The 455372-nt window shown below is 58.8% G+C and carries 446 protein-coding genes, 5 tRNA genes, 5 other RNA genes, 9 pseudogenes and 1 other annotated feature (1 of these 466 running past the window's edge); of the genes and pseudogenes, 250 read left to right on the forward strand and 215 right to left on the reverse strand.

Annotated features, from left to right (window positions below; genetic code table 11):
• The first annotated feature begins 94 nt into the window (after positions 1-94).
• The 7 genes and pseudogenes from tssF (at position 95) to SP68_RS09865 (ending at position 6748) form a co-directional block, all read left to right on the forward strand.
• Complete coding sequence (gene tssF / locus SP68_RS09835) at positions 95-1858, forward strand: type VI secretion system baseplate subunit TssF (protein WP_040968633.1); 1764 nt, start codon at positions 95-97, stop codon at positions 1856-1858.
• A gap of 29 nt (positions 1859-1887) precedes the next feature.
• Positions 1888-2904 (forward strand): type VI secretion system baseplate subunit TssG, encoded by a 1017-nt coding sequence (gene tssG, locus SP68_RS09840; protein ID WP_162499954.1) that lies wholly within the window; start codon positions 1888-1890, stop codon positions 2902-2904.
• Positions 2885-3421 (forward strand): type VI secretion system lipoprotein TssJ, encoded by a 537-nt coding sequence (tssJ, locus tag SP68_RS09845; protein ID WP_016161331.1) that lies wholly within the window; start codon positions 2885-2887, stop codon positions 3419-3421. The genes tssG and tssJ overlap by 20 nt, the downstream gene beginning before the upstream one ends.
• Before the next feature lie 2 nt (positions 3422-3423).
• The gene (gene tssE / locus SP68_RS09850; RefSeq protein WP_022066213.1) at positions 3424-3867 is read left to right on the forward strand and encodes a type VI secretion system baseplate subunit TssE; all 444 of its coding nucleotides are present in this window, start codon (positions 3424-3426) and stop codon (positions 3865-3867) included.
• Positions 3868-3886: 19 nt separating this feature from the next.
• Positions 3887-5289, forward strand: a pseudogene (locus SP68_RS09855) (VasL domain-containing protein).
• Between the two features lie 131 nt (positions 5290-5420).
• Positions 5421-6335, forward strand: a complete 915-nt coding sequence (locus SP68_RS09860; protein ID WP_012541334.1) for a sugar ABC transporter substrate-binding protein — start codon at positions 5421-5423, stop codon at positions 6333-6335.
• A gap of 83 nt (positions 6336-6418) precedes the next feature.
• Complete coding sequence (locus SP68_RS09865; protein WP_008804379.1) at positions 6419-6748, forward strand: DUF1869 domain-containing protein; 330 nt, start codon at positions 6419-6421, stop codon at positions 6746-6748.
• An 81-nt stretch (positions 6749-6829) separates the two neighbouring features.
• Here SP68_RS09865 and ychF read toward each other — a convergent pair whose 3' ends face one another.
• Together ychF and pth are read right to left on the reverse strand one after the other, a co-directional pair.
• Entirely contained in the window at positions 6830-7924 is a 1095-nt protein-coding gene (gene ychF / locus SP68_RS09870; protein ID WP_008804380.1) for a redox-regulated ATPase YchF, read from the reverse strand.
• 117 nt (positions 7925-8041) lie between these two features.
• Complete coding sequence (pth, locus tag SP68_RS09875) at positions 8042-8626, reverse strand: aminoacyl-tRNA hydrolase (protein ID WP_040968631.1); 585 nt, start codon at positions 8624-8626, stop codon at positions 8042-8044.
• A 272-nt stretch (positions 8627-8898) separates the two neighbouring features.
• Between pth and ychH the strand changes: the two genes are divergently transcribed.
• Complete coding sequence (gene ychH, locus SP68_RS09880; protein ID WP_002910437.1) at positions 8899-9174, forward strand: stress-induced protein YchH; 276 nt, start codon at positions 8899-8901, stop codon at positions 9172-9174.
• Between the two features lie 220 nt (positions 9175-9394).
• A complete protein-coding gene (locus SP68_RS09885) occupies positions 9395-10441 on the forward strand; it encodes a MerR family transcriptional regulator (RefSeq protein ID WP_016161326.1) in 1047 nt (348 codons plus the stop codon).
• On the opposite strand, the gene dauA is transcribed toward SP68_RS09885, so the two are convergent.
• The 4 genes from dauA to lolB all read right to left on the reverse strand — a co-directional run bounded on the left by dauA (position 10442) and on the right by lolB (position 14962).
• Positions 10442-12121, reverse strand: coding sequence for a C4-dicarboxylic acid transporter DauA (dauA, locus tag SP68_RS09890; protein WP_071582957.1), 1680 nt, complete (start codon positions 12119-12121; stop codon positions 10442-10444). It abuts the gene before it with no gap.
• A gap of 250 nt (positions 12122-12371) precedes the next feature.
• Positions 12372-13319: a ribose-phosphate diphosphokinase gene (prs, locus tag SP68_RS09895; protein WP_002910407.1), complete on the reverse strand. Its 948-nt coding sequence runs from the start codon at positions 13317-13319 to the stop codon at positions 12372-12374.
• 183 nt (positions 13320-13502) lie between these two features.
• Complete coding sequence (gene ispE, locus SP68_RS09900; RefSeq protein WP_012541338.1) at positions 13503-14351, reverse strand: 4-(cytidine 5'-diphospho)-2-C-methyl-D-erythritol kinase; 849 nt, start codon at positions 14349-14351, stop codon at positions 13503-13505.
• A complete protein-coding gene (lolB, locus tag SP68_RS09905; protein WP_008804385.1) occupies positions 14351-14962 on the reverse strand; it encodes a lipoprotein insertase outer membrane protein LolB in 612 nt (203 codons plus the stop codon). Before lolB ends, ispE begins: the two co-directional genes overlap by 1 nt.
• Positions 14963-15233: 271 nt before the next feature.
• On the opposite strand from lolB, the gene hemA reads away from it, so the two are divergent.
• From hemA to kdsA, 6 genes are read left to right on the forward strand one after another with little or no spacing between them, the layout of a single operon-like run.
• A complete protein-coding gene (hemA, locus tag SP68_RS09910; RefSeq protein ID WP_012541339.1) occupies positions 15234-16490 on the forward strand; it encodes a glutamyl-tRNA reductase in 1257 nt (418 codons plus the stop codon).
• A 42-nt stretch (positions 16491-16532) separates the two neighbouring features.
• The gene (gene prfA / locus SP68_RS09915) at positions 16533-17615 is read left to right on the forward strand and encodes a peptide chain release factor 1 (protein WP_008804387.1); all 1083 of its coding nucleotides are present in this window, start codon (positions 16533-16535) and stop codon (positions 17613-17615) included.
• Positions 17615-18463: a peptide chain release factor N(5)-glutamine methyltransferase gene (prmC, locus tag SP68_RS09920; RefSeq protein ID WP_012541340.1), complete on the forward strand. Its 849-nt coding sequence runs from the start codon at positions 17615-17617 to the stop codon at positions 18461-18463. The genes prfA and prmC overlap by 1 nt, the downstream gene beginning before the upstream one ends.
• Positions 18463-18855 (forward strand): invasion regulator SirB2, encoded by a 393-nt coding sequence (gene sirB2 / locus SP68_RS09925; protein WP_008804389.1) that lies wholly within the window; start codon positions 18463-18465, stop codon positions 18853-18855. The genes prmC and sirB2 overlap by 1 nt, the downstream gene beginning before the upstream one ends.
• Positions 18856-18858: 3 nt before the next feature.
• On the forward strand, positions 18859-19671 hold the full coding sequence (gene sirB1, locus SP68_RS09930; RefSeq protein ID WP_008804390.1) for an invasion regulator SirB1: 813 nt from the start codon (positions 18859-18861) through the stop codon (positions 19669-19671).
• A 39-nt stretch (positions 19672-19710) separates the two neighbouring features.
• Entirely contained in the window at positions 19711-20565 is an 855-nt protein-coding gene (kdsA, locus tag SP68_RS09935; protein WP_002910393.1) for a 3-deoxy-8-phosphooctulonate synthase, read from the forward strand.
• 87 nt (positions 20566-20652) lie between these two features.
• Here kdsA and chaA read toward each other — a convergent pair whose 3' ends face one another.
• On the reverse strand, positions 20653-21753 hold the full coding sequence (gene chaA, locus SP68_RS09940; RefSeq protein ID WP_008804391.1) for a sodium-potassium/proton antiporter ChaA: 1101 nt from the start codon (positions 21751-21753) through the stop codon (positions 20653-20655).
• A gap of 263 nt (positions 21754-22016) precedes the next feature.
• On the opposite strand from chaA, the gene chaB reads away from it, so the two are divergent.
• Complete coding sequence (chaB, locus tag SP68_RS09945; RefSeq protein WP_008804392.1) at positions 22017-22247, forward strand: putative cation transport regulator ChaB; 231 nt, start codon at positions 22017-22019, stop codon at positions 22245-22247.
• A 136-nt stretch (positions 22248-22383) separates the two neighbouring features.
• A complete protein-coding gene (locus SP68_RS09950) occupies positions 22384-23064 on the forward strand; it encodes a gamma-glutamylcyclotransferase (protein WP_004203203.1) in 681 nt (226 codons plus the stop codon).
• 217 nt (positions 23065-23281) lie between these two features.
• On the opposite strand, the gene SP68_RS09955 is transcribed toward SP68_RS09950, so the two are convergent.
• Together SP68_RS09955 and SP68_RS09960 are read right to left on the reverse strand one after the other, a co-directional pair.
• A complete protein-coding gene (locus SP68_RS09955; protein ID WP_002910387.1) occupies positions 23282-23524 on the reverse strand; it encodes a DUF1883 domain-containing protein in 243 nt (80 codons plus the stop codon).
• A gap of 238 nt (positions 23525-23762) precedes the next feature.
• The gene (locus tag SP68_RS09960; protein WP_012541343.1) at positions 23763-24116 is read right to left on the reverse strand and encodes a DsrE/DsrF/TusD sulfur relay family protein; all 354 of its coding nucleotides are present in this window, start codon (positions 24114-24116) and stop codon (positions 23763-23765) included.
• 68 nt (positions 24117-24184) lie between these two features.
• On the opposite strand from SP68_RS09960, the gene nasR reads away from it, so the two are divergent.
• The 7 genes from nasR (at position 24185) to SP68_RS09995 (ending at position 36768) form a co-directional block, all read left to right on the forward strand.
• On the forward strand, positions 24185-25366 hold the full coding sequence (gene nasR, locus SP68_RS09965; protein WP_008804394.1) for a nitrate regulatory protein NasR: 1182 nt from the start codon (positions 24185-24187) through the stop codon (positions 25364-25366).
• A gap of 243 nt (positions 25367-25609) precedes the next feature.
• Positions 25610-26866, forward strand: a complete 1257-nt coding sequence (locus SP68_RS09970; protein ID WP_023297843.1) for a CmpA/NrtA family ABC transporter substrate-binding protein — start codon at positions 25610-25612, stop codon at positions 26864-26866.
• A gap of 1 nt (position 26867) precedes the next feature.
• Positions 26868-27752 (forward strand): nitrate ABC transporter permease, encoded by an 885-nt coding sequence (gene ntrB, locus SP68_RS09975; protein ID WP_008804396.1) that lies wholly within the window; start codon positions 26868-26870, stop codon positions 27750-27752.
• A 9-nt stretch (positions 27753-27761) separates the two neighbouring features.
• Complete coding sequence (locus tag SP68_RS09980; RefSeq protein WP_004145418.1) at positions 27762-28550, forward strand: ABC transporter ATP-binding protein; 789 nt, start codon at positions 27762-27764, stop codon at positions 28548-28550.
• Between the two features lie 10 nt (positions 28551-28560).
• Entirely contained in the window at positions 28561-32628 is a 4068-nt protein-coding gene (nirB, locus tag SP68_RS09985) for a nitrite reductase large subunit NirB (protein WP_077269395.1), read from the forward strand.
• Complete coding sequence (locus SP68_RS09990; protein ID WP_040968630.1) at positions 32628-35234, forward strand: nitrate reductase; 2607 nt, start codon at positions 32628-32630, stop codon at positions 35232-35234. The genes nirB and SP68_RS09990 overlap by 1 nt, the downstream gene beginning before the upstream one ends.
• 151 nt (positions 35235-35385) lie before the next feature.
• The gene (locus SP68_RS09995; RefSeq protein WP_022064968.1) at positions 35386-36768 is read left to right on the forward strand and encodes a YchO/YchP family invasin; all 1383 of its coding nucleotides are present in this window, start codon (positions 35386-35388) and stop codon (positions 36766-36768) included.
• Here the strand turns inward: SP68_RS09995 and narL are convergent.
• Both narL and narX read right to left on the reverse strand, forming a co-directional pair.
• The gene (gene narL / locus SP68_RS10000) at positions 36765-37415 is read right to left on the reverse strand and encodes a two-component system response regulator NarL (RefSeq protein WP_002910198.1); all 651 of its coding nucleotides are present in this window, start codon (positions 37413-37415) and stop codon (positions 36765-36767) included. The two genes, SP68_RS09995 and narL, sit on opposite strands and share 4 nt — an antisense overlap.
• A 10-nt stretch (positions 37416-37425) precedes the next feature.
• The gene (gene narX, locus SP68_RS10005; RefSeq protein ID WP_008804401.1) at positions 37426-39204 is read right to left on the reverse strand and encodes a nitrate/nitrite two-component system sensor histidine kinase NarX; all 1779 of its coding nucleotides are present in this window, start codon (positions 39202-39204) and stop codon (positions 37426-37428) included.
• Positions 39205-39515: 311 nt separating this feature from the next.
• On the opposite strand from narX, the gene SP68_RS10010 reads away from it, so the two are divergent.
• The 5 genes from SP68_RS10010 to narI all read left to right on the forward strand — a co-directional run bounded on the left by SP68_RS10010 (position 39516) and on the right by narI (position 47969).
• Entirely contained in the window at positions 39516-40904 is a 1389-nt protein-coding gene (locus tag SP68_RS10010) for a NarK family nitrate/nitrite MFS transporter (protein ID WP_008804402.1), read from the forward strand.
• Between the two features lie 405 nt (positions 40905-41309).
• Positions 41310-45053: a nitrate reductase subunit alpha gene (locus SP68_RS10015; RefSeq protein ID WP_012967818.1), complete on the forward strand. Its 3744-nt coding sequence runs from the start codon at positions 41310-41312 to the stop codon at positions 45051-45053.
• A complete protein-coding gene (gene narH, locus SP68_RS10020; RefSeq protein ID WP_002910193.1) occupies positions 45050-46585 on the forward strand; it encodes a nitrate reductase subunit beta in 1536 nt (511 codons plus the stop codon). Before SP68_RS10015 ends, narH begins: the two co-directional genes overlap by 4 nt.
• The gene (gene narJ, locus SP68_RS10025; protein ID WP_012541353.1) at positions 46582-47292 is read left to right on the forward strand and encodes a nitrate reductase molybdenum cofactor assembly chaperone; all 711 of its coding nucleotides are present in this window, start codon (positions 46582-46584) and stop codon (positions 47290-47292) included. The genes narH and narJ overlap by 4 nt, the downstream gene beginning before the upstream one ends.
• On the forward strand, positions 47292-47969 hold the full coding sequence (narI, locus tag SP68_RS10030) for a respiratory nitrate reductase subunit gamma (protein ID WP_002910189.1): 678 nt from the start codon (positions 47292-47294) through the stop codon (positions 47967-47969). Before narJ ends, narI begins: the two co-directional genes overlap by 1 nt.
• Here narI and SP68_RS10035 read toward each other — a convergent pair.
• Positions 47966-48862: a DMT family transporter gene (locus SP68_RS10035; RefSeq protein ID WP_012541354.1), complete on the reverse strand. Its 897-nt coding sequence runs from the start codon at positions 48860-48862 to the stop codon at positions 47966-47968. The genes narI and SP68_RS10035 overlap by 4 nt on opposite strands.
• A gap of 107 nt (positions 48863-48969) precedes the next feature.
• Between SP68_RS10035 and SP68_RS10040 the strand changes: the two genes are divergently transcribed.
• Complete coding sequence (locus SP68_RS10040) at positions 48970-49413, forward strand: Lrp/AsnC family transcriptional regulator (protein WP_004152249.1); 444 nt, start codon at positions 48970-48972, stop codon at positions 49411-49413.
• Positions 49414-49578: 165 nt separating this feature from the next.
• Here SP68_RS10040 and SP68_RS10045 read toward each other — a convergent pair.
• The 8 genes from SP68_RS10045 to SP68_RS10080 form a co-directional block, all read right to left on the reverse strand.
• Positions 49579-49711, reverse strand: a non-coding RNA gene (locus SP68_RS10045) — RtT sRNA.
• Between the two features lie 44 nt (positions 49712-49755).
• Positions 49756-49888: non-coding RNA, RtT sRNA (locus SP68_RS10050), on the reverse strand.
• A 44-nt stretch (positions 49889-49932) separates the two neighbouring features.
• A non-coding RNA gene (locus tag SP68_RS10055) (RtT sRNA) lies at positions 49933-50065 on the reverse strand.
• A gap of 43 nt (positions 50066-50108) precedes the next feature.
• Positions 50109-50193: transfer RNA gene (locus tag SP68_RS10060), tRNA-Tyr, on the reverse strand.
• A 39-nt stretch (positions 50194-50232) separates the two neighbouring features.
• Positions 50233-50365, reverse strand: a non-coding RNA gene (locus tag SP68_RS10065) — RtT sRNA.
• Between the two features lie 43 nt (positions 50366-50408).
• Positions 50409-50493 (reverse strand) — tRNA-Tyr (locus SP68_RS10070).
• 159 nt (positions 50494-50652) lie between these two features.
• The gene (purU, locus tag SP68_RS10075) at positions 50653-51495 is read right to left on the reverse strand and encodes a formyltetrahydrofolate deformylase (RefSeq protein ID WP_004203178.1); all 843 of its coding nucleotides are present in this window, start codon (positions 51493-51495) and stop codon (positions 50653-50655) included.
• A gap of 42 nt (positions 51496-51537) precedes the next feature.
• Positions 51538-51996, reverse strand: coding sequence for a YchJ family protein (locus tag SP68_RS10080; protein ID WP_008804406.1), 459 nt, complete (start codon positions 51994-51996; stop codon positions 51538-51540).
• A gap of 112 nt (positions 51997-52108) precedes the next feature.
• Between SP68_RS10080 and rssA the strand changes: the two genes are divergently transcribed.
• The 3 genes from rssA (at position 52109) to galU (ending at position 55214) form a co-directional block, all read left to right on the forward strand.
• A complete protein-coding gene (gene rssA, locus SP68_RS10085) occupies positions 52109-53011 on the forward strand; it encodes a patatin-like phospholipase RssA (RefSeq protein WP_008804407.1) in 903 nt (300 codons plus the stop codon).
• Positions 53012-53100: 89 nt separating this feature from the next.
• Entirely contained in the window at positions 53101-54114 is a 1014-nt protein-coding gene (gene rssB, locus SP68_RS10090) for a two-component system response regulator RssB (RefSeq protein WP_008804408.1), read from the forward strand.
• Between the two features lie 197 nt (positions 54115-54311).
• Positions 54312-55214 carry a UTP--glucose-1-phosphate uridylyltransferase GalU gene (galU, locus tag SP68_RS10095; protein ID WP_008804409.1) on the forward strand — a complete coding sequence of 301 codons (903 nt, stop codon included), beginning with the start codon at positions 54312-54314 and terminating at the stop codon, positions 55212-55214.
• Positions 55215-55336: 122 nt separating this feature from the next.
• Here the strand turns inward: galU and hns are convergent, their stop codons facing one another.
• Both hns and SP68_RS28255 read right to left on the reverse strand, forming a co-directional pair.
• A complete protein-coding gene (hns, locus tag SP68_RS10100; RefSeq protein WP_002910103.1) occupies positions 55337-55744 on the reverse strand; it encodes a histone-like nucleoid-structuring protein H-NS in 408 nt (135 codons plus the stop codon).
• A 421-nt stretch (positions 55745-56165) separates the two neighbouring features.
• Entirely contained in the window at positions 56166-56297 is a 132-nt protein-coding gene (locus tag SP68_RS28255) for a hypothetical protein (RefSeq protein WP_048271801.1), read from the reverse strand.
• Positions 56298-56304: 7 nt separating this feature from the next.
• Here SP68_RS28255 and tdk point away from each other — a divergent pair, with 7 nt between their 5' ends.
• Positions 56305-56922, forward strand: a complete 618-nt coding sequence (gene tdk / locus SP68_RS10105; RefSeq protein ID WP_008804410.1) for a thymidine kinase — start codon at positions 56305-56307, stop codon at positions 56920-56922.
• A gap of 137 nt (positions 56923-57059) precedes the next feature.
• Here tdk and adhE read toward each other — a convergent pair whose 3' ends face one another.
• Entirely contained in the window at positions 57060-59735 is a 2676-nt protein-coding gene (gene adhE / locus SP68_RS10110) for a bifunctional acetaldehyde-CoA/alcohol dehydrogenase (protein WP_008804411.1), read from the reverse strand.
• A gap of 77 nt (positions 59736-59812) precedes the next feature.
• Here adhE and SP68_RS26355 point away from each other — a divergent pair, with 77 nt between their 5' ends.
• The 8 genes from SP68_RS26355 to SP68_RS10145 all read left to right on the forward strand — a co-directional run bounded on the left by SP68_RS26355 (position 59813) and on the right by SP68_RS10145 (position 68077).
• Positions 59813-60028, forward strand: a complete 216-nt coding sequence (locus SP68_RS26355) for a hypothetical protein (protein ID WP_012541357.1) — start codon at positions 59813-59815, stop codon at positions 60026-60028.
• A gap of 183 nt (positions 60029-60211) precedes the next feature.
• Positions 60212-60859, forward strand: coding sequence for a YchE family NAAT transporter (locus SP68_RS10115; protein WP_008804412.1), 648 nt, complete (start codon positions 60212-60214; stop codon positions 60857-60859).
• 746 nt (positions 60860-61605) lie between these two features.
• Positions 61606-63240, forward strand: coding sequence for an oligopeptide ABC transporter substrate-binding protein OppA (oppA, locus tag SP68_RS10120; RefSeq protein ID WP_022065327.1), 1635 nt, complete (start codon positions 61606-61608; stop codon positions 63238-63240).
• An 85-nt stretch (positions 63241-63325) separates the two neighbouring features.
• Complete coding sequence (gene oppB / locus SP68_RS10125; protein ID WP_002910089.1) at positions 63326-64246, forward strand: oligopeptide ABC transporter permease OppB; 921 nt, start codon at positions 63326-63328, stop codon at positions 64244-64246.
• A gap of 14 nt (positions 64247-64260) precedes the next feature.
• The gene (gene oppC, locus SP68_RS10130; protein ID WP_004145396.1) at positions 64261-65169 is read left to right on the forward strand and encodes an oligopeptide ABC transporter permease OppC; all 909 of its coding nucleotides are present in this window, start codon (positions 64261-64263) and stop codon (positions 65167-65169) included.
• Between the two features lie 11 nt (positions 65170-65180).
• Positions 65181-66194: an ABC transporter ATP-binding protein gene (gene oppD, locus SP68_RS10135; RefSeq protein ID WP_004151853.1), complete on the forward strand. Its 1014-nt coding sequence runs from the start codon at positions 65181-65183 to the stop codon at positions 66192-66194.
• Positions 66191-67195 (forward strand): murein tripeptide/oligopeptide ABC transporter ATP-binding protein OppF, encoded by a 1005-nt coding sequence (oppF, locus tag SP68_RS10140; protein WP_008804414.1) that lies wholly within the window; start codon positions 66191-66193, stop codon positions 67193-67195. The genes oppD and oppF overlap by 4 nt, the downstream gene beginning before the upstream one ends.
• A 54-nt stretch (positions 67196-67249) precedes the next feature.
• Positions 67250-68077, forward strand: coding sequence for an ion transporter (locus SP68_RS10145; RefSeq protein WP_032730668.1), 828 nt, complete (start codon positions 67250-67252; stop codon positions 68075-68077).
• Between the two features lie 63 nt (positions 68078-68140).
• Here the strand turns inward: SP68_RS10145 and SP68_RS10150 are convergent, their stop codons facing one another.
• Both SP68_RS10150 and cls read right to left on the reverse strand, forming a co-directional pair.
• Positions 68141-68470, reverse strand: coding sequence for an HI1450 family dsDNA-mimic protein (locus tag SP68_RS10150; protein ID WP_002910079.1), 330 nt, complete (start codon positions 68468-68470; stop codon positions 68141-68143).
• A 34-nt stretch (positions 68471-68504) separates the two neighbouring features.
• Positions 68505-69965 (reverse strand): cardiolipin synthase, encoded by a 1461-nt coding sequence (gene cls, locus SP68_RS10155; RefSeq protein ID WP_008804416.1) that lies wholly within the window; start codon positions 69963-69965, stop codon positions 68505-68507.
• Positions 69966-70108: 143 nt separating this feature from the next.
• Between cls and SP68_RS27790 the strand changes: the two genes are divergently transcribed.
• Positions 70109-70282: a YciY family protein gene (locus tag SP68_RS27790; RefSeq protein ID WP_123235798.1), complete on the forward strand. Its 174-nt coding sequence runs from the start codon at positions 70109-70111 to the stop codon at positions 70280-70282.
• Between the two features lie 468 nt (positions 70283-70750).
• Here SP68_RS27790 and SP68_RS10165 read toward each other — a convergent pair whose 3' ends face one another.
• Positions 70751-71329 carry a YceI family protein gene (locus SP68_RS10165; protein WP_016161315.1) on the reverse strand — a complete coding sequence of 193 codons (579 nt, stop codon included), beginning with the start codon at positions 71327-71329 and terminating at the stop codon, positions 70751-70753.
• Between the two features lie 781 nt (positions 71330-72110).
• Here SP68_RS10165 and SP68_RS10170 point away from each other — a divergent pair.
• A complete protein-coding gene (locus tag SP68_RS10170; protein WP_012967823.1) occupies positions 72111-74540 on the forward strand; it encodes a glucose/quinate/shikimate family membrane-bound PQQ-dependent dehydrogenase in 2430 nt (809 codons plus the stop codon).
• Between the two features lie 276 nt (positions 74541-74816).
• Here the strand turns inward: SP68_RS10170 and SP68_RS10175 are convergent, their stop codons facing one another.
• The gene (locus tag SP68_RS10175; RefSeq protein ID WP_008804420.1) at positions 74817-75113 is read right to left on the reverse strand and encodes a YciI family protein; all 297 of its coding nucleotides are present in this window, start codon (positions 75111-75113) and stop codon (positions 74817-74819) included.
• Positions 75114-75323: 210 nt separating this feature from the next.
• Between SP68_RS10175 and tonB the strand changes: the two genes are divergently transcribed.
• On the forward strand, positions 75324-76070 hold the full coding sequence (gene tonB, locus SP68_RS10180; RefSeq protein WP_022065331.1) for a TonB system transport protein TonB: 747 nt from the start codon (positions 75324-75326) through the stop codon (positions 76068-76070).
• A 41-nt stretch (positions 76071-76111) separates the two neighbouring features.
• Here the strand turns inward: tonB and SP68_RS10185 are convergent, their stop codons facing one another.
• From SP68_RS10185 to pfkB, 3 genes are all read right to left on the reverse strand, one after another.
• The gene (locus SP68_RS10185; RefSeq protein ID WP_012541366.1) at positions 76112-76984 is read right to left on the reverse strand and encodes a fructosamine kinase family protein; all 873 of its coding nucleotides are present in this window, start codon (positions 76982-76984) and stop codon (positions 76112-76114) included.
• A 105-nt stretch (positions 76985-77089) separates the two neighbouring features.
• Entirely contained in the window at positions 77090-77374 is a 285-nt protein-coding gene (gene ghoS, locus SP68_RS10190; protein ID WP_008804429.1) for a type V toxin-antitoxin system endoribonuclease antitoxin GhoS, read from the reverse strand.
• Positions 77375-77466: 92 nt separating this feature from the next.
• A complete protein-coding gene (pfkB, locus tag SP68_RS10195) occupies positions 77467-78399 on the reverse strand; it encodes a 6-phosphofructokinase II (RefSeq protein WP_008804430.1) in 933 nt (310 codons plus the stop codon).
• A gap of 354 nt (positions 78400-78753) precedes the next feature.
• Between pfkB and SP68_RS10200 the strand changes: the two genes are divergently transcribed.
• From SP68_RS10200 to ihfA, 10 genes are all read left to right on the forward strand, one after another.
• On the forward strand, positions 78754-79512 hold the full coding sequence (locus SP68_RS10200) for a DUF481 domain-containing protein (RefSeq protein WP_008804431.1): 759 nt from the start codon (positions 78754-78756) through the stop codon (positions 79510-79512).
• A gap of 270 nt (positions 79513-79782) precedes the next feature.
• Positions 79783-80016: a YdgH/BhsA/McbA family protein gene (locus SP68_RS10205; protein WP_012541368.1), complete on the forward strand. Its 234-nt coding sequence runs from the start codon at positions 79783-79785 to the stop codon at positions 80014-80016.
• A 432-nt stretch (positions 80017-80448) separates the two neighbouring features.
• The gene (gene thrS, locus SP68_RS10210) at positions 80449-82377 is read left to right on the forward strand and encodes a threonine--tRNA ligase (RefSeq protein ID WP_008804433.1); all 1929 of its coding nucleotides are present in this window, start codon (positions 80449-80451) and stop codon (positions 82375-82377) included.
• A gap of 3 nt (positions 82378-82380) precedes the next feature.
• Positions 82381-82923 (forward strand): translation initiation factor IF-3, encoded by a 543-nt coding sequence (infC, locus tag SP68_RS10215; RefSeq protein WP_012967832.1) that lies wholly within the window; start codon positions 82381-82383, stop codon positions 82921-82923.
• 96 nt (positions 82924-83019) lie between these two features.
• Complete coding sequence (gene rpmI, locus SP68_RS10220; RefSeq protein WP_001124225.1) at positions 83020-83217, forward strand: 50S ribosomal protein L35; 198 nt, start codon at positions 83020-83022, stop codon at positions 83215-83217.
• Between the two features lie 50 nt (positions 83218-83267).
• Positions 83268-83624 carry a 50S ribosomal protein L20 gene (gene rplT, locus SP68_RS10225; protein ID WP_000124850.1) on the forward strand — a complete coding sequence of 119 codons (357 nt, stop codon included), beginning with the start codon at positions 83268-83270 and terminating at the stop codon, positions 83622-83624.
• A 118-nt stretch (positions 83625-83742) separates the two neighbouring features.
• Positions 83743-83867 (forward strand) — a sequence feature (Phe leader region).
• Positions 83748-83792: a pheST operon leader peptide PheM gene (pheM, locus tag SP68_RS28260; protein WP_001386830.1), complete on the forward strand. Its 45-nt coding sequence runs from the start codon at positions 83748-83750 to the stop codon at positions 83790-83792. (Overlaps the previous feature by 45 nt.)
• A 63-nt stretch (positions 83868-83930) precedes the next feature.
• Positions 83931-84914 (forward strand): phenylalanine--tRNA ligase subunit alpha, encoded by a 984-nt coding sequence (gene pheS, locus SP68_RS10230; protein WP_008804435.1) that lies wholly within the window; start codon positions 83931-83933, stop codon positions 84912-84914.
• A gap of 15 nt (positions 84915-84929) precedes the next feature.
• Positions 84930-87317 (forward strand): phenylalanine--tRNA ligase subunit beta, encoded by a 2388-nt coding sequence (pheT, locus tag SP68_RS10235; RefSeq protein ID WP_016161312.1) that lies wholly within the window; start codon positions 84930-84932, stop codon positions 87315-87317.
• Positions 87318-87321: 4 nt separating this feature from the next.
• A complete protein-coding gene (gene ihfA / locus SP68_RS10240) occupies positions 87322-87621 on the forward strand; it encodes an integration host factor subunit alpha (RefSeq protein ID WP_002909098.1) in 300 nt (99 codons plus the stop codon).
• 52 nt (positions 87622-87673) lie between these two features.
• Here ihfA and SP68_RS10245 read toward each other — a convergent pair whose 3' ends face one another.
• Genes SP68_RS10245 through admX form a run of 3 tightly spaced genes read right to left on the reverse strand, consistent with a single transcriptional unit; the run spans position 87674 to position 90241 of the window.
• Positions 87674-88027: a RidA family protein gene (locus SP68_RS10245; protein ID WP_077269396.1), complete on the reverse strand. Its 354-nt coding sequence runs from the start codon at positions 88025-88027 to the stop codon at positions 87674-87676.
• Positions 88024-89277 (reverse strand): D-amino acid dehydrogenase, encoded by a 1254-nt coding sequence (locus SP68_RS10250; RefSeq protein WP_012541370.1) that lies wholly within the window; start codon positions 89275-89277, stop codon positions 88024-88026. Before SP68_RS10250 ends, SP68_RS10245 begins: the two co-directional genes overlap by 4 nt.
• A 49-nt stretch (positions 89278-89326) precedes the next feature.
• Entirely contained in the window at positions 89327-90241 is a 915-nt protein-coding gene (gene admX / locus SP68_RS10255; protein WP_023340350.1) for an HTH-type transcriptional regulator AdmX, read from the reverse strand.
• Between the two features lie 277 nt (positions 90242-90518).
• Between admX and SP68_RS10260 the strand changes: the two genes are divergently transcribed.
• Together SP68_RS10260 and btuC are read left to right on the forward strand one after the other, a co-directional pair.
• Complete coding sequence (locus SP68_RS10260; RefSeq protein ID WP_022065337.1) at positions 90519-91952, forward strand: citrate transporter family protein; 1434 nt, start codon at positions 90519-90521, stop codon at positions 91950-91952.
• Positions 91953-92074: 122 nt separating this feature from the next.
• Positions 92075-93061 (forward strand): vitamin B12 ABC transporter permease BtuC, encoded by a 987-nt coding sequence (gene btuC / locus SP68_RS10265; RefSeq protein WP_012541372.1) that lies wholly within the window; start codon positions 92075-92077, stop codon positions 93059-93061.
• A 36-nt stretch (positions 93062-93097) separates the two neighbouring features.
• Here the strand turns inward: btuC and SP68_RS10270 are convergent, their stop codons facing one another.
• Positions 93098-93898, reverse strand: a complete 801-nt coding sequence (locus SP68_RS10270) for a MetQ/NlpA family ABC transporter substrate-binding protein (RefSeq protein ID WP_002909085.1) — start codon at positions 93896-93898, stop codon at positions 93098-93100.
• Positions 93899-94134: 236 nt separating this feature from the next.
• Here SP68_RS10270 and SP68_RS10275 point away from each other — a divergent pair, with 236 nt between their 5' ends.
• The 4 genes from SP68_RS10275 (at position 94135) to selO (ending at position 97537) form a co-directional block, all read left to right on the forward strand.
• Positions 94135-94686 carry a glutathione peroxidase gene (locus SP68_RS10275; RefSeq protein ID WP_008804442.1) on the forward strand — a complete coding sequence of 184 codons (552 nt, stop codon included), beginning with the start codon at positions 94135-94137 and terminating at the stop codon, positions 94684-94686.
• Positions 94686-95435 (forward strand): vitamin B12 ABC transporter ATP-binding protein BtuD, encoded by a 750-nt coding sequence (gene btuD, locus SP68_RS10280; protein ID WP_040968624.1) that lies wholly within the window; start codon positions 94686-94688, stop codon positions 95433-95435. The genes SP68_RS10275 and btuD overlap by 1 nt, the downstream gene beginning before the upstream one ends.
• Positions 95436-95516: 81 nt before the next feature.
• Entirely contained in the window at positions 95517-95981 is a 465-nt protein-coding gene (locus SP68_RS10285; protein ID WP_002909082.1) for an NlpC/P60 family protein, read from the forward strand.
• 113 nt (positions 95982-96094) lie between these two features.
• Complete coding sequence (gene selO / locus SP68_RS10290) at positions 96095-97537, forward strand: protein adenylyltransferase SelO (RefSeq protein ID WP_040968623.1); 1443 nt, start codon at positions 96095-96097, stop codon at positions 97535-97537.
• A gap of 29 nt (positions 97538-97566) precedes the next feature.
• On the opposite strand, the gene hemP is transcribed toward selO, so the two are convergent.
• The 4 genes from hemP to SP68_RS28265 form a co-directional block, all read right to left on the reverse strand.
• Positions 97567-97746 (reverse strand): hemin uptake protein HemP, encoded by a 180-nt coding sequence (gene hemP, locus SP68_RS10295; protein WP_012967843.1) that lies wholly within the window; start codon positions 97744-97746, stop codon positions 97567-97569.
• 155 nt (positions 97747-97901) lie between these two features.
• Complete coding sequence (gene aroH / locus SP68_RS10300; RefSeq protein WP_008804446.1) at positions 97902-98948, reverse strand: 3-deoxy-7-phosphoheptulonate synthase AroH; 1047 nt, start codon at positions 98946-98948, stop codon at positions 97902-97904.
• Between the two features lie 154 nt (positions 98949-99102).
• Positions 99103-99936, reverse strand: a complete 834-nt coding sequence (gene ppsR, locus SP68_RS10305; protein ID WP_002909061.1) for a posphoenolpyruvate synthetase regulatory kinase/phosphorylase PpsR — start codon at positions 99934-99936, stop codon at positions 99103-99105.
• Positions 99937-100080: 144 nt separating this feature from the next.
• Positions 100081-100200, reverse strand: coding sequence for a hypothetical protein (locus tag SP68_RS28265; RefSeq protein ID WP_012541375.1), 120 nt, complete (start codon positions 100198-100200; stop codon positions 100081-100083).
• A 75-nt stretch (positions 100201-100275) separates the two neighbouring features.
• Here SP68_RS28265 and ppsA point away from each other — a divergent pair, with 75 nt between their 5' ends.
• Positions 100276-102654 carry a phosphoenolpyruvate synthase gene (gene ppsA / locus SP68_RS10310; protein WP_012541376.1) on the forward strand — a complete coding sequence of 793 codons (2379 nt, stop codon included), beginning with the start codon at positions 100276-100278 and terminating at the stop codon, positions 102652-102654.
• Positions 102655-102740: 86 nt separating this feature from the next.
• On the opposite strand, the gene rprA is transcribed toward ppsA, so the two are convergent.
• Positions 102741-102848: antisense sRNA RprA (gene rprA, locus SP68_RS10315), an RNA gene on the reverse strand.
• 189 nt (positions 102849-103037) lie between these two features.
• Positions 103038-104150 carry an AI-2E family transporter YdiK gene (ydiK, locus tag SP68_RS10320; RefSeq protein ID WP_040968622.1) on the reverse strand — a complete coding sequence of 371 codons (1113 nt, stop codon included), beginning with the start codon at positions 104148-104150 and terminating at the stop codon, positions 103038-103040.
• 218 nt (positions 104151-104368) lie between these two features.
• Between ydiK and ydiJ the strand changes: the two genes are divergently transcribed.
• The 3 genes and pseudogenes from ydiJ (at position 104369) to SP68_RS10335 (ending at position 108283) form a co-directional block, all read left to right on the forward strand.
• The gene (gene ydiJ / locus SP68_RS10325) at positions 104369-107425 is read left to right on the forward strand and encodes a D-2-hydroxyglutarate dehydrogenase YdiJ (protein WP_012541378.1); all 3057 of its coding nucleotides are present in this window, start codon (positions 104369-104371) and stop codon (positions 107423-107425) included.
• Positions 107422-107831, forward strand: a pseudogene (menI, locus tag SP68_RS10330) (1,4-dihydroxy-2-naphthoyl-CoA hydrolase). Before ydiJ ends, menI begins: the two are co-directional and overlap by 4 nt.
• Positions 107832-108034: 203 nt before the next feature.
• Positions 108035-108283: a GlsB/YeaQ/YmgE family stress response membrane protein gene (locus SP68_RS10335; RefSeq protein WP_002909014.1), complete on the forward strand. Its 249-nt coding sequence runs from the start codon at positions 108035-108037 to the stop codon at positions 108281-108283.
• Between the two features lie 97 nt (positions 108284-108380).
• Here the strand turns inward: SP68_RS10335 and SP68_RS10340 are convergent, their stop codons facing one another.
• Complete coding sequence (locus SP68_RS10340; RefSeq protein WP_008804451.1) at positions 108381-108701, reverse strand: hypothetical protein; 321 nt, start codon at positions 108699-108701, stop codon at positions 108381-108383.
• A gap of 608 nt (positions 108702-109309) precedes the next feature.
• On the opposite strand from SP68_RS10340, the gene SP68_RS10345 reads away from it, so the two are divergent.
• A complete protein-coding gene (locus SP68_RS10345; protein WP_016161304.1) occupies positions 109310-110290 on the forward strand; it encodes a DUF1852 domain-containing protein in 981 nt (326 codons plus the stop codon).
• A 23-nt stretch (positions 110291-110313) separates the two neighbouring features.
• Positions 110314-111345 (forward strand): methionine synthase, encoded by a 1032-nt coding sequence (locus tag SP68_RS10350; protein ID WP_008804453.1) that lies wholly within the window; start codon positions 110314-110316, stop codon positions 111343-111345.
• Positions 111346-111429: 84 nt separating this feature from the next.
• On the opposite strand, the gene eitD is transcribed toward SP68_RS10350, so the two are convergent.
• The 5 genes from eitD to SP68_RS10375 form a co-directional block, all read right to left on the reverse strand.
• The gene (gene eitD / locus SP68_RS10355; protein WP_040968621.1) at positions 111430-112662 is read right to left on the reverse strand and encodes an MFS transporter EitD; all 1233 of its coding nucleotides are present in this window, start codon (positions 112660-112662) and stop codon (positions 111430-111432) included.
• Positions 112663-112673: 11 nt separating this feature from the next.
• Positions 112674-113435 (reverse strand): siderophore ABC transporter ATP-binding protein EitC, encoded by a 762-nt coding sequence (gene eitC / locus SP68_RS10360; protein WP_040968620.1) that lies wholly within the window; start codon positions 113433-113435, stop codon positions 112674-112676.
• Positions 113435-114472 carry a FecCD family ABC transporter permease gene (locus SP68_RS10365; RefSeq protein ID WP_012541383.1) on the reverse strand — a complete coding sequence of 346 codons (1038 nt, stop codon included), beginning with the start codon at positions 114470-114472 and terminating at the stop codon, positions 113435-113437. The genes eitC and SP68_RS10365 overlap by 1 nt, the downstream gene beginning before the upstream one ends.
• Positions 114472-115470, reverse strand: coding sequence for a siderophore ABC transporter substrate-binding protein EitA (gene eitA, locus SP68_RS10370; protein ID WP_021468069.1), 999 nt, complete (start codon positions 115468-115470; stop codon positions 114472-114474). Before eitA ends, SP68_RS10365 begins: the two co-directional genes overlap by 1 nt.
• 157 nt (positions 115471-115627) lie before the next feature.
• Entirely contained in the window at positions 115628-116539 is a 912-nt protein-coding gene (locus tag SP68_RS10375; protein WP_016161301.1) for a LysR family transcriptional regulator, read from the reverse strand.
• Between the two features lie 96 nt (positions 116540-116635).
• Here SP68_RS10375 and SP68_RS10380 point away from each other — a divergent pair, with 96 nt between their 5' ends.
• The 4 genes from SP68_RS10380 to SP68_RS10395 all read left to right on the forward strand — a co-directional run bounded on the left by SP68_RS10380 (position 116636) and on the right by SP68_RS10395 (position 122623).
• Positions 116636-117631, forward strand: a complete 996-nt coding sequence (locus tag SP68_RS10380) for an NAD-dependent epimerase/dehydratase family protein (protein ID WP_040968619.1) — start codon at positions 116636-116638, stop codon at positions 117629-117631.
• A 95-nt stretch (positions 117632-117726) separates the two neighbouring features.
• Positions 117727-118341, forward strand: a complete 615-nt coding sequence (locus tag SP68_RS10385; RefSeq protein ID WP_040968618.1) for a TetR/AcrR family transcriptional regulator — start codon at positions 117727-117729, stop codon at positions 118339-118341.
• Between the two features lie 74 nt (positions 118342-118415).
• The gene (locus SP68_RS10390) at positions 118416-119525 is read left to right on the forward strand and encodes an efflux RND transporter periplasmic adaptor subunit (protein ID WP_008804460.1); all 1110 of its coding nucleotides are present in this window, start codon (positions 118416-118418) and stop codon (positions 119523-119525) included.
• Positions 119522-122623 (forward strand): efflux RND transporter permease subunit, encoded by a 3102-nt coding sequence (locus SP68_RS10395; protein WP_040968617.1) that lies wholly within the window; start codon positions 119522-119524, stop codon positions 122621-122623. The genes SP68_RS10390 and SP68_RS10395 overlap by 4 nt, the downstream gene beginning before the upstream one ends.
• A 55-nt stretch (positions 122624-122678) precedes the next feature.
• On the opposite strand, the gene lldD is transcribed toward SP68_RS10395, so the two are convergent.
• Positions 122679-123863, reverse strand: a complete 1185-nt coding sequence (lldD, locus tag SP68_RS10400; protein WP_040968616.1) for an FMN-dependent L-lactate dehydrogenase LldD — start codon at positions 123861-123863, stop codon at positions 122679-122681.
• A gap of 379 nt (positions 123864-124242) precedes the next feature.
• Between lldD and SP68_RS10405 the strand changes: the two genes are divergently transcribed.
• The 8 genes from SP68_RS10405 (at position 124243) to ldtE (ending at position 131525) form a co-directional block, all read left to right on the forward strand.
• Entirely contained in the window at positions 124243-124440 is a 198-nt protein-coding gene (locus SP68_RS10405) for a hypothetical protein (protein ID WP_004203090.1), read from the forward strand.
• Positions 124441-124913: 473 nt separating this feature from the next.
• Complete coding sequence (sufA, locus tag SP68_RS10410; protein WP_008804464.1) at positions 124914-125291, forward strand: Fe-S cluster assembly scaffold SufA; 378 nt, start codon at positions 124914-124916, stop codon at positions 125289-125291.
• Positions 125292-125293: 2 nt separating this feature from the next.
• Complete coding sequence (gene sufB, locus SP68_RS10415) at positions 125294-126781, forward strand: Fe-S cluster assembly protein SufB (RefSeq protein WP_008804465.1); 1488 nt, start codon at positions 125294-125296, stop codon at positions 126779-126781.
• 16 nt (positions 126782-126797) lie between these two features.
• The gene (gene sufC, locus SP68_RS10420) at positions 126798-127544 is read left to right on the forward strand and encodes a Fe-S cluster assembly ATPase SufC (RefSeq protein ID WP_004184415.1); all 747 of its coding nucleotides are present in this window, start codon (positions 126798-126800) and stop codon (positions 127542-127544) included.
• The gene (gene sufD, locus SP68_RS10425; protein ID WP_012541393.1) at positions 127519-128793 is read left to right on the forward strand and encodes a Fe-S cluster assembly protein SufD; all 1275 of its coding nucleotides are present in this window, start codon (positions 127519-127521) and stop codon (positions 128791-128793) included. The genes sufC and sufD overlap by 26 nt, the downstream gene beginning before the upstream one ends.
• Complete coding sequence (gene sufS / locus SP68_RS10430; protein ID WP_016161294.1) at positions 128790-130010, forward strand: cysteine desulfurase SufS; 1221 nt, start codon at positions 128790-128792, stop codon at positions 130008-130010. Before sufD ends, sufS begins: the two co-directional genes overlap by 4 nt.
• An 11-nt stretch (positions 130011-130021) precedes the next feature.
• Entirely contained in the window at positions 130022-130438 is a 417-nt protein-coding gene (gene sufE / locus SP68_RS10435) for a cysteine desulfuration protein SufE (protein ID WP_040968615.1), read from the forward strand.
• Positions 130439-130538: 100 nt separating this feature from the next.
• A complete protein-coding gene (gene ldtE, locus SP68_RS10440; protein ID WP_023297821.1) occupies positions 130539-131525 on the forward strand; it encodes a L,D-transpeptidase LdtE in 987 nt (328 codons plus the stop codon).
• A gap of 61 nt (positions 131526-131586) precedes the next feature.
• On the opposite strand, the gene SP68_RS10445 is transcribed toward ldtE, so the two are convergent.
• From SP68_RS10445 to ynhH, 3 genes are all read right to left on the reverse strand, one after another.
• The gene (locus SP68_RS10445; protein WP_007374746.1) at positions 131587-131823 is read right to left on the reverse strand and encodes a major outer membrane lipoprotein; all 237 of its coding nucleotides are present in this window, start codon (positions 131821-131823) and stop codon (positions 131587-131589) included.
• 312 nt (positions 131824-132135) lie between these two features.
• Positions 132136-133548, reverse strand: coding sequence for a pyruvate kinase PykF (pykF, locus tag SP68_RS10450; RefSeq protein WP_012541397.1), 1413 nt, complete (start codon positions 133546-133548; stop codon positions 132136-132138).
• Positions 133549-133555: 7 nt separating this feature from the next.
• The gene (gene ynhH / locus SP68_RS29080; protein ID WP_418268519.1) at positions 133556-133741 is read right to left on the reverse strand and encodes a protein YnhH; all 186 of its coding nucleotides are present in this window, start codon (positions 133739-133741) and stop codon (positions 133556-133558) included.
• On the opposite strand from ynhH, the gene SP68_RS28270 reads away from it, so the two are divergent.
• Together SP68_RS28270 and fumD are read left to right on the forward strand one after the other, a co-directional pair.
• Positions 133686-133817, forward strand: a complete 132-nt coding sequence (locus SP68_RS28270) for a hypothetical protein (protein ID WP_004217210.1) — start codon at positions 133686-133688, stop codon at positions 133815-133817. The genes ynhH and SP68_RS28270 overlap by 56 nt on opposite strands.
• Positions 133818-134053: 236 nt before the next feature.
• Positions 134054-134266 carry a fumarate hydratase FumD gene (gene fumD / locus SP68_RS10455; protein WP_012541399.1) on the forward strand — a complete coding sequence of 71 codons (213 nt, stop codon included), beginning with the start codon at positions 134054-134056 and terminating at the stop codon, positions 134264-134266.
• Between the two features lie 17 nt (positions 134267-134283).
• Here fumD and SP68_RS10460 read toward each other — a convergent pair whose 3' ends face one another.
• Positions 134284-134922: a TetR/AcrR family transcriptional regulator gene (locus tag SP68_RS10460; RefSeq protein ID WP_040968614.1), complete on the reverse strand. Its 639-nt coding sequence runs from the start codon at positions 134920-134922 to the stop codon at positions 134284-134286.
• A 126-nt stretch (positions 134923-135048) separates the two neighbouring features.
• Between SP68_RS10460 and SP68_RS10465 the strand changes: the two genes are divergently transcribed.
• The 4 genes from SP68_RS10465 (at position 135049) to SP68_RS10480 (ending at position 139948) form a co-directional block, all read left to right on the forward strand.
• Complete coding sequence (locus SP68_RS10465; protein ID WP_012967932.1) at positions 135049-136902, forward strand: bifunctional sugar phosphate isomerase/epimerase/4-hydroxyphenylpyruvate dioxygenase family protein; 1854 nt, start codon at positions 135049-135051, stop codon at positions 136900-136902.
• Between the two features lie 71 nt (positions 136903-136973).
• Positions 136974-138296: an MFS transporter gene (locus SP68_RS10470; RefSeq protein WP_012541401.1), complete on the forward strand. Its 1323-nt coding sequence runs from the start codon at positions 136974-136976 to the stop codon at positions 138294-138296.
• Between the two features lie 15 nt (positions 138297-138311).
• Entirely contained in the window at positions 138312-139148 is an 837-nt protein-coding gene (locus tag SP68_RS10475) for a shikimate dehydrogenase family protein (protein WP_023297820.1), read from the forward strand.
• A gap of 56 nt (positions 139149-139204) precedes the next feature.
• A complete protein-coding gene (locus SP68_RS10480) occupies positions 139205-139948 on the forward strand; it encodes a substrate-binding domain-containing protein (protein WP_023340342.1) in 744 nt (247 codons plus the stop codon).
• Here SP68_RS10480 and SP68_RS10485 read toward each other — a convergent pair.
• From SP68_RS10485 to SP68_RS10500, 4 genes are all read right to left on the reverse strand, one after another.
• The gene (locus tag SP68_RS10485) at positions 139932-140681 is read right to left on the reverse strand and encodes an ABC transporter ATP-binding protein (RefSeq protein WP_012967936.1); all 750 of its coding nucleotides are present in this window, start codon (positions 140679-140681) and stop codon (positions 139932-139934) included. The genes SP68_RS10480 and SP68_RS10485 overlap by 17 nt on opposite strands.
• Positions 140678-141685, reverse strand: a complete 1008-nt coding sequence (locus SP68_RS10490; protein ID WP_016161290.1) for a FecCD family ABC transporter permease — start codon at positions 141683-141685, stop codon at positions 140678-140680. Before SP68_RS10490 ends, SP68_RS10485 begins: the two co-directional genes overlap by 4 nt.
• Positions 141675-142733, reverse strand: a complete 1059-nt coding sequence (locus SP68_RS10495; RefSeq protein ID WP_040968613.1) for an ABC transporter substrate-binding protein — start codon at positions 142731-142733, stop codon at positions 141675-141677. Before SP68_RS10495 ends, SP68_RS10490 begins: the two co-directional genes overlap by 11 nt.
• A gap of 92 nt (positions 142734-142825) precedes the next feature.
• Positions 142826-143638 (reverse strand): DNA-binding transcriptional regulator, encoded by an 813-nt coding sequence (locus tag SP68_RS10500; RefSeq protein WP_040968612.1) that lies wholly within the window; start codon positions 143636-143638, stop codon positions 142826-142828.
• A 177-nt stretch (positions 143639-143815) separates the two neighbouring features.
• Here SP68_RS10500 and SP68_RS10505 point away from each other — a divergent pair, with 177 nt between their 5' ends.
• From SP68_RS10505 to SP68_RS10540, 8 genes are all read left to right on the forward strand, one after another.
• Entirely contained in the window at positions 143816-145480 is a 1665-nt protein-coding gene (locus tag SP68_RS10505; RefSeq protein ID WP_023297815.1) for a bifunctional 3-(3-hydroxy-phenyl)propionate/3-hydroxycinnamic acid hydroxylase, read from the forward strand.
• 1 nt (position 145481) lies between these two features.
• Positions 145482-146426 (forward strand): 2,3-dihydroxyphenylpropionate/2,3-dihydroxicinnamic acid 1,2-dioxygenase, encoded by a 945-nt coding sequence (mhpB, locus tag SP68_RS10510; RefSeq protein ID WP_023297814.1) that lies wholly within the window; start codon positions 145482-145484, stop codon positions 146424-146426.
• A 17-nt stretch (positions 146427-146443) separates the two neighbouring features.
• Complete coding sequence (mhpC, locus tag SP68_RS10515; RefSeq protein ID WP_023297813.1) at positions 146444-147310, forward strand: 2-hydroxy-6-oxonona-2,4-dienedioate hydrolase; 867 nt, start codon at positions 146444-146446, stop codon at positions 147308-147310.
• Positions 147311-147320: 10 nt separating this feature from the next.
• A complete protein-coding gene (gene mhpD, locus SP68_RS10520; RefSeq protein ID WP_012967940.1) occupies positions 147321-148127 on the forward strand; it encodes a 2-keto-4-pentenoate hydratase in 807 nt (268 codons plus the stop codon).
• Entirely contained in the window at positions 148120-149070 is a 951-nt protein-coding gene (gene mhpF / locus SP68_RS10525; RefSeq protein WP_039103795.1) for an acetaldehyde dehydrogenase, read from the forward strand. The genes mhpD and mhpF overlap by 8 nt, the downstream gene beginning before the upstream one ends.
• Positions 149067-150083 carry a 4-hydroxy-2-oxovalerate aldolase gene (gene mhpE / locus SP68_RS10530; RefSeq protein WP_032733198.1) on the forward strand — a complete coding sequence of 339 codons (1017 nt, stop codon included), beginning with the start codon at positions 149067-149069 and terminating at the stop codon, positions 150081-150083. Before mhpF ends, mhpE begins: the two co-directional genes overlap by 4 nt.
• Positions 150084-150158: 75 nt before the next feature.
• Complete coding sequence (mhpT, locus tag SP68_RS10535; protein WP_040968611.1) at positions 150159-151355, forward strand: 3-(3-hydroxy-phenyl)propionate transporter MhpT; 1197 nt, start codon at positions 150159-150161, stop codon at positions 151353-151355.
• A gap of 102 nt (positions 151356-151457) precedes the next feature.
• Positions 151458-152183: a purine nucleoside phosphorylase YfiH/LACC1 family protein gene (locus SP68_RS10540; protein WP_038422708.1), complete on the forward strand. Its 726-nt coding sequence runs from the start codon at positions 151458-151460 to the stop codon at positions 152181-152183.
• A 12-nt stretch (positions 152184-152195) separates the two neighbouring features.
• Here the strand turns inward: SP68_RS10540 and SP68_RS10545 are convergent, their stop codons facing one another.
• A complete protein-coding gene (locus tag SP68_RS10545) occupies positions 152196-153776 on the reverse strand; it encodes a rhodanese homology domain-containing protein (protein WP_040968610.1) in 1581 nt (526 codons plus the stop codon).
• Positions 153777-153781: 5 nt separating this feature from the next.
• Complete coding sequence (locus tag SP68_RS10550) at positions 153782-154384, reverse strand: cysteine dioxygenase family protein (RefSeq protein ID WP_012541416.1); 603 nt, start codon at positions 154382-154384, stop codon at positions 153782-153784.
• Between the two features lie 106 nt (positions 154385-154490).
• On the opposite strand from SP68_RS10550, the gene SP68_RS10555 reads away from it, so the two are divergent.
• From SP68_RS10555 to SP68_RS10585, 7 genes and pseudogenes are all read left to right on the forward strand, one after another.
• Complete coding sequence (locus tag SP68_RS10555; protein ID WP_012541417.1) at positions 154491-155384, forward strand: LysR family transcriptional regulator; 894 nt, start codon at positions 154491-154493, stop codon at positions 155382-155384.
• Between the two features lie 144 nt (positions 155385-155528).
• Positions 155529-156624 (forward strand): annotated as a pseudogene (locus tag SP68_RS10560) (LLM class flavin-dependent oxidoreductase).
• A complete protein-coding gene (locus SP68_RS10565; RefSeq protein WP_040968609.1) occupies positions 156611-157762 on the forward strand; it encodes an acyl-CoA dehydrogenase family protein in 1152 nt (383 codons plus the stop codon). The pseudogene SP68_RS10560 and the gene SP68_RS10565 overlap by 14 nt, the downstream one beginning before the upstream one ends.
• Positions 157763-157767: 5 nt before the next feature.
• Complete coding sequence (locus tag SP68_RS10570; RefSeq protein ID WP_008804495.1) at positions 157768-158730, forward strand: ABC transporter substrate-binding protein; 963 nt, start codon at positions 157768-157770, stop codon at positions 158728-158730.
• Positions 158727-159764, forward strand: coding sequence for an ABC transporter substrate-binding protein (locus SP68_RS10575; protein ID WP_032733194.1), 1038 nt, complete (start codon positions 158727-158729; stop codon positions 159762-159764). The genes SP68_RS10570 and SP68_RS10575 overlap by 4 nt, the downstream gene beginning before the upstream one ends.
• Positions 159745-160740, forward strand: coding sequence for an ABC transporter permease (locus SP68_RS10580; protein WP_012541421.1), 996 nt, complete (start codon positions 159745-159747; stop codon positions 160738-160740). The genes SP68_RS10575 and SP68_RS10580 overlap by 20 nt, the downstream gene beginning before the upstream one ends.
• Positions 160734-161522, forward strand: a complete 789-nt coding sequence (locus tag SP68_RS10585; RefSeq protein WP_012541422.1) for an ABC transporter ATP-binding protein — start codon at positions 160734-160736, stop codon at positions 161520-161522. The genes SP68_RS10580 and SP68_RS10585 overlap by 7 nt, the downstream gene beginning before the upstream one ends.
• A 417-nt stretch (positions 161523-161939) precedes the next feature.
• Here SP68_RS10585 and SP68_RS10590 read toward each other — a convergent pair whose 3' ends face one another.
• Complete coding sequence (locus SP68_RS10590) at positions 161940-164012, reverse strand: TonB-dependent siderophore receptor (protein WP_072122350.1); 2073 nt, start codon at positions 164010-164012, stop codon at positions 161940-161942.
• A gap of 505 nt (positions 164013-164517) precedes the next feature.
• Between SP68_RS10590 and SP68_RS10595 the strand changes: the two genes are divergently transcribed.
• The 8 genes and pseudogenes from SP68_RS10595 to SP68_RS10630 all read left to right on the forward strand — a co-directional run bounded on the left by SP68_RS10595 (position 164518) and on the right by SP68_RS10630 (position 171673).
• Positions 164518-165339, forward strand: coding sequence for an ABC transporter ATP-binding protein (locus tag SP68_RS10595; RefSeq protein ID WP_023297800.1), 822 nt, complete (start codon positions 164518-164520; stop codon positions 165337-165339).
• Positions 165336-166361 carry a FecCD family ABC transporter permease gene (locus SP68_RS10600; protein ID WP_023297799.1) on the forward strand — a complete coding sequence of 342 codons (1026 nt, stop codon included), beginning with the start codon at positions 165336-165338 and terminating at the stop codon, positions 166359-166361. Before SP68_RS10595 ends, SP68_RS10600 begins: the two co-directional genes overlap by 4 nt.
• Complete coding sequence (locus tag SP68_RS10605; RefSeq protein WP_008804502.1) at positions 166358-167410, forward strand: FecCD family ABC transporter permease; 1053 nt, start codon at positions 166358-166360, stop codon at positions 167408-167410. Before SP68_RS10600 ends, SP68_RS10605 begins: the two co-directional genes overlap by 4 nt.
• Entirely contained in the window at positions 167400-168377 is a 978-nt protein-coding gene (locus SP68_RS10610; protein ID WP_074456603.1) for an iron-siderophore ABC transporter substrate-binding protein, read from the forward strand. The genes SP68_RS10605 and SP68_RS10610 overlap by 11 nt, the downstream gene beginning before the upstream one ends.
• Positions 168343-169276: pseudogene (locus tag SP68_RS10615) on the forward strand (MurR/RpiR family transcriptional regulator). The gene SP68_RS10610 and the pseudogene SP68_RS10615 overlap by 35 nt, the downstream one beginning before the upstream one ends.
• A 92-nt stretch (positions 169277-169368) precedes the next feature.
• Positions 169369-170136, forward strand: coding sequence for a basic amino acid ABC transporter substrate-binding protein (locus SP68_RS10620; RefSeq protein WP_008804504.1), 768 nt, complete (start codon positions 169369-169371; stop codon positions 170134-170136).
• A 63-nt stretch (positions 170137-170199) separates the two neighbouring features.
• Positions 170200-170964, forward strand: a complete 765-nt coding sequence (locus tag SP68_RS10625) for an amino acid ABC transporter permease (protein ID WP_008804505.1) — start codon at positions 170200-170202, stop codon at positions 170962-170964.
• On the forward strand, positions 170951-171673 hold the full coding sequence (locus tag SP68_RS10630) for an amino acid ABC transporter ATP-binding protein (protein ID WP_012967953.1): 723 nt from the start codon (positions 170951-170953) through the stop codon (positions 171671-171673). Before SP68_RS10625 ends, SP68_RS10630 begins: the two co-directional genes overlap by 14 nt.
• A gap of 65 nt (positions 171674-171738) precedes the next feature.
• Here the strand turns inward: SP68_RS10630 and SP68_RS10635 are convergent, their stop codons facing one another.
• From SP68_RS10635 to SP68_RS10645, 3 genes are all read right to left on the reverse strand, one after another.
• Positions 171739-172131, reverse strand: a complete 393-nt coding sequence (locus tag SP68_RS10635; protein ID WP_012541429.1) for a RidA family protein — start codon at positions 172129-172131, stop codon at positions 171739-171741.
• 127 nt (positions 172132-172258) lie between these two features.
• Positions 172259-173740, reverse strand: a complete 1482-nt coding sequence (locus tag SP68_RS10640) for an MFS transporter (RefSeq protein WP_022066105.1) — start codon at positions 173738-173740, stop codon at positions 172259-172261.
• A gap of 61 nt (positions 173741-173801) precedes the next feature.
• Positions 173802-174548, reverse strand: coding sequence for a glucose 1-dehydrogenase (locus tag SP68_RS10645; protein ID WP_040968607.1), 747 nt, complete (start codon positions 174546-174548; stop codon positions 173802-173804).
• Between the two features lie 128 nt (positions 174549-174676).
• Between SP68_RS10645 and SP68_RS10650 the strand changes: the two genes are divergently transcribed.
• The gene (locus SP68_RS10650; protein ID WP_022066107.1) at positions 174677-175546 is read left to right on the forward strand and encodes a LysR family transcriptional regulator; all 870 of its coding nucleotides are present in this window, start codon (positions 174677-174679) and stop codon (positions 175544-175546) included.
• Positions 175547-175548: 2 nt separating this feature from the next.
• On the opposite strand, the gene SP68_RS10655 is transcribed toward SP68_RS10650, so the two are convergent.
• From SP68_RS10655 to SP68_RS10680, 7 genes are all read right to left on the reverse strand, one after another.
• On the reverse strand, positions 175549-176088 hold the full coding sequence (locus tag SP68_RS10655) for a cytochrome b (RefSeq protein ID WP_022066108.1): 540 nt from the start codon (positions 176086-176088) through the stop codon (positions 175549-175551).
• Entirely contained in the window at positions 176085-177140 is a 1056-nt protein-coding gene (locus SP68_RS10660) for a catalase family peroxidase (protein WP_022066109.1), read from the reverse strand. The genes SP68_RS10655 and SP68_RS10660 overlap by 4 nt, the downstream gene beginning before the upstream one ends.
• Positions 177141-177187: 47 nt before the next feature.
• Positions 177188-177544, reverse strand: coding sequence for a DUF308 domain-containing protein (locus tag SP68_RS28845; protein WP_223168407.1), 357 nt, complete (start codon positions 177542-177544; stop codon positions 177188-177190).
• Positions 177545-177568: 24 nt separating this feature from the next.
• Positions 177569-177760, reverse strand: a complete 192-nt coding sequence (locus tag SP68_RS28850; RefSeq protein WP_022066110.1) for a hypothetical protein — start codon at positions 177758-177760, stop codon at positions 177569-177571.
• Positions 177761-177959: 199 nt separating this feature from the next.
• On the reverse strand, positions 177960-178544 hold the full coding sequence (locus tag SP68_RS10670) for a TetR/AcrR family transcriptional regulator (protein WP_012541434.1): 585 nt from the start codon (positions 178542-178544) through the stop codon (positions 177960-177962).
• A 142-nt stretch (positions 178545-178686) separates the two neighbouring features.
• Entirely contained in the window at positions 178687-179079 is a 393-nt protein-coding gene (locus SP68_RS10675) for a VOC family protein (protein WP_022066111.1), read from the reverse strand.
• A gap of 85 nt (positions 179080-179164) precedes the next feature.
• Positions 179165-180364 (reverse strand): MFS transporter, encoded by a 1200-nt coding sequence (locus SP68_RS10680; RefSeq protein ID WP_012541437.1) that lies wholly within the window; start codon positions 180362-180364, stop codon positions 179165-179167.
• A gap of 296 nt (positions 180365-180660) precedes the next feature.
• Here SP68_RS10680 and SP68_RS10685 point away from each other — a divergent pair, with 296 nt between their 5' ends.
• Positions 180661-181818, forward strand: coding sequence for a M20 aminoacylase family protein (locus tag SP68_RS10685; protein WP_008804517.1), 1158 nt, complete (start codon positions 180661-180663; stop codon positions 181816-181818).
• Positions 181819-181860: 42 nt separating this feature from the next.
• On the opposite strand, the gene fdhF is transcribed toward SP68_RS10685, so the two are convergent.
• Both fdhF and SP68_RS10695 read right to left on the reverse strand, forming a co-directional pair.
• Positions 181861-184011: a formate dehydrogenase subunit alpha gene (fdhF, locus tag SP68_RS10690; protein WP_022066114.1), complete on the reverse strand. Its 2151-nt coding sequence runs from the start codon at positions 184009-184011 to the stop codon at positions 181861-181863.
• Between the two features lie 246 nt (positions 184012-184257).
• Positions 184258-185337 (reverse strand): malate/lactate/ureidoglycolate dehydrogenase, encoded by a 1080-nt coding sequence (locus SP68_RS10695; RefSeq protein WP_012967958.1) that lies wholly within the window; start codon positions 185335-185337, stop codon positions 184258-184260.
• Positions 185338-185640: 303 nt separating this feature from the next.
• Here SP68_RS10695 and SP68_RS10700 point away from each other — a divergent pair, with 303 nt between their 5' ends.
• From SP68_RS10700 to SP68_RS10710, 3 genes are all read left to right on the forward strand, one after another.
• Complete coding sequence (locus SP68_RS10700; protein ID WP_022066115.1) at positions 185641-186729, forward strand: ABC transporter substrate-binding protein; 1089 nt, start codon at positions 185641-185643, stop codon at positions 186727-186729.
• A gap of 74 nt (positions 186730-186803) precedes the next feature.
• The gene (locus tag SP68_RS10705; RefSeq protein WP_040968606.1) at positions 186804-188573 is read left to right on the forward strand and encodes an ABC transporter permease; all 1770 of its coding nucleotides are present in this window, start codon (positions 186804-186806) and stop codon (positions 188571-188573) included.
• The gene (locus tag SP68_RS10710) at positions 188566-189636 is read left to right on the forward strand and encodes an ABC transporter ATP-binding protein (protein ID WP_008804521.1); all 1071 of its coding nucleotides are present in this window, start codon (positions 188566-188568) and stop codon (positions 189634-189636) included. The genes SP68_RS10705 and SP68_RS10710 overlap by 8 nt, the downstream gene beginning before the upstream one ends.
• Before the next feature lie 7 nt (positions 189637-189643).
• Here the strand turns inward: SP68_RS10710 and SP68_RS10715 are convergent, their stop codons facing one another.
• A complete protein-coding gene (locus tag SP68_RS10715) occupies positions 189644-190015 on the reverse strand; it encodes a VOC family protein (RefSeq protein ID WP_023297790.1) in 372 nt (123 codons plus the stop codon).
• A gap of 500 nt (positions 190016-190515) precedes the next feature.
• Here SP68_RS10715 and SP68_RS10720 point away from each other — a divergent pair, with 500 nt between their 5' ends.
• The 12 genes from SP68_RS10720 (at position 190516) to ccmI (ending at position 201025) form a co-directional block, all read left to right on the forward strand.
• Positions 190516-191271, forward strand: a complete 756-nt coding sequence (locus SP68_RS10720) for a gluconate 2-dehydrogenase subunit 3 family protein (protein WP_004175724.1) — start codon at positions 190516-190518, stop codon at positions 191269-191271.
• Between the two features lie 2 nt (positions 191272-191273).
• Positions 191274-193058: a GMC family oxidoreductase gene (locus SP68_RS10725; protein ID WP_002908285.1), complete on the forward strand. Its 1785-nt coding sequence runs from the start codon at positions 191274-191276 to the stop codon at positions 193056-193058.
• A gap of 10 nt (positions 193059-193068) precedes the next feature.
• Complete coding sequence (locus tag SP68_RS10730) at positions 193069-194409, forward strand: c-type cytochrome (RefSeq protein ID WP_162499959.1); 1341 nt, start codon at positions 193069-193071, stop codon at positions 194407-194409.
• Positions 194410-194492: 83 nt separating this feature from the next.
• The gene (gene ccmA / locus SP68_RS10735) at positions 194493-195116 is read left to right on the forward strand and encodes a cytochrome c biogenesis heme-transporting ATPase CcmA (RefSeq protein ID WP_012541448.1); all 624 of its coding nucleotides are present in this window, start codon (positions 194493-194495) and stop codon (positions 195114-195116) included.
• The gene (gene ccmB, locus SP68_RS10740) at positions 195113-195772 is read left to right on the forward strand and encodes a heme exporter protein CcmB (protein WP_012967964.1); all 660 of its coding nucleotides are present in this window, start codon (positions 195113-195115) and stop codon (positions 195770-195772) included. Before ccmA ends, ccmB begins: the two co-directional genes overlap by 4 nt.
• 49 nt (positions 195773-195821) lie before the next feature.
• On the forward strand, positions 195822-196559 hold the full coding sequence (locus tag SP68_RS10745; protein ID WP_008804529.1) for a heme ABC transporter permease: 738 nt from the start codon (positions 195822-195824) through the stop codon (positions 196557-196559).
• Positions 196556-196786 (forward strand): heme exporter protein CcmD, encoded by a 231-nt coding sequence (gene ccmD / locus SP68_RS10750; RefSeq protein ID WP_002908220.1) that lies wholly within the window; start codon positions 196556-196558, stop codon positions 196784-196786. Before SP68_RS10745 ends, ccmD begins: the two co-directional genes overlap by 4 nt.
• The gene (ccmE, locus tag SP68_RS10755; protein ID WP_004143391.1) at positions 196770-197228 is read left to right on the forward strand and encodes a cytochrome c maturation protein CcmE; all 459 of its coding nucleotides are present in this window, start codon (positions 196770-196772) and stop codon (positions 197226-197228) included. Before ccmD ends, ccmE begins: the two co-directional genes overlap by 17 nt.
• Positions 197225-199177 carry a heme lyase CcmF/NrfE family subunit gene (locus tag SP68_RS10760; RefSeq protein WP_032735830.1) on the forward strand — a complete coding sequence of 651 codons (1953 nt, stop codon included), beginning with the start codon at positions 197225-197227 and terminating at the stop codon, positions 199175-199177. Before ccmE ends, SP68_RS10760 begins: the two co-directional genes overlap by 4 nt.
• Complete coding sequence (locus SP68_RS10765; protein ID WP_008804532.1) at positions 199174-199728, forward strand: DsbE family thiol:disulfide interchange protein; 555 nt, start codon at positions 199174-199176, stop codon at positions 199726-199728. Before SP68_RS10760 ends, SP68_RS10765 begins: the two co-directional genes overlap by 4 nt.
• A gap of 11 nt (positions 199729-199739) precedes the next feature.
• Positions 199740-200186 carry a cytochrome c-type biogenesis protein gene (locus tag SP68_RS10770; protein WP_162499962.1) on the forward strand — a complete coding sequence of 149 codons (447 nt, stop codon included), beginning with the start codon at positions 199740-199742 and terminating at the stop codon, positions 200184-200186.
• Positions 200183-201025 (forward strand): c-type cytochrome biogenesis protein CcmI, encoded by an 843-nt coding sequence (gene ccmI, locus SP68_RS28720; RefSeq protein ID WP_040968604.1) that lies wholly within the window; start codon positions 200183-200185, stop codon positions 201023-201025. The genes SP68_RS10770 and ccmI overlap by 4 nt, the downstream gene beginning before the upstream one ends.
• A gap of 264 nt (positions 201026-201289) precedes the next feature.
• Here the strand turns inward: ccmI and SP68_RS10780 are convergent, their stop codons facing one another.
• From SP68_RS10780 to SP68_RS10785, 3 genes are all read right to left on the reverse strand, one after another.
• Positions 201290-201808 carry a GNAT family N-acetyltransferase gene (locus tag SP68_RS10780; protein WP_040968603.1) on the reverse strand — a complete coding sequence of 173 codons (519 nt, stop codon included), beginning with the start codon at positions 201806-201808 and terminating at the stop codon, positions 201290-201292.
• A gap of 25 nt (positions 201809-201833) precedes the next feature.
• Complete coding sequence (locus SP68_RS26375) at positions 201834-202295, reverse strand: GNAT family N-acetyltransferase (RefSeq protein WP_022066436.1); 462 nt, start codon at positions 202293-202295, stop codon at positions 201834-201836.
• A gap of 62 nt (positions 202296-202357) precedes the next feature.
• Positions 202358-202960 (reverse strand): helix-turn-helix domain-containing protein, encoded by a 603-nt coding sequence (locus SP68_RS10785; RefSeq protein ID WP_022066437.1) that lies wholly within the window; start codon positions 202958-202960, stop codon positions 202358-202360.
• Between the two features lie 43 nt (positions 202961-203003).
• On the opposite strand from SP68_RS10785, the gene SP68_RS10790 reads away from it, so the two are divergent.
• The 4 genes and pseudogenes from SP68_RS10790 (at position 203004) to SP68_RS10805 (ending at position 206009) form a co-directional block, all read left to right on the forward strand.
• A complete protein-coding gene (locus SP68_RS10790; RefSeq protein WP_008804539.1) occupies positions 203004-203699 on the forward strand; it encodes a B3/B4 domain-containing protein in 696 nt (231 codons plus the stop codon).
• Between the two features lie 56 nt (positions 203700-203755).
• Positions 203756-204202: pseudogene (locus SP68_RS10795) on the forward strand (dihydrodipicolinate synthase family protein); the annotation flags it as partial.
• 228 nt (positions 204203-204430) lie between these two features.
• The gene (locus SP68_RS10800) at positions 204431-204793 is read left to right on the forward strand and encodes a TonB family protein (protein WP_022066440.1); all 363 of its coding nucleotides are present in this window, start codon (positions 204431-204433) and stop codon (positions 204791-204793) included.
• Between the two features lie 178 nt (positions 204794-204971).
• Positions 204972-206009, forward strand: a complete 1038-nt coding sequence (locus SP68_RS10805; RefSeq protein WP_022066441.1) for a S66 family peptidase — start codon at positions 204972-204974, stop codon at positions 206007-206009.
• A gap of 375 nt (positions 206010-206384) precedes the next feature.
• Here the strand turns inward: SP68_RS10805 and SP68_RS10810 are convergent, their stop codons facing one another.
• Entirely contained in the window at positions 206385-207365 is a 981-nt protein-coding gene (locus tag SP68_RS10810; protein WP_008804543.1) for a quinone oxidoreductase family protein, read from the reverse strand.
• 107 nt (positions 207366-207472) lie between these two features.
• On the opposite strand from SP68_RS10810, the gene SP68_RS10815 reads away from it, so the two are divergent.
• Both SP68_RS10815 and sfnG read left to right on the forward strand, forming a co-directional pair.
• Entirely contained in the window at positions 207473-208339 is an 867-nt protein-coding gene (locus SP68_RS10815; RefSeq protein WP_012541460.1) for a LysR family transcriptional regulator, read from the forward strand.
• A 671-nt stretch (positions 208340-209010) separates the two neighbouring features.
• Positions 209011-210138, forward strand: coding sequence for a dimethylsulfone monooxygenase SfnG (gene sfnG / locus SP68_RS10820; RefSeq protein ID WP_022066442.1), 1128 nt, complete (start codon positions 209011-209013; stop codon positions 210136-210138).
• 91 nt (positions 210139-210229) lie between these two features.
• Here sfnG and SP68_RS10825 read toward each other — a convergent pair whose 3' ends face one another.
• Genes SP68_RS10825 through budA form a run of 3 tightly spaced genes read right to left on the reverse strand, consistent with a single transcriptional unit; the run spans position 210230 to position 213492 of the window.
• Complete coding sequence (locus tag SP68_RS10825; protein WP_008804546.1) at positions 210230-211000, reverse strand: (S)-acetoin forming diacetyl reductase; 771 nt, start codon at positions 210998-211000, stop codon at positions 210230-210232.
• A gap of 23 nt (positions 211001-211023) precedes the next feature.
• Positions 211024-212703, reverse strand: a complete 1680-nt coding sequence (alsS, locus tag SP68_RS10830; RefSeq protein ID WP_023297780.1) for an acetolactate synthase AlsS — start codon at positions 212701-212703, stop codon at positions 211024-211026.
• Between the two features lie 9 nt (positions 212704-212712).
• Entirely contained in the window at positions 212713-213492 is a 780-nt protein-coding gene (gene budA / locus SP68_RS10835) for an acetolactate decarboxylase (protein WP_008804548.1), read from the reverse strand.
• Positions 213493-213598: 106 nt separating this feature from the next.
• Here budA and SP68_RS10840 point away from each other — a divergent pair, with 106 nt between their 5' ends.
• The 3 genes from SP68_RS10840 (at position 213599) to SP68_RS10850 (ending at position 215507) form a co-directional block, all read left to right on the forward strand.
• Positions 213599-214471 carry a LysR family transcriptional regulator gene (locus SP68_RS10840; RefSeq protein ID WP_008804549.1) on the forward strand — a complete coding sequence of 291 codons (873 nt, stop codon included), beginning with the start codon at positions 213599-213601 and terminating at the stop codon, positions 214469-214471.
• Between the two features lie 91 nt (positions 214472-214562).
• Complete coding sequence (locus tag SP68_RS10845; protein ID WP_023322775.1) at positions 214563-214955, forward strand: cell envelope integrity TolA C-terminal domain-containing protein; 393 nt, start codon at positions 214563-214565, stop codon at positions 214953-214955.
• Between the two features lie 210 nt (positions 214956-215165).
• Positions 215166-215507 (forward strand): hypothetical protein, encoded by a 342-nt coding sequence (locus SP68_RS10850; RefSeq protein WP_023322774.1) that lies wholly within the window; start codon positions 215166-215168, stop codon positions 215505-215507.
• A 53-nt stretch (positions 215508-215560) separates the two neighbouring features.
• Here SP68_RS10850 and SP68_RS10855 read toward each other — a convergent pair whose 3' ends face one another.
• From SP68_RS10855 to SP68_RS10880, 6 genes are read right to left on the reverse strand one after another with little or no spacing between them, the layout of a single operon-like run.
• Positions 215561-216331: a 3-hydroxybutyrate dehydrogenase gene (locus SP68_RS10855; protein WP_008804550.1), complete on the reverse strand. Its 771-nt coding sequence runs from the start codon at positions 216329-216331 to the stop codon at positions 215561-215563.
• Positions 216332-216354: 23 nt separating this feature from the next.
• On the reverse strand, positions 216355-217749 hold the full coding sequence (locus tag SP68_RS10860) for a GntP family permease (RefSeq protein ID WP_008804551.1): 1395 nt from the start codon (positions 217747-217749) through the stop codon (positions 216355-216357).
• A gap of 44 nt (positions 217750-217793) precedes the next feature.
• A complete protein-coding gene (locus tag SP68_RS10865; RefSeq protein WP_038422680.1) occupies positions 217794-218717 on the reverse strand; it encodes a 3-hydroxyacyl-CoA dehydrogenase family protein in 924 nt (307 codons plus the stop codon).
• A gap of 11 nt (positions 218718-218728) precedes the next feature.
• Positions 218729-219910 (reverse strand): acetyl-CoA C-acetyltransferase, encoded by a 1182-nt coding sequence (locus tag SP68_RS10870; protein WP_023322772.1) that lies wholly within the window; start codon positions 219908-219910, stop codon positions 218729-218731.
• Positions 219911-219919: 9 nt separating this feature from the next.
• Positions 219920-220576 (reverse strand): CoA transferase subunit B, encoded by a 657-nt coding sequence (locus tag SP68_RS10875; protein WP_008804553.1) that lies wholly within the window; start codon positions 220574-220576, stop codon positions 219920-219922.
• Between the two features lies 1 nt (position 220577).
• Positions 220578-221285 (reverse strand): CoA transferase subunit A, encoded by a 708-nt coding sequence (locus SP68_RS10880; protein WP_016161241.1) that lies wholly within the window; start codon positions 221283-221285, stop codon positions 220578-220580.
• 140 nt (positions 221286-221425) lie between these two features.
• Here SP68_RS10880 and SP68_RS10885 point away from each other — a divergent pair, with 140 nt between their 5' ends.
• Positions 221426-222316: a LysR family transcriptional regulator gene (locus tag SP68_RS10885; protein ID WP_012541468.1), complete on the forward strand. Its 891-nt coding sequence runs from the start codon at positions 221426-221428 to the stop codon at positions 222314-222316.
• A gap of 48 nt (positions 222317-222364) precedes the next feature.
• Here SP68_RS10885 and SP68_RS27360 read toward each other — a convergent pair whose 3' ends face one another.
• On the reverse strand, positions 222365-222505 hold the full coding sequence (locus SP68_RS27360; protein ID WP_002908189.1) for a hypothetical protein: 141 nt from the start codon (positions 222503-222505) through the stop codon (positions 222365-222367).
• A 290-nt stretch (positions 222506-222795) separates the two neighbouring features.
• Here SP68_RS27360 and SP68_RS10890 point away from each other — a divergent pair, with 290 nt between their 5' ends.
• Positions 222796-223704 (forward strand): DUF535 family protein, encoded by a 909-nt coding sequence (locus SP68_RS10890; protein WP_012967984.1) that lies wholly within the window; start codon positions 222796-222798, stop codon positions 223702-223704.
• An 82-nt stretch (positions 223705-223786) separates the two neighbouring features.
• Here the strand turns inward: SP68_RS10890 and SP68_RS10895 are convergent, their stop codons facing one another.
• A complete protein-coding gene (locus SP68_RS10895; protein ID WP_040968600.1) occupies positions 223787-225004 on the reverse strand; it encodes an MFS transporter in 1218 nt (405 codons plus the stop codon).
• A 188-nt stretch (positions 225005-225192) separates the two neighbouring features.
• Positions 225193-225654: a winged helix-turn-helix transcriptional regulator gene (locus SP68_RS10900; RefSeq protein WP_040968599.1), complete on the reverse strand. Its 462-nt coding sequence runs from the start codon at positions 225652-225654 to the stop codon at positions 225193-225195.
• A gap of 60 nt (positions 225655-225714) precedes the next feature.
• Between SP68_RS10900 and SP68_RS10905 the strand changes: the two genes are divergently transcribed.
• The 4 genes from SP68_RS10905 (at position 225715) to chrA (ending at position 229767) form a co-directional block, all read left to right on the forward strand.
• The gene (locus SP68_RS10905; protein ID WP_004175772.1) at positions 225715-225963 is read left to right on the forward strand and encodes a tautomerase family protein; all 249 of its coding nucleotides are present in this window, start codon (positions 225715-225717) and stop codon (positions 225961-225963) included.
• A gap of 186 nt (positions 225964-226149) precedes the next feature.
• Positions 226150-227343 carry an MFS transporter gene (locus SP68_RS10910; protein ID WP_224224391.1) on the forward strand — a complete coding sequence of 398 codons (1194 nt, stop codon included), beginning with the start codon at positions 226150-226152 and terminating at the stop codon, positions 227341-227343.
• Between the two features lie 128 nt (positions 227344-227471).
• Positions 227472-228431, forward strand: a complete 960-nt coding sequence (locus SP68_RS10915) for a chromate resistance protein ChrB domain-containing protein (protein WP_077263614.1) — start codon at positions 227472-227474, stop codon at positions 228429-228431.
• The gene (chrA, locus tag SP68_RS10920; RefSeq protein ID WP_040968596.1) at positions 228400-229767 is read left to right on the forward strand and encodes a chromate efflux transporter; all 1368 of its coding nucleotides are present in this window, start codon (positions 228400-228402) and stop codon (positions 229765-229767) included. The genes SP68_RS10915 and chrA overlap by 32 nt, the downstream gene beginning before the upstream one ends.
• 90 nt (positions 229768-229857) lie before the next feature.
• Here the strand turns inward: chrA and SP68_RS10925 are convergent, their stop codons facing one another.
• The 11 genes from SP68_RS10925 to SP68_RS10975 form a co-directional block, all read right to left on the reverse strand.
• Positions 229858-230160, reverse strand: a complete 303-nt coding sequence (locus tag SP68_RS10925; protein ID WP_051975541.1) for a hypothetical protein — start codon at positions 230158-230160, stop codon at positions 229858-229860.
• Positions 230161-230192: 32 nt separating this feature from the next.
• A complete protein-coding gene (locus SP68_RS10930; protein ID WP_040968595.1) occupies positions 230193-230621 on the reverse strand; it encodes a hypothetical protein in 429 nt (142 codons plus the stop codon).
• Position 230622: 1 nt separating this feature from the next.
• The gene (locus SP68_RS10935) at positions 230623-231099 is read right to left on the reverse strand and encodes a hypothetical protein (RefSeq protein ID WP_008804564.1); all 477 of its coding nucleotides are present in this window, start codon (positions 231097-231099) and stop codon (positions 230623-230625) included.
• A gap of 384 nt (positions 231100-231483) precedes the next feature.
• On the reverse strand, positions 231484-232905 hold the full coding sequence (locus SP68_RS10940; RefSeq protein WP_032733161.1) for an FAD-binding oxidoreductase: 1422 nt from the start codon (positions 232903-232905) through the stop codon (positions 231484-231486).
• 26 nt (positions 232906-232931) lie between these two features.
• A complete protein-coding gene (locus tag SP68_RS10945) occupies positions 232932-233747 on the reverse strand; it encodes an ABC transporter permease (protein ID WP_004175779.1) in 816 nt (271 codons plus the stop codon).
• Position 233748: 1 nt separating this feature from the next.
• A complete protein-coding gene (locus SP68_RS10950; RefSeq protein ID WP_004175785.1) occupies positions 233749-234579 on the reverse strand; it encodes an ABC transporter ATP-binding protein in 831 nt (276 codons plus the stop codon).
• Positions 234576-235559, reverse strand: coding sequence for an ABC transporter substrate-binding protein (locus SP68_RS10955; RefSeq protein WP_016161232.1), 984 nt, complete (start codon positions 235557-235559; stop codon positions 234576-234578). The genes SP68_RS10950 and SP68_RS10955 overlap by 4 nt, the downstream gene beginning before the upstream one ends.
• Entirely contained in the window at positions 235559-236440 is an 882-nt protein-coding gene (locus SP68_RS10960; protein WP_016161231.1) for a creatininase family protein, read from the reverse strand. Before SP68_RS10960 ends, SP68_RS10955 begins: the two co-directional genes overlap by 1 nt.
• Positions 236437-236916 carry a RidA family protein gene (locus SP68_RS10965; protein WP_032741072.1) on the reverse strand — a complete coding sequence of 160 codons (480 nt, stop codon included), beginning with the start codon at positions 236914-236916 and terminating at the stop codon, positions 236437-236439. The genes SP68_RS10960 and SP68_RS10965 overlap by 4 nt, the downstream gene beginning before the upstream one ends.
• Entirely contained in the window at positions 236906-238189 is a 1284-nt protein-coding gene (locus SP68_RS10970; RefSeq protein ID WP_040968594.1) for an amidohydrolase family protein, read from the reverse strand. The genes SP68_RS10965 and SP68_RS10970 overlap by 11 nt, the downstream gene beginning before the upstream one ends.
• 11 nt (positions 238190-238200) lie before the next feature.
• Entirely contained in the window at positions 238201-239169 is a 969-nt protein-coding gene (locus tag SP68_RS10975; RefSeq protein ID WP_040968593.1) for a PDR/VanB family oxidoreductase, read from the reverse strand.
• 207 nt (positions 239170-239376) lie between these two features.
• On the opposite strand from SP68_RS10975, the gene SP68_RS10985 reads away from it, so the two are divergent.
• From SP68_RS10985 to SP68_RS11000, 4 genes are all read left to right on the forward strand, one after another.
• A complete protein-coding gene (locus tag SP68_RS10985; protein ID WP_004202952.1) occupies positions 239377-240276 on the forward strand; it encodes a LysR family transcriptional regulator in 900 nt (299 codons plus the stop codon).
• Positions 240277-240571: 295 nt separating this feature from the next.
• On the forward strand, positions 240572-241561 hold the full coding sequence (locus SP68_RS10990) for an ABC transporter substrate-binding protein (protein ID WP_040968592.1): 990 nt from the start codon (positions 240572-240574) through the stop codon (positions 241559-241561).
• Between the two features lie 11 nt (positions 241562-241572).
• Positions 241573-242991, forward strand: coding sequence for an amidohydrolase family protein (locus tag SP68_RS10995; protein WP_032733157.1), 1419 nt, complete (start codon positions 241573-241575; stop codon positions 242989-242991).
• 20 nt (positions 242992-243011) lie between these two features.
• Positions 243012-244001, forward strand: a complete 990-nt coding sequence (locus tag SP68_RS11000) for an isopenicillin N synthase family dioxygenase (protein WP_023322760.1) — start codon at positions 243012-243014, stop codon at positions 243999-244001.
• Between the two features lie 15 nt (positions 244002-244016).
• Here the strand turns inward: SP68_RS11000 and SP68_RS11005 are convergent, their stop codons facing one another.
• The 3 genes from SP68_RS11005 to SP68_RS11015 all read right to left on the reverse strand — a co-directional run bounded on the left by SP68_RS11005 (position 244017) and on the right by SP68_RS11015 (position 247274).
• Complete coding sequence (locus SP68_RS11005) at positions 244017-244799, reverse strand: DeoR/GlpR family DNA-binding transcription regulator (protein WP_022064548.1); 783 nt, start codon at positions 244797-244799, stop codon at positions 244017-244019.
• 92 nt (positions 244800-244891) lie between these two features.
• Complete coding sequence (locus tag SP68_RS11010) at positions 244892-246229, reverse strand: aspartate aminotransferase family protein (RefSeq protein ID WP_008804577.1); 1338 nt, start codon at positions 246227-246229, stop codon at positions 244892-244894.
• Positions 246219-247274 carry a phosphotransferase enzyme family protein gene (locus tag SP68_RS11015; protein ID WP_223168404.1) on the reverse strand — a complete coding sequence of 352 codons (1056 nt, stop codon included), beginning with the start codon at positions 247272-247274 and terminating at the stop codon, positions 246219-246221. The genes SP68_RS11010 and SP68_RS11015 overlap by 11 nt, the downstream gene beginning before the upstream one ends.
• Before the next feature lie 428 nt (positions 247275-247702).
• Here SP68_RS11015 and SP68_RS11020 point away from each other — a divergent pair, with 428 nt between their 5' ends.
• A complete protein-coding gene (locus tag SP68_RS11020) occupies positions 247703-248473 on the forward strand; it encodes an SDR family oxidoreductase (RefSeq protein ID WP_022064546.1) in 771 nt (256 codons plus the stop codon).
• 14 nt (positions 248474-248487) lie between these two features.
• Complete coding sequence (locus SP68_RS11025; protein WP_022064545.1) at positions 248488-250014, forward strand: APC family permease; 1527 nt, start codon at positions 248488-248490, stop codon at positions 250012-250014.
• A 61-nt stretch (positions 250015-250075) separates the two neighbouring features.
• Here SP68_RS11025 and SP68_RS11030 read toward each other — a convergent pair whose 3' ends face one another.
• Positions 250076-250993 (reverse strand): LysR family transcriptional regulator, encoded by a 918-nt coding sequence (locus SP68_RS11030; RefSeq protein ID WP_040968591.1) that lies wholly within the window; start codon positions 250991-250993, stop codon positions 250076-250078.
• 116 nt (positions 250994-251109) lie between these two features.
• Here SP68_RS11030 and SP68_RS28290 point away from each other — a divergent pair.
• The 4 genes and pseudogenes from SP68_RS28290 to SP68_RS28860 all read left to right on the forward strand — a co-directional run bounded on the left by SP68_RS28290 (position 251110) and on the right by SP68_RS28860 (position 253835).
• Positions 251110-251749: pseudogene (locus tag SP68_RS28290) on the forward strand (MFS transporter).
• A gap of 91 nt (positions 251750-251840) precedes the next feature.
• On the forward strand, positions 251841-252641 hold the full coding sequence (locus tag SP68_RS28295) for an MFS transporter (RefSeq protein WP_167350467.1): 801 nt from the start codon (positions 251841-251843) through the stop codon (positions 252639-252641).
• Positions 252642-252784: 143 nt separating this feature from the next.
• Positions 252785-252898 (forward strand): annotated as a pseudogene (locus tag SP68_RS28855) (helix-turn-helix transcriptional regulator); the annotation flags it as partial.
• 681 nt (positions 252899-253579) lie between these two features.
• A pseudogene (locus SP68_RS28860) lies at positions 253580-253835 on the forward strand (transcriptional regulator).
• A gap of 36 nt (positions 253836-253871) precedes the next feature.
• On the opposite strand, the gene SP68_RS11045 reads toward SP68_RS28860, so the two are convergent.
• The 13 genes from SP68_RS11045 to SP68_RS11105 all read right to left on the reverse strand — a co-directional run bounded on the left by SP68_RS11045 (position 253872) and on the right by SP68_RS11105 (position 266298).
• Positions 253872-254360 carry a DinB family protein gene (locus SP68_RS11045; protein WP_012968019.1) on the reverse strand — a complete coding sequence of 163 codons (489 nt, stop codon included), beginning with the start codon at positions 254358-254360 and terminating at the stop codon, positions 253872-253874.
• 117 nt (positions 254361-254477) lie between these two features.
• Positions 254478-254996: an anti-virulence regulator CigR family protein gene (locus SP68_RS11050; protein ID WP_008804585.1), complete on the reverse strand. Its 519-nt coding sequence runs from the start codon at positions 254994-254996 to the stop codon at positions 254478-254480.
• A gap of 377 nt (positions 254997-255373) precedes the next feature.
• On the reverse strand, positions 255374-256345 hold the full coding sequence (locus SP68_RS11055) for an ABC transporter ATP-binding protein (protein WP_008804586.1): 972 nt from the start codon (positions 256343-256345) through the stop codon (positions 255374-255376).
• Positions 256342-257322 carry an ABC transporter ATP-binding protein gene (locus SP68_RS11060; protein ID WP_008804587.1) on the reverse strand — a complete coding sequence of 327 codons (981 nt, stop codon included), beginning with the start codon at positions 257320-257322 and terminating at the stop codon, positions 256342-256344. The genes SP68_RS11055 and SP68_RS11060 overlap by 4 nt, the downstream gene beginning before the upstream one ends.
• Positions 257319-258269, reverse strand: coding sequence for an oligopeptide ABC transporter permease (opp4C, locus tag SP68_RS11065; RefSeq protein ID WP_072274450.1), 951 nt, complete (start codon positions 258267-258269; stop codon positions 257319-257321). The genes SP68_RS11060 and opp4C overlap by 4 nt, the downstream gene beginning before the upstream one ends.
• Positions 258266-259225 (reverse strand): ABC transporter permease, encoded by a 960-nt coding sequence (locus SP68_RS11070; protein WP_012968022.1) that lies wholly within the window; start codon positions 259223-259225, stop codon positions 258266-258268. The genes opp4C and SP68_RS11070 overlap by 4 nt, the downstream gene beginning before the upstream one ends.
• Before the next feature lie 45 nt (positions 259226-259270).
• Positions 259271-260974, reverse strand: coding sequence for an ABC transporter substrate-binding protein (locus tag SP68_RS11075; protein WP_040968589.1), 1704 nt, complete (start codon positions 260972-260974; stop codon positions 259271-259273).
• 148 nt (positions 260975-261122) lie between these two features.
• Positions 261123-262166, reverse strand: a complete 1044-nt coding sequence (locus SP68_RS11080) for a methionine ABC transporter ATP-binding protein (RefSeq protein WP_040968588.1) — start codon at positions 262164-262166, stop codon at positions 261123-261125.
• A 52-nt stretch (positions 262167-262218) separates the two neighbouring features.
• Positions 262219-262995 (reverse strand): MetQ/NlpA family ABC transporter substrate-binding protein, encoded by a 777-nt coding sequence (locus tag SP68_RS11085; RefSeq protein WP_008804592.1) that lies wholly within the window; start codon positions 262993-262995, stop codon positions 262219-262221.
• A gap of 31 nt (positions 262996-263026) precedes the next feature.
• On the reverse strand, positions 263027-263701 hold the full coding sequence (locus SP68_RS11090; protein WP_008804593.1) for a methionine ABC transporter permease: 675 nt from the start codon (positions 263699-263701) through the stop codon (positions 263027-263029).
• A 1-nt stretch (position 263702) separates the two neighbouring features.
• Positions 263703-264929: an SfnB family sulfur acquisition oxidoreductase gene (locus tag SP68_RS11095; RefSeq protein ID WP_008804594.1), complete on the reverse strand. Its 1227-nt coding sequence runs from the start codon at positions 264927-264929 to the stop codon at positions 263703-263705.
• Between the two features lie 270 nt (positions 264930-265199).
• Complete coding sequence (locus SP68_RS11100) at positions 265200-265883, reverse strand: CatA-like O-acetyltransferase, family 1 (protein ID WP_023297753.1); 684 nt, start codon at positions 265881-265883, stop codon at positions 265200-265202.
• 31 nt (positions 265884-265914) lie between these two features.
• Positions 265915-266298: a VOC family protein gene (locus tag SP68_RS11105; protein WP_023322748.1), complete on the reverse strand. Its 384-nt coding sequence runs from the start codon at positions 266296-266298 to the stop codon at positions 265915-265917.
• A gap of 90 nt (positions 266299-266388) precedes the next feature.
• On the opposite strand from SP68_RS11105, the gene SP68_RS11110 reads away from it, so the two are divergent.
• Entirely contained in the window at positions 266389-267159 is a 771-nt protein-coding gene (locus SP68_RS11110; RefSeq protein ID WP_039103693.1) for a DeoR/GlpR family DNA-binding transcription regulator, read from the forward strand.
• Between the two features lie 4 nt (positions 267160-267163).
• Here the strand turns inward: SP68_RS11110 and SP68_RS11115 are convergent, their stop codons facing one another.
• Positions 267164-267793, reverse strand: coding sequence for a LysE family translocator (locus SP68_RS11115; RefSeq protein WP_008804598.1), 630 nt, complete (start codon positions 267791-267793; stop codon positions 267164-267166).
• Between the two features lie 249 nt (positions 267794-268042).
• Between SP68_RS11115 and SP68_RS11120 the strand changes: the two genes are divergently transcribed.
• On the forward strand, positions 268043-268678 hold the full coding sequence (locus SP68_RS11120; protein ID WP_008804599.1) for a carbonic anhydrase: 636 nt from the start codon (positions 268043-268045) through the stop codon (positions 268676-268678).
• Between the two features lie 36 nt (positions 268679-268714).
• Here SP68_RS11120 and SP68_RS11125 read toward each other — a convergent pair whose 3' ends face one another.
• The 4 genes from SP68_RS11125 to SP68_RS11140 form a co-directional block, all read right to left on the reverse strand.
• Positions 268715-269731 (reverse strand): zinc-dependent alcohol dehydrogenase family protein, encoded by a 1017-nt coding sequence (locus SP68_RS11125; protein ID WP_205468305.1) that lies wholly within the window; start codon positions 269729-269731, stop codon positions 268715-268717.
• 154 nt (positions 269732-269885) lie between these two features.
• Complete coding sequence (locus SP68_RS11130; protein ID WP_004202908.1) at positions 269886-270095, reverse strand: YdgH/BhsA/McbA-like domain containing protein; 210 nt, start codon at positions 270093-270095, stop codon at positions 269886-269888.
• A gap of 84 nt (positions 270096-270179) precedes the next feature.
• Positions 270180-270896, reverse strand: a complete 717-nt coding sequence (locus tag SP68_RS11135; RefSeq protein ID WP_022066444.1) for a hypothetical protein — start codon at positions 270894-270896, stop codon at positions 270180-270182.
• Between the two features lie 45 nt (positions 270897-270941).
• The gene (locus tag SP68_RS11140) at positions 270942-271376 is read right to left on the reverse strand and encodes a winged helix-turn-helix domain-containing protein (RefSeq protein WP_012968028.1); all 435 of its coding nucleotides are present in this window, start codon (positions 271374-271376) and stop codon (positions 270942-270944) included.
• A gap of 401 nt (positions 271377-271777) precedes the next feature.
• Here SP68_RS11140 and SP68_RS28300 point away from each other — a divergent pair, with 401 nt between their 5' ends.
• Positions 271778-271927 carry a hypothetical protein gene (locus SP68_RS28300; RefSeq protein ID WP_012541503.1) on the forward strand — a complete coding sequence of 50 codons (150 nt, stop codon included), beginning with the start codon at positions 271778-271780 and terminating at the stop codon, positions 271925-271927.
• Positions 271928-271998: 71 nt separating this feature from the next.
• Here SP68_RS28300 and SP68_RS11145 read toward each other — a convergent pair whose 3' ends face one another.
• Both SP68_RS11145 and SP68_RS11150 read right to left on the reverse strand, forming a co-directional pair.
• Positions 271999-272835, reverse strand: coding sequence for an MBL fold metallo-hydrolase (locus tag SP68_RS11145; RefSeq protein ID WP_023340263.1), 837 nt, complete (start codon positions 272833-272835; stop codon positions 271999-272001).
• Positions 272836-272842: 7 nt separating this feature from the next.
• A complete protein-coding gene (locus SP68_RS11150; RefSeq protein WP_023340262.1) occupies positions 272843-273358 on the reverse strand; it encodes a hypothetical protein in 516 nt (171 codons plus the stop codon).
• A 156-nt stretch (positions 273359-273514) separates the two neighbouring features.
• Between SP68_RS11150 and SP68_RS11155 the strand changes: the two genes are divergently transcribed.
• On the forward strand, positions 273515-274399 hold the full coding sequence (locus SP68_RS11155; RefSeq protein WP_040968587.1) for a LysR substrate-binding domain-containing protein: 885 nt from the start codon (positions 273515-273517) through the stop codon (positions 274397-274399).
• Here SP68_RS11155 and SP68_RS11160 read toward each other — a convergent pair.
• Entirely contained in the window at positions 274396-275322 is a 927-nt protein-coding gene (locus SP68_RS11160) for an AraC family transcriptional regulator (RefSeq protein WP_032735798.1), read from the reverse strand. The genes SP68_RS11155 and SP68_RS11160 overlap by 4 nt on opposite strands.
• A gap of 98 nt (positions 275323-275420) precedes the next feature.
• On the opposite strand from SP68_RS11160, the gene SP68_RS11165 reads away from it, so the two are divergent.
• Positions 275421-276173, forward strand: coding sequence for an SDR family oxidoreductase (locus SP68_RS11165; RefSeq protein WP_040968586.1), 753 nt, complete (start codon positions 275421-275423; stop codon positions 276171-276173).
• A 1310-nt stretch (positions 276174-277483) separates the two neighbouring features.
• Here the strand turns inward: SP68_RS11165 and SP68_RS11170 are convergent.
• From SP68_RS11170 to SP68_RS11180, 3 genes are all read right to left on the reverse strand, one after another.
• A tRNA-Val gene (locus tag SP68_RS11170) sits at positions 277484-277560 on the reverse strand.
• Between the two features lie 4 nt (positions 277561-277564).
• A tRNA-Val gene (locus SP68_RS11175) sits at positions 277565-277641 on the reverse strand.
• Positions 277642-277645: 4 nt separating this feature from the next.
• Positions 277646-277722 (reverse strand) — tRNA-Val (locus SP68_RS11180).
• A gap of 254 nt (positions 277723-277976) precedes the next feature.
• Between SP68_RS11180 and SP68_RS11185 the strand changes: the two genes are divergently transcribed.
• Positions 277977-278555: an LOG family protein gene (locus SP68_RS11185; protein ID WP_008804612.1), complete on the forward strand. Its 579-nt coding sequence runs from the start codon at positions 277977-277979 to the stop codon at positions 278553-278555.
• On the opposite strand, the gene ydgU is transcribed toward SP68_RS11185, so the two are convergent.
• From ydgU to mdtK, 3 genes are all read right to left on the reverse strand, one after another.
• Positions 278548-278631 carry a small membrane protein YdgU gene (gene ydgU / locus SP68_RS29200; RefSeq protein WP_002907795.1) on the reverse strand — a complete coding sequence of 28 codons (84 nt, stop codon included), beginning with the start codon at positions 278629-278631 and terminating at the stop codon, positions 278548-278550. The two genes, SP68_RS11185 and ydgU, sit on opposite strands and share 8 nt — an antisense overlap.
• Positions 278632-278695: 64 nt before the next feature.
• Positions 278696-279103: an acid resistance repetitive basic protein Asr gene (asr, locus tag SP68_RS11190; protein ID WP_040968584.1), complete on the reverse strand. Its 408-nt coding sequence runs from the start codon at positions 279101-279103 to the stop codon at positions 278696-278698.
• A gap of 177 nt (positions 279104-279280) precedes the next feature.
• The gene (gene mdtK / locus SP68_RS11195; protein WP_012541512.1) at positions 279281-280654 is read right to left on the reverse strand and encodes an MdtK family multidrug efflux MATE transporter; all 1374 of its coding nucleotides are present in this window, start codon (positions 280652-280654) and stop codon (positions 279281-279283) included.
• A 229-nt stretch (positions 280655-280883) separates the two neighbouring features.
• On the opposite strand from mdtK, the gene SP68_RS11200 reads away from it, so the two are divergent.
• Positions 280884-281519 (forward strand): riboflavin synthase, encoded by a 636-nt coding sequence (locus SP68_RS11200; RefSeq protein WP_012541513.1) that lies wholly within the window; start codon positions 280884-280886, stop codon positions 281517-281519.
• 35 nt (positions 281520-281554) lie between these two features.
• Here the strand turns inward: SP68_RS11200 and cfa are convergent, their stop codons facing one another.
• Together cfa and punC are read right to left on the reverse strand one after the other, a co-directional pair.
• Complete coding sequence (gene cfa, locus SP68_RS11205; RefSeq protein WP_008804616.1) at positions 281555-282703, reverse strand: cyclopropane fatty acyl phospholipid synthase; 1149 nt, start codon at positions 282701-282703, stop codon at positions 281555-281557.
• Between the two features lie 293 nt (positions 282704-282996).
• Positions 282997-284178 (reverse strand): purine nucleoside transporter PunC, encoded by a 1182-nt coding sequence (gene punC, locus SP68_RS11210; protein WP_012541514.1) that lies wholly within the window; start codon positions 284176-284178, stop codon positions 282997-282999.
• Between the two features lie 112 nt (positions 284179-284290).
• Between punC and punR the strand changes: the two genes are divergently transcribed.
• On the forward strand, positions 284291-285202 hold the full coding sequence (gene punR, locus SP68_RS11215) for a DNA-binding transcriptional activator PunR (RefSeq protein ID WP_012541515.1): 912 nt from the start codon (positions 284291-284293) through the stop codon (positions 285200-285202).
• Between the two features lie 19 nt (positions 285203-285221).
• On the opposite strand, the gene purR is transcribed toward punR, so the two are convergent.
• On the reverse strand, positions 285222-286247 hold the full coding sequence (gene purR / locus SP68_RS11220) for an HTH-type transcriptional repressor PurR (protein ID WP_004202888.1): 1026 nt from the start codon (positions 286245-286247) through the stop codon (positions 285222-285224).
• A 292-nt stretch (positions 286248-286539) separates the two neighbouring features.
• Between purR and cydH the strand changes: the two genes are divergently transcribed.
• Positions 286540-286632 carry a cytochrome bd-I oxidase subunit CydH gene (gene cydH, locus SP68_RS27820; RefSeq protein ID WP_012968036.1) on the forward strand — a complete coding sequence of 31 codons (93 nt, stop codon included), beginning with the start codon at positions 286540-286542 and terminating at the stop codon, positions 286630-286632.
• Positions 286633-286799: 167 nt separating this feature from the next.
• A complete protein-coding gene (locus SP68_RS11225) occupies positions 286800-287966 on the forward strand; it encodes an MFS transporter (RefSeq protein WP_016161205.1) in 1167 nt (388 codons plus the stop codon).
• Between the two features lie 62 nt (positions 287967-288028).
• On the opposite strand, the gene sodB is transcribed toward SP68_RS11225, so the two are convergent.
• Complete coding sequence (gene sodB, locus SP68_RS11230; protein WP_002907771.1) at positions 288029-288610, reverse strand: superoxide dismutase [Fe]; 582 nt, start codon at positions 288608-288610, stop codon at positions 288029-288031.
• A gap of 482 nt (positions 288611-289092) precedes the next feature.
• On the opposite strand from sodB, the gene SP68_RS11235 reads away from it, so the two are divergent.
• Positions 289093-289578, forward strand: a complete 486-nt coding sequence (locus SP68_RS11235) for a helix-turn-helix domain-containing protein (RefSeq protein ID WP_040968583.1) — start codon at positions 289093-289095, stop codon at positions 289576-289578.
• Here SP68_RS11235 and SP68_RS11240 read toward each other — a convergent pair.
• Entirely contained in the window at positions 289533-290405 is an 873-nt protein-coding gene (locus SP68_RS11240) for a C40 family peptidase (protein WP_012968037.1), read from the reverse strand. The two genes, SP68_RS11235 and SP68_RS11240, sit on opposite strands and share 46 nt — an antisense overlap.
• 340 nt (positions 290406-290745) lie before the next feature.
• Between SP68_RS11240 and SP68_RS11245 the strand changes: the two genes are divergently transcribed.
• Positions 290746-291093, forward strand: a complete 348-nt coding sequence (locus SP68_RS11245) for a Grx4 family monothiol glutaredoxin (protein ID WP_002907768.1) — start codon at positions 290746-290748, stop codon at positions 291091-291093.
• A 47-nt stretch (positions 291094-291140) separates the two neighbouring features.
• On the opposite strand, the gene rnt is transcribed toward SP68_RS11245, so the two are convergent.
• The 4 genes from rnt to SP68_RS11265 form a co-directional block, all read right to left on the reverse strand.
• Positions 291141-291788: a ribonuclease T gene (rnt, locus tag SP68_RS11250; RefSeq protein WP_008804623.1), complete on the reverse strand. Its 648-nt coding sequence runs from the start codon at positions 291786-291788 to the stop codon at positions 291141-291143.
• A 137-nt stretch (positions 291789-291925) separates the two neighbouring features.
• Positions 291926-292333: a lactoylglutathione lyase gene (gloA, locus tag SP68_RS11255; protein ID WP_002907764.1), complete on the reverse strand. Its 408-nt coding sequence runs from the start codon at positions 292331-292333 to the stop codon at positions 291926-291928.
• Between the two features lie 78 nt (positions 292334-292411).
• A complete protein-coding gene (gene nemA, locus SP68_RS11260; RefSeq protein ID WP_008804624.1) occupies positions 292412-293509 on the reverse strand; it encodes an alkene reductase in 1098 nt (365 codons plus the stop codon).
• A gap of 53 nt (positions 293510-293562) precedes the next feature.
• The gene (locus tag SP68_RS11265; RefSeq protein ID WP_008804625.1) at positions 293563-294162 is read right to left on the reverse strand and encodes a TetR/AcrR family transcriptional regulator; all 600 of its coding nucleotides are present in this window, start codon (positions 294160-294162) and stop codon (positions 293563-293565) included.
• Between the two features lie 138 nt (positions 294163-294300).
• On the opposite strand from SP68_RS11265, the gene SP68_RS11270 reads away from it, so the two are divergent.
• The 3 genes from SP68_RS11270 to sodC all read left to right on the forward strand — a co-directional run bounded on the left by SP68_RS11270 (position 294301) and on the right by sodC (position 296079).
• Positions 294301-294543: a DUF1289 domain-containing protein gene (locus SP68_RS11270; RefSeq protein ID WP_008804626.1), complete on the forward strand. Its 243-nt coding sequence runs from the start codon at positions 294301-294303 to the stop codon at positions 294541-294543.
• Positions 294544-294591: 48 nt separating this feature from the next.
• A complete protein-coding gene (locus SP68_RS11275) occupies positions 294592-295488 on the forward strand; it encodes an aldo/keto reductase (protein ID WP_008804627.1) in 897 nt (298 codons plus the stop codon).
• Positions 295489-295557: 69 nt separating this feature from the next.
• Entirely contained in the window at positions 295558-296079 is a 522-nt protein-coding gene (gene sodC / locus SP68_RS11280; protein ID WP_040968582.1) for a superoxide dismutase [Cu-Zn] SodC, read from the forward strand.
• Here the strand turns inward: sodC and SP68_RS11285 are convergent.
• From SP68_RS11285 to SP68_RS11295, 3 genes are read right to left on the reverse strand one after another with little or no spacing between them, the layout of a single operon-like run.
• Positions 296072-298096: an FUSC family protein gene (locus SP68_RS11285; protein WP_040968581.1), complete on the reverse strand. Its 2025-nt coding sequence runs from the start codon at positions 298094-298096 to the stop codon at positions 296072-296074. The genes sodC and SP68_RS11285 overlap by 8 nt on opposite strands.
• Entirely contained in the window at positions 298096-298992 is an 897-nt protein-coding gene (locus tag SP68_RS11290) for an efflux RND transporter periplasmic adaptor subunit (RefSeq protein WP_012968041.1), read from the reverse strand. The genes SP68_RS11285 and SP68_RS11290 overlap by 1 nt, the downstream gene beginning before the upstream one ends.
• Positions 298993-299002: 10 nt before the next feature.
• Positions 299003-299239, reverse strand: a complete 237-nt coding sequence (locus SP68_RS11295; RefSeq protein ID WP_004143834.1) for a DUF1656 domain-containing protein — start codon at positions 299237-299239, stop codon at positions 299003-299005.
• 172 nt (positions 299240-299411) lie between these two features.
• Between SP68_RS11295 and slyA the strand changes: the two genes are divergently transcribed.
• On the forward strand, positions 299412-299852 hold the full coding sequence (gene slyA, locus SP68_RS11300) for a transcriptional regulator SlyA (RefSeq protein ID WP_008804631.1): 441 nt from the start codon (positions 299412-299414) through the stop codon (positions 299850-299852).
• Positions 299853-299888: 36 nt separating this feature from the next.
• Here the strand turns inward: slyA and SP68_RS11305 are convergent, their stop codons facing one another.
• Positions 299889-301250 carry an MASE4 domain-containing protein gene (locus tag SP68_RS11305; RefSeq protein WP_022066459.1) on the reverse strand — a complete coding sequence of 454 codons (1362 nt, stop codon included), beginning with the start codon at positions 301248-301250 and terminating at the stop codon, positions 299889-299891.
• A 220-nt stretch (positions 301251-301470) separates the two neighbouring features.
• Positions 301471-301938, reverse strand: a complete 468-nt coding sequence (slyB, locus tag SP68_RS11310; RefSeq protein WP_008804633.1) for an outer membrane lipoprotein SlyB — start codon at positions 301936-301938, stop codon at positions 301471-301473.
• 268 nt (positions 301939-302206) lie between these two features.
• Between slyB and anmK the strand changes: the two genes are divergently transcribed.
• The 5 genes from anmK (at position 302207) to pdxY (ending at position 306781) form a co-directional block, all read left to right on the forward strand.
• Positions 302207-303331 (forward strand): anhydro-N-acetylmuramic acid kinase, encoded by a 1125-nt coding sequence (gene anmK / locus SP68_RS11315; RefSeq protein WP_008804634.1) that lies wholly within the window; start codon positions 302207-302209, stop codon positions 303329-303331.
• A gap of 92 nt (positions 303332-303423) precedes the next feature.
• Entirely contained in the window at positions 303424-303747 is a 324-nt protein-coding gene (gene mliC, locus SP68_RS11320; protein WP_032691200.1) for a C-type lysozyme inhibitor, read from the forward strand.
• Between the two features lie 57 nt (positions 303748-303804).
• On the forward strand, positions 303805-304461 hold the full coding sequence (gene pdxH / locus SP68_RS11325; RefSeq protein ID WP_032731006.1) for a pyridoxamine 5'-phosphate oxidase: 657 nt from the start codon (positions 303805-303807) through the stop codon (positions 304459-304461).
• Between the two features lie 124 nt (positions 304462-304585).
• Positions 304586-305860 carry a tyrosine--tRNA ligase gene (gene tyrS, locus SP68_RS11330; RefSeq protein WP_012968045.1) on the forward strand — a complete coding sequence of 425 codons (1275 nt, stop codon included), beginning with the start codon at positions 304586-304588 and terminating at the stop codon, positions 305858-305860.
• Between the two features lie 60 nt (positions 305861-305920).
• Positions 305921-306781 (forward strand): pyridoxal kinase PdxY, encoded by an 861-nt coding sequence (gene pdxY, locus SP68_RS11335; RefSeq protein WP_008804638.1) that lies wholly within the window; start codon positions 305921-305923, stop codon positions 306779-306781.
• Positions 306782-306823: 42 nt separating this feature from the next.
• Here the strand turns inward: pdxY and gstA are convergent, their stop codons facing one another.
• From gstA to blr, 13 genes are all read right to left on the reverse strand, one after another.
• A complete protein-coding gene (gene gstA / locus SP68_RS11340) occupies positions 306824-307429 on the reverse strand; it encodes a glutathione transferase GstA (RefSeq protein ID WP_008804639.1) in 606 nt (201 codons plus the stop codon).
• Positions 307430-307539: 110 nt separating this feature from the next.
• Positions 307540-309045, reverse strand: coding sequence for a dipeptide/tripeptide permease DtpA (dtpA, locus tag SP68_RS11345; RefSeq protein ID WP_008804640.1), 1506 nt, complete (start codon positions 309043-309045; stop codon positions 307540-307542).
• A 601-nt stretch (positions 309046-309646) separates the two neighbouring features.
• Complete coding sequence (nth, locus tag SP68_RS11350; RefSeq protein WP_008804641.1) at positions 309647-310282, reverse strand: endonuclease III; 636 nt, start codon at positions 310280-310282, stop codon at positions 309647-309649.
• A gap of 1 nt (position 310283) precedes the next feature.
• Entirely contained in the window at positions 310284-310982 is a 699-nt protein-coding gene (locus SP68_RS11355; RefSeq protein ID WP_008804642.1) for an electron transport complex subunit E, read from the reverse strand.
• A gap of 2 nt (positions 310983-310984) precedes the next feature.
• Complete coding sequence (rsxG, locus tag SP68_RS11360) at positions 310985-311605, reverse strand: electron transport complex subunit RsxG (protein ID WP_032691405.1); 621 nt, start codon at positions 311603-311605, stop codon at positions 310985-310987.
• 10 nt (positions 311606-311615) lie between these two features.
• The gene (gene rsxD, locus SP68_RS11365; protein ID WP_040968580.1) at positions 311616-312668 is read right to left on the reverse strand and encodes an electron transport complex subunit RsxD; all 1053 of its coding nucleotides are present in this window, start codon (positions 312666-312668) and stop codon (positions 311616-311618) included.
• The gene (gene rsxC, locus SP68_RS11370) at positions 312669-315032 is read right to left on the reverse strand and encodes an electron transport complex subunit RsxC (protein WP_040968579.1); all 2364 of its coding nucleotides are present in this window, start codon (positions 315030-315032) and stop codon (positions 312669-312671) included.
• Complete coding sequence (gene rsxB, locus SP68_RS11375; RefSeq protein WP_008804646.1) at positions 315025-315603, reverse strand: electron transport complex subunit RsxB; 579 nt, start codon at positions 315601-315603, stop codon at positions 315025-315027. Before rsxB ends, rsxC begins: the two co-directional genes overlap by 8 nt.
• The gene (gene rsxA / locus SP68_RS11380; RefSeq protein WP_002907658.1) at positions 315603-316184 is read right to left on the reverse strand and encodes an electron transport complex subunit RsxA; all 582 of its coding nucleotides are present in this window, start codon (positions 316182-316184) and stop codon (positions 315603-315605) included. The genes rsxB and rsxA overlap by 1 nt, the downstream gene beginning before the upstream one ends.
• A gap of 78 nt (positions 316185-316262) precedes the next feature.
• On the reverse strand, positions 316263-316703 hold the full coding sequence (locus tag SP68_RS11385) for a DUF2569 domain-containing protein (protein ID WP_008804647.1): 441 nt from the start codon (positions 316701-316703) through the stop codon (positions 316263-316265).
• Positions 316704-316778: 75 nt separating this feature from the next.
• Positions 316779-316994 carry a transcription modulator YdgT gene (gene ydgT, locus SP68_RS11390; RefSeq protein WP_004202843.1) on the reverse strand — a complete coding sequence of 72 codons (216 nt, stop codon included), beginning with the start codon at positions 316992-316994 and terminating at the stop codon, positions 316779-316781.
• Between the two features lie 218 nt (positions 316995-317212).
• Positions 317213-318583, reverse strand: coding sequence for a GH1 family beta-glucosidase (locus tag SP68_RS11395; protein WP_008804648.1), 1371 nt, complete (start codon positions 318581-318583; stop codon positions 317213-317215).
• A gap of 115 nt (positions 318584-318698) precedes the next feature.
• Positions 318699-318836, reverse strand: a complete 138-nt coding sequence (gene blr / locus SP68_RS11400) for a division septum protein Blr (protein ID WP_012541534.1) — start codon at positions 318834-318836, stop codon at positions 318699-318701.
• A 190-nt stretch (positions 318837-319026) separates the two neighbouring features.
• Here blr and SP68_RS11405 point away from each other — a divergent pair, with 190 nt between their 5' ends.
• The gene (locus tag SP68_RS11405) at positions 319027-320067 is read left to right on the forward strand and encodes an oxidoreductase (protein WP_008804649.1); all 1041 of its coding nucleotides are present in this window, start codon (positions 319027-319029) and stop codon (positions 320065-320067) included.
• A gap of 35 nt (positions 320068-320102) precedes the next feature.
• Here SP68_RS11405 and add read toward each other — a convergent pair whose 3' ends face one another.
• Complete coding sequence (gene add / locus SP68_RS11410; protein WP_012541536.1) at positions 320103-321104, reverse strand: adenosine deaminase; 1002 nt, start codon at positions 321102-321104, stop codon at positions 320103-320105.
• A gap of 157 nt (positions 321105-321261) precedes the next feature.
• On the reverse strand, positions 321262-322410 hold the full coding sequence (locus tag SP68_RS11415) for an MFS transporter (protein WP_032746760.1): 1149 nt from the start codon (positions 322408-322410) through the stop codon (positions 321262-321264).
• Between the two features lie 275 nt (positions 322411-322685).
• On the opposite strand from SP68_RS11415, the gene SP68_RS11420 reads away from it, so the two are divergent.
• Complete coding sequence (locus SP68_RS11420; RefSeq protein ID WP_229531811.1) at positions 322686-323069, forward strand: winged helix-turn-helix transcriptional regulator; 384 nt, start codon at positions 322686-322688, stop codon at positions 323067-323069.
• Between the two features lie 242 nt (positions 323070-323311).
• Positions 323312-323497: a hypothetical protein gene (locus tag SP68_RS11425; RefSeq protein ID WP_008804653.1), complete on the forward strand. Its 186-nt coding sequence runs from the start codon at positions 323312-323314 to the stop codon at positions 323495-323497.
• Positions 323498-323506: 9 nt separating this feature from the next.
• Here the strand turns inward: SP68_RS11425 and SP68_RS11430 are convergent, their stop codons facing one another.
• On the reverse strand, positions 323507-323875 hold the full coding sequence (locus SP68_RS11430) for a hypothetical protein (RefSeq protein ID WP_012968055.1): 369 nt from the start codon (positions 323873-323875) through the stop codon (positions 323507-323509).
• Positions 323876-324137: 262 nt separating this feature from the next.
• Between SP68_RS11430 and cybB the strand changes: the two genes are divergently transcribed.
• From cybB to SP68_RS11445, 3 genes are all read left to right on the forward strand, one after another.
• On the forward strand, positions 324138-324665 hold the full coding sequence (gene cybB, locus SP68_RS11435; protein ID WP_008804655.1) for a cytochrome b561: 528 nt from the start codon (positions 324138-324140) through the stop codon (positions 324663-324665).
• 106 nt (positions 324666-324771) lie between these two features.
• The gene (locus SP68_RS11440; protein WP_004101746.1) at positions 324772-325047 is read left to right on the forward strand and encodes a metal/formaldehyde-sensitive transcriptional repressor; all 276 of its coding nucleotides are present in this window, start codon (positions 324772-324774) and stop codon (positions 325045-325047) included.
• A gap of 24 nt (positions 325048-325071) precedes the next feature.
• Positions 325072-326190 (forward strand): S-(hydroxymethyl)glutathione dehydrogenase/class III alcohol dehydrogenase, encoded by a 1119-nt coding sequence (locus SP68_RS11445; protein ID WP_012968056.1) that lies wholly within the window; start codon positions 325072-325074, stop codon positions 326188-326190.
• A 69-nt stretch (positions 326191-326259) separates the two neighbouring features.
• Here SP68_RS11445 and SP68_RS11450 read toward each other — a convergent pair whose 3' ends face one another.
• The 4 genes from SP68_RS11450 to pcaH form a co-directional block, all read right to left on the reverse strand.
• A complete protein-coding gene (locus tag SP68_RS11450; RefSeq protein ID WP_040968578.1) occupies positions 326260-328632 on the reverse strand; it encodes a glucose/quinate/shikimate family membrane-bound PQQ-dependent dehydrogenase in 2373 nt (790 codons plus the stop codon).
• 296 nt (positions 328633-328928) lie between these two features.
• Positions 328929-329852, reverse strand: a complete 924-nt coding sequence (locus tag SP68_RS11455; RefSeq protein ID WP_012541541.1) for a LysR substrate-binding domain-containing protein — start codon at positions 329850-329852, stop codon at positions 328929-328931.
• A 175-nt stretch (positions 329853-330027) separates the two neighbouring features.
• On the reverse strand, positions 330028-330648 hold the full coding sequence (gene pcaG, locus SP68_RS11460; RefSeq protein ID WP_008804659.1) for a protocatechuate 3,4-dioxygenase subunit alpha: 621 nt from the start codon (positions 330646-330648) through the stop codon (positions 330028-330030).
• Complete coding sequence (gene pcaH, locus SP68_RS11465; RefSeq protein WP_008804660.1) at positions 330645-331385, reverse strand: protocatechuate 3,4-dioxygenase subunit beta; 741 nt, start codon at positions 331383-331385, stop codon at positions 330645-330647. The genes pcaG and pcaH overlap by 4 nt, the downstream gene beginning before the upstream one ends.
• A 239-nt stretch (positions 331386-331624) precedes the next feature.
• On the opposite strand from pcaH, the gene hglS reads away from it, so the two are divergent.
• Entirely contained in the window at positions 331625-332968 is a 1344-nt protein-coding gene (hglS, locus tag SP68_RS11470) for a 2-oxoadipate dioxygenase/decarboxylase HglS (RefSeq protein ID WP_008804661.1), read from the forward strand.
• Between the two features lie 41 nt (positions 332969-333009).
• Positions 333010-334515, forward strand: a complete 1506-nt coding sequence (locus tag SP68_RS11475) for a carboxylesterase/lipase family protein (protein WP_032730519.1) — start codon at positions 333010-333012, stop codon at positions 334513-334515.
• Positions 334516-334569: 54 nt separating this feature from the next.
• On the opposite strand, the gene SP68_RS11480 is transcribed toward SP68_RS11475, so the two are convergent.
• Positions 334570-335658, reverse strand: a complete 1089-nt coding sequence (locus SP68_RS11480) for an NAD(P)-dependent alcohol dehydrogenase (RefSeq protein ID WP_023340246.1) — start codon at positions 335656-335658, stop codon at positions 334570-334572.
• 439 nt (positions 335659-336097) lie between these two features.
• On the opposite strand from SP68_RS11480, the gene SP68_RS11485 reads away from it, so the two are divergent.
• Positions 336098-337753 (forward strand): glucan biosynthesis protein D, encoded by a 1656-nt coding sequence (locus SP68_RS11485; protein ID WP_012541545.1) that lies wholly within the window; start codon positions 336098-336100, stop codon positions 337751-337753.
• 53 nt (positions 337754-337806) lie between these two features.
• Positions 337807-338385, forward strand: coding sequence for a 50S ribosomal protein L7/L12-serine acetyltransferase (rimL, locus tag SP68_RS11490; RefSeq protein ID WP_008804665.1), 579 nt, complete (start codon positions 337807-337809; stop codon positions 338383-338385).
• Here the strand turns inward: rimL and ydcK are convergent.
• On the reverse strand, positions 338371-339351 hold the full coding sequence (gene ydcK / locus SP68_RS11495; RefSeq protein ID WP_008804666.1) for a YdcK family protein: 981 nt from the start codon (positions 339349-339351) through the stop codon (positions 338371-338373). The two genes, rimL and ydcK, sit on opposite strands and share 15 nt — an antisense overlap.
• 111 nt (positions 339352-339462) lie before the next feature.
• On the opposite strand from ydcK, the gene tehA reads away from it, so the two are divergent.
• The 3 genes from tehA to SP68_RS11510 all read left to right on the forward strand — a co-directional run bounded on the left by tehA (position 339463) and on the right by SP68_RS11510 (position 341993).
• Positions 339463-340467, forward strand: coding sequence for a dicarboxylate transporter/tellurite-resistance protein TehA (gene tehA, locus SP68_RS11500; RefSeq protein ID WP_008804667.1), 1005 nt, complete (start codon positions 339463-339465; stop codon positions 340465-340467).
• Positions 340464-341060 carry a tellurite resistance methyltransferase TehB gene (gene tehB / locus SP68_RS11505; RefSeq protein WP_040968577.1) on the forward strand — a complete coding sequence of 199 codons (597 nt, stop codon included), beginning with the start codon at positions 340464-340466 and terminating at the stop codon, positions 341058-341060. Before tehA ends, tehB begins: the two co-directional genes overlap by 4 nt.
• Positions 341061-341324: 264 nt before the next feature.
• Entirely contained in the window at positions 341325-341993 is a 669-nt protein-coding gene (locus tag SP68_RS11510) for a DUF3313 domain-containing protein (RefSeq protein WP_004143788.1), read from the forward strand.
• Positions 341994-342039: 46 nt separating this feature from the next.
• Here the strand turns inward: SP68_RS11510 and SP68_RS11515 are convergent, their stop codons facing one another.
• Positions 342040-342936 carry a DMT family transporter gene (locus SP68_RS11515; protein WP_012968061.1) on the reverse strand — a complete coding sequence of 299 codons (897 nt, stop codon included), beginning with the start codon at positions 342934-342936 and terminating at the stop codon, positions 342040-342042.
• A gap of 181 nt (positions 342937-343117) precedes the next feature.
• Between SP68_RS11515 and SP68_RS11520 the strand changes: the two genes are divergently transcribed.
• Positions 343118-343987: a helix-turn-helix domain-containing protein gene (locus SP68_RS11520; protein WP_008804671.1), complete on the forward strand. Its 870-nt coding sequence runs from the start codon at positions 343118-343120 to the stop codon at positions 343985-343987.
• Here the strand turns inward: SP68_RS11520 and SP68_RS11525 are convergent.
• A complete protein-coding gene (locus tag SP68_RS11525) occupies positions 343964-345130 on the reverse strand; it encodes a benzoate/H(+) symporter BenE family transporter (RefSeq protein WP_016161181.1) in 1167 nt (388 codons plus the stop codon). The genes SP68_RS11520 and SP68_RS11525 overlap by 24 nt on opposite strands.
• Before the next feature lie 173 nt (positions 345131-345303).
• On the opposite strand from SP68_RS11525, the gene SP68_RS11530 reads away from it, so the two are divergent.
• Positions 345304-345873, forward strand: a complete 570-nt coding sequence (locus tag SP68_RS11530) for a helix-turn-helix domain-containing protein (protein WP_008804673.1) — start codon at positions 345304-345306, stop codon at positions 345871-345873.
• A 10-nt stretch (positions 345874-345883) separates the two neighbouring features.
• Here SP68_RS11530 and SP68_RS26390 read toward each other — a convergent pair whose 3' ends face one another.
• Complete coding sequence (locus SP68_RS26390; protein WP_012541552.1) at positions 345884-346051, reverse strand: hypothetical protein; 168 nt, start codon at positions 346049-346051, stop codon at positions 345884-345886.
• Positions 346052-346084: 33 nt separating this feature from the next.
• Between SP68_RS26390 and SP68_RS11535 the strand changes: the two genes are divergently transcribed.
• Positions 346085-348046, forward strand: coding sequence for a peptidase U32 family protein (locus SP68_RS11535; protein ID WP_012541553.1), 1962 nt, complete (start codon positions 346085-346087; stop codon positions 348044-348046).
• 12 nt (positions 348047-348058) lie between these two features.
• Here the strand turns inward: SP68_RS11535 and SP68_RS11540 are convergent, their stop codons facing one another.
• From SP68_RS11540 to SP68_RS11560, 5 genes are all read right to left on the reverse strand, one after another.
• Positions 348059-348292, reverse strand: a complete 234-nt coding sequence (locus SP68_RS11540) for a DUF2554 family protein (protein ID WP_012541554.1) — start codon at positions 348290-348292, stop codon at positions 348059-348061.
• A gap of 150 nt (positions 348293-348442) precedes the next feature.
• Complete coding sequence (locus tag SP68_RS11545) at positions 348443-348748, reverse strand: hypothetical protein (RefSeq protein WP_023322727.1); 306 nt, start codon at positions 348746-348748, stop codon at positions 348443-348445.
• Positions 348749-348844: 96 nt separating this feature from the next.
• Positions 348845-348970: a DUF2474 domain-containing protein gene (locus SP68_RS11550; RefSeq protein ID WP_002907461.1), complete on the reverse strand. Its 126-nt coding sequence runs from the start codon at positions 348968-348970 to the stop codon at positions 348845-348847.
• Entirely contained in the window at positions 348970-349980 is a 1011-nt protein-coding gene (gene cydB, locus SP68_RS11555; protein WP_012968067.1) for a cytochrome d ubiquinol oxidase subunit II, read from the reverse strand. Before cydB ends, SP68_RS11550 begins: the two co-directional genes overlap by 1 nt.
• Positions 349980-351377: a cytochrome ubiquinol oxidase subunit I gene (locus tag SP68_RS11560; protein ID WP_008804678.1), complete on the reverse strand. Its 1398-nt coding sequence runs from the start codon at positions 351375-351377 to the stop codon at positions 349980-349982. The genes cydB and SP68_RS11560 overlap by 1 nt, the downstream gene beginning before the upstream one ends.
• Positions 351378-352058: 681 nt before the next feature.
• On the opposite strand from SP68_RS11560, the gene SP68_RS11565 reads away from it, so the two are divergent.
• From SP68_RS11565 to patD, 6 genes are all read left to right on the forward strand, one after another.
• Entirely contained in the window at positions 352059-353471 is a 1413-nt protein-coding gene (locus SP68_RS11565) for an aminotransferase-like domain-containing protein (RefSeq protein WP_040968576.1), read from the forward strand.
• A gap of 305 nt (positions 353472-353776) precedes the next feature.
• Positions 353777-354922: a putative ABC transporter substrate-binding protein YdcS gene (gene ydcS, locus SP68_RS11570; protein ID WP_008804680.1), complete on the forward strand. Its 1146-nt coding sequence runs from the start codon at positions 353777-353779 to the stop codon at positions 354920-354922.
• Between the two features lie 16 nt (positions 354923-354938).
• Positions 354939-355952 carry an ABC transporter ATP-binding protein gene (locus tag SP68_RS11575; RefSeq protein WP_008804681.1) on the forward strand — a complete coding sequence of 338 codons (1014 nt, stop codon included), beginning with the start codon at positions 354939-354941 and terminating at the stop codon, positions 355950-355952.
• A 1-nt stretch (position 355953) separates the two neighbouring features.
• Positions 355954-356883, forward strand: a complete 930-nt coding sequence (locus SP68_RS11580; protein ID WP_012541559.1) for an ABC transporter permease — start codon at positions 355954-355956, stop codon at positions 356881-356883.
• Complete coding sequence (locus SP68_RS11585) at positions 356873-357679, forward strand: ABC transporter permease (protein ID WP_008804683.1); 807 nt, start codon at positions 356873-356875, stop codon at positions 357677-357679. The genes SP68_RS11580 and SP68_RS11585 overlap by 11 nt, the downstream gene beginning before the upstream one ends.
• 22 nt (positions 357680-357701) lie before the next feature.
• Entirely contained in the window at positions 357702-359129 is a 1428-nt protein-coding gene (gene patD / locus SP68_RS11590; RefSeq protein ID WP_040968575.1) for an aminobutyraldehyde dehydrogenase, read from the forward strand.
• 331 nt (positions 359130-359460) lie between these two features.
• On the opposite strand, the gene SP68_RS27380 is transcribed toward patD, so the two are convergent.
• Positions 359461-359583, reverse strand: coding sequence for a small membrane protein (locus tag SP68_RS27380; protein ID WP_004175940.1), 123 nt, complete (start codon positions 359581-359583; stop codon positions 359461-359463).
• Positions 359584-360075: 492 nt separating this feature from the next.
• On the opposite strand from SP68_RS27380, the gene SP68_RS11595 reads away from it, so the two are divergent.
• A complete protein-coding gene (locus tag SP68_RS11595; protein ID WP_016161176.1) occupies positions 360076-360327 on the forward strand; it encodes a hypothetical protein in 252 nt (83 codons plus the stop codon).
• A 52-nt stretch (positions 360328-360379) separates the two neighbouring features.
• Here SP68_RS11595 and yncL read toward each other — a convergent pair whose 3' ends face one another.
• Positions 360380-360472, reverse strand: a complete 93-nt coding sequence (gene yncL, locus SP68_RS11600; protein WP_012968073.1) for a stress response membrane protein YncL — start codon at positions 360470-360472, stop codon at positions 360380-360382.
• 195 nt (positions 360473-360667) lie between these two features.
• On the opposite strand from yncL, the gene SP68_RS11605 reads away from it, so the two are divergent.
• Together SP68_RS11605 and SP68_RS11610 are read left to right on the forward strand one after the other, a co-directional pair.
• Complete coding sequence (locus SP68_RS11605; protein WP_008804686.1) at positions 360668-360841, forward strand: GhoT/OrtT family toxin; 174 nt, start codon at positions 360668-360670, stop codon at positions 360839-360841.
• 88 nt (positions 360842-360929) lie between these two features.
• Complete coding sequence (locus tag SP68_RS11610; RefSeq protein ID WP_008804687.1) at positions 360930-361679, forward strand: alpha/beta fold hydrolase; 750 nt, start codon at positions 360930-360932, stop codon at positions 361677-361679.
• 12 nt (positions 361680-361691) lie between these two features.
• Here the strand turns inward: SP68_RS11610 and SP68_RS11615 are convergent, their stop codons facing one another.
• Positions 361692-363125 carry an aldehyde dehydrogenase gene (locus SP68_RS11615; protein ID WP_039103649.1) on the reverse strand — a complete coding sequence of 478 codons (1434 nt, stop codon included), beginning with the start codon at positions 363123-363125 and terminating at the stop codon, positions 361692-361694.
• A 269-nt stretch (positions 363126-363394) separates the two neighbouring features.
• Here SP68_RS11615 and SP68_RS11620 point away from each other — a divergent pair, with 269 nt between their 5' ends.
• Positions 363395-364996: an ABC transporter substrate-binding protein gene (locus SP68_RS11620; protein ID WP_040968574.1), complete on the forward strand. Its 1602-nt coding sequence runs from the start codon at positions 363395-363397 to the stop codon at positions 364994-364996.
• Positions 364997-365012: 16 nt separating this feature from the next.
• Complete coding sequence (locus SP68_RS11625) at positions 365013-365246, forward strand: YdcY family protein (protein WP_008804690.1); 234 nt, start codon at positions 365013-365015, stop codon at positions 365244-365246.
• 8 nt (positions 365247-365254) lie between these two features.
• Here SP68_RS11625 and SP68_RS11630 read toward each other — a convergent pair whose 3' ends face one another.
• Positions 365255-365704, reverse strand: a complete 450-nt coding sequence (locus SP68_RS11630) for a DMT family transporter (protein WP_032730509.1) — start codon at positions 365702-365704, stop codon at positions 365255-365257.
• Entirely contained in the window at positions 365701-366219 is a 519-nt protein-coding gene (locus SP68_RS11635) for a GNAT family N-acetyltransferase (protein ID WP_012541564.1), read from the reverse strand. Before SP68_RS11635 ends, SP68_RS11630 begins: the two co-directional genes overlap by 4 nt.
• A gap of 162 nt (positions 366220-366381) precedes the next feature.
• On the opposite strand from SP68_RS11635, the gene SP68_RS11640 reads away from it, so the two are divergent.
• Both SP68_RS11640 and SP68_RS11645 read left to right on the forward strand, forming a co-directional pair.
• On the forward strand, positions 366382-366963 hold the full coding sequence (locus SP68_RS11640) for a helix-turn-helix domain-containing protein (RefSeq protein ID WP_008804693.1): 582 nt from the start codon (positions 366382-366384) through the stop codon (positions 366961-366963).
• Positions 366964-367028: 65 nt separating this feature from the next.
• A complete protein-coding gene (locus SP68_RS11645) occupies positions 367029-368066 on the forward strand; it encodes an NADP-dependent oxidoreductase (protein WP_023340241.1) in 1038 nt (345 codons plus the stop codon).
• A 62-nt stretch (positions 368067-368128) separates the two neighbouring features.
• Here SP68_RS11645 and rihA read toward each other — a convergent pair whose 3' ends face one another.
• On the reverse strand, positions 368129-369064 hold the full coding sequence (gene rihA, locus SP68_RS11650; protein ID WP_016161173.1) for a pyrimidine-specific ribonucleoside hydrolase RihA: 936 nt from the start codon (positions 369062-369064) through the stop codon (positions 368129-368131).
• Here rihA and SP68_RS26395 point away from each other — a divergent pair.
• Both SP68_RS26395 and SP68_RS11655 read left to right on the forward strand, forming a co-directional pair.
• On the forward strand, positions 369026-369256 hold the full coding sequence (locus tag SP68_RS26395; RefSeq protein WP_046620343.1) for a hypothetical protein: 231 nt from the start codon (positions 369026-369028) through the stop codon (positions 369254-369256). The genes rihA and SP68_RS26395 overlap by 39 nt on opposite strands.
• Positions 369257-369345: 89 nt before the next feature.
• Positions 369346-369645 (forward strand): DUF406 domain-containing protein, encoded by a 300-nt coding sequence (locus SP68_RS11655; RefSeq protein WP_008804696.1) that lies wholly within the window; start codon positions 369346-369348, stop codon positions 369643-369645.
• A 72-nt stretch (positions 369646-369717) separates the two neighbouring features.
• On the opposite strand, the gene pqqU is transcribed toward SP68_RS11655, so the two are convergent.
• Complete coding sequence (gene pqqU / locus SP68_RS11660) at positions 369718-371823, reverse strand: TonB-dependent receptor PqqU (protein ID WP_022065416.1); 2106 nt, start codon at positions 371821-371823, stop codon at positions 369718-369720.
• A 259-nt stretch (positions 371824-372082) separates the two neighbouring features.
• Here pqqU and yncE point away from each other — a divergent pair, with 259 nt between their 5' ends.
• Entirely contained in the window at positions 372083-373144 is a 1062-nt protein-coding gene (gene yncE / locus SP68_RS11665) for a 7-bladed beta-propeller protein YncE (RefSeq protein ID WP_008804698.1), read from the forward strand.
• 156 nt (positions 373145-373300) lie between these two features.
• Entirely contained in the window at positions 373301-373522 is a 222-nt protein-coding gene (locus SP68_RS11670) for a YgdI/YgdR family lipoprotein (protein WP_002906779.1), read from the forward strand.
• Positions 373523-373572: 50 nt separating this feature from the next.
• Here the strand turns inward: SP68_RS11670 and ansP are convergent, their stop codons facing one another.
• Together ansP and SP68_RS11680 are read right to left on the reverse strand one after the other, a co-directional pair.
• Positions 373573-375027 (reverse strand): L-asparagine permease, encoded by a 1455-nt coding sequence (gene ansP / locus SP68_RS11675; RefSeq protein ID WP_008804699.1) that lies wholly within the window; start codon positions 375025-375027, stop codon positions 373573-373575.
• A gap of 189 nt (positions 375028-375216) precedes the next feature.
• On the reverse strand, positions 375217-376104 hold the full coding sequence (locus SP68_RS11680; RefSeq protein WP_008804700.1) for a LysR family transcriptional regulator: 888 nt from the start codon (positions 376102-376104) through the stop codon (positions 375217-375219).
• A 194-nt stretch (positions 376105-376298) separates the two neighbouring features.
• Here SP68_RS11680 and dapF point away from each other — a divergent pair, with 194 nt between their 5' ends.
• Entirely contained in the window at positions 376299-377165 is an 867-nt protein-coding gene (gene dapF, locus SP68_RS11685; protein ID WP_008804701.1) for a diaminopimelate epimerase, read from the forward strand.
• 23 nt (positions 377166-377188) lie between these two features.
• Here the strand turns inward: dapF and SP68_RS11690 are convergent, their stop codons facing one another.
• Positions 377189-377884 (reverse strand): class I SAM-dependent methyltransferase, encoded by a 696-nt coding sequence (locus SP68_RS11690; RefSeq protein WP_012541569.1) that lies wholly within the window; start codon positions 377882-377884, stop codon positions 377189-377191.
• 95 nt (positions 377885-377979) lie between these two features.
• Here SP68_RS11690 and SP68_RS11695 point away from each other — a divergent pair, with 95 nt between their 5' ends.
• The 8 genes and pseudogenes from SP68_RS11695 (at position 377980) to SP68_RS11735 (ending at position 386139) form a co-directional block, all read left to right on the forward strand.
• Positions 377980-378531: a P-loop NTPase family protein gene (locus SP68_RS11695; RefSeq protein ID WP_022065415.1), complete on the forward strand. Its 552-nt coding sequence runs from the start codon at positions 377980-377982 to the stop codon at positions 378529-378531.
• A gap of 91 nt (positions 378532-378622) precedes the next feature.
• Positions 378623-379630, forward strand: coding sequence for an MsnO8 family LLM class oxidoreductase (locus SP68_RS11700; protein WP_012541571.1), 1008 nt, complete (start codon positions 378623-378625; stop codon positions 379628-379630).
• The gene (locus SP68_RS11705; protein WP_022065414.1) at positions 379620-380741 is read left to right on the forward strand and encodes a M20 peptidase aminoacylase family protein; all 1122 of its coding nucleotides are present in this window, start codon (positions 379620-379622) and stop codon (positions 380739-380741) included. The genes SP68_RS11700 and SP68_RS11705 overlap by 11 nt, the downstream gene beginning before the upstream one ends.
• A gap of 24 nt (positions 380742-380765) precedes the next feature.
• Positions 380766-383029: pseudogene (locus tag SP68_RS28870) on the forward strand (NtaA/DmoA family FMN-dependent monooxygenase).
• 11 nt (positions 383030-383040) lie between these two features.
• Positions 383041-383550, forward strand: a complete 510-nt coding sequence (locus SP68_RS11720) for a GNAT family N-acetyltransferase (protein ID WP_008804708.1) — start codon at positions 383041-383043, stop codon at positions 383548-383550.
• Between the two features lie 9 nt (positions 383551-383559).
• Positions 383560-384486 carry an amino acid ABC transporter permease gene (locus tag SP68_RS11725; RefSeq protein ID WP_008804709.1) on the forward strand — a complete coding sequence of 309 codons (927 nt, stop codon included), beginning with the start codon at positions 383560-383562 and terminating at the stop codon, positions 384484-384486.
• A complete protein-coding gene (locus SP68_RS11730; protein ID WP_008804710.1) occupies positions 384470-385249 on the forward strand; it encodes an amino acid ABC transporter ATP-binding protein in 780 nt (259 codons plus the stop codon). The genes SP68_RS11725 and SP68_RS11730 overlap by 17 nt, the downstream gene beginning before the upstream one ends.
• A gap of 38 nt (positions 385250-385287) precedes the next feature.
• On the forward strand, positions 385288-386139 hold the full coding sequence (locus SP68_RS11735; protein ID WP_162499970.1) for a transporter substrate-binding domain-containing protein: 852 nt from the start codon (positions 385288-385290) through the stop codon (positions 386137-386139).
• A gap of 65 nt (positions 386140-386204) precedes the next feature.
• On the opposite strand, the gene SP68_RS11740 is transcribed toward SP68_RS11735, so the two are convergent.
• Together SP68_RS11740 and SP68_RS11745 are read right to left on the reverse strand one after the other, a co-directional pair.
• Entirely contained in the window at positions 386205-387515 is a 1311-nt protein-coding gene (locus SP68_RS11740) for an MFS transporter (RefSeq protein ID WP_040968573.1), read from the reverse strand.
• 204 nt (positions 387516-387719) lie between these two features.
• On the reverse strand, positions 387720-388916 hold the full coding sequence (locus SP68_RS11745; protein WP_012541576.1) for an L-talarate/galactarate dehydratase: 1197 nt from the start codon (positions 388914-388916) through the stop codon (positions 387720-387722).
• A gap of 304 nt (positions 388917-389220) precedes the next feature.
• On the opposite strand from SP68_RS11745, the gene SP68_RS11750 reads away from it, so the two are divergent.
• From SP68_RS11750 to pptA, 3 genes are all read left to right on the forward strand, one after another.
• Complete coding sequence (locus SP68_RS11750; RefSeq protein WP_016161162.1) at positions 389221-390225, forward strand: LacI family DNA-binding transcriptional regulator; 1005 nt, start codon at positions 389221-389223, stop codon at positions 390223-390225.
• Positions 390226-390308: 83 nt separating this feature from the next.
• Complete coding sequence (locus SP68_RS11755; protein WP_002906692.1) at positions 390309-390926, forward strand: glutathione S-transferase family protein; 618 nt, start codon at positions 390309-390311, stop codon at positions 390924-390926.
• 70 nt (positions 390927-390996) lie between these two features.
• Positions 390997-391224 (forward strand): tautomerase PptA, encoded by a 228-nt coding sequence (pptA, locus tag SP68_RS11760; RefSeq protein ID WP_002906690.1) that lies wholly within the window; start codon positions 390997-390999, stop codon positions 391222-391224.
• A gap of 39 nt (positions 391225-391263) precedes the next feature.
• Here pptA and SP68_RS11765 read toward each other — a convergent pair whose 3' ends face one another.
• Genes SP68_RS11765 through SP68_RS11775 form a run of 3 tightly spaced genes read right to left on the reverse strand, consistent with a single transcriptional unit; the run spans position 391264 to position 395891 of the window.
• Positions 391264-392874 carry a carbohydrate porin gene (locus SP68_RS11765; RefSeq protein ID WP_012968090.1) on the reverse strand — a complete coding sequence of 537 codons (1611 nt, stop codon included), beginning with the start codon at positions 392872-392874 and terminating at the stop codon, positions 391264-391266.
• A gap of 42 nt (positions 392875-392916) precedes the next feature.
• Positions 392917-394299, reverse strand: coding sequence for an MFS transporter (locus SP68_RS11770; protein ID WP_023322709.1), 1383 nt, complete (start codon positions 394297-394299; stop codon positions 392917-392919).
• A gap of 23 nt (positions 394300-394322) precedes the next feature.
• Positions 394323-395891, reverse strand: a complete 1569-nt coding sequence (locus tag SP68_RS11775) for an alpha-L-rhamnosidase-related protein (protein ID WP_040968572.1) — start codon at positions 395889-395891, stop codon at positions 394323-394325.
• Between the two features lie 204 nt (positions 395892-396095).
• On the opposite strand from SP68_RS11775, the gene SP68_RS11780 reads away from it, so the two are divergent.
• Positions 396096-396920 carry a helix-turn-helix domain-containing protein gene (locus SP68_RS11780; RefSeq protein WP_008804719.1) on the forward strand — a complete coding sequence of 275 codons (825 nt, stop codon included), beginning with the start codon at positions 396096-396098 and terminating at the stop codon, positions 396918-396920.
• 57 nt (positions 396921-396977) lie between these two features.
• Here SP68_RS11780 and SP68_RS11785 read toward each other — a convergent pair whose 3' ends face one another.
• Positions 396978-397559 carry a flavin reductase family protein gene (locus tag SP68_RS11785; protein WP_004151228.1) on the reverse strand — a complete coding sequence of 194 codons (582 nt, stop codon included), beginning with the start codon at positions 397557-397559 and terminating at the stop codon, positions 396978-396980.
• A gap of 211 nt (positions 397560-397770) precedes the next feature.
• On the opposite strand from SP68_RS11785, the gene SP68_RS11790 reads away from it, so the two are divergent.
• The 4 genes from SP68_RS11790 (at position 397771) to nhoA (ending at position 402076) form a co-directional block, all read left to right on the forward strand.
• Positions 397771-398475 carry an ABC transporter ATP-binding protein gene (locus SP68_RS11790; protein WP_162499963.1) on the forward strand — a complete coding sequence of 235 codons (705 nt, stop codon included), beginning with the start codon at positions 397771-397773 and terminating at the stop codon, positions 398473-398475.
• The gene (locus SP68_RS11795) at positions 398472-399440 is read left to right on the forward strand and encodes an ABC transporter substrate-binding protein (RefSeq protein WP_008804721.1); all 969 of its coding nucleotides are present in this window, start codon (positions 398472-398474) and stop codon (positions 399438-399440) included. The genes SP68_RS11790 and SP68_RS11795 overlap by 4 nt, the downstream gene beginning before the upstream one ends.
• A gap of 58 nt (positions 399441-399498) precedes the next feature.
• Positions 399499-401154 (forward strand): ABC transporter permease, encoded by a 1656-nt coding sequence (locus tag SP68_RS11800; protein WP_040968571.1) that lies wholly within the window; start codon positions 399499-399501, stop codon positions 401152-401154.
• Positions 401155-401230: 76 nt separating this feature from the next.
• Positions 401231-402076 carry an N-hydroxyarylamine O-acetyltransferase gene (gene nhoA / locus SP68_RS11805; RefSeq protein ID WP_008804723.1) on the forward strand — a complete coding sequence of 282 codons (846 nt, stop codon included), beginning with the start codon at positions 401231-401233 and terminating at the stop codon, positions 402074-402076.
• Between the two features lie 188 nt (positions 402077-402264).
• On the opposite strand, the gene SP68_RS11810 is transcribed toward nhoA, so the two are convergent.
• Positions 402265-402840, reverse strand: a complete 576-nt coding sequence (locus SP68_RS11810; RefSeq protein WP_040968570.1) for a TetR family transcriptional regulator — start codon at positions 402838-402840, stop codon at positions 402265-402267.
• A 119-nt stretch (positions 402841-402959) separates the two neighbouring features.
• On the opposite strand from SP68_RS11810, the gene kmrA reads away from it, so the two are divergent.
• On the forward strand, positions 402960-404459 hold the full coding sequence (kmrA, locus tag SP68_RS11815) for an efflux MFS transporter KmrA (protein ID WP_040968569.1): 1500 nt from the start codon (positions 402960-402962) through the stop codon (positions 404457-404459).
• Here kmrA and SP68_RS11820 read toward each other — a convergent pair.
• Positions 404454-405290 (reverse strand): IclR family transcriptional regulator domain-containing protein, encoded by an 837-nt coding sequence (locus SP68_RS11820; protein WP_162499964.1) that lies wholly within the window; start codon positions 405288-405290, stop codon positions 404454-404456. The genes kmrA and SP68_RS11820 overlap by 6 nt on opposite strands.
• 171 nt (positions 405291-405461) lie before the next feature.
• On the opposite strand from SP68_RS11820, the gene SP68_RS11825 reads away from it, so the two are divergent.
• From SP68_RS11825 to SP68_RS11855, 7 genes are all read left to right on the forward strand, one after another.
• The gene (locus SP68_RS11825; protein WP_162499965.1) at positions 405462-406625 is read left to right on the forward strand and encodes a muconate cycloisomerase family protein; all 1164 of its coding nucleotides are present in this window, start codon (positions 405462-405464) and stop codon (positions 406623-406625) included.
• Positions 406626-406637: 12 nt separating this feature from the next.
• Complete coding sequence (gene catC, locus SP68_RS11830) at positions 406638-406928, forward strand: muconolactone Delta-isomerase (protein ID WP_022065934.1); 291 nt, start codon at positions 406638-406640, stop codon at positions 406926-406928.
• Between the two features lie 69 nt (positions 406929-406997).
• A complete protein-coding gene (gene catA / locus SP68_RS11835) occupies positions 406998-407924 on the forward strand; it encodes a catechol 1,2-dioxygenase (protein ID WP_012541594.1) in 927 nt (308 codons plus the stop codon).
• A gap of 109 nt (positions 407925-408033) precedes the next feature.
• Complete coding sequence (locus SP68_RS11840; RefSeq protein WP_012968102.1) at positions 408034-409416, forward strand: Rieske 2Fe-2S domain-containing protein; 1383 nt, start codon at positions 408034-408036, stop codon at positions 409414-409416.
• The gene (benB, locus tag SP68_RS11845; RefSeq protein WP_012968103.1) at positions 409416-409901 is read left to right on the forward strand and encodes a benzoate 1,2-dioxygenase small subunit; all 486 of its coding nucleotides are present in this window, start codon (positions 409416-409418) and stop codon (positions 409899-409901) included. The genes SP68_RS11840 and benB overlap by 1 nt, the downstream gene beginning before the upstream one ends.
• 9 nt (positions 409902-409910) lie before the next feature.
• A complete protein-coding gene (gene benC / locus SP68_RS11850) occupies positions 409911-410927 on the forward strand; it encodes a benzoate 1,2-dioxygenase electron transfer component BenC (RefSeq protein WP_040968566.1) in 1017 nt (338 codons plus the stop codon).
• A 9-nt stretch (positions 410928-410936) separates the two neighbouring features.
• The gene (locus SP68_RS11855) at positions 410937-411710 is read left to right on the forward strand and encodes a 1,6-dihydroxycyclohexa-2,4-diene-1-carboxylate dehydrogenase (protein ID WP_022065939.1); all 774 of its coding nucleotides are present in this window, start codon (positions 410937-410939) and stop codon (positions 411708-411710) included.
• On the opposite strand, the gene yddG is transcribed toward SP68_RS11855, so the two are convergent.
• Entirely contained in the window at positions 411707-412585 is an 879-nt protein-coding gene (gene yddG, locus SP68_RS11860) for an aromatic amino acid DMT transporter YddG (protein ID WP_012541598.1), read from the reverse strand. The two genes, SP68_RS11855 and yddG, sit on opposite strands and share 4 nt — an antisense overlap.
• A 225-nt stretch (positions 412586-412810) precedes the next feature.
• On the opposite strand from yddG, the gene fdnG reads away from it, so the two are divergent.
• Genes fdnG through fdnI form a run of 3 tightly spaced genes read left to right on the forward strand, consistent with a single transcriptional unit; the run spans position 412811 to position 417403 of the window.
• On the forward strand, positions 412811-415858 hold the full coding sequence (gene fdnG / locus SP68_RS11870; RefSeq protein ID WP_136071156.1) for a formate dehydrogenase-N subunit alpha: 3048 nt from the start codon (positions 412811-412813) through the stop codon (positions 415856-415858).
• 11 nt (positions 415859-415869) lie between these two features.
• A complete protein-coding gene (fdxH, locus tag SP68_RS11875) occupies positions 415870-416754 on the forward strand; it encodes a formate dehydrogenase subunit beta (RefSeq protein ID WP_040968564.1) in 885 nt (294 codons plus the stop codon).
• Positions 416747-417403 carry a formate dehydrogenase-N subunit gamma gene (gene fdnI / locus SP68_RS11880; protein ID WP_016161135.1) on the forward strand — a complete coding sequence of 219 codons (657 nt, stop codon included), beginning with the start codon at positions 416747-416749 and terminating at the stop codon, positions 417401-417403. Before fdxH ends, fdnI begins: the two co-directional genes overlap by 8 nt.
• 52 nt (positions 417404-417455) lie before the next feature.
• On the opposite strand, the gene SP68_RS26405 is transcribed toward fdnI, so the two are convergent.
• The 4 genes from SP68_RS26405 to SP68_RS11895 all read right to left on the reverse strand — a co-directional run bounded on the left by SP68_RS26405 (position 417456) and on the right by SP68_RS11895 (position 419485).
• The gene (locus SP68_RS26405) at positions 417456-417782 is read right to left on the reverse strand and encodes a CcdB family protein (protein WP_022065943.1); all 327 of its coding nucleotides are present in this window, start codon (positions 417780-417782) and stop codon (positions 417456-417458) included.
• Positions 417779-417964: a hypothetical protein gene (locus tag SP68_RS11885; protein WP_025711567.1), complete on the reverse strand. Its 186-nt coding sequence runs from the start codon at positions 417962-417964 to the stop codon at positions 417779-417781. Before SP68_RS11885 ends, SP68_RS26405 begins: the two co-directional genes overlap by 4 nt.
• 178 nt (positions 417965-418142) lie before the next feature.
• On the reverse strand, positions 418143-418961 hold the full coding sequence (gene ppk2 / locus SP68_RS11890) for a polyphosphate kinase 2 (RefSeq protein ID WP_012541603.1): 819 nt from the start codon (positions 418959-418961) through the stop codon (positions 418143-418145).
• 86 nt (positions 418962-419047) lie between these two features.
• Positions 419048-419485: a VOC family protein gene (locus SP68_RS11895; protein ID WP_012968112.1), complete on the reverse strand. Its 438-nt coding sequence runs from the start codon at positions 419483-419485 to the stop codon at positions 419048-419050.
• A 277-nt stretch (positions 419486-419762) separates the two neighbouring features.
• On the opposite strand from SP68_RS11895, the gene araJ reads away from it, so the two are divergent.
• Complete coding sequence (gene araJ / locus SP68_RS11900) at positions 419763-420917, forward strand: MFS transporter AraJ (RefSeq protein WP_032730466.1); 1155 nt, start codon at positions 419763-419765, stop codon at positions 420915-420917.
• 6 nt (positions 420918-420923) lie between these two features.
• On the opposite strand, the gene SP68_RS11905 is transcribed toward araJ, so the two are convergent.
• The 7 genes from SP68_RS11905 to adhP form a co-directional block, all read right to left on the reverse strand.
• Positions 420924-422015 carry an alkylhydroperoxidase domain protein gene (locus SP68_RS11905; protein WP_040968563.1) on the reverse strand — a complete coding sequence of 364 codons (1092 nt, stop codon included), beginning with the start codon at positions 422013-422015 and terminating at the stop codon, positions 420924-420926.
• Positions 422016-422024: 9 nt separating this feature from the next.
• Positions 422025-423011, reverse strand: coding sequence for a putative FMN-dependent luciferase-like monooxygenase (locus SP68_RS11910; protein ID WP_032730464.1), 987 nt, complete (start codon positions 423009-423011; stop codon positions 422025-422027).
• Positions 423011-424627, reverse strand: coding sequence for a dipeptide ABC transporter ATP-binding protein (locus tag SP68_RS11915; protein ID WP_040968562.1), 1617 nt, complete (start codon positions 424625-424627; stop codon positions 423011-423013). The genes SP68_RS11910 and SP68_RS11915 overlap by 1 nt, the downstream gene beginning before the upstream one ends.
• A complete protein-coding gene (locus tag SP68_RS11920; protein WP_023297686.1) occupies positions 424624-425472 on the reverse strand; it encodes an ABC transporter permease in 849 nt (282 codons plus the stop codon). Before SP68_RS11920 ends, SP68_RS11915 begins: the two co-directional genes overlap by 4 nt.
• The gene (locus SP68_RS11925) at positions 425469-426413 is read right to left on the reverse strand and encodes an ABC transporter permease (RefSeq protein WP_040968561.1); all 945 of its coding nucleotides are present in this window, start codon (positions 426411-426413) and stop codon (positions 425469-425471) included. The genes SP68_RS11920 and SP68_RS11925 overlap by 4 nt, the downstream gene beginning before the upstream one ends.
• 10 nt (positions 426414-426423) lie before the next feature.
• On the reverse strand, positions 426424-428046 hold the full coding sequence (locus tag SP68_RS11930) for a TIGR04028 family ABC transporter substrate-binding protein (RefSeq protein ID WP_016161128.1): 1623 nt from the start codon (positions 428044-428046) through the stop codon (positions 426424-426426).
• A 157-nt stretch (positions 428047-428203) separates the two neighbouring features.
• Positions 428204-429214 carry an alcohol dehydrogenase AdhP gene (adhP, locus tag SP68_RS11935; RefSeq protein ID WP_002906221.1) on the reverse strand — a complete coding sequence of 337 codons (1011 nt, stop codon included), beginning with the start codon at positions 429212-429214 and terminating at the stop codon, positions 428204-428206.
• Positions 429215-429467: 253 nt separating this feature from the next.
• Here adhP and SP68_RS11940 point away from each other — a divergent pair, with 253 nt between their 5' ends.
• Positions 429468-430067, forward strand: a complete 600-nt coding sequence (locus tag SP68_RS11940) for an inorganic diphosphatase (RefSeq protein WP_012968118.1) — start codon at positions 429468-429470, stop codon at positions 430065-430067.
• 167 nt (positions 430068-430234) lie between these two features.
• Positions 430235-431188: a helix-turn-helix domain-containing GNAT family N-acetyltransferase gene (locus SP68_RS29085; RefSeq protein ID WP_040968560.1), complete on the forward strand. Its 954-nt coding sequence runs from the start codon at positions 430235-430237 to the stop codon at positions 431186-431188.
• A gap of 36 nt (positions 431189-431224) precedes the next feature.
• On the opposite strand, the gene SP68_RS11950 is transcribed toward SP68_RS29085, so the two are convergent.
• The 3 genes from SP68_RS11950 to SP68_RS11960 all read right to left on the reverse strand — a co-directional run bounded on the left by SP68_RS11950 (position 431225) and on the right by SP68_RS11960 (position 435925).
• Positions 431225-432940, reverse strand: a complete 1716-nt coding sequence (locus tag SP68_RS11950) for an ABC-F family ATP-binding cassette domain-containing protein (RefSeq protein ID WP_040968559.1) — start codon at positions 432938-432940, stop codon at positions 431225-431227.
• Positions 432941-433336: 396 nt separating this feature from the next.
• Positions 433337-434044, reverse strand: a complete 708-nt coding sequence (locus tag SP68_RS11955) for a hypothetical protein (RefSeq protein ID WP_040968558.1) — start codon at positions 434042-434044, stop codon at positions 433337-433339.
• 183 nt (positions 434045-434227) lie between these two features.
• Positions 434228-435925: an NAD-dependent malic enzyme gene (locus tag SP68_RS11960; protein WP_008804752.1), complete on the reverse strand. Its 1698-nt coding sequence runs from the start codon at positions 435923-435925 to the stop codon at positions 434228-434230.
• Positions 435926-435980: 55 nt separating this feature from the next.
• Between SP68_RS11960 and SP68_RS28315 the strand changes: the two genes are divergently transcribed.
• Positions 435981-436109 (forward strand): hypothetical protein, encoded by a 129-nt coding sequence (locus tag SP68_RS28315; protein ID WP_046619973.1) that lies wholly within the window; start codon positions 435981-435983, stop codon positions 436107-436109.
• Here the strand turns inward: SP68_RS28315 and sra are convergent.
• Together sra and SP68_RS11970 are read right to left on the reverse strand one after the other, a co-directional pair.
• A complete protein-coding gene (gene sra / locus SP68_RS11965; RefSeq protein WP_012541615.1) occupies positions 436106-436246 on the reverse strand; it encodes a stationary-phase-induced ribosome-associated protein in 141 nt (46 codons plus the stop codon). The genes SP68_RS28315 and sra overlap by 4 nt on opposite strands.
• Before the next feature lie 177 nt (positions 436247-436423).
• Positions 436424-437275, reverse strand: coding sequence for a Vmh family MBL fold metallo-hydrolase (locus SP68_RS11970; RefSeq protein WP_040968557.1), 852 nt, complete (start codon positions 437273-437275; stop codon positions 436424-436426).
• Between the two features lie 114 nt (positions 437276-437389).
• Here SP68_RS11970 and SP68_RS11975 point away from each other — a divergent pair, with 114 nt between their 5' ends.
• A complete protein-coding gene (locus tag SP68_RS11975) occupies positions 437390-438283 on the forward strand; it encodes a LysR family transcriptional regulator (RefSeq protein WP_008804754.1) in 894 nt (297 codons plus the stop codon).
• A 67-nt stretch (positions 438284-438350) separates the two neighbouring features.
• Here SP68_RS11975 and SP68_RS11980 read toward each other — a convergent pair whose 3' ends face one another.
• Both SP68_RS11980 and SP68_RS11985 read right to left on the reverse strand, forming a co-directional pair.
• Positions 438351-438596 (reverse strand): DUF2543 family protein, encoded by a 246-nt coding sequence (locus SP68_RS11980; RefSeq protein ID WP_008804755.1) that lies wholly within the window; start codon positions 438594-438596, stop codon positions 438351-438353.
• A 166-nt stretch (positions 438597-438762) separates the two neighbouring features.
• Positions 438763-439677 carry an SDR family oxidoreductase gene (locus SP68_RS11985; protein ID WP_040968556.1) on the reverse strand — a complete coding sequence of 305 codons (915 nt, stop codon included), beginning with the start codon at positions 439675-439677 and terminating at the stop codon, positions 438763-438765.
• A 654-nt stretch (positions 439678-440331) separates the two neighbouring features.
• Between SP68_RS11985 and SP68_RS11990 the strand changes: the two genes are divergently transcribed.
• From SP68_RS11990 to SP68_RS12005, 5 genes are all read left to right on the forward strand, one after another.
• The gene (locus SP68_RS11990) at positions 440332-440517 is read left to right on the forward strand and encodes a con-10 family general stress protein (protein WP_008804757.1); all 186 of its coding nucleotides are present in this window, start codon (positions 440332-440334) and stop codon (positions 440515-440517) included.
• 203 nt (positions 440518-440720) lie between these two features.
• On the forward strand, positions 440721-440936 hold the full coding sequence (locus tag SP68_RS11995; RefSeq protein ID WP_040968555.1) for a hypothetical protein: 216 nt from the start codon (positions 440721-440723) through the stop codon (positions 440934-440936).
• A 23-nt stretch (positions 440937-440959) separates the two neighbouring features.
• Positions 440960-441466: a ferritin-like domain-containing protein gene (locus tag SP68_RS12000; RefSeq protein ID WP_008804759.1), complete on the forward strand. Its 507-nt coding sequence runs from the start codon at positions 440960-440962 to the stop codon at positions 441464-441466.
• A 17-nt stretch (positions 441467-441483) separates the two neighbouring features.
• Positions 441484-441666 carry a hypothetical protein gene (locus SP68_RS28890; protein ID WP_012968126.1) on the forward strand — a complete coding sequence of 61 codons (183 nt, stop codon included), beginning with the start codon at positions 441484-441486 and terminating at the stop codon, positions 441664-441666.
• Between the two features lie 54 nt (positions 441667-441720).
• The gene (locus SP68_RS12005; protein ID WP_040968554.1) at positions 441721-443346 is read left to right on the forward strand and encodes an alpha-amylase family protein; all 1626 of its coding nucleotides are present in this window, start codon (positions 441721-441723) and stop codon (positions 443344-443346) included.
• Here the strand turns inward: SP68_RS12005 and SP68_RS12010 are convergent.
• The 3 genes from SP68_RS12010 to SP68_RS12020 form a co-directional block, all read right to left on the reverse strand.
• Complete coding sequence (locus SP68_RS12010) at positions 443343-444338, reverse strand: SDR family oxidoreductase (RefSeq protein WP_012968128.1); 996 nt, start codon at positions 444336-444338, stop codon at positions 443343-443345. The two genes, SP68_RS12005 and SP68_RS12010, sit on opposite strands and share 4 nt — an antisense overlap.
• 314 nt (positions 444339-444652) lie before the next feature.
• Positions 444653-445099: a DUF421 domain-containing protein gene (locus tag SP68_RS12015; RefSeq protein ID WP_040968553.1), complete on the reverse strand. Its 447-nt coding sequence runs from the start codon at positions 445097-445099 to the stop codon at positions 444653-444655.
• Positions 445100-445107: 8 nt separating this feature from the next.
• Positions 445108-445611, reverse strand: a complete 504-nt coding sequence (locus SP68_RS12020; RefSeq protein WP_040968552.1) for a hypothetical protein — start codon at positions 445609-445611, stop codon at positions 445108-445110.
• Between the two features lie 145 nt (positions 445612-445756).
• On the opposite strand from SP68_RS12020, the gene SP68_RS12025 reads away from it, so the two are divergent.
• The 4 genes from SP68_RS12025 (at position 445757) to SP68_RS12035 (ending at position 447841) form a co-directional block, all read left to right on the forward strand.
• A complete protein-coding gene (locus SP68_RS12025) occupies positions 445757-446161 on the forward strand; it encodes a YdeI family stress tolerance OB fold protein (RefSeq protein ID WP_008804764.1) in 405 nt (134 codons plus the stop codon).
• A gap of 15 nt (positions 446162-446176) precedes the next feature.
• Complete coding sequence (locus tag SP68_RS28320; protein WP_049139807.1) at positions 446177-446323, forward strand: hypothetical protein; 147 nt, start codon at positions 446177-446179, stop codon at positions 446321-446323.
• Between the two features lie 113 nt (positions 446324-446436).
• Positions 446437-446868, forward strand: coding sequence for an OsmC family protein (locus SP68_RS12030; protein ID WP_008804765.1), 432 nt, complete (start codon positions 446437-446439; stop codon positions 446866-446868).
• A gap of 103 nt (positions 446869-446971) precedes the next feature.
• Positions 446972-447841 carry an oxygenase MpaB family protein gene (locus SP68_RS12035; protein ID WP_012541625.1) on the forward strand — a complete coding sequence of 290 codons (870 nt, stop codon included), beginning with the start codon at positions 446972-446974 and terminating at the stop codon, positions 447839-447841.
• Between the two features lie 3 nt (positions 447842-447844).
• On the opposite strand, the gene SP68_RS12040 is transcribed toward SP68_RS12035, so the two are convergent.
• Positions 447845-448531, reverse strand: coding sequence for an ABC transporter substrate-binding protein (locus SP68_RS12040; protein WP_040968551.1), 687 nt, complete (start codon positions 448529-448531; stop codon positions 447845-447847).
• Positions 448532-448751: 220 nt separating this feature from the next.
• Here SP68_RS12040 and SP68_RS12045 point away from each other — a divergent pair, with 220 nt between their 5' ends.
• The 4 genes from SP68_RS12045 to SP68_RS12060 all read left to right on the forward strand — a co-directional run bounded on the left by SP68_RS12045 (position 448752) and on the right by SP68_RS12060 (position 454506).
• Positions 448752-449705 (forward strand): cation diffusion facilitator family transporter, encoded by a 954-nt coding sequence (locus SP68_RS12045; protein WP_012968131.1) that lies wholly within the window; start codon positions 448752-448754, stop codon positions 449703-449705.
• A gap of 231 nt (positions 449706-449936) precedes the next feature.
• The gene (locus SP68_RS12050) at positions 449937-450854 is read left to right on the forward strand and encodes a bestrophin family protein (RefSeq protein WP_012968132.1); all 918 of its coding nucleotides are present in this window, start codon (positions 449937-449939) and stop codon (positions 450852-450854) included.
• A gap of 321 nt (positions 450855-451175) precedes the next feature.
• Entirely contained in the window at positions 451176-453476 is a 2301-nt protein-coding gene (locus SP68_RS12055; protein ID WP_040968550.1) for an FdhF/YdeP family oxidoreductase, read from the forward strand.
• 148 nt (positions 453477-453624) lie between these two features.
• Entirely contained in the window at positions 453625-454506 is an 882-nt protein-coding gene (locus SP68_RS12060) for a LysR family transcriptional regulator (protein WP_032733087.1), read from the forward strand.
• Between the two features lie 20 nt (positions 454507-454526).
• Here the strand turns inward: SP68_RS12060 and SP68_RS12065 are convergent, their stop codons facing one another.
• Positions 454527-455372, reverse strand: the 3' portion of a protein-coding gene (locus tag SP68_RS12065) for an MFS transporter (protein ID WP_008804772.1). It continues 561 nt past the right edge of the window; only the last 846 of its 1407 coding nucleotides appear in the window; its start codon lies off the right edge, out of view; it ends in the stop codon at positions 454527-454529.

Here is a 455372-nt window from a genome sequence, read left to right on the forward strand (position 1 = left end):
GGCCTCCTCTGCTCATGGCCGCCCGGCGGCCAACTAATCTGACCGCGCAGCCATGCTGCGTGTCTCCCTGTAGACGAATAATGGAATATTCATAATGGACGATTTAACCCTGCGATATTTTGACGCTGAAATGCGCTACCTGCGCGAGGCGGCAAAAGCGTTCGCGCAGGCTCACCCCGATCGGGCGGCGATGCTGGATCTCGATAAAGCCGGTACGCCGGACCCTTACGTTGAGCGCCTGTTTGAAGGCTTTGCCTTTTCCGTAGGTCGCTTGCGCGAAAAAATTGATGATGATCTGCCGGAGCTGACCGAGGGGCTGGTCAGCATGCTGTGGCCGCACTATTTGCGCACCATTCCGTCGTTATCGATCGTGGCGCTGACCCCAACGCTGCCGGCGATGAAGATGGCGGAAACGGTGCCCGCCGGGTTTGAGATTAGCTCCCGCCCACTGGGGCCGAAAAATACCGTGTGCCGGTACCGAACCACCCGCGATCTGACGCTTAACCCGCTGGCGATAGAGGAGGCGGTGATGACGGCGGAGCCGGACGGGCGTTCGGCCCTGCGACTACGATTCGCCTGTAGCGAGCTGGCTGACTGGTCGCAGACCGATCTCCGCCGCATGGCGCTGTACCTGGGGGAAGACGCCGTTACCGGCAGCGCCCTCCATCTGTGGCTGACCCGACGCCAGGTCGCGCTGTACCTGCGCCTGCCGGGTCAGACAGAGCGGGTAAGCCTCGACGGCTATTTTTCCCCGGGGGGATTCAGCGAGGAGGATCGTTTATGGCCGAAGGGGGAGAGCGCTTTCAGCGGCTATCAGTTGCTGCTCGAGTATTTCACCTTTCGCGAAAAATTTATGTTCGTGCAGCTAAATGGCCTGGAAAACATCACCCTGCCGGCGGGGATATCGCATTTCACGCTTGAGGTGGTGTTCAGCGAGGTCTGGCAAAGCGATTTACCCGTCAGCGCAAGCAGCCTGCGCCTGCACTGTGTGCCGGTGATTAACCTGTTTACCCTCGAGGCCGATCCGTTGACCATCAGCGGGCTGGAGAGCGAATACCTCCTGCGTCCGAAGCGCCTGCAGGACGGGCATACCGAAATCTATTCTGTCGACAGCGTGACCGGCTCCGGGCGCACCGGGGAGGCGCGCTATGTGCCTTTCACCCGCTTTCGTCACCAGGGGGGAATGATGCGTCGCCATGCGCCGGAGCGCTACTACCACACCCGCGTCAAACGGGGCGTCACCGGCATGCACGATACCTGGCTTATCCTCGGCGGACAGCAATGGGAGGCTGACCGGGCGCTGGCACGGGAAACGGTCTCCTTGCGCATCACCGGCACTAACGGCCAGCTGCCGCGCCGGGCGCTACAGAGCACGCTGCTGGATCGCTGTGAGTCGATATCAGCCACGCCGCTTACCGTCCGCAATCTCTGTAAGCCCACATTGCCGGTATATCCCCCGGCGGAAGACCGCTACCACTGGCGGGTCATGAGCCATCTGGGCACCCGTTTTCTCAATATGATGAGCAGCGCCGAGGTACTGCGCGGTACGCTGTCGCTCTACAACTGGCGGGAGGATGAGCTCAATAACCGTCGTCTGGACGCTATTCTGGCGGTCAGCCATCACCGAATTCAGCGTTTCGAACAGGGATTCCTGCTGCGCGGGCTGGATATCGAAGTGACGCTCGACGGTAGCGGATTTACCGGCGCGGGCGATGTCCACCTGTTTGGCGACATGCTCAACCGCTTTTTCGCGCTGTATGCCGATATGAATCAGTTCAACCAGCTAACGCTCATTGTTCAACCTGAAGGAAAATGTATCCGGTGGAAAGAGAATCACAGTCTGCGGCTGCCCGGCTGATGGATCAGCTCCGGCCTCAGTTGCCATACATGAATTTTTACCGCTTCTGCCAGTTGCTGGAGAAGATCCAGCCGAAGGCGCCGGTCATCGGCAGCGACTGGCAGTTGGGTGATGAGCCCATACGCTTTCGCCCGCATCCGGGGATGGGTTTCCCGGCCGGCGAAATCCGTGGAATGGACGATCCTGAACCGCCCCGACCGCCGGCGGTGCGCGTTGCTTTTATGGGGCTCTACGGCGTGGAATCCCCGCTGCCGACCCACTATAGCGATGACATTGCGCAACGGCGGGAAGGCGTCGAGGCGACCGAGGATTTTCTCGATATCTTTAACCATCGGCTGATCGCCCAGTATTACCGTATCTGGCGCAAATATTCCTACCCGGCAACCTTTCGGGCGGGTGGCACGGACAACACCTCGCAGTATCTGCTGGGCCTGGCGGGGCTGGGCATACCGGGATGTGCCGCCGTTGCCGCAGCGCCGCTGTCGCGATTTCTGGCGCTGCTGCCGGTGATGATGCTGCCGGGGAGATCCGGGGAAGGCATGGAGGCGCTGGTGGCGCTCCTGGCCCCGGGGACCCGGGCGACGGTGTACCACCACGATCCCTGCCGGATCCCCTTGTCGCAGCCGTTAACGATGAGCGTCCGCCAGCCGGTTAGCCTGCAACATAGGCCAGTGATGGGAACTCACGCCACGGATGTGAACGGTCAGGTGTTGCTGCAGCTGGCGACGGAAAAGCCTGATGAGGTCCGCGGCTGGCTGCCCGGCGGCGAACTGTTCAGCGACCTGATGGCGCTCCTGCACGTCTGGCTCGGATCTCATCTCGACGTGCGGCTGCAGCTTTGCGTCGCCCGCCATTTACTGCCGGATGCGCAACTTTGCTGCCAGCAGGCGCATGCCGTCCAGCTTGGCCGTACCGCTGTGCTGCGTCCGCTGGATGCGCAAAAACAGGCTGACGACAGGATCACGATTTATCTGGGGCGCTATCAGCGCGTCCGGGAAAATATCCACCGCAGGGAGAGCGATGAAGATGGCGATTACCGCAGTTAAACCCTCCGCCAGGTTGCTGGCATTCCTTATGGTTACCGTCTTAACCGGCTGCGGCCTGACGCAGACCGTGAAAGACGGCGCCGTTTCCGTGACCCAGTCCATTTTTTACCCCCAGGTGAAAACGCTTCATCTGGATCTTCGCGCCCGGGAAGGGGTGAATAACAACGCCAAAGGCGCCTCCCTGGCGACGGTAGTGCGTATTTACCAGCTTAAGGACCGGCAGGCGTTCGACAATACTGACTACCCGTCGCTGTTTGCTGGCGATGGCCAGGCGCTGCAGGCGGACCGGGTGGCGGAAAAAGATGTTCGCCTGCGTCCGGGCGAATCGGTGACCGTCGATATGCCTATGGAAACCAGCGCGCAGTTTGTGGCGGTGGCGGCCATGTTTATCGATCCAGACCTGACGCAAAACAGCTGGCGGCTGGTACTCACCCGGGACGATCTTGACCCGGCGAGGCCGCGCATTATCGAAGCCAGCCAAAATCAACTGACGCTGCACCCGCTTAAGGAGAAGTGAAAATGCCTCGTCCCTCCCTGTATGACATCCTGTACGGCAATTTCGCCGGCGGGCTTGACCTGAATACTGTCAGCGAAACGGATCAGGTCATCCTGTCGGTGCTCGATAACATGCAGCGCATCCTTAACTGTCGGGCCGGAACGCTGGCGCATCTGCCGGATTATGGCCTGCCGGATATGACCGCTATCCTCCAGGGGATGCCGGCGTCGGCGCATCAGCTGATGAGCACGTTGTCGGCGGTATTGCTGAAGTACGAACCGCGCCTGCAGCGGATCGCGGTGGTGATGCTCGATCAGCATGCGCCCGGCGAACTGCGCTATGCCATTGATGCGGAGCTGAAAAATATTGGCCTGGTGCGTTACGGCACAGAGTTTATGCCCGAGGGCAGGGTGTTGATCCGCCACCTCAAACGCCAGCAGTATCTTGACGCCCGCTCCGCCCTCTAATCTCTCGCTGAAAGACATCATGATGACAACACACGACGAACGCCACTATAAAACCGGTGGCGACCCGCGCACGCTGGCTGATTTTATTGCCCTGCGTGCGGAAATGAACAAGCTCAGCCACCCGGCGCGGCCGGATATTAACTGGCCGTATGCCGAGCAGCTTGCCCGCTCGCTGCTGGAGCATCACGGCGCGGATCTGCAGACTGTCGCCTGGTATACGCTGGCCCGCGCCAGGCTGGGCGGGCTGGCAGGGATCCACGAGGGGCTGTCGCTAATGGAGTCGCTGCTGGCCCACCAGGGGAAAAACCTGTGGCCGCAGGCGCTCCCGGCCCGGACAGAGATCTTCCGCACCCTGAGCAAGCGGCTGCGGCAGGTGCTCCGCACTCTCAGTCTCGCCCCGGCGGATCTCGAGTCGCTTGGTCAGGCTGAACGTTCGCTGCAAAGCTTCGACGCAGTGCTCCAGCGCCTTGAGATCGCGCCTGAAAACTCGCTGAGCGACCTGCGGGCGCTGTTGCACAGCACGGTAAGCCGCTTCGAGAATCTCGACCCTGCGCCAGCACTCCCCACCGCGCCGCCGGTGGCGGTGTCTGACGCGGAACTTCCCGGCGCTCTGGTCAGCGAAGAGGATGCGGCGAAGGTTGAACCAGTGCCAGAACTAAAACGTAGACCAAAGGCTGAGCCGCTTGCGCCGCCTTTACCTGCAAAGCGGCCCGCGCCAGTGGTGGCGTCTTCTCCGGCACCCGCGCCGCGCTGGAAGCCGTTTGTCGCCGGGATGGTCACCATGCTGGCGGTGACGGGCATCGCCGTCGGTGGATGGCTGGCGTTGCGTCAGTTCGATTTACCGCCCATTTCGGTGACCCAAAATGTGATACCGGGCCTGCCGGGGGCATCTCCCCTGATGCCGGTGGATCTGCCTCAGACGCAGCGCCAGCTTGGCGAGCTCGCCCGCCTGGCGCCGGACTGGGCGGTAAGCTACGGCGACCAGCTGGTCCGGCAGGCCCTGAGTCGCTGGCCGGATCAAGCACAACCGCTGGCGCAGCAGTGGCGGCAGCAGTTGAGCGCTGCCGCACTGCCCGCGGAAAACCTCACCGGCTGGTCCGAGGGAATGCAGCAGCTGCAGCGGCTCGCCGGCCAGCTCAATGCCCTCGACGAGCAGAAGGGGAGATACATCACGGTGAGCGAACTGAAAACCGCAGTGTTTGCCATCATGCAGTCGTTTAACCGCGCCGTTCCGCTGGAGGAGGAGCTACGCCAGCTGGCCGTGCTTCCCGTTGAGCAACCCTGGCCTGCCGCCCGGGGAAGCCTCGCGGAGCTGCATCTGCAACAACTGATCGTGGAGTATGCCCTGCTGAAGCGAAAGCAGTCGCCGCCCGCTGAGATCCCCCTACCGGTAAGCCCTCGGTGAGTGAGGCGGTGAAATAAAGTGTGCGCATGGCAACATTTTCTTTACATCCTTATTGCAAGAACCGAACGCCCTTCGTAGTCTGAAAATGATTTAAATATACCATTTGTGTTTATATTGAAAATTTCATTTCGACCTCTGAGGGCATGCTATGAAGCACTGTAAAATCATCCTGTTAGTGGGGTTACTGGCCTGTTCCGCCTCGGCTTTGGCGGAGAAGATCGGCGTCTCAATGGCCTACTTCGATCAAAACTTTCTCACCATTATCCGCCAGTCCATTGAGAAAGAAGCTCAAGCCCGCCACGTCGACGTGCAGTTTGAAGACGCCCGCGGCGACACCGGACGTCAGGCCGATCAGGTGCAGAGCTTTATCGCCTCCGGCGTGGACGCGATCATCGTCGACCCGGTGGACTCCGCCAGCACCCCGCAGCTGACGAAGATGGCACAGCAGGCCAAAATGCCGCTGGTGTATGTGAACCGGACGCCGGGGGATAAAACGTTACCGCCTGGCGTGGTGTTTGTCGGTTCGGACGAGCGGGAGTCCGGCACATTGCAGATGGAGGCGCTGGCGAAGCTGGCGAACTACAAAGGCAATGTCGCCATCATGATCGGCAATCTCACTGACGCCGGCGCGCTGCAGCGCACCAAAGACGTCGAGCAGGTGGTGGCCAAATATCCGGCAATGAAAGTGGTGCAGAAACAGCCGGCCAACTATTCCCGCAGCGAGGGAATGGATCTGATGCAGAACTGGACAGGCAACGGGGAAGCGATTGATATTGTGGCGGCGAACAACGACGAGATGGCGATTGGCGCGGCGATGGCGCTGGAGAAGAGCCAGAAGAAGCTGTTGATCGGTGGGATCGACGCCACGCCGGACGGGCTGAAAGCCCTGGCCAGCGATAAGATCCAGGTGACGGTCTTCCAGGACGCCGTCGGTCAGGGCAAAACGGCCTTAGCGGTAGCGCTGAAGCTGATTAAAGGAGAAAAGGTCGAGTCTCATGTCTGGATCCCGTTTGAGTTAGTGACCAAAGAAAACATGCAGACCTATGTGGAAAAGAGTCATTAACGGCAAGGCGCAAGTGAACGAACTTTGCTGATAGAACCGGGCTGATAATGTGACGCCCGGGCAACGAAACCGGAGGAAAAGACATGGCAACGGCAAGAAGCGGCTATACGCTGCAGGTGATAAAGGCAGGGCAGCAGGGACATGTTGAAATGAGGTGGGGGCATCTCGCAGACGTTGATACGCGCGCGGCGGCGGCGGCCATCGTGCAGCAAATCGGGCGACCATCGTCCGCAGCGAGCCAGCAGGAGATCAGCCTGTCACTGACCAATGCCGCCAGCGGCATCTCGGTGGAGCTTCATCACCCGGCCTCAGGGGAAAGCGCCACCCCGGCTTTCATCGAGGGCGAATTAAAGAAAATTGTGCAGATCGTTGATGGCTATGAGGCGGCTGAAGAGACCCATATTGTGGAGTAGCGTGTCGTCCGGGTAAAAAAAATCCACGCCGCTGCGTGGATTTTTATGACGCGGTGGTGGCGAAAACGCCAGCCAGCGGGATCAGACGTTGAACAGGAAGTTCATCACATCGCCATCTTTCACGATGTAGTCTTTACCTTCAGCACGCATTTTACCGGCTTCTTTTGCACCCTGTTCGCCTTTGTAGGTAATAAAGTCTTCATAGGCGATGGTCTGCGCGCGGATAAAACCTTTTTCGAAGTCAGTGTGGATCTTACCGGCTGCCTGCGGCGCGGTTGCCCCGACCGGGATGGTCCATGCGCGAACTTCCTTCACCCCAGCGGTGAAGTAGGTCTGCAGATTCAGCAGCTCGTAACCGGCGCGGATCACGCGGTTGAGGCCTGGCTCTTCGAGACCCAGCTCGGCCATAAACTCGTCGCGGTCAGCGTCGTCCAGCTCGGCAATATCGGACTCAACGGCGGCGCAAACGGCGACGACCACAGAACCTTCGGCGGCGGCAATTTCACGGACTTTATCGAGATAAGGGTTATTCTCAAAACCGTCTTCATTGACGTTGGCGATATACATGGTCGGCTTCAGCGTCAGGAAACTGAGGTATTTAATCGCTGCTTTGTCTTCGTCGGTCAGGTTTTTCAGTGAACGCAGCATGCCGGCATTTTCCAGCTGCGGCAGGCATTTTTCCAGCGCCGCCAGCTCAGCTTTAGCGTCTTTATCGCCGCCTTTAGCTTTCTTCTGCACACGGTGGATAGCGCGCTCGCAGGTGTCCAGATCGGAGAGTGCCAGCTCGGTGTTGATAACGTCGATGTCGTCAGCCGGATCCACTTTGTTGTTAACGTGGATAATGTTGTCATTTTCAAAGCAGCGAACTACGTGGCCGATGGCTTCGGTTTCACGGATGTTGGTCAGAAACTGGTTGCCGAGACCTTCACCTTTGGACGCGCCTTTCACCAGGCCCGCGATATCAACGAATTCCATCGTCGTCGGCAGGATGCGCTGCGGTTTGACGATTTCAGCCAGCTTGTCCAGACGCGGATCGGGCATCGGTACGACACCGGTGTTCGGCTCAATGGTACAGAAGGGGAAGTTGGCCGCTTCAATACCCGCTTTGGTGAGCGCATTGAACAGGGTGGATTTGCCGACGTTGGGCAAACCGACGATACCGCATTTGAATCCCATGATTTAAATCACCTTAATCTTTGGATAATCAATCTGTTATAAGCAACAGATTGCAGAAAATTGAATAGCTTTGCCTATTATACACGGTGCGCGGCAAAAATGCCGCACGACAACGGCTTATTGCGCCTTAAAGGCATGTAAGCGGTTGGTGGCTTTGGTCAGCCCGTCCTTTAACCAGATTTCGGTGCAGCGCGCCGCTTCGTCGACAGCATCATCAATCAGTTTCTGCTCGCTGACCGGCGGTTTGCCGAGTACAAAGCCGACAACCTTGTTTTTGTCACCCGGATGGCCGATCCCGACGCGTAAGCGGTGAAAGTTCGGGTTATTGCCGAGCTTACTGATGATGTCCTTTAGGCCGTTGTGGCCGCCATGGCCACCGCCAAGCTTGAATTTCGCCACCCCGGGCGGCAAATCCAGCTCATCATGGGCGACCAGAATTTCATCCGGGTTAATGCGATAAAAGGTCGCCATTGCAGCCACTGCTTTACCGCTGAGGTTCATAAACGTCGTAGGAACCAGCAGGCGAACGTCTTCGCCCGCCAGATTGATGCGCGAGGTGTAGCCGAAGAACTTGCTCTCTTCGCGCAGCGGCGCACGATGGCGATCCGCCAGTAAATCGACATACCAGGCGCCAGCGTTGTGCCGGGTGGCGGCATATTCCGCACCGGGGTTGGCCAGGCCGACAATCAGTTTAATGGTCACGTTTTCTTTCCTGCATGGGGCATTCTCTGCCGCGTAGTGTACTGTCTGCGGGCGCGCTTGACAAAGTTCTGCCCACGAGACAATACCAGCATTGATGATTACCCACCTGAATCATTAGAATTTGATATTGTTCAGAGGCTTATTTGTAAATATTTGTCTAATCGGTGTTCACTAATGTGATCGTGGGCGCACTCCAGGGCAGGGACCCTGTCTATACTACACCTATAAGATTTGGGGATATTCCCTGGCAACCCAAAGTCCGGAGGTGACACATGAAACGCAAAAACGCTTCGTTACTCGGTAACGTACTCATGGGGTTAGGGTTGGTGGTGATGGTTGTGGGGGTAGGCTACTCCATTCTGAACCAGCTTCCGCAGCTTAACCTGCCGCAATTCTTTGCACATGGCGCAATCTTAAGCATCTTCGTTGGCGCCGTGCTCTGGCTGGCCGGTGCCCGTATTGGCGGCCACGAGCAGGTCAGCGACCGCTACTGGTGGGTGCGCCACTATGATAAACGCTGCCGTCGTAATCAGCATCGCCACAGCTAACCGTAGCATGATTTCCCGCATCGGCCCCTGAAGGCCGATGCGTTTTCCTGTGACTCTCGTTATTTCCTCCTCTTTTCTCCATCACCATACGACCCCATTCCGTCCTGACCTCCGTGCTGCTAAGGTTGCTGCCAAAATGAATAGCTAATGAGGTTTTCGCTTGACCCTGACGTTACGTCAGGCAGCAGAGTAGCGGACCTGGCCACAGAGAGGAGCAGTCATGTTAATTCAGGTGGGAGAGCTGGCGAAGCGCGCCGGAATGACGGTGCGTACGCTGCATCATTATGAACAGACGGGGCTGTTAACGCCTTCGGCCAGAAGCGAGGCGGGCTATCGGCTCTATAACCTGTCCGCGGTTCAGCGCCTGCATATGATAAAGGCGCTGGCGCAGGCCGGGCTGACGCTCGCCACCATCAAGGACTATCTCGATCGGCAAACGCTGTCGCTACCCGAGCTGCTGACGCAGCAGATAGAGACGCTCAACGCCCAATTGCGCGATGTCGGCAGGCTGCGCGACCGGCTGTTGGTGCTGCGCGAGGCGCTGGCGGGCGGCAATGAACCCGATCTGGAGTCCTGGCTACAGACGTTGGAGTTAATGAAAATGTACGATCGTTGGTTTAGTCAACAGGAGTTAGCCGCGCTGCCGTTTGCGGCACAGGATGAACAGCGCGCGCAGGCGTGGCGCGAGCTAACAGAGGAGGTGCAGACGCTGATGGCGAGCGGCTGCCCGACGGACAGTCCGCAGGCGATGAGTCTGGCGACGCGCTGGATGGAGCGCCTGGAGCAGGATACGGCAGGGCGCCCGGAGTTTCTGACCCGCCTGAACGAGATGCATGCCGCCGAGCCGCAAATGGTTGAACAGACCGGCGTCACCCCGGCCATCATCGCCTTTGTCACCGAGGCCTTTGCCGAAAGCAAACTGGCCATCTGGGCGCGTTACCTCGACGACGAGGAGATGGCGTTCACCCGCCGGCACTATTTCGACCGGCTACAGGAGTGGCCTGCGCTGGTGGCGAAGCTGCATCAGGCGTGCCGGGAGGGCGTAGCGCCGGACTCGGCGTCGGGTCAGGCGCTGGCCCGGGCGTGGCTTGAACTGTTTCAGTCCTACGCCGGTACCCGGCCGCAGACGTTGCAGAAGTTTCGTCGGGCAATGGAGCAGGAGCCGCATTTGATGAAGGGCACCTGGATGACGCCGGCGGTGCTGAGCTGGCTGCAGCAGGCGACCGGAGCCTTGATGCGGCAGGCGCAGGGGCCTGCCGCCGGGTGATCACAGGTCAGCCAGCGCGGCCTGACGATCGGGGTAGAAGCTCAGGCGTCCGGGCAGCGGCTTGACGCCGGCGCGCGCTAACGTGCGCAGCGGCTGAAACTCGAGGTTAGATACGCGCAATTCACAGCCTTCCGGCAGCTTGTTCACAAAGCGCTGGAAGGCATCCAGACCACCGGCGTCGAGAACCGGCACCGCGTCCCATTTCAGCACCACGATGCGCTTGCCGGCGATCCGGGTCTCCAGGTCGTTGAACAAGCCTTCGGCGGCGGCAAAGAACAGCGGCCCAATCACCCGCAGCACCAGCACATCGTCTGGCACCTCGACGTTGACCGGCGCCAGATGGGTCATGCGCGCGATACGGCGCATAAACAACAGCGAGGCCAGCACGATCCCGACGCTGATGGCAATCACCATATCAAACAGCACCGTCAGCGACATGCACATCAGCATCACCACGATGTCGTCTTTCGGTGCGTGGCGCAGCAGGTTGATCACTTTATGCGCCTCGCTCATGTTCCATGCCACCATCAGCAGCAGGGCGGCCATCGCCGACAGCGGCAGCCAGGAGAGCAGCGGGGCGAGGATCAGCAGCGCCAGGATCACCAGCAGGGCGTGGATCACGGCGGCAACCGGCGATGTGGCGCCGGCGCGGACGTTCGCCGCCGAGCGGGCAATCGCCGCGGTGGCAGTGATCCCGCCGAAGAACGGCGCAACGATGTTGCCCAGCCCCTGGCCAATCAGCTCGCTATTGGCTTTATGCTTGGTACCGGTCATGCCATCAAGCACCACCGCGCACAGCAGAGACTCAATGGCGCCGAGCATCGCCATGGAGAAGGCGGCAGGCAGCAGAGCCTGCAGCGAGGCCCAGCTCAGGGTAAAGTTTGAACCCGGCATATCCCAGGGGAGTACCAGCTGCGGCAGCAGCTGTGGAATGCCGTTGCCCTGAGTGCCGTCTGCCAGCTGATAGTGGAACTGCGAGCCAATTGTGGCGACATCGCCGCCGAGCAAATTAACCACCAGCATCACCGCGCAGCCGGCCAGCAGCGCCGGAAGGTGGCCCGGCAGACGGATACCCAGCCGCGGCCAGAGGATCAGAGTGCCGAGAGTGACGACGCCGATGGCGGCATCGCCGGGGTTAATCGTTGGCAGGGCCATCGCCAGCGCTGCCACTTTCTGCAGGTAATGCTCCGGCACATGGGGCATCTGCAGGCCGAGGAAGTCTTTAATCTGCATGGTACCGATGGTGATACCGATCCCGGAGGTGAAACCGAGAGTCACCGACAGCGGGATATATTCGATCAGACGGCCAAAGCGCGCCAGACCAAAGAGAATTAAAAAGATCCCCGACATCAGCGTCGCCACCAGTAGCCCCGCCAGACCAAACTGCTGGGAAACCGGATAGAGGATCACCACAAAGGCGGCGGTCGGGCCGGAAACGCTAAAGCGCGACCCGCCGGTTATGGCGATCACAATCCCTGCCACCGCTGAGGTATAGAGGCCGTACTGCGGCGGCACACCGCTGCCAATCGCCAGCGCCATCGCCAGCGGAATCGCAATGATCCCGACGGTGATCCCGGCGATCAGATCGCGGGTAAAGCGGGCGGTGGTGTACTTTTCTTTCCAACAAGCGTCGATGAGGGCGCGGAAAGGCATCACATGTGAGGAAAATAATCTGTTCACAATAATGTTTCATCCATGAGCGCATCATCTGTCAACTAAATGGCAGGTGAAGGAGGCATTGGTCATTTCCACGTCATCCTTCGGGATGCCTCTGTGTTGGCTGCGTTCATTTACCCCGGTCACGTACTGCCTGTACGCTCCCGGGGATTCATTCACTTGCCGCCTTGACGCATGCCGAATGATTTTGTGGAAGAATTAAAAATTCAGAGACAAAAAAACCCGCCGCAGCGGGTTTTTATGCTCGGCTCGATTAATGTTCGAACATAGCAGAGATAGATTCTTCATTGCTGATACGGCGAATAGCTTCAGCCAGCATACCGGAGAGCGTCAGAGTACGCACTTTATCCAGCGCTTTAATTTCGGGTGCCAGCGGAATGGTATCGCAAACGACAAATTCATCAATCACAGAGTTTTTGATGTTCTGGATAGCGTTACCGGAGAAGATCGGGTGCGTTGCATAAGCGAATACGCGTTTCGCGCCACGCTCTTTCAGCGCTTCTGCCGCTTTACACAGGGTGCCGCCGGTGTCGATCATATCGTCGACCATCACGCAGTCACGACCAGCCACGTCGCCGATGATATGCATCACCTGGGAGACGTTGGCGCGCGGACGGCGCTTGTCGATGATAGCCATATCGGTATCATTCAGCAGTTTAGCGATAGCGCGGGCACGCACGACGCCGCCGATGTCCGGAGAAACCACAATCGGGTTGTCCAGGTTCAGCTGCAGCATATCTTCCAGCAGGATTGGGCTGCCGAACACGTTATCAACTGGCACATCGAAGAAGCCCTGGATCTGTTCTGCGTGCAGGTCAACGGTCAGCACGCGGTCAACGCCGACGCTGGACAGGAAATCTGCCACCACTTTCGCGGTGATTGGCACACGAGCAGAACGAACACGACGGTCCTGGCGAGCATAACCGAAGTAAGGGATAACGGCGGTGATACGACCTGCCGAAGCACGACGCAGAGCATCAACCATAACAACCAGTTCCATCAGGTTGTCATTGGTGGGAGCACAAGTGGACTGGATGATGAAAATATCACCACCGCGTACGTTTTCATTGATTTGTACGCTGACTTCGCCGTCGCTAAAACGACCTACAGCGGCGTCGCCAAGAGAAGTGTACAGGCGGTTGGCAATACGTTGTGCTAGTTCCGGGGTGGCGTTACCAGCAAAAAGCTTCATATCAGGCACGAGAAGAACCTCAGGCATGCGTCCAGTGGTGGATGAGTGGGCCAATAATGTGCGGGCTGGCGCCATTCGATCCAGTCGGTGTATTTAAAGAGCACGATGCAACGTCTGGAACAGGGTGACGTTGTCACCGTAACTCAATTTCCCCGGTTGACTCGTTATCGTTGCGCCATCACGGCGCAGGATTCAGAGCAGGGCCTGCTTGAGCGGCGAAAGGTTAACTCCGCGCGCCACAAAGCCGTTTAGCCATGCCGGGGCAGTGTCCAGCACCTGACGGGCAGCGGATTCGGTGTTAAATTCAGCAAACACACAGGCCCCTGTGCCGGTCAGGCGTGACGGCGCATATTCTAACAGCCAGGAAAGCGCTGCATCAACCTCGCGAAAACGTTTTCTTGCGATAAGCTCGCAATCGTTGCTGAATTCACAATTTAATAACGTATTAATTGACCGGCGCGGGGTATTTCGTGGTAGCTCCGGATCGCGAAAAATGACTGGCGTCGGAATACTGACCCCCGGGTGCGCCACCAGGTACCATTTTTCCTCGGGCTCCACCGGTGTCAGAATTTCGCCGACTCCCTCGGCAAAGGCGGCATGGCCGCGCACGAAGACCGGCACATCGGCCCCCAGCTGAAGGCCCAGGGTCGCCAGCTCCTCTTCCGAGAGACCGCAGCCCCAGAGATGGTTGAGCGCCACCAGCACGGTGGCGGCATTGGATGAGCCGCCGCCCAGGCCGCCGCCCATCGGCAGGCGCTTGTCGACACTGATATCGGCGCCGCTACCCGCCGGCAGGCGGTCGCTTTCGCTGGCGGCACGCATCAGCAGACGCGCAGCGCGAACGATCAGGTTCTCCTCGTCCGGCACGCCGGCCACCGGCGTCAGCAGGCGCAGTTGACCGTCAGTTCGCGGTTCGATGGTCAAGGTGTCGCCATAGTCGAGAAACTGAAACAGCGTCTGCAGGGTATGGTAACCATCGGCCCGCTGGCCGGTGATATATAAAAACAGATTCAGTTTTGCAGGAGAGGGCCAGCGGCTCATCATTTCACGATCCAGTTATCCATCTTCAGCTTGATGCGCTGAGCGCCATTGTTCAGCTCGACATTAGACGGCAGGGCTGGCTGGGTATCGCTGGTGTAGCCGCCGTAGGTGACGTGCCAGGTTTTGCCATTTTGCGTGTAGTTAAGTTCACGCAGACGGTACTGATCGTCCAGCGAATAGTCGGTGGCGTCGCCCGGCAGGCCGATGATCCACTGGCGCAGGCTGTTCAGCGGGATCGGCATCCCGGTCAGGCGGCCGATCATCTCTTCGGCATCGGTGGCGGTGTAGGTCTGGCCTTTGTTATCGATCAGCTGCACGCTGCCTGGCTGCGCGGTCAGCGACAGCTCGGTGCTGCCCAGCGGGTTGGTCAGCAGCAGGCGATAGCGGTCCTGGCCGGTCTGTTGCCAGAAGAAGCGAGCATAGACTTTTTGCTCATCGGAAAGATAGGCAAACGCCCCGCGAGTCTGGAACTGGTTGAGGCTGCGAACAGCCTGTTGGTGCTGACGCCACTGCGGCGAATCCGGGCTTTTGCCAGGCCCTTGCGGCGTATGAAGAGAACAGGCGGTGAGGACGAGGCTGGCCAGCGGCAGCAAGCGGAACAGTCGATTCATAATGATGACAAATCCTTGATGTCTACAGGGAAAAACGGCGGCAGGGGAACAGCGGGCCGATTTGTGTAGCAGGTTACATTTATAACCCTTAATGCTAGCGTCGCCGGGCGATAGCGTCTACGTTCAAGTTGTCTGAAATCAAAAAATTAACGTTAATGGCGGTCTTGCTTTGGCTATTACTCCAAAAGGGGAGCCTCTCTTTTATTGATTACGCGCATCCTGTATGATGCACTCAGACTAACCTTAGCAACGCTGGTACTACTCCCTCACAATGACCCTTTTAGCTCTTGGCATCAATCACAAAACAGCGCCGGTCGACCTGCGAGAACGTGTGACGTTTTCGCCGGAAACGCTCGATCAGGCGCTGGAGAGCTTGCTGGCTCAGCCGATGGTGCAGGGGGGGGTAGTGCTGTCGACCTGCAACCGCACGGAACTCTATCTCAGCGTCGAAGAGCAGGACAATCTGCAGGAAGCGCTGATCCGCTGGCTGTGCAACTATCACGGCCTCAACGAAGAAGACCTGCGTAAGAGCCTCTACTGGCACCAGGATAATGACGCCGTCAGCCATCTGATGCGCGTCGCCAGCGGCCTCGATTCGCTGGTGCTGGGCGAGCCGCAGATCCTCGGCCAGGTGAAAAAAGCGTTTGCTGATTCCAGCCGCGGTCATCTGAACGTCAGCGAACTGGAGCGGATGTTCCAGAAGTCGTTCTCGGTGGCAAAGCGTGTGCGTACCGAAACCGATATCGGCGCCAGCGCCGTTTCCGTCGCGTTCGCCGCCTGTACCCTGGCGCGGCAAATCTTTGAATCGCTCTCCAGCGTCACCGTGTTACTGGTCGGCGCCGGTGAAACCATCGAACTGGTGGCGCGCCATCTTCGCGAACATCACGTGCGCAAAATGGTGATTGCCAACCGCACCCGCGAACGCGCCCAGGCGCTGGCGGACGAAGTGGGCGCCGAGGTGATTGCCCTCAGCGATATCGACGAACGGCTGAAAGAGGCCGACATTATTATCAGCTCCACCGCCAGCCCGCTGCCGATCATCGGCAAAGGCATGGTGGAGCGCGCGCTTAAGGCGCGGCGTAACCAGCCGATGCTGCTGGTGGATATCGCCGTTCCGCGCGATGTCGAACCGGAGGTCGGCAAACTGGCCAACGCCTACCTGTACAGCGTCGACGATCTGCAAAACATCATTCAGCACAACCTGGCGCAGCGTAAGGCCGCGGCGGTGCAGGCGGAATCGATCGTCGAGCAGGAGACCAGCGAATTTATGGCCTGGCTGCGCGCGCAGAGCGCCAGCGAGACGATTCGCGAATACCGTTCTCAGTCTGAGCAGGTCCGTGAGGAGCTGACCGCGAAGGCGCTGGCCGCGCTGGAGCAGGGCGGTGATGCCCAGGAAATTATGCAGGATCTGGCCCGCAAGCTGACCAACCGCCTGATCCACGCGCCAACCAAATCTCTTCAGCAGGCCGCCCGTGACGGGGACGACGAACGCCTGCATATTCTGCGCAACAGCCTCGGGCTGGAATAGCGCACCTTTCTCTTATTTTCAGGACAGGGTGAATTCACGCCTATGAAGTCTTCTATTGTTGCCAAACTGGAAGCGTTGTACGAGCGCCATGAAGAAGTGCAGGCGCTGCTCGGCGATGCCGCGACGATTGCCGATCAGGATAAATTCCGCGCGCTGTCGCGGGAATATGCTCAACTGAGCGATGTGGCGCGCTGCTATACCGACTGGCGTCAGGTGCAGGAGGATATCGAAACTGCGCAGATGATGCTCGACGATCCGGAGATGCGCGAAATGGCGCAGGAAGAGCTGCGTGACGCCAAAGAAAAAGGCGACCAGCTGGAGCAACAGCTGCAGGTGCTGCTGTTGCCGAAAGATCCCGATGACGAGCGTAACGCTTTCGTGGAAGTGCGCGCCGGAACCGGCGGTGACGAAGCGGCGCTGTTTGCCGGCGATCTGTTCCGCATGTACAGCCGCTATGCGGAATCGCGTCGCTGGCAGGTGGAGATCCTCAGCGCCAACGAAGGTGAACACGGCGGTTTCAAAGAGGTGATCGCCAAATTCAGCGGCGACGGCGTTTACGGTCGGCTGAAATTTGAATCCGGCGGCCATCGCGTGCAGCGTGTGCCGGCCACCGAATCGCAGGGGCGTATTCATACCTCCGCCTGCACCGTGGCGGTGATGCCGGAGCTGCCGGAAGCCGAAATGCCGGACATTAACCCGGCGGATCTGCGCATCGATACTTTCCGCTCCTCCGGCGCGGGCGGTCAGCACGTCAACACCACCGACTCAGCTATCCGTATTACTCACCTGCCGACCGGCATCGTGGTGGAGTGTCAGGACGAACGTTCCCAGCATAAAAACAAAGCCAAGGCGTTGTCAGTGCTGGGGGCGCGTATCCGCGCCGCCGAAGTGGCCAAGCGTCAGCAGGCGGAAGCCTCCACGCGCCGTAACCTGCTGGGCAGCGGCGATCGTAGCGACCGTAACCGCACTTACAATTTCCCACAGGGGCGCGTGACCGACCACCGCATCAACCTGACGCTTTATCGTCTGGATGAAACCATGGAAGGCAAACTCGATATGCTGATTGAGCCAATTGTTCAGGAATATCAGGCCGATCAGCTGGCGGCGCTGTCCGAGCAGGAATGATGACCTTTCAGGCCTGGCTGCAGCAGGCGATCGCCCGGCTGCGTGAAAGCGACAGCCCGCGACGCGATGCCGAGATCCTGCTGGGACATGTTACCGGCCGGGCGCGCACCTGGATTTTGGCCTTCGGCGAAACGACGCTGTCCGCTGACGAGGCGACGACGCTGGAGGCGCTCCTGCAGCGACGTCAGCGCGGAGAACCTATTGCCCACCTGATTGGGCAGCGTGAGTTCTGGTCGCTGCCGCTGTTCGTCTCCCCGGCGACGCTGATCCCCCGACCGGATACCGAGTGTCTGGTGGAGCAGGCGCTGGCGCGACTGCCTGCCGTGCCGTGCCGTATTCTCGACCTCGGCACCGGGACCGGCGCCATTGCTCTGGCGCTGGCCAGCGAGCGTCCGGATTGCGAGGTCACCGCGGTGGATGTGATGCCGGACGCCGTGGCGCTGGCACTGCGCAATGCCGCTCATCTGGACATCGCTAACGTGACGATACGGCAAAGCGACTGGTTTAGCGCGCTGGCCGGGCAGCGTTTTGCCATGATCGTCAGTAATCCACCCTATATCGACGCCGCCGACCCGCATCTCGCCGAGGGCGATGTGCGCTTTGAGCCGTTGACGGCGCTGGTTGCTGCCGATCAGGGGCTGGCGGATCTGGCGCAGATTATCCGCGAGGGACGGCAGTATCTGCTGCCCGGCGGCTGGATGCTGCTGGAGCATGGCTGGACCCAGGGCGAGGCGGTTCGCGCCCTGTTCCGCGAAGCGGGCTATCTCGACGTCGCGACCTGTCGCGACTATGGCGACAATGAACGTCTGACTCTCGGACGTTTACCCGACATGGAGAACGTTGGCTGATGAACTTATTCACGGCTGTCCTCTACCTGCACATCGCCAGCGTGGTGGTGTCGGTAGGATTGTTCGTTTTACGTTACTGGTGGATGTATCATCAGAGCCCGCTGCTGAACCAGCGGTGGGTGCGAATTGCGCCGCACTGCAGCGATACGCTGCTGTTTCTCAGCGGTGCGGGTTTAATGGCGATAACGCACTACCTGCCGTTCACCGAAGACGGCGCATGGCTGACTGAAAAGCTGTTTGGCGTTATCATTTACATCGCATTAGGTTTTATCGCGCTGGGCCGCCGTCGTCCGCGCAGCCAGCAGAGCCGTTTTATCGCGTTCCTGCTGGCGCTGGTGGTGTTGTTTATTATCATTCAACTCGCCATCACAAGAATACCGATACTGGGGTAGGGCATGGGGTCATTAGCGGATTTCGAATTTAACAAAGCGCCATTGTGTGATGGCATGGTCCTCATTTCTGAACAGGTCCGCGACGATTTTCCGTCGCGTTTTGTCGAGGAAGAGCTGCAGCGGCTGCTGCGCCTCGCGCAGGAGGAGATTGCGCCGTCGTGGGACCAGGAGCGCCAGATAGAACGCCTGCTGGCGCTGTTTTACGACGAGTGGGGCTTTGGCGCTTCGCAGGGCATTTATCGTCTTTCCGACGCGTTATGGCTGGATAAAGTGCTGGTCAACCGTCAGGGGAGCGCGGTGTCGTTAGGCGCGATCCTGCTGTGGATCGCCCAGCGCCTGGCGCTGCCGGTGGTGCCGGTGATCTTCCCGACCCAAATGCTGTTGCGTGCGGATCCGGAAACCAGCGAAGAGATGTGGCTGATTAATCCGTTTAACGGCGAGACCCTCGACGAACATACCCTGGAGGTATGGCTGAAGGGCAACATCGGGCCGGTGGCGGAACTGTTTAATGAAGATCTCGACGAAGCGGATAACGCCGAGGTGATCCGCAAGCTGCTGGACACCCTGAAGTCGGCGCTGATGGAAGAGCGGCAGATGGAGCTGGCTCTGCGCGCCAGCGAAGCGCTGCTGCAGTTTAACCCGGAAGATCCGTATGAGATCCGCGACCGCGGGCTGATATACGCCCAGCTGGACTGCGATCACGTGGCGCTGTTGGATCTGAGCTATTTCGTTGAGCAGTGCCCGGAGGATCCGATCAGTGAGATGATCCGCGCGCAGATCAACACGATTTCGCACAAACAAATTACATTGCATTAGTCTGGAACCATTCCGGTTACACCCTGATAAGGCGAACTTATGAAACAAAAAGTGGTTAGCATTGGTGATATCAACGTAGCAAACGACCTGCCGTTCGTGCTGTTCGGCGGGATGAACGTGCTGGAGTCGCGCGACCTGGCGATGCGCATCTGCGAACATTACGTCACCGTTACGCAGAAGCTTGGCATCCCCTACGTCTTCAAAGCCTCCTTTGATAAAGCCAACCGTTCCTCCATCCACTCCTATCGTGGTCCGGGTCTGGAAGAAGGGATGAAGATTTTCCAGGAGCTGAAGCAGACCTTTGGCGTGAAAATCATCACCGACGTTCATGAAGCCAGCCAGGCGCAGCCGGTGGCTGACGTGGTGGACGTGATCCAGCTTCCGGCCTTCCTCGCGCGCCAGACTGACCTGGTGGAAGCGATGGCCAAAACCGGGGCGGTGATCAACGTCAAGAAGCCGCAGTTCGTCAGCCCGGGTCAGATGGGCAATATCGTCGATAAGTTTATCGAAGGCGGTAACGACAAAGTGATCCTCTGCGACCGCGGCGCTAACTTCGGTTACGACAACCTGGTCGTGGATATGCTCGGCTTCGGCGTGATGAAGAAAGCCTCCAACAACTCGCCGGTTATCTTCGACGTCACCCACGCGCTGCAGTGCCGCGACCCGTTTGGCGCCGCTTCCGGCGGTCGTCGTGCGCAGGTGAGCGAGCTGGCCCGCGCCGGTATGGCGGTGGGTATCGCCGGTCTGTTTATCGAAGCGCATCCGGATCCGGACCACGCGAAATGCGACGGCCCGTCCGCGCTGCCGCTGGATAAACTGGAGCCGTTCCTCAAGCAGATGAAAGCGATTGACGATCTGGTGAAAAGCTTCGACGAGCTGGATACCAGCAAGTAAGCCTGACCGCATCACTGAAAAAGCCTGCCGGTGTTAACACCGGCAGGCTTTTTTTTCGCCCGGACTCCGCCGGGCGGGTAAGCGGGGTCAGGCGAAAATGGTCATCAGATAGGCGGCGAACAGCGCCAGGTGGGCCGCGCCGTTCAGCACATTGGTGCGCCCGGTGGAGAAGGAGATATGGCACAGCACCAGCGAGGCGACCATCACCACCATCTCCGGGGCGCCAAGGCCAAAGCGCAGCTCATTGCCGGTCAGGAAGGCGATGAGGGTGACCACCGGGACCGTCAGCGAGATGGTGGCCAGTACGGAGCCGAAAAACAGGTTCATCGCCCGCTGTACCTGATTGTTGAGCACCGCTTTGAGGGCGCCAAGGCCTTCCGGCGACAGGATCAGCAGGGCCACCAGGAAGCCGGTAAAGGCCACCGGGGCGTTCATGCTGGTCAACAGCGTTTCCAGCGGATTGGCGTTCATTTTGGTGACCGCGATCACTGCCACCAGGTGCACCAGCAGCCAGGCGGTATGCCACCCGCTGCTGTGGGCAGACGGTTTACCGTGGTGCGGGTCGTCATCGTCGCTGTCGTCTTCATGCTCATAAACAAACAGACTCTGATGGGTTTTGGTTTGAATCAGCAGGAAAACGCCGTACATGGCCGCCGAGATCACCGCCACCAGCAGCGATTGCCCGGTGCTGAAGTTTGCGCCCGGCAGCGCCATCGGAAACACCAGCACGATAATCGCCAGCGGAAACAGGGCGATAAGATACTGCTTAATGCCGAACAGATTCATATATTGGGTGGCAAATTTACGCCCGCCCAGCAGCAGAGAGAAACCGACCAGACCGCCGGTGACGATCATAATAATGGAGTAGAGCGTATCACGCATCAGGGTCGGCGCGGCGTCACCGGTGGCCATTAACGCCGAGATCAGACTGACCTCAAGGATAACCACCGACAGGCTGAGGATCAGGGAGCCATAGGGCTCGCCCAGGCGGTGGGCGAGGACGTCGGCGTGGCGGACCACGCTGAAGGCGCTGCTTAAAATACCGACCAGCGCGAGGATATTAATTGCGATAACCACTGGCAGTGACTGGCTGCTGCCCCAGAAAAACAGCACCGCCAGCGCCAGCACCGGAAAGACGAGGGAAGACTCCTTATGGCGGGTTTTTACCGCCTCATGTGCATGGGTCATGAACCATCTCCATTTATGCAGGTGTTATAATTATAAAAACGTAGGGCGGTAAAGTAACAGATTTTGATAAATTACCGCTGGTTTTTTACTTAAATTTACGGGTATCGAGTGATATCTTGATTAGTTTATTATAATTTATGTTTACCACTATTTAGTTCTTACTATTCAGATAATTACTAAAATAATTTTTCTACTCATTTTGACCTTGATAGCCAGCCGCTTGCGTACCAGACTTAAATTTAATGCTCAAACAGGAGGTCAGTATGCCCTATCGCAATAAACAAGAACTCCCCGACAGCGTTCAGCATGTTCTGCCTGCTCATGCGCAGGAAATTTATAAAGAAGCGTTTAACAGCGCCTGGGATCAATATAAAGATAAAGATGAGCGGCGCGATGACGCCAGCCGCGAAGAGACGGCGCACAAAGTCGCCTGGGCGGCGGTGAAGAACAGTTACGAGAAAGGCGATGATGATAAGTGGCATAAGAAAAAATAATTGCTGACGCCGCTTTTATGCTTGCCAGCGCCCCGCTGATTGCTTATTGAAGGATAAAGCTGGATAATATTTCAGCAATATTGACGGATGCATGAGACGAACGCCGGGAAGCGGGCAGTGGCGGAGGTAGTAAACAGTGTTAACTCGTGATTTCTTAATGAATGCGGATTGTAAGACAGCGTTTGGCGCTATTGAGGAATCGCTACTCTGGTCGGCAGAACAACGTGCAGCCTCGCTGGCGGCGACGCTGGCCTGCCGCCCGGATGATGGCTCAGTATGGATCTTTGGCTACGGTTCGCTTATCTGGAACCCGGCGCTCAATTATCGCGAGTCCTGCACCGGTACGCTGCCGGGCTGGCACCGTGCGTTTTGCCTGCGGTTGACCGCCGGGCGCGGTAGCGCCTGCCAGCCGGGACGTATGCTCGCTCTCAAAGAGGGCGGCCGAACCACCGGCGTCGCCTATCGTTTGCCTGACGACACGCTGGAAGAAGAGCTGACCCTGCTGTGGAAGCGGGAGATGATCACCGGCTGCTATCTGCCCACCTGGTGCAAGCTGGAGCTGGACGACGGACGGACGGTGAATGCCCTGGTGTTTATTATGGATCCGCGCCATCCACTGTTTGAACCGGATACCAGCGCCCAGGTTATCGCCCCGCTGATCGCCCGGGCCAGCGGGCCGCTCGGCACCAACGCCCAGTATCTGTTTTCGCTCGAGCAGGCGCTAAGCAAGCTGGGGATGCACGACGCCAGTCTCGATGACCTGGTGGCCAGCGTACGCGCGCTGTTGGGCGAGAGTCCGACGCCGGGCCTGGCCTGAGCGCGCGCAAAAGAAAACGCCCGGCATGGCCGGGCGTCCGATTGCTGACCAGTAAGGAAAAAGCGTGGTTTTTCCTTACTGGTGGTTATCAGCCGAAAATCAATAAATTGATTTTCCCTGTTATTTTTCTGGTGCAATCTGCAAGCACAATGATTGCATGAGGTTTGTCATGAATCTCACGCCCGGCACGGCCGGGCGTATGTTCTGATAGTAACTGTCAGGCTGGCACGTAGCTGATGGAGTGCTCCAGTGACTGGCTGTGACTGTCGATAAGCACGTTCCAGGTGCCGCTGTAGGGCACCGTCAGATAGGCGCTATCCCGATCCTGCACGCTCAGAATATCCGCATGGCTATCGCCCGGGACCTTCGCGCTCATTAGATGAATATGGCAGCGCTCTGAACACCGCACCACCAGTGTGTCACCACCAAATAACGTCAAACTTGCTTTAACCATCGCCATTTTTGTACCCCGTTTCTGTCCCGCTACAGCATCCTGCCCACCCAGTCCTCGCGTGATATTGTTCACACTTTGCTCTGTGCATCACACCAAACGGCGCGGGCCGGGATGCTGATTTTGATCAAAAAAAGGGATAAAGATTAAACAAAAATGACGTTGTTCCTGAAAGCATTCAGCTAACGTTTTTTTTGTCTCTTCAAGCGCCAATACGTGACATTTCATCCCGTTCGACGGCCTACATTCAGAAGGTCAGCACTTTATCTGCCGCCAGCGTCCACTGGGCCAGCTCAACCAGAGTACCGACCTCCACGCCGTCAATCAGCGGTAGCGCGCTGACGCCGCGGCCGTCCGCGCAGGTTTTGCACAACTTCACCGGCACCTGCTGGGCGGTGAGGATCTCCAGCATCTGTTGCACATTGTATCCTTCCGCCGGCTTCTGCCCGCGCAGCCCGGCGGTGACGGCGTCGGACATCAGAAACAGCTTGAGATCGAGGTCGGACTGTTGCTCGCGCAGGGCAATGGCCAGGCGCAGGCTGTTGAACAGGGATTCGCTGCCATAGGCGGCGCCGTTGGCGATAATCACAATACGTTGCATACAAACTCCTTCTTAAAGGCACGGTTATTGCTTTACCGCAGTATAAAGCGTTAACCCGGAGGAGGGGTATGAATAATACGACTGGTCACGCGCACGATGAGACGGCCTGGCTGCAGCTGGCGCGTCGCCTGCAAAAACAACAACTTCAGCAGCTTAGCCAACTGGGGGAACTGGCCAGCCAGCTCAGCGCGCTGGTGCATATGCTGCAGTGCGAGCGCGGGGCGTCGAATATTTTTCTTTGCTCGGGCGGCCAACTGTATGCGGCGGAGTGTCGGGCGGGCGGGGCGCTGGTTGATGAGCGGTTAGCGCTGTTCTATGCCAGTCTCGAACGGGCACGTACGGTCGCCGGCAGCGCGCTGTGCTGGCGCATTGCCAGGGCGGTTGGCGATCTGCTGCAGCTTCCGGCGCTGCGCGAGCAGATCGCCCGCCGGCAGATTGCCGCGGAAGCCGCGACGGAGCAGTTCAGCCGTGTCATCCGCCATCTGCTGAACATCGTCCCGCAGCTCAATGACAGCATTGACGATCCGCCTGTGGCCGGCCGCATGGTCGCCCTGTACAGCTTTATGCAGGGTAAAGAGCTGGTGGGTCAGGAGCGCGCGCTGGGCGCTCTGGGCTTTACCCGCGGCGAGTTCAGCGACAGCCTGCGCCAGCAGCTGGTGGACCGTATTGACGGTCAGCAGCCCTGCTTCGATAGCTTTCAGGCGCTGGGCAGCCCGGCGACCGTCCAGCTGTTTATCACCCAATGCCAGGCCGGCCTGGACATTGAGCAACTGCGGCGGATCGCCTGTACCCGCCAGCCGGCCGCCGACGGCGGGGAAACGGCGCTGCGCTGGTTTGGCCTGCAAACCCAGCGGCTTGAACACCTGCGCGAAGTGGAAGAGCAATTGATCGACGATCTGCTGAACGCCACCGACGCGCTGTTAGTGGACGACGCGCCTGGCTGGCTGGCCGGCGAGGAAGTCGATACCCTGACTCCGCATCTGGATAAACAGCTGCTGCCGCTGGTGCGCCAGCAGGCCTATGAGCTGCAGCAGCTCTCCAGCCAGCTGGCCTCGCTGAAAGACGCGCTCGAAGAACGCAAGCTGATCGAAAAAGCGAAAAGCCTGCTGATGACGCACCAGGGAATGCAGGAGGAGCAGGCCTGGCAGACGCTGCGCAAGATGGCCATGGACAAAAATCAGCGCATGGTTGAGATAGCCCGCGCGCTGCTGATGGTGAAGGCGATTTGGCCGCTAACACCAAAGGAGTAGATGCACAATCGATGGGCATTCTCTGCCTGTCGGCGGTGCACTTTTACGTGAAAAACCGGCCAATGTTGGGAAAAAGCCTGCCAGCGCGCGATTGCCAAAGCTGGCATCCCGTTTGCATTACTTATTGAGTGAATAAAAGTCCGGACAACGAACCAATGGCGGTTCGGGTGTCCGTGGATAAAGGCGTCCTGCAGTGCGTATGCACTGTCGGACGCTTTTTTTTTTGCGCGTGGTGGAGCGGATATGAGCGACAAGTTTTCAATTTCCCGGCGGCGCTTGCTGCAGGCAGGGGCCGCGCTGGGCGGCGCGATGCTGCTGCCGGGGGTGATGCAGGCCGCATGGGCCGGCGGATCGGACAAACCGGAGCAAACCCGCGTGCGGGTCGGATTTATTCCGCTGACCGATTGCGCGCCGCTGGCTATCGCCGCGGCGAAGGGGTTTGACAAAAAGTATGGCATCACCCTGGTGGCGAGTAAGGAAGCCAGCTGGGCGGCGGTGCGCGACAAGCTGGTGGCCGGTGAGCTGGACGCGGCGCATATTCTCTACGGCCTGCTGTACGGTCTTGAACTGGGGATCGCCAGCAAGCCGCAGGCGATGGCTAATCTGATGACCCTCAACCGCAATGGTCAGGCCATCACCCTCTCCAGCGAACTGCAGGAGAAAGGGGTAACCGACCTCAGCGGGCTGAAACGGCTGATCGACCGCAGCGCACCGGGCAGCTACACCTTCGCCCATACCTTTCCCACCGGCACCCATGCCATGTGGCTCTACTACTGGCTGGCGAGCGCCGGTATCGATCCCTTTAACGATGTGCGCACCGTCGTGGTGCCGCCGCCGCAGATGGTGATGAACATGCGCATCGGCAATATGAGCGGCTTTTGCGTCGGCGAGCCGTGGAACGCGCGCGCCATTAACGACCGCATTGGCTTCACCGCGGCCACTTCCCAGGATATCTGGCCCGAGCATCCGGAAAAGGTGCTGGGCACCCGTCGCGACTGGGTGGAACGTAACCCGAACACCGCCCGCGCGCTGGTGGCGGCCCTGATGGAGGCGCAGCGCTGGATCGCCGCCTCGCCGGAGAACACTCAGGAGACGGCCCGCCTGCTCGCCAGACGCGGCTGGCTCAATACCAAGGAACAGTACCTCACCGGCCGGATGCTGGGGGAGTATGACAACGGTCTCGGCCGCCGCTGGCAGGATGCCCATCCGATGCGCTTCTGGGCCGGGGGCGAGGTGAGTTTCCCCTGGCTGTCGGACGGAATGTGGTTCCTCACCCAGTTCCGCCGCTGGGGGTTGCTGAAGCAGGCTCCGGATTACCTCGCGGTGGCGTCGCGCATTAACCGCATCGACGTCTGGCAGGCTGCCGCCCAGGCGGTCGGCGGGATCAGCACCCCGGCAGCCACGATGCGTAACAGCACACTGATGGACGGTACGGTCTGGAACGGGTCTGACCCGGAAGGCTACGCCCGCCATTTTGCCATTCAACGTAAGGGGGCATGAGATGAAGCAGGCACAACGTAAGCAACCGGTCGTCAGCGTGGAGAACGCGCCTGGCGAAGTGATTATCCTGCCGCCGGTGCAGGTCCGGCGCACCACGCCAACCGTCACGCGCTGGCTGCGTGAGCTCATTCAGCGCCTGCTGCCCCCGCTGTTGGGGTTGGGGGTGCTGCTGCTGGCCTGGCAGCTGGCGGCGATGCACAGCAAAGGTTTTCCCACGCCGCTGAGCACGCTGGACTCGGCGCTGACGCTGTTTGCCGATCCGTTCTATCAGGACGGGCCCAATGACATGGGCATCGGCTGGAACGTGCTGGCCTCCCTGCAGCGCGTGGCGGTGGGCTTCGGCCTGGCGGCGCTGGCGGGCATTCCGCTGGGGTTTTTGATCGGCCGTTCGCTGTTCTTCGCCCGCATGTTTAATCCGCTGATTGCCCTGCTGCGCCCGGTCAGCCCGCTGGCCTGGCTGCCGATTGGCCTGCTGCTGTTCCAGAAGGCGGAGCCGGCCTCCAGCTGGACCATTTTTATCTGCTCCATCTGGCCGATGGTGATCAACACCGCGGAAGGCGTGCGGCGGATCCCGCAGGACTATCTCAATGTCGCCCGCGTCCTCCAGCTCTCGGAGTGGACGGTGATGCGCAAAATTCTCTTTCCGGCAGTGCTGCCGGCGGTGCTCACCGGCGTGCGTCTCTCCATCGGCATCGCCTGGCTGGTGATCGTGGCGGCGGAAATGCTCACCGGCGGGCTGGGGATCGGCTTCTGGATCTGGAACGAGTGGAACAACCTCAATGTGGAAAACATCATCATCGCCATCGTCATTATCGGCGTCGTCGGCCTGCTGCTGGAGCAGGGTCTGATGCTGCTCGCCCGCCGCTTTAGCTGGCAGGACAAATAAGGAGCCAACATGAAACCATTAATTCAGGTGCAGGCCGTCAGCCAGCGCTTTAACACCGCCAGCGGCGAGTTCCTGGCGCTGCAGAATGTTTCCTTCGATATCGTCGAAGGGGAGACCATCAGTCTGATCGGCCACTCGGGCTGCGGAAAATCGACCCTGCTGAATCTGATCGCCGGGATCACGACGCCCACCGAGGGCGGACTGCTGTGCGATAACCGGGAAATCGCCGGGCCCGGGCCGGAGCGGGCGGTGGTTTTCCAGAACCACTCGCTGCTGCCGTGGCTGAGCTGTTTCGATAATGTGGCGCTGGCGGTGGATCAGGTGTTCCGTCGCACCATGAGCAAGAGTGAGCGCCGGGAGTGGATCGAACACAACCTGGCGCGCGTGCAGATGGGGCATGCGCTGCACAAACGTCCCGGGGAGATCTCCGGCGGTATGAAGCAGCGGGTAGGTATCGCCCGGGCGCTGGCGATGAAGCCGAAGGTGCTGTTGCTTGATGAGCCCTTCGGTGCCCTGGACGCGCTGACCCGCGCCCACCTCCAGGACACGGTGATGCATATTCAGCAGGAGCTTAATACTACCATCGTCATGATCACCCACGACGTTGATGAAGCGGTGCTGCTCTCGGATCGGGTGCTGATGATGACCAACGGTCCGGCGGCGACGGTCGGTGAGATCCTCGCGGTCGATCTGCCGCGTCCGCGTCACCGCGTTCAGCTGGCGGACGACAGCCGGTATCACCATCTGCGCCAGCAGATCCTGCATTTTTTGTATGAAAAACAGCCGAAAGCGGCGTGAGGAGGCGGTCATGACGCGGCGACTGGTGGTGATCGGTAACGGCATGGCAGCCACCCGACTGGTGCAGCGACTGGTTGAGCGCGACCCCGCGCAGTTTGCCATTACTGTCGTCGGCGACGAGCCGCATCCGGCCTATAACCGCATTCAGCTCTCGCCGCTGCTGGCTGGCGAAAAAACGGCGGCGCAGCTCCCGTTGCTGCCGGCGGAGTGGTACACCCGGCACGGGGTGTGCCTGCGGTCCGGCGAGGCGGTCGATGAAGTCGATGTTGAGCAACGGCGGCTGCGCATCGCGGAAACCTGGCTACCGTGGGACGAGCTGGTGTTCGCCACCGGTTCGCGGCCCTTTATCCCGCCGCTGCCGGGCAGTGATCGTCCGCAGGTTATCCCCTTCCGCACCCTGGCGGACGTGGAACGTATTCTGGCGATACCCGGGCCGGCGGTGGTGATTGGCGGTGGGGTTCTGGGTGTGGAAGCGGCGGCGGCGCTGCGTCGCCACGGCGGGGAGGTCACTCTTCTGCATCGTGGCAGCGGATTAATGGCGCCGCTGACCGACGCTTTTGCCGCCGATGAGCTCAGGCAGCAGCTTGAAGCGCGCGGCATCCGCTGTGTGCTGGAATGCCGGATCGCCGCCATCGAAGAGGATGGCGTGCGGCTGGCGGACGGGCGCGCTTTCCGTGCCGCCAGAGTGGTGCTGGCCGCCGGCGTGCAGCCTAACAGCCGTCTGGCGGCGCAGAGCGGCGTGCTGTGTCAGCGGGGGATCGTGGTTGACCGCCAGATGGCCGCCTCGCTGCCGGGGATCAGCGCCGTCGGGGAATGTTGCGAAATTGACGGCCAGACCTGGGGGCTGGTGGCTCCCTGCCTGCGCCAGGCCGAGGTACTGGCGGATCGCCTGTGCGGCGCCCCCGGTGAGGGCTTTGTCTGGCAGGACGCCGGGACCCGCCTGAAGGTTACCGGCATTGAACTCTTTAGCGTCGGGGAGCAGCAGGCCGGCGAACAGGATGACATCTATACCAGCTGGGACCCCATCGATCGCCACTACCGTCGCCTGCTGCTGCGCGACGGCCGCCTGCGCGGCGTGCTGCTGATGGGCGACTGCACCGCCGCCGCCGCGCTCACCGCGCGCCTGGAAAGCGACGAGCCCGCCACCGCGGACTGGCTTTTTGACCCCTCTTCAACGCAGCCGCAGGCTGCAGGAATAATGACGATGACGAAACCTGTATTAGTGCTGGTGGGACATGGCATGGTCGGCCACCATTTTCTCGAACAATGCGTGAGCCGCAACCTGCATCAGCAATATCGAATCGTGGTGTTTGGCGAAGAGCGTTACGCCGCCTACGACCGGGTCCATCTCTCCGAATATTTCGCCGGGCGCAGCGCTCAATCGCTGTCGCTGGTGGCCGATGATTTCTTTCACCAGCACGGCATCGAACTCCGCCTCGGCGAGGCGGTGGCGACGATCGACCGCGACGCGCGGCTGGTGCGAGACGCCGAGGGACATGAAACCCACTGGGATAAACTGGTGCTGGCGACCGGCTCCTATCCCTTTGTTCCGCCGATCCCTGGCAACGATCTCGACGGGTGCTTTGTCTACCGCACTCTTGACGATCTCGACCGTATCGCCGCCCATGCCGCCGCGGCGAAGACCGGAGTGGTTATCGGCGGCGGCCTGCTCGGGCTGGAGGCGGCTAACGCCCTGAAACAGCTGGGGCTGGACACGCACGTAGTGGAGTTTGCCCCGAACCTGATGGCCGTCCAGCTGGATAACGGCGGGGCGGCGATGCTGCGGGAGAAGATCGTCGCCCTCGGCGTGGGGGTGCATACCAGCAAAGCGACCACCGCCATCGTGTGCGAGGCCGACGGCCTGCGGCTGAACTTTGCCGACGGCGGCGCGCTGCGGACCGACATGGTGGTCTTCTCGGCGGGGATCCGTCCGCAGGACGCGCTGGCCCGCGGTTGCATGCTGCAGGTGGGCGAACGCGGGGGCATTCACATCGACGGCCAGTGCCGCACCTCTGACCCGGACGTGCTGGCGATAGGCGAATGCGCCCTGTGGGACAATAAAATTTACGGTCTGGTGGCGCCGGGCTATCAGATGGCGCGTATCGCCGCGGCCACCCTCGCGGGAGAAGACGCCTGCTTTAGCGGCGCCGACATGAGTACCAAACTGAAGCTGCTGGGGGTGGACGTCGCCTCATTTGGCGATGCGCAGGGGCGCACGCCGGGCTGCCAGAGCTATCAATGGACCGACGGTCCGCAGCAGGTGTACAAAAAAATCGTCGTCAGTCAGGACGGCAAAACCCTGCTTGGCGGCGTGCTGGTGGGGGAGGCCAGCGACTATGCCACGCTGCTGCAGATGATGCTGAACGGCATGGCGCTGCCGCCGCGTCCGGAGAGCCTGATCCTGCCCGCGCTGGAGGGCGCCGCGCCGAAGGCGCTCGGCGTCGCGGCGCTGCCCGACAGCGCGCCGATCTGCTCCTGCCATAATGTCAGCAAAGGCGATATCTGCCAGGCGGTGAACAATGGGGCGGGGGATATGGCGGCGATAAAAAGCTGCACCAGAGCGGCCACCGGCTGCGGCGGCTGCAGCGCGCTGGTGAAACAGGTGATGGAGTACCAGCTGGCGGAGCAGGGCGTCGAAGTGAAAAAAGACGTCTGCGAGCATTTCCCGTGGTCGCGCCAGGAGATTTACCACCTGGTACGGGTCAATCATATCCATACCTTCGAGCAGCTCATTAGCCGCTACGGCCAGGGACACGGCTGTGATGTCTGCAAACCGCTGGTGGCCTCGGTGCTGGCTTCCTGCTGGAACGAGTACCTGCTGAAGCCGGCGCACCTGCCGCTGCAGGATACCAACGACCGCTATTTCGCCAATATTCAGAAGGACGGGAGCTATTCGGTGGTGCCGCGGATGGCGGCGGGGGAAGTGACGCCGGACGGGCTGATCGCTATCGGGCAGATCGCCAAACGTTACCAGCTTTACAGCAAAGTGACCGGCGGCCAGCGTATCGATCTGTTTGGCGCGCGGCTGGAACAGCTGCCGGCTATCTGGCGCGAGCTGGCCGACGCCGGGTTTGAAACCGGCCACGCCTACGGCAAGTCGCTGCGCACGGTGAAATCCTGCGTCGGCTCAACCTGGTGTCGCTACGGCGTGCAGGACTCCACCGGGCTCGCCGTGCGGCTCGAGCATCGCTATAAAGGGCTGCGCGCCCCGCACAAAATCAAGATGGCGGTCTCCGGCTGCACCCGCGAATGTGCCGAAGCCCAGGGGAAAGATATCGGGGTGATTGCCACCGATAAAGGCTGGAATCTGTACGTCTGCGGCAACGGCGGGATGAAACCGCGTCACGCCGACCTGTTTGCCAGCGATCTCGACGAAGCGACGCTGATCCGCAGCATCGATCGTCTGCTGATGTTCTATATCCGTACCGCCGATCGCCTGCAGCGGACCAGCACCTGGATGGATAACCTGGAGGGCGGCGTCGCCTATCTGCGGCAGGTGGTGCTGGAGGATAGTCTCGGCATTGGCGAGGAGCTGGAGCAGGAGATGGCCCGGATCGTCGACAGCTACCAGTGCGAGTGGCAGACCACCCTCAACGATCCGCAGCGTCTGGCGCTGTTCCGCTCCTTCGTGAACAGCGACCAGCCGGACGAGGCGGTGCAGCGTCACGAGCTGCGTGGTCAGCCGCAGCTGTTGCTGACTGAGACGTTGCCCGAGGGCGAACTCCCATCCCGGCCGTGGCAGGCGGTATGCGACCTTGACGCCATCCCGGCGCAGGCGGGGATCGGCGCCCGCTTAGGGGAGCGGCAGATTGCCCTGTTCCGCTTTGGCGATCGGGTCTACGCCCTGGACAACCGCGAGCCGGGCAGCGCGGCCAACGTGCTGTCACGCGGGCTGTTAGGGGACGTCGGCGGCGAGCCGGTGGTGATCTCCCCGCTGTACAAACAGCGGATCCGCCTGCGTGACGGCTGGCCGTGCGACGGCAGTGAACAGGCGGTACGCGCCTGGCCGGTGAAAGTGGAAAACGGCAAAGTGTGGGTGGGCAGCCAGCAGCTGCTGGCCCGAGCGGAGGCCTCCTGATGCAGACCATCCGAACGACCTGCCCCTACTGCGGCGTAGGCTGCGGGGTGCTGGCGAGCGTGGACGACGCGGGGCAGGTGAGCGTGCGCGGCGACGATCAGCACCCGGCCAACCTCGGCCGCCTGTGCGTCAAAGGGGCGGCCCTCGGGGAGACCACGGGCCTGGCGGGGCGGCTGCTGGCGCCGGAGGTCGACGGCCAGCAGGTAGCCTGGCCGCAGGCGCTGGCGGAGACCGCTGCGCGTCTGCAACAGGTTATCGACCAGCACGGCCCGCAGGCGGTGGCCTTCTACGCCTCTGGCCAGCTGTTAACCGAGGATTACTATGCCGCCAACAAGCTGATGAAGGGATTTATCGGCGCGGCGAACATCGACACCAATTCGCGGCTGTGCATGTCGTCGGCGGTGACCGGCTACAAACGGGCCTTTGGCGCCGATGTGGTGCCCTGTAGCTATGAGGATGTGGAAAACAGCGATCTGGTGGTGCTGGTCGGCTCGAACGCCGCCTGGGCGCACCCGGTGCTGTTCCAGCGGCTGGCGCAGGCGAAGCGGGATAATCCCCGACTGCGGATCGTGGTGATCGACCCCCGGCGCACCGCCACCTGCGAGATCGCCGACCGCCATCTGGCGCTGGCCCCGGGGAGCGACGGTGGGCTGTTCGTGGGGCTGCTTAACGCCGTGGCGCAGGCCGGAGCCTGCATCGACGGCTTTCGCGATGGCTCACAGGCGCTGGCCGAGGCGAGAGGCTGGGACGTGGCGAAGGTAGCGGATTTTTGCGGCCTGACTGTCGATGAGGTGGCGGCCTTCTATCGCGAGTTTATCGCCGCCCCGCGGGCGATCACCCTCTACACCATGGGAATCAATCAATCCGCCAGCGGCAGCGACAAATGTAACGCCATCATCAACGTCCATCTGGCCAGCGGGAAGTATGGCCGCCCCGGCTGCGGCCCCTTTTCGCTGACCGGTCAACCCAACGCCATGGGCGGCCGCGAAGTCGGCGGGCTGGCGACGATGCTGGCCGCGCACATGGATTTTGTGCCAGACGATCTGCAGCGGCTGGCCCGCTTCTGGGGGACGGAACGGCTGGCGCAGACCCCAGGGCTGACCGCCGTGGAGCTGTTTGCCGCCATTGGCCGCGGCGAGGTCAAAGCGGTGTGGATCATGGGCACCAACCCGGTGGTGTCGCTCCCTGACAGCCACGCGGTGAGCCAGGCGCTGGCCGCCTGTCCGCTGGTGATCGTCTCGGATGTCGCCGCCCAGACCGATACCGGACATTTCGCCCACATCCGCTTTCCGGCGCTGGCCTGGGGCGAGAAGAATGGCACGGTCACCAACTCGGAGCGGCGGATCTCCCGTCAGCGCAGCTTTCTGCCGCCGCCGGGGGAGGCGAAAGCGGACTGGTGGATCATCGCCAGAGTGGGGCAGGCGCTGGGGTATCGCGAGGCGTTTGCCTGGCAGCATCCGCATGACGTCTTCCGCGAGCATGCGGCGCTGTCCGGTTTCGAAAACGACGGTCAGCGGGCGTTTGATATCGGCGCGCTGGCGGATCTCAGCCGTGAGGCGTGGGAGGCTATGGCGCCGGTGCGCTGGCCGGTCAGTCGCAGCGAGGCCGCCTGGGATATCGCGCGCGGCTGGCATGGCGATGGCAGGCTGCGGATGGTGCCGGTGACGCCTCAACCGACCCGGGCGACCACCGATGTCTTTTATCCGCTGATCCTCAACAGCGGGCGGATCCGCGATCAGTGGCACACCATGACCCGTACCGGCGCGGTGCCGCGGCTGATGCAGCATATTGCGGAGCCGGTGGTGGAGGTGACGCCGCAGGATGCCGTTCGCTACCAGCTTCCCGCCGACGGGCTGGCGCGGATCTGGTCGCGGCATGGGGTGATGGTGGCGAAAGTGACGATCAGTGAAGGGCAGCGCCCCGGCTCGCTGTTTGTTCCGATGCACTGGAACAATCAGTTTGCCCGTCAGGGGCGGGTGAATAACCTGCTGGCCGCCGTCACCGACCCGTATTCCGGCCAGCCGGAAAGTAAACAGGCGGCGGTGGCCATCGCCGCCTGGCAACCGGCCTGGCACAGCGAGCTGCTTTGTCGCGAACCGCTGCCGTTTCCAGCGGCCTGGCACTGGCGGCGGCGGGCAGCGCCTGGCGTGCTGCACTATTCGCTGGCCGGGGAGGCGTCTGCCCGACAGTGGATCAGCGCGTGGTGCGCCCGGCGCGGCTGGCAGCTACAGGTGGCTGACGGCGGCGCGGTATGGAACCTGCTGGCCTGGCATCAGGGGAGTCTGATGCTCGGCTGGTGGAGCGATGCGCGCGAGCCGGCGGTGGATAGCGTATGGATAAGCGCCGCCTTTGCCGCGCCGCCGTCCGATGCCGTCCAGCGACATGCGTTGCTTAGCGGCCGACCGGGCGCCGCCGTCGCCCCGCGGGGGCGGATCGTCTGTAGCTGCTTTGGCGTGGGGGAACGGTCAATTAACGAGGCTATCGCCAGCGGCTGCGCCAGCGTCGGGGCGCTGGGTGGAAAGCTGAAATGCGGGACCAACTGCGGCTCCTGCGTGCCGGAACTCAACGCGCTGCTGGCGGCGCAACGAACCCGAACCCAGGCGTAACGGTGGCGCGCAGCGACGGCTCCGGTTGGGCGACACCTTGCCCAACCGGTTTCAGTATATTCCTGGAATTGCCCACAGGGCTGCGGGAGCAGGGAAAAAACGATAAACTAACATTTCTTCCCATTTTTGTGAGCCTGCTCAAAATCTGTTGATGCCTGTGTCCTTCCGTTTGTTGCCAACGTTCACCTGTCTCCTGCTGCTGCCGGGCGTTCCCGTCTGGGCGCTGACCGCCAGCGAGACGACCCGCCCCACGCCAGCGCAAGATCCGCTGCCCGATATGGGGATTGCTCCCCAGGTCGATGACGACGCCCGGCACTTTGCTGAGGTGGCGAAGAAGTTTGGCGAGGCCAGCATGAGCGATAACGGCCTGACGGCGGGCGAGCAGGCGCAGCTGTTCGCCATCAGTAAAATCGGCAATGAAGTGAGCCATCAGCTGGAGAGCTGGCTCTCGCCGTGGGGCAACGCCAATGTCGACCTGCTGGTCGATAAAGAGGGCAAATTCACCGGCAGTAAAGGGAGCTGGTTCGTGCCGTTGCAGGATAACGACCGTTACCTGACGTGGAACCAGTATTCGGTGACCCGGCGCGAGAACGATCTGGTGGGCAACATCGGGCTTGGTCAGCGCTGGCGGGTCGGCGGCTGGCTGCTGGGCTATAACTCGTTTTACGACAAAGTGTTGAGCGAAAGCCTGGCGCGCGGCAGCGTCGGCGCGGAGGCGTGGGGAGAATATCTTCGCCTGTCGGCAAACTATTACCATCCGCTGGGCGACTGGCAACTGCGCGATAATCAGACTCAGGAGCAGCGGATGGCCGCAGGGTATGACGTCACCGCCCAGGCGCGGCTACCGTTCTACCAGCACATTAATACCAGCGTCAGCGTCGAACAGTACTTCGGCGATAGCGTCGATCTTTTTCACACCGGTACCGGCTACCATAACCCGGTAGCCGTCTCCGTTGGGCTCAATTACACCCCGGTCCCGCTGGTCACCGTTACCGCTAAGCATAAGCAGGGGGAAAATGGCGTCAGCCAGAACAATGTGGGCCTGAAGCTAAACTATCGCTTTGGCGTCCCCCTTAAGCAGCAGCTGGCCGCAGACGAGGTAGCGATCAGCAATTCGCTGCGCGGGAGCCGCTTCGATAGTCCGGAGCGGGATAATCTGCCGGTGGTGGAGTATCGTCAGCGCAAAAATCTGACGGTCTATCTGGCCACGCCGCCCTGGGATCTGCAGTCCGGGGAGACGGTGCAGTTGAAGCTGCAGATCCATAGTCTGCATGGCATCAAGGCGCTGCACTGGCAGGGTGACACCCAGGCCCTCAGCCTGACGCCGCCGGTGGATGCCAGCAGCGCGGATGGCTGGAGCGTCATTATGCCGGTGTGGAACAGTGAACCGGGCGCCGCGAACCGCTGGCGCCTGTCGGTGGTGGTGGAGGATAAACAGGGGCAGCGCGTCTCCTCCAATGAGATCGCTCTGGCGCTGACCGAGCCGCTGGTCAAGTTCACCACGCCAGGCGTCTCCTGGACGGACTCGCCTTAGAAAATTCTCTCCTGGTGGACCCATACCGCGGCTTCCACCCGGGATTTGAGCTTCATTTTCTTCAGCATGTGCTTCACGTGTACTTTGACGGTGCTTTCGGTGATATCCAGGCGACGGGCGATCATTTTGTTCGGTAGTCCCTGGGCGATCAGCTTGAGGATGTCGCGCTCGCGCGGGGTCAACTGGCTGATGTCGCGATCGGAGGTGGCGCGGTTGGCGCGCAGGCTGGCGGCCAGCACCGGGGTTAACGCCTCGCTTAACACCATCTCTCCGGCGGCGGCCTGCTGCAGGGCTTTCAGCAGATCTTCCGGCTCCATATCTTTCAGCAGATAGCCATCGGCGCCGCGCTTCAGGGCGGTGACAACGTCCTCTTCATGGTTGGAGACGCTAAAGACCACCACCCGGCCAGAAAGGGATTTCTCACGCAGTTTGTCCAGCGTTTCCAGGCCATTCATGCCCGGCATATTGAGGTCGAGCAGGATCAGGTCCGGATCCAGCGATTCCGCCAGCTCGATACCTTGCGCGCCATTGCTGGCCTCGCCAATCACCTGGATGTCCGGCGCCATGCTGATCAACTGTTTCACGCCGGTGCGCAGCATCGGATGGTCGTCAATGAGAAGGATGGTTGCCCGTTCCTGTTGACTCATGGGGGTCTCCTTATTGGATGGAAAACGTTTTTTCCGGGATAAACGTGACGATCACTTCGGTTCCGCCGGTTTCCCGGCGTCGTACCTGACAGTCACCGCGCAAGCTCTGGGCGCGATCCCGCATAATAATTAAACCGTAATGGTTACTCCGCTCGGCGTGATCGGGCACGCCGCGGCCGTTATCCGCCACCACCAGACGGACCTGATTATCGCGTTGTGACACCGTCACGGTCACTTCCGTCGCGCTGGCATGCTTCAGGGCGTTGCTTAACGCTTCGCGGGCGATCTGCAGCAGGTGAATGGCCTGATGTGACGGTACAAAGCGCGGCGGAAGCTGATAATCAAGCTGTACCGTAAAGCCGAAGTGGGCGCTGTACTCCTGACAGCTGGCCTCCAGCGCCGGGCGCAGTCCCGGCTCGGTCAGCTGCAGGCGGAAGGTGGTTAACAGCTCCCGCAGCTGGGCCCAGGAGGTATTCAGCTCGTTGCGTATCTGCCCCAGCAGCTGGCGGCTCTCCGCCGGTAAGGCGTCGCCCTGCATCTGCAGACAGCTGACCTGCATCTTCATACAGGACAGCGACTGGGCGATGGAGTCGTGCAGCTCGCGGGCGATAGTGGCCCGCTCTTCCATGACGATCAGCTGCTGCTGTTTCTCCTGATGGCGGTCCAGCGCCAGGGTACTGGTCAGTTGTTCCACCAGGGTATCCACCAGTTGCTGCTGATCGTGGCTGAGATGGCGGCCAACCGGCAGCGTCGCCAGCAGAATGCCGTACTGATTATGCGCATCCGACAGCCGCCACTTCAGCGTTGTTCCGCCATCCGGCAGCGGCGGCAGATTGCGTGGGCAGAGGTAGCAGCCTTTATCATCACACTCATCATCCGAGTGGCAGGTAAACTCCTGGTGATTATCTTCGTCTTCCAGGTCGTAAACCCGTACCTCGATATCGCGCAGCAGCGTCAGCCCCTGCAGGCCATTCAGTACCGGTGAAATCCGCTCGCAGAGCGGGGCGCTGGCATGCAGCCGGCGATTGGCCTGCCATAAGAAAGCAAGGATCTCGTTCTTCTGTTCCAGCCCGGCGGTCTTCTCCTGCACCCGCCGCTCGAGCACCGCGTAGCTTTCCGCCAGCTCTTCCGACATGTTATTCAGCGCCATGCCGAGGGTCGCCATTTCGTTACGCCCGCTGATGTGCGCGCGCTGGGTGAAATCGCGCTGGCTGACCGCCCGCGCCATGCCCAGCAGCTGTTTCCACGGCCGCAGCAGGCGGGCGCGTAACCAGATGATGGTAAAAATCAGCAGCAGCGCCATACCAATGGCGAGAATGCGATGGATCCAGACTACCCGCTCGATACGCTGCTCGGTGGTGTGGTCGAATGCGGTGACCAGCTGGTCGATACGATCGACAAAGTCGGCGACATCCTGGGCCACTTCCGCCTGGTTAACCGCACGCTGCATGCCGGGGGCCAGCGCCTGCTGCCAGTATTGCTGCAGCGCTTTTAACTGTTGTTCCTGGCCGTCGCGGCGGGCGGAATTCTGCAGCTCGGGGCTGAAGACGGTGGCGGTCATGTCCGCCACCAGCTTTTGATCGTTTTCATTCAGCGGGATCGCCGCCAGCAGCCGGTAGCTTTGCATACGCAATGAACCGGCCTTGTTAATCGCGTGGGCGCTGCCCTGGACGCCGTTCACCAGACGCGCGGAGATCGCCATGCCGGCGACGCCAATAATGGTGGCGAGCAGCACGATTAACGCCAGTTGATTGACCAGCGTCAGCGGAGTAAAAAGACGTTTTAACATGGAATGCGTGGCTCCTGACCGGTGATCTCTCCGGGAGTGGCGCTTATTCTCGGCTATCCCCTGGAGTATACCCATACCCCTAAAGAGTTACTCCTTAATTGTCGGTGGTAGGCGCTATTGGGGGTGGGGTTATACGCAACCCGGCAGCCGCGTGAAAAACCACACTTTTTTCCTCACCTTTCTCTACTCACTTCGGAGCATGGTTTATTTTTGCACAAATTAGTGCGCGCTTTTCCTTTGATTTATATCAACTTACCGCCCCGGGCAACCCCTAAGGTAGCGGCAGGAAATATGAATAATCAGAGGTATCTATGAGTCAATCTTCCCTCCCGGAGAAGGCTAACCGCTCGGTCATTACCGACTGGCGCCCTGAAGATCCTGAATTCTGGCAACAGCGCGGTCACCGTGTGGCGAGCCGTAATCTATGGATCTCCGTTCCCTGTCTGTTACTGGCGTTCTGCGTATGGATGTTGTTCAGCGCCGTCGCCGTTAATCTCAACAAAGTGGGCTTTCAGTTTACGACCGATCAGCTGTTTATGCTGACCGCACTGCCGGCGCTGTCTGGCGCCTTATTGCGCGTGCCTTACGCTTTCATGGTGCCGCTGTTCGGCGGCCGTCGCTGGACGGCGTTCAGCACCGGGATCATGATTATTCCGTGCGTCTGGCTGGGCTTTGCGGTCCAGGATACTTCCACGCCGTTTAGCGTCTTCGTGATTATCTCGCTGCTGTGCGGCTTCGCCGGGGCCAACTTTGCCTCCAGTATGGCTAACATCAGCTTCTTCTTCCCGAAAGCGAAGCAGGGCGGGGCGCTCGGCGTCAATGGCGGCCTTGGTAATATGGGCGTCAGCGTGATGCAGCTGGTCGCGCCGCTGGTGGTGTCGGTCTCAGTGTTTGCCATTTTTGGCGGGACCGGCAGCGAGCAGCCGGACGGCTCAATGTTGTATCTGGAAAACGCCGCGTGGATCTGGGTACCTTTCCTGATTATTTTCACTCTGGCGGCGTGGTTCTTTATGAACGACCTGTCGGCTTCTAAAGCCTCGCTGAGCGAACAGCTGCCGGTGCTCAAACGCCTGCACCTGTGGATCATGGCGCTGCTCTATCTGGCCACCTTCGGCTCCTTCATCGGATTCTCCGCCGGCTTCGCCATGCTGTCGAAAACCCAGTTCCCGGACGTGCAGATCCTGCACTACGCCTTCTTCGGCCCCTTTATTGGCGCGCTGGCGCGTTCGATGGGCGGGGCGATTTCCGACCGCCTCGGCGGGACCCGTGTGACGCTGGTTAACTTTGTGGTGATGGCTGTCTTCTGCGCGCTGCTGTTCCTGACCCTGCCGACCAACGGCCAGGGCGGCAACTTCATCGCCTTCTTCGCGGTGTTCATGGTGCTGTTCCTGACCGCCGGGCTGGGGAGCGCCTCCACCTTCCAGATGATCTCCGTGATTTTCCGTAAGCTGACCATGGACCGCGTGAAGGCCCAGGGCGGCAGCGAAGCGCAGGCGATGCGCGAGGCGGCGACCGATACTGCGGCGGCGCTGGGCTTTATCTCCGCTATTGGCGCCATCGGCGGCTTCTTTATTCCAAAAGCATTCGGTATCTCGCTGGATCTGACCGGTTCGCCGGCCGGCGCGATGAAAATCTTCCTGATCTTCTATATCGCCTGCGTGATCATCACCTGGGCGGTATACGGCCGTAAGCGTCAGTAATCCGCCGCGTTCATCATGACGTTTGAAAAGGCGCGCTCCCAGGGCGGCGCCTTTTTTTACGTCACTCGTTAGTTACAACATACTAATGGATGATTTGATTCATATTGGCCACAGAGCCGGGAAGGGACGGCTTGCCAGCGAAACGGCTCTACCCCTTAATACCTCCTTTGTTAACAAATCCTTCCATGATGACGGCTTTTTAGGAAAAAGAGCTTATAAAACATAAAATTAAAAAATAGTATCTCATACCACCTTGGTGGTAATCGCGGTTTCCCTCCGCTTTGACAAGCCAGTCCGGATTGATCGCCATCAATTCTCGCCCTCTTTCATAGCGTTACCTTCGCTGCAAATCCAGCAATGTCGATTTATCAGAGAGCCGTCAGGCTCCATATCAGGAGAAACCCGATGAGTAAATTCCTGGACCGGTTTCGCTACTTCAAACAGAAGGGTGAAACCTTTGCCGATGGGCACGGCCAGCTTCTAAACACCAACCGGGACTGGGAGGATGGATACCGTCAACGTTGGCAGCATGACAAAATTGTGCGTTCCACTCACGGTGTCAACTGCACCGGCTCATGCAGCTGGAAGATTTATGTGAAAAACGGTCTGGTGACCTGGGAAACGCAGCAGACTGACTACCCGCGCACCCGTCCGGACCTGCCGAACCACGAACCACGCGGTTGCCCACGCGGCGCCAGCTACTCCTGGTATTTGTACAGCGCGAACCGCCTGAAATACCCGCTGATGCGTAAACGTCTGATGAAGATGTGGCGGGAAGCGAAAGTTCAGCATAGCGATCCGGTTGAGGCATGGGCCTCGATTATTGAAGACGCCGACAAAGCCAAAAGCTTTAAACAGGCTCGCGGTCGCGGCGGGTTTGTCCGCTCCTCCTGGCAGGAAGTGAATGAGCTGATTGCCGCCTCCAACGTCTATACCGTCAAAACTTACGGTCCGGACCGCGTGGCCGGTTTCTCGCCGATCCCGGCGATGTCGATGGTTTCCTACGCCTCCGGCGCCCGTTATCTGTCGCTGATCGGCGGCACCTGCCTGAGTTTCTACGACTGGTACTGCGACCTGCCGCCAGCTTCGCCGATGACCTGGGGCGAACAGACCGACGTCCCCGAATCGGCGGACTGGTATAACTCCAGCTACATTATCGCCTGGGGCTCCAACGTGCCGCAGACCCGTACCCCGGATGCCCACTTCTTTACCGAAGTCCGCTACAAAGGCACCAAAACCGTGGCGATCACCCCAGACTACGCCGAAATCGCCAAACTCTGCGATCTGTGGCTGGCGCCGAAGCAGGGTACCGATGCCGCGATGGCGCTGGCGATGGGCCATGTGATGCTGCGCGAGTTCCATCTCGATAAACCGAGCCAGTACTTCACCGATTATGTGCGCCGCTATACCGATATGCCGATGCTGGTGATGCTCGAGGAGCGCGACGGTTATTATGCCGCTGGCCGTACGCTGCGCGCCTCCGACCTCGTGGATTCCCTTGGTCAGGAGAACAATCCGGAATGGAAAACCGTCGCCTTTGACGAGAAGGGCGACATGACCGTACCGAACGGTTCCCTCGGATTCCGCTGGGGCGACAAAGGCAAATGGAACCTCGAACAGCGCGACGGTAAAACTGGCGAAGAGATTGAGCTGCGTCTGAGCCTGCTGGGCAGCCATGATGAAGTGGCGAACGTCGGCTTCCCGTACTTCGGCGGCGAAGGTTCTGAGCACTTCAACAAAGTCGACCTCGAAAATATTCTGCTGCACAAACTGCCGGCCAAACGCCTGCAGTTGGCCGACGGCTCCACCGCTCTGGTGACCACCGTTTACGATCTGACCATGGCCAACTATGGCCTGGAACGCGGTCTGAACGATGAAAACTGCGCCACCGGCTACGATGACATGAAAGCCTACACCCCGGCCTGGGCGGAGAAGATCACCGGCGTCTCCCGCGCGCATATCATCCGCACTGCACGTGAATTTGCCGATAACGCCGATAAGACCCATGGTCGCTCGATGATTATCGTCGGGGCGGGCCTCAACCACTGGTTCCACCTCGACATGAACTACCGCGGCCTGATCAATATGCTGGTCTTCTGCGGCTGCGTCGGTCAGAGCGGCGGCGGTTGGGCGCACTATGTGGGCCAGGAAAAACTGCGTCCGCAGACCGGCTGGCAGCCGCTGGCGTTCGCCCTTGACTGGCAGCGTCCGGCACGTCACATGAACAGTACCTCGTACTTCTATAACCACTCCAGTCAGTGGCGCTATGAAACCGTGACTGCGCAGGAACTGCTGTCGCCGATGGCGGATAAATCCCGTTACAGCGGCCACCTGATCGACTTTAATGTGCGCGCAGAGCGCATGGGCTGGCTGCCGTCTGCGCCGCAGTTAGGGGTGAACCCGCTGCGTATCGCTGATGAAGCGAAAAAAGCCGGCATGACCCCGGTGGATTACACCGTGAAGTCGTTGAAAGAGGGCTCGATTCGCTTTGCGGCCGAGCAGCCGGAAAACGGCAAAAACCACCCGCGTAACCTGTTTATCTGGCGCTCCAACCTGCTGGGCTCCTCCGGTAAAGGCCATGAGTATATGCTCAAGTACCTGCTGGGTACCGAGAACGGCATTCAGGGCAAAGACCTCGGCAAGCAGGGCGGCGTGAAGCCGGAAGAAGTCGAATGGCGGGATAACGGCCTCGACGGCAAACTGGATCTGGTGGTGACCCTCGATTTCCGTCTGTCGAGCACCTGTCTCTACTCCGACATCGTGCTGCCGACCGCCACCTGGTACGAAAAAGACGACATGAATACCTCGGATATGCATCCGTTTATTCACCCGCTGTCGGCCGCCGTTGACCCGGCCTGGGAATCGAAGAGCGACTGGGATATCTATAAAGGTATCGCGAAGAAATTCTCTGAAGTCTGCGTGGGCCACCTCGGCAAAGAAACCGACGTCGTCACGCTGCCGATCCAGCACGACTCCGCCGCGGAAATGGCGCAGCCGCTGGATGTCAAAGACTGGAAAAAAGGCGAATGCGATCTCATTCCGGGGAAAACCGCGCCGCATATTATTCCGGTTGAGCGTGATTACCCGGCGACTTACGAACGTTTCACCTCGATCGGTCCGCTGCTGGAAACCATCGGCAACGGCGGGAAAGGCATCGCCTGGAACACCCAGAGCGAGATGGACCTGCTGCGTAAGCTCAACTACACCAAGGCGGAAGGCCCGGCGAAAGGCCAGCCGAAGCTGGAAACGGCCATCGACGCCGCGGAAATGATCCTCACCCTGGCGCCGGAAACCAACGGTCAGGTGGCGGTGAAGGCGTGGAAAGCGCTGAGCGAGATCACCGGTCGCGAGCACGCGCACCTGGCGCTGAACAAAGAAGACGAGAAGATCCGCTTCCGCGATATTCAGGCGCAGCCGCGGAAGATTATCTCCAGCCCGACCTGGTCTGGCCTGGAAGATGAACATGTCTCCTATAACGCTGGGTATACCAACGTTCACGAGCTGATCCCGTGGCGGACGCTGTCCGGCCGTCAATCGCTGTATCAGGATCATCAGTGGATGCGCGACTTTGGCGAAAGCCTGCTGGTCTATCGTCCGCCGATCGACACCCGTTCGGTGAAAGCGGTGATGGGCGAGAAGTCCAACGGCAACCCGGAGAAGGCGCTGAACTTCCTGACCCCGCACCAGAAATGGGGTATCCACTCGACCTACAGCGATAACCTGCTGATGCTGACCCTGTCGCGCGGCGGGCCGATCGTCTGGATGAGCGAAGCGGATGCGAAAGATCTGGGTATCGAAGATAACGACTGGATCGAAGTGTTTAACGCCAACGGCGCCCTGACGGCGCGTGCGGTGGTGAGCCAGCGTGTACCGGCCGGGATGACCATGATGTATCACGCGCAGGAACGCATCGTGAACCTGCCGGGATCTGAAATCACCGGTCAGCGCGGGGGGATCCACAACTCCGTCACCCGTATTACGCCAAAACCGACCCACATGATCGGCGGCTACGGCCACCTGGCCTATGGCTTTAACTACTACGGTACCGTCGGCTCCAACCGCGATGAGTTTGTAGTGGTACGTAAGATGAAGAACATTAACTGGTTAGACGGCGAAGGCAACGACCAGGTACAGGAGAGCGTAAAATGAAAATTCGTTCACAAGTCGGCATGGTGCTGAATCTCGATAAGTGCATCGGCTGCCATACCTGTTCGGTGACCTGTAAAAACGTCTGGACCAGCCGGGAAGGGATGGAATACGCCTGGTTCAACAACGTGGAGAGCAAACCTGGCGTTGGCTTCCCGAACGACTGGGAAAACCAGGAAAAATGGAAGGGCGGCTGGATCCGCAAAATCAACGGTAAACTGCAGCCGCGCATGGGCAACCGCGCGATGCTGCTGGGTAAAATCTTCGCCAACCCGCATCTGCCGGGGATCGATGATTACTACGAGCCGTTTGATTATGACTACCAGAATCTGCATAACGCGCCGGAAAGCAAACATCAGCCGATCGCCCGCCCGCGCTCGCTGATCACCGGCCAGCGGATGGACAAGATCACCAGCGGTCCGAACTGGGAAGAGATCCTCGGCGGCGAGTTCGAAAAACGCGCCAAAGATCAGAACTTCGACAACATGCAGAAGGCGATGTACGGTCAGTTCGAAAACACCTTCATGATGTATCTGCCGCGCTTGTGCGAGCACTGCCTGAACCCGGCCTGCGTCGCGACCTGCCCGAGCGGCGCTATCTATAAGCGTGAAGAAGACGGCATCGTACTGATCGACCAGGACAAGTGCCGCGGCTGGCGGATGTGTATCACCGGCTGTCCGTACAAGAAGATCTATTTCAACTGGAAGAGCGGGAAATCCGAGAAATGCATCTTCTGCTACCCGCGTATTGAATCCGGAATGCCGACGGTGTGCTCCGAAACCTGCGTGGGCCGTATCCGCTACCTTGGCGTACTGCTGTATGACGCAGATGCGATTGAAAACGCCGCCAGCACCGAGAACGAGAAAGATCTGTATCAGCGCCAGCTGGATGTGTTCCTCGATCCAAACGATCCAAAAGTGATTGAACAGGCGTTAAAAGATGGCGTACCGCAGGGGGTCATTGAGGCTGCGCAGCAGTCGCCGGTCTACAAAATGGCGATGGACTGGAAGCTGGCCCTGCCGCTGCACCCGGAATATCGCACCCTGCCAATGGTCTGGTACGTGCCGCCTCTGTCGCCAATTCAGTCGGCTGCGGACGCTGGCGAATTGGGTAGCAACGGTATTCTGCCGGACGTGGAAAGCCTGCGTATTCCGGTGCAATACCTGGCGAACCTGCTGACCGCGGGCGATACCCAGCCGGTCCTGCTGGCCCTGAAACGCATGCTGGCGATGCGCCACTATAAACGTGCGGAAACCGTTGACGGCGTCGTCGATACCCGCGCGCTGGAAGAGGTGGGGCTGAGCGAAGCGCAGGCCCAGGAGATGTACCGCTATCTGGCGATCGCTAACTACGAAGATCGTTTCGTGGTGCCGAGCAGCCACCGTGAACAGGCGCGAGAAGCGTTTCCGGAGAAAAACGGCTGCGGCTTCAGCTTTGGCGATGGCTGCCACGGCTCGGACAGCCAGTTCAACCTGTTCAACAGCCGTCGCATCGACGCTATCGACGTGACCAGCAAAACGGAGCCGCACGCATGATTGAACTCGTGATTATGTCGCGTCTGCTCGAATACCCTGACGCTGCCTTATGGCAGCATCAGCAGGAGATGTTCGAGGCGCTCGCGTCATCAGAGAAACTCAGCAAAGAGGATGCCCACGCGCTGGGCGTTTTCCTGCGCGATTTAGTGGCTCAGGATCCGCTGGACGCCCAGGCGGCCTATAGCGAACTGTTTGACCGCGGCCGTGCCACCTCGCTGCTGCTGTTTGAACATGTCCACGGCGAATCCCGCGATCGCGGGCAGGCGATGGTGGATCTGATGGCGCAGTATGAGCGCCACGGTCTGCTGCTTGATAGCCATGAGCTGCCGGATCACCTGCCGCTGTACCTTGAGTATCTGGCGCAACTGCCGGAAGAGGAAGCGCTCGGCGGCCTGCGGGACGTCGCGCCGATCCTCGGCCTGCTCAGCGCGCGCCTGCAGCAGCGCGAAAGTCGCTATGCGGTGCTGTTCGAGCTGTTGCTGAAGCTGGCCAATACCCAGGTCGACAGTCAGAAGGTGGCGGAGAAGATTGCCGACGAGGCGCGCGACGATACGCCGCAGGCGCTGGACGCGGTCTGGGAAGAAGAACAGGTCAAATTCTTTGCCGACCAGGGCTGCGGCGAGTCGGAAATTTCCGCTCACCAGCGTCGTTTTGCCGGAGCCGTAGCCCCGCAATATCTGAATATCTCTAACGGAGGACAGCAATAATGCACTTCCTGAATATGTTCTTCTTTGACATTTATCCGTACATTGCGGGCTCGGTGTTTCTGATCGGCAGCTGGCTGCGCTATGACTATGGCCAGTACACCTGGCGCGCCGCCTCCAGCCAGATGCTGGATCGTAAGGGGATGAACCTGGCGTCGAACCTGTTCCATATCGGCATCCTGGGTATTTTCGCCGGCCACTTCCTCGGCATGCTGACCCCGCACTGGATGTATGAGTCCTTTCTGCCGATCGACGTCAAGCAGAAGATGGCGATGATCGCCGGCGGCGCCTGCGGCGTGATGACCCTGGTGGGCGGGTTACTGCTGCTCAAGCGTCGTCTGCTCAGCCCGCGCGTTCGCGCCACCACCACCGGAGCGGATATTCTGATCCTCTCCTTGCTGATGGTGCAGTGTGCGCTCGGCCTGCTGACGATCCCATTCTCAGCCCAGCATATGGACGGCAGTGAAATGATGAAGCTGGTTGGCTGGGCGCAGTCGGTGGTGACGTTCCACGGCGGCGCGTCACAGCATCTGGATGGCGTGGCATTTATTTTCCGCGTTCATCTGGTGCTGGGCATGACCCTGTTCCTGCTGTTCCCGTTCTCCCGTCTGGTTCATATCTGGAGCGCGCCGGTCGAATACCTGACGCGCAAATACCAGATTGTCCGCGCCCGTCGCTAACTGGCCCGCGATTGCTCACTGACCCCGCCGCGGCGGGGTTTTTTTTCGCCCCAGCCGAGGTTATTCCCTGCGGCGGCAAACAGAATAAGCATCCCGCCAATCAACTGCACAGGGGTCAACGCATGGTGGAAGACCAGATAGTCGACCACCATTGCCACCAGCGGATAAATAAAGGAGAGCGAACCGGTAATGGGCGTCGGCAGTTTCTGTATCGCGCTATATAAAAGCTGATACATGATCCCGGTATGGACGATGCCGAGGATCAGCAGATAGCGCCAGGGGAAGCTGGCCGTCCATTCGGGGGCATGCACCAGCGGCAGCAGCATCACGACGCCAACGAGCACCTGAATAAAGGCGATATGCTGCGCGGGGAGCGGATGCAATTTGCGCGCGATAATGGCGGTCAGGGCATAGAAGAATGCCGCGCCCAGCGCCAGCAAAACGCCGGTGGTAAGCCCCTCTCCATGCGCAGACGTCAGCTCGCTTGACAACAGGATCACTACGCCGCCAAAGGCCAGCAGTAGCCATCCCCATTTCACGGCGCTGACCCGTTCCCCCAGCACCATCCCCATCAGTACCAGCATAAACGGCTGGGTGTTATAGACCACGGTGGCCATACCGATTGAGATCCGCGAATAGGCGGCAAACAGCAGCAGCCAGTTGACGACCAGCGCCGCGCCGCCAATTACTGCCAGAGCGAGAGTGAAACGCGTTAGCCGGCTGAAGGGCTGGCCGCTTAACACGATAAACACCAGTAAGGTTAGCGCGCCAATCAGGCAGCGCCAGAACACCACATCCATCACCGGCAAACCAGAGAGCAGCACGAACGCGCCGATCGAGCCGGAGATTATCATTGCCAGGCTCATTTGCCAGACGCCGCGGGTAAGTTGCATTTTTCACCTCCATCATTTTTCAGTTATTGTGCGAAAAACCCTGACAGGGTGATATGGCTGAATTAAGGTAGAAAGACGCGAATGCCTTTTATAATTAGGTGAAAAACATGAATGACGTACTTGATGAAATTGACCGGGCCATCCTCACTTGCCTGACTCAGGATGCCAGAGTCTCGCTAAAGGTATTGAGCGCGCGAGTAGGGCTGACCTCGCCGAGCACGGCCGAGCGGGTGAAGCGCCTGGAGGAGCGGGGCGTCATTCAGGGCTATGGTGCGCGGGTGAATCTCGCCGCGCTGGGCTACAGCCTCCAGGCGCTGGTGCGGGTCCGGCCGCTGCCTGGGCTGCTGCAGAAAGTGGATAAATATATCCAGGCGATGCCGGAATGCATTGAAAGTGACAAAGTGACCGGGGAAGATTGTTTCGTGATGCGCCTCGTGGTGCGCGATATTGCCCAGCTGGATACCCTGCTGGACGGTCTGGCCGAGTATGCGCAGTGTAACACCTCGGTGGTGAAAAGCTCGCCGGTAAAAAGGCGTTTGCCACCGCTGTGAGTTTCCCGGAGGCGGTGCTGCGCACCTTTCCGGGCTACCAGACGGCGCCACCTGTAGCCTCGCTAAGCGAAGCGCGAGCGAGGGGGTAGCAAAACAGTGCTTGTAGCCTCGCTAAGCGAAGCGCGAGCGAGGAGGTAGCAGTACAGGTGGTTGCAGAGAGCGCGAGAATAGAGGGGGAAGGATAACTCGTCGCTATCGCTCCTCGCCCTTCGGGCCATTGCCTGCGGCAACGTTCTCTCGCTGGCGCTCGAGTCGAACCTTAGTCGAAGCTTCTCATCCTTCCCCGTAGGGTAGAATATAGAATATCGTAGAGTAATTGGATTGCGGTGTTTTTTAAGAGGATGGTGGTGGGGGAAGGATAACTCGTCGCTATCGCTCCTCGCCCTTCGGGCCGTTGCCTGCGGCAACGTTCTCTCGCTGGCGCTCGAGTCGAACCTTAGTCGAAGCTTCTCATCCTTCCCCGTAGGGTAGAATATAGAATATCGTAGAGTAATTGGATTGCGGTGTTTTTTAAGAGGATGGTGGTGGGGGAAGGATAACTCGTCGCTATCGCTCCTCGCCCTTCTGGCCGTTGCCTGCGGCAACGTTCTCTCGCTGGCGCTCGAGTCGAACCTTAGTCGAAGCTTCTCATCCTTCCCCGTAGGGTAGAATATAAAATATCGTAGGTTGATTAAGCTGGGCATGACATGGGGAGATGGTGGTGGGGGAAGGATTCGAACCTTCGAAGTCGATGACGGCAGATTTACAGTCTGCTCCCTTTGGCCGCTCGGGAACCCCACCAGGGGTAAAATCACATTGTAGGCTATTCAGCAAAATGAATGGTGGTGGGGGAAGGATAACTCGTCGCTATCGCTCTTCGCACTTCGGGCCGTTGCCTGTGGCAACGTTCTCTCGCTGGCGCTCGAGTCGAACCTTAGTCGAAGGTTCTTACCCTTCCCGCAAAGTGCAAACATCGTTTACGCTTGTCGGGGAAACCATATCACTGTAGTGAATAATGGTGGTGGGGGAAGGATTCGAACCTTCGAAGTCGATGACGGCAGATTTACAGTCTGCTCCCTTTGGCCGCTCGGGAACCCCACCACGGGGTAATGCTTGGTACTGGCCTGCTTCCTTCTCGGGAAGCGGGGCGCATCATACCAAATGATGCGCCCCTGTAAAGCATTCGTTTGACAAAAATAAACTGGTTGCCTGATTTTTACGCGTAACGCCGTAAAGCTAACCAATTCATTTCTCAGTCGATTAAAGAATAATCGTCCGGTTACCGTAAACGAAGACGCGCTGCGCCAGTACCTGATACAGCGCCCGGCTCAAGACGTTTTTTTCGACATCGCGGCCAGCGCGCATCATATCTTCTGCAGTATAGGTATGATCGACATGAATCACGTCCTGCATGATGATTGGGCCTTCATCCAGATTGTCATTCACATAGTGGGCGGTGGCGCCAATGATCTTCACGCCGCGCTCATAGGCCTGATGATAAGGACGGGCGCCGATAAACGCCGGCAAAAATGAATGGTGAATATTGATGATTTTGTTCGGGAAGCGGGCGACAAACTCCGGGGTGAGGACGCGCATATACTTGGCCAGTACCACGTAATCCGGCTCATGTGCCGCAATGGCATCCCCCATCTGCTTGTCGTGTTCTTCGCGGCTTAACCCTTCGTGACTGACCAGCTCAAACGGAATACCAAAACGCTCCACCAGCGGGCGCAGCGTGTCATGGTTGCCGATAACCGCGGCGATATCGACATCCAGTCCGCCGTAGTTGGCTTTCATCAGCAGATCGCCGAGGCAGTGCGCCTCTTTGGTCACCAGAATGACCACCCGGCGACGGCCTGCCGGATTCAGTTCGCGGATGGAACCTTCCGGTAGGGCGCTATCCAGATCGGCCAGCAGAATAGCGTCGTTAAAAATGCCCTCCAGTTCGGTGCGCATAAAGAAACGACCGGTACGGTGGTCAACAAATTCATTGTTCTGCACAATGTTAAGTTCGTGTTTGTAGCAGATATTGGTGATACGCGCGATGAGGCCTTTCTGATCAGGGCAAATAGTGCGTAGTACTTTACGTTGTAATGAATGCATCGCGAGGAAAATCCTGTAGTGTTTGCAAGCGCTACGGCAGCGTTACTGGCCGCAGCATTTTTTAAATTTTTTACCTGAGCCGCAAGGGCAGGGGTCATTACGACCAATCAGCGGTCGTGTCCCGTCGATATAGTACCACTGTCCATTTTCTTTTAAGAATCTGGAACGTTCAATAATGGCGCCCGGACGGTTATTGTCATTAAAGCGGGCGACAAAGCTGACAAAGCCTTCATTGGGGACTCGCCCTTCATCACTGGCGAACAGGGTTAAACCCAGCCACTCGGTCTGGCTGAACCCCTTCTCCAGCTCGGCGCGAAACGTCTGCGCCTGACAGGACGGATGCCAGGTTTTGATCAGATAGTCGGCATCTTTCATGACGAACGCGCTATAGCGGGAGCGCATAAGCTGTGACGGGCCTGGCGCAAGCTCTGCGCCGGACAGATATCGCTGGCAACATGAGCTATACTCCAGTGCGCTGCCACAGGGGCATAATTGCGACAAAACTGCCTCCATGGAAGAAAGAATTACGGCGCTTCAACGCCAAAGGTGTTTATGTTAACTGAGCCGTGACAATGTTGCCACGCTCAGAGTGGAAGGATAGTTATCAGTAATAATGAGAAAGCTTAAAATTGGTCTGGCGTTAGGGGCGGGAGCTGCCCGAGGATGGTCGCACATTGGCGTCATCAACGCCCTCCGTCGGGCTGGTATCGAGATTGATATCGTCGCGGGGTGTTCTATCGGTTCGCTGGTAGGGGCGGCGTATGCCTGCAACCGGCTCCCGGCGCTCGAGTCATGGATCTGCTCATTCAGCAACTGGGATGTCCTGAAGCTGATGGACCTCTCCTGGCGACGTGGGGGCCTGCTGCGCGGTGAAAAGGTATTCAATCATTACCGTCGTATTATGCCGGTGACCGATATCGAACGCTGCGAGCGTCGGTTTGCTGCCGTCGCGACCAATTTAAGTACCGGCCGGGAACTGTGGTTTACTGAGGGCGATCTGCATTTAGCCGTTCGAGCCTCCTGCAGCATGCCTGGACTGATGGCGCCGGTGAGGCATAATGGTTACTGGCTGGTCGATGGCGCAGTGGTCAACCCGGTTCCCGTGTCGCTGACGCGGGCAATGGGGGCCGATATCGTGATTGCCGTTGACCTGCAACATGATGCCCATCTCATGCAGCAAGATTTATTTTCCCTCGAAACGCCGCGGCCGGAAGCTGAAGAGAAGGAGGGCCCATGGCATACTCGTCTGCGCGCGCGATTGACGCAAATGAGCTCCCGTCGTACGGCCGTGACGCCGACGGCGATGGAGATCATGACCACGTCTATCCAGGTTCTGGAGAACCGTCTTAAACGCAACCGCATGGCGGGTGACCCGCCGGATATCCTGCTGCAGCCATACTGTCCGCAAGTGTCGACGCTCGACTTCCATCGCGCAGGAGAGGCGATTGCCGCGGGCCAATTGGCCGTGGAAAAGAAAATGGATGAACTATTACCCTTAGTGCGTACAGCGGTTTGACGTACAAGTACCTGACTTAAGTAAAATCTGACAGGCGATAGTGAGAATAGCGTGCCACTATTGAATTATCGTCAGCCAGGGGAGATATCATGACGCAGCCATTGGCGGGAAAACAGATTCTGATAGTTGAAGACGAACCCGTTTTCCGCTCACTCTTGCATGGATGGCTGGCCTCGCTGGGAGCAACGACCTGGCTGGCGGAAGATGGCATGGATGCCCTGCATAAAATGACTGAGGTGCGTCCGGACCTGATGATTTGCGACATTTCAATGCCGAGAATGAACGGTCTGGAACTGGTCGAGACGCTGCGTAACCGCGGCGAGCAGCTACCGATACTGATGATTTCCGCCACCGAAAACATGGCGGATATTGCCAAAGCGTTACGGCTGGGCGTCCAGGATGTGCTGTTAAAACCGGTGAAAGATTTCGATCGCCTGCGTGAGACCGTTTATGCCTGCCTGTATCCCGCGATGTTTAGTTCACGTGTGGAAGAGGAAGAGCGTCTGTTTGAGGACTGGGACGCGCTGGTCAGTAATCCGACCGCCGCATCGAGACTGCTGCAGGAGTTACAGCCTCCGGTGCAACAGGAAATGTCACATTGCCGCATTCATTATCGACAGCTGGTATCGGCGGATAAGCCGGGGCTGGTGCTCGATATTGCGCCGCTCTCGGAAAATGATTTGGCTTTCTATTGTCTGGATGTCACACGAGCAGGGGATAATGGCGTGCTGGCGGCTTTATTACTGCGCGCGCTATTCAATAGCCTGCTGCAAGAGCAACTGGCGCATCAGGGGCAACGGCTACCTGAAATGGGGAGTCTGTTAAAACAGGTCAATCAGTTACTCCGCCAGGCGAATCTTCCCGGTCAGTTCCCTTTGCTGGTGGGTTATTACCACAGTGGACTGAAAAATTTAATTCTGGTGTCCGCAGGGCTCAATGGCACGTTGAATACCGGTGAGCATCAAATTCAGATAAGTAATGGCGTTCCTTTAGGGACGCTGGGCGATGCCTATCTTAACCAAATTAGCCAGCGCTGCGCCTCATGGCAGTGCCAAATTTGGGGGGCCGGGGGGCGTTTACGCTTAATGTTGTCTGCGGAATGAGCAATTGCGTTTATATCTAAGCAGACGGCATTACCTGCAGCCCTATACTGGTGGTACCATCGAGCAGTTTTATGCGTAAAAGTCCTAATTCGAGGCTATCGGAACCTTTTCAGACCAGTGAATACGCGGTTGACTGATATACTCGACACGTTATTTGTAACGAGAAGTTTAAAAAACAAACAGTCCAGGAGATTTCAATGGCTGCCCTTAATTCTAAAGTCAGAAAAGCGGTTATCCCGGTAGCGGGATTAGGCACCAGGATGCTGCCTGCCACCAAAGCAATTCCAAAAGAAATGCTGCCGCTGGTAGATAAGCCGTTAATTCAGTACGTTGTTAATGAATGTATCGCTGCAGGAATTACTGAAATTGTTCTGGTAACGCACTCATCGAAAAACTCTATCGAAAACCATTTCGATACCAGTTTTGAGCTGGAAGCGATGCTGGAAAAACGTGTAAAACGCCAGCTTCTGGAAGAAGTGCAGTCTATTTGCCCGCCGCACGTGACCATTATGCAAGTTCGTCAGGGCCTGGCGAAAGGCCTTGGTCACGCCGTGCTGTGCGCCCATCCGGTAGTGGGTGATGAGCCGGTAGCGGTTATTCTGCCAGACGTTATTCTGGATGAATTTGAGTCCGATCTGAGCCGTGATAACCTTGCGGAGATGATCTCTCGTTTTGATGAGACTGGCGCCAGCCAGATTATGGTTGAGCCTGTCGAGGATGTGACCGCGTATGGCGTGGTCGATTGCAAAGGCGAATCCCTGAAGCCGGGCGAAAGCGTGCCGATGGTGGGCGTGGTCGAGAAGCCAAAAGCTGACGTTGCGCCGTCCAACCTGGCGGTAGTGGGGCGCTATGTCCTCAGCGCAGATATTTGGCCACTGCTGGCGAAGACCCCTCCGGGCGCCGGTGATGAAATTCAGCTGACTGACGCGATTGATATGCTGATCGAGAAAGAAACGGTTGAAGCTTATCATATGAAAGGCAAGAGCCATGACTGCGGCAATAAGCTTGGCTACATGCAGGCGTTTGTCGAATATGGTATTCGTCACAAGACGCTTGGTGACGATTTTAAAGCCTGGCTGGAAACCGCGGTGACGAAGTAATCCGCAGCGCGATTAAAAGCCAGAAACCGGGAGCGCGTCAGCGACTCCCGGTTTTGTTTATCGAGCCTGAGGGCAAAAAAAATCCCGCCGGAGCGGGATTTTTAATATTGCGACAACGGAGATTAGATCAGGAAATCGTCCAGTGATTTACCTTGTTCGTCCATTGCTTTTTTGATCACCGCAGGAGTACGGCCCTGGCCAGTCCAGGTTTTGGTTTCGCCGTTTTCGTCTACATAGCTATATTTAGCCGGACGTGCAGCACGCTTAGTTTTGGTACCGGCTTTAACGGCAGCCATAGTGCTCAGCAGTTCATTCGGGTCAATACCGTCAGCAATCAGCATTTCACGGTATTGCTGCAGCTTACGCGTACGCTCTTCAATTTCTGCTGCGGCGGCATTTTCTTCTTCACGGCGCTCGTTAACAACGACTTCTAATTTTTCCAGCATTTCTTCGAGCGTTTCAAGGGTGCATTCTCTTGCCTGCGCACGAAGAGTACGGATGTTGTTCAAAATTTTAAGTGCTTCGCTCATTGTAGTAATCTCAAACTTATATTGTGGGGTGGTTTGTTGAACTAATAATAGAGCGATAAAATGCGTTGTGCAATAGGGGAGAATGTAAGGAATTCAAAATTACTGGTTATTTGTCGCGGGAATTAATTAATTTAAGTTAAAATTCTCGTGCCGCTTCACATCTTTGCTCCTTATAGCCATGAGTAGGGGGCCAGCTAAAACACTGAGACCATATGCTTTTTCTGAGGTTCAGTGAGAAAAATTATCCTTTGCATGGGTAAATAACCCTCGTCAGTATTAGCGCATTTTTGGTTACGCGCCTTAATATAAAACAACCCGCAAGCCCGCTTATAGTGCATGGATACTGGTCCTATAAGCACGAAAAGACAATGGTTACCTCACCGATAGCGTAACGGGGCGTACAAATAATGGCCCTGTAAATTCAATTCATCCACGTCACCCTTTCCGTTTCCATGCCCTTCAGCGCTGCGACAATACCCCTGCGGAAAGGGCGGCTGTACGCATAAAATATGGTACAATCGCCGCCGCGATAAAACACTTTGATTGGGGTCACGCAGCCGATGGCACAACTTTATTTCTACTACTCTGCAATGAATGCAGGTAAGTCGACCGCTCTGTTGCAATCTTCGTACAATTACCAGGAGCGGGGGATGCGTACCATCGTTTATACCGCTGAGATAGATGACCGCTTCGGTGCTGGAAAAGTCAGCTCGCGTATCGGCCTCTCCTCGCCGGCCCGGTTGTATAATCCGCAGACGTCGCTATTTAACGATATTGCGGCAGAGCACAAGCTTAAGCCGATTCACTGCGTGCTGGTGGATGAAAGCCAGTTTCTGACGCGCGAACAGGTTCATGAGCTGTCCGAAGTTGTCGATACACTGGATATTCCGGTGCTGTGCTATGGACTGCGGACGGATTTTCGCGGCGAGCTCTTTACCGGTAGCCAGTATTTGCTGGCATGGTCCGATAAACTGGTGGAGCTGAAAACCATTTGCTTCTGCGGCCGTAAGGCGAGCATGGTGCTACGTCTCGATCAAGAGGGGCGACCTTATAATGAAGGCGAGCAGGTTGTCATCGGCGGCAATGAGCGGTATGTGTCCGTCTGTCGTAAGCATTATAAAGAGGCGCTGAGCGTGGGTTCTTTAACCCAGGTACAAAACCAGCGTTATTCCTGCTGAGTTGCTCAGAAGCTCATACAGGCGCCTGTGGGCGCCTTTTTTATACTCTGGAAGGCTGGAGCTCGGGATTGGCTGACAAGCAGGCATAAAAAAGCCCCGTCATCTGACGGGGCTTGCAGTATGTTTACCGTTGTTGATTAAGCGGATTTCTTCGCTTTTTTCTCAGCTTTCACCGGAGCAGCGTCGGTTTTCGCAGCAGTTTCGCCTTCGACGAACTCGCGGCCGTAGTAGGTATCCAGCAGAATCTGTTTCAGTTCGGAGATCAGCGGGTAGCGCGGGTTAGCGCCGGTGCACTGGTCATCGAATGCATCTTCAGACAGCTTATCAACGTTAGCCAGGAAGTCAGCTTCCTGAACGCCAGCTTCGCGGATAGATTTCGGAATTCCCAGCTCAGCTTTGATGCTTTCCAGCCATGCCAGCAGTTTCTCGATCTTCGCTGCGGTGCGGTCGCCCGGTGCAGAGAGACCCAGGTGATCGGCGATTTCAGCGTAGCGACGACGAGCCTGCGGACGGTCGTACTGGCTGAACGCAGTCTGCTTGGTCGGGTTGTCATTCGCGTTGTAGCGAATAACGTTGCAGATCAGCAGGGCGTTGGCCAGACCGTGCGGAATATGGAACTGAGAGCCCAGTTTGTGCGCCATGGAGTGACACACGCCGAGGAAGGCGTTCGCAAACGCGATACCGGCGATAGTCGCAGCACTGTGTACGCGCTCACGGGCAACCGGGTTCTTGGAACCTTCGTGGTAGGAAGCCGGCAGGTACTCTTTCAGCAGTTTCAACGCCTGCAGAGCCTGGCCGTCAGAGAACTCAGAAGCCAGCACGGAAACGTAAGCTTCCAGGGCGTGAGTCACCGCATCCAGACCACCGAACGCACACAGCGATTTCGGCATATCCATCACCAGGTTGGCATCGACGATGGCCATATCTGGGGTCAGCGCGTAGTCTGCCAGCGGATATTTCTGACCAGTTGCGTCATCGGTCACTACGGCGAACGGCGTCACTTCAGAACCGGTACCGGAGGTGGTGGTGATGGCGACCATCTTGGCTTTGACGCCCATTTTCGGGAACTTGTAGATACGTTTACGGATATCCATAAAGCGCAGCGCCAGTTCTTCGAAGTGGGTTTCCGGATGTTCGTACATGACCCACATGATTTTCGCCGCATCCATCGGGGAACCGCCGCCCAGCGCGATGATGACGTCTGGTTTGAAGGAGTTCGCCAGATCGGCACCTTTACGTACGATGGTCAGGGTCGGGTCAGCTTCAACTTCGAAGAAGACTTCGGTTTCAACGCCCGCTGCTTTCAGTACGGAAGTGATCTGATCGGCATAGCCGTTGTTGAACAGGAAGCGGTCAGTCACGATCAGCGCGCGTTTGTGACCATCAGTAATCACTTCATCCAGTGCGATTGGCAGGGAGCCACGACGGAAGTAGATAGATTTCGGAAGTTTGTGCCACAACATGTTTTCAGCTCGCTTAGCAACGGTTTTCTTGTTGATCAGGTGTTTCGGACCAACGTTTTCAGAGATGGAGTTACCACCCCAGGAACCACAACCCAGAGTCAGGGAAGGCGCGAGTTTGAAGTTGTACAGGTCACCGATACCACCCTGAGAAGCCGGGGTGTTGATCAGGATACGTGCGGTTTTCATCATCTGGCCGAAGTAAGCCACGCGAGCCGGCTGGTTGTCCTGGTCGGTGTACAGGCAAGAGGTGTGACCGATACCGCCCATGGCAACCAGTTTTTCTGCTTTGGTGACCGCGTCTTCGAAATCTTTCGCACGATACATCGCCAGCGTCGGAGACAGTTTTTCGTGAGCAAACGGTTCACTTTCGTCAACGTTGGTCACTTCGCCAATCAGGATCTTAGTCGTAGCCGGAACGGTGAAGCCTGCGAGTTCCGCGATTTTTGCCGCTGGCTGACCAACGATAGCAGCGTTCAGCGCGCCATTTTTCAGGATGATGTCCTGAACCGCTTTCAGCTCTTTACCCTGCAGCAGATAGCCGCCGTGGCTGGCGAAACGTTCGCGAACCGCGTCATACACTGAATCAACGACGACAACAGACTGCTCAGAAGCACAGATAACGCCGTTATCGAAGGTTTTAGACATCAGAACGGAAGCAACAGCACGTTTGATATCAGCCGTTTCATCAATGACCACCGGGGTGTTACCGGCACCAACGCCGATAGCTGGTTTACCGGAGCTGTATGCCGCTTTCACCATACCTGGACCACCGGTCGCAAGGATCAGGTTGATGTCCGGGTGATGCATCAGCGCGTTAGACAGTTCTACGGACGGCTGATCGATCCAGCCGATCAGGTCTTTCGGCGCGCCAGCCGCGATGGCAGCCTGCAGTACGATATCAGCCGCTTTGTTGGTGGCTTCTTTTGCACGCGGGTGCGGAGAGAAAATGATGGCGTTACGTGTCTTCAGGCTGATGAGCGATTTGAAGATGGCTGTTGAAGTCGGGTTAGTTGTCGGTACGATACCGCAGATGATGCCGATCGGTTCAGCGATAGTGATGGTACCAAAGGTGTCGTCTTCTGACAGGACGCCACAGGTTTTTTCATCTTTATATGCGTTGTAAATGTATTCGGAAGCGAAGTGGTTTTTGATCACTTTGTCTTCAACGATGCCCATGCCGGATTCGGCAACGGCCATTTTAGCGAGAGGGATTCGAGCATCTGCAGCGGCCAGAGCGGCAGCGCGGAAGATTTTATCGACTTGTTCTTGAGTGAAACTGGCATATTCACGCTGGGCTTTCTTGACACGCTCAACAAGCGCGTTCAGTTCAGCGATATTAGTAACAGCCATAATGCTCTCCTGATAATGTTAAACTTTTTTAGTAAATCAGTCGCTCGATTCGACATTATAGACAGGCTGTTAACAGCTTGCATGTAAATGTTTATGTAGAAAAATCAGGACACTGTTTTACCGATTTACTAAAAAAGCTCTATTACTTTAACTTTCAGGTCATGCTGCCTTCCACTCTGTTGGTGTCATCAAGATTACTCACTTCTGAGTACAAAATACGTGATTTAGATCAAGTATTGGCGTGGCTGATACCTTTCAGCTGGCTGCTTTTTAACCGATTCGATCAAGTGTAATGGAAGGGTTTTGAAATTAAAAAAACGATTAGCATTAAAGCTACAAATAACTAACATTCGATACATATCACCGGGTTATGCATATTTATAATGAATATTGCATGCAAAAAGCGTATGTTTCGCGCAGTTATTTTATGCTGTTAATAGTCAACCGCCAATTTTGATGATGCTGCGGAGCCCATTGTGACTCAACCACTGTTCGATTTTGCTACCTATTTCAAGTTCTTCATTGGCTTATTTGCCCTGGTCAACCCGGTCGGCATCATTCCGGTGTTTATCAGTATGACCAGCTACCAACCGGCAGCGGTGCGCAACAAGACCAACCTGACCGCAAACCTGTCGGTGGCGATCATCCTCCTGACGTCGTTGTTTCTCGGCGATGGCATTCTGCAGATTTTTGGCATCTCGATTGATTCCTTCCGCATTGCCGGCGGCATCCTGGTGGTGACCATTGCGATGTCGATGATCAGCGGCAAGCTCGGCGAAGATAAGCAGAACAAGCAGGAGAAGTCGGAGACGGCGGTCCGGGAGAGCATCGGCGTCGTGCCTCTCGCGCTCCCCTTAATGGCCGGACCGGGGGCAATCAGTTCAACTATTGTCTGGGGCACCCGATATCATTCCTGGGTGCACCTGGTCGGGTTCTCACTGGCGATAGCGGTATTCGCTCTTTGCTGCTGGGGCATTTTCCGAATGGCGCCGTGGCTGGTTCGTCTGCTGGGACAGACGGGAATCAACGTCATCACCCGTATCATGGGGTTGCTGCTGATGGCCCTGGGGATCGAGTTTATCGTAACCGGTATTAAAGCGCTGTTCCCCGGACTGCTTAATTAGTGGAACACCATGCAAGCGTGGAGGCTTCACTTCGCGCTTGCGCGATTATTAGCAAAACCTATTAACCAGCGCGAGATCGGCTGTTGAGATAACGTTTTGCGATAATATCTTTAAATCCATATTTTTCATTAAGATATCTGTTTTTGTTCATTGTTTTCCCCTCACGCTCTTCCTGCCTGCGATGTTATTTTCTTCACATCATTCTCTGGCACTTGCTGTCGGATCATCGAAATGATATTAGTAATTTTAACAAGGCAGTAGATGAATGTGCTAAAAAGTAACCTGTTGTTAAATTTTTGTACAAAAAAGCATCTTTTAGCCGATACTCGATTCTCAACGCGATTAAAAAATCATATCACTATGATTAACAATGATATTTTTTTGTCGGTAGTCCGCGAAGATCTTGAGCATCGCGGGCAATATCGGCGATAAAAGAGAATCCGGTAACATATTTGCAAATTGCATTGGCGGAGGTGTTTACCTTTTGGTAATTTCCGCCGTTATCGTCTGCTGAATTATATGCGTAAATGAGAATTATTATTAATAATCTCACTGCGCCGGAACTGCCCTCCAGCGAGGGGGCAAAGAATCGACGTTAAGGCTGCCGTTCGAGCGGTCGTAATAAATAAGTCGGTGATAGCAATCTGCCAATCGCAAACGCTCCTGCGTTGGACAGATCCCCGCAAACGGGAAAAAAACAGGCTGGTTAAAAAACCAGTAATTATAATGACTGGAGTTACAACACAATGACCATCATCACTAAAAAACGTTTTATCGCCGCGGGAGTGCTATCCGCACTGCTTGCCGGCAATATGGCTATGGCAGCGGATGTCCCGGCCGGTGTGCAGTTGTCGGATAAGCAAACGCTGGTGCGAAATAGCGGCGCTGAGCCGCAATCGCTGGACCCGAATAAAATTGAAGGGGTACCCGAGGCCAATATTAGCCGCGACCTCTTCGAAGGCTTGCTGAATACTTCGCCGAAAGATGGCCACCCGATCCCTGGCGTAGCAGAGAGCTGGGATAATAAAGATTTTAAAGTCTGGACCTTCCATCTGCGTAAAGATGCGAAATGGTCTAACGGCGAGCCGGTTACTGCTCAGGACTTCGTCTACAGCTGGCAGCGTCTGGTGGATCCGAAAACCGCTTCTCCTTATGCCAGCTATCCGCAATATGGTCATATCGTTAACGTCGACGACATCATTGATGGCAAGAAAGCGCCGAGCGAACTGGGCGTAAAAGCCATTGACGACCACACGCTGGAAGTTACCCTCAGCGAGCCAGTCCCTTATTTTTATAAGCTGCTGGTTAACCCGGCGATGTCTCCTGTCTACAAACCGGCTATTGAAAAATTTGGCGAGAAATGGACACAGCCTGGCAACATCGTCACCAACGGGGCGTATACTCTGAAAGACTGGGTGGTCAACGAACGTATCGTGATGGAGCGCAACCCGCACTACTGGGATAATGCTAAAACCGTCATTAACACCGTTACCTGGCTGCCGACCTCTTCCGAAGTGACCTATGTTAACCGCTATCGCAGCGGTGAACTGGACATGACCTATAACCAGCTGCCGATCGAACTCTTCCAGAAGCTGAAAAAAGAGATCCCCAACGAGCTGCACGTCGACCCGTATCTGTGTACCTATTATTACGAAATCAACAACCAGAAAGCGCCGTTTACCGACGTACGCGTCCGTACCGCGCTGAAGCTGGGTCTGGATCGCGACATTATTGCTAATAAAGTGAAAGGACAGGGCGATCTGCCGGCCTACGGCTACACGCCGCCGTACACCGATGGCGCGAAGCTGAGCGAGCCGGAATGGTTTACGTGGTCGCAGGAAAAACGCAACGAAGAAGCGAAAAAACTGCTGGCCGAAGCCGGCTATACCGCGGATAAACCGTTGACCTTTAACCTGCTGTATAACACCTCCGATTTGCACAAGAAGCTGGCGATTGCCGCCGCCTCGCTGTGGCGTAAAAACCTGGGCATTGACGTGAAGCTGGTTAACCAGGAGTGGAAAACGTTCCTCGATACCCGTCACCAGGGCACCTATGACGTGGCACGCGCAGGCTGGTGCGCCGACTATAACGAGCCAACTTCCTTCCTGAATACCATGCTCTCTGACAGCTCAATGAACACTGCGCACTATAAGAGCCCGGCGTTCGACAAGATTATGGCTGAATCCGTAAAAGCGTCTGATGAAGCGCAGCGTACGGCAGCCTATGCGAAAGCGGAACAGCAGCTGGACAAAGACAGCGCGATCGTACCGGTCTATTACTACGTCAACGCCCGCCTGGTGAAACCGTGGGTTGGGGGCTATACCGGTAAAGACCCGATGGATAACGTCTATACCAAAGATCTCTACGTTATCAAACATTAATGGCAATACGTGGGGCGGGCCTGTGCTCGCTCCATCGTGTCTTATTTGAGAGCAGTGCAAAGGCACACGCCAGAAGGTACGGGCAATGTTAAAATTTATCTTACGTCGCTGTCTGGAAGCGATTCCGACGCTATTTATTCTTATTACCATCTCATTCTTCATGATGCGTCTGGCACCGGGAAGTCCTTTTACCGGGGAGCGCACCCTGCCGCCGGAAGTCATGGCGAATATTGAAGCAAAATACCATTTAAACGACCCTATCATGACGCAGTACTTCAATTATCTGAAGCAACTGGCGCATGGCGATTTTGGTCCCTCCTTTAAATACAAAGATTATTCGGTCAACGATCTGGTGGCCGCCAGCTTCCCGGTTTCAGCGAAACTGGGCTTCGCCGCCTTTTTACTCGCGGTGGTGATCGGCGTAGCCGCCGGGGTGATAGCCGCTCTGAAGCAAAACACCCGATGGGACTACGCGGTGATGGGGGTAGCCATGACCGGCGTGGTTATTCCGAGCTTTGTAGTGGCGCCGCTGCTGGTGATGATTTTTGCCATTACCCTGCACTGGCTGCCGGGCGGCGGCTGGAACGGCGGAGCGCTGAAATTTATGATCCTGCCGATGGTGGCGCTTTCCCTGGCCTATATCGCCAGTATCGCCCGTATCACCCGCGGCTCGATGATAGAAGTGTTGCACTCTAACTTTATCCGCACCGCGCGGGCAAAAGGGCTGCCGATGCGCCGCATTATTTTGCGCCATGCGCTGAAGCCGGCGCTGCTGCCGGTGCTCTCCTATATGGGGCCAGCTTTCGTGGGCATCATCACCGGCTCAATGGTCATTGAAACCATTTACGGCCTGCCGGGGATCGGCCAGCTGTTCGTTAACGGGGCGCTTAACCGCGACTACTCGCTGGTGCTGAGCCTGACGATCCTCGTTGGCGCCCTGACTATCCTGTTCAACGCCATCGTTGACGTGCTGTACGCCGTTATCGATCCGAAGATTCGCTACTGAAGCCGGAGTTCGCCATGATGTTAAGTAAGAAAAATAGCGAGGCGCTGGAAAACTTCAGTGAGAAGCTGGAAGTGGAGGGGCGTAGCCTCTGGCAGGATGCGCGTCGCCGCTTTATGCACAACCGCGCCGCGGTGACCAGCCTGATCATGCTGGTGCTTATTGCGCTGTTTGTCACCTTTGCGCCGATGGTGTCGTCGTTCTCCTACTTCGATACCGACTGGGGCATGATGTCCAATGCCCCGGATATGGCTTCAGGCCACTACTTCGGAACCGACTCCTCCGGGCGCGACCTGCTGGTGCGCGTGGCGATCGGCGGGCGTATTTCGCTAATGGTCGGGGTGGCAGCGGCGCTGGTGGCGGTGATCCTCGGCACGCTGTACGGTTCGCTTTCCGGTTATCTCGGCGGCAAAGTGGACTCGGTGATGATGCGTCTGCTGGAGATCCTCAACTCCTTCCCGTTTATGTTCTTCGTCATCCTGCTGGTGACCTTTTTTGGTCAGAATATCCTGCTGATCTTTGTTGCCATCGGCATGGTTTCCTGGCTGGATATGGCGCGTATCGTGCGCGGACAGACCTTGAGCCTGAAGCGTAAAGAGTTTATCGAAGCCGCGCAGGTCGGTGGGGTCTCCACGGCCAGCATCGTGCTGCGCCATATCGTCCCCAACGTACTGGGGGTGGTGGTAGTGTACGCCTCGCTGCTGGTCCCCAGCATGATCCTCTTCGAATCCTTCCTCAGCTTCCTCGGGCTGGGAACCCAGGAGCCGCTCAGCAGTTGGGGAGCATTGCTCAGCGATGGCGCCAACTCAATGGAAGTCTCGCCCTGGCTGCTGCTGTTCCCGGCGGGTTTCCTGGTGGTGACCCTGTTCTGTTTCAACTTTATCGGCGATGGTCTGCGTGATGCCCTCGACCCGAAAGACCGCTAAGGAGCGCTGCCATGACCATGATTGAAACGGCAAAGGCGCCGCAAGCGCAGAGTCACAGCGGCCTGCTGCTGGACGTGAAAGATCTCCGCGTCACCTTTAAAACGCCGGATGGCGATGTCACTGCCGTCAATGACCTGAACTTCACCCTGCAGGCGGGCGAGACGCTCGGCATTGTGGGCGAATCTGGCTCCGGTAAATCGCAAACCGCCTTCGCTCTGATGGGGCTGCTGGCGGCCAACGGCCGCATCGGAGGATCCGCCACCTTTAACGGTCGGCAGATCCTCAATTTGCCCGAGCGTGAACTGAACAAACTGCGCGCCGAGCAAATCTCGATGATTTTCCAGGATCCGATGACCTCTCTTAACCCGTATATGCGGGTGGGCGAGCAGTTAATGGAAGTCCTGATGTTGCATAAAGGACTGAGCAAAGCCGAAGCGTTTGAAGAGTCGGTGAAGATGCTCGATGCGGTAAAAATGCCGGAAGCGCGCAAGCGCATGAAGATGTTTCCGCACGAGTTTTCCGGCGGGATGCGCCAGCGCGTGATGATTGCCATGGCGCTGCTGTGTCGGCCGCGGCTGCTGATTGCGGATGAACCCACCACCGCGCTGGACGTCACCGTGCAGGCGCAGATCATGACGCTGTTGAATGAGCTTAAACGCGAATTCAATACGGCAATCATCATGATCACCCACGACCTCGGGGTGGTGGCCGGGATCTGCGATAAAGTGCTGGTGATGTACGCCGGGCGCACCATGGAGTACGGTCAGGCGCGCGATGTCTTCTATCAACCGTCACATCCATACTCTATTGGCCTGTTGAATGCAGTTCCTCGTCTGGATGCCGAGGGCGATGCGTTGTTAACCATCCCTGGCAACCCGCCAAACCTGCTGCGATTGCCGAAAGGCTGTCCATTCCAGCCGCGCTGCCCGCACGCCATGGAGCAGTGTAGCAGCGCACCGCCGCTGGAGTCGTTCGCGCCAGGCCGCCTGCGCGCCTGCTTTAAACCGGTGGGGGATCTGCTATGAACGCCGTAACTGAACAACGAAAAGTCCTGCTTGAAATTGCCGACCTGAAGGTGCACTTCGATATCAAAGATGGCAAGCAGTGGTTCTGGCAGCCGTCGAAAACGCTGAAAGCAGTGGATGGCGTGACGTTGCGCCTCTATGAGGGGGAAACCCTCGGTGTGGTAGGGGAGTCAGGCTGCGGCAAATCGACCTTCGCCCGCGCCATTATTGGCTTGGTGAAAGCGACCGATGGCAAAGTGGCCTGGCTTGGGAAAGATCTGCTGGGTATGAAGCAGGAAGAGTGGCGCGATGTGCGCAGCGATATCCAGATGATCTTCCAGGATCCGCTGGCCTCGCTGAATCCGCGCATGACCATCGGGGAGATTATCGCTGAACCGCTGCGCACCTATCATCCGAAGATGTCGCGTCAGGAAGTTCGTGATCGCGTCAAAGCGATGATGATGAAGGTCGGGTTGCTGCCTAATCTGATTAACCGCTATCCGCATGAGTTCTCCGGCGGTCAGTGCCAGCGTATCGGCATCGCGCGGGCGTTGATCCTTGAGCCGAAGCTGATTATCTGCGATGAGCCAGTATCTGCGCTTGACGTGTCGATTCAGGCTCAGGTGGTCAATCTGCTGCAGCAGCTGCAGCGTGAGATGGGGCTGTCGCTGATATTTATCGCCCACGATCTGGCGGTGGTTAAACATATCTCCGACCGCGTCCTGGTGATGTATCTGGGCCATGCGGTGGAGCTGGGCACCTACGACGAGGTGTATCATAATCCGCTGCATCCCTATACCAAAGCGCTGATGTCGGCGGTACCGATCCCCGATCCTGATCTCGAGAAAGCGAAAACTATTCAGTTGCTGGAGGGCGAATTACCCTCGCCAATTAACCCTCCGTCGGGCTGCGTGTTCCGCACCCGCTGCCCGCTCGCCGGGCCAGAGTGTGCGAAAACCCGCCCCGTACTGGAGGGCAGTTTCCGCCATGCGGTTTCCTGCCTTAAGGTAGACCCGTTATAATCTCAGGGGCTGACGCAGGTCAGCCCTTTTTTTTGCGAGGTTAACGAAGTGGGTATGCTTTCTGCCGCTCGTCTGCGGCTTTATCATTTACTTTTCGATCAGAACCGACGTTCCGGCCGCCGCTTCGAAGGGCTGTGCGGACTTTTCGCCTTGCTCAGCGTGCTGGTGATTTTTATCGAGTCGGGGCTGGGCACGCAATATCATCTGACATTAGATGAATGGCATGTTTTCGTCTGGCTGGAGCTGCTGGTGACCGCGGTTTTTACCGTGGAGTACCTGCTGCGTATCGCCACCTGGCCCAATCCGCTCCACTATATTTTTAGCTTTTGGGGACTGATTGACCTGGCGACGATTTTGCCTCTCTATGTGATGTGGCTGTGGCCGGAGATTAGTCTGAATTATGTCTTTGCCTGGCGAGCAATGCGAGCGATCCGCGCGCTGCGTATTCTCAAACTGTTGCGCTTTATGCCTTCGCTCAACGTGTTCTGGCGAGCAATCGTCAGTGCGCGTCACCAGCTGATTCTGTTCTATTCGTTTATCGCCATTGTGATGGTAATTTTCGGTTCGCTAATGTATTTGATCGAGGGGCCGGAGTACGGCTTTACAACGCTCAACGCCTCGGTCTATTGGGCCATCGTGACCATCACCACCGTTGGCTATGGCGATATCACCCCGCATACCCCACTGGGCCGCATTCTGGCGTCGATCCTCATCCTGATCGGCTACTCCATTATTGCGATACCGACCGGGCTTATCACTACCCATATGACCAGCGCCCTGAACCGTCGGCGTCAGCGTCGCCTGTGTCCGCAGTGCCAGCAGGGCGACCATGACGATAACGCCCGTTTTTGTCACGCCTGCGGCCATGCGTTGCCGAAATAAGCTGCCAGCATAAAAAAAGCCTGCCGGGTGAACCGCGGCAGGCTTTTCACTGAATAGTGAGCGTTATTCACGCCACAAAATATGACACAGCTTATGATCTTTTTCACGGCACAGCAGAACACGGGCGAAAATGTCATTAATTTCCCCGCCATCGGTATCCGCCAGGCCAATCACCACTTCGGCGAAGAAATCCGGATTCAGATCGTAATCCACATGCTCTTCCCAGTCTGCGGACGGGTCGAACAGTTCGGCGCCCCCGCGCTCTTCAAACTGCAGGTTAAACAGAATGATGTCCGCCGGGTCGAGGTTGTCGGCCGCCAGCTCGAGGAAGATATCGTAAGCCTGCTCAAGCGTTTCGTCTTCGGTCAGGCGGTTGTTTAAATCCATATCCATGATTGCTACTCATTCGGTATCTGATGGGCACGTTTTACAGCAACGGGCTGAAGAAGTAAAACAGTCGCTCGACGATCCGCTGCCAGAGCGGTCGTTTTAGCCAACGACGGGCGTCAAGCAGGCGCGAACGCGAGATATAGTCATCCTGGACCGCCGCCAGATCGCTGCCAAAACCGGCGTCATCAATGACCAGCGTAATCTCAAAATTGAGCCACAGGCTGCGCATATCCAGATTCACCGTCCCCACCAGGCTCAGTTCGCCATCCACCAGCACGCTCTTGGTATGCAACAATCCGCCTTCAAACTGATAAATTTTGACCCCGGCCGCCAGCAGCTCGGTGAAAAAGGCCCGGCTGGCCCAGCCCACCAGCAGTGAATCGTTCTTGCGCGGTAAAATAATACTCACGTCGACACCGCGCTGGGCGGCGGTACAGATTGCGTGCAGCAGGTCGTCGCTGGGCACGAAGTAAGGTGTCGTCATGATCAGATGCTCTTTCGCCGCGTAGGCGGCGGTGAGGAGCGCCTGATGGATCAGATCTTCCGGAAAGCCCGGGCCGGAGGCGATCGTGTGGATGGTATGCCCGCTGGCCTCTTCGAACGGCATGATATTGACGTCCGGTGGTGGCGGCAGAATGCGCTTTCCGGTTTCGATTTCCCAGTCGCAGGAGTAGACGATGCCCATCGAGGTCGCCACCGGGCCTTCCATCCGCGCCATCAGGTCAATCCACTGGCCGACACCCGAGTCCTGCTTAAAGTAGCGCGGATCGACCATATTCATGCTGCCGGTATAGGCAATATAGTTATCGATCATCACCATCTTGCGATGTTGACGCAAATCCATCCGGCGCAGGAACACACGCATCAGGTTAACTTTGAGGGCCTCGACGACTTCAATACCGGCGTTACGCATCATCGCCGCCCATGGGCTGCGGAAAAAGGCCACGCTGCCCGCAGAATCGAGCATTAGCCGACAGTGAACCCCACGACGCGCTGCGGCCATCAGCGATTCGGCGACGCTGTCGGCCATACCGCCTGGCTGCCAGATATAAAAGACCATCTCGATATTATGGCGGGCCAGTTGAATATCGCGGATCAGAGCCTGCATCACGTCGTCAGATTCCGTCAGCAGCTGCAGCTGGTTGCCTTTTACGCCACCAATGCCCTGACGCCGTTCACACAGCTTGAACAGGGATTCTGCCACCGGGCTGTTATCTTCCGCGAAGATATGTTTGCAGGCTTTGAGGTCGTTTAACCACTTGGCCGTCGAGGGCCACATCGCCCTGGCGCGTTCCGCCCGGCGTTTGCCGAGATGCAGTTCGCCAAAGGAGAGATAGGCGATAATCCCCACCAGCGGCAGGATATAAATGATCAGCAACCATGCCATGGCGGACGGGACAGCGCGGCGTTTCATTAGAATTCGTAATGTTACACCGGCGATCAACAGCCAGTACCCCAGAATGACCAGCCAGTTCACCACCGTGTAAAAGGTTGTCATAGATGTAAAATCCTTTTGAATGACGTTATGTGATGAGTTTACGCATCAGTATTTTTCTGGCAAATAAAAACGCAGCGAAAGCGGTAGTCAGTTGCTGGCAGAGGTTTATAATGGAGGCTGTTTTCACTCGTAGAGTCGTTGCAATGAAGCGTAGTAGAACGGAAGTAGGGCGCTGGCGCATGCTGAGACAGGTGAATCGCCGTAAAGCGCGCTGGCTGGAAGCCCAATCGCGCCGCAATATGCGGATCCTTGCTATCAGGAAGGGACTGGTGAAACGGCAGCGTCATGCTCTGCTGTTTGTCTTCCCCGACTGTTAAGTGAGCAGATTAACGGCACCGTGAGCGGTGCCGTTGTCGTTTTATTAGCCCTGCGCTGAATTATCGTTATCATTGCCATCTTGACATCATTATTTTGCTCGACTGCGGTGCAACGACAGTTTGCGCCTGGCTTGCTTTCACGTCTCATTAAAATAGGTATGTCACGTTATTCCGGGCGGTTTGTTTCAGGCAGAACCTATTCCTGCCGCCACAGCAATTAATTGCCATGCAGTATTTATTGTTACCCAGACAGGAGCGGCGCTGTCGAATGCATGCCCACACTGGCCAGCAGATGCAGCCTGAAGTAAGTTGAGAAGAATGATGAAACAGGCGCAGTCAGATCATGGCGCATGAGGCTAAGCGTGCCGCTCCTGGTCTTAAATAATCTGCGCCTGTTTGTTTGCCTTTCAGAACGGTTGTCTGGATAACGCGCCTGAATAAAATGCACGCTATTACGCGTGCATTACTTTATTTTGCATAGGCTTCAGTGGATAAAGTGATGGTCACGTTATCACTTACCGCGGGCACATACTTATCAAGCTTGAAGTCTGAACGTTTGATTACCCCTGTTGCATCAAATCCAATCGCCTCTTTTTTCACCATTGGATGCATGTCCTGCTTATTGAGGGTTGCATGCAGAACTACCGGTTTGGTGATGCCTTTAATGGTCAGGTTACCTTCGACATCATATTTATTGTCGCCCTTGCTTTCCACTTTGGTACTCCGGAAAGTGGCCTCGGGAAACGTTTTGACATCAAAGTATTCTTTGCCTAAAAATTCATCGGTTAACGCTTTGACATGCGTGTCAATGGTTTTTACCGGCAGAGTAACGCTAACAGAAGATTTTTCAGGGTTCTCTTTGTCAAAAGATAATTTCCCTGAAACATCAGAGATATAGGCGGTAGGGTTAGAGAAACCGAAATGATTCCAGGCAATCACCACCGACGTGTGCTGCGGATCCAGGTTATATTCCGTCGCCGCAGCTTGTGATACAGGGATATATAAGGCAAGCAGAGAAAGAAATACTGTTTTTTTCAGAACGTTCACAAAAAAGTCCTCAAAATGAGCAAGTACACAAAGGGTAGCTTAAAAAGAGGGAAGTCTTATTGAAAACATTTGTTATTCCCTTTCAAAATTTTTAATCAAGCACGAATAACCCTACAGTAACGCAGCGTGAACTTTACGCAAGGCAATTAATAGAAGTTAAAAAATGATCATCGGCAATTTTAACCTGACGGTGAGATTTTTATTGGGCCATGTCAGGATATTGTGTGTGGTTATATCATTGCGGGGCTATTTTCCCTGGGGAGAGAAATCACCGCGAGCCTGAATGCAGGAAGGTTGTTTAAGACCGGTTCAGTACCTTGCGAAAACCGGACATTAATCCCCGTTTATTCCATGGCTTAATATCGGCAGGGAGAAATTATCCGCATCAAATGCTTATCCAGTCAATGTAAAAAAAGAGCAATAACCATAAATTAGGCATTTATCCAATCTAATGTCGATGTGAAATGAATAAATGTCGATATATTATTCTGTGTTATTTATTTGTTGTAGTCATTTCTTTTTAATCCTTCCTGGCGTTTTTTTAGCTTTATCACAATAGTGTCGCGCAAAAAACAATCAATAAATAAATAAAATACAAGATCTTACATAACGGACTTACACAATTTATTAACAATTAAATATAATTCCCGACATCGATGTTTTATCGCCATTTTCTATCCCGGCATTATGCTTCATTTATGCCGTTTGGCTTACTGCGGGGAAAACATCGATAGTTAAATAAGAAATAGTTTTATTTCATGGTGTTATCAGGAGAGTTATTATGTCAAATACGAATCCCCGCTCATCCGGCTGGTTAGGCCTGTGGTGCCTGCTGGTCGGTGTGATACTGCTTGCGACAGGCCTGTTCTTTGTCATCGGCGGTTATAAACTGGTTTCCCTGGGGGGAAGCTGGTATTTCCTTATTGCCGGGGTTATTACCCTGCTCGCCGCGATTCAGTTTTTCCGCCGCAGGTCGTCCGCGGTGTGGCTGTTTGCTCTGGTATTCGTGGGTACCCTGATTTGGGCACTGTTTGATGCCGGCTTCGACTTCTGGCCGCTCGTTTCCCGTTTGATGGTACCCGCCGGGTTGATGCTGCTGGCGGCGGCCACCTGGCCTGCGCTACGTAAGCATGAAGGAAAGCCTTACAGCACCAAAGGGGCATGGGGGGTCTGCGTTGTTCTGGTTATCGCCATGGGCGTCACCTTTGTTCAGATGTTTCAGCCCCATCCCACAGTGGCGTTCAGCGGCGAGAAATTACCGCTGGTGCCGGTAAAAGAAGACGCTAAACAGCAAAACTGGGACCACTACGGCAATACTGCCGGCGGTAGCCGCTTTGTGGCGTTGGACCAGATCACGCGTGACAATGTAAAAAACCTGAAACCCGTCTGGACCTTCCATACTGGCGACACCCCGTTAAGCCCGGATGGCAATGGCGCAGAAGATCAGCAAACACCGCTGCAGGTAGGCGATCGTGTTTTCCTCTGTACCCCGCATAACAATGTGATCGCCGTCGATGCCGATAGTGGAAAAGAGATCTGGAGAGCGGAAATTAATGCGAAATCCGCCATCTGGATGCGCTGCCGAGGCCTGGCGTATTTTGATGCGACGAAGCCACTGACGCAGCCCACTGTGGCAGGCTCCACACCGATTCTGCCGGCACAGGTCGCGCCAGGTGCAGCATGCCAGCGTCGCATCCTGATGAATACGATTGATGACAGATTGATCGCCTTAGACGCAGATAACGGCCAATTCTGCCCGGACTTCGGGACGAACGGCAGCGTGAATCTGCGAGAAGGGATGGGCGCAGCGGCAGATCCAAGCTATGTGTTGACTTCAGCCCCGACGCTGGCTGGCACCACGGTGGTGGTTGGAGGCCGCGTGGCGGATAACGTCAGTACTGACATGCCTGGCGGCGTGGTGCGCGGTTATGACGTGATTACCGGCCAGCAGCGCTGGGCATTTGATCCGCGTAATCCGGATCCCAATCATGTTCTGCAACCGGGGGAACATTACAAACGCAGTTCCGCTAACTCCTGGGCGCCCATGTCATGGGATGCGTCGATGAATACCCTCTTTATTCCGATGGGGAGCTCCTCTGTTGACCTGTGGGGCGCGGACCGTATTCAGGGCGATCACAAATACGCCACTTCAATCCTGGCGCTGGATGCGACCACCGGGAAAGAGAAGTGGGTATACAAGACCGTGCGTAACGATCTGTGGGACTTCGATGTCCCGATGCAGCCAAGCCTGGTCGATTTCCCGACCAAAGAGGGCAACAAACCCGCCGTGGTGGTGGGGACCAAAGCGGGTCAAATCTATGTACTTGATCGCCTGACGGGTCAACCGCTTACCGAAGTGAAAGAGGTCCCGGTGAAACCGGCTGATATCCCAAATGAACAATATCCGGCGACGCAGCCGCGCTCTGTTGGGATGCCGCAGATTGGGGCGGAAACCCTGAAAGAATCTGATATGTGGGGGGCAACGCCGTTTGATCAGCTGGTCTGTCGTATCAGCTTCAAATCGATGCGTTATGACGGGCTGTACACCATGCCGGGGACCGATGTTTCCCTCAGCTTCCCGGGCTCTTTGGGAGGAATGAACTGGGGCAGCCTGTCTACCGATCCGAACAACCACTATATCTTCGTCAATGATATGCGTCTGGGTCTGTGGGTGCAGCTGATTAAGCAGGACCCACAAAGCGCGGTGGCCAACACCGGTGGTGAAGCGGTGAACGCCGGGATGGGGGCGGTCCCGATGAAAGGAACACCGTACTCGGTCAACAAAAACCGTTTCATGTCGCCGCTGGGGATCCCATGTCAGAAACCGCCGTTTGGTACGCTGTCCGCGATTGACCTGAAAACACAGAAAATCGTCTGGCAGGTGCCGGTCGGTACCGTCCAGGATACCGGTCCGTTTGGCATAAAAATGCGTGCTCAGATGCCGATCGGTATGCCGACGCTGGGTGGAACCCTGGCAACTCAGGGCGGCCTGGTGTTCATTGCCGGAACCCAGGACTACTACCTGCGCGCCTTCGATTCATCTACGGGTGAAGAAGTCTGGAAAGCCCGTCTTCCGGTAGGAAGCCAGGGGGGACCCATCAGCTATGTTTCGCCGAAGACCGGCAAACAATACATCCTGATTTCCGCCGGTGGAGCCCGCCAGTCGCCGGATCGCGGTGACTACGTGATTGCCTATGCGCTCGATAAGTAACAGATAATTGGATCAGCGATAACGATCAGAGGCCCCCGCCGGACAGCGGGGGCTTTTCATATTAATGCATGGATGGTGAGGCGTTGCGTTAGGCGACGATGTTGAGGCAGGAGAGGGGATCTGACCCTGTACAGGACATGTCAGTGAGAGAACAGCCAAACTTTTCGCGTGATGGAAAAGGGCGGCATTTTAATGTTGTGTACCAAAATGCGCCCTTTAATCTGATGGCCTGGTGTCTTTTTTATGGCTAACCAGAAAAATAGCAGGGAATATTTATCAAAACACTTTCTTATAAGGCTTAACAGAGACCTGGCGGTAGACGCCAGCCGCAATATACGGATCATCATTGGCCCAGGACTGCGCCGCTTCCAGCGACTCAAACTCGGCAATCACCGTTGAGCCGCTGAACCCTGCTGCGCCCGGTTCGTTGCTGTCAACGGCCGGCATTGGCCCGGCGGTAAGCAGCCGGCCTTCATCGTGTAAGAGTTGCAGACGCGCGAGATGCGCAGGGCGAACCGAGAGCCGCTTTTCCAGAGAATCGGCGATATCTTCAGCGTAGATAACGTAAAGCACGGCAAAGCTCCTTATCAATAATCAGGCGAATTACGTTAAGTTAAACCGCCCTGGACTGCAATGCAAAGATGCATACCGGTGTCGAATGCGCTGCCGACGCGGCTTTTTTCTGCAAATGGTGGCAAAAATTGACTCAGGTTAAGACGCCTTATTGAATATGATTGCTATTTGCATTTAAAATCGGAGCATCATTTTTCAACAGAAACGACTATGAGCGCAATGACCCTTGATTTACCTCGCCGCTTCCCGTGGCCAACGCTGCTGTCCGTGGCTATCCACGGTGCCGTTGTGGCGGGGCTGCTTTATACCTCGGTACATCAGGTTATTGAACAGCCTTCTCCGACGCAGCCGATTGAGATTACGATGGTCGCGCCGGCCGATCTTGAACCGCCCCCGGCGGCACAGCCAGTCGTGGAGCCCGTTGTCGAACCTGATCCTGAGCCGGAACCCGAGGTGGTGCCTGAACCGCCGAAAGAGGCGCCGGTGGTGATCCATAAACCGGAACCGAAGCCGAAGCCTAAACCCAAACCGAAACCCAAGCCGGAGAAAAAGGTTGAGCAGCCGAAGCGGGACGTGAAGCCGGCAGCAGAGCCGCGTCCGGCCTCGCCGTTTGAAAACAACAACACGACGCCAGCGCGCACCGCGCCAAGCACCTCGACCGCGGCCGCCAAACCCACCGTTACTGCCCCGAGCGGCCCGCGGGCGATCAGCCGTGTCCAGCCGACCTATCCGGCCCGCGCCCAGGCGCTGCGCATCGAAGGGACGGTACGGGTGAAGTTTGACGTGACGCCAGATGGCCGAATCGACAACCTACAGATCCTCTCTGCCCAGCCTGCCAATATGTTTGAGCGCGAAGTGAAAAGCGCGATGCGCAGATGGCGTTACGAGCAGGCAAGACCGGGAACCGGCGTGACGATGACTATCAAATTCCGTCTGAGTGGGGTCGAGATCAACTGATAATGCGTTGCGGCGGACCAGGGGTCCGCCGTGAGTCTTGTCTAACGCGTTTTTTCCGTCAATACATCGTCCAGCGCCTGCTGGACCGTCACCAGGTGCTGGCCACCAAACAAAATCGCCCGGTTCAGTAGGGTGTAAAGCTGATAGATGGGCTGGCGATCGAGAAAACCTGCTGGCAGCGGTGAAACGGACTGGTAGCCGTCATAGATCTGCGGCGGTTGTTCCGGGTGCATCGGCAGCATGGCTAAATCGCACTCGCGATCGCCCCAGTAGCAGGCCGGATCGAAGATATAGGGGCCATCTGGTCCTAAGGCGCAGTTACCGGACCACAGGTCACCATGGAGCAGTGAAGGTTGCGGCTGATGGTTGGCCAGCCGCTGCTGAACCACATCGACTAAGGTATCGATATCGCCAAAGTGCAGCCCCTTCTCCGCCGCCAGCTCCAGTTGCCAGCCGATACGCTGCTCGGCAAAGAACACCGACCAGCGACGCTGCCAGGCGTTGGGCTGCGGCGTGGTGGAAAGATCGTTGTCGAAATCCAGACCAAACTGCGGCTGATCGCTCCACTGATGCAGATGCGCTAACTGCTGGCCGAGCAGGAAGGCATTATGCGCATCCAGCGGACGGGGAGGGAGGTATTCCATGACCACAAAACTGTAGTCACGGTCGCTGCCGACCGCATAGACCTGCGGCACGCGAACGGTTTTGCTTCGCGACAGCAGTTCCAGCTGATCGGCCTCGGCGGTGAAGATGGGCAGAAGCTCACGTTCGTCGCATTTCACGAAGTAATCTTTCCCGCCGAAGCGTAAATGCCAGGCCGAATGGATTTCCCCACCGGGCAGCTCGGTTTTCAGTTCGATTTCAGCGTTTTCGGAATGCCAATCGCGTAAAAGTGTACTGATTGCTTGCCACATGCTGTCTCTCCCCATGTTTTCCACCATATCATAAGGTTAGCGCACTGCTACCGGGTAAACCTGGAACTGACGCACAACTGACGCTTTCCGTTGCGTTAAACGCACTTATTGAGCTTTTAACCACTCGGCGAATGTGCTGACCGTAATCTCTGCCGGGCGGCCCAGAGCCGATTCCGCCAGCCCTGCGCTGAGGGCCTTAACTTCATCAGCATCCTGGGCGCTGAGCAGGCCAAAGGTGTTGGTCCCCAGCTCATGGGGATTGCCGTCTTCATCATTGAGCGTCAGTACGAACCCGGCGCGGGTAAAGTGGTTGCTGACCTCGTTGATCTCCGTCAGCGCCTGTTCGTGAAAGGTGACGCTGACGACCCAGGCGGTTATCTCATTGCTCATCTCTACACCCCATTGTTATCCATAGCCTTTCCAGCATAGACCATCCAGCCAATATCGTGGCTCCCTCCGCCAGCGCGGAGGGGCAGGGAAGATCAGCGACCGCAGAGATAATCGTAGATTTTTTGCGTATTGGCCTGCGAGCAGAGACGGGTGCCCTGATTGATTGTCGCGGCGCTACCGGCAGCGACGCCAAAGCGAACCATATCTTCCAGCCCGGCGTTTTCCGCCAGACGCAGGGTCATGGCGCCCACCATGCTGTCGCCGGCGCCGACGGTGCTCTGGCTTTTCATCGGAGGCGGCACCACCTGAACGCTGCCGCTGGCGTCAACGCCTAACGCCCCCTGCGGCCCGAGCGAAACCACCACCCGGCGTACTTTACCGGACTGGATCAACGACTGGGCGGCAAGGCGTACGTCATCGGGTTGGCTCAGATCGCGCTGTACGAGGGCGCTGAGCTCTTTCTGGTTCGGCTTCACCAGCTCAATATTGCCGACGTCCAACGCCGCAGCCAGCGCGTCGCCGGAACTGTCGATAATGCAGCGCAGTCCCTGCTGTTGCGCATTTTTCACCAGTTGCATCAGGTTTTCGACGCTGATACCTGGCGGCAGGCTGCCGCTTACCACCAGCAGTGAGCCGGGTTCGATAGTCAGGACTTTCTCTTCCAGCCGACGGAACTCATCATCCGTCAACGCTGCGCCGGGCATGACAAAACGATATTGTTCGCCGCTGGCGGCCACGTGAACGTGCAGGTTTTGCCGCGTCCAGTCGCGGGTTTCGACGGTCTCGACCGGCACCTGCTCATCGGCCAGCAGGGCTGCTAAGTGCTCGCCGGTGGCGCCGCCAACCGGGAAAATGGCGGTGGCTTTGCCGCCAAGAAAGGTCACGGCACGGGCAACGTTGATCCCGCCGCCGCCGGGCTCAAATACTGGCGCGCTGCAGCGGAGTTTACCTTCGGGATAAATCTGTGGGGTCTGCGTGGCGCTATCCAGCGAGGGGGCCAGCGTTAACGTATAAATTTTGGTCATTCCTTCTCCTCCTTAATACGGCGACTGTGCTTTATTTAAGCATGGCACGATGGCTCCGGGAGGGAAAGTGATGTTCCTGAGAGATTTGCAAAGAAGCCTGTATTTTCATTATGAAATAAAGATTGTTTCCGGAGCTGTCTTATTCAAAAAACGAAAGAGTAAGTGATTGCTATGTTATTCGTGCTTTTTTATAATTTGCTACCTTTCTTAGGACCTGCACACCGCGATCCTCGCGAAAGTTTCCGGGACCCTCAGGTCTCTTTTATGTTGTACGGACGCTAAATTCAATGAGCGGGCAGGTTGTGTCTGTTCATCATTTGTACTGTCCTAAAAAATGTATTTTAGAGAGTTATAATGAAGCTTTTAAAGACAGTACCCGCAGCGGTTATGCTGGCGGGGGGGCTTTTTGCGTCTGTTGGCGCAATGGCCGATGATTCTGTATTTACCGTCATGGATGACCCTTCCGCTGCTAAAAAACCTTTCGAAGGTGTGGTTAACGCAGGCTACCTGGCGCAGTCCGGCAACACCAAAAACTCCTCGATGACGGCAGATTCCACCTTGACCTGGTATGGTAATACCACCGCCTGGTCGCTGTGGGGGAATGCCAGCAACACCTCTTCCAACGATGAGCGATCCTCAGAAAAATATGCAGTCGGTGGGCGTAGCCGCTACAACCTGACCGATATGAACTATATCTTTGGTCAGGGCAGCTGGCTGACCGACCGCTATAATGGCTATCAGCAGCGTGATGTCCTGACGGCGGGTTATGGTCGTCAGATCCTCAACGGTCCGGTGCACAGCCTGCGGTTTGAATTCGGTCCTGGCGTTCGCTATGACGAGTTTACCGATGGAGAAACCGATACTCAGCCGCTGGGTTACGCCTCCGGCACCTGGGCCTGGCAGATGACCGATAACGCCAAATTTACGCAAGGGGTCTCGGTGTTTGGCGCTGAGGACACCACCGTCAACTCTGAGAGCGCGTTAAACGTGGCGATTAACGCCCATTTCGCGCTGAAGGTCGCCTACAACGTGACCTGGAACTCGGCACCGCCTTCCTCTGCGCCGGAGCATACCGATCGCCGGACATCGCTGTCCCTTGGGTATAAAATGTAATATTTTCAGGCCGGGTTTCCCCGGCCTGTTCGTTTTAAATTTAGCAATGAGTGCCATTATTTTTTCTGGCCTTTCGTTTTAGTTTTTATAAAAAGAAATAGCCCTCCATCTTTTCTCCATTATTCCCGGTTTGTTGACAAATATTCATTCTATTTGACACGAAAAGCTAAATATTCGACGGACAAATATGTGATCTGGATCTATAATGATATGCACTGTCCGGGCGGAGAAATCGCGCGGTCTGTCTTCCGTAATAAGAGAATGAATATCATGAAAAACACTTCATTTACCATCGCAGCCCTGGCGCTGTGCGTGCTTTCTTTTGGCGCATCCGCTGCCACGCCCGTTCCGCCATCAGGCAACCAGGACCATACTCAGGTTGGCATCGCCAAAGCGACTGACGTTGAGGCTGGCTCGAATATCGCCCCCGGTTCCCGAACTACCGGACAATCCATGAGCGATGCCTTTAATGTGCATACGCTGGTGGCCGGCGAGTGGTCATAATATACCAGACCTTTATTTCGTCATACGTCAATTAAGCCGGGTGGAGCGGTACCGGTTTAACGCGCTGTGTTAAAGATTAAGTATGCAATATCATTGCGTCTCTACTATCACGTCCGAATAATATTATCCGGCTTTGCCGGGGATTATTCTCGCCTGCAGTAGCAGGATATTCGTCTTTTTATCTCAATCTCTCTTGTTTTCTCCACATTCCGCCATCATTTATACGCTTGCGGCTTTAATCACGTACCAATGATGTGTAAACTACTCCCCGGTGTTATCAGCAGGCGGTGGCAGGCGGGAACGGTCTATCCGGTCGTCCTCCTATTTTCGCAGAGTGAAGCGGGAACTGCGCCTTAACCTGATGATAATTATGATTATATAGTTTTGTATGTGCTCTTTCGTGTGGGGCACCACTGCAAATAAGGACATAAAATGCCTGTAATTACGCTTCCTGATGGCAGTCAACGCCATTTTGACCACGCTGTTAGCCCCATGGATGTTGCGCTGGATATCGGTCCAGGCCTGGCGAAAGCCACCATTGCCGGGCGGGTAAACGGTGAACTGGTAGACGCCTGCGACCCGATCGAAACCGATTCCACTCTCTCTATTATCACTGCGAAAGATGAAGAAGGGCTGGAGATCATTCGTCACTCCTGTGCGCACCTGTTAGGCCATGCCATTAAACAGCTGTGGCCCAACACCAAAATGGCTATCGGTCCGGTTGTTGATAATGGCTTCTACTATGACGTAGACCTCGACCACACCCTGACTCAGGAAGATATCGACGCGCTCGAAAAACGTATGCATGAGCTCGCCGAGAAAAACTACGATGTCATCAAGAAGAAAGTCAGCTGGCACGAAGCGCGTGAAACCTTCGTGAAGCGCGGCGAAACCTATAAAGTTTCTATTCTTGACGAAAACATTGCTCATGATGATAAGCCGGGTCTGTATCATCATGAAGAATATATCGATATGTGCCGCGGCCCGCACGTACCGAATATGCGCTTCTGTCATCACTTCAAGCTGATGAAAACCGCCGGTGCCTACTGGCGCGGCGACAGCAACAATAAAATGTTGCAGCGTATCTACGGTACCGCGTGGGCAGATAAAAAAGCGCTGAATGCCTATCTGCAGCGTCTTGAAGAAGCCGCCAAGCGTGACCACCGTAAAATTGGCAAGCAGCTTGACCTGTATCATATGCAGGAAGAGGCGCCGGGGATGGTGTTCTGGCACAACGACGGCTGGACTATCTTCCGTGAACTGGAAACCTTTGTTCGTTCTAAACTGAAAGAGTACCAGTATCAGGAAGTCAAAGGTCCGTTCATGATGGACCGTGTGCTGTGGGAAAAAACCGGCCACTGGGACAACTACAAAGATGCGATGTTCACCACCTCTTCTGAGAACCGTGAATACTGCATCAAGCCGATGAACTGCCCGGGCCACGTGCAGATCTTCAACCAGGGATTGAAATCCTACCGCGATCTGCCGCTGCGTATGGCGGAATTCGGTAGCTGCCACCGTAACGAACCGTCTGGCGCGCTGCACGGTCTGATGCGCGTTCGCGGCTTTACCCAGGATGATGCGCATATCTTCTGTACTGAAGATCAGGTTCGCGATGAAGTGAACGCCTGTATTCGTATGGTCTACGATATGTACAGCACCTTTGGCTTCGAGAAGATCGTCGTCAAACTGTCAACTCGCCCGGAAAAACGTATCGGTAGCGATGAGACCTGGGATCGCGCGGAAGCGGATCTGGCGGTGGCGCTGGAAGAAAATAACATCCCATTTGAGTATCAACTGGGCGAAGGGGCGTTCTACGGCCCGAAAATTGAATTTACCCTGTATGACTGCCTCGATCGCGCATGGCAGTGCGGAACGGTACAGCTGGACTTCTCTCTGCCGCAGCGTTTAAGCGCTTCTTATGTGGGCGAAAATAACGAGCGTCAGGTACCGGTCATGATTCACCGTGCGATTCTCGGTTCCCTGGAGCGCTTCATTGGCATCCTGACCGAAGAGTTCGCTGGCTTCTTCCCAACCTGGATTGCACCAGTGCAGGTAGTGGTCATGAATATTACCGATTCTCAGGCTGAATACGTTAACGAATTGACGCGTAAACTACAAAATGCGGGCATTCGTGTAAAAGCAGACTTGAGAAATGAGAAGATTGGCTTTAAAATCCGCGAGCACACTTTACGTCGTGTCCCGTATATGTTGGTCTGTGGCGACAAAGAAGTCGAAGCCGGCAAAGTGGCCGTGCGCACCCGTCGCGGGAAAGACCTCGGCAGCATGGACGTAAGTGAAGTGATTGAGAAGCTGCAACAAGAGATTCGCAGCCGCAGTCTTCAACAACTGGAGGAATAAGGTATTAAAGGCGGAAAACGAGTTCAAACGGCACGTCCGAATCGTATCAATGGCGAGATTCGCGCCCTGGAAGTTCGCTTGACAGGTCTGGAAGGCGAAGCTTTGGGTATTGTGAGTCTGAGAGAAGCTCTCGAAAAGGCTGAAGAGGCCGGAGTAGATTTAGTTGAAATCAGCCCTAACGCCGAACCGCCAGTTTGTCGTATCATGGACTACGGCAAGTTCCTTTATGAAAAGAGTAAGTCTTCTAAGGAACAGAAGAAAAAGCAAAAAGTTATCCAGGTTAAGGAAATTAAATTCCGTCCTGGGACCGATGATGGTGATTACCAGGTAAAACTCCGCAGCCTGGTTCGCTTTCTCGAAGATGGCGATAAGGCTAAGATCACACTGCGTTTCCGCGGTCGTGAGATGGCCCACCAGCAGATCGGTATGGAAGTGCTTACGCGCGTCCGTGACGATCTGAGTGAACTGGCAGTAGTCGAATCCTTCCCTACGAAGATCGAAGGCCGCCAGATGATCATGGTGCTCGCTCCTAAGAAGAAACAGTAAGGCCTTCAAGTAGCGATGTCAGTGGAGCCTTAGGGCTTCACTGATGTTGTTCGCCTATGTTTCGTTTATTAACAATGCGAAGTGGAAGTTATTAAGATGCCAAAAATTAAGACCGTACGCGGTGCTGCTAAGCGCTTCAAAAAAACCGGTAAAGGTGGTTTTAAGCACAAGCACGCTAACCTGCGTCACATTCTGACTAAAAAAGCTACCAAGCGTAAACGTCACCTGCGTCCGAAAGCCATGGTTTCCAAAGGCGATCTGGGCCTGGTTATCGCGTGCCTGCCGTACGCATAAGTCGTTAACGTTTAACTTTTTTAACTTAGAATAGATACAGGAGAGCACACATGGCTCGCGTAAAACGTGGTGTAATTGCACGTGCACGTCACAAGAAAATTTTGAAACAAGCTAAAGGCTACTACGGTGCGCGTTCTCGCGTATACCGCGTTGCCTTCCAGGCTGTTATCAAAGCTGGTCAGTACGCTTACCGTGACCGTCGTCAACGTAAACGTCAGTTCCGTCAACTGTGGATTGCACGTATCAACGCAGCAGCACGTCAGAACGGTATTTCTTACAGCAAATTCATCAATGGCCTGAAAAAAGCCTCTGTTGAAATCGACCGTAAGATCCTGGCTGACATCGCCGTATTCGACAAAGTAGCGTTCACCGCTCTGGTCGAAAAAGCGAAAGCAGCTCTGGCATAAGCCAGTTGAAAGAGGGAGCTTGTCTCCCTCTTTTCGTTTCAACACCATCAATACATTGACTTTTATCGGCGCAGGCTTTTCAATACAGGTCTGACGTTTCTTACCAGACAAGGTAATGCAAGCATGAATGCTGCTATTTTCCGCTTCTTTTTTTACTTTAGCACCTGAACTCAGGAGGCTAGCGCGTGAAAGAAGAAACGGAAAACAGCGCCAGAAAGCCTCCCCTGTGGAGGCTTTTTTCGTATATGGATTCGGGATATTAATTTCACTATAACCGGTGTCTGCACCGACATAATGAGGAAAACCATGTCACATCTCGCAGAGCTGGTTGCCAGTGCCAAGGCAGCCATTAACGAGGCATCAGATGTTGCTGCGCTGGACAACGTCCGCGTGGAATACCTGGGTAAAAAAGGGCATCTGACCCTGCAAATGACCACCCTGCGTGAGTTACCGCCGGAAGAGCGTCCGGCAGCCGGCGCGGTCATCAACGAAGCGAAAGAGCAGGTGCAGCAGGCGCTGAACGCGCGCAAAGCTGATCTGGAAGGCGCAGCGCTGAATGCGCGTCTGGCCGCAGAGACCATTGACGTCTCGCTGCCGGGACGCCGCATTGAAAATGGCGGCCTGCATCCGGTCACTCGCACCATCGACCGTATTGAAAGTTTCTTCGGTGAGCTCGGCTTTACCGTGGCGACTGGCCCGGAAATCGAAGATGATTACCACAACTTCGATGCGCTGAATATTCCGGGTCATCATCCGGCGCGCGCTGACCACGACACTTTCTGGTTCGATGCCACTCGCCTGCTGCGTACTCAGACCTCCGGCGTGCAGATCCGCACCATGGAAAACCAGCAGCCGCCCATCCGCATTATCGCGCCGGGCCGCGTCTATCGTAACGACTACGACCAGACCCATACCCCGATGTTCCACCAGATGGAAGGTCTGATTGTTGATAAAAACATCAGCTTCACCAACCTGAAAGGGACGCTGCACGACTTCCTGAACAACTTCTTTGAAGAAGACCTGCAGGTGCGCTTCCGTCCGTCCTACTTCCCGTTCACCGAGCCGTCCGCAGAAGTTGATGTGATGGGTAAAAACGGCAAATGGCTGGAAGTGCTGGGCTGCGGGATGGTACACCCGAACGTGCTGCGTAACGTCGGTATCGATCCGGAAGTTTACTCCGGCTTCGCCTTCGGTATGGGGATGGAGCGTCTGACCATGCTGCGTTATGGCGTGACCGATCTGCGCGCGTTCTTCGAAAACGATCTGCGTTTCCTCAAACAGTTTAAATAAGGGCAGGACAGAACAATGAAATTCAGTGAACTGTGGTTACGCGAGTGGGTTAACCCGGCGATCGACAGCGAAGCGCTTTCCGATCAGATCACCATGGCGGGCCTCGAGGTCGACGGCGTTGAGCCGGTTGCCGGCAGCTTCAACGGCGTAGTGGTCGGTGAAGTGGTGGAGTGCGGCCAGCATCCAAATGCTGACAAACTGCGCGTCACCAAAGTCAACGTGGGCGGTGAACGCCTGCTGGACATCGTCTGCGGCGCGCCAAACTGCCGTCAGGGGCTGAAAGTCGCCGTGGCGACCATCGGCGCCGTGCTGCCGGGCGATTTTAAAATTAAAGCGGCGAAGCTGCGCGGCGAACCGTCAGAAGGGATGCTGTGCTCTTTCTCCGAGCTGGGTATTTCCGACGACCATAGCGGTATCATCGAACTGCCGGCGGATGCGCCGATCGGCACTGATATTCGTGAATACCTCAAGCTTGACGATAACACTATCGAAATCAGCGTCACGCCAAACCGTGCCGACTGCCTGGGTATCATCGGTGTGGCGCGCGATGTCGCTGTGCTGAACAAAGCGCCGCTGAACGCGCCGGAAATTACGCCGGTTGCCGCGACCATTGACGACGTGCTGCCGATTCAGGTTGACGCGCCGCAGGCGTGCCCGCGCTATCTGGGCCGCGTGGTGAAAGGCATCAACGTCAAAGCGCCGACCCCGCTGTGGATGAAAGAGAAGCTGCGCCGCTGCGGGATCCGCTCCATCGACGCGGTGGTTGACGTGACTAACTATGTCCTGCTTGAGCTGGGCCAGCCGATGCACGCCTTTGACCGCGACCGTATCGAAGGCGGGATCGTGGTGCGCATGGCGAAAGAGGGTGAAACCCTGGTGCTGCTCGATGGCTCTGAAGCGAAGCTCGACAGTGACACCCTGGTTATTGCTGACCATAACAAAGCGCTGGCGATGGGCGGGATCTTCGGCGGGGAACACTCCGGCGTTAACGACGAAACCCAGAACGTGCTGCTGGAATGCGCGTTCTTCAGCCCGCTGTCCATTACCGGCCGCGCGCGCCGTCATGGCCTGCACACCGATGCCTCTCATCGCTATGAGCGCGGCGTCGATCCGGCGCTGCAGTATAAAGCGCTGGAGCGTGCCACGCGTCTGCTGATCGACCTCTGCGGCGGTGAAGCTGGCCCGGTGATCGACGTGACAAACGAAGAGACCTTGCCAAAACGCGCCACCATTACCCTGCGTCGTAGCAAACTGGATCGCCTGATTGGCCACCATATCGATGACGCGCAGGTCACCGACATTCTGCAGCGCCTCGGCTGCGAAGTGACGGTGGGTCAGGACGAATGGCAGGCAGTCGCCCCGAGCTGGCGTTTCGACATGGAGATCGAAGAAGATCTGGTCGAAGAAGTGGCTCGCGTTTATGGCTACAACAACATTCCTGATGCGCCAGTACAGGCGGGTCTGATCATGGGTACCCATCGTGAAGCCGACCTGTCGCTGAAGCGCGTAAAAACGCTGCTGAACGACAAAGGCTATCAGGAAGTGATCACCTACAGCTTTGTTGACCCGAAAATCCAGCAGCTGATCCACGCCGGGGAAGAGGCGCTGATCCTGCCAAGCCCGATCTCCAGCGAAATGTCGGCGATGCGTCTGTCGCTGTGGACCGGCCTGCTGGGTACCGTGGTCTACAACCAGAACCGTCAGCAGAGCCGCGTGCGCATCTTTGAGAGTGGCCTGCGCTTCGTGCCGGATACTCAGGCGCCGCTGGGCATTCGTCAGGATGTGATGCTGGCCGGGGCGATCTGCGGTAACCGCTACGAAGAGCACTGGACGCTGGCGAAAGAGACGGTCGATTTCTATGATCTGAAGGGCGATCTGGAATCCGTACTGGATTTAACCGGTAAATTGGCCGACATCGAGTTCCGTGGCGAAGCGATCGCCGCGCTGCATCCAGGCCAATCCGCAGCGATTTATCTTAAAGGTGAACGCATTGGTTTCATTGGGGTTGTTCATCCGGAACTGGAACGTAAACTGGATCTGAACGGTCGCACTCTGGTGTTCGAACTGGAGTGGGACAAGCTCGCAGACCGCGTGGTGCCTCAGGCGCGCGATATTTCCCGCTTCCCGGCGAACCGTCGCGACATCGCGGTACTGGTCGCGGAAAACGTGGCTGCTGCCGATGTTTTAGCCGAATGTAAGAAAGTTGGCGTAAATCAGGTAGTTGGCGTAAACTTATTTGACGTGTACCGTGGTAAAGGTGTGGCGGAAGGGTATAAGAGCCTTGCGATTAGCCTGATCCTGCAGGATACCAGCCGTACACTCGAAGAAGAGGAGATTGCCGCTACCGTTGCCAGATGTGTAGAGGCATTAAAAGAGCGATTCCAGGCATCATTGAGGGATTGAACCTATGGCGCTTACAAAAGCTGAAATGTCAGAATATCTGTTTGATAAGCTTGGGCTTAGCAAGCGGGATGCCAAAGAACTGGTCGAGTTGTTTTTCGAAGAGATCCGTCGTGCTCTGGAAAACGGAGAACAGGTCAAACTCTCCGGGTTCGGCAACTTCGATTTGCGGGATAAAAACCAACGCCCGGGACGTAACCCGAAGACGGGGGAGGATATTCCCATTACAGCCCGGCGCGTGGTGACCTTCAGACCCGGTCAGAAACTGAAAAGCCGTGTCGAAAACGCGTCGCCGAAAGACAAATAATCTGAACTAATTAAAAAGGCCGCATTGCGGCCTTTTTCTTTTCTATACGTCCTTACGCTTTGACGGCGGTGAGCATGATCTCCACCAGGATATCCGGTCGCGCCATCTCCGCCTGTACTGCTGCTCGCGCCGGGCTCTGGCCTTCCGGCATCCACTGTACCCACACGTCATTGAATGCGACAAAATCACGTTCGATATCTTTCAGCCAGATCTGCGCGGAGAGAATTTGGCGCTTATCGCTCCCGGCAGCCACCAACAGGGCATCGATCTTCTCCAGCACTTCACGGGTTTGTAAAACGATATCGTCTTCGCTGCTTTTTGGCGTCTGCCCGGAGAGGAACAACAGATTGCCATACGCAACGCTGGCGGAAAGGCGAGGTTGTGGATTATTGCGAATAATGGTCATGCGGTTTGTTTCCATGTGAGACCTTCTAAAGAAATAGTGGGTGCCTGATTGTCGATTAACGCGCCCAGCACCACCGCGCTGCCGGCGGCGAGGGTAAAGCCGAGACTACCCTGGCCGAGGTTCATCCACAGATTGGGGTATCCGGCGCGACCCAGCATCGGCGGGCCTGCTGGTGTTGACGGGCGCATGCCGGTCCAGGCTTCGGCCTTGTCTAGCCCTTCGAGTTCGGGAAAGCTGCGGGCGACGATGTTTTTCAGCGCCTGAATGCGGCTCTCGCGCAGTTGGTCGCCGTCGTAGCCGATGTCCACCATCGCCGCGATGCGCAGTTGTTGGCCAAGGCGGGCATAAACGATTTTGTGCCCGTAGTCGGTGACGCTGATGTCAGGGGCAATACCTGCTTTTTCAGGATAGGGCAGGGTCAGGCTGTACCCCTTCAGGGCGCACAGCGGCACGCGAACTCCCAGATGCCCAAGCAGAGGACCACTGCCGTTACCGGCGGCAACGACATAATCATCGCCGGTGATGGTTCCCCGGTTGGTCTCCAGGGCGATGATGCGTCCGCCGCGCTTATTGAGCCGCTGCACCTCACAGTGCGTCAGCAGGCTAAAGTCGTTGCTGGCATTGAGCTTGTCGAGCAGGGCAAGGCAGAACTGATGGCAATCTGCCGTTTCATCGCCCGGCGAATAAATCCCGCCCTGCAGCGAAGGGCTGATATGTCTGAGTGCCGGCTCCAGTTGCAGACAGGCGTCAGCATTCAGCGCTTGTTGATACTGAGGATCTATCCCTTTTGCCGCTTTATTAAAATCATATTCGCGGCGATGGATAATTAATTTACCGCTGCGCCGCCAGTGAAAATCGGCAAGATTATCCTCATCCAGCCACGACTGCATGACCTGACGGCTGAGCAACGACAGGCGCAAAATATGATCGCCGTTCATTTTATTGGTCTGGCTATTACAGGCACGCAGGAACTGCAGCAGCCAGCGCCACTGCTGGAAAGACATCTTAAGACGCATATTCAGCGGCGAATCGGCTTTGCCCATCCATTTAATCCCTTGCAGGGGAACGCCGCTATCGGCAAGGGGGGCAACGTAGCGATAACTTAATTGTCCGCCGTTAGCAAAACTGGTGGCACTGCCCGGTTCAGCATTGCGCTCCAGTAATTGCACCTGATGGCCGCGCTTAATCAGTTCCCAGGCCGTGGCCAGACCGACCACGCCGCCGCCGATAATGACAATGCGTTTGTTCATAACCCGATATATCCACCGCTAATCAATTTATCGGGTTATGTCAAAGCATTTACCCCAGCGGCGCAATTGACTTTTTATGGTCAGGGTATAACCGCAGGTTAATCTCCTTGAGTTGCTGGCGCAGACGCTGGCAGAGAAAATCGACGAACTTTTGCGCCATTGGACTCAGCGAAACATCGGCCCGGCGCAGCAGGCAGAGGTTGATGGCAATCGGCGGCGTAATGGGGTGGATCATCTCTGGAGCCAGGTTGTGCTGGGCGGAAAAGATATCTGTGATGCTGCAGCCCATGCCGCGCTTCACGAACTCGGTAGCCATATAGTAGGTCTGAACGTTAAGCCGGGTGGTGGAAAAGTCGCGACGGGTGGCGATGGCGGCAGAGAGCGAGTGCGGCCCTGGCGAGATCCAGCGCTGCTGGTCGATCTGGCCGATGTCCACCGCCCCCTGACGATAATGACGGTCGATGTACACCAGCGGTACTTCGGCAATCAGGGTGGTCAGGATCTCTCCCTGCTGCACCGGCTGTAGCGTCAGCGCCAAATCTATCTCGCGCAAATCCAGTTTTCTGACCAGCGTCTCGGTGTGCTCGGTGGTGAGCGTCATCACCAGGTTGCTGTTTTGCTGATAAAAGTCGGTCACCAGCTCTGGCACCAGGCTTAATCCCAGACTCGGCAGGCAGCCTAAGGTGATTTTGGCGCGCGGATCGCGGGCCAGATTGTCGGCCAACAGGCGCAGGTTATCGAGGTCCTGATAAATGCTCTGCGCTTTTTCGAAAAGTGTGATCGCCTCGCTGGTCGGCAGCAGCTTGCCGCGCACCCGCTGAAAGAGGGTAAAACCCAGTTTCATCTCGGCGCTTTTTAGCGCTTTGCTGGCCGCTGGCTGAGAGATATTCAGCGCTTCCGCCGCCCGTGACAGCGAGCCGCAGGTCATTACGGCGTGAAAGATTTCCAGATGACGCAGTTTCATGAACAGTTAACTCAGGGTTATAGCCTACCGATAAAAAGTCATTATCCACTAACACAAAGTTAACATAAATTTAATCTCCAATCAGCGCTCCGGTTACATATTGTGCTGTAGACCCCGCCTGATGGCGGAATATTACGCTCTCAGAATCTATTCCTTTGTACCCAAACGCACCCTCAGGCTCGCGGCCAATAATGAAAAAGAGGGGGGATGTTTTCTGAGCAGGTCCCAATACACCTCCTGACCCTTACGGTCGGATTGATTGGCATTAAGGAGTGTTATGAGTGACTCAACGCTCACAGGCAATGCGCCTGTCAGACGAAATATCACGCGGAAAAACGTTATTACTGGTCTGTTATTGCTGCTGTTCGTGTTGATCGCGCTGTGGTGCCACGGTCGACCGGGCAGTGAGCTTGGCCTGCTGGGATTTACGCCGCTGGTGGCACTAGCGATATTATCGCTGATCGGCGTTGATATTGTGCTGGCGGTGATCTCCTCGATTATTATCGCCATGATAATGACCTCGACCGGCCTGCCGGAAATGGGCACGATGCTGGCGAAATCCACCGGGTCATTTATCGCCACGGTAGGGCTTATCATTATGCTCGGCGCCGGCGTGGGGGAAGTGGCCACCCGCACCGGCGCAGCGGTTGAGCTGGTGAAATTCGTGGTTCATCGTATTGGGCTGTCGAGCCAGACGCGGGTTAAGTTCGGCATTGTGGTGTCATCGATTTTAATTTGTGGTTCGCTGGGCACCATGGCCGGTGGTAACGCCATTATCGTGGCCGTGATCATTCCGGTGGCGGCAGCGGTACGCTTAACGCCGCCGACGGTCGCCGCGCTGATGATGACCGCCGGCTCCGTTGGGCTCTTTACCGGGCCCTTCACCCCCAGCACCGTGACAATCCTCAGCCTCGGCGGGTTGAGCTATCCGGATTATCTGCTGTACGTCGGTCTGCCGATGAGTGCGGTGACGCTGCTGGCCGGCTGGATAATGGCGGGGCGGATCCAGAAGATGACTGAAGGCAAACTGCGCTATGACGTCGATCTTTCGGAGAAGCCAAAAGAGGATCTCAGCGCCGCGCAGCAGCGTCGGCGTAAATTAAGCGCGCTGGCCTTCGCCGCGACGATCATTGTGATGGCGGTGGTTGGCGTGGTGATCAAAGCTGGCTTCAGCTTTGCGATTATCGTGATGCTGCTGGTGGCGCTGATGACCGGGCTGGTAGGCGGCCTGCGACCGACGCAGATCCTGCAGGCGCTGTATCACGGCTGCGGCCGTCTGGTGTGGATGTTTATCCTCTACTGGCTGTATAACCCAATCCTTGAACTGATGGATGGTCTGCATGCCTATCAGGGGCTGCTGGAGTATACCCAACCGCTGCTCGAGGGGATCTCCCCGGCCTGGCTGTGCTTTAGCATCTTTGCGTTCAATATTATCGGCCATGTGCCCGGTGCGGCGGTGGCGCAAATGACGTTTACCCATAAAATCTTTGGCCCGATGCTGATGGCCGCCGGCGTGCCGCCGCAGGGGACCACCGCGGTGCTGCTCGCCTCGTCTCAGGTGGACTGGTTCGGTCCGTTTCCCTCATCGGACATGTTCGGCCAGATGGGGCTGGCGCAGTCCACGCATCTGAAATATATGCTCTATAACGGCTGGGCAATCGTGGTGGCGAATATCATTCTCTTTGCGCTGCTGTTTCAGATCCTGGTGTAACGAATGACCGCAGACGCGGGGGAGGCCTCCTCCGCGTCGACATTCGGGCGCGAGGTTTTCCTTTTCTCACCGCGACACCCACCGTAAAATCAGCCTCTTGTTCCCACTGCGTAATGGAATCTATGCTGACTCTCGCCCATCTTCAACAGCGCCGCAGCCGGCGTTGGCTCTTTGGATTAACGCTGTTGCTCCTGGTTACGCTACTGATCAGCCTGTGCGCGGGCGATCAATGGATCCCGCCTGGGGAATGGCTGAGCGCGAAAGGCCAGTTGTTCATCTGGCAGATCCGCCTGCCGCGAACCCTGGCGGTGGTGCTGGTGGGGGCGGCGCTGGCGCTCTCCGGGGCGATTATGCAGGCGCTGTTTGAAAATCCGCTGGCGGAGCCGGGTCTGCTGGGCGTCTCCAACGGGGCGGGCGTCGGGCTGATTGCCGCCGTCCTGCTGGGCAAAGGAGTCTTGCCCGGCTGGGCGCTCGGGCTGTGCGCGATCCTCGGCGCGCTGCTGATCACCTTTATTTTGCTGCGTTTTGCCCGCCGCCATCTCTCTACCAGCCGTCTGCTGCTGGCGGGGGTGGCGCTGGGGATCATCTGCAGCGCCCTGATGACCTGGGCGGTCTACTTCTCCACCTCTTTTGACCTGCGTCAGCTGATGTACTGGATGATGGGCGGGTTTGGCGGCGTCGACTGGCAGCAGCTGTGGCTGATGATAGCCCTCCTGCCGGTGCTTTGCTGGGTTTGTCTGCAGTCGCAACCCCTGAATTTACTGGCGCTGGGTGAGATCTCCGCTCGTCAGCTTGGGCTGCCGCTGTGGCTATGGCGCAAGCTGCTGGTGGTGGCGACCGGCTGGTTGGTCGGCGTTAGCGTCGCGCTGGCGGGGGCAATTGGCTTTATCGGCCTGGTGATCCCGCACATTCTGCGGCTATGCGGTTTAAGCGATCACCGGGTGTTGCTCCCGGCCTGCATGCTGGCCGGGGCGAGCGCCTTGCTGGGGGCGGATATCATTGCCCGACTGGCGCTTTCCGCCGCAGAGCTGCCGATTGGCGTGGTGACGGCGACGCTGGGCGCGCCGGTCTTTATCTGGTTGCTGCTGCGTTCGCGGGGGCGGGGATAGCGCGGCGCCGTCGGCAGGGACGGCGCCGGTTCAGGCTTACCAGCCTTTGATCGCGTCGCCTTTGTAGACTTCCTTCGCTTTTTCCGCGACTTCGCTGGTCTGGAAGGCGGCTTTCAGCTCCTGAATTTTCTTGCTGTCCTTATTATCCTCGCGGGCGACAATCGCATTCACGTAAGGAGAATCCGGCCCCTCCATAAACAGACCGTCGCGGGCGGCCGACAGGCCCGCCTGGGCGGAGAAGTTGGTGTTAATGATTGACAAGCTAACGTTCGGATCATCAAGGGTACGGGTCAGCTGTGGGGTATCCACTTCAACAATTTTCAGCTGTTTCGGGTTGTCGATGATATCCAGCGTGGTCGGTAAATAGCCGACGCCCGGCTTCAGCTTGAGTAACCCCTGCGCCTGGAGCAGCAGCAGGCTGCGGCCCAGGGTGGTGGTTTCATTAGAAATGGTCACCGTCGCCCCTTCGGGCAGTTCGCTGATGTTTTTGATCCGGTGAGAATAGGCGGCGATAGGGAAGACAAAGGTTTTACCGACCACCGCAAATTTATAGCCGCGCTCTTTCGACTGCGCCTCAAGGTACGGCAGGGTCTGGAAGGCGTTGGCATCCACATCTTTGTTGTTCAGTGCTTCGTTGGGCAGCACATAATCATTGAAGGAGACCACTTCGACGTCGAGATGATATTTATCCTTCGCCACCTGCTCCACCACTTTCCAGATGGCTTCGTCCGGCCCGGTATTGATAGCGACTTTCACTTTATTATCTTCATCCGGAGAGCAGGCGCTCAGCAGGGCGACAGAGGTGGCGATTAACGCCAGGCTAAACAACTTCTTCATCAATAAAACTCTCTTAAATTAACAAGTAACGAAACCATATTACATTACCGGGACACTGTACACGGAAATGGTCGACTGCCCAATTGAGAGGATTTCATGTTGCTGGCGGCCAGCGAAGCGCTGTTACATCATGCGACAACTCGGGGGGATTGGCAGTAGAATGGCGGCCGCTGAATCCGCTACAGTAGATAGGGATCACCTTCACCGGAAACCGGTTTATCCATTGAGGACAGGCTATGCAACATGACATTCTGAATACCGAAGTGACGACCATTGATGGCGAGAAAACCACCCTGGCATCCTTTGCCGGCAAGGTGCTGTTGATCGTCAATGTGGCCTCGAAATGCGGCCTGACGCCGCAGTATGAGCAACTTGAGGATCTGCAAAAGCAGTTTGCCGGGGAGGGCTTTAGCGTGCTGGGGTTCCCCTGCAACCAGTTCCTCGGCCAGGAGCCGGGCAGTGAAGAAGAGATTAAGACCTTCTGCAGCACCACCTACGGCGTCACCTTCCCGCTGTTCAGCAAAATTGACGTCAACGGTGAACATCGCGCGCCGCTGTATCAAAAACTGATTGCCGCCGCGCCGAAAGCGGTGGCCCCGGAAGGCAGCGGTTTTTATGAGCGGATGGCCAGCAAAGGCCGGGCGCCGCTGTATGTGGACGACATTCTGTGGAATTTCGAAAAATTCCTCGTCGATCGCCAGGGCAACGTCATTGAGCGCTTCTCTCCGGATATGACGCCGGACGATCCGCAGCTGGTGGCGGCGATTAAAGGAGCGCTGGCGAAATAATGGCGTTTCTGATGCAGCTACAGGATGTAGAAGCGGCGGGGCGTCTGGCCCCGTTTTCTGCGGCCTTTCGCGCCGGGGAGATCGTCCACCTGGTGGGGCCGAACGGCGCAGGGAAGAGCACGCTGCTGGCCCGCATGGCGGGGCTGTCCGAGGGCCCCGGCACGATTCATTTTAACGAACGGCGGCTTGACGAGTGGCCGGCGGCGGAGCTGGCGCGCCGTCGCGGATATCTATGTCAACACCAGACCCCGCCGTTCGCCATGCCGGTGTGGCACTACCTGACGCTGCATATGCAGCAGCAGGGCGATAGCGGCCGTCTGAGCAATATCGCGGCCAGGCTTGGTCTTGACAATAAGCTGGACCGTCAGGTTAATCAGCTTTCGGGCGGTGAGTGGCAGCGCGTGCGGCTGGCGGCAGTGATCCTGCAGATCGATCCCTTGAGTCATCCCGCGGGTCAACTGCTGCTGCTGGATGAGCCGATGAACAGTCTGGATGTGGCCCAGCAGGCGGCGCTGGATCGGCTGTTACGTGAGCTGAGCGCGGCGGGGATTGCGGTGGTGATGAGCAGCCACGATCTCAACCATACCCTGCGCCATGCCGGACAAAGCTGGCTGCTCTGCCAGGGGGAAGCCATCGCCTGCGGAGAGACCGCCGAGGTGCTGAATGAGGAAAATTTAACCGCTGCCTATGCGATCCCGTTCCAGCGCGTGGAGGTGGCCGGTCATATTATGCTCATCGCGTCACAGTAGCACGCAGTTATCTTGTCACTGTATTGATAAACAAGCTAAATTATTGCGATAAAGAGACTAGGGACAGAGGGATCATCTGAAATGCGCTTCTGGTTCATGTTGGCGGCGGCGTTAATTTTAGCCGGCTGCAGCAGCCATCGGGCACCGCCGCCGAATCCACGGCTGGCTGACTCCATCACGGTGGTGGCGAATCTGAACGAGCAGTTGCGTAGCTGGCGTGGCGCACCGTATCGCTACGGCGGCATGACGCCGCGCGGCGTCGACTGCTCCGGCTTCGTGGTGCGCACGTTTCGCGATAAATTTGCCCTCCAGCTGCCGCGTGAAACCCGCGAGCAGGCGGAAATCGGCACCCGCATCGATAAGCGCGATCTGCTGCCCGGCGATCTGGTGTTCTTCAAAACCGGCTCAGGGGAGAGCGGTTTGCACGTCGGCATCTACGATACCGATAACCAGTTTATCCATGCCTCCACCAGCCAGGGCGTCACCCGTTCCTCGCTGGATAACGTCTACTGGAACAAAAAGTTCTGGCAGGCGCGGCGTATCTGACGTCATTCAGAAGCAAGAGGGAAGCGAGCGCTTCCCTTTTTTATGCCGATAACCCTGCACTCCGCCCGTGTTAATCCGCTGTTTGAGGCACTACACTGAAGGAAGGAGGAACCATGACCCTTTCTTTTACCACCCACTGGCGGGATGAACTGCCGGATTTTTACACTTCCCTGTCACCGACGCCGCTGGATAACGCCCGACTCATCTGGCGTAACGCCCCGCTGGCGCAACAGCTGGGGGTGCCCGACGCCCTGTTCGCGCCTGAAAATGGGGCCGGTGTCTGGGGCGGCGAAGCGCTGCTTCCGGGCATGTCGCCGCTGGCGCAGGTATACAGCGGCCATCAGTTTGGCGCCTGGGCCGGCCAGCTGGGCGACGGACGCGGGATCCTGCTCGGTGAGCAGCAGCTTGCGGATGGTCGCCGTTACGACTGGCATCTGAAAGGCGCCGGCCTGACCCCCTATTCGCGGATGGGGGACGGGCGCGCTGTACTGCGCTCGACGATCCGGGAAAGTCTGGCGTCGGAGGCGATGCACGCCCTGGGGATCCCGACGACGCGCGCCCTGGCGATGGTGACCAGCGATACCCCGATCTACCGCGAGCGCGTGGAGCCTGGCGCGATGCTGATGCGGGTGGCCGAGAGTCATGTCCGCTTCGGCCATTTCGAACATTTTTACTATCGCCGTGAGCCGCAGAAGGTCCAGCAATTGGCCGACTATGTTATTCGCCACCACTGGCCGCAGCTGCAGGATGAGGCAGACAAGTATCTGTTATGGTTCCGTGACGTTGTCACGCGCACCGCGCAGACCATCGCCAGCTGGCAAACCGTGGGCTTTGCCCATGGGGTGATGAATACCGACAACATGTCGATTCTCGGTCTGACCATCGACTACGGCCCGTATGGCTTCCTTGACGATTTTCAACCGGACTTCATCTGCAACCACTCCGATTATCAGGGGCGCTACAGTTTTGAAAACCAGCCGGCGGTGGGGCTGTGGAATCTGCAGCGTCTCGCCCAATCGCTGTCGCCGTTTATCAGCGCTGAAGCGTTAAACGCGGCGCTGGATGAGTATCAGCACGCCTTGCTGACCGCTTATGGCCAGCGGATGCGCGATAAACTCGGCCTGTTCAGCCAGCAGAAAGGGGATAACGACCTGCTGGACGGGCTGTTTGCCCTGATGATCCGTGAGAAGAGCGACTATACCCGAACGTTCCGCCTGCTGAGCCACAGCGAACAGCTCAGCGCCGCCTCGCCGCTGCGCGACGAGTTTATCGATCGGGCGGCTTTCGACATCTGGTTTGCCGGGTATCGTGCGCGCCTGCGTGATGAACAGGTGGATGACGCGCAGCGCCAGCAGCGGATGCAGGGCGTAAATCCGGCGCTGGTGTTACGCAACTGGCTGGCGCAGCGGGCGATAGAGCAGGCCGAGGCGGGCGATATGGGCGAGCTGGAGCGCCTGCATGCCGCGCTGGCAGACCCCTTTACCGATCGCGAGGACGACTACGTCCGCCGCCCACCGGACTGGGGGAAACGTCTGGAAGTCAGCTGCTCGAGCTAACTCGCCTCGCCCCGCGCTCAGCGGGGCGCTTACTTGGTCAGAATTAACTTCCCGGCGTTGGTCTGGCGCAGCAGATAGCGCTGGCCGCCATGTTCGATGACTACCCGTCCTTCGCTACCTAACAGCACCCGACTGCTAATCTGCCTGTCCGTCGCCACGGGATAGGGGGCATTGTCTTTTGGTTTTTCAGCTGTGGCAGTGTTATCCATACGCGTCATAGCTCTCAAAATAAAAATCAAAGCAACAATGATAATCATTATCAATAATGTTGTTTTTGACGGCAAGCGTTATTTATCGTGTTACCGGATTTGGTAGGGGAGTCACCGAAGGAAATTGCCCGCCGCAGGCGCGACGGGCGGAGCGGTTACAGACGGGTAGCGGTGGCGGCGGCCAGCTCGCTCAATAACCTTTCGCTGTCATCCCAGCTCAGGCAGGGGTCGGTGATCGACTGGCCCCAGGTCAGCGGCTGGCCGGGGACCACTTTCTGGGTGCCTTCCTGCAGGAAGCTCTCTGCCATAATCCCGGCGATGGCGGTGGAGCCCGCGCGAATTTGCTGACAGATATCGGCGCACACCTCCAGCTGACGGCGGTGCTGCTTCTGGCAGTTGCCATGGCTGAAATCAACGACCAGCTGTTCCGGCAGATCGAATTCACGCAGCGCCTCGCCGGCGGCAGCGATATCCTCGGCATGATAGTTTGGCTGTTTGCCGCCGCGCATAATGATATGCCCGTACGGGTTGCCGCTGGTCTGGTAAATCGTCATCTGCCCCTGCTTGTCCGGAGAGAGGAACATATGGCTGGCGCGGGAGGCGCGGATGGCGTCCACCGCAATGCGCGTATTGCCATCGGTGCCGTTTTTAAACCCGACCGGGCAGGAGAGCGCTGAGGCCATCTCACGGTGGATCTGGCTTTCTGTGGTGCGCGCCCCGATGGCACCCCAGCTGATGAGATCGGCGATAAACTGACCGGTCACCATATCGAGAAACTCGGTGGCCGTCGGTACCCCCAGCTCATTTACCTGCAGCAGCAGGCGCCGCGCCAGCTCGATTCCGTGGTTGACCCGGTAGCTGCCGTTGAGGTCCGGATCGGAGATTAAGCCTTTCCAGCCCACCACGGTACGCGGTTTTTCAAAGTAGGTGCGCATCACGATCTCCAGCTGCGGCTGGTAGCGCTCGCGCATGCCCTGCAGGCGGCGGGCATACTCCAGCGCCGCGTCGGTATCGTGAATGGAGCAGGGGCCGATAATCACCAGCAGGCGGCGGTCTTCCCCGTTGAGGATTTTTTCAATTCGGCGGCGGGAGGCCGAAACGTGGGCGGCCACGTCGGCCGTGACGGGATGGCGCTGGGCCAGTTCCGCGGGCGTTACCAGGCTTTCAATGCGCGCGGTACGCAATTCGTCTGTTTTATTCATTGGGGTCTCAAAAATCTGTTTCTTCCGCGGCGAAAATGCCGGGAAGTGATGCGCATCACGATAAACCAATCCCTGCTTATTGCAAGAGCAGGGCATGATCCTGTATAGGCCACGGGTGATAGCATAAACAAATTTTTAATAATGTACTAGTGTGTTAGTACATTCTGCGATTCAGCCCCATGATGTCCATGATTTTTGTCGCAATTTCCTCAACAGAATAATTGGTACTGTTCAGGCACGGGATTTTATTTTTGCGATACAGGGCCTCCACTTCGGTCACCTCCATCCGACACTGACGCAGAGAGGCGTAGCGGCTGTTTTCCCGACGCTCTTCGCGGATGGCCGCCAGCCGTTCGGGGTTGATGGTCAGGCCGAACATCTTATGTTGCAGGGGCTTCAGCGACGCCGGCAGCACCAGATTGTCCATATCGTCGGCGATAAACGGATAGTTGGCGGCGCGAATGCCGTACTGCATGGCGAGGTACAGACTGGTGGGCGTCTTGCCGCAGCGCGACACACCGAGGAGGATCACCTGGGCCTGATCGAGGTTACGCAGGGAGATGCCATCGTCGTGGGCGAGGGTGTAATCGATGGCGGCGATACGCGCATCGTATTTGATCAGGTTCCCGGGGTTCAGGCCGTGAGTACGGTGGGCCACTGGCGTCGGGTCGAGGTTGAGCTCCTGCTGCAGCGGGGCCACCAGCGCCTGCACGATGTCCTGACAAAAACCTTCACTTTGCAGAATAATGTCGCGGATTTCCGGGATGACGATGGAATAGAACACCAGCGGGCGAATACCCGTTTGCTGGTAGATGGCGTCGATCTGCTCCTTTACCGCCCGCGCGCGGCTGATGTTTTCGACAAACGGCAGAGTCACGCTGCTGATGGCAACCGGGAATTGCGACATCACGGCATGCCCCAGCACTTCTGCCGTAATGGCGGTACCGTCAGAAATATAAAATACGTGGCGATCTACAGCACTTTCCATTTTGACCATCCGGTATAATGAGTTTAATTGCCTGAATACGGATATTAAATTTAAGCATATCCCTGTTTGATTTGTCTCTTGTTAAAATTGAAACGCTATTTTTGTTTTTTATGAAAAGGGTGGTTCATTTTCTTCTTTTTGCCGTTATTTCCAGCGTTTTTCGTCATAATTCCTAAAAATCATCAAGTTAGCTATATCGCGGGAACAGTCCGAAAAATGAAAAAATAATTTGCTTGAACGATTCACCGTTTTTTTCAGCCCCATAAATATGTCAGGATAATCCTGCAGTCGATCGTGAATTTTTTTTCACTGGTATTAAATCACAAAAGGATTGTCTCGATGTCCAACAATGGCTCGTCACCGCTGGTGCTTTGGTATAACCAACTCGGCATGAATGATGTAGACAGAGTTGGGGGCAAAAATGCCTCCCTTGGTGAAATGATTACAAACCTGTCCGGTATGGGTGTTTCCGTGCCTAACGGGTTTGCCACCACCGCTGATGCTTTTGATCAGTTCCTGGACCAAAGCGGTGTTAACCAGCGCATTTATGCACTGCTGGATGAAACCGACATTGACGACGTTTCCGCATTAGCGAAAGCGGGCGCGCAGATCCGTCAGTGGATCATCGACACCCCTTTCCAGAGCGAACTGGAAAACGCGATTCGCGATGCTTATGACCTGCTGTCCGCCGATGACGCCGAGGCCTCATTTGCCGTGCGCTCTTCCGCTACTGCGGAAGATATGCCGGACGCCTCCTTCGCCGGGCAGCAAGAGACATTCCTCAACGTGCAGGGCTTTGACGCCGTGCTCGTTGCCGTGAAGCACGTGTTTGCCTCACTGTTTAACGATCGCGCGATCTCCTATCGCGTGCATCAGGGTTACGATCACCGCGGCGTGGCGCTTTCCGCCGGGGTGCAGAGGATGGTCCGCTCCGATCTGGCCTCCTCCGGCGTCATGTTCTCTATCGATACCGAGTCCGGTTTTGACCAGGTGGTGTTTATCACCTCGGCGTGGGGCCTCGGCGAGATGGTGGTGCAGGGCGCGGTGAACCCGGATGAATTCTACGTCCACAAGCCGACGCTGGCCGCTGGCCGCCCGGCCATCGTGCGCCGCACCATGGGGTCGAAAAAGATCCGCATGGTATATGCGCCGACTCAGGAGCACGGCAAGCAGGTGCGTATCGAAGATGTGCCGCAGGCGCAGCGCGATGTTTTCTCGTTAACCAACGAGGAGGTGCAGGAGCTGGCGAAGCAGGCGGTGCAGATCGAGAAGCACTACGGCCGTCCGATGGATATCGAGTGGGCGAAAGATGGCCACACCGGTAAGCTGTTTATCGTTCAGGCGCGTCCGGAAACCGTGCGTTCCCGCGGCCAGGTGATGGAGCGTTATACCCTCCACGCTCAGGGGCAGATCATCGCCGAAGGGCGCGCCATCGGCCACCGCATTGGCGCCGGCCCGGTGAAGGTGATCCACGATATCAGCGAGATGAACCGCATCGAACCTGGCGACGTGCTGGTCACCGACATGACCGACCCGGACTGGGAACCGATCATGAAGAAAGCCTCGGCGATCGTCACCAACCGCGGCGGACGTACCTGCCACGCGGCGATTATCGCCCGTGAGCTGGGGATCCCGGCGGTGGTCGGTTGCGGCGATGCCACCGATCGCATTCAGGAAAACCAGAACGTGACCGTCTCCTGCGCCGAAGGCGACACCGGCTACGTTTACGCCGAGCTGCTGGACTTCAGCGTCAAGAGCTCCAGCGTTGGCGAGATGCCGGATCTGCCGCTGAAGGTGATGATGAACGTCGGCAACCCGGATCGTGCGTTTGACTTTGCCTGCCTGCCGAACGAAGGCGTGGGTCTGGCGCGGCTGGAATTTATCATCAACCGCATGATTGGCGTTCACCCGCGCGCGCTGCTGGAGTTTGACGACCAGGAGCCGGGCCTGCAGAACGAAATCCGCGAGCTGATGAAAGGCTACGATTCGCCGAGAGAGTTCTACGTCGGCCGTCTGACCGAAGGGATCGCTACCCTTGGCGCCGCCTTCTACCCGAAACGTGTCATCGTGCGTTTGTCGGACTTCAAATCGAATGAGTACGCCAACCTGGTGGGCGGCGAGCGCTATGAGCCGGAAGAAGAGAACCCGATGCTCGGCTTCCGCGGCGCCGGACGCTACGTTTCCGAAAGCTTCCGCGACTGCTTCGCGCTGGAGTGTGAAGCGATGAAGCGCGTGCGTAACGACATGGGGCTGACCAACGTTGAAGTGATGGTGCCGTTTGTGCGTACCGTCGCCCAGGCGAAAGCGGTGGTCGAAGAGCTGGAGCGTCAGGGGCTGAAGCGCGGCGAGAACGGGCTGAAGATCATTATGATGTGTGAGATCCCATCGAACGCCTTGCTGGCCGAGCAGTTCCTCGAGTACTTCGACGGCTTCTCCATCGGTTCGAACGACATGACCCAGCTGGCGCTCGGTCTGGATCGCGACTCCGGCGTGGTCTCTGAGCTGTTTGATGAGCGCAACGACGCGGTGAAAGCCCTGCTGTCGATGGCGATCCGCGCAGCGAAAAAACAGGGCAAATACGTCGGCATCTGCGGCCAGGGGCCGTCTGACCATGAAGATTTTGCCGCCTGGCTGATGGAAGAAGGGATCGACAGTCTGTCCCTCAACCCGGATACCGTGGTGCAAACCTGGTTAGGTCTGGCGGAACTGAAAAAATAAGTTCGCCCTGACAGCACCGATCCCCGGCAGCGATGCCGGGGATTTTTTTTGCCTGTTGCAGGCTGTCCGCTGTGGCGTTGCGCAGGACAAAAAAAAGCCCATCGTGGGAGATGGGCAAAGACTACACACAGCAATTCGTTGTTTCACTCAGGGGATTTCCATGCTTATAAATCAAGGTGTTGATTTATAACCGTGAGCTAATAGTAGGCAGCGGGGCCTTTGCCGTCGATCAGATTCCTCTCAATAGTTAAATTGTTGTGAAGGACCGGGGGAGGAAAGCGAGGGGAATGGCGCTCAGGGCCAGCGCGTTGCCGGCGATCAATAAATTTTGCTTAACAATAGGCGGGCAAGGAAACAGGCGGGTCTCCCCGCCTGCCAGGGCATTACTTGCGCCCAGCCTCCAGCTCGCTAAGCTCTTCGAGGACGACATCGGGGTCTTTCGGCGGCGGCGGCACTTCGTGTACCCAGGCGTCATACAGACGCCAGGAGACGGCCAGCAGCACTGGACCGATAAACAGACCGATCATGCCGAAGGCGATCAGTCCGCCAATGACGCCGGTAAGGATGAGGATCATCGGCAGGTCGGCGCCCATACGGATAAGCACCGGACGAATGACGTTGTCCATGGTGCCAACCACGCAGCTCCACACCAGCAGCACGGTGCCCCAGGTGGTGTCCCCGCTCCAGTAAAGCCAGATAATCGACGGCACCAGAACCAGCAAAGGGCCGAGCTGGACCAGACAGGTAAAGATCATCACCACGGTCAGCAGAGCGGCGTAGGGCACGCCAGAGATGGCAAGGCCGATCCCGCCCAGCACCGCCTGAGTAAGGGCCGTCACCACCACGCCCAGCGCCACGGCGCGCACGGCCTGGCCGGCCAGCAGCACCGCGGCATCGCCGCGTTTGGCTGCGAGGCGTGTAGCGAAGTAGCGGAAACCGTAGGCCACCTGCTCGCCGCGCCAGTAGAGCAGCGTGCTGAACAACAGCATCAGACCGCAGTAGACCAGCAGCTTGCCGATGTGCGCCGCTTGCCCGACAAACCAGCTGGTGGTAGTGCCAATATAGGGGCGAACCTTGGCCATAATCGCCGAGCCGCCCATATCCAGCAGACCATGCCAGGCGGAGTACAGCTTATCGCCGACCAGCGGCACGCTGTTCAGCCAGGCGAAATCCGGCAGCGTCACATTTCCACTGCTGATAAGTTTGATCAGCGGGACGCTGTTATCCACCAGGCTGTTGACCAGCAGAGCGATAGGAATAACGAATAGCAAAAACAGCAGCAGGGTCATCGCCAGCACCGCCAGCATCCGTTTGCCAAACAGCACGCGCTGCAGACGCAGTAGCACCGGCCAGGTGGCGATCACCACCGTACCGGCCCAGGCGAAGGACAGAATAAACGGCTGCACAACCCACAGGCAGGATATGATAATCAGGGCCAGGAACAGCACCGACAGCAGTATTTGCGGAATGTCCCGAGGCTGATGGGGGTTTATCATAGAGAAATTTTACCTTTCCAGTCGCGCCAAAAAGCTGGCGCCGCGTAAATCCATGTACTGATAATAATATCAATAATATTGCCGGGCTGATTTTGCACAGAAAACACGTGGGCGCATATGAAAAAAATGTGATAAAAAGTTGAATGCGCTACGCAAACGTTTAGTTAGCACCAACACAATATTTTCAAACACAACATAGTCAGGCAGGGTCAAGTGTGATGATCCCACAAATTTCTCAGGCACCAGGGGTAGTTCAGCTGGTGCTGAATTTTTTGCAGGTACTGGAGCAACAGGGTTTTACCGGCGATACCGCTACCAGCTATGCCGACAGGCTGACGATGGCCACCGACAACAGCGTCTATCAGCTGCTGCCGGATGCGGTCCTTTTCCCGCGTTCTACGGCGGACGTGGCCTTGCTGGCGCGCGTCGCCGCCGAACCGCGCTTTACATCGCTGGTCTTCACGCCGCGCGGCGGCGGCACCGGCACCAACGGCCAGGCGCTGAACGGCGGGATTATTGTCGATATGTCCCGCTATATGAATCGCATCATTGAGATTAACCCCGAAGAGGGCTGGGTGCGCGTTGAAGCCGGGGTCATCAAAGATCAGCTGAACCAGTTTCTTAAACCCTATGGTTACTTCTTTGCACCTGAGCTTTCCACCAGCAACCGCGCCACGCTGGGCGGGATGATAAACACCGACGCGTCCGGACAGGGATCGCTGGTGTACGGTAAAACGTCGGATCACGTGCTCGGTCTGCGAGCGGTGCTGATGGGCGGCGATATCCTCGACACCCAGGCGGTGCCGGTAGCGCTGGCGGAGACGCTGGGCAACACCCCATCGACGATTGGCCGGATCTATAACACGGTCTACCAGCGCTGCAAGACGCAGCGTGAACTGATCATTGATAAGTTTCCTAAACTTAACCGCTTCCTCACCGGGTACGATCTGCGCCATGTCTTTAACGATGAGATGAGCGAGTTCGATCTGACCCGTATTTTAACCGGTTCGGAAGGCACGCTGGCGTTTATTACCGAAGCGCGGCTGGATATCACCCGCCTGCCGAAGGTGCGCCGTCTGGTCAACGTTAAATATGACTCCTTTGACTCCGCGTTGCGTAATGCGCCCTTTATGGTGCAGGCGAAAGCGCTGTCGGTGGAGACTGTCGACTCCAAGGTACTGAATCTGGCGCGCGAGGATATCGTCTGGCACTCGGTAAGCGAACTGATCACCGACGTGCCGGATAAAGAGATGCTCGGGCTCAATATCGTCGAATTCGCCGGGGATGACGCTACGCTGATTGACCAGCAGGTCACTACCCTGTGCCAGCGGCTGGATGAGCTGATGGCCGGCAGCGAGGCGGGCGTCATCGGCTGGCAGGTCTGTCACGATCTCGATGGCGTAGAGCGGATCTACGCCATGCGCAAGAAGGCCGTCGGCCTGTTGGGCAATGCCAAAGGCGCCGCCAAGCCTATTCCTTTCGCTGAAGACACTTGCGTACCGCCTGAGCATCTGGCGGATTACATCGTCGAGTTCCGCGCGCTGCTCGACAGCCACGGCCTGAGCTACGGCATGTTTGGCCACGTTGATGCCGGGGTGCTGCACGTGCGCCCGGCGCTGGATATGTGCGATCCGCAGCAGGAGGTGCTGATGAAGCAGATCTCCGATGACGTGGTGGCGCTGACGGCGAAGTATGGCGGCCTGCTGTGGGGCGAACACGGCAAAGGCTTCCGCGCGGAGTACAGCCCGGCCTTCTTTGGCGAGGCGCTGTACGGCGAACTCAGGAAGATCAAAGCGGTCTTCGATCCCGATAACCGCCTGAACCCAGGGAAAATCTGTCCTCCGGAAGGGGTCGACGCGCCGATGATGAAAGTCGATGCGGTGAAGCGCGGCACCTGGGATCGGCAGATCCCCATCGCGGTGCGCAGCAGCTGGCGCGGGGCGATGGAGTGTAATGGCAACGGGTTGTGCTTCAACTTTGACGTCAAGAGTCCGATGTGTCCGTCGATGAAAGTCAGCAACCAGCGCATCCACTCGCCGAAAGGGCGCGCGACGCTGGTGCGTGAATGGCTGCGCCTGCTGGCCGACCGCGGCGTCGATCCCAACCAGCTGGAGAAGGCGCTGCCGGAGCAGGGCGTCAGCCTGCGTTCGCTGGTGGCGCGCACGCGGAACAGCTGGCATGCGCGTAAAGGGGAATATGACTTCTCGCACGAGGTCAAAGAGGCGATGTCCGGCTGTCTGGCCTGCAAAGCCTGTTCGACCCAGTGCCCGATCAAAATCGATGTGCCCGAGTTCCGTTCGCGCTTCCTGCAGCTGTATCACAGCCGCTACCTGCGCCCGGTACGCGACCATCTGGTGGCCTCGGTCGAATCCTATGCGCCGCTGATGGCGCAGGCGCCGAAGACCTTTAACTTTTTTATTAACCAGCCGTGGCTGAAAAAGCTGTCGGAGAAGCACATCGGGATGGTTGATCTGCCGCTGCTTTCGGCGCCGTCGCTGAAGCAGCAGATGGCCGGCCACCGCTCTGCCAACATGACGCTGGAGCAGCTCGAAGCGCTGAGCGCTGAGCAGAAAGCGAAGATGGTGCTGGTGGTACAGGATCCCTTCACCAGCTATTACGACGCCCAGGTGGTGGCCGACTTTATTCGCCTCGTCGAAGCGCTAGGCTATCAGCCGGTGCTGCTGCCATTCTCGCCGAACGGTAAGGCGCAGCATATTAAAGGATTCCTCACCCGCTTTGCGCGCACCGCGCAGAAGACGGCTGACTTCCTCAATCGCGTGGCGCAGCTTGGCATGCCGCTGGTCGGCGTCGATCCGGCGCTGGTGCTCTGCTACCGCGATGAGTATAAGCAAACCCTTGGCGATAAGCGCGGCGATTTCCAGGTGCTGTTAGTCCATGAGTGGTTGCCGAAGGCGTTGACGACCGCCGCCCGTCCCGAACAGGGAGGCGAGCCCTGGTACCTGTTCGGTCACTGTACGGAAGTGACTGCGCTACCGGCGGCGACAAAACAGTGGGCAGAGATTTTTGCCCACTTTGGCGCGAAACTGGAAAACGTCAGCGTTGGGTGTTGCGGGATGGCAGGGACCTATGGCCATGAAGTGAAAAACCATGCCAACTCGCTGGCCATTTACGCGCTCTCCTGGCAGCAGGCGATGCAGCGGCTGCCGCGTAACCGCTGTCTGGTGACGGGCTACTCCTGCCGCAGTCAGGTGAAGCGCATTGAAGGCAGCGGCGTTCGCCATCCGCTGCAGGCGTTACTGGAGATAATAGGATGATTTGGAAACGTCAGGCCACGCTGGAGCAGCTCAACCGGCTCGGTGAGGGAAACATGGTAGGGCTGCTCGATATTCGCTTTGAGACCTTTACCGACGATACGCTGGAGGCCACGATGCCGGTGGATAGCCGTACGCAGCAGCCGTTTGGCCTGCTGCACGGCGGGGCCTCGGTGGTGCTGGCGGAGACCCTGGGGTCGGTAGCGGGTTATCTGTGCAGCGAAGGCGAACAGAAGGTGGTGGGGCTGGAGGTTAACGCCAACCACATTCGTTCGGCGCGCGGGGCCGGGTGCGGGGGGTCTGTAAAGCGCTGCATGTCGGCACTCGTCATCAGGTCTGGCAAATCGAAATCTTCGACGAACAGTCGCGATTATGCTGTTCATCGCGGCTAACCACCGCAGTAATATAAGCCGTGACCGGGAGGCGAATAGCCTCCCTTTTTTCAGGGTAATAAACGGTAACGGGTTTGTCAGGACCAGAGATTTTGTCGCACGGACCACCCTGCAGCGGCAAGGAATTATCTAATAAATATATTATTGCCGATCCACTCGCGTTATATATGCTACTCTTTTCAATACTAAATGCTTAAAGGTAACAAGAGGACGGTTAACCATGGGTATTCTTTCCTGGATCATTTTTGGACTTATTGCCGGTATTTTAGCCAAGTGGATTATGCCGGGGAAAGACGGCGGCGGGTTTATTGTCACCGTTATTCTGGGGATCATCGGCGCCGTGGTCGGCGGCTGGATCAGTACCCTGTTTGGTTTTGGCAAGGTCGACGGGTTTAATTTCGGCAGCTTTGTGGTTGCGGTAATCGGCGCGCTGGTCGTGCTGTTTATCTACCGGAAAGTGCGCAGTTAATTCTCTGCCATTCTGTTTCATTCTCGTTAACAAAGCTGCCGCGATAAGCGGCAGCTTTTTTTATTGCAGTGCCCAGGTCAGGCGACCCGCGCAAGGGCTATTGCCCGTCGGCATCCCCGGTAACGGGCACCACCTCAACGTGAACTTCGTAGTGCTTCGCCGGGCTGGCCGGGATCAGCGCGGTCAGTTTGTTAATGGTTTCTGCCGGCGTATCGGTCGCTACCGTGGCCGAAAACAGCACCGGTCTGTGCGGCGGAAGCTGCGGCGGGAACGGCGGCAGGGGGCCACGGCCCATCTCCAGCGGGGGGCGGGCCCCGTTATCAACGGCGGGCGCCGGGACGTCGGTTTTATCGGCCGCAAAGGCGCTGGCGGCGGCAACCGCGGCGATGGCGAACAGGGCAGTCATAGCTTTTTTCATCTGGTATTCCTCGATTAGCAAGTACCAAAAGAGTAGAGGGCGGCGGCAGGCGGGACAATCCCATGCGACGCGAATCCTCTGAATCTCCTTTTTTCTTCGCGAATGTGAAGGTCAGATGAGAGCTTGTGTCATTGGGGAAGCATTTTAGTTCAGCAGTACGCTCATAATCAGCAGCACGGCCATGCACATCGACATAATACTGATATCAACAATCATTCTTTACGACAAAAGCTCCAGCAAACGGGTACGGCACGGCGGCGACGTCAAAGCACGTATTATAGTGGTTAAAGATTGTACCCTGGCATATATTCACTGGACAAATGATTATTCGCCAGACGTTGCCTGAGTTGCCCGCGCCTGACCATAGCGCCATGACCACGACCGGTTCCACACCTTGCAACCAGCGCTCAGCGGAGCAACATGAGGATGGCTCATGTTGCAATGAATTTAAGTCGCTTTCCCTCCACCGCCGACTCTGGCAAAAATAGACTCATTAACGAATCAACAACATTTATCGGTTGAAGCGCGCCAGGCCTGACCCCGCGTTGCTTGTGGAATGGCAATCTGCTCATTCAGCTTCATACCCAACACCAGAATGGACAATCGCCATGACTAACGAATTTACCTATACGATTAAGCGCAGTCGTTTTGATGAAAACTATAACCCCGCGGAAAATACGCGTATTACCACCAACTTTGCCAATTTAGCCAGAGGGGAGAACCGTCAGGAAAATCTGCGCAATACGTTAATCATGATGAATAACCGGTTTAATACCCTGGCGCACTGGGATAATCCTCATAACGATCGCTATGCGGTGGAACTGGATATTATTTCTGTCGAGATGAATATTGCTCAGAATGGCGCCAGCTTCCCGGTGATAGAGATCCTGCAAACGCATATTGTCGATAAAAAGAGCGGAGAGCGCCATGCCGGTATCGCCGGTAATAACTTCTCCTCCTATGTGCGGGATTATGATTTTAGCGTGCTGCTGCTGGAACATAATAAAAACCGGGGTAGCTTTAGCGTGCCCGATAACTTTGGCGAGCTGCATGGCAATATCTTTAAGGATTTCGTGCAATCCAGCGCCTATAAGGCCAGCTTCAGCAAGGCGCCGGTGATTTGCCTGAGCGTCTCCAGCAAAGATGTTTACCGGCGTACCGGTAATGAACATCCGGTCCTCGGCATTGAATATGCTCAGGATGGCGTGTCGCTGACGGAGCGCTATTTCAGCAAAATGGGCCTGCAGGTGCGCTATTTTATGCCGAAGCACAGTGTCGCGCCGTTAGCCTTTTATTTTACCGGCGATCTGCTCAGCGATTACACCAGCCTGGAGCTGATCGCGACCATCAGCACGATGGAGACGTTCCAGAAAATATACCGCCCGGAGATCTACAATGCCAATTCCGCGGCGGGGCAATACTATCAACCCAATCTCAACCACCTGGATCATTCATTAACAAAAATTGTTTATGACCGGGAAGAGCGCAGCCTGTTGGCGATAGAGCAGGGTAAATTTACACAACAACATTTTATCAACCCGCACAAGACGTTGCTTGAGCAATGGTCTGCTAACTTCGCGCTTTGCTAAACCAAAATAAAAGGCTACTTATTATGAAAACATGGCTTCCGACATCGACCGCTGGCAGTTTACCGAAACCGTCCTGGCTGGCGCAGCCAGAGACCCTGTGGTCGCCCTGGAAACTGTCCAGCGAGGAATTACTGGCCGGCAAGCGCGATGCCCTGCGTTTGTCTCTCGACGACCAGCTGCGTGCCGGGATCGATATTGTCAGCGACGGCGAGCAAACGCGGCAGCACTTTGTCACCACCTTTATTGAGCACCTCAGCGGCGTTGATTTTGCCAAACGCGAGATCGTGAAAATTCGTAACCGCTATGAGGCCAGTGTTCCAACCGTGGTGGGCGCCGTGGAGCGCCAGAAACCGGTCTTCGTGGAGGACGCGCGTTATCTGCGTCAGCTCACCAGTCAGCCGATCAAATGGGCGCTGCCAGGCCCAATGACCATGATCGACACGCTGTATGACAACCACTATAAAAGCCGGGAAAAGCTGGCCTGGGAGTTCGCCAAAATCCTTAATCAGGAAGCGAAAGAGTTAGAGGCCGCCGGGGTCGATATTATTCAGTTCGATGAGCCGGCCTTCAACGTCTTCTTTGATGAAGTCAACGACTGGGGGATCGCCGCCTTAGAAAGAGCGACCGAAGGGCTGAAGTGCGAGACGGCGGTGCATATCTGCTACGGCTACGGCATCAAGGCGAATACCGACTGGAAAAAAACGCTGGGTTCTGAGTGGCGACAGTATGAGGAGGCCTTCCCGCAGCTGCAGAAATCCTCCCTCGATATTATCTCTCTCGAGTGCCACAACTCGCGGGTGCCGATGGATCTGCTGGAACTGATCCGCGGTAAAAAGGTGATGGTCGGGGCGATCGATGTCGCCAGTCATGCTATCGAAACCCCGGAAGAGGTGGCTGAAACCCTGCGCAAGGCGCTGGCGTTCGTCGATGCCGACAAACTCTACCCGTCCACCAACTGCGGTATGGCGCCGCTGCCGCGCCATGTCGCGACCGGCAAACTGCATGCCCTGAGCGCCGGCGCCGAGATCGTTCGCCGCGAGCTGGCGGCAAAGTAAGGCGGGGCGCATTCCCGTTATCTTCCTCTGGCGGTGTCACTCATCGCCGGTTCACCTCCTGAGCGGGCTGTTGCCCGCTCAGCGTCATGTTGCCGCCAGCGGGCGGCAGATCGCCCGCAGGGCGACGGCACTGCACAGCGGAAACAGCGCCAGCAGGAGCCAGGGATAAACCGCCTGCGGCGAGGGGGTGAGCGCCTGGTCAAGCAAATGACCGAGCAGTAAATTTCCGGCTAACACCGCGCACCCCCCCGCGGTGGCGAGCGCCCCGTAGTGGGCGCCCAGCGTCGACTCCTCAGCGAACAGGGGGATCAGATCCTTGGCTGAGGGCACCAGCAACATCTGGCCGAGGGTGAGCAGCGTGACAAAGCAGGCCGACGGCACTAATCGCAGCCAGCCTTCGGCGGGCGGGGTGGCGGCAAATAACGCCACGCTGACAAAAGAAGCCGACAGCAGCAGAAAGCCCACCGGCAGGATGCGCACGGCGCCAATTCGTCGGGCGAAGCGGGCGAGAGGGAGCTGCAGGGTGATAATCAACAGCGAGGCCAGCATAAAGAGCGGCGCCAGATCCTGCTCACGACCGCCGGAACGTTGGATCTCCACCGGCAGGGCGAGGTACAGCTGGTTGTAGCTCAACAGCCAGGAGCTGTAGGCGAGAATAAACGCGACAAAGCGCGGCTGGCGCAAAGGCATCCACCATGGGACTCGTCTGCGCGTTGTTGTCGTGTGCCCGTCGGCGGGCAGACAGAAAAAGAGCACCAGCAGCGCCAGGAGAAAGATTCCCGCGCCGGCGAGGGCGATATGCCGAAAGCCGATCCCGCTCAGCAGGCCTCCGGCCACCGGGCCGATAACCGCCCCCAGCTCACCGCACACCGCAAACAGCGCAAACCACTCGGCGCGGCTGCGTTTCCCGTTGGCCTGGCTGTGGGTACCGGTCCGCGCCAGCAGGGCCTCGATCGACGGGGAAAACAGAGCGCCGCCGACGCCGGTCAGGCAGGCGCCGAGGATAATGGGCCACAGCGACGTAGCGCACGCCAGCAGCAGATAACCGGCGACGCGAACGACGCAGCCGGCGAGGATGATGGCCTTAGCGCCATAGCGGTCGGCCAGCGTCCCGCCGATGATAAACATGCCCTGCTGAGAGAAGGTGCGCAGCCCGAGGATCAGGCCGATAAGTCCCCCCGAGAGCAGCATGTCGTCGCGCAGGAAGAGGGCGAGGAAAGGAACGACCGCGTAAAAGCCAATATTAAAAACGAACTGACTTCCCAGTAACACGGGAGGCCAGAGGGTTGCCGCAGGGCGCAGGGAGAAGAGAGGCATATCCGCCCAACCTAAACGACGAAATGAATGTGTTTTTTACCGTGGTAAGGGGAGATCTCGATTTTGGTTTTCACCCGGAAAACGTCCCACAGCAGCGCTTCGGACAAAATCTCCTCCGGCGTCCCGCTGGCGAGGATCTGCCCCTGCTGCATCACGATCAGCGAATCGCAGAACATCGCGGCATGGTTAAGATCGTGAATGGCCACAATGCTGGTCACCGGCAGCTCGCTGATCAACTGCATTAACTGCATCTGATGGTGTATATCCAGATGGTTGGTAGGCTCATCCAGCAGGATTTCGCTCGGGCTCTGCGCCAGCGCGCGGGCGATATGCACCCGCTGCCGCTCGCCGCCGGAGAGGCTTAACCATCCCTGCTCGCTTTTTTCCAGCATCGCCACCCGCTGCAGCGCGGCGGTGATCGCCTCATCATCCTGAGCGCTCCAGTTTGAAAACGGGGAGTGGTGGGGAATGCGCCCCAGGCGCACGACGTCGCGCACCCGCATATTGGCCTCGGTCATGCCGTGTTGCTCGACGAAAGCCACGCGGCGGGCGAGCTGCTTTTTCGCCATCCGGGTGATGTCCTGGCCGTCGAGGGTGACGCGACCCGCATCCGGGCGGCGCAGGCCCGCCAGAACGCGCAGCAGCGAGGATTTGCCGCAGCCGTTGGGCCCCAGCAGTCCGACCGTTTCGCCGCGCGACACCCGCAGCGAGACATTATTGACGATGACCTTTTTGCCTGCCTTCCAGGTAATATTTTCAGCGCAAATACTCATCACTTATTCCTTGAGCGGTAGATAATCACGGCAAAGAAAGGCACCCCAACCAGGGCGGTTACCACCCCAACGGGCAGACTCTGCGGGGCAATCAGCAGGCGCGACGCAATGTCCGCCAGTACCATCAATATCGCCCCTGCCAGCGCGCTGGCGATCAGCAACGTCCGGTGTAGCGGGCCAAAGAAGAAGCGCATCACGTGCGGCACCACCAGGCCGACAAAGCCGATCGAGCCGGCCATACTGACGATGGTGGCTGTGATCAGCGCCGCGGTGGTGAAGAGGATCAGGCGTACCTGTGGCACGGCAATCCCCAGCGAGGCGGCGGCATCATCGCCGAAGGTGAACGCATCCAGCGCCCGGGCATACCACAGACAGACCGCCAGGCCCGCGAGCACCACCACGATGACCAGCTGGAATTCGGGCCAGCGGACGCCGCTGAAGCTGCCCAGCAGCCAGAACATCACATCGCGCGCCTGCTGCGCGCTGGCGGAGGTGCTGATGGTGTAAGCCGTGATGGCGTTAAATAACTGCGATGCGGCAACGCCCGCCAGAATCGTACGCTCATTGCCGCCGCGCGCGCCGTTAGTCAGCAAGGCGACAAAGGCGAAGGCGGCGAAGGCCCCGGCAAAGGCGCCTGCCGAGAGGGAAATCGCGCCAGCGCCAAGGCCCAGCACCACGATCGACACCGCGCCGGTGGAGGCCCCGGCGGAGACGCCGAGGACGTAGGGTTCCGCGAGGGCATTTTTCAGCAGGCTTTGCAGCACGACGCCGCAGATAGCGAGGCCTGCGCCGCAGCAGGCGGCGACCAGCGCGCGGCTGAGGCGGAAATCCCAGATCACGCTCTCATAGATACGGTTGAGAGGCTCAGCGGTTAAGCCGGTTCTGTTGCTGATAGCGTAAAAGACATTCTGCAGCGGGATGGCCAGCTCGCCGACGCTGACGCCCACCGCTATCACCAGCGCCAGCACGATCACGGCCAGTAAACACCAGCCGGTGAGCAGCATGCTGCGGCGCGTCTGAAGCACGGCGACGCTCATCAGTTCAGCCCCATTTTTCTCAGCTGCTCGCCCACCTGTTCCGCGCCATAAAGCGTGCGGATGGTCGGGTTCATCGCCTGACCGTCCATGACCACGATATGGCCTTTTTTCACGGCCTCCAGCTGGCTGACGGCGGGATCGCTTTTGAGGAATTTGATCTTCTCCTCGGCCTTATCCAGCGCCCAGCGGTTACGATCCAGGCTGGAGACCACGATCACATCCGGGTTGGCGGCAATAATGCTCTCCCAGCTCACCGTGGGCCACTCGGTTTCCGAGGTAATCGCATTATGTCCGCCCAGCACACTGGCGATAAATCCGGAGGCGCTGTTTTTGCCGCCAACATAGGCATCGGCCGAAGGTGAGGCGCTGGAGAACCAGAAGACGAAGGAGAGATCCTTTTTGCTTTTACCAAACTCCTGGCGCAGGTCGGCTTCACGTTTTTTGAAATCGGCTATCAGCGCCTGACCACGATCTTCGACGTTGAAAATGCGGGAAAAATCGCTAATTTCCTGATACAGCCAGGTCATATCCCACAGCTTTTGCCGGCTGCCGTACATATCGCCGGTGGCCTTTTTGGTGGCGCACATCCCCGGTGAGACGTAGCTGTTTACGCCGACGGTAGCGAGATCTTCACGCTTAGCGACTTTGCTTTCCGGCCCCAGCAGCAGCGGCAACTGGGCGGGAACGAAATCGGGATTTTGCGCCAGCACGGATTCCAGGCTCGGAATTTCCACCGTCAGGGTTTTAATCTTCGCGTTTTGCTCAGCCAGCTGCGGTAAAACGCTGGTCGGCCAAAAGGCGCTGGCGACCACCTGCTTTTGCAGCCCGAGCAGCAGCAGAATTTCGACCGTATTTTGCCCCAGCGCGACCACGCGCTCCGGCGGCCGGGTGAAGGTCTCCTGATAGCCACAGTTTTCAATCGTCAGGGGGTAGGTTGTTGCCAGCGCGGAACTGACGGCGGTGAACATCAAGCCTAACGCGCAGAGGACCTTCTTCATTAAACGCTATCCTTGTAAACAGGCGAGTGGATGACCAGCAATGGGAGTAATGCAAATGAAACTCATTATTGGGGCGGGGTTTTATACAATGCCATATTTACAGTGTCAATGAGTGACTATTTCGGCAGGCAATGAAATGCCCGCGCGATGGGGCGGGTCAGCTCGCCAGTGGGCCACGAATATACGCCTGCAACCCCTGGGCGAGAAAATCAAATACCCGCTTACAGGCAGGGCTGTGGCGCAGATCCTCATGCATTACCAGCCAGGTATCGAGATTCAGGGAAAAGTCGGCCGCCAGTACTCGCTGCAGGGGAATAATGCCATCCGCAAGGGGCACCTGGCAGATGCCGATCCCCGCCCCGGCGCGGATCAGGCTCAACTGGGCGAGGTCGCTATCGGTCCGCATCGCGAACGCTTCGCGCTGAAATCGGGGGTAAGCCTGCAGGGCCCGGCGAACAAGTGGGGTGGCGCTATCGAAACCAATTAGCGCGTGGCTGGCCAGATCGTCGAGGGTAGCGGGCAGGCCCTGGCGCGTCAGGTAGGCGGCGGTGGCATGTAACCCAAGCTCGATCCTGCCGAGACGGCGGGCGATAAGCTGCTCCTGCTGCGGGGCGACCATCCGCACCGCAATATCCGCCTCCCGGTGAAGTAGATCCTGAAACCGATTGGAGAGCATCAGTTCGATGACGATATTCGGGCACGCCTGCCTGAGCCGGGCAACCAGCGGCGGCAGCACCTCGGCGCCGACCACCTCGCTGGCGGCCACCCGCACCACGCCACGCAGATCGGTTTTGTCGCGACTGAAGTTGGCCGCCGTGCGTTCCAGCGCCCGGGCGGTATTGTCCATCGCCTCGGCGTGCACCCGCAGCGCCAGCGCCGCGTCGGTCGCCAGCAGGCCGGTCTGCGAGCGGGTAAATAAGGCCTGGCCGAGCGCGGCCTCCAGCCCGGCAATATGGCGCCCCGCCGTCGGCTGGGTGATGTTCAGGGTGCGCGATGCGCCCGATAAGGAACCTTCCTGCAGGACGGCGAGAAAGGTTCGGTACCACTCCCAGGGAATAGAGGTATTCATACAAAAATGTATAGCTGCTCGATGATGGTATGCAATTTCATTTGATATGAGCGGCAGGTAGGCTGTCAAGCATCCATTAGCGAACGGGGAAAGAGGATGAACAGCAGCGGCAAGGTACTTATTCTGGGAGCAAGCGGGGGCATTGGCGGGGAAGTGGCGCGCCGGCTGGTGGCGGACAACTGGCAGGTTCGGGCGCTGAAGCGCGGCGCTCAGATTCGCGGTCCCGCAGATGGCATGCAGTGGATAGCCGGCGACGCGCTGAATGCCGGGCAGGTTGCGGCGGCGGCTGCCGGTTGCGACGTTATCGTCCATGCGGTCAATCCGCCGGGCTACCGGCACTGGCGGCAACAGGTACTGCCCATGCTGCACAACACCCTGCAGGCCGCCGAACAACAGCGGGCGTTAGTTGTTCTGCCCGGCACGGTCTACAACTATGGACCGGATGCCTTTCCGCTGATTGCTGAAGCGGCCCCTCAGCAACCGGTGACCCGTAAAGGCGCTATTCGGGTGGAGATGGAGCTGGCGCTGGAGGATTACGTGCAGCGCGGCGGCCGGGCGTTGATTGTTCGGGCGGGCGATTTTTTTGGTCCACGCGCCGGAAATAACTGGTTTTCTCAGGGGCTGGTCAAGCCTGGTCAGCTTCCCCGCGTCATTAGCCGCCCCGGGGCGATCGGCGTCGGGCATCAGTGGGCTTATCTGCCCGACGTCGCCGACACCATCGCCGCGCTGCTGGCCCGCAGGCATGAGCTTGAGCCGTTTGCTCGCTTTCATATGCAGGGCCACTGGGACCCGGACGGCAGCGAAATGAGTCAGGCGATCCAGCGGGTGGTCGTCCGCTATGGCGGCCGAGCGGCAGTGAAGTCTTTTCCCTGGTGGCTGGTAAAGCTGGCGGCGCCCTTTAACGCCACCCTGCGGGAAATGGTCGAGATGCACTATCTCTGGCGTCTGCCGGTACGCCTGCGCAACGATAAACTGGTTGATTTTTTAGGCGCGGAGCAGCATACCCCACTCGACAGCGCGGTGCTTCAGACGCTGCAAGGCCTGGGTTGTCTGCCCGCCGGCGCGATAAACCAAGAGGAGGGTGAGGCGTAACGCGGCAAGAGGATCACAGAGCGGGGTGTTATTGTGACCAAATCATAATAACGTCACTCGTTGTCAAACGATAGCGATCGCATTAAGCTAAACGGATGACGAAAAATACCCCCCCCCCTGCAAGCCGTGGTCCCCATGACCACAGCGTTCGGGACCAGATTCTTGACGCGGCCATGGCGCACTTTAGTCGCTATGGCTATGAGAAAACGACGGTCACCGATCTCGCCAAAGCGATAGGCTTTTCCAAAGCCTATATCTATAAATTCTTTGACTCCAAGCAGGCGATTGGCGAGGCGATTTGCGCCAGCCGGCTGGAGAAGATCATGGTGGCCGTCAGCGCGGCTATCGCCGATGCGCCGTCCGCCAGCGAGAAACTGCGCCGCCTGTTCCGGGCGCTGACCGAGGCCGGCAGTGAATTGTTTTTTGAGGATCGCAAACTGTACGACATCGCCGCCGTCGCAGCGCGCGATAAATGGCCTTCAACGGAACAGTATGCCGGTCATCTGCAGCAGTTGATTGGTCAAATCCTTGTCGAAGGCCGCCAGGCGGGTGAGTTCGAGCGCAAAACCCCGCTGGATGAGGCAACCCTGGCGGTCTATATGGTGATGTGTCCTTTCATCAACCCGGTGCAGTTGCAATACAATCTCGACACCGCGCCCACCGCGGCGGTGCTGCTTGCCTCCCTGATCCTGAGAAGTCTCTCCCCCTGATTGGTGACTATTGACTTTATTGGTCACTAGTCTGAGAATGCGGTCACTGTCCGGTCTTTTCATTAAGGTGACCCATGCTCAGGCTCAATGCCGTCCATCTTGCCGTCTGCCTCCTGCCGCTGGCCCTCGCGGGCTGCGGCGAACCTGCCGATCATGACGATCCCCGCACCCGGCCGCCGCTGGTCCGGGTGGCGACCGTCGAGCGCGCGGAGGCCAGCTCGCGGGCCTTTACCGGCGTGGTGGTCGCTCGTACCCAAAGCGATCTCGGCTTCCGGGTATCGGGAAAAATCCTTGCCCGGCTGGTGGAGACCGGGCAGAGCGTCAAGCGCGGTCAACTGCTGCTGCGTCTGGATCCGGCTGATTTAACCTTGCAGGCGCAGTCTCAACAGCGGGCCGTGGATGCCGCGCGGGCGCGAGCCAAAAAGGCGACCAACGATCTGGCCCGCTATCGCGGCCTGGTGGCGAGCGGCGCCGTCTCGGCCGCGGAATTCGACCAGGTTAACGCAGCGGCAGAGGCGGCGAGAGCCGACCTGAGCGCGGCCCAGGCGCAGGCCAATGTGGCGCAAAACGCCACCGGCTATGCCGGACTGCTGGCGGACGCTGACGGCGTGGTGGTGGAAACGCTTGCCGAACCGGGGCAGGTGGTCAGCGCCGGGCAGGTGGTGATCCGCCTGGCGCGGGCGGGGCAGCGCGAAGCGCGGGTGCAGCTTCCGGAGACGCTGCGCCCGGCGGTCGGCAGCGAGGCGCTGGCGACACGCTATGGCAGCAAATCTCAGCCGGTCACGGCGACCCTGCGACTGCTTTCGGACGCGGCTGACGCCACCACCCGCACCTTTGAAGCGCGCTATGTGCTGAACGGGGCGCTGGCGAATGCGCCGCTGGGGTCTACCGTGACCCTGCGTATCGGCAGCGACCAGGCGCCAGGCCAGGTGCTGGAGGTGCCCCTGGCGTCGCTCTACGATCCGGGCAACGGCCCTGGCGTCTGGCGCATTGCCTCGCGTCCGGCCACCGTCTCCTGGCAACCGGTGACCGTGCTCGGCCTGAATGATGAAACGGCGCGGGTGACCGGCCCGCTGAAGCCCGGCGAGCCCATCGTCGCCCTGGGCGCCCATCTTCTGCACCAGGGCGAGGCGGTGCGTCTGGCGGAACGACGCGAGCATAATGCCGCCGGGAGCCAGCCATGAGCGCCGGGCGTTTTAATCTCTCCGCGCTGGCCGTCCGCGAGCGGTCGGTGACCCTGTTTTTGATTATCCTCATCTCCGTCGCCGGGCTGGTGGCGTTCTTCGGACTCGGGCGGGCGGAAGATCCGCCCTTCACGGTCAAGCAAATGACGGTCATTACCGTCTGGCCCGGCGCCACCGCGCAGGAGATGCAGGATCAGGTCGCCGAGCCGCTGGAAAAACGGCTCCAGGAGCTGAAGTGGTACGATCGCACGGAGACCTATACCCGCCCTGGTATGGCGTTGATCACCTTGTCGCTGCAGGATCAGACCCCGCCGTCCGAGGTGCCGGAGCAGTTTTATCAGGCGCGCAAAAAGCTCGGGGATGAGGCGAAAAACCTGCCTGCCGGCGTCTCCGGCCCGATGATGAATGACGAATTCGCCGATGTCACCTTTGCCCTCTTTGCTCTGAAAGCGCGGGGAGAGCCGCCGCGGCAGCTGGTGCGTGACGCTGAAGCCCTGCGCCAGCAGCTGCTGCATGTACCCGGGGTGAAAAAAGTGAATATCCTCGGCGAACAGGCGGAGCGCATTTATCTCTCCTTTTCTCATGATCGTCTCGCCACCCTGGGCCTTTCGCCAGAGGCGATTTTTGCCGCGCTGAACAGCCAGAATGTGCTGACCGCCGCCGGGGCCATTGAGACCCGGGGCGGGCAGATCTTTATCCGCCTCGACGGGGCGTTCGACCGCCTGCAGCAGATCCGCGACACGCCGATTATTGCCGGGGGCAGAACGCTGAAACTGGCCGATGTCGCCACGGTTGAGCGAGGGTATGAAGATCCCGCGACCTTCCTGATCCGCAATCAGGGCGAACCGGCGCTGCTGCTGGGGGTGGTGATGCGCGAGGGCTGGAATGGTCTGGCGCTGGGGAAAGCGCTGGACGCCGAAACGGCCAGCATCAATCAGAGCCTGCCGCTCGGCATGTCGTTGACCAAAGTGACCGATCAGTCGGTGAATATCAGCGCCGCGGTCGATGAGTTCATGATCAAATTCTTTGTCGCCCTGCTGGTGGTGATGGCGGTGTGCTTTGTCAGCATGGGGTGGCGCGTGGGGGTGGTGGTCGCGGCGGCGGTGCCTTTAACCCTGGCCGTGGTGTTTGTGGTAATGGAGGCGACCGGCAAAAACTTCGACCGCATCACTCTCGGCTCGCTGATCCTCGCCCTGGGCCTGCTGGTGGATGATGCCATCATTGCCATCGAAATGATGGTGGTCAAAATGGAGGAGGGGTATGACCGCCTCAAAGCCTCCGCCTATGCCTGGAGCCATACCGCGGCGCCCATGCTGGCCGGTACCCTGGTGACGGCCGTTGGCTTTATGCCCAATGGATTTGCGCAGTCCACCGCCGGGGAGTACGCCAGCAACGTGTTCTGGATCGTCGGTATCGCGCTGATTGCCTCCTGGATTGTGGCGGTGATTTTTACCCCCTGGCTGGGGGTGCACCTGTTGCCGGACAGAAAGCCCGCGGCGGCAGGCCACGCCGCGCTGTATGACACCCCGCGCTATCAGCGCTTCCGTCGGCTGCTGACCCGGGTTATCGCCCGCAAATGGCGCGTGGCCGCCAGCGTGGTGGTGCTGTTTATGGTGGCGATACTGGGAATGAGCGTGGTGAAAAAGCAGTTTTTCCCCACCTCCGATCGTCCGGAAGTACTGGTTGAAGTACAGATGCCTTACGGGTCGTCGATTATCCAGACCAGCGCCGCGACGGCGAAAATTGAGCACTGGCTGCAGCAGCAGCCGGAGGCGAAGATTGTCACCAGCTATATCGGCCAGGGCGCGCCGCGCTTTTACCTGGCGATGGCCCCGGAGTTGCCCGATCCCTCCTTTGCCAAACTGGTGGTGTTGACCGACGGTCAGGACGCCCGCGAGGCGCTCAAGCGGCGGCTGCGGGAGGCGGTGGCCAATGGCCTGGCGCCGGAAGCGCGGGTGCGCGTCACTCAGCTGGTCTTTGGCCCTTATTCGCCCTATCCGGTTGCCTGGCGGGTGATGGGGCCCGATCCGCACACCTTGCTCGACATCGCCGAACGGGTTAAATCGGTACTGCAGGCCAGTCCGCTGATGCGCACCGTCAATAGCGACTGGGGTTCGCGGGTGCCGGTGATGCATTTCAGCCTCAATCAGGACCGGCTGCAGGCGAGCGGACTCAGCTCCCAGTCCGTCGCCCAGCAGCTGCAGTTCCTGCTGTCAGGGATCCCCATCACCACTGTTCGGGAAGATATTCGCGCCGTGCAGGTCATCGGCCGCGCGGCGGGCGATATCCGTCTGGATCCGGCGAAAATCGCCGACTTCACCCTGGTGGGCAGCGGCGGGCAGCGGGTTCCCTTGTCACAGATTGGCGACGTGTCGATCAGAATGGAGGACCCGCTGCTTCGCCGTCGCGATCGCACGCCGACCATCACCGTCCGCGGAGATGTCGCGGATAACCTGCAGCCGCCGGATGTCTCCACCGCGCTGATGAAATCGCTGCAGCCCATTATCGACTCGCTGCCGCCGGGGTATCGCATCGAGACGGCGGGGTCGATCGAGGAGTCAGGCAAAGCCACGCGGGCGATGGTGCCGTTATTTCCCATCATGATCGCCCTCACGCTGCTGATCATTATCCTGCAGGTGCGTTCGCTGTCGGCGATGGTCATGGTTTTCCTGACCGCGCCGCTGGGGCTGATTGGCGTGGTGCCGACACTGCTGCTGTTCAATCAGCCGTTTGGCATCAATGCTCTTGTGGGCCTGATCGCCCTGTCGGGGATCCTGATGCGCAATACGCTGATCCTGATTGGCCAAATCCACCACAACGAACAGGCAGGGCTCGATCCGTTCCACGCGGTGGTGGAGGCGACGGTGCAGCGCGCCCGCCCGGTTCTGCTGACCGCGCTGGCGGCGATCCTGGCGTTCATTCCGCTCACCCATTCGGTCTTCTGGGGAACGCTCGCCTATACGCTGATTGGCGGGACGCTGGGGGGAACCATCATGACCCTTATTTTCCTGCCGGCCATGTACGCGATCTGGTTCCGCATCCGACCTCAGCCCCCGGCTGACGTAGTGCAACACCCGGCGCTGCACCCGCAGGGGTAATTCCCTCTTGCCGGACCTGGCCGATAAACGCGGTCAGGCCCGGCCCCGGGCAGCGTCAGGCGGGTAAGGATACCGGCACCGCATGAGTGCGATGTTGATCCTGTTCGAGACGGTCAAGGCAATCGAGGCTGATGGCCGATGGCGAGGTCGCGCCGGTGAGGGTCATGGTGACCTTCATATCCTCGGCAAATAAGCGCAGCAGATGCGCCACGCCCGCTTCGCCCGCCGCGGCCAGGGCATAAATATAGGCCCGCCCGAGCAGCACGCCCTTCGCGCCGAGGGCCAGCAGGCGAATGACGTCCACGCCGGAGCGCACTCCGGAATCAGCAAGCACCGTCAGATCGTCGCCGACCGCATCCACCACCCTTGGTAGCGCCCGGGCAGTGGGGATGGCGCCATCGAGCTGTCTGCCGCCATGATTCGACACCACAATGCCATCGGCGCCGAGGCGCACGGCATTGCGCGCATCGTCGGCATCGAGGATCCCTTTGATGATTAATTTCCCTTGCCAGCTGTCGCGGATCCACTCCAGATCGTGCCAGGCGATGGACGGGTCGAAGTTGTTGCTGATGAACCCCATGTAGTCGTCCATGGTCATTTTGTGGCCGGTGTAGGCTTCGATATTACCGAACGACAGGGGCCTGCCCGCCAGCCCGACGCTCATTGCCCAGCGTGGATGAGTACAGGCCTGGAGATACTGTCGCAGGGTGGCGTGCGGCCCGGACATGCTTGATCGATTATCCCGATACCGCGAGCCGGGGATCGGCATATCGACGGTGAATACCAGGGTTTTCATGCCGGCGGCCCACGCGCGCTCCAGCGCATTACGCATGTAGCCGCGATCTTTCAGCACGTACAGCTGGGACCAGAGTGCGCCGCTGGCCTGGCTCGCCACCTCTTCAATCGAGCAGACCGACACCGTGGACAGGGTGTACGGGATCCCGGCGCGGGAGGCGGCGCGGGCCGCCTGAACTTCGCCGCGGCGGGCGTACATCCCGGTGGCGCCGACGGGCCCCAGCGCCACGGGCATCGCCCATGAAGCATCAAGGATCGTGGTGGCCAGCGTCGGTTCGCCCGCCCCGCACAGCACGCGCTGGCGAAGGGCTACCGAGGCAAGCTCGGTGGCGTTGGCGTTCATGGTATTTTCCGCCACCGCGCCACCGTCAATATAATCAAAAAGGAAGCGGGGCAGACGGCGACGAGCGGCTTCGCGATAATCGCTGGGGGCTGAAACAATCATTATTATGTCCTTATGTCTTTTAACCTAAGTGGATGTTCTGCAGGCAAAAAAACTATAGGCTTCTAAAAACCGGTGGGGAAATGAAATATTAGCATCCCAGCTATTCCCTGCTGGAATAATCTGGTTTTATCGCTGAGGCTGTTATTTCCTTTTTTTACTCTTCGGCGCGCGCGTTATTTTTATTTATTTCCGCGCAACGTGAAGCTGGCAAAATAAAGACCCGGTATGAGGCGGCAGCGCTTTGCGCCATCGCCACCAGGGGGAAGGAGAGGTCAGCGCGGCGCCTGCGTTTTCCGGGAGGTGTAAAGAAGATGAATTTGAAATTGAGCTGGTGGTATCTTTTGCTAGCCTTTCTCTGGAGGACAGACGGAGCGACACCATGAAAGATAAAGATGAACAAACGGCATTGATTGGCATGGCCATCGGCGCGGCGGTCATTAGCTTAGTGGCTACACAGAAGCAGATTAATCAGGGGAGTATCGTGGATGAACTGGTGAGACTGGGCAGACAGAAGGGGGACGGGGTGGAAGATGAGGTTTTTGTTCAGGCCGCCCGCCTGGTCAGAAAAGGCACCTAGCCAACCGCGACCCTGCCTGGCAATCCATTTACCCGTTTCATCACAGTTTTCATTCCCTGGATCGCGGCCTGGCGAGCGGCGATTGTTGCTTTCCGAAAGCGTCACGGACTGGCGCTTTCTTATCCTGACCACCGGACCTGCGCCTTCTCGGCCTTGTTGGCCTTTAGGTGACACTGTCACTTTTCCTTCTCCAGGCTGTGCGATAAACAGGAACCGGGTCATCTGCTATTGCATAAATCGGTATTTTCGATACATCTTTACCATTGCGTGCGAATATAGAATGATTTCAGAATAACATATTATAAATCAAAAGATTAAGTTCACCCTGCACACCCTGATAATCCCCGGGCGAGGGTCTATGCTTATAAAAAGCGCTAAATGGGGCAATACCCCTGCTGCAGATGGGTTGAAGTGATAATCATTATCACTAACATGGCGGTATGCCTTGATGGCGCCAACCTGGAGGTCTATCGATGGAAGTACAAGCAGGAACCTTTAATCCCGCCGATTTTAGCTGGCAGGGACTGACCATGACGCCGGCCGCTGCCGCGCATATTCGCGATCTGATGCGCAAGCAACCGGACAAAAAAGGGCTGCGGCTGGGGATAAAAACCAGCGGCTGCGCCGGTTTTGGCTATGTGCTCGAAATGATTGCCGAGCCGGCAGCCGACGATCTGCTCTTTGAACATGACGGGGCGAAACTGTGGGCGCCGCTGCAGGCGATGCCGTTCATTGACGGTACGGAGCTCGATTACGTCCGGGAAGGTTTAAATGAAATCTTTAAATTTCATAACCCGAAAGCGCAGCACGAGTGCGGTTGTGGCGAAAGTTTTGGGGTGCAGGCGGAGTAACTATGTCGCGTAATACTGAAGCAACTGACGATGTCAAAACCTGGACCGGCGGCCCGCTCAATTATAAAGAGGGCTTTTTCACCCGGCTGCAGACCGATGAGCTTGCCAAAGGGATTAATGAAGAGGTGGTCCGGGCCATTTCCGCCCGTCGCAATGAGCCGCAGTGGATGCTGGAGTTTCGGCTCAATGCTTTCCGGGCATGGCTGGAGATGGAGGAGCCGCACTGGCTGAAGGCGCATTACGATAAGCTGAATTATCAGGACTACAGCTACTATTCCGCCCCCTCCTGCGGCAACTGCGATGAGACCTGCGCTTCAGAGCCGGGCGCGGTGCAGCAGACCGGGGCCAACACCTTCCTGACCAGCGAGGTGGAAGAAGCCTTTAACCAGCTGGGCGTGCCGGTACGTGAAGGGCGCGAGGTGGCGGTGGACGCCATATTCGACTCGGTGTCGGTGGCGACCACCTACCGCGAAAAGCTGGCGGAGCAGGGGATCATCTTCTGTTCTTTCGGCGAGGCGATCCACGACCATCCGGAACTGGTGAAAAAGTATCTGGGTACCGTGGTGCCAGGCAATGACAACTTCTTCGCCGCGCTGAACGCCGCAGTGGCTTCGGATGGCACCTTTATCTATGTGCCGAAGGGCGTCCGCTGCCCGATGGAGCTGTCGACCTATTTCCGCATCAACGCCGAAAAGACCGGGCAGTTTGAACGCACCATTCTGGTGGCCGATGAAGGCAGCTACGTCAGCTATATTGAGGGCTGCTCGGCGCCCGTGCGCGACAGCTATCAGCTGCATGCGGCGGTCGTTGAAGTCATCATCCATAAAGATGCGGAAGTGAAATACTCCACGGTGCAGAACTGGTTCCCCGGCGACAACAACACCGGCGGCATTCTCAACTTCGTCACCAAGCGTGCGCTGTGCGAAGGGGAGAACAGCAAGATGTCATGGACCCAGTCGGAAACCGGCTCGGCCATCACCTGGAAATACCCTAGCTGCATTCTGCGCGGCGATAACTCGATCGGCGAATTCTTCTCGGTAGCGCTGACCAGTGGTCACCAGCAGGCGGACACCGGCACCAAAATGATCCATATCGGCAAGAACACCCGCTCGACCATCATCTCGAAAGGGATCTCCGCCGGACACAGCCAGAACAGCTATCGCGGGCTGGTCAAAATCATGCCGACCGCGACTAACGCCCGCAACTTCACCCAGTGCGATTCGATGCTGATCGGCCCGGACTGCGGGGCGCATACCTTCCCGTATGTGGAATGCCGCAACAACAGCGCCCAGCTGGAACATGAAGCGACCACTTCGCGGATTGGCGAAGATCAGCTGTTCTACTGCCTGCAGCGCGGGATCAGCGAAGACGATGCCATCTCGATGATCGTCAACGGTTTCTGTAAAGACGTCTTCTCCGAACTGCCGCTGGAGTTCGCCGTCGAAGCGCAAAAATTGCTGGCCATTAGCCTTGAACATAGCGTCGGCTGATAATTAAGGAAAAAAGATGTTAAGTATTCAAGATTTACACGTCGCCGTCGAAGATAAAGCGATCCTGCGCGGGCTGAACCTTGAGGTGCGCCCGGGGGAGGTCCACGCCATTATGGGGCCAAACGGCTCGGGGAAAAGTACGCTTTCGGCCACCCTGGCCGGGCGTGAGGATTACGAGGTGACCGGCGGCCGCGTCGAATTTAAGGGTAAAGACCTGCTGGAACTTGCCCCGGAAGATCGCGCCGGAGAAGGTATCTTTATGGCCTTCCAGTATCCGGTGGAAATTCCCGGCGTCAGCAACCAGTTCTTCCTGCAGACCGCGCTGAATGCCGTGCGCAACTATCGAGGCCAGGAGCCGCTGGATCGCTTCGACTTCCAGGACCTGATGGAAGAGAAAATCAGGCTGCTACAGATGCCGGCAGATCTGCTGACCCGCTCGGTGAACGTTGGCTTCTCCGGCGGTGAGAAAAAGCGTAACGATATTCTGCAAATGGCGGTGCTGGAGCCGGAGCTGTGCATTCTTGATGAGTCAGATTCCGGGCTGGATATTGATGCACTGAAGATTGTCTCGGAAGGTGTCAACTCGCTACGCGACGGCAAACGCGCCTTCATCATTGTCACCCACTATCAGCGCATTCTTGACTATATCAAGCCGGACTACGTCCATGTTCTGTATCAGGGGCGGATTGTGAAGTCGGGGGATTTCACCCTCGTCAAACAGCTGGAGGAGCAGGGCTATGGCTGGCTTACCGAACAGCAGTAACGCGCTGCAGCAGTGGCACCACCTGTTTGAAGCGCAGGGCGGCCAGCGTACGGCGGAGGCCACCCAGCATCTGCAGCAGCTGCTGCGCCTGGGGCTGCCGACACGTAAGCACGAGGACTGGAAATACACCCCGCTGGATGCGCTACTGAACGGTCACTTTGTCGCCGACGAGGGGGCATCGCTCAGCGCTGAACAGCGTGATGCGCTGGCGCTGCCGCTGGACGCCTGGCGGCTGGTGTTTATCGATGGCCGCTATCATCCTGAGCTGAGCGACGATCTCGCCGCCAGCGGCGTGGAGGTCAGCGTCGATAACCAACGCCAGCATCTGCCGGATGCTTTGCATCCGGAGGTGTTTCTCCATCTGACCGAAAGCCTGGCGCAGACGGTGACCCGCCTTCGCGTACCGCGCAACCGCCGCCTGGATAAGCCGCTGCTGCTGATGCATATCACCCGCGGTCTGGCCGGCGATGCGCTGAATACCGCCCATTATCGCCATCACCTGGCGCTGGAAAGCGGGGCGGAGGCGACTGTGGTCGAACATTACCTGAGCCTCAATGAGCAGCCGCACTTCACCGGCGGGCGACTGACCATGACGGTGGCCGATAACGCGCACCTCCAGCATATCAAGCTGGCGTTTGAGAACGCGCTCAGCTACCACTTCGCCCATAACGACCTGCTGCTGGGCCGCGACGCCTCGGCCTTCAGCAGCAGTTTCCTGCTCGGCGGCCAGGTGCTGCGTCATCACACCAGCACCCGCCTGGGCGGTGAAAACAGCAACCTGCGCCTCAATTCGCTGGCGATGCCGGTGAAAAATGAGGTCTGCGACAGCCGCACCTGGCTCGACCATCAGGTCGGCTACTGCAACAGCCGCCAGCTGCACAAAACCATCGTCAGCGATAAGGGTCGGGCGGTGTTTAACGGGCTGATCAACGTCGCGCCGCACGCGCTGAAAACCGACGGCCAGATGACCAATAACAATCTGCTGCTTGGGCGGCTGGCGGAGGTCGACACTAAACCGCAGCTGGAGATTTACGCCGATGACGTGAAATGCAGCCACGGGGCGACCGTCGGGCGCATTGATGAAGAACAGCTGTTCTATCTGCGCTCGCGCGGTATCGAACAGCAGGCGGCGCAGCAGATGATCCTCTACGCCTTCGCCGCCGAGCTCACCGAGGCTATCCGCAGCGATGCGCTCAGAGAGCAGGTGCTGGCGCGGATTGGACAGCGTTTGCCGGGAGGCACTGTATGACATTTTCAGTAGAACGGGTTCGCGCCGATTTTCCGGTACTGAACCGGGAGGTCAATGGTCAGCCACTGGCCTATCTCGACAGCGCCGCCAGTGCCCAGAAGCCGGAGGCGGTGATCGGCGCCGAAGCGGAATTCTATCGCCACGGCTACGCGGCGGTGCACCGCGGCATCCATACCCTCAGCGCGGAAGCCACCGCGCGGATGGAAGCCGTGCGTCAGCAGGCGGCCACTTTCCTTAACGCCGGGTCGGCGGAGGAAGTGGTGTTCGTCCGCGGCACCACCGAGGGTATCAACCTGGTGGCCAACAGCTGGGGAAACGCCAACGTCGGCGCCGGGGATAACATCATCATCAGCGAAATGGAGCACCACGCCAACATTGTGCCGTGGCAGATGCTGTGCGCCCGCGTCGGGGCTGAGCTGCGGGTGATCCCCCTGAACCCGGACGGCACCCTGCAACTGGATGTTGTCCCGGGACTGTTTGACACGCGCACCCGCCTGCTGGCGATAACCGAGGTCTCCAACGTGCTGGGGACGGAAAACCCGCTGGCGGCGCTGATTGCCCTTGCGCATCAGCATGGCGCGAAAGTGCTGGTGGATGGCGCTCAGGCGGTGATGCACCACCCGGTAGATGTGCAGGCGCTGGGGTGCGATTTCTACGTCTTCTCCGGACACAAGCTGTATGGCCCGACCGGGATCGGCGTGCTCTATGGCCGTTCCGAGCTACTGCAGGCGATGGCGCCATGGGAAGGCGGCGGGTCGATGATCGCCACCGTCAGCCTGACGGAAGGCACCACCTGGAACCGGGCGCCGTGGCGCTTTGAGGCCGGTACGCCGAATACCGGGGGGATCATTGGCCTCGGCGCGGCGCTGACCTACGTCAGCCAACTGGGGCTGACGCAGATCGCGGAGTACGAGCAGACCCTGATGCGCTATGCGCTGGAGGCTCTGCGCGCCGTGCCGGATCTGATCCTCTACGGGCCGGCGCAGCGCAAGGGGGTGATCGCCTTTAACCTCGGCCAGCATCACGCCTATGACGTCGGCAGCTTCCTCGACAACTACGGTATCGCGGTGCGAACCGGGCACCACTGCGCCATGCCGCTGATGGCCCGGTATCAGGTACCGGCTATGTGTCGGGCCTCGCTGGCGATGTACAATACCACGGAAGAGGTGGACCGCCTGGTGGCCGGCCTGCAGCGGATCCACAAATTATTAGGGTAAAGGACGTGACGATGGCGGCACTACCAGACAAAGACAAACTGTTGCGCAATTTTAGCCGTTGCGCCAACTGGGAAGAGAAGTATCTCTATATCATTGAGCTGGGCCAGCGGGTGGCGCCGCTAAGCCCGGAAGAACATAGCGTGCAGAACATTATTCAGGGCTGCCAAAGCCAGGTGTGGATTGTGATGGCGCAGGACCCCTCCGGCGTTATCACCCTGCGCGGTGACAGCGATGCGGCGATCGTCAAAGGGCTGATTGCGGTGGTGTTTATCCTTTATGATCGGATGACCGCCCAGGATATCATCGAGTTCGATGTGCGCCCGTGGTTTGAAAAAATGGCGCTCACCCAACACCTGACGCCTTCCCGCTCGCAAGGGCTTGAAGCCATGATCCGTGCGATCCGCGCGAAAGCCGCAAATATTAGCTAGAATAAACAGGTAGATTTCATTCTGTTACGTCCGGTAGGGGTTCTGCTCCTGCCGCCGTTCAGTCTCCTGGCGTTTTATCAGCGAAAGAAGGAATCTCAGTATGAAACGCAAAACGATGATCACCTTAGCCCTTCTCAGCGCGCTTGGCGCCTCCTCGGCCGCCTGGGCCGTCGACTACCCGCTTCCTCCCGCCAACAGCCGGCTGATTGGCCAGAACCAGTACTGGACCGTACAGGAGGGAGACCGCAACCTGCAGGCGATCGCCCGCCATTTCGATACCGCGGCGATGCTGATCCTCGAAGCCAACGATACCATCGCGCCAGTGCAGCCGAAGCCTGGTACTCAGGTCCTGATCCCCTCCCAGATGCTGCTCCCCGACGTACCGCGAGAGGGGATTGTCGTCAACCTTGCGGAACTGCGGCTGTATTACTTCCCGCCGGGAGAGAATCAGGTGCAGGTCTATCCGCTGGGTATCGGCCAGTTAGGGCTGGAAACGCCTGAGATGACCACCCGCATCGGGCAGAAGATCCCCAACCCGACCTGGACGCCCACCGCGGGCATTCGCGCGCGTTCGCTGGAGAAAGGGGTGACGTTACCGGCGGTGGTCCCGGCCGGGCCGTACAACCCGCTGGGGCGCTACGCGCTGCGTCTGGCCTATGGCAACGGCGAATATCTGATTCATGGCACCAACGCGCCGGACAGCGTCGGTTTACGCGTCAGCTCAGGCTGTATGCGAATGAACGCCGATGACATCAAAGCGCTGTTCAACCAGGTGAAAACCGGGACGCCGGTACGGATTATCAATCAGCCGGTGAAGTTTGCCGTCGAACCGGATGGTAAACGCTATGTCGAGGTCCACAGGCCGCTTTCGCAGACGGAAGGGGAAAACACCCGGACCATCGCCTACACGCTGCCTGCGGCGTTTCACGACTTCGCAGAGGATAAAGCGGTCGATGATGCACAGCTGAAAAAAGCGATGTCGAGAAGGGCGGGATATCCGGTGGTGGTGTCCACGGGGACGGGGAGTGCGCCAGCTACGCTGTCGGCGCAGAACACGCCGTCAGACAACAGCCTGCTTACCCAGTAGCCCTCATGCTGAGGGCAAAAAAAATGGCGCACAGAGTGCGCCATTTTTATTACCAGAACTCTTACTTACGGTAAGAGTGAGCCTGGTTGTCCAGACGCTGGTTAGCGCGAGCTGCGTCGTCTTTAGCAGCCTGAACGTCGGAACGGATTGCGTTCACGTCGTTGCTCAGCTGGTCAACTTTAGCGTTCAGAGTCTGAACGTCAGAAGACAGCTGATCGATTTTAGCATTGCTGGAGCAACCAGCCAGCAGAGTAGAACCCAGGATTACCGCGCCCAGTACCAGTTTAGTACGATTCATTATTAATACCCTCTAGATTGAGTTAATCTCCATGTAGCGTTACAAGTATTACACAAAGTTTTTTGGGATGAGAATATTTTTTTTACCTGAACGCACTTATTTTTGATCGTTCGCTCAAAGAAGCATCGAATTGGACAAAATCGCTGAAAAAGGCGAGTGAAAACAGCGCGCTTCCATCGGATTCATCTTAGATAATCTCTTATTAAATAGTAAATTCCGATTTGCATTTTTAATAGGAAGAGCTAATCAATGAATAAAAAAAAGCGCCCCGAGAGGCGCTTTATTAAAAAAAACCAATTAACCTGTAAATTATTACAGCACGTGTACGGAAGCCGTATTAGTGGTACCGCTCGGCACTAATGCGCCGGAAACCATCACCACCACGTCGCCTTTACGCGCGAGGCCGCTTTTCAGCGCCAGATCTTTGCCCAGATGATAGAAGTCATCGGTAGAGGCGATCTCTTCCACCAACTGCGGCACAACGCCTTTGCTCAGCACCAGCTGGCGAGCGGTGGTTTCGTTGGTGGTCAGGGCCAGGATGGTGGCGTCCGGGAAGTATTTACGCACAGCGCGTGCGGATTTACCGCCCTGGGTGGCGACAACGATCAGCGGCGCTTCCAGTTTCTCAGCGGTTTCTACCGCGCCGCGGCACACCGCTTCGGTGATGCGCAGTTTACGATTGTCGTTATTGAAGTCCAGACGGCTGGTCATCACGCGGTCAGTACGTTCGCAGATGGTGGCCATGATGGTGACGGCTTCCAGCGGGTATTTACCTTTCGCGGATTCGCCGGACAGCATCACTGCATCGGTACCGTCGAGGATGGCGTTGGCCACGTCGCCGGCTTCAGCGCGGGTCGGACGCGGGTTCTTGATCATGGAGTCCAGCATCTGAGTCGCGGTGATAACCACTTTGCGCGCGCGGATACATTTTTCGATGATCATTTTCTGGGCGAAGATAACTTCTTCAACCGGGATCTCAACGCCCATGTCGCCACGAGCAACCATGATGCCGTCAGAAGCTTCGAGGATTTCGTCGAAGTTGTTCAGGCCTTCCTGGTTTTCGATTTTGGAGATGATCTGGATGTTTTCGCCGCCGTGGGCTTTCAGGTGCTCACGGATCTCGACGACGTCGGAACGTTTACGGATGAAGGAGGCCGCGACAAAGTCCACGCCCTGTTCGCAACCGAAGATCAGATCCTGTTTGTCTTTCTCAGCCAGCGCCGGCAGGGCGATGGAGACGCCCGGCAGGTTTACGCCTTTGTTCTCGCCAAGGTCGCCGTTGTTCAGCACTTTACAGATAACTTTGTTACCTTCGATAGCCGTCACTTCCATGCCGATCAGGCCATCGTCCACCAGAACGGTGTTGCCGACGGTGAGGTCAGACGTGAAGCCTTCGTAGGTCACTGCAACGATTTCGTTGTTGCCGACGACGGATTTATCGGTGGTGAAGGTGAAGGTCTGGCCTGCTTTCAATGAGACGTCGTTGCCGCCTTCCAGCTTGATGGTACGAATTTCCGGGCCTTTGGTGTCCAGCAGAATAGCGGCTTTCTTACCGGTTTTGCTCATCACATTGCGCAGGTTCTGGATGCGCTGACCGTGTTCCGCATAGTCACCGTGGGAGAAGTTCAGACGCATCACGTTCATGCCGGCTTCCAGCATTTTGGTCAGCATCTCTTCAGATTCGGTTTTCGGACCGATGGTGCAAACAATTTTGGTCTTTTTCATGACAGTTTTAGTCTTTAAGTTGTGAAGGATATGGAATTCTCGCTCCGCGGGCGCACTGCCGGGGAGCCAAACCTGTATTACGAAAGTTGCTAAGCCACGCCCTAAGGATAGGTGACAACCCCGGAGCGTGCAGAAGAATGTGTGCTGGCGGTTCAGCCCATGAAATGTGGCAAGGTGTTATGCGTTTTATCATGCAGTCCAATGCGCTGAAACCATTCAAGAAAGAATCGAAGCGCATTATACGCTGCCGAAATCAAAAAGGAAAATAAAAACCTCGTTTCAAATTATGGACAAAACGCGTAACAAAACCGGCACGTTATGCATAAAAGTACGCAACACATTTTTTCATCACCGGGCAGGCAAAGGGGCAGCGGAAGGCGCTTTTTCTCGCGTGATGAACCAGTAAAACGCGCCATTGGCCTATTCCGCCGGGGATAATTTGCGTTGCGGAAAAAATCTATCAATAATGAATTGATTGATAATAATAAAGTGCGAGCAAAACCAGATGGGAAATAAAGCCAAAGACGACGAGCTGTACCAGGAAATGTGCCGCGTGGTGGGTAAAGTGGTGCTGGAAATGCGAGACCTGGGCCAGGAGCCGAAACACATTGTCATTGCCGGCGTACTGCGCACCTCGCTGGCGAACGCCAAAATTCAGCGTTCGGCGCTCACCGTGGAGGCCATGGAGAAAGTCATTCACGCCCTTTCCGGGCATTAACGTCTTTCGCCGGCGGGTCAGGAAATCACGAAGCGGATCACCGCCCGGACGGCAATGTCACAGTGGTGGGCCACCATCGCTTCGTCGTCGATGGCGGGCAACGGATCGTCAAGGTACAGGCTGCTGAAGGTGTAGAAGTTCGACACCTGATAAAAGCTGAAGCTGCTGATTAACCGGTGCACATCGCGTGCTTCGAGCCCCGCCTGAAAGACACTTTGCTGCTGGCCGCGCTGTAAAATGTCTTCCAGAATCGACAGGGCGGTACGATTCAGCGGTTTCAGTTCACCCGAGGTTTGTAACCACTTGCCGCGCTGCATATTCTCCATGCAAATCACCCGCATATAGTCCGCGTGGGTGGCGTGATAACGCACGCTCCAGCGCACCAGCCGCACCAGCGCCTCCACCGGTGGCACATTCTCCAGCCCCAGCTGCTGCTCGGTTTCGCGGATCCGCGCATACACATACTGCAGCACCTCCTGATAGAGCTGCTCTTTGCTTTTGAAGTAGTAAACCACCATGCGCTTGGTGGTCTGCGCCTCGGTGGCGATCTGCTCCATGCGGGCGCCTGACAGCCCGTGTTCAGCAAAAACAGCGATAGCGGCGCTGAAAATCCGCGCCTTCAGGGATTGTGCTTCATCATGAGCAACGACGGTCATGGCAACTCCTTTTTCTTGGGTGACAAAAAATACACATAATGATCACAATTTAGCAACCTAGTATGGCGCAAATGAACCAAATGATACATATTCAAGGCTCACGTCAGTTGTTGACCCGAGGACCTTATGCTGCGCTCTATCGCCACCGTTTCGATTTCCGGCACCCTGCCTGAGAAGCTGCACGCTATTGCGGCGGCGGGCTATCAGGGTGTGGAAATTTTCGAGAACGATCTGCTCTATTATACGGGGACGCCGGCGGAAATCCGCCAGCTTGCCGCCGATTTAGGGTTAAAAATCACGCTTTTTCAACCCTTTCGCGATTTTGAAGGCGCCAGCCGGGCGCAGTTTGCGGCGAATATAGCCCGCGCTCGGCGCAAGTTTGCCCTGATGCACGAGCTGGGCTGCGACACGCTGCTGCTGTGCAGCAATGTGCAGCCGGACTGCTCGGCGGATAGCGAATTGCAGGTCGCGGATCTGCGGGCGCTGGCCACGCTGGCGGAAGAAGAGGGGATCACCATCGGCTATGAGGCGCTGGCCTGGGGAACCCATGTGAACCGCTGGCAGCAGGCCTGGGAGCGGGTACGGCGGGTGGACAGCCCGGCGCTGGGCCTGGTGCTCGACAGCTTCCATATTCTGGCTCGCGGCGACACGCTGGACGCGCTACCGTCGGTGCCGGTGGAGAAAATCACCTTTGTTCAGCTCGCCGATGCGCCGTACATGAAAATGGATCTCCTGGAATGGAGTCGCCATTTCCGCTGCTTCCCCGGGCAGGGCGAGCTGCCGCTGGAGCCGTTTGCCGAGCAGGTCACCCGCTGCGGCTATCGCGGCCCCTGGTCGCTGGAGATCTTTAATGACGGTTTTCGCGCCTCGCCGAACGGCGCGACGGCCAAAGATGGTTATCGTTCGCTGCTGTGGCTGGAGGAGCAAACCCGCCGTCGGCTCCCGACGTGCGATGCCGATCTGTTTTCACCGCCGCCGCTGCCGGTCTATCACGGGCTGGAGTTTATCGAGTTTGCCGCCAGCGCCGCCGAGGCGCAGCGCCTGGGGCAGCATCTGCAGGCGCTGGGTTTTCAGCACGAGGGAAGCCACCGCTCCAAACAGGTGACGCTGTGGCGCAACGGCGGGGCGCGGATCGTCATCAACCATCAGCCCCACAGCTGGGCCGATCATTTCTATCAACGCCACGGCGTATCGCTGTGCGCCATGGCGCTGCGGGTCGATCGCAGTGCGCCGATTGTGGCCCGCGCCCGGGCGCTGGGGTATGCCACCTGGCAGGGCGATGCCGGGCCGAACGAAACGCCGATCCCGGCGATCTGCGCCCCGGACGGTAGCCTTATCTATCTCATCGAGGCCGGGGAAGGGATCTATGAGCGCGATTTTCATCTGCGCGACGGACTGACGGTGCGCGAGGATTATCTCGGTATCGACCATCTGGCGCTGGGGATGGAGGCCGACAGCCGCGACAACTGGGTGATGTTCTTCCGCACGGTGTTTGGTTTTACCCTTGAGCATGAGCAGACGCTGCCGGACCCGTATGGACTGGTGCGCAGTCTGGCGGTGCGCAGCCCGCAGGGCGATATCCGTCTGGCGCTGAATATTTCGCAGAGCCGGGCGACGCAGATTGCCCGCTCGGTCGCCTGCTACCAGGGGGCAGGGCTGCAGCATGCGGCCTTTGCCTGCCGCGATCTGCCGGCCACCTGCGACCAGCTTGCCGACGTTGCCCGCCATGCGCTGCCGATCCCGGCCAATTATTATGACGATCTGCTGGCGCGCTTCGGCGGCGAGCTGGACGTTGGGCAACTGCAGCGGCGGCAGCTCCTCTACGACCGCGATCCGCAGGGCGGGGCCTTCCTGCATCTTTATACCCGCCCCTTTACCGCCGGGCGCTTTTTCTTTGAGTTAACCGAACGACGGGCCGGTTACGCGCTCTATGGCGCGGCGAATGCCGCCGTCCGTCTGGCGGCGATGCAGTATTGTTAGCCCGAATCAAATGGTTCATTATGCTTTAAACACAATAACAACATCCTCTGTACCCGAGACAGGAACTGACTATGAGCTCATATAGCCCTAACCCGACGGCTGCCGCCCAGCCTGCCGTCACCGTGCGCCGCTCCCGGCGGCGCATCGGCATCCTTGCGCTGTTGGCCATTGGTACCATGATCAACTACCTCGATCGCACCGTGCTGGGGATCGCCGCCCCAAAGCTCACCGGTGAGCTGGGGATCGACCCGGCGATCATGGGTATCCTTTTTTCCGCCTTCGCCTGGACCTATGCCCTGGCGCAGATCCCCGGCGGGCTGTTCCTTGACCGCTTTGGCAACAAAGTGACCTATTTTCTGTCGCTGACCCTATGGTCGCTGTTTACCCTGTTCCACGGCATGGCGGTGGGGCTGAAAACACTGTTGCTGTGCCGCTTCGGACTCGGCATTAGCGAAGCGCCGTGCTTTCCGGTCAACAGCCGGGTGGTCAGCGCCTGGTTCCCGCAGCATGAGCGGGCGAAAGCCACAGCGGTGTACACGGTAGGGGAATACCTCGGGCTGGCCTGCTTTGCGCCGCTGCTGTTCTGGATCATGGACGGCTTTGGCTGGCGGGTGCTGTTCGTTAGCGTCGGCGCGGTCGGTATTCTGTTTGCCCTGGTGTGGTGGCGCTGCTACCGCGAACCGCATGAAGATCCGCGCCTCAGCCAGCAGGAGCGCGAGCATATCGAAAACGGCGGCGGCCTGAGCGCCCCGACGGACCAGCAGGTGGCATTCAGCTGGCCGCTGGTCCGCCAACTGCTGAGCAAACGGCAGATCATCGGCGCCAGCATCGGCCAGTTTGCCGGCAATACCGTGCTGGTGTTCTTTCTCACCTGGTTCCCGACCTGGCTGGCCACCGAGCGGCATATGCCCTGGCTGAAGGTGGGCTTCTTCTCCATCCTGCCGTTTGTCGCCGCCGCGGGCGGGGTGATGTTTGGCGGCTGGATCTCCGACAAACTGCTCAAGGCCACCGGGTCGGCCAACCTTGGCCGTAAGCTGCCGATCGTCGCCGGTCTGCTGATGGCCAGCTGCATTATCACCGCCAACTGGCTGCAGAGCGACCTGGCGGTGATCCTGGTGATGTCGTTTGCCTTTTTTGGTCAGGGAATGGTGGGGCTTGGCTGGACGCTGATCTCCGATATTGCCCCGAAGGGGCTAGGCGGCCTGACCGGCGGCCTGTTTAACTTCTGCGCCAACCTCGCGGGGATCCTCACCCCGCTGGTGATCGGCTTTATCGTTGCCGGGTTCGGCAATTTCTTCTACGCGTTGATCTACATCGGCGGCGCCGCGCTGCTGGGCGTGGTGGCCTATCTGTTTATCCTCGGCGACGTCAAACGTATCGAGTTATCGCAGTAAGCAAAGGAGCAAGGCATGGTGATTAGTGGAAATACGCGGCTGATAGCGCACCTTGGCTATCCGACCGCCAGTTTTAAGGCGCCGATGATCTATAACCCGTGGTTCGTCGACCAGCAGGTGGACGTGAAGGTGGTGCCGATGGGGGTCAGGCCGGAGGACTACGCCGCGTTTATTCCGCCGCTGTTTACGATGACCAACATCATCGGCGCGCTGGTGACGATGCCGCATAAAATCGCCACCTGCGATCTGGTCCAGCGCCTGAGCCCGACGGCGGCCATCGCCGGCGCCTGCAACGCCATCCGTCGCGAGGCCGACGGTAACCTGAGCGGGGATATGTTCGATGGCGACGGCTTTGTGCTGGGCCTGCGTCGTAAAGGGTTTAATCCGCAGGGGACGCGGGCGCTGGTGGTCGGCAGCGGCGGGGTGGGGTCGGCTATCGCCGCCTCCCTCGCCGCGGCGGGAGTCAGCGCCCTGACCCTGTACGATACCCGGCCCGAGGTGGCGCACGCCCTCGCCGGACGGCTGCATCAGCACTATCCGCTGCTCGATATCACCCTGATGCAGCACGATCCTGTCGGACACGAGCTGGTGGTCAATGCCACCCCGCTGGGGATGAAGGCCAGCGATCCGCTGCCGCTGGACGTTGACCGTCTGGCGCCAGGCACCTGGGTGGGGGAGGTGGTGATGACCCAGGAGTACACCCCGCTGCTGAGGGCCGCTCAGGCGCGACAGTGCCATATCCAGCGCGGGACCGACATGTTGTTTGAAATGATCCCCGCTTATCTGCGCTTTTTCGACCTGCCGGTAGCCACCCCCGAGCAGCTGCGCGCGCTGGCGGAAATTCGCTACTGACGCGACGGCAAACCGGGTAATATAGCGTTATATTATCCGGTTTATAGCGACTATCTATGATGTCCACTCCTCTCACGCTGCTGGCGGCGGGAAGCCTGAGAAGCGCTTTCCTGCCGCTGGTGGCGCACTTTCAGCAGCACACTGGCCTGGCGGTCGATGCGCAGTTTGGCCCTGCCGGCCTGCTGCGCGAGCGGATCGAGGCCGGGGCGCCGTGCGCGGTTTTTGCGTCCGCCAACGCGGCGCACCCGCAGGCGCTGCTGCAGGCCGGTCTGGCGCAGGAATGCCAGGGATTTGCCGGCAACCAGCTGATGCTGACCGCCCGGCGGTCGCCGGACAACGATGGCCTGGACTGGCTGGCGCTGCTCAGCACGCCCCGCCTGCGGCTGGCGACCTCCACGCCGGGATGCGATCCGTCGGGAGATTATACCTGGCAACTGTTTGCCCGAATTGAGGCGCACTATCCTGGGTTGGGCAACGCGATAGCCGGGCGGGCGCAGCCGCGGGTCGGCGGCAGAGACTCACTGAGCGTGCCGCCGGGCGAGATAGCCGGCGCGTGGCTTATTCGCCAGAATCTGGCGGATCTGTTTATCGGCTACGCGCACTATGGCCCCGCGCTGGCCGCCTGCGACGATCTGCGTACCCTGACCATCCCGGCGCCGTGGAATATTCGCTGCGATTACCAGCTGGCGCGTCTCAGGGCGGATCCCGCCGCGCTGGCCCTGTATCGCTTTATCCTCGGCGACGTTGGCCAGAGGTATCTCCGGCAGGCGGGTTTTATGCCGTTCAGCGACGCAGAGTAAACCCCGGCGCCAGCAGAGGGGACGCGGACGCTGGATGGTAGATCAGACGTACCGGCAGGCCGTACGCTTGCCGGAGGTGCGTTTCGCTCAGCACGTCGGCGGTCTCGCCTGCCAGCCACTGGCCCTCCGGCAGAAGCAGCAGCGTATGGCTGGCCACCTGCAGCGCATGGTTTGGATCATGGGTGGTGAACAGGACGGTGCGTGCCTGGCGGTGAGCGAGGTCGCCGATCAGCTGCAATACCACCTGCTGGTTACCGAGGTCCAGCGCCGAGCAGGGCTCATCCAGCAGGATATTCTGGCTGGCGCTGACCAGCGCGCGGGCAATCAGCACCAGCTGCTGCTGGCCGCCGGAGAGGGCGCCGAAGTCATCCCCGGCCAGGGCGGCAATCCCCAGCTGCGCCAGCGCGTTCTCAACCCGCCGGGCATCCTCCTCGCCAGGCTGGGCAAAGAGATCCACATGACGGGCGCGGCCCATCAGCACCACATCGCTCACGCGCCAGCGAAAAGCGGGACGAAACGACTGCGGGACCAGGGCGATGCCCCCCTCGCACTGCACCTGGCCGCCCAGCGGCGGCAACACGCCGGTCAGGGTGTCCAGCAGGGTACTTTTTCCCCGGCCATTGGCGCCCAGCACCGCCCAGATCTCACCGGGCCGGCAGGTCAGCGTGAGCGGGGCGAAGAGCGGCTGACGGTGGCCGTAGCGTAGCGCTTCCAGCGATAATGAGCTGTTCATCGGGCGGTACTCCGGCGCCGGGATTGCACCAGTAAAAAGGTAAACAGCGGCGCCCCGAGCAGGGCAGTGATGATCCCGATCGGGATTTCCGCCTGGGTCAGCGTGCGCGCCAGATCGTCCACCACCAGCATCAGCGCGGCGCCAAGCCAGAAGGCGGTGGGCAGCAGGCGACGATGGTCAGCGCCCACCAGCAGACGGGCGAGGTGCGGGACCACCAGCCCCATCCAGGCGATGCTGCCGCTGACCGCCACCTGGGCTGCCACCAGCACTGCACAGCACACCAGCACGCCGCGACGCAGCGCGGCCACCGGAACGCCAAGACTGCGGGCATCGCGTTCCTCCAGCGCCAGCAGGTTGATACGCCAGCGCAGCTTCCACAGCACCCCGGCGGCTAGCGCCATGGGCAGGGACATAAGCAGAACCTTATGCCAGCTGGCGGTCGCGAAGCTGCCGAGCAGCCAGAAAACAATGTTCGGTAACGTCTCTTCGCTATCGGCGAGGTACTGCATCAGGCTGACCAGCGCGGCGAAGAAGCCGCTGAGAATGATCCCGGACAGAATCAGCCCCAGCGTGCTGTCCCGCCCCTGCAGGGCGGCGAGGGCGTAAATCAGCCCCAGCGCGATGAGGCCGAAGAAAAAGGTCGAGGCCATCATCAGCAGACCGCCGACGCCCAACAGGATCGCCAGCGTGCCGCCGAAGGCGGAGCCGGCGGTCACCCCGATGATGTGCGGGTCCACCAGCGGGTTCTGGAACACGCCCTGCAAGGTGGCGCCGCACAGCCCCAGCGCGCCCCCGGCCAGCAGAGCCATGACCACGCGCGGCAGGCGAACCGACCAGACGATCTGCCCGATCACCCCTTCACCTGGCGGCAAATGGACCAGGGTGTGGCCAACGGCGCGCAGGCTTAACGGGTACTGGCCGAAACAGAGCGAGGCGACCGCGATCGCCAGCGTCGCCAGCGCCAGGCTACCCTGCAACCGCCAGGGATGGTGGTTAGCGCGCATCTGACGTCCACGCCACGCGGTAAAAACGCTGATAGTAATCCCTGGCTTTACTGTCCACATCGATGCTCTGGTAGCGCGAAGGATAGAGTTTTTTCGCCATCCACAGCTCGCCCAGCGCCAGGGCCTCCGGCATCGGGTAACCCCAGGCTTTGGCGTACTCCGGCATCAGCCACACGCGGTGGTGTTTCACCGCATCGATCGCCTGCCACTGCGGGTCGTTCTCTATCTGTTTGACCACCTGCGGATAACGGTCCTGGACGAAGATCACCTGCGGGTTCCACTCCAGCACCTGCTCCAGCGACACCTGACGGGCGCCTTTTACGCTGGCGGCCGCCACGTTCAGCGCCCCGGCGTGCGCCATCATCAGCCCGGTGTATTTACCGGCGCCGTAGGTATTCAGATCGGGGTTGGCCATATACACCCGCACCCGCTGGTTCGGTGGAATATCGGCCACCGGCGCATTGGCTTTTTTGCGCGCCGCAAAGGTGTAGTGAATCAGCGCCTCGGCCTCGGGCTGGCGCTCGACGACCTCGCCGATAAGGCGGATCCCCTCCACCAGCCCGGCGTTATAGGCCTGCTCTTCGTCAGCCATGGTGGGGTTCATTTTATTTTTTTCCCCGGCGGCGTCCTGGCGCAGCGAGATGGCCACCACCGGGATCCCGGCCTGTTGGATCTGCGCGATCATCGCCGGCGGCGCATAGTTGGCGACAAAAACCACCTGCGGACGCAGCGCCAGCAGGCTTTCAATATTGACCTGGGTGAGATCGCCCGGGGTCGCCAGCTGCCCGATCTCAGGCATAAAGCGGGCGAACTGCGGCCCGAGCTGTTTCTGCCAGCTGCTTAAGACGCCGACGATATCCTCGGCGGCATGCAGTTGCACCAGCAGGTTGAGCGTCTGATGTTGCAGAACCACGACGCGGGTGATGTGGTCGGGGAGCGTGACCTGGCGACCCAGCTGGTCGGTGACGGTGCGGTCGGCGAAGGCCTGGCCGGTGAACAGGCTGGCGCTGAGCAGCGTCAGGCCCAGCAGTAAGGGGTGTTTTGACATGGTGTGGCCCGAATGGCGTGAAAAATTCGTTATGTATTAAATTATATAACGAAGCCGGGCGCAATGGGTGATCGCATTTACCCTCATCACGATCAAGGCATTTCGTACCACACTTCTTCCTCTTCCATGCGGGCCTCTATCTGACTCGCCACCCTCTGCAGGGCGGAAAGATGCTTCTGCGCCGCCTGCTCAATGGTCATCGCGCTGGCGATATAGACCAGATTCAGGCAGCCGATAACCCGCTGCTGGCTGCTGACCGGCACGGCGATGGAGGCGATTTTCTCCTCCTGCTGCCAGCCGCGGAAGTTTTCGCCATAGCCGTTCTGGCGGGTGCGGGCGAGGATCGCCGCCAGCCGTTCCGGTTCGCGGGCCAGCTGATACTCAGCTTCCGGACGGGCGGCCAGCATGCTGACGATGGCGTCGCGCTCCGCGTCGGGGGCAAAGGCCAGCCACGTCAGCCCGGAGGCGGTGAGCAACAGCGGCAGCCGCCGTCCGACCATCGCGCGGTGAAACGACAGTCGGCTGAAGCGGTGGGTAGTCTCGCGCACCACCATGGCGTCGACGTCGAGGGTGGTGATGTCTGTCGGCCATTGCACCTCGCGCAGCAGCTCGCCGAGCAGCGGCGTGGCGAGGGCAGAAATCCAATGTTCGTCACGAAATCCATCGCTCAGCTGGCGGACGTTAATGGTCAACCGGAAGCTGTCATCGGAGCGGCTGCGGCGGACAAAACCCTCCTCCTGCAGCGTCTCCAGCAGCCGGCGCACGGTGGTGCGATGCAGGCCGCTAAACTCCGCCAGCAGGCCCGGCGTCGCGCCGCCGTCGAATTTATTTAACAATTTTAATAACAATAAACCCCGGCTTAACCCACGCACCGTTTTGTACTCAGTGGACCCATCGTCACGCATAAATCCTTCCTTAAAATGCTTTATAAACAGCGTTGTGCACCTGGTGCACATTCGGCGATGTTTTGATTGTAGCCGAAAACCTCCGCCCTATACTCAGCCCATTATAAAAATACGTTTACACATGATTAACAAATTGCCTGTCAGCCGGGCAGTTTCCGAGTCGTGAGGTCGCTGAAAATGACAACATCTACACCCGATATTCAACCCGCCGTGCAGCATACCGCTCAGGTCGCCATCGCCGGCGCCGGTCCGGTTGGCCTGATGATGGCCAACTACCTTGGCCAGATGGGCATCAGCGTGCTGCTGGTGGAAAAGCTCGACACACTGATCGATTACCCGCGGGCCATCGGCATTGACGATGAATCCCTGCGGGCGATGCAGGCGGTAGGGCTGGTGAACGACGTGCTGCCGCACACCACGCCATGGCACGCCATGCGCTTTCTGACCCCGAAGGGGCGCTGCTTTGCTGATATCCAGCCGATGACCGATGAGTTTGGCTGGTCGCGGCGCAACGCCTTCATTCAGCCGCAGGTCGATGCGGTGATGTATCACGGCCTGCAGCGTTTCCCGCAGGTCCGCTGCCTCTTCTCCCGCGAAGTAGAAGCCTTTAGCCAGAACGGTGACGGTGTCACGTTAAATCTTAAAGGACCGGACGGCGAGCGGGAGACGGTGCGCGCGGACTGGCTGGTGGCCTGCGACGGCGGCGCCAGCTTTATTCGTCGTACGCTGAACGTCCCCTTCGAAGGCAAGACCGCGCCGAATCAGTGGATCGTCATCGATATCGCTAACGACCCGCTGGCCACCCCGCACGTTTACCTGTGCTGCGACCCGGTGCGACCCTACGTTTCCGCCGCGCTGCCCCATGGCGTGCGCCGCTTTGAATTTATGGTGATGCCCGGAGAAACCGAAGCCCAGCTCAGCGAGCCGCACAATATGCGTCGTCTGCTGAGCAAAGTGCTGCCGGACCCGGACCGCGTCGAGCTGATCCGCCAGCGGGTCTACACCCATAATGCCCGCCTTGCCGAGCGCTTTCGCATTGACCGGGTGCTGCTGGCCGGCGACGCGGCGCACATCATGCCGGTCTGGCAGGGGCAGGGATACAACAGCGGCATGCGCGACGCCTTCAACCTGGCGTGGAAGCTGGCGCTGGTGGTCAACGGTAAAGCGGGAGAGGCGCTGCTCGACAGCTATCAGCAGGAGCGCCGCGACCACGCGAAAGCGATGATTGATCTGTCGGTCACCGCCGGCCACGTGCTGGCGCCGCCGAAGCGTTGGCAGGGGGCCGTGCGCGACGGTCTCTCCTGGCTGCTGAACTACCTGCCGCCGGTGAAGCGCTACTTCCTCGAAATGCGCTTTAAGCCGATGCCGCAGTACCGCGAGGGGGCGCTGCTGATCGACGCCGCCGGCAAGACCTCGCCGGTGGGCAAAATGTTTATTCAACCGCAGGTGACGCTGGAGAGCGGCGAGAGCGTGCTGCTCGACGACGTCATCGGCGCGAATTTCGCCATTATCGGCTGGGGCTGCAACCCGCAGTGGGGGCTCGAAGCCGGGCAGATCGCCCGCTGGCGCGCGATTGGCGTGCGCTTTATCCAGGTGGTGCCGGAGGTGCAGATCCATCGCGAGCAGGATAACGCCCCCGGCACGCTGCGGGTAGGCGATACGCAAAATCGCCTGAAGAGCTGGTTTGCTCAGCATAACACCGCCATTGCCGTGGTCAGACCGGACCGCTTTGTCGCCGCTCTCGCCATCCCGCAGACCCTCGGCGCACAGCTGACCGCCCTGGCGGAAAAAATGACCCTCGCAACCGGGGATACCGCCCGCACTGAAGAGAAGGTGGCCTGATATGGATGCCTATTTGCACTGTCTCTCCCACACTCCGTTGGTGGGATTCGTGGACCCGGAGCAGGCGGTCCTTGATGAAGTGAACGGGGTGATTGCTGACGCCCGGCGGCGGATCGCCGCTTTCGAGCCCGAGCTGGTGGTGCTCTTCGCTCCCGATCACTACAACGGTTTTTTCTATGACGTGATGCCGCCGTTCTGCCTCGGCGTCGGCGCCACCGCCATTGGCGACTTCGCCAGCGCCGCCGGCGACCTGCCGGTGCCGACCGAGCTGGCGGAAGCCTGCGCCCACGCGGTCATCAACAGCGGTATCGACCTGGCGGTGTCGTACAACATGCAGGTGGACCATGGCTTCGCCCAGCCGCTGGAGTTTCTGCTGGGTGGCCTGGACCGCCTGCCGGTGCTGCCGGTGTTTATTAACGGCGTCGCCGCGCCGCTGCCGGGTTTTCAACGTACCCGGCTGCTGGGCGAGGCGATGGGCCGCTTTCTCAATACCCTCAATAAGCGGGTGCTGATCCTCGGCTCGGGCGGACTCTCGCACCAGCCGCCGGTGCCGGAGCTGGCGAAAGCCGACGCCCATCTCCGCGATCGCCTGCTCGGCGGCGGAAAACAGCTGCCGCCGGACGAACGCGAACGGCGCCAGCAGCGGGTGATCAACGCCGCCAGACGGTTTACCGAAGATCCGCATTCGCTCCATCCCCTCAACCCGGTCTGGGACAACCGCTTTATGAGCCTGCTGGAGCAGGGGCGGCTGGCGGAGCTGGATGCGATCGGCAACGACGAGCTGTCGGCGATGGCCGGGAAATCGACGCACGAAATTAAGACCTGGGTGGCCGCTTTTGCCGCGCTATCCGCTTTTGGCCGCTGGCGCAGTGAGGGCCGCTATTACCGGCCGATCCCCGAGTGGATCGCCGGGTTCGGCTCGCTGAGCGCCACCACCGAGATTTGATTAACCGGGAGACTAACATGAGCTATCAACCGCAAACCGAAGCCGCCACCAGCCGATTCCTCAATGTCGACGAGGAGGGCCGCACGCTGCGCATCCATATCAATGACTGCGGCGACGGGAAAGAGACCGTGGTCATGCTGCACGGCTCCGGGCCGGGGGCCACCGGCTGGGCCAACTTCAGCCGTAACATTGACCCGCTGGTCGAGGCGGGCTATCGCGTGCTGCTCCTCGACTGTCCGGGGTGGGGCAAAAGCGATGCTATCGTCAACAGCGGCTCGCGTTCGGACCTCAACGCCCGGATTCTGAAAAGCGTGGTCGATCAGCTGGGGATCGATAAAGTCCATCTGCTGGGCAACTCGATGGGCGGCCATAGCGCGGTGGCCTTCACTCTGAGCTGGCCGGAGCGGGTGGCGAAGCTGGTGCTGATGGGCGGGGGGACCGGCGGCATGAGCCTGTTTACGCCGATGCCGACGGAGGGCATCAAGCTGCTGAACGCCCTGTACCGCGAGCCGACCATAGAAAACCTGAAGAAGATGATGAGCATCTTCGTCTTCGACACCCGCGACCTCACCGAGGCGCTGTTCGAGGCGCGTCTCAACAATATGCTGTCGCGCCGCGACCATCTGGACAACTTCGTCAAGAGCCTCGAAGCCAACCCGAAGCAGTTTCCTGACTTTGGCCCGCGGCTGGGCGAAATCACCGCGCCAACCCTGATCGTCTGGGGACGCAACGACCGCTTCGTGCCGATGGACGCCGGGCTGCGCCTGCTCGCTGGGATCGCCGGTTCGGAACTGCATATTTACCGCGACTGCGGCCACTGGGCGCAGTGGGAACATGCCGACAGTTTTAATCAGCTGGTGCTCAATTTCCTCGCACGGGCTTAAGGAGTAAATGATGACTTTTTCTCTTGACGCGCTGGCCCGGCAGCTGCGCGACGCGGAACAGACCGGCCAGGCGATCGCCCCGCTGCGCGATATCCTCGGCGTCGACAATGCCGACGCCGCCTATGCCATCCAGCGTCTGAACGTCCAGCACCACGTGGCCCATGGCCGGCGGGTAGTGGGCCGCAAGGTGGGCCTGACCCATCCCAAAGTGCAGCAGCAGCTGGGGGTCAACCAGCCGGATTTCGGCACCCTGTTTGCCGACATGTGCTACGGCGACAACGCCGAGGTGCCGTTTGGCCGCGTGCTGCAGCCCAAAGTGGAAGCCGAGATCGCCCTGGTGTTGAAGCAGGATCTGCCGCATGCCGATACCACCTTTGATGAGCTGTATAACGCCATCGAATGGGTGCTGCCGGCGCTGGAGGTGGTGGGCAGCCGCATTCGCGACTGGTCAATCGGCTTTGTCGACACCGTCGCCGATAACGCCTCCTGCGGCCTGTACGTCATTGGCGGCCCAGCGCAGCGCCCGGCAGGACTGGATCTGAAGCAGTGCGCCATGCACATGACCCGCAACCAGGAGCTGGTCTCCAGCGGTCGCGGCAGCGAGTGCCTGGGGCATCCGCTGAACGCCGCAGTCTGGCTGGCGCGCAAGCTGGCGAGTCTCGGCGAACCGCTGCGGGCGGGGGATATCGTGCTGACCGGGGCGTTAGGCCCGATGGTGGCGATTAACGAGGGGGACAGCTTTGTCGCCCATATCGAAGGTATTGGCTCAGTTGCGGCACGCTTCGTCGCCGCCGGAGAAGGACATCGTGATGCGTAAACGTAAAGTCGCCATTATCGGCTCCGGGAATATCGGCACCGATTTAATGATTAAAATCCTGCGCCACGGCCAGCATCTGGAGATGACGGTGATGGTCGGCATCGACCCGCAGTCGGATGGCCTGGCCCGCGCCCGGCGCATGGGCGTCGCGACCACCCACGAAGGGGTGGGCGGCCTGATGCAGATGGCGGAATTTGCCGACATCGATTTTGTTTTTGACGCCACCAGCGCCGGGGCGCACATCAAAAACGATGCCGCGCTGCGCGAAGCGAAGCCGGGGATCCGCGTCATCGACCTGACGCCGGCGGCGATTGGCCCGTACTGCGTACCGGTGGTCAACCTCGCGGCCAATCTCCATCAGGGCAACGTCAATATGGTGACCTGCGGCGGGCAGGCGACCATCCCAATGGTCGCCGCGGTCTCGCGAGTGGCGAAGGTGCATTACGCGGAGATCGTGGCCTCGATCGCCAGCCAATCCGCCGGACCGGGCACTCGGGCCAATATTGACGAATTTACCGAAACCACCTCGCAGGCGATTGAAAAAGTCGGCGGCGCGGGCAAGGGCAAAGCGATTATTGTACTGAACCCGGCGGAGCCGCCGCTGATGATGCGCGATACCGTCTACGTACTGAGCGAGCTGGCGTCGCAGGAGGCGATTGCCGCCTCGATCGCCGAAATGGCGGCGGCAGTGCAGGCTTACGTCCCAGGCTACCGGCTGAAGCAGCAGGTGCAGTTTGAGGTTATCCCCGAGGATAAGCCGGTCAACCTGCCCGGCGTCGGCTGTTTTTCCGGCCTGAAAACCGCGGTTTACCTCGAAGTGGAAGGAGCGGCGCACTATCTGCCAGCGTACGCGGGCAACCTCGATATTATGACCTCGGCGGCGCTGGCGACGGCGGAGCAAATGGCCGGGGCAATGCACAGCGCGGCGGGAGCGACAGCATGAACGGTAAAAAACTTTATATCTCGGACGTGACGCTGCGCGATGGCATGCACGCCATTCGTCACCAGTATTCCCTGGCGCAGGTGCAGCAGATCGCCGGCGCGCTGGATAAGGCTGGGGTCGACTCCATCGAAGTGGCCCATGGCGATGGCCTGCAGGGATCCAGCTTCAACTACGGCTTTGGCGCTCACAGCGACATCGCGTGGATTGAAGCGGCGGCGGAGGCGGTCAGCCAGGCGAAAATCGCCACCTTGCTGCTGCCGGGCATCGGCACGCTGCACGATCTGAAAGCGGCGTATCAGGCCGGAGCGCGGGTGGTGCGGGTCGCCACCCACTGCAGCGAAGCAGACGTCGCGGCGCAACATATTGCCTTTGCCCGCGAGCTGGGAATGGACACCGTCGGTTTTCTGATGATGAGCCATATGATCTCCCCGCAGGCACTGGCGCAGCAGGCGCTGAAGATGGAATCTTATGGCGCGACCTGTATCTATGTGGTGGATTCCGGCGGGGCGATGAACATGAACGACATTCGCGACCGTTTCCGTGCCCTGAAGGCGGTGCTGAAGCCGGAGACCGCCACCGGGATGCATGCCCACCATAACCTGAGCCTCGGGGTGGCGAACTCGATCGTCGCGGTGGAAGAGGGGTGCGATCGCATTGACGCCAGCCTGGCCGGGATGGGGGCGGGGGCGGGCAATGCGCCGCTGGAGGTATTTATTGCCGCCGCCGACAAGCTCGGCTGGCAGCATGGCACCGATCTCTACGACCTGATGAACGCGGCCGATGAGCTGGTGCGGCCGTTGCAGGACCGCCCGGTGCGTGTCGACCGCGAAACGCTGGCGCTGGGCTACGCCGGGGTCTACTCCAGCTTCCTGCGCCACAGCGAAGCGGCGGCCGAGCGCTATGGCCTCAGCGCGGTGGATATTCTCGTCGAGCTGGGCAAGCGGCGGATGGTCGGCGGTCAGGAGGATATGATCGTCGACGTCGCGCTGGATCTGCTGAACCGCAATAAATAACGAAAAACGTGCGGCTGACAAAGCATCAGCCGCCAGTCACCTGCTCCGTTTGTTCGGCTATCGCCAAGGTACCCTATGACCAAGATAACGACTGCAAACCCCTCGCGCCTGGTGGTTACCATCGGGCTCTGTTTTATGGTGGCCCTGATGGAAGGGCTGGATCTGCAGGCGGCGGGGATCGCCGCCGTCGGCATGGCGCAGGCCTTTGCGCTGGATAAAATGCAGATGGGCTGGATCTTCAGCGCCGGGATCCTCGGCCTGCTGCCTGGCGCGCTGGTGGGCGGCATGCTGGCGGACCGCCACGGGCGCAAGCGCATTCTGCTGGGGTCGGTGCTGCTGTTTGGCCTGTTCTCGCTGGCCACCGCGGTGGCATGGAGCTTCCCGACGCTGCTGCTGGCGCGCCTGCTCACCGGCGTCGGGCTCGGGGCGGCATTGCCTAACCTGATTGCCTTAACCTCGGAAGCCGCTGGCTCACGCTTCCGCGGCCGGGCGGTAAGCCTGATGTACTGCGGCGTACCCATTGGCGCCGCGCTGGCGGCAGCGCTGGGCTTTTCCGGTCTCGCCGCGGCCTGGCAGACTATTTTCTGGATTGGCGGCGTGGTCCCGTTACTGCTGATCCCGCTGCTGATGCGCTGGCTACCGGAGTCGCAGGCGTTTCAGCGCGCGGAGGCCAGCGTGCCGCTGCGCACCCTGTTTGCCCCAGGGCATGCCGCCGCCACCCTGCTGTTGTGGCTGGGTTATTTTTTCACCCTGCTGGTGGTCTATATGCTGATCAACTGGCTGCCGATGCTGCTGGTGGGCCAGGGATTCCGCGCCAGCCAGGCGGCGGGGGTGATGTTCTCTCTGCAGATCGGCGCCGCCTGCGGCACGCTGCTGCTGGGAGCGCTAATGGATAAGCTCACCCCGCTGCGGATGTCGCTCCTGATCTACAGCGGGATTCTGGCTTCCCTGCTGGCGCTGGGCAGCGCGTCGTCGCTAAACGGAATGCTGCTGGCGGGGTTTGTCGCCGGGCTGTTCGCCACCGGCGGCCAGAGCGTACTCTATGCCCTGGCGCCGCTTTTTTACCCCGCAGCGATCCGCGCCACCGGGGTCGGCACCGCCGTGGCGGTGGGCCGTCTTGGCGCAATGAGCGGCCCGCTGCTGGCCGGCAAGATGCTGGCCCTCGGCACCGGCACCATCGGGGTGATGGCGGCCTCGGCGCCCGGCATTGTGCTGGCCGGCGTGGCGGTGTTCTGGCTGATGCATCGTCAGCAGCGCGCCGCGATTGTCTGAGACGCATCCGGCGGTCTGGCAAAAAAATGCCGGGCCGCCGCCTTGCCTGTCCGCGTCACCTGGCCTATGGTAAGACATCATTCCCTGACGCTTATCGTCCCTATGGCTTACACCTCCCGTTTGCTCAATGCTATCCCTGGCATCCGCCACGCTTTTCTCGATGTCCACGAAACCGCCGCCTTTCCCTATGCCGAGCTGGCTCCGGTGAAGCTGGTGCATGGTAATGAGGTTCATCATTATCAGCAGCCGCTGCCGACGCGCCCGCACGCCGACGCGGTGTTTACCGCGGTAGCCGGGCAAAAGGTGGGGGTGGTGACCGCCGACTGTCTGCCGATGCTGATCGCCTCGCGCGACGGTCGCTCCGTCTGCAGCGTGCATGCCGGCTGGCAGGGGCTGGTCAGCGGCATTGTCGATAATAGTCTGGCCTGTTTTCGCCAGCAGGGGGTGGCATTGGCCGATCTGGTCATCGCCGTGGGGCCGCATATTCACCCTTGCTGTTACGAAGTCTCCGCCGGATTTTATCAGCAACTGCTGGACCAGCCCGGCGGTGATCGGGTGGCCCGCCATCGCCAGCGGCTGTTTCATTCCCGTTCGGGCCCGGTCAGCGATCCGCTCAAAGCCGCCGCACGCGGCAGCGATAATCTGTGGTTTGATCTGCGCGCCTTTGCCGAAGCGATCTTCGCAGAGGCGGGAGTGTCGCCGGCGAGCGTTGAATGGCTGGGGAGTTGCACCTACTGCACCCCGCAGTCGCTGGGCTCCTACCGACGCCGGACCCATTTTCCGGCGCCGAAGAGCTTTCAGTATTCGTGGATCCTGCGCGAGGCCTGAGGCGCGCTCGCGCTAGAGCACCCGAAAACCGTGGGTGCCGTCGCGGGCCAGCTGATCCACCAGGCCATACTCCCACTCCAGATAAGCCTGCATGGCCTCGGCGGAATTATCGGTTCCTTCGTACGGACGACGATAGCGGTCACGGCGCTCGACGGCGAGGCCGCTATCGCCATGCGCCAGCGGCAGACCGGCGGCGATCCACGCCAGCGTCCCGCCGGTAAGCAACTGCACCGGTTTACCGGTCAAGGCCGCCACCTCCGGCACCGCGTAGCGGGCCAGCAGACTGCTGCCGCAGGTCACCACGTATCGCTGTGCGGGAGGGATCACATCCAGGGCCTGGCGCAGCTGCGAGCGCGTCAGCCACCACGCGCCGGGGATATGGCGAGCGACAAAGTTGGCGCTGGTGGTAAAATCGAGCACCACCGTACCGGGTTCGTCCAGTTGTTGCGCCAGCTGCGCCGGGCTTATCTCCTCCGCCTGCGGGCCGGGCGGCACCTCGGCGGCCGGCACCCCGCGTTCGCTCAACTGGCTGGCCGACAGCGCGCTCAGCCGCGCCGTCTCCCAGCCCATCTGCGCCAGCCACGAGCCGGTTATCGCCGCCCGGATGCCATCGTCATCCAGCAGCACAATTCGCGCCCCTCGTACGCTGGCGAAGTGATCGGTCTCCTGCAGCAGCTGGCCGCCTGGCGCGCTCAGGCTGCCGGGATAGTGACCCGCCGCGTACTCCTCGGGGCTGCGGACATCAAACAGGAAGGTAGTGCGGTCGCTCTGCTGCAGCCAGCGTTGCAGCGTGGCCTCATCGATGACCGCCACCCCGGCCCGTTCGGCAAGATGCGCCACCTCAGCGGCCCGGACGCCGGAGGCGCGGGCGGAGGGATCGTATTGCCGCTGCTGCTGGTGCGCCAGTGTCTGGCCGGCCAGCGTCCAGCCGATAGTGCCATTGCGCAGGGCATGGACCGGGTTTGGCACGCCGGCGTTGATCAGCGACTGGGTGCCGATGATGCTGCGGGTGCGTCCGGCGCAGTTGACGATAACCGGCGTCTGCGGGGAGGGCGTCAGGCTCTCCACCCGCAGGGCCAGCTCGCCGCCGGGCACGCTGATGCTGCCGGGGATGCTCATGGTCTGGTACTCATCGAAGCGCCGGGCGTCGACGATCACCACCTCCTGCCGGCTGTCGATGAGCGCCTGAACCTCCTGGGCGCTGAGCGACGGCGTGTGACGCACGCTTTCCACCAGTTCACCAAAGGCTTTGCTGGCGGAGTTGACGTCCTGAAACAGCTCGCCGCCGCTGCGGCGCCAGCCGGCGAGCCCCTCTGTCAGCAGGGCCACATCCTGATAGCCCCAGGCCCGTAGCCGTTCGACGGCGATCTCCGCCAGACCTTCGCCGTTGTCGTAGACGGTGAGCGGGGTGGTGAAGCGCGGTATCCGCCGGCGGACCTCCAGCTCCAGTTTGCTGAGCGGCAGATTGACGGCAAACAGCGGATGAGCGGTGGCGAAATCGGCCTCTTCACGGACGTCGATCAGCGCCAGTTCACGACGGTCGAGCAGCGCCTGGCGTATCCCGGCGGCCTGGCGATAAGCGTAGGTGGACATAGTGGTTATCCTTGATGTTCGCGGGAGGAATCCCAGATATTGGGTAAATGGCGGTTAGAGTAGCCGGAGATAAACGGTTTCTGCTGCCCTTCCGGGGTGTACACGGCGCGCTTCACCGCGCCGATATTGCCGCCGTAGATGTGAATGCTGATGGAGACGCGATCGGCCAGCGCATTGCTGACGCGATGAATATCGCCATCGTCAGCGGAGACTTTCTCCACCTGGCCTGCTTCCAGAAGCGTGGCGGCGCCCAGCGCGCGCGGTATACCATCGGCATCCAGCTGGTAGCGCTGGTTTTCCTCCGCGCCGCGCAGCATACCAATGGCCCCCCACACCCGGTGGTCATGGATCGGCGTCGCTTGCCCCGGTCCCCAGACGAAGCTGACAATCGAGAAGCGCTCCCCGGAGTCGGCATGCAGCAGATACTGCTGGTAATGGTGCGGATGCGGCAGGGTGTACTCTTCCGGCAGCCAGTCGTCGTAACGCACCAGCGCCGCCAGTCGCTGCGCCACGGCGTCAAGCAGCGGGGCGGTCTGGTGGTGCTCACGGTGCAGGCGGTCTACCTCATGAATGAAATGGCGTAATTTTTCCAGTCGTGGTGCAGTCATGTGCGGTTCCTGTGAGAGGGACTGGTCAAAACGCTAACAGAGGCGTTAATATTATTTAAATGCAATTTACGCATATATTAATATGCAAATTTCACATAAGGATCCTATGCGCATTGACGATATTGACGCTTTGCTGGCCACGGTGCAGTTTTCCTCCCTCAATCAGGCCGCGGAATATCTGGGGATCACCCAGTCGGCCATCACCCGGCGTCTTCAGCGTCTGGAACAGGAGCTGAACGTGACGCTGTTGGAGCGCCAGACCCGCCCGCTGACCCTGACCGCCGCCGGACACCGGGTGTACGAGCAGTGTCTGAGCATTAAGCGTGAGACGAAAAAACTCTACAGCCTGTTGGATCCGCAAGGCGAGCCGCGCGGCGCGCTGCGTCTCGGCGTGCCGCAGAGTCTCAGCGAGATTGCCCTGCCGGCGGCGCTGTCGGCGCTGAGCCAGCAGTTTCCCGGACTGTCGCCGCAGATCACCTGCGGCTGGAGCGGACAGCTGCAGCGCCGGCTGGAAAACGGCGAGCTGGACGGCATGCTGGCGATGGGGCCCGCCCAGCAAAGCTTCGCCGAGGGCTACAGCGGACGGCTGCTGTGTCCCCTGGAGGTGGTGCCGATCGTCGGCCGGCGTTTGAATTTGCGCGCGTCATCCCTGCGGGAGTGCGCCGAACAGGGCTGGATCCTTAACCCCGACGGCTGTGGCCTGCGCGCCGGGCTCATTCGCGAGCTGCAGAGTCAGGGATTGCGGTTGAAGCTTAATGTCGAAAGCGCGGGCGCGCAGCTGCAGATAGCGCTGGTGGCGCAGGGACAGGGGCTGGGTCTGGTGCCGCGGGCGGCGCTGGCCAGCAGCCCGTGGCGGGACGAGATCGCGGTCCTCAATCTCAGCGATTTTCAGCCTGCGGTCTCACTGTGGCTGATCCACGCCCAGTATCTGGCAAACCTGCAGCCGCCGCTGACCTTTTTCGCCAGCAAAGTGGTGCAGCAGCTGACAGTATCCGACTGAAAGCACTATGCATTTTTGTTTAATGCTAATTCAGCATATTAAGATATGATAAAAATGCATTTTGCTCATTAACACACTCTGTATAGGGTAATGACCAGCGCCGCTGTCGCGGCCACTCCATTACCCTGACGCAAGGAGTTGTTCATGAGCATTCAGTTTCTCGGCATGATTGGCCACCGCCTCTCTTCCGAAACGATTGCCCCGGTGGGGCCGATCTTTGACCGCGACTATATCGTTCGCTTTGCGCAAACCCATGAAGCCGCTGGGTTTGATCGTCTGCTGGTCGGCCACTGGTCCGATCAACCTGACGGCTTTCTGGTGACGGCCCTGGCCGGGCTGTCGACGCAGAAAATCCATTACCTGCTGGCCCATCGCCCCGGTTTTGTTTCCCCAACCCTCGCCGCGCGCAAATTCGCCACCCTTGAGCACCTGTTGGGGGGCCGGCTGGCGGTGCATATCATCAGCGGCGGCAACGATGCCGAGCAGCGCCGGGATGGCGATTATCTCGACCACGACCAGCGCTACGCCCGCACCGACGCCTTCCTCGACACCGTGCGCCAGGTGTGGACCAGCGAGCAGCCGGTGGATATTCACAACGATTTCTATCAGGCCGAGCAGGCCTGGTCCGCCATTCGCCCGCTGCAAAAACCGCATCTTCCCATCTACTTCGGCGGCTCGTCGGAAGCGGCCATCGCCGTCGCCGGCAAACATGCCGACGTCTTCGCCCTGTGGGGCGAGTCGCTGGCGCAAACCGGAGAGACCATCCAGCGCGTACGCGCCGAAGCGGCGAAACACCAGCGTGATATCGGCTTCAGCGTCTCGTTCCGGCCGATTATCGCCGACAGCGAAGCCGAAGCCTGGGAGAAAGCCGAGCATATCCTTCACGTCGCCACCGAGCAGGCGGCACAGCGCGGAGGGGGTTTCAAAGCCAAACCGGACAGCATCGGCGCCCAGCGGCTGCGGGCTACTGCGGCGCAGGGCAGGGTGGTGGACAAACGTCTGTGGACCGGCATCGCCCAGCTGGTGGGCGGCGGACATAACTCCACCGCCCTGGTGGGCACCCCGGAGCAGGTGGCGGATGCGCTGCTCGATTACTACGACCTCGGCGTGCGTAACTTCCTGATCCGCGGATTCGATCCGCTGAACGACGCGGCCGACTATGGCCGGGCCCTGCTGCCGATCGCCCGCGAAAAAGCTGCCCGGCGTGCGGTGGCGGAGCGCGCATCGTGATCCATCCTGAGCGCGACGACTGGGCCCGGCAGCTGACGGCGCTCCGCCAGCAGATGGCGGAGCAGGCGGCCAGCCTTGATGCCAGCGGCGAGTTTCCACGGCGTAATATCGACCTTCTGCGCGCGGGAGGCTGGTTAAGTCTCGCCGTGCCGTCATCCTGCGGCGGCGCGGGCGCCACTCTGGCCCAGCTTCAGCAGGCCATCGCCGCCATCGCCTGGGGAGAGCCGGCGACAGCGCTGATCGTCTGCATGCAGTATCTGCACCATTTGCGGCTGGCGGAAAACGACGCCTGGCACGCGCCGCTGCGCCAGCAGGTTTTTCACGATGCAGTCGAACACGGTGGCCTGATCAACAGCCTGCGCGTCGAGCCGGAGCTGGGCTCCCCGGCGCGGGGCGGCCTGCCGGACACCGTGGCGACCCGTCGCGCGGAGGGCTGGGACATCAGCGGCCATAAAATTTATACCACCGGCATTGAAGGGCTGCGCTGGCTGGCGGTGTGGGCCAGAAGCGATGATAACCCGCCGCTGGTGGGCACCTGGCTGGTGCCTGGCGACAGCCCGGGTATCAGCGTGGTGAAAAGCTGGGATCACGCCGGGATGCGGGCCACCGGCAGCCATGAAGTTATTTTTAACCACGTGCGGGTGGCGGCAGAGCACGCGGTGGATGTCTGGCCGGCCGATGCGCCACCCGCCGCCCAGGCCGAACCGTTTCGCCTGTTCGCCAACCGGCAGACGGCGCTGCTGGCGGCGATCTATGACAGCATTGCCCACGCCGCTCACGACTGGCTGGTGAGGTGGCTGGCGGGACGGGTACCCGCCGGTCTCGGTCATCCGCTCTCTCGTCTGCCACGGGTGCAGGAGAAAGTCGGGCAGATCGCCGGGCTGCTGCTGGTCAACCGCAGCCTGCTGGAGCAGGCCGCCGCGCTGCGCTTTTCCGCTATCGAGGCCAATCTGGCGAAAGTCACCATCACCGACAACGCCATTCAGGCGGTGAATATTGCGCTCGAGCTGACCGGAAATCATGGCCTGAGCCGACAGAACCCGCTGGAACGCCACTACCGCAACGTGCTCTGCGGACGGGTACATACCCCACAGAGCGACAGCGCCTGGCTGGCAGCCGGCAACTTCGTCTTTCAATCACAAGGATAATCACGATGCGTCTATCATTTTCAGGCCGGGTGGCGGCAGCGCTGATGCTGCTGGCGCTGGGCGGCTACGCGACAGCGCAGGAGCGGATCACCCTGCGTATCGCCGATCAAAAAGGCGGCATGCGTTCGCAGCTGGAGGCGGCCAACGCCCTGCAAAATCTCCCTTACGACATTAAGTGGGCCGAGTTCCCGGCCGCCGCGCCGCTGGCGGAAGCCCTCAACGCGGGCGCCGTGGACGCGGGGATCATCGGCGATGCGCCGTTGCTCTTTGCCCTGGCCAACGGTGCGCCGGTCAAGGCCATTGCCGTGGATAAAAGCAACCCGGCGGGGACCGCGGTGCTGGTTTCCCCCGGCAGCACGTTAAAAAGCGGCGCCGATTTAAAAGGCAAACGCATCGCCACCGGTAAAGGGTCGATTGGTCATTTCGTGGCGCTGAAAGCGCTGGAGCAGGCGGGGATTTCACCGAAGGAGGTGCAGTGGGTGTTCCTCGGCCCGGTGGACGCCAAAGTGGCGCTGCTTAACGGTTCGGTGGACGCCTGGGCGACCTGGGAGCCCTACACCACCCAAATGGTGAAGACCAACGAGGGGCAGATTCTGGTGAGCGGCAAAGGGCTGCTGCCGGGGAATACCTTCCTCGCGGCAACGGATTCCGCGCTTAACGATCCGCAAAAACGCGCCGCGCTGCAGGATTATCTCCAGCGCCTGGCCGGCGCTGAGCGCTGGGCCTACGCCAATCTCGACAGCTACGGCAAAACGCTGGGGGAGATCATCCGCTTCCCGGCGGAGATCGCCCGCGCGCAATTTGCCAACCGCCAGTCGCAGTGGCAGCCGCTGGCAGAGGAAACGGTGACCCAGCAGCAGGCAACGGCGGACTTTTATCTCGCCAACGGCCTGATCCGCACCCGGCTGGACGTGAAGCCGACCTTTGACCCCAGCTTTAGCGTGCCCGCCGCCGAGGTGACACCATGACCAGAAACACTTTTTCCCGCCGCCGTTTTTTACAGCTCAGCGGCGGCCTGGCGCTGGCCGGGGTCTCTCTGCCGCTGTGGGCTCACGATATGGCGGACATGGCCAGCGGCGATGCCCATCCGGCGCTGCGCCTGCCAGAGCCCTACAAGATCAAGCTGGCGATCAATAAAAGCGCGGTATGCCTTGCGCCGGTCGCCGTCGCCGAGCAGCAGAAGATTTTCAGTAAATATAACCTCGACGTTGAGTTTGTTAACTTCGGCAACTCCACCGATGTACTGCTGGAGGCGATCGCCACCGGTAAGGCCGACGCCGGGGTGGGGATGGCGCTGCGCTGGCTGAAGGCGCTGGAGCAGGGCTTTGACGTCAAGCTCACCGCCGGAACCCACGGCGGCTGTCTGAACCTGCTGACGGCCAAAGACTCGCCGTTCGGCGGCCTCGAGAGCCTGAAGGGACAAACCATCGGCGTCACTGATATGGCCGGGCCGGATAAAAACTTCTTCGCCATTCTGCTTAAGCGCCACGGTATCGACCCGATCAGCGACGTGCAGTGGAAAGTCTACCCGGCGGATCTGCTCAGCGTGGCGCTGGACAAGCGCGAAATCGCCGCCATCAGCGGCAGCGAGCCATTCAGCTATCGTCTGCTGGAGACCGGCAAGTATCAGCTGATCGCCAGCAATATGACCGGGGATTATGCCAACCTCAGCTGCTGCGTGCTGGGGGTGAGCGGGAGCCTGGCGCGGGACCATAAACCGGCCGCCGCCGCGCTCACCCAGGCGATCCTTGAGGCGCACAGCTATGCCGCTGCGCATCCGGAAAGCGTGGCGCAATCCTTCCTCGCCCATGCCCTGAACACCAGTGAAGCGGAGGTGAGCGGCATCCTGCACGGGCAGGGCCACGGCCATCATGCGGTGGGCGAAGCATTCGTGAAAGAGCTGACGCAGTACGCGGTCGACCTGCAGCGGGTGCAGGTGATCAAGCCGGGTACCGATCCCCATCAGTTCGCGGAGAGTATCTATGCCAACGTATTCGCCTGAGCAGGCTCTGGCGCGCCCCACCGGCCGCGCGCCGCTATGGGGAGAAGGGCTGCTGGCCGCCGCGCTGTGGCTGCTGGGCGGTCTGTTTACTCTGACCTGGCCCGATGCCGGGCGGCGCTGGCCGTTTAGCGAAGGGTGGGCGCTGGCGCAATTCACCCTCGGCAGTGGATTACTGCTGCTGGCGCTGAGCTATCGCTACTGGCGAGCGCGCGGCGCGCGTGTGCGGCATGCCGGCAAGTGGCTGGCGCTGTTGCCGGTGCTGTTTGCTGTCTGGGAAGGGCTGACCGCCAAGAGCGCCGTGCTGCCGGTGCCGTTTTTCGCGCCGCCGCAGGCGCTGATCGAAGTACTGCACGACGACTGGCCGCGCCTGCTCGACAGCCTGCTGCACTCGCTGGGGCTGCTGGGGCTCGGCGTGCTGCTGGGCACCAGCAGCGGGTTCATCACCGGTCTGGCCATCGGCTGGTCGCAACGGATTGGCTACTGGGTGCATCCGGTGTTACGTCTGCTGGGCCCGGTGCCGTCCACCGCGCTGCTGCCGCTGTGCCTGTTTATTTTTCCCTCGAGCTTCGGCGCCAGCGTGTTTTTGATCGCGCTGAGCACCTGGTTCCCGGTCACGGTGCTGACCTGGTCCGGAGTGATGGGCATTGATAAGGCGTGGTACGACGTGGCGCGGACCCTCGGCGCCAGCCAGCGTTTCCTGATCCTGCGGGTGGCGATCCCCGCCGCGCTGCCGAACGTCTTTGTCGGCCTGTTTATGGGGCTCGGCGCGTCGTTTTCGGTGCTGATTGTCGCCGAAATGGTCGGGGTGAAGTCGGGGATCGGCTTTTACCTCCAGTGGGCCCAGGGCTGGGCGGCCTATCCGAATATGTACGCCGCGCTGCTGGTAATGGCGTTGTTATGCTCCGGCCTGATAAGCGGATTATTTATGCTGCGTGACCGGCTGCTGAGCTGGCAGCGAGGAGGAATGCAATGGTAACAGCGACGCCAGATTCGCCGGCGATAGCGCGCGGCGCGGCGGTATCCATCAGCCATCTTCATCATGCGTTTACGCTTGGCAAACAGACGGTACCGGTGCTGGAGAATATCAGTCTGCAGCTGCGCCCAGGGGAAAGCGTGGCGCTGCTGGGCCCTTCCGGCTGCGGCAAATCAACCCTGCTGCGGCTGCTGGCGGGGCTGGAAGCGCCGCAGAGCGGACAGATGCAGATCGACGGTGCGGCGCCCGGCGCCCCGGGGCCGGAGCGGATCCTTGTGTTTCAGGATCCGACGCTCTACCCATGGCTGACGGTACGGCAGAACGTGCTGCTGGGCCCGCAGGCACAGGGCAAAAAGGGGCTGGAGGCGAAGGCCGACGCGCTGATTGACCGCATCGGGCTGCAGGCCTTCAGCGAGGCGTGGCCGCGGCAGCTGTCCGGGGGGATGGCGCAGCGTGCGGCGCTGGCGCGCGCCTTATTGAACGAACCGCGCCTGCTGCTGCTCGACGAGCCGTTGGGTAAGCTGGATTCCCTGACTCGCATCAGCATGCAGCGGGAGCTGATCGCCCTCTGGCAGCAGCAGGGGTATACCAGCCTGCTGGTGACCCACGATATCGAAGAGGCGCTGCTGCTGTGCGAGCGGGTGCTGGTGATGTCGCCGCGTCCAGGGCGGATTATCGCCGAGTTCGCGCTGCCGCTGGATTTTCCCCGTCATCGCGATAACCCGCAACTGCTGCAGCATCGTCAGGATATATTGCGCATCCTCGGCCAGGAGGAGGACTGGTAAGCTGAACGCATTGCCCGGTGGCGGCTGCGCCTTACCGGGCCTACGAACTCGACAGGAAGGGGAAGGACTGCAGGTCATGCAGTTGCAGGCCGGTGCATGCGCAGCGCTGCCCGGTTATGGGCATCCGGCGCCAGGCGCCACATTTTTGCCCGGTGGCGGCTGCGCCTTACCGGGCCTGCGAACTCGACAGGAAGGGGAAGGACCCCAGGCTATGCAGTTGTAGGCCGGCGCAAGCGCAGCGCCGCCCGGCAATGAACATCCGGCGCCAGGCGCCACATTTTTGCCCGGTGGCGGCTGCGCCTTACCGGGCCTACGAACTCGACAGGAAGGGGAAGGACTGCAGGCCATGCAGTTGCAGGCCGGCGCAAGCGCAGCGCCGCCCGGCAATGAACATCCGGCGCGACGCCATGGTCCGGCTTAAAAATCCATCTTCACCGTGAACTGCACTTCGCGCGGGTCGCCAATCTGGTTGCCGAGGTTATTGGTGCCGATCGAGGAAGTGTAATAGGTCTTATCAAACAGGTTCTTCACATTCACCTGCAGCGTCACCGGATACTGCAGCTTCATCTTATAGGCGGCGAACACATCCGCCACCGCATAGCCCTGCAGATAATAATCCGCGCCGTTGGTGCCGGAGCGCTTGCTGACCGCATGGCCGCCGCCGCCGACGGTCAGGGTGTTGCTGTTATAGACGTTATGAATGTCATAGGTCAGGAACAGCGAACCGGTATGTTTTGGTACGTTTGGCAGCGGTTTCCCGGCGTAATCCGGATCTTCCAGCACTTTGGCGTCGGTGTAGCCGTAGCTGGCGATCACGCTGAGGTTATCGGTGATGGACCCGGCCAGGTCCACTTCCACGCCCTGGGAACGCACCTTGCCCGCCGTTTTGGCCACTGTCTCATCGCCAATGCTCTCGGTGTACAGCACGTTACGCTTATGAATATCAAACAGCGCGATATTGGCGGTAATGCCGTTTAACAGGTCGAATTTGGCGCCCACTTCGTAAGAGGTGGACTCTTCCGGCGGCAGCTCGCCGATATAGCTGGCGATCGACGACTGCGGCATAAACGACTGGGCGACGTTGGCGAACAGGGAGACGTTCGGCGTCACCTTGTAGACCAGGCCGGCTTTCGGCGTCCATTTCTCATCGCGGCTATCGGTATTGACGTTAAATGGTCGGCCTTTACCGGCGTACTGGGTGTAGTACTGGTAGCGCACGCCAGCGACCGCGATCCAGTTGTCAGTCAGGTACAGCGCGTCCTGCACGTATGCGGCATAGCTCTCCTGCTGGATACGCTGATCGCTGTCGGAGGCGGAGACGGTATTACAGGTGTCGAGAGTGCCGTAGACCGGATGATAGATGTTAAAGCCTTTCACGTTCTTGCAGCGCAGCATATCGGTGCGCAGCAGATCGTAATTCTCATAGGCGACGCCGGTCAGCAGTTCGTTATAAAAGCCGCCCACCACCACGTTGCCCTGCAGGTCGGCGCGGGTGGAATGCATCTTCTGCGTTGAACCGTGGGTACCGTCGACCCGGCGGGTGAGGTTGCCGGTCGCCGAATCATAGGCCATCACCCGCGCCTGGTTATCGTTGTAATTATCCTGGCTGTAGCTGTAGTCGAAGCGCGCGGTCCAGGCGTCGTTAAGGCGATACTCGGCGTTGAGCTGAGCGAGATCGGAATAACCATCGGTAATATTAAACGCTTCATCGAAGCGGGTTTTGCGATCGACGTTCACCGCATGGCCGGTGTTCAGATCGAAAATAGTGCCGCGGTCAAAAGGCGCGCTGTAGTCGCGGTGCGAATAGGACGCGGTCACCGTCGCCCGCTCGCCAAACCAGGTCAGGGAAGGGGCGATAAAGCTGCTTTTGTTTTTACCAAAATTGCGCCAGTAATCCTCATTCTGGTATTCCCCAATCAGCCGGTACGCCAGATTCGTGCCTTCGATGGGGCCGGTGACGTCGAAGCTGCCGGTACCGCCGCCAAAGCTGGTGGACGTCGCGGAAACCGAACCAGAGAACTGCCGCTCCGGCCGTTTGGTGATGACGTTGATCAGCCCGCCGGGGTCGAGGATACCGTACAGCGTCGAAGCTGGCCCCTTCAGGACTTCCACCCGTTCGGTGGCGGCGTTAAAACTGCGTGGCAGCACGGTGCGCAGACCGTTGGTCATGATCGAGCCGTCGCGGTTGGCGCCGAAGCCGCGGCGGGTAAAGGCGTCCTGGGTACCGCCGAGGGTGTTGGTCTGCACCACGTTAGCGACGTTATACAGCGCCTCATCGAGTGAGGTGGCGTGCTGATCTTCGAGAACCCGATCGCTGACGGTATTAACCACCTGCGGAATATCCAGCAGCGGCATCGAGGTCAGCGTCGCGGTGGCGGAGCTGAGTGGCTGATAGCCGCTGGTGGCGCTCTGCTGCGCGCCGTCGGCCACCACGGTGATGGTCTCTTCCGCGTCGTTATTACTTTTCGCCGCGCTATTGTCGGCGGCCATTACTCCCGGTGAGGCTAAAAAAAGAAGCGAAAAAAGCGCGCGCCCTTGCAACGCTCTGCAGGCGACATGGGGTTGAGTCATTATCTGTTTCTCGTGAACGAATCTGCCTTTGCGGTCAGATTAAGCCAATAAAATCATTGCCCTGAATAATAAAAGCACTCTGTTTAGCGTCTGAACGCGCCTTCAGATGTGTAATTGAGAATCATTCAATCATGAAGGGATGTAGTAGTAAATGTTATGTAAGATAAAAAATTGGCGGTGGGAAATGGCGGGGTTATCACGTCTTTTCAATGAGGTGGTGTGTTGTTATTTTATTGATATTAAATGATTTTATTGGTTTTACTGTTGCGCAGCCTCGCTGTAGTGCTCGCGACGGATGGATGACAATGGCGAGTATTGACTACTACATCTATCCCCGTCATGATCAAAAGAGAATGAGATTTATTTTTGTTTGACTGCAGACTGTTCAGCGATGGCCTGGAACGCTGCGGCGCAGGAGCGAGTTATGCCACAGCGGGTGAAACCTGCAGAGCAGGGGATCGTACTGGATGCCCTGTCGGCCGGATACGGCCAGACCCTGATCGTTGACGATATCAACCTGACCATTCCCACCGGCAAAATGACGGTGCTGGCCGGGGCGAACGGCTCCGGTAAATCCACGCTGCTCTCGACCATCGCCAGAATGCTGAAACCGCTCGGCGGCTGCGTGCGTCTGGACGGGCAAGCCATTCACCAGATGCCGACGAAAGCCGTCTCGCGCCAGCTGGGCATCCTCCCGCAATCGCCGGTGACCCCGGAAGGGTTAACGGTTTTCGAGCTGGTCTCGCGCGGGCGCTACCCATGGCAAGGGCTGATGCGCCAGTGGTCCGAGGCCGATGAGCTGGCGGTGGAGGAGGCGCTGCGCTTAACCGGTACCGCCGAATTCGCCCATCTGCCGGTGGACAGCCTCTCCGGCGGCCAGCGTCAGCGCTGCTGGATCGCCATGGCGCTGGCCCAGCAAACGGCCACCATTCTGCTCGATGAGCCGACCACCTGGCTCGATCTGCGCTATCAGGTCGATATCCTCGAGCTGCTCCAGACTCTCACCCGCGAACATGGCCGCACGGTGGTGACGGTGCTCCATGACCTCAACTTTGCCGTGAACTATGCCGATCTGCTGGTATTCCTCAAACAGGGGCGCATCGCCGGCACGATTAGCGACAACGACGTCTGTAGCCCTGAGCTGATTAAACGCGTGTTTGACGTTGACGTGCAGATGTCGATTAACCCGCAAACCGGCAAACCGTTCTTTATGCCGTTTCGCGCCCGCCAGGCCGTTGACGCATGAGCGCCGCCGTTCTGTACGCCGCGCGGCGTCATGCCCGCCCCCGACTGGCGCTCTTGCTGCTAACGCTACTGCTTATCGCCGCCTCGCTGGTGCATCTTGGCTTAGGCGCCCGCTGGATCGCCCCACAGACGGTGCTGCAGGCGCTGCTGGAGTACAATCCGCGCAACTTCGACCAGCGAATCATCGTCGATCTGCGCCTGGTGCGGCTGGCGGCAGCGCTGCTGACCGGCGCGGCGCTCGGCGTCGCCGGGCTGCTGCTGCAGACGGTGATCCGTAACCCACTTGGCGAGCCGCATATTCTCGGCCTTAACGCCGGCGCCTCGCTGGCGGTGGTGGCGACCTCGGCGCTGGGCCTGTCTCTCGGCGCTTTCCCCGCCGGGCGCCCGCTGACCGCCGCCTGCGGCGCAGCGCTGTTGTTCGGCGGCGTGATGGCGCTGGCCTCTGCCGGGCGTGGCGGGGCGACGCCGCTGCGCATCACGTTGTGCGGAGTGGCGCTGTCAGCGTTTGCGTCGGCGGTGACGGCGGCGATATTGATCCTCGATGAACAGACGCTGCTGGCGATGCGTACCTGGCTGGCCGGCGACCTGGCCGGACTGAACTGGAGCACGCTGCAGACGGCGCTGGTTCCGGCGCTGATCGGCCTTGGCGTCGCGCTGCTCATTGCCCCACGGCTTAATGTGCTGGCGCTGGGGGATAAGGTGGCGCTGGGCCTTGGCGTTAATCTCGTCCAGACGAGGCTGCTGGGTCTGCTGGCGATTGCGCTGCTGTGCGGTGCGGCGGTGGCGGTGGCCGGGCCGATCGGTTTTGTCGGGCTGGTGGTGCCGCATGTGGTGCGCCGTCTGGTGACGGAAGATATCCGTCTGGCGCTGCCCCTGGCGGCGCCGGTGGGGGCGCTGGTGCTGGTGCTGGCGGACATCGCCGCCCGGACGCTGGTCGCGCCGCAGGAGCTGGCGACCGGGGCGATGACCGCCCTGGTGGGCGCGCCGCTGTTTATCTTTATCGCCGCGAGGTTTTTTAAATGACGCGCGCCGTTCACCGGGCCGGTTTTCGGCCGCTGGTTATCGCCTCCCGCCAGCTGCTGCTGCGCCCGGCGGCGCTCAACATTGCCGCCATCATGATGCTGATGCTGCTGGCGCTCGGGCTGTACAGCCTCAGCCGCGGCAGCTTTCCGTTGCCCGCGTCGACGCTGGCGCGGGCCCTGCTGGCGCCGCAGGATATGGGCGAGCAGCCGCGCTTTATTCTGTTTGATATCCGCCTGCCGCGGATCCTGATGGCGCTGCTGTGCGGGGCCATGCTGGGGCTGGCCGGCGCGGCGATGCAGAGCATCACCCGTAACGGGCTGGCCGACCCGGGGCTGATTGGCGTCAAAGAGGGGGCCAGCATCGTGGTGCTGGCGCTGGTGCTGTTTTTCCCGGCGGTAGGCCTGGTCTGGCGGCCGCTGGCGGGAATGGTCGGCGGCGTGGCGGTGGCCTTGCTGGTCCTGACGCTGGCGCGCGACTGTTCGCGGCCGCGCTTTATTTTAATTGGCATCGGCGTCTCCTGGACTCTGGCGGCAGCGGTCGGCATCTTTATGACCACCGCCGACGTTCGCGACGTGCAGACGGCGATGATCTGGCTGGCGGGCAGCCTGCAGGCCGCGACCTGGCCGCTGCTGGCGGTGGCCTTTTGCTGGGCGCTGCCCGGGGCCATCATCCTGTTCTGTACCGCCCGGGCGGCGGACGTGGCGCTGCTGGGCGACCGGACCGCCATCGGCCTCGGCGTACGTCTGCAGCAGCTGACGATGCTGCGCTTTTTCGCGCCGGTGCTGCTGACCTCGGCCAGCGTCTCCTGCGTCGGCAGCCTGGGCTTTGTGGGCCTGATGGCGCCGCATATGGCGCGTTTTGTGCTGCGCGGCGGCCAGGTATCGCTGCTGTGCGGCAGCGCGCTGATTGGCGCCTTGCTGGTGCTGGTAACCGATACCCTTGGCCGGCTGGCGTTTGCCCCGCTGCAGATCCCGGCGGGGATTGTCATTGCCCTGGTGGGCTGCCCATTCTTTGTTGTCTTGCTCTGGCGTCGCCGTGATGCCCTTTAACCAGGAAGGTAGTATGCGTTGGTTCGTCTCATTGCTGCTGTTGCTGACGGGGGCCGTCAGCGCCGCCGCCCCACAAACTCAAACTTTCACCGATGATTTAGGCCGCACGGTCACCGTCCCGCTGCATCCGCAGCGCATTGTTTCGATGCACGATCTCGATATTACCATTCCGTTGATTGAGCTCGGGGTGCCGCCGATCGCCAGCCACGGCCGGACGCGCCCGGACGGCAGCCACTATCTGCGCGCCAGCGCCCAGCTCACCGGTGTCGATTTCGACAACAGCGATATCCGCTTTATTGGTACCGCCGATATCGATCTGGAAGCGGTAGCCGCCGCAAAGCCGGATCTGATTATCACCGAGCCCAGCCGCCATGTGTCAGTGGAGCAACTGGAGAAGATTGCCCCGACGGTGAGCATCGACCATCTGCAGGGTAGCGCCCCGGAGATTTACCGCAAGCTGGCGCAGCTGACCGGCACCCAGCCGCGGCTGGCGATCCTTGAGCGCCGCTATCAGGAACAAATCAAACAGCTTAAAGCGATGGTCAACCCACCGCAGTACAGCGTCTCCGTGATCCAGGCGAACAACGGCAAGGTCACGGTGCACCATTCGTATCATGCGCTGGGCCGGGTGCTGCGCGACGCCGGGTTCCGCTTTCCGCCGCTGATTGAGCGGATCCCCGACGGTCAGCGCATTGACGTCAGCGCTGAACAGTTGCCGGAGCTGGATGCCGATTTTGTCTTCGCCACCTGGCGGTCGGATACCGGCGGTAAGCCGCAGGATGAGCTGCAGGCGATGGAAGGTGTGATGCCCGGCTGGTGTGACTTTTTGCGTGCCTGCCGCACCGGGCACTATATTTTGCTGCCGCGGGAAGAGGTGATCTCTAACTCCTACGCCGCGCTGTCTCTGATGGTGGCCCAGGTGCAGTCGCATATTGCCGGCAGGCCCATCCCGGCGGAGGCCAAATGAAAAGCGCGGTAAAAAAAGAGAAGGGCAAAGTCGATCTGTTCGGCGAACGCTATCGCGCCCGGGCGCACCAGCTTTCCCCCCGGCTGCGGGCCGTGGTCAGCTATATCAACGACAACCGCGAGGTGGTGCTGGAGCATACGGCGATGGAGATCGCCACGGCGACCCAGACCTCCGACGCCACGGTGGTGCGCGCCATCCAGGCGCTGGGCTTCGCCGGGCTGCGCGAGCTTAAGCAGACCATGGAGCGCTGGTTCGGCACCTCGGTTACCTCGGCGGAAAAAATGCGCTCGACGGTCACGGCGCTCTCCAGCGACGTCAACTCCAGTATTGATTTTGTGCTTGAAGGCCATCAGCGGGTCTGCGAGGTCCTGTCGCGCGCCGACAACCGCGCGGCGGTGGCCCAGGCGGTGGCATTGCTCAGCGACGCGCGCCAGGTAGGGATCTTCGGCATCGGCGCCTCGGGGATCCTCGCCGAGTACACCGCCCGGCTGTTCAGCCGCATTGGCTTGCCGGCGTATGTGATGAACCGCACGGGCTTTAGCCTCGCCGAGCAGCTTATCGGCCTGCAGCGCGGCGATGTGCTGATCATGATGGGGCAAAAATCCCCCCATCGCGAAGGGATGACCACCCTGCGCGAGGCGAAGCGGCTGGGTATTCCGACCATCCTGCTGACCCAGGCGGTGGACTCGCGCTTCAGCCAGGAGGCGCAGGTGGTGATCGACGTCCCGCGCGGCGGGGACAGCAGCCGGATGCCGCTGCACGGCACGGTGCTGGTCTGCCTGGAGATGATTGTCCTGTCGGTGGCCTCCACCACGCCACAAAAAACGGTGAAATCCCTGAAACGAATCAACGACCTGCACCGGGCCATCGGTAAATCCGGCGGTAAACGGGGCAGTTGAAGAGATAATTCACCAGCGGGAAGGTTTCCGGTTGCATATAAAAGTCAGTGTGTGTATTTTTATGCAAAATAAATGCATAAAAAGGAAATCTCATGGTCAAGAATTTGCTCAAGGCGTGTTTCATGATGGCCGCGCTGACGGCAGCCGGACAGGCGGCTGCGGAAACCTATACCGTCGGTTCCGGCGGCACCTACCGGCCGTTTGAATTTGAAAACAGCCAGAAACAGCTGGAAGGTTTCGACATCGACATCATCAAAGCCATCGCTAAAGCCGAAGGCTTTGACGTCAAGCTGGTCAATACCCCATGGGAAGGCATCTTCGCCACGCTGAACACCGGCGACCGCGACATCATCATCTCCGGGATCACCATCACCGATAAACGCAAACAGATGGTCGATTTCTCCGCGCCGTACTTCCCGGCCGAGCAGTCTATCGTCGTCGCCCAGGACTCGCAGGTGGATTCGCTGGCGGCCCTGAAAAACGAGAAGGTCGGGGTGGTGAACTCCAGCACCGGCGATATCGTGGTTTCTGAGGTGCTGGGCAAAAACAGCACCGCGATCAAGCGTTTCGACAATACCCCGCTGATGCTTCAGGAGCTGTTTGAGGACGGCGTCAGCGCCGCGGTTGGCGACGTCGGGGTGGTGAAGTACTACATCAAACAGCACCCGGAGAAGCAGTTCAAGCTGGTGCCGGATGCCAAATTTGAGCGTCAGTATTTCGGTATTGCGGTGGCGAAAGGCAACAGCGAACTGCTGGGCAAGATCAACGCCGGGCTGCAAAAGATTGTTGCTGACGGGACTTACGCCAAAATCTATAAAACCTGGTTCGACGACAACGTGCCGACGCTGCCAGCGCAATAATCCACCATTTTCAGTGACCACGGCTATCGCCCAGGCGATAGCCGTATTTTTTAGGGAAGGACTATGACGGGATTCCGTTGGGAGATCATCGAGGAGTACGGCCCGCTGTTTGTGGACGGCGCCCTGATGACGATTAAATGTACCATTATCTGCGTGATCCTCGGGACGCTGTGGGGGTTAACTCTCGGTCTCGGGCGGATGGCGAAGGCCGAGCACGGGCCATGGAAATATATTCTCCGCTACCTGGTGCAGTTTCCGGTGCGTTTTTACGTTAGCGCCTTCCGCGGTACGCCGCTGTTTGTGCAGATTATGGTGGTGCACTTTGCGCTGGTGCCGCTGTTTATCAACCCGCGCGACGGCCTGCTGGTAACCGGCGGCCTGATGAGCGCTGACTTTGCCCGCGAGCTGCGCGCCAGCTACGGGGCGTTCCTCTCCTGCATCGTGGCGATCACCCTTAACGCCGGAGCCTATGTGTCTGAGATTTTCCGCGCCGGCATCCAGTCGATCGACAAAGGGCAGATGGAGGCCTCCCGCGCGCTGGGCATGCCGTGGTGGAAAACCATGCGCAAGGTGATCCTGCCGCAGGCGTTTCGCCGCATTCTGCCGCCGCTGGGCAACAACGCCATCGCCATTGTCAAAGACTCGTCGCTGGCTTCGGCGATTGGCCTGGCCGATCTGGCCTACGCCGCGCGCACCGTCTCCGGCGCCTACGCCACCTACTGGGAACCCTACCTGACCATCTCCCTGGTCTACTGGGTGATCACCTTCCTGCTGGCGCAGCTGGTTAACCGTCTGGAAAAGAGGTTTGGCAAAAGTGATTCACATTAATAACTTACATAAGCGCTTCGGCGACAGCCACGTGCTGCGCGGCATTAGCTGCGATATTAAACCGCAGGAAGTGGTGTGCATCATCGGCCCGTCCGGCTCGGGAAAAAGTACCTTCCTGCGCTGCATGAACGCCCTGGAAACGGTCAGCGAAGGCGAGGTGGTGGTTAACGGCTTTGCCGCCCACGACCGGACCACCGACCTCAACAAGATGCGCGAAAGCGTCGGCATGGTGTTCCAGCGCTTTAACCTGTTCCCGCATATGACGGTGCTGGAAAACCTGATTATGGCGCCGATGAATCTGCGCAATATGCCGCGCCAGCAGGCGGTCGACCTGGCGGACGCCTTGCTGGCGAAGGTGGGCTTAAGCGATAAGCGCGACGCCTGGCCCTCGAGCCTGTCCGGCGGCCAGCAGCAGCGGGTAGCCATCGCCCGTGCGCTGGCGATGAAGCCGTCGATTATGCTGTTCGATGAGCCCACTTCGGCGCTGGATCCGGAGCTGGTGGGCGACGTGCTGGAGGTGATGAAAAACCTCGCCAGCGAGGGGATGACCATGGTGATCGTGACTCACGAAATGGGCTTTGCCCGCGAAGTAGCCGACAGGGTGATCTTCATCGACCAGGGCGTGATTCAGGAAGAGGGCAAGCCGGGGCAGATCTTTAGCGCGCCGAGCAACCCACGCACCGCCGCGTTCCTCAGCAAGGTGCTGTAAACCGAGCGGGCTGGCGCCAGGCCAGCCCGCTGAGCTCTGATCAGAAATGCATCACCATTATCGGATTACACAACCTCCATTTTTGCCACAATCCGCATTTCCACAAGGGCATTTTCTGGAATGAACTCTGATACACCGATGGCGGTCCATGCCGGGTATGGAGCTTTTATATACCTATCTTTTACCTTAGAAAAAAGGTCTATATGTTTTTTTAGGTCAATATGAAAAGTCGTCATTTCAAGTATGTTTTCATAAGTTAATCCGGCTGCTTCTAAATAAACCCCCAGCTTATAAAAAGCATCATGAAATTGTTCTTCAGGATGCTGACTAATCGGTTTGTCTTTACGCGCGGCGGTAACACCTGATAGGTACACTGTGCCATCTGACTCGATGATGGGGGAGAAGTGCCAGTCATTAAAATAATGTTGAAACTCTTCAGGAACTATCGACTTTTTCATGATTTTTCTCAAATGGATGATTTAAAAATGACAGCGTGCTCGAAGCAGCGGTGATGTCCAAAAATACTGTTACACAAGCTTAAACTATCTCTGCGTCAGGGGGCTTTACTGTTTGAGCATCGCGTATTCAATCAGCCACATGCCTGTTGCTTTTGCTGCCAGGAAGACGGGCCGCAGTTGAAAATAAACCAGTGGAGCGTCTGATAAGCCGGATACTTAGCCCGGCGCCCGTGGCGAGACATACCGCCATCGTTAGCAGGGCGACGATAAAGGCATGCGTGATATTTGCGCCACTTCTCCCGTTTTCCAACATGCTGTAAAAAATGCCGCCGATGATGGCGACGCTTAGCGCCGTGCTGATCTGGAGCGTCGAGCTGGTCACGCCGGCAATCATCCCTGAAAACTCTGGCGCAACGCGACCTGTCACCATCCGCACCAGCGTAGGCATCGCCAGTCCCTGGCCAAGTCCGGTGACAAAGAGCAGTAGTGCGAGAGGCAGCATGGGCGGAGGCGTGCCCGTCATCGTGTTGGCAATCAACCCTGCAAGGCCTGCTAGCCCGGAAGTCTCGCATCCCATCCCTATTGCACTCAGATAATTTCCGGCAAAACGTCTCAGGAAAGGGGTCAGCAACGGACCGATAAGAAAGCCGACGCCAAAAGGCAGAAAAATCAGGCCCGCGTTCAGGGCGTTTATATGTAGCGCGTCCTGGAGATAGACAGAAAACAACAGAAAAAAGGCGCCGATGGAATAAAACAGCAAAACGATCGCCAGTCCCTGGCCCAGGCCTGGGGCACGTAACACCGTCGGATCAAGCAGCGGAGAACCGCCATGCTGGCTAAGGCGACGTTCATAACGCCATAACAATGAGACCAGTAACGGGAAGGCCAAAAATGACAGCCATGTCCACCAGGGCCATCCCGCCTCACGGCCTTCAATCAGTGGCACAATCAGCGTGCTCAGCATGACGGTTGCCAGCAGCATACCGACCGGGTCGAGTTTCTGAGCAGATTGCGCCCGTGTCTCTTTTACCAGCGGCAGGCCGCAGAGAATGACCAGCAGCGCCACCGGCAGGTTAACGAGAAAAATAGCTCGCCATCCCAGGTGAAACAGGTTCACTGAAATGAGAATGCCGCCCAACACCTGCCCGATAACCGACGCCAGACCAAATACTGCGCCATAGATGCTCAGTGCTAGCGGTTTTTCCGCCTCCGGGAAAATAGCCTGTACGGAAGCCAGCGCCTGGGGTGCCATAATCGCGGCCGTGGCTCCCTGTAACACCCGTCCGGTAATCAGTACCCATGGTGACCAGGCTAAACCGCACAGCAGCGATGCGGCAGCAAAACCGACCAGCCCAAGAAAAAACATCTTTCCACGACCATATATATCACCCAGGCGGCCGCCGGTAATTAATGTGACCGCGTACACGGCAGCATAGGATGAAATGACCAGTTGTTCCGCGGAGGATGAGGCACCCAGCTCACCCTGAATGGCAGGCAGCGCAACATTGACTATAAAAAAATCGAGCGGCGGCAAAAACGCGCCGACCAGCAGGATAACAAACATTGCCCAGCGACGCGGCTCGGCTTGCATGATGGTAGGTGTCGACATTGTACACTCCATAGTGAATGGCCGCCGTCCTCGGTAAGAAACGGCTGTCGTGAGGGTGGGGTCAGCGCATGCCGCCAGAGGCCAGAATCACCTCGCCGGTGACCCACCCCGCGTCGTCTGATGCAAGAAATGAGACAATTGGAGCAACATCCTGCACCTGGCCGATGCGTCCAAGCGGCGTCTGCTTTTCATTCCATATCTGAAAATCCGAGTTCATCGCGCCCGAAATATGGCTACCTTCCGTTTCGATAAGTCCTGGGTTGACCGCGTTGACGCGGATTCCTCGTGGGCTGAGTTCTCGTGAGAGTACGCTGGTGATGGCGTCAATTGCGCCTTTGGTGCCGCTGTAGATGGCGCTCTCGGGGATAGCGACGCGAGTGACGAACGAACTGATGTTGATTATGCTGCTGCCCTTACCCAGATGCGGGGTGGCGGCGCCAACCAATAGCAGCGGGCCGAGAACATTGATGTCAAACTGCCTGCGATAGAGTACTTCCGTACTATCTTCAATCCTGGCGAACTGATAGATACCAGCGTTGTTCACTACAATGTCGAGGCGCCCGAAGTTGCCAATGGCTGAGTTAACCAGCGCCTCGACCTCGGATGGATTGGTGACATCTGCCGCTACCGCCACGGCCCGTCCACCGGCAGCTTCAATATCTGCAACAACCTTATCTGCACTGCTTCTGTTTGACGCGTAGTTGACGATGACCCTCGCGCCGTCAGCCGCCAGCTGACGGGCAATACCTGCTCCGATCCCACTGGATCCACCGGTCACAATGGCCACTTTGTCTTTTAATTTGTTCATATCTAAGCCTCCTGGAATTGTCGCCCTGAGCGGTATGGTTGAGGAGGCTATAGTGATATCGACAAAGTTGTTTTAGAACTGACGATTTTGTATATTCGATGTTCATTTTTGAACGGCGAGGCAATAGCATGGAATGGGGCGACGTCCGGGTGTTTCTTGCTGTCATGCGTAAGGGGTCTTTCGGGGAGGCGGCCCGTAGCCTTGGCGTAAGCCATCCGACGGTGGGTCGGCGGATAAAGGCGCTTGAGGCTGAGGCGCAGCAGGCACTGTTTCGCCGGACAAAGGAAGGGCTGGTGCTGACGGATGCTGGTGACAGAGTGTTGAAGCTGGCAGAGGCGGTCGAAAACTCCGCACTGGCGATGGAGCGACGCCTGGCAGGGAATCACGAACGTCTCGAAGGGGTACTGCGGATATCTTGCGCTGAGTGGTTTGCTAACTATGTTCTGGCGCCGGTTCTGAGCGAGTTGACGCACCGCCATCCAGCGATTGTACCGGAGATAATCGCGAGTTACCGCTTGCTTAATCTGTCGCGCCGTGATGCCGACATCGCGTTTCGCATCGTGCCCTTTACCGAACCGGATATTGTCCAGCGCCGCCTGATGACCATTCCCTATGCGCTGTATGGAACGCCGGATATGGCCGGGATCGCGCAACACGACCCGGCTGCAGTGGGGCTTATTCTGATGAATACGGCGCAATCCCATTTCTCTGACGTCGCCTGGCTGCTCGACAGGTTCCCTCAGTCACGACGTGTGTTTACCAGTACCAGCCGGGCCGTACAGGCGCAGATGTGCCAGCGGGGGATGGGGATTGCCGTGCTGCCGCGGCCGCTTGGCGATGCTATCACCGGTTTGCAACCCATCAGCATGCCGGAGCCACCGCCATCCAAAAATATATGGGTGGGTTATCACTCTGACCTCCGGCATATGGACCGCCTGCGTGTCATGCTGGATATTGCCGATGTGTTGCTTGCGGATCCCGGGACGGCCGCAACGTGAGCTTACGGTTTACGGATGCCAGTCATGCTGTTGAACACGCCGTCACGTAGCACGAAAGCATGTAGTAACGCAGCCGCCAGGTGAAGCATCACTGTCGCGAATAATGCCAGAGCCACCCAGGTGTGAAGAGGCCGTAGTTCCGCATACCAGTCATTATTGACTCCCAGGATGGGGGGCAGGACGATCCCGTAGCCAAGGGTGACGGGATATCCTGCAGCTGAAAGCATGGCCCAACCTATTAGCGGTTGGGCCAACATCATCAGATAGAGTACCCAGTGCGAAAGGTGGGCAATGCCACGCTGCCAGGTAGGGATGGTGGCAGGCAAAGAGGGAGTAGGCGTGGTGAATCGCACCCACAAGCGAACGATAACCAGAAGCAATATCATCACCCCCAGAGGCTTGTGGATCGACACCAACAGGCTGTGCAAGGAGGATACGGTCGAGACCATCGCCACGCCGATAAATAACATACTGAGGATCGCAGCGGCCATCAGCCAGTGAAGGACGCGCAGAGCCGGATGAAAGTATGCAACCTGTTTCATAAATGCTCTCCTGCTTGTTGTGCCTGTTCATGCGTACGCAGATTGTAGGATTTGGTATAAGCCGATGAGCGTGCGTTAAGTATCGGGTCATCAGACGCGGCAATGCCATCAGGCAAGATCAAGGGATCGTAGTTAATGTCATTACAGGGTCCTTGCTGTTGAGGGATGGCCTTGTTTAAGACTAACGTTCCGGCATTAATCGTTTTCCGGTTTGCGGGCCAGGCTTTGGTGGAATCGTTACCTTTGTCATCCGCCTGAGCCAGCGTGAAAACTAAATCCCACTCCAGCGTGCCCTGTTCCAGACGTTGCCGAAGATCCTGTTGCAGAAAATCTTTGTTCTGTTTATCGATATCGCTTATGGGGACAAACCTGGTGTGCGGCACCATACTCCAGCGTACCAGATGTTCATTGCCAGTCTGATCGATCAGGCGAAAAGCATTCAGGCTGTTAAAGCGATCGCTGGCCCAGCTTGAAGAGGGGATGTATTGCTTTGCCCAGGCAAAAAAAGGCTTGATTTCCGGATGGCTCATGACAAAAGCATTTACTTTTTCCGGATTCGGCTTGCCGGTTTTGGCGTCTGGCAGCGTCGCGGTTTGAAGCTCATAGAAACTTTCGACGGAACTGACGGGGAAAAATGGCATGGCGTTCATCCCGGTTCGCCACTGTTCACCATTGGCCTGAGTAAAGGACAGCGCCATACTCCTGACAGGCACGGTATAATCCGGAGCTGCCGGATTACCTCCTGCAATAGCCAAGCGTCCTGTTACCGCGGTTTCGCCTTTGCTGAATAGTAAGGCGCGCGATAGCGTGCTGGCATTCCCGTTTGAGATAAAACTCCCCAGCACGCACATGCCTTTAGCATGATTCCGCCGATAGCCTTGATGAACGCCACCCGACTGTTGTAATACCGTGACAAGCTTATCCGATGTCAGCCTTTCAGGCGTAAGCCATCCACCAGCCCACAGGAATAATAAAATAAGGAACAGTGGAATAATGCCGACCAGCGCCAGACGCACTACCGTCTGTTTGTTTACCTGTACTTTGATATTCATAGTGTTAACTCATTCTGTCCACGATTTTTGCTAAACGAGAAGTGCATTCAGCCTGGTTGTTGTGCTTCTCTTTTTTGTCGAACGGTTAGCGACACGGTTGAAATACAAAAATAGAAAGCCCCAAAGGCCGCATAACCAACAATGTTGTCTACAGACGGTGGTTCTATTGTTCGGGACTGAAAAAGAAAAAAAGCACCTGCTAACGTAGACTGGGCGCCACTTAATATCATGCTCCATTGCGCACGATAGTTTTTCCAGCGCTGAACCGCTGCGCCCAACTGTAGTAGCCCTGATAATATTGCCCAGCAACCGAATATCCGAATCACATCATTTATGCTGCTATTGATAGCCAATATCACCGCCAGCGTTGTGACGGCGCTTACGATAATATTGACCGTCTGCATCCGGTTACGGCCGAATCCGCCGTTTCAAATCGCATCAATGTAATTCGCTATCGCATCCCAGGCGGGATAAAGAATTAACAAAAATGAGGCCCAAAAATAAGAATGCCGGGCAGCGATAAATGTGGAAACAGCCCATAAAATCGAGAAGATGGTGCGGGAAAAATAATACTGTCTGAGCCAGTTCTGCTGATTCCCCTGATGAATACTGTCGGTCATTTTAACCCTCTCAAGCTGGCATGTTGGACAAGCGAAGCATCGGCGTGAGCTTCTTTCTGTTAGTAAACCTACTAGTAGGTAGGTAAAAGATCAACATGTTTTGATGCAATCCAGGTGAGGTCATCAAAGCGGTATCGAGGTGTGAGAGGTAAGGGGCCGTTTTGCAACAAGTATTGCCCGGTAAGTCACCGGGCAATCGTCAGGCGACTTTTATGATTTTGTTTATCAGAGGCCAGGCAATCTGATCAAACACCAGCGGATTATTGAATGCCCGCGCTGCCAGCATGGCACCATGTATACCAGCCATCAGGGCGCTGGCTTCTACTTCCGCCGTTTCATTAAGTTTGAAAACGCCCTGGGTTTCACCCGCCCTAAGTAACGATGCCAGCCAGTCAGAGAGATCGCTGAAATGACCAGTGACCTCAGCGGCAATATCGGCAGGTAATGTCGGAAGCTCAACGGCAAGCATGACACAGATGCAAAATGACGAAGTACCATCCTTGATACAGGCTGACCAGAAATCGGCGTACCCTTTCACTTTGATCAGTGGATCGTGTATTTGCTGATCCATGGCCTCCATGCCCGCCCGGGCTTCTGCACGGTACTCCTGTACAACAGCATGAACTAAATCTTCTTTGCTGGGAAAATGATGATGGATACTGGCTTTACGAATTCCCACGCGCTCAGCAAGATCGGCATAGCTAAAACTTTTATACCCTCCGACGGTGAGCAGCTGTCTCGTATTTGCCATAATTTCTCGCGCTTTCGGCGAACGTTCGATCATTTCACGCTCCAGCAATCATTGCGGTGAAAAAGTGCGCTATCTACAGCGGGTTCTATTCAGCCGGGACAACCTACTGGTAGGAAGTGAGATTGTCAAATTTCCTCTCCTGCCAGCAGCCCGCAAGCTCCTCAGATCTCAACGTTCAAACTGCAGACGCATAATAAACAAACGCCAGCTTATTGCCGTCGGGATCGCGGACGTAGGCGCTGTGAAAACCGTCGCCATACTGCGGCCGGTGACCGGGACCGCCTTCGTCACGTCCGCCGAGTTGCAGGGCGAGGGCATGCAGTTCCGCAATATGTTCGATGGAGCGGGCATTGAGCGCCACCATCGTTCCATTGCCCACCCCGGCAGGCTGCTGGTCAAAGGGAGTGCCCACGCACAGGCCGCAGGTGTGGTTGCCATTGAAGGTGCCCCAGGACGCTCCCTGTTCGTTACGGCCGGCTTTGACGTGCCCCAGCAATGCCATTAACGGGTCATAGAACTTGATGGCGCGTGGCAGGTCATTGGTTCCAAGCATGATGTATGAAAACATGATGTCCTCCTGGAGCAGGTTTGATGGCGTAAAACCTCAGCCTGGTTGCTGGCGAGCGGGCTGGCGCCAGGCCAGCCCGTCAGGACTACCGTGCGGACTCCGTCGCCTCGTCCATCTCCTCTTCCTGCTCACTGGCAAGCAGGGTTTTCTCGTTTTTGCATAGACATTGAATCAACAGGAACAGCACGCCGCTGGCCACCAGGGTGACGATCAGGCCATCGTAGCCGGTGATGCCGATCAGCATGCCGCTGACTACCGGTCCGGCGACGCTGCCGGCGGACCAGAAAAAGCCGAACAGGGCGTTAATCATAATCAGCTTCTGCCCATTGAAGGTTTTCCCCGCCCGCACCAGCGACAGGGTATAAAGCGCGCCCGCGGCGGCGCCCAGCAGCAGGCAAATGGCCATCAGCTGAATGCGCGAGCCGAGCATCAGCGGCAGGGCCAGCAGCGACAGGCTGAAGACTACCGCGCAGGACAGATGCACGCGGCGAATGCCGACCCGGTCAGCCAGCCAGCCGAGCGGGGTCTGGAACATCGCATCCCCGGTGAGCACCACGGTGACCAGCAGCACCGCCATCCCTTCATTCAGCCCTTTGTCCATGCCGTACAGCGGCAGCAGGGCGAGGATGCTGGCGTCAAAGAAGGCGAAGCAGAAGACCCCGGAGGCCAGTACCGGCAGGAAAGCGCCGAGGCTGCGCCAGCTGGCGCGCTCCCCAAGGCTTTCGCGGGTGCCAGTGGGCAGATGGCGCAGCATCAGCAGGCAGACGGCGGTGACCGCGACGATCGCCATCAGCGCCGAGGCCTGCCAGGCGGGGCCGACGGAGATCAGTAACGGCCCGGCCAGCTGGCAGCCGGTAAAGGCCGAGGCGTAGATGCCGGTGAGGGTGGCGCGCTGGCTGCCCGCCGCGCCGCCGGTGATCCAGCTTTCGCCCAGCACGATAATGACCCCGGAGGCCAGGCCGGTCAGCAGGCGCGGCAGCAAAAGCAGCGTCATATCGGTGGTCATGCATGAGGCGATGGTCGCCAGCGCCAGCAGGATCAGACTGCCGCTCAGCAGCACGCCCATTTCAACGCGCCGGCACAGCGCAGGAGAGAGGAAGGAGGAGATCATCATGCCGGCGGGCGGCAGGGCGGCCAGCAGGCCGACGTACAGCGGCGCGATCTGCTGCTGCGCCAGCTCAAGACTGATTAACGGCACCGTATAGCCGGTGATAAATCCCACGAGCGACGCGGCCATGATCATCGCCAGCGTGGGGGCAAGACGATTCTGGTCTGGGTTAAACATTTTATTTCCGATGACGGAGAGGTCAGTAGTGGATCCTTCGGCAAATTGCCGTCCTGAGTTGCATAATAATTAATCGCCTGGCCGTTGTCACCGTTGAAATCACTACCAAAAAAGGACCGCAGGGCGGCGACAGGGCTGTACGCCGCGCCGCCGCCGCATTTCGTGACGTTGTCAGCGTGTTAACGACAGGATATAACGGAGGGAGCGGCAGCGACCCGACGTCGGTGAGCGACGGGGAAAAAACGCGACGCATGACCGATTATTCAGCATTACGCTATGCAGGAAAGGAGTAATACATGGCCGTATCGCCGTCACTGATCGCCGAAGCCGTTGGCTGGCGACGTGAATTTCACGCCGCGCCTGAGCTCGGATATCAGGAGCAGGAGACCTCGCGCCGCGTTGCGGAGCTGCTGGCCTCGTTTGGGCTGCAGGTACACCGCGGGCTGGCCGGCACCGGCGTCGTGGCGACGCTGGAAAACGGTCCCGGGCCGGTCATCGGCCTGCGCGCCGATATGGACGCCCTGCCGATCACCGAGCTGGGGAGCGTCAGCTATCGCTCGCGCCGTCCCGGGGTGATGCACGCCTGCGGCCACGATGGTCACACCGCGATGCTGCTGGCGGCGGCCGCCCATCTGGCGCAGACCCGCCAGTTCAGCGGCACCGTCCACTTTGTCTTCCAGCCGGCGGAAGAGAACCTCGGCGGCGCGCGCAAAATGGTGGAAGAGGGGTTGTTCGAGCGCTTCCCGATGGACGCCATCTACGCGCTGCATAACTGGCCGGGGATCCCCCTTGGCGAAGTGGCGCTCAGCGATGGCGCGATGATGGCCTCGCTGGACGCCTTCGAGATCACCCTGCGCGGAAAGAGCTGCCATGCGGCGATGCCGGAGAGCGGGGCCGATCCGATCGTCGCGGCGGCGCAGCTGATTATGGCGCTGCAGACCATTCCTTCCCGCCGCCTGTCGCCGCAGGATTCCGCGGTGGTCAGTATCACCCAGATAAACGGCGGCGAGGCGATCAACGTCTTGCCGGACACCGTGGTGCTGCGCGGTACCTTCCGCTGTCTGAGCAATCGCGTTCGCGCCCGCGTGCGCGAGCTAATCGAAAGCTATGTGGCGACCCAGCCGCAGGTGTCCGATGTGCAGGGTGAGATTAGCTGGTTCCCGGGCTATCCGGTGACCAAAAACCATGCGCTGCAGGCGCAGCAGGTGCGCGAGGTGGCCGTCGCCACCCTCGGCGCGGAAGCGGTGCGCTGGAACCAGGCGCCGTCGATGGCCTCCGAAGATTTTGCCTGCATGCTGGAGGCCTGTCCGGGAGCCTATTTCTGGATAGGCACCGACGGCGAAACCCCGTCGAAGCCGCTACATAACGCCAGCTATGACTTTAACGATGCGCTGATTAGTCCCGGGGTGGCCATGTGGGTGGCGCTGGTGGAGAAACAGCTGCCGGCGGCGTAACCCACCGGCAGCGGCAGAGGGAGCGCGGCGCGCTCCCTGAGGTCAGACGTCGGCGGCGGCTTTCAGTCGCGCCTTCATATCGCTGTAGGCCGTCCAGGCGTAGCGCTCCGCCCATTGCTGGTCGGCTATCGCTTCCACTTTCACCGCACAGTATTTGGTTTCCGGTGTTTTGGAGATCGGATCGAGGTTATCCTGGGTCAGCTCATTGCAGGCGCCCACCCACCACTGATAGGTCATATAGACCGCCCCCGGATTGATGCGATCGCTGAGGTCGGCGCGGGTGATCACCTTCCCGCGTCGGGAGCTGACCCACACCAGCTGTTTGTCAGCGATCCCCAGTCGTTGCGCATCCAACGGATTCATCTGCACCCGTCCCGGCTCGTCGGCCAGCGACTGCAGCGCGGCACAGTTGCCGGTCATTGAGCGGCAGGAGTAATGCCCGACTTCCCGCACGGTGCAGAGCACCAGCGGCCACTCGTCATCCGGGCGCTCCGCCGGCGCGCGCCAGGCGGTGGCGAACAACTGTCCTTTGCCCGATGGGGTATCGAAGCGGTTGTCTTTATACAGCCACGGCGTGCCGGGGTGGTCGAGGGTCGGGCATGGCCATTGGACATGGCCCATATCGCCCATTTTCTCCCAGGTCACGCCGTAGAACAGCGGGCAGAGTTCGCGCATCTCGTCCCAGATCTGCTGGTTGTTCTCATAGTGCATCGGATAACCCATTTCGCTGGCCAGCAGGCTAATGATCTCCCAGTCGCGCTTCACATTCCCCGCCGGAGGGATCGCCTGTTCAAACCGCTGGAACCCACGGTCGGCGCAGGTGAATACGCCGCCGTGCTCGCCCCAGGAGGTGGCCGGCAGCAGGACATCGGCAATTTCCGCCGTTTTGGTCATGAAGATGTCCTGCACCACCACAAAGTCCAGCGCCTCGATGCCTTTGCGCACCAGGCCGAGGTCGGCTTCGGTCTGCAGCGGATCTTCACCCATGATGTAGTAGGCTTTGATCTCGCCGGTCAGCGCTTTATGCGGCACCTCGGTGATGCGGGTGCCGACCTGGTCATCCATCAGCGCCGGGTCGACACCCCAGGCGGCGGCGAATTTGGCCCGCACGGCGGGGTCGGTGACCTCCTGATAACCCGGGAACAGATTCGGCAGCACGCCCATATCGCAGGCGCCCTGCACGTTGTTTTGCCCGCGGACCGGCCCCACGCCGACGTTCGCCCGCCCCAGGTTGCCGGTGAGCAGCGCCAGGCTTGCCAGACCGCGCACCACGTCCACCGCCTGGCCAAACTGGGTGACGCCCATGCCCCACATAATGGTGGCGGAAGGGGCGGCGGCGAAGATGCGCATCGCCTCACGGATCGCCTGCGCGCTGACCCCGACAATCGCTTCCACCGCTTCCGGGGCATAATCCTTCACCGCTTCGCGGTAAGCATCCAGCCCTTCGGTATAGCGTTCGACATAGGCTTTGTTGTACAGCTCCTCCTCCAGCAGTACATAGCCGAAGGCATTCACCAGCGCCATGTTGCTGCCGTTGTTGAGCTGCAGATGACGGTCGGCAATGCGCGCGGTTTCAATGCGCCGCGGATCGCAGACGATGATTTTGGCGCCGTTTTCCCGGGCTTTGATCACCCGGCGGGCGACGATTGGATGGGAGTCGGCGCAGTTGTAGCCAAAGACCAGCAGGCATTTCGAGTTTTCGATGTCGCTGATCGAGTTGCTCATCGCCCCGTTGCCCAGCGCCTGCTGCAGCCCGGCGACAGAGGGGCCGTGGCAGACGCGGGCGCAGCAGTCGACGTTATTGGTGTTGAGCACCGCGCGGGCGAACTTTTGCATCACATAGTTGGTTTCGTTGCCGGTGCCGCGCGAGGAGCCGGTGGTCATGATGGCGCGCGGGCCATGCTTCTCTTTGATCTCCCTGAGCTTGCTGGCGGTATAGCGAATCGCCTCCTGCCAGCTGACCGGCGTGAAGGCGCCGCCTTTCTGGTAGCGGATCATCGGTTGTTTGAGACGGGGCGTCAGGAGCTGCGTGTCGTTAAGAAAATCCCAGCCGTAGTAGCCTTTCAGGCACAGCTGGTTCTGGTTGGTGACGCCGTCGGCGGCTTCCGCGCGAATGATTTTATTGTTGTCGACAACCAGTTTAAGTTTGCAACCCGCCCCGCAGTAGGGGCACACGCTCGTGATTTTTTTCATCAGTAACAGACCTGTTAACAGTGAACAGAGGATCGCTGTCGCGCCGGGCCCGACGGGCAACGATCGCGGTAACGCCTGGTCGTGATGCAGACGCAGGCCTGCTGCGCTATGCAGGTCTTGTGCCAGAATTTAATTTGTTGATTTACATGTGAAAATTAAAATGGTGCGATGACGGGAACGTGACCTCGTCACTAATGACGATGACGCAGAGCGCCGACGTCAGACGCTCTGCGGGGGTAAACGTGGCTAGGCGAGAGGGCGGCAGCGGTCGAAGTGCGATTCGCTCAGGCCGACGTCGCGCGCGGCGGCGCAGATAGCCTGCCAGCTGCCGGCATCCAGCGGGATCCCCTGCGCCAGCCGCGCTTCGCGGTTGGCGGCCTCCCATTCGCCGGGCGCCAGCACCGGGGCATCGGCATCGTGCGGCGACTGCTTGCACCATGCGATAAAGGCCTCCGTCTGCGCCTGGCTGTCCGGGGCATCGAACGCGTCCGGGCGCAGGATCACCGTGGTCATGCAGTTAAAGATGGCGTCGACGCTGGTCTGCAGGCTCTCCTGATGGGTGGTTTGCCCCCCGGAGAGCGCGCCGCCGAGCACTTCGCACAGCGTCGCCAGGGCATAGCCTTTGTGCTGGGCGAAGGTGAGCAGGGCGCCCAGCGGCGAGGTCTGCATCACCGCCGGGTCGGTGGTGGGTCGGCCCGCGGCGTCGATCAGGCAGCCGGGGGCCACGGCTTCGCCTTTATGCCAGGCGACGCGGGTTTTACCAAAGGCGATGGCGCTGGTGGCGTAGTCCAGCAGCAGCGGCGGATGGCCCGCGCGGGGAAACACCACGCACAGCGGGTTAGTGCCGAAGCGGCTGTCCTTCCCGCGGAACGGGGCGACCATCGGGTCGCCAATCACGCTGACGAAGTGGATGGAGATCAGCCCGGCGGCGGCGCACTGCTCGGCCCAGTAGCCGATGCGCCCGACGTGATGCGCATTGCGCAGGGCGATTGCCGCCATACCATGCTGCTTCGCCTTTTCAATGCCTAACTGCATCGCTTCGTGGGCGACCACCTGGCCGAAGCCGGCGTTGCCGTCGAGGGTGACCACGGCGCCGGCGTCTTTGGTCACCGTGGCGTGGCGGTTGAGCTGCAGAAAACCACCGGCGTGGGATTTCACGTAGCTTGGGATCATCCCGACGCCGTGGGAGTCATGCCCGGCAAGATTGGCGGCGATCAGATGGTCTGCGACGAGGGTGGCTTCCCCTGAGGTACTGCCGAGATGGGTAAACAGTGAGACGACAAACTGATGCAGATCCGTCGCCAGAAAGCGGTGTCCTGTAGGCACTGATTCTCTCCTGTAGTCTGTTGTTATTTTGTTATGTTTGCCGTTTTATGCTGCGCCGCCAGGCGCAGAAGGTCAAGGGCGGCATCTCCCGGCGGAATGTCACTGCGTCTGTGTCTGCGTCAGGCGACAGGCGATAAAAAACGGGGCCGGGATCGCGTTTTAATTAACGCCATAAACACCACATTTTTAAATTCTGCCAGTGTCACAAAAGCCAGAAAAAAGCCATCCCCGGCGTTGCAAGGGGAGCTGATACCACTATATGTTAAATTTGTGTTTATTAATTGATGATTAAAGGTTGGTATCATGTATAGGAAAATAAGTGGTTTAGTGGTTTCACTGACGGCCGTTTTCGCCTGTGCCGCTTGGGCGGAGGTGCCTGCGGGCTATCCCGCGGATTATCAAAAAACGGTGGATGCCGCCGTAAAAGAGGGCAAGGTGGTTATTTATTCCACCACCGATACCAAAGCGGCCGGGCCGTTAATTAAAGGATTTGAAGCGCAATATCCGGGCGTTAAAGTCGAATATAACGACATGAACAGCACCGAGCTGTATAACCGCTATATCAGCGAGCAGGCCGCCGGGGGCGGCAGCGGGGACGTGGTGTGGAGCTCGTCGATGGATACCGCGCTGAAATTAGCTACCGAATACGCGGAACAATATGCCTCGCCGGAGGTGAAGCAATTACCCGACTGGGCGGTGTGGCAGCAGAAAGCCTATGGCACCACCTACGAGCCGGTGGTGTTTATCTATAACAAACGGCTGATCCCGCAGAATGAGGTTCCGGATTCGCATACCGCGCTGGCAAAACTGATCGCCAGCCAGGCCGATAAATTTAAAGGCAAAGTCACCACCTACGATATCGAAAAATCGGGCCTCGGCTTTATGCTGGCGGTGCAGGACAGCCAGGCCGACGCGAACTATTTTGCCGACCTGGCGAATATCGCTAAAGGCGGTCTGACAGTGCAGTCTTCCACCGGCACGATGATGGAGCGCGTCTCCTCTGGCGAAAACCTGATCGGCTATAACATCCTTGGCTCCTATGCCGAAGCACGGGCGAAAAACGATCCCTCTTTAGGCATCGCCTATCCGAAAGATTACGTGCTGGTGCTCTCCCGCGTTTCGTTTATTAGCCAGGAGAGCGAACATCCCAATGCGGCGAAATTGTGGCTCGACTATGTCTTGTCGGAAAAAGGCCAGCAGATCCTCGCCAGCCAGGCGGATATTCCCTCTATTCGTCGCGATATTGAAGGTAAAAATGATATCGATGGTATGACCGCGCTGTTGGGCAAAGCGTTAAAACCGATCCCGGTCAACGAAACGCTGCTCGATTATTTACAGCCGCAAAAACGTCTGCAGTTTATTAAACAATGGCGCAGCGCCGCCGCGAAATAATCCTCCTTCGGGGCATCGCCGATGCCCCTTATTCACACCCGGCGGGTTTTTTCTCCTGACCAAAGGGATGAACCATGAATGTATTACGCAGAAAGTGGCAGGGGCTGCCGCGCGGCGTGGTGGTGTGCATCACGGCGCTGGTGATTTACGTCCCGCTGTTATTTATTGTGGTGCAGAGTTTTCTCTCCGCGCCGTTCTTTTCCCGCTCCAAATCCTGGAGCCTGGAAGCCTTCGCCTTTATTTTTACCGACCCGGATTTTTATCTGGCATTAAGGTCAGGTTTTATTCTGGCCTTTGGCCTGGTGATTATTGCCATTCCGCTGGGCGGTATTTTGGCGTTTCTGATGGTGCGCACCGATTTACCCGGCCGGCGGATCATTGAGCCGCTGATCCTGGTGCCGATCTTCGTCTCGCCGATGGTGCTGGGCTTTGGCTACGTGGTGGCCGCCGGGCCGGTAGGCTTCTTTTCCCAGTGGGCGCAGCAGCTGATCGGCTTTGTGCCGTGGAATATCTACTCGATGTTCAGCATTGTGGTCATCGCCGGCTTAACCCACGTGCCGCACGCCTATCTCTATATCTCTTCGGCGCTGCGCAGCGTCGGTTCCGACGTGGAAGAGGCGGCGCGCACCGTCGGCGCTACCCCGCTGCAGGTGATGACCTCGGTGAGTCTGCCGATGGTGCGGCCATCCATTCTTTACGCCTGCGTGCTGCTCTTTTTCCTCGGTCTGGAAGTCTTCGGTCTGATGCTGGTGCTGGGCGACCCCGAGGGCAACATGGTGCTGGCGACCTATCTCTACAAGCTGACCAATAAGCTCGGCACCCCCTCCTACCATCTGATGGCGGCGGTGGCGGTGGTGCTGATCTGCATCACCATCCCGCTGGTGATGCTCCAGCGGCGGCTGATGCGCACCGCCAACCGCTTTGTCACCATGAAGGGCAAGGCGTCGCAGGCGCGGGCGCTGCCGCTGGGCAAATGGCGCTGGGTGGCCGGGGCGGTGGTGGTGGCCTGGCTGACGGTGACCATCGGCGTGCCGCTGCTCGGCGTGGCGCTGCGCGCCTTTATCTCCAACTGGGGCGTCGGCGTGTCGCTGTGGGATGAGCTGTCGCTGACGACGTTCCACAATATCTGGCAGCAGCCCAACCTGCTGCGGGCGATCGTCAACTCGATGGCTATCGGCATCGTCGGCGGCGCGCTGGCGGTGATCTGCTATCTGTTTGTCGGTATCGCCATGCACCGCAAAGCGGACAACGTCACCCGCTTTCTCGACTACAGCGTGCTGGTCCCGCGCGCGGTCCCGGGGCTGCTGGCCGGTCTGGCCTTTCTGTGGGTGTTCCTGTTTGTGCCGATGTGGCTCGATCAGTCGCTGAAGCACGGCTGGCTCTCGGCGCTGCCGGTGGCCGACTGGCTGCGGGAGCACCTTATCGTACATTTGCGCGCGCTGCGCAACACCATCTTCAGCGTCTGGCTGGCCTACACCGTGGTATGGATGGCTTACGGCCTGCGGCTCATCTCTTCGACGCTGCTGCAGGTGGGCCCGGAGCTGGAGGAGGCGGCGCGCAGCACCGGCGCTTCCCGGGGGCAGATCACCCGCCACGTGACCGTCCCGCTGTCGCGCTATGGGCTGATTGGCTCCTGGCTGCTGATGTTCCTTATCTTTGAGCGTGAGTATTCCACCGGCGTCTATCTGCTGTCGCCGGGTACCGAAACCATCGGCTCGATGCTGGTGTCGCTGTGGGCGGCGGGGGCCATCGATATCGTCGCGGCGCTCTCCTTTATCAATATTCTGCTGGTGGTGATTGGCCTTGGTATCGCCCTGCGCTTTGGAGTGAAATTACATGATTGAGTTATCGGTAGAAAATCTGCATCTCACCTATGGCGACAACCCGGTGCTGAAGGGGGTTTCCATGACGCTTGGCCGGGGAGAGGTGGTGTCGCTGCTGGGGCCTTCGGGAAGCGGCAAAACCACGCTACTGCGGGCGGTGGCCGGGCTGGAAAAACCGACGAGCGGACGGATCGCCATCGGCAACCGCACGGTGTACGACGGCACGCCGCGCAGCGAGATCCCGGCCGAAGAGCGTAACCTGGGCCTGGTCTTTCAGTCCTATGCCCTGTGGCCGCACAAAACGGTGTTCGACAACGTGGCCTATCCGCTGAAGCTGCGTAAAGTGGCTGCGGGGGAGATAAAAGAGCGGGTGCAGCGCGTACTGGATCAGCTGGGGCTGGGGCACCTCGGCAACCGCCATCCGCACCAGCTCTCCGGTGGCCAGCAGCAGCGGGTGGCCATCGGCCGGGCGCTGGTCTACAACCCGCCGGTGATCCTGCTGGATGAACCGCTCTCCAACCTTGACGCCAAACTGCGCGAAGAGGCGCGGGTGTTTCTGCGCGAGCTGATCATCAAGCTGGGCCTGTCGGCGCTGATGGTCACCCACGATCAGAATGAAGCAATGGCCATCTCCGATCGTATTCTGCTGCTGAACAATGGCGTCATTGAGCAGCAGGGGACGCCGCAGGAGATGTACGGCAGCCCGGCGACGCTGTTCGCCGCCGAGTTTATGGGCAGCAATAACCGTCTGCACGGTAAGGTGACGGCGCTGGAAAACGGTCGTGCGAGGGTTGAAGGCGCCAGCTGGACGCTGTGGGGTCGAGCGGGCGAGGGGGTCAGCGTTGGCCAGCCGGCGACGGCGGTGATCCGCGTCGAGCGCCTGCGTCTCGACGGCGCGGCGCAGGATAATAGCCTCCAGCTCCCGCTGCTGACCAGCATGTACCTCGGCGACCGCTGGGAGTACCTGTTCCGTACCGAAGGCGACGACTTTCCGCTGCGCGCCTACGGAACGGCGCTGCGCGATGCCGAACACTGCCATCTGACGCTCCCGGCGGAGGATGTGTGGATTTTTCCGCAGCGGTAACCGCCCGTTAAGACGCCAGATGGCACACGGCTTCAATATTGTGTCCGTCTGGCGCAATCACAAAGGCGGCGTAGTAACTGGCGTGGTAGTTTGGCCGTAACCCCGGCGCGCCGTTGTCCTTTCCTCCGGCGGCCAGCGCCGCCTGCCAGAAGGCATCGACCTGCTCGCGGCTGTCGGCGCGAAAGGCAATGTGCAGCGGCGCCGGTTTTTCCGCACTTTGATAGAGGCATAGAGAGACATCGCCGCTGCCGGCCAGCTCTGCGCCGTAGGTCGGCTCGCCTTCGCCAACCAGCGTTACGCCAAGCGGGGCCAGGGCCTGTAAAAAGAACGCTTTGCTGGCGGCATAGTCGCTAGCGCCGAACTTCACATGATCGAACATATCTACTCTTCTCCTGTGGATGGGGATCGCCAGCTGAACGCGTTAGCCGGGAAATAGATGCAAAATAGTTAACAACGGTTATTAACTTTTTTAACAGCTCAAAATGTTTAATTATTCCTAATACGAGTATTTACAGACGTTTAATCTGCCATGTACCATAAACAAAAAATAACATTTGTGATACAAGTCACTCTTTTATGGCGCATGGGTAAGCTCAGCGCGGTGTGAACACCGTCGGTTTACCGCCTCAAGGTTATGGCAGCACCCTTCTCACGATGACATTCCGGTGAATTTCTCTCCGATTTCCCGCGTTTCGTTGAGAATCGTCTACTATCCAAACGATAACCCTATAAATGATATCGCCTCTGGCGATGTTTTATCCGACTTGCCGGGCCGGGCCAGACGCTAAGCGGTTTGAAAGCGCAATGGTATCGGTTCCAGCACGACATTCACTGGGTTTGTCTGCGACAAAAACAGTAATTTTCAATGACAGGAATGTGATGATGTCGAGCGAGAAAACCAACAATTCCAGGCGTGATTTCCTGGTGAAATCGATGGCGCTGATCCCGACGGTGGTGATCGGCGGCGCGGGAGCAGGGGCCATTGGCGTGGCCACCAGCGCGACCGCGCAGGCGGCCCCCGCGTCTGAGCCTGCTTCCGGGAACACGGCGGCGGCCAGCGACTGGAAGCCGCAGTTCTTCAACGATCGTGAGTGGGCGTTTATCAACGCCGCCGTCGCTCGCTTAATCCCGGCGGATGAACTCGGTCCCGGCGCCAAAGAGGCCGGCGTCCCGGAGTTTATCGACCGCCAGCTCAATACCCCCTACGCCACCGGCTCCATCTGGTATATGCAGGGGCCCTTCAACCCCGACGTGCCGAAAGAGATGGGTTATCAGCTGCCGCTGGTGCCTAAACAGATCTATAACCTCGGGATCGCTGATGCCGAGGCGTGGTGCCAGGACAAATATCATAAAACCTTCGCTGAACTGAGCAGCGAGCAGCAGGACGAGGCGCTCGGCCTGTGGGAATCCGGCAAAGCCGAGTTCAAACAGCTGCCGGCCTCGCTGTTCTTCACCTATCTGCTACAGAACACCCGCGAAGGGTTCTTCAGCGACCCGATCCATGGCGGCAATAAAGGCATGGTCGGCTGGACGCTGATTAATTTTCCCGGCGCGCGCGCCGACTTTATGGACTGGGTTGAACGGGGCGAACGCTACCCCTTCCCGCCGGTATCAATTAATGGGGAGAGGGCGTAATTATGGCCACCGTATTGAAAAAAACCGATGTCGCGATCGTCGGCTTCGGCTGGGTTGGGGCAATCATGGCCAAAGAGCTGACCGAAGCCGGGCTCAACGTCGTCGCGCTGGAGCGCGGCCCGATGCGCGACACCTGGCCGGATGGCGCCTATCCGCAGGTGATTGATGAGCTGACCTACAACATCCGCCGCAAGCTGTTCCAGGATCTGTCGAAAAGCACTGTCACCATCCGGCATAACACCAGCCAGCAGGCGGTGCCGTATCGCCAGCTGGCGGCCTTCCTGCCGGGTACCGGCGTGGGCGGTGCCGGGCTGCACTGGTCCGGCGTCCATTTCCGCGTCGATCCCATCGAACTGCGGATGCGCAGCCACTATGAAGAACGCTACGGCAAAAACTTCATTCCCCAGGATATGATCATCCAGGATTTTGGCGTCACCTACGACGAGCTGGAACCCTTCTTCGATAAAGCGGAAAAAGTGTTCGGCACCTCCGGGACCGCCTGGTCGATCAAAGGCAAGGTCGTCGGCAAAGGCCGCGGCGGCAACGCCTTCGCCCCGGACCGCTCAGACGACTTCCCGCTGCCGGCGCAGAAAAACACCTGGTCGGCGCAGCTGTTTGAAAAAGCGGCGCTGGAAGTGGGGTATCACCCCTATAACCTGCCGTCGGCCAACACTTCCGACTCCTATACCAACCCCTACGGCGCGCAGATGGGCCCGTGCAACTTCTGCGGTTTCTGCAGCGGCTACGCCTGCTACATGTACTCCAAAGCCTCGCCGAACGTGAACATCCTGCCGGCGCTGCGCCAGGAAAAACGCTTTGAGCTGCGGACCAACGCCAACGTGCTGAAGGTCAACCTGACCGACGACAAATCCCGCGCCACCGGCGTGACCTACGTCGACGGCCAGGGGCGCGAAATGGAACAGCCGGCGGACCTGGTGATTATCGGCGCCTTCCAGTTCCACAACGTGCACCTGATGCTGCTCTCCGGGATCGGCAAACCGTACAATCCGGAGACCGGCGAAGGGGTGGTGGGGCGTAACTTCGCCTACCAGAACATGACCACCATCAAGGCCATTTTCGACAAAGACACCTATACCAACCCGTTTATCGGCGCGGGCGGCAACGGCGTCGGGGTCGACGACTTCAACGCCGACAACTTCGACCACGGCGCGGCGGGCTTTGTGGGCGGTTCACCATTCTGGGTCAACCAGGCCGGGACCAAGCCCATCTCCGGTTTCCCGGTACCGCCGGGCACCCCGGCGTGGGGCAGCAAGTGGAAAGCGGCGGTTGCCGATACCTACACCCATCACCTGTCGATGGATGCCCACGGCGCGCACCAGTCCTATCGGCAGAACTACCTCGATCTTGATCCGAACTACAAAAACGTCTTCGGCCAGCCGCTGCTGCGCATGACCTTCGACTGGCAGGAAAACGACATCAAGATGGCGCAGTTTATGTTCGATAAGATGGCGCCGATCGCCAAAGCGATGAAGCCGAAATATATCCTCGGCAGCCCGAAAAACGCCAACAGCCACTTTGATACCACCACCTACCAGACCACCCATATGAATGGCGGGGCGGTAATGGGGGAAGATCCGAAAACCAGCGCCGTGAACCGTTATCTGCAAAGCTGGGACGTGCATAACGTCTTCGTCATCGGCGCCTCCGCGTTCCCGCAGGGGCTGGGCTACAACCCAACCGGCACGGTGGCCGCGCTGGCCTACTGGTCAGCGAAGGCGATCCGCGAGCAGTATCTGAAAAATCCGGGACCCCTGGTGCAGGCATAAAGGAAGGCAGATGATGAAAATGCAATGGTTATCGGCCCTGGTGCTTGGGGCATTGAGCTGCGCGGCTTTTGCCGAAGAGGCGCCTGCGGACAGCAATCTGATTAAGCAGGGGGAGTATCTGGCGCGGGCGGGGGACTGTGTCGCCTGCCACACCAACGGCAAAGCGGGGAAACCTTTCGCCGGCGGTTTGCCGATGGAGACGCCGATCGGCACCATCTACTCCACCAATATCACGCCGGATAAAGAACACGGCATCGGCGGGTACACCTTCGAAGAGTTCGACGACGCGGTGCGCAAGGGCGTGCGGAAAGACGGTTCCACGCTCTATCCGGCGATGCCGTATCCCTCGTTCGCGCGGATCAGTGAAGCGGACATGCGCGCCATGTACGCCTACTTTATGCATGGCGTGGAACCGGTGAATGCCGCCAAAAAGGACACCGACATCCCGTGGCCGCTGTCGATGCGCTGGCCGCTGGCGTTCTGGCGCGGCATCTTCGCCCCGACGCCGAGCGACTTTGTCGCCAACCCGCAGGTTGACCCGGTGCTGGAGCGCGGCCGCTATCTGGTGGAAGGCCTGGGCCACTGCGGTGCCTGCCATACCCCGCGCAGTCTGACGATGCAGGAAAAAGCGCTCAGCGAAAGCGAAGGCGATGATTACCTGGCGGGCAGCAATGCGCCGATTGACGGCTGGGTCGCCTCCAGCCTGCGCGGCGAAAACCGCGACGGTCTGGGGACCTGGAGCGAGGCTGAGCTGGCCGAGTTCCTGAAAACCGGACGCAACGATAAATCGGTGGTCTTCGGCGGCATGAGCGATGTGGTGGAGCACAGTCTGCAGTATCTTTCTGATGACGACATCACCGCCATCGCCCGCTATCTGAAGTCGCTCCCGCCGCGCGGCGGCAAACAGACCCCAGCCCCGGTGGAAGACAGCGTGGCGAAAGATCTGTGGAAGGGTAACGACAGCAAAACCGGCGCCGCGCTGTACGTTGATAACTGCGCCGCCTGCCACCGCACCGACGGCGCGGGCTATAAACGCGCCTTCCCGTCGCTGAAGGGCAACCCGGTGGTACAGACCGAAGATGCCACTTCGCTTATCCATATCGTTCTGACCGGGAGCACCACGCCGGCGGTGAAAGATGCGGTCTCCAACCTGACCATGCCGTCGTTCGGCTGGCGTCTGGACGACCAGCAGGTGGCGGATGTGGTCAACTTCATCCGCACCAGTTGGGGCAACAATGCGCCGGCGGTCAGCGCCAGCGATGTGGCGAAGGTGCGTAAGGAGACCGCAGCGCACGATGAGAAGGCGTTAGGCAACGCCGATATCTCGAAGCTGCCGGGGGCCGGACAGTAATCGTCAGGGTTGCGTCGCCCGCGCGGCGCAACCCATACTTAGCCACGACGTAAAATACTGTCTGAATCAAGGAGTTTGCCTTCATGCTGCATGCAGAGCGACTGACCTGCATCGTTGACGATCGACCGCTATTTGCGGCGCTGACGCTGTCCCTCGCTGCCGGCGAGCTGCTGCAGGTCGCCGGTGATAACGGCGCGGGGAAAACCTCGCTGCTGCGGATCCTTTGCGGCCTGGCGCGCCCGGAAAGCGGGGTGGTGAGCTGGCAGGGGCAGCCGCTGGCGAAGGTCCGGGAGTCATTTCATCGTCAGTTGCTGTGGCTGGGCCATAAACCCGGCGTCAACGCGGCGCTGACCGCCGATGAAAACCTGCGTTTCTTCTTTCCATCCAGCCGCCTTCAGCAGCGGGAAAGCGCCCTCGCCGCCGTCGGCCTGGCGGGCTATGAAGACCTCCCCTTGAGCCAGCTCTCCGCCGGGCAGCAGCGGCGGGTGGCGCTGACCCGCCTGTGGTTAACCGACGCGCCGCTGTGGATCCTCGATGAGCCGTTCACAGCGCTCGACGCCACGGCGATGGAAACCCTGACCCGCCGCCTGGAGCAGCACGCCCGGCAGGGGGGAAGCGCGATCCTCACCACTCATCAGCCGCTGCGGCCGCTGCGCTGTCCGTTGCGCACCCTGCGCCTCGGCGGCGACGCGGGAGGCGGGCAATGATGCGAGCGCTGTTGGCCCGGGAACTGCGCCTGGCGTGGCGCAGCGGGGCGGAGATCCTCAATCCGCTCTGGTTCTTTCTGATCGTCATCACCCTGTTTCCGTTCGGCGTCGGCGCCGCGCCACAGCTGCTGGCGCAGATTGCGCCGGGCGTGGTGTGGGTCGCCGCGCTGCTGGCGGCGCTGCTGGTGATGGATCGGTTGTTTCGCGACGACTGGCAGGACGGTTCCCTGGAGCAACTGATGCTCCTGCCGACGCCGCTGGTGGCGGTTGTGCTGGTGAAGGTGGTTGCCCACTGGATGATGAGCGGCCTGCCGCTGCTGATCGTCTCGCCGCTGGCGGCGCTGCTGCTGGGGATGAGTCTGCACGATGCCGGCGTGCTGGCGCTGACCTTGCTGCTCGGCACCCCGACGCTCAGTTTTCTCGGCGCGGTGGGGGTTGGCCTGACGGTCGGTCTGAAGCGCGGCGGCGTCCTGCTGAGCCTGCTGGTGCTGCCGCTGGCGGTGCCGCTGCTGATTTTCGCCACCGCGGCCTGTCAGGCGGCGGCCGCTGGGCTCCCGGTTAGCGGCTATCTGGCGATGCTGGCGGCGTTCTTAACCGCCAGCGCCACCCTGTGCCCGTTCGCCACCGCCGCCGCGCTGCGGCTGACCGTGCAATAATTCGCTGCGCCTGCGGGCGCGGCTATCATAACCGTGTGAGTAAGCGTCTATGTGGAAAGCGTTACATCAACTGGCGATCCCCGAGCGGCTGTACCGTCTGTGCGGATGCTGGATCCCCTGGCTGGCGGCGTTGAGCGCGCTGTTGCTGGTCATCGGCCTGGGGTGGGGCTTTGGCTTCGCCCCCGCGGACTATCAGCAGGGGGAAAGCTATCGGATCATGTACCTTCACGTCCCGGCGGCGATGTGGTCGATGGGGCTGTACCTGGCGATGGCCGTCGCGGCCTTCGTCGGGGTGGTCTGGCAGATCAAAATGGCCGACCTGGCGATCGCCGCCCTGGCGCCGGTGGGGGCGGTCTGCACCCTGGTGGCACTGGTCAGCGGCGCGGCATGGGGTAAGCCGATGTGGGGAACCTGGTGGATCTGGGACGCCCGCCTGACCTCAGAGCTGGTGCTGCTGTTTCTTTACGCCGGAGTCATCGCCCTGTGGCACGCCTTTGACGACCGGCGGCTGGCCGGGCGCGCGGCCGGGATCCTCGTCCTGGTCGGGGTGGTCAATCTGCCCATCATTCATTACTCGGTCTACTGGTGGAACACCCTGCACCAGGGCTCGACCAACCTGCAGCAAACCATCGACCCAAGCATGCGTCTGCCGCTGCGGATCTGCATCTTTGCCTTCCTCATGCTGTCGGTCACGCTGACCCTGATGCGCCTGCGTAACCTGATCCTGCAGCTGGAGCGTCGTCGACCGTGGGTGGTGGCGCTGGTGAATAAAGGAGCTGCCCGATGAGCCCCGCTTTTTCGTCTTTCGCCGCCTTCCTGAATATGGGCGGCTATGCCGTGTACGTCTGGCTGGCGGTGGCCGTGGCGGTCGCCGCCTTTGGCTTGCTGACGGTGCACACTCTGTGGGCGCGGCGGGCGCTGTTCCATGAGGTACGACGCCAGCAGGCGCGCGAGCGGCGGATCGCTGCCGCCCGCGAACACGACAAGGAGGCCGCGGATGCAAGCGCGTCGTAAAACCCGGCTGTATATCGTGCTGGCGGTGCTCGCCGGCCTCGGGCTGACCGTCAGCCTGACGCTGTACGCCCTGAGCAGCAATATCGATCTGTTCTACACCCCGGGGGAAATTATCTACGGCAAAACGGAAACCCGGGCGCTGCCCCATACCGGGCAGCGGCTGCGGGTGGGGGGCTACGTTCAGCCGGGCTCCCTGCAGCGCGACCCGCAAACCCTCGACGTGCGCTTTAAGCTGTATGACGCCCGCGGGGTGGTGGACGTCAGCTATAAGGGCATTCTGCCGGACCTGTTTCGTGAAGGGCAGGGTGTGGTGGCCCAGGGCGTGCTGGACGGCGAGCGGCATATCACCGCCCAGCAGGTACTGGCCAAGCATGATGAAAATTACACGCCGCCGGAGGTGAAAAACGCCATGACGCCGGAGAAAACGGGGGCGCAGCCATGATGCCGGAGCTGGGCAACTTTTTATTGTGTCTGGCGGCGGGGCTGGCGCTGCTCCTGAGCGTCTATCCCCTGTGGGGCGCGGCGCGGCAGGACCGGCGGCTGATGGCCCTGGCCCGGCCGCTGGCCTGTGGGCTGTTCGCCTGTATCGGCGGCGCCTTCCTGCTGCTGGTGCACGCCTTCGTGGTCAATGACTTTACCGTCCGCTACGTGGCGGAAAACTCTAACAGCGCGCTGCCGGTGTGGTATCGGGTGGCGGCGACCTGGGGGGCGCACGAGGGCTCGCTGCTGCTGTGGGTCCTGCTGCTCAGCGTCTGGACCTTCGCCGTCGCCCTCTTCAGCCGCCGGATGCCGCTCGACGCCGTCGCCCGGGTGCTGGCGGTGATGGGGATGATCGCCTTTGGGTTCCTGCTGTTTATCCTCTTTACCTCCAACCCGTTCAGCCGCGGCCTGCCGCAGTACCCCATTGATGGCCGCGACCTCAATCCCCTGTTGCAGGATATCGGCATGATTTTCCATCCGCCGATCCTCTATATGGGTTACGTCGGCTTCTCGGTGGCTTTCGCCTTTGCCATCGCCTCGCTGTTGGCGGGGCGGCTGGATACTGCCTGGGCGCGCTGGTCGCGTCCCTGGACCCAGGCGGCATGGATGTTCCTCACCCTCGGCATCGTGCTGGGCTCGGCGTGGGCCTATTACGAACTGGGCTGGGGCGGCTGGTGGTTCTGGGACCCGGTGGAAAACGCCTCGTTTATGCCGTGGCTGGTGGGGACCGCGCTGTTACACTCCCTGGCGGTGACCGAGAAGCGCGGCAGTTTCCGCGCCTGGACGGTGCTGCTGGCCATCGCCGCCTTCTCTCTGTGTCTGCTGGGCACCTTCCTGGTGCGCTCCGGGGTGCTGGTCTCAGTGCATGCCTTCGCCTCGGATCCGTCGCGCGGGCTGTTTATTCTGGTACTGCTGATTGTCGCCATCGGCGGATCGCTGCTGCTGTACGCCCTGAAGGGCGGCCGGGTGCGGGCGCGGGTGGAACATACGCTGTGGTCGCGCGAGTCGTTCCTGCTTGGCAACAATATCTTGCTGATGGCCGCGATGCTGGTGGTGCTCCTCGGAACGCTGCTGCCGCTGGTGCATAAAGAGCTGGGCCTCGGCAGCATCTCCATTGGCGAGCCGTTCTTCAATACCATGTTCACCGCCCTGATGGCGCCTTTTGCGCTGCTGCTGGGGCTGGGACCGCTGATCCGCTGGCGGCGCGATGACGTCGCCAGGCAGATTAAACGCCTGATTATTGCCCTGGTGGTGACGTTGTCACTTTCTCTGGCGCTGCCGTGGCTGCTGCAGGACCGTATCACCGCCATGGCGATCATCGGCCTGATGATGGCCCTGTGGGTGCTGATCTTCGCCCTGATGGAGGTTCACGAACGGGCCACCCATCGCCACGGCTTCTGGCGCGGCCTGCGCACTCTGACCCGCAGCCAGTGGGGGATGGTGCTCGGCCACGTCGGCGTGGCGGTGACCGTTATCGGCATCACCTTCAGCCAGAACTACAGCGTGGAACGCGATGTACGGATGCGCCCCGGCGACAGTATCGATATCCATCACTATCACTTTGTGTTTAACGGCGTGCGCAATATCGTCGGCCCCAACTGGACCGGCGGCGAAGGCATTATTGCCGTGACCCGCAACGGCCGCCCGGAAGCGACGCTGTATGCCGAGAAGCGCTTTTACACCGCCAGCCGGATGATGATGACCGAGGCGGCGATCAGCGGCGGGCTGACCCGCGATCTGTACGCCGCGCTGGGGGAAGAGCTGAGCGACGGCAGCTGGGCGGTGCGTCTGTACTATAAACCGTTCGTTCGCTGGATCTGGTACGGCGGGGTACTGATGGCCCTCGGCGGTCTGTGCTGCATGCTCGACCCGCGCTACCGGATGCGTAAGAAGCTGCAGGAGGCCTCATGAACCGGAAGCTACTGTTTATCCCGCTGGTGCTGTTTCTGGCACTGGCCGCTGCGCTGTTCTGGCAACTGATGCGCAACGCCGATGGCGATGACCCGACGACCCTCGAGTCGGCGCTGATTGGCAAACCGCTGCCGGAATTTCGCCTTGAAGCGCTGAATACCCCCGGCCAGACGCTGGACCGGCGCACGCTGATTGACGGCAAGCCGCTGCTGCTTAACGTCTGGGCCACCTGGTGTCCAACCTGTCGCGCCGAGCATCAGTTTCTCAACGGCCTGGCGCAGCAGGGCGTGCGGGTGGTGGGGATGAACTACAAAGACGATCGGCAGAAGGCGATGAGCTGGCTGCAGCGCCTGGGGAACCCGTACATGCTGAGCCTCTACGATGGCAACGGCATGCTTGGCCTGGATCTCGGGGTCTATGGCGCGCCGGAGACGTTTCTCATCGACGGTCAGGGCATCATCCGCTGGCGGCACGCCGGCGACCTGAACGAACGGGTGTGGCGCGAGGAGCTCCAGCCGCTGTGGGATCAATACAACCGGAGGGCGGGCTGATGAGATGTGCAATGGTCATCCTGCTGGCGCTGATGCTGACCGGCCAGGCGTGGGCCGCCATCGACACCTGGCAGTTTAAGGATGAGGCCCAGGAGCAGGCCTTCCGCGAGATCACCTCCCAGCTGCGCTGCCCGAAATGCCAGAACAACAGCATCGCCGACTCAAACGCGATGATTGCCGCTGATATGCGGCAGAAGGTGTACGAGCTGATGCAGCAGGGGAAAACGAAAGGGCAGATCGTTGACTATATGGTGGCCCGCTACGGTCATTTTGTCAGCTACGAGCCGCCGCTGACCGCGGGCACGGTGCTGCTGTGGCTGGGGCCGGGGCTGTTCGTGCTGGCGGGCGCGGGGGTGATTATCGCCCGCGCGCGTCGTCGCGACATTCCTGACGCGGCGCTCAGCGCTGAAGAGCGCCAGCGTCTGGAGGCATTATTGAAAGAAGGAAAAGAACGATGAGCCTGTTGGTGGTTATCGTCGCGCTGCTGCTGGCTGGCGCGCTGGGGCTGCTTTATTACCCGTGGCCGGGCAAAGGGGCGGTGGACCGCGATGCCCTCAACCGCGTCCTGTACCAGTCGCGCCTGCAGGAGCTGGCGCAGGAGCGCGGCGAGGACAACCCGGCGCTGGTCGTCGAGCTGCAGCGCACGCTGCTGACGGATATTCCGCCCCAGGCACAGCCTGGCGAACGGCCGCTAAGCCGCTGGGCGCTGCTTCCGGGCGCGCTGCTGCTGGTGGTTCTGAGTCTGGGCCTGTATCTGAAAACCAGCGATATTGGCCAGGTGCTGCTCTGGCAGCAGGCTGAACGGCATTATCCTGCGCTATTGCAGCAGGTTAAGGACCCGACGGCGCCGCCGCTGCGTATGGATGAGCTGGCGGAGCTGCGGCTTGGCCTGCGCAGCCATCTGCAGACTACGCCGAACGACCTCGCCGGCTGGCAGCTGCTTGGGCGTCTTGGCCTGTTGTTGAACGATGGCGAGACAGCGATCGGCGCCTTTGGCCGGGCGCATGATCTGGCGGCGGATGACCCGGCGGCGGCTTTCGATTACGCCAGCGCGCTGGTGCGGGCGGGGGATAGCGGTCAGGTTCGGATGGGCGAGTTGCTGCTGCGTGACCTGCATCAGCGGCAGCCGAACAGCCTGCCGGTGCTGGAGATGCTGGCCCTGAGCGCGGTGCGTAATGAAGATTACCCCGAAGCCGTGGCAGCCTTGCAGGCGTTACTGGCCCGGCTGCCGGAAGGGGATGCGCGGCGCGAGGCGATCGTCCGCCAGCTGGCGCAAGCGCAGCAGCAGGCGCAGTAACAGCCCGGCGGCGCTGCGCAGGCGCGGGCCAGGGGCATGCCACCAGAAGAGTACGGGCGGCCCTGTTTTTGTAGGCCGGGTCAGGCGCAGCCGCCACCCGGCAAAATAACGGCACAAGAGTGGCACAACCGCGTAGCCGGATAAGGCGCCACGCGCCGCCATCCGGGATTTTCCGAGCCGGCGCTACGCTTAGCCGCTAGCGCGTGACGTCTCCTGGTGTCGATCACGCCTGCTGTGTGCCAGAGCGGACGTCGTAATGTTTGTTCAGCTAACACCCGTTGAGCGTTTCATAATGATATCTCTCTGGGGATCTGTCCCAACCTGGAAGATATGTTCACCCACCTCGGTAAACCCAAGCTTACGGTAAAAAGAGATTGCCCTTGGGTTATGTTCCCAGACACCTAACCAGACAATATCCGATCCCTGTGCCGCAAATTCAGCAAAGCACTTGTGTATCAGCGCTTGTGCAAAACCTTTGCCATGATAAGGTTCATCGATATACAGACTCAGGATTTCCCCGGCGTGAATGCTATTTACACAGGGAGGAAATGCTTCCCACCTCAGTTGGGCATACCCTATCAGTTTGCTTTCGTATTCGCAGACTAATGTAATCCAGTCTTCTCTGAGGATTTCTTGCAACTGAGTATCTGTTGAATAACTTGCCTGGCAGTGAAGCTCCATATCCTTCTGAGTATTACCCGCTTCAAACGTTTTTCTAAAGGTGCGTTCGGCTAAAATGGCAAGCTCTTCTGCATCAGAGGGACGGGCCCTACGGATTAACATTTATCATTACTCTCAAAAAATAGTCTTACTTTTGCCCGGGTTGACGATAAATATCGGGTCGATTGATTTGCCAGACAAAATCTGGTTGGTTCAATGGGTTATACCCCAGCTTCTGGTATAGCCAGGGCGCGCTAGAGGTTACCAGCATTATCCGTCGCAGGCGTGACATCACGGGATGGGCGTGACAGCATTCAATCAGCCAACGACCAAGACCACTTTTCTGATACTCGTTCAGCACGTAGACGTCGCACAAATAACCAAAAGTGGCATAGTCGGTGACCAGACGGGCGAAGCCGATTTGTCTTGTTCCATCCAGAAGCGCAAAACAAAGGCTGTTCTGGATTGATATTCTGACCGTTTCAGCATCAATGCCAGGCGCCCAGGACGATTGCGAGAGGTAATCGTGAATGGCTTCCTGCTGAAAAAAGGCGGGATCGGTTGTGACAGTAAACTGGCCTTGGGTAAAACGCAGATGCTGATTATCCACTAAACGACTCCTTGCAAACTTGCTTTGATGAGACAAGCCCTACAGGCATACCGGGCAACCACTCAGGATGTTTTCTCATGTACTGTCATGATAAATACCAGCGGGCTCTCCCCCTGGTTTTCGTAGAAATGAGGAACGTCCGTTCTGGCCGTTGCCGAACAGCCGGTTTTTACCCGATACAAATGGTCCTTTACCCCCAATGTGAGCATGCCCGACTGAACATAAAACAGTTCAAGCGTTCCTTCCGTGTGGCCCGGTGAAGCAAACTTTTCCCCCGGCTGCATTTCCCACATCCAGAGCTCGGTCATATCAGGCCCACCCGACCCTGCGAGCAGTCTTGCTCTCCCGCCTTTTTCACCTTCCCACAATTCTGGGATCTCATCTTCAGCAATGAGATGCACAGTCGGTTTGGAACTGACATCCACAAAATCAGCCACCGAAACCCCCATCGCGGTAGCCAGGCGGCATAACAGAGCAATGCTGGGATTGGCCCGGCATCCTTCTATCTCAACCAGCGCTCCCTTGCTGACGCCGGCTCGACGGGAGAGTTCATCGAGGGAGATTTTCTTTTGCTTACGATACTGTTTAATTCGCTGAGATACGGCTTCATTCACCGTGTTGACGATAGCATTTGCATCGGTCATTAAATTGACTTTTTTGGTCATCGGTCATTATCATAGAATAAATTAGTCATTAAAGGATTATCACGTGTTAACCGTCTCTCCGTCAATTGCCCCTGAAATTTATCGTATTGCCCCAGGTTTTCGGGCACTCAGTATCTGCGTAAAAGCTGCGCCAGTGCTTCATCCCGACGCTGGAGAAATCGCGCTGCGGGAAGCCTGTGAAGCCGTTGTGGCCGGCGAACCGGAATGGGCGGGATCTCATCTGGCAGCCTGGGCCGACGTTTTTCAAAAGTTTGGTGCTAAACCTAAACGCACCCCTTGCTCAGCTGATGCGTTACGTAAGCGCGTATTACGTGACGGAACGATGCCCGCGCTCGATCCCATCGTTGATCTTTATAACGCCGTGAGTCTCCGCTACGCCGTACCGGTTGGTGGGGAGAATATCTCTGCCTATCAGGGGTCACCACGTCTGGCTGTGGCAAACGGAACAGAGCCTTTTGATACCGTCAAAGAGGGTGAAACGGCCGTTGAATATCCTTCACAAGGAGAGGTTATCTGGTGTGATGATACCGGCGCGACCTGCCGCCGCTGGAACTGGCGACAGGGGATCAGAACCCGTCTGGGCGTGGACGCTCAGCAAATGTGGTTCATTCTGGAAAGCCTGCCGCAGATGCCGCTGGAGAAACTGCACGAAGCCGGGAAGATGCTGACCGACGGCCTGGAAAAAATGATGCCCGGCCTGTGGTTTGACGTTGCTCTCATCGAAGAACAACAGCAGTAATATCCTTCAGGAGAAACAGGTATGTTTAGCGGTTATCGGCGTTTCCATTAACCCCAATAGCCGCCAGCGGCGTGGATGAAAAGGGGTTCAGCCATATGCTTTCCCGCCGTACAGATGCTCGGGTTGATTCTATGGGCATCCTGGGGTCAACCGCACGCTACGCCTATCTGACCCGGGAGCAGCGCAAGCGCGTAGCCACTCTGGCAAAACAGCATGCCGGGGACATCCCGGTTATGGTCTGTGTGGGATCGGTCCGTATCGACGCCATTCTACATCTGGCTGATGATGCCCAGGCAGCTGGCGCGAATGTCCTGTTACTCCCGGCGGTCAGCTACCAGTCACTCCGTGACGACGAAGTCTTCTCACGCTTCGAGGCCGTTACCCGGCACCTGTCTGTACCAGTGTGTATCTCTGAAAATCCGGGCACGACGCATTTTACCTTTACGGACGAACTCCATGGTCGTCTCTCATCACTTAAGGGTGTTAGCTCGGTCATGTTCCCTGACGAGCTGACAGCTGGCAAAAGGAATCATTGATACACTCGCTCAGCTCCCACTAGTCCTGATAGCGAAACGACCCCGGGAATGGATGTGGTACGAAGCGCCTGGTAAGAAGGTCAAAGGGATTGCCGCTGAAGACGCGGTATTCACTGATCATTTCATCTGGTAGCCTGTCACTCGCGCCGTTGGTAACGTGAAGATTCATGGTTAATTTTGGAATTCGGACGATTTATGCAAGCTATCAGACTATTCACCCTGATTCTGCCATTGTTCCTGGCACTCTGCGCCGGTATACCGGCCAGCGCCAGCACACCTTCAGGCAGCATTTCCTCTGCAAACACAGCAATTACCACTCATGATAAGAACGGAAATCTCCTGCCGAATGCTCTGCGGATTCAGTATGATGTTGATTCAGATGGCAGAGTTCAGAATGTTAAGATACTGGAATCGACAACGACTCCGGAGTTTGAACATAAAATCATCGAGAAAATGATGAGTAAATGGCGCTTTGAAAAGGGGAAACCGGGAATAGCTAAAAGAGTAGTCGTCATGATCCAACCCAAATCAGCCGACGGTCCCGCGAATAAGCAGTAAGCACTTTTGAGGATTAGTCGCCTGACGCATCATCTACGCCGGTAAAGTCCCTTGGGTGCCATGAGCAGACCTTTTAAAGGCTCATAGAAAAAACAAGCGGAGTGTTCGCCTGTTAATTTTACATCCTGGCTTTAATTATGGATTATGGAATTCTATATGTTCTGAAAAGGATTTATCCATGAGTGTCCTCTTTCCACCCAGGCTGGCTCCAGGAGATGTTATTGGTGTAACCGCTCCCTCTTCTGGCGTACCTGAACATCTGCATCCCAGACTGGAACTCGCCATAAAAAATCTAAAGAAAAGAGGTTACCAGGTCCGCCAAGGACACTGCTTACGCTCGCAGCACAAAAATAAAAGCGCCACTAAATTTTCTCGCGTTGAAGAATTAATGTCTTATCTTACTGACCCAGATATAAAAGCTGTTATGCCACCTTGGGGCGGTGATCTGGCGATGGAATTACTTGATTTGATTGATTTTGATCTGTTGTCCCGGTCTAAACCAAAATGGTTTGTGGGCTTTTCAGATCTTAGTACACTTCATTTCCCACTGACGACGATATCGGGCTGGGCTACTTTGCATGGGCCGAACCTCATGGATCTTGGCGCTCAAAAGTTAGATGCCACCACTCAGGCCGTATGGGAAATTCTGGAATCGAATCGGGGAACTGTAATCAAACAGTACTCTTCAACAGCATTTCAAGCGGATGAAAATCAATGGGGAACAGCGTCAGACGGAGGTTTCAATCTGACCCAAAAAACACAGTGGAAACGCCTTGATGGTGTTACATCTTCTCTGACATTTAGCGGGAAACTGATCGGCGGCTGCCTCGAAATAATATCCAGGTTAGCAGGTACACCATTCGGGAATGTGCCCTTGTTCAAGGCGAGCAATAGCCCTCAAGGAATAATCCTCTATTTTGAAAATGTGGAAATGGCTCCCTGTGAATTAACACGCGCATTATTTAGCTTACGATTACAGGGTTGGTTTGATAACTTAAATGGTGTTCTTATCGGCAGAAGTGCTGCACCCGACGTAAGCGACCCGACTAAACATAATTATCTGGATGCCCTTAAAGCCGCTTTTGAGAATATTGCCGTGCCCGTACTCTATGATGTTGATATTGGTCACATGCCTCCTCAAATATCCCTGGTAAATGGAGCCGATGCGACGGTATTTTTCGCTGAAAATGGTAGCTGGGTAACTCAGCAGTTGTAGATAAGGCAGTATTAATCACAAAGGCGGGCCTTGCTGTTCTTTTGCACTGAAGATCCGCTCTTCGTTCAGAGCGGACCTCACGGCGCTTCAGAGGGGCCGCGCTTTGTCAGAAATAGCCGTTTAACATGGCGATCGTTTACGTCGTGCATTAAGCAATGCCTGAGTGCCGGGAGCGGACATTGTATGAACGTTAGTAATTTAGCAGACTCATCCCCTTTATCTAATTTCTTGCATATCTCCCTGGCAGTACCTGAACGAGACGATAAGGGATGAACGATTGTCCTTAAGGGATATAAATCCAGCCTGGTCGTCACGTCACTGATACGGCATTTCTTTAAAGATGCCTGCGTCTCTTGTTTCATTCACGTCCGAGTCTTAAGCCTGAACCGTGAGAATGACGCTTCCTGTTGTATGACCCGCCTCCAGAACCCGGTGTGCTTCTGCTGCGTCGGTAAGGATAAATTCAGCGCCAATGTGATTTTCAAGTCCTGCCGACAGCGCTGACATAAGGTCAGAAGCCCCTTTCCTGTATAGCGCAGCATCATCTGAATAGGCGAGTGAACTTGGTCGCATTAGTGCTATAGATCGGGCAAATCCCAGTTCTTCCACCCGCACGGGAGGTATGGGGCCGGCAGGCTGTCCAAGACTGGCGACAGTGCCAAAAGGGCGGACCACGCCGAGCGTTCTGGAGAGCATTGTTCCTCCTATACCGTCGATGGCCAGATGTACGCCATACCCTTCCGTGATCTCGCGGACTTTGTCCGGCCATGCAGCGTCGGTATGGAGCAAAACTTCACTCGCACCAGCAAGGCGGGCCGTTGCTACTTTTTCCGGTGAACCCGTTGTACCGATAACCCTGGCACCTTTCATCGTTGCCCAGCGGGTCACTATCTGCCCCAGCCCTCCGGCAGCAGAATGAACCAGTATCCAGTCGCCAGCCCTGACTTCCCTTACTTTGTTGAGTAACATATGCGCGGTAAGGCCCCGAAGCATCGTACTACCGGCTGTACGAGTGTCCACACCATCCGGGATCCTGATAAGGCGGCTGGCAGGTATATTGCGACATTCAGCATAAGCGCCCATCGGATTTCCCGTATAGGCAACGCGGTCTCCTGCTGCAAAGGACCTGACGTTACTGCCCGTTGCTGTGACGACTCCGGCCCCTTCAAAACCAGGCACCGCCTGGGGATAGGGCTGAGGGTAGAGCCCTGAGCGAAAATAGATGTCAACAAAATTCACGCCGATTATTTCGTGTCTGATACTGACTTCATCGGGACCGGGACTGACTAGCTCTCTTTCCACCGCTTTAAGAACCTCAGGTCCACCCGGCTGGCTAATAATCATTGCTAACGACATTATTTTTTCCTCACTTATAAAGTGAGAAAACTATAAATGAGTTTATTACAGGAAGAATACAGGTATAAAAGCACCATACATGTGTAAAAATGCACAAGAGGTGAGATATGGACTGGCAGGATTTACATTTTTTTTTCGCCCTTGCCCGGTGTGGTTCCCTGTCGGCCGCAGCCAGGGAACTTGGCGTAGACCATGCCACTGTGGGCCGCCGGATTGCGGCCCTTGAAAGTTCTCTGGGCCTGAGGCTCACAGAGCGTTTGCCACGCCGTACCACGCTTACCGGGCATGGGCGGATTATCGCCTCCGGCGCTGACGAAATGTACCGTATTGCAGACCGTATTCGAATCCAGGCGAGGTCATTGTGTGCCGAACCGGCCGTGCCTATAAATATCAGCGCGTCACCTGCCGTTGCAGCACACCTCATTGCGCCTGCTATAGCAGGATTCACCCGGAAACATCCGGGTATCACGTTGTCATTATCCGGCGTTTCGCACCATGTTCTTCTGAATAAAAGTGAGGCTGACATTGCGGTTCGCCTGGAAAGGCCTGACGATCCAGACCTGATGACAAGGCGTATAGGTACCATGCGCTTTGGTCTTTATGCTTCTCAGTTCTGGCAAGAAATTCCGCAAGAAGATTGGGTATTTATTGCTTATGACAGCACGCTTGCACATGTCACGCAGCAGCAATGGCTGGAATCACTGCTGAACGGGCGACGAGTTATCTTTCGGGCAAGCGATCTGATGGCGCAGCAACAGGCAGCCCGGAAAGGATTGGGCATCGTTACTTTACCCTGCTTTATGGGTGATAATGACAGCGAACTGGTAAGGCTGCCGGAAAATCTGCCTTCGCCCGTGAGGAACATTTGGCTGGTTGCCTACCCTGAAATTAAGCGCGATCGCTCTGCTGTCGTGGTGATGGATTTCCTGGCTGAAATCATTGGCCGGTCCTGCCCACCTGGCAAGGATATCTGATTTTTTTCTTGTTAATTACTTATGTTATATGACTGGCAGGGTTTCCCGGTAAAACGAACCATTCACGTTTAGAGATCTTCCGACATACTGATTATGTCCTCTGAGGAGATCACCATGCGTAAAGCCCGATTCATCGAACACCAGATCATTGCCGTTCTGAAGTCCGTCGAAGACAGACGTACCGTTAAGGGGGCAGTTTGGATATCAAAAAATATTGTACGTTAAGGCTGTATTTTTGACCTTTCGACTTTAGCTGGTCTCAGCCGACGAAACCACTGCGGGGTTAATGAAACTGCCGTCGTAGTTGCTTATTTCATGCTTGTCAGAAACGACAGCATCCGTAATCAGACCTGTTATCCAAATTAATGTCAGGATAAATTTATCTTCCGGCAAGTTGTATAAGTTGCATTTGCAACATATGCGTAACCAGGCATGTTGCAAATGCAGCAGATAAGTTCCTTTCTTTTTTTATAATTAGCTGTTTTTAAAAAAATTATTTCGCCTCCTGTTTTGGCATGCATTCTGCAAACACCTTTATAACCAAATGCTGTCTTTTTATTTTTTAAAATCAAAAAACGTTATATAGAAAGATGGTAATTCGCGGCTACAGCAACTCGCCTGCAACGTGTTGTAAGGCGGACAGATAAATTCATCAATGACGGGAGTGCCCTATGTCCATTTCAGAGCCAGGTAATCATCCGCTGCAGTTCGCCTATTGGGTGCCGAACGTGTCGGGCGGGTTAGTGATCAGTAATATCCCGCAGCGTACCAGTTGGGATATCGACTACAACCGTAAGCTGGCGCAAATTGCTGAACGTGCCGGTTTTGACTATGCGCTTACGCAGATCCGTTTTACGGCCGGCTATGGTGCTGACAACCAACATGAGTCGGTCTCTTTTTCGCAGGCGCTACTCGCATCAACTGAAAATCTGAAAGTGATCGCCGCCTTGCTTCCCGGCCCCTGGAACCCCACTCTGGCAGCAAAACAAATCGCCACTATCAGTCATCTGTACGGCCCGCGCATCGCGGTCAATATCGTCAGCGGCTGGTTCCGTGGTGAGTTTAAAGCTATCGGCGAACCCTGGCTGGACCATGAAGAGCGTTACCTGCGTTCAGAAGAGTTTATCCGTTGCCTGCAGGGCATCTGGCGCGAAGACAGCTTTACCTTTGCCGGCGATTTCTATCGCTTTCGTGATTATTCCCTCAAGCCCAAGCCGCTGGCGCCGCTGCCGGAAATTTTCCAGGGTGGTAGTTCGCGTGCCGCGCGGGACATGGCCGCGCGCGTTTCCGACTGGTATTTCACCAACGGCAACACGCCTGAAGGCATCAAAGCACAGGTGGATGACATCCAGCGTAAGGCGGCACAAAACCAGCATCAGGTGAAGATCGGGGTTAACGGCTTCGTTATTGCGCGTGAAAGCGAAAAAGAGGCGCAGGCGGTGCTGCGGGAAATTATTGATAACGCCAATCCGGACGCGGTGAAAGGGTTCCAGCACGAAGTGAAAAACGCCGGCAGCGCATCGCCGGAGGGCGAGGGCAACTGGGCCAAATCCAGCTTTGAAGATTTGGTGCAATACAACGACGGCTTTAAAACCAACCTGATTGGCACGCCGCAGCAGATTGCAGAGCGCATCATTGCGCTCAAACAGTCAGGTGTCAATCTGCTGCTGCTGGCATTCCTGCATTTCCAGGAGGAAGTCGAGTTCTTCGGAAGGGAAGTGATCCCTCGGGTGCGTGAGCTGGAAAAGCAATCTCAGCCTGCTATAGCCCACGTCGTGCCAGAAGCCCTCAAGTATTGATGCTTCGTTTCCCCGGGATGCTTACACTTACAAACCAAAAAAAAGCCCCTGCGCGAAAGCAGGGGCAAGCCATGTCAGAGCTTATTTTTTATTAGTTAAATACCATCCCGCCGTCGATCAGCAACGACTGACCGGTCATGTAATCAGAATCCGGGCTGGCAAGATAGGAGACGCAGGCGGCGACATCTTCCGGCTCGGACAGACGACCGAGAGTGATGCGTTTGGCGAACTCGGCGGTACCGTAGCCCAGCGGTTTACCGGCGGCTTCGGACACCTGGCGGTCAATTTCGGCCCACATTGGCGTTTTGACAATCCCCGGGCAGTAGCCGTTGACCGTGATGCCCAGCGGCGCGAGGTCGCGAGCGGCGGTCTGGGTTAAGCCGCGTACCGCGAATTTACTGGAGCTATACACCGCCAGCTCCGGGTTGCCGACGTGGCCGGCCTGGGAACAGGCGTTGATGATTTTCCCGCCGTGCCCCTCTTTCTTAAAGGCCTCGACCGCCGCCTGAATACCCCAGATCACCCCTTTGACGTTGATGTTGTAGACTTTGTCGACAATCTCCGGGGTAATGGACTCGATCGGCGTAGACGGTGCCACACCGGCGTTATTGACGATGACGTCGAAGCCGCCCAGCGTTTTGCGCGCCTGTTCAACGGCGGCAAATACCTGATCGCGGTCGGAGACATCCACTTTCACCGCCACGGCGTGTCCGCCGGCCTGGTTGATTTCCGAGGCGACCGCTTTGGCGGTGGCGTCGTTATAATCGGCAATGGCCACGGCAAATCCATCCTTCACCAGACGAAGGGCGATAGCTTTACCAATCCCCTGGCCGGCGCCGGTAACAAGTGCGACTTTTTTCATTTTCCTTTCCTTATTGTGATGACTTACAGAATCTGACTCAGATGCAGCTGACCCATCAGCAGCGGGTTATCGCGATAATCCACCGGGATGGCCACCACCGCCGGGCCGTCGACGTCCATCGCCGCGCGCAGCGTCGGTTCCAGCGCCTCGGCGCTTTCCACGGCGAACCCTTTGGCGCCGAAGGATTCGGCATAGGCTTTAAAATCCATCGGCCCGAACTCGACGCCGGACAGGCGCTGATATTTTTTCTCTTCCTGAATAGCCACCATGTTGTAGCCGTTATCGACCCAGATGAGATGCAGCACGTTGGCTTTCAGGCGGACGGCGGTCTCCAGCTCCATGCTCGACTGCAGGAAGCCGCCGTCGCCGGAGACGGAGACCACTTTGCGCTCAGGATTGACCAGCCAGGCGCCGATGGCCCAGGGCAGGGCGACGCCCATGGTCTGCTGGCCGTTGGAGATCATCACCTGGCGGGCGCGGAAGCTGTACAGGTAGCGGGCGATCCAGATATGGAAGCTGCCCATGTCCACGGTCAGCGTGACGTCGCTGTTGACGATATCCTGCATGGCGCGAACGATGCGCAGCGGATGCAGGGCAAACTGATTCAGCTGCGCGCCGCGGCGGTCCAGCAGCTCGCGCTGGTGCTGGCGGTCGCGGAGGATCTCCGCCGCCTGCGGGGAGAGCACCAGCCGGTGATCGATATTTTGCGCCAGCTTGTTGAGGGTGCCGGCGATATCGCCCACCAGCTCGACATCCGGGGTGTAGTTGCGCTCTTCATAAGCGGGCAGCACGTCGATATGCACCAGCGTCGCGTTGCCGCTGTTCCACATCGCCGGTTCATATTCCACCGGGCTGTAGCCGATGCAGATCACCAGGTCGGCGAGCTGCAGCAGACGGTCCCCGGCCTGGTTGTTAAACAGCCCGACCCGACCGGCGAAGCGAGAGAAGTTATCCTGATTCACCGCCCCGGCGGCCTGATAGGTGCTGGTGACCGGAATATGGCTGGCCTCCAGCAAACGGCGCAGCGCCGCGCTGTTTTCCGGCTGGCTGGCCATCAGGCCGAGCAGGAAGATCGGGTTCTTCGCCTGAGCGATAAGCTTCGCCACCTGGTCGATGGCGTCATCCGGCGCGGCGCCCATCTGCGGTGCCCGGCTGGCCGGCAGTACTTTACCGCTGACCGGGCCATCGACCACATCCTGCGGCAGGCTGACGAACGCGCTGCCCGGGCGTCCCTGCTCGGCGGCGCGGAAGGCGTTGGAGACCACTTCCGCCAGCGCATCCGGCGCCGTCACCTCGACGGCGTATTTGGTGACCGGGCTGAACATCGCCACCGTATCCATACTCTGATGGACCTGCTTCGCCTTATCGGCACGTTTCACCGCCCCGCCCAGGGCGACCACCGGGTCGCCTTCGCTGTTGGCGGTGGCCATGCCGGTGATCAGATTGGAACAGCCCGGACCGGAGGTGACCAGCGCCACGCCCGCTTTGCCGGTAATGCGTCCGACCGCGGCGGCCATAAACGCGGCGTTGGCTTCGTGGCGTACCGGAATAATGCGAATCGAGGAATCCAGCAGTGAGTCGAACACCTTGTCGATTTTGGCGCCGGGGATACCGAAGATCTGACGTACGCCTTGCGCTTCCAACTGGCTGACGACGAGATCGGCGCCGTGCGCCCACTGGCGTACCGGATACTGTTTGTCCATGTGAACCCCTTAACTTTCTACGGAACGGATGGCGGCATCGAGATTATCGGGATGCAGATTGGCCTGCAGGAACGCGCTGTCGGCGGGCAGGTCGATCATCAGCTTGTGAATTTCGCCGAAGGTCAGCACCCCGTGATCGAGCTGGTAATCCAGCAGGTGACCGCCGCCTTTGCGGTCATCGGTAATAAAGTGCTCGTGATACCCGGCGACATTGATCCCCTGCATATGCTGCGGGGTACGGAAGCCGACCAGCACCCCTTCGCGCTGGTTAAAGCGGAACACCGGCTGATCGTCGAGGACGTCGGTCATCGCCCGGTACGGCGGCGTCTGGCGCGGCACGGTGCGGGTATGGGCATGGCGGAAATGGCCGTCGATGCGCAGGGCGCAGAACAGGTTGTCAGAGGGAATTTGCTGGTCAATAACGTCGTGCAGTTGCTGGCGGCTCACCGGATGGTCAAAGGTTTTCCGGTACTGCGGCTGGAACCAGGTCATCACCGCGAACGGCGTTTTTTGCTCCGGCTGGGCTTTGCGCGCGCTGCCGTCGGCGCGCAGCTGATAGACCTGACTGCTGAAGGCGATCAGCTCCCCGTCCAGCTCATTAAAGGTGCCGAGGCCGAAATCGCCGTGTTTCAGCAGGTCCGCGATGGTGGTGCTGCCTTCGTAAACCCCGCTCAGCAGGGCGCTCATTAGCGATGTCTGATAGAGCACGCTTTCGGGATGCTGCGCGGAAAACGCCCGTAGGGTTTCGCACAGACTCTCTTCGCAGGTGCATTCAGCAGAGTGATTCATATACCACTTCCTCGTTCAACAAATATAAGAAAGGTTAAATAAATGTTGACCCGATTCAGCTCACAGTTCCAATATAGAAACCATGCTGGTTTGAGACGTTTTCGATATGGAACTTCGTTATCTTCGTTATTTTGTCGCCGTCGCCAGGACGCGGCACTTCACCCAGGCCGCCAAGGAGCTGGGTATTTCACAACCTCCGTTAAGTCAGCAAATTCAGCGACTTGAACGAGAGGTGGGGACCCCGCTGTTTCGGCGTTTAACCCGCGGGGTGGAGCTGACGGAAGCGGGAGAGTCGTTCTATGAGGATGCCCGCCAGATCCTCGCCATGAGCGATGCGGCGCTGGAGAAGGCCAAGGGCATTGCGCGCGGGATGAACGGCAGCCTGTCGCTAGGCATTACCAGTTCTGATGCTTTCCATCCGCAAATCTTCACGTTGCTGCACCGTTTTCAGCTCGACCACCCCGGGGTGACCCTGCACCAGATGGAAGACAATATGGCCAATCTGATGACCGCCCTGAGCGAGGCCGAGCTGGATATCGCCTTCGTCCGTCTGCCGTGTGAGAGCAGTAAAGCCTTTAATCTGCGGATTATTGATGAGGAGCCGATGGTCATCGCGCTGCCGCGCGATAACCCGCTGGCGACGCAGCCGACCCTGGCCCTGGAACAGCTGTGCGACGTGGCGCCGATCCTCTTCCCGCGGGAGGTGGCCCCCGGGCTGTATGAGCTGGTGTACAACAGCTGCCTGCGCGCCGGGATCGACATGGAGCGTGCCTGGCAGTCGTCCCAGATTTCGTCGTCGCTGAGCATGGTCAATGCCGGGTTCGGCTTCGCGCTGGTCCCGCAGTCGATGACCTGCATTCAACAGCCGAACGTCAGCTATCACCCGCTCAGTGGGGCGCCGCTGAAGACCGATATCGCCATCGCCTGGCGGCGCTTCGAGCGCTCACGCACGGTGAAACGCTTTCTGGCGATGTTTTAATTGTCACCCCTGATAATTGGCAGGCCGCATGCTTTCGCTTTCACGTTACAGTTAGGCGGTCTTTCAGTGCTTGTACAAACAGGGAAGAGTTATGAAAAAAAGAGTGATGCCGGTGATGTTGCTTGCGGTGCTTAGCGGCTGCGCACCGCTGCACCCGTCCGATTGCCATAAAACCTCGGCCCTCGGCAGCTGTAGCTCCGGACGTTTTAGCGACGAGGATGAATATGGGCAGCAGGCAAGGGCGATTAAAAACGCGCTGGAGGCCCAGCTTGCCGATCGATATGCGTGGCACGGGAAAAAGTGCCGTCTGCATCTTGAGTTTGCCCGCGATGGTAAACTGAAAAAAATCGACGCCGTCGAGGGAAATAAAGCATACTGCGCCGCGCTACGCGAAGCGGCAGCGCGGGCGACCTTCCCGGCATTTACCAGTCAGCAAGTCTATGATGCTTTTGCCCGGTCACGTTTTAATATGCAGGGAGACTAGATTGAGAAAAGTCTTTTTTGGTTAACTAACTCATAATTTTCCGAGAGAAAGGAGGGATAATATTAATATATAACTGTATTGTGCTTTTTATTGTTTTCAATAGTAGGTTATTGTATTCGTTGATTAAATTAATGCTTTTAAGCATTTCAGGAAATAGAAATTGAATTTCACAGGGTTAAATCATTTGCTGCCTTAAACAAGGAGTGGTCAGTGAATAAAATTAATTTACAGGTGTGGTCAACATTCAGACTTTACGGCAAAATTTGCGAAAATTGCTCCGGCGCAATGGCACTGTGTTTGTTGCAAGCGCTGGCAATGTTGGGTTGTCTCAGCAACCGTGGTGTGGGTGGGGCATATTACTGGCTATTAACGTTTATAGCTGTTTTAGCCACCGTTGGTTTCCTGGGGTCTCTCATTAGTATTGGTAACACCATCTATTTCTATACCAGAGACCGGAAAATTGAGTGTTATATCATTTATGCTGTTTTTTATCCTGTGGTGATTGGCGTGTTGATCACTGCAGCTGCCACCTTGAAGTCAATTAGCGGTTAGTCAGCCTGGCGCTGCAGTAACAGGGGAGCCATTACCTGACTCCCCGAGTTCGTCTACTGCGCCACCCAGCCGCCATCCATATTCCATGCGGCGCCGCGCACCTGGGCAGCGGCATCGCTGCACAGAAACAGCGCCATTTCGCCCAGTTGCTGCGGGGTGACAAACTCCCCGGAGGGCTGTTTTTCCGCCAGAAGCTGGGCGCTGGCCTGCTCCGGGTCGACCCCCTCGGCGATGCGCTTATCGATCTGCTGCTGCACCAGCGGGGTCAGCACCCAGCCCGGGCAGATGGCATTGCAGGTGATGCCGCTGCGCGCGGTTTCCAGGGCCACGGTTTTGGTCAGCCCGACCACCGCGTGCTTGGCGGCGACGTAGGCCGATTTCTCTTTCGACGCCACCAGGCCATGCACTGAGGCTATGTTGATAATGCGCCCCCAGTTGCGCTGGCGCATGCCCGGCAGCGCCAGGCGGGTGGTGTGGAAGACGCTGGAGAGATTGATCGCGATGATGTCGTTCCATTTGTCCACCGGGAACTGCTCCACCGGGGCGACGTGCTGGATGCCGGCGTTATTGATCACGATATCGACGCCGCCGAAGGTGCTTTCGGCATAGTGCATCATCGCCTCGATCTGCCCGACGTCGCGCAGGTCGGCGTCGTGATAGCCGGGGATCTTACCCAGCGCGGCGACTTCAGCCCGGGCGTGGCTGCTGTCGCCGAAGCCATTGAGGATCACCTGCGCGCCCGCCTGAGCCAGCACTTTGGCGATCCCTAAACCGATGCCGCTGGTGGAGCCGGTGACCAGCGCTGTTTTACCGTGCAAATTCATTTTATTACTCCTTCAATCGGGTATCAGACAATGCCGGTCACATAGAACGTGGCAATGACAAACAGTACCGCGAGGCTTTTGATCACCGTGATGGCGAAAATACCGCCGTAGGCCTGGCGATGGCTCAGGCCGGTGATCGCCAGCAGAGTGATCACCGCCCCGTTATGCGGCAGGGTGTCCATGCCGCCGCTGGCCATGGCGGCGACGCGGTGCAGGACCTCGAGCGGAATATTGGCGGCGTGGGCGGCGGCGACAAAGGTCTCGGACATCGCCGCCAGCGCGATGCTCATCCCCCCGGAGGCCGAGCCGGTGATCCCGGCCAGCACCGTGACGCTGATCGCCTCGTTTAACAGCGGATTGGGAATGGCCGCGAGGGCTTTCGACAGCACCAGGAAACCCGGCAGGGCGGCGATAACCGCGCCGAATCCGTACTCAGAGGCGGTGTTCATCGCCGCGAGAATAGCCCCACCCACCGCCGTTCGGCTCCCCTCCGCCAGCCGGCCGCGGATATTGCGATAGCCGCAGACCAGCACCAGCACAATGCCGGAGAGCAGCGCCGCCTGCACCGCCCAGATAGCGGTGATTTTCCCTACTTCGGTGACGACAGGCTTCGCCAGACCCGGCAGGGTGAGCTCATGGCTGGCGCCGTACCACTGCGGGATCCAGTGGGTAAACAGCAGATTCAGCACCCCCACTAACAGCAACGGGGCGATAGCGATCAGCGGATGCGGCAGATCGATGTCATCCGGGGTCTCCGGCTCATTTTGCAGGTCGGTCCCATAGCCTTCGCCGCGGGCCTGTGCTTTGCGGCGCTGACGCTCCAGCCACAGCAAGCCAAAAATGATAATGAACAGCGAGCCGATAAGCCCCAGCCAGGGGGCCGCCCAGGCGTTGGTGCCGAAGAAACTGGTGGGGATAATATTCTGGATCTGCGGCGTGCCGGGCAGGGCGTCCATGGTAAACGAGAATGCCCCGAGGGCGACGGTGGCCGGGATCAGCCGTTTGGGGATCCCGCTCTGGCGAAACAGTTCGGCGGCGAAGGGGTAGACGGCAAAAGCCACCACAAACAGCGACACCCCGCCGTAGGTTAGCAGGGCGCACACCAGCACGATCACCGGGATCGCGTGGCGGCGTCCGAGGATGCGGATGGCGGCGGCGACAATCGACCGCGAGAATCCCGACAGCTCAATCAGCTTGCCGAACACGGCGCCCAGCAGAAACACCGGGAAATAGAGCTTCACAAAGCCGACCATTTTTTCCATAAACAGGCCGGTAAAGGCCGGGCCGACCGCGCCCGGGTCGGTGACCAGCACCGCGCCGAGGGCGGCGATCGGCGCAAAGAGGATCACGCTGTATCCACGGTAGGCCGCCAGCATCAGTAACGCCAGTGCGGCCAGGGCAATTATCACACTCATCACGACGTCTCACTCTCATTGTTATTGTAGGGGTACAGAACGCGATACTAGGGCTTCAGAGCGTAGCGAAGCTGATGTTCCCGGCGCGACTGGATGCGCTGTTGCCGCGCCTCATCCCAGCGGTAAAAGCCTTGTCCACTGCGGGCGCCGGTGTCGCCTCGCGCCACCTTTTCCGCCACCAGCGACATCATCTCGCTCCCGCTGGCCAGCTCCGGCAGCAGGTGCTGGCAGATATCCTGGACCGTCGCCAGCCCGGTCATGTCCGCTGCCTCCAGCGGGCCGACCATCGCATAGCGGCGGCCCAGCGAGGCGCGCATCACCTGGTCCACTACCTCGGCAGAGGCAATGCCGCTGTGGACGATATGCAGCGCTTCGCGCAGCAGGGCGAACTGCAGCCGGTTGCCGACAAAGCCCGGCGCGGCGCGATTGAGCACCACCGCTTCCAGCGCGCAGGCGGCGCAAAAGTCGCTCACCTGGCGCGCCAGATGGGGCAGTGTGGCGCTCCCGGGCACCACTTCCACCAGCGGGATCAGGTGCGGCGGATGCCAGAAATGGGCGATCAGCAGCCGTTCAGGGTGGCGCATGCCCTGCGCCAGCGAGTCCGGCGGCAGGCCGCTGGTGTTGCTGGCGATAATCGCCTCGTCGGCGATCAGCGTTTCCAGTTCGGCATACAGGGCGTGCTTCAGTGCCAGCCGCTCGGGGATCGCTTCTATCAGCAGCGTGGTGTCGGCCAGGGTATTCAGCGCCGGGGTGGGGGTCAGACGGGCCAGCACAGCGTCGCGGTCGGCGGGATCCTGCTGGCCGCTCGCCTCCAGCTCGCGCAGGATGGCGCTGGCCACCGCCGGAACCTCGGCGAGACGCTGCGGATCGGTGTCATACAGGCGGACGGCGTGACCGTGACGGGCGAAATGGCAGGCGATACCTACGCCCATCAGTCCCGCGCCGAGTACCGCCAGGCGTGGTGTAAACATAGTGGCTCCTGTTAACGTTGTAGAGTCATGGCGATGCCCTGGCCGCCGCCGACGCACAGGGTTGCCAGCCCTTTGCTGGCGCCCCGGCGCTGCATCTCATGCACCAGGCTGACGAGGATCCGGCAGCCGGAGGCGCCGATGGGATGGCCAAGGGCGATGGCGCCGCCGTTGACGTTGACCTTCTCGCTATCCCACTCAAGCAGCTGACCGACGGCCAGCGCCTGGACGGCAAAAGCCTCGTTAGCTTCGATAAGATCCACCTCGTCCAGCGTCCAGCCGGCGCGCTGCAGCGCTTTACGGCAGGCGCTCACCGGGCCGATGCCCATCACCGATGGGTCGACCCCGGCGACCGCTGAGCTGACAATGCGCGCCAGCACCGGTAGCCCGAGCTCGTGCGCTTTATCGACGCGCATCAGCAGGACCGCCGCGGCGCCGTCGTTCAGCGACGAGGCGTTTCCGGCAGTGACGCTGCCGTCAGCGGGACGAAACGCCGGGCGCAGCTGGGCCAGCTGCTGCTCGCTGGTCTCCGGGCGCGGTTGCTCGTCGTCAGTCACGACACGCGGCGGCTTTTTGCCCTGCGGGACGCTGACCGGGACGATCTCCTCGCGAAAGCGTCCGGCGGCGATGGCGGCCGCCGCTTTGCGCTGGGACCCGGCGGCAAAGGCATCCTGGCGCTCACGGCTGATGTCGAAGGCATCAGCCAGATTCTCGGCGGTAATGCCCATGTGGTAGTCGTTAAAGGCGTCCCACAGGCCGTCCAGAATCATGCTGTCCTGCAGGCTGGCGTGGCCGAAACGCAGGCCGTCGCGGGCGCCGTGCATCAGATAGGGGGCATTGCTCATGCTCTCCTGGCCGCCGGCGATGACGATCTCGGCGTCGCCGCAGCGGATCGCCTGCACCGCCTGCTGAACCGCTTTCAGCCCGGAGCCGCACACCAGATTGACGGTGACCGCCGGGGTGTCGATCGGCAAGCCAGCCCGCAGCGCGGTCTGGCGCGCCGGGTTCTGCCCGCAGCCGGCGGTGAGCACCTGGCCGAAAATCAGTTCGTCGACCGCCGCGGCGGGCAGCTGGCCGCGTTCAAGCAGGCTGCGCACCACCGCCGCGCCGAGGTCGACGGCGGAAAGAGGGGCGAAGGCGCCGCGAAAGCTGCCGACCGGAGTGCGTACTGCAGCAACAATGGCAATATCGGTCATGGTCTCTCCTTAGCTGAAGCGCATTTCGCGCACATCGTCGGCCACGATCAGTCGTCCCGCCGTTTTACGCATCACCTCGTCGGGGCTCACTCCCGGGGCCACTTCGCGCAGGACAAACGTGCCGTCGACAATGTCCAGCAGGGCCAGATCGGTGAGCACCCGGCGAATACAGCCCACGCCGGTGAGCGGCAGGGTGCACTGCGGCAGCAGTTTGGATTCGCCGTTTTTTGAGGCGTGGGTCATCACCACGATGATGTTCTGCGCGCCGGCTACCAGGTCCATGGCGCCGCCCATCCCCTTGACCATTTTTCCAGGGATCATCCATGAGGCGATGTTGCCCGCGACGTCGACCTCAAAGGCGCCAAGAACGGTCAGGTCAACGTGGCCGCCGCGGATCATGGCGAACGACTGAGCGGAGTCGAAGATGGCCGCCCCGGTTTGCGCGGTGACGGTCTGCTTGCCGGCGTTAATCATGTCGGCGTCGATCGTGGCTTCGTCTGGAAATTCGCCCATCCCCAGCAGGCCGTTCTCCGACTGGAGCATCACCTCAATACCGGCGGGAATGTAATTGGCCACCAGCGTCGGGATACCGATCCCTAGGTTGACGTAGTCGCCGTCGCGTAGCTCCTGGGCGACGCGCATCGCCATTTGTTCACGGGTCAGCATCTCACTTCCCTCCGGCGCGCAGGGTGCGCTGTTCAATACGTTTTTCGAATTGCCCGACGATCAGCCGGTCGACATAGATCCCCGGGGTGTGGATGGCGGAGGGCGGCAGTTCGCCCGGCGGTACAATCTCTTCCACCTCCACCACCGTAATACGCCCGGCGGTGGCCATCAGCGGGTTGAAATTCTGCGCGGTATGGCGATATACCACATTGCCGTACCAGTCGGCTTTCCAGCCTTTGACCAGCGCGAAATCGCCGCGGATCGCCTCTTCAAGGATGTAGTGCCTGCCGTCGAACTGGCGCACCTCTTTGCCTTCGGCGACCGGGGTGCCATACCCGGTGGCGGTGTAAAAACCGGGGATCCCGGCGCCGCCGGCGCGAATTTTTTCGGCCAGCGTTCCCTGAGGAGTGAGCTCAACCGCCAGCTCGCCGCTCAGCACCAGCTGTTCAAACAGCGCGTTCTCCCCGACGTAAGAGGCCACCACCTTGCTGATCTGGCGTGACTCCAGCAGCATACCGAGACCGAAGCCGTCGACGCCGCAGTTATTGGAGACCACCGTCAGCCCCTGCACCTGGCGACGCTGCACCTCGGCGATCAAGTTCTCGGGAATGCCGCACAGGCCGAAACCGCCGGCGAGCAGCGTCATGCCGTCCGTTAACCCTTCCAGCGCCGCTTCATAGCTGGCGACGCGTTTATCCAGTCCTGCCATCTTGTCTCTCCTGCCTTGCGATAGCCTTATCATTGGCGCTGGAGACTGATTTGATAATTTTGAATTTGTGACCCACTCATTTGGAATTTTAATTAATTTCCTGTTAACTAATTTTTTTCAATTAGTTAACAGGAAGAAAAATGAGAATGAGTGTCAAACAGTTACGCGCGTTTTTAGCGGTAGCTCACACTCTGAATTTCGCCCACGCCAGCGAAAGGCTCAATTTGTCGCAGCCAGCCCTCAGTTTGACCATCAAAGGGTTAGAGGAGGCGCTGGGCGGCGCGCTGCTGCAGCGCAGCACCCGCAAAGTGACCCTTACCCAGGAGGGGGAACTCTTTCTGCCGATGGCCCGTCAGCTGCTGGCCGACTGGGATAACGTCGAGGAGGCCATGCGTCAGAGCTTTACCCTGCAACGGGGTAAAATTTCGGTGGCCGCGATGCCGTCGTTTGCCGCCAACGTCCTGCCGGAGGCGCTGAAGGCCTTTCGCGACCGCTATGCCGGCGTGAACGTCACGGTGCATGACGTGATTAATGAGCAGGTGATCGAGATGGTGCGCGAGGGGCGAGTGGAGATGGGTATTGCCTTCGAGCCATCGCCCACCCACAACCTGCTGTTTACCCCGCTGGCGGTGGACCGCTTCGTGGCGATCGTTCCCCGGCAATCCCCGCTGGCGAAGAAAAAGCAGCTCACCTGGCAGGAGCTGTTGACCCTCGATTTTATTACCCTGCAGCGTCCCTCGGCGGTACGCCTGATGCTGGAGGAGGCGCTGGCGCGCAGCGGTCGCCAGCTGGACGTAGCGCTGGAGAGTCACCAACTGGTGACGGTGGGGAGAATGGTGGCCAGCGGCCTGGGGGGCAGCGCGGTACCGGCGCTGTGTAAAACGCAGATGACCTCCCTGGGGGCCGTCTGCATCCCGCTCAGCGATCCGCCGATTGAGAAGTGCGTCGGTGCGATCCATGCCGGGCATATGCCGCTGTCGAAGGCGGCGCAGGCGCTGCTGGATACGCTGAAAGGGTTCTTGCCGACCTGAGCAGGCGGGAGGGGCAAAAAAAAACCGGCCTGCTGGCCGGTTTGACAATCAGATTTTGCAGGCGTCGCCGCAATCGTCATCGGCAACGATCGCCTGCGCTTTTTTGTCCGCTTCTTCCAGACGCTCCGCGTTGCGTTCTTCTGCTTCATCCAGGCCGCTGAAGACCAGGTTGTCGAGATCAATTTCCATAAGTTACCTATCGTTGCTGGTTTTTAATCAGCGTCAAGTATAGGGCAAAACCGCCAGCGGATGTAGCCGCTCTCCGCGCCGAACGCACAGAGCGTTAAGTCGCGGGGCGGCAGGCTTTCCCTACTATAAATAACCGTTGACAGGCGGGAGTTGGCTTTATTAATCACCATACAGAATGATTTCCTGTGTATATATTAAATGAAAGGACAACGAAGGAGTAATTAAGCATTGACGAAAAGCTTTTATGTTAATATGGCCGCGATTATGGATGAATCTATGGATCTTAATCAATGGAACATACTGTTGCAGGCGCCATCAAAGAATGGCGTAAACATAATAAAGTGATCGGTCAGGTCAAAATAAACTATAAAAAAGTTTTACGAAAATGCAGAGAGCTCTCGCTCGCAGGAGGTAAATACAGAGAATATCAAGAACTTTGTGCAAAATATCAGTGTGCGCGGTTGACCGCCGTGACCAAAGGGCTGGTGCCTTTTGAGGATAAACCGTTTAAAGCGTATCTCAATAAACGGCTGTCAAAACGACGCAAGCTGGATATTGCCCACGGTTCACTGAATTTTATTGAGAAAACGTTTCACCCTGATGTCCTGCCGCAGCTGTACAATGTGGCAGATTTTGGTCGCGCGATGTTCTCTATTCCTTTGAAAAATGGCGATAATCTTGACGTTAAACTGTTGGCGTCGCCGTTTCAGGAGGAGGGCGAGCTGATGCTGCAGCTGTTTCTCGGTGACCGGCGCGTCTATAGCGTCTGTTTTTCCTGTACCGACGATGGCCGCGCCTATATTGGCGGCATCCAGGGCGGAAAAGATATCACCAATGACGAAGTGAAGGTGCTGACTAAAGAGCTGCATGGCGCGCGGCCGAAAAATATCATCATGAGCGTGCTGTATGGTTTCCTGCGTTATTTCAGCATCACCACGGTCTACGCGATCGATTCCGATTTCCACGTGAAAAGCGATCTGGTGAAAGCCAGTTATTCATCGCTGTGGCTGGAAATGGGCGGTGAGAAACAGGCTCGCGGCTGGTATAAATTGCCGGCGCAAGAGATCAAAAAAAGTATTGAAGAGGTGAAAAGTAAGCACCGGAGCCAGTTTATTAAGCGCGAAGGTGTCAAGGAGTTGATTCAGATAGATATGGCGAACGCCCTGCAGCACATTACGTTGCAAGCACGGGTGAATTAACGCCTCTCATACGCCAGCCGGGCTGCAGGGGGCTGCTACCCGGCTGGCGATTTCCTCTCTCCCCAGGTCGCTGTGCCGTAGGTTACTGCCCGCTCTCGCCGATTGGCGGTGACGCGGAGACGGTGAGCAGCGGAGCGCTGCGCCACCATACCATCAGGGCGACAATCGCGATAACGCTCAGCACGCCGAAGGCGGTGGCATAGGAGTAGTGCCCGGCGATAGACCCGGTTAACGCCGGACTCATTGCCGCCCCGGCGCCCTGCATCAGCATCACCACGCTCTGTCCAGCGTTAACGTGCCCGCTGCCGCGCAGCAGCGAGACGATAAAGCTGGGCACCGCCACCCCCAAAATCCCTGCCGCCAGGCCATCAAGAATTTGCACCGGGACCATCATCGCCGGGGCGTCGCTGGACGCCGCCAGCGCCGCCCGGATGGGCATGATCAGCAGCGCCAGCAGGATGCATCGCCAGTAACCGTATTTGTCGATGCTGCCGGCGACCCGGATGGCCACCGGGATCATCACCACCTGCGAAATAATCACCGTGGCGGCGGCAAACAGTCCGGGATTGAGGTGTCCCGGCGCGGCGGCGATCCGCATGCTCAGCATCGGCAACAGTGCGGCATTGGCGAGATGGAACAGCATCAGGGTTACGCCGGCGATCAGCAGCGGCGTATGGCGGAACAGGATGGCAAACCCCGGCAGGGAGGGCGTGGATGCCGCTTCGATGCCGCGGGCGGCGTCATCGTCGATATCGCAGCCGCGGATCGCCAGCAGGGCGACCAGGGTAAGCAGCGTGGTACAGGCCATCAGAATGAAAATGCCGCCGATGCCCCAGTACCAGGCGATAGCCCCGGCCATTAGCGCGGTGAAGAAATTCCCCGCGTGGTTGAAGGCTTCGTTTTTCCCCATCTGGGCGCTAAAGCCGCGCTGTCTGGCAAGACCGAGGGTAATCCCGGCGATCAGCGGTCCGACAAAGGCCGCGCAGATGCCGCTGGCGACTTGCGAGAGGGCGACCACGCTGGTCTTCTGACTAAACCAGAGCAGCAGGGTGGTGAGGGTGATCGCCAGGCAGACCCCGGCCAGCAGCAAGCGCTTATGCCGCGAGCTGTCGGTGATGAAGCCGGCGGGCAGGGTCGCCAGCAGGCCGGCGATACCGCCGACGGACATCAGCAGGCCAATGTCCTCCGCCTGCCAGTGACGCTGGGTGAGAAAGATCCCCAGAAACGGGCCGAGGCCGTCGCGCACATCGGCAATAAAAAAGCTGGTCAGACATAAAGCCCGCAGAGAACGAAGCGACATTTTCTACCTTTAGCATGCGCGATCTGCGCGTCGGAATGGTCGGGTCGGGGTTACCGGATACCTTCATCCTTTATCGCACCGTTCGATGAAACAAAAATGTCCCGCGCTCGTCGGGTACCGTGGCTATGCAACATACCCGCTTGCGGCGGCTTTCGCCAGAGGCGTACGAAAGTTCTGTAGCGGCGCTATTAGCGTTCGTCTGCCTTGACGATCTGCAGGGTGGCGGGGCTCGCCACGGTGCCGCTGGCAGTAATAAACCCCGGATGGACAGCCTCGCCGCTGGCGCTGTCCACCAATGCTATATGCGGCGCACTGTGCAGCACGTGCTGATGGCCCCATTCCATCAGGGCGAACAGCACCAGCGCCAGGCTACGGCTTTTATCAGTCAGAACATATTCATACCGTTCGCGGGAGCCGGCTTCCCGGTAGGGCACTTTGCTGAGCAATCCCGTTTCGGTCATGGTTTTTAACCGGATGGTGAGCGTCTGGCGGGTAATATGGGTGTGCGACAGCATCGTTTCAAAGCGCGTCACGCCGTAAAACGCCTCGCGGAGGATCAACAGCACCCAGCGGTCGCCGAGGATTTTCGCCCCTTCCGCCAGGCCGCACAGCGCCGGGTCGAGGTAGGGCAGTGATTTATTTTTTGACATCGCGAGATTGACCTTCTACTCTGAGTTTGAATTTTAGACTTAGATGCTAAGGAGAATAGCGTGCCATTTGTTAACGTGCAAACCATTAAAGGGATCATGACCGCGGAACAGAAAAGTGAGCTGCTGCGACGGATGACCGATCTGCTGGTGGAGATTGAGGGGCAGGGCGATCCGCAGTTCCGTCAGTCCGTCTGGATCCGCATTGACGAACATGACCCGGAGCAGTGGAGTCTGGGCGGCGTCCAGCCGACGGCCGCAATGATCGCGGCGAAATTTGCCGCCGCGCGGCGCGACGGATCCCCGGAATAAAACGGGCGGCGAAGCCCGGCCCGGCGATCTGACGCAGAAGAGGGGCCAGATCGCCGGGTAATATTGCGATTCGCTATGGTGCAAAAGCGTATTTTGCGGCTAAGGTAACGGTCAGGGAACCCAACAAACAGGGCGCGATGCCAGACGGCCAGCCTGGCGCCACTCTCAAACCGGTGAAAACAACGGATGTCTACAGAACACATGCTGCCGCTGGCGGTGCAGAACAAAAACATCTTTCGCCTGGCTGCCGCTCAGGCGCTGGCCGGCGCCAACTCGGTGGTCTTCTACGCTACCGGCGCGATAGTGGGTAACGCGATTGCCCCCAGCCCGTCGCTGGCCACGCTGCCGATCACCCTGTTTGTGCTGGGGATGGCGGCCTCCATTCTGCCTTTCGGCGCGCTGGCGCGAAAGCGGGGCCGCAAAGCGGCGTTCAGGCTCGGCACCGGCGCCGGGATGGTGACCGGACTGGCGGCCGCCCTGGCGGTAGTGCTGAATTCTTTTCTGCTGTTTTGTCTCGCCGCGATGCTTGGCGGCGCCTATGCCGCCGTGGCGCTCAGTTTTCGTTTTGCCGCCACCGACGGCGTCGCCCCGGCGCGTCGCGCCCGTGCGCTGTCGCTGGTGATGGGCGGCGGTGTGGCCGCCGGGATCATTGGCCCGATGCTGGTCACCGGCACCATGCACCTCTGGCCGGCACATACCTTCGCCGTCACCTTCCTCGCTCAGGCGCTGGTTGCAGTGCTGGCCGCCTTTTTGTTGAGAGGGGTGACGCCGGCGGAGCCCACCGCGGCCAGCGTGCGCGGAGGGCGGCCGCTGCGCGAGATTGTCCGCCAGCCGGGTTTTGCCACCACGGTATTCAGCGGCGCGGTGGCCTATATGGTGATGAATTTTCTGATGACCGCCGCGCCGCTCTCCATGCATATGCACGGTCTTTCCCAGCAGGCCGCCAACCTTGGGATCCAGTGGCATGTGATGGCGATGTACGGCCCGGGATTTTTCACCGGCCGGCTGATCCAGCGCTTCGGCGCAGTGCGAATGGCGGCGGCGGGATTGCTGATCACCGCCGCGTCGGTGGCGGTCGGCCTGAGCGGTCTCGGCGTGTATCATTACTGGCTGTCGCTGATTTTGCTCGGCATCGGCTGGAACTTTGGCTTCACCGGCGCCTCGGCGAAAATCATCGATTTCCACCGCCCGGAAGAGAAGACCCAGGTTCAGTCGCTCAACGATTTTCTGGTCTTCGGCGTGATGATCTTGGGGTCGTTTTCGTCCGGGGTTCTGCTCAACGCCTTCGGCTGGAACGCCGTGCTGTGGGGCTCCCTGGTCCCGGTTGCGGTGGCGTTGTTGACCCTGCTGCTGCGCCCCTTATCCCCACCCCGCGCTTAGCGCCTGGCCTGCCGCTGCGCAGGCCGTCTTTTGCTTTTTTCAGCTATGCATTGCTGAAATTCATCTGACTCCTTGCGCGTAAAAACGTCACAGACGCTACATGCTGTAGTAATCTCTACAACATGACAATGCATCTCTTGATCCTTAACCTGACAACGTCTCAAGCCACGCTGCGCATGCGTGTCTGGCGAACCCTGAAGCAGAGCGGGGCAGCGGTCCTGCGCGATGGGGTCTATCTGCTGCCCGACGTGCGCCAGGGCTATGACACTTTCCTCAGCACCTGCCAGGCGATCCGCGCGGAAGGGGGGACCGGGTATGTTTTCACGATTGAGGCGGCGGAAGAAGAGGCGCTCAGGCCGCTATTCGATCGTCGTGAACAGTACGACGCGCTGTTGCAGGATCTGCAGGCGCTGCAGGGGACGTTATCCAACGACGAACTGGCGGCTCAGCTCAAACAACTGCGTAAAATTCAGCGTGACTACCGGCGGATCGAGGCCATTGATTTCTTTCCGGGGGCCGCCCGGGAGCAAGCCGCTGAGCGACTGGCCACTATCGAGCAGGTCATTAATCAGCGGCTATCGCCGAACGAGCCGCAGTCGGTGGCGGGCGAACTGAGCCTGCTGGACAGAGGCGCCTTTCGCGGCCGGCTGTGGGCCACCCGCCGACGCCCGTGGGTCGATCGTCTGGCCAGCGCCTGGCTTATCCGGCGCTTTATTGACGACGAGGCGCTATTCCTGTGGCTGGCCGCGCCTGAGGACTGTCCGGCGACAGCGGTCGGTTTTGATTTTGACGGCGCGCCATTCAGCCACGTCGGCACGCAGGTGACCTTCGAAGTACTGGTCCGGCGCTTTGCGCTGGACGCGGTGATCCCCGACAGTCTGGGGCGGTTGATCCACTTCCTGGACGTCGGTGGGGTACCGACCCCGGAGGCGGCGGGGGTAGAAAGCATTCTTGCAGGGCTGCGGGAAACCATTACGGACGATGACCAACTGCTGGCGACAGCTTGCTCGCTGTTCGACGGCTTACTGAGGTCCTGTGAAATGAGGTCTGGCAATCATGAGCAAAACGGTCGTTCTTCCGCAGAGTGACAGTCCTTCCGTCGTCGCTTCCGTCTCCTTCTGGCAGGCATTTCGCTTTTGGCTCAAGCTTGGCTTCATCAGCTTCGGCGGGCCTGCCGGACAGATCGCCATGATGCACCAGGAGCTGGTGGATAACCGACGCTGGATCTCGGAAGGGCGATTCCTGCATGCGCTCAATTTTTGTATGGTCCTGCCCGGCCCGGAGGCCCAGCAGCTGGCGACTTACATCGGCTGGCTGATGCATAAAACCTGGGGAGGCGTCATCGCCGGGGTGCTGTTTATTTTGCCCTCGCTGGTGTTACTCATCGCCCTGGCGTGGATCTACCTCGTCTGGGGGGATGTCGCCGTGGTGGCGGGGATCTTTTATGGCATCAAACCCGCCGTAGCGGCGATAGTATTGCAGGCGACGTACCGCATCGGCTCGCGGGCGCTGAAAAATGGCGCCTACTGGGCCATCGCCGCCGCTGCCTTTGTCGCTATTTTTGCGCTGAACGTTCCTTTTCCGCTGATCGTCCTCGCCGCGGCACTGGTGGGTTTTATCGGCGGACGGCTGGCGCCGGCGATATTCGGCAAAGCGGACGCCCACCGTGCGCAGAGTCACCCTGGCGGAGCCGCCATCATTGATGACACGACGCCGATCCCGGCCCATGCCATTTTCAGCTGGCGGCGTACCTCTCAGGTGCTGATCGCCGGGATGCTGCTGTGGCTGGTGCCGATGGCCGCTCTGACGCTAATGCTGGGCTGGGCGCATCCGCTGACCCAGATGAGCTGGTTCTTTACCAAAGCCGCGCTGATGACCTTTGGCGGGGCATATGCCGTCTTACCTTATGTTTACCAGGGGGCGGTGACCCACTATGGCTGGCTGACGGCAGGGCAGATGATGGATGGCCTCGCCCTTGGGGAGTCGACCCCCGGACCGTTGATCATGGTGGTGACCTTTGTCGGGTTTGTCGGCGGCTACACCAAAGCGGTGTTGGGCGTCGATGATGTGCTGCTGGGGGGCATCGCGGCGGCGTGCCTGGTGACATGGTTTACCTTTTTGCCCTCGTTCATCTTTATTCTCACCGGCGGGCCGTTTATTGAAACGACCCATAATAAGGTGGGATTTACCGCGCCGTTGACCGCCATCACTGCCGCGGTGGTGGGCGTTATCCTGAATCTGGCGCTGTTTTTTATCTGGCATAGCGTCTGGGGGCCATCCGGTTTCGACCCATGGTCCGCAGCCATAGCCCTGGGCGCCGCTGGGCTGCTGTTTCGTTATAAGTGGAAGCTGACCTGGGTACTGGCCGCCGCCGCCGCGGTGGGGCTTATCGTCCATATGGCGGGACTGTCCGGCGCAGGATAAGGTCGGCGTTGGGCTGAGAGAAACGTGGACAGATGGGGGATTGGGGAGGGAGGCCAGTGCCTGAGCAGGCCCTGGCCGGATGGGTGGCAATTATTTATCTACGGGAGGCTCCTCCGCGAGATGCAGTTGACAATATTGCTCAACGCCCGCCTTTAGCATGTTAATAATCACCAGCAGTGTGGGTAAGTAAGGCACCAGTTTAACTAACAGCGAACTGATGGGTTCATCAATAATCAGTGCCAGCAGGGTATCCACTTTCTTTTTCCATGTTTTGTTATATTCCACACAAAAATTTTTAATATCGGCCGGCTGCGTTGAACGGGCAATCTGTTCGAGTTCTTCAATGGCGTTGAGTGCCGCTTTTATTTTCTCAATGTCGATTTGTTGAGTCATATTCGCCTCACGGTAATCGGAAAAAAACTGGATCATTCTTTATGTGGATTAAATAACAGCCACGGTAAGGTGTAATCGTACAGCGCTTTCACCGGCACCACGGATAAGTGGAAATGTTTATCGTGCGGGCTGACGCCATGGTAATCCCGCCATACCCAAGGCTGGACAGAAGCGCTAATGATCCGTTTGTTCCAGATAATATATTTAATTCGTTTGTCTTTGCTGGCGACCAGCGCATCGACAATCGCCTGAGCATCACATTTATGTAGAGGATCGTGGGTAATATCGATAGCCGTTACCACACCAATATTTCCATCTATCACCTGCGGATTATGATCCGAGTTGGTGTGGGCATGATGTTCATCACCAATGGTGCCATCGCTGTCCTTGTTGCGATGCGGAGCATATTGATTAATCTGATCTCTGAGTATCAGCAGACTCTTTGCGACACGCCATACCATGTTATTTACCCTCCGGATTGAAACAGGGGTTTGAGCTGACCGGCTCTGCGCCAGGAACCACGTCATGATAAACCGGAGAAGGGGGGGCAGGATCGGCTACTGGATCCGCTTTCACGCTGCTGACTTGTTGCTTTTTCAGGTTTTTCACTTGCAACAGATAATTAAGAATGACGTTCCAGAACGCCGATCCGCCGCTTGCCATCAGGCCAATACATAATGTCATCAGGTCCGGATGTTTAATGGCCGAGAAACTGCCGGCGACGAAAGGTTGGGTCAAAAACGCCGTCAGAATACCGGCAACCACCGCTAATATCTGTAGGGCTGATTTGCGTCGTCCTTCGATGACCGGATCCTGATTTTCCAGATTAAGCCAGGGAAAATACCCTTTGATTATCTCTACCAGTCTTTCCGAGGCGATACTGATGGCGATCAGCATCGTAATGATGTTTTCAAGTTGCGAAGAAATGGCATCGCTCATATTATCCTCACTATTGCTGTGTTGAATAAAAATAATTTACGACGTTTTTATCATGTGCTTAATTCATAGGGGCAAATTTATGTCGACTCATTTTACGGTCATTTTTGTCGTTCAGGCCGGTAATCGGCAAGTTGTAATAAAATGACAGCGCGTAATAAATAATCCGCCAGAGCGTGTTCGGAATAACTATTTAATTCGACACGAAAACTGAACCGCGGAATTAACCCGTGATAATAAATTTATCGTCGCTTTTTTGATGAGTATAACGGAGGAAACAGAGACGCCACTCATTCATATGAATGAGTGGCGTAAAAAAACTCGCCGCGCGGGCAGGAGGAAGAGAAGCGGGCCAGCGACCGGTTAGCGCGCCCCGGAATGGGGCGATCAGGTCGTGGGGGTTTCGCGGGTGGCCAGTGCCAGCGGGTTGCTGTCCAGCTCCAGCTGGTCGCGCAGCGCCCAGCCGCGCAGCTTGCCGGGGTTAAGCAATCCCGCCGGGTCGAGAGACTGTTTCACCGCCACGACGTCGGGGCGAATCACGCCCTGTTTGCCGTCCTCAACCTGCAGCACGTGGGGGTTGTTAATTTTGACGTCGTTGTCGCGAAATATCTGCATGATGGCGTTGAGCCGCGCGGGCGTGGTATAGCGCACCAGCTGCAGACCGCTGGCGGTGAGATTGCCCTCGATATCGCGCAGGAATTCAATATGGGAAATCACCTCTCCGGCGAAGTGCTGCTCCATCTGTAAAATTTGCTGCGGATAGCGCAGCGGATCAAACGCCGTCTGGAGATAAGTCAGCGTATTGTCCACCTTGAGCGCATGCAGGGTGGTATGGTTCCAGCAGTATTCCATTAACGAGGCGTTTTGCGTCCGGGCCTCGTCGCTGGCCTGACGGATGGCGTTGCTCCCGCGATGGCGCTGTAACAGGCTGGCGCAGAGTCCTTCGCTCTCCTCGGCGATCAGGCTGATAACCGCATGCTGCCCGGTGCGGTAACGATCGTTGAGGTGGCTAAAATAATCGGCAATCGGCGTGGCCAGCAGCGCGACCTGACGTTTTACCAGCCCCGGCGAGCGGACGCAGGCGTTGGCATAGTTCAGCGCATCAGCGAAATCGTCAAACACGTCCAGGCGCTCTATCCACTGGTGCACGGGCGCCAGCGCCAGCTCAACCTCCAGAATGATGCCGTTGGTGCCGTAGGCGTGATGCAGCAGCAGCGCTTCGGGAGCCGGGACGGTCAGCACGCGGGGGACCGGCTCGACGGTCATCACTTTGACGCTGAGCACATTGCCGGGCGCCGCCAGCGGCCCATAGTTGATGGAGCCGATGCCGCCGAACCCGCCGCCGTAGAGGCCGCCCAGGCTCGCCAGTCGGTAGGTCGACGGCATGCAGCGCAGCTCCCATCCCGTTGGGCGGGCGGCGGTTTCGATGTCTGCCAGACGAATGCCGGCCTGGGCGCGCACCGTGCCGTTGCCGAGGGCGACGATCTGGTTGAGTCCGGTCATATCGACCAGCAGCCCGCCTTCGAGGGGGACCAGTTGGCCATAGTTGCCGGTGGCGCTGCCGCGCAGCGTCAGCGGCAGCTGGTGCTGCGCGCAGGCGGCGACCAGCTGGCGCAGCTCCTCTTCGTCGCGTGGGCGAACCACCGCGTCCGCCTGTTTCCCCGCCAGTTGCTCAGTGAGTACCGGACTGAACCAGTGAAAATCGCGGGAAAGCCGTTTGATCTTCGCCGGCTGTAAGGTCCACTCCAGCGTTGGGAGTGCCTGCTGGATCGCCGCGACCGCGTGTTGACGCTGCTCATCAGTCATCATTTTTCTTCCTGTTCGTCAGCAAAATATTAATGAGATTGCACGGCTTCGCTTTCATGCCAGGCGCTGAGCGCCCGGCGCGAAACCCAGGACATCACGCCAAACAGCGCGATCCCGGCGAGAGAGATCAGCAGCAGCGCGGCAAACATCAGCGGGATATCCAGCTGGTAGCCAGCCTGCAGGATCTGATAGGCCAGACCGGTATTGGTCCCGCCGGTCCCGGCGACAAACTCCGCCACCACCGCGCCAATCAGCGACAGCCCACTGGAAATACGCAGCGCGCCGAAGAAATAGGGCAGCGCCGAGGGGATACGCAGCCGCACCAGCGTTTGCCAGCGGCTGGCGTGATTGAGGCGAAAATAGCTCAGCAGGCCGGGGGAGACGCTGCGCAGTCCCTGAGTGGTATTGGAGATGATGGGAAACACCGCCATCAGGGTGGCGCACACCACCAGCGAGAGCGTGGCATCCTTCACCCAGATGATGATCAGCGGAGCGATGGCGACAATCGGCGTCACCTGCAAAAACACGATATACGGAAACAGGGCGGTTTCCACAAAGCGGTTCTGCACCAGGATAAACGCCACCGCGGCGCCAATGACAATCGACAGCAGAAACGAGATCAGGGTGATCTTGAGGGTGAACAGCAGCGCCAGCAGCAGCGGCGTGAGATGCGTCCACAGGCTTTCCAGCATCACCAGCGGCGACGGCACCAGAAAGGCCGGGATGCGGAAATAGCTCACCGCGCCCTGCCACAGGAGCACCACCGCCACCGCGACGAGGGTCGGATAGAGAATTTTGAGAAAACGCGGATGCTGGACCCACGGCGTTGAGGTTGTGTTTTTCATATTATGACTCCATACCGGACTGGCTGGCCTGCAACAGACTGTCCTGCAGCTGACGGGCATACAGGGAAAAGGCCGGACTGACGCGGAACGCCTCGCTGCGCGGGAACGGCTCCCGGATGGCGATATCTTCGACCACCCGTCCGGGACGGGCCGCCATCATGATCACCCGCTGTGAGAGAAACACCGCTTCGTGGATCGAGTGGGTGACAAACACCACCGTCAGGTTCTGCTCCTGCCAGAGACGCAGCAGGTCGCTGTCGAGTTTATTACGCGTGATTTCATCGAGCGCGCCGAAGGGCTCATCCATCAGCAGCAGCTTTGGCCGGGTGACCAGGCCGCGGGCGATGGAGACGCGCATTTGCATGCCGCCGGAGAGTTCGCGCGGCAGGACGTCGGCGAATTTGCCCAGCCCCACCAGCTCAAGGACTTCACTCACCCGGGTATTACCTTCCGCCCGCGGCACGCCGGCCAGATCCAGCGGCAGCCTGACGTTATTGCGCACGCTGCTCCACGGCATCAGGGTGGCTTCCTGGAAGACGAACGACAGCGGATGCTGGGCTTTCTCCCGGCTATCGCGCCGCCACAGCATCAGCTTGCCGTCGCTGGGCTCCACCAGGCCGGCGACCATCTTCAGCAGCGTACTCTTCCCGCAGCCGGACGGGCCGAGCAGGGTAATAAACTCCCCCTGATTGATGGTCAGGTTAACGGGCAGCAGCGCCCGGGTACCGTTGCTGTAGATCTTCTCCGCCGACAGCACCTCGATGGCCGGGGTGGCAGAGGCGGGCGTAAAGCGGGTGTCGCTCATCACGGTCAGTTTCGGGGCGGTATTCATGGCATCACTCCGGCGTCTTTGACCATCTCCAGGGTGTAAGTCTGCTCAAACGGCACCTTGCTGGCGTCGATCAGTTTGTTTTTCACCAGCATGTCCCAGGTTTTCTTCAGCCGCGGCTCGGTGATGATGCCGATGCCGCCGGTCTTGGCATCGCCGCCGGTCACCAGCTGGTACTGCTTCATCTGGGCAATACCAAAGGCGATCTGCTCGGCGCTCATTTGCGGATTTGCTTTAGCGATCAGACTGTTGCCGGGGGTGGGATCCTGCAGGTAGCTTTTCCAGCCCTCCATGGAGGCTTTGACGAAGGCCGCCACCGCCGCCGGACGTTTGCGGATGGTGTCGGCCATACAGATAATCGAGTTGCCGTAGGGCGGATATCCCCAGTCGCTGAGCGGATAGACATAGAACGGCTGCCCGCCTTTGGCGACGGAGAACGGCTCGGAGGTCACGTAGCCCTGCTGCACCAGGTTTTTATCGGCGAGGAACGGCTGAACGTTAAAGGTATAGGGGCGCACTTTGCTGCCAGCCAGACCCAGCTCGCTCTTCGCCCACGGCCAGAAAGAGGTATAGGCCTCGGTAGCGAGCAGGAAGGTTTTGTCTTTAAGCTCCGCCGGGTTCTCCACTTTGTTATGAGTGATAAACACCGTCGGCGAGTGCTGGAACACGGTAGCGACGGTCACCGCATGCACCCCGGCCTGCCAGGTCTCCAGCGCCTGACCGTTGTCGCCAAGGGTACAATCGGCCTGACCGGCAGCCATCAACTGCATGACGTTGATCTGCGGGCCGCCCATTTTAATCTCGACATCGAGACCGGCGTGCTGATACAGCCCGGTGGCCTGGGCCTGGTAAAACCCGCCGTGCTCGGCCTGGGCATACCAGTTGGTGAGAAACGTAAACTTCTCCGCCGCGAAGCAGGAGGCTGAGGTCGCGAGGGCGGCCACGGTCAGCAGGGTAAAAACGAGCGTCGGTCTGGTATTCATCATGGCTCCTTGGATTCAGCAGCGAAAGAGGGGGGTAGGGACTGCACAAAGCCGTGCCAGTGCTGTTTGCCCCAGGTCGGTTCGTGACGTTCGACCCAGGCCATGCGGTGGATCTCGATGATCGCTTGCGCCCAGCTGGCGGCGAGGGAGTCGAGAAGCCCTTCGCCTTGCTCCCGCGTCGCCGGGGTCGGGTCGCCAATCACCCCGCTGGGGCCAAAGTCATAGGACGCCCACGCCGCCGCCGGGCGGCCTTTCGACAGGGTCGGGCAGGGGAATTCCGGCGGGAAGTTGGCGACCGCCCGCTCCATATGAACGCACTCCGGGGCCAGCGCCAGCATCAGCGCCGTTTCGCTATGTCCGGCGTGCATCGCCATCCGCTGTTCATGCGGGCTGAGAAACTGTTTTTCGCAGTTGGGTACGTTGAACACATCGTGCGGGATGGCGATGAAATCCCCGTGGCGCAGGCGCATTTCCCGGCAGGCGATTTGCAGGATCTGCGGCTGGCCGCCGTGGCCGTTGATCATCAGCAGCTTGCGAAAACCGGCCCGATAGAGGGATTCGGCGATCTCCAGCAGGGTATGCAGCAGCGTATCGCCGCTGAGGGTCAGGGTGCCGGGAAAATGCAGATGCTCCTCGGACTTACCGTAGACGATCGGCGGGATGGCGTAGGCCGGGATCGCCGCCGGCAGCCGGGCGAGGGCATGGCCCGCCACGCCGGAAGATATCACGCTGTCCACCGAGCAGGGCAGATGCGGGCCGTGCTGTTCGATCGCCCCGGTGGGGAGGACGATAACCGTATTGCTTTTATCCGGCAGGGCGGCCACGTCCGTCCAGCTCAGGAAAGGGAGAAAGCGCGCTGCAGGAATGTAACCGTTAATCATCGCGGTGCCTCGGAGTGAATTGGCTGGGGTAACCAGACGGTCGCTTCAACTTCAATCAATACCGTGGCGTCGGGCAGCATTTCGCTGACCTGGACCACGGTGGAAACGGGCGGCTGGTCGGGATAAAACAGCTTTCTGACCCGGCTGTAATAGGGAAAATGGTCAAGGTTGCGAAAGTACTGCACCAGCTTGATAACGTCGCTCATCTGCCCTCCCGCGGACGCCACGGTGCGGCGGATGCTTTCCAGTACGTACCAGCTCTGGGCGAGGATCGGGCCCTGTTTCGCATCGGTCGAAAATTCACCGGTCGCCCCCAGCAGCTCTCGCACCGACTCAGGCACATCCTGAAAGCCGTTGACGATGGTGCCGGTCAGGGGATTGACCGGAATAATGCCGGAGAGAAAGATAAAATCGCCGGCTCTGCGCCAGGCGGCATACCGCGCCAGCGGCGCCCCCGCGCCTGCTTCAAGACTCATGTGCCATCTCCTCTTGCCACACGCGCCGGTGGGTTAACCTGCCGTGGTTAACCACCAGACGGGCGGCGCTGTTTAAAGGCCAGGTAAAACGGTCGCTACCCGGGAAAATCACTACGCTGGCCGCCGCGCCGATGGCAAAGGGCGCCGCGTCTGCCGGCGAACCGGTTAGCGCCGCGCGATCGCAGATCAGCCGCGACTGCCGGTCGAACAGGTCGCTGAGCTGAGCGCTGAACAGGCCGCAGGCCAGGGTGTCCAGCGGGTCATAGCTCCCCGCCGGGCAGAAGGCATCCTGTACGTTGTCGCAGCCGAGCAGGGTGGCCACGCCGGCGGCCTGCGCCTCGTGCAGCAGCGTGATCCCCCGCTGGCGCGGCGTGCGACCGAACGTCGCATCCTGCAGCAGCAGGTTGGTCATCGGCAGAGCGATAAGGGTGACGCCGTGCGCCGCCAGCTGGCGCAGGATCGGCGCCGCCTGTTCGTCGCTGCCGGCGGCCAGCGCGCAGCCGTGGCTGCAGCAGATATGCCCGGGAAAAGGGTGGCGGGAGAGATGGTCCGCCAGCCAGGTCAGCCCCTGAGACACCTCGCTGAGCTCCTCATCAATATGCAAATCCAGATCCAGCTCCCAGCGGGCCGCGCTACGCAGCAGGTTTGCCATGGCGGCAGCGTCCCAGTTGGAGGAGTGGATGAAGCCGCCCAGCAGGCAGCCCTCCCCGCTGGTGGCGACCGTTCGGGCAATGGCCCCGGCGTCCGCCGGATCGCGAAACAGGGTCAGCGGGACCAGCGCCACCCGCTCCAGGGTGATGCCGACGGTATCGAGGCGGGCGATCTCCTGCCAGGCGTCCGGTGCGTCGGCGGTAAACCAGTCGATATGGCTACGCAAATGGGTCACACCATTTGCTGCCGCCCGGGCCAGCGCGGCGGACGCCCGACGTTGAATATCCGCCCTGGTCCAGTGCTGGCGATCCTCGTGCATGGCGTGGATCGCCGCCAGCAGCCCGGCCTGCGCCGGACGGCAGCGTTCAATGGTAAAGGTCTTGTCCAGATGGGCATGAGGTTCCACCAGGCCGGGGAGCGTCAGGGCCCCCGCCAGGTCCCACAGGCCGGGAGTCGGCTGGTCGGTCGGGGTCAATGCGGCAATCCGTCCATCGCGAAAGGCCAGGTCCGCCAGCACCGGTTCACCGTTGGCCCGCGTCGGCCAGCCGTCGGGCAGCGCCCAGGCCGGGAGTCGGGCGCGGCTGATACCGGCGAGCGGCGCGGAAGAGGAGGGGAACGTCATCGTCAGTCTCCTCACAGATCCAAAACCAGAACCGGCGATTTCGCCCGCGAACAGCAGAGCGTGATCTGGTCGTTGCCCGCTTTCTCTTCCGCCGTCAGCACGCTGTCCCGGTGTTCGGGGATCCCGTCGAGGACCCCGGTAATACAGGAGCCGCACATTCCCTGTTCGCAGGAGAGCATCACTTCCACGCCGGCGTGCTGTAATACCTGAGCAATGGTTTGATCCGCGGCGACCTGCAGGCGCTGCCCGCTGGAGGCCAGTTCAATATAAAACGCATTTTTCGCCGCAGTATTATTTTCCGCCGCGGGAGTAAAACGCTCGAAGACGAATTGCGACGGCGACCAGCGATATTCCTCCATGACCGACTGCAGTCGCTGAATAAAACCCTCCGGGCCGCAGGCGACCACTGCGGTATCAGGATCGGGTGTGGTTAAGCAGGCGGGGATCCGCTGGCGAAACGACGCGCCTTCCTCGCTACAGTGGATCGCCACCGTGCCGCCCGCAGCCAGCTGGGTCAGGCGCGGGGAGAAGGCCGTCTGGCGCGAGCTGGCGACATAATAATGCAGCTCCAGCGCCCCCTTTCTGGCGGCAATTGCTTCAGCCATCGCCAGCAACGGCGTGATGCCGATACCGCCGGCAAACAGCAGGTAGCGCCCGGCCTCCGGCAGGGGAAAATGGTTGCGCGGAGGCGAAATGGCGAGCCGATCGCCGGATTTCACCTGCTGGTGCAAATAGCGTGAGCCGCCGGTGGAGGTGTCAGTCAGCCTGACGCAAATTTCATAAGTATTACTGCGGTCAGGCGTGCCGCACAGGGAATACTGCCGGGGGCCAACGCCGGGAATAATAATATCGATATGCGCCCCGGCAGAGTAGGCCGGTAATATTTCCCCGGCCGCCGCCTGCAATATTACGGATAGATTTCCCTGTCCGTTGGGGCGTATTTCCCCAACCGAGACCGAAATAAGATCGTGGCTGTGCATTACCGTTTACTCTCCCTCATTCCGCTGTCTGCAGGGCGGCCAGGGTCGGCGAAGAGATAACTCCTCTTCGCGGTAAACTGTCCGGCGTGCAAGAAAATGGGTGAAACGATCGTTTCTCCGCTATGAATGCTACGGTATTGTGATAAAACTGTTGCGTCCAGAGCTTTGATTCGCACAACCCGTTGCAAAAAAGAGAGCACCCAAACCATGTTTGCCTTCTCCCGATTTCTGCTCTATTTCACCGAAGTGGCCCGTCAGGGATCGTTTCGTAAAGCGTCAGAGGCGTTGCATGTGTCGGCGTCTTCCATCGACCGTCAGATTTTGCGCGTGGAACAGGAGCTGGCGATGCCGCTCTTCGAGCGCCATCCCACCGGGCTGCGGCTGACCGCCGCCGGGGAGCTGCTCCTGCACGCGGCCAATAACTGGAAAAAGGACTTTACCCGGGTCTGCGAACAGCTGGATGACCTGCGCGGGTTGCGGCGGGGGCATGTGCGTATCGCTACCATCGATGCCATTAACCGGCATTTTTTTTCGACGATGCTCAAAGAGGTGCATAAACATTATCCCAACATCTCTTTTACATTGACCACCATCAACAATATCCACATTCAGCAGGCGCTGATCTCTGGCGAGGCGGATTTCGGCATCATGCTCAATCCCCAGACCTCCCGCGAACTGCAGGTGCGGGCGTTTGCCGAGATGAATATGGGTATCGTGGTGCCGACCGGCCATCCGCTGGCCAGCCGCAGCGCGGTGCGCTTTAGTCAGTGCATCGACTACCCGTTTATCCTGCCGTCCGCCCCGTTGATGATCAGCGAGCCGGTGGAGGCGCTGGTGAATATCAGCGGCAACGAGGTGAAGGAGGTGGCGGTGTCGAATAACATTCACATGATCCGCACCCTGATCAAAGAGCAGATGGGCATCGGCATCCTGTGCCGGCTGGATATTCTCGATGAGATCGAGTCAGGCCAGCTGGCGTTTGTACCGCTAACCGATCCGCAGCTTAAGCCTTTCACGCTGGCGCTGTGCGTCTCGCCCGCCCGCCAGCTTTCCCTCGCCGCCTCGATGATGTTGAACCAGCTGGAGATGCTCTTCAGTCAGCTGTGAGCGACCGGGCAGGCACTAAAATCATTCATTAGTGCACCATAATGGTGCGTTTTTTGTGTGCATGAATCAAAGGTTGCATGCCCGTGGGCGGCGGCGCAGGCGATTTCTCGCGGCCGCTCGTGGGCGATCAAATCTGGCATTGTTTTTGTATAGCTGAGTGTGAGTAGAAGCGGTCAGTACGGGTTATCCATACGGGACATTGCTCAGTCACCATGTCGCGGTTCAATGTTGACCGGGATGGGAGGCTGAGCCGTGGTTTGCTCGCCCCTCTCCCGGCATGAAGAGGAGAGGGATAATGAAAAGTCGTGCACGCCTTCCCCGGGGCTTTCGCTGGCTGGGCCTGATGGCTCTCGGCGGTGTCTCGCTGGCCGTTCAGGCCGAGGAGAAAATCGTTCTGCTGACCTCCTGGTACGCTCAGGCTGAGCAGGGGGGTTATTATCAGGCCCAGGCCACTGGGCTGTACAAAAAATATGGTCTCGACGTCGAGATCCGCTCCGGCGGACCCCAGGTCAACGGCATGCAGTTGCTGTTGTCGAAGCGGGCCGATGTGATCATCGGCTACGATCTGCAACTGCTGGAAGGCATTCAGCGCGGCTTCCAGGCGAAAGCCATTGCCGCGCCCTTTCAGTACGATCCCCAGGGGCTGCTGACCCATGCCGATGTCACCTCCCTGCAGGGGCTGAAAGACAAAACGCTTCTGGTCTCCAGCTCCGGTCAGGCGACGTGGTGGCCGTGGCTGAAGGCGCAATATCAGCTGAGAGACGCTCAGGTTCGCCCCTATACCTTCAATATTCAACCCTTTGTCGTCGATGACGCCGTCGCCCAGCAGGCCTATGTCAGCTCCGAGGTGTTCCAGGTGCAGAAGGCCGGGGTGAAGGCGAACTTCTTCCTCTTTTCTGAGCATGGTTATCCCCCCTACGGCGGCATCCTTATCGCCCGCCCGGATACCATCGCCGAGCGTAAAGCGGCGATGGCGAAATTTGTGCGCGCCTCAATGGAGGGTTGGGTGAGTTACCTCAACAATCCGGCGCCGGGAAATGCGTTGATTAAGCAGGACAACCCGAAAATGACCGACGACCTGCTCGCCTGGGGCGTGACCCAGATCCGTGAGCATCATCTGATCGACGGCGGGGATGCCGCCAGCCAGGGCTGGGGGACGATGACCGACGCGCGCTGGCAGAAGACCCGCGACTTTATGGTCAGCGCCGGTCTGCTGGCGGCGGCCACCGACTGGAAACAGGCCTACACCACCGAATTTGTTCAGGCCATGCAGGTTAAACCCTGAGGAGCGACGCCATGTCATTAATGATTAAAAATGCCCATGCCATCCTCAGCGGTCTGCCCGGAGAGGCGGCGCGGCTGGCCGGGCCGGATATTCGCATCCGCGACGGCAAGATTGCCGCCATCGGCAGCCTGACGCCGCTGCCGGAAGAGCGACAGATCGATGCCCGCGACTGTGTGATCTATCCGGCATGGGTGAACACGCACCACCATCTTTTTCAGTCGCTGCTGAAGGGCGAGCCGCAGGGGCTGAACCAGAGCCTGACGGCCTGGCTGAGCGCCACGCCGTACCGCTTTCGCGCGGCTTTCGATGAACATACCTTTCGTCTGGCGGTGCGCATTGGCCTGGTGGAGCTTCTGCGCTCGGGCTGCGCCAGCGTGGCGGATCACAACTACCTGTACTGGCCGGATATGCCTTTCGATACCTCGGAGATTGTCTTCAGCGAAGGGGAAGCGCTGGGGATGCGTATCGTCCTGTGCCGGGGTGGGGCGACCCAGGGCCGGGCGGTGGAGCAGGATCTGCCGGTGGCGCTGCGTCCGGAAACCTTCGACGGCTATATGGCGGATATCGAACGGCTGGTCAGCCGCTATCACGACCCCCGGCCCGATTCTCTGCGCCGGGTGGTGATGGCGCCCACTACCGTCCTGCACTCCGCGCCGGGCGCCCAGCTGCGGGAGATGGCGAAGCTGGCCCGCCAGCTGGGGATCCGGTTGCACAGCCATTTATCGGAAACCGTCGATTATCTCGACGCCGCGCGGCAGAAATTCGCCATGACGCCGGTTCAGTTCTGCGCGGAACACGACTGGCTGGGAAATGACGTGTGGTTTGCCCATCTGGTGAAGCTGCTGCCGGAGGAGATTGCCCTGCTGGGCCGCACCGGAACCGGCATCGCCCACTGCCCGCAAAGCAACGGCCGGCTGGGCAGCGGCATCGCCGATCTGCTGGCGCTGGAGCAGGCCGGGGTCCCGGTCTCGCTGGGGGTGGACGGCGCTGCCTCGAATGAAGCGGCGGATATGCAAAGCGAAGCCCATGCCGCATGGCTGCTGCAACGCGCGCGCAAGGGGATGCTGGCGCAGCCGCGCTACGCCGGGGGCACCTTCGAGGGGGGAGCCGATGCGGCCACGGTGGAGGATGTGGTGCGCTGGGGCAGCGCCGGCGGCGCGCAGATCCTTGGCTTAGCGCAGACCGGCACCCTGCAGATCGGCATGCAGGCGGACCTCGCCATTTACCGGCTGGACGATCCGCGCTACTTCGGCCTGCATGATATGGCCATTGGGCCGGTGGCCTGCGGTGGGCGCGCCGCGCTGAAGGCGCTGCTGCTCAATGGCCGCCCCATCGTGGAAGACGACGCCATTCCCGGTCTCGACCTTGACGCGATGCGCCACGACGCGCTGGCGGCCGTCCGTACCCTCCAGCAGCGCGCCGCTGTTTAACTGATAACAGGATAATGACGATGAACGCAACCACTCAGAATCAACGCTACGCCTTACAGGAACTGGAAAAAGAGGCGCTGATGGGCGCCCAGGGCGAAGAGACCTTCGCCCGCGAAGTGCGCTGTATCGACCTGTCGAACTTTGCCGAAAGAAAAAATGACATTGCCGAACAACTGTGGGAGGCGGCGGTGGAGATCGGCTTCTTCCAGGTCAGCCACCACGGTATTCCGCTGGCGGATATCCGCCAGGCGTTCAGCATGACCGAGGCGTTTTTCGACCTGCCCGACGAGGTGAAGCGCCAGTATCCGCTGGCCGGCAACGCCGGCTGGGAAAGCAAAGCGCAGGTTCGGCCATCGACCCGCACGCCGGATCAAAAAGAGTCGTATCAGATCACCCGGCCGCTGATGGCCGGGCGCTGGCCCAGCGATCGGGAGTTGCCAGCATTCAAGCAGACGATGCTCGGGTTTGAATCGCAGTGCTGGCAGCTGGGGATGAAGATCCTCTCCTGCTTTGCTTTGAAGCTCGGTTTTCCGGAATCGTTTTTCACCACCGCGCACGATCCGCAGCGAGACACCTACCAGAGCACCTTGCGCATGCTGCATTACTATGCGACCGAGCAGTCGCAGCAGGGGATGTGGCGGGCCGGCGCGCACACCGATTTTGACTGTCTGACGCTGCTGTTCCAGCGCCCCGGCCAGGGTGGCCTGCAGGTTTGTCCCGGTAAAGACCGCGAAAGCCAGCAGTGGACCAGCATTGAACCGCGGGAGGAGGTGATCACCTGCAATATCGGCGATATGCTGATGCGCTGGAGCGACGACCAGCTGCCGTCTAACTTCCACCGGGTGAGAAACCCGCTGCCCCACGAATATCAGGGGCCGCGCTACAGCCTGGCGTTTTTCTGCCAGGCCAATAAAGATGTCGAGATCCTCGGGCCGCAGAGAAAGTACCCGCCCATCAGCGCCGAGGATTATCTGCAGCAGCGGATCCAGGCCAATTTTGCCAAAGGGTAAACGTACCGGCGCGGGTCACTGCTGTTCAGGAGCGGCATGACCACGCGCCACGACCACCTTTTCCCGGCCGAGTACAGTAGCGAGATGGTCGGGCAGGGGCTGGTCAGTAATTAAACGGCTGATGCCCGACCAGCCCGCGTAGTGGTAGGGGTAGGTGAGGTCGAACTTCGAGTGGTCGGCGACGACAATGCTCTTCGCGGCGCGCTGGATCATCGCCCGGTAAACCGTTCCACTGTCGATTAACGCCTCGCTTGGCCCATCGGCGGCGATACCGCTGGCCCCCAGTAACGTATAGTCCGCCGTGAACTGGCTGAGGAACAGAAGCGTCTGCGCACCGGTCATTGCCCCTTCGGTAGCGCAGTACTCCCCGGGAGCAACGATCACCCGGATGGTTGGATTCATCGACAGCACCGTTGCGACGCCGAAGGCGTGGGTGATGACCGTAATATCCCGCAGCTCGCTGGCCATCCGGCGGGCAACATGTACCGTGGTAGCGCCGGAGCCGATCATAAATATTTTGCCCTCGCGCATACAATGGACGGCGTCCCGGGCGATGCGCTCGCGCTCTTCGGTAAACAGCTGGTGGCGCTCCGTGACCGTCGGTTCACTGTTCATGGCCCGCACCGCACCGCCGTAAGTTCGGTTCAGTACGCCCCGGCGGGTCAGTTCGTCGAGATCGCGACGGATGGTTTCGGTAGAGACACCGTGGGTGCGCGCCATATCCCCAATCCGCAGGGTCGGGGTCTCAGCCAGTTCGCGCAGGATCTGTTGCTGACGGTCTTCTTTTCTCTTCGACATGAACGCTGGTTACTCTCCCTGAAGTCGCTGATGCCGTTAATATACCTGCACGCCGAGGGCAAACAAACTGGATGTTTGCCCTGTCGGTTAGACTATCCGTTCAGGCGGCCCATGACTTTCGCCAGCCGTTCGAGGAAGAAATCTGCATCATCGCGACTGAAGCACAGCGGCGGACGGATCTTCAGGCTGTTGCCAAAGCGACCGGCCGCGCCAATCAGCACGCCCTCAAGCTTCAGGTGATAGATAACGCGACTCGTCAGCTGCGGATCCGGCTCTCCGCTGTCTGGCCGGGCAAACTCGATGGCGTTGAACAGTCCGGCGCCGCGAATGTCGGCGATGGCCGGGAAATCCTGGGCCAGCTGGCGCAGTCCGGCACGCAGATAGTCCCCGTTGCGCTGGGCGTTGTTCATCAGGGCCTCCTGTTCAATCACCTCCAGTACCGCGAGGCCCACGGCGGCAGCCACCGGGTTACCGCCAAAGGTGTTGAAGTACTCGGTCTTTTCGCTGAACGCCTGCAGAATAGCCGGACGCGTGATCACCGCGGCCATGGGAAAACCGTTCCCCATTGGCTTGCCGAGCGTGACGATATCCGGTTGCACACTGTGACGCTGGAAGCCCCAGAAATGAGAGCCTGTCCGACCAAAGCCCGGCTGGACTTCATCGGCGATAAACAGTCCGCCCCGGGCCTGTACGCGGGCTACCGCCTGGGCCAGAAATCCCGGCGGATCGGCGAAAACGCCGTCGCTGGAAAAAATGGTATCCACCAGTAGCGCCGCGCAGCCGTAGCCCCGCTCATCCAGCTCGTCCATGGCGCGCTCAACGTCGGCGGCGAAGAGGTCAGACAGCGTCTGGCCCGCTGACAGCCTGCGCAGGTCAGGGGCGGGAATGGTATGCACCCACGGGGGCAGGAGGGCCTCTTTGTGCCCGGAGGGAGAGACCTCCATCACCGCCGTTGTATTGCCGTGATAGGCACTCTCGGTGACGATGATCCCCTGCCGACCACTGATAAAGCGGGCCATCCGCAGGGCGATGTCGTTGCTCTCGCTGCCGGTGCAGGTAAATATCACATTCGACAGCCCGGCGGGGAACGTCGCCAGCAGGCTGTCCGCGTACTGCTCCAGTACCGGGAATAGATAGCGGGTGTTGGTGTTCAGTAACCCGGCCTGGCGCACCATCGCCTGGGTGATATGCGGATGACAATGCCCCACGCCCGGCACGTTGTTATACATATCCAGATAACGGTTGCCGGCGGAGTCCTCCATCCAGGCTCCGGAGGCCGACGCCATGACGATCGGTTGTGGATAAAACAGCACCGAACCGGTCCCCTGGGTGGCGTGGCGACGGGCAATTTGTCGGCTCAGGTTTTCGTCGGCCACGCCGGTCAACGCGTCAAAACGGTTCAGTTGAAGAATGGGGGTTTTATTGTTCATCAGCAGGTTCCTTGCAGTTAACGGTAGCGCTAAGCGGTGACGCCTGGAGGAGAAACGCCTGGGCCAGGCGTACGGTGATGGCGCCCCATTGCGGGCTGTAGCGACGGGCGGTGGCTGTCTCACTATGGCTGGCCAGCCAGGCCGTCAGCTGTAAGCGGCGCAGCATCACCAGCACCGGAAGCATCACTTCGTCCTGCTGACTGAAGGGACGGACGCTACGGTAGCCCGCAAGCCACGCAGCGCGGTAGTCCGCAAGGGCCGGGTCGTCTTCAATAAAACTGACGGCGGTGGCAAAATCCCAGCCAAACCAGCAGATGCCGCAGTCGTCAAAATCAATCACCGTCAGCGAATTATCATTCACCAGCAGGTTGGCCAGCCGCATGTCGCAGTGCACCAGCCCATAGCGGTCGGCGCCCTGTCCGTACGCTTCCAGTCTGGCGACCACTGTGGCCTCCACCGCCTCCAGCAGCGTAATATCGTCGGCGCTCAGTTGCGTCATCTTCCGCCAGTCGCCCCACCAGGCATGACGTCCGATAATCGTCTCGGTGTTCCACACCTTGCGATGAAAACCCTCGGGTTTTACCCAGCCTTCGCTGTGCCTGTGCAGTTCTCCCGCAACCCGTCCCAGGGCATGGTACCAGCCGGTGAGATGGCTACCAGTATCAGGTTCGCTGCCCGCAACAAAGGTGAATCCCACGACGTGGGTGACCGTTTCGCCGTCGATGAGGCTGGCGATACAGGTCCCATCATCCAGTACAAGCGGTACGGTGATGTTGATATCTCCCCGGGCATGCAGGGCGTTTAGCCACATCAGCTCAGAATGGATCTCCACCGCTGAGCTGTAGTTTGGGCGATGCACTCGCAACACGATCTTTCTCTGCGTCATCTTATCGCTGACCAGAAACGTGGCATTTTCTGAAACCGTCAGCAGGCCAATCTCTGCGCCTTCGCTGAGGCCCCAGCGGGGCAGGAGCGGCCGCAGCTTCAGGGTAAGTGTTGTTAAATACTCGTCGTTAAACATGCTGTCCTCAATTTGAAATGACACGCTTAACACATTTTTATGTTGTGGTTGCGGGATTTGCAAGATGTGTGAGGTTTTTTTTGTTTCCTGTTGCGCTTCAATTATGCTTTTTGTTTATTAATTATTTTAATAACAGTAAGTTAGTATGATTTAGTTGGCTGGATTCAGCCGATTGCACCATAACGGAACGTATAATGTGTGTTTTTCTCATTCAGGCGTAATCAAAGCGTGAAGTTTATTATTAATTCCTTGATATATATAGATAAATTAATCTGTCTATTGCACCAGTCTTGTGCCCAATCATAGCGCATTATTTTTATGCTGAAATCTCACATTAAAATGTTGAACATTCAACATTTACGTGATTATTCTTTTCCTGCCAGCGACGGAGATCGCTGCACGGCCAGGCCAAACGGATGGGATCGCAGAACTTTCACAGACGGGGAAAATTGATGTCAGATTTTATGAACAAACATGTGCTGGTGACCGGCGGGAGTAGTGGGATCGGTCTTGGCATTGCACTCGGCTTTGCCCGCGCCGGGGCGAAGGTGACCATTACCGCCCGCACACCATCGCGTATCGATAGCGCGATCGGCCAGGCGGCGGAGCAGGGATTAACGCTACGCGGTCTGACCTGCAACGTCAGTCATGCCGAAGAGGTAAAAGCCTGTGTGGCAGAAGCCGCACAGCAGTGGGGTGGTCTGGATATTGTCTGCTGCAACGCGGGGATTTTTCCTTCGGCGCCGCTGGCAGACATGAGCGAACAGCAGTGGGATGAGGTGCAGGCGATCAACAGTAAAGGGACTTTTTTAACTGTTCAGGCGGCGCTGCCATGGCTGAAACGGGCAGAGTATGGTCGCATCATCCTCACCTCTTCGATTACCGGGCCGGTAACGGGCTATCCGGGCTGGGCTCACTATGCCGCCAGCAAAGCGGCCCAGCTGGGTTTTATGCGTAGCGCGGCGTTGGAACTGGCCGGCGACAACATTACCGTCAATGCCGTCCTGCCGGGGAATATCGTCACGGAAGGGCTGATGGATATGGGCGAGGACTATATCGCCGGGATGGCCAGCGCCGTGCCGCTCAAACGCCTCGGAACGGTGGAAGATATTGCTGCGGCAGCGCTGTTCTTCGCCTCCCGTCAGGCTGGCTACATCACCGGCCAGTCGCTAATTGTTGACGGTGGGCAGATCCTGCCTGAATCCGCCGCGTGCCTGAACTGAACGGAGCGTTCATCATGAGCAATGAAATTCTTGCCAATCCCGCGCCAGCGGCGGAAAAACATGTTGTGCAGCGGCTGCGGCCAAATGCGGTAGGCCTTGGCGGGGTGCTGTTTATGACTATCGCCACGGCAGCGCCGATCACTGCGATGCTGGGCAATGTGCCGATCGCGGTGGGTAGTGGTAATGGTCAGTTTGCGCCCGCGGGGTTTATGGTCGCCACCCTTATCCTTGCCCTGTTTGCCATCGGCTATGCGCAGATGGCCAGGTTTATTACCGCTACCGGCGCATTTTATGGCTTTATTTCACACGGCCTTGGGCGGATCGTTGGCATGGCGTCAGGAGTGACGGTGACCATGACCTACATTGTCTTTGAGGCTGCGCTGGTCGGGATCTTCGCCTTTTTCTGTGAGGATTTAATCAATACGGTCTTCAGCGTACATATCCCCTGGCTCATCTTCGCCTTCGTCATGCTAATGACCACCGGAGTGCTGAGCTATTTCGATATTTCGCTCACTTCCCGGGTGCTCGGCCTGTGCCTGGTACTGGAAATATTGATCCTCACCGCCGTCGCGGTGGCGGTGCTGATCCATGGCGGAGGGCCACAGGGTTTTGTCCCCGAGTCGATCAACCCGCTGAACGCCTTTACCCCGGCGAAAGGGGTGGTCGGCGCCAGTGCCGGAATTGGATTATTCTTCGCCTTCTGGTCATGGGTGGGCTTTGAGTCATCGGCAATGTACGGTGAAGAGTCGAAGAACCCGAAAAAGATCATTCCCCTGGCTACCCTGCTGGGCGTGATTGGTATCGGCGTGTTCTACGTGTTCATTTCGTGGATGGCGATTGCCGGAACGGGACCGGAGCAGGCTATTGCCCTTGCGCAGGATCCTAACCGCGCAGGAGAGATTTTCTACGGTCCGGCTCGCCAGTATCTGGGGGAGTGGGCGGTCGGGGTGTTTAAGCTGCTGGTGATCACTGGCTCTTTTGCCTGCGGGATGGCGTTTCATAACTGCGCGGCGCGCTATCTCTACGCGCTCGGGCGGGAAAATCTGTTTCCGTTTGCCGGGCGCACGTTGGGTCGTTCACACTCGCGCCACGGCTCCCCCCATGTTGCCTCTACGGTGCAGACCGTTATCGCCACGCTGATTGTGTTGCTATTCTTTATCACCGGTAAAGATCCTTACGCGGATATTTACACCCTGCTGGCGCTGTTGGGTACGATGGGCATTATGATTGTCCAGGCGCTTTGCGCCTTTGCGGTGATCGTTTACTTCCACGGTAATAAAGAAAATATTGGCAAAGGACACTGGTTTAAAACAGGCGTTGCGCCGTTGCTTGGGGGGATGGGGATGATCTATATCGTCTACCTGTTATTCAAAAATATGGCGTTTGCCGCGGGCGCTGCCGCCAGCTCCTCCTTTTATCATGCCATTCCGTGGATCGTGTTGGCCTGCTTCTGCTTTGGCGCCGCCATCGCGGTCTGGTTTTACCTCTTTGATGCGCAAAAGTACCGGGTTATAGGACGCATTGTACTGACGGATGATTGATGATGCGCACCTGCCGCCGGCTTTCGCTGGCCGGGCGGCAGGATATCCGGCGCAGGGCTTTTCAGAGGTAAGGGGGCGCCGATGCTGGTGACAAAGGTACCTCTGCCGCAGCCATAAAATCGATAAAACAGCGTATTCTTGGTGACAGGTAGCGGCTGGCGGGCCACAGGACCGAGAAATGCCCATCCTTGACGCAACAGCCGGGCAACACCTCCTGCAGTTGTCCCTCATCCATGGCCTCGCGCACGACAAAATCAGGCACATAAGCGATGCCCATCCCCGCCGCGCTTAAGCGAATGGCGGCCTCAATGTTATTGACCGTTACAACGGCAGCGGCCCTGAAATCTCCCGTCAGCCGCATATCGCGCAGTTCCCAGGGCTGGATCAGCCCCGTCGCGGGGAAGCGGAAAAAAATGCACTTGTGCGCCGCCAATTCCTTTGGCGAGTCGGGGGGCCCGTATTCCGCCAGATAGGCCGGGCTGGCGCAGAGCACAAAACGAAAGCCCCCCAGCTTTCTGGCGATCAAGCGGGAGTCCGCTAATTCACCGCTACGGATAGCAACATCAAATCCTTCATCGATCAGATTGACCAGCCGGTCACTAAAGTCGAGATCCAGTTCAACCTGCGGATAAAGACGGGTAAAGGCGGTGAGGGCGGGGAGCAACAGGCGGTAGCCAATGACGGGCAGTGAAATCCTCAGTTTGCCGGTGGGCTGTGAGAGACTGCTGGTCAGCTCTGACTCGGCCTCCTGGATCTGCTCCAGGATACTCTGGCAGCGCGTCAGAAATGCGGCCCCCTCCGCCGTCAGGCTGACGTTTCTGGTGCTGCGGTTGAACAGCCGGACTCCCAGTTTATGCTCAAGCCGGGCGACATTCTTACCCACCGCCGAGGCAGATATGCCCAGCAGCCTGGCGGCCTGAACAAAGCTTAACGTTTCGGCGGTGCGGACAAAGGACGTCAGCGAGGTGAGGCTGTCCATCGATTATAAACCTTATGTCTCTTAAGAAGATATTTTCAGTCTATTTATCGGCAATAACATCCGCAATAGGATGGCGACAGTTTATTCATTCCTTGCCGACTGATGAGGGCCGCCCGATGTTACTCACCGCCAGAACACCTTCCCGATACGCCAGCGCCCTGGCCGCGCTTTCTGTCTTTATGGCGGCCTTGCTGCTGCCGTTAAGTTTTACCGGCGGCGTCATGACCACCCCCGCGATACAGCAGTCGCTGGGCGGCTCTCCCGCTGCGCTGTCGTGGCTGACCAATGGCTTTATGCTGACTTTCGGCAGCTTTTTGCTGGCCGCAGGGGTGACGGCGGATGCCATCGACAGAAAACGTATTTTTATCGCCGGCGCCGCGCTGTTTTGCCTGAGCAGCCTGCTGTTTTGCCTGACGCACAATCTCTTCCTGTCAGGCGTGTTGAGGGCTCTGCAGGGCCTGGCCGCGGCGATGATTTTAGCCAGCGGCAGTGCGGCGCTGGCCCAGCTGTATGATGGCGCTGAGCGGACCCGGGCATTCAGCATCCTGGGCACGGTGTTCGGCGTTGGCCTGGCGTTTGGCCCGCTGCTGATCGGCTTCATGACCGACGCGGTGGGTTGGCGCGGCGTATACGCCCTGTTTGCGCTGCTCTCGGCGATAGTTCTGCTTATCGGTCTGGCGTATCTGCCTGCGGCAGAAAAAAGCGAGCCGCGGACACCCGACAACCTCGGCTTACTCCTGTTTACGCTGGCCCTGATGCTGTTTACTGCATCGCTCATGGTCATTCCGGCCCGCGGTTTTTTATCCCTGACCACGCTGGCCTTGCTCATCGCGTCGGGGGGCTGTTCGTGGCGTTTGTCGTGCGCTGCCGGAGGGTGAACAACCCGGTGCTGGACATCTCCCTGCTGCGTCATCCGCGTTTTGTTGGCGTACTGTTGCTGCCTGTCGCCACCTGCTGTTGCTACGTTGTCCTGCTGATTATTGTTCCCCTGCATTTTATGGGCGGAGAGGGGATGAGTGAGCCGCAGAGCGCACTGTATCTGATGGCGCTGACCACGCCGATGCTGGTTTTCCCATCCGTTGCGGCCCTGCTCACCCGCTGGTTTTCACCGGGGCACGTGTCCACGGCGGGACTGATGATGGCCTCCGTCGGGTTGCTGTTGCTGGGGAACGCTTTTCACAGCCACCATCTCCCGCAGCTGGTGCTGGCGCTGATCCTCTGTGGAGCTGGGGCGGCGTTTCCCTGGGGGCTGATGGACGGCCTGGCGATTTCCGCTGTGCCGATGGCGAAAGCCGGTATGGCGGCAGGCCTGTTCAATACCGTTCGCGTTGCCGGCGAGGGGATCGCCCTGGCGGTCGTTTCGGCGGTATTAACGGCAAGCAATAACCTGACCCTGCAAAGTCGCGTTCACGTGTATGCGCCTGAGGTGATTGACCGCGCCGCAGGCTGGCTGGGGGCTGGCAATATGCCGCAGGCGGCTGCGCTTTTGCCTGACTTTTCCCTCCGGGCGCTGCGCGAGAGCTATGACTCTGCTTATACGCTACTGTTTAGCGGGCTGGCGGTCGTCACCCTGGTGTGCGCCCTGATGGTCTGGCGGACGCTATGCCGGAAGGCGGGCGCTATCCAAACCCGCGACAGTGGATCCTGAACCCCTTGATAGCGCGGTGGCGTCACGCTTCCCGGGCTGCTCAGCGAACCTGAACTGTCATTGTTTCACTGGCGGAACTATGCTGATTAGAGCGGCCACATGCGCCGCCCCGGCCGCGGAAACAGTGACTCACAGGTGGCGGTATGGCGATTGATCCGGAACTGATTTACATCGAGATCCTGGAAACGGTGCTGACGGCCACCCTGGATCCCGATTTGTGGAAATCGGCATTGCAGAAACTGGCGTTCCTGACCGGCCATCAGTACGCGGCATTTCTGTTTTACGACAAAGGCAATGCCCATCTGTTGACTGATTCACTCCTGCTCGAGGAGAAGGTCTTTACCGCCTATCGCGATGTATTTCTGGCTATCGATCCCGCCGAAAAAATATTGACCGCGTTACCGGTCGGGCAAATATATCGGGACCGGGAATATTTAGGCGATAAGTTTATTGCCGGCAGCGTCTATTACAATGAATTTCATCACCCCAACGACCTGAATCATCTCACCAGCGTCAAGCTGTGCACCATCAATGGCTATGCCACCTATCTGTCACTGATGACGGCCAATACGGCGGCTTATCCGCAGCCGGGGCAGTTTGAACTGTTCAGGCGCCTGATCCCGGCGTTAAAAACCGCCTGCCAGCTTCACGCCCGCTTTGAACAGCTGCGGGACACCATAAAATACCAGAGCGCGGTGATGGACAACGGGATCTACCCGGTATGGCTGGTGGATCATGGCGGTAAAATTCTCTACGCCAGCGCGCATGCCGAACGCTACCTGCGCGCCAACGCCCGCCTCTCCTGGTATAGCGGGGGCGATACGCTGTGCCTCGATACCGACAGTAAAAAGCTGAAACGCGCCATCGAGCAGGCCACCCGGACGGCAGAGCCGCCGAAGGCAGGGCTGTGCTATACCGCCGGGCGTCAGCCGAAACCGATCCTCGTGATCCCGGCAGCCCGTCTTGCCGGGGTCGCCTGCGTGATTATTCCCGAGCCGTTTCTCACCGGCAGCGCCTTGATGGAGCTGTTTAACGTCAAGCCCGCCGAGAATGCGGTGGCGGAGCTGCTGGTGCGGGGCATGACCCCGGATGAATGCGCCTTACATCTGGGCGTATCCATCGCCACCATCAGAACCCACCTCAGCGCCCTGTACCGGAAAACCCATACTCGTCATCAGGCAGAACTTCTGCTGATCCTCCGCGCGATTCACGGCTGATGGTTTCGCATCCTCAGGAATGATGGTCGCGCAGGAAAACCGTCAGCACCTCTTTCGGCGGCACACCGCCGCATTCGCCAATCATCCAGCCCACCGCCCCACGGTGATAGGCGCCGTGAAAGAGCATGTGGTTCAGCATCTCCATCGCGGTCATATTGCCGTCACCGCCGTCGACAAATTTGAAGGCGATACGTTCGTGGAAATCGGCGGGGGTCATGGCGCTGACGTACTGAATGTATTCGTCCGTACAAGCGGTCATGGCCGTTTCCAGCGCATCAACGGTTGGCGTCTCGGGGGTATTCAGCGCGGTGTAACCGTGCGGCCTGCCGCGCAGGTTCGCCCGGAAAATCATGTCAACGACATGGATATGGTTCATCAGCCTGATGGTCAGGTGACGTTTTTCGCCATATACCGTACCGTCAATTGCGCGGATCGCCTGTAAGGTGGCAAGGTCAATCCAGCGCTTGTATTTCAACAGCGTCACTACTGTGTCTTTGTCCATAGTCTGTCCCGGGTTGGTTGAGCCATTATCTTAGCGATTATGCCAGTGAGTTGTCATTCTCCAGCGCCAGGCACAAAAAAGCCTCGCCGGGGCGAGGCTTTTCAATAAGCTGGTGATTTAGTCAAACACACCGTTAATCACGGCGGTCACGATGGCAGTGCTCAGGGCGACCAGCACCAGGTCATCGCCGACCGCGCGCCATTCATAGCCTGGATAATAGGGCAGGTCGTTAATCATGGAAGCCGGCAGGGTCTTTTTCGCGATACCCGGAGGGAGCGGTTTGCCGCGGGCAACATTTTTGGCGATACCCGGAGGCAGCGCCTGATAGCCGACCAGACCGTAGTTCACGGCAAGGGAGCGCGCCCGTGAGAAGCTAATATCGCTGTCGACGTGGTCGGGTTTACCATAGTTTTTGCGGTTGCCATGCTCGTCAGCAGACTGACCTTTATTCTGGCCTTTATTACCATGGTCGCCATTATTGCCATGATTGCCGCTATTGCCATGGTTACCACTGTTCCCGTGATTACCACCGCCATTACCGTTGCCATTACCCGGGTTGGCATACGCCGGCGCGGCCATGACGGCAAGAGAAATAACCGCCGCCAGTGCTGTTTTAAGAGTGCGACGCTTAAGCATGATGTTGTTTCCTTAATGGGGAGTACACGCTTAAAACATAAGAGAAAGCTATACCCCTGGCAATCTCATCATTTCTTATTTTTTGCCGGTTTTTAATCACCGGCGGGAAAGATAAAGGGAAAGGGATAGCGGGGCGCGGACAGGCAATTCCATTGCTGCGTTTTGACAGACGGGCGACCGCGCCCCGCTAAATGTGTTGCCGACAGGATCGCTCCCGGGCGTAGAGAAAAAAATGCCCGAAGCCATCGGGCAAAAATGAACAAAAATATTACGCTTCATTCATAACGCGTCTCACAAGACGGGGCGGATAGTAAATCCTGGCGCTGCCGTGCACAATCGGACGGTTGTTTAGAAATAAATAACCCCATCGACTGTGCTCAGGACGCGACCCCATGGCAGGCGACCCGATGGCCCGGGGCCACCTCGCGCAGCGCCGGAGCTTCTCTCCTGCACCGCTCGCTGACCTGCGGGCAGCGGGATGAAAAGCGGCAGCCGGGGGGCGGATTGGCCGGATCCGGGATCTCACCTTGCATCAGCGCCTGCGGTTCACTGTGCGGATCGAGGGTTGGCACCGCGGCCAGCAGGGCGCGGGTATAGGGATGGAGGGGGCGGCTGAACAGCGCATCGCGGCTGGCGCTTTCCACCAGCTGTCCCAGATACATCACCGCCACATCATCACATAAATGTTCCACCACCCCGAGGTCATGGGAGATAAACAGGAACGTGACGCCGCGCTCGTCGCGCAGGTCGGAAAACAAATTGATGATCTGCGCCTGAATCGACACATCAAGGGCCGAGATGGGCTCATCGGCGACGATAAAATCCGGATTGAGGATCAGCGCCCGGGCAATACCGATCCGCTGGCGCTGGCCGCCGGAGAACTGATGCGGGAAGCGGGCATAGTGCTCCGGCGCCAGGCCACAGATCTTCATCACGGCGATCACCCGGTCATACAGCTCATCGCGGGTGCACAGCTTGTGCTGCAGCATGGCTTCGCCAATCGCGTCGCCAATACGCAGCCGCGGGTTCAGCGAGCTATAGGGGTCCTGAAACACCAGCTGCATTCTGGGCCGGATGGCGCGCAGGGCAGGCGCGGTCAGGTCGGCCAGCTCCTGACCGTGAAATTTCACGCTGCCAGCACTCTTCTCATACAGGCCAAGCAGAGTCCGGCCGACGGTGGTTTTACCACTGCCGGACTCGCCCACCAGGCCAAAAATGGTGCCCGGACGGATGTTAAAGCTGACGCCGTCCACCGCGCGAAGCTCGCCAGTCTGCTGGCCAAACAGGCCGTCGCGCAGCGGAAAATATTTTTTCAATCCATCCACTTCAATAACATAGCGTTCGCTCATGCTGTCGCCTCCGCAAATTCGCTGTAAAAGCAGGCGGCCCGCTGGCGCTCACCGAGCAGCGGCGGAATCGCCTCCCGACAGCGCGCCGTCGCCCGCTCGCAGCGCCCGGCAAAGGCGCAGCCCGCCGGCAGAGCGGCCAGATCCGGCACCTGGCCGGGAATAGAGTACAGCCGCCGACGCCGCTCACCCGGCACCGGGCGGGAGGCGATCAGCCCACGCGTGTAAGGATGTTGCGGATGCCGTAGCACCTCTGCGGTGGCGCCCTGTTCCACGATCCGTCCGGCATACATCACCACTACCTGCTCGGCCATCTGCGCGATCACTCCAAGATCGTGGGTAATCAGCATCATCGCCATCTGGCTGGCCCGCGCCCGGTCGCGCAGCAGGCGCAGGATTTGCGCCTGCACGGTGACGTCCAGCGCGGTGGTCGGTTCGTCGGCAATCAGCAGTTTGGGCTGACAGCTTAGCGCCATGGCGATCATTACCCGCTGCAGCATGCCGCCGGAAAGCTGGTGAGGATAGCGGGTCATCAGGCTGTCGCCGCGCGCCAGGCCGACCTCGCTTAACAGCTGGATGGCCTGCTGCCAGGCGGCTTTCGGCGTGGCGCCGAGGTGGCGGATCAGCGGTTCGCACAGCTGCTCCCCGATGGTCAACACCGGGTTCAGGGCCGACATCGGTTCCTGAAAGATCATGGCCAGTTGGTGGCCGCGCAGGTCGGCCATCTGTCTGGCTTTCAGCCGCAGCAGATCGCGGTCCGCGAAGCGGATCTCGCCGCCGTCGATGCGCGCCGCCTGCGGTGGCAGGAGACCCATCAGCGCCATGGCGGTGACGCTTTTGCCGCAGCCGGATTCGCCCACCACGCCAACGGTTTGTCCGGCCTGAATGGTGAAAGAGACCTCCTGCACCGCGCGCACGCGGGTGCGTTCGCCGGCGAAAGAGACGGAGAGATGATTAAAGGAGACTAACGGCGTGGTCATTTCAGCCTCGGTTTCATATTGGGATCCATGGCGTCGCGCAGGCCGTCGCCCAGCACGTTGATGGCGATCACGGTGATAAAGATGGCGATGCCCGGCGGCATCCACAGCCAGGGGCGGCGCTGGAAATCGATCAGGCTATTGGCAGCATCCATCATATTGCCCCATGACGGCGTCGGCGGTACCACGCCGAGGCCGAGATAGCTCAGCGCGGATTCACTGAGAATGGCGTTGGCGACGGCCATGGTCGCCATCACCACCAGAATCGGAATGGTATTCGGCAGCAGGTGGCCAAACAGCTGGCGACGCGCCGACAGGCCCAGCACCTGGGTGGCCAGCATAAAATCGCGTTCGCGCAGGGAGAGACATTGTCCGCGCACCAGCCGCGCCAGTCGGGGCCACTCCAGCAGGCTGAGCATCACCACCACCATATAAATGCGCGAGTCCGGGGAAAAATCGAGCTCAGAAAGCATCGCCCCGGCGACGATCAACAGCGGTAACCCGGGGATAGTCATCACCAGGTCGGCCACCCGCATGATCAGTTTGTCGGTTAACCCGCCGACATAACCCGAGAGGGCGCCGAGCAGGTAGCCGAGGCACACCGACATCACCATGGTCAGCAGGCCGATAATCAGCGAGATGCGCCCGGCCAGCAGCAGGCGGGTGTAGACATCGCGACCAAGAAAATCGGTCCCGAGCCAGTGTTCCGCCCCGGGCGGCTGGTTGATGCTCAGGGCATCGGTGGCATCATCTCTCCATGGCGACCAGACGGGCCCCAGCACGCACCATACCGCCATCACCGCCAGCAGGATCAGGCAGAACATGGCCAGCCGGTTACGGCGCAGCTGTCGCCACCCCTGGCGCCAGGGAGAGGGGGGAATATGCGCCAGCGCCGGGATAGCCGCCTGCCGCTGGCGGCGACGGGAAGCAAAGTAAGACAGGATCATCATGACCTCACCCGAATACGCGGATCGGCCCAGGCGTACAGCACGTCGGCGAGCAAATTCCCGACGATCGTCAGCACCGCCAGAAACAGGGTAAACCCCATCAGCACCGGATAGTCGCGGGCGGCCAGCGAGTCGATATGGATGTGGCCTGCCCCTGGCCAGTTGAACACCTTTTCGGTAATGATCGCCCCGGAGAACAGCCCCGGCAGCTCGAAGCCCAGCAGGGTGATAATCGGCAGCAGGGCGTTGCGCAGGGCATGCTTGAGGATCACCGTGCGCTCCTGCAATCCCTTGGCGCGGGCGGTACGGATAAAATCCATTTTCACCACGTCGAGCATACTGGCGCGCACATAGCGCGTCAGGCTGCCCGCCTGCAGCATCACCAGCGCCAGCACCGGCAGCGCCAGGTGGGCGGCCACTTGCAGCACATACTGCCAGCCGCTCTCGTCGCTGCCGGTATTGGTCATCCCGCCTACCGGTAACCAGTGGAGATCGACGGCGAACCATTTAATCAGCAGCAGGCAGAGGAAAAAGGTGGGGAACGACATGGCGGCAAACACCGCGACGCTCACCAGATGATCAAACCAGGAGCCGGGTCGCAGGGCAGAAACCACGCCGACCGCCAGGCCAATGCCCCAGTAAAAGACCAGCGCGACGCTGGCCAGCAGAAAAGAGTTCCAGATGTACTGGTTGAGCAACTGGCTGACCGGGATCTGATACTGCAGTGAAAAGCCTAAATCACCGCGCAGCAGCTGTCCCAGCCAGTGGAGGTAGCGGGTGAACAGCGGCTGGTCGAGGCCGTAAATCGCCTTCAGCTCTGCGGCGCGGGCGGCGGTCAGGGTGACATTGCCATCGATAAAGTCGCCGGGGGTTTTGGCAAACAGCATAAAAATAATGAAGGAGGCCAGCAGCAGCATCGGCAGCGTTTGCAGCAAGCGCCTCAGGATGAAATTTTTCATGATGGTCTCACATCAGCCGCCGGTTAACCCGGCGGCCAGGGGGATTTACTTGACGATTTTTACATCCGGCAGGCTGCCGGTCAGGCCGTTGTAGATATCCGGCTTAAAGCCGCTGACGCGGGCGCTGCTGGCGGAAAGAATGTTGCGATAGCCAAGCAGGATCACCGGCGGATCGTCGGCCAGCACTTTATACAGCTGGTGGTAGATCGGCTTGCGCTGTTCAATTTCGAGCACCGCGTTGCCGGCGTTAATCAGCTTATCGACTTCCGCGTTATGGTAGCCGGACTCTTTAGCTTCGCTGCTGTAAAAATCCCATACCCCATCGTGCGGGTCGTTGAGGGTGCTGGTGCTAAAGGAGGCCAGATCGTAATTTCCGGCTTTACGCTGCGCCATCAGGGCATTGAAATCCACCACCTGCGGCTTCAGCAGTACGCCAATCTGCCGCCAGTTCTCCTTGGCGATGGGGATCAGAGCGTCGTTGAGCACCTTCTTGCTCACCAGCAGGGTCAGCTCCAGGCGCTGGCCGTCTTTGGCGCGGATACCGTCGGCGCCAGGTTTCCAGCCGGCCTCATCCAGCAGCTTTTTGGCCTGTGCCGGATCGTAAGGGTAAGGGTTGACGCCTTCAGCGTTAAAGGCCCAGGAGATCGGGGCGATCGGCTCGATGGCGACTTTGCCGTACCCCTGATAGACCACGTCGATCAGCTTCTGCCGATCCAGACCGTAAATCAGCGCCTGGCGCACGCGCTTATCCTGCAGCGCCGGGCGATGCACGTTGAACTCCACCTGGCTGTAGTCGCTGGAGCCGTAAAGATTAATGTTGGCGAAGCCGAGCATTTTCAGCTGCTCAATATCGTCGGGGCGTGAGGTAAAGGCGTCATAGTCGGTCTCCCCGGTCTGGAACAGCTGGAAGTTGGTCGACGGATTGGTCACGCGGTAGATAAAGCGCGGTGTTGGCGGCGTTCCGCGGTAAAAATGGCTATTGGCATGGAAGCGTATTTCCTGACCGGGAATGTATTTGTCGTACACGTAAGGGCCGTTGCCCAGCGGCTTGCCGTGCAGTGAACGCAGATAGTCGAGATTTCCCCGCTGATATCCTTTGCCGTACCAGGCTTTCGACAGCACCGGCCCGCCAATTTTGGCCAGCGTGGTGGCGCCTGGCTGCGTGGTGGTCACCTGCAGGGTGAGCGGGTCGATGACCTTCAGGCCGCTGACGCTGTCAGCTTTGCCGGCTTTGTAGTCCGCGCCGCCGGCGATATTGGCCAGGGTGATGTCGGTATCGCCATCATATTTGGGGTCGAGCAGGACCGTCAGGGTAAAGGCGACATCTTCCGCCGTCAGCGGTGAACCGTCGCTGAAGGTCAGGCCAGGGCGCAATTTGATGGTATAGACTTTACTGTCCGGGCTGACCGTCCAGCTCTCCGCCAGTCCCGGGACCAGCTTACCCTGACTGTCCCAGTCAATCAGGCGTGAAAAAATGACGTTAGTCACGTTCTCATCCCAGCCGTTGACGAAAAAGTAGGGGTTAAAGATCCCCTGCGGCTCGGAGATCCCGGCCACCACCGTGTCTTTCCGCAGTTTGGCGCTGGCCGGGATCTGGCTGGCGTCGGTGGCCGGGGTGATGCCTTCTTTCAGGATCCCTTCCGCATGGGCAACAGAAGAAAATGCTACCACGCCGCCGAGCAGGGCCACTTTTAGCGCCAGGGCGAAGCGGGTTTTTCGGGTTTTTAATCCTTGTTGTAATCTGGACAAAAGTGCTACCTCATCAAATAATTGCGTGGTTATTTACAATTCATGACGAAAGATAAGAGGCGCACTTCGCCCTGTCTAACACTGAAATGCTATGATTTATAACTAATTATCCTTAGCAAAGGATCGGGAATATAATCCCATTCGATGGCTAAGAAGCAGTGATTTCCGCTGTCTGATGATGGTGGGTCAGAATGCTGTCTGCGACCCAGCCATCCTGCGCCAGCGCGCTGGCGGCCAGCGGCCCGCTCAGCCGGACCTGCAGCTGGCCGATCACCCGGCCCTGAATGCGCTCGCAGTTGCTGTACAGCAGTCGGGCGTCGCCTCCCAGCAGGCTGGCGATATGCTGCAGATTGGGTTCGCGACCGCTGCTGCCGTCAAAACGTAAGGTCACGATCTGCTCGCCGTCGCGCAGCGGTGGCCCGGCCTCCGGGCGATCGGGGTGCTGCAGGCCGAGCATGGCGCGCGTCACCGGGTGCTGCGGGTTGCCAAACACGCGCCAGACATCGCCCTGTTCGACAATGCGCCCGCCCTCAAGCACGCTGACCCGATCGCAGAGGGTGCGAATGACCTCCATTTCGTGGGTGATCAGCACGATTGTCAGGCCCAGGCGCTGGTTAATCTCCTTGAGCAGGGTTAGCACCGACAGGGTGTTTTCCGGATCCAGCGCCGAGGTTGCCTCATCGCACAGCAGAATTTCCGGCTGAGTGACCAGCGCCCGGGCGATGCCGGTCCGCTGTTTCTGGCCACCGGAGAGGCGGGCCGGGTAGCTGTCGCGCAGCGCGCTGAGGCCCACCAGCTCAAGCATCTCGCTGACCCGACGCTGGCGTTCGCCGGCCGGGACGCCAGCCATCTTCAGCGGCAAGGCGATGTTCTGCGCCACGGTTTTGGTGGCCATCAGGTTAAAGTGCTGAAAAATCATCGCCACCCGCCGACGCAGATCGCGCAGCTGGCGCGTGGAGTAGCGCACGGTTGACTCGCCGTGGATGAACATCTCGCCGCTGTCGGCATTTTCCAGACGATTAAACAGGCGCAGCAGGGTGGATTTTCCGGCGCCGCTGCGGCCGATGATGCCGAAAATTTCGCCCTGACGGATGGTCAGGTCAATGTCCTGTAGCGCCTGCACGCCGTTAGGATAGGCTTTGCTGATACCAGCAAACTCAATGTGGGTCGGTGGGGCGGGGATATGCGTCACGATGATGCGCTCCGTTAGCCCGGGCAGCGGCTGACGCCGCTGCCCGCGGTGATTAGAATCCAGGTAAAATTTTGCCCTGATAACGCGTCAGAATGAACTGACGAACTGCGTCCGAATGCAGCGCTTGCGCCAGCTTCTGAATGCCCGGGTCCTGAATATTGTCCGGGCGCGCCACCAGATATTCGACGTACAGATCGCTGCCTTTTTCCACCAGCAACGCTTTATCGGTGTCGATACCGGCCTCCAGCGCATAGTTGGCAAAGATAAAGGCCAGGTCGACCTGCTTCACCGCGCGCGCCAGCATGGCGCCCTCCAGTTCGCGGATCTTAAAGTGATGCGGGTTGCTGGTAATGTCCTTGGTTGCCGATTGCGGGTTGTGCGGATCCTTGAGGGTAATCAGCCCGGCGTTGCTTAACATCACCAGCGCGCGGCCGGTGTTCACCGGATCGTTAGGGATGGCGATCGTGGCGCCGTCAGGCACCGCGGCGAGGGTCGTGTATTTGCTGGAGTAGGCGCCGAAGGGCTCGATATGCACTCCCACCACCGGTACAAGGTTGGTGTGGCGGGTCTGGTTGTAGTTATCGAGGAATGGCCGGTACTGGTAGTAGTTGGCGTCGAGGTGTTTCTCCGCCAGCTGCTGGTTAGGCTGAATAAAATCGTTAAACACCTTGACCTGTAAATCGACGCCTTCCTTTGCCAGCACCGGCTTCACAAATTCAAGGATTTCCGCATGCGGCACCGGCGTGGCGCCGACGATCAGCGTCTCGTTAGCCAGCGCTGCGGTGGAGAAGAGGGCCAGCAGTCCGGCGGCAATAATGGATTTTTTCATGATAAGGGTTTCCTGAGCAGAGAAGGGTAAGTTATTTGCGGCTGACGTAGCGCACCAGGCGGTCGCCGCTCATTTGCAGAAGCTGTACCAGCGCAATCAGCATCAGGACGGTGACCACCATCACGTCAGTCTGAAAGCGCTGATAACCAAAACGAATGGCCAGATCGCCCAGCCCGCCGCCGCCGATCACCCCCGCCATCGAGGTGTAGTCGACCAGCAAAATGGCCGTCACGGTCACGGCGGCGATCAGCCCGGCCCGCGACTCCGGCAGCAGCGTGTGCCAGATAAGCTGCCAGGTGCTGCCGCCCATCGACCAGCTGGCCTCCACCAGGCCGTGCTCCACTTCGCGCAGGGCGGTTTCCACCAGCCGGGCGAAGAACGGGGCGCAGCCGGCGACCAGCGGCGGAATGGTTCCTTCCACCCCCAGCGAGGTGCCGGTCAGCAACGTGGTCACCGGGATCATCACGATGAGCAAAATGATGAACGGCAGGGATCGCAGTACGTTGACGCACAATGACAGCAGGCGGTAAAGGCGCGGGGCGTACAGCAAACGCGGCTCACCGGTGAGATAGAGCACAATCCCCAGCGGAAGCCCCAGCAGTACGGTCCATCCCAGCGACCAGGCCAGCATGGTAAGGGTATCGAGGGCGGCCTGGGCCACATCGTTCCAGTCGATTTCCGCGAAAAACGCCAGCAGACTCGTCATATCAGTTCCAGTCATGTCGTTGCGGGCGAATGCCGTTCAGCACCCAGTTGCCAAGCAGCTGATACTTCCAGCGAACCGGGTCGTGCAGGGTGTGCACCCGGGCATTGCGCCAGTGGCGGTCGAGGTTGAGCGACTCACCGGTGGCGCGAGTACCCCCCAGCTCGAACAGGCGGCTGGCGGCCTCCAGCGCCACTTCGGTGGTCCAGATTTTGGCGCGGGCGACGGCCAGCGACGCCTCGGCGACATGCTCCTCGCTGAGGTCATTTTTATAGCGGTCGAGCACCCGTCCCGCCCGCTCCAGCAGCGCGTCGGCTGCGGCAAGGCGGCTGTCCAGTTGACCGATATGGTAGATAGTCAGCGGATCGTCGCTCGCCTGCGCCACACCGGCGTCGATCCACGGCCGGGCGCTGTGGCGTACGAACGCCACGGTATCGTCCAGCGCCGCGCGGGCGATCCCGGCGTCTATCGCCGCGGTGGTCAGCTGGGCGAACGGGCCGGCAAGGGTCGGGCTGGCGTAGGACTTCCAGGTTGGGAAAAGGTGGAAAGGATTAACCGGAAGATTATCGGCCAGCACGGTGCCGCTGGCGGTGGTGCGCTGACCGAGGCACGCCCAGTCGTTGACCACCGTCAGCCCCGGGCTGTTCTGGGGGACGAAAGCGAGCTGGGCGCGGTCGTCGGCGTCCAGCGCCAGAATGCCAATCCAGTGGGCGTACAGCGAGCCGGTGCAGTAGCCTTTACGGCCATTGATCCGCAGACCGTCTGCGCCTTCCTCGATACGGGTACGAATATCAAGGACCGTTTTCCCCCCGGTTTCCGACAGGGCATTGGCGAAGCGATAGCCCTGTAATACCTGGGCGAAAAAGAACGCCTGCTGGTCGTCGCTACCCTGCAGACGAATATCCTCCAGCAGGCAGTAGTGGTTCTGGGGTATCTGGCCTAACGACGGATCCGCTGCAGAGAGAATGGCGATAACCTGCGCGAGGGTCGCGGCCGAGACCTCGGCGCCGCCAAAGCGGCGCGGCACCGTGATGCCCCACAGTCCGCTGTTGGAATAGGTGTTGACGATCTCCGCCGGGACAATGCCCGTCCGGTCGCGCTCGGCGGCGCCGGGTTTGAGCACGGCGGCGATCTCATGGGCGATGGCGAGGGCTTCCGCATCGCTGGCAATAATATGCGCCTGCGGCGTGGACTGGGTGTAAGGCTGTGCGGGTGAACTGGCTGACATCATCTTCTCTCTTATTCAGTGAATAGCTTATGCAAAAATTAGATAAATAAATAATTCATAATGCCTGTGGGTTATATGTGTGGGTAAGCAAAACACGTGCCAGCGAGAGAGGAAGGCGCAGTCGTGATAGGAAGCGGGTTGGCTATGTCAGCTGATGGAGCGGACTGCTGCAAATGCAGCGCCGTTTTGCGCCGGCTGTTGCAAAGGCAACAGGAGAGGAAAGCGACCGCCGGACCGAAGGAAGGCTGTCAGGCGGTGAGCGTGGCGAGGACCTCAGCGTTTCTTTGCCGCAGGGGCGAGCAGTGAGGGTGCGGTCTCGGTTAACGGTTGCCAGAGCCGCTCGGGGTCGCTAAATCCCTCTTCCACGAGAGCAAAAAAGCGGCTGGCGTGGAGACCGTCGACGAAGGCATGGTTAAACCGCCCGGCCACCGGGATCACGCCGTTCTGTAGTTTCCCCCAGGTAAGCGCGGGCACCGCCGCGCCTACGGCATATTCCGCATGGGTCATCGAGGTGAAGTGGAGCCACGGCAGACAACTGGCGCAGATAAAATGCTCGCCATCGACGATGAGCGGCGCCGGCGTTGTCTCTCTTGCCGCGACGATCTTCGGCGTTGCCGCATCGCTGAAGGCGGTGAACTCGGGGGCGTTGTCGCACCATACCTGGCGGAATCCTTCCTCGACGGTCATCACCGGCGTCATTACCGCCAGGCTGTCATATTCAATCACCTCATCATTGCGCACGCGTTGCCGTAGCTGCGGTACTCCGTTGGCCGCGCGCAGCAGCGCATAGAGCGCAAGCTGAAAAAACGAGACCCGACGGTCCTTCGCACATTCGTACAGGCGCTGCGCCGCTATCGGGACACAGAGGTTAAAGCTGGGGTTGGCAAATTGTCGGTAAAAGGTGAAATGGTCCCGGCGGGGCCAGGTCGCGGTGTCGATAATTCGGTAACGTGCCATGAATGCCTCCTGAATACTGGCGGTCTGCTGACTATGCGACGATTTCAATCAGGTTGCCATCGGGATCGGCGATCACCGCCTCATAATAGCCGTCGCCGGTGGTACGCGGCGGCGAAACCAGTATCCCCGCATCCTCGGCGCGTTGGGCGAGGGCATCGACCTGTTCCGCCCCGCCTACCGAGAGGGCCAGATGCGCCCAGCCGGTATGGTTATTATCCGCGCTGGCCGGCTGCAGGCCAGGCCTGGTCATCAGCTCGATCACCACCTCGTCGTCGATGGTGACAAAATAGGAGGCAAAGCCGGGGTTGGTCTGGCTGAGGTATTTTTCATTGATGCTGGCGGCAAAGAACTCCACCCAGAAGCGGGCCTGGACGTCGAGCTGTTGGGTCCACAGGGCGAAATGGGCAATTTTCATGGTAAACCTCCGGGCAGGAACATTGACAATCAAAGCAGCGCAGACGATCATGCTTGCTGTTGCTCGTTTTTGATAATTTAAGGAGTTTTCGTGCTCGATTATGCTGCTTTTCCCCAACAGCGACAAGCGTTGATTTGCCAGATCCTGCAGGAAAATGGCAGAGTGGTGTGCGCGGAGCTGGCGGCGCGGCTTCAGGTGTCGGAGCACACCATCCGCCGCGATCTGCATGAACTCAGTCGTGAAGGGTTCTGTAAAAAGGTGTATGGCGGGGCGGTGCTGAGCCTGCCGGAAGCCGGGGACTACAGTGAACGGAAAGATAAAAATCGAGCAACAAAACTCAGGATCGCGCAACAGTGTGCCAGGCTGGTGAAGCCCGGCGGCACGATTTTCGTCGATACCGGGACCACCAATCTGGCGATGGCCGAGGCGCTACCCGCTGAGCTGGCGCTGACGGTGGTAACGAACTCCCCGGAGATCGCCGCGGTACTGGTGAAAAAACCGTTGTATGACGTGGTGATCCTCGGCGGCCAGGTGCAGCGGGCGAGCGGCGGCTGCGTCGGCGCCGCGGCGGTGGCTCAGGTGCAGGGCATGTTATTCGACCAGGGTTTTATCGGCGGCTGCGCCATGGCGCCAGAGTCGGGCCTGACCGGTTTTGACTACGCCGACTGCGAGTTCAAGAAAGCGGTGATTAAGCAGTGCAGCGAAATTATCGTCGGCCTGACCTCGGATAAAATTCCGGCAGTGGCACGGTTTGTGGTGGCCGCGAGCAGCGATATCGATGTGCTGGTGGTGGAAGAGAACATCAGTCGCGAATATCGCGTTGCCTTTCAGCAGCACGATATTCGCATCCATACCGTGTAACCCGTTAGCGGGTGAGGGAGGTGGCGATAAGCCGCAGGCCCAGCGCCCCTAGCACCGTCGCGGTGGCGATGTCGATCCGCCGCTTCAGCCGCAGGTAGACGCGCCGCGGGCGATCGGCAGACAGCACCAGCGCCACCAGCGAATACCAGCTGACGTCAATCAGAAAGCTCATCAGCGGCACGATGTAGTAAAACGCGGTGGGGATCTGCGCTGGCAGCAGAGCGGTAAAAATTGAGGCGAACACCAGCGCGGTTTTGGGATTGCTCAGCTGGGTATACAGCCCATCGCGGAAGGTCTTCAGCAGCGAATGGTTGCCAGCCATGCCGCTGGCGGAAAAGTCCATCGGCTGCGCCGACCCGCGGAAAATCTTATAGCCCAGCCATAACAGGTAGAGCCCGCCCGCTACTTTCAGGCCAATAAACAGCTCCGGCACCGCGGTGAGCACCTTCTGCAGGCCCAGCATCGCCATAATGGAAAAAATGGCGGCGCCGGCGCCAGTACCGAGGGCGGTCACCAGACCGTGCACGCGCGAGCGAGCGACGGCATTGCGCGCGACAAAGATAAAGCTTGGGCCGGGACTGATCACGCCCATGATCAGCACCGCGGCAATGGCCATCAGGCTGGATAAGAACATAGCGACTCCTGTGATGTCCGCCGCCGGCAGGCGGTCGGTAACCTGTGAACGGTTGGGGTAGACAGAGTAGCAAACTGGTTCAGGAAATCACGTCAAAAAGGTGTGGATAAGGCAGGGCGGCGCGGGCGGTGGCGGCGCGCGTTTTCTGCGCAACTGTTTGAATAACGATTCCCATTCTTGTCATCAATGGTAAACTGAATAACTGTGATCTTTGTCATACCGTAATAACTACAGAGAAGAGACACTGCTATGCAACATATCATTGAGGGCTTCCTCAACTTCCAGAAAGAGATCTTCCCCCAGCGTAAAGAGCTCTTCCGTAGCCTGGCCTCCAGCCAGAATCCCAAAGCGCTTTTCATCTCCTGTTCAGACAGCCGTCTGGTGCCTGAACTGGTAACCCAGCAGGAGCCGGGACAGCTCTTTGTCATTCGTAACGCCGGGAATATCGTGCCGTCTTTCGGGCCGGAGCCAGGTGGCGTTTCTGCTACCATCGAATATGCCGTCGTTGCGCTGGGCGTGACGGATATCGTGATCTGCGGCCACTCCAACTGCGGCGCGATGAAAGCGATCGCCACCTGCCAGTGCCTTGAGCCGATGCCGGCGGTGTCCCACTGGCTGCGCTATGCTGATGCCGCGAAAGCAGTGGTGGAAAAGAAAACCTGGGCCAGCGAAACCGATAAGGTCAACGGCATGGTGCAGGAAAACGTCATCGCTCAGTTGAACAACATCAAAACCCATCCGTCGGTGGCGGTCGGTCTGCGCGACCATACCCTGCGCCTGCACGGCTGGTTCTACGACATTGAAAGCGGCGACATTCAGGCGCTGGATAAAAACACGAAATCCTTTGTTTCGCTGTCGGAAAATCCGGACGTCTTCTTCGAATAAAGCCGTTCTCAGGGCACGGAGGCCCTGTTCATCCCCTCACCACTCCACGCAAATTTTGCCAAAATGGGCGCCGCTTTGCAGATAGCGAAAGGCATCCGGTAAGGCTGTAAAATCAAACACTTTATCGATAACCGGCCGCGACGCCTGCAGGTTCAGGGCGTTGACGTAGTCCTGTTGTTGCCGTCTATTACCTACCACCAGCCCCTGCAGTCGGGCCTGTTTACTCATCAGCAGATGGGTGGGGACATGGCCCTCGAAGCCGGTCAGGACGCCGATCAGGGCGATGTGTCCGCCAACACTGACCGCCTCGAACGACTGCCCCAGGGTGCCCGGACCGCCCAGCTCCAGAATGAGATCGGCCCCGCGATGGCCGGTGATATCCTGCACCGCGGCGCCCCATGCCGGGGTGGTGCGGTAATTGATGAGATGATCGGCCCCCAGGGCGCGAGCGCGGGCGAGTTTTTCATCTGACGACGAGGTGACGATCACCTGCGCGCCCATACTTTTCGCCAGCTGCAGGGCGGTTATCGACACGCCGCCGGTACCAAGCGTCAGCACCGTATCGCCTGCTTTTAACCGTCCTTCGACGACCAGCGCGCGCCAGGCGGTAAGACCGGAGGTGGTGATGGTTGCCGCCTCCCTGAAACTCCACCCCTCAGGCGCATGGGTAAAATGGCTGGCCGGCCTGACGACATACTGGCAGGCGAACCCCTCCGCGCCATCGCCCGGGGTCTGACTGAAGTCGCTCACCAGCGGACCGGGGTGGCCATCCAGCCACTGCGGGAAAAAGCCAGCGACCACCCGGTCACCCGGCTGAAATTCGTTCACTCCGGCGCCAACCGCTTCCACCACGCCGGCGCCATCCGCCATCAGGATCCGCCGATCGGCGGTGGGAATTACCCCCGTTGCGACCAGCAAATCATGGTAGTTCAGCGAGGTGGCGTGCAGCTCCACCCGGATCTCTCCTGCAGCGGGCGCCCCGGGGTCAGCAAGATCGACAAGCTGCAGGTTCTCAAGCGAACCGGGTTTTTTGACTGTCCAGGCTTTCATCATCAGGCTCTCTTTTCTGGAGGATACAGTCAGTATTGGTCGGGAATGGAGCGAGCGCCACAGCATGCCTGTCGGCAAAACGCTGAAAAGGGAAAGGCGGAAAAAAATACAGCGCCGTTAAAAACGGCGCTGTATTTATCGCTAACGGCTAAAAGGCTTATTTGCTCAGTTCAGCCGTCATGTGGACGCGATTATTAAACTGGGCGCTGGTGATTTTATAGGATGCACCCTGTTCCGCGGCCTGGGCGGCGATTTTTGCTTCAGCCCGGTCCAGGGTCGAGGCGGTAGCGCTGACGCTCTGGGCGAAGCTGACAGAAGAGAACAGAGACAGTGCCGCAACTGCAACGAAAGTTTTGATGGATTTCATGGTCGTATTCCTTAATCTGGTGTCTGATAAAGGGCTTTTCGCCCTGATGTGGTAAAGAATACGCTTGAATGTTGCAGGCTAAAATCAAAACAATTTGCGAATCTTGTTCAAATAATATGAATGTTTTTCCGCCGTGTGCAACGCGGCCTGCCGCTGTCGGGCAGGCTTTGCCCATGGCGTATAACTGGCAAGGTCGGGTGAGAGCGGGTTAAACGTTGGCCCGGAGATCATAAAATGATGAAAATGAGCATGGCTGACCAGGTGAAAATTAACCTTAATCCGTTCCAGTCCGTTATAGACTCGCTTGCGATTGATCCCCAACGTGGCCGCCAGTTGATTCACCGACTGTCCCTTCATGGTGGCGGCGATTATCCGCCTTTCCAGAAGGTTGAGGGGCGCTCGTTGACGGGAAGAGGTACTCTGACGCTGATGACGCGGCACCAGAGGCCAGCGACGATCGGCCAGCCTGCGCAAAAGGCGGCCAACCTCCGGAACGCTTTCCCGCTGGCTAACCCACAGGAGGGTATCCGCGAAAAAGGCGCGTCCGCGCCTCACGTTGCCGGCCGAGGTAAAGCCGACCACCAGACTCTGATAACGCAGGGCTAATTCAGCGGCGGCCTGATAATCGTGAAAGTTTTCCAGCGATAAAATAATCACATCCAGCCCAGCCGGATCGGGAAAATGGCTGAGTGGCAGCGAATGAATAATGTTCAGCCCGGGCAGGGTCTCCTGAATATCTCTGAAACATTGGGCGAGGCCGATATTAAAAAAAAGATTATTGCTGTGAATTAAAATATTCAACGGATAAACCCTGTTACAAGCGATGTAAACGGCGCGGAGAGGGGATTAGCTGCGTACCAGAAGTTTATTCATATCAGCAGGCGAGGCATTAATATAATTCATCATGCCCGGTGGTTTGAATGAGTAAATTTCGGCTACGACAGCATTGTTAATATAATACCCGGCGCACTTGACCCGAATAATTAATGCGCTTTCAACGCCTGCCTGGCTAAGACGGGATTTTAACGTCTGAATAACCTGCCATAATCGCTGCGCAGACGGGCGAAGGTTATTTTTTTCCCAGACGTTAATCATCAACTCTTCATCGCTGACCACCCGTTCTCTGCCATGCGCCAACAGATATTCCAGTAAACAGGCCATGGTACTGCGTAGCTGAACTTGCGTTCGCGTCCCTCGCAGCGCGATAATTTCCCGATGATGCAGGCAGTAGAAAATATTATCTGCTAACTTATAGCCAAGCAGTTTATAGCCCTTAGTCATCCACCACTCCCTGACAAATCCAGTTATTGCCGGTGCAGAGTACCTGCCTGCTGCTGACTGACCAAGTGAATTTTATTTGTTAGAATAATCAAAACAAATAACCATGTTTGTATACATAAGTAGAATAAAAATCTGATAAATGATTATTGCTCTGCAGGATTGTATGGTATAGGAAAAGTCTTAAACAAACGTCAGCCGCTGGTAAGCGGTTGAATATATAGGTGTCAGGAAAAACTAAATGCACTTATATTGATCTAGATCAATTTTGGTCATTTCAGGAGGCTTTCACCATTTACATAGTAAAACAAAGATTGAAATAACTTCCGTTACGCGATGATAAGCTGATTCTGAACTTATGGAACTACCCAGGGAATTGTTCATTACTTTTCAGGAGCGTTTTTATGGTCATTGCAACTCGTAAGCCTCTGTGTAACAAACGCTGGTCGGCCAGCCCGGCCTCCCAGGATCTTCAGTTGACTCAGCTACGCCACCCGTGGGTCGCCACCAAAGCCAGCTGCAAAAGCAAAAAAGCCTGGAAAAGCCGCAGTTAGCGGCCTGCCCAACCCCCTGACATAAAGCCCTGCTTGTCCCTGCGGACAAGCAGGGCTTACCTCTGCGACCTTTACACCGACTGCAACAGATAACCATAAGGCGTCTCCACCACCCTGGCAAAGCCGGGCAAACCAAGATGCATGCCGGCGATCAGCCATTGTTCGCTGGCGGCCTGGCGCAGCAGACATTCCCGGGTTTGTCGGGCCTGTTCAGGATCGACGTCGAAGGCGACCGACACCGACGTCCGGGTGGTCTGAATGGTCGGGAAATGGACAATATCCCCCCAGATGAGCAGCGAGGTATCGCCCGTCTCGAGACGATACCCGGTATGGCCGGGCGTATGGCCGGGCAGAGGGCACGGGTGGATCCCGGCGACCGTCTCCTCACCATCAACTTCGCGAATTTGCGCCGCGCAGATTGCCAGTACGCGGTGGACGAGCAGCACGTTGCGCCGGCCGCGATCGCTGGCGTTGTCCAGTGTGGATTCCGCCAGCCAGTAAGCGCGTTCCCGCGAAGGCAGGAACACCGTGGCGTTGGGATACGCCGGGGCGCCGGTTGCCGTCAGCAACCCGCCGATGTGATCCGGGTGCGCGTGGGTGAGGAGGATGGTGTCAATCTCCTCAGGGCGTACGCCGAGCAGCGCCAGAGTGGCGATAAGCGCACCGCCGACGCCATTGACTCCCCCGGTGCCGGTATCCACCAGTACGGTGTGCCCGCGTCCGCGGATAAGGTAGGCGCCGATCGCAATGGCCTCCGGTGAGGCTAACCCGGCGTTCCGCTGCAGGCGCTCCGCCTCCTCAGGCGTGATACCCGAGAGTAAGGACAGTGGCGCCGACATCTGACCATCACTGACGGCGGTCACCGTCAGATCGCCTGCGGTCAACGTATAAAAGGGAGCTGGTGTCATGGCGACCTCACGCGCGTTGCGCCGGGTTACGTAACCGGGCGGTGATGGGTTGATAGATAAAGACGGCGGCAGCCGTGGCCAGGTGATGCAGGTCGTCACGCGGGACGATGGCGGCATACCGGGTTTGTTGCGTCGCCAGGCCGCCAGGCAGCAGGACGATTGCCGGGGAGATGGGTAGCGTCTGAGGCGTATCGCTCAGCAGGAGCACCTCATCAGACCGGACCTCCCGCACGCCGCTATCTGCAACATAGAGGTGGCGGTGCCAGTCGGTGATCGCCGATTGCCAGCGGGCAAAATGGCCGCCACCGTTGCGGCGGTAGGCGTCGCTGTCGATGACGGTAGCATCGTGGATATCGTGCAGCGCCAGGTAGCGGGGGCACTCCTCGTTGAGGGCGCGGAAGCGCTGAGAGGCGTAAAAACCGGGCACAGAGACCAGCGCCGGCAGTTTTTCCTGATTGTAAAAGGTATTCCACGCTGTTTCGCTTTGGGGATCGGTGTAGGCGCATTCGACGACATAGAGCATAGTGACCTCGATGGACAGATGATTGAGCGCGCAAAGCGCTTTAGTGACTTTTCATCATCCTATCGGCTAAAAATGGCGCTGAAAAACGATGTTAATTCAATGGTCAGTGATATTCTGTCACTGACTTTCGGTGAGACTGCACAAGGAGCATTGGCTATGCGTCGTAAAATCCCCAGCAGCGCTGCGCTACTGGCTTTTGAGGCCGCTGCCCGTCACGGCAACTTTGCCCGCGCGGCGGCGGAACTCGCGTTAACGGAAGGGGCCATCAGCCGGCAGATTGCCCGTCTGGAAGCGCTCCTCGACAGTAAACTCTTCGACAGGACGGGGAGCCGGGTGCGGCTCAATCCGGCTGGCGCCCGCTATGCCCGCCAGGTACGCGAGATCCTCGCCCGTCTGGAGCGGGATACCCACGATGTCAGCGGGATGCCCTCCGATGGACATAGCCTGGAGATCGCCGTGCTCCCCACCTTTGCCAGCCGCTGGTTAATCCCCCGGCTTGGACGCTTTGCAGCGCAGCATCCGCATATCGTGGTCAATATTGCCGCCCGCAGCGATCCCTTCATCCTCCCGGGCAGCGGTTTTGATGCCGCCATCCATTTTGATCACCCGGCGTGGACTGGCATGGATGTGATGTTTTTGTTCGAGGAGTATCTGCTGCCGGTCTGTCATGCGGCGTTGCTGACGAATGACGATCTCCCCGGGCAACTGAACCGATTGCCGCGCATTCACCGGCGGCAGAACCCTGACGCCTGGCTGCTCTATGCCCGGGAATGCGGGTTGGCGCTGGATAATCCGGCGCAGGGGCCGCGCTACGATCTGCATGAGATGGCCATCGCCGCGGTACTGAGCCAGCAGGGGGTGGCGCTGGTGCCGAAGATGTATGTGGAAAGCGAGCTGCGCGCCGGGACGCTGGTCGCTCCGTGGCCGGGCTCCCCGACGCTGGCCAAGCGCTTTTGTCTGATCAAACCCGGTGGCGGGGAGGGAGAGCTGGCGCTGCAGGTGTTTGAGCGCTGGCTGCAGACGGAGATTGCAGCCGGTTAAGTCAGGGCTGGCCCGGGGGGAGGCTGCGTCGCCCGCTGGCGGGCATATTTCCCCGGCGATATCCCGGTATAGCGGGTAAAAGCTACGCTGAACGCGCTGGCCGAGCCATAGCCGATGCGCTCGGCGATATCCGCAATGCTGATGCCCGTCTCGCTCAGCCACTGCATGGCCAGGGTCATTCGCCAGCCTAACAGATAGCCCATCGGGGTCATCCCGGTCAGGTCGGTAAAGCGTTCAAATAACGTCGAGCGAGACAGCGCGCAGTCGGCGGCCAGGGCGTTGACCGTCCAGCGTCTGGCGGGGGCCTGATGCAGCAGGCGGATTGCCTGAGCGACCCGCGGGTCGCTCAGCCCGCGCATCAGACCGGGGGTCGCGAGCGTTCCGCAGGAACGGATGGCCTCGATAAAAAGTAGCTCAACCATCCGCGCCAGAACGAAAGATTTGCCCGCGCGATCCGCCTGCGCTTCCTCTTTCAGCAGCCCGACAAAGGTGGCCAGCCGCGGTTGATTGCGGACCACCACAAAGGCTGGCAACAGCGAGGCCAGCAGGCTGGCGTTCGTTGAACCGGAAGCGCAGTGGCCAATCAGCGCCTGCATCTGCGCAGGCTTGTCGAGGGCTCCCAGCCGAAAGTGTCCCTCCGCCAGTTGCACCGGGATGGTCTCCAGCGCCGGTGAAGGGGGCGGGGTCAGGCTGGTTAGCGCGAAGCGGTACGCCGCCGGGATCAGAATAAAATCCCCGGCGCGCAGGATCTGCGGCTCATGCTGGTCTATTTCCAGCCGACAGCCGCCTTCCAGCACGACGCCATAAAATGACAACCCCTGGTCCGAGCGTATCACTCGCCAGTCTCCCGCCCCCTCAACGGTTTTGGTCAGCACCGCTCTGAGATTTAGCATGGCAATAACCTCCGCCAACGGATCGCTCATTTCCGGACTCCTGCTAAAGAATGATGGATTATTGACCCTATATCGTCCGACACGGCCTGTCTATGATCAAAAGGAAGAAGCCATTCGGAGACAGAGATATGCAAACGATAATGATCACCGGCTGTTCATCGGGTTTTGGCCTGGAGACGGCGCGTTATTTTCTCGAGCAAGGCTGGAAGGTTATTGCCACAATGCGGGTTCTACGCGAGGATCTGCTGCCGGCCAGCGACCGTCTGCGGCTGGTGCGTCTTGACGTCACTTCGGCGCAGAGTATCGCAGAGGCCATTGCCGAAGCCGGAGAGATTGATGTGCTGGTTAACAACGCCGGGGTGGGGATGCTTAATGCCCTGGAGGGCGCGTCGCGCGAGGCGATAGCAGACCTGTTTGCCACCAATACCCTGGGAACGATTGCCATGACCCAGGCGGTGATCCCCCGGTTCAGAGCGCGCCGAAGCGGGACGATCGTTAATATTACCTCGGCGGTCACCCTGCAACCGATGCCCCTGCTGGCGGTATACACCGCGAGTAAGGCGGCGGTGAATGCCTTCACGGAGTCGCTGGCGCTGGAGCTCCGTGCTTTTAATATTCGCGTCGGGTTGATCCTCCCGGGACGCGCCCCGCAGACCCGCTTCGGGGAAAACGCTCGTCGAACGATGGGCCAGCTCCCGGAGAGCTATGCGGCGCTCGGGCAGCAGATCCTCGACAGCATCCAGGATAACGCCAGCGTGACGCAGGCTGTCGATGTGGCTCAGGCCGTCTGGCGGATGGTGAACGATCCTCAGCCCCCTTCGCGGCTGCCGGCAGGGGAAGATGCCCTGGCGATGGCGCAGGCCAGTCTTCGCCGTGTCTGAAGACAATATGCGGGTCTTGTCTGTCAGACGGTAGGTGCGCAAGCTGCCGCTGCGCTTTATGGCCAGGGGAATATTATCCCTGTCAGTATCGACTGGATAATATTAGCGGGTTATACGACATAACGGTCAGGCGGCGCTTACTGATGTAAATCAGGATACCAATGTCTTTCATGGTGCGTTTTCGCCGCTTATTCTGGATATGTGCGAACCGCCCGCCATATTATGACATCATCAATGGCTCAGGTCTTTTATATGTAATTTCTCAATGTAATTCGGGCGTTAATCTTAAAAAGTTAGTCTGGCCCGGTCGGGGCTGGACTTTCTTTATTCTACTGTGGCATGGTTTCATCCCTGCTGTACCGCGCTCGCTTTTTTACGCCAGGGAATAGTTTCCATTATGGAATATTTCTTTGGTGGATTATGAATATAAAACGAACATTACTCATCATACTTTTCCGTGTTATCAGGGGAGCAGGTATGGGATTAGGTACTTTAGGTATCGCGCTGGCTGGCTGGTTCTTTTTTTTCTCAGTAAATGAATATAAATTTCTCTGGGGTTTACTTTCAGTTGTGGAATTCCTGGTGGGGTATCTGATATATCGATTTTCATATGCATATATTTATGATGAATGGAATGATTATCATTAAAAATTAAACGGCGTGGTCTGTTGATCGATTTTTGATGCTCATGACTGTGGAGTAAAAATATGAGTGTGATGGGTGCCCTTTCAAATACTTGAAGTGTCGTTTTGCCAGCGTTAATTTTGTCTGAATCTGAGGGACGAGACCCAGTGCAATTTGTGAACGGGCTTCATGACGTAAAATTCGGGCCACACTGAGTGAAATTTCAGGTTAGAGGCCGAAACTCATGCGGCATTGTTTTCCGTTATGATAGTAGTGAAAGTGCCATTTTTGCTTCCTGATTTGCTGACAAACAGGGAGAGGCCTTCCATGTCGGTCAGAGAGTAGTTTTGAGGATGAATCGCAGCGTTACGAATGGCCGTGTCGGTAATGGCATAGTCGTCACCTTAGTTTTGTCTGCAGTATTCTGTAACGTCAACGCCTGAATTTTTGAAGCCTGAAATGTTTTCCGCCGGGAAAAAATGCCTTGCTGCAATGATACTTTTCCCGTCGTTCGTGGACTAAAGCGCCATTTCGATGTGCTCAAAAATGTACTTAAAAGGGTTGGCTTCCCCTGCACGAGTGTGGAATATGCAAGGAAAAATCTTTGCCAATACACAACATTTTAAGTCAGCAATACCATCGGGGGGCAGGTGATAAAACACAGAAATTACAGAAGGATAACTGATTGGTGCGTCTGAATGGACTCGAACCATCGACCCCCACCATGTCAAGGTGGTGCTCTAACCAACTGAGCTACAGACGCATTATGGTGCGTTTAATTGGACTCGAACCAACGACCCCCACCATGTCAAGGTGGTGCTCTAACCAACTGAGCTATAAACGCATTATGGTGCGTTCGATTGGACTCGAACCAACGACCCCCACCATGTCAAGGTGGTGCTCTAACCAACTGAGCTACGAACGCAATGTTGTGGTGACAACGGGGACGCATATTAGCGGCAGGGAGAGGATGTGGCAAGAGGTAAACGTCACTTTTCTTGCACATTGCATGCGATTGCGGAACTTTTACCCATTCCGGATATATTTTACTGAACCACAAGGATATTTCTTCGCCAGCGAGCGTCATGACTCGCTTTTTTCTGCCCGTCTAACTCTGCGCGGTAGGGTTGCCGTTGTGTTAAATTATCGGCCACCAGAAGAGAAGGAGTCATAACGAAGATGAAATCGATTGGTATTTTTTGCGGTTCTTCAGCTGGCGAACATCCGCTGTATCTCGACACCGCCCGTCTGGTCGGACGTACGCTGGCGCAGCAGGGGCTGGCGCTTGTCTATGGCGGCGGCAAAGTCGGTCTGATGGGGGCGGTCGCCGATGCGGCGCTGGAGGCCGGTGGCGTGGTGATCGGCGTGATGCCGCGCGGCCTGGTGGAGCGGGAAATTGCCCACCGCGGCTTGACGGAGCTGCATGTGGTCGAGGATATGCACGAGCGGAAAACCAAAATGGCGGCGCTGGCGGATGGCTTTATTGCCCTGCCGGGCGGGGCGGGGACGCTCGAAGAGATTTTCGAACAATGGACCTGGGCGCAACTGGGGATCCATGAGAAACCGTGCGCGTTCCTGAATATCAAGGGTTATTACGATCCGCTTCAGGCGATGGTCGACAACATGGTACGGGAAGGATTTATGCACCCGCGCTACGCGGAGATGCTGCCGTTTGCTACCTCGGCAGACGAGATTATCGCCGGTTTTCGCGACTATACGCCGCCGGCCCGTAAATGGGTTCAGCAGCCCGCTATTTAAACATCAAGCGCAGGGTAAACAGCGCGCAGACGATGAGCAGTAACAGCAGCAATTCGAAGCGATAGCGTTGCAGCATGATGTCCTCCTGAAAAAAAACCGGCGCTGTTCAGCGCCGGTTTATCACCTTAACGCCCTGACCATTATGCCGCCGGTTTAACCGCCGGTTTAGCTGCGTGGTGTGCCGCTTTATGATGTTTCTTTGCAGCCTGCGCTTTCTGCGCGACTGCCGGTTTCGCAGCGGCTTTATGGTGTTTCTTCGCCGCCTGGGCTTTCTGCGCGACTGCCGGTTTCGCAGCGGCTTTATGGTGTTTCTTCGCCGCCTGGGCTTTTTGCTCAGCAGCCGGTTTTGCAGCGGCTTTGTGGTGTTTCTTCGCCGCCTGGGCTTTCTGCTCGGCTGCCGGTTTCGCGGCCGCTTTGTGATGTTTCTTATGGTGAACGGTGGTATGGCTGGCAGCTGCGGCCGGGGTGGCGCTTGCGGCATCGGCAGCGAAAGCAACTGATGACAGACCCATAGCAGCGGCAACAACCAGAGCTAATACTTTTTTCATTCTGAAATCCTCGAATTGGTTTCTTGAGTAACCCCACTGCGGGGCTGTTGACCACACTATATGCGTCTCGGGGAGTGCCATCAGTGAGTCTTTGGTGTCGGGGAGTAACGGAATGTACAACGTGGTCGCAATGCCGGAGAACGAAAAAGCCCGCCGGAGGGGCGGGCTTTGCAGGGACTAGCGCGCGGCGCGCTGTAAGATGATGCTGGAGGGCTGGCGCTGTAGAAAACGCATCCGCAGCATCATCATGATGGCGGCGGAGGTCAGGCCGATGATAAATCCACACCAGAAACCGGCGGGCCCCATGCGTGGCACAACCATATCGGTCAACGCCAGCAGATAGCCGCTCGGCAAACCCAGCACCCAGTACGCGGTAAAGGTAATAAAAAAGATAGACCGGGTATCTTTATAGCCGCGCAGAATGCCGCTGCCGATCACCTGGATGGAGTCGGAGATCTGATAGATAGCCGCCAGCAGCATCAGGTGTGAGGCCAGCAGCACCACCTCGGGATTATCGTTATACAGCAGGGCAATCTGTTCACGCATCAGCACGGTAAAGATAGCGGTAAATACCGCCAGACAGACGCCCACGCCCACGCCGGTGCGGGCCGAAACCTGGGCATCGATCGTTGAACCTTGTCCGAGACGGAAGCCGACGCGAATGGTGACCGCCGCCGCCAGCGATAGCGGCAGAACGAACATCAATGAGCTGAAGTTAAGCGCGATCTGGTGACCGGCGACGTCAATGATCCCCAGCGGGGAGACCAGCAGCGCGACGACGGCAAACAGCGTGACTTCAAAGAACAGCGCCAGAGCAATGGGCAGCCCCAGCTGCACCAGCCGTAACAGGACGGCGACATCGGGGCGGCTGAAGCGCTCGGCGCAGCGGATATCCCGCATCGAACGCGCCCGACGCACCCACCACAGCATGCTGGCGAACATCACCCAGTAAACCGAAGCAGTCGCTACGCCACAGCCGACACCGCCCAGCTCGGGCATGCCGAAATGACCATAGATAAAGATATAGTTCACCGGAATGTTGACCAGTAAGCCGATAAAGCCCATGACCATCCCGGGTTTGGTTTTCGCCAGCCCTTCACACTGATTACGGGCAACCTGGAAGAACAGATAGCCCGGCGCGCCCCACAGCAGCGCGCGCAGATAGCCAACCGCCTTCTCAGCCAACAGCGGGTCGATATTATGCATGGAGCTGATGATATAGCCGGCGTTCCACAGCACGACCATAATCAGCACCGAGACAAAGCCGGCCAGCCAGAAGCCCTGACGCACCTGCTGTGCGATGCGATCCCGCCGTCCGGAGCCGTTAAGCTGCGCCACCACCGGGGTCAGCGCCAGCAGCAGCCCGTGGCCAAAGAGGATCGCCGGCAGCCAGATGGAGGTCCCGATGGCCACGGCGGCCATATCCGTGGCGCTGTAGCCACCCGCCATCACGGTATCGACAAAACCCATCGCTGTCTGCGCCACCTGCGCAAGGATGACGGGTATAGCCAGAGCTAATAACTGACGCGCTTCAACGAAATACTTCTGCACGTGAACACCTTTATTTTGTTGTTATTTTGAGACTAAAAAAGCCGCCGTAACTGGCAGCAAGGGGATAAAAATGAGGAATTTCCAGTCTATTGTAGCGAGGATTAGCCATTAAGCCAGTGAAAAAAGAGTCGAGGCACGAAGCGCGCTGGCAACCGCTTTGCCCTCCTGTTATTGTTCCCGATAGCGAAAACGGTAATGATACCGTCATGATTTTCAACAGGAGCCTAACATGTTTACTGGTATTGTTCAGGGAACCGCGAAAGTGGTCTCCATTGATGATAAACCCAATTTTCGCACCCATGTGGTGGAGCTACCGGCGCATATGCTGGAGGGGCTGGAAACCGGCGCCTCGGTAGCCAATAACGGCTGTTGCCTGACGGTGACCGAAATAAACGGCGCGCACATCAGCTTCGATCTGATGAAAGAGACGCTGCGGATTACCAACCTCGGCGATATTCAGATCGGGGATGAAGTGAACGTCGAGCGGGCGGCGAAATTCAGTGATGAAATCGGCGGGCATCTGATGTCCGGCCATATTATGACCACCGCGGAAATCGTGAAGATCCTCACTTCCGAAAATAACCGTCAGATCTGGTTTAAAGTGCAGGATCCGACGCTGATGAAATATATCCTTTATAAAGGATTCATCGGTATTGATGGCATTAGCCTGACGGTGGGCGAGGTGACGGCAACCCGCTTCTGCGTGCATCTTATCCCGGAAACGCTGCAGCGGACCACGCTGGGCGCGAAAAAGCTGGGTGACCGCGTCAATATTGAGATTGACCCGCAAACTCAGGCGGTTGTCGATACGGTTGAACGCGTGCTGGCCGCGAAAGACGTTGCGTCTAAGGTGAATGAAGCCTGAAAAAAATCCCCCGCCGGTGAGCGGGGGAGATTTTGTTAGCGGGCGATGCGTAGCCCATGTTCAATGCCGCGCGAGAACACTACCTGCCAGAGCTGAATGTCACGGGCGCGGAAGGCGCCGGCGCAGGCGTTCAGATAATAGCTGAACATCCGTTTGAAACGTTCAGAATAGTTATCGGCAATTTCCGGCCAGCTGGCGAGAAAACGCTCATACCAGGCCATCAGGGTGGTGTCATAATCGGCGCCGAAGTTATGCCAGTCTTCCATCACAAAGTGCTTCTCGCTGGCATCGGCGATCTGCCGAACCGACGGCAGACAGCCGTTGGGGAAGATATATTTATCGATCCACGGGTCGACGTTATGGTCGGTGACTTTGGAACCGATGGTGTGCAGTAAGAAACGGCCGTTGGGTTTCAAATTACGATCCGCGACCTCAAAGTAGGTGGCGTAATTTTTCGGTCCCACGTGCTCGAACATACCGACGGAGACGATACGGTCAAAGCTGTCGTGCAGATCGCGATAGTCCTGGAGCCGAATCTCCACGTCAAGATCAGCGCAGCGTGCCTGGGCCATCTTTTGCTGCTCGGCGGAGATGGTCACGCCGACAACGCTGACCTGGTAATTTCGCGCCATATACTCGGCGAGCCCGCCCCATCCACAGCCGATGTCCAGTACCCGCATCCCCGGCTCAAGCTCCAGCTTACGACAGATGAGGTCCAGTTTAGCCTGCTGCGCCGCTTCGAGGGTTTGCGCCTCTTTCCAGTATCCGCAGGAATACTGCATGTAGGGGTCAAGCATTCGGCTGAAGAGATCGTTGCCGAGATCGTAATGCTCTTTGCCAACAATCCAGGCGCGTTTTTTACTTTGCAGATTGAACAGGCGAGCGCCTGCGATGCGGAGTGTATCTTTGAAATGGTGAGGGAGCTGTTTTTCCAGTCCGGCGCGAAGCACTTTGTGGAAGAATATATCCAGACGCTCGCAGTCCCACCAGCCGTCCATATAGCTTTCGCCTAACCCCAGCGACCCCTCCTGCAGGACACGTTTAAAGAAAAGAGGGTTTTTAATTCGCAGGTCTGACGGCGCGGAGCCATTGATTTCTATTCCCGCACGGCCCAATAATTCAGCTGCAATCCGGTACCAGTCATCATTTGGTACACTTACTTCTTCTATACACGATGAACTCATAGCTTCTCCATCACGCCCAAGTGATCAGAACCTTAAAACAGCGTAGACGCTTTTTTGGCTTTGTGAGAAATCTCACGGATAATCCGTGAAGTCGCTATCCGACGTAGAACAGAGGAAGGGAGATAACCCTTGCCGAAAGGCCTTCCATGGTGAAACGGAGGCATCCTGCATCCGTTAATATTTAACTATTTTCTATTTATGTGAACCCGGATCCAGTATAGGACGCTAAGTACTGGCTTTCAATAAAATTTTCTTAGCATGCTAACGACTGGTCCGGGCAACGGCGATGGGCGTTACGCGTGGGAAGAGTGGGGGGTCAGCTCCGGCGTTTGCTGCAGGCGATAGCCGATTCCGGCTAAGCCAATCGAGACCAGCATCACACTGGTGGTGGTCAGCAGCGGCGTGGCGATCAGCGCCGATACCAGCAAACTGGTCAGGAAGCACAATCCCAGCTGCAGCGTATTCTGCAGCGCCGCCGCGCGGCCCGTTGCCTGAGGGAAGGGCTTCAGCGCCTGGGCGACCACAATGGGATAGATCCCGCCGTTGACCACCGCCATCATGCAGAACGGGATCATTAACGCCACCAGCGAGGCATGCGTTTGCAGGCCGACCAGCCAGGTGGCGGCAACGCTGACGGCGAAGACCACCAGCAGCCACGGCAGCATCTGTTGTCCTGACCATTTTTGTAGCAGTGCGCGACAACCATAGCCGCCCACCAGAAAGGCGATGGTCTGTGGGATATAGCTCAGGCCGATAGCGGTTGGGCCATAGCCCATTTCGTGCAGGATAAAAGGTGAACCGGTAAGCCAGGCGAAGAAGCTGGCGGAGCAGGCGGCGTAGATCAGGACGTTGCCGCTGTATTCCCGGGAGCGCAGCAGCGCGAGAAAGGTGATCTTCTGCTGTGTCACTGCTACCGACTTTGCGGCTGCCTTCAGGCGCAGGGCAGGCAGCATCAGCAGCAGAGTAATGGCAAACAGGGTGGCGAAGATGGCTTGCCACTCGAAGTGCACCAGTAGCCAGCTACCCAGCAGCGGGGCCAGCGCTGGCGACAGTCCTACCAGCGGCATAATGGTGGCGAAGATGCGGTTCGTGCGCTGGGCAGGATAGTAATCGGTGACCATCGCCTGCCAGGTAACGGCCGCGGCACAGACGCCAATCGCCTGCAAAAAGCGCAGCGCCAGCATCAGGGTAGCGTTGTGCACCCACAGCATCCCCAGACAGCCGGCCGCGAAAATTGCCAGGCCGCTCAACAGCACCGGTTTGCGCCCATAGCGGTCCGACAGCGGCCCCCAGAACAGCTGCCCCAGCGCGAAGCCGGCGAGGAACAGGCTCAGGCTGGCGCTGATGGAGGCAGCGGAGGTATTGAGATCCTGCTGCATGGCGGCAAACGCCGGCAGGTACATATCGGTGGCCAGAAAGCCCAGCACGCTCAGGCCGGCCAGCCAGACTAAAAATCCTTTCCCAGGTTGTGACATAACGTTCTCATTTTTGGAGTACAGGTACGATGCCGCAGAGTGTAGGGAGTGCATTGTGGCTTGTGAAACGCTAATATTTGTCACATGCATTCAAAAATTTTGCAGGCAGAAAATGTGGTCTGAATACTCTCTGGAAGTGGTTGATGCCGTGGCCCGCAACGGCAGCTTCAGCGCGGCCGCGCAGGAGCTGCACCGGGTGCCCTCCGCCATCAGCTATACCGTGCGTCAGCTTGAAGAGTGGCTGGCCGTTCCCTTGTTTGAGCGCCGCCATCGTGATGTGGAGCTGACGCCCGCAGGGGTCTGGTTCTTACAGGAAGGGCGCTCTGTTATCAAAAAAATGCAGATCACCCGCCAGCAGTGCCAGCAAATCGCCAACGGCTGGCGCGGGCAGCTGTCGATCGCGGTGGATGATATTGTGAAACCGGCGCGGATGCGCCAGATGATCGTCGATTTCTATCGCCATTTTCCCGACGTCGAGCTCATCGTTTTCCAGGAAGTGTTCAACGGCGTATGGGATGCGCTGGCCGACGGCCGTGTAGAACTGGCGATTGGCGCAACGCGATCTATTCCGGTCGGGGGCCGCTATGCGTTTCGCGATATGGGGATGCTGAGCTGGGACTGCGTGGTGGCGAGCGATCACCCGCTGGCGAAGATGGAGGGACCCCTGAGCGATGATGTCCTGCGTAACTGGCCGTCGCTGGTGCGGGAGGATACGTCACGTTCACTGCCCAAACGAACAACCTGGCTGCTGGATAACCAGAAGAGGGTGGTGGTCCCCGACTGGGAATCGTCGGCCACCTGTCTGTCGGCGGGCCTCTGCGTCGGCATGGTGCCGAGCCATTTCGCCCGACCATGGGTAGATCGCGGCGTGTGGACCGCGCTGGCGCTGGAGAATCCGTTCCCGGATGCCGCCTGCTGTCTGACCTGGCAGCAGAGTGATGCCTCACCGGCGCTGAACTGGATGCTCGACTATCTGGGGGACAGCGACACGCTGAATCGGGAATGGCTGCGGGCGCCGGAGTGATCCGCGCCCGCCAGATGCCTTACCGACGATAATCGACAAACGGGCCATCCGCCACGGAGCGGCGTTCGACCAGACGAGGATGAACTTCGATAGACTGCGACTCTTCACGCTTATTAACGATACGATCCAACAGCATGTTAAATGCGGCTTCGCCCAGGGAATCTTTCGGCTGATGAATAGTGGTTAACGCCGGGCTGAAATAGCGGGCGTTACGCACATTATCATAACCGATCAGCGAAATGTCCTGCGGCACCCGCAGCCCCATTTCATCCGCCGCGCAGATAGCGCCCATCGCCATGATATCGCCGCCGCAGAACACCGCCGTCGGACGGTGCTGCTGGCTTAAGATCTGCTGCATAGCGCGGTAGCCGGACTCCGGCTCGAAGTCGCCCTGCACAATCCAGTTTTCCGGCACGCTGATATGCGCCTCTTTCATTGCCTGCATAAAGCCGGCCAGGCGGCCTGCGCCGGTGTTGCGCTCCAGCGGACCCGGGATCACGCCGATTTCACGATGGCCACGTTCAATCAGGTAGCGTCCGGCGATATAGCCGCCCTGGAAGGCGTTATCGATCACCGCATCGGTGAAGTCGGCTTTTGCTTCGCCCCAGTCCATCACCACCATCGGGATATGGCGATACTCTTCCAGCATGCTCAATACCGAATCCGGATATTCGGAACACATCACCAGCAGACCGTCGACACGCTTCTGCGCCATCATCGACAAATAGGCGCGCTGTTTTTCCGGATCGTTCCATGCGTTGCCGAGGATCAGGGTGTAGCCCTTCTGGAAGCAGCTCTTTTCAACAGACTCAATAATTTCAGCAAAATAGGCGGCTTCGCTACTGGTCGCCAGCAGACCAATCGATTTTGTATGATTGACTTTCAGGCTGCGGGCCACGGCGCTCGGCGAGTAGTGCAGCTCTTTGATCGCCGCCCACACCGCATTGCGCGTCTCTTCGGCAACGAAACGGGTTTTGTTAATTACATGTGATACAGTTGTAGTGGAAACGTTTGCGCGCTTCGCTACATCTTTAATAGTTGCCATTACATCTCACTCCATGCCTTGACCTGATCGCCTGATCATCGATACGTAAACGTTTGCCTACACACACCCTGAATACAATTTTCAACATTGCATCACGTCGGGAAAACGACACAGAACGACAGGAAGGGGTCAATGGCCGATACGCTTTTAAATTAGCGTGGGATTTTGTCCGATCTTGGGGCAAAGTGGAAGAGCAAAAATGTGCATCGCCCTAAATCCCGGAAGATTTTTGCGATTTTTTGTGCAAAAATGAGCAAGCTCACTTTTGGTGTGGGGATAACAAGAGGGAAAAATGATGGATACCAATTTAAAGTTTTCGCTGATCACCACGGTTATTGCCCTCGGCGTGATCGTTGCTTTCAGCCTGACCGCCATACTGCACTAATGTTCCAGTGAGGGAGGAGCGCGGCCTCCTCCCCGTATCCCGCCATTATTATCAATTCTGCAAAAATCTTTTGTCATTTCGTTCACTTTTGTTTTTTTGTGATTGATGTCATGCTTTTGACTTCTGATGTTACGCCGTCCTCTCTGACGGTCTGATGGAGTCATTGAATGAAAATCAACTTTCCTTTACTTGCGCTGGCGATCGGCGCCTTTGGCATCGGTACCACCGAGTTCTCCCCAATGGGATTGCTGCCGGTGATTGCGAAAGGTGTGGACGTCTCAATCCCAGTGGCGGGAATGCTGATCAGTGCGTATGCCATCGGCGTCATGGTCGGCGCGCCGTTGATGACCCTGCTGTTGTCACATCGCGCGCGGCGCAATGCGCTGATTTTTCTGATGGGGATCTTCACCGTCGGCAACCTGTTGTCATCCATTGCGCCGGATTACACCACCTTGCTGCTGTCGCGCATTATTACCAGCCTCAACCACGGTGCTTTCTTTGGCCTGGGGTCAGTGGTCGCAGCCAGCGTCGTGCCAAAGCATAAGCAGGCCAGCGCGGTAGCCACGATGTTTATGGGGCTCACCATCGCCAACATCGGCGGTGTACCGGCGGCCACCTGGCTTGGCGAAACCATCGGCTGGCGGATGTCCTTCCTGGCCACCGCGGGGTTAGGCCTGCTGGCGATGGTCAGTCTGTGGTTCTCTCTGCCGAAGGGCAGCGCCGGTGAGCGCCCGGATGTCAAAAAAGAGCTTTCAGTCCTGCTACGCCCGCAGGTACTCTCCGCCTTGCTGACTACCGTGCTCGGTGCCGGGGCAATGTTTACGCTGTATACCTATATCTCGCCAGTGCTCAATACGCTGACCCACGCTTCATCGCTGTTTATTACCGCGATGCTGGTGCTGATTGGCGTTGGTTTTTCGCTGGGCAACTATCTGGGCGGCAAATTCGCCGACCGGTCGGTCTCTGGCACGCTGAAAGGCTTTCTGCTGCTGCTGATGGCGATCATGCTGGCGATCCCGCTGCTGGCGCAATCCCAGGCCGGAGCGGCCATCAGCATGATTGTCTGGGGCGCAGCCACCTTTGCGGTGGTTCCGCCGCTGCAGATGCGGGTCATGCGCGTGGCGCATGAAGCGCCGGGGCTCTCTTCTTCGGTGAATATCGGCGCGTTCAACCTCGGCAACGCGCTGGGCGCCGCCGCCGGTGGGGCGGTGATCTCTGGCGGACTGGGCTATGCGTTTGTGCCGGTGATGGGGGCGATTATCGCCGGTCTGGCGCTGCTGCTGGTCTGGTTCAGCGGACGAGCGCAGCCGGAAGAGGCCTTTGCCCGCCAGTAACGCGAGTGTAGGGAAGGGCTAAAAAAAACCGCAGCCGGGGAGACCCTGCTGCGGTTTGTCGTTTATGCCGCCAGGTTGGCCGCAACAAACTTCCAGTTAACCAGCGCCCAGAAATGGTCCAGGTAGCTTGGACGGGCATTGCGGTAGTCGATGTAGTAGGCGTGTTCCCAGACGTCAACGGTCAGCAGCGGCTTCGCGTCGGTGGTCAGCGGGGTACCGGCGTTGCTGGTGGAGACGATAGCCAGGCTGCCGTCGGCATTTTTGACCAGCCAGGTCCAGCCCGCGCCGAAGTTTTTCGCTGCGGCATCGGTAAATTTGGCTTTAAAATCCGCAAAGCTGCCGAAGGATTTGGCAATCGCGGCCGCTAACTCGCCTTCCGGTTCGCCGCCGGCGTTCGGCGCCAGGCAGTTCCAGTAGAAGGTGTGGTTCCAGACCTGGGCTGCGTTGTTGAATACGCCGCCTTCAGAAGTGCGGACGATCTCTTCGAGAGATTTGCCTTCGAACGCAGTGCCTTTGATCAGGTTGTTGAGGTTAGTGACATACGCCTGGTGGTGTTTACCGTAGTGATATTCCAGGGTTTCTGCGGAAATGTGCGGCGCCAGGGCGTCTTTTGCATATGGTAATGCAGGTAATTCAAACGACATTGCTACTCTCCTTATAACTTTTTGTTTTAGCTCACATTGACAAGATGAGGCTTTCGCCTGAATCGTGTTCTGGCCACCCGACGCTGTCGCGTCACGGGCTGTTATTGTATTGAGAATGTTAACATTTGCCGCAAGCAGTGAAAAGCCTTACAACGATAAAGGCTATTGCCGCAGGCGCAACTGATGAAGGCTTAACCGTTTTCTACGGGGCGAGGCGTCAAACCGCTCGCAGATGTTGCAAAAATGTATAAGGAGACGCCGTCTGCGCTTTTCCGACTCTCGCAGGGAAGGTTTAACGTCTTCTGTTTTTCTCTGACGATCGCAGCCGCGCATCATGGTTGAGGGTGATATGTCTTTAAAATTAATGGTTTAATTAAAATATGCGCCCAGGCAATCGCCGCTATGCCAATAATTCATTGTCTATTTTGCTATTTGTATGACAAATATGACCGCCGACATGAATTTCCCACAGGATGGCTACGATGGCAAAAACAGGTGAGGCGGTGAGCCCGAAGATGATCCCGGTTGTGCGGGGGATCGTTGACTGGATCGAAGCCCATATTTTAGACACCCTGCCGGTCAGCACGATTGCGAAAAAGTCCGGTTATTCGCACTGGTATTTCCAGCGGCAGTTCGCCATGGTGACCGGCTGCACGCTGGCGAACTACGTCAGTCGGCGAAAAATGACCATTGCGACAATCTATTTAACGCAGACGCAAGCGTCGATACAGAGTATTTCTCAGTGCCTGGAATACGACGGACAGGCCGCTTTCTGCCGGACCTTTCACCGTCACTTTGGTATGTCGCCCACCCGCTATCGTCGGGAAGCGCCGGGCAAGGAGATGAATATGCAGTATCCTTTGACGGTAGAAGGGAAAGACGCGCAGGTGAGGCGGTCTGCCGCCGTAGCGGCAGACCAGGATCAGCGAATGGTTTTCGGCGTCATGACGCGACGAGCGCCAACATAATGGCGAACCCAGTAATCCTCGCTCAGGGAGGTGATTTGTATATCACGACCTGTGCGTGGTGATTGAATAAATTTCCCGTTGCCGACGTAGACGCCAACGTGGTCGGCAGTACCGCGTCCGCGGGTGCGGAAGAAGACCAAATCGCCGCTCTGCAGTTCATCACGATCCACCGGACGCGCATCGCGCAGGTGGTACATTTCATTAGCCGTACGCGGGATGTGAATTTTGACCAGGTCCTTATAGGCGTAATAAACCAGTCCGCTGCAGTCAAAGCCGGTACGTGGCGAGGTGCCGCCCCAGCGATAGGGTTTACCCAACTGGCCCATCAATTTGTTCATGGCGGTACTTTGCGCTTTCTGCACCCGGACTTTATGGGCGTCGGCGATCGTTAAATTCGCATCGCTGGCCTCAGGTTTACAGCGTTTTTTATAGCCCTTACGCACCACGCATTTACTTTTGACGCTGTTCAGCGCCAGGGTCGGCTCGGCGCTGGCGGCGACCGTTTTCGCGCACTGCTTTTTATAACCTTTACGCAGCACGCATTTTTTCGTCGCGCCGGCGGCCTGACGATGAAGTGCGGTTTGGCTTGCTGCGGTAGTGCGGGAAGGGAGCCGGGTGCTCGAGGACTTTTTACTGGTGGTTTTAGCGGTGGTTTTACTTTTTTGACTGGTAGCTTTTTTCTTGCGCTCTGAGCCACTTTTCGCGGGCAACGCTTTTGGCGAAGCGGAGGCGTGCGTATGCCCTGACGCCTGAGCCAGTGGCGTGAATGAGATAGATGTGAACAGTAATGCACAGAGCGATATCGCGATTTTGTTTAGCCGCGCCACTGAGCAATCCCCTGATTAATTACAGACATGTACAAATGCCTGACGATGAATGACAAACCGGAATGATTCTAAAGCATAAAAACCCGGAAAGTTAATATTCTTTTGTATCAAAAATGTCGATTGGTTAACGATTGCAAGAAAACGCGTCAGACATTGACCGTCTCGCACAGAAAATGCGCAATGAGCGCCCGCCTGCGACGGCAAAATGATATTTTTAAGGCAACTTCGCGCAACAGAAGATAAAATATGAATAGTGAAAAAAATGTTATTATCCGTCCTGCCTACAGGACGCTACAATGACAAGTTACTGCCGTAGAAAGAAGTTTAAGGAAGCACGACAATGAGCTCGACTTTAGAAAAGATCCAACGCCAAATCGCTGAAAACCCGATCCTGTTGTACATGAAAGGGTCGCCGAAGCTGCCAAGCTGCGGTTTCTCTGCCCAGGCCGTTCAGGCGCTGTCCGCCTGTGGCGAACGTTTTGCTTACGTTGATATTCTGCAGAACCCGGATATCCGCGCCGAGCTGCCTAAATACGCCAACTGGCCGACTTTCCCGCAGCTGTGGGTAGACGGTGAACTGGTGGGCGGCTGCGATATCGTCATCGAAATGTACCAGCGCGGTGAACTGCAGCAGCTGATCAAAGAGACGGCGGCGAAGTACCACACCGACGAGCCGAAAGCGGAGTAATTCCCGCCATCAGTAAAAAAGCGACTTCCTGGAAGTCGCTTTTTTTATCACTCCGGGGTGGCCACGGGCAGCGGCCAGCCACCCAGACGCTTCCAGCGGTTCACAATCTCACAAAACAGCTGCGCCGTCTGCTCGGTATCGTACAGGGCGGAGTGGGCCTGCGCGCCATCGAACGCCATACCCGCGGCGATACAGGCTTTCGACAGCACCGTCTGGCCCAGCGCCAGCCCGCTCAGCGCGGCGGTGTCGAAGGTAACAAACGGATGGAACGGGTTGCGTTTTAGCCCCGCGCGTTCGGCGGCGGTCATGGTGAAGCTGTGGTCAAAGGTGGCATTGTGCGCCACCATGATGGCCCGGCTGCAGTCGCTCTCTTTCATCCCTTTGCGTACCATTTTGAAGATGGCATGCAGGGCATCGTATTCGCTGACGGCGCCGCGCTCCGGGTCGTGCGGGTTAATTCCGTTAAAGGCCAGCGCTTCGGGCTGCAGATTGGCGCCCTCGAAAGGTTCAACATGGAAATGCAGCGTTTCATCGGGCATCAGCCAGCCTTGCTCATCCATCTTCAACGTAATGGCGGCGATCTCCAGCAGGGCGTCGGTTTTGGCATTAAATCCTGCGGTTTCAACATCAATCACCACCGGATAAAAACCGCGGAAACGGTCGCACAGACCATTCAGTTGAGCATTCTCGGACATCAGATTCTCTTAGCTGGAAAAAAGTAGCGCGCATTATGGCAAATTTTGCCGCGGCTTGCAGCAGGCAGGGGTGAAAACAACGGGCGCCGCAGCGCCCGGGCGAGCCATGGCATTAAAGAGGCCTGGCTCGGGAAGCGTTAGTTGCCCAGACCTTTGCCGGCATCTTTCTCTTCAATGAGCTCGATTTTGTAACCGTCCGGATCTTCCACGAAGGCGATGACGGTGGTGCCGCCTTTTACCGGGCCGGCTTCACGGGTGACGTTGCCCCCGTTCTGGCGGATCCGTTCGCAGGCTTCGGCGGCGTTGTCGACGCTCAGCGCGATATGGCCGTAGGCGGTGCCCAGCTCATAGCTGTCCACGCCCCAGTTGTAGGTCAGTTCAATCACCGCGGTTTCGCTCTCTTCGCCGTAGCCGACAAAGGCGAGGGAGTACTTGTACTCCGGGTTTTCGCTGGTGCGCAGCAGCTTCATGCCCAACACGTTGGTATAGAAGTCGATAGAACGTTGCAGGTCGCCAACGCGCAGCATGGTGTGGAGTAAGCGCATAATGTCCCCTATGCAGTTTATTTGATAGATCAGAACCTTGAGTATAGCGGCGATACGTCGCCGCTATCAATGGAGGGATTACAGCGTAGGGTAGTCGGTGTAGCCTTCCGCGCCGCCGCCATAGAAAGTTTCCGGGCGCTGGGGGTTGAGCGCCGCTTTTTTCTGCAGACGGGCCACCAGATCCGGGTTGGCGATGTAATCGCGGCCAAAGGCCACAGCATCAATGAGCCCTTTATTGATAAGATCGTTGGCTTTTTCTACCGTGTAGGCGCCAGCGCCAATGATCACGCCCGGGAAGCGGTCGCGAACTTTCTGACGGAAGGCTTCGCTGTACGGCTTGCCGCCCGCCCAGTCCGGCTCGGACATGTGCAGATAGGCGATACCGCGTTTTGCCAGTTCGCTAATCAGATACAGCGCGTCTTCTTCTTCGTTCGGGCCATTATCCACATTCTGGAAGCTGCCAATCGGCGACACGCGGATGCCGATCCGGTCAGCGCTCCACTCTTTGCTCACGGCGTCGACCACTTCCAGTACCAGACGGGCACGGTTCTCAACGCTGCCGCCGTACTGATCGGTACGCTGGTTCGCCGACGGCGAGAGGAACTGGTGCAGCAGATAGCCGTGGGCCGAGTGCAGCTCGACCAGATCGAAGCCAGCGTCACGGGCATTGCCGACCGCCTGACGGAAATCGTCGACGATCCCCGGGATCTCTTCGGTTTCCAGGGCACGCGGCATCGAGGTGTCGGCGCGAATAGCATGGCCGTTTTCATCGCGCAGGGAGGTGCGAGTACCGGCGCTCAGCGCAGACGGTGCTACCGGCGCGGCGCCGCCAGGTTGCAGGCTGCTATGGGAAATACGCCCGGTGTGCCACAGCTGGACGGCGATACGGCCATTTTCCGCATGAACACCGGCGGTGATTTTCTGCCAGGCGGCAATCTGCTCCGGGCTGTGCAGGCCTGGCGCGCCGGCATAGCCTTTGGCCTGGGCAGAAATCTGCGTCGCTTCGGTGATGATCAGGCCGGAGCTGGCGCGCTGGCGGTAGTATTCGCCCATCAGCGGGGTAGGGATATCGCCCGGCTCGATGCTGCGCAGACGCGTCAACGGCGCCATAAATACGCGATTAGGGACGGTGACCGCACCGACTTTCAGCGGGCTGAATAATTTTGCTTCCGACATAGTGACTCCTGAGTAGACCGGTCGTCTAGTAACTGATGAAATAAAAACGCCTGTTATACCGCAGGCGCCGCAATAATCTGTTTGGCGTGGGCAAGGGCGCTTTCCAGCGGCCTTGCGCTACGCGTAATTTTGGCCTGCAGGTTGGCCCCGAGCCACAGGGAATACAGCACCTGCGACAGGGTCATGGCCTCGCCGTCAAACGCCAGACTGCCTTCCTGACGTCCTTTCTCCAGCGCGTCGCCCAGCAGGGCGATAATCTGACTGGCACCATGGTCCATGGCGGTACGCATATCTTCCGACAGGTCGCAAACCTCTGCCGACAACTTGACGGTAAGACAGCCGCTAATAATCCCCTGCTGGCAGAACTGATTCAGCGTGTGCTGATAATAAGCCAGCAGGCGGTCACGATAGTTGCCGTCGCCATGATCGAAGTGGTCGACCAGGCGCTGCAGATATCCGGTGTAGTGATGTTCGAGCAGCGCGACGCCGAAGGCTTCTTTAGAGCGGAAGTAATGGTAGAAAGAGCCCTTGGGCACTTCCGCCGTCTTCAGAAGTTCGCTCAAGCCCATTCCGGTAAAACCGCGATGCATGCAGAGCTGCTCGCCGGTGACCAGGATATGTTCTCGGGTATCGCATTCGCTGTGTCTGTTCATGGAGCACACTGTAGTAGACCGATTGGTCTAATGCAAGCGTCGGCGGAAAAATGTTAGCTGGCGCAGCACGTAGTGAACAAAATTTGCGTCGGCGCGGGGAAACGTCTTCAATGAAAGGAGACGAGGGACAGGAGACGTGTGGTGGCAGAGCAGTTAGAGTTTTTCCCGGTGCAGAGCCCGTGCCGGGGAATATGTCAGACCGACGAGCGCGGCTACTGTCGCGGCTGTTTCCGCAGCCGTGAGGAACGTTTTAACTGGCAAACGATGAGCGATGCGCAGAAACAGGAGGTGTTGCGTCTCTGCCGCCAACGGCTGCTGCGCAAAATACGCGCGAACAAGCCGGAACCGGCGGAAGAACCGCAGCAACCCTCACTGTTTTAAACCAAAAAGTACGTATACTCAGTACACTTTTTTATTGAGGAAGCGGTTATGGTTCAGCGTATTGCTATGGCTCCCCAGGGGCCGGAATTTTCGCGTTTTGTGATGGGCTACTGGCGTCTGATGGACTGGAAAATGTCGCCAGGCGAGCTGGTCAGCTTTATTGAACAGCATCTCGATTTAGGCGTAACCACTGTCGATCACGCCGATATCTATGGCGATTATCAGTGTGAGGCTGCCTTTGGCGAAGCGCTGAAGCTGGCGCCGCATCTGCGTAATCGCATGGAAATTGTCAGCAAATGCGGCATCGCCACCCGGGCGCGGGCTGAAAACACCATCGGCCACTATATCACCGACCGCGACCACATCGTGCTGAGCGCTGAGCAATCGCTGCGTAATCTGGCGACGGACCATCTCGATCTGCTGCTGATCCATCGGCCGGATCCGCTAATGAATGCCGATGAAGTGGCTGAGGCGTTCCTCGCGCTGCATCACAGCGGAAAAGTGCGCCACTTTGGCGTATCTAACTTTACCCCAGCCCAGTTCACTCTTCTGCAGTCGCGCCTGCCGTTTACCCTGGCCACCAATCAGGTCGAAATCTCGCCGGTGCATCAGCCGCTGTTGCTCGACGGCACGCTCGATCAGCTGCAGCAGCTGCGTATTCGTCCGATGGCGTGGTCCTGCCTTGGCGGCGGACGCCTGTTCAATGAAGAGGGCTTCCAGCCGCTGCGCGATGAGCTGGCGCAGGTAGCGCATGAGCTCAATGCCGACAGCATCGAGCAGGTGGTCTACGCCTGGATATTGCGTCTGCCCTCGCAGCCGCTGCCGATTATCGGCTCGGGCAAAATCGAACGCGTGCGTTCCGCGATCGTGGCCGAAAAACTTAGCATGACCCGTCAGCAGTGGTTCCGTATCCGCAAAGCCGCGCTCGGTTACGACGTACCGTAACGGGCATTTCGCCTCCGGAAAGGCGTTCCTGGTTTACACTTAACAGGGAGACAGCCATCCGGAGGTGTTATGCAACGATGTATTCTCGCGATCTTATCCCTCGCATTTTGCGCTGGCGTACAGGCCGTCAGTGAAGATGTTCAACTTAATCTCGTGACCCCCCAGGGCGTCGGGCAGTCCATCGGCAGTGTAAAAATCACCGAAACCGACCGCGGCCTCGAGTTCGCCCCCGAACTGCGGGCATTGCCGCCGGGCAAGCACGGCTTTCATATTCATGCCGAAGGCAGCTGCCAGCCGGCGATGAAAGAGGGCAAAGCGGTGGCCGCCGGGGCGGCGGGCGGACATTATGACCCGCAACATACCGGGAAACACGAAGGGCCGCTGGGCACCGGGCATCTTGGCGATCTGCCTCTGCTGGTGGTCAACGACGCGGGCGTGGCCGACCAGCCAATTATTGCCCCACGTCTGAAAACGCTGAATGAGGTGAAGGGGAAAGCGCTGATGGTCCACGTGGGCGGCGATAATATGGCCGACAACCCGCAGCCGCTGGGCGGCGGCGGCGAGCGGTTTGCCTGCGGGGTGATTAAGTAGTCTTTTCGCCAATCGTGCCGGCGATCGGGGCCTGTTCGAGCTGTGACAGGGCGCAATACAGTCGCCAGATTGCGGCGGCCAGCTCCCGGGCCGCTGGCTGATGATGGTGGTTCAGGACGTCGCAGATCCGCAGCAGCTCCTGCAGGGTGGAGGCCAGCGGGCGCTGCTGCACGCCGCGCTCGCTCATCACATCGCGCAGCAAATTGATGCACAGGTCGCGCACCTGGGCGAGGGGATCGGAGCGGGTTTCCCATTCCCGAAGCTGCCAGACGACGTGCGAGCAGTTGAGCAGCACCACCCCCCAACGTAGTAACCAGCGCCGTGCCAGGGCATCTTTACTCTGACTGAGCTGGCTGACATGGTGGTACACCAGCGATTCAAATTCATGTTCGCTATGCTGGGGATGACGGCTGAGCTGATCGACAAAGTGACGCCGTAACGCTCTGATATGGCGTCGCCCTTTGCGGGCGTCTGAGCCCGGACTGAGCACCGCAAAAGCCAGCCAGGCAAAGCCCACGCCGACAATCTTGCTTAAGTTATCATTGAAAAAAGCCGCATAGTCGTACACCGGCGGATTGGTGACGGAGATAAACGAGCCCATAAACACGATAAGCTGTCCCCACAGGCCGGCATATTTGGGCCACTGTAGCTTGAGCAACTGCATGGTGGTCAGCAGCGGGAACAGAAATAGCAGAAACTGCCACAGGTCGGTTATCTGCACCATCAGGCCGAACTTCACCACAAAACTGAACAGCGACAGCAGCACCAGGGTCTGCATCAGCAGCGTCAGCGATCGAAACGGCGAAGCCGAGACCGAATAGAGCACGCAGCAGATGGAGGCCAGGGTCAGGGCAGCCGCGCAGCTGGTCCACTGGGTGCTGATCCCCCATGCGCCAATCGTCACCAGCGCGCAAAAAGTACGGATGCCATTGAGCAAGGCCTCTGCCTGGTCGGTGTGGCGGGCCAGGGCTGGCGCCGAAGGTACGTTGAACTCGGCGATCGCCGACGCATTCTCTACCCGGCGGATCCAGCGACTGCTTTCCAGATAAATACGACAGAAATAGCGCAGTCGCGCCCAAAAGGCGATATGACGGTAATCGGCCTCCGGCGGCGGCGCCAGAGGCGCCAGAATGCGGGCGACATGATAGCTGTCAGCATGGGGAGCAGCGAGTTCAGCAAGCAGCGACTCCAGCACCTGACGAGTGTTCGCCGGCGCGTCCGGCCAGTTCAGCAACATACGTCGCAGACTGGAAATGACGCTGGTCATTCGGAGCTGCTGATGCAGCAGGTAGTTCAGCAGGGGATTCTGCCGACGGAAGCGGTAGTGACTCCAGAAGGCCTGGATGCGCAGCAGGTTCATGGTGAGGATCTGGCCAATCACGCTTTCGTGAGCGGTGCGGATGGCATCCGTCGTCTCCGGCACCCACAGCAGGCTGGCGTGCTCCAGCAGCCGGGCGTGCATGGTTTTCAGGGCCGTCAGCAGGTTGCTGCCGTCGGAGGTGCTGGGCAGGATCATCATCATGAGTCCGCCGCAGAGGATCCCAACGATGACTTCGCAGACGCGCGACTGGGCGATCACCCAAAGTTCGTAGCTGTCGCTGATGTTAATCACCGGAAACGCGATGATGGCGCAGGTATAGCCGGCAAGCTGAAAGGCGTAGGCCACGTTGTTGGTGAACAGCGCGCAGGCCCAGGTGCACAGCGCCAGCCAGCCGGAAATACTGAACAGAAACAGCCAGGGATCGTTCAGCGTATGGCCCGCCAGCAGCAGGGCGGCGCAGGCGCCGAGCAGGCTGCCGGCGATGCGGCCAAAGCTTTTACTGATCACGCCGCCGACGGTGGGAAAGCTGACCACTGCCGCGGAGGTCATCGCCCAGTACGGCTCATCGAGATCCAGCGCGTAGGCGATGCTTAACGCGAGACACATAGCGATGCCATTACGCAACGCGTATCGCCACTGTGGACGGGTGGCTTTAACCCAGGGCAGTGTGCGCCACGACAGGGCCTGCAGATTCATTACTGCCCGCCGATCGAGACAGTGCAGGTGGTGCCGGAGACCAGAGTGACGTCCGCCGGTAGCTCATTAAAGGCAATCCGCACCGGAACGCGCTGCGCGAGGCGTACCCAGGGGATATTCGGTTTGATGTTGGCCACCAGCCCGGTTCCCTGTTCCACGCTTTGATCGACAATCGCCCGGCCGATGCTGGCGACATGCCCGTGCAGCGTCTGCTGATTACTGTAGAGAATAATCTGCGCCGGATCGCCGATGCGGATATGACGCAGTTTGGTCTCTTCAAAGTAGCCCAGCACGTAAAACGAGTGGCTGTCTACCAGAGCAAAGACCGGGTGGCCGGTAGTGGCGTAATCGCCGACGCGGGTGGAGAGGTTGGTCACCCAGCCGTCCACTGGCGCTTTGACCGTTGTTTGGCTTAGCTGCCATTGCGCATGTTTCAGCATCGCTTCGCTGACGCCCAGTCCCGCTCTGGCGGCCGCCAGGTTGGTGGTGGCCGTATTCAGCGCGGTGTTGACGTTCTCAAGATCTTCAGCCGAGATCGCATTCTGCGACAGGTTGCGACGACGACGTGCCTCGCTGGCGGCCTTCGTTTGCTCAGCCTGCGCTTTCGCCACCTCGGCTTGCGCTTTCGCCTGCTGCGCCTGGGCGTTCAGCACGGCGATACGGTAGGGGGTGTCGTCGATAGTGAACAGAACATCCCCGGCGTTGACCCGTTGGTTGTCAGTCACGTTCAACTGCAGAATGCTACCGGAGACCTGAGGGGTGATCCCGACCTGCTCTGCACGCACTTTGCCGTCGCGGGTCCAGGGGGACTGGGTGTAGAAATTCCATAACAACCATGCGGCGATCAGGGCGATGGCCGCAACCAACAGCGTTGACAGATATTTTAGTTTTTTCATAGCAAGGAGATCACCAGGCAATCAGTAACACCAGGGCCAGACAGACCGAGAGCGCGAACAGGGAGAGGTCCATCAGCAGGGGATGCCAGATGTCGCCGGCATACATCCAGTCACGCAGCTGACGATGTAAAAACAACCAGATAAAAAAACCTAATAAGACGGCTTTGAACAGCGGAGGGAAATAGACGGACGCGCCGAACACCAGGTCCTGCAGCGGCAATCCGGATGTGTTAAGACTCAGTTTCACAAGCAAAAATCCTTTGCCATTACAGGGGTAACCTCAGAGCGTGCTACGCTATAACAGTGTAAATCATTGTTTTGGTTTTTGTTGAATCAAGTAATTCATTTGTTTTGATAATTCAAATGCTGCACACTATTCTAAAATCAGTATAATAACTTAGCAAGCTAATTATAAGGAGATGAAATTGGAATCGCCACTTGGTTCTGATCTGGCACGTTTAGTCCGCGTTTGGCGCGCGCTAATCGACCATCGCCTGAAACCTCTGGAGTTAACGCAGACTCACTGGGTCACGCTGCATAACATCCACCAGCTGCCGCCTGAGCAGTCGCAGATCCAGCTGGCGAAAGCCATCGGCATTGAACAGCCGTCGCTGGTGCGCACGCTCGATCAGCTGGAGGAGAAAGGGCTTATTTCTCGCCAGACCTGTTCAAGCGACCGGCGGGCCAAACGCATCAAGCTCACTGAAAAAGCTGAACCGTTGATCAATGAGATGGAAGAGGTGATAGGCAAGACCCGCGATGAAATCCTGTCGGGGGTCTCAAAGCAGGAAGTGGAAACGTTGCTCCACTTAATTCGTAAACTTGAACAAAATATCCTCGATCTCCAGGCAAAAGATTAATTTTTTAGCGGCCCGGGTTGCCCCGGGCCGTTTTTTTTAGTCGCCAGGGTGACGCCAGACCACCACCCGATTACGCCCGCTGTTTTTCGCTTCATACATGGCCGCATCTGCGCGCTCGACGCACGTTTCTGCGCTCACGCTTCTATCGCGCGTCGTATACAACCCCATACTGATGGTCATTCGCTCCGGCAGAGGGTGTTGCTCAGCGTTGACGGCCAGGCGGATACGCTCGGCGATCGCCAGGGCGTCTTTCTCGGCGGTGTTGACCAGCAGCAGGGCAAACTCCTCACCGCCAATGCGGGCAGCAGCGTCATCCGCGCGCGAATGGTTCTCCAGTACCGAGGCGGCAAACTGGATCACCTTGTCGCCGGCGACGTGGCCATAGTTATCATTGATGCGTTTGAAATGATCGAGGTCACTGATAATCACTGACAGCGGATGCTGGGGGTTTACCTTCGCCAGCTGCTGGTTCAGGGTGTCGTAGAAGAAGCTGCGGTTATAAAGCCGGGTCAACGGGTCGCGAATCGAGTTCTGGTACGAGTTGACATACTTATGGTTAGACTCACGGTAGAGCATAAAGACGTCGACCAGCAGCACCAGAATCAGGAACAGGGTACAAAGCGTTTCGAAAAAACGCGCCTGGTACCAGGTCTGATCGAGGTCCCCGGCGGTGGAGACTAGCTGGAAGAGGGTGTAAAGATAAGCGCTGCAAAAAAAAGCGCCGCTAAACCAGAAAATATTGCGTAATTTACTCAGGCTAATTAATAAAATAAGCGTGATAAACCAGATAGCCATCAGCAGCCAGCCGATAATACTTTGCCACAGTGGCGTGAAGGTATGGCTAAGATCGTCGATAAAATTGATGCTCAGCCACGGCGAGTGGCTGGAGTACACCCACGATAAAAAAATAATTGTTAATGTAAAAACGATACATGCCGCGAATGTAATTATGTGTGCTTTCAGCGAGTGCATGATGCGCTGGCGGAAGTAATACAAAACAATAGATGACATGAATAATACAGCCATCATTATATTGCGAAAGAAATAATAGATAACGGCGTCATTTTGATTAATGACCGGGGTCGTGCTGCAGGTAAGCCAGTCCGGATAGCTGCTGAGGGTGCCCAGCATCAGCAGCGCTGAACAGGCAAAGCCGAAAGCAACAGGTGTAAGGTACAGGCGGCGCTTGCTGCTCCAGTATTTCATGCCCATAAAACAGGCAATAGTAATATGAAAGACCATCAGAAAGCTGGTCAGTAGAGGAAATAATATTGATGAGGTAGTGCTGAAACTGGTATGAAAAAAAGCGGTCACTCCGGCAATGCCGAACCCGGCCAGTAAGCAAATAAAAACATATATAATAAAACGTTTAGCAACATGATTGACATGTTTGAGCATAGGCAAGATCCCAGAGAGAAAAGCAACAGCGACGTTCAGTCGACAAAGTATTATGACAATCTGAGAGTAGTGGGGGCGGTGAGATAAGATATTGCGCAGGCGCAATGATTGATGAACTACTTGAATATAATATATCTGATTGCTAATACGAATCTATTACGGTGGAATAACCGCGGCTGAAAAATACGATGCGGCGCAACGGGCCGCATCGCAAGGGGTGTTATCGAGGAGAAACGGTGACCTGGCTGCCGCTGCCGGCAATGGCGACGCGCTGACCCACAGAGAACGGCGTGCTGCCCTGTTTCTGCACCACCAGAATGGTGTTGCCATCATCCTTACGGATTTCCAGTTCTACGCCCTGGGTTTTGTTCATTGCACCCTGAACGCCCTGGCCTGCGACGCCGCCCGCGACAGCGCCAGCCGCGGTGGCAAGAGAGCGTCCGGTACCGCCGCCGATGGTGTTGCCGAGGAACCCGCCGAGCACTGCACCGCCAATGGCGCCGATGGCATTGCTGTCGTCGCCGCTCTGGATCTGCACGGCGCGCGTATGCACAATCGTACCGTAAGTTACGCTCTGCACCTGTTTGGCTTCAGATGCGGAATAAACGTCGCCGGACAGGCCGCTGCTGCTCACGCAGCCTGCGAGCGTAAAACCAATCATCGATACAGCCAAAACACGTAAAATCATTTATGAATCTCCTGTTCACCGAAGGTGTTCAATTGAACGTCCATACGGTTAATTATATGGCATTTAGTCGCCGGCGGGCATAGCTTCCGCCCTGACTATACAAAAAATAATAATTAATGATGCTTCAACCTAAACTAAACGCCGGTTCTTTACGGTGTTCTCTGAAATGTCGCTCTATTGTTAAAAAGTATTATAACAACATAGCATTAGCGGGCGCTTTATGGTGGAGTGAGGCGTATACGAGGGTCATGGAATGAAGGAAAAACGTATGAGATCGGGTCGCTTTATTGGCGTTATGTCCGGTACCAGCCTTGATGGTATCGATGTCGTATTGGCCGCCATCAACGAAAACATCGTGGCGCAGCAGGCCAGTCTCACCTGGCCCATACCACACCCAATAAAAGAAGAGATCCTCGCGATTTGCCAGGGCCAGTCGTTGACCCTCTCACAACTGGGGCGTCTGGACACTCGTCTGGGGCGGCTGTTTGCCGATGCCGTACTGGCGCTGATGCGCCAGGAAAATCTCAAGCCCACCGACGTTATCGCTATCGGCTGCCATGGACAGACCGTATGGCATGAACCGCAAGGCGACGCGCCGCACACGCTGCAAATCGGCGACAACAACCAGATCGCCGCGCATACCGGAGTCACGGTGGTGGGGGATTTTCGCCGGCGTGATATGGCGCTTGGCGGGCAGGGGGCGCCGTTGGTCCCGGCATTTCATCATGCGCTGCTGGCGCATCCCATTGAACGGCGGATGGTGCTGAATATCGGTGGCATCGCCAACGTGTCGCTGCTGGTGCCGGGGCAGCCGGTGCGCGGCTATGATACCGGGCCGGGAAATATGTTGCTGGACGCCTGGATCTGGCGTCAGCAGGGTAAACCGTATGATAAGGATGCCCAGTGGGCCAGCGAAGGTAAAGTGCTGCTGCCGCTGCTGCAGGACATGCTGAGCGATCCGTGGTTTGCTTTACCGGCGCCGAAAAGCACCGGTCGTGAATATTTCAATTACGGTTGGCTGGAAAAACATCTGGCCCGTTATTCGGGACTGCGTGGGCAGGATGTGCAGGCCACGCTGGCGGAATTAACCGCTGTGACCATCAGTGAGCAGGTATTGTTAAGCGGCGGCTGCGAGCGTTTGTTAGTGTGCGGCGGCGGCGCGCGTAACCCCTTGTTAATGGCGCGCCTGGCGGCACTGCTGCCGGGAACCGAAGTCTCCACCACCGATGAGGCGGGGATCAGCGGCGATGATATGGAGGCGCTGGCCTTTGCCTGGCTGGCCTGGCGCACGCTGGCGGGGCTGCCGGGTAATCTTCCCTCAGTGACCGGCGCCAGCGAAGCCACGGTGCTGGGCGCCATTTTCCCGGCTAACCCGCCGCAGAATCGGAGTTAACTGAAATCTTAAACACGGCGCGACCGGTAAACTGGACAAGTTAAGCGGTGGGCGGAGTGCCCTCCGTGACCGGGAAAGTCGAAGGCAAACGAATGAAAAAAATTCTTATCGCAGTTGTACCTTTTATGCTGGCGGGCTGTAGCTACTACAACCAGTTTGTCGAGCGGATGCAGACGGACACGCTGGAGTATCAATGCGACCAGAAACCGTTAACGGTCCATCGCAATAACACCCGCCAACAGGTGAGTTTTATCTATGATAATCAGCAACTGAACCTGGCTGAGGGGCTGTCGGCTTCGGGGGCGCGCTACACCGACGGCGTCTACGTCTTCTGGTCGAAGGGCGATACCGCTACCGTCTATAAACGCGATCGCATCATCCTCGATAACTGTCAGCTGCAGACGGCCAAACGTTGAGATTTCTGTCGGGGGGGCGCACAATAACGCCACCTTATGACTACATCCTCAATGGCCATGTCTGATAACGACGAACTCCAGCAAATCGCGCACTTGCGCCGTGAATATACCCGTGGCGGTTTGCGTCGCCACGATCTTCCTGCTGAACCCCTGCCGCTGTTTGAACGCTGGCTGCGTCAGGCCTGTGACGCGAAACTCGCAGACCCGACCGCGATGGTGGTTGCTACCGTTGATGAGCGCGGCCAACCTTACCAGCGTATTGTGCTGCTGAAGCATTACGATGAAAAAGGGCTGGTGTTTTATACCAACCTTGGCAGCCGCAAAGCCCATCAGATTGAAAAAAATCCCCAGGTGAGCCTGCTGTTTCCGTGGCATATGCTGGAGCGCCAGGTGATGGTGATCGGCAAAGCGGAGCGCTTGTCGACGCTGGAGGTGGTCAAATATTTCCACAGCCGTCCGCGCGATAGCCAAATCGGCGCCTGGGTCTCCCAGCAGTCCAGTCGCATTTCCGCCCGCGGGATCCTGGAGAGCAAATTCCTCGAGCTGAAGCAGAAATTCCAGCAGGGGGAAGTGCCGCTGCCGAGTTTCTGGGGCGGATTCCGCGTCAGCGTCGAGCAGATGGAGTTCTGGCAGGGGGGCGAACATCGGCTGCATGACCGCTTTTTATACCAGCGTGATAATGGCGCCTGGAAAATAGACCGCCTGGCACCGTAAACGCCGAAATTAGTTATCGAAGCGCTGGCGCTGAAAGGGCCGGCGCTTTATTCTATGTACTTTTCGCATCTGGCGAAAAGTCGTGTACCGGCAGAGGTGCAGTCGTTTATACATGGAGAATTTGATGGCAAGCAGTAACTTGATTAAACAATTGCAAGAGCGGGGGCTGGTAGCCCAGGTGACGGACGAGGAAGCGTTAGCAGAGCGACTGGCGCAAGGCCCGATCGCGCTCTATTGCGGCTTCGATCCTACCGCTGACAGCTTGCATTTGGGGCATCTTGTTCCATTGTTATGCCTGAAACGCTTCCAGCAGGCAGGTCATAAACCTGTAGCGCTGGTGGGCGGCGCAACCGGTCTGATTGGCGACCCAAGCTTTAAAGCCGCTGAGCGTAAGCTAAATACCGAGGATACCGTGCAGGAGTGGGTGGATAAAATCCGCAAACAGGTGGCCCCGTTCCTTGATTTTGACTGTGGCGACAACTCGGCGATCGCGGCGAACAACTATGACTGGTTTGGCAGCATGAACGTGCTGACCTTCCTGCGCGATATCGGCAAACACTTCTCTGTTAACCAGATGATCAACAAAGAAGCGGTGAAGCAGCGTCTGAATCGTGACGATCAGGGTATCTCCTTTACCGAGTTCTCCTACAACCTGCTGCAAGGGTACGACTTTGCCTGCCTGAACAAGCTGCACGGCGTAGCGCTGCAGATCGGCGGCTCCGACCAGTGGGGCAACATCACCTCCGGTATCGATCTGACCCGTCGCCTGCACCAGAACCAGGTGTTTGGCCTGACGGTTCCGCTGATCACCAAAGCAGACGGCACCAAATTCGGTAAAACCGAAGGCGGCGCCGTGTGGCTGGATCCGAAGAAAACCAGTCCGTACAAATTCTACCAGTTCTGGATCAACACCGCGGATGCTGATGTCTATCGCTTCCTCAAGTTCTTCACCTTTATGGACATGGCGGAGATCAATGCTCTGGAAGAAGAAGACAAAAACAGCGGTAAAGCGCCGCGCGCCCAGTACGTGCTGGCAGAGCAGGTGACGCGCCTGGTCCACGGCGAAGAAGGCCTGGAAGCGGCGAAGCGCATTACCGAAAGCCTGTTCAACGGTAACCTGAGCGACCTGAGCGAAGCAGATTTCGAACAGCTGGCGCAGGATGGCGTGCCGATGATCGAAATGGAAAAAGGCGCCGATCTCCTGCAGGCGTTGGTGGATTCCGAGCTGCAGCCGTCCCGCGGTCAGGCGCGTAAAACCGTTGCCTCGAACGCGGTGACCATCAACGGAGAAAAACAGGCCGACCCGGAATATGTATTCAGCGACAGCGACCGTCTGTTCGGCCGCTACACCTTACTGCGTCGCGGTAAAAAGAATTACTGCCTGGTCTGCTGGAAATAAAAAATAAAACCAGGGCGTGGGAAACCACGCCCTTTTTCTTTTTAGGGTTGTGGTAAGAAAATGAAGAACATCCTCGCCATTCAGTCTCACGTTGTGTTTGGCCACGCCGGCAACAGTGCCGCCGAGTTTCCGATGCGCCGTCTGGGCGCCAATGTCTGGCCCCTGAATACCGTTCAGTTCTCCAACCATACGCAATACGGTAAATGGACCGGTTGCGTGATGCCGCCTTCACACCTGACGGAGATCGTCCAGGGCATTGCCGACATCGACAAGCTGCAGACCTGCGATGCGGTTCTGAGCGGCTACCTCGGTTCCGCTGAACAGGGCGAGCATATCCTCGGTATCGTGCGTCAGGTGAAAGCGGCCAATCCGGCGGCGAAGTACTTTTGTGACCCGGTGATGGGCCATCCGGAGAAAGGGTGCATCGTCGCGCCCGGCGTGGCGGAATTCCACGTGCGTTATGCGCTGCCGGCCAGCGATATTATTGCGCCGAATCTGGTTGAGCTGGAGATCCTGTGCGGTCATCCGGTCGCCAGCGTCAGCGAAGCGGTAGCTGCTGCGCGGGAGCTGATTGCCCAGGGGCCGGAGGTGGTGTTGGTTAAACATCTTTCCCGCGCCGGTCTGAGCATGGATCGTTTTGAGATGCTGCTGGTGACGGCCGAAGAAGCCTGGCATATCAGTCGGCCGCTGGTGGATTTTGGCCTGCGTCAGCCGGTTGGCGTCGGCGATGTGACCAGTGGACTGCTGCTGGTGAAACTGCTGCAGGGTGCCAGCCTGCGCGATGCGCTTGAGCACGTTACCGCCGCGGTGTACGAGATCATGCTCACCACCAAAAACATGCAAGAGTATGAACTGCAGGTGGTGGCGGCGCAGGATCGCATTGCCGTACCGGAGCACTGCTTCAGCGCCACCCGGCTGTAACTCCCCGGGCCTGCCCGACGGTCCGCCGGGCAGGTTCAGGCCTTATTTTAAGCCTTCAGCCGCCAGTGCGGCCGCCACCGCCGGACGCGCTGCCACCTGCGCCATCCAGCTGTCGATATGACCATAGGCAGCCATATCCAGTTTTATGCCATAGCCCCAGCGCAGCACGGTGAACAGATAGCCATCGGCGATAGTAAAGCGATGGCCGGTCAGCCACTGTTTATCTTCCAGCGACGTATCAACATACTGCAGTTTCTTCTCGAGCAACGCCCGCGCGACAGGCTTATAGTCTTCCGGGGTATCCGGGCGGAACAGCGGGGTAAAGCCTTTATGCAGCTCGGTGGCCACGTAATTCAGCCACTCCAGGGTCTGGTAGCGGGCAATGGAGCCCACTGGCGCCAGCAGATGGCGGTCCGGCACCTGATCGGCGATGTACTGCATAATAGCCACGCCCTCAGTGAGCAGGATGTCATCATCCAGCAGCAACGCCGGCACCTGACCTTTCGGGTTGATCAGCAGATAATCATCCCCGTTTTCCAGCCGTTTTTTGGCCAGGTCCACGCTCTGCAACGTGAAATCCAGGCCGCTTTCGCGCAGGGCGATATGCGAGGCCAGGGAACAGGCGCCGGGTTTGTAGAACAGTTTCATGCGTAACTCCTCGTGGCTGCAGTTTTCTGTATGTTAGTCCCGCCAGGGGTAAAAAAAAAGCCGCTAACCTAACGTTAGCGGCTTAAAAATAATTGGTTTTCCCTGCGGCGTCAGGCTGCCGCGGTTTCGCGTGCTTTCAGGTCCGCGCTGTCGTCCTGAGTCATACGGTTCAGCTTCGGCGCCGTGAGCAGCATCAGGGCGGCGATAACCGCGGTGACGATACCAATCTGCAGGAACACGTGGCCGTACACTTCCAGCGACACCAGCGGATCGGTGACGTTTTCCGGCACCGCCATCAGGTTGGCGATTTTCCCGGCGATGATCGCCGCGCCGGCGGTAGTGAGGAACCAGCTGCCCATAATGAAGCCCATCAGACGCTGCGGAACCAGCTGAGCGACCATCGCCAGGCCGAGGCCGGAAATCATCAGCTCACCAATAGACTGCAGCGCGTAGCTCAGAATGAGCCAGTTAACCGAGACGATGCCGGCGTCGCTGGCGAACTTCGCGCCTAAAGGCAGGACGAGGAACGCGCCGGAGCACAGTACCATGCCGATAGCGAACTTGTGCGGCATCGGCAGGCGGTCGCCCATCTTGTTATAAATGGCTGCCAGAATAGGGCTACCAATCATGATCCAGAACGGGTTCAGCGCCTGATACTGTTCCGGTTCGAAGGCGATACCGAGGATCGAGTGCTCAACGTTACGAATCGCGAAGAAGTTCAGAGAGGTCGGCATCTGGCTGTACAGTACGAAGAAGACAATCGCTTCTACCATCAGCAGGAAGGCGACGATCATTTTACGACGCGCGGCACCTTTCAGACCGATGGTTTCTTTGGCGAAAATCACAACGATACCCAGTGCGACGACGCCCAGCACCATACGTGCGATGCCCTGGTTGTGCAGCAGCCAGGTGGCGATGGCGACCAGCACCACCACGCCAGCGATGGTCGCCAGCAGTTTGCCCATGTGCACTGGGGCAAAGTCCGGTTTCGAACCGTACTGTTTTACCCATTTCTGGCAGAAAGCAAAGTTAATAATCGTGATCACCATCCCCACCACGCTGAGGGCAAACGCCACGCTCCAGCCGAAGCGAGCGGCCAGCCACGGGGTTGCCAGCATCGAGAAGAACGAACCGATGTTGATGGACATGTAGTACATGGTGAATGCACCGTCCAGACGGGGATCGTTTTTGTCATAGCAGGTAGAAAGCAGGGAGGACGGGTTGGCTTTGAACAGGCCGTTACCGACGGCGATGGTCGCCATACCCATATAGACGATGGCAGCATCATGGCCGGACCAGGCCACCAGCGCATAGCCGATGGCCAGCACGATAGCGCCCAGCATGATGACACGTTTGGTGCCCAGCACTTTATCGCCCAGCCAGCCGCCAATAGCAACCAGACCATAGACCAGCGCGCTAAAGGAGGAGAACAGAGTAATGGAATCCGCTTCCGACATACCCAGCTGTTTTACCAGGTAAACGGCCATGATCCCTTGCAGGCCGTAATAACCAAAACGCTCCCATAACTCGATCGAGAAAATGAGATAGAACGCGCGTGGTTGTTTGAAAGCGTTCAGACTCACGCTTTCTGCTGGTTTATTGTTTGCAGTAGACACATATACCTCTTTTTTTACATCCCATATTTACTGGGGGGTGTTCGGGGCGCAATCTCGTTGGACCGCCGCCTTTATAGTTATTTTGGGAGGGAAAACGGCAGGTAATGTTCACTATCCTGGCGCATCAGGCAAGGCCTTTGTAATAAACTGTTACACATAATGTGGGTGGCATAATGCTCCGGACATCTGAATGTTATCCAGAGTTAAATTTCACCGTTTCGTTATGATTGCTATTTTTATCTTTTTCATCAGTCTGATTTCGTTAAAAAGGCGATATATTCTACTGATTGACCTCATGGGTAGTGATATGGTCCATTATCCTAAAAATTAATGGTCTATTATCCTGGTAATCTTTGCTCAATCGTTGTATTGCCTGACATTTGTTTTCATTTTCACAACATGTAATCAACATAAAGTTGCGAGCATGATCTCGATCACAAATGTATAGAAATTTTGCATCGAGAAAAAATGAAAGCACTGATTGTTCGTTATATAGCCGGATTATTACCCATCATAAGAGACATTTTCTGGTGGTAACGGCGGGTTAAATACACAAATTCGAGCCATAACTCAGGGTTAAGTTATGGCTCAGAAGAAGGGATCAGGCGTAGACTTTCTCTTTAAATTCGCAGAGGTCTTCAATCAGGCAGGAGCCGCAGCGCGGCTTGCGGGCAATGCAGGTATAACGTCCATGCAGGATCAACCAGTGATGACAGTCGACCTTAAACTCGGCGGGGACCACCTTCAGAAGCTTCTCTTCCACTTGCTCAACATTCTTGCCAGGGGCGAATTGCGTCCGATTGCAGACGCGGAAGATGTGCGTGTCCACGGCGATGGTCGGCCAGCCAAAGGCGGTGTTTAGTACCACGTTGGCGGTTTTACGGCCCACGCCGGGCAGCGCCTCCAGCGCCGCTCTGTCTTCCGGCACCTCGCCGTTGTGCTGCTCCAGCAGGATGCGGCAGGTTTTGATGACGTTTTCCGCTTTGCTGTTAAACAGGCCGATAGTCTTGATATACGATTTCACCCCATCCACCCCCAGCGCCAGCATCGCTGCGGGCGTATTGGCCACCGGATAGAGTTTGGCTGTCGCTTTGTTGACGCTGACATCGGTGGCCTGCGCAGAAAGCAGAACGGCAATCAGCAACTCGAACGGCGAACTGAAATGCAGTTCGGTAGTGGGGTGGGGATCGTTTTCCCGCAGCCTGGTGAGGATCGCCAGGCGTTTGGCTTTGTTCATGTTACGCTTTCCCTGTCACGTCAGACGGGGCGACAGAAACGGCCCGGGCCGCTTGCGCCTTCCGCTGCTTGCTACGTTCATCGATGAGGTATTTTACCGCCAGCATCATGCCGAGGCCAATAAAGGCGCCTGGCGGCAGCATAGCCAGCAGGAAGGGGGTATCCGTATGGAAAACCTCGATGCGCAGCACCTTTGCCCAACTACCAAGCAGGCTGTCGGCGCCGTCAAACAGGGTGCCATTGCCAAGGATCTCGCGCAGGGAGCCCAGCACAAACATCGCGCAGGTGGCGCCCATGCCGATAGAAAAGCCATCCAGTGCCGACAGCGCCGGCCCTTTTTTGGCGGCAAAGGCTTCGGCGCGGCCGACCACGATGCAGTTGGTCACAATAAGCGGGATGAAAATCCCCAGCGACTGATAGAGGCCGAAGGCATAGGCGTTGATCAGCATCTGCACGACGCTCACCACCGAGGCGATGATCATCACGTAGATGGGGATCCGGATCTCCGCCGGCGTCCAGCGGCGCAGGCTGGAGATGGTCAGGTTGGTTAAGGTTAGCACCAGGGTGGTCGCCAGACCCAGCCCGAGGGCGTTGGTGGCGGTCGAGGTGACCGCCAGCAGAGGGCACATCCCTAACAGCTGAACCAGGGCGGAGTTATTTTTCCACAGGCCCTGGACGATGACGTCTTTAACTTCGCTCATGGTCATTCTCCACAGGCGGTGAATTCAGGAAGTTGCGCAGGCAGCGTTTGTGCATACAGGCCTGCGCGCTTAACGGCATTGACCACCGCCCGGGGGGTGATGGTGGCGCCGGTGAACTGGTCAAAATCGCCGCCATCTTTTTTGACCGCCCAATGGCTGTCGCCCTGACCGTGGATGACTTTCCCGGCAAAATGGGTGATCCAGTCCGACAGGCGAAGCTCGATTTTATCGCCCAGGCCCGGCGTTTCATGATGCTCGGTCACGCGGGTGCCGAGGACCGTGCCGCTAAAATCGGCAGCAACCAGCAGCTGGATCGCTCCGGAATAGCCGTCCGGCGCGGTGGCTTCCATGACCGCGCCAATCGGCTGATCGTTATTTTTGGCAATCCACACTTTATGCTGGCCTTTGCCCAGCGCCGGGGCGCTGACCAGATAGCAGCTCTTGAGCAGATCGTTATTATAGCGGTCGGCAGGTAAAACCTGGTCGAATAACGCTTTCTGCTGCAGGGCCGCCTGCTGGTCGATGGTGCTTTTGGTCAGCTCATTGATCGCCGCCGTTAGCCCGGTGGAGCCGGCGGCAAAAAGCGCCAGCGTGACGCCGTGTTTTCGCATCGTTTTTAACATCATCGCTCTCTCAACGGTGGCCATACACGCGCGGGCGCGTGTAGTAATCGATCAGCGGCACGGTAATATTCGCCAGCAGAACGGCAAACGCCACGCCGTCCGGGTAACCGCCGAAGCTGCGAATAAGCCACACCAGCAGGCCGGCGAGGGCGCCGAAGATCAGACGTCCGCGGTTGGTTGTCGAGGCCGTCACCGGGTCGGTCAGAATAAAGAAGGCGCCAAGCATGGTGGCCCCGGAGAATAAATGCATCTGCGGCGAGGCCAGACTCTGCGGCGAGAAGATCCAGCCGAGGGTTGCGCACAGGCCAAGGCTGACGAGGAAGCTGACCGGGATATGCCAGCGGATCGCCTTCTGCCACAGCAGAAACAGACCGCCCGCCAGCCAGGCGATATTCACCCACTGCCAGCCGAGGCCCGCCAGTACGCCACCGTAAACCGGCAATTGCAGCACCTGCTGGACGCTATGCCCGGCATGCAGAGAGGTTTTAAAGGTATCCAGCGGGGTGGCCTGGCTGATGCCGTCGATACCCAGTCGCAGGCTGGCCATGTCGCCCCCGGCGGCGGTATGCCCGGTGAAGATCATCTGCAGCACATCGCTGAACGCCGGAACCTGGGCGGCAATTTCATATGAAGGCAGCCAGGAGGTCATCTGTACCGGGAATGAAATCAACAGCACGACGTAGCCGATCATCGCCGGGTTGAAGGGGTTATGGCCTAATCCACCGTACAGCTGCTTGGCGATTACCACGGCAAAGGCAGTGCCGAGCACCACCATCCACCAGGGGGCCAGCGGTGGAATACTCACCGCCAGCAACAGGCCAGTGAGCAGGGCGGAGTTGTCCTTCAGGGTCGCCACAATATGCTGTTTGCGCAGTTTGAGAATAGCGGCTTCCGTTGCCCAGGCCGTCAATGCGGCGAGGACAATCTGCAGTACGGTACCCCAGCCGAAAAACCAGGTCTGGACCACAATGCCAGGCACGGCGGCGAGCAGCACCAGCAGCATAATACGCGAGGTCTGCCGCTGGTTATGGGTATAGGGGGAGCTTGCGATTCTGAAAACCATTTATTCCTCGTTAACTGCCTGCTGTGTTGCTTTACGCGCCTGAACGCGGGCGATAGCCGCGGCGACGGCCGCTTTGCGTGGGTCGTCATTGGCTGCGGCTGACGCGAGATCCGGTTGTGCGGCCTGTTGTTCGGCTTTGCGCGCTTTGGCGCGGGCGATGGCGGCTTCCACCGCGGCTTTACGCGGGTCGACCGGCTCGGCTACCGGGGCTTCCACCGGCGCAGCCTGCTGTTCGGCTTTACGCGCTTTGGCACGGGCGATGGCGGCTTCCACCGCGGCTTTACGCGGGTCGACCGGCTCGGCGACCGGGGCTTCCACCGGCGCGACCTGCTGTTCGGCTTTACGCGCTTTGGCGCGGGCGATGGCGGCTTCCACCGCGGCTTTACGCGGGTCGACCGGCTCGGCTACCGGGGCTTCCACCGGCGCAGCCTGCTGTTCGGCTTTACGCGCTTTGGCACGGGCGATGGCGGCTTCCACCGCGGCTTTACGCGGGTCGACCGGCTCGGCTACCGGGGCTTCCACCGGCGCGACCTGCTGTTCGGCTTTACGCGCTTTGGCGCGGGCGATGGCGGCTTCCACCGCGGCTTTACGCGGGTCGACCGGCTCGGCTACCGGGGCTTCCACCGGCGCGGCCTGCTGTTCGGCTTTACGCGCTTTGGCGCGGGCGATAGCGGCTTCCACCGCCGCCTTGCGTGGATCTGCTGCGTCGGTCGACAGGGTTTCCACCGACACGGCCTGCTGCTGTGCCTTGCGTGCCCGGGCTTCGGCCTTCCGCGCTTCGCGTGCAGCGATCGCCTCGCTGTTATCCGGTTTGGCGCCAGACTGAATCACGATCGGTTGCGCGGCATCACGCTGTTTGTCGCGTACCCGGGCGAGGGCGGCGTTAATCGCATCCTGATCTTTGGCAGCAGGCTGAACGGCGGCTTTTTTATGCCGTTCGGCGCGGGCGGCTTTTTCACGCTCCAGGCGCGCCTGTCGGGCTTCGAATCGCGCTTTAGCTTCTGCGGCGCGCTGCTCTTCCTGGCGAATCGCGCTGATCTCCGCTTTCTCCTGACGGAAGTACTGCACCAGCGGAATATTGCTTGGGCAAACCCACGCGCAGGCGCCGCATTCTATGCAGTCCGCCAGATTGTGCGCGGTGGCTTTATCGTGCTGCTGGCCTTTGCTGAACCAGTACAGCTGCTGCGGCAGCAGATCGGCCGGACAGGCGTCGGCGCAGGCGCTGCAGCGAATGCAGCCTTTCTCTTCCTGCGGCTCGCCCATCTCGCTGGCGGAAGGCGCCAGCAGACAGTTGGTGATCTTCACCACCGGGACATCCAGCCCCGGCAGGGTAAAGCCCATCAGCGGGCCGCCCATGATCACCATTGGCTCGGCGCTGGCGCAGAAGCCGGCGTCGTTAAGCAGATGGCGAACCGGTGTACCAAGGCGCGCCCAGACGTTGCCCGGCCGCGAGACCGCCTCGCCGGTCAGGGTGACCACGCGCTCCGTTAACGGCTCGCCGTCAATCACCGCGCGTTTTATCGCATAGGCCGTCCCCACGTTCTGCATCAGCACGCCAATATCCGACGAACGACCGCCGTGCGGTACCTGCTTGCCGGTGAGAATTTGGGTAAGCTGCTTGGCCCCACCGGAGGGGTATTTAGTGGGGATCACGCGCAGCGAGATGCCATGGGCGTCGCAGAGCACCGCCCGCAGCATCGAAATGGCCTGCGGTTTATTGTCTTCAATGCCGATCAGCACTTCGTCAGGCTGCAGAATATGCGCGAGGATGCGGATCCCGTCGACAATCTGCGCGGCGCAGTCCTGCATCAGGCGGTCGTCCGCCGTGATATAGGGTTCGCATTCGGCGGCGTTAATAATCAGCGTCTTAATTTTATCGCCGCCGCCGCGCAGTTTGCTGCCGGTGGGGAAACCGGCGCCGCCGAGGCCTGCGACGCCAAACTGATGAATGCGTTCGATAAGCGCTTCGCGCGTGCGGACCTGATAATCACTCCAGCCATCGCGCTCAATCCAGCGGTCTTCGCCGTCGGCGTCAATGATCACGCTCATCTCCGCCAGCCCCGAAGGATGAGCGGTGGTGTGCGGGGCGATGGCGGTAACGGTACCGGAGGTCGGGGCGTGTACGGGCAGCATTCTTCCCCATCCGCGGGTCAACGGCTGGCCGCGCAGCACCCGATCGCCCACCTTGACGCACAGTTCGCCTTCGGCGCCAATATGCTGCTTGAGCGGAATGATAAGGCGCTGCGGCAGGGACACCTGGCGCAGTGGGGTACCGTTAGACTGGGTTTTCATTTCGGGCGGATGAATACCGCCGTTAAAATCCCAGACTTTATCTTTTCGGAAAGCGGAAAATAACTTAAACATGTTGTTCCACAGGAATATTGCGCACCGGGATCGCATGGAGATCCCATTTCCAGGTTTCCGGGGTGGTCGCCACCGGAACGAGCGAAATGCACTGGGTCGGGCAGGGGGCTACGCACAGATTACAACCGGTGCACAGGTCGTTCATCACGGTATGCATGGCGCGGGTTGCCCCGACAATCGCATCCACCGGACACGCCTGGATGCATTTGGTGCAGCCAATGCAGTTCGGCTCGTCGATTACCGCGAGCATACGAACTGGCTCCGCCTCCTGTTCATCGCCATCGACCGGCTGCGGGTCGACGTTCAGTAAGGCGGCGATTTTTAACATTACGGCTTCGCCACCCGGCGCACAGCGGTTAATTTTTTCACCCTGGGCACCAACAGCTTCCGCATAGGGACGACAGCCGGGGTAGCCGCACTGCCCGCACTGGCTCTGCGGCAACAGTTCATCAATTTTTTCCACCACCGGGTCGTCCTGCACCGCGAAACGGCGGGAGGCATACCCCAGTATTAAGCCGAAAATCAGCCCTAACAGGCTGATGGCGATCACGGCTATCCAGACTGCGCTCATTACAACTTCACCAAACCACTAAAGCCCATAAAGGCCAGAGACATTAAACCGGCGGTAATCAATGCGATGGCATTACCGCGAAACGGCGCGGGCACATCGGCCACCACCAGGCGTTCGCGGATCGCCGCGAACAGCACCATCACCAGCGAGAAACCGACGGCGGCGGCAAAGCCGTACAGCGCGGACTGCAGGAAATTGTGCCCCAGATTAATATTCAGCAGCGCCACCCCGAGTACGGCACAGTTGGTGGTGATCAGCGGCAGAAAAATACCCAGCAGGCGATAGAGCGCCGGGCTGGTTTTACGCACGACCATTTCAGTGAACTGAACCACCACGGCGATGACCAGAATAAAGGCCAGCGTGCGTAAATAGACCAGATTTAAGGGGATAAGGATCCAGGTATCAATCAGCCAGGCGCAAATAGAGGCCAGCGTCATCACGAAGGTGGTGGCAAGCCCCATCCCCATTGCGGTTTCCAGCTTTTTGGAAACCCCCATAAACGGGCACAGACCAAGAAACTTCACCAGAACGAAGTTATTGACCAGGACTGTACCAATAAAGAGCAGTAAATAATCAGCCATCATGCGACCTGAAACGAAAAAAAGCCGCTTATTATCGAATAAAACGATACCGGCGACAACAGGTTAAGTGTGGGGTTATTACGGATGAACAAAGGTCCGTTTTACCCGCTGGGAACGGCGAAAATAGGGCGCCAGGAGCGCGGCAGCCAAGAGTGGAAACAGCAGCTGGCGCAAAGCAAGGACATCCGAGACGGGAGAGAAGGCAAATGCCTTTATCGCCAGCAGCAGGGTGATGAGCAGCCAGATAATATAGTGCTTAGGGACCAGCGAGCGCCGCTTAAAGAACGCGATGGTCAGCCAGAGCGTGTAATACCACATGGCGACGGCAAACAGCAGCGAAGCGAGCCACAGCGCCAGATGTCCGGTGCTCATGGCGCGGAGCAGGGCATACGTCTGCGTCGACATGAGAGCATTAGCAAAAAACAGCAGCGATAAGGAGGCGCTCAGCAGCGCCACCAGCAACCAGGCCAGCGGTGCCAGCAGCCATCCGCCAATGCGTTCTGCAGATTGAGACGTCATGTTACTCCCCTATTCAACGCCAGTAATGAAAATCAGGCCGGGAAGTATAAGCAACTGGCGTGAAGGATGACAGCCTTACTGCACGAATCGCCAAACGGATTTAGGCACCTGGCCCACATCGAACAATTTACCACCGGAGACCAGCTCTGCCCGGCGGTGGTCGGCCGCACGATACATATTCACGATCTCTTCGGTGTCGGTCAGGGAGTAGTTAAGGTGATCAAATAGTTTTTCAAGACTTTCGAGCGAACTGATTTTGCGGAATTTTAATAAATAGTCCAGAACGGTCATTTTCGTATCCATTTTATAATCGGAATAATTATGTTGAATATTATCAGCATTCACTAAACCTACTCTCAACCAACGGCGCCTTCTGAATGGGGCCGGGTGGAATGATTCAGGTTATATAAACCCATGACAAGGGGCGAGAGCCGACCTTGAAGAGCAGGGAGAAGTTTAAGAATATTCTAAAACCAGACCGGGCGCCGAATGGCGCCCGCAAGAGAAGATTAACGCTGTTCGCCGTGACTGGCAATAACAGATTTGTACCAATAAAAACTCTTCTTTCGTTTGCGTGCCAGATTTTGCTGGTGATCGACATAGACAAAGCCGTACTGCTTTTGATATCCGTTGAGCCAGCTCAGCAGATCGATAAACGACCAGGGATAATAGCCGCGCACATCCGCCCCCAGCGCCAGCGCCTTTTCCAGGGCGCCAATATGGCTGCTCAGGTAGTCGATTCGCGGATCGTCGACCACTTCTCCGGCAATTATCGGGTCTTTCGCTCCCAGGCCATTTTCGGTGATATAGATCGGGATATCGCCATAGCGTTCCTTGATCATCATAATGCCGTCCGTCAGCCCCTGCGGCCAGATTTCCCATCCCCATTCGGTATAGGTGCTCTGCGGATTACGCACGAAATAGAACAACCCCTCCACGCCAGGTTCGCCACCGGTGGGGATGTTGGGCGGCTGGGCGGACACCGTTTCCCGGCGATAGTAATTCAGCCCGATAAAGTCACAGCGATTCTCGCGCAGTAGTGTGTCATCGTCCGGGGCAAAGCGCGGTACCCCCCACAGCGCCTGGGTCTGCGCCAGCAGGGCGGCAGGATAGGTGCCTTTCAGTACCGGGTCGTAAAGCCAGTGGGTGTGGATGGCGTCAGCCAGTTCGGTGGCTTTTTTGTCCGCCTCACTGTCGGTGAGCGGAGTATGCGGCTGTAGCACATTGACGAAGCCAATCTCGCCCGCCACGTTCATCTCGCGGAATGCCTTGACCGCCAGCGCATGGGCGATAAACACGTGATGACACGCCTGAATGGCACGCGCCGGATCGCGCACCGCCGGGGGATGCAGACCATTAATGTAGCCGTGGCCAATGAACACGATGGTTTCGTTAAAGGTCGCCCACAGCTTCACCCGTGAACCAAAGCGCGCATAGCACAGGCGGGCGTACTCGGCGAAGGCCTCGGCGGTAGTGCGTGCTTCCCAGCCACCCTCATCCTGCAGGGCCTGCGGCAGGTCCCAGTGATAGAGGGTGATCATCGGCTCAATATTGTGCGCCAGCAGTTCGTCGATCAGATCGCTGTAAAACTGTACGCCGGCTTCATTCACTTCGCCGCGCCCGGCGGGCAGCAGCCGGGGCCAGGAGATGGAGAATCGATAACTTTGCAGGCCCATTTCGGCCATTAACGCAACGTCTTCGCGAAAACGGTGATAGTGGTCGACTGCGACATCGCCGGTGGTGCCTTCAAAGGTGGTACCCGGCAGGTGAGAGTAGATGTCCCAGATTGACGGTCCTTTACCGTCTGCGTCGTGCCCACCTTCAACCTGATACGCTGCGGTAGCGGCACCCCATAAAAAATTGTGCGGAAAAGCGGCCATGAAAAAGCTCCCAGTCTGATGATAGAGGGAGTGTAATCAAAGCAAGGATAGCTGTGCAACCGGTTTCTGAAACCGGTTGCACAGTTGCGAGGCGGGTCACTGTTTCACGGCGGCGCTACTTTGTCTGCACCACATCCGCTGGCGGTGGCGACTGGTAGTTATCAATATGGTGGGCGATAACCAAAAGCAGTGCGGAAATCCCAAAAACAATCCAGCCAATAAGTTCTACAATACGGGTAAAAACAGTCGTCATAACACTTCAGTATCCTTTGAACACAGTGGGAAATGTTACTCCAAGGTCAGCAGATCACAAGGGGTATCTGTCTGATTTTGCACGCATGCGGGAAAACAGCTGTGAATCAAATGATAAATTTTGCTCATTGTTTGTAAGATTATTCTCATCTACGCGATATTGACATTAGCTGAATAAGTGAGGCGGTAACATGAGTGACGCGATCCGGGTAGGGCTGATAGGCTACGGTTACGCCAGCAAAACGTTTCACGCGCCGCTGATCGGCGGCACGCCGGGCATGGCGCTGACGAGGGTCTCCAGCAGCGAGGCCGGCAAAGTCCATGCCGACTGGCCGGGGGTCAGGGTGGTGAGTGCGGCAAAGGACTTGCTCAACGATCCTGATATTGATCTGGTGGTCATCGCCACCCCGAACGATACCCACTTTCCGCTGGCGAAAGCGGCGCTGGAAGCGGGCAAACATGTGGTGGTGGATAAACCCTTTACCGTGACACTGTCACAAGCACGCGAGCTGGAGAGTCTGGCGAAGCATTGCGGCCGGGTGCTGTCGGTGTTTCATAACCGCCGCTGGGACAGTGACTTCTTAACCGTCAGGGCGTTAATTAACGAAGGTCAGCTGGGGGAAGTGTGTTACTTTGAGTCGCATTTCGATCGCTTCCGCCCCCAGGTGCGTCAGCGCTGGCGTGAGCAGGGTGGTCCCGGAAGTGGCATTTGGTACGATCTGGGGCCACATCTGCTCGATCAAGCGGTGGTGCTCTTTGGCCTGCCGGTGAGTATCACAGTCGATCTCGCTCAACTTCGCCCCGGCGCGCAATCCACCGACTATTTTCATGCCGTGCTGGCCTATCCCCAGCGGCGGGTGGTGCTGCATGGCACATTGCTCGCTGCGGCGGAGAGCGCGCGCTTTATCGTCCACGGCTCGCGGGCCAGCTATATTAAGTTCGGCCTTGATCCTCAGGAGGAACGGCTAAAAAACGGTGAACGACTGCCGCAGGAGGACTGGGGGTATGATATGCGCGACGGTACTCTGACCCGCGCCGAAGGCGACGAACGAAGCGAGGAGACATGGCTGACGCTGCCGGGCAACTATCCCGCCTACTATGCCGCCATTCGCGATGCGCTTAACGGGGAGGGAGAAAACCCGGTCCCGGCCAGCGAGGCGATTCAGATCATGACGTTGATTGAGCTGGGTATCGAGTCGGCCAGACATCGCGCCACGCTCAGCCTGGTGTGAGGGGGAGCCCGGCAGCGCTGCCGCCGGGCCGGTGATCAACCTTTCGCCACCCGCTGAATGAGAGCGGCTTTTTCCTGTTCGCTCAGAAACGCCTGGGTCAGACCGTTGATCTGTGCCTGACGGATCTGCTCCCGGCTCAGGCCCGCCGCCGGCGCCGCCACGGTGTACTCGTGAATGATATCGACGCCCTGCACCGCCGGATCGTCAGTGTTGAGGCTCGCCAGCACGCCGTGCTCAAGGAACTGCTTCAGTGGATGCTGGGCCAGCGAAGCCACGGTGCTGGTTTGCACATTCGAGGTCAGGCACGATTCAATGCCGATCTGATGTTCGGCCAGGTAGTCCATCAGGGCCGGATCCTCTACCGCTTTGACCCCATGACCGATGCGCTCCGCGCCCAGCTCGCGGATGGCCTGCCAGATACTTTCCGGTCCGGCCGCTTCGCCAGCGTGGACGGTAATATGCCAGCCAGCGTCGCGGGCCTGATTAAAATGGTTGAGGAACAGCGCGCCCGGGAAGCCCAGCTCATCACCGGCCAGATCCAGCGCGGTGATGCCCTCGCGGTGGGCGAGCAGCGCCGCCAGCTCTTCCTGACAGGCCGCTTCACCGAAGGTGCGGCTCAGAATGCCGATCAGGCGGGCGTCGACCTGAAAATCGCGGCTGCCTTCACGTACGCCCGCGATCACTGCCTCTACTACGCCGTCGACAGGAAGCTGGTGGGTCATCGCCATATAGCGGGGAGAGAAGCGCAGCTCAACGTAGTGCAGGCCATTGCGCGCGGCGTCTTCGACGTTCTCGTATGCCACGCGACGGCAGGCTTCCAGTGAGGCAAGGACTTTTACCCCCCAGTCGAGCTTGGCAAGAAAACTGACCAGATCGGGCTCAAGGCTGGTGACCTGGACGTGGGGACGCAGCGTGTCGAGGGTGGAAGCGGGAAGGGCGATATTAAACTCGCGGCCAAGATCGAGGATGGTTTGGGCCCGGATGTTACCGTCAAGGTGGCGGTGAATGTCGGTTAATGGCAATGAAGAATCAATCATGGTCGCACTCTTTTTTTAGTTAAAGTGCACGTCATTATACAACATGTACATAACTGTTTAAAAGCATTGAAAAAATCCATTCGATACAAACAGCTGGGGCTTCTCTGGTCACTTTTCCGCTCTTTTTCGCTGCGCCATTTTACAGCGAGCACGACGTTCATGATTGACGCGATCCTGACCAGACCAGAAAAGCACAGGCGCTGACCGCGGCGCCGGCAAGGCAAACCGCCTGCCATCCCCAGTGAGAATAGAGCTGGGTGGCGACGATAGCGCCTGCCGCGCTGCCCAGCGAATAAAAACACATGTAAGCCCCAACCAGGCGGCTTGCCGCTGCAGGCCTGGCGGCAATAATCAGACTCTGGTTGGTGACATGAACGGCCTGCACCGCAAAGTCCAGTGCGATAACGCCCGCTATCAGCCAGAGCAGAGAGGTTTCGGCACAGGCGATAGGCAGCCAGGAGAGCGCCAGCAGCGCCAGCGCCAGGCCGGTCGTGCGCTGCGCCCATCCCTGGTCAGCCCATCTGCCCGCCCTTGAGGCGGCCAGCACGCCAGCGATGCCGGCTAAGCCAAACATCCCTGTCTGGGTGTGCGACAGGGAAAGAGCGGTGAGCGGCATGACCATGGTCGTCCACAGCATGCTGAAAGCGGCGAAGATCAGCAGCGCCAGGATCCCGCGCTTTCTCAGTTGCGGTTCAGTGAGATACAGCTGAAAAACTGACTTCAGTAAGGATAGATAAGTGGGCTTTTGCGGCTGCGGCGGGGGCGAAGGCATGACTTTCCAGACGACGCCGGCAATCAACAACATCAGACAGGCAGCCGTGAGATAAACGGCTCGCCAGCCGGCGATATCAGCGATCGCCCCTGATATAAAACGAGATAACAGAATGCCTGAAACAATGCCGCTGGTCAGGGTACCTACCGCCTGGCCTCGTTTCTGCGGCGTCGCCAGTATCGCCACCCACGCCACCATCAACTGCACCACCACGGCCATCAGCCCGACGATCAGCATGGCACCCAGCAGGATCGCGATATTAGGGGATAACCCTGCCACGACTAACGCCGCCACTGACAGCAACAGCTGAGTCAACACCACGTATTTACGGTTCAACCAGTCCCCGAGCGGAACCAGGAACAGCAAACCAATGGCATAGCCCGCCTGCGTTGCCGTGACGACGCTGCCAATCATACCGGGCGACACCTTCAGGCTGACCGCCATCGAGTCGAGTAAAGGCTGAGCTGAATAAACGTTGGCTACCGCCAGCGCGCAGGTCAATGAAAACAGCGCCGTTATCCCCGCGGTCAGCATCGTGACAGGGGCGGACGCGGTCGGGATCTTGTGCTCGGTACACAAACTTGCCTTGCATTTCATAAGAGGCCTGCACTCTGGTTGCTTTTTAAAACTAGTATGCTTATAAAACTAGCCATAGTGGTTTTCTTTTGCAACTGCTACGAGGGGAGATTAAGCTGGCAACAGCAGACTGATAGACGGAGAGCACGCAGATGGCGAAACAGGAATCACTCAGAACCAGTGAATGTCCGGTGGCAAGAACGCTGGAATCAATTGGAGAACGCTGGTGCCTGATGATTATTCGCGAGGCATTTGACGATGTGCGGCGATTCAGCGAGTTTCAAAAGAATCTAGGGCTGGCCAAAAATATCCTTGCCTCGCGGCTGAAGCACCTGGTCGATATCGGTATTTTCGCGATTTTACCGGCATCGGATGGCAGCGCCTACAAGGAATACGTCCTGACTGAAAAGGGGAGATCTGTGTTTCCCATTGTTGTGGCGATGCGGCAATGGGGAGAGCGTTATATGTTTGATCAGGGGGAAACCTATTCTGTCCTGCTGGATAACGAACACGGTCAGCCGCTTCAGTATCTGGATGTGCGTTCCGCTCAGGGGGATAAACTGCAACCAGGCGACTGCCATCGCCGGCGCGTAGTGTCGGATATCAGCGGCGAATGAAGGTCTGAAGGGGAGCGCGATCCCTGCAAGAGTACGAGCGTACCACTAAGTGGTCCTGGAACCATCCTGACGTCTCTTTTCGTGGCGGCTCCTGATGGCACCCCCAGGACGCCGCGACAGGCGAGCCTCCGTCCGCCGCAGAATGCTGTGCATAATCATTTGCATTTATATTTTATTTGAATGTATTCATGTTACATATTAAATTCTGCTTACTTTATCGACGATGAGGCAAGGATGCGGATGTGGAGAGCGTAATCCATAACAATATTGAGGGTTTTCTGCTGCTGCTATTAAGCATGTGGCCGATTCTGATTGTGGTCTTTATTGGCGTTGCGATTTCATTCTATACCATGCTGTTACGCAAAACGGCGCTGGCCTGCCTGCTGTTCGCCGTCGCTATCGGCGCCGCAGGCTGGAGTCTCGCTTAGCATCCGATCTCAGGGTTTATCCAGCAGACTCATGCTGGAGGTGGCGGCGCCATCATTGAGATTGGACGGTGCATGCCAGTCGCGGCCAGCCAGCGCGCTATCACCCTGGCCGCTGCTGGCGACCGTATCCTGTTGCGTCGACATCGTCGAGCCTTCCAGCGCTTCATCGGCCCCCGACTGATCGGGCAGGGAGCTGGTATACCCGCCATTGTTTGAGTAAGTATCCATACCATTCACTTCATTCGGTACCGTGTCGGTGGTGGTGCCATCATCGTTTATGCAAAATGATCCGCCAATGCCGTTAGGCTGGCAGTCCGCAGCGAAAGCCGGGACAGCCAGCGACGCCAGCAACAATAGCGGTAAGCCGATTTTCTTCATTCTCATCTCCATGCGCAACGTGGCTCGACAGATGCTCTCTACTATAGAGAAGGACAGGGCGGTGGAAGGTGACAAAACTGTTTAATTTTGTAATAGCGTACCGACTGCCGGTTGCCTGTTCGCTTCAGCACGTCGGGGCATGCTGCGCCTTCCCGGGTCGGCGCAATGCGGTAATCAATTGTTAATTCAACGTAAAGGTTAATGAAAATTTAAGAGAAGGCCGCTATGTTGGCGATATCACTCTTTCCATTAAGGAAATTCCATGCGCGATAAATATTCGGGGCTGCAGATCGGTATTCACTGGTTGGTCTTTTTGCTGGTGGTGGTGGCTTATGCGGCAATGGAGCTACGTGGATTTTTTCCCCGTAGTGACCGGCCGCTGATTAATATGATTCATGTCTCCTGCGGGATCACCATCTGCGCGCTGATGGTGGCGCGTTTGCTGGTGCGGCTGAAGTCGCCAGCGCCGCCGATCGTGCCGAAACCGTCGCCGATGATGACCGGTTTTGCTCATCTCGGCCATCTGGTTATCTATCTGCTATTTATTGCCTTGCCGCTGATCGGGATGGTGATGATGTACTGGCGCGGAAATCCCTGGTACGCCTTTGGCCTGACCATGCCGTATGCCCCACAGAGCGATTTTGAGCGGGTGGATACCCTGAAGGCGATCCATGAATGGTTAGCCAACGCCGGGTACTTCGTCATTGGCCTGCATGCCCTTGCCGCGCTGGTCCATCATTACTGGTGGAAAGATAATACCCTGCTGCGGATGATGCCTCGTAAGCGCTAAATGATCGTTACCCTTTTTGCCTGACCCCGTCCCGCGACGGGGTTTTTTTTGCCTTTATGGGTAATAAAATATAGTATACCCCCCTATATGATACGGAGGCGTAATCGTGCCACATTCACCTGAAGATAAAAAACGGGCGCTCAGTCGCGTACGCCGCATCCGCGGCCAGGTCGAGGCCCTCGAGCGCGCGCTGGAGTCCGGCGAACCCTGCATGACAATCCTGCAGCAGATTGCCTCGATTCGCGGTGCGGCAAATGGCCTGATGGGCGAAATGGTGGAGATCCACCTGCAGGACGAGCTGGTTAGCGGCGAGACCACCCCGGACCAGCGGGCCGCGAGAATGGCAGAGGTCGGTCATCTGCTACGATCCTATTTAAAATAACATCACGACGAGGAAGAGACAGTTATGAAATCACGCGCAGCAGTTGCCTTTGGTCCTGGCCAGCCGTTAAAAATCGTTGAGATTGACGTCGCGCCGCCGAAGAAAGGCGAAGTTCTGGTGAAAATCACCCACACCGGCGTGTGTCACACCGATGCCTTTACCCTCTCCGGCGACGATCCAGAGGGTGTTTTCCCGGCGGTACTGGGCCATGAAGGCGGCGGGGTTGTCGTGGAAGTGGGCGAGGGCGTTACCAGCCTTAAGCCGGGCGACCACGTGATCCCGCTGTATACCGCCGAATGCGGCGAGTGCAAGTTCTGTAAGTCGGGTAAAACCAATCTCTGTCAGGCGGTGCGCGCCACCCAGGGCAAAGGGTTGATGCCGGACGGCACCACCCGTTTCTCCTATAACGGCGAACCGATTTATCACTATATGGGCACCAGCACCTTCAGCGAATATACGGTTTGCGCCGAGATCTCGCTGGCGAAAGTCAATCCGCAGGCGCCGCTGGATAAAGTGTGCCTGCTGGGCTGCGGTGTCACCACCGGTATCGGCGCGGTGCACAACACGGCGAAGGTCAAGCCCGGGGATAGCGTCGCGGTCTTTGGTTTAGGCGGCATTGGTCTCGCGGTGATCCAGGGCGCGGTGCAGGCGCAGGCCGGACGCATTCTGGCGGTCGATACCAATCCGGATAAGTTCACCCTGGCAAAAGAGATGGGCGCAACCGACTTTATCAACCCGAACGACTACGATAAGCCGATTCAGGATGTGATTGTCGAGTTGACCGACGGCGGGGTGGATTTCAGCTTCGAGTGCATCGGCAATGTCAACGTGATGCGCGCCGCGCTGGAGTGCTGCCATAAAGGCTGGGGTGAGAGCGTGATCATCGGTGTAGCCGGTGCGGGCCAGGAGATCAAGACCCGTCCGTTCCAGCTGGTGACCGGCCGCGTGTGGCGCGGTTCCGCCTTCGGCGGCGTGAAAGGGCGCAGTCAGCTGCCGGGAATGGTGGAGGACGCCATGGCTGGTAAAATTCGCCTCGACCCGTTTATTACCCATCGCCTGCCGCTGGAGCAGATTAACGAGGCCTTTGATCTGATGCATGAAGGCAAATCGATTCGCACCGTGATCCACTTTGGCGACCAGTAATCGCTAACGCTGATGGCGTATCGTCACCGATAAAAAAAGGGCCCGGATGGGCCCTTTTGCTTAGGTCGATCAGTGATGATCCGGGAGCGCGTAGGCGATGATGTAATCGCCGCGATCCGGTGACTGACGGGCGCCGCCAGCATTGATAATAATGTACTGCTTACCGGTTTTCGGTGAGACGTAGGTCATCGGGCCGGACTGGCTACCGACCGGCAGACGCGATTTCCAGATCTCTTTCCCGTTCGCGGTATCAAAGGCGCGCAGGTAGAAATCCTGGGTACCGGCGAAGAACAGCAGTCCGGACTGCGTCGACAGCGACGCGCCAAGGGTCGGCATGCCGATCGGAATGGGCATGTGCATCCGGATCCCCAGCGGCCCGGTATCTTCTACGGTGCCAACCGGTACCTGCCACACCAGTTTCCCGGTTTTCAGATCCACCGCGGACATGGTGCCGAACGGCGGTTTCTGGCACGGAATGCCCAGCGGCGACAGGAAACGTTCGCGCATGGCGCCAAACGGCGTACCTTCCATCGGCACGATGCCCATCTCGATCCCGCTGGCGTCTTTCGCCACCTTCGCGCGCGGCACCATATAGTTGGCGAGACCCAGACGCATATCGTTGACGAACATCAGGCTGTTGTTCGGATCCACCGAAACGCTGCCCCAGTTCATGCCGCCGAGCGAGCCCGGGAACTGCAGGGAACGGTCTTCTCCTGGCGGGGTAAAGACGCCCTGATGGCGCATCTCTTTGAACTGAATACGGCACAGCAGCAGGTCGATCGGTGTCGCCCCCCACATATCGGATTCGGTCAACGTCTGGTTGCCGATCATCGGCATCCCTACCGAGTAAGGTTGCGTCGGAGAGTAGCGTTCACCTTTGACGTTGCCCGCCGGTACCGGACGCTCTTCCACTTTGGCCACTGGCTCGCCGGTCTCGCGGTTGAGCATAAAGATCATGCCCTGCTTGCTGGTCTGCACCAGCACCGGGGTGGTACCACCCTTGCCGTCAGGCAGATCGTACAGCAGCGGCTGAGACGGCAGGTCAAAGTCCCACAGATCGTGGTGCGTGGTCTGGAAGTGCCAGCGCACCTGGCCGGTGGTGGCATCCACAGCCACGATAGAGGAGCTGTATTTATCGTCCAGCGCGGTACGTTCGCCGCCAAAGAAATCTGGCGTGGCGTTGCCGGTTGGCAGATAGATCAGATTCAGCTTCGCGTCGTAGGACATCGCCGACCAGACGTTTGGCGTACCGCGCGTATAGGTCTGGCCTTCCGGCGGAACACCGGTCAGCGCTGGATTGCCGGGATCCCACGCCCACGCCAGTTTGCCGGTGTGGACGTCAAACGCGCGGACCACGCCCGGCGGTTCGCCGGTGGAGTAGTTATCCGCGACGCGACCGCCCACCACTACCACATTGCCCGCTACCAGCGGGGTGGAGGTCTGCTGATAGTAGCCCGCTTTCACTTCACCCATGCCGACGCTGAGGTCGACAATACCGCCATCGCCGAAGCTTTCGCACAGTTTGCCGGTATCGGCATCAATGGCGATCAGGCGGGCGTCGATCGTCGGCAGGAACAGACGACGGGAACAGGCGGCAGGCTGCGTGCCTGACGCTGGCGCGGTTTGCGCCTGGCTCTCTTCGTAATAGCCTAAGCCGCGGCAGCGCTGCCAGTTGGGCGAAGAGGATTTGGAGTCATAACGCCATTTCTCTTTTCCGCTGTCCACATCCAGCGCCAGCACTTTGCTGTAAGGGGTGCAGACGTACAGAGTATCGCCAATCTGCAGCGGGGTGTTTTGATCTTCCGCCCCGGAGCCATTGCTCTGCGGGATATCGCCAGTATGCGCCACCCAGGCCACCTGCAACTGGTTGACGTTCTGTTTGTTGATTTGGTCCAGCGCGGCGAAACGGTCGCCGTGGGTGGTGTTACCCCAGTGCGCCCAGTTTTTCTGCTGTTCGCCCGGCGCGACGGGCTTCACTGGCACCGCTTCAGTGGCGCTAACCAGTGGTTCGGATTTGAACATCCAGCCAAAGCTCACCGCCAGCGCCACGGCGAGAACGGCGGCGACGCCATATGCCGGGCCTTTTTTCGCCGGTGGGGTGGCGAAGAAAGGCCAGACCAGGGCGGCAAGGAAGGCCAGGACGCCGAGCGCAAACAGGCGCGAGAAGAGCGGCCAGTAGCTCCAGCCAGCGTCACTAATCGCCCAGATCACCGAGGCGATAAACGCCACGGCGTATAACAGAATACCGCCGCGGCGGTTGCGGAAAATCAACACCGCCGCGATGACCATGACCACGCCCATCAGCGCGAAGTACAGTGTACCGCCGACGAGGGCCAGTTTTGCCCCAAGAATACCCACAGCCAGACCGATGATGAGCATCAGTCCGGCGAGAAGCCACTGCAGGATCCGGGGGAATCCGCGCGGCGCGTTGCCAGTTGCCATGTAATCTCCTTAACCACTCCCGCCACTTCATCATGAACCAAATGAAACAGGTGTTTTCTGTTTTATTTTTGAATGAAGAGGTTTGTACCTTCATAAACGCAGGTTTATTGCTTGATGTGATTTCAAATGAACCATTTGGTGAAATCGCGATATGATAGATCTGTTAAAGAAATTTACGCAATTGTTAATGAATGATTTCGCACTAAATGATTATTTTGCTAAATGTGTTGCGCCGTCCGTCGCACCACATCGACGTACGTAGGCTCCCCGGCAGGGCTACCGGGGAGAAAGCGGGGTCAGGCAGGCATTGACTTGCGGATGGCGCTGAGCAAGGTTTGCGTACCTGGCGTGAGCGTCGCATCGACGCGGGTCAGAATGCCGATGGGCTCTCCGGCGCCCTGGGTGGCAATCGGCAGGGCGCTCAGCACACCCCGGCGAAGATCGTCTTTCACCGCCCCGGAAGGTACGAACCACACATAGTCAAAATCGACCGTCAGCTGGCGTGACAGCGAAGCCGAGAGGGTCTCGATACAGCCCGCGGGCATTTTACAGCCCTGGCTCTGGAGCAGCGTTTCGGCGTTTTGCCGCGGTACGGTGCCCTTCGGCGAAACGACGACGGGCCACTCCATTACCCGGCTCAGGGTCACGGTCTCCTGAAGCAGGGGGTGTCCCGGGCGAACCACCAGTTTCAGGGATTCGAGGAACAGCAGTTCATAGTTGAGTCCACTCATCAGATCCGGGTCGGACATGCGTCCGATACCGATATCGATCTCCCCGGATTTTAACCCCGCCAGCAGCATGGTGTTGTTCATGGTGGCGACCTGCAGCGTGATGTCTTTTTGCTGCTTATGGAACTGGCCGATCACCGTTGGCAGGATCCCCAGCGCGGCGGTAGGCAGCGCGCCGATACGCACAATGTCGTTATTCAGCCCCTCTTTACGGTTCAGCGCCTGACCCGCTGAGTTAAGGGCATCAAGTACCTTAACGGCATGAGTCAGAAACTGTTCGCCGACCAGGGTGAGTTGCGCCCCCAGGCGGCCCCGCTCGAACAGCCGGGTACCGGTTAGCTGTTCAAGCTCGTTAAGCGTTTTCGAGAGTGCAGGCTGGCTCAGATTTAAAGTTTCAGCCGCGCGCCCCAGCGTTCCCTGTTGAGCGACGGCCACGAAGGTGTGTAGATGGCGCAAGCGAATGCGCTGACTGAAGAGACCATTTTTTTCCATAGTAGATGATGTTAAAAACACAGCGGTGAAAGAGACAAGCGGCCTTGTTTAAATTTGATAACCAGATAGCAAAATATTATTAACATTTGACCTGATTACATTACAAGATCTTTCCCCACGGTTTAAAACGCCTTCCCCCCGCAGGACGAGGGGAAGGCGTTTATCGGCGTGGCCGCTAGATATCGAAAAAGACGGTTTCGTTTTCGCCCTGCAGATAAATATCGAAGCGATAGACCACTTCCGAACCACGAACCTCGCGTTCGGCGATTAAGGTTTTGCGTCTCACTTCCCACTCGATCAGATTCAGCACCGGGTCGCTGGCGTTGGCCTCATGTTCATCGGCGAAATACATCCGTGTGTTCAGGCCGATGTTGATCCCCCGGGCGACCACCCACAGGTTGACGTGCGGCGCCATCAGGCGGCCATCGCGGCCGACAACCGGGCCCGGCTTAATGGTGTCAAAGCGCCAGACGCCGGAGGTGAAATCAGAGCAGGTACGCCCCCAGCCGCGGAAGCCCGGGTCGACAGCTTTCTGCTGCTGACGGTCGTCAGGATGGTTATAGCGTCCTGCGGCGTTGGCCTGCCAGATCTCCAGCAGCACATCACGGACCGGTGTTCCGGAGCCGTCGATAACCCGGCCTTCAATGGTGATCCGCTCCCCGGTGGTATCCGCGGTGGTGAGGACCGGGCCAAAGTTTTTCTCAAAAATATGAAAGCCCGCGGCGTCAGGCGCCAGACCGATATGAACATAGGGTCCCGCCGTCTGCGAGGCGGTTTCAGGCAGATACTCTTTCATCGGGCGGCCCCCTGAGTGCGATTTTCAAACAGCGTGGCGCGATGGCCGCGCAGAACAAGGTCAAAGCGGTAGGCCAGACAATCCAGCGGTACGGCGGCGTGCATGTCCAGCTCGGCGATCAGCGTGCGCACGGCGTCGTCATTATTAATGGTTCGGACGATCGGACACTGTTTGATCAGCGGATCGCCTTCGAAATACATCTGAGTGATCAGGCGCTGCGCCCAGGCTTCACCCGAGAGCGAGAAATGAATATGCGCCGGACGCCAGTCGCTGGCCTGGTTACGCCACGGGTAGGGGCCGGGCTTGATAGTGCGAAAACAGTAATAGCCGTTTTCATCGGTCAGCACCCGGCCGCAGCCGCCGAAGTTCGGGTCAATCGGGGCCAGATACTGATCTTTTTTATGTCGGTAGCGGCCGCCGGCATTGGCCTGCCAGACTTCCACCAGGGTGTTTTTCATCGGTCGGCCAAAACCATCGCGCACGTAACCGTGCACAATGATCCGCTCGCCAATCGGCAGGCCTTCTTTGGCGTAATTAAGGATAAGATCGTTATCCAGAGGGCCCAGATCGTCACGGCTAAAGACCGGCCCGGTGATCTCTGACAATGAGTTCTGCAGGGAGATCAGGGCATTCTTCGGTGAGCGCAGGACGCTGGTTTTATAGCCCGGCGCGTAAGCGGGCGGGTGGCTACTGTAATCGCGATGGATAACCTCGCGCGGGGACCATTTGTCGTTCATCGGGTACTCCGTGTAGACGGTAGAGGGGCATGTTGTTGTAATGTCGCCAGAAACAGTGTGTGTAAATGTATTGTTAATTTAAAGTGAAATTACCGGGTGTTTTTCATAACCGTGGGTTATGTTTTGTGCAATGACTGCTAGCGGAAGCAGGTTATCGCCATCACAGTTTGTAAATTCTTCCCCCCGCCAGGAGGCAGCTTTCCTACACTCCAGGAAGTATTCACTGGAGGTAACACATCATGGCGAACACCATCACGGCTGATGAGATTCGGGAGCAGTTTTCGCAGGCCATGTCGGCTATGTACCAGCAGGAAGTTCCGCAATACGGGACGCTGCTGGAGCTGGTGGCTGACGTCAATCTCGCGGTACTGGAAAATAATCCGCAGCTGCATGAACAACTGGCCAATGCCGACGAGCTGGCGCGCTTAAACGTGGAGCGCCACGGCGCAATCCGCGTGGGCACAGCGGAGGAACTGGCGACGCTGCGTCGCATGTTTGCCATCATGGGGATGTATCCCGTCAGCTATTACGATCTCTCACAGGCCGGCGTGCCGGTCCATTCCACGGCCTTTCGTCCCATCGACGATGCCGCGCTGGCGCGCAATCCGTTTCGGGTTTTCACCTCGCTGCTGCGCCTGGAGCTGATTGAAAATCGCGCCCTGCGCGAGCGGGCCGAGGCCATCCTTGCCCGGCGCAAAATCTTTACCCCCCGCTGTCTGGCGCTGATTGCGCAGTATGAAGCTGAGGGCGAATTCACCTCTGCCGACGCGCGCGAGTTTGTGCAGGAGGCGCTGGAGACCTTCCGCTGGCACCGGCATGCCACCGTCGATGAGGAGACCTACCATGCTCTGCATCGCGAGCACCGCCTGATTGCCGATGTGGTCTGCTTTCCGGGATGCCATATCAATCACCTCACGCCGCGGACGCTGGATATTGACCGCGCCCAGGCCCTGATGCCCGAGTGTGGTATTGAACCCAAAGCGCTGATTGAAGGGCCACCGCGCCGGGAGGTCCCGATCCTCCTGCGGCAGACCAGCTTTAAGGCGCTTGAGGAGCCGGTGATGTTCGCCGGTGAGCATAAAGGCACCCACAGCGCCCGCTTTGGCGAAATTGAGCAACGCGGCATTGCGCTAACGCCAAAAGGACGCGCACTGTACGACCGACTGCTGCAGGCGGCAGGGACAGGAAAGGACAATCTCAGCCATCAGCTGCATCTGCAGGAGGTATTCCGCGAATTCCCCGACAGCGAATTTCTGCTCCGTCAGCAGGGGTTGGCCTGGTTTCGCTACCGCCTGACGCCCGCCGGCGAGGCGCATCGCCAGGCGTTTCGCCCGGGGGACGATCCGCAGCCGCTGATTGAGCGCGGGTGGGTGGTCGCCCAGCCGATTATTTATGAAGATTTTTTACCGGTCAGCGCGGCGGGCATTTTTCAGTCTAATCTGGGCAACGAAACGCAGGCGCGCAGCCACGGGAATGCCAGCCGCGAAGCCTTTGAGACGGCGCTGGGCTGCCCGGTGGAGGATGAGTTTGCCCTGTACCGACAGGCGGAGGAGCGCAGCAAACGACGTTGCGGTCTGCTGTAAAATCAGTACCCTGCTGGCATCAGCCTTACAGGGAGCAGGTTATGCAACATCCGTCGAAACCGTTGGCGAAAACCCGCCAGGGAACCGTATCCGGGAGCGCAGAGCAGGGGATCCATATCTGGCGCGGCATTCCGTATGCCGCGCCGCCTGTGGGCCCGCTGCGCTGGCGCGCGCCGCAGCCTCCTGCCCGCTGGCAGGGCGTCCGCCAGGCCGACGCCTTTTCCGCCGCCAGCTGGCAGGACATTGACTACTGCCGTGAGCTCGGCGGCGGCGATCCCGGCGCTTTCAGCGAAGACTGCTTATATCTCAATATCTGGGCACCTGCTGCTGCGGCGCAGCCGCTGCCGGTGATGGTCTGGCTGCACGGCGGCGGGTTTACCATCGGCGCCGGCAGCCTGCCGCCTTACGATGGCAAAGCGTTAGCCAGCCGCGATGTGGTGGTGGTGACGGTCAACTACCGGCTGGGCCATCTCGGCTTTTTCGCCCATCCGGCGCTGGAAGAAGAGGCGGGCGAACGTCTCTATAATTTCGCGCTGCTCGATCAGATTGCCGCCCTGCAGTGGGTTCAGGAGAATATCCACGCCTTCGGCGGGGATGCCGCCAACGTCACGCTGTTTGGCGAATCCGCTGGGGCGCGCAGCGTGCTGTCGCTGATGGCCTCGCCGAAAGCGAAAGGGTTGTTCCATAAAGCGATTATTCAGAGCGGGTATACGTTACCCGACCTGCCGCGAGAGAAGGCGCTGGAGAAAGGCCGCCTGCTGGCGGAACACTTTGCCTTACCGCAAGCCAGCGCTGAGGAATTGCGGGCGATCCCGGCGGAGGCCTTCTGGTCGCTCACCGCGCCGCTGAACACAGGGCCGGCCCCCATCGTCGGCGACGCGGTGCTGCCGCAGCCGATGCTGGAGACCTTTTTTGCCGGGCGCCAGCATCCAATGCCGGTGATGATCGGCTCCAACAGCGATGAAGCCAGCGTGATGGCCGTGTTTGGCGTCGATATCGCCGGGCAGATCCAGAAGCTGCGCCGTGAGCGCCGCCTGGGACTGGGGCTGATCAAACTCCTTTATCCCGGCGTGAAGGGCGATGAGGCGCTGGGGCGGGAAGTGTGCCGCGACATGGCCTTCACCACCCTCGGCTATGTGGTGATGCAGGCGCAGCAGCGCGTGGGGCAGCCGTGCTGGCGCTACTGGTTTGATTATGTTGCGGAGGCGGAGCATGACACCTATCCGCACGGCGCCTGGCATGGCAACGAGGTGCCCTACGTGTTTGATAACCTGCGGTTGACCGACCCGGTGTGTCAGTATGCCAGCGAAGCGGATCTGGCCTTCGCCGCTCAGGTGGCTGACTATTGGGCCCAGTTTGCCCGCGTCGCCAGCGGCGACCAGGCGCTTGCCGGCGCGGTACGCTGGCCAGCGTGCCTGCGCGGACGGGATCGTCTGTTGCGCATTGGCCTGCATAAGCGTGCCGGCTTTAAAGTGGAAAATCGCTTTATGCGCGCCCGGCTGGCGCTGTTTCGCCGGGTGATGAAGCATCACGTGACGCTGGAGTAAATGCGCTGAGGTGCGGCTGAGCAACTGCCGCCACCGGTTGGTGGCGGCATTCACTCACATCACAACCACGGGCTTTATCACCTTGCCAGACGCCGAATCGGCGAAAGCCTGGTTGATATCGGCCAGCGGGTAGCGAACGATAAGCTTATCGATAGGGAATTTCCCCTGCTTATACTGCTGCACCAGCAGTGGAATAAACAGCGCCGGGACGGCATCACCCTCAATCACCCCGACCAGCGACTTGCCCTCCGCCATCAGATCGTTCTGCACGTTAAAGGTGATATCCCCGGTAAAGCCGACGATGGCCACCGTACCTAATGGTTTCACCGCGTGTACGGCCTGCAGCACGATGGCCGATACGCCGGTGGTTTCCACCGCGTAGTGAGCGCCTTTGCCGGTGATCTGTTTGATCAGGGCCACGGCATCCTGTTCCTTGCCATTGATCTGATGGGTGGCGCCCAGTTCGCCCGCCAGGGCGAGGCGACTGGCATGAATATCGACAGCGATGATCTGAGAGCAGCCGGTTAATTTCGCCGCCATGATGGCGCTGAGCCCCACGGCGCCGCAGCCAAACACCACAATCGATTCCCCAATCACCGGTTTCAGGCGGTTGAGCACCGTCCCGCTGCCGGTCTGGATGCCGCAGCCCAGCGGGCCGAGCAGGGTGAGATCGACCTCCGGGTCGACCACCACGGCGTTGCTGGCGCGGGTGACCACATACTGGCTGAAGGACGACTGGCCAAAGAACAGGGACAGATCCTGATCGCCCAGCCGATAGGGGGTGGTGCCATCCTCGCGTCGGCCGCCAAAATTAAGCGTATTAAAATTTTCGCAAGCTGAAGGGTGGTTGCTTAAACAATTTTCGCAATGGTGGCAGGCGGCATAGCTGAGCACCACGTGGTCTCCGACTCTGATACCGCTGACCGCCTCCCCGACGCTGGCGACGATCCCGGCGCCTTCATGGCCGAGGATGGCAGGCATAGGCACCACTCCCGGGTTATCGCGCATCACCGCGTCGGTATGACAGACCCCGGTGGCGACAATTTTCACTAATATCTCATCCTTCCCCGGAAGGGAGACGTCGACATCCTTGATGACGAAAGGTTGCTGGTAGCCCAGCGTGACGGCTGCTTTCACTTGCATGGCATGACTCCTGAATGAATTCCCTGGAGAGCGTGGCGGGACAGCCCGAACGGCTCTCCCGTGTTGGCCGCTAACATGAAGAAATATAGCGGTTACCGGTGAAAAGTTAGCACCGGATGTGGCGGAAATTTGCGCCAATCGTGCCTAAAAAAAACGCAGGGCGGCGGGGCATAGGTGTGATGAATATACCGAAGCGAGGAAGAGCTATCCGCTCAATGGTCAGGCGAAAAAGCGGCCGGCAGTCTGTTCTTTCCCCGGCCGCACGTCGAAGGAAAAGTAAAAAAACGGGTTGTTCCGGTAGACAGGGCTTTTTTACCTTTTTTCTGCGGGCAACAATTGGATTATTAATCGTTTTTGTCTAGAGTGGGCGGAATTTATCACGCAGCGTGATGACGCGTTGCGAATCAATTCACCCGTGCAGAAGGACGCTTTCTCAGGCATGAACCGCAGACGTTTTCTTAAATCTTCCATGGCTGTTGCCGCCGTATGCGGGACGTCAGGAGTCGCTTCCTTATTCAGTCAGGCCGCTTTTGCCGAAGACGCGGGTATTGCCGACGGGCAAACGCGTCGTTTCGATTACACCGTGCTGCAGGCGATGGCCCACGATCTGGCGCGCCAGCCATGGGGCGGCGCCCCGCGCGATCTGCCGCCGACGCTGGCCAATCTGACTCCGCAGGCTTATAACAGCATCCAGTATGACGCCAACCACTCGCTATGGAACAACATCGAAGAACGCAAACTGGACATCCAGTTTTTCCACGTCGGGATGGGGTTCCGTCGCCGCGTGCGGATGTTCTCTCTTGACGCCGCCACTCAGCAGGCGCGCGAGATCCATTTCCGCCCTGAGCTGTTTAAGTACAATGACGCCGGGGTCGACACCCGCCAGCTGGAAGGGCAGTCCGACCTCGGCTTCGCCGGATTCCGGGTGTTTAAAGCGCCGGAGCTGGCGCGCCGCGATATCGTGGCGTTCCTTGGCGCCAGTTATTTCCGCGCGGTAGACAGCACCTACCAGTACGGCTTGTCGGCTCGTGGGCTGGCGGTAGACACCTTTACCGATACCCCGGAAGAGTTCCCTGATTTCACCTCCTTCTGGTTCGAAACGGTTAAAGGGGACGCCACGGTCTTTACCGTTTATGCGCTGCTGGATAGCCCGAGCATCACCGGGGCCTACAAGTTCACCATCCATTGCCAGGATACCCAGGTCATCATGGACGTGGAAAATCACCTTTATGCCCGCAAGGACATCAAACAGCTGGGTATCGCGCCGATGACCAGTATGTTCAGCTGCGGCAACAACGAGCGCCGGATGTGCGATACCATCCACCCGCAGATCCACGACTCCGATCGGCTGTCGATGTGGCTGGGGAACGGCGAATGGGTCTGCCGGCCGCTGAATAACCCGCAGAAGCTGCAGTTCAACGCCTTCCAGGACAAGAACCCGCGCGGCTTCGGTCTGCTGCAGCTGGACCGCGATTTCTCCCATTACCAGGACGTGATGGGCTGGTATAACAAGCGCCCCAGCCTGTGGGTTGAGCCGCGTAACCAGTGGGGGAAAGGGGCGGTCAGCCTGATGGAGATCCCCACTACCGGCGAAACGCTGGATAATATCGTCTGCTTCTGGCAGCCGGAAAAAGCGGTGAAGGCGGGCGACGAACTGGACTTCCGCTACCGTCTCTACTGGAGCGCGCAGCCGCCGGTGAGCACCCCGCTGGCGCGTGTGCTCGCCACCCGCACCGGGATGGGGGGCTTCCCGGAAGGCTGGGCGCCGGGCGAGCACTATCCGGATAAGTGGGCGCGTCGTTTTGCCATCGACTTTGTCGGCGGCGATCTGAAGGCCGCCGCGCCGCGCGGTATTGAACCGGTGATCACCCTCTCCAGCGGGGAAGCGAAGCAGATTGAGATCCTCTACGTCGAGCCGTTCGATGGCTACCGGATCCTCTTCGACTGGTATCCGACCTCCGACTCGACCGACCCGGTGGAGATGCGCCTGTTCCTGCGCTGTCAGGGCGAAGCCATCAGCGAAACCTGGCTCTATCAGTACTTCCCGCCGGCGCCGGATAAACGTAACTACGTTGACGACCGGATCATGAAATAATCCCGTGACAGCCGCGGCCCGCAGGCAACCCCTGCGGGCCAGTAGAGAGCCCCATGACTACAGACATTCCCGCAGTACCTGAGACGATCCCGGTGACCGACGCACTGACGCTTATCGCGATTGATGAGCGCTACGTCAGCGATCTGCACCAGCTGGTGGTGAAAAACCGCCACTGGCTGCAGCAATCGCTCAACTGGCCCGCCGAAGTGAACAGCGAAGAGGAGACCCGCCGCCATGTGCAGGGTAACGTGATTCTGCATCAGCGGGATTACGCCAAAATGTTTTTGCTGTTTCTCGACCATCGACTCGTGGGCGTCCTGTCGTTCAACCAGATCGAGCCGCAGAACAAAACGGCCTATATCGGCTACTGGATCGATGAAGATCACCAGGGGCAGGGGCTGCTTTCCCGCTCCCTGCAGGCCTTTATCCACCATTATGCCCGCAGCGGGCTGGTGCGCCGGTTTGTGATCAAATGCCGGGTGGCCAATACCCGCAGTAACCAGGTGGCGTTGCGCAATGGGTTCGTTCTTGAAGGTTGCCTCAGGCAGGCCGAGTATCTGAACGGCAGCTATGACGATCAGAATATTTACGCGCGCATTATTGACCGCGACGAGGCGCTAGAGGGCGCCTAACAGCGGCGTGCGGGTGATGTGCTGCTGGCCGTCAAGCGTTTTCGGGCCGCGCAGATGAATGGCCTCTCCCTCCTGTGCGGCAATCTGCACCTCGTCATTGATGGAGACCTGGTGCTCAACGATCACATCGCCGATGATGACGGTCCGCCCCTGGATCAGCACATCGTCGTCGAGCAGAATCGGACCACCGCGCAGCTGCGCCTCGCCACCGACCATCGCCCGGTGCTTTAACAGGCAGTTGCCTTCAATCACCGCATTCTCCGCCACCTGCGAACTGTAGCGCACGGTGGGAATGGCATCCTCTCCGCGACCGGCGATCAGTCGCGCGTGACCATAAACCCGGGCGTTATCGCACACCCAGACGTCGTTTTCTTCGTTCCCCTCCAGTCTTGCCTGGTCGAACACTTCTGCGCGATGTTCGACAAAAGCGTGCTCGACAAAGGCATCGCCGTAGATTTGCGCCTGATGAAGAATACGCGAGGCGCTAACGGTGGCTCGCTGATAAATCTGCAGGACTTTGTCGCGATCGGCGGTCAGACCGCGGGCGGCAATCACCTGGCAGTGCGGCAGGAGACGCGCCTCGTCGGCGAGGCGACAGTAACCGCGCACCAGACTATGATTAATCGTGACGTTGTCACTTATCTGCGCGTGATGGCTAATGTGCGAGGCATGAATGCATGCCCGTCCGCCGATGGCGGCCTCGTGGCTGACCACGCAGGGCCCGGTTAAGCGAGCGTCGTCGCGGATACTTGCCCCGGCGAAAACCACGCTGTTGGCATCGTAGATCCAGCACTCTCCCTGTTGGCTGAGAGCGCTTTCCGCGTCCACCCAACCGCCTTCGCTGCCTGCTTTGACGTCAGCGAAATCGATAAGCGCCACTATCTGGCGCAGGGTGACGCTCTGTTTGCCAGCCTCCTCTTGGTAACAATACTGCCGGGTCTGTTCGCTGAGACGGTATTTACGCATTCCCGATCCTCATTACTTATGGTTAACATAAACATAGCAAAGATCGCCGTAGCGCGCGGGATAAGGTTCCTTTAAAATGCAACTTCAAATTAAATTGATATCATCAACAAAATGAAGAGCAAGCAAACGCCGCGGCAGGCGCTGAACCTGCCGGCAGGCTATTTTGGTATGGTGCTCGGCACCATCGGAATGGGCTTCGCCTGGCGCTACGCCAGCACGCTCTGGCCGGTTAGCCGCAGCATCGGCGATGGTCTGGTGATGCTGGCGATCGCGATGTGGGCTCTGCTCAGCATGGCGTTTATCAGCCGGGCAATTCGCTTTCCGGCGAGCGTGCTACGGGAGATGCGTCATCCGGTCAGCAGCAGCTTTGTCAGCCTGTTTCCGGCCACCACGCTGCTGGTGGCGATCGGGCTGGTGCCCTGGTGGCGACCGCTGGCGCTGGGATTGTTTGTGCCGGGGGTGGCGCTGCAGCTTGCCTATGCCGCCTGGCAAAGTGGCGGCTTGTGGCGGGGGACGCATCCTCACGAGGCCACCACGCCGGGGCTCTATCTGCCCACGGTGGCCAATAATTTCATTAGCGCGATGGCCTGCGGCGCGCTGGGATTTACCGACGCCGGGCTGGTGTTCCTCGGCGCCGGGGTCTTCTCCTGGTTGAGCCTCGAGCCGGCGATCCTCCAGCGTCTGCGCAGCGCGGGCGAGCTGCCGACGCCGCTGCGCACCTCGCTGGGGATCCAACTGGCGCCTGCGCTGGTGGCCTGCAGCGCCTGGCTCAGCGTCAACGGTGGGGAAGCGGATACCTTCGCGAAGCTGCTGTTTGGTTACGGCCTGCTGCAGCTACTGTTCATGCTGCGCCTGATGCCCTGGTATCTTCGCCAGCCGTTCAATGCTTCCTTCTGGAGCTTCTCGTTCGGTATTTCCGCGCTGGCCACTACCGGCCTGCATCTCGGCCAGGCCAGGGCGGACGGCTTTTTTCACCATCTGGCAATGCCGCTGTTTATTTTTAGCAATCTGGTTGTCGGCCTGCTGTTACTGCGCACAATTTTGCTGTTGGTGAGCGGGAAACTGCTGGTACAGGTCGACCGGGAAACACTCCTGAATAAGAAGGAAGGATCATGACAACGCGTGACGCGGATTATTTTAGTGAAAAATATGGCCTGACACGCACCCATTCCGAGGTGCTGCATGCTGCGACAGTGGTGCCGCCGGGGCGGGCGCTGGATCTGGGCTGTGGCAACGGGCGTAACAGCCTTTATCTGGCGGCGAACGGCTTCACGGTGACGGCGTGGGATAAAAATCCGGTGAGCATCAATAATCTGGAAAGTATTCGCGCTGCCGAGGCGCTGGAAAATCTCCGAACCGCGGTAACAGACCTCAATAGCCTGACCTTTGACGGGGAGTATGACCTGATCCTCTCCACCGTGGTGATGATGTTCCTGGAGCCTGACACCATCCCGGGCCTGATCGCCAATATGCAGCACTGCACCGCCGCCGGCGGCTATAACCTGATTGTGGCGGCAATGGATACCGAAGATTATCCCTGCACCGTCGGCTTCCCGTTTGCCTTTAAACCCGATGAGCTTCGTGATTATTACCAGGGCTGGGAGCTGCTGAAATACAATGAGGACGTCGGCGAGCTGCATCGCACCGACGCCAACGGCAATCGCGTCAAACTGCGCTTCGCCACCCTGTTGGCGCGCAAGCCTGCCTGATACGCGGCGGCGTGGGGAATCAGGACGTTGCCCGCGCCGCGTAGTAAGGTGAAGAGCAGGGAAAATAAGTGAGGAAGTCACCGTATAAAAGAGGGATAAAAAGCAGCCTTCTGCCTGTTTTAAGTGATTATTTAATAACGTAATGTTCATCCTATCAATATTTATAAATCTTCCTTGACGAAGCCCTTTTTTTGTCACAAAACTAGTGGGTCCTATTTGCTATAACGTCTGCCGAAAAAAAACTGCATTTACAGGGATCTCTCTATGCGTACTCGCGTTTTACTGAAAGTCGCCGCTCTGGCGGGAATATTGGCGTTGACCGGCTGTGCGGCGAAAGTGGCGCAACCGAATCAGTATTCGGGCTTCTTAAAAGATTATTCCAGTTTGAAAGAAACGACCTCTGCCTCCGGCAAGCCGGAGCTGCGCTGGATCGATCCGAACTTCAATCCAGCCAACTATGACAATATCGTTTATCACCCGGTGACCTACTATCCGGTACCGAAGCCGACCACCCAGGTAGGGGAAAAGGCGCTGCAGGATATTCTTAACTACACCAACAAAGAGCTGAAACAGGCTATTTCCGAGCGTAAACCGCTGGCCACTACCGCCGGCAAGCGCAGCCTCATCTTCCGCGGGGCGATCACCGGGGTGGATTCCAGCAAAGAGGGGCTGCAGTTCTATGAAGTGATCCCGGTCGCTATGATTGTCGCCGGCACCCAGGCCGCCACCGGCCATCGTACCATGGACACCGATCTGTACTTTGAGGCGGAGGTCATTGACGCCAGCACCAATAAGCCGGTCATCAAGGTCGTTCGTAAAGGGGAAGGCAAAACCCTGGCGAATGAGAATACGCCACTGACCGTCGATACTCTGAAGCAGGTGATCGATGATATGGCGGTCGACGCCGTCAAATTCGATCCCTCTCAGCGTTAATCGTGCCAGCGCCGTCTGACGACGGCGCTGTTTCTCTTCTGTCTCCTCAGGCCAGCCTTCGGCGCAGCAGCAGCTGTTCCGGTTTGGCAAACATTACCAGGTTACCCAACAGGATCAGCGCCAGCCCGATCACGGCGTTGCTGTGCCAGATATACCCTTCATAGACGGTGGAAATGGATAATGCGACCAGCGGAAACAGCAGCGTACTGTAGGCGGCTTTGCTGGCGCCAATGCGCCCCACCAGAGTGAAATAGGCCCCAAAGGCAATGACCGAACCGAACAGCGCCAGGTAAAGCAGGGCGCCGAGGTAGCTGACGGTCCACTCCGGCATAAAATTATCGCCACGTAGCAGGGCGATCGCGCCCATCACCAGCGTCCCGTAGAGCATCGCCCAACTGTTGGTGGTGAGGGTTTCCAGCCCTCGCCGCTGGTGGCGAATGCTGAACATATTGCCCAGTGAAAAGCCGTAGGTGCCCAGGGCGCTCAGACCGATCCCCCACAGCAGCGAGGCGTTTAGCCCATTGGCCAGCAGGTCATCCCAGAACAGGGTGACGATACCGGCGAGGCCCAGTGCGGCGGCGGCCCAGAAGCGGCCCGGCGGCTGCTGGCGAAAAAAAAGAAAGCTGTTAATGGCGTTAAACAGTACGGCCATGGAAAAGATCACCGATTCCAGACCGGTGTTGATCCAGGCCGCGGCGGTATAAAAACACCAGAAATTAAAGCAGAAGACGCAGCAGCCCTGCAGCAGGCAGCAAAAGTGATCTTTCGCGCCCAGCGGCCGTAGCCGTCGCGTGACAAGCAGAATCGTCAGCATCGTGATGCTGGCCACGGCAAAGCGCCAAAAAATGGATACCGGCGCCGCCACCGGCCCTTGTTGTAAAAAAATCGCAATCCACGTTGTCCCCCAGATCACGACAACGAGTGCATAAAGTAATGCGTTCACCCTGACTCTCCTCTGCTTGTTGAAGGGAGGAGTATGCCGCCTGTCGCAACCGGCAGCTTTCACCCGCTTGTTGTCGGCTTGCAAATTCTTGCGCTTATTTGTCATTCGCCTGCGGTGAGGACTGGAAACCGCGCCGGAGTCTCCCTAGACTAGAGCTTTTACGGGCAGATGCGTGAAGGCAATGGGTTACGGGACGTTTGAAACATTACGGCGACAGAACGCGGTGCTGCGGGGCACGGTGGAGCTGAATTCCGGAATTCAACTGGCCGCCTGGTACAACAATTGCGACACCGTGACGGTGCGCAGCGATCACCATACGTTGAGCCTGTACGTCGCCGATGGCTATGAAAGCTATCAAAAGACGCCGCACGGCTGGAAAAATGGCGGCGGCCCGGATCGCTTTTGTCTGATGCCGAAAGGCGATGAGAGCGTCTGGGATATCCGCGGCGATCTGTCTTTTGTGCATCTCTACTGTACCGATGAGCACCTGCGCCGCGTCGGCGAAGAGGTGTGGGATCGTAGCCCGGCAAACTTCACCCTGCAGGAAAAAACCTTCGCCAGCGATGACAAAATTACCGCGGTGTACCGCCAGTTTTTACTGGCCAATGACTGGCGACAGCCGGCGAACCAGTTGACCCTCAGCGCCGCCAGCAGCTTACTGCTCACCCATCTGATCCAGCACTACTCCACCGTGCAGTGGCGTTTGCCGACGGTCACCGGAGGGCTGGCGCCGGGCGTGAAGCGTCACGTGCTGGCCTGGATCGATGCCCACCTCGATCAGCCGCTGACCCTGGCCGACCTGGCGCAGCAGGCGGGACTCAGTGAGTTCCATTTTGCCCGCATGTTCCGCCAGTCGTTGAATATGGCCCCGCATCAATATGTGATGCAGCAGCGAATGGCCAGGGCGCAAAATCTGCTCTGCCACAGCGCGCTGCCGTTAACGGAGATTGCGCTGGCCTGCGGCTTCAGCTCCGCCAGCCATTTCAGCCATCGGGTGAAAGCGGCCACCGGCCTGACGCCGTCCCAGCTAAGGGCGGCGCAGCGCGGATAACACGCCATAGCTTACCCCACCAAGCACCACGCCCCAGAAGGCCGAACCAATTCCCGCCAGCGTCACGCCGCTGGCGGTGACCAGAAAGGTCAGTACTGCCGCATCGCGTTCACTGGCCTGATGTACCGCCTGAAACAGGCTGCCGCCGATGGTGCCGAGCAGCGCCAGGCCGGCCAGCATCTGGATCCACGCCGCGGGTAAAGCCGACATCAGAGCGGTGATCGACCCGCCGAACAGACCCGCCAGCAGATAAAAACCGCCTGCGGCCATGGCCGCCAGCCAGCGCTGTTGCGGATCCGGGTGCGCCTCCGGACTCTGGCAAATCGCAGCGGTGATCGCCGCGATGCAGATGGAGTAGACCCCAAACGGCGCCAGCAACAACGCCAGACCTCCACAGGCGACGAGCAGTGCCGATACCGGTACAGTGTAGCCGGATGCCTGCAGCGTGGCGAACCCGGGGGCGTTCTGCGAGGCCATGGTGACGAGGAAAAACGGCAGGCCGACACTGAGCAGCAGCGCCGGGGTAAACTGCGGCGCGATCCACTCCGGTGCCGCGAAGGCCAGCGGTACGGCCGTCCTGGCGACGTCCCCGGAGGCCGCCGCGATCAGCGCCCCCACCACCAGCGCGGCGACTACCGCGAAGCGGGGCCACAGCGCTTTACAGAGAAGCCAGGCGGCGAGCATGCCGCCGCACAGCAGCAGATGGTCCTGTAAGCCGGCGAAGGCCTGCAAACCGAAACGCAGCAGGATCCCGGCCAGCATCGCGGCGGCCAGTGAATGGGGAATGATCTTCATCAGCCGGGCAAACAGGCCCGTCACGCCGCAAAGGACGATCAGCGCGTTGGCGAAGATAAACACCCCCACGGCCTCGGCGAGGGTGACTCCCTGTAGACCGCTGACCAGCAGCGCGGCGCCCGGCGTTGACCAGGCGGTGAGCACAGGAACTTTACGCCAGCCGCTCAGCGCAAGGGTGCTGATACCCATGGCGAGGCCAAGGGCCGTCATCCAGCCGGCGATCTGCCCGGGGGTAGCGCCAGCAGACGCAGCAGCCTGCCAGATAATGGCGGCTGAACTGGCGTAGCCCACCAGTACAGCGACGAAACCCGCCAACAGAGTGGGAAGAGGAAGGGTAAACGAGCGCATAGGATTCTCTTGTGCGTTATAACATACAAATACTCTATCACTGTGCGTTATAACGCACAAGGTGCGGATGTGGAGAGCGTAAGACACCTGTTCTCACGGTGATATGCCGAGAAACGCCCTGTAGAATCAGGCAAATGGGGATATACTCTTGCCTGTACAAGTCAGGAGGTAGGATGAATATTGCGCAACATCTGGCGGCAACGCTCAAAACCCTGCGCCAGCAGCGTGGCTGGAGTCTCTCGCGTCTGGCAGAAGAGACGGGGGTGTCGAAAGCCATGCTGGGGCAGATTGAGCGTAATGAATCGAGCCCGACGGTGGCGACGCTGTGGAAGATTGCCACCGGGCTGAACGTGCCGTTTTCGGCGTTTATCGTTCCGGACGCCAGCGCAGCGCCTTCCGCTTTTGATCCGCAGCAGCAGGCGATGGTGGTGACCCCGGTCTTCCCGTGGGACCCGGAGCTGCGCTTTGACCATTTTTCGATAACCCTTGCCCCCGGCGCGTTGAGCGAATCGACGCCGCATGAGAAAGGGGTGATTGAACATGTGGTGGTGATTAGCGGCGCCCTGGATCTCTGTTTACAGGGGGAGTGGCATTTACTGCAGCCAGGGGAGGGACGGCGCTTCGCCGGCGATGAGGCGCATGCGTATCGTAACCGCGGCGTTCAGGCGGCCCATTTCCATTCTCTTATCCATTATCCAAAAGAAAAAACCGCGGGCGAACCCGCGGCCAGACAAGATGACTGATGATAACCACTCACAACGTGACGAGGAAAATCCGGAATACGAGATGACAGTACGCTGCGCGAGGATGTGAAGGAACTATCTTTTCCGTCAATACTTTGCTGAAAAATGAAAATTCGTCGTCGCGCGACGGTGGAAAAGGTTTTCGTCTGTGCCCGGTTCTGACTACAATAGCCGCCATTTCGACCCCCTTATACTGGATAACAACACGCGTATGCGCCTGCACAATCATCGTCTTGAACTTCTTAGTCCTGCCCGCGACGCCGGTATCGCTCGCGAAGCGATCCTCCACGGCGCCGACGCCGTTTATATCGGTGGGCCTGACTTTGGCGCTCGTCACAATGCCAGCAACAGCCTGAGCGACATCGCCGGTCTGGTGCCTTTTGCCCATCGCTATGGCGCCAAAATCTTTGTCACGCTGAACACCATTCTGCATGATGATGAGCTGGAGCCGGCGCAGCGGCTGATTACCGATCTTTATGAGGCGGGCGTTGACGCGCTGATTGTGCAGGATATGGGGATCATGGAGCTGGATCTGCCGCCGATTGAGCTGCACGCCAGCACCCAGTGTGATATCCGCAGCGTGGAAAAAGCGAAATTTCTCTCCGACGCCGGCTTCAGCCAGATCGTGCTGGCGCGTGAACTGAATCTCAGTCAGATCAAAGCTATTTATGACCATACCGACGCCACCATTGAATTCTTTATTCATGGCGCGCTGTGCGTGGCCTATTCCGGGCAGTGCAACATTTCGCACGCCCAGACCGGACGAAGCGCCAACCGGGGCGACTGCTCGCAGGCTTGCCGCCTGCCGTATACCCTGAAAGACGATCAGGGACGGGTGGTGGCCTATGAAAAACATCTCCTGTCGATGAAGGACAACGATCAGACCGCCAACCTGGCGGCGCTGATCGACGCCGGGGTACGTTCCTTCAAAATTGAAGGCCGTTACAAAGACATGAGTTATGTGAAAAATATCACTGCGCACTACCGTCAAATGCTGGATGCCATTATCGAAGACCGCGGCGATCTGGCGCGCGCCTCGGCAGGGCGCACCGAGCACTTCTTCATTCCCTCTACCGATAAAACCTTCCATCGCGGCAGTACCGACTACTTCGTCAATGCCCGCAAAGGCGATATCGGCGCGTTTGATTCGCCGAAATTTATCGGGCTGCCGGTGGGCGAAGTCTTGAAGGTGGGGAAAGACCATCTTGATGTCGAAGTGAGCGAACCGTTAACCAACGGCGATGGCCTTAACGTGATGATCAAGCGTGAAGTGGTGGGCTTCCGTGCCAATACGGTGGAGAAAACCGGCGAAAATCGCTATCGGGTGTGGCCGAACGAGATGCCGGCGGATCTGCACAAAGCGCGTCCGCACCAGGCGCTCAACCGTAACCTCGATCACAACTGGCAGCAGGCGCTTCTGAAGACTTCCAGCGAACGCCGCATCGCCGTGGACGTTACGCTGAGCGGCTGGCAGGAACAGCTGGTTCTGACCATGACCTGTGAAGATGGCGTCAGCGTGACCCATACTCTCGACGGAGCGTTCGCCGAAGCCAATCAGGCAGAAAAAGCGCTGGCCAATTTGCGTGACGGCGTCACAAAACTGGGGCAGACCATTTACTACCCACGCGACGTGCAGGTCAACCTGCCGCCACTGTTTGTCCCCAACAGTCTGCTCAACCAGCTGCGTCGTGAAACGGCTGAAATGCTGGACGAAGCGCGCCTCAACGCCTGGCAACGCGGCACCCGCAAGCCGGTCTCCGTACCGCCGCCGGTCTATCCGGAGACCCATCTCTCCTTCCTCGCCAACGTCTATAACCATAAGGCGCGGGCCTTTTACCAGCGCTATGGCGTGCAGCTGATTGACGCCGCCTATGAAGCGCACGAAGAGAAGGGCGATGTGCCGGTGATGATCACCAAACACTGCCTGCGGTTTGCGTTTAATCTTTGTCCGAAACAGGCGAAAGGCTCCATCAAGAGCTGGAAAGCCACGCCGATGCAGCTGATCCACGGCGATGAAGTGCTGACCCTGAAGTTTGACTGTCGCCCGTGCGAAATGCATGTCGTCGGGAAGATTAAAAACCACATCCTCAAAATGCCGCTTCCCGGGAGCATCGTCGCCTCCGTCAGCCCGGATGAGCTGATGAAGACCCTGCCGAAGCGCAAAGGAGCCTGATCCAGCGCGACGCTACGGGCAATGCGGCGCCCGCGGTTTGCGGGCATCCTGCCAGCGGTGATGCTCGTTCAGATCGGCGGCGGCCTCCTCGCACTGGCTGCGAAGCTCGTCGCTGTCCGCCTCGTGCAGCAGCTGCTGTTCGAGGCTCTGCACCGGAAAGTAATCGTGCCCCTGGCGGTGGGCCAGCAGATGTCCTGAAAACAGCGCGCACAGCAACAGCAGCGCGCTCATGCTTCTCCTCAACATACCTTTACTCTGCGAATCAATGGGGTGGGCTTACTATGCCAGGCGTTGTGCAGGTTTTTTTCTCGGCTTCTCAAAGAAGGGCAAGAGTTTGTCAATGTCAGCTGAAAGAAGGTGAAAAAAAGCCTGGCGCAGAAGGCCAGGCCTGAGGGGTTATGCTTTTGGCGGCAGCGGTTTCCCGCTGTGCTCGCCGCCTTTTGGCGGCTGCTTGCCGTCACGCTGCGGCTGCTTGCCACCATGCTGCGGCTGTTTGCCATCATGCTGCGGCTGTTTGCCATCTCGTTGTGGCTGCTTGCCGTTGTGTTGCGCTTGCTTACCATCGTGTTGGCCGTTTTTCGCCAGCGGTTTACCCTGATGCTGCGCGCCTTTTTCTGCCGGCGGTGGCGGGTTGTCGGCAGCGAACGCCCATGACGATATTCCCAGCGTCATCACGGCGGACAGTAAAGCTAACTTCTTCATAGCAATATCCTTTCTTCTGATGTGTCCGCGTATTTCAGCAGGCAAAAGTGAAGACAAGATGGAGAAGTCCAGATTCGGATTGCTCTGCATCCTGGTTCAAACTTTAAGGCCTGCTGCCGTCATCAGCAGGCGAAACAGCAGGCTGATGGCGGCCAGCGTCAGTACGCTGCCTCCCCAGAGCGCGATCAGCCACAGCAGACGTTTAGGCCAGGCAGTATGCATCAGTGATATCCCTCCCCGGGCTGAACTTTGCCGCGGAACACGTAATAGCTCCAGCAGGTGTAGCCAAGAATGACCGGAATAATCAGCAGTGCGCCCACCAGCATAAAGCCCTGGCTTTGCGGGGGAGCGGCAGCCTGCCACAGCGTGATGGCCGGCGGGATAATATGCGGCCAGATGCTGATCCCCAGTCCGCTAAAGCCGAGAAAGACCAGGCCCAGCGTCAGCGTGAAGGGCGAAACATGGCGGTCGCGCTGATGCAGCGTACGCCACAGCCAGCCGCTGATGAGGATCACCAGCAGCGGCACCGGCAGCAGGAAATAGAGATTCGGCAGGCTGAACCAGCGGGCGGCAATTGCCGGGTGCGCCAGCGGAGTCCACAGGCTGATGACGGCAAACACCGCCAGCAGGGCAACCAGCAGCTGCCGCGATGCGCTTCGCATGCGCTGCTGCAGCGCGCCTTCGCTTTTCATCACCAGCCAGGTGGCGCCGAGCAGCGCATAGGCCACGCACAGCCCGAGTCCGCAAAACAGGCTGAACGGGGTCAGCCAGTCAAACATGCCGCCGCTGAAGCTTCGGCCGCTGACCGGGAAACCGTTGATCACCGCCCCGACCACCACGCCCTGGCTGAAGGTCGCCAGCAGGGAACCGCCAAAAAAGGCACGGTCCCAGAAGGGGCGGTGCGACGGCGTGGCCTGGAAGCGAAACTCAAAGGCGACGCCGCGAAAAATCAGGCCGATCAGCATCAGGGTCAGGGGGATCGACAGGGCGTCGATTATCACCGCGTAGGCGAGGGGAAAAGCGCCAAACAGACCAGCGCCGCCCAGTACCAGCCAGGTCTCATTGCCATCCCACACCGGGGCGACGCTGTTGACCATTACGTCGCGCTCGGTGCTGCCCCGTACTGTGCCGAACAGCATCCCGATGCCCAGATCAAAGCCATCCATGACAATGTACATCAGCGTGGCAAAGACGATAATCACGAACCAAATCACCGATAATTCGATACCCATTAGCGGGACTCCTTCTGCAGATAACCTTCAGTGGCGGCGGACAGCGGGCGGGCTGGCGTACCGGTTGTCGCGGGCTGCACCTCCTGCGGCCCCTTGCGGATCAGGCGCAGCATATAGCTGTAGCCGACGCCGAAGACGGCGCTGTAGACCACGATAAAGGTCAATAAACTGACCGACATATGCAGATCGCCGTGGGCGGAAACGGCGTCTGCAGTGCGCTGAACGCCATACACCACCCATGGCTGACGGCCCACTTCGGTGGTTACCCAGCCGGCGAGAATAGCAATCAGTCCTGAAGGGCCCATCCATAGCGCAAAGCGCAGAAATGGCCGGGAATGGTACAGTCGGCCGCCGCGACGCAGCCACAGGGCCAGTACGCCGAGCAGGAGCATTAGCATGCCAAGACCGGCCATCAGGCGAAACGACCAGAACACCACGGTTGCGTTCGGGCGATCCTCAGGAGCGAACTCCTTCAAGGCCGGCACCTGTTTATCAAGGCTGTGGGTGAGGATCAGGCTGCCCAGGGCCGGGATCTCAAGCCCGTAGCGGGTGCGCTCCTGCGCCATATCAGGCCAGCCAAACAGCAGCAACGGCGTTGCCTCGCCCGGCGGGTTTTCCCAGTGGCCCTCAATGGCGGCTATTTTCGCCGGCTGGTGTTTCAGGGTATTCAGACCATGCATATCGCCGATCAGCGCCTGGACGGGGGCGACCAGCAGCGTCATCCACAGCGCCATCGAGAACATCTTACGGATCGCCGGCGACTGATTGCCGCGCAGCAGATGCCAGGCCGCCGAGGCGCCGACAAACAGCGCGCTACTGAGAAACGCCGCCACTGTCATATGCAATAAGCGGTAGGGGAACGACGGGTTAAAGATCACTGCCAGCCAGTCGACGGGCACCACCTGGCCGTCAACGATCTCAAACCCCTGCGGGGTCTGCATCCAGCTGTTGGAGGCGAGGATCCAGAAGGTCGAGATGATGGTGCCCAGCGCCACCATGCAGGTGGCGAAAAAATGCAGCCCCGGCCCTACGCGGTTCCAGCCGAAGAGCATCACCCCGAGAAAGCCCGCTTCCAGAAAGAACGCTGTCAGGACTTCATAGGTCAGCAGGGGGCCGGTAATGCTCCCCGCGAACTGAGAGAAACCGCTCCAGTTGGTGCCGAACTGATAGGCCATCACCAGCCCGGAAACCACCCCCATGCCGAAGTTGACGGCGAAGATTTTCGACCAGAAGTGGTACAGCGAGCGCCAGGTGGGATTTTTGCTTTTTAGCCACAGACCTTCGAGTACCGCCAGGTAGCTGGCCAGCCCAATAGTAATGGCGGGAAAGATAATATGAAATGAGACCGTAAAGGCGAATTGAATTCGCGCAAGATGGAATGCATCAAGACCGAACATGCAGGACTCCACTACAAAATTGATTCAGCGCAATTTTAGGCAGGGTGGTGGCTGGGGGGCAGAGGCAGTCGCGCCATTTTTTATCATAACAGTTGGCCTCTGTTATGATTTTTCACCTCGCGTCCCAATCATCGGCCGGTACGAATAAATACCGATGGGGTGGGTCGCTTAACCAACAGACCAGCGGAGATTTGGCCGTTATCCCGGGAGCGGTTGATCGGCGGACTCGGCCGCCGGCACGGCACTGTTTCTGGCCGGAATAATATATCCCGAATATCACACGGTGCTGTATTAATTCTTGCGATAATGCACAACGAGTTTTAGCGTCATTTATTCTCACGCATTAGTATGAGAATAAGTAAAAACGCTGAGCGGGTTAATCGTAAATTAAATAATAATAAATTGTCGACTCCGTGGGTAATTTGTACTGTATGCGCTCGGGAATAAATAAAAAGGAATGCCCATGTCTGAAAAAGGATTACAGAGTTTGTGCATTACGCTCGGCGTGATGATTATCTTCTGGTTTGCGTTAATCTCACTATTCTGGGTGGTGATATTTTAAACCTATCCCGTGCTATGACGGGACGCGACTGCCGCTGCAGATATAACAGTTACAGCAAACTATGATTTTTTTATAACTGATATATGATAATGGGAGGTTATCGTACGGGGACGGCCGCAATGAAAAAGTATCAACAGCTGGCGCAACAGCTGACCGAACAGATCGCGCTTGGCGTCTGGTTGCCTGGCGATCGGCTGCCGTCGCTGCGCGAGCAGGTGATCAGCAGCGGCATGAGCTTTATGACCGTCAGCCATGCCTATCAGCTGCTGGAAAGCCAGGGGCGCATCGTCGCCCGTCCGCAGTCGGGTTATTATGTCGCCCCTCAGCCGGTGAAGCTTAGACAGCCGGCGCCGCCTGCCCAGGTGACCCGCGATGAAGCTGTCGATATCAATACCTATATCTTTGAGGTGCTACAGGCCAGCCGCCAGGCGTCGATGCTGCCCTTTGCCTCGGCCTTTCCGGACCCGCGTCTCTTCCCGCTGCAGCAGCTTAACCGCTCGCTGGCGCAGGTGAGCAAAACCGCCACCGCCATGAGCGTCATTGAGAACCTGCCGCCGGGCAATGCGGAGTTGCGGCACGCCATTGCCCGACGCTATGCCCTGCAGGGGATGAACATCTCGCCGGACGAGATCGTGATTACCGCCGGGGCGCTGGAGGCGCTTAACCTCAGTCTGCAGGCAGTGACCGAGCCGGGCGACTGGGTGGTGGTGGAAAACCCCTGTTTCTACGGCGCCCTGCAGGCGCTGGAGAGGCTGCGCCTGAAGGCGCTGTCGGTGGCGACCGACGTCAAAGAGGGCATTGACCTGACGGCGCTGGAAGCGGCCCTGCAAAATTACCCGGTCAAGGCCTGCTGGTTAATGACCAACGGGCAGAACCCGCTCGGCTTTACGCTTAGTGCCGAAAAAAAAGCGGCGCTGGTGGCGCTGCTGGCGCGCTATAACGTGATGCTGATAGAAGATGATGTCTACAGCGAGCTTTACTTTGGTCGCGAGAAACCGCTCCCGGCGAAATACTGGGACCATCAGGATATGACGCTGCACTGCAGCTCGTTTTCAAAATGTCTGGTGCCCGGGTTTCGTATCGGCTGGGTGGCGGCCGGCAAACAGGCGCGGCGGATCCAGCAACTGCAGCTGATGAGTACGCTCTCCACCAGCTCGCCGATGCAGCTAGCCCTGGTGGATTATCTGTCCACCAAGCGCTATGACGCCCACCTGCGCCGTTTGCGCCGCCAGCTGGCGGAGCGTAAACAGCTGGCCTGGCAGGCGCTGCTGCGCCATCTGCCGCCGGAGGTTATCGTCCACCACAGCGACAGCGGCTACTTTCTGTGGATTGAACTGCCGGAAGGGGCCGACGCCAGTGAGCTAAGCGCCCGGGCGCTGGCCTCGCACATCAGCATTGCCCCAGGAAAAATGTTCTCCACCTCCGCCAGCTGGACCTCGTTTTTCCGTTTTAATACCGCCTGGGGCTGGGGGGAACGCGAAGAGCAGGGGGTGAGGCGGTTGGGTGAACTTATTAGTGAGCAGCTTACCTGACGACTCAGGCTATTTTCCGTCGCCATCAACTCTCGGGAAAAATAAACGAGGGTGAGTTTTTATTGAGGCCGGTCATTATTTTACCGGCGCTCATCATAGGAAATACGCATACCCCTCCTTTTTCTCTAACTCGTTGTCTATAATCCATAAAGTCCTGCTTGTGTTGGCGATTTTTGCGTAATGCGTCCCGGGTCACAACCTGAATAAATTCCCCAGGGGGCGTTAATCCGCTGACTACCCTTATTTCAGGAGATATTTTTACGGCACGGCTGCCGCTAATTACCTTGTGACAGGAGTAACACCTGATGAGCAAAAAATTTGCCCGTTGCAGCCTTTATGTGCTGAGCATGGCCTGTTTGACCGTGCAGGCGGCAGAGCCACTCACCTCGCTGGATAAACCGGAAGGGCGGCTCGATATTATTGCCTGGCCGGGGTATATCGAACGCGGCCAGACAGACAAGCAGTACGACTGGGTCACCCAGTTTGAAAAAGAGACCGGGTGTCAGGTTAATGTCAAAACCGCCGCTACCTCTGACGAGATGGTCAGCCTGATGGCCAAGGGGGGCTACGATCTGGTGACCGCGTCGGGCGATGCCTCGCTGCGTCTGATCATGGGCAAACGCGTTCAGCCGATTAATACCGCGCTGATTGCCGGCTGGCGCACCCTCGATCCACGCATTGCGCAAGGGGCATGGTTTAACGTCGGCGGTAAAGCCTACGGCACGCCGTATCAGTGGGGGCCGAACCTGCTGATGTACAACACCCGTGTATTCCCGACGCCGCCGGACAGCTGGAGCGTGGTCTTCGTTAAACAGAACCTGCCGGACGGCAAAACCAATCAGGGACGCGTGCAGGCCTATGATGGCCCGATCTATATCGCTGACGCCGCGCTGTTTGTCAAAGCCACCCAGCCGCAGCTGGGGATCGAAGATCCCTATCAACTGACCGAAACCCAGTATAACGCGGTGCTGAAAGTACTGCGCGACCAGCAGCCGCTGATCCATCGCTACTGGCATGACGCCACCGTACAGATGAACGACTTCAAAAACGAAGGGGTGGCCGCCTCCAGCTCGTGGCCCTATCAGGCCAACGGCCTGAAGGCTGAAGGCCAGCCCATCGCCACCGTGTTTCCGAAGGAGGGGGTGACCGGCTGGGCGGATACCACCATGTTGCACAGCGAAGCGAAGCATCCGGTCTGCGCCTACAAATGGATGAACTGGTCGCTCACGCCGAAGGTGCAGGGCGATGTGGCGGCGTGGTTCGGCTCGCTCCCGGTGGTGCCAGAGGGGTGTAAAGCCAGCGCGCTGCTCGGTGACAAAGGCTGTGAAACCAACGGCTATGACCAGTTTACCCGGATCCATTTCTGGAAAACGCCGGTTGCCGAAGGCGGGAAATACGTACCCTACAGCAGATGGACTCAGGACTATATTGCGATAATGGGCGGCCGCTAAGGACGGGAGGCAGACAATGACGTACGCGGTCGAGTTTCAGAATGTATCGCGCCTGTACGGCGATGTGCGGGCCGTAGATGGGGTTAGCATAGGCATTCGCGATGGGGAATTTTTCTCGATGCTGGGGCCCTCCGGTTCGGGTAAAACCACCTGCCTGCGGCTGATTGCCGGTTTCGAGCAGCTCTCCGGCGGCACCATCCGTATTTTCGGTCAGCCGGCCAGCGAACTGCCGCCCTGGCAGCGGGATGTGAATACGGTGTTCCAGGACTATGCGCTGTTTCCCCATATGTCGATCCTCGACAACGTCGCCTACGGCCTGATGGTCAAAGGCATGGCGAAGAAAGCGCGCCATGCCCGCGCCCAGGAAGCGCTGGAAAAGGTGGCCCTTGGCTTTGCTCATCATCGTAAGCCTTCTCAGCTCTCCGGCGGCCAGCGGCAGCGGGTCGCTATTGCCCGGGCGCTGGTGAACCAGCCGCGGGTGCTGCTGCTCGATGAGCCGCTGGGTGCGCTGGATTTGAAGCTGCGCGAGCAGATGCAGGTGGAGCTGAAAAAGCTGCAGCAGTCGCTGGGGATAACTTTTATCTTCGTGACCCACGACCAGAGCGAAGCGTTGTCGATGTCAGACCGCGTGGCGGTGTTTAACAATGGGCGCATCGAACAGGTGGATGCGCCGCAGGATCTCTATCTGCATCCGAAGACCGCGTTTGTCGCTGGCTTTGTCGGCACCGCCAACGTTTTTGAAGCCGAGGCGGCCCGGCGATTGTGCGGCATGCCGGGTAGCTGGTCGCTGCGTCCGGAGCATGTTCGCCTGCAGGGCGGCGGCGAGGTTCAGGTTCAGGGCGTAGTGCAGGCGGTACAGTATCAGGGGGCGGCGACGCGGATTGAGCTCAGGCTGGCGGAGGGGGACAAGCTGCTGGTCAGCCAGGCGAATATCGATGGCGCGGCGGCAGCCAGCGCCCCGCGAATGGGGCAAACGGTGCTGGCGTCATGGTCGCGGTCGGCGATGACCCCGCTGGAAAGCGGAGGCTGAGATGACCATGGCGATGATTCCTGCGCAGGCCGGGCGCGTATCCGGGATCTTCTGGCGTCGGCCAGCATTGGGCCTGTTTTTACTGCTGCTCGGGCCGCTGATGTGGTTTGGTATCGTCTATCTGGGATCGCTCCTGACCCTGCTGTGGCAGAGTATTTATACCTTTGACGACTTCACCATGTCGGTGACCAGCGACTTTACGCTGGCCAACCTGCGGGCGCTGTTCAATCCCGCCAATTACGACATTATTGTCCGTACCCTGGTAATGGCGCTGAGTGTGACGCTCGCCAGCGCCATGCTGGCGCTGCCGATGGCCTGGTACATGGCTCGCTATACCAGCGGCAAAATGAAGGCTTTCTTTTATATTGCGGTGATGCTGCCGATGTGGGCCAGCTATATCGTCAAAGCCTACGCGTGGGTACTGCTGCTGGCCAAAGATGGTGTGGCGCAGTGGTTTCTGGGCCATCTTGGACTGGAAGGGGCGCTGAATGCGCTTCTGACCGTCCCGGCGATCGGCGGCAACACCTTGTCCACCTCCGGGCTGGGACGCTTTCTGGTGTTCGTCTACATCTGGCTGCCGTTTATGATCCTGCCGGTGCAGGCGGCGCTGGAGCGCATTCCGGGCTCCTTGCTGCAGGCGTCGGCCGATCTTGGCGCCGGGCCACGACAGACCTTCCGCTATGTGGTTCTGCCGCTGGCTATCCCTGGTATTGCCGCCGGATCGATTTTCACCTTCTCGCTGACGCTGGGCGACTTTATCGTGCCGCAGCTGGTCGGGCCGCCGGGGTACTTTATCGGCAACATGGTCTACTCGCAGCAGGGGGCGATAGGCAATATGCCGATGGCGGCGGCGTTCACCCTCGTGCCGATCGTGCTGATTGCCCTTTATCTGGCGTTCGTGAAACGTCTGGGAGCCTTCGATGCACTCTGAACGCGCACCCTGGTATCTGCAACTGGCGACCTGGGGCGGCGTGGTGTTCCTCCACTTCCCGCTGCTGATCATTGCCATCTATGCTTTTAATACGGAGGATGCGGCCTTCAGCTTTCCGCCGCAGGGGCTGACGCTACGCTGGTTTAGCGAGGCAGCAGGGCGTAGCGATATTCTCGAATCTGTGACGTTGTCACTTAAAATTGCCGCCCTGTCGACGGCCATTGCCTTAGTACTTGGCACGCTGGCTGCAGGTGCCCTGTGGCGCAGCACTTTTTTTGGTAAGAATGCGGTATCGCTACTGCTGCTGTTACCGATCGCCCTGCCGGGGATCATTACCGGCCTGGCGCTGCTGACGGCGTTTAAAGCCGTCGGTCTCGAGCCGGGGCTACTGACCATTGTGGTGGGGCACGCGACCTTTTGTGTGGTGGTGGTCTTTAACAACGTCATTGCCCGCTTTCGTCGGACCTCGTGGAGCCTGGTGGAAGCCTCGATGGACCTGGGCGCGACCGGCTGGCAGACCTTTCGCTACGTGGTGTTGCCCAATCTGGGATCGGCGCTGCTGGCGGGGGGAATGCTGGCCTTCGCCCTGTCGTTTGATGAAATTATCGTCACCACTTTTACCGCGGGGCATGAGCGAACATTGCCGCTGTGGTTACTGAATCAGCTGGGGCGGCCGCGCGATGTGCCCGTCACCAACGTTGTCGCGCTGTTGGTGATGCTGGTAACGACGATACCAATCTTAGGGGCCTGGTGGCTCACCCGCGACGGCGATAACGACGCCGGAAACGGGAAATAAAACCATGAAACAGGATAATGCTATGCAACACAACCTTTTGATAAACGGTAAGTTAGTGGCAGGTGAAGGCGAAAAGGTGCCGGTATACAACCCTGCGACCGGCGATGTGATCCTGGAGATTGCCGAAGCGACAGCGGCCCAGGTCGATGCCGCCGTTGAGGCGGCGGATCGGGCGTTCGATGCCTGGAGCCAGACAACGCCGAAAACGCGCTCGGAATGCTTGCTGAAGCTGGCGGACGCTATCGCGGCGCAGGCGGAGACCCTGGCGCAGCTGGAGTCGCTGAACTGTGGCAAGCCGTTGCACTGCGTGATTAACGATGAGATGCCGGCCATTGCGGACGTCTTCCGCTTCTTCGCCGGCGCCGCCCGCTGCCTGCCGGGAATGGCCGCCGGAGAGTATCTCGAAGGGCATACCTCAATGATCCGCCGTGACCCGGTGGGCGTGGTGGCTTCCATTGCTCCGTGGAACTATCCCCTGATGATGGCGGCCTGGAAGCTGGCCCCGGCGCTGGCGGCAGGCAACTGCGTGGTGATAAAACCCTCGGAGATCACCCCCCTGACGGCGCTAAAGCTGGCGGAGCTGGCAAAAGATATCTTCCCCGAAGGGGTGATCAACGTGCTGTTTGGCCGCGGCAAAACGGTAGGCGACCCGCTGACCTCGCATGCCAAAGTGCGAATGGTGTCGCTGACCGGGTCGATTGCCACCGGGGCCCATATCATCAGCCATACCGCCTCGTCGATCAAACGCACCCACATGGAGCTGGGCGGCAAGGCGCCGGTCATTGTTTTTGACGACGCGGATATCGATGCGGTAGTCGACGGGGTACGAACCTTCGGCTTTTATAACGCCGGCCAGGACTGCACGGCTGCCTGCCGGATCTACGCTCAGCAGGGTATTTACGACCAACTGGTGGAGAAACTTGGGGCGGCGGTGGCCAGCCTGAAAATGGGCGCGCCAGAGGATGCCTCTACCGAGCTGGGACCGCTGAGCTCGCTGGTGCATCTTGAAAGGGTTAGTGCCGCAGTGGAAGCCGCAAAGGCACTGCCGCATATTAAAGTGGTCACCGGCGGTCGCCGGGCTGACGGCGCGGGCTATTACTTCCAGCCGACGCTGCTTGCCGGCGCCCGGCAGGAAGACGCCATTGTGCAGCGCGAAGTGTTTGGCCCGGTGGTCAGCGTGACGCCTTTCAGCGATGAAGCACAGGCCCTGAGCTGGGCGAATGATTCCCAGTATGGTCTGGCGTCCTCAGTATGGACGAAAGATGTAGGCCGTGCCCACCGGCTTAGTGCCAGGCTGCAGTATGGCTGCACCTGGGTCAACACCCACTTTATGCTGGTGAGTGAAATGCCGCACGGCGGCCAGAAACTGTCGGGCTACGGAAAGGACATGTCGATGTATGGCCTTGAGGATTACACGGTGGTCCGCCATGTCATGGTTAAGCATGGCTAAAGCATTGACCCTTTAGTGGCTGGCGATGATTGCGCGACGGTTGTGTTAGTTCGCTAATAGTCACAATGGCAAAAATTGTCAAAACTCTGCGAGGGGGATATGAGATTATTCTGATGCCCCTTCAAGAGCTAAGCCAATGTGAGTGCCGGAGATAAGCGCCGGATGGGGTCCGCCAGTCACCCTGGGCGCGTCGCGCCCGGCGGGTGAGGCGACAGCGTCGCGGTTCGCGACCGTATACTGGCCTCTGCCTGTTGGCAGGGGCTTTTTTATACCCGCCGCATCGCGGGATGAAGACCGAATGACCATCAGGAAACGCATCGCTGGCCGCCATTCAGCGCTTGGTTTTTTTGCTCGGTAAACTGGCGCTACGACGGTCACGAATATAGGAAATAAGATTATACACCGCCGCGACCAGCAGGATCAGCGCGATGACCAGCGTGATGATTCCGGACATATCCACCTCGAAATATAAAAAGCGCCCTGGCGCCAAAACATTACTAATAGTTATGAATGTAAGTATTATCTGAATGGAAGGCAAATGATATTTGTTGTCATTTAGCGCTATTTTTGGCGATTAACCGCGAGATCCACAATGAAGGGGTTATGTAACAACGGCTTGTAGCGGCCTTTTATCGTATTAAGATGGAGGCCCTGCGCGGAATATCGCATTTTTGGTGAATGCGGCGACAATCTTTTCCCCCTGAGAACGGAGACATATTATCTTTATCAGACCGATGGAATTGCCCTGAACCGAAATTATTTCACGACTATAAATAAGGATTTAATATTTGCTGTTATTGCATGATATTTGTTCTGAATATTAAATATTCCGTGAGTCCGGCCAAAATGCGGGCTGCAGGCGGGTTGCGGGTGCTCCCGGGTTTGACTTTCCGTCGCTGCTCATGCGATCATTTAGCGCATATTAGGTTTTAACGTTGATGTCGTTGTGAAAATTTTGGCTTTTATTCTGCTGGCTATCGGCGCTGTGACGCTGAGCTATGGTAACGCCCCGGCAAAACGCATTCAGGGCTGTGAGAGCGCGGGAGTGGGGCAGGCCGTCTGCGCTGCCGCCGAATGGGATAGCGAACAGATGAATTTTCTGCCGCACTATAACCCGGAGCTTAATAAGGTTATTGCGGCAGGCCAGGCAGCACCTGTCGCTTATAACCTTTATAATATTGCCCGTGTTCGCGCGTAAAAAAGCAGCCCCTGGGGGCTGCTTTTTTAGGTTTCGTTGCTGAGTAAAATCATTAAAACCAGCCAAATCTCACGGACAGCAGGCTGATAAGTACGCACGCGGCGCAGACATTAATCAGAATGACGGTTTTGCTGGAGACATCCATAACGCCACCTTAATGAGTAAGTCCATAAAGGTATAGTACGGCACCTGCGGTTGCGCTATCGGATTAAGACGAATCAGGCTTTATTCTCAATATTCAGCCCGTTTCAGAATTTGTTATACAGGTATCTCTGAATCACGACGTCATGGCAGATAATCATCCCACCATGGAACGCCCCTCAGGGAAGGAAGAGTAAGAATGACGTTATATCAAAAAATGCTGGTGTTTTACGCCATTATGGGCGTGATATGCGCCGTGATTAGCTGGTTTTTGACCAAAGAGAGCCGGGTGATCCGCCTGCTGGCGGCCCTGTTGATCGGCGCCACCTGGCCGTTCAGCTTTCCGATGGCGCTGCTCGTCTCGCTGTTTTAACCCTCAGATGCCGGACGGCAGAAAAGGGTGGCGGAAAGGGTAAGGTTACTGTATAAAAAACCAGTAACCTTATCATGGAGGCATACAGGTGAACGGTTTCTTTTCTTCCGTCGCAGGCGCCACGCTGCGTTGGCTCGATCTTCCGGGAGATGGCCTCCCGGTGGTGTTTATCCACGGTCTCGGCTGTGCGTCATCCTACGATTATCCCCGCGTCGCCAGCGATCCTGCGCTGAACGGACGGCGTAAAATACTCATCGATCTGCCAGGCTTCGGCTACAGCGATAAACCGCACGACTTTAGTTACAACATACATATTCAGGCGCGGGTCGTGGAGCAGCTACTTAACCACCTGCGTCTGCAGCGCTTCGCGCTGTTCGGTCATAGCATGGGAGGAAGCATCGCCATCGAAGCGGCGGGGCTGTTGGGCGAGCGCGTGACCACGCTGCTGGTCTCTGAACCCAATCTGTTTGCCGGCGGCGGTGAGTACAGCAGGCGCATTGCGGCGCAGACAGAGGCGGCCTTTATTGCCGAAGGCTATGCCAGAATGCTGGCTGAGGAGCGCTCGCCATGGGCTGGCTGTTTGCAAAACAGCGCGCCCTGGGCCGTCTGGCGGGCCGCCAGCAGCCTGATGCGTGGCAGCGATACCCCCTGGTTTACTCAGCTCTGCCAGCTGCACTGTCAAAAAAGGCTCATCGTCGGTGAGCTCTCCCTGCCTTATGCCGATATTGACCTGGCTGAGGCGCAAGGGATCCCGGTCGGGATTGTGCCCCGCGGGGGGCACTCGATGGCGTGGGAGAATCCGCAAGGGCTGGCGCAGATCATTGCCAGCCAGGGTTAAAAGAATACCGGCTCAGAAAGGGAGTTCGCGGGGCTGGGTCTGGAGTGTTATCCAGCGCAGCTCGGTGAATTCCGCGATGCCGGCCCGACCCCCAAAGCGGCCATAGCCCGAGGCTTTGCAGCCGCCAAACGGCATTTGCGCTTCATCATGCACCGTTGGGCCATTGATATGGCAAATGCCCGTTTGCAGACGTTGCGCCACGTTCCACGCTCTGGCGCTGTCGCGGCTGTAGACCGCAGCGGAAAGACCGTATTCACTGTCGTTGGCTACCGTCAGCGCCTCTTCTTCATTCTTAACCCGAATAATCGCTTTTACCGGGCCGAAGGACTCTTCGTTCCACAGCCGCATCTCGCGGGTCACGCCGTCCAGCAAGGTCGGCGCCATGTGGGTATCGCTGGCTTTACCACCGGTTAGCAGGCGAGCGCCTTTGGCTAACGCATCGTCGATTAAGGCGTTGCAGCGGATGATGGTGTTCATATCAACCACCGGCCCCGTCAGGCTGGCGGGCAGGGCGGCGGCGCGCCTGGCCAGCAGCGGGATAAACACCTCTGCTACGGCGTTGTCGACAATAATGCGCTCGGTGGACATGCAGATCTGGCCGGCGTTGGCGAAGGCGCCAAAAACCGCGCCCGCCGCCGCTTGCTCGATATCAGCATCGTCCAGCACCAGCAGCGGCGCTTTACCGCCGAGCTCCAGCACCGCTGGTTTAAGATATTGCCCGCAGGTGCGGGCGATAATCCGCCCCACCGGCGTGGATCCGGTAAAGTTAACGCGCCGCACCGCCGGGTGGGCGATCAGCGATTCCACCAGCGCCGGCGCATCTTCAGGCGCACAGGTAAGATAGTTCACCACCCCCGGTGGGAAGCCCGCCGCGTCAAGGGCGTCGATAATCAGTCCCTGAGTGGCCGGCGACAGCTCCGCGCCCTTGAGGATCACTGCGTTGCCGCAGGCCAGCGGCGTTGCCAGCGCCCGGGTAGCCAGAATCAGCGGTGCGTTCCACGGCGCCATGCCCAGTACCACCCCCGCCCCCTGGCGGACGCCCATCGCCAGGTTGCCCGGCACGTTGGAAGGAATAATTTGCCCTTCAATTTGGGTGGTCAGCGCCGCCGCTTCGCGCAGGATATCGGCCGCCAGATGAACGTTAAAGCCGGCCCAGTGCGCGGTCGCGCCGGTCTCCGCCGCCATGGCGGCGATAAATTTAGCCTCCCGCAACAGCATATGTTCCGCCGCGTCGAGCAGTAAACGGCGTCGTTCCGCCGGAGAGGTATCACGCCACAGCGGGAAGGCTTTGGCCGCGGCTTCGACGCAGCGTTTGCCGTCGGCGAGACTGGCGGCCGCAGCCACCGAGGCGACGTCGTCGTGGGCCGGGTGGCGTCGGGTAAAGGTGCGGCGGCCTTCGGCATCGTGCCACTGGCCGTCAATGTACAGATTGCAGGTGATTGTCATGGTGGAAACCTCTTGTTCTGCGGTTCCCCCAGTGTACCGGGCACTACTGACAGTGAGCGTGAGCAGGGCGGTTATCGCACATTTTTTTGCAGGAATTATGTGTGGCTCACAACATCCCGACACTTGCTGGCGTAAAAAACAGCGCTACGCCGATTAAACCAGCGATTTCAGCGTGATTTGCATAAGGTGATAGCCATTGATTATTTGCCGGGGGCGGGCGCCTGTGCTGATATTACGGTTCTTATAATCAATAATCAGGACTTATAACCATGTCTACAGGGAAAACCACGCTGGCGCTGCTGCTGCTGAGCGCACTGCTGCCGGCCGGCGCCGCCTGGGCCGCAGGCAATGACACACTGGTCTACTGCTCAGAAGCCTCTCCGGAGTCCTTTAATCCGCAAATCGCCAGCTCCGGCCCGTCGTTCGTCGCCAGCTCGCAGGTGCTGTATAACCGCCTGGTCACCTTTGACCCGGTGAAGAACACGCCGATCCCGTCGCTGGCCACCGAGTGGCACGTCTCTGAGGATGGCAAAACCTGGACCTTTACTCTGCGTCAGGGGGTGAAGTTCAACAGCAACAAATTCTTCAAACCAACCCGCGATTTTAACGCCGACGACGTCCTGTTTTCCGTGCTGCGCCAGATGGACCCTCAGCATCCCTATCACAAAGTGTCGCAGGGGAACTATGAGTACTTCCACGACGTGGGCCTCGATAAGTTGATTAAGTCGGTGAAAAAGGTCGATGACTATCACGTCCAGTTCGTGCTTAACGAGCCGAACGCGGCGTTTCTTGCCGACTGGGGCATGGACTTCGCCTCTATTCTGTCGGCGGAGTATGGCGAGGCGATGCTGAAGAAAGGGACGCCGGAGAATGTTGATAACTGGCCTGTCGGTACCGGGCCGTATGCCCTGCAGCAGTATAAAGTGGATTCCCAAATCCGCTATATCGCCAACCCCCACTACTGGGAAGGCGAGGTGCCGACTAAGCACCTGATCTTCTCCATTACGCCGAACGTCGAGACCCGTCTGGCGAAACTGCAGACCAACGAGTGCCAGATTATTCCTGCGCCTTCGCCGGTTCAGTTCCCGGTGATTAAGGGCAATAAAGATCTGGCGCTGCATGCGGTTGAGGCGCTGAACGTCGGCTATCTGGCGTTCAACACGGAGAAAAAACCGTTTGATAATGTGCTGGTGCGCCAGGCATTAAACTATGCCACCGACAAGCAGGCGATCGTCAAGGCGGTATTCCTCGATTCCGGCAGCGTGGCGAAATCACCGATCCCGTCGACGATGCTCGGGTATAAGAAAGATCTCCCGGACTATGATTACGATCCGCAGAAAGCCAAAGCGCTGCTCAAGCAGGCGGGTCTGGAGCAAGGAGCGGAAGTAACCCTGTGGTCGATGCCGGTCCAGCGTCCGTACAACCCGAACTCGAAGCGGATCGCCGAAATGATCCAAAACGACTGGGCTAAAGTGGGCGTCAAAGCGAAGATTGTCAGCTATGAATGGGGCGAATACCTTGCCGGTATGCGCAAAGGGGAGCACGACAGCGCCCTGTATGGCTGGATGTCGGACAACGGCGACCCGGACAACTTTGCCGGCACGCTGCTCAGCTGTGATAATATCCAGACCGGCTCCAACGCCGCTCGCTGGTGCGATAAGTCCTATGACGCGCTGGTGAAGAAAGCGCTGCTGGTGAGCGATCCGCAGGCACGTGCCAAACTCTATGAACAGGCGCAAGAGATCTTCTACCAGCAGGCGCCGTGGATCACCCTGGCGACCGGCAAGACCTTCTATGCCACCCGTAGCAACGTCAGCGGCTACCGCGTGAGCATGATGGGGAGCGATTTTTCCAAAGCGAAGCTGAATTAAGCGAAAGGAGAACCGGATGGCACATCTGGATGAGGTTATCGTCAAAGTCGATGACACCCTTGCCGAGGGCGTTATCACTCATATGAATGAGCTGCTGATCGCCCTGAGCGATGATCCACAACTCAGCCGTGAGGAACGCTATACCCAGCAGCAGCGCCTGCGCACTGCCATCGCCCACCATGGGCGACAGCATCAGGAAGAGCAGGACGCGCGCCGCGAGCAGTTGACGAAAGGCGGCGCGATCCTCTGAAGATGCGCTCAGAACTGGCGCCTGGCCACCAGCCAGGCGCCCACCACCAGCATCACCGCGCCGCATACCGGCCCGATCAGCGCCCGTACCGGCACGCCGTGGGCGCGAACTAAATCCATGATCAACCCGCCAACCAGCTGGCTGGCGACCAGTACCGCAATGGTGGTGGCCGCGCCCACGCTCTGATAGCCGCTGATGCTGGCGAAGACGAAAAAGGACCCCAGCAGGCCGGGGATCAGCGTCCACCACTTCACGCTCAGGGCCAGCTCCTGAAAGCCGGCGACGCCCTGGCGCAGCAGTAACATCGTCACGAAAATAACGATCCCCACCAGCGAATTGAGCAGCATGGCGATAAGGATCGTCGACGCCGACTGGGTGATGCGCACCATCAGGGTATTCTGCACCACGAGACCAACGCCTGCGGCAACCAGACAGGCGAGGGTGAGCGACGCATTCATGCCTTGCCGTCCGGGTCCTGACGCTCATCCAGCTGCAGCTGCATAAAGGTGAGATCCAGCCAGCGACCAAATTTGGTTCCTACCTGCGGCATCTGCCCGGTGGTGATAAAGCCCAGCGTTTCATGCAGATGCAGCGAAGCGTGGTTCTGCGATTCAATACCGGCGACCATCACATGTTTATTCAGCCGACGCGCTTCGGCGATCAGCGCAACCAGCAGTTTGCGACCCAGCCCTTTCCCCTGATGATCGGGGTGAACGTACACCGAATGCTCCACGGTGTGGCGGAAACCGTCAAACGCGCGCCAGTCGCCAAACGAGGAATAGCCGGTGATGACGCCGTTTTCCTCGTTCACCAGCACCGGAAAGCCGGCCAGCTGGCGGGCTTCAAACCACGCGATACGGTTGTCGGTATCCACGGTTTTATCATTCCAGATGGCGGCGGTATGCACGACGGCGTGGTTATAGATTTCGGCGATCGCTGCACAGTCGTCTTTAATGGCAGGGCGGATGGACATAGCAAACCTCAGTTTTTTGTACACTATAGTAGTACGATATTATTACAATAATGAACATCGCGCTGTCATCCGTTTTCCGCATAATTTTTACGGATGACCCGGTAAGCACGCGGCCCGACGAGCAGTTGTGTAATGGGTGGGTGCACACTATAGTATTACGTTATGAATACTATAGAAGACAACCTCAATCAGCGCATCAGTGCGCGCATCCGCATCGAGCGTGAGTCCCGCGGTTGGTCGCTGAACGACCTCGCCGAACGGGCTGGCGCCTCGCGGGCGATGATCCATAAAATCGAGCGCGGCGAAAGCAGCCCGACGGCCTCGATGCTGGGGCGTCTTTCCGGCGCCTTCGGCATCAGTATGTCGACGCTGATCGCCCGGGCGGAAATGCAGGAGGGTAAGCTGCTGCGCTTTGCCAGCCAGCCGGTGTGGCACGACCCGCAAAGCCACTATCTCCGCCGCCACGTCTCGCCGCGCAGCGATCTGCCGATCGATCTGGTGCAGATTGAGCTGCCGCCCGGCAGCGATGTGCCCATGCCGGCCTCTTCCTATGCGCTCGCCCGCCAGCTGATCTGGCTGCAGCAGGGCGAGCTGGTGTTTGTCGAAGGGACTACCCGTCATGAGATGCAGAAGGGGGATTGTCTGGAGCTTGGCCCGCCCAACGATTGTCGCTTTATCAATGAATCCGCGGAGACCTGCGTCTATCTGGTGGTTCGCCTTAATCAATCGCCATCCGGCTCTTAATGGTAAAGCACGTTGCGCATAAAGCAGCTAGCCTCAGTACTGTCTGCTAACAAGAGGAGTTTGCTATGACAGATCAACCGCAACGCCATCGCCGCTGGGTACTGGCTTCCCGCCCCCATGGTGAACCGACGGCAGAGAATTTCCGCCTGGAAGAGAGCGAGGTGCCGACGCCGGGGCCGGGGCAGGTTCTGCTGCGTACCGTTTTTTTATCGCTCGATCCCTATATGCGCGGGCGCATGAGCGACGCGCCTTCTTATTCGCCACCGGTGGCCATTGGCGCGGTGATGGTGGGAGGGACCGTGAGTCGCGTGGTCAGCTCAAATCATGCCGATTATCAACCCGGCGACTGGGTGCTGGGCTACAGCGGCTGGCAGGATTATGAACTCTCCGACGGCAACGGACTGGTGAAGCTGGGTGACGACCCGCAACACCCGTCATGGTCGCTGGGAGTTCTGGGGATGCCGGGCTTCACCGCCTACATGGGATTGCTGGACATCGGCCAGCCGAAGGCGGGCGAAACGCTGGTGGTCGCTGCGGCGACCGGGCCGGTTGGCGCCACGGTCGGACAGATCGGCAAAATTAAGGGCTGCCGCACCGTCGGCATCGCTGGAGGCGCGGAGAAGTGTCGGTATGCGGTTGAGACGTTAGGCTTTGATGTCTGCCTTGACCATCGTGCGGATGATTTTGCCGAACAGCTGGCCCAGGCCTGCCCGCAGGGCATTGACGTTTACTACGAAAACGTCGGCGGCAAGGTTTTTGACGCGGTGCTGCCGCTGCTGAATACCGCAGCGCGGGTACCGGTCTGCGGGCTGGTAAGCGGCTATAACGCCACCGGTTTGCCAGACGGACCGGATCGTCTGCCGCTGCTGATGGCGACCATCCTCAAGAAGCGCATCCGGATGCAGGGCTTTATTATCGGCCAGGATTACGGGCATCGGATCGCGGAATTCCAGCAGCAGATGGGGCGCTGGGTGCAAGAGGGGAAAATTAAATATCGCGAACAGCTGATCGACGGTCTGGATCAGGCGCCGCAGGCGCTGATCGGCCTGTTGAAAGGTGAGAACTTCGGTAAAGTGGTGATCCGCGTCGCGGCCGACGACTAGTCCGGCGGATCCAACTTACTCTGCCCCTTTTCCCGTGAGGGAAAAGGGGCATGGGAGGCGTGTCAGGCGTAAAAGGTTAACCGCTGGGCGAGCAGATCGACAAAGGCTTCACGGTCGACATCCAGCATCAGGGTAGTATTGGGCCGATTGCCGGTCAGATGGTAGTAATCGACCACCGTCATCCCCTGGGTATATTTTCCTTCCGTTTCCACGCCGACCCAGCGTTCGATAGTGGTGAAGATCTCCGGCTTGAGGAGCCAGGCGATGGTGCAGGGATCGTGCAGCGGCGCGCCGTCGAAGCCCCACTTTTCATCCTTGTGGTAGGCCATAAAGAAGTCGAGCAGCTCGGCGACAATGGTCGACACCGGATTGCCAATCTGGCGGAATCGCTCGATATCGGCGGGAAGGATTTGCGCCCGATGCGTAACATCCAGCCCCGCCATCACCACCGGGATCCCGGACTGAAAGACCATTTCCGCCGCCTGCGGATCGACGAAAATATTAAACTCCGCCGCCGGCTGCCAGTTGCCCAGCCCCATTGCGCCCCCCATGATCACGATGCGGGCGATTTTCGCGTGCAGCTCCGGGTGGCTGGCGAGCAGCAACGCCACGTTAGTCTGCGGCCCGGTGGCCACCAGAGTCACCGGCTCCTGGCTTTCCCGCAGCACCCTGGCCATCAGCTCGACGGCGGTGCAGTTCTGCGGGGCAAAGGTTGGTTCCGGCAGGCTCGGGCCATCCAGTCCGCTCTCGCCGTGCACGTTATCGGCGATGATCAGATCGCGCATCAACGGCTTCCACGCGCCGCCGGCCACCGGGATATCCGGCCGGTTCAGCAGCGTCAGCATACGCAGCACGTTGCGCAGGGTCTTCTCCGGGGTCTGGTTGCCCGCGGAAGCGGTGACGGCTTTCACCTCCAGCTCCGGCGAGGCGAGGGCGAGGACCAGGGCGATCGCGTCATCATGTCCCGGATCGCAATCAATCATCATCGGCAGTGCCATAGCAGCTCCTTGTTGGCGTTGTTCTGTGACCAGACTAACGCTGTGAGGCGAGGCAGACGAGATGGTGTGCAGAATAGTGTGATGGAGGCCACGATTGCTGCGATGGCATCGCGTATCGTCAGGCGATCGTCGGCAGTCATATTGCCTCACCTTGCGATGGCGCAAGCTGGCGCCCGCCGCGGCGCGATATAATAGAAAAATTGCTAATCCTTACGGATATTAATGGTTTGCTTTTCGGTGAGCGGATTCTTATCCTTAAGAAAACTCGAGAGGTTATTACGATGAAAGATGTAGTAGATAAATGCAGCACCAAAGGCTGCGCCATTGATGTCGGTACCATCATTGATAACGAGGACTGCGTCTACCGGGCTGAGAAAATGTTCCCGAGCCGCGAAGAAGCGGAATCCACCGTAGCCGCTGTGCGCGAACGTGCTGCCGCCGCGGCGCCGGCCAGTGAACCGCCGCAGGTCGATTACACCATCGCCGCCGCTGGCGACGAGGTTAAACTCGATCTCGCCATCGCTTTCTCCTGCCAGGCGGAAAAGATCATTTTCGAGTTATCCCTGCGAAATCTGCTTTAACCCGCATCCGTGAGGAAAACGCCACATCGTTAAGCCTTCCCCGCCAATCACCGCCGGCGGGGAAGGGGCGTGTTATTCGAAGCGCCAGGCGAGGTTCAGGCCGATGCCGTAGTTGCGTCCGGGAGCAGGCTCGTAGTAGCGCCCGTTGGACTCATTAACGATAACGGACCCGACGTACTCCCGGTCGAACAGGTTGTCGACGCGGCCGAACAGATCCATGTCCATCCTGCCGTAGCTCCATTTATAGCCGGTCGTCAGGCCAACCACCGTCCAGGAAGGCGCTTTAGCCGTGTTTTCGTCATTGGCCATGATGTCGCTCATGTAGCGAATATCGCTGCCGGCGTACCAGCCCTGCTCCGGCTGATAGCCAAAGGAGGCGTAGCCCATATTGCGCGCGATCCCCGGAATGCGGTTGCCGTTGCAGCTGGCGTCGTCGCAGACGTTGGTGCGATAGGTCGCGTCCAGCCAGGTCCATGCCGCCTTCAGACGCCAGCTCTCGCCAAACTGCTGATCCAGTCCCAGCTCCATCCCCTGACGACGGGTTTTGCCGGCGTTTTTATAGCTGGTGCGCCCGCCGCTGCTGCTGTTGACCACGATCTCATTATCGGTATTGGTCTGGAACAGAGCGGCGGTGAGCAGCCCATTGCCGAGCCGCGTCTTACTGCCGATCTCCACTGTGTCGTTGGTGGAGGGCTTCAGGCCGAAATTAAGGCCGCTCTGGTTATCGGAGCGGTATGACAGTTCGTTAATGGTCGGCGTCTCGAAGCCGCGGCCAGCGGAGAGGTAGACGTTCCACGCGTCGGTCAGAGCATACTTCAGCGAGCCTGCGGGCAGCCACTTGTGATAGCTGGCATCACCGCTGTCATCGCCATTGCCTGGGGTGATGTAGTAGTCATTCGAGTCGAACCATACTGAGCTGTAGCGAACCCCGGCATCGAGCGAGAGTTTGTCCGTTAACTGCCACTGGGTCTGCAGGTAGGGGTCGACGTTCCACATCAGGTTGCGTTCGTTACGGCGCAGCGCACCCTGTTCGCCATACTGCGGCGCGCCGTTGACCATCACAAAGTTTTCATACCCTTTACGGCGCTCGCTCATGTTCTCGTAATCGAGACCGGCGGTCAGGGTGACGGGCACCAGCAGCTCTCCGCGATGGGTCAGGCGGGTATCGATTCCCTGGTAGTGACGGGTGAGATCGATCACCCCGCCGGCATGGCTCGGTTTCAGCTGCGGCGCGCGCGGGATCGACTGGAACTGCGTGGTTTCACGTTCACCGGCGTACATCATGACGCTGAGATCGTCCTGGGCGCTCAGCTGGCGCTCGTAGCGCAGGCCGGCCTGGGTCTGCCGGGTATTCTTGCGGGTATTATACTGGTCGCCGCGCGGCGACTGGCGCGGGTTATCGCGCCATTCGTCGGCGGTTAAGCCGCCGGCGTCATTGGCTTTGATATCCACGCTGTTCAGCAGCAGCGTCAGCTTACTGACATCGTTGATGCGCACCCCCAGTCGGGCGTTCGCCAGATTTTTGCGTGCGCCGCTGTGATCGCGATAGCCATGAGTGGTGAAGCGGTTGGTCGAGACCGTGTAATCCACATCGCCTGCATGGCTGCCGTCGCCAACGGCGCCAGTGGCCTTCATCCCGTAGTGCCAGGTACCGAAGCTGCCATAGTAGCTGCTGGCTTCCACGGTGGGCGGCTGGGTGCCGGTCTGGCTGGTGACGTTGATCACCCCGCCGGACGAGTTACCGTACAGGGCAGAGAAGGGGCCGCGCAGCACCTCAATGGTGTCGACGCTGCCAATATCGATATTCGAGGTCTGCCCCTGGCCGTCTGGCATGGTCGCCGGAATACCATCGACATAGATGCGTAGCCCGCGCACGCCATAGGTGGAGCGAGAGCCAAAGCCACGAATCGACAGTTGCAGATCCTGGGCATAGTTTTGCCGGTTCTGCACCTGCAGGCCCGGTACGGCGCCCAGTGATTCAGAGAGATTGACGCGCGGGGCGGCCTGGCGCATTTCATCCCCATTGACCACGCTGACGGCGGCGGGGGTATCCAGTTCAGAAACAGTGGTTGGCGCGGCGGTCACCACCATGGTTTGTTCATCAGCGGTCTGGGCCGCGGCAATCAGCGGTAGCAGCAGCGCCGGCAGGGCGGCGTGACGCACGGACAGGATTTTCATCGATAGTACTCGGGAGACGAACCAAATGGAACATATGTAGATATGTTACCCCGTTTGTAAAACATTTGAAAATTATTAACCGCCGTTGGTTAACGGATAGTGCTTCTTGCTGATGAATTTACCGAACAACAACAATTAGCGCTCCACTTTGAGATAAATAATGATTACTATTCGCATTCAAAAATAAGGGTAAAGCCAGGACTTTACCGCCGGAAGCGATGTCGGGTCAGCACATACTGGTTTATCAAAGGGAGTCGTCATGTCACTACGTCATTTTGCCGCGCCGCGTCTGCGCCATTCACTGTTATTCACCTCTCTGCTGCTGGCAGGTAGCTTTAGCGCCCACGCTGCGGATGAGATGCTGCGTAAGGCCGTCGGGAAAGGGGCCTACGAAATGGCCTACAGCCAGCAGGAGAACGCGTTATGGGTCGCCACGTCGCAGAGTCGCTCACTGGACAAGGGCGGTATTGTTTATCGTCTTGACCCCACCACCCTGGACGTGACGCAGATTATTCACAACGATCTGAAGCCGTTCGGCGCTGCTATCAACCATGCCACCGGCACGCTGTGGTTTGGCAATACCGTCGACAGCACCGTCACCGCCATTGACGCCAAAACCGGCGCCGTGAAAGGGCGTCTGGTGCTGGACGAGCGTCAGCGCAGTGAAACCGTACGCCCACTGCAACCGCGCGAGCTGGCGGTCAATGAGCAGACCAACACGGTCTACATTACCGGTCTGGGCAAAGAGAGCGTGATTTGGGTGGTAGATGGCGCGACCCTGAAGCTGAAAACCACTATTACCGGCACCGGGGCAATGGCGACGGGTCTGGCGATCGATCCGCAGGCGAAACGCCTCTATACCACCAATGCCGACGGCGAACTGCTGACCATCGACAGCGAGAGCAATACCATTGTGTCGCGCAAGAAATTGCAGGACGATGGCAAAGCGCACTTCTACTTAAACCTGAGCCTTGATACCGCCGGTCACCGCGCCTTTATTACCGACAGCAAGCAGCCGGAAGTGCTGGTGGTCGATACCCGCGATGGTAAGGTGCTGGAGAAAATCGCCGCGCCGGAATCGCTGGCGGTGCTGTTTAACCCGACGCGTAATGAAGCCTATGTGACGCACCGTAAGGCCGGGGAAGTCAGCGTTATCGATGGCAAGCGCTACAAGATCGTGAAGACCTTTAAAACGCCGACTCACCCCAACAGCCTGGCGCTTTCTGATGACGGCAAAACGCTGTATGTCAGCGTGAAACAGGCTTCCAGCCGTGAGAAAGAGGCCACCGCGCCGGACGACGTGATCCGCATCGCGCTGTAAGATGCCCGGGGCGACGACGATCGGTCAAGGTCGCGCCCCGCATGCCGCCCGGCACCTCACCCTCTGTTACAAACGCGTATTGGCCTGATAAACCAGATGATTATACACTTAACGCTTTCCCGCCTTGCGCGGGCAGTGGTAATCAGTGGAGATAAAATGAAAAAGCCATTTATGGTGATTTGCGCCGGTGCGATGCTGGCGCTGCTGGCAGGCTGTTCGTCCAACTACGTTATGACCACCAAAAGCGGTCAGACGATCGTCACCCACGGCAAGCCGCAGCTGGATAAAGAAACGGGGATGACCAGCTATATCGATGAGTCTGGTAATAAGCGGGAAATTAACAGTAGCGACGTGTCGCAGCTGGTTGAGGATAACTAAATCCTGACCTCCCGGTTTGTCCGTCGCGGGCAAACCGGGAGTCCTGCCAGTTACTTCCTGAGCGTCGGCGCCGTACTGTGGATCGCATGCACGCGTTTACGCACGCCAAACCAGCCAGCTACCAGCAGCACCGCCAGCAGTGGAATTGAGCCAATGGTGTAAGTGCCGTTCGGATAATCGAAGGCCATCAGCACCAGCACGCTGAACAGGAACAGCAGCGTCAGCCAGGAGGTGAATGGCGCCCCCGGCATTCTGAAGCTCACCTTCGCCGCTTTTCCTTCCTTGATCGCTTTGCGCAGACGCATCTGACACACCACGATAAAGCCCCAGGAAGCAATGATCCCCAGCGACGCGACGTTAAGCACGATCTCAAACACCTGCGACGGCACCAGATAGTTGAGGAACACCCCCACCACATACACCGCCAGCGTCGCCAGGATCCCGGCGTAAGGGACGTGGTGACGGCTCATTTTCGACATAAACTTCGGCGCGGAGCCCCCCATCGACATGGAGCGCAGGATACGTCCGGTGCTGTAGAGGCCGGAGTTGAGGCTGGAGAGGGCGGCGGTTAACACCACGATGTTCATTACGCTGCCGATATACGGTACGCCCAGTTTGGAGAAGAAGGTGACGAACGGGCTCTGTCCTGCCTGGTAGGCGGTCCACGGCAGGAGCAGCACCAGCAGCACCACCGAACCGACGTAGAACAGGCCGATACGCCAGATCACGCTGTTGATGGCCTTCGGTACCATCGACTCCGGATCTTTACACTCACCGGCCGCGGTGCCCACCAGTTCAATGGAGGCGAAGGCAAAGACCACGCCCTGCACCAGCACCAGCGCCGGCAGAAGGCCGTGAGGGAAGAAGCCGCCGTTATCGGTGATCAGATGGAAGCCGGTGGCATTGCCGTCCAGCGGCTTACCGGAGCCGAGGAAAATGGTGCCGACCACGAGGAACGCAACGATCGCCAGCACTTTGACCAGCGCGAACCAGAACTCCATCTCGGCGAACCATTTTACGCCGATCATGTTCATGGTACCGACGATCGCCAGCGCGCCGAGGGCGAAGACCCACTGTGGCACATCGCCAAACGCGCCCCAGTAGTGCATATACAGCGCCACGGCGGTGATATCGACGATCCCGGTCATGGCCCAGTTAACGAAGTACATCCAGCCGGCCACGTAAGCGGCCTTTTCACCGAGGAATTCCCTGGCATAGGAGACGAAGCTGCCGCTCGAGGGGCGGTGGAGAACCAGTTCGCCGAGGGCGCGAAGAATAAAGAAGGAGAAGATGCCGCAGACCAGATAGACCAGGGCGAGCGCTGGCCCTGCCATTTGTAAACGTGCCCCGGCGCCGAGGAACAAACCGGTACCGATAGCGCCGCCGATGGCGATCATCTGTACCTGACGGTTGCCCATCGCTTTGTGATAACCCGCTTCATGTGAGTTGAGCCAGTGGCGTTTCGCAGCATGGTGCTCCGCTGCAGTGTCGTGTTTCGTATTCATTGATGTATCAGTTTCCTGTCAATGCCCATGTTTGCAGCCGGAGTGGATGACGGCTGGCACATTATGCTGGCTTTCTCATCATTCTGACGTAGGAGATAAGCTCAGACATGGCGCTGAATCCTACACGTAACGTAATAGTTACGCACCTAAAACATTTACCGATAGCATTTGACAGATTTATCAATGAGATCAGCGTCGCAGAGTTTCCAGCAACAGAGTGAAAGCGCTGGTATGCTGGCGTCGACTGGGGTAGTAGAGATGGTAGCCGGGGAAGGTAGGGGTCCAGTCCGCCAGCACTTGCACCAGCCGGCCACTGGCTAAGGCCTCCGCCACGCAGTCATCCGGAACGTAGGCCAGACCGAGGCCCGCCTCCGCCGCATCGATGCGCTGCGGCAGGCTGTTGAGGATCACTTGCCCCTCCACCCGGACCTGGATATCCCGGCCGTCGCGGGCAAACTCCCAGGCGTAAAGTCCACCTCGTGTCGGCAGGCGCAGATTGATGCAGCGATGCTGCGCAAGATCCCAGGGCGTCTGCGGCGTACCGGCCTGCTGCAGATAGGCTGGCGAACCCACTACCGCCATCCGCATATCCGGGGCAATGCGCACGGCAATCATCTCTTTCGCCACCTGTTCGCCGAGTCGCACCCCGGCGTCAAACCGGCCATCCACGATATCCGTGAGGCCATTATCAACAGTGATTTCGATGTTAATATCCGGATATTGCAGCATAAATGGCTTTAGCGCCGGCCAGAGTACAGTACTGGTGGCATGCTCCCCGGCGGTGATGCGCAGGTTGCCCGCCGGGCGTTCGCGCGTATCGCGCAGCGCGGTCAGCGCCCGCTCCATCTCCTCCAGATGCGGACCGAGGCGCTGTATCAGTCGCTCACCCGCCTCGGTCGGTACCACGCTGCGGGTGGTGCGGGTCAGCAGCCGCACATCGAGACGCGCTTCGAGATGGCGCATGGCATGGCTGAGCGCCGACTGTGACACGCCGAGCTGGGCCGCTGCGCGGGTAAAGCTGCGCTCACGCGCCACCACCATAAAGGAGAGCAGATCGTTTACGTTCTCTTTTAGCATAATCTTTCCGGATTGATGAATACCGCTCACAGGTACGCAGAGTGTAAGCCCGACGGAGGGGAGGCGCCAGTCTGATAGCCGGACGCAGTGGAGCAGAATGACCACCACGGTTAACAACGCAGGGTTTAATTCATCAAGACGGTGAATGTAATGTAAGATGTCCAAAAAACTGCAGCGCCAGGCGAACCCACACAATGACACCCTTACACTTTCATAAATATCACGGGCTGGGTAATGATTACCTGGTATGCCATCGCGACGTTGCCGAACAGTTGAGCAACGAGCATATTCAAATGCTGTGCCATCGCCACTATGGCGTGGGATCGGATGGTCTGCTGATCGACAGCGGCGATCAGATCAATCCCACACTGCGTATTATCAATCCGGACGGCTCCGAAGCGGAGAAAAGCGGTAACGGGCTACGGATCTATGCGCGTTATCTTTTTGATATCGGTCGTGTTGGCCATGAGCCCTTTCTGGTACATACGGCGGGCGGTGACGTCTATTGCACTGTGCATGGCGATGTTCATCAGATTAGCGTTGACATGGGGCGGGCGAATTTCAATCCGGCGGCGCTGCCCGCCTTAGTGAATTTGCCTGAGGCGGTGAATTATCCTTTGCCGCTGGCGGATGAAACCCTGTCCGTCGTGCTGGTCTCCATGGGCAATCCCCACTGCGTTGTCCTCGTCGATAAGCTCGACCTGGCGCAGGTTCATCGTTTAGGGCCGCAAATCGAAAACCATTCCTTGTTCCCCAAACGCACCAATGTCCAGTTCGTGGAAGTTATCGATCGCCATACGCTAAAGATTGGTATCTGGGAGCGGGGCGCGGGGTTCACGATGGCCTCCGGGAGCAGCAGTTGCGCGGCTGCCAGCGCGATGCGCCGGTTAGGGAAGGTGGACGATCGGGTGGATGTCAACATGCCTGGTGGTCAGCTGCACATCACCTTCGACGCGGATTTTCAGGTCCGTATGCGTGGCCCGGTGCATAAAATCGCCAGCCTGACGCTGGATAAAGACTGCTTTGTTGGCGGCAGCGCCATCTTCACTGGCGCTGCATAACAGATGGCGCGGTCAGCCTGAAATTAACTCTCCTGAGGATCAGCCGACGGCCCGTTTGCCGAACAAACGATGGTGGCATGATCCCACCAGGCATTGTGCTTAACATCGGTGGCAAGGACGCTAAACTGCGCCTGCTGTATCTCATTCAGTAAAGCCGGGAGGGGTTTAAGCGTACGCCAGGGCTGCCCCTCTTTCAGGAGATGATGCTTGACAGGATCGTAAGTGGCGAGGTCTTCAGCATAACGAGGAAGCCCGCACATCGAGCCGATCACCAGCCGGCCTGCGGGTTTCAGCAATCTTCTCGCCTCGGCGAAAAAACGGCGACGCTCATCTTCCAGCAGACAATGTAAACAGCTGCCATCAATGATTAAGGCAAACTGGGCATCCTCACATTGAGAAAGATGACAGACGTTGCCGACGAAAAATGTGGCGTCCAGACCCGCTTGCTGAAAACGGTCTTCTGCCCAGCGGATCGCCGTTTCGGACACATCAACACCCGATACGGCATAGCCTCTTTCCGCCAGATACTGGGCTGCCATGGCACCATTGCCACATCCCAGTTCAAGTACCGGCGCGCCGGGAGCGGGTAAATAGCCATGGGCATCCAGCCAATGAAATGTTTTTTCCTGTTGTATCTTTGCCCTGGCAAAACCATCACCCGCCCAGGCGCTGGCTCCGTTGGCTAACAGTTGTCTGTAGCGGGCTTCATAGGGGTTCATCCTGAAAACACCTTTTATCATTGATAAACATCACTACTATATACGCCATTTAACATTGAAATAAGTATTCGTTTGGCTACCAGGGAGAAACAGAGATGAACATCAACGTGGTCGGCACCAGCGGCTCAGGCAAATCCACTCTGGCCCGGCGCCTGGCGCACAGGCTGGGACTACCCTGGATCGAGCTCGATCGCCTGTACTGGCGGCCGAACTGGCAGGGCACGCCGGATGAGGCGTTTTTCGCCGCTATTGCCGCCGCTACGGCCTCGCCGGGCTGGGTGCTGGATGGCAATTACAATCGCAGCCGCAGCGTCAAATGGCGCGAGGTGGATCTGGTGATCTGGGTCGACTATAGCCTCTGGCGCACGCTGCGCCAGGCGGTGTGGCGGGCGACGAGCCGGGCGTGGCGGCATCAGGAGCTGTGGCCGGGCACGGGCAACCGCGAGAGCTTTCGCCGTTCGTTCTGCAGCCGGGAATCCATTATCCTCTGGACGCTGAAAACCTGGCGGCAGAATCGCCGACGCTATCTGGCCGATATGCAGGATCCGCAATATCGTCATATTCGCTTCGTCCGGGTGCGCAGTCCGCGGCAGGCTGAGGCGCTGCTCCGCGAGCTGGAAGCGCAGCGGCCAGGCGGGCATATCTAATTTTCAGCAGTACACATGTGAATTAATTGTTTCTCAATAGTTAGCTGAGATTTTAATAATGCAGGCACGTACTTTCATATGAGCCTGCGAAATGTCTTATCGAATCAGTATCCTGGATAAAAGTCCGCTTGCCGCCGGGGAAACCGCCGCGCAGGCGCTGGCGCGTACATTAACGCTGGCGCAACACGCCGAAGCCTGGGGCTATCACCGCTTCTGGGTCGCCGAACACCACAATACCGATCAGCTGGCGAGCCCCTCGCCGGAGCTGGTTATCGCCTGGCTGCTGGGCCACACCCGGCGCATTCGTCTTGGGTCCGGCGGCGTCATGCTCCAGCACTACAGCCCCTATAAAGTCGCGGAAAACTTTAACCTGCTGGCTGCCCTCGCGCCGGGTCGCATCGATCTCGGGGTGGGCAAGGCGCCTGGCGGCCTGCCGCTCTCCACCCGCGCCCTGCAGCAGGGCCTGCATCAGGAGGAGAAAGGGACCTTTGCCGATCAGCTGGCGCAGCTGGATAACTGGCTGTCACTGACTGAGCCAGGGGGAGAGGAGAGCCTGCGCGCCACGCCGATCCCGCCGCGCCGGGCCGACGGATTTCTGCTCGGCGCCAGCCTGGAGAGTGCGGAACTGGCCGCCCGTCTTGACTGGAACTTCGTGTTTGCGGCCCATCTCAATGGCGACAGCGCGCTGCGCCGCACGGTGATCAACCGCTGGCGCGAGCTCAGCCCGCGTGAGGCGATCGTCGCCGTGCAGGTGGTGGTGGCTGACGATCCGGCCACCGCCGCTGCGCTGGCGCAGCAGGTCGAGGTGTGGGGCGTGGAGCTGGAGAACGGCCAGCGGGTGACCGTCGGCAGTGAGGCTCAGGCCGTCGCCTTTGCCCGCCAGGCTGGCAGCCGGCCGACACGCATCCACCGCCGCGAATCTTCACTGATCTCCGGTACTCCCGAACAGGTTAAAGCCCGGCTTGACGCGCTGCAGGCGGAAGATCAGCTGGATGAATTAATCATTGATACCCCTATTAGCGACGGGCCAGCGCGCCTGCACTCCCTGCGCCTGCTGGCGCAGGCTCACTACGGCAAGGAGGTGCTGAATGTCCTTTGAACAACAACTGATTAGCTGGCGGCGCGAGCTGCACCAGAACCCGGAGCTCTCCCTGCAGGAGGTAGCCACCACCGCGCGGATCCGCGACTGGCTGCAGAGCGGCGGGCTGACTCTGCTGCCCTTCGATCTGAAAACCGGGCTGGTCGCCGAAGTCGGCAGCGGCGACAAGGTGATTGCCCTGCGGGCGGACATCGACGCGTTGCCCATCGAGGAGGCGACCGGTCTGCCTTACCGCTCGCAAAATGAAGGGGTGATGCATGCCTGCGGCCATGATATTCACACCAGCGTAATGCTGGGGGCGGCGCTGCTGCTGAAGGAGCGGGAAGCGGAACTCCCGGGGCGGGTGCGGATCCTGTTTCAGCCGGCGGAGGAAAATTTTGGCGGCGCGAAAACCCTGATCCGCGCCGGGGCGCTGGAGGACGTGTCGGCGATCTTTGGCATGCACAATGAGCCCGGCCTGCCGGTGGGCGAATTTGCCACCCGCGGCGGCGCGTTCTACGCCAACGTCGACCGCTTCGTCTTCAAAGTGACCGGGAAGGGGGCGCATGCCGCCCGTCCACATGAAGGAAAGGATGCGATCCTGCTGGCCAGCCAGCTGGTGACGGTGCTGCAGAGCGTGGCCAGTCGGGAAGTGAACACCCTCGACTCGGTGGTGCTCAGCGTGACGCGGATCCAGGGAGGCAATACCTGGAACGTGCTGCCGGAGAGCGTCGAGCTGGAAGGGACGCTGCGCACTCACAGCAGTGAAGTGCAGCAGCGGGTCAAGGCCCGGGTCAGCGAGATCGCGGCCGGTTTCGCCAGCGCCTTTGGCGCACAGATTGACGTCTTCTGGTATGCCGGCCCGACGGCGCTGGTCAATGACGCCCGCTGGGCCGACTTCGCCAGCGACGTGGCGGCCCAGGCCGGGTACCGCACCCATCACGCCGATCTGCATCTCGGTGGCGAAGATTTTGCGGTCTATCTTCAGCATATTCCCGGGGCGTTCGTCAGCATCGGCAGCGCCAGCGAATATGGTCTGCACCATCCGGCATTTAATCCGGACGAACGGCTTATTACGCCCGCAGCGCACTATTTCGCCCAGCTGGCGGAACAGGCATTACAACATATTTAATGGATGACAGGGGAAGGGGGAACTATGTCTGAAAATCGACAATTGCGTCTGGGAACGATATTACATGGCGCATCGGGAAATATGTCCGCCTGGCGTCATCCGGCGGCGCAGGCGGACGCCAGTATTAATTTTAACTTTGTCACGCAGACGGCGTTAAAAGCGGAAGAGGGGAAGCTGGATTTTATTTTTGTCGCCGACGGGTTATATATCAATGAAAAATCGATTCCCCATTTTTTAAATCGCTTCGAACCTTTAACGGTACTTTCCGCGCTGGCCGCGGTCACCCGGCGTCTGGGACTGGTGGGGACCTTATCCACTTCGTACAGCGAGCCGTTTACTACCGCCCGCCAGTTCGCCAGCCTCGACCATTTAAGCCAGGGACGGGCGGGGTGGAATGTCGTCACTTCGCCGCTGGAAGGGTCGGCGAAAAACTTCTCCCGGGCCCAGCATCCGGATCATGCGCTGCGCTATCGCATTGCCGATGAATATCTGCAGGTGGTGAAAGGCTTATGGGATTCATGGGAAGAAGACGCCTTTGTGCGCAATAAGGAGACTGGCCAGTTCTTTGATAAAAATAAACTGCATACGCTCGATCACCATGGCGATTTCTTTAAAGTGGCCGGGCCGCTAAATATTGCCCGCACGCCACAGGGACGACCGATTATTTTCCAGGCCGGCGCGTCGGACGACGGCAAGAAATTAGCCGCACGCCACGCCGATGCCATTTTTACCCATCAGGAATCGCTGGCCGAGGCGCAGGCATTTTATCAGGATGTCAAAAGCCAACTCAGCGCATATCAGCGCACCCCGGACCAACTGCATATCTTCCAGGGCGTCAGCGTCATCGTCGGGGATGACGCCGAGGATGCGGAACGTCAGTACCAGACTACCGCGGCGCTGGTTTCCATCGAGGATGCGCTGAATTATCTGGGGCGGTATTTCGAACATCATGATTTTTCGCAGTATCCGCTTGATGAACCGTTCCCGGATATTGGCGACCTCGGACAAAACAGCTTCCGCAGCACCACCGACGAGATTAAACGTCACGCCCGCGAGCGGGGATTAACCCTGCGCCAGGTGGCCCTGGAGGCAGCGAGTCCGCGTCCGCGCTTTACCGGCACCGCCAGCGATGTCGCCGATGGCCTGCAATTGTGGTTCGAACAGCACGCGGCGGACGGTTTCATTATTCAGGGCGGCACGCCGGAAACCTTCCCGCGCTTTGTGGATGAGGTGGTTCCGCTGTTACAGGCGCGCGGCCTGTTCCGTCGCGACTATCCGGGCACCACCCTGCGGGAAAGTCTGGGTCTGGCGCTACCTGCTAATCAATTCCAAAAATAATAAAAGAGAATCACGCTATGCAGAAAACAACACTCTTGCTGGCCGTCGCGTTGGCATTTAGCGCCTCGTCGTGGGCCCAGGACGTCAAGATCAATGGCACCGGGGTGAGCCTGGAGGCCAACAAAACGCCGATTCACACAGCGAAAAATCCACAGGCCATTGCGCTGTTGCCGAAAGATCTGCATCTGGCGGTGCCGGGGAAATTCACCGTCGCGGTGGCAGCCCTGAACTCACCGCCGCTGACGGTCTTCGCCGATGACAACAAAACCCTGCTCGGCAGCGAGACGGATATCGCCCGGCTGGTGGCGGAGAGCCTTGGACTGGAAGTGAACGTGGTTCCTACTTCATGGGAAGACTGGCCGCTGGGGGTTACCTCCGGCAAATATGATGCCGCGATCAGCAATATTACCGTCACCAAAGAGCGCAAAGAGAAGTTCGATTTCGCCACCTACCGTAAAGACTCGCTGGGCTTCTACGTCAAAAGCACCAGTCCGCTGAACAAAATTGACAAGGCGGAGGACATCGCCGGGCTGAAGATTATCGTCGGCTCCGGTACTAACCAGGAGGCGATCCTGCTGGCGTGGAACGCGGAGAACGTCAAGAAGGGGCTGAAGCCGTTTACCCCGGTCTACACCAAGGATGACGCCGCCCAGACGCTGGCCCTGCAGACCGGGCGCGCCGACGCCTTTTTCGGCCCCAACGTGATTGGCGCATGGAAGGCGGCGCTGACCGGCAAAACCAAACTGGTGGGCAGCGTCGATGGTGGCTGGCCGAAAGCGGCGCATATCGCGGTGACGCTGAAAAAAGACAGCGGGCTGGTGAATGCCGTCCAGGCGGCGCTGAACGGCGCTATCGCCAGCGGCGATTACGCCAAAGTGCTTAACCGCTGGGGCGAAGGGGTGGAGAGTATTCCGCAATCAGAAATCAACCCACCCGGACTGGGCGACTGACAGGAGGCGCGATGAGCGAAGCATTCCGCGATATTTCTCCGGACGCACCGGAGCTGCAGCCGATTATTAGCGGGCTGTTTGCCGAATATGCCGCCCGCTACGGCGACTATTTTTCCCGCGATGCGGAAGTGGAGTTGACTGAGTGGTATTTGCCGCCGCAGGGGCTGTTTATCGTCCTTGAGCGTGAGGGAGAAATTATCGCCACCGGCGCTTATAAACCGAAAGATCGCCACACCGCGGAGATCAAACGTATCTGGACGCACCGCCGTCTGCGCCAGCAGGGGCTGGCGGCGAAGGTGGTCCAGGAGCTGGAACGGCGGGCGGTGCTGGCCGGGTACAGCCATATCTACCTGACCACCGGCTTCCGTCAGCCGGAGGCGGTAAAGCTCTATCTCAGCCAGGGGTATGAGGCGCAGTTTGACCTCACGCGAGACCCGGAAGAGTACAGTCAGCCGCCCTATGACGGCCGGCTGCGGTTCACTAAAGCGCTGGCGGTGAGCGCCTTCAGTCACAGCGCTTGAGGAGGCATGATGCATTCATCTGAAACAATAAAAGTGGTGCCGGCGCGCTATCCGCTGCGGGTGGTCGGGGCCCTGGTCGCCCTGCTGGTGCTGGCGGTGGTGATCCAGTCGGTGGCCTTTAACCCGCGCTGGGAGTGGGGCGTCTTCGCCCGCTGGTTCTTCGACCCGGTGATCCTCGAGGGGCTGGGACAAACCCTGCTCCTGACCCTGCTCGGCACGGTGCTGAGCGTGATCTTCGGCGGCCTGCTGGCGCTGGCCCGCTTATCCTCATCGTGGCTGCTCAGCAGCCTCGCCTGGGGTTATATCTGGCTGTTTCGCTCGCTGCCGCTGATTGTGGTGCTGATTATTCTGTACAACTTTTCCTATCTCTACGACACCCTGTCGCTGGGGATCCCGTTTACCGGCGTCACCTGGGCCAGCTATCAGACCATTAACGTGCTGGGGCAATTCTCCACGGCGGTGGTGGGCCTGACGCTGGTGCAGAGCGCCTATACCGCGGAGATCATTCGCGGTGGCTTTTTGGGGGTCGACCATGGGCAGTATGAAGCCGCCGCTGCACTGGGGCTTCCCGCCTGGCGACGTACGCTGCGCATTATTCTGCCGCAGGCGCTGCGCACCATCCTGCCCTCCGGCTTCAATGAGATCATCAGTCTGGCCAAGGGAACGGCGATGGTGTACGTCCTGGCGATGCCGGAACTGTTCTACACCATCCAGATGATCTACAACCGTACCCAGGAGGTGATCCCGCTGTTGATGGTTGGCGCCGCCTGGTATCTGGCGATCACCAGCGTCCTCTCCGCCATTCAGTATCTGGTGGAACGCGCCCTGGCGCGCAGCGAGCGCCGCTCGGCGGTAAACAGCGCCCGCAGCAGTCGTCTGAATCAACCCGCACGTCAACCACAGCCGCAGGAGGCCGTTCATGCCCAGCTCTCATAATGGCCATATCTCTATCACCGGGGTCAGCAAATACTATGGCCGCCACAAGGCGCTGGACGATGTGTCGCTGGAGATCCCCCCGGGCACGGTAACGGTGATCCTCGGCCCTTCCGGCTCGGGCAAGTCGACGCTGCTGCGCACCATCAATCACCTCGAACGTGTCGATGAGGGATTTATTCAGATTGACGGCGACTATATTGGTTATCGCCGCAAAGGCGACAAGCTGTATGAGATGAAAGAAAAGGAAATTCTTCGCCAGCGGATCAACGTCGGCTACGTGTTCCAGAACTTTAACCTGTTTCCGCACCTGACGGTGCTGGAGAACCTGATTGAGGCGCCGATCGCCCACAAGCAGGTCACGCGCAAAGAGGCCATTGCCCGCGCCTATGAGCTGCTGGACGTCGTAGGACTGCGCAATAAAGCCGACGCCTGGTCGCGGCATCTCTCAGGCGGGCAGCAGCAGCGTATCGCGATTGCCCGGGCGCTGGCACTGGACCCGCGGGTGATCCTGTTTGATGAGCCCACCTCGGCGCTGGATCCCGAGCTGGTGGGCGAGGTACTGGATGTCATCAAGAAGCTGGCGCGCTCCGGTACCACCCTGGTGGTGGTGACCCACGAGGTAGGCTTTGCCCGCGAGGTGGCCGACCAGGTGGTGTTTATGGTCGACGGCAGGATCGTCGAGCAGGGCAGCAGCGACGAGGTGCTCAACCATCCGCAGCATCCGCGTACCCGACAGTTTTTATCCAGGGTGCTGCCGTCATGAACAGAGCGCTAATGACCCTTGTTCTCAGCGCTTTTGCCATGAGCGCTCAGGCGGCGCTGGATCTGCGCGCCAATGAGCAGCCATTGCCGGTCACCCGCGACCCGCAGGCGATAGCGAAAATTCCGCCGGGCTATCGCTTCGTCGAGCCGGGGACGCTGACGGTGGCGATCTCGGCGCTCAATTCGCCGCCGCTGGCGCTGCTGGCCAGCGACAACCGCACGCGGATCGGCAGCGACCCGGATATGGCCCGCCTGCTGGCCGGAAGCCTTGGCCTGAAGCTCAGGTTGGTGCCCACCGCGTGGGAGGACTGGCCGCTGGGCATCGCCTCCGGCCGCTATGACGTGGCGCTGATCAATATCGCGGTGACCGAGAAGCGCAAAGAGAAGTTCGATTTTGCGACTTACCGGGTGGATTCCCTGGCCTTCTCGGTGAAATCCACCAGCGACATCGCCGCGGTAAACGGACCCGCTGACCTCGCCGGGCGCAAAGTGATCGTCGGTTCCGGCACCAACCAGGAGCGGATCCTGCTGGGCTGGAACGACGACAACCGTGCCGCCGGGCGGCCGCTGGCCCAGCCGGTCTACCTGACCGATGATGCCTCCGGCAACCTCTATATCCAGTCCGGGCGAGCGGATATCTTTTTCGGCCCGCAGTCGGTGGCAGCCTATAAGGCCGCCCTTAACGGCCAGACCCGGGTGGTGGGCCTGGGGCCGAAAAAAGCGTGGGTGGCGACAACCACCAAAAAAGGCAACGGCCTGGTCTTTGCCCTGCAGGCAGCCCTCGACGGGGCGATTGCCCGCGGTGAATATCAGCAGGTGCTGGCGCGCTGGGGAGAGCAGGGCGAGGCGGTGGCGCAGTCGGTGGTCAACCCGCCGGGGATAACCTACTAAAAAACCGCTGTTTCGCCGGAGTACGACGCGAAACAGCGGAGGCGAATGCTCGCCAGGGTCTTCAATCAAACGGTGCGCGGAGTGAGCGTCAAGCGATCCAGCGGCCCAACGATAAACAGATAGGAGAACAGGCCCAGCACGCCCATGGAACCGACGTAGAGGATGGCGTAATCAAACGAGTGGGTGTTGGCGAGGATCACCCCGATGACCAGCGGGGTAATGATGCTCGCCAGGTTGCCGCACATATTGAACACGCCACCGGCAATACCGAGCATCTCTTTCGGCGAGGTGTCGCTCAGCACGCACCAGCCGAGGTTCCCGAAACCTTTGGCAAAGAACGCCAGACTCATGGCGGCGATCACCACCACTTCCGAGGAGGTGTAGTTGGCGACGACAATGACGCAGGAGAGCAGCATGCCGCAGATCACCGGGAGCTTACGAGCGGTGGTCAGACTGTAACCGCGTTTCAGCAGCCAGTCCGAAAACACGCCGCCCAGCAGGCCACCGATAAATCCAGCTATGGCCGGGATACTGGCGACAAACCCGACCTTGAGGATTGACATGCCTTTGGCCTGGTAGAGGTAAGTCGGAAACCAGGTGAGGAAGAACCAGGTAATCGATGTGACGCAGAACTGGCCGATATAAACCCCGATCATCATGCGATTGACGCAGATGCTTTTAATCTGCGCGAGAGTTAATTTTTGCGGCGTTTTTTGGCTACCTAATTCCGGTACGCCGCCGCCTTCACGAATATAATCGAGCTCCTGCGGGTTAATTTTAGGATGATGTGAAGGATCCTTCACTTTTACCAGCCAGAATATTCCCAGCACCACCCCGATAGCGCCAATATAATAAAAAACATAGTGCCAGCTTAAATTATGCAGAATGATGGTCATCAGCGGCGTAATAATGCCCAGCGAAATATACTGCGCGGCCTGATAGACCGAGGTGACAAATCCACGCTCTTTATTGGGGAACCACTGGACGCTCAGGCGACTGTTGGCCGGAAAAGCGGGCGCTTCAATGGCCCCCATCATCAGACGCAGGATCACCAGCACCACCAGCGGACTGGCAAACAGATAAATAGTGCCCTGAAACATAGTGACGACCGACCAGCCAATCAGCGCGCAGCCGTAGACCAACCGCGAACCATATTTATCCAGCAGCCAGCCGCCGGGGATTTGCATAATGACGTAGGAAATACCAAACACCGAAAAGGCCAGGCCCATTGCTTCAGGGTCAAAACCTAACTCTTTACTCATCATCGGCGCGACAACGGACAGGGTGGCCCGGTCAGCATAATTAAATACGGTCGCGAGAAATAAAAAAACCAATATACCGTAACGCACGTTGCTGCGTTTTATTTGCTGTTGCATGTTATTCAACTCCTTTGCAGGGTTGTGAAGACACGTCATCTTTCAGGCCGCTTTGATGCTTGCTGACGGATTTCGTGTATTGCGAGTACAGCGGGTCAGAGGTTTATTCCCGGTGACGCTGCGCTTACCGGGGCTACGGGTTCTCAGTGGTTTGCGGGCCGGTAGCCCGGATAAGGCGTGGACGCCGTCATCCGGGAAAAGTCATTACGGGCGAGTTCCAAACTCGCAGCTTTGCTGGGTCCAGCGGCGGGCCTGCTCGCTGAGGGTGAAGCCCAGACCATGGCGTTCGGAAACCCACATCCGCCCATCGCGCAGTTCTAGCTGCTCGTTAAACAGCGGGTTCAGCCACTCGAAGTGCTCCAGCCATGGCTCCAGCGGGTAGGCGGCGGCGAGATGCAGGTGCACCTCCATGGCAAAGTGCGGAGCCAGCTTGCGACCGTGCTTCGCGGCCAGATCCATTATTTTCAGGAACGGGGAGATCCCACCGACGCGCGGGGCGTCCGGTTGCACGAAGTCGCTGGCGTTGCCGAGGATCAACTGCTCATGTTCGCGGAAGCTGGTCAGCATCTCGCCGGTGGCAATCGGCGTATCCAGCGCGGCAGCCAGCTGCGCGTGGCCTTCGACGTCATAGGCATCCAGCGGCTCCTCAATCCAGATCAGATTGAACGGCTCCATTTTGCGCCCCATGCGGATGGCGGTTTCGCGATCCCACTGCTGGTTGGCATCGACCATCAGCGGGAAGTCATCACCCAGCACTTCGCGCACCGCCGTCAGACGACGGATATCCTCGGCAGTATTAGGCTGACCGACTTTCAGTTTAATCCCGCCGATGCCGTTTTCACGGGAGATAGCCACGTTTTTCAACACCTGATCCAGGGGGGTATGCAGGAAGCCGCCGGAAGTGTTGTAGCACTGCACGGAATCACGATGTGAACCCAGCAGTTTGGCCAGCGGTAGACCGGCGCGTTTGGCTTTCATATCCCACAGGGCAATATCGATAGGGGAGATAGCTTGTACCGCCATGCCGCTACGGCCGACGGAAGCCCCGGCCCACAGCAGTTTGGTGTAGATTTTGTCGATGTCGTTCGGATCTTCGCCAAGCAGATTATCGGCTATCTCTTTGGCGTGAGCGTAAATACCCTGGCCGCCCGCACGTTTCGAGTAGCTAAAGCCGACGCCGGTGAATCCATCCCGGGAGTGAATTTCCGCGATGATAATCGCCACTTCGGTCAGCGGTTTTTGGCGACCGGTCAGCACTTTGGCATCGCTGACGGGGGTGGCCAGCGGCAGAAAAGCCAGCGACAGTTTAACGTGGTCAATGCGGTCACCGGTTTCAGCGGCGGTTTTGACGCCGAAAGCTTTGGCGTAGGTTACGGACTCGGAATTGGCGCTTGAGGTCATAGTAGTGTCCTTTTTGATAATAAAATGATTGCGCTATCATTTGTAATGGTGAAATGCTTTTGACGCTACGCTAGTGGTTTTAATTTGTACAAACGATCACAATTGGCCGTTATAAAGGCGAAAACTTTGCTGTGCAGGTCACAATCCAAAACAGTTTGTGAAAAGTGACAAGTCATAATGATAGCGATAACATTTTCTATTGCAGGTCGTTGATTCTGTTAGGGGAGACGCGGCGGGCGCTGGCAATTGCGTGGGGCATCATCAATAATGCCCACAGGAAACGACTTAACACAGGGGCTTAGCCGTGAAAAGCAAAAAACCGACGCGGGCGCCGACGCTGGAGGATGTGGCTCGCAGCGCCGGGTTGTCGCCGATGACGGTCAGTCGGGCGCTGAATACGCCCCAGCTGGTCAGGCCAAAAACGGTAGAGAAAGTGATGCAGGCTGTGCAGGCGACGGGCTATATCCCCAATGCGCTGGCCGGCGGCCTCGCCTCCAGGCGCAGCAAGCTGGTGGCGGTCGTGGTACCGCAAATCAATAACAATATGTTTGTCGATACCATCCAGGCGCTGAGCGATACCCTGGCGGCGCGCGGCTACCATATGCTGCTGTGCGTGGCGGGCTATGACCGGCAGACCGAGGCCGAGCTGGTCTCTACCTTGCTTTCGCGGCGCCCTGATGGCGTGGTGTTAACCGGCATCCAGCATGCGCCGCTGTTAAAGAAAACGATTCTTAACGCCGCCACGCCGGTGGTGGAAATCTGGGATCTCACCCCGACGCCGCTGGATATGCTGGTCGGTTTTTCCCATGAAAAAGTTGGCGAAACCATTGGCGAGTATGTACTGGAGAAAGGCTACCAGCGACCAGGCCTGCTGTGGGCGGGCGATGCGCGCGCGATGTTGCGTAAGCAGGGGCTCTGTGCCCGACTGGCTAAAAAAGGGCTGGACGATGCGCCTCAGGTTGAAGTGCCGCTCCCGGCGTCGCTGGCGCTGGGGCGGCGCGGTCTGGCGGAGCTGCTCGCCGCCAGCGAGTTTGATGTGATCATCTGCAGCTCAGACACCCTCGCCCAGGGGGCGATTATGGAAGCCGAAAGCCGGGGGCTACGCGTACCGCAGGATCTGGCGGTGATCGGTTTTGGCGATCTGGATTTCGCCGCCAGCAATCGTCCGGCTATCACTACCGTCAGCGTCGACCGTCATGCCATCGGTGAACGGGCCGCTACGCTGCTGGCTGACCGCATCGAAGGGGGAGAAGACAGCGGGGTGATTATAGATATCGGCTTTCAGCTGGTGGCACGAGAATCGGCGTAGGCCTGCCTTTTCAGGGCATGGTGTGCCGGGTGGGTGAGCGGCGAATTTCTGCCTACACTTAGGCTTTACCCTGGAGGCAGACCATGATTACCGTTTATGGCGTGCCGGGATGGGGCTCGACGATTAGCGAGCTGATGCTCTCCCTGGCCGATATTCCCTACGAGGTGGTTGACGTGGAGGGCTTTGACCAGCCCGGTCCGGCGCGCGAGCGTCTGCGGCAGATTAATCCGCTGTGCCAGGTGCCCACCCTGAGGCTGGCCGATGGGAGCATCATGACCGAAACCGCCGCCATCGCGCTGATGATCCTCGATCAGCGTCCCGATTTGGCCCCCGCGCCGGGGACGCCGCAGCGTCAACAGTTCCAGCGTTTGCTGGTCTGGCTGGTGGCCAACGTCTATCCTACCTTTACCTATGCCGATTATCCGGAACGCTGGGCGCCCGCCGCCGCGGAGCAGCTGGTGGAGAATTGTCGCCAGTACCGGAAAAATCTCTATCTCTGGTTCGAACAGCAGCTGGCTGCCGGGCCGTGGGCGCTGGGCGCGTCGGTAACGTTGCTGGATTGCTATATCGCGGCGATGTACAGCTGGGGGCCGCGACAGGCGTGGTTTGACGACCACGCGCCAAAATTCGCCGCCATCGCCCGGGCGGTCTGTCAGCGACCGGAGCTGGCCGTGGCGCTACGCCGTAACAAGCTGATTTAACGCACGCGATGGCAACCAGAACGGCCATTCTGTGGTAGCGTTATGGCTCTGACCACAAGGAGTCTTTGCTATGCCGCATGTAGATATTAAATGTTTTCCCCGTGAACTGACTGACGAACAAAAAACCGCGCTGGCCGCTGACATCACAGAGGTGCTGATCCGCCATCTGAACAGCAAAGAGAGCGCCGTCAGCGTCGCGCTGACTCAGGTTGAGCCGGACGCGTGGCAGGCGGTGTGGGACAGTGAGATCGCCCCGCAGATGGCGCAGCTGATAAAGAAGCCGGGTTATAGCATGTAATTGCCACTGGCGGGCATGATGCCCGCCAGTGACGCTCGGTCAGAACCAAATCTCCGTCTGCACGCCGAAGTTCCATGTCCCGCCAGCGGTAAAGCCTTTGCTGCCGAAATCATCGTTGATCGCATAACGATCCAGGTCTTTATCCCAGTTCATCCACGTGACAAAGAAACGTATCTCCGGCCGCGCTTTGATATCAAACACATCGCCCACTTTAAAGGTGGGTGCGAAGGTCAGCTTGTAGAAATCACCGCGGACCGCCTGATACTGATAAACGTTGTCATTATAGCGATAGCTGCGCCCGTTCGGATTGAGATCCATATACTGCCACGAGGCCTCATACAGCAGGGCGAAGTGAGCGGAGATCCCTTGCGATACCCGCAGGTTAAACGTCGCCCAGTCGTAGCGGTCGCCGTCGCGATAGCGGTCTTCGCTGTGCTGGGCTATCACCGACGGCGCCAGCTGCCAGTTTTTCCCCAGCGGCAGGATCCCGTACGACGCAAAGCGCAGGGAGGCCGCGTTCTCGGTCAGGTCGCCATCGCTCCCCGGCTGACGCGCTTCGGCGCCCAGCCCGACGCCGTACTGCAGGGCGCTTTCCGACACCCCTGGCGCCAGGCCGTAGAACTGCTGTTTGTCGTGCAGGGCCAGCATCGCGTAGTAGCCGTTTTTGGCGGTGTTATCGCTGCGCAGGGCATAGCTCCCGGTGGTCGAGGTATTATCTTTCAGGTCATCGTTACCCTGGGCGGTCATCACCGTGGTCATCAGCTGCCAGTTGCCGTAAAAATGGTTGGCGGTGAACAGCAGATTCTGGATGTCATTATCCGCGTAATTATCGCTGCCAAGGTCGCCGAAGTTACGCGCATACACCGAATAATCGCCGCGCAGGCCGCTTCCCCAGTCGACATCATTGATCCCGCCGCCGGTGCCACCGAGGAACATGATGTCGCTATCGGTAAAGTGGATATCGAAGTTATCCCGATCAAAGCGTTTGCCGGCCCAGATCGAGGCGCGTTTTAACGGTCCGGTGAACTCGGCGAAGTCGCCCATCTCGACGTACAGCTGACGAATGTTCAGATGGTGGCTGTCGTTGTCCTGAACCCACGGATCCGGGTTGGTGGCCCCGTCGGCGAGCATGGTCTTAAAGCGCGCCCATGAGCCATCGTTGAAGGTGAGCTTTTTGCCAAAGCTCAGCTCAGCGTAATTATCTTTTTCGTTGCCGAGACGACCGACGTGGGCATCGCCGTTGAGCGAACTGGCCGGGGAGATGCCTGGCCCGCCGCGGGCGCCTTTGCCGTGGCTGTTGACTAACATTCCGGAACGGGCGTAGGCGTTAAAGGTAAAGCCATCGTCCGGGGCGCGCTTCGCCAGCTGTTCGCTCAGTTGCTGATTGGTAGCCTGCTGTTTTTGTTCGCGAGCCGTGGTCTGTTGGCTGAGCGCCTGCACCTGCTGCTCCGCCGCCGCCGCGCGCTGTTCGGCGGCGGCGGTTTGCTGTTCTGCCCGCTGCGCGCGGCGGCTGGCTTCGCTGGCCTGCTGTTCGGCGAGATTGAGGCGCGCTTCAAGTTGCGCCAGCCGTTGTTCGACGCTCAACCCGGCGGCGCTGGTGAGTGGAAAAAGGGCGCAGCAAACCGCTGCGCTAATCACAGAGATACGCATAAAAGTCCTTAATTTATCCAGAGGTTAAATCAGCGGGGCGCCTTACATGGCGGGGGATTCTCCGGTGGTCGGGGCCGGGGCTGGCGAGGCGCCGCGTCCGGCATCGAGGTCGGCACGGATCTGCTCATAGTGATCGTCGAGGCGGTAGAAGCGGCCCATCCACAGCATCGAGGCGAGGATCAACAGCGCCGGAATATACAGATAGCAGGCCTTGATGGCCAACAGGGCGCTGTCGCTTTGCGCCTGGTTGGCGATATAGCCGCCGGAGGAGAGCAGTGCCCCGGTGATAGCCCCGGCGCCGGCCATCGCCACCTTGCCGAGAAAGCCGTTTATCGAGGTCAGGATCCCAGCGGTATTAATGCCGGTTTTCCACACGCCGTAATCCACCGGGTCGGCCTGCATCGAGAAATAGATAGCCGTGCGCTGACCGGCACCAAGGGAGAGGATCACCGCCCCGACGATCAGCCCCAGCGCGTAGGTGCCAGACAGCATCATCATCCCCATCCCGAGCAGATTGACCGCGCTGGCCACCAGATAGACATGACGTTTTTTCATGCGTCGGGCCAGCAGCGGGACGGTGAGGGTGCCGAGCAGGGGAACGAAGGTGGAGATCCCGGCGATAACCGCCGTCAGCTCGGTATTCCCGACGTAATAGTGGAAGAAGTACACCAGCGCTCCGGTCTGAAAGAAGAATGCCCCCCACATCAGAAAGATATTGCTGGCGAAGATCCACCACGGACGATTGGCGCGCAGGCTAATCCAGGCGCGTTTCAGGGTCATGCGCTCCCCGCTGAGGATGATCTTTTCTTCGACGTTGCGAAAGCTCACCAGCAGGAAAAAGGCCGCCAGTACGCCAAAAATCACCGCGGTATAGAGGAACCCCTGCTGCTGGTCGCCTTTGCCCAGCATGCCGACCAGCGGCAGGGTGGCCACGGCGACGATGGTGGCCCCGAGGGATCCCAGCAGAATACGTACCGCCGACAGCGTGGTGCGCTCTGCGGAATCACTGGTTAAAAACGGCAGCATGGCGCAGAACGGAATGTTCACCAGGGTGTAGAGGAACGACAGACACAGATAGGTGATAAAGGCGTACAGCAGTTTGCCGGTGGTGCCGAAATCCGGCACATAGAAGGCCAGAATACACAGCAGACCAAAAGGCAGGGCACCAATCAGCAGCCAGGGACGGCAGCGCCCCCAGCGGGTGGCGGTATTGTCGATCACCAGCCCCATCAACACGTCGGCCACGCCGTCCACCAGCCGGGTAACCAGGAACATCAGCCCAACGTAATAGGCCGGGAGGCCCATCACGTCGGTGTAAAAGAACATCAGATACAGAGAGATCATCTGCCACACAAGGTTGCAGGAGAGATCGGCAATGCCATAGCCAAGGCGCTGCCGCCACAGGGTAAACGTTGTTTCTGCCATAAATCACTCGCTTATCGTTGTTGTTAAAGTCCGTACTGGCGAATAAACCAGGCCGGGGTACAGCTCCACGCATGGCAGTAACTGTTAATGAGCTTACTGCCATACGGGGAAAAGTCAGGATGCTGTGGGTCGAAAATTTCCCAGAAGGTATCGGCGCCGGAGTCAACCATCGCCCCCCAGTAGGCTTTGATCTCCGCCACCGCCTCCTCGCGCAGGCCGCACTGCAGCAGGGCGACAATGTGATGATGGCGCAAGTACGGGGTATTCATGGCAATGGCGGGCGGCTGTTGCTGCAGGCGGCGCATCAGCGCTTGCCGCTGCCCGGCGGTGCCAACCTCCGCCAGTACCAGCCAGATCTGCGACGCCCATGAGACCTGGCGCGCGGCGCCGCTGATAAACACCTGCCGCTCGCTGTCCCACAGGTGGCGGAGGGCGGCCTCTTTCAGCTGCGCGAGCGTAGCGGTGTAGTCGGCTACCCGCTGCGGTTCAAAACGCTGCGCCAGCCAGAGGGCGCGCTGCAGGCAGTGGATGAGCACCCCCTGCGCCGCCGCCTGTTTATTCAGATCCGCCTGCCAGTCGATAAATACCCACCAGTCATCGCTGTCGCGCACCAGGCCGTGGGGATCGCAGCGGGTCAGCGCCAGCTCGATTTGCCGCCGCGCCGTGGGCCACAGCTCACCGACGGTTTCCGTGTCGCCGGTGCTTTGCAGGTAGTTATAAAGTACGTCGATAAAAAATAATGAATAATCAAAGAGAAAGGTGTCATCGGCGCGCACATCAGGCTGGACAAAGACATTGGCGGAGACCATGCCGTCTTCCCGGGTATGGCCGGCAAACAAGTACAGGCAGCGGCGGACCAGATCGTGGTGGCCGAAGGTCACGTCATTGACCAACGCCTGCAGGCGCAGGTCGCCGAGCCACAGCCGACGGTCGCGTTTCGGCCCATCCTCAAATACCTCCTGCATGCAGTTTTGCAGGGTGCGAACCGCGACGCTATCAATGGCTTTCAACTGCGGATCGGCGATGACCGCCGGCTGCGGGCTGCCGGCTGAGGTAACGGTTTCCAGGGCTATCTCATCGAACTGCAGACGAAATTTGCGCGACAGCGCTTTGACCTCCACCTTCAGGTAGCGCAGGCAGTAGCGACGCGGCAGGTCAACCCGGGCGGGCAGGACGTCGAGCCACAGATCCTGTTGCTGCAACCAGCTACTGCTCAGCCACCCCTGGTACTCGCTGAACGGCTCGCAGACTTCGCTCAGCGTTTCGCCGAAGGTGAAGTGCAGATGGGCCGGGGCATCCGGCGGGCTGCCGACGCTGCGGCAGCTGAACTGCAGGTAGCCAACAAAATGGCTGCCAAAATCAATGATGATGCTGTCGCCGACGCGAAGCGGCTGCTGATAAAACTGCTCAGGCGTGCAGACGGTGTGTCCCCGCCAGCCGTTCAGCGCCGCCGGATCGGCGACGGCTTCGACGATGGCCTGCGGCGCCTGGCGCTGACGATGTAGCGCGGGCGTCAGGGCGGCCGCACGCTGTAATAAATGCGGATGGCGGGTCATCGCCACACTGGAATTGTATTGAATTGCCTGTGACATACTGCGTCCTCTCCATTAGGTTAGGCGCAGCATAGGCCGTCGTCTGGCGGCGCCACCACTCTGGCAATGCCAAACCGTCAGTGAAAATGGCAGGAATAATGAGGTGGGGGCGCTGGCGATCACAAATCCGCACATCGGGCGCGTGGCGAAGGCCGGAATAGATTATCGTGCCCCTGCGCACCAGGCTGTTCAGGATTTGCTGTAATGATGACACTGACCGTTGAGTATTATTTCACCCATCCCCAGGATAAGCTCGGCATGTACGCCAGCGACCCGGAAGATAATAGCCAGGAGCATGGCCACGAGTTTGCCGAGCTGGTGATCGTCGAGGAGGGGCATGGATTACACGTTATTAATGGCCGCCCGCTGTATATCCAGCAGGGCGATGTATTTTACGTCCAGCCTGGCGATGTCCACTATTATGATGAACTGGGGACGCTGAAGCTGATTAATGTCTTAATTAATCCGGCGGTGGCCTTTCGCTATTTACAGCAGATGGAGGGATTGCTGCAGCAATTATCGGCGCAGCGCGCCGCCTGCTATGGCTGGCTGGCGCCGGAGACCCGCAGCTATTGTCGGGAACTGGTGGAAAAGATATTTTCCCCGGCGCTGAGGGCGGCGGATAATACCCCGCAACGGGAGTCTCTCTTTTTCCAGCTGGTGACCACCATTCTTACAGCCGAGTCGGAAGCCGAATATAGCAGCACCCGCTATAAACTGCATAAATTACTCACCTGGCTGCAGGAGCACTGTTTCGAAGAACATAACTGGCAGCAGCTGGCGGAGCAATTTCATCTCACCACCCGCACGGCGTTTCGCCATATTAAAGAGGCCACGGGCTTAACGCCGGATAATTATCTGAAACGTCTGCGACTGGTCTCCGCGCGGGTCAAATTACGTGAAACGGAGATGTCCATTACCGAAGTGGCTTATCTGTGCGGCTTCGCCAACAGCAACCACTTTACCACTCTGTATAAAAAAGTGTTTGGCCTGACCCCCAGCGCCGATCGCCGCCGCCCTCCGGGTTGAAAAGGGGGGGCCGCAGGCTGGGCAGGGGAAAAATCTGCCGCCTGCGGCAGGTCACGCTTACTCGTCGAGGGAGTTTGCCCGCACATGACGACCGCTGGCGACAAAATTGCCGGTGCCAAGATGATGCAGGGTATTGAGCTTATCATCGTCGAACTGCCAGCGTCCGGTGACGAACGCGCGTTCATCGGCGGCGGCAGACACCACCTCCCCGAACAGGGTGTCGTACTGGGTCTGGGCCGCCGTCGCCGGCAGCAGTCGGCACTCCATCCATGCCAGACACTTCTCCTCGATCAGCGGCAACCCCAGCTCCGGACCGGTCACTACCGGGATCCCCCAGGCATTGAATTTGTCCTCATCGCGGCCGCTGACGCTGCCGACGGCGTAGGTCCAGCTGGCGGCGGCGACGCCGGGGACCACAATGCCGAAGGTGCCGTTGCGCTCGATGATCTCCCGCGTCCAGGTACTTTTATCCACCACGATAGCCACCCGCGGCGGGGCGAATTCCACCGGCATTGACCAGGCGGCGGCCATGACGTTGCGCCGGTCAGACGGGGCATCGTAGCTGGTGATCAAAATGGTCGGGCCGTGGTTGAGCAGGCGGCTGGCGTACTGCAGTTCAACGTGGCGAAAGCGGCTCATAGGCGTTCCTTGAATAATGGGTCGGTTGGCAGGTAACACGTTAAGCCGCAATGAAAATGTAATCAATACGTCATCTCGTCTGACTATAGTCGCCAGCACTAAGTCCCAAAGAGGATCACAATATGTTGGCTCCCCTGATGTTATCCCAGGTGAGCGTGCCCCGTCGGATGTCGGCCGCCGGGCAGGTCTCGCTGTCCCGAAAGGGAGGGCGATGATGCGCACGCTGACCCCTATCACCCTGCAGGAGGTCTCTTTTGCCTTCGCAGAGACTCCCGTTCTTGACCGTTTCTCGTTGCATATCGACCCCGGCCGCATCGTGGCGCTACTGGGGCCGTCCGGCTGCGGCAAAAGCACTTTGCTGCGTCTGCTGGCCGGGCTGAGCGTGCCGGCCAGCGGCGAAATCCGCTTTGGCGACAGGCTGGTCGCCCGCGCAGGATGGGGATTGCCCCCGGAGCAGCGCGATATCGGCATGGTTTTTCAGGATTACGCCCTCTGGCCGCATATGAGCGTGGCGCAGAACGTCGCCTTTCCGCTGCGCATGCGCGGCGTCTCCCGTAGCGAACGCGAGCGCCGGGTCAGCGAGGCGCTGGCGCGGGTAGGCCTCAACGGTTTCGCCGAACGTAAACCCTCTGGTCTTTCTGGCGGTCAGCAGCAGCGGGTGGCGCTGGCGCGGGCGATCGTCGCCGCACCGCGGGTGCTGCTGTTTGATGAACCGCTCTCCAACCTGGATAGCGAACTGCGCGAATCGCTGTGCGGCGAAATGAGCCGCCTGTTGCGACAGCTCGGCATCACCGCCGTGTATGTCACCCATGACCGACGTGAAGCCGAGCTGTTAGCTGACCAGATTGTCTATTTATCCGCGGGCCGCGTGGCCGCTGTCCGCGCCGTTACGCCAACCTCAGGGGAAGTTGCATGAACACCGTTATGACCGTTAAGAAAGGAGTGGTACTCGCGATGGCTCTTTCCGCCATGATGCTCTCCAGCGCCCATGCGCTGACCGTTTACACCGCCGGACCCGGCTCGCTGGCGAAAAGCCTGGCCAGCGGTTTTGAACAACAGACCGGGGTGAAGGTGACGGTTTTCCAGGCCACCACCGGCAAAGTAATGGCCCGACTGGAGGCCGAGCAGGCCAACCCGCAGGCGGATGTGCTGATCTCCGCCTCGTGGGATACCGCCGAAGATCTGCACCAGCGGGGCTGGTTGCTGCCTTTTGCGAGCGCCAATGCCGACCAGGTACCGGCGAACCTGAAATCGGCGGACTATATCGCCCAGGGCGTCTCCGCCCTGGGCATTGTCTGGAACAGTAAAAGCGGTACCCCGGAACCGAAAGAGTGGCGGGATCTCACCCAGCCGGCGTTTAAAGACAAGGTGACAACCCCCGACCCGGCGCTCTCCGGTGCGTCGCTGGATTTGCTGATCGGGCTGCAAAACAGCATGGGCGACCAGGCCTGGCAACTGTTTGACGATCTGAAAAAGAACGGCATGGTGGTCAGCGGACCCAACGCCCAGGCGGTGACGCCGGTGATGCAGGGGGCGAAAGCGGCGGTGTTTGGCGCGGTGGATTATGTCTCCTACGGCAATATTCAGCAGGGCGAGTCGCTGAAGGTGATCTTCCCGGCCAGCGGAACAGTGATTGCCCCGCGCCCGATGATGATCCTCAAAACCAGCCAGCATGCCGACGATGCCAAAGCCTTTATCGATTACGTGCTGTCGCCGGAGGGGCAGGCGAGGGTTGCCGATGCCTGGCTGATGCCCGCCCGCCGCGACGTGGCGGCCAAACGTCCGCTACTGGACGCGCTGAAGGTGCTGCCCACCACCAGCGAAGGCAGCAGCGAGCGGGGCGCCGTGCTCGCCCGCTTCAGTCAGCTGTACGCGCAGTAATTGACTCGGTTCCTCCGGCGCTGGCCGCCGGGGGACCCCTCAGCTTCAGGAACCGGTTGTGAAACAAACATTCCTTTCCGGCGCGACCCTCGCCGCCCTGGTGATGCTGGTCGCGTTGCCGTTAGTGTTTATTCTGCTGCAGGCGATTTTTCCCCATTTTAGCGCCGGTTCGCTCGGGGACGCCTTTGGCGGCGTCTCGGCGCTGCTGGCCGATCCCCAGTTACCGGCGATGCTCGGCGGTACGCTGTGGATCGCCGCCGGCGTGGCGCTGGTCAGCGTAATGATTGGCCTGCCGCTCGGCATCCTGCGCGGTATGTTTTCGCTGCCGCTGCCCCGACTGTGGGATCTCCTGTTTTTGATCCCCTTTCTGACGCCACCCTATATCTCGGCGCTCTCCTGGATGCTGGCCCTGCAAAGCCAGGGCTATCTGCAGCAGCTGACCGGCTGGCAACTGAACGATCTGCTGTTCAGCCGCAGCGGTATCGTGCTGGTGATGACCTTTAATATTTTCCCGGTGGTGTACTTTGCCGTCTCCCGCAGCCTGCTGGCGAGCGGGACCCGGCTGGCGGTGGTCGCCCGCGTCCATGGCGCCAGCGCCTGGCGCGCCTTCTGGCACGTGACACTGCCGATGCTCTCCCCGGCGCTGGCGGCGGGCACGCTGCTGGCGTTTACCCTCGCTATCGAGGAGTTTGGCGTACCGGCGGCGCTGGGCAGCCGGGCGGGAGTGGTGATGCTGACGGTCGGTATTGAGAAAAAGCTGGCCGACTGGCCGGTGGACCTTACCGGCGCCGCGCTGCTGTCGCTGCTGTTGATGGCGGTGGCGTTGTTCGCCTGGTGGCTGCAAAAGCGGCTGGTGGGGGAGAAAGAGGTCACCAGCGTCACCGGCAAGCCGGGAGAAAACCGCGGGGCATCGCTGGGCTGGATGACGCTGCCCGCCGTGCTGGTGATGGCGGCCGTCGGCGGCCTGGCGGTCGGCGTCCCTGCCGCCTCGATGATGCTCACCAGCGTGATGGGCACGCTCTCAGGGGGCGTGAGTGTTGAGAATGTCACGCTACGTCACTTCGCGGCGCTGTTTGACCAGCAGGGGGATGCCCTGTCGGCCCTCGGCACCAGCCTGTCGCTGGCCCTGGGCTCGGCGCTGATCGTCGGCGTGCTGGGCCTGCTGGCCGCCTGGCTGGTGATGGTGCAGAAGATTAAAGGGCGCGGGATGGTGGACGCGCTGTCGCTGATGCCGGCGGCGCTGCCGGGCGTGGTGGTGGGAGTCGGTTTGATCCTGCTGTGGAATCAGCCTTTCTGGCCGCGCTCGCCTTATAACACGCTGTGGATGTTGCTGCTCTCCTATTGCTGCCTGCTGTTGCCCTGGCCGGTGCGCTATGTCGGCAGCGCGCTGCGCCAGCTGGGCCCCAATCTTGAGTCCGCCGCCCGGGTGCACGGGGCGTCGCCACTGCAGGCGCTGCGGTTGATTGTCCTGCCGCTGGTCTTTCCGGCGCTGCTGGCGGCGATGCTGATGGTGTTCGCGGTGGCCTCCCGGGAGCTGGTGACCTCGCTGCTGCTCTCTCCGGCCGGTACGCAAACCGTGGCGGTGTTTATCTGGCGCCAGTTCGAACAGGGTTCCGTCGGTCAGGGCATGGCGATGGCCAGCCTGACGTTGTTGACCGGTCTGGTCCTGATGCTGACGGCGCTGGCGCTGATGCAGCGCAGCACGCGCGGTTAACGACAAGCGCACAAAAAAGACGGTCGGCGCGGAAAAATAGGCTATAAATGTCGGACACCTACAGCTGGAGGCCTTGATGAGTCCCTTTTTACGCGCCTATTTTTCCCGTCTGGGCTGGACGGGTGAGCCTGATGTATCCATTGATACCCTACGGGAACTGCATCTGCAGCATAACAGCGCCATCCCCTTTGAAAACCTCGACGTCCTGCTGCCGCGTGAGATCCACCTTGACGATCGGGCTCTGGAAGAGAAGCTGATCGCCGCCCGCCGCGGGGGGTATTGTTTTGAACAGAATGGTCTGCTGGAGCGCGCGCTGCGCGAGATAGGCTTTAACGTCCGCAGCCTGCTGGGCCGCGTGGTGCTGGCCAATCCGCCGCAGATGCCGCCGCGTACTCACCGTTTATTGCTGGTGGAAGTGGCCGGCGAGCGCTGGATCGCCGACGTCGGCTTCGGCGGCCAGACGCTGACCGCGCCGATCAAACTGCTGGCCGATATCCCCCAGCAAACGCCGCATGGCAGCTATCGTCTGGTGCATGAAGGGGATGAATGGACGCTGCAGTTCAACCACCACGAGCACTGGCAGTCGATGTACCATTTCGATTTAGGTCGCCAGTATGCGTCTGATTATGTGATGGGCAACTTCTGGTCGGCGCACTGGCCACAGTCTCACTTCCGTCACCATCTGCTGATGTGCCGTCATCTGCCGGACGGCGGCAAAATGACCCTCACCAATTTCCACTTTACCCACTGGGAGAATAACCACGTGGTGGAGAAGATCGATTTTGCCGATGTCTCCGCGCTGTATGAAGCGCTGCAGACCCGCTTCGGGCTGGGCGTGGACGATCCTAAACATGGCTTTAGTGAAGCGGCGCTGGCGGCGGTAATGGCGGCGTTCGATACCCATCCGGAAGCCGGGAAGTAAATTTCCTGATACCCGGTGGCGCTGCGCTGACCGGGCCTGAGGGAAAGCTATCGAATGAAGATAGAAGCGTTTTGTAGGCCGGATAAGGCGTAGCCGCTATCCGGCAAACTAACGGCGCAACGGGGTCAATGGCCTCCGCCAGCAGTCAGTGCCCGCGATGGATCCCTGCCACGCTCTGGCAGCGTCCGCTAAAACAATTCCATGGTAATCATCTTATTCAAATAACGGCTAAACGCCGCATCATCCAGGGCCTGGGTGCCAAGGGCGTAAATCCCGTCGAGGCCGCACACCAGGGCGATAAAACGCCAGGCGATATCCGCCGCAGGCTCAGCCGATCGAAATTCACCGCAGGCGAGGCCCTGCTCGATGATGGCGACGGTCTCTTCATGCCACATGGTCATCGTCAGCAGGTAGGCCGCTTTGATATCCGGATCGCTGTCGGCCAGCACCTGGCCTTCGCGCCACAGGCGGATATAGGGCTCCAGCCGGCCATCTTCGCTGCCGATCATCGAGAATAACCGCTCGCGCCAGCTGGCGTCTTCGGCCACCAGCGGCATATCGAGCATCTCGCGGATCAGACGGATGAAAACCTGTGATTTCAGCTCGCCGATGGAGGAGAAGTGGTGGTGCAACTGCCCGGCGGCCACCTCGGCTTCGCGGGCGATCTGCCGCACGGTCATGGCGGCAAAGCCGCCGCGCAGCGCCAGCCGCATGGCGGCCTGCATAATCCCTTCCCGTCGTGCATCCCGCTGTAAATAGTGCATAGAACCCCGCTGTCATCTGGCTTTGGCCGAGTGTAACAAAAAGTTGGACATGCGTTCAACAATCCGGCAGGATCGCCATCCTGGACGTGTGTCCAATTTCCAACATTGAGGTACAAGCTATGTCACGGCAATGGATGACGCTGATGGCGATTTTGCTGGTTTATATTCCGGTGGCGATTGACGCCACGGTATTGCATGTGGCCGCGCCGACGCTCAGCGTCGCGCTGGGTAGCAGCGGCAATGAGCTGCTGTGGATCATTGATATCTACTCATTAGTGATGGCCGGGATGGTACTGCCGATGGGCGCCCTCGGCGATAAAATCGGCTTCAAGCGCCTGCTGTTGCTCGGCAGCGCCATTTTTGGCGTCGCCTCGCTGTGCGCCGCGCTGTCGCCGACGGCCCTGACGCTGATTGCCTCACGCGCTTTGCTGGCGGTGGGGGCGGCGATGATCGTCCCGGCGACGCTGGCCGGGATCCGCAGCACCTTTGCCGAGGCCAGCCAGCGAAATATGGCGCTGGGTCTGTGGGCGGCGGTGGGCTCCGGCGGCAAGGCTTTTGGCCCGCTGGTGGGCGGCATGCTGCTGGAGCATTTCTACTGGGGGTCGGTATTCCTGATCAACGTACCGATCGTGCTGGTGGTTATCGCCGTTAATGCGAAGGTGGTGCCGCGCCAGCCTGCACGCCGCGAACAACCGCTCAATCTGCTGCAGGCGCTTATTTTGATTGCGTCGATCCTGATGCTGGTGTTTAGCGCGAAATCGGCGCTGAAGGGCCAGCTGGCGCTGTGGCTCACCGCACTGGTGGCGATCGGCGGGGCGGCGATGCTCACCTGGTTTATCCGCAAGCAGCTGTCGGCGGCCCGCCCGATGGTGGATATGCGGCTCTTCACCCATCGTATTATTTTAAGCGGGGTGATGATGGCGATGACGGCCCTGATTACGCTGGTCGGTTTTGAATTGCTGATGGCGCAGGAGCTGCAGTTTGTGCATCAGAAAACGCCGTTCGAGGCGGGGATGTTTATGCTGCCGGTGATGGTTGCCAGCGGCTTCAGCGGCCCGATTGCCGGAATGCTGGTGTCGAAACTGGGGCTGCGGCAGGTGGCGACGGGCGGAATGTTGCTCAGCGCCTTCAGTTTTCTGGGCCTCGCGCTGACCGATTTCAGCACACAACCGTGGCAGGCATGGGGGCTGATGACGCTGCTGGGCTTCAGCGTCGCCAGCGCGCTGCTGGCCTCCAGCTCCGCGATTATGGCGGCGGCGCCGAAGGAGAAAGCGGCGGCGGCCGGGGCCATCGAAACCATGGCCTATGAGCTGGGCGCCGGTCTCGGTATTGCGCTGTTCGGGCTGATCCTGACCCGCAGTTACAGCGGCACCATTGTGCTACCGTCCGGGCTGAGTGAGTCCATGGCGCAGCAGGCGTCGTCGTCAATCGGCGAGGCGGTCAGCCTGACGCAGGCGCTGCCCGCCGGGATGGCTGAGGCGCTAATGGCGGCGGCGAAGGCGGCCTTTACCCAGGCTCACAGCCTGGTGCTGGCGACGGCGGGGGTACTGCTCCTGCTGCTGGCGGCCGGGATCTGGCGCAGCCTGGCGAGCGTGGCGAAACCGCAGTCAGCGCTATAGCTGTAGCGACAGGTCCATCGCCGCGCGTCGTAGCGGGGCGAGGGCCTTCTCTTTTAACGCCGCGGCGCTGGTCGTCGCGGCGGGAACCCCGACATTCAGCGCCGCCACCACCTGGCCATGGCGTGACAGCACGGGCACCGCCAGCGAACACAACCCCACCTCAATCTGCCGGTCGGCGAGGGCATAGCCCTGCATGCGCACCCGGGCGATCTCCGCGCGTAGCCCGGGCATATCGCACAGGGTATGCGGGGTGTAGCGGATTAACGCTGCTCGTGACAGTGTCACTTCAAGCTGTTCATCCGGCAGTGCGCTCAGCAATACCCGTCCCATAGAGGTCGCCCATGCTGGCAGGCGACTGCCGCGCCCCAGGTCGATGCTCAGTAAATTATTGACTGCCGCGCGGGCGATATAGAGCACGTTATCGCCATCCAGCGTCGCCGCTGAGCAGGATTCGCCGAGCGCTTTGCCGAGGCTATCCAGCGCCGTCTGCGCCACCTTGGCCAGCGGCGTACCGGCCAGATAGGCGTGGCCGACGGCCAGCACCCGGGGCAGCAGTTCATAGCTGCGGCCATCCGGACTGTGCACCATGCCCAGCGCGGCGAGGGTATACAGGCAACGGCGTACCGCCGCGCGGGAGATTTGGGTTTTCTGGCTCAACTGAGAAATGGTCAGCCGCTGGCGCTGGGGAGTAAAAGCGTTAAGGACCTCCAGCCCGCGGGCCAGAGACAGCATAAAGTTGGGATCGTGCTCGGCCTGCCTGGCGCTCAAGGTGGTGGGGGTATGGTCACGCATTGATTCCCTCTCCGTTGCAATGCAAAGCTCACGGGGCATCACTATACCGTGCGCAAACTGCACCGTCCTGAATTGTGCCGGTTTTACCACCGCGATCACATTATTAACTGCCTTTTAACAAACGTGCCGATAATCGCACAACATTTCGATTATCGCCGTTGACCAGCCGCCAGGCTGAACCCTATTGTCAATGGCACACACCTCCCCGTTATGGATGTGGGTACAAAAAGTTATACATCTCATCAGGAACCGAAAATGACCGCCACCGTAGAACGTATTGAGAGCTGGATAGTGGATGTCCCGACCATCCGGCCACACAAGTTATCGATGACCACCATGGGCTGCCAGACGCTGGTGATCGTGCGGCTTACCCGCTCCGACGGCATCTGCGGCATCGGCGAAGCCACCACCATCGGTGGTTTGAGCTATGGCGTCGAGAGCCCGGAGGCTATCTCGTTGGCGATAACCCATTATCTGACGCCGCTGTTGAAAGGGCTGCCGGCCGATAACCTGAATGCGCTGACGGCGCGTATGAACAGCGCCATTAAAGGCAACACCTTTGCAAAGTCCGCCATTGAAACCGCGCTGCTGGATGCCCAGGGCAAAGCCTTAGGGCTGCCGGTGTCGGCGCTGCTCGGCGGGGCGCTGCAAACGGCGTTGCCGGTGCTGTGGACCTTAGCCAGCGGCGATACCGCGAAAGATATCGCCGAAGGGGAAACACTGTTAGCCGGGCGCCGCCATCAGGCGTTCAAGCTGAAAATTGGCGCGCGGGAATTAGCCACCGACCTGCGTCATACCCGGGCCATTGTGGAAGCATTAGGCGATCGCGCCAGCATCCGCGTTGACGTTAACCAGGCCTGGGACGCCGCCACCGGCGCGAAAGGCTGCCGCGAACTGGCGGCGATGGGCGTCGATCTTATCGAACAGCCGGTCAGCGCCCACGACAATGCTGCACTGGTGCGCCTGAGCCAGCATATTGAAACCGCGATCCTCGCGGATGAAGCGGTCGCGACCGCCTACGAGGGTTACCAACTGGCGCAACAGGGATTTACCGGCGCTTATGCCCTGAAAATCGCCAAAGCCGGGGGACCGAACAGCGTGCTGGCGCTGGCCCGCGTCGCCCAGGCGGCGGGGGTTGGCCTGTATGGCGGCACCATGCTGGAAGGGACCGTCGGTACCGTCGCGTCGCTGCACGCCTGGTCGACGCTGCCGCTGCAGTGGGGCACTGAGATGTTCGGCCCGCTGCTCCTCAAAGACGATATTGTCAGCGTGCCACTCACCTTTGCCGATGGTCAGGTAGCGCTCCCGCAGACGCTAGGGCTCGGCGTGGAGCTGGATGAAGACAAGCTGCGCTTCTATTCCCGTAAAGCATAACAGGAGAAAATCATGCTATTTAAAGTGGAGATGACCGTTAATATTCCGATCGGGTTTCCTGCCGCCGAAGCGGATGAAATTAAACAACGCGAAAAAGCCTATTCGCAACAATTACAACGTGAAGGCAAGTGGCGACATATCTGGCGCGTCGCCGGTCTTTACGCCAATGTCAGTATTTTCGATGTAAAAGATGCCGAAGAGTTGCATCAAATTTTAATGGGATTGCCGCTGTATCCTTTTATGGATATTCGCGTCGAGGCGCTGTGCCGTCATCCCTCATCTGTTCGTGAAGACGATAGCTAATAATAATAACATCTGACCTCATGCCGGGAACACCCGGCAAATATCCTACAACGATAAGAGAGAATAATTATGAGTAATGCTTTCGTACAACAAGAAGCCGTGCAGAAATTATTACGTGAAGGCGCGGGGTTAAATGTCCCTGGCGGTAATGAACGTTTTAAAGCCATTGTCCACCGTTTGCTGGAGAATATCTGTACGCTGATCGATGACTATAACGTCACAGAAGAAGAGTTCTGGCACGCGGTGAACTATCTGCACGAGCTGGGTGGGCGTCAGGAAGCGGCGCTGCTGGCGGCCGGGCTGGGACTGGAGCATTTCCTCGACCTGCGTCAGGACGCCATTGATGCGGCGGCGCGGCGGGAAACCGGTACCCCGCGCACCATCGAAGGGCCGCTGTATGTGGCCAATGCGCCGCTGGCCGACAGCCACGCCCGGATGGATGATGGCACTGATGCCGGGGAAGTAATGTGGCTGCATGGTCAGGTTAAAGATAATCAGGGCCAGCCGATCGCTAACGCCATTGTTGATATCTGGCACGCCAATACCCTCGGTAATTACTCGTTTTTCGATCAAAGTCAGAGCGACTACAACCTCCGTCGCCGGATCCGCACTGGCGCCGATGGCCGCTACAGCGTGCGCAGCATCATGCCTTCCGGCTATGGCTGCCCGCCGGATGGTCCGACGCAGAAGTTGCTGGATCAGTTAGGCCGCCACGGCAACCGTCCGGCGCACATTCACTTCTTCGTCTCCGCCCCGGGCCATAAGCATCTGACCAGCCAGATTAACCTCAGCGGCGATAAATATCTGTGGGATGATTTTGCCTTTGCTACCCGCGACGGTCTGATTGCCGACCCGGTAAAAGTGACCGACCGCGAGACCATCGCGCAGCGCGATCTTGAGGGAGAGCACACCGAGGTCTGTTTTGATTTCACCCTGTGTAAAGCCCTGAACGCCGACGAAGAGCACCGCGGCACCCGCCTGCGCGCCAAAGAGTAACCGGCATTATCGGCCCCGGGCACGCCGCTGCCCGGGCCAGACATTGCACCCGAAAACGACAAATTCACCCTGTTTCTTTCATCCTGAATCCTGCAGGAGGAGTTAACTCATGCAAAAAACGCTCTCAGCGCTTAAAGACAAAATTAACAACGCGTTAATTGTCGACCGTGAAAATCATATTTACCGTTGCCACCGCTCTATATTTACCGACCAGCAGTTATTTGATTTTGAAATGAAACATATCTTCGAAGGAAATTGGGTTTTTCTCGCCCATGAAAGCCAGATTGCCGAGCCGGGAGATTATTATACTCTGACGCTGGGACGGCAGCCGGTTATTATCACTCGTGATAAAAAGAATGAATTGCATGCGTTAATTAATAGCTGTGCCCACCGCGGGGCCATGTTATGCCGACGCAAAACCGGAAATAAAAACTCATTTACCTGTCCGTTCCATGGCTGGACCTTCAGCAATAACGGCAAATTATTAAAAGCCAAAGATGAGAGCACCGGCGCCTATCCTGACACCTTCAAACAGGAAGGATCTCACGATCTGCAAAAACTGCCGCGTTTTCAGTCTTACCGCGGTTTCTTATTCGGTAGCCTCAATGCGGACGTGCAGTCGCTGGAGGCCTATCTCGGCGAAACCCGCAAAATCATCGATCTGATCGTCGATCAGGCGCCGGAAGGACTGGAAGTGCTGAAGGGCTCGTCGAGCTATGTATACGAAGGCAACTGGAAGCTGGGCGCGGAGAACGGCGCCGATGGCTATCACGTCAGCGTGGTCCACTGGAACTACGCCTCAACCATGTCACGCCGCAACTATGAAGCGGAAGGGACGCATGCGGTTGACGCCAACGGCTGGTCAAAGAGCGTCGGCGGCGGCTACGGTTTTGACAACGGCCACATGTTGCTGTGGACCCGGGCGCTGAACCCGGAAGTGCGCCCGGTGTATGCCCACCGCGAGCGTCTACAGGCGGAATTTGGCGAACGACGCGCCGACCAGATGGTCAACGAAACCCGCAACCTGTGCCTGTACCCCAACGTCTACCTGATGGATCAGTTTTCTACCCAGATCCGCGTGATCCGTCCGATTGCGGTCGATAAAACCGAAGTCACCATTTGGTGTTTTGCGCCAAAAGGTGAATCAGACCAGGCGCGGGCGCTACGCATCCGCCAGTATGAAGATTTCTTTAACGTTAGCGGGATGGGGACGCCGGACGATCTGGAAGAGTTCAGCGCCTGTCAGCGCGGCTATCTCGGCGAAAATCTGCCATGGAGCGATCTGAGCCGCGGCGCGCTGCGCTGGGTCGACGGCCCGGATGAGCACGCCAAACATGCCGGTTTCACGCCACGACTCAGCGGGGTGAAATCGGAAGATGAAGCGCTGTACATCGCCCATCACCATCACTGGCAAACGGTCATGCTGGCGGCGCTGGAACAGGAACAGCAGCGTTACGACCAGTCGATTACCCAGCGCGTGGAGGTGGCCTGATGTTGAATCTCGAACACGTTCGCCAGTTTCTCTATTACGAAGCCCGCCTGTTGGATGATCGTCAGTGGGACGAATGGCTGAGCTGTTACAGCCCGCAGGTGGTCTACTGGATGCCGGCGTGGGGCGACGATGACCAGCTGACGCGCGACCCGCAAAAAGAGATTTCCCTTATCTATTATCCCAACCGTGAAGGCCTGGAAGATCGCGTCTATCGCATTAAAACCGAACGTTCCGGCGCCAGTACGCCGGAGCCGCGCACCACCCACATCATCAGCAATGTTGAGCTGATGGGCGACAGCGACGAGGGGCTGGAGGTGCGCTACAACTGGGTTACCTGGAGCCATCGCTATCAACACACGGATGCCTATTTCGGCTCTACCTGCTGCACGCTAATTGAGCAGGACGGCAGACCGCAGATCGTGCGCAAAACCGTGCGCCTGAATAACGATTATATCCGTCAGGTGATTGACGTTTACCACATTTAAGAGGCGCTTATGACCTTCAATATTGCTCTTAATTTTGAGGACGGCATTACCCGCTTTATTCAATGCCATGCCGGGGAGAAGGTGCTGGATGCCGCCTATCGCCAGAAGGTGAATCTGCCGATGGACTGCTCGGACGGTGTTTGCGGCACCTGCAAATGCCACTGCGCCAGCGGTGAATACGATCTGGGGGAGGATTATCTCGACGAGGCGTTAAGCGACGACGAAGCGCAGGCCCGCCAGGTGCTGACCTGCCAGATGGTCCCGACCAGCGACTGTGTGATCGATGTGCCGGTGGCCGCCGCCCAGTGCAAAACCGCGCTGACCAACACCGGGGCGGAGGTGCGGCAGGTGAATTGTCTGTCCGATACCGCCATCGAACTGGTGGTCGCCCTTGATGAGCCGCTGGCTTTTCTGCCGGGGCAATATATCAACATTCAGGTACCGGGCACGCCTCATGTCCGCGCCTACTCATTCAGCTCGCTGCCGGGTTCTCTCGAAGGGCGCTTTCTGATCCGTAACGTGCCTGGCGGCATGATGAGCCAGTGGTTAACCCAGCAGGCGCGACCCGGCGATCGCTTGACCCTCAGCGGCCCCATGGGCAGCTTCTATTTGCGCAGCGGCGAACGCCCGCTGCTGATGCTGGCGGGTGGCACAGGGCTGGCGCCGCTGCTCTCCATGTTACACACCCTGCAAACACAAGGTAGCCAGCGTCCGGTAACGCTTTTGTACGGGGTGACCCGCGATTGTGATCTGGTGAAAACCGACGCGCTGAATGCGTTTAATCAACAACTGACGGGATATCGCTGGCTGCCGGTGGTGGCGGATGAAAACAGTACCTGCCCGCAGCGCGGCTTTGTCACCGACCATCTGGATGACGCCATGCTGAATAACGGCGACGTTGACATCTATCTTTGCGGACCGCCGCCGATGGTGAACGCGGTTGCCACGGCGCTGCGCGACAGAGGAATTTCCCCGGCAGGGTTCTGGTATGAGAAATTTATCGCCAGCCAGAGCGCGGCGGCATAAGGAGGCATGATGCGTTTTACCGATAAAGTCGTCGCTATCACCGGCGCGGCGCAGGGGATTGGCAGGCGGACCGCGGAGCAGGCGGCAACTGAAGGCGCCGCCCTGTTGCTGATTGACCGCTCGCCTTACGTACACGAACTGGCTGCCGTACTAGCCCAGGCCGGAAGTCAGGTGCTGGCGCTGGAGGCTGACCTTGAGCAGTGGCAGAGTACTGAACAGGCGTTTGCCGCCGGGGTAGCGCATTTTGGCCGCCTCGATGTGTTAATCAATAACGTCGGGGGAACTATCTGGGCGCGACCTTTCGCCGAGTATCAGCCAGAACAAATTGAGAAAGAGATCCGCCGCTCGCTGTTTCCTACCCTGTGGGGCTGCCGCGCGGCGCTCCCCTGGATGCTGAAGCAGGGGAAAGGCAGCATCGTCAATATCTCGTCGGTGGCGACGGCGGGGGTGAACCGGGTGCCTTACTCGGCGGCGAAAGGCGGCGTTAACGCGCTAACCCGGTCGATTGCCATGGAGTATAGCGGCAGCGGCATTCGGATTAACGCCGTCGCGCCTGGCGGGACGGAGGCGCCGCCGCGCCTGACGCCGCGCAACGATGAGCAGCCGAGCGAGCAGGAAAAGGCGTGGTATCAGCAGGTGGTCGATCAGACGGTGGCGAGCAGTCTGATGCGCCGGTACGGCACGCTGGCGGAACAGGCGAACGCGATCCTTTTTCTCGCCAGCGATGAAGCCAGCTATATCACCGGCGTGACGCTACCGGTGGCGGGCGGCGATCTCGGCTAGCGGCGGGTGGCATACCAGCAGAGCAGGGAGCCGAGACACACCATCCCGGCCCCCTGCCAGAAAGACCACGACAGCGCGGCGCTGAGCAATACTGCCGCCAGCGCGGAAGAGAGTACCGGCGTGAAGTACGAGGCCGCCGCCAGCAGGCTGACGTTGCCGTGCAGGATGCCGACGTTCCACGCCGCGTAAGCCAGCCCCAGCGCCACAGAGACCGTCATCAGCTTAATGACTACCGGCCAGCTAAAGAGCATCGGCGGCTGGTCGCTGGCGAGAAATTTCAGCCATAGCGTCAGGGCGGTTAACAGGACAAAGAGGGTAATGCCATTTTTACCTTTGGCGTACTTCGCGGTCACCGTGCAGTACGCCGCCCAGATAAACGCCCCGACAAATGCCAGAATGTAGCTCAGCGGGCTGGACACCACGTTATTGATGATTTCCTCGGGATTGAGCCCGTGCTCGCCGCCAAGTACCCAGCTCACGCCGAACAGCGCCAGCAATAAGCCGGGGATCACCAGCCAGCTGCTTTTCTGGCCATTAAAGAGAATGGCGAACAAAATCGTCAGGCTGGGCCACAGGTAATTGACCATCCCCACTTCAATGGCCTGCTGGCGAGTGGCGGCGAACCCCAGCGACAGGGCGAGGCAGATTTCATAGCTGACAAACAGCACGCTGCCGGCCAGCAGATAGCGGCGCGGGATCTGGCGCAGGTTGGGAAAGCCAACGGTAAAAATGAGCAGCAGGCCGCTGAGGCTATAAATCATCGCCGCGCCGCCAACCGGGCCTAACCCTTCGCTGACGCCGCGAATCAATCCGACCATCGTGCTCCATAATATAATGGCGGCGAAGCCGATTGATGTCGCTCTCTTTTTTTGCATATTTAACCTGATAGTGACGCAAACGCAGCCGGAATTTATAACATCTTTTGCCGGTCGATGGTCGATATTTCCCGCCGGCGTTAACTCTTTGGTATTAGTCAAACTCGTCGCCGCTGACTATTAAGGGGGCGAGCGTTTTCGACCTTGATTTGACGCAAATAAAACAAAGGTATTGCTGTTAGTTTCCTCCGCGCGATGAATCAACATCCTGCATGGAGGAATGCAATGGACGTCAGCCGCAGAAAGTTCTTTAAGATCTGCGCAGGCGGTATGGCCGGAACCACAGCCGCCGCCCTGGGCTTTGCCCCTAAAATGGCGCTGGCTCAGGCACGCAATTTCAAATTGCTGCGTGCGAAAGAGATCCGCAACACCTGCACTTACTGCTCCGTGGGCTGCGGGCTATTAATGTATAGCCTCGGCGACGGCGCGAAAAACGCCAAAGAAGCGATTTACCATATTGAAGGGGACCCGGACCATCCGGTGAGCCGCGGCGCGCTGTGCCCGAAAGGCGCAGGCCTGCTGGACTATGTCCACAGTGAAAACCGCCTGCGTTATCCGCAATACCGCGCCCCGGGCTCGGATAAATGGCAGCGCATCTCCTGGGATGACGCTTTTAACCGCATCGCCAGACTGATGAAAGCCGACCGCGACGCCAACTTTATTGAAAAGAACGAGCAGGGCGTGACGGTTAACCGCTGGCTTTCCACCGGCATGCTGTGCGCCTCGGCGGCAAGCAATGAGACTGGCATGCTGACGCAAAAATTTGTGCGTTCGCTCGGCATGCTGGCGGTAGACAACCAGGCACGCGTCTGACACGGACCAACGGTAGCAAGTCTTGCTCCAACATTTGGTCGCGGTGCGATGACCAACCACTGGGTTGATATCAAAAACGCTAACGTCGTGGTGGTGATGGGCGGCAACGCCGCCGAAGCGCATCCGGTGGGATTCCGCTGGGCGATGGAAGCGAAAAACAATAACGATGCCACGCTTATCGTCGTCGACCCGCGCTTTACGCGTACCGCGTCGGTGGCCGATATCTATGCGCCGATTCGTTCCGGTACCGACATTACCTTCCTGTCGGGCGTGCTGCTGTACCTGATCGAAAATAATAAGATCAATGCCGAGTACGTGAAGCATTACACCAATGCCAGCCTGCTGGTACGGGATGATTTTGCCTTCGAAGAGGGCCTGTTCAGCGGCTACGATGCGGAAAAACGCCAGTACGATAAATCGTCCTGGAACTACCAGTTCGATGAAAACGGCTACGCCAAACGCGATGAAACGCTCACCCACCCGCGCTGCGTGTGGAATCTGCTGAAGCAGCACGTTTCCCGCTACACGCCGGAAGTGGTGGAGAATATCTGCGGTACGCCGAAAGCGGACTTCCTCAAAGTGTGCGAGGTGCTGGCTTCAACCAGCGTCGCGGATCGCACCACCACCTTCCTGTATGCCCTGGGCTGGACGCAGCACACCGTCGGCGCGCAGAACATCCGCACCATGGCGATGATCCAGCTGCTGCTCGGCAACATGGGCATGGCTGGCGGCGGCGTCAACGCGCTGCGCGGACACTCCAATATTCAGGGGCTGACCGATTTGGGTCTGTTGTCGACCAGTCTGCCGGGTTATTTGACGCTGCCGTCCGATAAACAGAGCGATCTGCAAAGTTATCTTAGCGCCAACACGCCGAAAGCGACGCTGGCCGACCAGGTGAACTACTGGAGCAACTATCCGAAATTCTTCGTTAGCCTGATGAAATCGTTCTACGGCGATGCGGCGCAGAAAGAGAATGACTGGGGCTTCAACTGGTTGCCGAAATGGGATCAGGCTTACGACGTTATCAAGTATTTCAATATGATGGATAACGGCAACGTCACCGGCTATATCTGCCAGGGCTTCAACCCGGTTGCGTCCTTCCCGGACAAAAACAAAGTGGTCCGCAGTCTCAGTAAGCTGAAATATATGGTGGTTATCGATCCGCTGGTGACCGAGACCTCGACCTTCTGGCAGAACCACGGCGAGTCTAATGATGTCGATCCGGCCGCGATTCAGACCGAAGTCTTCCGCCTGCCGTCGACCTGCTTTGCCGAAGAAGATTGCTCGATCGCCAACTCCGGTCGCTGGCTGCAGTGGCACTGGAAAGGCCAGGACGCACCGGGGGAAGCGCGCAACGATGGCGAAATCCTGGCTGGGATCTATCATCGTCTGCGCGAGCTGTACCGTCGCGAAGGCGGGAAGGGCGCGGAACCGCTGCTGAAAATGAGCTGGAGCTATAAGCAGCCAGATCACCCGGAATCGGCAGAAGTGGCTAAAGAGAACAACGGCTACGCGCTGGCGGATCTCTACGATCAAAATGGCGCTCTGCTGGCGAAAAAAGGCCAACTGCTCAATAGCTTCGCGCTGCTGCGCGATGACGGCAGCACCGCGTCGTCGTGCTGGATCTATACCGGCAGCTGGACCGAGCAGGGTAACCAGATGGCGAATCGTGATAACGCCGATCCTTCGGGCCTGGGCAATACGCTGGGATGGGCCTGGGCGTGGCCGCTCAATCGTCGGGTGCTGTATAACCGCGCTTCGGCTGATATTAACGGCAAGCCGTGGGATGCGAAGCGGATGCTGATCCAGTGGAACGGCAGCAAGTGGGTCGGAAATGATATTCCGGACTTCAATACTGCGCCGCCGGGGAGCAACACCGGGCCGTTTATCATGCAGCAGGAGGGACTTGGCCGCCTGTTTGCGCTCGATAAACTGGCGGAAGGGCCGTTCCCGGAGCACTACGAGCCGATGGAAACCCCGCTTGGCACCAACCCGCTGCACCCGAAGGTGGTCTCCAGCCCGGTGGTGCGTCTGTATGAAGAGGACGCCATCCGCCTGGGTAAGAAGGATAAGTTCCCGTATGTCGGCACCACCTATCGTCTGACCGAGCATTTCCACACCTGGACCAAGCATGCGCTGCTCAATTCCATCGCGCAGCCGGAACAGTTTGTCGAAATCAGCGAAGGGCTGGCGAAAAGCAAAGGTATCGCCAACGGCGACTGGGTGAAAGTCAGCAGCAAACGCGGGTTTATTCGCGCGGTTGCCGTGGTGACCCGCCGACTGCGCACGTTGAACGTCAACGGCCAGCAGGTCGAAACCGTTGGGATCCCGCTGCACTGGGGCTTTGAAGGCGTGGCCCGTAAAGGCTATATCGCCAACACCCTGACGCCTAACGTCGGCGATTCCAACTCGCAAACGCCGGAGTATAAGGCGTTTCTGGTCAACATCGAGAAAGCGTAAGGAGCGATTCAATGGCGATGGAAACACAAGACATTATTAAACGCTCCGCGACCAACCCGATAACTCCCGCGCCACGCGCGCGGGACTATAAGGCGGAAGTCGCCAAGCTTATCGATGTCTCTTCCTGCGTGGGCTGTAAAGCCTGCCAGGTGGCCTGTTCCGAGTGGAATGACATTCGCGATGAAGTGGGGCACTGCGTCGGCGTGTATGACAACCCAGCGGATCTCAGCGCCAAGTCCTGGACGGTAATGCGCTTTAGCGAGACTGAACAGAACGGCAAGCTGGAGTGGCTTATCCGCAAGGATGGCTGTATGCACTGTGAAGAGCCGGGCTGCCTGAAAGCCTGCCCCTCCGCCGGGGCGATTATTCAGTACGCCAACGGCATCGTCGATTTCCAGCAGGAAAACTGCATCGGCTGCGGCTACTGCATTGCCGGGTGTCCGTTTAACGTCCCGCGCCTCAATAAAGAGGATAACCGGGTCTATAAATGCACGCTGTGTGTGGATCGGGTCAGCGTCGGTCAGGAGCCGGCCTGCGTGAAAACCTGTCCGACCGGCGCGATCCACTTCGGTACGAAGAAAGAGATGCTGGAAGTGGCCGAGGAGCGGGTGGCTAAGCTGAAAAAACGCGGTTATGCCAACGCCGGGATTTACAACCCGCAGGGCGTCGGCGGCACCCACGTGATGTACGTTCTGCATCATGCCGACCAGCCGGAGCTATATCACAAGCTGCCGAAGGAACCGCAGATCGATACCAGTATCAGTCTGTGGAAGGGGGCGCTGAAACCGCTGGCGGCGGCGGGCTTTATCGCTACCTTCGCCGGGCTTATCTACCACTACATCGGTATCGGGCCGAACAAGGAAATTGATGACGACGAGGAGAAGCATGATGAGTAAATCGAAGATGATTGTGCGCACGACGTTTATCGATCGCGCCTGTCACTGGACGGTGGTTATCTGTTTCTTCCTCGTGGCGCTGTCGGGGATTTCATTTTTTTTCCCGACGCTACAATGGTTGACGGAAACCTTCGGCACCCCGCAGATGGGGCGTATCCTGCACCCGTTCTTTGGGGTGCTGATTTTTGTCGCGCTGATGTTTATGTTTGTGCGTTTTGTCCACCACAATATCCCTGATAAACAGGATATCCCCTGGCTGAAAGGCATCGTGGAGGTGCTGAAAGGCAACGAACATAAGGTCGCGCGCGTCGGTAAATATAACGCCGGGCAGAAGATGATGTTCTGGACCATTATGAGCATGATTTTCGTGCTGTTGGTGACCGGGGTGATTATCTGGCGGCCGTATTTCGCGGCATATTTCCCGATTCAGGTGATTCGCTATAGCCTGCTGATTCATGCGACGTCGGCGATTATCCTGATCCACGCGATCCTCATCCATATGTATATGGCATTTTGGGTCAAAGGGTCGATTAATGGGATGATTGAGGGTAAGGTCAGTCGCCGCTGGGCGAAGAAACATCACCCGCGCTGGTATCGCGATGTCGAACGCCTGGAGGCGATCAAAGAGAGTCGCGAAGGGATGAAGTAAGCCTTCACGGCGCAAAACCCGCTCCGGAGATGTCGGAGCGGGTTCCCGGCAGTCAGCAGTTCGTGATAAGTGTATCGATTGAATCGATAACGCCCTGGCGCGCATGACTCAGATTGCAGACGAAATCCTGTGGCTGGATCCGTTTATTATTTAAGTTACTGATCATTGGCGTACAAAGTAAAAAGCTGTCAAATTCTATATTTATCCTTGGTACGACATGCTGATGCCAGCGTGGTAACTGTTGTGTTCGCATTAAAGGAATAATGACTCTCGTGGCCAGGTCTGCATAATAATCATTCTGCACGTTCATATAATACGGCAGGGTTTTATTTGTCTGAGCAGAACAATTTCGATAAACATTGAATTGTTCAAGCATCATAGTACCCTGAAAAATTCATCATCAGTAAGAGTGCCTCCTTTTGCAATAAATTCATTCATTGCGGCAATGAATTCCTTGTGCTGTCGCTGTTTATCTGCTTCTCGTAAATCCTTACCTGGCTGTGCTGACGCCTTCTGGACGGGTACGTCAGTGGGTCTTTTACGTAGCGTATTACTTTTCATCATAGGCTCCTTGCGGTTGGTTCTGTTATTATTCACTTTACTCACTAAAAAATAAATCCCAGCAGCAACTTTAATATTTATTTTGCGAGGCCGCTTCCAGAGGAAAGTAACCGCATGAAATACTCATGGTTATTGTAATAAACCCGGCGCTGGTATTAACCAGCGCGGCGGGGAATAATCAGAACTTCTCGGGAATAAAGCGGAAGGGGAAATTGGTTTGTTTCATTTTGCCAATTTTGCGCTTCGGCAGCGTCACATGCTCCACCGGTAAAGCTTCATAGGGGATCTGCGACAGCAGATGGGTGATGATATTCAGGCGTACGCGCTTTTTATCCTCCGAGCGGGCGACGAACCACGGCGCCCAGGCGGTATCGGTGGCGGCGAACATGGCGTCGCGGGCGGCGGTATATTCATCCCAGCGGTTGAAAGACTTAATGTCCATCGGCGAGAGCTTCCAGATTTTACGACCATCGTCGATGCGATCCCGCAGGCGGCGCTCCTGCTCCTGCGGTGAGACCTCCAGCCAGTACTTGAGCAGAATTATGCCCGATTCGACCATGCCGCGCTCCACCATCGGCGCACCGTCGAGAAACTTCTGCACCTCCTCCGGCGTACAAAAGCCCATCACCCGTTCGACGCCGGCGCGGTTGTACCAGCTGCGATCGAAAATCACAATCTCGCCAGCCGCCGGAAGGTGCTTGATATAGCGCTGGAAATAGAGCTGGCTTTTCTCACGCTCGGTGGGTGAGGGCAAGGCGACGACCCGGAAGATACGCGGGCTGACGCGCTCGGTGATCGCCTTAATGGTGCCGCCTTTGCCGGCGCCGTCCCGGCCTTCAAAGACGATGCACACCTTCAGCCCTTTATGCACCACCCAGCGCTGCAGTTTCACCAGCTCAACATGGAGTTTGCGCAACGCCTTCTCATACGCTTTATTGTCGAGCGGGGCGGTCTTCACCGCCGCGTCGACCGGATTACCGTTTTTCTTATTACCCATCGCCATGCTCCGTGTTGCCGAGGTATCCCTTTGAAGTGTAATCCTTCGCCGGCGAGGCGGTGGAAAATATTCGCGGAGGGGACGGGCTAGCTGGCGTTCCCCGCCGCAATGACTTCCAGCCCTACCCGCTGCCCCCATGACAGCTCCAGGGTGTTACCGTCCGGGTCGGCAAAGAAGGCGAAGTATCCCACCGGATCGCCCAGCTGTTCCGGTTCCCGCCGCAAAACGCCTTCCCGCCGCGCCTGAGCGACCTTCTCATCGATCTCCGCCTGGGTGGCGCAGGCAACGCCGAGATGGCCGAACGGGCCCAGCGGCGTGTCGGCCGGATCGTCACTCTGCACCAGCACCAGAGCGAAGGGCCGGGTGCGATCGCTGAGCCACGCCACCTTACGCGCTGAGGGCAAGCCGGGCTCGCGCTGGTGAATGACGGTCATCGCAGTATAGCGGGTATAAAAATCAATGCTGCTGGCCAGACAGCGGACGGTAAAGGCGACATGGGTAAAACCGACATCAACAGTTTGCATCGATGATTCTCCAGAGGTGAATGATGGGAAGACTTTACAACCTCAAGTTAAGTTGAGATCAATTGGGCATTTATCGCTTTGAGCCCACTGATTTTAATAGGGGAGGGTCATTGCTAAGCCACGCCGTCGCCGGCTCGATGATGGCCGGCCGGGCGGCGGCGAGCATGAACGAATCAGGCCGTTGTATGGAGGAAACTGCCGTCGGGCGTTTTTAGCTGGTGTGTCGGGGCGGGATGGTCAATAATGCCGGCCGTCTCTCAATACCCCTATAAGATGTATGAAAAAAACGATTTTTTCACTGGCGCTGGGCACCTTCGGACTCGGCATGGCGGAATTTGGCATTATGGGCGTGCTGCCGGATATGGCGCACGATGTCGGGATTTCGATCCCCGCCGCCGGCAATATGATTGCCTGGTATGCCTTCGGTGTGGTGATCGGCGCGCCGATCATGGCGCTGCTCTCCAGCCGGTTTTCGTTGAAATCGGTGATGCTGTTTCTCGCTGCCCTGTGTATTCTCGGCAATACCCTGTTTACCCTCTCCAGTAGCTACGCCATGCTGGCGCTTGGCCGCCTGGTTTCCGGTTTTCCTCACGGGGCGTTCTTTGGCGTCGGCGCGATTATCCTGTCGAAAATCGCGCCGCCGGGGAAGGTGACCGCCGCGGTGGCGGGGATGATCGGCGGGATGACGGTGGCTAACCTGGTGGGGGTCCCCGGCGGCACCTGGCTTGGGCATCACTTCAGCTGGCGCTATACCTTTGCCCTTATCGCCGTGTTTAACGTCGCCGTGTTGATGACTATTTTCTGCTGGGTGCCCACCCTCTATGATCGCACCAGCACCCGGCTGCGCGAGCAGTTCCGTTTTCTGGCCTCCCCGGCGCCGTGGCTGATTTTTGCCGCCACCATGTTTGGCAATGCGGGTGTGTTTGCCTGGTTCAGCTATATTAAGCCCTTCATGCTCAATGTCTCCGGCTTTGCCGAAAGCAGGATGATGCTGATTATGATGCTGGCGGGGCTGGGAATGGTGGTCGGTAATCTGTTCAGCGGCAAAATTTCCGGACGCTTCAGCCCGCTGCGTATTGCGGCCATGACCGACGGGGTCATTGCCGTGACGCTACTGCTGATCTTTGCCTTCGGTGAGCATAAAGTCGCTTCGCTGACCCTGGCGTTTATCTGCTGCGCGGGACTATTCGCCCTGTCGGCGCCGCTGCAGATCCTGCTGCTGCAGAACGCCAAAGGCGGCGAGATGCTGGGGGCGGCAGGAGGGCAGATTGCCTTCAACCTCGGCAGCGCCATCGGCGCCTTCTGCGGCGGGATGATGATTGCCCAGGGCTTTGGCTGGAACAGCGTGGCGCTTCCTGCCGCCACGCTGTCGTTTCTGGCGATGAGCGCCTTGCTCATCTATGGCTGCCATCAGCGCCGACAAGCTTGCTAACGACGCTTACTCACGCCAGGGTTCGCCAAGGGTCAGCATCAGCCGGTTGGCCCAGGCGAAAAAGGCTGCCGACTGCAGCAGATCCAGCTGGGCCAGGGTATCTAAACCCTGCTCATCAAGCGCCGCCAGATGGCGGGCATTCAGCCCGGGCGGCGTCACCGACAGCGCAGCGGCGGCGTCGATTTCCGCCTGCCAGCGCGGCGACTGGCCGTCACTCAAATTCTCCCCCGGCGTCACCGCCAGCAGCGTGTCGACAGCGGTCTCGTCCTTCGCCAGTTGCGCCGCTTTACGGGCATGCACCGAGGCGCAGTAGATACAGCCGTTGATTTTGCTGGTCACCGTGGCGGCCAGTTCGCGTTCTGCGCGCGGCAATCCTCCGGGGGTATAGAAAATGCCTTTATCGGTCAGGGTCCGCTGCTCCAGCACCGGCTGGTTGCGCGCCAGCAGGCGAAAGTAGGGGGAGTCGCTATGGCCATATTTGGCCAGAATCGCCTGTTCTTCAGCGCTGAATTCCGCCAGCGGTTTATCGGCCAGCCAGGGTTCCCAGTGCAGCTCGTCGCGGGTGAAGCGAACCGGGGCCGCTTTGCCGCTCTGGGTGTGCGGTGTGGTATGCCAGTATCCGGCGACCAGCGGCGTATCGGCGCTGACAATGGGCTTATGGTTCAGCGCCCGCAGGCCCAGCAGCAGTCGGCTCTGGAAGCTGACAAAGGCCACCAGTTGCGCCAGAGTGACGATGCCCCGCAGGCTCCAGCCCGCGCCGGTTAAGGTGTGCAGCGCGCCGGGGGTGGCTTCGACGGGGGTGAAGGTGAGCAGGCGGGCAAAGGCCAGCGCCGGGACCAGACGATCGGTGGTTGGATCGGCGAGCCCGAAACCGGCATAGTGCGCCGCCAGCGCGTCCGCCTGGTGCAGTTTCGCCACCTTCGCGGCCACCGCGAAGCGTTCATCAAGAGGAAAGTCAGCGTCCTGCTGGCGGAACAGCACTTCATAACTTCCCTGGGCGTGACGGGTGGCGGCATCGCGTACGGCGCGCGCCTGGTCGAGCGGGGAACCGGGGGCAATCTCCGCCAGTTCGGCCAGAATATCCTGACTCAGCGTCATGGTGACTCCTTATCTGATGTGGGGGGCAATATGCTGAGCGATCAGCTCAATGGAACGCAGCGTATCCCGGTGCGAAGGCTCCACCGAGTGCACCTGAAACGAAATATCGGTGGCGCGGGCCAGCACGCTGTCCTGCGCCAGGGAGGCAATAACATGCTCAGGATCGCCGACGTGGGCATCCAGTTGTTGTAGATAGTCGGTGACACTGTCACCTTCTATCGTATGACCCGCCGCCCGGTGCTGTGTCGCCTGCTTGCGCAGACCGGGCTCGGCGATCTGCAGGGCGTGGGCGTGACTGTCGGCGACGAAGGCGGTGCGCGAGGCGAGGATCCGCGGTGCAACGCCGTCCGGCAGCGCCGCCAGGTAGGCGTCGATGATCGGGTTCTGAATGGCGTCCAGCGGCAGACGTGGCTCGCCGGGGGGCCGTGGCTGGGTGCGCGACAGCATCAGGCCGTGTCCCGCCTGACCGGCGCGGATGGCGCCCTCCGCCGAGAAGGTGGCGATCCAGATACGCTCCGCCAACTGCGGTGCGGGCGGATAGAGACGGTTGCCCGGGTGGCTCAGCGTGTCGCCGCGCCAGGCGCTATGGATCAGGTGCAGATGGTCGGCAAACACCGCCCCGCGCTGCTCGCTGGTCAGGCCGAAGGGCAGAAACGACGTTGGCGTGCCGCCGGAGCCAAACCCCACCTCCAGACGCCCGTCGGTGAGTAAATCCAGTACCGCCGCGTCTTCGGCGACGCGCAGCGGATTTTCCATCGGCAGAGTGATAATCGCCGTGCCGAGACGGATCCGGTCGGTCTGTGCCGCCACGTGGGCGAGAAACACCAGCGGCGATGGCAGGCCGCCTTCCTGTTCATGAAAATGGTGCTGGGCAATCCATGCGCTGTCGAAGCCCAAACGCTCCGCGTGGCGGATCTGTTCGGCCGCCAGCCGGTAGCGCGTTTGCGCGGAGCCCTGATCGAGCAGACGGGTAAAAAAGCCGAGGCGTTTAGGCATTATGCGTTCTCCGTGTGGGCCTGTGCTAAGCGGGGTGAAACCTGGGGAATGGCGGCGATCAGTTCGCGAGTGTAGGCCTGCTGCGGAGTGGCGAACAGGCGGTCAACGTCGCCATGCTCCACCACCTGGCCGGCGCGCAGTACCGTGACGCTGTCGGCAATCCGCCTGACCGTCGCCAGATCGTGGGTAATGAACAGGTAGCTCAGACCCAGCTGCTGCTGTAACTGCTGCAGCAGGGCGAGGATCTGCGCCTGAACGGTGACGTCGAGCGCCGAGGTCGCTTCGTCAAGGACCAGTATCGCCGGCTCGAGGATCAGCGCCCGGGCAATCGCCACCCGCTGCCGCTGGCCGCCGGAGAGCTCCCGCGGCGTACGCGACAGCAGCTCCGGGGCCAGCGCCACCCGCGCGGCGACGGTCTCCACGCGCAGGCGACGCGCCGACGCGCTGAGGCGCTCAAAGTTCTTTAACGGCTCTTCGATAATCGCAAACAGCGTCTGGCGCGGGTCGAGCGAGGCGAAGGGGTTCTGGTAGACAAACTGGATTTTCCGCCGCAGCTGACGCTGCGCCTCGCGGCTGAGATGCCCGGCGTCGATACCGTCGATGGTCACCTGTCCGGCATCGGCGCGCTCAAAGCCCAGCAGGATCCGCGCCAGGGTAGTTTTCCCGGAGCCGGATTCGCCCACCAGCGCATGGGTGGTGCCGCGTCTGACCTCAAAACTGACGCTGTCGAGCGCCTGCAGCGCCTGTTTGCCCAGCGAGAAACGTTTACTGATCCCCTCCACGCGAATGGCCGGCGTGGCCAGCGGTCGGTGACGAGCCGCCGTCAGCCCCAACGGCGCATCCTGCAGGTCGTGGAGCAGCTGGCGGGTGTAAGGGTGTTGCGGACGCTGGACAATCGTCTCGGTGGCGCCCTGTTCCTGAATCTCTCCCTGACGAAACACCATGATCCGGTCGGCGCGTTCTGCGGCCAGCGCCAGATCGTGGGTGACAAACAGCACGGCGGTACCCGACTCGCGACGCAGGATATCGAGCATGTCGAGAATGCGCTTCTGCACCGTGACGTCGAGAGCGCTGGTGGGCTCGTCGGCAATAATCAGATCCGGCTGCAGGGCAATGGCGATGGCGATCAGCACCCGCTGTTTCATCCCACCAGACAGCTGATGCGGATACTGGTCAAAACGCTGTTCCGGGTGGCTGAGACCGACTTTAGTGAGCAGGTTAAGGACCTGCTGTCGGCGCTCAGCGGCGGAGAGGGACTGATGCAGCCGCAGGATCTCTTCCACCTGCTGGCCAATGGTTTTTACCGGATTGAGCGAATTACCGGGATCCTGCGGGACCAGGCTGATGCTCACTCCGCGCAGGCGGTTAAGGCGTTTTGCCGACCAGTCGCTAATCACTTCGCCATTGAGGATAATCCGCCCGGCATCCCGGCGGGCATTATCCGCCAGCAGGCCGATTATGGCCTGCGCGGTGGTGGTTTTCCCCGAGCCGGATTCTCCGACGAAGGCCAGCATTTCGCCACGCTGGATGGAAAAACTCACGTTGTGCACCACCTCGCGCCATTCGCCCCGCGAGCGGTAGCTGATGCGCAGATCTTCAACGGACAGAACGTTCATGGGCGTACTCCACTCCACTGGCGGCTAAGACGATTGGCGGCAAGGACCACGGCGACCACGGCGAGGCCGGGGAAGGTGGTCAGCCACCAGGCGGTCGACAGGTAGTTGCGACCTTCGGCGATCAATAATCCCCACTCCGGGACCGGCGGCGGGGTGCCGTAGCCGAGGAAGCTGAGGGTGGCCAGGGCCAACATCGCCTGTCCGAACTGCAGCGTCGCGAAAGCAAGCACCGCAGTGAGCGAGTTGGGCAGAATATGGCGCCAGAAGACGGCGAAAAAGGTGCCGCCGCTGCCCCGGGCCGCCTCGACGTAATCGCTGTGGCGCACGCGCACGACCTCCGCCCGCGCCAGGCGTGCGAAGCTGGCGATAGCCGCCACGCCAACCGCCACCGCCGCATTCACCGTGCCGAAACCAAGCAGAATAATTACCGTGAGCTGCAGCAGCAGGGAGGGGATGGCCAGCAGGACATCGACCAGGCGCATGATCGTGGATTCAACGCGTCCGGTCAGCGCCCCGGCGAGCGTACCAAGGGCGGTACCTACCACCAGGCCGATGGCGACGGCGATCAGCGCCGCCGACAGGGAATGTACCGCGCCGTAAACCACCCGCGTCCACAGGTCGCGCCCCAGCTGGTCGGTACCCAGCCAGTAGTGCGCTTGCGGCGCCAGGCGCTGAGCGCCGGGGATCCCTTCCAGCGGGTTAGCGGAGGTAAACCACTGCGGGGCGAGGGCCATTAACAGCGCAGTGATCATCACCGCCCACGCCAGCCACAGGCCAGGCTGCAGACGCACCCTGCGCCATTCCGGGCGGCGGCGAACCGCGATGGCATAATCGACCAGGCTCATTTCGCACCTCCGGCCTGTAAATGGAGTCGGGGATCCAGTCGCGGCATGACCAGGTCGACAAGCAGGTTTATCAGGACGAAACCGAGGGCGGAGATCATCACCACTGCCTGCAGCACGGCGATATCCTGGTTATTGACCGCCTGCTGGGTCAGTTGGCCGAGGCCGCTGCGGCCGAAGACGGTCTCAGTGATCAGCGCCCCGGCAATCAGCTCGCCCAGCAGCAGCCCGGCAATATTCAGCGCCGGCAGCAGGGCATTACCCATCACATGGTGCCAGAGGACGCCGGTCTCGCTCATTCCCTTGGCGCGGGCGACCGCGACGAAGGGCTGAACCGCCACCTGATCCATGCTGCGCATCAGGATCTGCGCCAGCGGGGCCGAAATGGGCAGCGCGACGGCGATAACCGGTAAAATCAGCCCTTCCAGTGGGCCGGGGTTGATCACCGGGATCCAGCGCAGCTGAAACGAGAAGAGCTGGATCAGGGCGATACCCAGCCAAAAAGTCGGCAGAGAGATAAACAGCACCGGCAGCGACTGCAGGAGGTTACTCAGCCAGCGCAGCCCCGGCAGACGCGAGGCGAAGGCGAGGGCGAAAGCCAGCGCCACGGCCAGCAGAAAGGCCGGCAGCGCGAGGCTTAAGGTATCCGGCAGGTTGCTGGCAAGCAGACTGCTGACCGGCAGACCCGCCTGCAGGGAATAGCCGAAGTCGCCGTGCAGCATCGCCAGCAGCGTGTGCAGGTACTGGCGCCACAGCGGGCTGTCAGCGCCGTAGGCCAGTCGCATGTCGGCGATTTGCGCCGGGCTCAGGCCAAGATCCGGATTCTGAAACTTGATCAGCACCGCATCTCCCGGCAGCACCTGCAGCAGGAAAAAAGTGAGGGTAAATGCCGCCCACAGGACCAGCAGCCCCTGGCCGAACCGTCGCAGAAGATAAGCGCTCATACCCGGCCTCTTAGTGCTTGTCCAGCCACGCGCCATAGAACGACGGACGACCGACGGCCTCGAAGCTGACGCCTTTGACCCACGGCGCGCCGGCGAACACCTGCGGCTCTTCGAAAATGGGGATCACATAGGCGTTATCGATCAGATAGCGCTGGGCGTCACCGGTTAACTGCAAGCGCTGCTGCGGCTCTACCGCCGCGGAGATGCCGGTCAGCAGGTCATTCAGCTTATCATCGCGGAAGTGCTGCACTTTATCGCTGGAGCCGCCTTTCTGCAGCAGCGCATCGCGGTTGTTGGGGAAGAACATACTTTTCACCACATCCGGGTCGGCGCGGCCCACTTCTGAGACGGTGAGCGGGGTTTTCTGCGGGTCAAGATTGTCCAGCGTACGGCTACCGGCATCCCCGGCTTTGACGGTCAACGCCACACCCACCTGGCGCCACTGCTGGGCGATCAGCTGCAGCACTTCCTTATTCTGCGGCTGCGGCAGCGATTCATATACCGTCAGCGCCAGCCGTTGGCCGTCTTTACTGCGAATACCGTCGGCGTCGGGCTTCCAGCCGGCGTCGTCCAGCAACTGTCGGGCTTTGGCCTGGTCGAAGGTCAGTTTATCGCTCAGATTGACATAGCCGGCGGCGGAGCTGGCCAGTACGGAGGTCGCTTGCGGGTAGTTAGCGGAGAATAGCGTCTCCACCACCTGTTTGGCGTTGGTGGCATGGAGCAGGGCCTGGCGCACCCGCAGGTCGGCGACCAGTGGGTTATCCGGGCGGAAGCTCAGGCTGTCGTTGACCCCGCGGGTAGGGGCGGCGTAGACCTTAAATCCCTGATCGGTCGCCTGCTTTTCATCGTAGGCCTGCACCTGGCGAATAAAGCCCGCCTGACCCGCCAGCAGCGCGCCGATGCGCACGCTGTCTTCCGGGGTCACAATATAGGTGATGCCGTCGAGGTTAGCGGGCCCCTGCTGGGCACTGTTTTTCGGCCCCCACTGATAGTCCTTGCGCGCCACCAGCGTCAGCTCGCGGCCTGGCTTTTCATCCTGCACCACAAAGGGCCCGGAGCCGATAATATGCCGGGCATCGCCCAGCTCTTCAAAATTGCGCTGCAGGGTGCTGAGTGATACCAGACCGGAGCCGATGGTGGCGGTTCCCTGCAGGAAGCCCGGCGACGGTTTGTTGAAGTAAAATTTCACCGTCAGCGGGTCGATCACTTCGCTGCGCTGGTAGTTATTGATGACCTCCGAGACGGGCAGGCGATGGGCTTTATCTCCCAGACCATAGGTGTCGAAGTTTTTGGCCACGGCGGCGGCGTCAAGCGGCGTGCCGTCCGAGAAGGTGACCCCTTTGCGCAGGTGGAAAGTGTACTCGGTTTTATCGGCATTGCTGGTCCAGCTCTCGGCAATCCACGGCTCAATCTCCAGCGTTTTCGGGTTCTGCCAGGTGAGCTTGTCGGTTATCTGATTGAGAATACCGCCATTCGGATAAAAGCCGCCGGCGGGCGGATAGAGATTGGTGTGCGGTTGCTGCTCCAGATAAATTAAGGTGCCGCCTTTAACCGGCGTGTCGGCGGCCCAGACGGAAAAGGCGCCGGAGAGAAACAGGGCGGCCAGCGCGGGCAGGCGAAAATGACGATGCATGGTGAATTCCTTTGTTATCTATTGTGTTGCCATCATCGGGCGCGGCTAAAAACAAAGGAACCAAGGAATTGCGCTAAGCATTTGCGGAAATTGGATTTACTTCGCGAGTGGGAAGCATGGGGCAAGCGCCTCTCCCGGGCGGGAGAGGCGTTGGTGATTAGCTGCGCAGGTCGATAACCATACGGCCGCGGATCTGACCCTGCTCCATCTCTTTAAAGATGGCGTTGATATCTTCCAGCGGGCGCAGGGTGACTTTCGGCACCACTTTGCCTTCGGCGGCAAACTGGAAGGCTTCCACCAGATCCTGACGAGTACCGACCAGAGAACCGACCACCTCGATGCCGTCGAGCACCAGACGTGGAATATCGAGGCTCATCGCCTCCGGCGGCAGGCCCACCGCGACCACGCGGCCACCGGCACGAACGGCATCCACCGCCGAGTTAAAGGCCGCTTTAGCTACCGCGGTCACCACGGCAGCATGCGCGCCGCCGGTTTTTTCCTGAATCACTTTCGCCGCATCTTCATTACGGGAGTTGATGGTCAGATCGGCGCCCATCGAGGCCGCCAGCTCCAGCTGCCCGTCGTTGACGTCGATAGCGATCACTTTGGCGTTAAAGACATTTTTCGCATACTGCAGCGCCAGGTTGCCCAGCCCGCCGAGACCGTAGATAGCGATCCACTGACCCGGTTTGATGTGAGAGACCTTGACCGCTTTGTAGGTAGTGACGCCCGCGCAGGTGATACTGCTGGCGGCGGCGGAGTCGAGGCCGTCCGGGACTTTTACCGCGTAGTTGGCGGTGACGATGCACTCTTCCGCCATGCCGCCGTCGACGGTATAGCCGGCGTTTTTCACCGAGCGGCACAGCGTCTCATTGCCGCTGTTACAGTAATCGCAGTGGCCGCAGCCTTCGAAGAACCACGCTACGCTGGCGCGATCGCCTGGCTTCAGGGAGGTGACGCCCGGTCCGACTTTTTGCACCACCCCGATCCCTTCATGGCCGAGAATGACGCCGGTTTTATCGCCAAAATCGCCGTTTTTCACGTGCAGGTCCGTATGACACACGCCGCAGCATTCCATTTTCAACAACGCTTCACCGTATTCCAGCGGGCGCAGCGTTTTTTCCGTGACGTTAACCTGATGGTCGTGGGTAACAACAGCAGCCTTCATGCCTGTCTCCTTGTGAGGGGATTGTTTAATTTTATTAATGCAATAGTACCCAATAAGGATTAGACGCGATGGAGAAAAATACAAGGCGCTTTAGTACAGGATGTGGTTTTTTGCTACAGCGGTAGCACAAAATTCAGGCAATACCTCTAATTTTGGTAGGTAATAATAGCGTCACTGAATGGTCATGTTTTCTTCATCACCCAACTCTATCGTTTTGCGCATCAATTTCTTATAACAACAGAGTGATACAACAATGCATCTGGTAAAAACCATCCTCACTGCCGGTCTGTTTCTGTCCGCCGCCGCGCAGGCGCAGAACGTACTGGAATTCCCCCAGCCGGAAAACAACCCGGAAGAATTTTACGCCGTCACCGAGATCCCGGCAGGGGGCATCATTAAGTATGAAACCGACGCCAAAACGGGGTTTATCATCGCCGACCGCTTTCAGTCGATGCCGGTGGCTTACCCGGCGAACTACGGCTCGCTGACCCAGTCGCTGGCCGGAGATGGGGACCCGCTGGACGTGGTGTTTTACACTCGCGCGCCGATGGCGCCGGGTACACTGATTAAGCTGCGGCCGATCGGTGTCCTTAAGATGATAGACGGCGGTGAGAAAGACGACAAAATCATCGCCGTGCCGGCCAGTAAAATTGACCCAACCTATGACGACATCAAGACCATCACCGATCTGCCAAAAATCGAGCAGCAGCGGCTGGAGGCCTTCTTCCGGGTCTATAAAGAACTGCCGGAGGGGCGTAAAAAGGTTGAGCTGGCCGGTTTTAACGATGCCGCCGCTGCGAAGCAGGAGATCAAATCGGCCTGGGAAGCCTGGAAAGCGAAGAACCCGCAATAATATTCATCGCGGGCGCTGTCCGGCGCCCGCGGCATTCGCTTTCATGATCCCTGTGGCGGCGAAATCACACGTCACACGGCAACGCTTATCTCACCATATTGCATCTTGACGCAGGATGAAGATGATGGTTGTATTGTACAACCATTTCATGTTTCGGACCCGCTGCCATGCCTGACACCCCCTTAATCCAACAGATTCGTACCGCCTCGCGGTTAATGGTGCGCGAGCTGGGCTTTATGAGCACCACGCTTGCCGCCACCCATTATTCACCTTCGGCGGTGCACACCCTGCTTGAGGTATCGATGAGGGGGGAGATGACGGCCGCGCAGCTGGTCACGTTGCTGGGACTGGATAAATCAAGCGTCAGCCGGATGGTCTCTCGTCTGCTGGCGGCCGGTGAGCTGGAGGAGCGTCCTTGCGCGGAGGATGCGCGCGCGAAATCACTCGCCCTGACGGCAAAGGGGCACGATACGGTGGCGAAAATTAACGCCTGGGGTACCCGTCAGGTGGTGGAGGCGTTAGACCATCTGGATGAGACGCAGCAGCACACTGTCGCCACTGGACTGGCGGCCTATGCCCGGGCGCTGGCGCAGTGTCGGGATAGCGCGCTCGCGGATACGGCTCCGCAAATTTCGCTGATGACCGGCTATCAGCCGGGGATGATCGGCCGGATAGCCCAGATGCACGGGGAGTATTACGCCCGTCATCATGATTTTGGCGCTTTTTTTGAAGGCAAGGTCGCCAGCGGCGTAGCGGAATTTGCCACCCGGCTTTCCTCCCCGGCCAACCAGATCTGGCTGGCGATCCGCGAAGGGAAAATCGTCGGCTCGCTGGCTATCGATGGCGAGGGCCTCGGCCAGCAGGAGGCGCATCTGCGCTGGTTTATTCTCGACGACAGCTGCCGGGGAACCGGCATCGGCAGGCGTCTGCTCAGCGAGGCGATGACTTTCTGCGATAGTCGCCAGTTTAGCGCGGTGCAGCTGTGGACCTTTAAAGGGCTGGACGCGGCCCGCAAACTGTATGAATCCTTTGGCTTCACGTTAACCCGCGAATGGCAGGGGGAGCAGTGGGGAAAGGTAATGACCGAGCAGCAATTTACCCGGTCCGGAAACACCGGCTAAGCACGTTGCGCCTTAGCCGGTGGGGGAACATGAAGATTACGCCAGCTGGTTAAGCAGGCGGGCAATCTCCTCACGCCACTGCGCCTGAAGTGACGGCTTTTGATGTTTTGGCTTGCGGGCCATATCGTCAGCCAGCCATTGCTCCAGGTCAATCAGCCGCGCCAGCAGCGCCTCCTCATCATCGTCAGCCCCGGCGGGCGTACTCTGCAAAGCGAGTCGACTGTCCGGGGCGGGCGCCACGGCCTGCAGACGGGCATAGACCTCCTCCAGGCTGTGCCATTCCGTTAACCCGGCGTTGTCGATCAGCCAGAAGCGGTTACAGCTTTCGCTAATCAGCTGGCGGTCATGACTGACCAGCAGCACGCCGCCGGGGTAATCGCGCAGCGTCTGCGCCAGCGCCGCTTTACCCTCCATATCAAGATGGTTGGTGGGTTCATCCAGCAGCAGCAGACTGTAGCGCGCCAGCGAGAGGCCAACAAACAGTAGCCGCGATCGCTCGCCGCCGCTGAGGGTGCTGACCTTCTGGCTATGTCTCGCCCAGCCAAACCCGGCGGCGATCAGCGCCCGTTTACGGGTGTCGGCCGACGGGGCGAACGGCGTCAGCGCGTCGAGCAGGCTGGCATCGTCCGGTAACTGCTCCAGCGTCTGGTCATAGTAGCCGGGGTGCAGCCGGGGATGCAGGCGCAGCCCCGGGAGTGGCGATGCGTCGTTCATCTGCTGCCACAGCAGGCGCAGCAGGGACGATTTACCGCCGCCGTTGCGTCCCATGATGGCCACGCGATCGCCGCTGCGCAGGCGCGCCACGCCGGTGGTGAAGAGGGATGGCAGGCCCGGCGCGGGCGCGACGGGCAGGGTGTCCATCTCCAGCAGGCGGTCAGCCGGCAGGGCGTCCCCCTGCAATGACAGACGCCACGGCGGGCCGACGCTGAGCTCGGTTTGCTCGTCTTTCAGGCGGGCGACCTGCTTCTCCATCTGTTTGGCTTTACGGGCGAGGTCTTCGTTGTCATAGACGCGACCCCAGGTGGCCAGGCGCCGGGCGCTGGCGCTGACCCGGTCGATCTCCTTTTGCTCGGCCTTATGGCGCAGCGCGGCGCTTTCATCCTGTTCCTGCAGTGCCTGACGGGCAGCGCTGCAGGGCAAGGCGAAGCTGTGCAGCGTCTGGTCGCGGAGGATCCAGCTGGCATTAGTTACAGCATCCAGTAAGGTGTTGTCGTGTGACACCAGCACGAAGCTCCCCTGCCAGGTTTGCAGGAAGCTTTCCAGCCACAGCAGGGTCGGCAGATCGAGGTGGTTGCCGGGCTCATCCAACAGCAGCAGGTCAGGCTGGCGGATCAGCGCCCGGGCCAGCAGCAGGCGCGTGTGCTGGCCGCCGCTCAGGGTAGTGGTTTGCTGCTCCATCACCGCCGGGGTAAAGCCCATCTGCGCCAGCAGGCGTTCGGCCAGCCAGCGCTGCGCTTCCCGTACATCAGCGGGTAACGGGGCCAGTACTGCCTGCAACAGCGACTGCGAACGCAGCGCCTCCGGCAGATGCTGTTCAACGCGGGCCATCAGACACTGACCGGCGAGTGAGACGCTGCCCGAGGTGGGCGCGAGGGTGCCGTCCAGCACCTGCAACAGGGTGCTTTTGCCGCAACCGTTATGGCCGATGAGACCGATACGGTCGCCTTTCTTCAGGGTGAAGGAGAGGGTGTTAAACAGCGGCCCAAAGGCAGTCTCCACGTGGAGCGCATGGGCAGTTAGTAATGTACTCATAGTCAACTTACTCAAGAGTTACAGGCATGCAAATGCCTCGTCAAAACTCGCTGACGATAACCCGGTAAGCCGGAGAGAAGGGATTGCGTGAAGTGTCTTCGCTCAAGCCATAGTTATCGCAGCACGATACCGATAACGCTTGAGCTGGCGCAATTGCCTAATGCATGTGAAACAATAAACATTTCACAATACAGCATGGGGGGCCTCCTTTTTTATTCAGTCAGTGGGTGGGTGCTGGCAGTGTAGTGGGGAAAGGCTAGCGACGCCAGTGACAAAACTGGCAGGGGGCCCCGCCAGCTTTCACCTGCGCCGTCTTTGTCTACGATGCCGGGTTGGCGCAGAGGGCTTATGTGTTTGCCAGAACATGGTTGCAGAACCATTTTTTTGCTGGCTCATTTACGGTGCCTCCACAGGGACGGTGGCGATCGGGCGGGCAATCATGATTGCCGTTTCACTGAGCGCATTCAGATCGCTTACCTGAGTACACTGGCGGGCCATGACCTGCGGATCGCCGTCCGGAAACCAGCCCTCATTGAATGACAGGGTGTAAAACTGGCTATACCGCTTGACTTCACAGCGCCAGGCGCGGCCAAGATTGTTTCTGTCGATAAGCCAGCGGGGATCTTTCGCTTCAACAAAAATTTCATATTTAGAGGGTTGAATGACATGTCGATCTGAATTCGTTTTGCTCCAGAAAATGGCACTGTAATAAACGTTGTGTTTACCGTACTGAATACTGGCATCTCGTCCGGGGGTAACCTCCGGATGGAGGAAAATAACTATCCCGGCGGCAATCAGTACCATCAGCGGTAATATAGGATGCTGTATCGGCCGCCAGGGGATTTTACGTACCGCCAGCAGCCAGACCAGGGTAATAATAAACACGTAGAGCAGGGCGAAGAAAAATTTACTCGGTTCATAGATGACGACATCCACCAGATCGCCGGTGGCGGGCTGATACTGTTCCGCCCGCGGGGTGAGCATCCACATATCACCGCTGAAGAGGCACATTCCGGTGATGATGGCGATACCGCCGATAAGAAACAATACAATACGGATCAGAATCGCATTCGCTTTATTCGCGCCAGGGGTTAATTTTAGCATTTCACATTCCGTTGTGAGGGGGTGAGAAACAACTATTTTGCACAGCGGAGGGCGTGCGGCAAATGCTATCCGTTTTATATTTTTACGATGAATGAATATGGGCGAAAAAGATGTTTCTGTGGCGGGAGATATTATTCTGACGTTATTAATAACCGGGCCGATATGTCGACCCGGTGAGCGTGATTAAATCGAGGTGCGGCGATAATTGCGATATTCCGGCAGCCAGAAATTATCGCTAATGGCCTGCAGCAGCGCTTCAGCGGAGGTTTTCACCGCCACGCCTTGCTCCTGCGCCACCTTGCCGACCGCGAAGGCAATTGCCCGTGAGACGGTCTGGATATCCTTCAGCTCCGGCAGCACCGGACCTTCGCCGTTGTTTACCAGCGGCGAGTGTTTCGCCAGGGTTTCACTGGCGGCCATCAGCATCTCGTCGGTGACCCGCGACGCGCCGGAAGCAATGACCCCCAGACCAATGCCCGGGAAGATATAAGAGTTATTGCATTGCGCGATGGCGTACTGCTTGCCTTTCAGGGTGACCGGGGCAAACGGGCTGCCGGTGGCGACCAGCGCCTCGCCGTCGGTCCAGCTCAGGATATTCTGCGGCGTCGCTTCCACCCGTGAGGTCGGGTTAGAGAGCGGCATCACGATTGGCCGCGGGCAGTGCTTGTGCATCTCGCGGATAATCTCTTCCGTGAACAGCCCCGGCTGACCCGAGACGCCGATCAGAATGTTCGGCTTCACGTTACGCACTACGTCCAGCAGGGACAGCACATCGTTAGTGGTATCCCAGCCCTGCAGATGCTCACGCTTCTGCACCAGCTTGTTCTGGAACGGCAGCAGATTAGGCATGCCGTCGGTTAACAGGCCGAAGCGGTCAACCATGAACACGCGCTGGCGGGCCTCTTCTTCGCTAACGCCTTCGCGGACGATCTGGGCGATAATCTGCTCGGCGATGCCGCAGCCGGCGGAACCCGCGCCGAGGAAGACGATTTTCTGCTCGCTGAGCTGGCTACCGGCGCCGCGGCTGGCGGCGATCAGCGTCCCGACGGTGACCGCCGCGGTGCCCTGAATATCGTCATTAAATGAACAGATTTCATTGCGATAGCGGTTGAGCAGCGGCATGGCGTTCTTCTGCGCAAAGTCTTCAAACTGCAGCAGGACGTCCGGCCAGCGGGCCTTAATCGCCTGGATCACGTCGTCAACGAACTGATAATACTCGTCGTCGGTAATGCGCGGATGGCGCCAGCCCATATACAGCGGATCGTCGAGCAGCTGCTGGTTGTTTGTTCCAACGTCCAGCACGATGGGCAGGGTATAAGCCGGGCTGATGCCGCCGCAGGTGGTGTACAGCGACAGCTTGCCGATCGGGATCCCCATCCCGCCGATCCCCTGGTCGCCGAGGCCGAGAATACGCTCGCCATCGGTGACCACAATCACTTTCACGTTATGGTTCGGGACGTTCTGCAGGATGTCGTCAAGGTTATGGCGATTCTGGTAAGAGATGAAGACGCCGCGGGCGCGACGGTAAATCTCGGAGAAACGTTCGCAGGCGGCGCCCACCGTCGGGGTATAGATAACCGGCATCATCTCTTCGAGATGGTTGCCGATCAGGCGATAAAACAGGGTTTCGTTGGTGTCCTGGATGTTACGCAGGTAGATGTGTTTGTCGATTTCAGTTTTGAATCCCTGATACTGGATCCAGGCGCGTTCCGCTTGCTCTTCGATGGTTTCAACCACTTCCGGCAGCAGGCCAAGAAGGTTGAAATTGCTGCGCTCTTCCAGACTGAAGGCGCTGCCCTTGTTGAGGAGGGGGAATTCAAGCAGAACGGGACCCGCGTAAGGGATGTACAGGGAACGGTTTTTCTTATGGGTAAATTGCATCGCACTAACTCCTTGATCATGACCACAGTCCCGGCGCGGCGATAAGCGAGGGCGGGTGGAAAGCAGCGGGCAGAGTATAGAGCAGATGGTCGTCAAGCGGGTAAACAAGCAATCAATTGCCATAAAAAAACACCATCCTGGCAACAGGACGGTGTTGTTTATCATCACTCAGACTGAAAATTAACCACCGCGGCGTTTGCGGCCGGTAGCATGGATGTGGTTGAGGGTGGTTTCTTCATCGCCTTCCAGCACCACTTTTTTCTGCTGGGAAAGCTTATAGTTCAGACCGAGAAGATGACGTGCCTGATGGTTCGATTTCATTCTGACTCCTTTATCCTGTTCTGGTTTCAAGGGCAAACCCGGTGGTGACCGGATGAAATGTAACCCAAAGTCGGCCGCACGTTTTTTGTGCGACCTCAGCTAGGGTGGTCCATTTTCAGGGCAATAGCAACCTTCGCGCGCCAGATTAAGAACAGTCTCCCTCACGCACAGCCGGGATCACCACTTCATCTCGCCGGTATTAACTTTGGCGCTTAACTCCAGCGAGCTGGTCTCCGCCAGGCCCGGCCACTGCGTCTCCATGGCCTTGATCACCCCGGCCGAATCCTGATGCGTCTTCAGCGCCTGCTCAAACTGCTGGAGATACGTTTTTGTGAAGCGCACCGCGCTGTCTCCCTCCGGCGGGGTGCCGAGGTAATGACCAGGGATCACCCGCTGCGGGTGCAGGGCGATCATCTGGTCCAGCGTGTGGCGCCATTGCTGGCGACTGGCCGATGTCTGGGTGTCGGCGGTCCAGAGATGCATGCCCCACGCCACGCCTGTGCCGCCGAGGATCGTTTTGTTCGCCCGGATCCAGACGAACGCCGCGTAGTCATGCGGCTGCATGATCGTTATTTTCTCACCGTCGATGGTAAAGCTGTTGGCCTTCAGCGCCTGCGGAACGTACACCTGTGTCGGCGCGCCATCTTTCATTTGCGGGCCCCAGTACGCCAGTTTGGCCGCTTTGGTGGCTTCAATATGTTTGACGACCTCCGGCGTGGCGACCACTTCCGCCTGCGGGAAGGCTTTCATCAGCGGTTCAAGACCAAAATAGAAATCCGGATCGCCAGAGGTGATCACAATCCGCGTGAGCGGCTTGCCGTTTTTCTTGATCATGTCTACCAGCTTTTCGCCGTCTTTGACGCTGAACTGCGCGTCAAACAGCACTGCTTCGTGTGGGCCGGAAACGAGAGTGGAGTTAACGGCAAAGATGCCCTTTTCCTGCGGATTGTAGGTTTGCAGCGTCAGAGGCGCCGCGAAGATCGAACCGCTGAACAGGGCGGTGGCAACAGCAAGAGCAGATAATTTCATGATGTGTTCTCAGTAACAGGTGAATGCGTTCCATTGTACGGATTTCGCTATTTGATAGAATTCCTGAAATAAGAGATGCTGAGTTTCATAAATCGTGCAGATGAAGGGGGCATGATGGACAGGGTGATTGCTGCGCAGGTGTACCTGCGCATCTGCGAGCTGGGAAGTCTCAGCGCCGCGGCGCGGGCGCTGGGGATGTCGCGTCCGATGGTCAGTCGCTATCTGGAGCAGATGGAGAACTGGGCTGGCGCCCGGCTGATCCATCGTTCCACCCGCCGGCTGACCCTGACGCCGGCGGGGGAAAAAGTGTTGCTTAAGACCCGCGGGTTAACGCGGATCGCCGATGAAATCGCCGGCGAGCGCCAGCGGGCCGACCCCAGCGGCACGCTGCGCGTCGCCTGCGCGCACTTCACGGCAATGCAGCTGATCTCTCCGCTGCTGCCGGACTTCCTCGCTCGCTATCCGCAGCTGCGCCTGGAGCTGGATATCAATAACCATCCGGTCAGCCTGATCGGCGAGCGCATCGACGTGGCCATTCGCATTACCGACAACCCCGAGCCCGGGGCGATCGCTCGCCGCCTCGGGCTGTGTCGTTCGCTCCTCTGTGCCGCACCGCGCTGGCTCCAGCAGCATGGCCCGCTGGCGACGCTTGACGATCTGCAACAGCATAACTGTCTGTTATACAGCCACTTTGCCGGCCAGCGCTGGCAGTTCAGCGATGCGCAGGGGCAGGAGGCGTCGGTGGCGGTGAGCGGCAATCTGAGCGCGGGGATCTCTTCTCTGCTGCTGGAGGCGGCGGTCGCCGGGTGCGGCATTGCGATGCTCCCCGAACTGGAGGCGCGGAGCGCGTTGGCCAGCGGGGCGCTGGAGGTGGTGCTCCCTGACTGGACGCCGAAGGCGCTGAGCGTCTATGGCATCTATCTTTCCCGCGACTATCAGCCCGATGGGCTACCGCTGTTTCTGGATGCGCTGCAGCGACGTCTGGGGGAGATTGCCGCCGTGGCCTGAACATGAGTGTTGCATTCAGCGGCAACACCGGCGGGCGGTGGCCCTGCCGGTGAGCTGACGATGAGACTTACTCGTTGCCCCATTGATTAAGGAAGTTGGCAATATCGTCAATTCGGCGTTCATCAATGGCCGCTTCGCGGGCCATCTCCTGCTGCGCCTCTTCATCGATCTCTTCGTTATTCATCAGCCGCTCAATCAGCAGTTGAAAATAGCGTGCCAGCGCATCGCGTTCCGTCTCTTTAACCGGGGAGGCCGCTTCGGTCTCGTACTCGTCCACGATGTCATAAAATTTCAGGGGGATCTCATTACTCATCAGTTGTCCTCAGGGTCAGCGCACAGCGGCGGGCGGATATCATAGCATGCAGCCGGCTAAACACGCTGCGGGAGAGGAAAAATCGCCACGCAGGGGCTGCGCGGCGATCGTGTTGGGGAGGGACCGGCATAACGCCGGCCCGCTTATCGGCCCGGAGGCGACGGATTTAGACCACGCCGTCCCCGCCGTCAGAACACCACACCTGACCGGAGGTATAGGAGCAGGCGTCTGATGCCAGGGTGACGTACAGCGGGGCGATCTCGACCGGCTGCCCCGGGCGGCCCATCGGTGTGTCTTTGCCGAACTGTTTCACTTTCTCGTCCGGCTGGCCGCCGCTGGATTGCAGCACCGTCCAGTATGGGCCTGGCGCCACGGCGTTGACGCGAATGCCTCGTTTCGCCACCTGCTTGGCCAGCGATTTGGTAAAGATCGCCAGACAGGCTTTGGTCTGGGCATAATCGAGCAGGATTGGGCTGGGTTTATAGGCCTGCACCGAGGTGGTATTGATGATTGCGCTCCCGGCCTGGAGATGGGGCAGCGCCGCGCGAGTGATCCAGAACGGCGCGTAGACATTGGTTTTAAAGGTGGCGTCAAAGTCTTCGGTGGTGAGCTCCTCGAGCGTCTCGCAGTATTGCTGACGTCCGGCGTTATTGACCAGGATGCTCAGGCCTCCCAGTTGTTCCACCGCGTCGGCCACCAGCGACTGACAGAAGGACTCGGAGCGAATATCCCCCGGCAGGGCCACTGCCGTGCGACCTTCGGCTTTGATCAGCGCGATGACTTCATCGGCATCCTCTTGCTCCTCCGGCAGATAGCTTATGGCGACATCGGCCCCTTCGCGGGCAAAGGCGATCGCCACCGCGCGGCCAATGCCGGAGTCGCCGCCGGTAATTAACGCTTTCTTACCCGCCAGCCGCCCGGTGCCGGTGTAGCTGGTTTCTCCGTGGTCCGGTGACGACTCCATCTCCGCATCCAGACCCGGCGGGGTTTGTTCTTGCTCCGGGAACTCCGGACGGGGAGCCGTCTCTTCTGGCAACATGGAGGTGGGTAATTTTTTCATTGGCGGTTTTTCATCTTGCATAGTCATCTCCTTCAGACAGAACGGGCCAGACCTAAGGATAGGTCAGCTTCACCCCAGGCCAGGCAGCGCGAGAGGATCATCTCTCTTGTTTAACAGGCAAAATAGGGGCTTTATTTGACTTTAACCGGCTGATCCTTGGCGGATTTCGTTGTATGTCGCTGCGTTATTATTGGTGGTGTTAAATTAGGATTATTCCATTCTTAATTTGCGGCTCGGGGCTATTTTACCGGGCGGGCTGAATGACGGTATGCTTTTTTAAAGGCGAAGGGGTGTGCATTGTGAAAAAAATAGTTTTTTGCACCTATGGATGGTTGATGAACTACTTCATTGTGAGTATTTTTATGACGGTGGTGTCTGGCTGAAGAAAAAAATAAATAACATCTATCATTTTCATTTTTTTACAAAAGCGCCGAGGGGAAAAGTTTCACGATAGAAAATGGTGATAACCTAAGGCGAATAAGTGAGTTACGCAGTATTTATTTTTATTACCGCTTCGTTATTTTCTTTTTATTTTCTATTTGATATGGATAAACACCTGGCGTTAATTTGACTCCTGCGAGCATTCCTCTAGTGTTAGATATCGAGGGCGATGATTTGTAACAGGGTCATTTTCCATTTACCAACCGAGATCGAGTAAACCTAAAAGGTGAAATTATGGCAGAGCATAGAGGCGGTTCAGGTAACTTTGCAGAAGATCGTGAAAAAGCATCCGAAGCCGGGCGTAAAGGCGGACAGCACAGCGGCGGGAACTTTAAAAATGATCCTGAACGTGCATCCGAAGCCGGTAAAAAGGGTGGTAAGAACAGTCATGGCGGTGGTCGTAAAGCCGGTGACAGTTAATGACTGAAGCCTGAGGCGCTTTAAAAAGGGCGCCGAAACAAAAACCTGTGGGCCTGCCGGTCCGCAGGTTTCTGTTTATATGGGCTGGTAATAATAAATCTGGTCGGATACTCGTATTTATTTATCGGCAATACGCGAAGAGTAAATGAATCGGCAACATGCTGGTTAACGGTTAAGTATTTATAACATAGCAGGTAATAAAAATGAAACTGACACCGGCATTGATTAAACGTTGCCATCTTGTGGCCGCCGTGATGTGGGTCATTCTGGCAATACCCTCGTTAACCTGGTGGAAAAACAGCGTCCTGTGGGTCATTCTCATTAGCATCTATGCGAATATCGTTGGGCATTTATCCGGATATAGCGCAGCGCGAGCGGATCAGGCGGCGGAAGAGAATGAAGATCCCACATCCAAATAAAGGATTGGTTATCAGAGGTATTTATGACGGATATTGAAAATTATCATAACTGGCTGCGCGATGCTCATGCGATGGAGAAACAGGCCGAAGTAATATTAATCACGGCAACCAGAAGGAGTGAAAACTATCCGCCACTGCGCACGCGTCTTGAACAACATCTCTATGAAACCCGCCGGCAATTATCGTCTCTGCAGGATATCATTGCCCGTAATCATATTTCCCGCTCCGCGCTGCAGGATGCGATGAGCCGGGTCGCCGCGTTGGGCCAGTCCATTGGGATGATGCTGCCCGGCGATGAGGTCATTAAGGTCATTATCACGGCCTATGTTTTTGCGCAATTCGAGGTCGCCTGCTATACCGCCTTATTGACGGCGGCGAAACGGGTGGGCGACCACCATGCCATTCACGCCCTGGAGGCGATGCTGGCGGAGGAGCGAGGCATGGCTGACTGGCTGCTTCATCATCAGCCGACGATCGTCGGGCAATTTCTGCATCGTGCCGATCTGCCTGGCGTTGAGGCCGGAAAATAAGCCGCCGGAGAAAAACTATGGTTAAACGCCACACGATCGCGCTCCATGCTGTCGAGGAACAGGTTCCTCTGAAATTAACCGCCAGACAGCAGGCTCTGGTGGACGCGGTGGCGAATAGGGCGCCTTCAGCGGAACACGCTACCGTATCGCCTGTCGCTAAACCCCGGCCGACGGCGAGGGGCGGACGTAAACCGCGCTGAATCTGCTGGCGAGTGACGGGCCACCCGTCAGGGTGAATAAGCAAGGTGATAGTGATGCAACGGGAACAGTGGTTTCACAGAGCGGTCATTTATCAGGTTGATAGTTCACTGTTTTATGACGCTAACGGTGACGGCTACGGCGATCTCGCCGGTATTCGCCAAAAGCTACATTACATTCGCAGCCTCGGGGCGACGGTGCTCTGGCTGACGCCTTTCTATCTCACCCCTCTGCAGGATGATGGCTATGATATCAGCGACCATCTGCAGCCCGATCCGCGCTTTGGCACCATCGCCGACGTGATTGAGCTGATTGCCCGCGCCCGGGAGCTGGGGCTGCGGGTGATTGTTGAGCTGGTTATCCAGCACACTTCCGCCCAGCACCCGTGGTTTCAGGCGGCGCGACGCGATCCCCGGTCGCCGTGGCGGCCATACTATCTTTGGGCCGACAGGCCGCCGCAGAAGGACGATCCCCCCATGTTTCCCGGCGTCGAGGAGAGCGTCTGGCGCTGGGACGAACAGGCCGGGCAATACTATCGCCACATGTTTTATCGTCATGAGCCGGATCTGAATCTTGCTCATCCGCCGGTGATCGCTGAAATCGAAAACATCATCACCTTCTGGCTGCAGGCGGGCGTGTCAGGTTTTCGCCTCGATGCCGCGTCACATCTGGTGAAACAGGCCGGGAAGGGCGACGAGGCGCGCGGCTACCCGCTGCTGAACCATCTCCGGCAGGTCGTTCAGCGCCTCAATCCCGAGGCGATACTGCTGGGTGAAGTGGACGTTGCGGTAGAAGATTACCGCCATTACTTCGGTCACAGCGATCGGCTGCAGATGGTGCTCAATTTCTGGCTTAACAAATATCTCTACCTCAGTCTGGCGCAGCAGCGCGCCGCCCCGGTGGTAAAAGCCCTGCAGGCGATGGTGACCCCGCCGGACGGGTGCTGCTTCGTCAACTGGCTGCGTAACCATGATGAACTGGATCTCGAGGGGATCGGCGAACGCAATAAACGCCAGGTTATCCGCACCTTTGCCCCTGATAAAGCCATGTCCGTTTACCAGCGTGGCGTACGCCGGCGACTGGCGCCGATGCTGGATGGCGATACCCGGCGCATGGCGCTGGCCCATGCGATCCTGCTGGCGCTGCCCGGCGTGCCGGTGATGCGCTATGGCGACGAGATTGGCATGGGAGACGATCTGAGCTTACCGGAGCGCTACGCAGTCAGAACGCCGATGCAGTGGTCGGCGGCGCCCAACGGCGGCTTCTCCCGGGCGGCGCGGGACGATCTGCCGGTAAAACCGATAGCCAGCGGGCGGTGGCGCTACCAGCGGATCAATGTCGAAACGGCACTGCGCCACCCCCGATCGCTGCTGAACCGGGTGCGCAACATGGTGCTGGCGCGGGCGGAATATACCGAGCCGGGCTCCATTGCTTTCACCATCCTCGCGGTGAAACCTGCTGCGGTGCTGGGCCTGTGCTATCGCAGCGAATCGCGGGAAGTGCTGATGCTGGCGAACTGCAGCCAGCAGGCGGTAGAGGTCCTGCTCCCGCCGCTGGCCGAGGGCTACTGGAGCCCAATTCTGGAAGATAAGCTCTATCAGGATGGGCTACACGGCGGGAAAGATGCGCGGCTGGCGCTTTCCGGGTATGGGTACCGCTGGTTCAGCCGGAGCCTGGATTAACGACGTTTCCCGGAACGACGGAACAACGCCCGCAGGGCCATCGTCGCCACCGCTACCCCGACGCCGGCAGCCACTTTTCCCGGGAGATCGGCGCTGATGGTCACCGCTTTACGCCGTGCGCCATCGTTAAAGGGGCCGTGTCCGGGGTGATTGCCGCGTACCGGCGTGAACAGGTCGTCCTGATGCTCTGCCGGCTTCGGCTGGCCGGTAAACTGTCCCTCCCACGCCTTTTTCACCATCAGACGATCGAGCAGGCGAGGAAAGAAGACCTGGCCGAGGATCGACTGGATGGTGCTTTTCCCGACCCACAGTTCGTTGACCGGACGCTGGATGACGCTATAGATAGCCTCGGCGGCGACTTCTGGCTGATAGACCGGCGGCACCGGCTGCATGGCCTGATCCATTTTATTCCGCGCCCAGCCAAACTGGGCGGTGTTCATCCCCGGCAGCTGGACCATGGTCAACTGGATGTGGCTTTTCTCGTGCATCAGTTCGGTACGCACGGCATCGGTAAAGCCGCGGATCGCCGCCTTGGCTCCACAGTAGGCCGATTGCAGGGGAATCGACCGCCAGGCCAGCGCCGAGCCGGCCTGAATAATCACTCCCCGATCCCGGGGCGCCATCACCTCCAGCGCCGCACGGGTGCCGTTGACATAGCCGAGATAGGTCACCTCCGTCACCCGGCGAAATTCCTCCTCGCTCATCTGACGAAAGGGGGCCAGCACGGTGGTCATGGCGTTGTTGATCCAAACGTCTATCGCGCCAAGTGTGGCTTCCACCTCGGCGGCGGCGCGCTGCAGCGCCCCGGCATCGGCGACGTCGGCGCTAATGGCCAGCGTTTTAATGCCAAACCGTTCGCAGGCCTGCTGGGCTTCCTGCAGACCCGTCTCATCTCGGGCAATCAGCGCCACGTGGTATCCTGCGCGAGCGAAACGCAGCGCGGTGGCTTTGCCCGCCCCCGCGGTTCCCCCGGTAATTACCATCACAGACATAGAGACCTCATTTTTTTTGGCTAGCGCAATATTAACTGCACAGATCGGTTAATTATTCCTCACAAATGACAATGACGAGGTGGGAAATATCCTGGAATATACGCAGTGTGAATCAGACGACATATCCGGATGATGCTGGCTGGATCGTGCCTGCATCGGCGAGGACGTTCTATAATCTGTTAGAACCCTGTCAACCCGCGAGGAGGAAAAATGGTGACATTAAACATGCTTAGCGTTGAAAAAGAAGAGGATGACGCCACCCGCGCCCCCGAATCAGGTGATAAACAACCGGAGCGCGATAAATAAAATTGAGACTATTCCTGTTCAGGAATAATGGATATCTGGCCGTTTCGCTCGAGGATAGCGAATTTGATCGCTTTGAGCTCATAGATCCCATGGTGCTGCCTGGCTGCCAGCAGGATATCATCGACAGAGATATTGACGAGCTTTATCTTTTCGTCGATGACAGCACCATTTTCCACCACAATAACCGGGCTGCCATCAATGAAATTTTCCGCCTGCGAGAAGCGTTTCTTAATATAGCCGAATAAAATATCAACACCCACCAGAGTGACGATGGTGAGCATCGAACCGGTGACGGAATAGTCTGTGCTGAGCATCGCCTGTTGGGTGGCTTCGCTAATTATCAACAGCAATATTAGATCAAAGTTGGTTAACTGCATCAGCGTTCGTCTGCCAGCAATCTTAAAAATAATCAACAGGATAAAATAGATTGCTGCGGCTCTGAGGACCATTTCCATAGCCACTCCTAGGGATAGACAAACTGGTTCCAGGTGACAGGCGCGCGATCGTTCACTGCCGCCTGCAGGGAAATATTGCCGGCTGTTTTTGGGGTAATGGATAACCACACGGACATCGGCGAGCGGGTGGCCGCTTGCTGATACACGAGGTATAATTTCCCCTCGGCACTGTACATTTTATCTGGCTGCGGGCGGATATCACCGACCTGGTAGCGCGATAAAAACGGGGCGGTGAAGCTGATAATTTTTTCACTACCTCCATCGGGTTTAATCTGAATATTCACTTCGGTTTCACTCATCAGTCTGGCATACCGCTGATAATCGACGCTTAATTCACCTTTGGCACTTTCCCGGTGCGCTTCACTGAAATAACCGGAGGACCACAGACCGCTTAGCGCGGTAAGAATGATGAGACTCAGAACAATTATCCCATAGCGCCGGAATCGATATTCGAAGCGTAGTGCTCGTTCATTCTCGTCAACGATGGGACAATCCTGTTGATTCTTAATCATTATTATTTTCCCCGCGTTTCGTTTCGGCAACAGCGTAACGATAAGGACATTCTTATATTAGTCGATATCAGAACAATTGACTTTGTAAAAATGAATCGCCTCAGCCAGGCTTTATTCTAATCATCGGTAAAATGACGGAGGGATGATGAAAAAATTAGCGCTCGCTATGGCCTGTGTACTCGCCGTGGGTATTGCACAGGCGGACGATAAGGGCGGTTTTAGTCAGGATGCCGCACCGCCGCCGCCGCACAAACTCGATGACGGCTATCGCGGCGTCGAGGATGGCCGGATCATGACCGTTGAGCAGGCGAAAACCATGCACGATGGCGCGACTATTTCACTGCGCGGTAATGTGCTCACCCGCCAGGACAATGACCGTTATCAGTTTCGCGATAAAAGCGGCACCATCACTGCCATCATTCCGGCCGCCGCGTTTAACGAACAGCACGTAGAGCCTGACGATCTGGTCAGCATCAACGGTAGCCTCGATCGCAAAATGACGCCGCCGGTGGTGCGTGTCGATCGTCTGCTCAAGCAGTCGCCTAAGTAATCGGAGAACGCCGATATGAGTAACACATCTCAGCCGCAAGGTGAGCAGGGCGAAAAACATCCTGCGCGCGAGGCGCCTGCCGAGCATGGCGAAGTGCCGCGTAAACGGGACGACAGCAAGGACGACAAAACCGATCCTTATCAGCCACACGATGGTCGTTAGCGAGGCTGACCACGAGATCCTTAAGGGCACAGTGATGCCCAGGCCGCAGAAAAGGCGCAGGTTCGGCATCACGCACTATACTTTTTGTTCGACATCATCACAGGAGGAGTCACATGGCGATTCATAAGAAAGGGCTGGCGCACTGGGAAGGCGATCTGAAACATGGCAAAGGCACCGTGTCGACAGAGAGCGGGGCGCTGAGCCAGCAGCCCTACGGCTTTAACACCCGTTTTGAAGGGGTGAAAGGCACTAACCCTGAGGAGCTGATTGGCGCCGCGCATGCCGCCTGTTTCTCAATGGCCCTGTCGCTGATGCTCAGCGAAGAGGGCTATACCGCAACGTCTATCGACACGACGGCGGTGGTCACCCTCAATAAAACCGACGGCGGCTTTGCGATAACCGACATCGCGCTGCAAAGTCAGATTGTTCTGCCGGACGTTGCGCCGGCGGCGTTCGATGAGATCATTCAGAAAGCGAAGGCCGGTTGCCCGGTATCGCAGGTGCTGAAAGCCAATATCACTCTCGACTACCAGCTGAATCCGTAAGCTGTCGTGCCCGCGCGCAGCGGGCACCCTTTCCCAATATCTCTCCCTGCGCTGCCCAATAGTGGTATCTTTTGTCCTTTAATTGCACGTAAGGGACATCATCATGATCGGCATTCGCGGGATGATCGAGGCGCAGGTGCTCGGCCTGACCGGCATGGCGCTAAAAGAGATCGATTTTGAACAGCCTAAAGGGGAGCCGGGGCTGTTTGGTCCGCAGTCGGCCATCTGGCAGGTACACGGCGATTTTACCTCGATGCTCTGCGGCGGCATCAGCGCGCTGCTGCTGCAGATGCTGCATCCCCTGGCGCTGGCCGGCGTCTGGGATCACTCCCGTTTCCGTGAGGACATCTTTGGCCGCCTGCGCCGCACCAGCCAGTTTATTTCCGCCACCACCTTTGCCACTACCCCCGACGCCGAGCGGCTCATCGCCAAAGTGCAGGGGATCCATCAGCGGATCGGCGGGGTGGATAAGGACGGCACTCCTTATCAGGCCAGCGATCCGGCGCTGTTGACCTGGGTGCACGTCGCCGAGTGCAGCCGCTTTATGGCCTCCCACCTGCGCTACAAGCGGACGGTGGTCAGCGCCGAGCGCCAGGAGGACTATTTCCGCGAGTCGGCGGAAATCGCCCGTCGGCTGGGGGCCCAGGACATCCCTCAGACGCCGCAGGAAGTGGCGGACTATCTCGAGGCGATGCGCCCGCAGTTGCGCTGTGACGAACGTACCCGGGAGGTAGCCGAGGTGCTGCTCTCTACTCGTCTGCCGGGTAGGCTGAGCCAGCCGGTGGGTCAGGTCATGATGCGCGCCGGGATCGATCTGCTGCCGGAATGGGCGCAGGAGATGCTGGGGCTGTCGCTCACGCCGCTGCAGCGGCGCACGACGCGCCTGCTGGTGCATGGCGTGGCCCGCGTGCTCCGTGCTTCGGTACGCAACGGCGCCTGGCATTGCGCCATGCGCCGGATGCAAGTGGAGTGAAGGTCACTCCGCCTTGCCCAGCTGTCGGGCAATCAGTGCCTCCAGGCTGCCATCCGCCCGCCACTCGCTGAGCGCGTCATTCACCGCGTTGAAGCCAGCGACATCCGCCCGGGCGACGCAGATGGCCTGCTGGATCTCAGTAAAATTATCCGCCAGTACCCGCACCCCAGCGTGCTGACGGGCTGTCGCCTCCAGCGGCTTTCGGATACCGGCGACCATATCTCCTTCACCGGTGAGGAAGGCGTCGATGGCCTCCTGCGAGGAGGGAAGGCGATTCAGGCTGGCGTGCTGCAGATGACGGGTTAACCACAGATCGTAAGCGGCGTTTTGCCCGACGTTAATGGTGGTTGCCGGGCGATCCATGTCGGCCACGCTCTGGCAGGGCGAACCGGCTCTCACCAGCGCGGTCCCCTGGATGGTGATGTAGGGAGGCGTAAAACGCAGGGTCGCTTCCCGGGCCGGGTCGATGGCCAGAAACGCAATGTCCCAGTGATCACCGCCGGCGTCAGCCACCACTTTTCCGGCGGCAGGATAGGGGACGAACTCGGCGGTGACGCCCCAGCGCGTCGCCAGCCGATGGCTAAGCTCGACGGTGAGACCTGCGGGCTCCCCCGTCTCCCCGAGATGGGCCAGGACCGCGTTGCCCAGGTTAATGGCAAAACGCAGCCGGGATGAGGTGTTCTCTGACATCGCTGACTCCTGTGGTGGTGAAGAGAAAGTGGCCCGACCTGCCGGGCCAGTCATAAGATAGCCCATCCGCGCGCGGTTGTACCTGTCCTGCCACCCTTTCAGAATATATTAATAATCGACAGCGCCGATATCGTTAAACGGAAAGGCAATGGCTTTTATATTGTTAAGCATAAACTCAGCTTGTCAGTTTATTCTTCCCGCTCACAAAGGGAGAGAAATAATGACACAATATAATTTTGAAAATGATAATAAATATCATGAGCGTTCGATGCAGGCGCGAAAGAGTACCCTTATTAGCGTGGTGGTCAATATTTTCCTTTCCGTGTTTCAGGTTGTGGTGGGAATATTCTCTGGCTCCCAGGGGTTGATTGCTGATGGGATGCACTCTTTTTCCGATCTGGTCGCCGATGGGGTGGTGCTGGTGGCGAATAAAAAGAGCCGTCGACCCTCAGACCACGATCACCACTATGGACACTGGCGCTACGAGAATGGCGCCTCGCTGATCCTCGGCGCGATCCTGGTGCTGGTCGGGGTCGGCATGCTGTGGTCCGCGGCAGGTCACCTGGCGCAGCCGCAGACGATTCCGGCGGTGCACAGCGTGGCGCTGTGGATGGCGCTGGTGGCGCTGGCCGTTAAGGAGGGGCTGTTTCGCTATATGCTGGCGGTCGCCACGCGGCTGAATTCATCGCTGCTCATCGCCAACGCCTGGCATGCCCGCTCCGATGCCGCGTCATCTCTGGTGGTGGCGCTGGGGATTATCGGTAACCTGGCCGGGTTCGCCTGGTTCGATCCGCTTGCCGCGCTGGCGGTGGGACTGCTAATCACCCGCATGGGCTATCGTTTCGCCGCCACGGCGCTGCACGATTTAATGGACCGCGCGGTCGATGAAGAGACGCAGCGGGCGATCGCCGGCACGCTGCAGGCCACGCCGGGCGTGGCGGGTCTGCACGATTTGAAAACCCGTAAGGCGGGGGATCTGGTGCTGGTGGATGTCCATCTCGAGGTGGCGGGAGAGATGTCGGTAGCCGAGGGACATCAGATTGCCCGTCAGGCGCGGGAGCGGGTCCTGGCGCAGCATCCGGTGCTTAACGTAATGGTGCATCTTGATCCCAGCGACGCGGCCAGCGCGCTAGGCGGGGCTGACAAAAGCGGCCTGGCGCACCCGGTGTCCTGAACCGGCAATTTTATTGGCTCAGCGGCTATTTTTTCCCTGAGCCTTAATTGCTGGCGCATCGATTGCCTGAAATATAAAAAAAGCACATACTAAAAACGCCATTACCATCGCTAAATAATGGCGAAGATCTGCCCATCGCAGTTAACGATAAAATAAACCAATCGGTTCATAGATAATCTCTATTCTTTATTCAGAGATAATGACCAGAGCGGTAATTCAGGAAGTCAGACAATGATCATTCGGCCAGAACAACACTGGTTTCTTCGCTTATTTGACTGGCACGGCTCCGTGCTGTCGAAAATCATCTTTCGTCTGCTGCTTAATGTGCTGATGTCCATCATCGCCATTATCAGCTATCAATGGTACGAGCAGCTGGGGATCCACTTAACGGTGGCGCCGTTCAGCCTGCTGGGGATTGCGATTGCGATTTTTCTCGGCTTTCGCAACAGCGCCAGCTACAGCCGGTTCGTCGAAGCGCGCAATCTGTGGGGGACGGTGCTTATCGCCGAACGTACGCTGGTACGCCAGTTGCGCAATATCCTGCCGGCCGAACACGATGTCCATCGCCGCATCGTCAGCTATCTGGTGGCCTTTAGCTGGAGCCTGAAGCACCAGCTGCGCAAAACCGATCCGACGGCTGACCTGCGGCGGCTGCTGCCGGATGACAAGGTGGCGGAGATCCTCGCCAGCTCAATGCCCACCAACCGGATCCTGCTGCTGGTCGGCAACGAAATTGGCCAGCTGCGGGAGGCGGGCAAGCTCAGCGACATCACCTACGGGCTGATGGACAACAAACTCGATGAGCTGGCGCACGTGCTGGGCGGTTGTGAAAGGCTGGCGACCACCCCGGTGCCATTCGCCTATACCCTGATCCTGCAGCGCACCGTGTACCTGTTCTGCACGCTGCTGCCGTTTGCGCTGGTCGGCGATCTGCACTACATGACGCCGTTTGTCTCGGTGTTTATCTCCTACACCTTTTTGTCGTGGGATTCGCTGGCGGAAGAGCTGGAAGATCCTTTCGGTACCGCCGCCAATGATCTGCCGCTGAACGCCATGTGCAATACCATTGAGCGCAATCTGCTCGACATGACCGGTCAGCATCCGCTGCCGGAGACGCTGCGTCCGGACCGTTACTTCAATCTGACCTGAATCAGACCCACCGGGCGGTTTCCGCTGCCCGGTCATCGCTTTCCCGTGGGTCTTTTATCCGTCAGCGCACAGCGACGATAACCGCGAAAATTTGCAAATAAGTTAAATTTAACACCTGATAGATAACATCAATTATACAGATTTGTTGTGTATGTTATTATTCAGTTAACAAACGCAGCACCTACGCTTTCCCATCGTACTATCCTTGAGAAACCGCATCCTAATCAGGTGACGCCGTGCTAACCACGCCACGTCGCCCGGGGCCGTCGTACGCCTTTTTTCAGGCTGCGGCGGCCAGAACAGAGCAGCAGGAGTTAAAAGATGACCAATAAAAGACGCGCGGTGCCCGGTGTTCACCCCTATGATGGCCCGGCAGGCGGGTGGGGCGCCCTGAAGGCCACGGCCATCGCTGTGCGTACCCAGATGGATGCTTTCGAAGCGCCCGCCACGCTGCTGCGAACTAACCAGCCGGATGGGTTTGACTGCCCGGGCTGCGCCTGGCCGGATAAAGAGCATAAATCCACTTTTCAGTTTTGCGAAAATGGCGCCAAAGCCGTGACCTGGGAAGCGACCACCAAACGGGTGACGCCCGCGTTCCTCGCGGCCAACACCGTGACCTCCCTGCTGGCGAAGAGCGATTTCGAACTGGAGGGCTATGGCCGCTTAACGCATCCTTTAGTCTACGACCGCGCCAGCGATACTCTGCGTCCGGTGGCGTGGGAGCAGGCCTTCTCCCGCATCGGCGAGATCCTTCGCGGCCTGCAGCCTGATGAGGTCGAGTTCTATACCTCTGGCCGGGCGTCCAATGAGGCAGCGTGGCTGTTCCAGCTGTACGCCCGCGAGTATGGCACCAACAACTTCCCCGACTGCTCCAACATGTGCCACGAATCCACCAGCGTGGGCCTGCCGCAGTCGATCGGGATTGGCAAAGGCACCGTCTCCCTCGACGATTTTGACCAGACCGAGCTGGTGATCTCCATCGGCCATAATCCGGGCACCAACCACCCACGGATGATGGGCACCCTGCATGAGCTTTCCCGCCGCGGCGTGCCGATTATCGTTTTCAATCCGCTGCGTGAGCGGGCGCTGGAGCGTTTTGCCGACCCGCAGAACGTGATGGAGATGGCGACCCGGCGCTCGACGCCGATCGCTTCGACCTACTACCAGGTGCGGGCCGGCGGCGACGCGGCGGCGCTGAAAGGGATCGCCAAAGCGCTGCTGCAGCTGGAGGAGGAGCAGGGCAATGTACTCGACCACGGGTTTATTACCCAGCATACCCAGGGATTCTCTGCCTTCGCCGAGGATCTGCATGCCACCCGCTGGCAGGATATCGAACAGGAGTCCGGCCTGACGCGCGAATCCCTGACCCAGGTCGCCGTGGCTTACGCCAAATCCAGGGCCACCATCGTCACCTACGGCATGGGTATTACCCAGCATAATAAAGGCACTTCCAACGTCCGTCTGATTGCCGACCTGCTGCTGATGCGCGGCAACATCGGCAAGCCGGGCGCTGGCATCTGTCCGCTGCGCGGCCACTCAAACGTGCAGGGAAACCGCACCGTCGGGATCAGTGAAAAACCCTCCGCGGCCTTCCTCGACAGCCTGCAGCGGGTGATGGGGATTACGCCGCCGCGGCATCATGGTCACGATGCGGTGAAGGCCCTGGAGGCCATGATCGCCGGCGACGCCAAAGCCCTGATTTGCCTCGGGGGCAACTTCGCTGTGGCGATGCCGGATCACGAACGCGCCTTCCCGGCGATGCGCGGCCTTGAGCTCAGCGTTCACGTCGGCACCAAGCTCAACCGCTCGCACCTGCTGACGGCGAAAGAGACCTTTATTCTGCCGTGTCTGGGCCGCACCGAGCTTGACCTGCAGGCCAGCGGCCGGCAGTCGATCACCGTCGAGGATTCGATGTCGATGGTGCATGCTTCCTCAGGCAAGCTTAAGCCCGCCTCGCCGACGCTGCGCTCGGAGCCGGCGATTGTCGCCGGTCTGGCGAAGGCCACTCTGCCGGCCAGCAAAGTGGACTGGCTGTATCTGGTGGAGGATTACGACCGCATTCGCGATCTGATCGAACAGACCATTCCGGGGTTCGAGGAGTATAACCAGCGTATTCGTCATCCCGGGGGCTTTCGCATGCCGCTACCGCCGACCGAGCGCATCTGGCCAACGGCCACCGGTAAAGCCATGTTCTCGGTCTTCAAAGGGGTGCATGAGAACGTGGTGGTGGAGGGCGAAGATGTGATGCGCCTGGTGACGCTGCGCAGTCATGATCAGTACAACACCACCATCTACGCGATGGATGACCGCTACCGCGGTGTTTTTGGCCGCCGCGACGTGCTGTTTATGAATGAACAGGACATGGCTGCCCAGGGGCTGGAACATGGCGATCGGGTAGATATTCATACCGCGCTGCCAGACAGCGAGCTGACGCTGGAAGATATCACGGTGGTAGCCTACGGCATCGCGCCCGGTACCGTCGGGGCCTATTATCCGGAAGCCAACGTGCTGGTGCCGCTGAACTATCTGGATGAAGAGAGCGGCACCCCTTCATATAAGTCGGTTCCCGTTCGTCTGACGCTGCGCTCGAAAGAGATCCGTCCGCTGGCCGGCGTACGCTAAAAAGCAGGGCGCAGGGCGGCATCGCGCCGTCCTGCGCCCCACAGCACCTCGTGATATCCTCGCTTGAATTTATCGCTACTGAAACTAACATTCTGGTAACCTGTGCGCGGCCCCGGGGGTGAACGGCGGGGTTCAAACGGGAAAGAGAATGGATATTAAGCAACTCAAGTATTTGATCGCGCTCGATCAGACGCGCCATTTTGGCCAGGCGGCGGCGGCCTGCCATATTACTCAGCCGACCCTCTCCATGCGCATTCGTAATCTGGAAGAGGAGCTGAACCTGACGCTTATTCAGCGCGGCCAGCGCTTTGAGGGGTTTACCCCGGAAGGTGAGCGGATCCTGGCCTGGGCGCGGGCGGTGCTGGCTGCCCATGATGGTCTGGCGGCAGAGGCGGCGATCTGTCGCGGGCAGATGGTCGGTCAGCTGCGGGTCGGCATGGTGCCGCTGGCGAGCCTGAACCCGATGCAGCTGATTAAACCGCTGGCGGAGAAATACCCGGCGCTGCAGTTCAGCCTGCTGTCGATGACCTCGGAGCAGATTATCGATGGCGTCAGCCGTAACCAGTTGGATCTGGGCATTTGCTATCTGCAGCATCTGGACCAGCGCCTGTTTAAGGTCGCCCGGTTGCCGCAAACCCGGATGGGGCTCCTGCATGATAAACGCCATTTCGACTTCAGCGGTGCGACGCCGGGGTGGGAGGCGCTGGCGACGTTGCCCCTCGGTTTTCTGACCAAGGGAATGTACTACCGGGAATCCATTGAAATCAGCTTTAAGGCTAAAGGGCTAACGCCGAAGTATGTTTTTGAAAGCGATTCGACGTTTCAGATTATCCAGGCGGTGCAGGCGGGGATCTGCTGCGCGATTATGCCGCTCAACAACGGCCTCGAAGCGCTGAGCGATAATCTTGACATTCTGCCGATCGCCGAAACCCAGGTCGATTCACAGCTGGCGCTCATTATGCGCCAGCAGGAGCCGGTATCAACCCTGGCGGAAAAATGCTTCGCCGAGGCGCAGGGGATTTTTGGCTGAGGCCAGTCCCTGCGACAACCTCAGATATTCTCCAGTCGAATGCCCCGCGTTCTGGGGCCGAAGATCCCTACCGACAGCATCACCATCAGCATACTGACGACGATAAAGCTAATCACCCCCGGCGTGCCGGCGTATTGCAGAATAATGCCGATCAGGATGCTGGTCACCGCGGTGGAGAGCCGGCTGAACGAGTAGCAGAAGCCGACGGCGCGGGCGCGAATATGGGTCGGGAAGACCTCGGCCTGGTAGGCGTGGTAGCTGATGGTCAGCCAGGCGTTGGACCAGGTGATCATAAACCCGCAGATCACCAGCAGAATCGGGCTGTTTTGCAGGGCGAACAGGGTCCCGAAGATGACAGTCATCAGCGCGGAGAGGACAATTTGCCATTTGTTCTCAAAGCGATGCACGAAGCGGGTACAGAACAGGCAGCCCAGCGGATAGGCGAGGGTGATAAAGAAGGCGTACAGCAGACTGTGAGTGATGCTGGCCCCCTGACCGGAGAGCAGCGCCGGCAGCCAGTTGCCAAAGCCGAAGAAGCCGATCGCCTGGAAGAAGTTCATCACCATCAGCATCAGGGTGCGCTGCCGATACTGCGGCGCCCAGATTTCGCGGAAGGTGCCGCGTTTGACGACGCTCTGTGCCGCATGCGCATGCTTCGGCGACGGCGTCACGCCACAGCGGGCTTCCATCTCACTCATCACCGCATGCGCGTCATCATGCCGCCCTTTGCTTTCCAGCCAGCGCGCTGACTCCGGCAGCTTTTTGCGGATAAACCAGATCGCCAGCGAGAACAGCGCGCCAAAGATGATCACCCAGCGCCAGCCGCTGAGGCCGAAGAGGGTGGTTGGCACCAGCATCCAGGACAT

This window comes from Klebsiella variicola (genome assembly GCF_000828055.2).
Taxonomy (GTDB): domain Bacteria; phylum Pseudomonadota; class Gammaproteobacteria; order Enterobacterales; family Enterobacteriaceae; genus Klebsiella; species Klebsiella variicola.

Coding starts and splice junctions, on each gene's coding strand:
- SP68_RS09990 (WP_040968630.1), top strand. CDS start 32,628: ATGCAGACCATCCGAACGACCTGCCCCTACTGCGGCGTAGGCTGCGGG.
- oppB (WP_002910089.1), top strand. CDS start 63,326: ATGTTAAAATTTATCTTACGTCGCTGTCTGGAAGCGATTCCGACGCTA.
- SP68_RS11780 (WP_008804719.1), top strand. CDS start 396,096: ATGATGACACTGACCGTTGAGTATTATTTCACCCATCCCCAGGATAAG.
- pqqU (WP_022065416.1), bottom strand. CDS start 371,823: ATGAAAATCCTGTCCGTGCGTCACGCCGCCCTGCCGGCGCTGCTGCTA.
- SP68_RS27380 (WP_004175940.1), bottom strand. CDS start 359,583: ATGTCCGGAATCATCACGCTGGTCATCGCGCTGATCCTGCTGGTCGCG.
- SP68_RS10505 (WP_023297815.1), top strand. CDS start 143,816: ATGACAACATCTACACCCGATATTCAACCCGCCGTGCAGCATACCGCT.
- SP68_RS10815 (WP_012541460.1), top strand. CDS start 207,473: ATGGACTGGCAGGATTTACATTTTTTTTTCGCCCTTGCCCGGTGTGGT.
- SP68_RS11765 (WP_012968090.1), bottom strand. CDS start 392,874: ATGCGTATCTCTGTGATTAGCGCAGCGGTTTGCTGCGCCCTTTTTCCA.
- SP68_RS10185 (WP_012541366.1), bottom strand. CDS start 76,984: ATGTGGCAAGCAATCAGTACACTTTTACGCGATTGGCATTCCGAAAAC.
- hemA (WP_012541339.1), top strand. CDS start 15,234: ATGACCCTTTTAGCTCTTGGCATCAATCACAAAACAGCGCCGGTCGAC.
- SP68_RS11920 (WP_023297686.1), bottom strand. CDS start 425,472: ATGAGCCTGGTCGATTATGCCATCGCGGTTCGCCGCCGCCCGGAATGG.
- SP68_RS11580 (WP_012541559.1), top strand. CDS start 355,954: ATGACCATGGCGATGATTCCTGCGCAGGCCGGGCGCGTATCCGGGATC.
- SP68_RS26390 (WP_012541552.1), bottom strand. CDS start 346,051: ATGGCGGCTATTGTAGTCAGAACCGGGCACAGACGAAAACCTTTTCCA.
- SP68_RS11735 (WP_162499970.1), top strand. CDS start 385,288: ATGAGCGCTCAGGCGGCGCTGGATCTGCGCGCCAATGAGCAGCCATTG.
- ansP (WP_008804699.1), bottom strand. CDS start 375,027: ATGAATACGAAACACGACACTGCAGCGGAGCACCATGCTGCGAAACGC.
- narL (WP_002910198.1), bottom strand. CDS start 37,415: ATGAGTCAACAGGAACGGGCAACCATCCTTCTCATTGACGACCATCCG.
- SP68_RS11605 (WP_008804686.1), top strand. CDS start 360,668: ATGACGTTATATCAAAAAATGCTGGTGTTTTACGCCATTATGGGCGTG.
- SP68_RS10855 (WP_008804550.1), bottom strand. CDS start 216,331: ATGAATTTGCACGGTAAAACAGCGCTGGTCACCGGCTCCACCAGCGGC.
- SP68_RS11955 (WP_040968558.1), bottom strand. CDS start 434,044: ATGCTAAAATTAACCCCTGGCGCGAATAAAGCGAATGCGATTCTGATC.
- SP68_RS11680 (WP_008804700.1), bottom strand. CDS start 376,104: ATGCTAAAAGAGAACGTAAACGATCTGCTCTCCTTTATGGTGGTGGCG.
- kdsA (WP_002910393.1), top strand. CDS start 19,711: ATGAAACAAAAAGTGGTTAGCATTGGTGATATCAACGTAGCAAACGAC.
- budA (WP_008804548.1), bottom strand. CDS start 213,492: ATGAATCACTCTGCTGAATGCACCTGCGAAGAGAGTCTGTGCGAAACC.
- SP68_RS28270 (WP_004217210.1), top strand. CDS start 133,686: ATGTGTGCTGGCGGTTCAGCCCATGAAATGTGGCAAGGTGTTATGCGT.
- SP68_RS10375 (WP_016161301.1), bottom strand. CDS start 116,539: ATGAATACCTCTATTCCCTGGGAGTGGTACCGAACCTTTCTCGCCGTC.
- SP68_RS11475 (WP_032730519.1), top strand. CDS start 333,010: ATGCAACATCCGTCGAAACCGTTGGCGAAAACCCGCCAGGGAACCGTA.
- sodB (WP_002907771.1), bottom strand. CDS start 288,610: ATGTCGTTTGAATTACCTGCATTACCATATGCAAAAGACGCCCTGGCG.
- punC (WP_012541514.1), bottom strand. CDS start 284,178: ATGTCACAACCTGGGAAAGGATTTTTAGTCTGGCTGGCCGGCCTGAGC.
- SP68_RS11745 (WP_012541576.1), bottom strand. CDS start 388,916: ATGACCTCAAGCGCCAATTCCGAGTCCGTAACCTACGCCAAAGCTTTC.
- tssE (WP_022066213.1), top strand. CDS start 3,424: ATGCCTCGTCCCTCCCTGTATGACATCCTGTACGGCAATTTCGCCGGC.
- SP68_RS11930 (WP_016161128.1), bottom strand. CDS start 428,046: ATGCATCGTCATTTTCGCCTGCCCGCGCTGGCCGCCCTGTTTCTCTCC.
- mhpT (WP_040968611.1), top strand. CDS start 150,159: ATGACCAAGATAACGACTGCAAACCCCTCGCGCCTGGTGGTTACCATC.
- SP68_RS10490 (WP_016161290.1), bottom strand. CDS start 141,685: ATGCGCGCTAACCACCATCCCTGGCGGTTGCAGGGTAGCCTGGCGCTG.
- SP68_RS11095 (WP_008804594.1), bottom strand. CDS start 264,929: ATGATGTCAGCCAGTTCACCCGCACAGCCTTACACCCAGTCCACGCCG.
- punR (WP_012541515.1), top strand. CDS start 284,291: ATGTGGTCTGAATACTCTCTGGAAGTGGTTGATGCCGTGGCCCGCAAC.
- SP68_RS10275 (WP_008804442.1), top strand. CDS start 94,135: ATGCAACATGACATTCTGAATACCGAAGTGACGACCATTGATGGCGAG.
- SP68_RS11730 (WP_008804710.1), top strand. CDS start 384,470: ATGCCCAGCTCTCATAATGGCCATATCTCTATCACCGGGGTCAGCAAA.
- tonB (WP_022065331.1), top strand. CDS start 75,324: ATGAGCGCAATGACCCTTGATTTACCTCGCCGCTTCCCGTGGCCAACG.
- SP68_RS11960 (WP_008804752.1), bottom strand. CDS start 435,925: ATGCAATTTACCCATAAGAAAAACCGTTCCCTGTACATCCCTTACGCG.
- adhP (WP_002906221.1), bottom strand. CDS start 429,214: ATGAAGGCTGCTGTTGTTACCCACGACCATCAGGTTAACGTCACGGAA.
- nth (WP_008804641.1), bottom strand. CDS start 310,282: ATGAACAAAGCCAAACGCCTGGCGATCCTCACCAGGCTGCGGGAAAAC.
- sufE (WP_040968615.1), top strand. CDS start 130,022: ATGGCGGCACTACCAGACAAAGACAAACTGTTGCGCAATTTTAGCCGT.
- SP68_RS10770 (WP_162499962.1), top strand. CDS start 199,740: ATGGTCATCCTGCTGGCGCTGATGCTGACCGGCCAGGCGTGGGCCGCC.
- SP68_RS10685 (WP_008804517.1), top strand. CDS start 180,661: ATGGCCGTATCGCCGTCACTGATCGCCGAAGCCGTTGGCTGGCGACGT.
- SP68_RS10730 (WP_162499959.1), top strand. CDS start 193,069: ATGATGAAAATGCAATGGTTATCGGCCCTGGTGCTTGGGGCATTGAGC.
- SP68_RS11395 (WP_008804648.1), bottom strand. CDS start 318,583: ATGGCCGCTTTTCCGCACAATTTTTTATGGGGTGCCGCTACCGCAGCG.
- SP68_RS11635 (WP_012541564.1), bottom strand. CDS start 366,219: ATGTCCATCCGCCCTGCCATTAAAGACGACTGTGCAGCGATCGCCGAA.
- SP68_RS10250 (WP_012541370.1), bottom strand. CDS start 89,277: ATGAACAAACGCATTGTCATTATCGGCGGCGGCGTGGTCGGTCTGGCC.
- SP68_RS11925 (WP_040968561.1), bottom strand. CDS start 426,413: ATGAGCGCTTATCTTCTGCGACGGTTCGGCCAGGGGCTGCTGGTCCTG.
- sirB2 (WP_008804389.1), top strand. CDS start 18,463: ATGAACTTATTCACGGCTGTCCTCTACCTGCACATCGCCAGCGTGGTG.
- SP68_RS10150 (WP_002910079.1), bottom strand. CDS start 68,470: ATGGATATGGATTTAAACAACCGCCTGACCGAAGACGAAACGCTTGAG.
- ghoS (WP_008804429.1), bottom strand. CDS start 77,374: ATGAGCAATGAGATAACCGCCTGGGTCGTCAGCGTCACCTTTCACGAA.
- SP68_RS11545 (WP_023322727.1), bottom strand. CDS start 348,748: ATGAAGAAGTTAGCTTTACTGTCCGCCGTGATGACGCTGGGAATATCG.
- cydB (WP_012968067.1), bottom strand. CDS start 349,980: ATGGGTATCGAATTATCGGTGATTTGGTTCGTGATTATCGTCTTTGCC.
- SP68_RS11525 (WP_016161181.1), bottom strand. CDS start 345,130: ATGCGCTCGTTTACCCTTCCTCTTCCCACTCTGTTGGCGGGTTTCGTC.
- SP68_RS10700 (WP_022066115.1), top strand. CDS start 185,641: ATGTATAGGAAAATAAGTGGTTTAGTGGTTTCACTGACGGCCGTTTTC.
- SP68_RS11450 (WP_040968578.1), bottom strand. CDS start 328,632: ATGGCAACTGGCAACGCGCCGCGCGGATTCCCCCGGATCCTGCAGTGG.
- SP68_RS11915 (WP_040968562.1), bottom strand. CDS start 424,627: ATGAACGTTCTGTCCGTTGAAGATCTGCGCATCAGCTACCGCTCGCGG.
- SP68_RS10610 (WP_074456603.1), top strand. CDS start 167,400: ATGCCCTTTAACCAGGAAGGTAGTATGCGTTGGTTCGTCTCATTGCTG.
- SP68_RS10885 (WP_012541468.1), top strand. CDS start 221,426: ATGAGAATGAGTGTCAAACAGTTACGCGCGTTTTTAGCGGTAGCTCAC.
- ychH (WP_002910437.1), top strand. CDS start 8,899: ATGAAACGCAAAAACGCTTCGTTACTCGGTAACGTACTCATGGGGTTA.
- hemP (WP_012967843.1), bottom strand. CDS start 97,746: ATGGATAACACTGCCACAGCTGAAAAACCAAAAGACAATGCCCCCTAT.
- ispE (WP_012541338.1), bottom strand. CDS start 14,351: ATGAGCCGCTGGCCCTCTCCTGCAAAACTGAATCTGTTTTTATATATC.
- SP68_RS10575 (WP_032733194.1), top strand. CDS start 158,727: ATGACCAGAAACACTTTTTCCCGCCGCCGTTTTTTACAGCTCAGCGGC.
- SP68_RS11020 (WP_022064546.1), top strand. CDS start 247,703: ATGTCAGATTTTATGAACAAACATGTGCTGGTGACCGGCGGGAGTAGT.
- add (WP_012541536.1), bottom strand. CDS start 321,104: ATGATTGATTCTTCATTGCCATTAACCGACATTCACCGCCACCTTGAC.
- SP68_RS10620 (WP_008804504.1), top strand. CDS start 169,369: ATGGTCAAGAATTTGCTCAAGGCGTGTTTCATGATGGCCGCGCTGACG.
- narJ (WP_012541353.1), top strand. CDS start 46,582: ATGATTGAACTCGTGATTATGTCGCGTCTGCTCGAATACCCTGACGCT.
- SP68_RS11995 (WP_040968555.1), top strand. CDS start 440,721: ATGAAACTGACACCGGCATTGATTAAACGTTGCCATCTTGTGGCCGCC.
- SP68_RS11125 (WP_205468305.1), bottom strand. CDS start 269,731: ATGATGAAAGCCTGGACAGTCAAAAAACCCGGTTCGCTTGAGAACCTG.
- cydH (WP_012968036.1), top strand. CDS start 286,540: ATGATGGATACCAATTTAAAGTTTTCGCTGATCACCACGGTTATTGCC.
- SP68_RS10900 (WP_040968599.1), bottom strand. CDS start 225,654: ATGTCAAAAAATAAATCACTGCCCTACCTCGACCCGGCGCTGTGCGGC.
- SP68_RS10495 (WP_040968613.1), bottom strand. CDS start 142,733: ATGTCAAAACACCCCTTACTGCTGGGCCTGACGCTGCTCAGCGCCAGC.
- SP68_RS09865 (WP_008804379.1), top strand. CDS start 6,419: ATGGCAACGGCAAGAAGCGGCTATACGCTGCAGGTGATAAAGGCAGGG.
- ccmB (WP_012967964.1), top strand. CDS start 195,113: ATGATGCGAGCGCTGTTGGCCCGGGAACTGCGCCTGGCGTGGCGCAGC.
- tssG (WP_162499954.1), top strand. CDS start 1,888: ATGAATTTTTACCGCTTCTGCCAGTTGCTGGAGAAGATCCAGCCGAAG.
- SP68_RS11795 (WP_008804721.1), top strand. CDS start 398,472: ATGAACACCGTTATGACCGTTAAGAAAGGAGTGGTACTCGCGATGGCT.
- SP68_RS11885 (WP_025711567.1), bottom strand. CDS start 417,964: ATGAAAAGTAATACGCTACGTAAAAGACCCACTGACGTACCCGTCCAG.
- SP68_RS10350 (WP_008804453.1), top strand. CDS start 110,314: ATGAAAACATGGCTTCCGACATCGACCGCTGGCAGTTTACCGAAACCG.
- SP68_RS11050 (WP_008804585.1), bottom strand. CDS start 254,996: ATGCTTAAGCGTCGCACTCTTAAAACAGCACTGGCGGCGGTTATTTCT.
- rpmI (WP_001124225.1), top strand. CDS start 83,020: ATGCCAAAAATTAAGACCGTACGCGGTGCTGCTAAGCGCTTCAAAAAA.
- ydgU (WP_002907795.1), bottom strand. CDS start 278,631: ATGCTGCAACGCTATCGCTTCGAATTGCTGCTGTTACTGCTCATCGTC.
- sodC (WP_040968582.1), top strand. CDS start 295,558: ATGCAACGATGTATTCTCGCGATCTTATCCCTCGCATTTTGCGCTGGC.
- ccmD (WP_002908220.1), top strand. CDS start 196,556: ATGAGCCCCGCTTTTTCGTCTTTCGCCGCCTTCCTGAATATGGGCGGC.
- selO (WP_040968623.1), top strand. CDS start 96,095: ATGACCCTTTCTTTTACCACCCACTGGCGGGATGAACTGCCGGATTTT.
- SP68_RS10010 (WP_008804402.1), top strand. CDS start 39,516: ATGAGTCAATCTTCCCTCCCGGAGAAGGCTAACCGCTCGGTCATTACC.
- SP68_RS11140 (WP_012968028.1), bottom strand. CDS start 271,376: ATGACTAAGGGCTATAAACTGCTTGGCTATAAGTTAGCAGATAATATT.
- narI (WP_002910189.1), top strand. CDS start 47,292: ATGCACTTCCTGAATATGTTCTTCTTTGACATTTATCCGTACATTGCG.
- SP68_RS10540 (WP_038422708.1), top strand. CDS start 151,458: ATGGCTTACACCTCCCGTTTGCTCAATGCTATCCCTGGCATCCGCCAC.
- SP68_RS11670 (WP_002906779.1), top strand. CDS start 373,301: ATGAAAAAGCCATTTATGGTGATTTGCGCCGGTGCGATGCTGGCGCTG.
- ccmI (WP_040968604.1), top strand. CDS start 200,183: ATGAGCCTGTTGGTGGTTATCGTCGCGCTGCTGCTGGCTGGCGCGCTG.
- dapF (WP_008804701.1), top strand. CDS start 376,299: ATGACACCCTTACACTTTCATAAATATCACGGGCTGGGTAATGATTAC.
- SP68_RS10910 (WP_224224391.1), top strand. CDS start 226,150: ATGTCTACAGAACACATGCTGCCGCTGGCGGTGCAGAACAAAAACATC.
- SP68_RS10710 (WP_008804521.1), top strand. CDS start 188,566: ATGATTGAGTTATCGGTAGAAAATCTGCATCTCACCTATGGCGACAAC.
- SP68_RS11720 (WP_008804708.1), top strand. CDS start 383,041: ATGAGCGAAGCATTCCGCGATATTTCTCCGGACGCACCGGAGCTGCAG.
- SP68_RS12025 (WP_008804764.1), top strand. CDS start 445,757: ATGAAAAAATTAGCGCTCGCTATGGCCTGTGTACTCGCCGTGGGTATT.
- sra (WP_012541615.1), bottom strand. CDS start 436,246: ATGAAATCGAACCATCAGGCACGTCATCTTCTCGGTCTGAACTATAAG.
- SP68_RS11305 (WP_022066459.1), bottom strand. CDS start 301,250: ATGCTCAAACATGTCAATCATGTTGCTAAACGTTTTATTATATATGTT.
- SP68_RS11855 (WP_022065939.1), top strand. CDS start 410,937: ATGCGTTTTACCGATAAAGTCGTCGCTATCACCGGCGCGGCGCAGGGG.
- SP68_RS11700 (WP_012541571.1), top strand. CDS start 378,623: ATGTCTTATCGAATCAGTATCCTGGATAAAAGTCCGCTTGCCGCCGGG.
- SP68_RS10500 (WP_040968612.1), bottom strand. CDS start 143,638: ATGCGTGACGATGGGTCCACTGAGTACAAAACGGTGCGTGGGTTAAGC.
- SP68_RS10595 (WP_023297800.1), top strand. CDS start 164,518: ATGCCACAGCGGGTGAAACCTGCAGAGCAGGGGATCGTACTGGATGCC.
- rimL (WP_008804665.1), top strand. CDS start 337,807: ATGACTACAGACATTCCCGCAGTACCTGAGACGATCCCGGTGACCGAC.
- yncL (WP_012968073.1), bottom strand. CDS start 360,472: ATGGATGTCTCCAGCAAAACCGTCATTCTGATTAATGTCTGCGCCGCG.
- SP68_RS10870 (WP_023322772.1), bottom strand. CDS start 219,910: ATGACCGATATTGCCATTGTTGCTGCAGTACGCACTCCGGTCGGCAGC.
- SP68_RS10705 (WP_040968606.1), top strand. CDS start 186,804: ATGAATGTATTACGCAGAAAGTGGCAGGGGCTGCCGCGCGGCGTGGTG.
- SP68_RS10170 (WP_012967823.1), top strand. CDS start 72,111: ATGTCAAATACGAATCCCCGCTCATCCGGCTGGTTAGGCCTGTGGTGC.
- SP68_RS11025 (WP_022064545.1), top strand. CDS start 248,488: ATGAGCAATGAAATTCTTGCCAATCCCGCGCCAGCGGCGGAAAAACAT.
- SP68_RS10260 (WP_022065337.1), top strand. CDS start 90,519: ATGAGTGACTCAACGCTCACAGGCAATGCGCCTGTCAGACGAAATATC.
- tehB (WP_040968577.1), top strand. CDS start 340,464: ATGACAACGCGTGACGCGGATTATTTTAGTGAAAAATATGGCCTGACA.
- mhpE (WP_032733198.1), top strand. CDS start 149,067: ATGAACGGTAAAAAACTTTATATCTCGGACGTGACGCTGCGCGATGGC.
- SP68_RS10935 (WP_008804564.1), bottom strand. CDS start 231,099: ATGAGCGATGCCATTTCTTCGCAACTTGAAAACATCATTACGATGCTG.
- SP68_RS10895 (WP_040968600.1), bottom strand. CDS start 225,004: ATGTCGCTTCGTTCTCTGCGGGCTTTATGTCTGACCAGCTTTTTTATT.
- SP68_RS12045 (WP_012968131.1), top strand. CDS start 448,752: ATGACACAATATAATTTTGAAAATGATAATAAATATCATGAGCGTTCG.
- fdhF (WP_022066114.1), bottom strand. CDS start 184,011: ATGAAAAAAATCACGAGCGTGTGCCCCTACTGCGGGGCGGGTTGCAAA.
- slyB (WP_008804633.1), bottom strand. CDS start 301,938: ATGATTTTACGTGTTTTGGCTGTATCGATGATTGGTTTTACGCTCGCA.
- SP68_RS10725 (WP_002908285.1), top strand. CDS start 191,274: ATGGCCACCGTATTGAAAAAAACCGATGTCGCGATCGTCGGCTTCGGC.
- SP68_RS10675 (WP_022066111.1), bottom strand. CDS start 179,079: ATGTTTTCATACATCATGCTTGGAACCAATGACCTGCCACGCGCCATC.
- ntrB (WP_008804396.1), top strand. CDS start 26,868: ATGAAGCAGGCACAACGTAAGCAACCGGTCGTCAGCGTGGAGAACGCG.
- SP68_RS11540 (WP_012541554.1), bottom strand. CDS start 348,292: ATGTTGAGGAGAAGCATGAGCGCGCTGCTGTTGCTGTGCGCGCTGTTT.
- pfkB (WP_008804430.1), bottom strand. CDS start 78,399: ATGACCAAAATTTATACGTTAACGCTGGCCCCCTCGCTGGATAGCGCC.
- SP68_RS11530 (WP_008804673.1), top strand. CDS start 345,304: ATGAATATTGCGCAACATCTGGCGGCAACGCTCAAAACCCTGCGCCAG.
- ychF (WP_008804380.1), bottom strand. CDS start 7,924: ATGGGATTCAAATGCGGTATCGTCGGTTTGCCCAACGTCGGCAAATCC.
- blr (WP_012541534.1), bottom strand. CDS start 318,836: ATGACGACTGTTTTTACCCGTATTGTAGAACTTATTGGCTGGATTGTT.
- SP68_RS10745 (WP_008804529.1), top strand. CDS start 195,822: ATGTGGAAAGCGTTACATCAACTGGCGATCCCCGAGCGGCTGTACCGT.
- SP68_RS11010 (WP_008804577.1), bottom strand. CDS start 246,229: ATGAACAATAAAACCCCCATTCTTCAACTGAACCGTTTTGACGCGTTG.
- sufS (WP_016161294.1), top strand. CDS start 128,790: ATGACATTTTCAGTAGAACGGGTTCGCGCCGATTTTCCGGTACTGAAC.
- ihfA (WP_002909098.1), top strand. CDS start 87,322: ATGGCGCTTACAAAAGCTGAAATGTCAGAATATCTGTTTGATAAGCTT.
- SP68_RS12015 (WP_040968553.1), bottom strand. CDS start 445,099: ATGGAAATGGTCCTCAGAGCCGCAGCAATCTATTTTATCCTGTTGATT.
- mhpC (WP_023297813.1), top strand. CDS start 146,444: ATGAGCTATCAACCGCAAACCGAAGCCGCCACCAGCCGATTCCTCAAT.
- SP68_RS11030 (WP_040968591.1), bottom strand. CDS start 250,993: ATGGACAGCCTCACCTCGCTGACGTCCTTTGTCCGCACCGCCGAAACG.
- SP68_RS11985 (WP_040968556.1), bottom strand. CDS start 439,677: ATGCAAGATGAAAAACCGCCAATGAAAAAATTACCCACCTCCATGTTG.
- SP68_RS11820 (WP_162499964.1), bottom strand. CDS start 405,290: ATGCCCCGTGAGCTTTGCATTGCAACGGAGAGGGAATCAATGCGTGAC.
- SP68_RS10405 (WP_004203090.1), top strand. CDS start 124,243: ATGAAAGATAAAGATGAACAAACGGCATTGATTGGCATGGCCATCGGC.
- SP68_RS10780 (WP_040968603.1), bottom strand. CDS start 201,808: ATGTTAATCCGTAGGGCCCGTCCCTCTGATGCAGAAGAGCTTGCCATT.
- gstA (WP_008804639.1), bottom strand. CDS start 307,429: ATGAAACTGTTCTACAAACCCGGCGCCTGTTCCCTGGCCTCGCATATC.
- aroH (WP_008804446.1), bottom strand. CDS start 98,948: ATGAATAAAACAGACGAATTGCGTACCGCGCGCATTGAAAGCCTGGTA.
- narH (WP_002910193.1), top strand. CDS start 45,050: ATGAAAATTCGTTCACAAGTCGGCATGGTGCTGAATCTCGATAAGTGC.
- SP68_RS10975 (WP_040968593.1), bottom strand. CDS start 239,169: ATGCACAGCCACGATCTTATTTCGGTCTCGGTTGGGGAAATACGCCCC.
- pcaH (WP_008804660.1), bottom strand. CDS start 331,385: ATGAACGACAAATGGTCCCCGCGCGAGGTTATCCATCGCGATTACAGT.
- galU (WP_008804409.1), top strand. CDS start 54,312: ATGGCTGCCCTTAATTCTAAAGTCAGAAAAGCGGTTATCCCGGTAGCG.
- SP68_RS11840 (WP_012968102.1), top strand. CDS start 408,034: ATGCAAAAAACGCTCTCAGCGCTTAAAGACAAAATTAACAACGCGTTA.
- SP68_RS11285 (WP_040968581.1), bottom strand. CDS start 298,096: ATGAATCTGCAGGCCCTGTCGTGGCGCACACTGCCCTGGGTTAAAGCC.
- oppC (WP_004145396.1), top strand. CDS start 64,261: ATGATGTTAAGTAAGAAAAATAGCGAGGCGCTGGAAAACTTCAGTGAG.
- sfnG (WP_022066442.1), top strand. CDS start 209,011: ATGTCCATTTCAGAGCCAGGTAATCATCCGCTGCAGTTCGCCTATTGG.
- pcaG (WP_008804659.1), bottom strand. CDS start 330,648: ATGAAAGAGTATCTGCCTGAAACCGCCTCGCAGACGGCGGGACCCTAT.
- oppF (WP_008804414.1), top strand. CDS start 66,191: ATGAACGCCGTAACTGAACAACGAAAAGTCCTGCTTGAAATTGCCGAC.
- SP68_RS11415 (WP_032746760.1), bottom strand. CDS start 322,410: ATGCTGACCGCGGGGATAACGGCGCTGTTTTCATTGACCTGCGCGCTG.
- SP68_RS11115 (WP_008804598.1), bottom strand. CDS start 267,793: ATGTTCTTATCCAGCCTGATGGCCATTGCCGCGGTGCTGATCATGGGC.
- nemA (WP_008804624.1), bottom strand. CDS start 293,509: ATGTCGGAAGCAAAATTATTCAGCCCGCTGAAAGTCGGTGCGGTCACC.
- SP68_RS11690 (WP_012541569.1), bottom strand. CDS start 377,884: ATGAACCCCTATGAAGCCCGCTACAGACAACTGTTAGCCAACGGAGCC.
- SP68_RS12035 (WP_012541625.1), top strand. CDS start 446,972: ATGATCGGCATTCGCGGGATGATCGAGGCGCAGGTGCTCGGCCTGACC.
- SP68_RS11950 (WP_040968559.1), bottom strand. CDS start 432,940: ATGAGTACATTACTAACTGCCCATGCGCTCCACGTGGAGACTGCCTTT.
- rnt (WP_008804623.1), bottom strand. CDS start 291,788: ATGTCCGAGAATGCTCAACTGAATGGTCTGTGCGACCGTTTCCGCGGT.
- SP68_RS10365 (WP_012541383.1), bottom strand. CDS start 114,472: ATGAGCGTCGCCGTGCTTCAGACGCGCCGCAGCATGCTGCTCACCGGC.
- purU (WP_004203178.1), bottom strand. CDS start 51,495: ATGCATTCATTACAACGTAAAGTACTACGCACTATTTGCCCTGATCAG.
- SP68_RS10660 (WP_022066109.1), bottom strand. CDS start 177,140: ATGAATATCAAAGTACAGGTAAACAAACAGACGGTAGTGCGTCTGGCG.
- sufB (WP_008804465.1), top strand. CDS start 125,294: ATGTCGCGTAATACTGAAGCAACTGACGATGTCAAAACCTGGACCGGC.
- catC (WP_022065934.1), top strand. CDS start 406,638: ATGCTATTTAAAGTGGAGATGACCGTTAATATTCCGATCGGGTTTCCT.
- SP68_RS10845 (WP_023322775.1), top strand. CDS start 214,563: ATGAAAAAAAGAGTGATGCCGGTGATGTTGCTTGCGGTGCTTAGCGGC.
- SP68_RS10970 (WP_040968594.1), bottom strand. CDS start 238,189: ATGACGTTCCCCTCCTCTTCCGCGCCGCTCGCCGGTATCAGCCGCGCC.
- prmC (WP_012541340.1), top strand. CDS start 17,615: ATGACCTTTCAGGCCTGGCTGCAGCAGGCGATCGCCCGGCTGCGTGAA.
- SP68_RS11045 (WP_012968019.1), bottom strand. CDS start 254,360: ATGGACAAAGACACAGTAGTGACGCTGTTGAAATACAAGCGCTGGATT.
- SP68_RS10990 (WP_040968592.1), top strand. CDS start 240,572: ATGAAAAGTCGTGCACGCCTTCCCCGGGGCTTTCGCTGGCTGGGCCTG.
- SP68_RS10645 (WP_040968607.1), bottom strand. CDS start 174,548: ATGAACAAATTAAAAGACAAAGTGGCCATTGTGACCGGTGGATCCAGT.
- SP68_RS09980 (WP_004145418.1), top strand. CDS start 27,762: ATGAAACCATTAATTCAGGTGCAGGCCGTCAGCCAGCGCTTTAACACC.
- SP68_RS10590 (WP_072122350.1), bottom strand. CDS start 164,012: ATGGCCGCCGACAATAGCGCGGCGAAAAGTAATAACGACGCGGAAGAG.
- SP68_RS11355 (WP_008804642.1), bottom strand. CDS start 310,982: ATGAGCGAAGTTAAAGACGTCATCGTCCAGGGCCTGTGGAAAAATAAC.
- cybB (WP_008804655.1), top strand. CDS start 324,138: ATGCGCGATAAATATTCGGGGCTGCAGATCGGTATTCACTGGTTGGTC.
- SP68_RS11420 (WP_229531811.1), top strand. CDS start 322,686: ATGATTATTCGCGAGGCATTTGACGATGTGCGGCGATTCAGCGAGTTT.
- oppD (WP_004151853.1), top strand. CDS start 65,181: ATGACCATGATTGAAACGGCAAAGGCGCCGCAAGCGCAGAGTCACAGC.
- chrA (WP_040968596.1), top strand. CDS start 228,400: ATGAGCAAAACGGTCGTTCTTCCGCAGAGTGACAGTCCTTCCGTCGTC.
- SP68_RS10760 (WP_032735830.1), top strand. CDS start 197,225: ATGATGCCGGAGCTGGGCAACTTTTTATTGTGTCTGGCGGCGGGGCTG.
- SP68_RS12055 (WP_040968550.1), top strand. CDS start 451,176: ATGACCAATAAAAGACGCGCGGTGCCCGGTGTTCACCCCTATGATGGC.
- SP68_RS26395 (WP_046620343.1), top strand. CDS start 369,026: ATGTCCCGGATCGCAATCAATCATCATCGGCAGTGCCATAGCAGCTCC.
- SP68_RS11825 (WP_162499965.1), top strand. CDS start 405,462: ATGGATGTGGGTACAAAAAGTTATACATCTCATCAGGAACCGAAAATG.
- ccmA (WP_012541448.1), top strand. CDS start 194,493: ATGCTGCATGCAGAGCGACTGACCTGCATCGTTGACGATCGACCGCTA.
- purR (WP_004202888.1), bottom strand. CDS start 286,247: ATGGCAACTATTAAAGATGTAGCGAAGCGCGCAAACGTTTCCACTACA.
- SP68_RS10945 (WP_004175779.1), bottom strand. CDS start 233,747: ATGAAAAACACAACCTCAACGCCGTGGGTCCAGCATCCGCGTTTTCTC.
- tssF (WP_040968633.1), top strand. CDS start 95: ATGGACGATTTAACCCTGCGATATTTTGACGCTGAAATGCGCTACCTG.
- SP68_RS11655 (WP_008804696.1), top strand. CDS start 369,346: ATGAAAGATGTAGTAGATAAATGCAGCACCAAAGGCTGCGCCATTGAT.
- tehA (WP_008804667.1), top strand. CDS start 339,463: ATGAAGAGCAAGCAAACGCCGCGGCAGGCGCTGAACCTGCCGGCAGGC.
- SP68_RS10570 (WP_008804495.1), top strand. CDS start 157,768: ATGCGTCTATCATTTTCAGGCCGGGTGGCGGCAGCGCTGATGCTGCTG.
- SP68_RS11455 (WP_012541541.1), bottom strand. CDS start 329,852: ATGGAAAAAAATGGTCTCTTCAGTCAGCGCATTCGCTTGCGCCATCTA.
- SP68_RS10840 (WP_008804549.1), top strand. CDS start 213,599: ATGGAACTTCGTTATCTTCGTTATTTTGTCGCCGTCGCCAGGACGCGG.
- SP68_RS10715 (WP_023297790.1), bottom strand. CDS start 190,015: ATGTTCGATCATGTGAAGTTCGGCGCTAGCGACTATGCCGCCAGCAAA.
- ldtE (WP_023297821.1), top strand. CDS start 130,539: ATGAAACGCAAAACGATGATCACCTTAGCCCTTCTCAGCGCGCTTGGC.
- rsxC (WP_040968579.1), bottom strand. CDS start 315,032: ATGTTTAAGTTATTTTCCGCTTTCCGAAAAGATAAAGTCTGGGATTTT.
- SP68_RS11810 (WP_040968570.1), bottom strand. CDS start 402,840: ATGCACTATTTACAGCGGGATGCACGACGGGAAGGGATTATGCAGGCC.
- SP68_RS11615 (WP_039103649.1), bottom strand. CDS start 363,125: ATGACAATCACCTGCAATCTGTACATTGACGGCCAGTGGCACGATGCC.
- ydiJ (WP_012541378.1), top strand. CDS start 104,369: ATGATCCCACAAATTTCTCAGGCACCAGGGGTAGTTCAGCTGGTGCTG.
- rssA (WP_008804407.1), top strand. CDS start 52,109: ATGAGAAAGCTTAAAATTGGTCTGGCGTTAGGGGCGGGAGCTGCCCGA.
- SP68_RS11235 (WP_040968583.1), top strand. CDS start 289,093: ATGGCAAAAACAGGTGAGGCGGTGAGCCCGAAGATGATCCCGGTTGTG.
- SP68_RS11695 (WP_022065415.1), top strand. CDS start 377,980: ATGAACATCAACGTGGTCGGCACCAGCGGCTCAGGCAAATCCACTCTG.
- SP68_RS10040 (WP_004152249.1), top strand. CDS start 48,970: ATGAATGACGTACTTGATGAAATTGACCGGGCCATCCTCACTTGCCTG.
- pdxY (WP_008804638.1), top strand. CDS start 305,921: ATGAAGAACATCCTCGCCATTCAGTCTCACGTTGTGTTTGGCCACGCC.
- SP68_RS10925 (WP_051975541.1), bottom strand. CDS start 230,160: ATGACTCAACAAATCGACATTGAGAAAATAAAAGCGGCACTCAACGCC.
- SP68_RS10445 (WP_007374746.1), bottom strand. CDS start 131,823: ATGAATCGTACTAAACTGGTACTGGGCGCGGTAATCCTGGGTTCTACT.
- eitA (WP_021468069.1), bottom strand. CDS start 115,470: ATGAAGAAGGTCCTCTGCGCGTTAGGCTTGATGTTCACCGCCGTCAGT.
- sirB1 (WP_008804390.1), top strand. CDS start 18,859: ATGGGGTCATTAGCGGATTTCGAATTTAACAAAGCGCCATTGTGTGAT.
- yddG (WP_012541598.1), bottom strand. CDS start 412,585: ATGCAAAAAAAGAGAGCGACATCAATCGGCTTCGCCGCCATTATATTA.
- pptA (WP_002906690.1), top strand. CDS start 390,997: ATGCCGCATGTAGATATTAAATGTTTTCCCCGTGAACTGACTGACGAA.
- ccmE (WP_004143391.1), top strand. CDS start 196,770: ATGCAAGCGCGTCGTAAAACCCGGCTGTATATCGTGCTGGCGGTGCTC.
- SP68_RS10680 (WP_012541437.1), bottom strand. CDS start 180,364: ATGTTTAACCCAGACCAGAATCGTCTTGCCCCCACGCTGGCGATGATC.
- SP68_RS11120 (WP_008804599.1), top strand. CDS start 268,043: ATGCAACATATCATTGAGGGCTTCCTCAACTTCCAGAAAGAGATCTTC.
- SP68_RS11245 (WP_002907768.1), top strand. CDS start 290,746: ATGAGCTCGACTTTAGAAAAGATCCAACGCCAAATCGCTGAAAACCCG.
- SP68_RS10485 (WP_012967936.1), bottom strand. CDS start 140,681: ATGAACAGCTCATTATCGCTGGAAGCGCTACGCTACGGCCACCGTCAG.
- SP68_RS12005 (WP_040968554.1), top strand. CDS start 441,721: ATGCAACGGGAACAGTGGTTTCACAGAGCGGTCATTTATCAGGTTGAT.
- SP68_RS10545 (WP_040968610.1), bottom strand. CDS start 153,776: ATGTCCACCTACGCTTATCGCCAGGCCGCCGGGATACGCCAGGCGCTG.
- SP68_RS11975 (WP_008804754.1), top strand. CDS start 437,390: ATGGACAGGGTGATTGCTGCGCAGGTGTACCTGCGCATCTGCGAGCTG.
- SP68_RS09860 (WP_012541334.1), top strand. CDS start 5,421: ATGAAGCACTGTAAAATCATCCTGTTAGTGGGGTTACTGGCCTGTTCC.
- SP68_RS09955 (WP_002910387.1), bottom strand. CDS start 23,524: ATGGCGATGGTTAAAGCAAGTTTGACGTTATTTGGTGGTGACACACTG.
- SP68_RS11385 (WP_008804647.1), bottom strand. CDS start 316,703: ATGACGTCTCAATCTGCAGAACGCATTGGCGGATGGCTGCTGGCACCG.
- slyA (WP_008804631.1), top strand. CDS start 299,412: ATGAAATTGGAATCGCCACTTGGTTCTGATCTGGCACGTTTAGTCCGC.
- sufA (WP_008804464.1), top strand. CDS start 124,914: ATGGAAGTACAAGCAGGAACCTTTAATCCCGCCGATTTTAGCTGGCAG.
- SP68_RS27790 (WP_123235798.1), top strand. CDS start 70,109: ATGAAGCGTAGTAGAACGGAAGTAGGGCGCTGGCGCATGCTGAGACAG.
- SP68_RS11485 (WP_012541545.1), top strand. CDS start 336,098: ATGAACCGCAGACGTTTTCTTAAATCTTCCATGGCTGTTGCCGCCGTA.
- mhpB (WP_023297814.1), top strand. CDS start 145,482: ATGGATGCCTATTTGCACTGTCTCTCCCACACTCCGTTGGTGGGATTC.
- SP68_RS11790 (WP_162499963.1), top strand. CDS start 397,771: ATGATGCGCACGCTGACCCCTATCACCCTGCAGGAGGTCTCTTTTGCC.
- SP68_RS10800 (WP_022066440.1), top strand. CDS start 204,431: ATGCAAGCTATCAGACTATTCACCCTGATTCTGCCATTGTTCCTGGCA.
- sufC (WP_004184415.1), top strand. CDS start 126,798: ATGTTAAGTATTCAAGATTTACACGTCGCCGTCGAAGATAAAGCGATC.
- SP68_RS10875 (WP_008804553.1), bottom strand. CDS start 220,576: ATGCTGACCCGTGAACAAATGGCGATGCGCGTCGCCCAGGAGCTACGC.
- SP68_RS10470 (WP_012541401.1), top strand. CDS start 136,974: ATGAGCTCATATAGCCCTAACCCGACGGCTGCCGCCCAGCCTGCCGTC.
- ydcS (WP_008804680.1), top strand. CDS start 353,777: ATGAGCAAAAAATTTGCCCGTTGCAGCCTTTATGTGCTGAGCATGGCC.
- lldD (WP_040968616.1), bottom strand. CDS start 123,863: ATGATTGTTTCAGCCCCCAGCGATTATCGCGAAGCCGCTCGTCGCCGT.
- benC (WP_040968566.1), top strand. CDS start 409,911: ATGACCTTCAATATTGCTCTTAATTTTGAGGACGGCATTACCCGCTTT.
- nhoA (WP_008804723.1), top strand. CDS start 401,231: ATGAGTCCCTTTTTACGCGCCTATTTTTCCCGTCTGGGCTGGACGGGT.
- SP68_RS12000 (WP_008804759.1), top strand. CDS start 440,960: ATGACGGATATTGAAAATTATCATAACTGGCTGCGCGATGCTCATGCG.
- SP68_RS11105 (WP_023322748.1), bottom strand. CDS start 266,298: ATGAAAATTGCCCATTTCGCCCTGTGGACCCAACAGCTCGACGTCCAG.
- oppA (WP_022065327.1), top strand. CDS start 61,606: ATGACCATCATCACTAAAAAACGTTTTATCGCCGCGGGAGTGCTATCC.
- sufD (WP_012541393.1), top strand. CDS start 127,519: ATGGCTGGCTTACCGAACAGCAGTAACGCGCTGCAGCAGTGGCACCAC.
- SP68_RS28300 (WP_012541503.1), top strand. CDS start 271,778: ATGGTCATTGCAACTCGTAAGCCTCTGTGTAACAAACGCTGGTCGGCC.
- SP68_RS11910 (WP_032730464.1), bottom strand. CDS start 423,011: ATGCCTAAACGCCTCGGCTTTTTTACCCGTCTGCTCGATCAGGGCTCC.
- SP68_RS11785 (WP_004151228.1), bottom strand. CDS start 397,559: ATGAGCCGCTTTCGCCACGTTGAACTGCAGTACGCCAGCCGCCTGCTC.
- SP68_RS10145 (WP_032730668.1), top strand. CDS start 67,250: ATGCTTTCTGCCGCTCGTCTGCGGCTTTATCATTTACTTTTCGATCAG.
- SP68_RS28850 (WP_022066110.1), bottom strand. CDS start 177,760: ATGACCGACAGTATTCATCAGGGGAATCAGCAGAACTGGCTCAGACAG.
- adhE (WP_008804411.1), bottom strand. CDS start 59,735: ATGGCTGTTACTAATATCGCTGAACTGAACGCGCTTGTTGAGCGTGTC.
- SP68_RS10940 (WP_032733161.1), bottom strand. CDS start 232,905: ATGATGACTGATGAGCAGCGTCAACACGCGGTCGCGGCGATCCAGCAG.
- SP68_RS09885 (WP_016161326.1), top strand. CDS start 9,395: ATGTTAATTCAGGTGGGAGAGCTGGCGAAGCGCGCCGGAATGACGGTG.
- SP68_RS10555 (WP_012541417.1), top strand. CDS start 154,491: ATGCGCATTGACGATATTGACGCTTTGCTGGCCACGGTGCAGTTTTCC.
- SP68_RS11185 (WP_008804612.1), top strand. CDS start 277,977: ATGAAATCGATTGGTATTTTTTGCGGTTCTTCAGCTGGCGAACATCCG.
- SP68_RS10390 (WP_008804460.1), top strand. CDS start 118,416: ATGCTCAGGCTCAATGCCGTCCATCTTGCCGTCTGCCTCCTGCCGCTG.
- pheT (WP_016161312.1), top strand. CDS start 84,930: ATGAAATTCAGTGAACTGTGGTTACGCGAGTGGGTTAACCCGGCGATC.
- SP68_RS11510 (WP_004143788.1), top strand. CDS start 341,325: ATGCGTACTCGCGTTTTACTGAAAGTCGCCGCTCTGGCGGGAATATTG.
- SP68_RS10200 (WP_008804431.1), top strand. CDS start 78,754: ATGAAGCTTTTAAAGACAGTACCCGCAGCGGTTATGCTGGCGGGGGGG.
- SP68_RS11970 (WP_040968557.1), bottom strand. CDS start 437,275: ATGAAATTATCTGCTCTTGCTGTTGCCACCGCCCTGTTCAGCGGTTCG.
- yncE (WP_008804698.1), top strand. CDS start 372,083: ATGTCACTACGTCATTTTGCCGCGCCGCGTCTGCGCCATTCACTGTTA.
- SP68_RS10865 (WP_038422680.1), bottom strand. CDS start 218,717: ATGTTTACACCACGCCTGGCGGTACTCGGCGCGGGACTGATGGGCGTA.
- SP68_RS10915 (WP_077263614.1), top strand. CDS start 227,472: ATGCATCTCTTGATCCTTAACCTGACAACGTCTCAAGCCACGCTGCGC.
- SP68_RS10825 (WP_008804546.1), bottom strand. CDS start 211,000: ATGAAAAAAGTCGCACTTGTTACCGGCGCCGGCCAGGGGATTGGTAAA.
- anmK (WP_008804634.1), top strand. CDS start 302,207: ATGAGATCGGGTCGCTTTATTGGCGTTATGTCCGGTACCAGCCTTGAT.
- fdxH (WP_040968564.1), top strand. CDS start 415,870: ATGGCGATGGAAACACAAGACATTATTAAACGCTCCGCGACCAACCCG.
- SP68_RS11565 (WP_040968576.1), top strand. CDS start 352,059: ATGAAAAAGTATCAACAGCTGGCGCAACAGCTGACCGAACAGATCGCG.
- pykF (WP_012541397.1), bottom strand. CDS start 133,548: ATGAAAAAGACCAAAATTGTTTGCACCATCGGTCCGAAAACCGAATCT.
- SP68_RS10015 (WP_012967818.1), top strand. CDS start 41,310: ATGAGTAAATTCCTGGACCGGTTTCGCTACTTCAAACAGAAGGGTGAA.
- gloA (WP_002907764.1), bottom strand. CDS start 292,333: ATGCGCTTACTCCACACCATGCTGCGCGTTGGCGACCTGCAACGTTCT.
- chaA (WP_008804391.1), bottom strand. CDS start 21,753: ATGACCCATGCACATGAGGCGGTAAAAACCCGCCATAAGGAGTCTTCC.
- SP68_RS11000 (WP_023322760.1), top strand. CDS start 243,012: ATGAACGCAACCACTCAGAATCAACGCTACGCCTTACAGGAACTGGAA.
- SP68_RS10460 (WP_040968614.1), bottom strand. CDS start 134,922: ATGACCGTCGTTGCTCATGATGAAGCACAATCCCTGAAGGCGCGGATT.
- asr (WP_040968584.1), bottom strand. CDS start 279,103: ATGAAAAAAGTATTAGCTCTGGTTGTTGCCGCTGCTATGGGTCTGTCA.
- SP68_RS10985 (WP_004202952.1), top strand. CDS start 239,377: ATGTTTGCCTTCTCCCGATTTCTGCTCTATTTCACCGAAGTGGCCCGT.
- SP68_RS10930 (WP_040968595.1), bottom strand. CDS start 230,621: ATGGTATGGCGTGTCGCAAAGAGTCTGCTGATACTCAGAGATCAGATT.
- SP68_RS10600 (WP_023297799.1), top strand. CDS start 165,336: ATGAGCGCCGCCGTTCTGTACGCCGCGCGGCGTCATGCCCGCCCCCGA.
- SP68_RS11090 (WP_008804593.1), bottom strand. CDS start 263,701: ATGACGAGTCTGCTGGCGTTTTTCGCGGAAATCGACTGGAACGATGTG.
- mhpF (WP_039103795.1), top strand. CDS start 148,120: ATGCGTAAACGTAAAGTCGCCATTATCGGCTCCGGGAATATCGGCACC.
- SP68_RS10890 (WP_012967984.1), top strand. CDS start 222,796: ATGGAACATACTGTTGCAGGCGCCATCAAAGAATGGCGTAAACATAAT.
- ppsR (WP_002909061.1), bottom strand. CDS start 99,936: ATGGAAAGTGCTGTAGATCGCCACGTATTTTATATTTCTGACGGTACC.
- rplT (WP_000124850.1), top strand. CDS start 83,268: ATGGCTCGCGTAAAACGTGGTGTAATTGCACGTGCACGTCACAAGAAA.
- SP68_RS11405 (WP_008804649.1), top strand. CDS start 319,027: ATGAGTGACGCGATCCGGGTAGGGCTGATAGGCTACGGTTACGCCAGC.
- admX (WP_023340350.1), bottom strand. CDS start 90,241: ATGAAACTGCGTCATCTGGAAATCTTTCACGCCGTAATGACCTGCGGC.
- ppk2 (WP_012541603.1), bottom strand. CDS start 418,961: ATGGGTAATAAGAAAAACGGTAATCCGGTCGACGCGGCGGTGAAGACC.
- SP68_RS10960 (WP_016161231.1), bottom strand. CDS start 236,440: ATGATTAACGGTTACATTCCTGCAGCGCGCTTTCTCCCTTTCCTGAGC.
- SP68_RS12020 (WP_040968552.1), bottom strand. CDS start 445,611: ATGATTAAGAATCAACAGGATTGTCCCATCGTTGACGAGAATGAACGA.
- SP68_RS11620 (WP_040968574.1), top strand. CDS start 363,395: ATGTCTACAGGGAAAACCACGCTGGCGCTGCTGCTGCTGAGCGCACTG.
- hglS (WP_008804661.1), top strand. CDS start 331,625: ATGGCGAACACCATCACGGCTGATGAGATTCGGGAGCAGTTTTCGCAG.
- SP68_RS12040 (WP_040968551.1), bottom strand. CDS start 448,531: ATGTCAGAGAACACCTCATCCCGGCTGCGTTTTGCCATTAACCTGGGC.
- mhpD (WP_012967940.1), top strand. CDS start 147,321: ATGACTTTTTCTCTTGACGCGCTGGCCCGGCAGCTGCGCGACGCGGAA.
- SP68_RS11980 (WP_008804755.1), bottom strand. CDS start 438,596: ATGAGTAATGAGATCCCCCTGAAATTTTATGACATCGTGGACGAGTAC.
- SP68_RS10655 (WP_022066108.1), bottom strand. CDS start 176,088: ATGAAACAGGTTGCATACTTTCATCCGGCTCTGCGCGTCCTTCACTGG.
- SP68_RS11535 (WP_012541553.1), top strand. CDS start 346,085: ATGCGCCTGCACAATCATCGTCTTGAACTTCTTAGTCCTGCCCGCGAC.
- fumD (WP_012541399.1), top strand. CDS start 134,054: ATGGGAAATAAAGCCAAAGACGACGAGCTGTACCAGGAAATGTGCCGC.
- SP68_RS28320 (WP_049139807.1), top strand. CDS start 446,177: ATGAGTAACACATCTCAGCCGCAAGGTGAGCAGGGCGAAAAACATCCT.
- SP68_RS11100 (WP_023297753.1), bottom strand. CDS start 265,883: ATGGCACGTTACCGAATTATCGACACCGCGACCTGGCCCCGCCGGGAC.
- SP68_RS11775 (WP_040968572.1), bottom strand. CDS start 395,891: ATGTCACAGGCAATTCAATACAATTCCAGTGTGGCGATGACCCGCCAT.
- SP68_RS11430 (WP_012968055.1), bottom strand. CDS start 323,875: ATGAAGAAAATCGGCTTACCGCTATTGTTGCTGGCGTCGCTGGCTGTC.
- SP68_RS09970 (WP_023297843.1), top strand. CDS start 25,610: ATGAGCGACAAGTTTTCAATTTCCCGGCGGCGCTTGCTGCAGGCAGGG.
- opp4C (WP_072274450.1), bottom strand. CDS start 258,269: ATGATGATCCTGTCTTACTTTGCTTCCCGTCGCCGCCAGCGGCAGGCG.
- SP68_RS11550 (WP_002907461.1), bottom strand. CDS start 348,970: ATGCATACTGCCTGGCCTAAACGTCTGCTGTGGCTGATCGCGCTCTGG.
- SP68_RS10995 (WP_032733157.1), top strand. CDS start 241,573: ATGTCATTAATGATTAAAAATGCCCATGCCATCCTCAGCGGTCTGCCC.
- SP68_RS10335 (WP_002909014.1), top strand. CDS start 108,035: ATGGGTATTCTTTCCTGGATCATTTTTGGACTTATTGCCGGTATTTTA.
- SP68_RS27360 (WP_002908189.1), bottom strand. CDS start 222,505: ATGGAAATTGATCTCGACAACCTGGTCTTCAGCGGCCTGGATGAAGCA.
- SP68_RS11155 (WP_040968587.1), top strand. CDS start 273,515: ATGCGTCGTAAAATCCCCAGCAGCGCTGCGCTACTGGCTTTTGAGGCC.
- rsxB (WP_008804646.1), bottom strand. CDS start 315,603: ATGAGCGCAGTCTGGATAGCCGTGATCGCCATCAGCCTGTTAGGGCTG.
- SP68_RS11585 (WP_008804683.1), top strand. CDS start 356,873: ATGCACTCTGAACGCGCACCCTGGTATCTGCAACTGGCGACCTGGGGC.
- SP68_RS10955 (WP_016161232.1), bottom strand. CDS start 235,559: ATGAATACCAGACCGACGCTCGTTTTTACCCTGCTGACCGTGGCCGCC.
- SP68_RS11150 (WP_023340262.1), bottom strand. CDS start 273,358: ATGCTCTATGTCGTCGAATGCGCCTACACCGATCCCCAAAGCGAAACA.
- ynhH (WP_418268519.1), bottom strand. CDS start 133,741: ATGATAAAACGCATAACACCTTGCCACATTTCATGGGCTGAACCGCCA.
- btuC (WP_012541372.1), top strand. CDS start 92,075: ATGCTGACTCTCGCCCATCTTCAACAGCGCCGCAGCCGGCGTTGGCTC.
- rsxD (WP_040968580.1), bottom strand. CDS start 312,668: ATGGTTTTCAGAATCGCAAGCTCCCCCTATACCCATAACCAGCGGCAG.
- SP68_RS11005 (WP_022064548.1), bottom strand. CDS start 244,799: ATGTCGAAGAGAAAAGAAGACCGTCAGCAACAGATCCTGCGCGAACTG.
- nasR (WP_008804394.1), top strand. CDS start 24,185: ATGAATAATACGACTGGTCACGCGCACGATGAGACGGCCTGGCTGCAG.
- SP68_RS10585 (WP_012541422.1), top strand. CDS start 160,734: ATGGTAACAGCGACGCCAGATTCGCCGGCGATAGCGCGCGGCGCGGCG.
- tyrS (WP_012968045.1), top strand. CDS start 304,586: ATGGCAAGCAGTAACTTGATTAAACAATTGCAAGAGCGGGGGCTGGTA.
- SP68_RS11130 (WP_004202908.1), bottom strand. CDS start 270,095: ATGAAATCCATCAAAACTTTCGTTGCAGTTGCGGCACTGTCTCTGTTC.
- cls (WP_008804416.1), bottom strand. CDS start 69,965: ATGACAACCTTTTACACGGTGGTGAACTGGCTGGTCATTCTGGGGTAC.
- SP68_RS10385 (WP_040968618.1), top strand. CDS start 117,727: ATGACGAAAAATACCCCCCCCCCTGCAAGCCGTGGTCCCCATGACCAC.
- SP68_RS11290 (WP_012968041.1), bottom strand. CDS start 298,992: ATGAAAAAACTAAAATATCTGTCAACGCTGTTGGTTGCGGCCATCGCC.
- SP68_RS10270 (WP_002909085.1), bottom strand. CDS start 93,898: ATGAAGAAGTTGTTTAGCCTGGCGTTAATCGCCACCTCTGTCGCCCTG.
- rssB (WP_008804408.1), top strand. CDS start 53,101: ATGACGCAGCCATTGGCGGGAAAACAGATTCTGATAGTTGAAGACGAA.
- SP68_RS11055 (WP_008804586.1), bottom strand. CDS start 256,345: ATGAGCGAACGCTATGTTATTGAAGTGGATGGATTGAAAAAATATTTT.
- SP68_RS10605 (WP_008804502.1), top strand. CDS start 166,358: ATGACGCGCGCCGTTCACCGGGCCGGTTTTCGGCCGCTGGTTATCGCC.
- hns (WP_002910103.1), bottom strand. CDS start 55,744: ATGAGCGAAGCACTTAAAATTTTGAACAACATCCGTACTCTTCGTGCG.
- patD (WP_040968575.1), top strand. CDS start 357,702: ATGCAACACAACCTTTTGATAAACGGTAAGTTAGTGGCAGGTGAAGGC.
- rihA (WP_016161173.1), bottom strand. CDS start 369,064: ATGGCACTGCCGATGATGATTGATTGCGATCCGGGACATGATGACGCG.
- ydiK (WP_040968622.1), bottom strand. CDS start 104,150: ATGATAAACCCCCATCAGCCTCGGGACATTCCGCAAATACTGCTGTCG.
- SP68_RS11560 (WP_008804678.1), bottom strand. CDS start 351,377: ATGTTCGGTCTTGATGCATTCCATCTTGCGCGAATTCAATTCGCCTTT.
- SP68_RS11740 (WP_040968573.1), bottom strand. CDS start 387,515: ATGCAACAGCAAATAAAACGCAGCAACGTGCGTTACGGTATATTGGTT.
- SP68_RS12010 (WP_012968128.1), bottom strand. CDS start 444,338: ATGTCTGTGATGGTAATTACCGGGGGAACCGCGGGGGCGGGCAAAGCC.
- SP68_RS11070 (WP_012968022.1), bottom strand. CDS start 259,225: ATGAAAAATTTCATCCTGAGGCGCTTGCTGCAAACGCTGCCGATGCTG.
- SP68_RS11145 (WP_023340263.1), bottom strand. CDS start 272,835: ATGACACCAGCTCCCTTTTATACGTTGACCGCAGGCGATCTGACGGTG.
- kmrA (WP_040968569.1), top strand. CDS start 402,960: ATGTCACGGCAATGGATGACGCTGATGGCGATTTTGCTGGTTTATATT.
- SP68_RS12060 (WP_032733087.1), top strand. CDS start 453,625: ATGGATATTAAGCAACTCAAGTATTTGATCGCGCTCGATCAGACGCGC.
- SP68_RS11630 (WP_032730509.1), bottom strand. CDS start 365,704: ATGAATGCGTCGCTCACCCTCGCCTGTCTGGTTGCCGCAGGCGTTGGT.
- SP68_RS09995 (WP_022064968.1), top strand. CDS start 35,386: ATGCCTGTGTCCTTCCGTTTGTTGCCAACGTTCACCTGTCTCCTGCTG.
- SP68_RS11275 (WP_008804627.1), top strand. CDS start 294,592: ATGGTTCAGCGTATTGCTATGGCTCCCCAGGGGCCGGAATTTTCGCGT.
- pdxH (WP_032731006.1), top strand. CDS start 303,805: ATGTCTGATAACGACGAACTCCAGCAAATCGCGCACTTGCGCCGTGAA.
- fdnI (WP_016161135.1), top strand. CDS start 416,747: ATGAGTAAATCGAAGATGATTGTGCGCACGACGTTTATCGATCGCGCC.
- SP68_RS10395 (WP_040968617.1), top strand. CDS start 119,522: ATGAGCGCCGGGCGTTTTAATCTCTCCGCGCTGGCCGTCCGCGAGCGG.
- eitC (WP_040968620.1), bottom strand. CDS start 113,435: ATGAGTATTTGCGCTGAAAATATTACCTGGAAGGCAGGCAAAAAGGTC.
- SP68_RS09960 (WP_012541343.1), bottom strand. CDS start 24,116: ATGCAACGTATTGTGATTATCGCCAACGGCGCCGCCTATGGCAGCGAA.
- SP68_RS10245 (WP_077269396.1), bottom strand. CDS start 88,027: ATGACCATTATTCGCAATAATCCACAACCTCGCCTTTCCGCCAGCGTT.
- SP68_RS11200 (WP_012541513.1), top strand. CDS start 280,884: ATGTTTACTGGTATTGTTCAGGGAACCGCGAAAGTGGTCTCCATTGAT.
- SP68_RS10205 (WP_012541368.1), top strand. CDS start 79,783: ATGAAAAACACTTCATTTACCATCGCAGCCCTGGCGCTGTGCGTGCTT.
- SP68_RS10765 (WP_008804532.1), top strand. CDS start 199,174: ATGAACCGGAAGCTACTGTTTATCCCGCTGGTGCTGTTTCTGGCACTG.
- SP68_RS10810 (WP_008804543.1), bottom strand. CDS start 207,365: ATGTCGTTAGCAATGATTATTAGCCAGCCGGGTGGACCTGAGGTTCTT.
- ppsA (WP_012541376.1), top strand. CDS start 100,276: ATGTCCAACAATGGCTCGTCACCGCTGGTGCTTTGGTATAACCAACTC.
- tssJ (WP_016161331.1), top strand. CDS start 2,885: ATGGCGATTACCGCAGTTAAACCCTCCGCCAGGTTGCTGGCATTCCTT.
- SP68_RS10465 (WP_012967932.1), top strand. CDS start 135,049: ATGCTGCGCTCTATCGCCACCGTTTCGATTTCCGGCACCCTGCCTGAG.
- SP68_RS28845 (WP_223168407.1), bottom strand. CDS start 177,544: ATGCAGACGGTCAATATTATCGTAAGCGCCGTCACAACGCTGGCGGTG.
- SP68_RS10345 (WP_016161304.1), top strand. CDS start 109,310: ATGACTAACGAATTTACCTATACGATTAAGCGCAGTCGTTTTGATGAA.
- SP68_RS10340 (WP_008804451.1), bottom strand. CDS start 108,701: ATGAAAAAAGCTATGACTGCCCTGTTCGCCATCGCCGCGGTTGCCGCC.
- prfA (WP_008804387.1), top strand. CDS start 16,533: ATGAAGTCTTCTATTGTTGCCAAACTGGAAGCGTTGTACGAGCGCCAT.
- SP68_RS10035 (WP_012541354.1), bottom strand. CDS start 48,862: ATGCAACTTACCCGCGGCGTCTGGCAAATGAGCCTGGCAATGATAATC.
- SP68_RS11770 (WP_023322709.1), bottom strand. CDS start 394,299: ATGGCAGAAACAACGTTTACCCTGTGGCGGCAGCGCCTTGGCTATGGC.
- SP68_RS11265 (WP_008804625.1), bottom strand. CDS start 294,162: ATGAACAGACACAGCGAATGCGATACCCGAGAACATATCCTGGTCACC.
- SP68_RS10550 (WP_012541416.1), bottom strand. CDS start 154,384: ATGACTGCACCACGACTGGAAAAATTACGCCATTTCATTCATGAGGTA.
- SP68_RS10650 (WP_022066107.1), top strand. CDS start 174,677: ATGGAATGGGGCGACGTCCGGGTGTTTCTTGCTGTCATGCGTAAGGGG.
- SP68_RS11640 (WP_008804693.1), top strand. CDS start 366,382: ATGAATACTATAGAAGACAACCTCAATCAGCGCATCAGTGCGCGCATC.
- SP68_RS11990 (WP_008804757.1), top strand. CDS start 440,332: ATGGCAGAGCATAGAGGCGGTTCAGGTAACTTTGCAGAAGATCGTGAA.
- SP68_RS11905 (WP_040968563.1), bottom strand. CDS start 422,015: ATGACGCTGAGTCAGGATATTCTGGCCGAACTGGCGGAGATTGCCCCC.
- narX (WP_008804401.1), bottom strand. CDS start 39,204: ATGTTAAAACGTCTTTTTACTCCGCTGACGCTGGTCAATCAACTGGCG.
- cfa (WP_008804616.1), bottom strand. CDS start 282,703: ATGAGTTCATCGTGTATAGAAGAAGTAAGTGTACCAAATGATGACTGG.
- SP68_RS11520 (WP_008804671.1), top strand. CDS start 343,118: ATGGGTTACGGGACGTTTGAAACATTACGGCGACAGAACGCGGTGCTG.
- SP68_RS10670 (WP_012541434.1), bottom strand. CDS start 178,544: ATGATCGAACGTTCGCCGAAAGCGCGAGAAATTATGGCAAATACGAGA.
- SP68_RS10950 (WP_004175785.1), bottom strand. CDS start 234,579: ATGAATACCGCCCCGAAACTGACCGTGATGAGCGACACCCGCTTTACG.
- SP68_RS10805 (WP_022066441.1), top strand. CDS start 204,972: ATGAGTGTCCTCTTTCCACCCAGGCTGGCTCCAGGAGATGTTATTGGT.
- SP68_RS12030 (WP_008804765.1), top strand. CDS start 446,437: ATGGCGATTCATAAGAAAGGGCTGGCGCACTGGGAAGGCGATCTGAAA.
- rsxA (WP_002907658.1), bottom strand. CDS start 316,184: ATGGCTGATTATTTACTGCTCTTTATTGGTACAGTCCTGGTCAATAAC.
- SP68_RS28265 (WP_012541375.1), bottom strand. CDS start 100,200: ATGGGGCTGAAAAAAACGGTGAATCGTTCAAGCAAATTATTTTTTCAT.
- rsxG (WP_032691405.1), bottom strand. CDS start 311,605: ATGTTAAAAACGATGCGAAAACACGGCGTCACGCTGGCGCTTTTTGCC.
- SP68_RS11480 (WP_023340246.1), bottom strand. CDS start 335,658: ATGCAAGTGAAAGCAGCCGTCACGCTGGGCTACCAGCAACCTTTCGTC.
- SP68_RS11085 (WP_008804592.1), bottom strand. CDS start 262,995: ATGAAAAAATCCATTATTGCCGCCGGACTGCTGGCCCTCTTCTCCACC.
- alsS (WP_023297780.1), bottom strand. CDS start 212,703: ATGGACAAACAGTATCCGGTACGCCAGTGGGCGCACGGCGCCGATCTC.
- araJ (WP_032730466.1), top strand. CDS start 419,763: ATGAAAAAAACGATTTTTTCACTGGCGCTGGGCACCTTCGGACTCGGC.
- chaB (WP_008804392.1), top strand. CDS start 22,017: ATGCCCTATCGCAATAAACAAGAACTCCCCGACAGCGTTCAGCATGTT.
- SP68_RS11940 (WP_012968118.1), top strand. CDS start 429,468: ATGCATCTGGTAAAAACCATCCTCACTGCCGGTCTGTTTCTGTCCGCC.
- mliC (WP_032691200.1), top strand. CDS start 303,424: ATGAAAAAAATTCTTATCGCAGTTGTACCTTTTATGCTGGCGGGCTGT.
- SP68_RS11060 (WP_008804587.1), bottom strand. CDS start 257,322: ATGACCACGCCGTTAGTCTCCTTTAATCATCTCTCCGTCTCTTTCGCC.
- SP68_RS10480 (WP_023340342.1), top strand. CDS start 139,205: ATGATGTCCACTCCTCTCACGCTGCTGGCGGCGGGAAGCCTGAGAAGC.
- SP68_RS11445 (WP_012968056.1), top strand. CDS start 325,072: ATGAAATCACGCGCAGCAGTTGCCTTTGGTCCTGGCCAGCCGTTAAAA.
- eitD (WP_040968621.1), bottom strand. CDS start 112,662: ATGCCTCTCTTCTCCCTGCGCCCTGCGGCAACCCTCTGGCCTCCCGTG.
- SP68_RS11225 (WP_016161205.1), top strand. CDS start 286,800: ATGAAAATCAACTTTCCTTTACTTGCGCTGGCGATCGGCGCCTTTGGC.
- SP68_RS11645 (WP_023340241.1), top strand. CDS start 367,029: ATGACAGATCAACCGCAACGCCATCGCCGCTGGGTACTGGCTTCCCGC.
- benB (WP_012968103.1), top strand. CDS start 409,416: ATGTTGAATCTCGAACACGTTCGCCAGTTTCTCTATTACGAAGCCCGC.
- SP68_RS10720 (WP_004175724.1), top strand. CDS start 190,516: ATGATGTCGAGCGAGAAAACCAACAATTCCAGGCGTGATTTCCTGGTG.
- lolB (WP_008804385.1), bottom strand. CDS start 14,962: ATGAATCGACTGTTCCGCTTGCTGCCGCTGGCCAGCCTCGTCCTCACC.
- nirB (WP_077269395.1), top strand. CDS start 28,561: ATGACGCGGCGACTGGTGGTGATCGGTAACGGCATGGCAGCCACCCGA.
- SP68_RS10580 (WP_012541421.1), top strand. CDS start 159,745: ATGCCAACGTATTCGCCTGAGCAGGCTCTGGCGCGCCCCACCGGCCGC.
- SP68_RS10640 (WP_022066105.1), bottom strand. CDS start 173,740: ATGTCGACACCTACCATCATGCAAGCCGAGCCGCGTCGCTGGGCAATG.
- SP68_RS11575 (WP_008804681.1), top strand. CDS start 354,939: ATGACGTACGCGGTCGAGTTTCAGAATGTATCGCGCCTGTACGGCGAT.
- SP68_RS11895 (WP_012968112.1), bottom strand. CDS start 419,485: ATGCAAACTGTTGATGTCGGTTTTACCCATGTCGCCTTTACCGTCCGC.
- catA (WP_012541594.1), top strand. CDS start 406,998: ATGAGTAATGCTTTCGTACAACAAGAAGCCGTGCAGAAATTATTACGT.
- SP68_RS26405 (WP_022065943.1), bottom strand. CDS start 417,782: ATGATGCTTGAACAATTCAATGTTTATCGAAATTGTTCTGCTCAGACA.
- SP68_RS10380 (WP_040968619.1), top strand. CDS start 116,636: ATGAACAGCAGCGGCAAGGTACTTATTCTGGGAGCAAGCGGGGGCATT.
- SP68_RS10475 (WP_023297820.1), top strand. CDS start 138,312: ATGGTGATTAGTGGAAATACGCGGCTGATAGCGCACCTTGGCTATCCG.
- SP68_RS11705 (WP_022065414.1), top strand. CDS start 379,620: ATGTCCTTTGAACAACAACTGATTAGCTGGCGGCGCGAGCTGCACCAG.
- SP68_RS10635 (WP_012541429.1), bottom strand. CDS start 172,131: ATGAAAAAGTCGATAGTTCCTGAAGAGTTTCAACATTATTTTAATGAC.
- SP68_RS10965 (WP_032741072.1), bottom strand. CDS start 236,916: ATGAGTCTTGAAGCAGGCGCGGGGGCGCCGCTGGCGCGGTATGCCGCC.
- pheS (WP_008804435.1), top strand. CDS start 83,931: ATGTCACATCTCGCAGAGCTGGTTGCCAGTGCCAAGGCAGCCATTAAC.
- SP68_RS12050 (WP_012968132.1), top strand. CDS start 449,937: ATGATCATTCGGCCAGAACAACACTGGTTTCTTCGCTTATTTGACTGG.
- SP68_RS29085 (WP_040968560.1), top strand. CDS start 430,235: ATGCCTGACACCCCCTTAATCCAACAGATTCGTACCGCCTCGCGGTTA.
- SP68_RS11755 (WP_002906692.1), top strand. CDS start 390,309: ATGATTACCGTTTATGGCGTGCCGGGATGGGGCTCGACGATTAGCGAG.
- SP68_RS10285 (WP_002909082.1), top strand. CDS start 95,517: ATGCGCTTCTGGTTCATGTTGGCGGCGGCGTTAATTTTAGCCGGCTGC.
- SP68_RS10785 (WP_022066437.1), bottom strand. CDS start 202,960: ATGACCAAAAAAGTCAATTTAATGACCGATGCAAATGCTATCGTCAAC.
- ydgT (WP_004202843.1), bottom strand. CDS start 316,994: ATGACCGTTCTGGACTATTTATTAAAATTCCGCAAAATCAGTTCGCTC.
- SP68_RS11165 (WP_040968586.1), top strand. CDS start 275,421: ATGCAAACGATAATGATCACCGGCTGTTCATCGGGTTTTGGCCTGGAG.
- tdk (WP_008804410.1), top strand. CDS start 56,305: ATGGCACAACTTTATTTCTACTACTCTGCAATGAATGCAGGTAAGTCG.
- SP68_RS11160 (WP_032735798.1), bottom strand. CDS start 275,322: ATGAGCGATCCGTTGGCGGAGGTTATTGCCATGCTAAATCTCAGAGCG.
- SP68_RS10625 (WP_008804505.1), top strand. CDS start 170,200: ATGACGGGATTCCGTTGGGAGATCATCGAGGAGTACGGCCCGCTGTTT.
- SP68_RS10880 (WP_016161241.1), bottom strand. CDS start 221,285: ATGGCAGGACTGGATAAACGCGTCGCCAGCTATGAAGCGGCGCTGGAA.
- SP68_RS11725 (WP_008804709.1), top strand. CDS start 383,560: ATGCATTCATCTGAAACAATAAAAGTGGTGCCGGCGCGCTATCCGCTG.
- thrS (WP_008804433.1), top strand. CDS start 80,449: ATGCCTGTAATTACGCTTCCTGATGGCAGTCAACGCCATTTTGACCAC.
- SP68_RS11625 (WP_008804690.1), top strand. CDS start 365,013: ATGGCACATCTGGATGAGGTTATCGTCAAAGTCGATGACACCCTTGCC.
- btuD (WP_040968624.1), top strand. CDS start 94,686: ATGGCGTTTCTGATGCAGCTACAGGATGTAGAAGCGGCGGGGCGTCTG.
- ydcK (WP_008804666.1), bottom strand. CDS start 339,351: ATGCGTAAATACCGTCTCAGCGAACAGACCCGGCAGTATTGTTACCAA.
- SP68_RS28890 (WP_012968126.1), top strand. CDS start 441,484: ATGGTTAAACGCCACACGATCGCGCTCCATGCTGTCGAGGAACAGGTT.